Annotated in this window: 422 protein-coding genes, 1 other RNA gene and 9 pseudogenes (2 of these 432 only partly in view); 240 read left to right on the forward strand and 192 right to left on the reverse strand. The window is 33.6% G+C overall.

Annotation, left to right across the window (positions count from 1 at the left end; translation table 11 throughout):
* The 9 genes from recN to ACJJVN_RS05205 form a co-directional block, all read left to right on the forward strand.
* Positions 1 to 514, forward strand: the final stretch of a protein-coding gene (gene recN / locus ACJJVN_RS05165) for a DNA repair protein RecN (protein WP_405377359.1). It extends 1,166 nt beyond the left edge of the window; the window shows 514 of its 1,680 coding nt (coding positions 1,167-1,680); its start codon lies off the left edge, out of view; it ends in the stop codon at positions 512 to 514.
* Positions 515 to 544: 30 nt separating this feature from the next.
* Positions 545 to 1,351, forward strand: coding sequence for an enoyl-ACP reductase (locus ACJJVN_RS05170; RefSeq protein ID WP_104515407.1), 807 nt, complete (start codon positions 545 to 547; stop codon positions 1,349 to 1,351).
* A 183-nt stretch (positions 1,352 to 1,534) separates the two neighbouring features.
* A complete protein-coding gene (locus ACJJVN_RS05175) occupies positions 1,535 to 6,508 on the forward strand; it encodes a choice-of-anchor J domain-containing protein (protein ID WP_405377360.1) in 4,974 nt (1,657 codons plus the stop codon).
* Positions 6,509 to 6,667: 159 nt separating this feature from the next.
* Positions 6,668 to 14,254 (forward strand): fibronectin type III domain-containing protein, encoded by a 7,587-nt coding sequence (locus ACJJVN_RS05180; protein ID WP_405377361.1) that lies wholly within the window; start codon positions 6,668 to 6,670, stop codon positions 14,252 to 14,254.
* A gap of 72 nt (positions 14,255 to 14,326) precedes the next feature.
* Positions 14,327 to 15,328, forward strand: a complete 1,002-nt coding sequence (locus ACJJVN_RS05185; RefSeq protein WP_405377362.1) for a glycosyltransferase — start codon at positions 14,327 to 14,329, stop codon at positions 15,326 to 15,328.
* A gap of 6 nt (positions 15,329 to 15,334) precedes the next feature.
* Positions 15,335 to 16,261 carry a hypothetical protein gene (locus tag ACJJVN_RS05190; RefSeq protein WP_405377363.1) on the forward strand — a complete coding sequence of 309 codons (927 nt, stop codon included), beginning with the start codon at positions 15,335 to 15,337 and terminating at the stop codon, positions 16,259 to 16,261.
* Entirely contained in the window at positions 16,262 to 16,858 is a 597-nt protein-coding gene (coaE, locus tag ACJJVN_RS05195) for a dephospho-CoA kinase (protein WP_405377364.1), read from the forward strand.
* A 113-nt stretch (positions 16,859 to 16,971) separates the two neighbouring features.
* A complete protein-coding gene (locus tag ACJJVN_RS05200) occupies positions 16,972 to 18,495 on the forward strand; it encodes a sensor histidine kinase (protein WP_405369460.1) in 1,524 nt (507 codons plus the stop codon).
* 16 nt (positions 18,496 to 18,511) lie between these two features.
* The gene (locus ACJJVN_RS05205) at positions 18,512 to 19,228 is read left to right on the forward strand and encodes a response regulator transcription factor (RefSeq protein WP_104515401.1); all 717 of its coding nucleotides are present in this window, start codon (positions 18,512 to 18,514) and stop codon (positions 19,226 to 19,228) included.
* On the opposite strand, the gene miaA is transcribed toward ACJJVN_RS05205, so the two are convergent.
* The 5 genes from miaA to ACJJVN_RS05230 all read right to left on the reverse strand — a co-directional run bounded on the left by miaA (position 19,225) and on the right by ACJJVN_RS05230 (position 27,123).
* Entirely contained in the window at positions 19,225 to 20,148 is a 924-nt protein-coding gene (miaA, locus tag ACJJVN_RS05210) for a tRNA (adenosine(37)-N6)-dimethylallyltransferase MiaA (RefSeq protein ID WP_104515400.1), read from the reverse strand. The genes ACJJVN_RS05205 and miaA overlap by 4 nt on opposite strands.
* Positions 20,141 to 21,007, reverse strand: coding sequence for an ion transporter (locus ACJJVN_RS05215; RefSeq protein WP_405369458.1), 867 nt, complete (start codon positions 21,005 to 21,007; stop codon positions 20,141 to 20,143). Before ACJJVN_RS05215 ends, miaA begins: the two co-directional genes overlap by 8 nt.
* A 3-nt stretch (positions 21,008 to 21,010) precedes the next feature.
* A complete protein-coding gene (locus ACJJVN_RS05220; protein WP_405377365.1) occupies positions 21,011 to 23,425 on the reverse strand; it encodes a thiamine pyrophosphate-dependent enzyme in 2,415 nt (804 codons plus the stop codon).
* Positions 23,426 to 23,480: 55 nt separating this feature from the next.
* On the reverse strand, positions 23,481 to 26,306 hold the full coding sequence (locus tag ACJJVN_RS05225; protein WP_405377366.1) for an aminopeptidase: 2,826 nt from the start codon (positions 26,304 to 26,306) through the stop codon (positions 23,481 to 23,483).
* A 127-nt stretch (positions 26,307 to 26,433) separates the two neighbouring features.
* Entirely contained in the window at positions 26,434 to 27,123 is a 690-nt protein-coding gene (locus ACJJVN_RS05230; RefSeq protein ID WP_104515397.1) for a TIGR00730 family Rossman fold protein, read from the reverse strand.
* 188 nt (positions 27,124 to 27,311) lie between these two features.
* Between ACJJVN_RS05230 and ACJJVN_RS05235 the strand changes: the two genes are divergently transcribed.
* Genes ACJJVN_RS05235 through ACJJVN_RS05245 form a run of 3 tightly spaced genes read left to right on the forward strand, consistent with a single transcriptional unit; the run spans position 27,312 to position 30,432 of the window.
* Entirely contained in the window at positions 27,312 to 27,911 is a 600-nt protein-coding gene (locus ACJJVN_RS05235) for a SprT-like domain-containing protein (RefSeq protein ID WP_104515396.1), read from the forward strand.
* Positions 27,908 to 28,987: a mannose-1-phosphate guanylyltransferase gene (locus tag ACJJVN_RS05240; protein WP_405377367.1), complete on the forward strand. Its 1,080-nt coding sequence runs from the start codon at positions 27,908 to 27,910 to the stop codon at positions 28,985 to 28,987. The genes ACJJVN_RS05235 and ACJJVN_RS05240 overlap by 4 nt, the downstream gene beginning before the upstream one ends.
* The gene (locus ACJJVN_RS05245; protein ID WP_405377368.1) at positions 28,987 to 30,432 is read left to right on the forward strand and encodes a DUF389 domain-containing protein; all 1,446 of its coding nucleotides are present in this window, start codon (positions 28,987 to 28,989) and stop codon (positions 30,430 to 30,432) included. The genes ACJJVN_RS05240 and ACJJVN_RS05245 overlap by 1 nt, the downstream gene beginning before the upstream one ends.
* Positions 30,433 to 30,504: 72 nt before the next feature.
* On the opposite strand, the gene ACJJVN_RS05250 is transcribed toward ACJJVN_RS05245, so the two are convergent.
* The 4 genes from ACJJVN_RS05250 to ACJJVN_RS05265 form a co-directional block, all read right to left on the reverse strand.
* Positions 30,505 to 30,699 (reverse strand): hypothetical protein, encoded by a 195-nt coding sequence (locus ACJJVN_RS05250; RefSeq protein ID WP_405377369.1) that lies wholly within the window; start codon positions 30,697 to 30,699, stop codon positions 30,505 to 30,507.
* Positions 30,696 to 31,412 carry an HNH endonuclease gene (locus ACJJVN_RS05255; RefSeq protein WP_405377370.1) on the reverse strand — a complete coding sequence of 239 codons (717 nt, stop codon included), beginning with the start codon at positions 31,410 to 31,412 and terminating at the stop codon, positions 30,696 to 30,698. The genes ACJJVN_RS05250 and ACJJVN_RS05255 overlap by 4 nt, the downstream gene beginning before the upstream one ends.
* 113 nt (positions 31,413 to 31,525) lie before the next feature.
* The gene (locus ACJJVN_RS05260; RefSeq protein ID WP_405369453.1) at positions 31,526 to 32,290 is read right to left on the reverse strand and encodes an ABC transporter ATP-binding protein; all 765 of its coding nucleotides are present in this window, start codon (positions 32,288 to 32,290) and stop codon (positions 31,526 to 31,528) included.
* Positions 32,290 to 33,027 carry an ABC transporter permease gene (locus ACJJVN_RS05265; RefSeq protein WP_104515605.1) on the reverse strand — a complete coding sequence of 246 codons (738 nt, stop codon included), beginning with the start codon at positions 33,025 to 33,027 and terminating at the stop codon, positions 32,290 to 32,292. Before ACJJVN_RS05265 ends, ACJJVN_RS05260 begins: the two co-directional genes overlap by 1 nt.
* A gap of 96 nt (positions 33,028 to 33,123) precedes the next feature.
* Here ACJJVN_RS05265 and pafA point away from each other — a divergent pair, with 96 nt between their 5' ends.
* Positions 33,124 to 34,806, forward strand: a complete 1,683-nt coding sequence (pafA, locus tag ACJJVN_RS05270; RefSeq protein WP_405377371.1) for an alkaline phosphatase PafA — start codon at positions 33,124 to 33,126, stop codon at positions 34,804 to 34,806.
* 56 nt (positions 34,807 to 34,862) lie between these two features.
* Positions 34,863 to 35,354, forward strand: coding sequence for a DUF6646 family protein (locus tag ACJJVN_RS05275; protein WP_104515390.1), 492 nt, complete (start codon positions 34,863 to 34,865; stop codon positions 35,352 to 35,354).
* On the opposite strand, the gene ACJJVN_RS05280 is transcribed toward ACJJVN_RS05275, so the two are convergent.
* The gene (locus ACJJVN_RS05280; RefSeq protein ID WP_405377372.1) at positions 35,351 to 36,199 is read right to left on the reverse strand and encodes a glycosyltransferase; all 849 of its coding nucleotides are present in this window, start codon (positions 36,197 to 36,199) and stop codon (positions 35,351 to 35,353) included. The two genes, ACJJVN_RS05275 and ACJJVN_RS05280, sit on opposite strands and share 4 nt — an antisense overlap.
* A gap of 58 nt (positions 36,200 to 36,257) precedes the next feature.
* Here ACJJVN_RS05280 and ACJJVN_RS05285 point away from each other — a divergent pair, with 58 nt between their 5' ends.
* Positions 36,258 to 38,222, forward strand: a complete 1,965-nt coding sequence (locus ACJJVN_RS05285) for a hypothetical protein (protein ID WP_405377373.1) — start codon at positions 36,258 to 36,260, stop codon at positions 38,220 to 38,222.
* Between the two features lie 106 nt (positions 38,223 to 38,328).
* Entirely contained in the window at positions 38,329 to 38,949 is a 621-nt protein-coding gene (locus ACJJVN_RS05290; protein WP_405377374.1) for a T9SS type B sorting domain-containing protein, read from the forward strand.
* On the opposite strand, the gene ACJJVN_RS05295 is transcribed toward ACJJVN_RS05290, so the two are convergent.
* The gene (locus ACJJVN_RS05295) at positions 38,946 to 39,467 is read right to left on the reverse strand and encodes a methyltransferase (RefSeq protein ID WP_405377375.1); all 522 of its coding nucleotides are present in this window, start codon (positions 39,465 to 39,467) and stop codon (positions 38,946 to 38,948) included. The genes ACJJVN_RS05290 and ACJJVN_RS05295 overlap by 4 nt on opposite strands.
* Positions 39,468 to 39,625: 158 nt before the next feature.
* On the opposite strand from ACJJVN_RS05295, the gene ACJJVN_RS05300 reads away from it, so the two are divergent.
* On the forward strand, positions 39,626 to 41,722 hold the full coding sequence (locus ACJJVN_RS05300) for a M1 family metallopeptidase (RefSeq protein ID WP_405377376.1): 2,097 nt from the start codon (positions 39,626 to 39,628) through the stop codon (positions 41,720 to 41,722).
* 107 nt (positions 41,723 to 41,829) lie between these two features.
* Here ACJJVN_RS05300 and ACJJVN_RS05305 read toward each other — a convergent pair whose 3' ends face one another.
* Together ACJJVN_RS05305 and ACJJVN_RS05310 are read right to left on the reverse strand one after the other, a co-directional pair.
* Positions 41,830 to 42,348 (reverse strand): hypothetical protein, encoded by a 519-nt coding sequence (locus ACJJVN_RS05305; protein WP_104515386.1) that lies wholly within the window; start codon positions 42,346 to 42,348, stop codon positions 41,830 to 41,832.
* 297 nt (positions 42,349 to 42,645) lie between these two features.
* The gene (locus tag ACJJVN_RS05310; RefSeq protein ID WP_405377377.1) at positions 42,646 to 44,196 is read right to left on the reverse strand and encodes an FMN-binding glutamate synthase family protein; all 1,551 of its coding nucleotides are present in this window, start codon (positions 44,194 to 44,196) and stop codon (positions 42,646 to 42,648) included.
* Between the two features lie 174 nt (positions 44,197 to 44,370).
* Here ACJJVN_RS05310 and ACJJVN_RS05315 point away from each other — a divergent pair, with 174 nt between their 5' ends.
* The 4 genes from ACJJVN_RS05315 to recG all read left to right on the forward strand — a co-directional run bounded on the left by ACJJVN_RS05315 (position 44,371) and on the right by recG (position 50,298).
* Positions 44,371 to 46,701 (forward strand): ATP-dependent helicase, encoded by a 2,331-nt coding sequence (locus ACJJVN_RS05315; protein WP_104515384.1) that lies wholly within the window; start codon positions 44,371 to 44,373, stop codon positions 46,699 to 46,701.
* 85 nt (positions 46,702 to 46,786) lie between these two features.
* The gene (locus tag ACJJVN_RS05320; protein ID WP_104515383.1) at positions 46,787 to 47,383 is read left to right on the forward strand and encodes a hypothetical protein; all 597 of its coding nucleotides are present in this window, start codon (positions 46,787 to 46,789) and stop codon (positions 47,381 to 47,383) included.
* 313 nt (positions 47,384 to 47,696) lie between these two features.
* Positions 47,697 to 48,038, forward strand: coding sequence for a GIY-YIG nuclease family protein (locus tag ACJJVN_RS05325; RefSeq protein WP_405377378.1), 342 nt, complete (start codon positions 47,697 to 47,699; stop codon positions 48,036 to 48,038).
* A gap of 154 nt (positions 48,039 to 48,192) precedes the next feature.
* Positions 48,193 to 50,298: an ATP-dependent DNA helicase RecG gene (recG, locus tag ACJJVN_RS05330; protein WP_405377379.1), complete on the forward strand. Its 2,106-nt coding sequence runs from the start codon at positions 48,193 to 48,195 to the stop codon at positions 50,296 to 50,298.
* Between the two features lie 89 nt (positions 50,299 to 50,387).
* Here recG and ACJJVN_RS05335 read toward each other — a convergent pair whose 3' ends face one another.
* From ACJJVN_RS05335 to ACJJVN_RS05355, 5 genes are read right to left on the reverse strand one after another with little or no spacing between them, the layout of a single operon-like run.
* Positions 50,388 to 52,265: a hypothetical protein gene (locus tag ACJJVN_RS05335; protein ID WP_405377380.1), complete on the reverse strand. Its 1,878-nt coding sequence runs from the start codon at positions 52,263 to 52,265 to the stop codon at positions 50,388 to 50,390.
* A 3-nt stretch (positions 52,266 to 52,268) separates the two neighbouring features.
* Positions 52,269 to 54,809, reverse strand: coding sequence for a ribosomal protein L7/L12 (locus ACJJVN_RS05340; RefSeq protein ID WP_405377381.1), 2,541 nt, complete (start codon positions 54,807 to 54,809; stop codon positions 52,269 to 52,271).
* On the reverse strand, positions 54,802 to 55,548 hold the full coding sequence (locus tag ACJJVN_RS05345) for a hypothetical protein (protein ID WP_405377382.1): 747 nt from the start codon (positions 55,546 to 55,548) through the stop codon (positions 54,802 to 54,804). Before ACJJVN_RS05345 ends, ACJJVN_RS05340 begins: the two co-directional genes overlap by 8 nt.
* Positions 55,521 to 56,657 carry an AAA family ATPase gene (locus ACJJVN_RS05350; protein ID WP_405377383.1) on the reverse strand — a complete coding sequence of 379 codons (1,137 nt, stop codon included), beginning with the start codon at positions 56,655 to 56,657 and terminating at the stop codon, positions 55,521 to 55,523. Before ACJJVN_RS05350 ends, ACJJVN_RS05345 begins: the two co-directional genes overlap by 28 nt.
* Positions 56,644 to 57,333, reverse strand: coding sequence for a hypothetical protein (locus ACJJVN_RS05355; RefSeq protein WP_405377994.1), 690 nt, complete (start codon positions 57,331 to 57,333; stop codon positions 56,644 to 56,646). The genes ACJJVN_RS05350 and ACJJVN_RS05355 overlap by 14 nt, the downstream gene beginning before the upstream one ends.
* 215 nt (positions 57,334 to 57,548) lie before the next feature.
* Here ACJJVN_RS05355 and ACJJVN_RS05360 point away from each other — a divergent pair, with 215 nt between their 5' ends.
* Together ACJJVN_RS05360 and ACJJVN_RS05365 are read left to right on the forward strand one after the other, a co-directional pair.
* Positions 57,549 to 59,012 (forward strand): magnesium chelatase, encoded by a 1,464-nt coding sequence (locus tag ACJJVN_RS05360; protein ID WP_405377384.1) that lies wholly within the window; start codon positions 57,549 to 57,551, stop codon positions 59,010 to 59,012.
* Positions 59,013 to 59,123: 111 nt separating this feature from the next.
* On the forward strand, positions 59,124 to 59,930 hold the full coding sequence (locus ACJJVN_RS05365; protein WP_405377385.1) for a hypothetical protein: 807 nt from the start codon (positions 59,124 to 59,126) through the stop codon (positions 59,928 to 59,930).
* Between the two features lie 110 nt (positions 59,931 to 60,040).
* Here ACJJVN_RS05365 and ACJJVN_RS05370 read toward each other — a convergent pair whose 3' ends face one another.
* On the reverse strand, positions 60,041 to 60,379 hold the full coding sequence (locus tag ACJJVN_RS05370; RefSeq protein ID WP_104515378.1) for a single-stranded DNA-binding protein: 339 nt from the start codon (positions 60,377 to 60,379) through the stop codon (positions 60,041 to 60,043).
* Positions 60,380 to 60,644: 265 nt separating this feature from the next.
* Between ACJJVN_RS05370 and ACJJVN_RS05375 the strand changes: the two genes are divergently transcribed.
* The 20 genes from ACJJVN_RS05375 to ACJJVN_RS05470 all read left to right on the forward strand — a co-directional run bounded on the left by ACJJVN_RS05375 (position 60,645) and on the right by ACJJVN_RS05470 (position 74,702).
* Positions 60,645 to 61,307 (forward strand): hypothetical protein, encoded by a 663-nt coding sequence (locus tag ACJJVN_RS05375; RefSeq protein ID WP_146080401.1) that lies wholly within the window; start codon positions 60,645 to 60,647, stop codon positions 61,305 to 61,307.
* Between the two features lie 257 nt (positions 61,308 to 61,564).
* Positions 61,565 to 61,990 carry a hypothetical protein gene (locus ACJJVN_RS05380; protein ID WP_104515376.1) on the forward strand — a complete coding sequence of 142 codons (426 nt, stop codon included), beginning with the start codon at positions 61,565 to 61,567 and terminating at the stop codon, positions 61,988 to 61,990.
* A 275-nt stretch (positions 61,991 to 62,265) separates the two neighbouring features.
* Positions 62,266 to 62,829, forward strand: a complete 564-nt coding sequence (locus ACJJVN_RS05385) for a hypothetical protein (protein WP_405377386.1) — start codon at positions 62,266 to 62,268, stop codon at positions 62,827 to 62,829.
* A gap of 222 nt (positions 62,830 to 63,051) precedes the next feature.
* Positions 63,052 to 63,441 carry a hypothetical protein gene (locus ACJJVN_RS05390; RefSeq protein ID WP_405377387.1) on the forward strand — a complete coding sequence of 130 codons (390 nt, stop codon included), beginning with the start codon at positions 63,052 to 63,054 and terminating at the stop codon, positions 63,439 to 63,441.
* Between the two features lie 11 nt (positions 63,442 to 63,452).
* A complete protein-coding gene (locus tag ACJJVN_RS05395) occupies positions 63,453 to 63,848 on the forward strand; it encodes a hypothetical protein (protein WP_405377388.1) in 396 nt (131 codons plus the stop codon).
* 212 nt (positions 63,849 to 64,060) lie between these two features.
* Positions 64,061 to 64,630 carry a hypothetical protein gene (locus ACJJVN_RS05400; protein ID WP_405377389.1) on the forward strand — a complete coding sequence of 190 codons (570 nt, stop codon included), beginning with the start codon at positions 64,061 to 64,063 and terminating at the stop codon, positions 64,628 to 64,630.
* Positions 64,631 to 64,856: 226 nt separating this feature from the next.
* On the forward strand, positions 64,857 to 65,522 hold the full coding sequence (locus ACJJVN_RS05405) for a hypothetical protein (RefSeq protein ID WP_405377390.1): 666 nt from the start codon (positions 64,857 to 64,859) through the stop codon (positions 65,520 to 65,522).
* A gap of 317 nt (positions 65,523 to 65,839) precedes the next feature.
* The gene (locus ACJJVN_RS05410) at positions 65,840 to 66,082 is read left to right on the forward strand and encodes a type II toxin-antitoxin system ParD family antitoxin (protein WP_405377391.1); all 243 of its coding nucleotides are present in this window, start codon (positions 65,840 to 65,842) and stop codon (positions 66,080 to 66,082) included.
* Positions 66,079 to 66,381 carry a type II toxin-antitoxin system RelE/ParE family toxin gene (locus ACJJVN_RS05415; RefSeq protein ID WP_104515373.1) on the forward strand — a complete coding sequence of 101 codons (303 nt, stop codon included), beginning with the start codon at positions 66,079 to 66,081 and terminating at the stop codon, positions 66,379 to 66,381. Before ACJJVN_RS05410 ends, ACJJVN_RS05415 begins: the two co-directional genes overlap by 4 nt.
* A gap of 196 nt (positions 66,382 to 66,577) precedes the next feature.
* Positions 66,578 to 67,162, forward strand: coding sequence for a hypothetical protein (locus tag ACJJVN_RS05420; RefSeq protein ID WP_405377392.1), 585 nt, complete (start codon positions 66,578 to 66,580; stop codon positions 67,160 to 67,162).
* A 198-nt stretch (positions 67,163 to 67,360) separates the two neighbouring features.
* Entirely contained in the window at positions 67,361 to 67,852 is a 492-nt protein-coding gene (locus ACJJVN_RS05425) for a hypothetical protein (protein ID WP_104515371.1), read from the forward strand.
* A gap of 288 nt (positions 67,853 to 68,140) precedes the next feature.
* The gene (locus ACJJVN_RS05430) at positions 68,141 to 68,554 is read left to right on the forward strand and encodes a DUF4375 domain-containing protein (protein ID WP_104515370.1); all 414 of its coding nucleotides are present in this window, start codon (positions 68,141 to 68,143) and stop codon (positions 68,552 to 68,554) included.
* A 276-nt stretch (positions 68,555 to 68,830) separates the two neighbouring features.
* Positions 68,831 to 69,670 (forward strand): RNA 2'-phosphotransferase, encoded by an 840-nt coding sequence (locus tag ACJJVN_RS05435; protein WP_405377393.1) that lies wholly within the window; start codon positions 68,831 to 68,833, stop codon positions 69,668 to 69,670.
* 301 nt (positions 69,671 to 69,971) lie between these two features.
* The gene (locus ACJJVN_RS05440) at positions 69,972 to 70,670 is read left to right on the forward strand and encodes a hypothetical protein (protein WP_405377394.1); all 699 of its coding nucleotides are present in this window, start codon (positions 69,972 to 69,974) and stop codon (positions 70,668 to 70,670) included.
* 122 nt (positions 70,671 to 70,792) lie between these two features.
* The gene (locus ACJJVN_RS05445) at positions 70,793 to 71,260 is read left to right on the forward strand and encodes a type II secretion system protein GspG (protein WP_405377395.1); all 468 of its coding nucleotides are present in this window, start codon (positions 70,793 to 70,795) and stop codon (positions 71,258 to 71,260) included.
* Between the two features lie 51 nt (positions 71,261 to 71,311).
* Positions 71,312 to 71,806, forward strand: coding sequence for a TlpA family protein disulfide reductase (locus ACJJVN_RS05450; RefSeq protein WP_405377396.1), 495 nt, complete (start codon positions 71,312 to 71,314; stop codon positions 71,804 to 71,806).
* Between the two features lie 57 nt (positions 71,807 to 71,863).
* Positions 71,864 to 72,304, forward strand: coding sequence for a hypothetical protein (locus ACJJVN_RS05455; RefSeq protein WP_405377397.1), 441 nt, complete (start codon positions 71,864 to 71,866; stop codon positions 72,302 to 72,304).
* 11 nt (positions 72,305 to 72,315) lie between these two features.
* On the forward strand, positions 72,316 to 72,663 hold the full coding sequence (locus tag ACJJVN_RS05460) for a hypothetical protein (RefSeq protein ID WP_405377398.1): 348 nt from the start codon (positions 72,316 to 72,318) through the stop codon (positions 72,661 to 72,663).
* Positions 72,664 to 72,808: 145 nt separating this feature from the next.
* Positions 72,809 to 73,804 (forward strand): DUF6588 family protein, encoded by a 996-nt coding sequence (locus tag ACJJVN_RS05465; RefSeq protein WP_405377399.1) that lies wholly within the window; start codon positions 72,809 to 72,811, stop codon positions 73,802 to 73,804.
* A gap of 280 nt (positions 73,805 to 74,084) precedes the next feature.
* Positions 74,085 to 74,702, forward strand: coding sequence for a hypothetical protein (locus ACJJVN_RS05470; protein ID WP_104515362.1), 618 nt, complete (start codon positions 74,085 to 74,087; stop codon positions 74,700 to 74,702).
* A 334-nt stretch (positions 74,703 to 75,036) separates the two neighbouring features.
* On the opposite strand, the gene rplT is transcribed toward ACJJVN_RS05470, so the two are convergent.
* From rplT to thrS, 4 genes are all read right to left on the reverse strand, one after another.
* Positions 75,037 to 75,381, reverse strand: a complete 345-nt coding sequence (gene rplT, locus ACJJVN_RS05475) for a 50S ribosomal protein L20 (protein ID WP_104515361.1) — start codon at positions 75,379 to 75,381, stop codon at positions 75,037 to 75,039.
* A gap of 106 nt (positions 75,382 to 75,487) precedes the next feature.
* A complete protein-coding gene (gene rpmI / locus ACJJVN_RS05480) occupies positions 75,488 to 75,685 on the reverse strand; it encodes a 50S ribosomal protein L35 (RefSeq protein ID WP_104515360.1) in 198 nt (65 codons plus the stop codon).
* A gap of 477 nt (positions 75,686 to 76,162) precedes the next feature.
* Entirely contained in the window at positions 76,163 to 76,675 is a 513-nt protein-coding gene (gene infC / locus ACJJVN_RS05485) for a translation initiation factor IF-3 (protein ID WP_262497515.1), read from the reverse strand.
* Between the two features lie 55 nt (positions 76,676 to 76,730).
* Entirely contained in the window at positions 76,731 to 78,677 is a 1,947-nt protein-coding gene (gene thrS, locus ACJJVN_RS05490) for a threonine--tRNA ligase (RefSeq protein WP_405369434.1), read from the reverse strand.
* Between the two features lie 154 nt (positions 78,678 to 78,831).
* On the opposite strand from thrS, the gene ACJJVN_RS05495 reads away from it, so the two are divergent.
* The 7 genes from ACJJVN_RS05495 to ACJJVN_RS05525 all read left to right on the forward strand — a co-directional run bounded on the left by ACJJVN_RS05495 (position 78,832) and on the right by ACJJVN_RS05525 (position 86,488).
* Positions 78,832 to 80,676: a hypothetical protein gene (locus tag ACJJVN_RS05495; RefSeq protein ID WP_405377400.1), complete on the forward strand. Its 1,845-nt coding sequence runs from the start codon at positions 78,832 to 78,834 to the stop codon at positions 80,674 to 80,676.
* A 47-nt stretch (positions 80,677 to 80,723) separates the two neighbouring features.
* The gene (locus tag ACJJVN_RS05500; protein WP_104515356.1) at positions 80,724 to 81,140 is read left to right on the forward strand and encodes a hypothetical protein; all 417 of its coding nucleotides are present in this window, start codon (positions 80,724 to 80,726) and stop codon (positions 81,138 to 81,140) included.
* A gap of 153 nt (positions 81,141 to 81,293) precedes the next feature.
* The gene (locus ACJJVN_RS05505) at positions 81,294 to 82,577 is read left to right on the forward strand and encodes a DEAD/DEAH box helicase (protein ID WP_405369432.1); all 1,284 of its coding nucleotides are present in this window, start codon (positions 81,294 to 81,296) and stop codon (positions 82,575 to 82,577) included.
* A 281-nt stretch (positions 82,578 to 82,858) separates the two neighbouring features.
* Complete coding sequence (locus ACJJVN_RS05510) at positions 82,859 to 83,008, forward strand: hypothetical protein (protein ID WP_170034572.1); 150 nt, start codon at positions 82,859 to 82,861, stop codon at positions 83,006 to 83,008.
* A gap of 740 nt (positions 83,009 to 83,748) precedes the next feature.
* Positions 83,749 to 84,288 carry a hypothetical protein gene (locus ACJJVN_RS05515; protein WP_104515354.1) on the forward strand — a complete coding sequence of 180 codons (540 nt, stop codon included), beginning with the start codon at positions 83,749 to 83,751 and terminating at the stop codon, positions 84,286 to 84,288.
* Between the two features lie 655 nt (positions 84,289 to 84,943).
* The gene (locus tag ACJJVN_RS05520) at positions 84,944 to 86,044 is read left to right on the forward strand and encodes a slipin family protein (protein ID WP_405377401.1); all 1,101 of its coding nucleotides are present in this window, start codon (positions 84,944 to 84,946) and stop codon (positions 86,042 to 86,044) included.
* A gap of 201 nt (positions 86,045 to 86,245) precedes the next feature.
* Entirely contained in the window at positions 86,246 to 86,488 is a 243-nt protein-coding gene (locus tag ACJJVN_RS05525) for a hypothetical protein (protein ID WP_405377402.1), read from the forward strand.
* A gap of 309 nt (positions 86,489 to 86,797) precedes the next feature.
* Here the strand turns inward: ACJJVN_RS05525 and ACJJVN_RS05530 are convergent, their stop codons facing one another.
* Both ACJJVN_RS05530 and ACJJVN_RS05535 read right to left on the reverse strand, forming a co-directional pair.
* Positions 86,798 to 87,436: a hypothetical protein gene (locus tag ACJJVN_RS05530; protein ID WP_405377403.1), complete on the reverse strand. Its 639-nt coding sequence runs from the start codon at positions 87,434 to 87,436 to the stop codon at positions 86,798 to 86,800.
* A gap of 178 nt (positions 87,437 to 87,614) precedes the next feature.
* A pseudogene (locus ACJJVN_RS05535) lies at positions 87,615 to 87,740 on the reverse strand (hypothetical protein); the annotation flags it as partial.
* Positions 87,741 to 88,446: 706 nt separating this feature from the next.
* Between ACJJVN_RS05535 and ACJJVN_RS05540 the strand changes: the two are divergent.
* Complete coding sequence (locus ACJJVN_RS05540) at positions 88,447 to 89,022, forward strand: slipin family protein (protein WP_405377404.1); 576 nt, start codon at positions 88,447 to 88,449, stop codon at positions 89,020 to 89,022.
* Between the two features lie 102 nt (positions 89,023 to 89,124).
* On the opposite strand, the gene ACJJVN_RS05545 is transcribed toward ACJJVN_RS05540, so the two are convergent.
* Together ACJJVN_RS05545 and ACJJVN_RS05550 are read right to left on the reverse strand one after the other, a co-directional pair.
* Positions 89,125 to 90,099, reverse strand: a complete 975-nt coding sequence (locus tag ACJJVN_RS05545; protein WP_405377405.1) for a YitT family protein — start codon at positions 90,097 to 90,099, stop codon at positions 89,125 to 89,127.
* Positions 90,100 to 90,255: 156 nt separating this feature from the next.
* Entirely contained in the window at positions 90,256 to 91,500 is a 1,245-nt protein-coding gene (locus ACJJVN_RS05550) for a hypothetical protein (RefSeq protein WP_405377406.1), read from the reverse strand.
* A 151-nt stretch (positions 91,501 to 91,651) separates the two neighbouring features.
* On the opposite strand from ACJJVN_RS05550, the gene ACJJVN_RS05555 reads away from it, so the two are divergent.
* Positions 91,652 to 93,295, forward strand: a complete 1,644-nt coding sequence (locus ACJJVN_RS05555; protein WP_405369427.1) for a SulP family inorganic anion transporter — start codon at positions 91,652 to 91,654, stop codon at positions 93,293 to 93,295.
* 87 nt (positions 93,296 to 93,382) lie between these two features.
* Here ACJJVN_RS05555 and ACJJVN_RS05560 read toward each other — a convergent pair whose 3' ends face one another.
* A complete protein-coding gene (locus ACJJVN_RS05560) occupies positions 93,383 to 93,889 on the reverse strand; it encodes a hypothetical protein (RefSeq protein ID WP_405377407.1) in 507 nt (168 codons plus the stop codon).
* A 140-nt stretch (positions 93,890 to 94,029) separates the two neighbouring features.
* On the reverse strand, positions 94,030 to 95,298 hold the full coding sequence (locus ACJJVN_RS05565) for an aspartyl protease family protein (RefSeq protein WP_405377408.1): 1,269 nt from the start codon (positions 95,296 to 95,298) through the stop codon (positions 94,030 to 94,032).
* A 12-nt stretch (positions 95,299 to 95,310) separates the two neighbouring features.
* Between ACJJVN_RS05565 and ACJJVN_RS05570 the strand changes: the two genes are divergently transcribed.
* The 3 genes from ACJJVN_RS05570 (at position 95,311) to ACJJVN_RS05580 (ending at position 98,691) form a co-directional block, all read left to right on the forward strand.
* Positions 95,311 to 96,939 (forward strand): acyl-CoA carboxylase subunit beta, encoded by a 1,629-nt coding sequence (locus ACJJVN_RS05570; protein WP_104515348.1) that lies wholly within the window; start codon positions 95,311 to 95,313, stop codon positions 96,937 to 96,939.
* Between the two features lie 150 nt (positions 96,940 to 97,089).
* Positions 97,090 to 97,881: a hypothetical protein gene (locus ACJJVN_RS05575; RefSeq protein ID WP_104515347.1), complete on the forward strand. Its 792-nt coding sequence runs from the start codon at positions 97,090 to 97,092 to the stop codon at positions 97,879 to 97,881.
* 9 nt (positions 97,882 to 97,890) lie between these two features.
* Entirely contained in the window at positions 97,891 to 98,691 is an 801-nt protein-coding gene (locus tag ACJJVN_RS05580; protein WP_405377409.1) for an alpha/beta hydrolase, read from the forward strand.
* A 106-nt stretch (positions 98,692 to 98,797) separates the two neighbouring features.
* Here the strand turns inward: ACJJVN_RS05580 and ACJJVN_RS05585 are convergent, their stop codons facing one another.
* The 5 genes from ACJJVN_RS05585 to ACJJVN_RS05605 form a co-directional block, all read right to left on the reverse strand.
* Positions 98,798 to 100,171, reverse strand: coding sequence for a hypothetical protein (locus ACJJVN_RS05585; protein ID WP_405377410.1), 1,374 nt, complete (start codon positions 100,169 to 100,171; stop codon positions 98,798 to 98,800).
* Between the two features lie 15 nt (positions 100,172 to 100,186).
* Positions 100,187 to 101,989, reverse strand: a complete 1,803-nt coding sequence (locus ACJJVN_RS05590) for a hypothetical protein (RefSeq protein WP_405377411.1) — start codon at positions 101,987 to 101,989, stop codon at positions 100,187 to 100,189.
* Between the two features lie 169 nt (positions 101,990 to 102,158).
* Positions 102,159 to 103,616: a T9SS type A sorting domain-containing protein gene (locus tag ACJJVN_RS05595; protein ID WP_405377412.1), complete on the reverse strand. Its 1,458-nt coding sequence runs from the start codon at positions 103,614 to 103,616 to the stop codon at positions 102,159 to 102,161.
* 11 nt (positions 103,617 to 103,627) lie between these two features.
* Complete coding sequence (locus ACJJVN_RS05600; RefSeq protein ID WP_405377413.1) at positions 103,628 to 104,728, reverse strand: hypothetical protein; 1,101 nt, start codon at positions 104,726 to 104,728, stop codon at positions 103,628 to 103,630.
* A gap of 80 nt (positions 104,729 to 104,808) precedes the next feature.
* Entirely contained in the window at positions 104,809 to 106,497 is a 1,689-nt protein-coding gene (locus ACJJVN_RS05605) for a hypothetical protein (RefSeq protein WP_405377414.1), read from the reverse strand.
* 196 nt (positions 106,498 to 106,693) lie between these two features.
* Here ACJJVN_RS05605 and ACJJVN_RS05610 point away from each other — a divergent pair, with 196 nt between their 5' ends.
* From ACJJVN_RS05610 to ACJJVN_RS05625, 4 genes are all read left to right on the forward strand, one after another.
* Entirely contained in the window at positions 106,694 to 107,293 is a 600-nt protein-coding gene (locus ACJJVN_RS05610; RefSeq protein ID WP_405377415.1) for a hypothetical protein, read from the forward strand.
* A gap of 1 nt (position 107,294) precedes the next feature.
* The gene (locus tag ACJJVN_RS05615; protein WP_405377416.1) at positions 107,295 to 107,945 is read left to right on the forward strand and encodes a hypothetical protein; all 651 of its coding nucleotides are present in this window, start codon (positions 107,295 to 107,297) and stop codon (positions 107,943 to 107,945) included.
* A 79-nt stretch (positions 107,946 to 108,024) separates the two neighbouring features.
* Positions 108,025 to 108,702, forward strand: a complete 678-nt coding sequence (locus ACJJVN_RS05620) for a sensor histidine kinase (protein ID WP_405377417.1) — start codon at positions 108,025 to 108,027, stop codon at positions 108,700 to 108,702.
* Positions 108,703 to 108,711: 9 nt separating this feature from the next.
* The gene (locus ACJJVN_RS05625) at positions 108,712 to 109,377 is read left to right on the forward strand and encodes a response regulator (RefSeq protein WP_405377418.1); all 666 of its coding nucleotides are present in this window, start codon (positions 108,712 to 108,714) and stop codon (positions 109,375 to 109,377) included.
* A gap of 6 nt (positions 109,378 to 109,383) precedes the next feature.
* Here the strand turns inward: ACJJVN_RS05625 and ACJJVN_RS05630 are convergent, their stop codons facing one another.
* A complete protein-coding gene (locus ACJJVN_RS05630) occupies positions 109,384 to 110,076 on the reverse strand; it encodes a response regulator transcription factor (protein WP_405377419.1) in 693 nt (230 codons plus the stop codon).
* 4 nt (positions 110,077 to 110,080) lie between these two features.
* Positions 110,081 to 110,851: an alpha/beta fold hydrolase gene (locus ACJJVN_RS05635; protein ID WP_405377420.1), complete on the reverse strand. Its 771-nt coding sequence runs from the start codon at positions 110,849 to 110,851 to the stop codon at positions 110,081 to 110,083.
* Positions 110,852 to 110,931: 80 nt separating this feature from the next.
* On the opposite strand from ACJJVN_RS05635, the gene ACJJVN_RS05640 reads away from it, so the two are divergent.
* Positions 110,932 to 112,917 carry a DUF3352 domain-containing protein gene (locus ACJJVN_RS05640; protein ID WP_405377421.1) on the forward strand — a complete coding sequence of 662 codons (1,986 nt, stop codon included), beginning with the start codon at positions 110,932 to 110,934 and terminating at the stop codon, positions 112,915 to 112,917.
* 117 nt (positions 112,918 to 113,034) lie between these two features.
* On the forward strand, positions 113,035 to 113,712 hold the full coding sequence (locus tag ACJJVN_RS05645; protein WP_405377422.1) for a TlpA family protein disulfide reductase: 678 nt from the start codon (positions 113,035 to 113,037) through the stop codon (positions 113,710 to 113,712).
* A gap of 13 nt (positions 113,713 to 113,725) precedes the next feature.
* Here the strand turns inward: ACJJVN_RS05645 and ACJJVN_RS05650 are convergent, their stop codons facing one another.
* The 4 genes from ACJJVN_RS05650 to ACJJVN_RS05665 form a co-directional block, all read right to left on the reverse strand.
* The gene (locus ACJJVN_RS05650) at positions 113,726 to 113,890 is read right to left on the reverse strand and encodes a hypothetical protein (RefSeq protein ID WP_170034568.1); all 165 of its coding nucleotides are present in this window, start codon (positions 113,888 to 113,890) and stop codon (positions 113,726 to 113,728) included.
* On the reverse strand, positions 113,878 to 114,579 hold the full coding sequence (locus tag ACJJVN_RS05655) for an ABC transporter ATP-binding protein (protein ID WP_104515337.1): 702 nt from the start codon (positions 114,577 to 114,579) through the stop codon (positions 113,878 to 113,880). The genes ACJJVN_RS05650 and ACJJVN_RS05655 overlap by 13 nt, the downstream gene beginning before the upstream one ends.
* Positions 114,580 to 114,635: 56 nt before the next feature.
* Positions 114,636 to 115,340 (reverse strand): O-methyltransferase, encoded by a 705-nt coding sequence (locus ACJJVN_RS05660; RefSeq protein WP_405377423.1) that lies wholly within the window; start codon positions 115,338 to 115,340, stop codon positions 114,636 to 114,638.
* A 113-nt stretch (positions 115,341 to 115,453) separates the two neighbouring features.
* Positions 115,454 to 116,206, reverse strand: a complete 753-nt coding sequence (locus tag ACJJVN_RS05665; protein ID WP_405369412.1) for a thioredoxin family protein — start codon at positions 116,204 to 116,206, stop codon at positions 115,454 to 115,456.
* A gap of 139 nt (positions 116,207 to 116,345) precedes the next feature.
* Here ACJJVN_RS05665 and mazG point away from each other — a divergent pair, with 139 nt between their 5' ends.
* From mazG to ACJJVN_RS05685, 4 genes are all read left to right on the forward strand, one after another.
* Positions 116,346 to 117,119 carry a nucleoside triphosphate pyrophosphohydrolase gene (gene mazG, locus ACJJVN_RS05670; protein ID WP_104515334.1) on the forward strand — a complete coding sequence of 258 codons (774 nt, stop codon included), beginning with the start codon at positions 116,346 to 116,348 and terminating at the stop codon, positions 117,117 to 117,119.
* 121 nt (positions 117,120 to 117,240) lie between these two features.
* Positions 117,241 to 117,810 (forward strand): hypothetical protein, encoded by a 570-nt coding sequence (locus ACJJVN_RS05675; RefSeq protein ID WP_405377424.1) that lies wholly within the window; start codon positions 117,241 to 117,243, stop codon positions 117,808 to 117,810.
* Between the two features lie 90 nt (positions 117,811 to 117,900).
* Positions 117,901 to 118,563, forward strand: a complete 663-nt coding sequence (locus tag ACJJVN_RS05680; protein ID WP_405377425.1) for a hypothetical protein — start codon at positions 117,901 to 117,903, stop codon at positions 118,561 to 118,563.
* Positions 118,564 to 118,565: 2 nt separating this feature from the next.
* Entirely contained in the window at positions 118,566 to 119,150 is a 585-nt protein-coding gene (locus ACJJVN_RS05685; RefSeq protein ID WP_405377426.1) for a hypothetical protein, read from the forward strand.
* A gap of 76 nt (positions 119,151 to 119,226) precedes the next feature.
* On the opposite strand, the gene ACJJVN_RS05690 is transcribed toward ACJJVN_RS05685, so the two are convergent.
* The 6 genes from ACJJVN_RS05690 to ACJJVN_RS05715 form a co-directional block, all read right to left on the reverse strand.
* Positions 119,227 to 119,382 (reverse strand): YqaE/Pmp3 family membrane protein, encoded by a 156-nt coding sequence (locus ACJJVN_RS05690; protein ID WP_104515330.1) that lies wholly within the window; start codon positions 119,380 to 119,382, stop codon positions 119,227 to 119,229.
* Between the two features lie 94 nt (positions 119,383 to 119,476).
* Complete coding sequence (locus tag ACJJVN_RS05695; RefSeq protein WP_104515602.1) at positions 119,477 to 119,635, reverse strand: YqaE/Pmp3 family membrane protein; 159 nt, start codon at positions 119,633 to 119,635, stop codon at positions 119,477 to 119,479.
* Positions 119,636 to 119,776: 141 nt separating this feature from the next.
* Complete coding sequence (gene purB, locus ACJJVN_RS05700) at positions 119,777 to 121,117, reverse strand: adenylosuccinate lyase (RefSeq protein ID WP_405369408.1); 1,341 nt, start codon at positions 121,115 to 121,117, stop codon at positions 119,777 to 119,779.
* Between the two features lie 52 nt (positions 121,118 to 121,169).
* Positions 121,170 to 121,733 (reverse strand): adenylosuccinate lyase, encoded by a 564-nt coding sequence (locus ACJJVN_RS05705; protein ID WP_104515328.1) that lies wholly within the window; start codon positions 121,731 to 121,733, stop codon positions 121,170 to 121,172.
* Between the two features lie 15 nt (positions 121,734 to 121,748).
* Entirely contained in the window at positions 121,749 to 122,366 is a 618-nt protein-coding gene (locus ACJJVN_RS05710; RefSeq protein ID WP_405377427.1) for a hypothetical protein, read from the reverse strand.
* The gene (locus ACJJVN_RS05715; protein ID WP_405369405.1) at positions 122,366 to 123,049 is read right to left on the reverse strand and encodes an SIR2 family NAD-dependent protein deacylase; all 684 of its coding nucleotides are present in this window, start codon (positions 123,047 to 123,049) and stop codon (positions 122,366 to 122,368) included. Before ACJJVN_RS05715 ends, ACJJVN_RS05710 begins: the two co-directional genes overlap by 1 nt.
* A gap of 239 nt (positions 123,050 to 123,288) precedes the next feature.
* Here ACJJVN_RS05715 and pheT point away from each other — a divergent pair, with 239 nt between their 5' ends.
* The 6 genes from pheT to ACJJVN_RS05745 all read left to right on the forward strand — a co-directional run bounded on the left by pheT (position 123,289) and on the right by ACJJVN_RS05745 (position 128,017).
* Positions 123,289 to 125,712: a phenylalanine--tRNA ligase subunit beta gene (pheT, locus tag ACJJVN_RS05720; RefSeq protein ID WP_405369404.1), complete on the forward strand. Its 2,424-nt coding sequence runs from the start codon at positions 123,289 to 123,291 to the stop codon at positions 125,710 to 125,712.
* Positions 125,713 to 125,724: 12 nt separating this feature from the next.
* Complete coding sequence (locus ACJJVN_RS05725) at positions 125,725 to 126,195, forward strand: hypothetical protein (RefSeq protein ID WP_405377428.1); 471 nt, start codon at positions 125,725 to 125,727, stop codon at positions 126,193 to 126,195.
* Entirely contained in the window at positions 126,192 to 126,659 is a 468-nt protein-coding gene (locus tag ACJJVN_RS05730; protein WP_405377429.1) for a hypothetical protein, read from the forward strand. Before ACJJVN_RS05725 ends, ACJJVN_RS05730 begins: the two co-directional genes overlap by 4 nt.
* Before the next feature lie 151 nt (positions 126,660 to 126,810).
* Positions 126,811 to 127,530, forward strand: coding sequence for a hypothetical protein (locus tag ACJJVN_RS05735; protein WP_405377430.1), 720 nt, complete (start codon positions 126,811 to 126,813; stop codon positions 127,528 to 127,530).
* Between the two features lie 111 nt (positions 127,531 to 127,641).
* Entirely contained in the window at positions 127,642 to 127,836 is a 195-nt protein-coding gene (locus ACJJVN_RS05740; RefSeq protein WP_405377431.1) for a hypothetical protein, read from the forward strand.
* The gene (locus ACJJVN_RS05745; RefSeq protein ID WP_405377432.1) at positions 127,829 to 128,017 is read left to right on the forward strand and encodes a hypothetical protein; all 189 of its coding nucleotides are present in this window, start codon (positions 127,829 to 127,831) and stop codon (positions 128,015 to 128,017) included. The genes ACJJVN_RS05740 and ACJJVN_RS05745 overlap by 8 nt, the downstream gene beginning before the upstream one ends.
* Before the next feature lie 88 nt (positions 128,018 to 128,105).
* Here the strand turns inward: ACJJVN_RS05745 and ribH are convergent, their stop codons facing one another.
* Together ribH and ACJJVN_RS05755 are read right to left on the reverse strand one after the other, a co-directional pair.
* Positions 128,106 to 128,627: a 6,7-dimethyl-8-ribityllumazine synthase gene (gene ribH / locus ACJJVN_RS05750; protein ID WP_104515319.1), complete on the reverse strand. Its 522-nt coding sequence runs from the start codon at positions 128,625 to 128,627 to the stop codon at positions 128,106 to 128,108.
* Positions 128,628 to 128,633: 6 nt separating this feature from the next.
* Positions 128,634 to 129,449 (reverse strand): tol-pal system YbgF family protein, encoded by an 816-nt coding sequence (locus ACJJVN_RS05755; protein ID WP_245890656.1) that lies wholly within the window; start codon positions 129,447 to 129,449, stop codon positions 128,634 to 128,636.
* Positions 129,450 to 129,611: 162 nt separating this feature from the next.
* On the opposite strand from ACJJVN_RS05755, the gene recF reads away from it, so the two are divergent.
* The 3 genes from recF to ACJJVN_RS05770 are packed head-to-tail and all read left to right on the forward strand — an operon-like array spanning position 129,612 to position 131,384.
* Positions 129,612 to 130,691, forward strand: coding sequence for a DNA replication/repair protein RecF (gene recF, locus ACJJVN_RS05760; RefSeq protein ID WP_405377433.1), 1,080 nt, complete (start codon positions 129,612 to 129,614; stop codon positions 130,689 to 130,691).
* The gene (locus tag ACJJVN_RS05765) at positions 130,688 to 131,098 is read left to right on the forward strand and encodes a lipocalin family protein (RefSeq protein WP_405377434.1); all 411 of its coding nucleotides are present in this window, start codon (positions 130,688 to 130,690) and stop codon (positions 131,096 to 131,098) included. The genes recF and ACJJVN_RS05765 overlap by 4 nt, the downstream gene beginning before the upstream one ends.
* The gene (locus ACJJVN_RS05770) at positions 131,085 to 131,384 is read left to right on the forward strand and encodes a DUF721 domain-containing protein (protein ID WP_104515316.1); all 300 of its coding nucleotides are present in this window, start codon (positions 131,085 to 131,087) and stop codon (positions 131,382 to 131,384) included. Before ACJJVN_RS05765 ends, ACJJVN_RS05770 begins: the two co-directional genes overlap by 14 nt.
* A 7-nt stretch (positions 131,385 to 131,391) precedes the next feature.
* On the opposite strand, the gene ACJJVN_RS05775 is transcribed toward ACJJVN_RS05770, so the two are convergent.
* On the reverse strand, positions 131,392 to 135,750 hold the full coding sequence (locus ACJJVN_RS05775; protein ID WP_405377435.1) for a translocation/assembly module TamB domain-containing protein: 4,359 nt from the start codon (positions 135,748 to 135,750) through the stop codon (positions 131,392 to 131,394).
* 143 nt (positions 135,751 to 135,893) lie between these two features.
* Between ACJJVN_RS05775 and tsaD the strand changes: the two genes are divergently transcribed.
* Complete coding sequence (tsaD, locus tag ACJJVN_RS05780) at positions 135,894 to 136,910, forward strand: tRNA (adenosine(37)-N6)-threonylcarbamoyltransferase complex transferase subunit TsaD (protein ID WP_405377436.1); 1,017 nt, start codon at positions 135,894 to 135,896, stop codon at positions 136,908 to 136,910.
* On the forward strand, positions 136,910 to 137,617 hold the full coding sequence (locus tag ACJJVN_RS05785; RefSeq protein WP_104515313.1) for a 16S rRNA (uracil(1498)-N(3))-methyltransferase: 708 nt from the start codon (positions 136,910 to 136,912) through the stop codon (positions 137,615 to 137,617). Before tsaD ends, ACJJVN_RS05785 begins: the two co-directional genes overlap by 1 nt.
* Here ACJJVN_RS05785 and ACJJVN_RS05790 read toward each other — a convergent pair.
* Positions 137,604 to 138,365, reverse strand: coding sequence for a DUF1223 domain-containing protein (locus tag ACJJVN_RS05790; protein ID WP_405369394.1), 762 nt, complete (start codon positions 138,363 to 138,365; stop codon positions 137,604 to 137,606). The two genes, ACJJVN_RS05785 and ACJJVN_RS05790, sit on opposite strands and share 14 nt — an antisense overlap.
* A gap of 130 nt (positions 138,366 to 138,495) precedes the next feature.
* Between ACJJVN_RS05790 and ACJJVN_RS05795 the strand changes: the two genes are divergently transcribed.
* From ACJJVN_RS05795 to ACJJVN_RS05810, 4 genes and pseudogenes are all read left to right on the forward strand, one after another.
* On the forward strand, positions 138,496 to 139,137 hold the full coding sequence (locus ACJJVN_RS05795) for a DUF4159 domain-containing protein (RefSeq protein ID WP_104515311.1): 642 nt from the start codon (positions 138,496 to 138,498) through the stop codon (positions 139,135 to 139,137).
* Positions 139,138 to 139,140: 3 nt separating this feature from the next.
* A complete protein-coding gene (locus ACJJVN_RS05800) occupies positions 139,141 to 140,241 on the forward strand; it encodes an AI-2E family transporter (RefSeq protein ID WP_104515310.1) in 1,101 nt (366 codons plus the stop codon).
* The gene (locus tag ACJJVN_RS05805) at positions 140,242 to 141,435 is read left to right on the forward strand and encodes a THUMP-like domain-containing protein (protein ID WP_405377437.1); all 1,194 of its coding nucleotides are present in this window, start codon (positions 140,242 to 140,244) and stop codon (positions 141,433 to 141,435) included. It begins immediately after the preceding gene.
* 425 nt (positions 141,436 to 141,860) lie between these two features.
* Positions 141,861 to 143,219: pseudogene (locus ACJJVN_RS05810) on the forward strand (ABC-F family ATP-binding cassette domain-containing protein); the annotation flags it as partial.
* 341 nt (positions 143,220 to 143,560) lie between these two features.
* Here the strand turns inward: ACJJVN_RS05810 and ACJJVN_RS05815 are convergent.
* Both ACJJVN_RS05815 and ACJJVN_RS05820 read right to left on the reverse strand, forming a co-directional pair.
* Positions 143,561 to 144,364: a 1-acyl-sn-glycerol-3-phosphate acyltransferase gene (locus ACJJVN_RS05815; RefSeq protein WP_104515307.1), complete on the reverse strand. Its 804-nt coding sequence runs from the start codon at positions 144,362 to 144,364 to the stop codon at positions 143,561 to 143,563.
* Positions 144,365 to 144,425: 61 nt separating this feature from the next.
* Positions 144,426 to 145,073, reverse strand: a complete 648-nt coding sequence (locus tag ACJJVN_RS05820) for an NUDIX hydrolase (RefSeq protein WP_405377438.1) — start codon at positions 145,071 to 145,073, stop codon at positions 144,426 to 144,428.
* Between ACJJVN_RS05820 and ACJJVN_RS05825 the strand changes: the two genes are divergently transcribed.
* Complete coding sequence (locus ACJJVN_RS05825) at positions 145,064 to 145,789, forward strand: peptidylprolyl isomerase (protein ID WP_104515305.1); 726 nt, start codon at positions 145,064 to 145,066, stop codon at positions 145,787 to 145,789. The two genes, ACJJVN_RS05820 and ACJJVN_RS05825, sit on opposite strands and share 10 nt — an antisense overlap.
* 86 nt (positions 145,790 to 145,875) lie before the next feature.
* On the opposite strand, the gene ACJJVN_RS05830 is transcribed toward ACJJVN_RS05825, so the two are convergent.
* On the reverse strand, positions 145,876 to 146,934 hold the full coding sequence (locus ACJJVN_RS05830; RefSeq protein ID WP_104515304.1) for a 3-oxoacyl-ACP synthase III family protein: 1,059 nt from the start codon (positions 146,932 to 146,934) through the stop codon (positions 145,876 to 145,878).
* A gap of 357 nt (positions 146,935 to 147,291) precedes the next feature.
* Between ACJJVN_RS05830 and ACJJVN_RS05835 the strand changes: the two genes are divergently transcribed.
* The 4 genes from ACJJVN_RS05835 to ACJJVN_RS05850 all read left to right on the forward strand — a co-directional run bounded on the left by ACJJVN_RS05835 (position 147,292) and on the right by ACJJVN_RS05850 (position 150,573).
* A complete protein-coding gene (locus tag ACJJVN_RS05835; RefSeq protein ID WP_146080395.1) occupies positions 147,292 to 147,642 on the forward strand; it encodes a hypothetical protein in 351 nt (116 codons plus the stop codon).
* Between the two features lie 71 nt (positions 147,643 to 147,713).
* Positions 147,714 to 148,508 (forward strand): MbnP family protein, encoded by a 795-nt coding sequence (locus tag ACJJVN_RS05840; RefSeq protein WP_405377439.1) that lies wholly within the window; start codon positions 147,714 to 147,716, stop codon positions 148,506 to 148,508.
* Positions 148,509 to 148,580: 72 nt separating this feature from the next.
* Entirely contained in the window at positions 148,581 to 149,621 is a 1,041-nt protein-coding gene (locus ACJJVN_RS05845) for a cytochrome-c peroxidase (protein ID WP_405377440.1), read from the forward strand.
* Entirely contained in the window at positions 149,596 to 150,573 is a 978-nt protein-coding gene (locus ACJJVN_RS05850; RefSeq protein WP_405377441.1) for a hypothetical protein, read from the forward strand. The genes ACJJVN_RS05845 and ACJJVN_RS05850 overlap by 26 nt, the downstream gene beginning before the upstream one ends.
* Before the next feature lie 159 nt (positions 150,574 to 150,732).
* Here ACJJVN_RS05850 and ACJJVN_RS05855 read toward each other — a convergent pair whose 3' ends face one another.
* The 3 genes from ACJJVN_RS05855 to gcvP all read right to left on the reverse strand — a co-directional run bounded on the left by ACJJVN_RS05855 (position 150,733) and on the right by gcvP (position 155,504).
* A complete protein-coding gene (locus tag ACJJVN_RS05855; RefSeq protein WP_405377442.1) occupies positions 150,733 to 151,596 on the reverse strand; it encodes a YwqG family protein in 864 nt (287 codons plus the stop codon).
* Positions 151,597 to 151,613: 17 nt separating this feature from the next.
* Positions 151,614 to 152,144 carry a hypothetical protein gene (locus ACJJVN_RS05860; protein WP_405377443.1) on the reverse strand — a complete coding sequence of 177 codons (531 nt, stop codon included), beginning with the start codon at positions 152,142 to 152,144 and terminating at the stop codon, positions 151,614 to 151,616.
* A 516-nt stretch (positions 152,145 to 152,660) separates the two neighbouring features.
* The gene (gene gcvP, locus ACJJVN_RS05865; protein WP_405377444.1) at positions 152,661 to 155,504 is read right to left on the reverse strand and encodes an aminomethyl-transferring glycine dehydrogenase; all 2,844 of its coding nucleotides are present in this window, start codon (positions 155,502 to 155,504) and stop codon (positions 152,661 to 152,663) included.
* Between the two features lie 137 nt (positions 155,505 to 155,641).
* On the opposite strand from gcvP, the gene ACJJVN_RS05870 reads away from it, so the two are divergent.
* Positions 155,642 to 156,493 carry a hypothetical protein gene (locus tag ACJJVN_RS05870; RefSeq protein ID WP_405377445.1) on the forward strand — a complete coding sequence of 284 codons (852 nt, stop codon included), beginning with the start codon at positions 155,642 to 155,644 and terminating at the stop codon, positions 156,491 to 156,493.
* A 41-nt stretch (positions 156,494 to 156,534) separates the two neighbouring features.
* Here the strand turns inward: ACJJVN_RS05870 and ACJJVN_RS05875 are convergent, their stop codons facing one another.
* From ACJJVN_RS05875 to purE, 5 genes are all read right to left on the reverse strand, one after another.
* Positions 156,535 to 156,780: a hypothetical protein gene (locus ACJJVN_RS05875; protein ID WP_146080392.1), complete on the reverse strand. Its 246-nt coding sequence runs from the start codon at positions 156,778 to 156,780 to the stop codon at positions 156,535 to 156,537.
* A gap of 4 nt (positions 156,781 to 156,784) precedes the next feature.
* Positions 156,785 to 157,348 carry a sigma-70 family RNA polymerase sigma factor gene (locus ACJJVN_RS05880; protein ID WP_104515294.1) on the reverse strand — a complete coding sequence of 188 codons (564 nt, stop codon included), beginning with the start codon at positions 157,346 to 157,348 and terminating at the stop codon, positions 156,785 to 156,787.
* 15 nt (positions 157,349 to 157,363) lie between these two features.
* Complete coding sequence (locus tag ACJJVN_RS05885) at positions 157,364 to 159,427, reverse strand: M3 family metallopeptidase (protein WP_405369380.1); 2,064 nt, start codon at positions 159,425 to 159,427, stop codon at positions 157,364 to 157,366.
* Positions 159,428 to 159,510: 83 nt separating this feature from the next.
* On the reverse strand, positions 159,511 to 159,750 hold the full coding sequence (locus ACJJVN_RS05890) for a hypothetical protein (RefSeq protein ID WP_146080391.1): 240 nt from the start codon (positions 159,748 to 159,750) through the stop codon (positions 159,511 to 159,513).
* Positions 159,743 to 160,237: a 5-(carboxyamino)imidazole ribonucleotide mutase gene (gene purE / locus ACJJVN_RS05895; RefSeq protein WP_104515292.1), complete on the reverse strand. Its 495-nt coding sequence runs from the start codon at positions 160,235 to 160,237 to the stop codon at positions 159,743 to 159,745. Before purE ends, ACJJVN_RS05890 begins: the two co-directional genes overlap by 8 nt.
* Before the next feature lie 132 nt (positions 160,238 to 160,369).
* Here purE and msrB (ACJJVN_RS05900) point away from each other — a divergent pair, with 132 nt between their 5' ends.
* Positions 160,370 to 160,903 (forward strand): peptide-methionine (R)-S-oxide reductase MsrB, encoded by a 534-nt coding sequence (gene msrB / locus ACJJVN_RS05900; protein ID WP_104515291.1) that lies wholly within the window; start codon positions 160,370 to 160,372, stop codon positions 160,901 to 160,903.
* Positions 160,904 to 161,008: 105 nt separating this feature from the next.
* The gene (gene msrB, locus ACJJVN_RS05905) at positions 161,009 to 161,383 is read left to right on the forward strand and encodes a peptide-methionine (R)-S-oxide reductase MsrB (protein WP_405377446.1); all 375 of its coding nucleotides are present in this window, start codon (positions 161,009 to 161,011) and stop codon (positions 161,381 to 161,383) included.
* Between the two features lie 202 nt (positions 161,384 to 161,585).
* Here the strand turns inward: msrB (ACJJVN_RS05905) and ACJJVN_RS05910 are convergent, their stop codons facing one another.
* Positions 161,586 to 162,269: a hypothetical protein gene (locus ACJJVN_RS05910; protein ID WP_405377447.1), complete on the reverse strand. Its 684-nt coding sequence runs from the start codon at positions 162,267 to 162,269 to the stop codon at positions 161,586 to 161,588.
* A 203-nt stretch (positions 162,270 to 162,472) separates the two neighbouring features.
* On the opposite strand from ACJJVN_RS05910, the gene ACJJVN_RS05915 reads away from it, so the two are divergent.
* The gene (locus tag ACJJVN_RS05915; RefSeq protein WP_405377448.1) at positions 162,473 to 163,183 is read left to right on the forward strand and encodes a DM13 domain-containing protein; all 711 of its coding nucleotides are present in this window, start codon (positions 162,473 to 162,475) and stop codon (positions 163,181 to 163,183) included.
* A gap of 80 nt (positions 163,184 to 163,263) precedes the next feature.
* Here ACJJVN_RS05915 and ACJJVN_RS05920 read toward each other — a convergent pair whose 3' ends face one another.
* Positions 163,264 to 164,403 (reverse strand): DEAD/DEAH box helicase, encoded by a 1,140-nt coding sequence (locus ACJJVN_RS05920; RefSeq protein WP_405377449.1) that lies wholly within the window; start codon positions 164,401 to 164,403, stop codon positions 163,264 to 163,266.
* 47 nt (positions 164,404 to 164,450) lie between these two features.
* Positions 164,451 to 165,365 carry an OmpA family protein gene (locus ACJJVN_RS05925; protein ID WP_405377450.1) on the reverse strand — a complete coding sequence of 305 codons (915 nt, stop codon included), beginning with the start codon at positions 165,363 to 165,365 and terminating at the stop codon, positions 164,451 to 164,453.
* A gap of 32 nt (positions 165,366 to 165,397) precedes the next feature.
* Here ACJJVN_RS05925 and ACJJVN_RS05930 point away from each other — a divergent pair, with 32 nt between their 5' ends.
* Positions 165,398 to 166,015, forward strand: a complete 618-nt coding sequence (locus ACJJVN_RS05930; protein ID WP_405377451.1) for a DNA-3-methyladenine glycosylase — start codon at positions 165,398 to 165,400, stop codon at positions 166,013 to 166,015.
* Positions 166,016 to 166,024: 9 nt separating this feature from the next.
* Entirely contained in the window at positions 166,025 to 167,053 is a 1,029-nt protein-coding gene (locus tag ACJJVN_RS05935; protein ID WP_405377452.1) for a hypothetical protein, read from the forward strand.
* Between the two features lies 1 nt (position 167,054).
* On the opposite strand, the gene ACJJVN_RS05940 is transcribed toward ACJJVN_RS05935, so the two are convergent.
* From ACJJVN_RS05940 to ACJJVN_RS05970, 7 genes are all read right to left on the reverse strand, one after another.
* A complete protein-coding gene (locus ACJJVN_RS05940) occupies positions 167,055 to 167,765 on the reverse strand; it encodes a flavodoxin family protein (protein WP_405377453.1) in 711 nt (236 codons plus the stop codon).
* A gap of 70 nt (positions 167,766 to 167,835) precedes the next feature.
* A complete protein-coding gene (locus ACJJVN_RS05945) occupies positions 167,836 to 168,615 on the reverse strand; it encodes an SDR family NAD(P)-dependent oxidoreductase (protein WP_405377454.1) in 780 nt (259 codons plus the stop codon).
* A gap of 87 nt (positions 168,616 to 168,702) precedes the next feature.
* Positions 168,703 to 169,425, reverse strand: a complete 723-nt coding sequence (locus ACJJVN_RS05950) for a class I SAM-dependent methyltransferase (protein WP_405377455.1) — start codon at positions 169,423 to 169,425, stop codon at positions 168,703 to 168,705.
* Between the two features lie 74 nt (positions 169,426 to 169,499).
* Entirely contained in the window at positions 169,500 to 170,243 is a 744-nt protein-coding gene (locus ACJJVN_RS05955) for a LytR/AlgR family response regulator transcription factor (protein WP_405369369.1), read from the reverse strand.
* On the reverse strand, positions 170,240 to 171,037 hold the full coding sequence (locus ACJJVN_RS05960) for a sensor histidine kinase (protein ID WP_405377456.1): 798 nt from the start codon (positions 171,035 to 171,037) through the stop codon (positions 170,240 to 170,242). Before ACJJVN_RS05960 ends, ACJJVN_RS05955 begins: the two co-directional genes overlap by 4 nt.
* Positions 171,030 to 171,674, reverse strand: a complete 645-nt coding sequence (locus tag ACJJVN_RS05965) for a hypothetical protein (RefSeq protein WP_405377457.1) — start codon at positions 171,672 to 171,674, stop codon at positions 171,030 to 171,032. Before ACJJVN_RS05965 ends, ACJJVN_RS05960 begins: the two co-directional genes overlap by 8 nt.
* Before the next feature lie 4 nt (positions 171,675 to 171,678).
* On the reverse strand, positions 171,679 to 172,224 hold the full coding sequence (locus tag ACJJVN_RS05970; RefSeq protein WP_405377458.1) for a hypothetical protein: 546 nt from the start codon (positions 172,222 to 172,224) through the stop codon (positions 171,679 to 171,681).
* Positions 172,225 to 172,756: 532 nt separating this feature from the next.
* Here ACJJVN_RS05970 and htpG point away from each other — a divergent pair.
* The 8 genes from htpG (at position 172,757) to ACJJVN_RS06010 (ending at position 182,586) form a co-directional block, all read left to right on the forward strand.
* Entirely contained in the window at positions 172,757 to 174,646 is a 1,890-nt protein-coding gene (htpG, locus tag ACJJVN_RS05975) for a molecular chaperone HtpG (protein ID WP_405377459.1), read from the forward strand.
* A gap of 555 nt (positions 174,647 to 175,201) precedes the next feature.
* A complete protein-coding gene (locus tag ACJJVN_RS05980; protein WP_405369364.1) occupies positions 175,202 to 176,485 on the forward strand; it encodes a hypothetical protein in 1,284 nt (427 codons plus the stop codon).
* A gap of 77 nt (positions 176,486 to 176,562) precedes the next feature.
* On the forward strand, positions 176,563 to 177,843 hold the full coding sequence (locus ACJJVN_RS05985; RefSeq protein ID WP_405369363.1) for a hypothetical protein: 1,281 nt from the start codon (positions 176,563 to 176,565) through the stop codon (positions 177,841 to 177,843).
* 68 nt (positions 177,844 to 177,911) lie between these two features.
* Positions 177,912 to 178,406 (forward strand): hypothetical protein, encoded by a 495-nt coding sequence (locus tag ACJJVN_RS05990; protein WP_104515269.1) that lies wholly within the window; start codon positions 177,912 to 177,914, stop codon positions 178,404 to 178,406.
* Between the two features lie 3 nt (positions 178,407 to 178,409).
* Entirely contained in the window at positions 178,410 to 179,123 is a 714-nt protein-coding gene (locus ACJJVN_RS05995; protein ID WP_104515268.1) for a CsgE family curli-type amyloid fiber assembly protein, read from the forward strand.
* Between the two features lie 15 nt (positions 179,124 to 179,138).
* Positions 179,139 to 179,567 (forward strand): curli production assembly/transport component CsgF, encoded by a 429-nt coding sequence (locus ACJJVN_RS06000; RefSeq protein WP_104515267.1) that lies wholly within the window; start codon positions 179,139 to 179,141, stop codon positions 179,565 to 179,567.
* Between the two features lie 22 nt (positions 179,568 to 179,589).
* Positions 179,590 to 181,119 carry a CsgG/HfaB family protein gene (locus ACJJVN_RS06005; RefSeq protein ID WP_405369362.1) on the forward strand — a complete coding sequence of 510 codons (1,530 nt, stop codon included), beginning with the start codon at positions 179,590 to 179,592 and terminating at the stop codon, positions 181,117 to 181,119.
* 3 nt (positions 181,120 to 181,122) lie between these two features.
* A complete protein-coding gene (locus tag ACJJVN_RS06010; RefSeq protein WP_405377460.1) occupies positions 181,123 to 182,586 on the forward strand; it encodes a hypothetical protein in 1,464 nt (487 codons plus the stop codon).
* 490 nt (positions 182,587 to 183,076) lie between these two features.
* On the opposite strand, the gene ACJJVN_RS06015 is transcribed toward ACJJVN_RS06010, so the two are convergent.
* From ACJJVN_RS06015 to ACJJVN_RS06025, 3 genes are read right to left on the reverse strand one after another with little or no spacing between them, the layout of a single operon-like run.
* A complete protein-coding gene (locus ACJJVN_RS06015; RefSeq protein ID WP_405377461.1) occupies positions 183,077 to 184,615 on the reverse strand; it encodes a hypothetical protein in 1,539 nt (512 codons plus the stop codon).
* The gene (locus ACJJVN_RS06020; protein WP_104515263.1) at positions 184,612 to 185,019 is read right to left on the reverse strand and encodes a thioesterase family protein; all 408 of its coding nucleotides are present in this window, start codon (positions 185,017 to 185,019) and stop codon (positions 184,612 to 184,614) included. Before ACJJVN_RS06020 ends, ACJJVN_RS06015 begins: the two co-directional genes overlap by 4 nt.
* Positions 185,019 to 186,068 (reverse strand): glutaminyl-peptide cyclotransferase, encoded by a 1,050-nt coding sequence (locus ACJJVN_RS06025; RefSeq protein ID WP_405369360.1) that lies wholly within the window; start codon positions 186,066 to 186,068, stop codon positions 185,019 to 185,021. Before ACJJVN_RS06025 ends, ACJJVN_RS06020 begins: the two co-directional genes overlap by 1 nt.
* 87 nt (positions 186,069 to 186,155) lie before the next feature.
* Here ACJJVN_RS06025 and ffs point away from each other — a divergent pair.
* From ffs to ACJJVN_RS06050, 5 genes are all read left to right on the forward strand, one after another.
* An RNA gene (gene ffs, locus ACJJVN_RS06030) (signal recognition particle sRNA small type) lies at positions 186,156 to 186,255 on the forward strand.
* A 49-nt stretch (positions 186,256 to 186,304) separates the two neighbouring features.
* Positions 186,305 to 187,108: an SDR family oxidoreductase gene (locus ACJJVN_RS06035; protein WP_405369359.1), complete on the forward strand. Its 804-nt coding sequence runs from the start codon at positions 186,305 to 186,307 to the stop codon at positions 187,106 to 187,108.
* A complete protein-coding gene (locus ACJJVN_RS06040; protein WP_405369358.1) occupies positions 187,098 to 187,574 on the forward strand; it encodes a hypothetical protein in 477 nt (158 codons plus the stop codon). The genes ACJJVN_RS06035 and ACJJVN_RS06040 overlap by 11 nt, the downstream gene beginning before the upstream one ends.
* Before the next feature lie 349 nt (positions 187,575 to 187,923).
* Positions 187,924 to 189,228 carry a hypothetical protein gene (locus ACJJVN_RS06045; protein WP_405377462.1) on the forward strand — a complete coding sequence of 435 codons (1,305 nt, stop codon included), beginning with the start codon at positions 187,924 to 187,926 and terminating at the stop codon, positions 189,226 to 189,228.
* A gap of 4 nt (positions 189,229 to 189,232) precedes the next feature.
* A complete protein-coding gene (locus ACJJVN_RS06050; protein WP_405377463.1) occupies positions 189,233 to 190,516 on the forward strand; it encodes a hypothetical protein in 1,284 nt (427 codons plus the stop codon).
* Between the two features lie 27 nt (positions 190,517 to 190,543).
* On the opposite strand, the gene ACJJVN_RS06055 is transcribed toward ACJJVN_RS06050, so the two are convergent.
* Entirely contained in the window at positions 190,544 to 191,419 is an 876-nt protein-coding gene (locus tag ACJJVN_RS06055; RefSeq protein WP_405377464.1) for a sterol desaturase family protein, read from the reverse strand.
* Positions 191,420 to 191,552: 133 nt separating this feature from the next.
* Here ACJJVN_RS06055 and ACJJVN_RS06060 point away from each other — a divergent pair, with 133 nt between their 5' ends.
* From ACJJVN_RS06060 to ACJJVN_RS06080, 5 genes are all read left to right on the forward strand, one after another.
* Entirely contained in the window at positions 191,553 to 193,217 is a 1,665-nt protein-coding gene (locus ACJJVN_RS06060; protein ID WP_405377465.1) for an alpha-amylase family glycosyl hydrolase, read from the forward strand.
* 188 nt (positions 193,218 to 193,405) lie between these two features.
* Entirely contained in the window at positions 193,406 to 194,536 is a 1,131-nt protein-coding gene (locus tag ACJJVN_RS06065; protein WP_405377466.1) for a DUF2891 domain-containing protein, read from the forward strand.
* A gap of 84 nt (positions 194,537 to 194,620) precedes the next feature.
* The gene (locus ACJJVN_RS06070) at positions 194,621 to 195,619 is read left to right on the forward strand and encodes a YihY/virulence factor BrkB family protein (protein ID WP_405377467.1); all 999 of its coding nucleotides are present in this window, start codon (positions 194,621 to 194,623) and stop codon (positions 195,617 to 195,619) included.
* Positions 195,620 to 195,749: 130 nt separating this feature from the next.
* Positions 195,750 to 196,250, forward strand: coding sequence for a pyridoxamine 5'-phosphate oxidase family protein (locus tag ACJJVN_RS06075; RefSeq protein WP_405377468.1), 501 nt, complete (start codon positions 195,750 to 195,752; stop codon positions 196,248 to 196,250).
* A gap of 3 nt (positions 196,251 to 196,253) precedes the next feature.
* Entirely contained in the window at positions 196,254 to 196,688 is a 435-nt protein-coding gene (locus tag ACJJVN_RS06080) for a hemerythrin domain-containing protein (protein ID WP_405377469.1), read from the forward strand.
* A gap of 310 nt (positions 196,689 to 196,998) precedes the next feature.
* Here the strand turns inward: ACJJVN_RS06080 and ACJJVN_RS06085 are convergent, their stop codons facing one another.
* Positions 196,999 to 198,405 carry an exonuclease domain-containing protein gene (locus tag ACJJVN_RS06085; RefSeq protein WP_405377470.1) on the reverse strand — a complete coding sequence of 469 codons (1,407 nt, stop codon included), beginning with the start codon at positions 198,403 to 198,405 and terminating at the stop codon, positions 196,999 to 197,001.
* Between the two features lie 215 nt (positions 198,406 to 198,620).
* On the opposite strand from ACJJVN_RS06085, the gene ACJJVN_RS06090 reads away from it, so the two are divergent.
* The 5 genes from ACJJVN_RS06090 to ACJJVN_RS06110 all read left to right on the forward strand — a co-directional run bounded on the left by ACJJVN_RS06090 (position 198,621) and on the right by ACJJVN_RS06110 (position 203,629).
* Positions 198,621 to 200,369, forward strand: a complete 1,749-nt coding sequence (locus tag ACJJVN_RS06090) for a histidine kinase (protein ID WP_405377471.1) — start codon at positions 198,621 to 198,623, stop codon at positions 200,367 to 200,369.
* A gap of 1 nt (position 200,370) precedes the next feature.
* Positions 200,371 to 201,129 (forward strand): LytTR family DNA-binding domain-containing protein, encoded by a 759-nt coding sequence (locus ACJJVN_RS06095; RefSeq protein ID WP_104515255.1) that lies wholly within the window; start codon positions 200,371 to 200,373, stop codon positions 201,127 to 201,129.
* Positions 201,130 to 201,218: 89 nt separating this feature from the next.
* Positions 201,219 to 202,046 carry a hypothetical protein gene (locus ACJJVN_RS06100; protein ID WP_405377472.1) on the forward strand — a complete coding sequence of 276 codons (828 nt, stop codon included), beginning with the start codon at positions 201,219 to 201,221 and terminating at the stop codon, positions 202,044 to 202,046.
* 350 nt (positions 202,047 to 202,396) lie between these two features.
* Positions 202,397 to 202,696 (forward strand): hypothetical protein, encoded by a 300-nt coding sequence (locus ACJJVN_RS06105; RefSeq protein ID WP_405377473.1) that lies wholly within the window; start codon positions 202,397 to 202,399, stop codon positions 202,694 to 202,696.
* On the forward strand, positions 202,697 to 203,629 hold the full coding sequence (locus ACJJVN_RS06110) for a hypothetical protein (protein ID WP_405377474.1): 933 nt from the start codon (positions 202,697 to 202,699) through the stop codon (positions 203,627 to 203,629).
* 106 nt (positions 203,630 to 203,735) lie between these two features.
* Here ACJJVN_RS06110 and ACJJVN_RS06115 read toward each other — a convergent pair whose 3' ends face one another.
* The 4 genes from ACJJVN_RS06115 to ACJJVN_RS06130 all read right to left on the reverse strand — a co-directional run bounded on the left by ACJJVN_RS06115 (position 203,736) and on the right by ACJJVN_RS06130 (position 207,457).
* Positions 203,736 to 204,473, reverse strand: coding sequence for a LytR/AlgR family response regulator transcription factor (locus ACJJVN_RS06115; RefSeq protein WP_405377475.1), 738 nt, complete (start codon positions 204,471 to 204,473; stop codon positions 203,736 to 203,738).
* A 263-nt stretch (positions 204,474 to 204,736) separates the two neighbouring features.
* Positions 204,737 to 206,326: a protein adenylyltransferase SelO gene (locus ACJJVN_RS06120; protein WP_405377476.1), complete on the reverse strand. Its 1,590-nt coding sequence runs from the start codon at positions 206,324 to 206,326 to the stop codon at positions 204,737 to 204,739.
* Positions 206,327 to 206,360: 34 nt separating this feature from the next.
* Complete coding sequence (locus ACJJVN_RS06125; RefSeq protein WP_405369337.1) at positions 206,361 to 207,188, reverse strand: alpha/beta hydrolase; 828 nt, start codon at positions 207,186 to 207,188, stop codon at positions 206,361 to 206,363.
* Between the two features lie 107 nt (positions 207,189 to 207,295).
* On the reverse strand, positions 207,296 to 207,457 hold the full coding sequence (locus ACJJVN_RS06130; protein WP_170034564.1) for a hypothetical protein: 162 nt from the start codon (positions 207,455 to 207,457) through the stop codon (positions 207,296 to 207,298).
* Positions 207,458 to 207,538: 81 nt separating this feature from the next.
* Between ACJJVN_RS06130 and ACJJVN_RS06135 the strand changes: the two genes are divergently transcribed.
* From ACJJVN_RS06135 to ACJJVN_RS06185, 11 genes are all read left to right on the forward strand, one after another.
* Entirely contained in the window at positions 207,539 to 207,898 is a 360-nt protein-coding gene (locus tag ACJJVN_RS06135; protein ID WP_405377477.1) for a hypothetical protein, read from the forward strand.
* Positions 207,899 to 207,916: 18 nt separating this feature from the next.
* Positions 207,917 to 208,306: a YchJ family protein gene (locus ACJJVN_RS06140; RefSeq protein WP_405369336.1), complete on the forward strand. Its 390-nt coding sequence runs from the start codon at positions 207,917 to 207,919 to the stop codon at positions 208,304 to 208,306.
* 158 nt (positions 208,307 to 208,464) lie between these two features.
* The gene (locus ACJJVN_RS06145) at positions 208,465 to 211,713 is read left to right on the forward strand and encodes a S41 family peptidase (RefSeq protein WP_405377478.1); all 3,249 of its coding nucleotides are present in this window, start codon (positions 208,465 to 208,467) and stop codon (positions 211,711 to 211,713) included.
* A gap of 653 nt (positions 211,714 to 212,366) precedes the next feature.
* Positions 212,367 to 214,601, forward strand: coding sequence for a response regulator (locus ACJJVN_RS06150; RefSeq protein ID WP_405377479.1), 2,235 nt, complete (start codon positions 212,367 to 212,369; stop codon positions 214,599 to 214,601).
* Positions 214,602 to 214,926: 325 nt separating this feature from the next.
* Positions 214,927 to 215,637 (forward strand): hypothetical protein, encoded by a 711-nt coding sequence (locus ACJJVN_RS06155; protein WP_405377480.1) that lies wholly within the window; start codon positions 214,927 to 214,929, stop codon positions 215,635 to 215,637.
* Between the two features lie 301 nt (positions 215,638 to 215,938).
* Positions 215,939 to 216,556: a Crp/Fnr family transcriptional regulator gene (locus ACJJVN_RS06160; RefSeq protein WP_405377481.1), complete on the forward strand. Its 618-nt coding sequence runs from the start codon at positions 215,939 to 215,941 to the stop codon at positions 216,554 to 216,556.
* Between the two features lie 53 nt (positions 216,557 to 216,609).
* Positions 216,610 to 220,131: a metallophosphatase gene (locus tag ACJJVN_RS06165; RefSeq protein WP_405377482.1), complete on the forward strand. Its 3,522-nt coding sequence runs from the start codon at positions 216,610 to 216,612 to the stop codon at positions 220,129 to 220,131.
* 31 nt (positions 220,132 to 220,162) lie between these two features.
* Positions 220,163 to 221,770, forward strand: a complete 1,608-nt coding sequence (locus tag ACJJVN_RS06170; protein WP_405377483.1) for a glutamate synthase-related protein — start codon at positions 220,163 to 220,165, stop codon at positions 221,768 to 221,770.
* 11 nt (positions 221,771 to 221,781) lie between these two features.
* Positions 221,782 to 222,525, forward strand: coding sequence for a hypothetical protein (locus ACJJVN_RS06175; RefSeq protein WP_405377484.1), 744 nt, complete (start codon positions 221,782 to 221,784; stop codon positions 222,523 to 222,525).
* A gap of 25 nt (positions 222,526 to 222,550) precedes the next feature.
* Complete coding sequence (locus tag ACJJVN_RS06180; protein ID WP_405369328.1) at positions 222,551 to 223,177, forward strand: Pycsar system effector family protein; 627 nt, start codon at positions 222,551 to 222,553, stop codon at positions 223,175 to 223,177.
* Positions 223,178 to 223,622: 445 nt separating this feature from the next.
* Complete coding sequence (locus ACJJVN_RS06185; RefSeq protein WP_405377485.1) at positions 223,623 to 223,793, forward strand: hypothetical protein; 171 nt, start codon at positions 223,623 to 223,625, stop codon at positions 223,791 to 223,793.
* A 99-nt stretch (positions 223,794 to 223,892) separates the two neighbouring features.
* Here ACJJVN_RS06185 and ACJJVN_RS06190 read toward each other — a convergent pair whose 3' ends face one another.
* The 3 genes from ACJJVN_RS06190 to ACJJVN_RS06200 are packed head-to-tail and all read right to left on the reverse strand — an operon-like array spanning position 223,893 to position 226,396.
* Positions 223,893 to 224,558, reverse strand: coding sequence for a response regulator (locus ACJJVN_RS06190; RefSeq protein ID WP_405377486.1), 666 nt, complete (start codon positions 224,556 to 224,558; stop codon positions 223,893 to 223,895).
* 3 nt (positions 224,559 to 224,561) lie between these two features.
* On the reverse strand, positions 224,562 to 226,190 hold the full coding sequence (locus ACJJVN_RS06195; protein ID WP_104515234.1) for a tetratricopeptide repeat-containing sensor histidine kinase: 1,629 nt from the start codon (positions 226,188 to 226,190) through the stop codon (positions 224,562 to 224,564).
* Positions 226,191 to 226,225: 35 nt separating this feature from the next.
* Positions 226,226 to 226,396, reverse strand: a complete 171-nt coding sequence (locus ACJJVN_RS06200) for a hypothetical protein (protein WP_170034558.1) — start codon at positions 226,394 to 226,396, stop codon at positions 226,226 to 226,228.
* A 350-nt stretch (positions 226,397 to 226,746) separates the two neighbouring features.
* On the opposite strand from ACJJVN_RS06200, the gene ACJJVN_RS06205 reads away from it, so the two are divergent.
* Positions 226,747 to 227,490, forward strand: coding sequence for a hypothetical protein (locus tag ACJJVN_RS06205; protein WP_405377487.1), 744 nt, complete (start codon positions 226,747 to 226,749; stop codon positions 227,488 to 227,490).
* Between the two features lie 61 nt (positions 227,491 to 227,551).
* On the opposite strand, the gene ACJJVN_RS06210 is transcribed toward ACJJVN_RS06205, so the two are convergent.
* The 6 genes from ACJJVN_RS06210 to ACJJVN_RS06235 form a co-directional block, all read right to left on the reverse strand.
* Entirely contained in the window at positions 227,552 to 227,635 is an 84-nt protein-coding gene (locus ACJJVN_RS06210) for a hypothetical protein (RefSeq protein WP_317044692.1), read from the reverse strand.
* 32 nt (positions 227,636 to 227,667) lie between these two features.
* A complete protein-coding gene (locus ACJJVN_RS06215) occupies positions 227,668 to 228,915 on the reverse strand; it encodes a cation:proton antiporter (protein ID WP_405377488.1) in 1,248 nt (415 codons plus the stop codon).
* Positions 228,916 to 228,922: 7 nt separating this feature from the next.
* Entirely contained in the window at positions 228,923 to 229,582 is a 660-nt protein-coding gene (locus ACJJVN_RS06220) for an ion channel (RefSeq protein ID WP_405377489.1), read from the reverse strand.
* Between the two features lie 7 nt (positions 229,583 to 229,589).
* Positions 229,590 to 230,606 (reverse strand): S1C family serine protease, encoded by a 1,017-nt coding sequence (locus ACJJVN_RS06225; protein ID WP_405377490.1) that lies wholly within the window; start codon positions 230,604 to 230,606, stop codon positions 229,590 to 229,592.
* A gap of 119 nt (positions 230,607 to 230,725) precedes the next feature.
* On the reverse strand, positions 230,726 to 232,669 hold the full coding sequence (locus tag ACJJVN_RS06230; RefSeq protein ID WP_405369322.1) for a thiamine pyrophosphate-binding protein: 1,944 nt from the start codon (positions 232,667 to 232,669) through the stop codon (positions 230,726 to 230,728).
* A 12-nt stretch (positions 232,670 to 232,681) separates the two neighbouring features.
* The gene (locus ACJJVN_RS06235; protein ID WP_042246560.1) at positions 232,682 to 233,053 is read right to left on the reverse strand and encodes a DUF2721 domain-containing protein; all 372 of its coding nucleotides are present in this window, start codon (positions 233,051 to 233,053) and stop codon (positions 232,682 to 232,684) included.
* A 558-nt stretch (positions 233,054 to 233,611) separates the two neighbouring features.
* Between ACJJVN_RS06235 and ACJJVN_RS06240 the strand changes: the two genes are divergently transcribed.
* On the forward strand, positions 233,612 to 234,199 hold the full coding sequence (locus ACJJVN_RS06240; RefSeq protein WP_405377491.1) for a DUF6642 family protein: 588 nt from the start codon (positions 233,612 to 233,614) through the stop codon (positions 234,197 to 234,199).
* A gap of 129 nt (positions 234,200 to 234,328) precedes the next feature.
* On the opposite strand, the gene ACJJVN_RS06245 is transcribed toward ACJJVN_RS06240, so the two are convergent.
* Positions 234,329 to 235,159, reverse strand: a complete 831-nt coding sequence (locus ACJJVN_RS06245) for an endonuclease/exonuclease/phosphatase family protein (RefSeq protein ID WP_405377492.1) — start codon at positions 235,157 to 235,159, stop codon at positions 234,329 to 234,331.
* A gap of 216 nt (positions 235,160 to 235,375) precedes the next feature.
* On the opposite strand from ACJJVN_RS06245, the gene ACJJVN_RS06250 reads away from it, so the two are divergent.
* From ACJJVN_RS06250 to ACJJVN_RS06305, 12 genes are all read left to right on the forward strand, one after another.
* The gene (locus tag ACJJVN_RS06250) at positions 235,376 to 235,741 is read left to right on the forward strand and encodes a hypothetical protein (protein WP_405377493.1); all 366 of its coding nucleotides are present in this window, start codon (positions 235,376 to 235,378) and stop codon (positions 235,739 to 235,741) included.
* A 157-nt stretch (positions 235,742 to 235,898) separates the two neighbouring features.
* Positions 235,899 to 236,564, forward strand: a complete 666-nt coding sequence (locus ACJJVN_RS06255; protein ID WP_405377494.1) for a hypothetical protein — start codon at positions 235,899 to 235,901, stop codon at positions 236,562 to 236,564.
* Positions 236,564 to 237,571 carry a hypothetical protein gene (locus ACJJVN_RS06260; protein WP_405377495.1) on the forward strand — a complete coding sequence of 336 codons (1,008 nt, stop codon included), beginning with the start codon at positions 236,564 to 236,566 and terminating at the stop codon, positions 237,569 to 237,571. Before ACJJVN_RS06255 ends, ACJJVN_RS06260 begins: the two co-directional genes overlap by 1 nt.
* A gap of 84 nt (positions 237,572 to 237,655) precedes the next feature.
* Positions 237,656 to 240,082 carry a type I restriction-modification system subunit M gene (locus ACJJVN_RS06265; RefSeq protein WP_405377496.1) on the forward strand — a complete coding sequence of 809 codons (2,427 nt, stop codon included), beginning with the start codon at positions 237,656 to 237,658 and terminating at the stop codon, positions 240,080 to 240,082.
* Complete coding sequence (locus ACJJVN_RS06270; protein ID WP_405377497.1) at positions 240,073 to 241,353, forward strand: restriction endonuclease subunit S; 1,281 nt, start codon at positions 240,073 to 240,075, stop codon at positions 241,351 to 241,353. The genes ACJJVN_RS06265 and ACJJVN_RS06270 overlap by 10 nt, the downstream gene beginning before the upstream one ends.
* 2 nt (positions 241,354 to 241,355) lie before the next feature.
* Entirely contained in the window at positions 241,356 to 243,092 is a 1,737-nt protein-coding gene (locus ACJJVN_RS06275) for an ATP-binding protein (protein ID WP_405377498.1), read from the forward strand.
* A 211-nt stretch (positions 243,093 to 243,303) separates the two neighbouring features.
* Positions 243,304 to 243,807, forward strand: coding sequence for a hypothetical protein (locus ACJJVN_RS06280; protein ID WP_405377499.1), 504 nt, complete (start codon positions 243,304 to 243,306; stop codon positions 243,805 to 243,807).
* 46 nt (positions 243,808 to 243,853) lie between these two features.
* On the forward strand, positions 243,854 to 245,635 hold the full coding sequence (locus ACJJVN_RS06285) for an McrB family protein (protein WP_405377500.1): 1,782 nt from the start codon (positions 243,854 to 243,856) through the stop codon (positions 245,633 to 245,635).
* Positions 245,628 to 246,992 (forward strand): 5-methylcytosine restriction system specificity protein McrC, encoded by a 1,365-nt coding sequence (locus ACJJVN_RS06290; RefSeq protein WP_405377501.1) that lies wholly within the window; start codon positions 245,628 to 245,630, stop codon positions 246,990 to 246,992. The genes ACJJVN_RS06285 and ACJJVN_RS06290 overlap by 8 nt, the downstream gene beginning before the upstream one ends.
* On the forward strand, positions 246,992 to 250,024 hold the full coding sequence (locus ACJJVN_RS06295) for a type I restriction endonuclease subunit R (RefSeq protein ID WP_405377502.1): 3,033 nt from the start codon (positions 246,992 to 246,994) through the stop codon (positions 250,022 to 250,024). The genes ACJJVN_RS06290 and ACJJVN_RS06295 overlap by 1 nt, the downstream gene beginning before the upstream one ends.
* On the forward strand, positions 250,014 to 250,742 hold the full coding sequence (locus ACJJVN_RS06300) for a M48 family metallopeptidase (RefSeq protein WP_405377503.1): 729 nt from the start codon (positions 250,014 to 250,016) through the stop codon (positions 250,740 to 250,742). Before ACJJVN_RS06295 ends, ACJJVN_RS06300 begins: the two co-directional genes overlap by 11 nt.
* 14 nt (positions 250,743 to 250,756) lie before the next feature.
* On the forward strand, positions 250,757 to 251,044 hold the full coding sequence (locus ACJJVN_RS06305) for a DUF6804 family protein (RefSeq protein ID WP_405377504.1): 288 nt from the start codon (positions 250,757 to 250,759) through the stop codon (positions 251,042 to 251,044).
* 17 nt (positions 251,045 to 251,061) lie between these two features.
* On the opposite strand, the gene ACJJVN_RS06310 is transcribed toward ACJJVN_RS06305, so the two are convergent.
* Positions 251,062 to 251,763: a hypothetical protein gene (locus ACJJVN_RS06310; RefSeq protein ID WP_405377505.1), complete on the reverse strand. Its 702-nt coding sequence runs from the start codon at positions 251,761 to 251,763 to the stop codon at positions 251,062 to 251,064.
* Between the two features lie 20 nt (positions 251,764 to 251,783).
* On the reverse strand, positions 251,784 to 252,605 hold the full coding sequence (locus tag ACJJVN_RS06315; RefSeq protein WP_405377506.1) for a hypothetical protein: 822 nt from the start codon (positions 252,603 to 252,605) through the stop codon (positions 251,784 to 251,786).
* A gap of 494 nt (positions 252,606 to 253,099) precedes the next feature.
* On the opposite strand from ACJJVN_RS06315, the gene ACJJVN_RS06320 reads away from it, so the two are divergent.
* Genes ACJJVN_RS06320 through ACJJVN_RS06330 form a run of 3 tightly spaced genes read left to right on the forward strand, consistent with a single transcriptional unit; the run spans position 253,100 to position 257,789 of the window.
* Complete coding sequence (locus ACJJVN_RS06320) at positions 253,100 to 254,017, forward strand: helix-turn-helix transcriptional regulator (RefSeq protein ID WP_405377507.1); 918 nt, start codon at positions 253,100 to 253,102, stop codon at positions 254,015 to 254,017.
* 5 nt (positions 254,018 to 254,022) lie between these two features.
* Positions 254,023 to 255,777 (forward strand): DUF262 domain-containing protein, encoded by a 1,755-nt coding sequence (locus ACJJVN_RS06325; RefSeq protein ID WP_405377508.1) that lies wholly within the window; start codon positions 254,023 to 254,025, stop codon positions 255,775 to 255,777.
* On the forward strand, positions 255,777 to 257,789 hold the full coding sequence (locus ACJJVN_RS06330; protein WP_405377509.1) for a DUF2779 domain-containing protein: 2,013 nt from the start codon (positions 255,777 to 255,779) through the stop codon (positions 257,787 to 257,789). Before ACJJVN_RS06325 ends, ACJJVN_RS06330 begins: the two co-directional genes overlap by 1 nt.
* Before the next feature lie 175 nt (positions 257,790 to 257,964).
* On the opposite strand, the gene ACJJVN_RS06335 is transcribed toward ACJJVN_RS06330, so the two are convergent.
* The 12 genes from ACJJVN_RS06335 to mnmE all read right to left on the reverse strand — a co-directional run bounded on the left by ACJJVN_RS06335 (position 257,965) and on the right by mnmE (position 268,113).
* Positions 257,965 to 258,282: a hypothetical protein gene (locus tag ACJJVN_RS06335; RefSeq protein WP_405377510.1), complete on the reverse strand. Its 318-nt coding sequence runs from the start codon at positions 258,280 to 258,282 to the stop codon at positions 257,965 to 257,967.
* A 5-nt stretch (positions 258,283 to 258,287) separates the two neighbouring features.
* Entirely contained in the window at positions 258,288 to 258,860 is a 573-nt protein-coding gene (locus ACJJVN_RS06340; RefSeq protein WP_405377511.1) for a hypothetical protein, read from the reverse strand.
* A gap of 227 nt (positions 258,861 to 259,087) precedes the next feature.
* Complete coding sequence (locus ACJJVN_RS06345; protein ID WP_405377512.1) at positions 259,088 to 259,330, reverse strand: hypothetical protein; 243 nt, start codon at positions 259,328 to 259,330, stop codon at positions 259,088 to 259,090.
* Positions 259,331 to 259,463: 133 nt separating this feature from the next.
* Positions 259,464 to 260,057 (reverse strand): AAA family ATPase, encoded by a 594-nt coding sequence (locus tag ACJJVN_RS06350; protein WP_405377513.1) that lies wholly within the window; start codon positions 260,055 to 260,057, stop codon positions 259,464 to 259,466.
* A 2-nt stretch (positions 260,058 to 260,059) separates the two neighbouring features.
* Positions 260,060 to 260,818, reverse strand: a complete 759-nt coding sequence (locus ACJJVN_RS06355; protein WP_405377514.1) for a relaxase/mobilization nuclease domain-containing protein — start codon at positions 260,816 to 260,818, stop codon at positions 260,060 to 260,062.
* Entirely contained in the window at positions 260,808 to 261,428 is a 621-nt protein-coding gene (locus ACJJVN_RS06360) for a hypothetical protein (RefSeq protein WP_405377515.1), read from the reverse strand. Before ACJJVN_RS06360 ends, ACJJVN_RS06355 begins: the two co-directional genes overlap by 11 nt.
* Positions 261,428 to 261,757: a plasmid mobilization relaxosome protein MobC gene (gene mobC, locus ACJJVN_RS06365; RefSeq protein WP_405377516.1), complete on the reverse strand. Its 330-nt coding sequence runs from the start codon at positions 261,755 to 261,757 to the stop codon at positions 261,428 to 261,430. Before mobC ends, ACJJVN_RS06360 begins: the two co-directional genes overlap by 1 nt.
* Before the next feature lie 285 nt (positions 261,758 to 262,042).
* Positions 262,043 to 263,209, reverse strand: coding sequence for a VapE domain-containing protein (locus tag ACJJVN_RS06370; RefSeq protein WP_405377517.1), 1,167 nt, complete (start codon positions 263,207 to 263,209; stop codon positions 262,043 to 262,045).
* 183 nt (positions 263,210 to 263,392) lie between these two features.
* A complete protein-coding gene (locus ACJJVN_RS06375) occupies positions 263,393 to 263,674 on the reverse strand; it encodes a helix-turn-helix transcriptional regulator (RefSeq protein WP_405377518.1) in 282 nt (93 codons plus the stop codon).
* A gap of 244 nt (positions 263,675 to 263,918) precedes the next feature.
* A complete protein-coding gene (locus ACJJVN_RS06380) occupies positions 263,919 to 265,370 on the reverse strand; it encodes a hypothetical protein (RefSeq protein WP_405377519.1) in 1,452 nt (483 codons plus the stop codon).
* A gap of 2 nt (positions 265,371 to 265,372) precedes the next feature.
* A complete protein-coding gene (locus ACJJVN_RS06385; RefSeq protein WP_405377520.1) occupies positions 265,373 to 266,506 on the reverse strand; it encodes a site-specific integrase in 1,134 nt (377 codons plus the stop codon).
* A gap of 170 nt (positions 266,507 to 266,676) precedes the next feature.
* A complete protein-coding gene (gene mnmE / locus ACJJVN_RS06390; protein ID WP_405377521.1) occupies positions 266,677 to 268,113 on the reverse strand; it encodes a tRNA uridine-5-carboxymethylaminomethyl(34) synthesis GTPase MnmE in 1,437 nt (478 codons plus the stop codon).
* Between the two features lie 118 nt (positions 268,114 to 268,231).
* Between mnmE and ACJJVN_RS06395 the strand changes: the two genes are divergently transcribed.
* Entirely contained in the window at positions 268,232 to 268,660 is a 429-nt protein-coding gene (locus ACJJVN_RS06395) for a DUF4268 domain-containing protein (RefSeq protein ID WP_405377522.1), read from the forward strand.
* Here the strand turns inward: ACJJVN_RS06395 and ACJJVN_RS06400 are convergent.
* Positions 268,657 to 269,010 (reverse strand): Hpt domain-containing protein, encoded by a 354-nt coding sequence (locus ACJJVN_RS06400; RefSeq protein ID WP_104515218.1) that lies wholly within the window; start codon positions 269,008 to 269,010, stop codon positions 268,657 to 268,659. The genes ACJJVN_RS06395 and ACJJVN_RS06400 overlap by 4 nt on opposite strands.
* Before the next feature lie 129 nt (positions 269,011 to 269,139).
* Positions 269,140 to 270,090 (reverse strand): annotated as a pseudogene (locus tag ACJJVN_RS06405) (YifB family Mg chelatase-like AAA ATPase); the annotation flags it as partial.
* A 132-nt stretch (positions 270,091 to 270,222) separates the two neighbouring features.
* Between ACJJVN_RS06405 and ACJJVN_RS06410 the strand changes: the two are divergent.
* Positions 270,223 to 271,746 carry a tyrosine-type recombinase/integrase gene (locus tag ACJJVN_RS06410; RefSeq protein WP_405377523.1) on the forward strand — a complete coding sequence of 508 codons (1,524 nt, stop codon included), beginning with the start codon at positions 270,223 to 270,225 and terminating at the stop codon, positions 271,744 to 271,746.
* 51 nt (positions 271,747 to 271,797) lie between these two features.
* Positions 271,798 to 271,983, forward strand: coding sequence for a hypothetical protein (locus ACJJVN_RS06415; RefSeq protein WP_405377524.1), 186 nt, complete (start codon positions 271,798 to 271,800; stop codon positions 271,981 to 271,983).
* Between the two features lie 873 nt (positions 271,984 to 272,856).
* Here the strand turns inward: ACJJVN_RS06415 and ACJJVN_RS06420 are convergent.
* The gene (locus ACJJVN_RS06420; RefSeq protein ID WP_405377525.1) at positions 272,857 to 273,741 is read right to left on the reverse strand and encodes a hypothetical protein; all 885 of its coding nucleotides are present in this window, start codon (positions 273,739 to 273,741) and stop codon (positions 272,857 to 272,859) included.
* Positions 273,742 to 274,240: 499 nt separating this feature from the next.
* The gene (locus tag ACJJVN_RS06425; protein ID WP_405377526.1) at positions 274,241 to 274,507 is read right to left on the reverse strand and encodes a hypothetical protein; all 267 of its coding nucleotides are present in this window, start codon (positions 274,505 to 274,507) and stop codon (positions 274,241 to 274,243) included.
* A gap of 410 nt (positions 274,508 to 274,917) precedes the next feature.
* On the opposite strand from ACJJVN_RS06425, the gene ACJJVN_RS06430 reads away from it, so the two are divergent.
* The 6 genes from ACJJVN_RS06430 (at position 274,918) to ACJJVN_RS06455 (ending at position 278,708) form a co-directional block, all read left to right on the forward strand.
* Positions 274,918 to 275,073 carry a hypothetical protein gene (locus tag ACJJVN_RS06430; protein WP_405377527.1) on the forward strand — a complete coding sequence of 52 codons (156 nt, stop codon included), beginning with the start codon at positions 274,918 to 274,920 and terminating at the stop codon, positions 275,071 to 275,073.
* A 79-nt stretch (positions 275,074 to 275,152) separates the two neighbouring features.
* The gene (locus ACJJVN_RS06435) at positions 275,153 to 275,584 is read left to right on the forward strand and encodes a hypothetical protein (RefSeq protein ID WP_405377528.1); all 432 of its coding nucleotides are present in this window, start codon (positions 275,153 to 275,155) and stop codon (positions 275,582 to 275,584) included.
* 168 nt (positions 275,585 to 275,752) lie between these two features.
* A complete protein-coding gene (locus ACJJVN_RS06440) occupies positions 275,753 to 276,370 on the forward strand; it encodes a site-specific integrase (protein WP_405377529.1) in 618 nt (205 codons plus the stop codon).
* Between the two features lie 98 nt (positions 276,371 to 276,468).
* Positions 276,469 to 277,908: a hypothetical protein gene (locus ACJJVN_RS06445; protein WP_405377530.1), complete on the forward strand. Its 1,440-nt coding sequence runs from the start codon at positions 276,469 to 276,471 to the stop codon at positions 277,906 to 277,908.
* Positions 277,901 to 278,041 carry a hypothetical protein gene (locus tag ACJJVN_RS06450; RefSeq protein WP_405377531.1) on the forward strand — a complete coding sequence of 47 codons (141 nt, stop codon included), beginning with the start codon at positions 277,901 to 277,903 and terminating at the stop codon, positions 278,039 to 278,041. The genes ACJJVN_RS06445 and ACJJVN_RS06450 overlap by 8 nt, the downstream gene beginning before the upstream one ends.
* A 469-nt stretch (positions 278,042 to 278,510) precedes the next feature.
* Positions 278,511 to 278,708 (forward strand): hypothetical protein, encoded by a 198-nt coding sequence (locus tag ACJJVN_RS06455; RefSeq protein WP_405377532.1) that lies wholly within the window; start codon positions 278,511 to 278,513, stop codon positions 278,706 to 278,708.
* A gap of 436 nt (positions 278,709 to 279,144) precedes the next feature.
* Here ACJJVN_RS06455 and ACJJVN_RS06460 read toward each other — a convergent pair.
* From ACJJVN_RS06460 to ACJJVN_RS06485, 6 genes and pseudogenes are all read right to left on the reverse strand, one after another.
* Positions 279,145 to 279,753, reverse strand: a pseudogene (locus tag ACJJVN_RS06460) (magnesium chelatase domain-containing protein); the annotation flags it as partial.
* A 581-nt stretch (positions 279,754 to 280,334) separates the two neighbouring features.
* Entirely contained in the window at positions 280,335 to 280,988 is a 654-nt protein-coding gene (locus ACJJVN_RS06465; RefSeq protein ID WP_104515216.1) for a response regulator transcription factor, read from the reverse strand.
* Positions 280,989 to 280,994: 6 nt separating this feature from the next.
* Positions 280,995 to 281,786, reverse strand: a complete 792-nt coding sequence (locus ACJJVN_RS06470) for a sensor histidine kinase (RefSeq protein WP_245890653.1) — start codon at positions 281,784 to 281,786, stop codon at positions 280,995 to 280,997.
* Entirely contained in the window at positions 281,741 to 282,406 is a 666-nt protein-coding gene (locus tag ACJJVN_RS06475; RefSeq protein WP_405377533.1) for a hypothetical protein, read from the reverse strand. The genes ACJJVN_RS06470 and ACJJVN_RS06475 overlap by 46 nt, the downstream gene beginning before the upstream one ends.
* Positions 282,407 to 282,535: 129 nt before the next feature.
* Entirely contained in the window at positions 282,536 to 283,210 is a 675-nt protein-coding gene (locus ACJJVN_RS06480; protein WP_405377534.1) for a hypothetical protein, read from the reverse strand.
* A 6-nt stretch (positions 283,211 to 283,216) separates the two neighbouring features.
* The gene (locus ACJJVN_RS06485; protein WP_146080387.1) at positions 283,217 to 283,546 is read right to left on the reverse strand and encodes a hypothetical protein; all 330 of its coding nucleotides are present in this window, start codon (positions 283,544 to 283,546) and stop codon (positions 283,217 to 283,219) included.
* A 276-nt stretch (positions 283,547 to 283,822) separates the two neighbouring features.
* On the opposite strand from ACJJVN_RS06485, the gene ACJJVN_RS06490 reads away from it, so the two are divergent.
* Positions 283,823 to 284,404, forward strand: a complete 582-nt coding sequence (locus ACJJVN_RS06490; RefSeq protein WP_405377535.1) for a nitroreductase — start codon at positions 283,823 to 283,825, stop codon at positions 284,402 to 284,404.
* 155 nt (positions 284,405 to 284,559) lie between these two features.
* Positions 284,560 to 286,521, forward strand: coding sequence for a DEAD/DEAH box helicase (locus ACJJVN_RS06495; RefSeq protein ID WP_405369306.1), 1,962 nt, complete (start codon positions 284,560 to 284,562; stop codon positions 286,519 to 286,521).
* Between the two features lie 1,435 nt (positions 286,522 to 287,956).
* On the opposite strand, the gene ACJJVN_RS06500 is transcribed toward ACJJVN_RS06495, so the two are convergent.
* Positions 287,957 to 289,921, reverse strand: a complete 1,965-nt coding sequence (locus ACJJVN_RS06500; RefSeq protein ID WP_405377536.1) for an endonuclease — start codon at positions 289,919 to 289,921, stop codon at positions 287,957 to 287,959.
* Positions 289,922 to 290,040: 119 nt separating this feature from the next.
* Here ACJJVN_RS06500 and ACJJVN_RS06505 point away from each other — a divergent pair, with 119 nt between their 5' ends.
* Positions 290,041 to 291,195, forward strand: coding sequence for a DUF3095 family protein (locus ACJJVN_RS06505; RefSeq protein WP_405369304.1), 1,155 nt, complete (start codon positions 290,041 to 290,043; stop codon positions 291,193 to 291,195).
* A gap of 13 nt (positions 291,196 to 291,208) precedes the next feature.
* On the opposite strand, the gene ACJJVN_RS06510 is transcribed toward ACJJVN_RS06505, so the two are convergent.
* From ACJJVN_RS06510 to ACJJVN_RS06520, 3 genes are read right to left on the reverse strand one after another with little or no spacing between them, the layout of a single operon-like run.
* Positions 291,209 to 291,823 carry a hypothetical protein gene (locus ACJJVN_RS06510; protein ID WP_405377537.1) on the reverse strand — a complete coding sequence of 205 codons (615 nt, stop codon included), beginning with the start codon at positions 291,821 to 291,823 and terminating at the stop codon, positions 291,209 to 291,211.
* A 41-nt stretch (positions 291,824 to 291,864) separates the two neighbouring features.
* Complete coding sequence (locus tag ACJJVN_RS06515; RefSeq protein ID WP_405369302.1) at positions 291,865 to 292,920, reverse strand: acyltransferase family protein; 1,056 nt, start codon at positions 292,918 to 292,920, stop codon at positions 291,865 to 291,867.
* A gap of 8 nt (positions 292,921 to 292,928) precedes the next feature.
* A complete protein-coding gene (locus tag ACJJVN_RS06520) occupies positions 292,929 to 293,471 on the reverse strand; it encodes a hypothetical protein (RefSeq protein ID WP_405369301.1) in 543 nt (180 codons plus the stop codon).
* A gap of 204 nt (positions 293,472 to 293,675) precedes the next feature.
* On the opposite strand from ACJJVN_RS06520, the gene ACJJVN_RS06525 reads away from it, so the two are divergent.
* The gene (locus tag ACJJVN_RS06525; RefSeq protein WP_104516759.1) at positions 293,676 to 294,317 is read left to right on the forward strand and encodes an SDR family oxidoreductase; all 642 of its coding nucleotides are present in this window, start codon (positions 293,676 to 293,678) and stop codon (positions 294,315 to 294,317) included.
* Positions 294,318 to 294,398: 81 nt separating this feature from the next.
* On the opposite strand, the gene ACJJVN_RS06530 is transcribed toward ACJJVN_RS06525, so the two are convergent.
* Positions 294,399 to 295,211, reverse strand: coding sequence for a hypothetical protein (locus ACJJVN_RS06530; RefSeq protein ID WP_405377538.1), 813 nt, complete (start codon positions 295,209 to 295,211; stop codon positions 294,399 to 294,401).
* 61 nt (positions 295,212 to 295,272) lie between these two features.
* Between ACJJVN_RS06530 and ACJJVN_RS06535 the strand changes: the two genes are divergently transcribed.
* Entirely contained in the window at positions 295,273 to 295,419 is a 147-nt protein-coding gene (locus tag ACJJVN_RS06535) for a hypothetical protein (protein ID WP_405377539.1), read from the forward strand.
* 4 nt (positions 295,420 to 295,423) lie between these two features.
* Here the strand turns inward: ACJJVN_RS06535 and ACJJVN_RS06540 are convergent, their stop codons facing one another.
* Positions 295,424 to 296,875 carry a glyceraldehyde-3-phosphate dehydrogenase gene (locus ACJJVN_RS06540; protein WP_104516757.1) on the reverse strand — a complete coding sequence of 484 codons (1,452 nt, stop codon included), beginning with the start codon at positions 296,873 to 296,875 and terminating at the stop codon, positions 295,424 to 295,426.
* A 288-nt stretch (positions 296,876 to 297,163) separates the two neighbouring features.
* Between ACJJVN_RS06540 and ACJJVN_RS06545 the strand changes: the two genes are divergently transcribed.
* Both ACJJVN_RS06545 and ACJJVN_RS06550 read left to right on the forward strand, forming a co-directional pair.
* Positions 297,164 to 297,499 (forward strand): PadR family transcriptional regulator, encoded by a 336-nt coding sequence (locus tag ACJJVN_RS06545; RefSeq protein WP_104516756.1) that lies wholly within the window; start codon positions 297,164 to 297,166, stop codon positions 297,497 to 297,499.
* Positions 297,499 to 298,212 carry a hypothetical protein gene (locus tag ACJJVN_RS06550; RefSeq protein ID WP_405377540.1) on the forward strand — a complete coding sequence of 238 codons (714 nt, stop codon included), beginning with the start codon at positions 297,499 to 297,501 and terminating at the stop codon, positions 298,210 to 298,212. Before ACJJVN_RS06545 ends, ACJJVN_RS06550 begins: the two co-directional genes overlap by 1 nt.
* 120 nt (positions 298,213 to 298,332) lie before the next feature.
* Here the strand turns inward: ACJJVN_RS06550 and ACJJVN_RS06555 are convergent, their stop codons facing one another.
* Positions 298,333 to 299,745, reverse strand: coding sequence for a trypsin-like peptidase domain-containing protein (locus ACJJVN_RS06555; RefSeq protein ID WP_104516754.1), 1,413 nt, complete (start codon positions 299,743 to 299,745; stop codon positions 298,333 to 298,335).
* A 118-nt stretch (positions 299,746 to 299,863) separates the two neighbouring features.
* Here ACJJVN_RS06555 and dapF point away from each other — a divergent pair, with 118 nt between their 5' ends.
* The 4 genes from dapF to ACJJVN_RS06575 all read left to right on the forward strand — a co-directional run bounded on the left by dapF (position 299,864) and on the right by ACJJVN_RS06575 (position 303,183).
* A complete protein-coding gene (dapF, locus tag ACJJVN_RS06560) occupies positions 299,864 to 300,646 on the forward strand; it encodes a diaminopimelate epimerase (protein ID WP_405377541.1) in 783 nt (260 codons plus the stop codon).
* Positions 300,643 to 301,164 (forward strand): GNAT family N-acetyltransferase, encoded by a 522-nt coding sequence (locus tag ACJJVN_RS06565; RefSeq protein WP_405377542.1) that lies wholly within the window; start codon positions 300,643 to 300,645, stop codon positions 301,162 to 301,164. The genes dapF and ACJJVN_RS06565 overlap by 4 nt, the downstream gene beginning before the upstream one ends.
* Positions 301,157 to 302,200, forward strand: a complete 1,044-nt coding sequence (mltG, locus tag ACJJVN_RS06570) for an endolytic transglycosylase MltG (RefSeq protein ID WP_405377543.1) — start codon at positions 301,157 to 301,159, stop codon at positions 302,198 to 302,200. Before ACJJVN_RS06565 ends, mltG begins: the two co-directional genes overlap by 8 nt.
* Positions 302,201 to 302,526: 326 nt before the next feature.
* Positions 302,527 to 303,183 (forward strand): peptidoglycan-binding protein LysM, encoded by a 657-nt coding sequence (locus tag ACJJVN_RS06575; protein ID WP_405377544.1) that lies wholly within the window; start codon positions 302,527 to 302,529, stop codon positions 303,181 to 303,183.
* 166 nt (positions 303,184 to 303,349) lie between these two features.
* Here ACJJVN_RS06575 and ACJJVN_RS06580 read toward each other — a convergent pair whose 3' ends face one another.
* From ACJJVN_RS06580 to ACJJVN_RS06620, 9 genes are all read right to left on the reverse strand, one after another.
* Positions 303,350 to 304,048, reverse strand: coding sequence for a hypothetical protein (locus ACJJVN_RS06580; RefSeq protein ID WP_405377545.1), 699 nt, complete (start codon positions 304,046 to 304,048; stop codon positions 303,350 to 303,352).
* Between the two features lie 170 nt (positions 304,049 to 304,218).
* Positions 304,219 to 304,392, reverse strand: coding sequence for a hypothetical protein (locus ACJJVN_RS06585; RefSeq protein WP_405377546.1), 174 nt, complete (start codon positions 304,390 to 304,392; stop codon positions 304,219 to 304,221).
* A gap of 21 nt (positions 304,393 to 304,413) precedes the next feature.
* Complete coding sequence (locus tag ACJJVN_RS06590; protein ID WP_405377547.1) at positions 304,414 to 304,602, reverse strand: hypothetical protein; 189 nt, start codon at positions 304,600 to 304,602, stop codon at positions 304,414 to 304,416.
* Between the two features lie 40 nt (positions 304,603 to 304,642).
* Complete coding sequence (locus ACJJVN_RS06595; RefSeq protein ID WP_405377548.1) at positions 304,643 to 305,032, reverse strand: hypothetical protein; 390 nt, start codon at positions 305,030 to 305,032, stop codon at positions 304,643 to 304,645.
* Between the two features lie 182 nt (positions 305,033 to 305,214).
* The gene (locus ACJJVN_RS06600; protein WP_405377549.1) at positions 305,215 to 305,613 is read right to left on the reverse strand and encodes a DUF2721 domain-containing protein; all 399 of its coding nucleotides are present in this window, start codon (positions 305,611 to 305,613) and stop codon (positions 305,215 to 305,217) included.
* Between the two features lie 20 nt (positions 305,614 to 305,633).
* Positions 305,634 to 306,308 (reverse strand): YggS family pyridoxal phosphate-dependent enzyme, encoded by a 675-nt coding sequence (locus ACJJVN_RS06605; protein WP_405377550.1) that lies wholly within the window; start codon positions 306,306 to 306,308, stop codon positions 305,634 to 305,636.
* A gap of 2 nt (positions 306,309 to 306,310) precedes the next feature.
* Positions 306,311 to 307,528 carry a DUF1015 domain-containing protein gene (locus tag ACJJVN_RS06610; protein ID WP_405377551.1) on the reverse strand — a complete coding sequence of 406 codons (1,218 nt, stop codon included), beginning with the start codon at positions 307,526 to 307,528 and terminating at the stop codon, positions 306,311 to 306,313.
* A 9-nt stretch (positions 307,529 to 307,537) separates the two neighbouring features.
* Positions 307,538 to 308,425 carry a 3-hydroxyacyl-CoA dehydrogenase family protein gene (locus tag ACJJVN_RS06615; RefSeq protein ID WP_405377552.1) on the reverse strand — a complete coding sequence of 296 codons (888 nt, stop codon included), beginning with the start codon at positions 308,423 to 308,425 and terminating at the stop codon, positions 307,538 to 307,540.
* 136 nt (positions 308,426 to 308,561) lie between these two features.
* A complete protein-coding gene (locus tag ACJJVN_RS06620) occupies positions 308,562 to 309,530 on the reverse strand; it encodes a Gfo/Idh/MocA family protein (protein ID WP_405369285.1) in 969 nt (322 codons plus the stop codon).
* Between the two features lie 149 nt (positions 309,531 to 309,679).
* Here ACJJVN_RS06620 and ACJJVN_RS06625 point away from each other — a divergent pair, with 149 nt between their 5' ends.
* Positions 309,680 to 310,321 carry a protein-L-isoaspartate(D-aspartate) O-methyltransferase gene (locus ACJJVN_RS06625; RefSeq protein WP_405371227.1) on the forward strand — a complete coding sequence of 214 codons (642 nt, stop codon included), beginning with the start codon at positions 309,680 to 309,682 and terminating at the stop codon, positions 310,319 to 310,321.
* 32 nt (positions 310,322 to 310,353) lie between these two features.
* On the opposite strand, the gene ACJJVN_RS06630 is transcribed toward ACJJVN_RS06625, so the two are convergent.
* A complete protein-coding gene (locus ACJJVN_RS06630; RefSeq protein WP_405377553.1) occupies positions 310,354 to 310,653 on the reverse strand; it encodes a hypothetical protein in 300 nt (99 codons plus the stop codon).
* Between the two features lie 130 nt (positions 310,654 to 310,783).
* On the opposite strand from ACJJVN_RS06630, the gene ACJJVN_RS06635 reads away from it, so the two are divergent.
* Complete coding sequence (locus ACJJVN_RS06635) at positions 310,784 to 311,632, forward strand: alpha/beta fold hydrolase (protein ID WP_405377554.1); 849 nt, start codon at positions 310,784 to 310,786, stop codon at positions 311,630 to 311,632.
* A gap of 38 nt (positions 311,633 to 311,670) precedes the next feature.
* Here ACJJVN_RS06635 and ACJJVN_RS06640 read toward each other — a convergent pair whose 3' ends face one another.
* Both ACJJVN_RS06640 and ACJJVN_RS06645 read right to left on the reverse strand, forming a co-directional pair.
* A complete protein-coding gene (locus ACJJVN_RS06640) occupies positions 311,671 to 312,714 on the reverse strand; it encodes a polysaccharide lyase family 7 protein (protein WP_405377555.1) in 1,044 nt (347 codons plus the stop codon).
* A gap of 260 nt (positions 312,715 to 312,974) precedes the next feature.
* Positions 312,975 to 313,577 (reverse strand): YceI family protein, encoded by a 603-nt coding sequence (locus tag ACJJVN_RS06645; protein ID WP_104516738.1) that lies wholly within the window; start codon positions 313,575 to 313,577, stop codon positions 312,975 to 312,977.
* 396 nt (positions 313,578 to 313,973) lie between these two features.
* On the opposite strand from ACJJVN_RS06645, the gene ACJJVN_RS06650 reads away from it, so the two are divergent.
* From ACJJVN_RS06650 to ACJJVN_RS06670, 5 genes are all read left to right on the forward strand, one after another.
* Positions 313,974 to 316,025 carry a tetratricopeptide repeat protein gene (locus ACJJVN_RS06650; RefSeq protein ID WP_405369279.1) on the forward strand — a complete coding sequence of 684 codons (2,052 nt, stop codon included), beginning with the start codon at positions 313,974 to 313,976 and terminating at the stop codon, positions 316,023 to 316,025.
* The gene (locus ACJJVN_RS06655) at positions 316,015 to 316,656 is read left to right on the forward strand and encodes a response regulator (RefSeq protein ID WP_405369277.1); all 642 of its coding nucleotides are present in this window, start codon (positions 316,015 to 316,017) and stop codon (positions 316,654 to 316,656) included. The genes ACJJVN_RS06650 and ACJJVN_RS06655 overlap by 11 nt, the downstream gene beginning before the upstream one ends.
* A 396-nt stretch (positions 316,657 to 317,052) precedes the next feature.
* Entirely contained in the window at positions 317,053 to 317,472 is a 420-nt protein-coding gene (locus ACJJVN_RS06660) for a hypothetical protein (RefSeq protein ID WP_348115399.1), read from the forward strand.
* A gap of 23 nt (positions 317,473 to 317,495) precedes the next feature.
* On the forward strand, positions 317,496 to 318,113 hold the full coding sequence (locus ACJJVN_RS06665) for an SIMPL domain-containing protein (RefSeq protein WP_405377556.1): 618 nt from the start codon (positions 317,496 to 317,498) through the stop codon (positions 318,111 to 318,113).
* Between the two features lie 42 nt (positions 318,114 to 318,155).
* Entirely contained in the window at positions 318,156 to 318,836 is a 681-nt protein-coding gene (locus ACJJVN_RS06670) for a Lipl32 family lipoprotein (RefSeq protein ID WP_405369273.1), read from the forward strand.
* A gap of 227 nt (positions 318,837 to 319,063) precedes the next feature.
* On the opposite strand, the gene ACJJVN_RS06675 is transcribed toward ACJJVN_RS06670, so the two are convergent.
* From ACJJVN_RS06675 to smpB, 3 genes are all read right to left on the reverse strand, one after another.
* Positions 319,064 to 321,559, reverse strand: coding sequence for a DUF5686 and carboxypeptidase regulatory-like domain-containing protein (locus ACJJVN_RS06675; RefSeq protein WP_405377557.1), 2,496 nt, complete (start codon positions 321,557 to 321,559; stop codon positions 319,064 to 319,066).
* 477 nt (positions 321,560 to 322,036) lie between these two features.
* A complete protein-coding gene (locus ACJJVN_RS06680; protein WP_405369269.1) occupies positions 322,037 to 322,450 on the reverse strand; it encodes a DoxX family protein in 414 nt (137 codons plus the stop codon).
* A 358-nt stretch (positions 322,451 to 322,808) separates the two neighbouring features.
* Complete coding sequence (gene smpB, locus ACJJVN_RS06685; RefSeq protein ID WP_104516734.1) at positions 322,809 to 323,273, reverse strand: SsrA-binding protein SmpB; 465 nt, start codon at positions 323,271 to 323,273, stop codon at positions 322,809 to 322,811.
* 55 nt (positions 323,274 to 323,328) lie between these two features.
* On the opposite strand from smpB, the gene ACJJVN_RS06690 reads away from it, so the two are divergent.
* Complete coding sequence (locus tag ACJJVN_RS06690; protein ID WP_405377558.1) at positions 323,329 to 324,072, forward strand: DUF6503 family protein; 744 nt, start codon at positions 323,329 to 323,331, stop codon at positions 324,070 to 324,072.
* Between the two features lie 116 nt (positions 324,073 to 324,188).
* On the opposite strand, the gene ACJJVN_RS06695 is transcribed toward ACJJVN_RS06690, so the two are convergent.
* The 3 genes from ACJJVN_RS06695 to ACJJVN_RS06705 all read right to left on the reverse strand — a co-directional run bounded on the left by ACJJVN_RS06695 (position 324,189) and on the right by ACJJVN_RS06705 (position 327,666).
* Entirely contained in the window at positions 324,189 to 325,211 is a 1,023-nt protein-coding gene (locus ACJJVN_RS06695) for an adenosine deaminase (RefSeq protein WP_405377559.1), read from the reverse strand.
* A gap of 362 nt (positions 325,212 to 325,573) precedes the next feature.
* Entirely contained in the window at positions 325,574 to 326,053 is a 480-nt protein-coding gene (locus ACJJVN_RS06700) for an ankyrin repeat domain-containing protein (RefSeq protein WP_405377560.1), read from the reverse strand.
* A gap of 89 nt (positions 326,054 to 326,142) precedes the next feature.
* On the reverse strand, positions 326,143 to 327,666 hold the full coding sequence (locus tag ACJJVN_RS06705) for a catalase (RefSeq protein WP_405377561.1): 1,524 nt from the start codon (positions 327,664 to 327,666) through the stop codon (positions 326,143 to 326,145).
* A gap of 99 nt (positions 327,667 to 327,765) precedes the next feature.
* Between ACJJVN_RS06705 and ACJJVN_RS06710 the strand changes: the two genes are divergently transcribed.
* Complete coding sequence (locus ACJJVN_RS06710) at positions 327,766 to 328,689, forward strand: LysR substrate-binding domain-containing protein (RefSeq protein ID WP_405377562.1); 924 nt, start codon at positions 327,766 to 327,768, stop codon at positions 328,687 to 328,689.
* A gap of 50 nt (positions 328,690 to 328,739) precedes the next feature.
* Positions 328,740 to 329,411 (forward strand): methyltransferase domain-containing protein, encoded by a 672-nt coding sequence (locus ACJJVN_RS06715; protein WP_405377563.1) that lies wholly within the window; start codon positions 328,740 to 328,742, stop codon positions 329,409 to 329,411.
* A gap of 21 nt (positions 329,412 to 329,432) precedes the next feature.
* Here the strand turns inward: ACJJVN_RS06715 and ACJJVN_RS06720 are convergent, their stop codons facing one another.
* Together ACJJVN_RS06720 and ACJJVN_RS06725 are read right to left on the reverse strand one after the other, a co-directional pair.
* Positions 329,433 to 329,786, reverse strand: coding sequence for a DUF779 domain-containing protein (locus ACJJVN_RS06720; RefSeq protein ID WP_104516727.1), 354 nt, complete (start codon positions 329,784 to 329,786; stop codon positions 329,433 to 329,435).
* A 69-nt stretch (positions 329,787 to 329,855) separates the two neighbouring features.
* Complete coding sequence (locus ACJJVN_RS06725; RefSeq protein ID WP_405377564.1) at positions 329,856 to 331,355, reverse strand: aldehyde dehydrogenase family protein; 1,500 nt, start codon at positions 331,353 to 331,355, stop codon at positions 329,856 to 329,858.
* A gap of 172 nt (positions 331,356 to 331,527) precedes the next feature.
* On the opposite strand from ACJJVN_RS06725, the gene ACJJVN_RS06730 reads away from it, so the two are divergent.
* Entirely contained in the window at positions 331,528 to 332,445 is a 918-nt protein-coding gene (locus ACJJVN_RS06730; protein WP_104516724.1) for an AraC family transcriptional regulator, read from the forward strand.
* Positions 332,446 to 332,647: 202 nt separating this feature from the next.
* Here the strand turns inward: ACJJVN_RS06730 and ACJJVN_RS06735 are convergent, their stop codons facing one another.
* Positions 332,648 to 332,989, reverse strand: a complete 342-nt coding sequence (locus ACJJVN_RS06735) for a hypothetical protein (protein WP_405377565.1) — start codon at positions 332,987 to 332,989, stop codon at positions 332,648 to 332,650.
* A 348-nt stretch (positions 332,990 to 333,337) separates the two neighbouring features.
* Between ACJJVN_RS06735 and ACJJVN_RS06740 the strand changes: the two genes are divergently transcribed.
* Positions 333,338 to 334,519 carry an esterase-like activity of phytase family protein gene (locus tag ACJJVN_RS06740; protein ID WP_405377566.1) on the forward strand — a complete coding sequence of 394 codons (1,182 nt, stop codon included), beginning with the start codon at positions 333,338 to 333,340 and terminating at the stop codon, positions 334,517 to 334,519.
* 579 nt (positions 334,520 to 335,098) lie between these two features.
* Here ACJJVN_RS06740 and ACJJVN_RS06745 read toward each other — a convergent pair.
* Together ACJJVN_RS06745 and ACJJVN_RS06750 are read right to left on the reverse strand one after the other, a co-directional pair.
* Positions 335,099 to 335,485, reverse strand: a complete 387-nt coding sequence (locus tag ACJJVN_RS06745) for a mannose-1-phosphate guanylyltransferase (RefSeq protein WP_405369248.1) — start codon at positions 335,483 to 335,485, stop codon at positions 335,099 to 335,101.
* Between the two features lie 467 nt (positions 335,486 to 335,952).
* Positions 335,953 to 337,980 carry a YHYH protein gene (locus ACJJVN_RS06750; RefSeq protein WP_405377567.1) on the reverse strand — a complete coding sequence of 676 codons (2,028 nt, stop codon included), beginning with the start codon at positions 337,978 to 337,980 and terminating at the stop codon, positions 335,953 to 335,955.
* A gap of 51 nt (positions 337,981 to 338,031) precedes the next feature.
* Here ACJJVN_RS06750 and ACJJVN_RS06755 point away from each other — a divergent pair.
* Positions 338,032 to 338,238 (forward strand): annotated as a pseudogene (locus ACJJVN_RS06755) (IS110 family transposase); the annotation flags it as partial.
* Between the two features lie 55 nt (positions 338,239 to 338,293).
* Here the strand turns inward: ACJJVN_RS06755 and ACJJVN_RS06760 are convergent.
* Together ACJJVN_RS06760 and ACJJVN_RS06765 are read right to left on the reverse strand one after the other, a co-directional pair.
* Positions 338,294 to 338,677, reverse strand: coding sequence for a hypothetical protein (locus tag ACJJVN_RS06760; protein ID WP_405377568.1), 384 nt, complete (start codon positions 338,675 to 338,677; stop codon positions 338,294 to 338,296).
* A 192-nt stretch (positions 338,678 to 338,869) separates the two neighbouring features.
* Positions 338,870 to 339,187, reverse strand: coding sequence for a hypothetical protein (locus tag ACJJVN_RS06765; RefSeq protein WP_405369242.1), 318 nt, complete (start codon positions 339,185 to 339,187; stop codon positions 338,870 to 338,872).
* A 259-nt stretch (positions 339,188 to 339,446) separates the two neighbouring features.
* On the opposite strand from ACJJVN_RS06765, the pseudogene ACJJVN_RS06770 reads away from it, so the two are divergent.
* Positions 339,447 to 339,752: pseudogene (locus tag ACJJVN_RS06770) on the forward strand (transposase); the annotation flags it as partial.
* A 48-nt stretch (positions 339,753 to 339,800) separates the two neighbouring features.
* On the opposite strand, the gene ACJJVN_RS06775 reads toward ACJJVN_RS06770, so the two are convergent.
* On the reverse strand, positions 339,801 to 340,508 hold the full coding sequence (locus tag ACJJVN_RS06775; protein ID WP_405377569.1) for a hypothetical protein: 708 nt from the start codon (positions 340,506 to 340,508) through the stop codon (positions 339,801 to 339,803).
* Between the two features lie 148 nt (positions 340,509 to 340,656).
* Between ACJJVN_RS06775 and ACJJVN_RS06780 the strand changes: the two are divergent.
* A pseudogene (locus ACJJVN_RS06780) lies at positions 340,657 to 340,956 on the forward strand (transposase); the annotation flags it as partial.
* Positions 340,957 to 341,012: 56 nt separating this feature from the next.
* Here the strand turns inward: ACJJVN_RS06780 and ACJJVN_RS06785 are convergent.
* From ACJJVN_RS06785 to ACJJVN_RS06795, 3 genes are all read right to left on the reverse strand, one after another.
* Complete coding sequence (locus ACJJVN_RS06785) at positions 341,013 to 341,597, reverse strand: hypothetical protein (protein ID WP_405377570.1); 585 nt, start codon at positions 341,595 to 341,597, stop codon at positions 341,013 to 341,015.
* A gap of 229 nt (positions 341,598 to 341,826) precedes the next feature.
* On the reverse strand, positions 341,827 to 342,681 hold the full coding sequence (locus tag ACJJVN_RS06790; protein ID WP_405377571.1) for an alpha/beta hydrolase: 855 nt from the start codon (positions 342,679 to 342,681) through the stop codon (positions 341,827 to 341,829).
* 402 nt (positions 342,682 to 343,083) lie between these two features.
* Entirely contained in the window at positions 343,084 to 344,037 is a 954-nt protein-coding gene (locus tag ACJJVN_RS06795; protein ID WP_405377572.1) for a Fic family protein, read from the reverse strand.
* A gap of 212 nt (positions 344,038 to 344,249) precedes the next feature.
* Between ACJJVN_RS06795 and ACJJVN_RS06800 the strand changes: the two are divergent.
* A pseudogene (locus ACJJVN_RS06800) lies at positions 344,250 to 344,549 on the forward strand (transposase); the annotation flags it as partial.
* Between the two features lie 40 nt (positions 344,550 to 344,589).
* On the opposite strand, the gene ACJJVN_RS06805 reads toward ACJJVN_RS06800, so the two are convergent.
* The 4 genes from ACJJVN_RS06805 to ACJJVN_RS06820 all read right to left on the reverse strand — a co-directional run bounded on the left by ACJJVN_RS06805 (position 344,590) and on the right by ACJJVN_RS06820 (position 347,751).
* On the reverse strand, positions 344,590 to 345,180 hold the full coding sequence (locus ACJJVN_RS06805; protein ID WP_405377573.1) for a hypothetical protein: 591 nt from the start codon (positions 345,178 to 345,180) through the stop codon (positions 344,590 to 344,592).
* 212 nt (positions 345,181 to 345,392) lie between these two features.
* Positions 345,393 to 346,208, reverse strand: a complete 816-nt coding sequence (locus ACJJVN_RS06810) for a hypothetical protein (protein WP_405377574.1) — start codon at positions 346,206 to 346,208, stop codon at positions 345,393 to 345,395.
* 233 nt (positions 346,209 to 346,441) lie between these two features.
* Positions 346,442 to 347,053, reverse strand: a complete 612-nt coding sequence (locus ACJJVN_RS06815; protein WP_405377575.1) for a hypothetical protein — start codon at positions 347,051 to 347,053, stop codon at positions 346,442 to 346,444.
* A 203-nt stretch (positions 347,054 to 347,256) separates the two neighbouring features.
* Positions 347,257 to 347,751, reverse strand: a complete 495-nt coding sequence (locus ACJJVN_RS06820) for a Clp protease N-terminal domain-containing protein (RefSeq protein WP_405377576.1) — start codon at positions 347,749 to 347,751, stop codon at positions 347,257 to 347,259.
* Positions 347,752 to 348,092: 341 nt separating this feature from the next.
* On the opposite strand from ACJJVN_RS06820, the pseudogene ACJJVN_RS06825 reads away from it, so the two are divergent.
* Positions 348,093 to 348,590: pseudogene (locus tag ACJJVN_RS06825) on the forward strand (IS110 family transposase); the annotation flags it as partial.
* Between the two features lie 47 nt (positions 348,591 to 348,637).
* On the opposite strand, the gene ACJJVN_RS06830 reads toward ACJJVN_RS06825, so the two are convergent.
* The 6 genes from ACJJVN_RS06830 to glyA all read right to left on the reverse strand — a co-directional run bounded on the left by ACJJVN_RS06830 (position 348,638) and on the right by glyA (position 354,823).
* Positions 348,638 to 349,030: an Imm7 family immunity protein gene (locus tag ACJJVN_RS06830; RefSeq protein WP_405377577.1), complete on the reverse strand. Its 393-nt coding sequence runs from the start codon at positions 349,028 to 349,030 to the stop codon at positions 348,638 to 348,640.
* 419 nt (positions 349,031 to 349,449) lie between these two features.
* Entirely contained in the window at positions 349,450 to 349,995 is a 546-nt protein-coding gene (locus tag ACJJVN_RS06835; RefSeq protein WP_405377578.1) for a TPM domain-containing protein, read from the reverse strand.
* Positions 349,996 to 350,208: 213 nt separating this feature from the next.
* The gene (locus ACJJVN_RS06840) at positions 350,209 to 350,556 is read right to left on the reverse strand and encodes a VOC family protein (protein ID WP_303558722.1); all 348 of its coding nucleotides are present in this window, start codon (positions 350,554 to 350,556) and stop codon (positions 350,209 to 350,211) included.
* 44 nt (positions 350,557 to 350,600) lie between these two features.
* Positions 350,601 to 351,044, reverse strand: coding sequence for a hypothetical protein (locus ACJJVN_RS06845; RefSeq protein WP_405377579.1), 444 nt, complete (start codon positions 351,042 to 351,044; stop codon positions 350,601 to 350,603).
* Between the two features lie 228 nt (positions 351,045 to 351,272).
* Positions 351,273 to 352,112 (reverse strand): hypothetical protein, encoded by an 840-nt coding sequence (locus tag ACJJVN_RS06850; protein ID WP_405368090.1) that lies wholly within the window; start codon positions 352,110 to 352,112, stop codon positions 351,273 to 351,275.
* A 1,439-nt stretch (positions 352,113 to 353,551) separates the two neighbouring features.
* Positions 353,552 to 354,823: a serine hydroxymethyltransferase gene (gene glyA, locus ACJJVN_RS06855; RefSeq protein ID WP_405377580.1), complete on the reverse strand. Its 1,272-nt coding sequence runs from the start codon at positions 354,821 to 354,823 to the stop codon at positions 353,552 to 353,554.
* Positions 354,824 to 354,921: 98 nt separating this feature from the next.
* Here glyA and fahA point away from each other — a divergent pair, with 98 nt between their 5' ends.
* The 7 genes from fahA (at position 354,922) to ACJJVN_RS06890 (ending at position 363,653) form a co-directional block, all read left to right on the forward strand.
* Positions 354,922 to 356,211, forward strand: coding sequence for a fumarylacetoacetase (gene fahA / locus ACJJVN_RS06860; RefSeq protein WP_104516183.1), 1,290 nt, complete (start codon positions 354,922 to 354,924; stop codon positions 356,209 to 356,211).
* Complete coding sequence (locus tag ACJJVN_RS06865) at positions 356,212 to 357,396, forward strand: hypothetical protein (protein ID WP_405377581.1); 1,185 nt, start codon at positions 356,212 to 356,214, stop codon at positions 357,394 to 357,396.
* A gap of 112 nt (positions 357,397 to 357,508) precedes the next feature.
* Positions 357,509 to 359,107, forward strand: a complete 1,599-nt coding sequence (gene bshC / locus ACJJVN_RS06870; protein ID WP_405377582.1) for a bacillithiol biosynthesis cysteine-adding enzyme BshC — start codon at positions 357,509 to 357,511, stop codon at positions 359,105 to 359,107.
* A gap of 103 nt (positions 359,108 to 359,210) precedes the next feature.
* Complete coding sequence (gene guaA, locus ACJJVN_RS06875; RefSeq protein WP_405377583.1) at positions 359,211 to 360,743, forward strand: glutamine-hydrolyzing GMP synthase; 1,533 nt, start codon at positions 359,211 to 359,213, stop codon at positions 360,741 to 360,743.
* A gap of 7 nt (positions 360,744 to 360,750) precedes the next feature.
* Complete coding sequence (locus ACJJVN_RS06880) at positions 360,751 to 362,709, forward strand: LysM peptidoglycan-binding domain-containing protein (RefSeq protein ID WP_405377584.1); 1,959 nt, start codon at positions 360,751 to 360,753, stop codon at positions 362,707 to 362,709.
* Between the two features lie 2 nt (positions 362,710 to 362,711).
* Complete coding sequence (locus ACJJVN_RS06885; protein ID WP_104516188.1) at positions 362,712 to 363,113, forward strand: OsmC family protein; 402 nt, start codon at positions 362,712 to 362,714, stop codon at positions 363,111 to 363,113.
* A complete protein-coding gene (locus tag ACJJVN_RS06890) occupies positions 363,114 to 363,653 on the forward strand; it encodes a DUF922 domain-containing protein (RefSeq protein WP_405369222.1) in 540 nt (179 codons plus the stop codon).
* A gap of 5 nt (positions 363,654 to 363,658) precedes the next feature.
* Here the strand turns inward: ACJJVN_RS06890 and ACJJVN_RS06895 are convergent, their stop codons facing one another.
* Entirely contained in the window at positions 363,659 to 364,174 is a 516-nt protein-coding gene (locus tag ACJJVN_RS06895; RefSeq protein WP_405377585.1) for a hypothetical protein, read from the reverse strand.
* A gap of 163 nt (positions 364,175 to 364,337) precedes the next feature.
* Between ACJJVN_RS06895 and ACJJVN_RS06900 the strand changes: the two genes are divergently transcribed.
* The 3 genes from ACJJVN_RS06900 to yidC all read left to right on the forward strand — a co-directional run bounded on the left by ACJJVN_RS06900 (position 364,338) and on the right by yidC (position 370,731).
* Positions 364,338 to 367,067: a reprolysin-like metallopeptidase gene (locus ACJJVN_RS06900; protein ID WP_405377586.1), complete on the forward strand. Its 2,730-nt coding sequence runs from the start codon at positions 364,338 to 364,340 to the stop codon at positions 367,065 to 367,067.
* A 148-nt stretch (positions 367,068 to 367,215) separates the two neighbouring features.
* Positions 367,216 to 368,838 carry a CTP synthase gene (locus ACJJVN_RS06905; RefSeq protein ID WP_405377587.1) on the forward strand — a complete coding sequence of 541 codons (1,623 nt, stop codon included), beginning with the start codon at positions 367,216 to 367,218 and terminating at the stop codon, positions 368,836 to 368,838.
* Between the two features lie 75 nt (positions 368,839 to 368,913).
* Positions 368,914 to 370,731: a membrane protein insertase YidC gene (gene yidC, locus ACJJVN_RS06910; RefSeq protein ID WP_405377588.1), complete on the forward strand. Its 1,818-nt coding sequence runs from the start codon at positions 368,914 to 368,916 to the stop codon at positions 370,729 to 370,731.
* Positions 370,732 to 371,114: 383 nt separating this feature from the next.
* On the opposite strand, the gene uvrA is transcribed toward yidC, so the two are convergent.
* Entirely contained in the window at positions 371,115 to 373,946 is a 2,832-nt protein-coding gene (gene uvrA / locus ACJJVN_RS06915; protein ID WP_405377589.1) for an excinuclease ABC subunit UvrA, read from the reverse strand.
* Positions 373,947 to 374,242: 296 nt separating this feature from the next.
* On the opposite strand from uvrA, the gene ACJJVN_RS06920 reads away from it, so the two are divergent.
* The 4 genes from ACJJVN_RS06920 (at position 374,243) to ACJJVN_RS06935 (ending at position 375,962) form a co-directional block, all read left to right on the forward strand.
* Complete coding sequence (locus ACJJVN_RS06920; protein ID WP_405377590.1) at positions 374,243 to 374,689, forward strand: hypothetical protein; 447 nt, start codon at positions 374,243 to 374,245, stop codon at positions 374,687 to 374,689.
* Positions 374,689 to 375,123: a hypothetical protein gene (locus ACJJVN_RS06925; protein ID WP_405377591.1), complete on the forward strand. Its 435-nt coding sequence runs from the start codon at positions 374,689 to 374,691 to the stop codon at positions 375,121 to 375,123. The genes ACJJVN_RS06920 and ACJJVN_RS06925 overlap by 1 nt, the downstream gene beginning before the upstream one ends.
* Complete coding sequence (locus ACJJVN_RS06930; RefSeq protein ID WP_405377592.1) at positions 375,123 to 375,329, forward strand: helix-turn-helix transcriptional regulator; 207 nt, start codon at positions 375,123 to 375,125, stop codon at positions 375,327 to 375,329. Before ACJJVN_RS06925 ends, ACJJVN_RS06930 begins: the two co-directional genes overlap by 1 nt.
* Positions 375,330 to 375,455: 126 nt before the next feature.
* Positions 375,456 to 375,962 carry a DoxX family protein gene (locus tag ACJJVN_RS06935; protein WP_405377593.1) on the forward strand — a complete coding sequence of 169 codons (507 nt, stop codon included), beginning with the start codon at positions 375,456 to 375,458 and terminating at the stop codon, positions 375,960 to 375,962.
* Here ACJJVN_RS06935 and ACJJVN_RS06940 read toward each other — a convergent pair.
* Positions 375,937 to 376,644 carry a hypothetical protein gene (locus tag ACJJVN_RS06940; RefSeq protein ID WP_405377594.1) on the reverse strand — a complete coding sequence of 236 codons (708 nt, stop codon included), beginning with the start codon at positions 376,642 to 376,644 and terminating at the stop codon, positions 375,937 to 375,939. The two genes, ACJJVN_RS06935 and ACJJVN_RS06940, sit on opposite strands and share 26 nt — an antisense overlap.
* 64 nt (positions 376,645 to 376,708) lie before the next feature.
* Between ACJJVN_RS06940 and ACJJVN_RS06945 the strand changes: the two genes are divergently transcribed.
* Positions 376,709 to 377,233 carry a hypothetical protein gene (locus ACJJVN_RS06945; RefSeq protein WP_405377595.1) on the forward strand — a complete coding sequence of 175 codons (525 nt, stop codon included), beginning with the start codon at positions 376,709 to 376,711 and terminating at the stop codon, positions 377,231 to 377,233.
* A 207-nt stretch (positions 377,234 to 377,440) separates the two neighbouring features.
* Here ACJJVN_RS06945 and ACJJVN_RS06950 read toward each other — a convergent pair whose 3' ends face one another.
* Entirely contained in the window at positions 377,441 to 377,980 is a 540-nt protein-coding gene (locus ACJJVN_RS06950; protein ID WP_104516198.1) for an inorganic diphosphatase, read from the reverse strand.
* Positions 377,981 to 378,179: 199 nt separating this feature from the next.
* Here ACJJVN_RS06950 and ACJJVN_RS06955 point away from each other — a divergent pair, with 199 nt between their 5' ends.
* The 3 genes from ACJJVN_RS06955 to ACJJVN_RS06965 all read left to right on the forward strand — a co-directional run bounded on the left by ACJJVN_RS06955 (position 378,180) and on the right by ACJJVN_RS06965 (position 380,603).
* A complete protein-coding gene (locus ACJJVN_RS06955; RefSeq protein WP_405369199.1) occupies positions 378,180 to 379,331 on the forward strand; it encodes a vWA domain-containing protein in 1,152 nt (383 codons plus the stop codon).
* A gap of 179 nt (positions 379,332 to 379,510) precedes the next feature.
* Positions 379,511 to 380,101 (forward strand): porin family protein, encoded by a 591-nt coding sequence (locus ACJJVN_RS06960; RefSeq protein WP_405377596.1) that lies wholly within the window; start codon positions 379,511 to 379,513, stop codon positions 380,099 to 380,101.
* Between the two features lie 94 nt (positions 380,102 to 380,195).
* On the forward strand, positions 380,196 to 380,603 hold the full coding sequence (locus ACJJVN_RS06965; protein ID WP_104516202.1) for a hypothetical protein: 408 nt from the start codon (positions 380,196 to 380,198) through the stop codon (positions 380,601 to 380,603).
* A 98-nt stretch (positions 380,604 to 380,701) separates the two neighbouring features.
* On the opposite strand, the gene ACJJVN_RS06970 is transcribed toward ACJJVN_RS06965, so the two are convergent.
* Together ACJJVN_RS06970 and ACJJVN_RS06975 are read right to left on the reverse strand one after the other, a co-directional pair.
* Entirely contained in the window at positions 380,702 to 381,343 is a 642-nt protein-coding gene (locus tag ACJJVN_RS06970; protein ID WP_405377597.1) for a hypothetical protein, read from the reverse strand.
* A gap of 4 nt (positions 381,344 to 381,347) precedes the next feature.
* Positions 381,348 to 381,842: an RNA polymerase sigma factor gene (locus ACJJVN_RS06975; protein WP_104516204.1), complete on the reverse strand. Its 495-nt coding sequence runs from the start codon at positions 381,840 to 381,842 to the stop codon at positions 381,348 to 381,350.
* A gap of 122 nt (positions 381,843 to 381,964) precedes the next feature.
* On the opposite strand from ACJJVN_RS06975, the gene ACJJVN_RS06980 reads away from it, so the two are divergent.
* From ACJJVN_RS06980 to ACJJVN_RS07010, 7 genes are all read left to right on the forward strand, one after another.
* Entirely contained in the window at positions 381,965 to 383,260 is a 1,296-nt protein-coding gene (locus ACJJVN_RS06980; RefSeq protein ID WP_405377598.1) for an NAD(P)/FAD-dependent oxidoreductase, read from the forward strand.
* Between the two features lie 161 nt (positions 383,261 to 383,421).
* Complete coding sequence (gene lpdA / locus ACJJVN_RS06985) at positions 383,422 to 384,822, forward strand: dihydrolipoyl dehydrogenase (RefSeq protein ID WP_298955899.1); 1,401 nt, start codon at positions 383,422 to 383,424, stop codon at positions 384,820 to 384,822.
* Positions 384,823 to 384,949: 127 nt separating this feature from the next.
* Positions 384,950 to 387,199, forward strand: coding sequence for a TonB-dependent receptor (locus ACJJVN_RS06990; protein WP_405377599.1), 2,250 nt, complete (start codon positions 384,950 to 384,952; stop codon positions 387,197 to 387,199).
* An 89-nt stretch (positions 387,200 to 387,288) separates the two neighbouring features.
* The gene (locus tag ACJJVN_RS06995) at positions 387,289 to 388,605 is read left to right on the forward strand and encodes an anthranilate synthase component I family protein (RefSeq protein ID WP_405377600.1); all 1,317 of its coding nucleotides are present in this window, start codon (positions 387,289 to 387,291) and stop codon (positions 388,603 to 388,605) included.
* Positions 388,606 to 388,614: 9 nt separating this feature from the next.
* The gene (gene tilS, locus ACJJVN_RS07000) at positions 388,615 to 389,943 is read left to right on the forward strand and encodes a tRNA lysidine(34) synthetase TilS (RefSeq protein WP_405377601.1); all 1,329 of its coding nucleotides are present in this window, start codon (positions 388,615 to 388,617) and stop codon (positions 389,941 to 389,943) included.
* A complete protein-coding gene (locus ACJJVN_RS07005; protein WP_405377602.1) occupies positions 389,940 to 392,015 on the forward strand; it encodes a protein-disulfide reductase DsbD family protein in 2,076 nt (691 codons plus the stop codon). The genes tilS and ACJJVN_RS07005 overlap by 4 nt, the downstream gene beginning before the upstream one ends.
* Before the next feature lie 87 nt (positions 392,016 to 392,102).
* A complete protein-coding gene (locus ACJJVN_RS07010) occupies positions 392,103 to 393,920 on the forward strand; it encodes a DUF885 domain-containing protein (RefSeq protein WP_405377603.1) in 1,818 nt (605 codons plus the stop codon).
* 504 nt (positions 393,921 to 394,424) lie between these two features.
* Here ACJJVN_RS07010 and ACJJVN_RS07015 read toward each other — a convergent pair.
* Positions 394,425 to 395,723 (reverse strand): OmpA family protein, encoded by a 1,299-nt coding sequence (locus tag ACJJVN_RS07015; RefSeq protein ID WP_405377604.1) that lies wholly within the window; start codon positions 395,721 to 395,723, stop codon positions 394,425 to 394,427.
* Positions 395,724 to 395,981: 258 nt separating this feature from the next.
* Between ACJJVN_RS07015 and rfbB the strand changes: the two genes are divergently transcribed.
* The 27 genes from rfbB to ACJJVN_RS07150 all read left to right on the forward strand — a co-directional run bounded on the left by rfbB (position 395,982) and on the right by ACJJVN_RS07150 (position 428,639).
* A complete protein-coding gene (rfbB, locus tag ACJJVN_RS07020) occupies positions 395,982 to 397,025 on the forward strand; it encodes a dTDP-glucose 4,6-dehydratase (protein ID WP_405377605.1) in 1,044 nt (347 codons plus the stop codon).
* 2 nt (positions 397,026 to 397,027) lie between these two features.
* On the forward strand, positions 397,028 to 397,906 hold the full coding sequence (gene rfbA, locus ACJJVN_RS07025; protein ID WP_405377606.1) for a glucose-1-phosphate thymidylyltransferase RfbA: 879 nt from the start codon (positions 397,028 to 397,030) through the stop codon (positions 397,904 to 397,906).
* A gap of 112 nt (positions 397,907 to 398,018) precedes the next feature.
* Positions 398,019 to 398,987 (forward strand): SDR family oxidoreductase, encoded by a 969-nt coding sequence (locus tag ACJJVN_RS07030; protein WP_405377607.1) that lies wholly within the window; start codon positions 398,019 to 398,021, stop codon positions 398,985 to 398,987.
* 52 nt (positions 398,988 to 399,039) lie between these two features.
* On the forward strand, positions 399,040 to 400,317 hold the full coding sequence (locus ACJJVN_RS07035) for a nucleotide sugar dehydrogenase (RefSeq protein WP_405377608.1): 1,278 nt from the start codon (positions 399,040 to 399,042) through the stop codon (positions 400,315 to 400,317).
* A gap of 1 nt (position 400,318) precedes the next feature.
* A complete protein-coding gene (locus ACJJVN_RS07040; RefSeq protein WP_405377609.1) occupies positions 400,319 to 401,719 on the forward strand; it encodes a UDP-glucose 6-dehydrogenase in 1,401 nt (466 codons plus the stop codon).
* A 47-nt stretch (positions 401,720 to 401,766) separates the two neighbouring features.
* The gene (gene pseB / locus ACJJVN_RS07045; RefSeq protein WP_405377610.1) at positions 401,767 to 402,780 is read left to right on the forward strand and encodes a UDP-N-acetylglucosamine 4,6-dehydratase (inverting); all 1,014 of its coding nucleotides are present in this window, start codon (positions 401,767 to 401,769) and stop codon (positions 402,778 to 402,780) included.
* An 11-nt stretch (positions 402,781 to 402,791) separates the two neighbouring features.
* Entirely contained in the window at positions 402,792 to 403,985 is a 1,194-nt protein-coding gene (gene pseC, locus ACJJVN_RS07050; protein WP_405377611.1) for a UDP-4-amino-4,6-dideoxy-N-acetyl-beta-L-altrosamine transaminase, read from the forward strand.
* Positions 403,978 to 404,652, forward strand: a complete 675-nt coding sequence (gene pseF, locus ACJJVN_RS07055; RefSeq protein ID WP_405377612.1) for a pseudaminic acid cytidylyltransferase — start codon at positions 403,978 to 403,980, stop codon at positions 404,650 to 404,652. The genes pseC and pseF overlap by 8 nt, the downstream gene beginning before the upstream one ends.
* A gap of 31 nt (positions 404,653 to 404,683) precedes the next feature.
* Positions 404,684 to 405,496, forward strand: coding sequence for an aldolase/citrate lyase family protein (locus ACJJVN_RS07060; protein ID WP_405377613.1), 813 nt, complete (start codon positions 404,684 to 404,686; stop codon positions 405,494 to 405,496).
* 4 nt (positions 405,497 to 405,500) lie between these two features.
* On the forward strand, positions 405,501 to 405,959 hold the full coding sequence (locus tag ACJJVN_RS07065) for a MaoC family dehydratase (protein ID WP_405377614.1): 459 nt from the start codon (positions 405,501 to 405,503) through the stop codon (positions 405,957 to 405,959).
* A 2-nt stretch (positions 405,960 to 405,961) separates the two neighbouring features.
* Positions 405,962 to 406,852: an HpcH/HpaI aldolase/citrate lyase family protein gene (locus ACJJVN_RS07070; protein ID WP_405377615.1), complete on the forward strand. Its 891-nt coding sequence runs from the start codon at positions 405,962 to 405,964 to the stop codon at positions 406,850 to 406,852.
* 43 nt (positions 406,853 to 406,895) lie between these two features.
* Positions 406,896 to 407,552 carry a hypothetical protein gene (locus ACJJVN_RS07075; protein WP_405377616.1) on the forward strand — a complete coding sequence of 219 codons (657 nt, stop codon included), beginning with the start codon at positions 406,896 to 406,898 and terminating at the stop codon, positions 407,550 to 407,552.
* Positions 407,542 to 408,555 (forward strand): hypothetical protein, encoded by a 1,014-nt coding sequence (locus ACJJVN_RS07080; RefSeq protein WP_405377617.1) that lies wholly within the window; start codon positions 407,542 to 407,544, stop codon positions 408,553 to 408,555. The genes ACJJVN_RS07075 and ACJJVN_RS07080 overlap by 11 nt, the downstream gene beginning before the upstream one ends.
* A gap of 4 nt (positions 408,556 to 408,559) precedes the next feature.
* The gene (gene pseI, locus ACJJVN_RS07085; RefSeq protein ID WP_405377618.1) at positions 408,560 to 409,567 is read left to right on the forward strand and encodes a pseudaminic acid synthase; all 1,008 of its coding nucleotides are present in this window, start codon (positions 408,560 to 408,562) and stop codon (positions 409,565 to 409,567) included.
* Positions 409,568 to 409,571: 4 nt separating this feature from the next.
* The gene (locus ACJJVN_RS07090; RefSeq protein ID WP_405377619.1) at positions 409,572 to 411,026 is read left to right on the forward strand and encodes a polysaccharide biosynthesis C-terminal domain-containing protein; all 1,455 of its coding nucleotides are present in this window, start codon (positions 409,572 to 409,574) and stop codon (positions 411,024 to 411,026) included.
* Between the two features lie 10 nt (positions 411,027 to 411,036).
* Complete coding sequence (locus tag ACJJVN_RS07095; RefSeq protein ID WP_405377620.1) at positions 411,037 to 412,155, forward strand: hypothetical protein; 1,119 nt, start codon at positions 411,037 to 411,039, stop codon at positions 412,153 to 412,155.
* On the forward strand, positions 412,152 to 413,552 hold the full coding sequence (locus ACJJVN_RS07100; RefSeq protein ID WP_405377621.1) for a hypothetical protein: 1,401 nt from the start codon (positions 412,152 to 412,154) through the stop codon (positions 413,550 to 413,552). The genes ACJJVN_RS07095 and ACJJVN_RS07100 overlap by 4 nt, the downstream gene beginning before the upstream one ends.
* Before the next feature lie 3 nt (positions 413,553 to 413,555).
* Positions 413,556 to 415,481, forward strand: coding sequence for an NAD-dependent epimerase/dehydratase family protein (locus ACJJVN_RS07105; protein WP_405377622.1), 1,926 nt, complete (start codon positions 413,556 to 413,558; stop codon positions 415,479 to 415,481).
* A 9-nt stretch (positions 415,482 to 415,490) separates the two neighbouring features.
* Positions 415,491 to 415,907: an acyltransferase gene (locus tag ACJJVN_RS07110; protein ID WP_405377623.1), complete on the forward strand. Its 417-nt coding sequence runs from the start codon at positions 415,491 to 415,493 to the stop codon at positions 415,905 to 415,907.
* Between the two features lie 10 nt (positions 415,908 to 415,917).
* Positions 415,918 to 416,535 carry a sugar transferase gene (locus tag ACJJVN_RS07115; protein WP_405377624.1) on the forward strand — a complete coding sequence of 206 codons (618 nt, stop codon included), beginning with the start codon at positions 415,918 to 415,920 and terminating at the stop codon, positions 416,533 to 416,535.
* Positions 416,532 to 417,857 (forward strand): sialidase family protein, encoded by a 1,326-nt coding sequence (locus ACJJVN_RS07120; protein WP_405377625.1) that lies wholly within the window; start codon positions 416,532 to 416,534, stop codon positions 417,855 to 417,857. The genes ACJJVN_RS07115 and ACJJVN_RS07120 overlap by 4 nt, the downstream gene beginning before the upstream one ends.
* Positions 417,858 to 417,879: 22 nt before the next feature.
* Entirely contained in the window at positions 417,880 to 419,019 is a 1,140-nt protein-coding gene (locus ACJJVN_RS07125; RefSeq protein ID WP_405377626.1) for a DegT/DnrJ/EryC1/StrS family aminotransferase, read from the forward strand.
* A 233-nt stretch (positions 419,020 to 419,252) separates the two neighbouring features.
* Positions 419,253 to 423,224 (forward strand): T9SS type A sorting domain-containing protein, encoded by a 3,972-nt coding sequence (locus tag ACJJVN_RS07130; RefSeq protein WP_405377627.1) that lies wholly within the window; start codon positions 419,253 to 419,255, stop codon positions 423,222 to 423,224.
* Between the two features lie 2 nt (positions 423,225 to 423,226).
* Positions 423,227 to 423,400 carry a hypothetical protein gene (locus ACJJVN_RS07135; RefSeq protein ID WP_405377628.1) on the forward strand — a complete coding sequence of 58 codons (174 nt, stop codon included), beginning with the start codon at positions 423,227 to 423,229 and terminating at the stop codon, positions 423,398 to 423,400.
* An 81-nt stretch (positions 423,401 to 423,481) separates the two neighbouring features.
* The gene (locus ACJJVN_RS07140; RefSeq protein ID WP_405377629.1) at positions 423,482 to 425,431 is read left to right on the forward strand and encodes a polysaccharide biosynthesis protein; all 1,950 of its coding nucleotides are present in this window, start codon (positions 423,482 to 423,484) and stop codon (positions 425,429 to 425,431) included.
* 19 nt (positions 425,432 to 425,450) lie between these two features.
* A complete protein-coding gene (locus tag ACJJVN_RS07145) occupies positions 425,451 to 426,230 on the forward strand; it encodes a polysaccharide biosynthesis/export family protein (protein ID WP_405377630.1) in 780 nt (259 codons plus the stop codon).
* Positions 426,231 to 426,233: 3 nt separating this feature from the next.
* Positions 426,234 to 428,639: a GumC family protein gene (locus ACJJVN_RS07150; protein ID WP_405377631.1), complete on the forward strand. Its 2,406-nt coding sequence runs from the start codon at positions 426,234 to 426,236 to the stop codon at positions 428,637 to 428,639.
* A gap of 12 nt (positions 428,640 to 428,651) precedes the next feature.
* Here the strand turns inward: ACJJVN_RS07150 and ACJJVN_RS07155 are convergent, their stop codons facing one another.
* From ACJJVN_RS07155 to ACJJVN_RS07225, 15 genes are all read right to left on the reverse strand, one after another.
* Positions 428,652 to 429,389 carry a tyrosine-protein phosphatase gene (locus ACJJVN_RS07155; protein WP_405377632.1) on the reverse strand — a complete coding sequence of 246 codons (738 nt, stop codon included), beginning with the start codon at positions 429,387 to 429,389 and terminating at the stop codon, positions 428,652 to 428,654.
* 3 nt (positions 429,390 to 429,392) lie between these two features.
* The gene (locus tag ACJJVN_RS07160; RefSeq protein WP_405377633.1) at positions 429,393 to 430,775 is read right to left on the reverse strand and encodes a tetratricopeptide repeat protein; all 1,383 of its coding nucleotides are present in this window, start codon (positions 430,773 to 430,775) and stop codon (positions 429,393 to 429,395) included.
* A gap of 108 nt (positions 430,776 to 430,883) precedes the next feature.
* The gene (locus ACJJVN_RS07165; protein ID WP_405377634.1) at positions 430,884 to 432,068 is read right to left on the reverse strand and encodes an aspartate aminotransferase family protein; all 1,185 of its coding nucleotides are present in this window, start codon (positions 432,066 to 432,068) and stop codon (positions 430,884 to 430,886) included.
* The gene (locus ACJJVN_RS07170) at positions 432,058 to 433,755 is read right to left on the reverse strand and encodes an OstA-like protein (protein ID WP_405377635.1); all 1,698 of its coding nucleotides are present in this window, start codon (positions 433,753 to 433,755) and stop codon (positions 432,058 to 432,060) included. The genes ACJJVN_RS07165 and ACJJVN_RS07170 overlap by 11 nt, the downstream gene beginning before the upstream one ends.
* Before the next feature lie 150 nt (positions 433,756 to 433,905).
* The gene (locus ACJJVN_RS07175) at positions 433,906 to 434,652 is read right to left on the reverse strand and encodes a hypothetical protein (protein ID WP_405377636.1); all 747 of its coding nucleotides are present in this window, start codon (positions 434,650 to 434,652) and stop codon (positions 433,906 to 433,908) included.
* 194 nt (positions 434,653 to 434,846) lie between these two features.
* Positions 434,847 to 435,614 (reverse strand): hypothetical protein, encoded by a 768-nt coding sequence (locus ACJJVN_RS07180; protein WP_405377637.1) that lies wholly within the window; start codon positions 435,612 to 435,614, stop codon positions 434,847 to 434,849.
* Complete coding sequence (locus ACJJVN_RS07185) at positions 435,611 to 435,844, reverse strand: DUF6095 family protein (RefSeq protein WP_104516237.1); 234 nt, start codon at positions 435,842 to 435,844, stop codon at positions 435,611 to 435,613. Before ACJJVN_RS07185 ends, ACJJVN_RS07180 begins: the two co-directional genes overlap by 4 nt.
* Before the next feature lie 4 nt (positions 435,845 to 435,848).
* Entirely contained in the window at positions 435,849 to 436,664 is an 816-nt protein-coding gene (gene murQ, locus ACJJVN_RS07190; RefSeq protein WP_405377638.1) for an N-acetylmuramic acid 6-phosphate etherase, read from the reverse strand.
* Between the two features lie 41 nt (positions 436,665 to 436,705).
* A complete protein-coding gene (gene ribB, locus ACJJVN_RS07195; RefSeq protein WP_104516239.1) occupies positions 436,706 to 437,854 on the reverse strand; it encodes a 3,4-dihydroxy-2-butanone-4-phosphate synthase in 1,149 nt (382 codons plus the stop codon).
* 75 nt (positions 437,855 to 437,929) lie between these two features.
* Complete coding sequence (locus ACJJVN_RS07200; protein WP_405369106.1) at positions 437,930 to 439,372, reverse strand: LptF/LptG family permease; 1,443 nt, start codon at positions 439,370 to 439,372, stop codon at positions 437,930 to 437,932.
* Position 439,373: 1 nt separating this feature from the next.
* On the reverse strand, positions 439,374 to 440,018 hold the full coding sequence (locus tag ACJJVN_RS07205; RefSeq protein WP_405369104.1) for a LolA family protein: 645 nt from the start codon (positions 440,016 to 440,018) through the stop codon (positions 439,374 to 439,376).
* Positions 440,019 to 440,027: 9 nt separating this feature from the next.
* Positions 440,028 to 442,484 carry a DNA translocase FtsK gene (locus tag ACJJVN_RS07210; protein WP_405369102.1) on the reverse strand — a complete coding sequence of 819 codons (2,457 nt, stop codon included), beginning with the start codon at positions 442,482 to 442,484 and terminating at the stop codon, positions 440,028 to 440,030.
* Between the two features lie 100 nt (positions 442,485 to 442,584).
* Complete coding sequence (locus ACJJVN_RS07215) at positions 442,585 to 442,962, reverse strand: diacylglycerol kinase (protein ID WP_245890730.1); 378 nt, start codon at positions 442,960 to 442,962, stop codon at positions 442,585 to 442,587.
* A complete protein-coding gene (gene tpx / locus ACJJVN_RS07220) occupies positions 442,963 to 443,463 on the reverse strand; it encodes a thiol peroxidase (RefSeq protein WP_405377639.1) in 501 nt (166 codons plus the stop codon). It lies immediately after the preceding gene.
* A gap of 66 nt (positions 443,464 to 443,529) precedes the next feature.
* Positions 443,530 to 443,982, reverse strand: a complete 453-nt coding sequence (locus ACJJVN_RS07225) for a c-type cytochrome (protein WP_405377640.1) — start codon at positions 443,980 to 443,982, stop codon at positions 443,530 to 443,532.
* Positions 443,983 to 444,149: 167 nt separating this feature from the next.
* Between ACJJVN_RS07225 and ACJJVN_RS07230 the strand changes: the two genes are divergently transcribed.
* Entirely contained in the window at positions 444,150 to 445,088 is a 939-nt protein-coding gene (locus tag ACJJVN_RS07230) for a hydrogen peroxide-inducible genes activator (RefSeq protein WP_104516245.1), read from the forward strand.
* 85 nt (positions 445,089 to 445,173) lie between these two features.
* On the opposite strand, the gene ACJJVN_RS07235 is transcribed toward ACJJVN_RS07230, so the two are convergent.
* The 3 genes from ACJJVN_RS07235 to holA all read right to left on the reverse strand — a co-directional run bounded on the left by ACJJVN_RS07235 (position 445,174) and on the right by holA (position 447,889).
* Positions 445,174 to 445,371 carry a hypothetical protein gene (locus ACJJVN_RS07235; RefSeq protein ID WP_104516246.1) on the reverse strand — a complete coding sequence of 66 codons (198 nt, stop codon included), beginning with the start codon at positions 445,369 to 445,371 and terminating at the stop codon, positions 445,174 to 445,176.
* Between the two features lie 455 nt (positions 445,372 to 445,826).
* Positions 445,827 to 446,882 carry a 1,4-dihydroxy-2-naphthoate octaprenyltransferase gene (menA, locus tag ACJJVN_RS07240; RefSeq protein ID WP_405377641.1) on the reverse strand — a complete coding sequence of 352 codons (1,056 nt, stop codon included), beginning with the start codon at positions 446,880 to 446,882 and terminating at the stop codon, positions 445,827 to 445,829.
* Complete coding sequence (holA, locus tag ACJJVN_RS07245; RefSeq protein ID WP_405377642.1) at positions 446,882 to 447,889, reverse strand: DNA polymerase III subunit delta; 1,008 nt, start codon at positions 447,887 to 447,889, stop codon at positions 446,882 to 446,884. Before holA ends, menA begins: the two co-directional genes overlap by 1 nt.
* 33 nt (positions 447,890 to 447,922) lie before the next feature.
* On the opposite strand from holA, the gene ACJJVN_RS07250 reads away from it, so the two are divergent.
* From ACJJVN_RS07250 to ACJJVN_RS07260, 3 genes are all read left to right on the forward strand, one after another.
* Complete coding sequence (locus tag ACJJVN_RS07250; RefSeq protein ID WP_104516249.1) at positions 447,923 to 448,369, forward strand: type I restriction enzyme HsdR N-terminal domain-containing protein; 447 nt, start codon at positions 447,923 to 447,925, stop codon at positions 448,367 to 448,369.
* Positions 448,366 to 449,376, forward strand: coding sequence for a glycosyltransferase family 2 protein (locus tag ACJJVN_RS07255; protein ID WP_405377643.1), 1,011 nt, complete (start codon positions 448,366 to 448,368; stop codon positions 449,374 to 449,376). The genes ACJJVN_RS07250 and ACJJVN_RS07255 overlap by 4 nt, the downstream gene beginning before the upstream one ends.
* A 108-nt stretch (positions 449,377 to 449,484) precedes the next feature.
* Positions 449,485 to 450,372 carry a flagellar motor protein MotB gene (locus ACJJVN_RS07260; protein WP_405369090.1) on the forward strand — a complete coding sequence of 296 codons (888 nt, stop codon included), beginning with the start codon at positions 449,485 to 449,487 and terminating at the stop codon, positions 450,370 to 450,372.
* Between the two features lie 467 nt (positions 450,373 to 450,839).
* Here the strand turns inward: ACJJVN_RS07260 and ACJJVN_RS07265 are convergent, their stop codons facing one another.
* Entirely contained in the window at positions 450,840 to 451,463 is a 624-nt protein-coding gene (locus ACJJVN_RS07265; RefSeq protein WP_104516252.1) for a YqaA family protein, read from the reverse strand.
* 145 nt (positions 451,464 to 451,608) lie between these two features.
* Here ACJJVN_RS07265 and ACJJVN_RS07270 point away from each other — a divergent pair, with 145 nt between their 5' ends.
* On the forward strand, positions 451,609 to 453,159 hold the full coding sequence (locus tag ACJJVN_RS07270; RefSeq protein ID WP_245890732.1) for a DEAD/DEAH box helicase: 1,551 nt from the start codon (positions 451,609 to 451,611) through the stop codon (positions 453,157 to 453,159).
* A 484-nt stretch (positions 453,160 to 453,643) separates the two neighbouring features.
* On the opposite strand, the gene ACJJVN_RS07275 is transcribed toward ACJJVN_RS07270, so the two are convergent.
* Genes ACJJVN_RS07275 through ACJJVN_RS07290 form a run of 4 tightly spaced genes read right to left on the reverse strand, consistent with a single transcriptional unit; the run spans position 453,644 to position 456,855 of the window.
* Positions 453,644 to 454,744 carry a M28 family peptidase gene (locus tag ACJJVN_RS07275; protein WP_405377644.1) on the reverse strand — a complete coding sequence of 367 codons (1,101 nt, stop codon included), beginning with the start codon at positions 454,742 to 454,744 and terminating at the stop codon, positions 453,644 to 453,646.
* Positions 454,745 to 454,758: 14 nt separating this feature from the next.
* Entirely contained in the window at positions 454,759 to 455,577 is an 819-nt protein-coding gene (locus tag ACJJVN_RS07280; RefSeq protein ID WP_405377645.1) for a carboxypeptidase-like regulatory domain-containing protein, read from the reverse strand.
* Positions 455,578 to 455,629: 52 nt separating this feature from the next.
* Positions 455,630 to 456,208 carry a non-canonical purine NTP diphosphatase gene (locus ACJJVN_RS07285; RefSeq protein WP_104516257.1) on the reverse strand — a complete coding sequence of 193 codons (579 nt, stop codon included), beginning with the start codon at positions 456,206 to 456,208 and terminating at the stop codon, positions 455,630 to 455,632.
* A 2-nt stretch (positions 456,209 to 456,210) separates the two neighbouring features.
* Positions 456,211 to 456,855, reverse strand: a complete 645-nt coding sequence (locus ACJJVN_RS07290; RefSeq protein WP_405377646.1) for an alpha/beta hydrolase — start codon at positions 456,853 to 456,855, stop codon at positions 456,211 to 456,213.
* Between the two features lie 35 nt (positions 456,856 to 456,890).
* Here ACJJVN_RS07290 and ACJJVN_RS07295 point away from each other — a divergent pair, with 35 nt between their 5' ends.
* A complete protein-coding gene (locus tag ACJJVN_RS07295; protein WP_405377647.1) occupies positions 456,891 to 457,304 on the forward strand; it encodes a hotdog fold thioesterase in 414 nt (137 codons plus the stop codon).
* Positions 457,305 to 457,334: 30 nt separating this feature from the next.
* A complete protein-coding gene (locus ACJJVN_RS07300; protein WP_405377648.1) occupies positions 457,335 to 458,378 on the forward strand; it encodes an isochorismate synthase in 1,044 nt (347 codons plus the stop codon).
* Positions 458,379 to 458,387: 9 nt separating this feature from the next.
* Here ACJJVN_RS07300 and ACJJVN_RS07305 read toward each other — a convergent pair whose 3' ends face one another.
* The gene (locus ACJJVN_RS07305; protein WP_105023025.1) at positions 458,388 to 458,576 is read right to left on the reverse strand and encodes a hypothetical protein; all 189 of its coding nucleotides are present in this window, start codon (positions 458,574 to 458,576) and stop codon (positions 458,388 to 458,390) included.
* A gap of 339 nt (positions 458,577 to 458,915) precedes the next feature.
* Here ACJJVN_RS07305 and menD point away from each other — a divergent pair, with 339 nt between their 5' ends.
* Both menD and ACJJVN_RS07315 read left to right on the forward strand, forming a co-directional pair.
* On the forward strand, positions 458,916 to 460,619 hold the full coding sequence (gene menD, locus ACJJVN_RS07310; protein WP_405377649.1) for a 2-succinyl-5-enolpyruvyl-6-hydroxy-3-cyclohexene-1-carboxylic-acid synthase: 1,704 nt from the start codon (positions 458,916 to 458,918) through the stop codon (positions 460,617 to 460,619).
* 64 nt (positions 460,620 to 460,683) lie between these two features.
* Positions 460,684 to 461,019, forward strand: a complete 336-nt coding sequence (locus ACJJVN_RS07315; RefSeq protein WP_405369078.1) for a DUF2853 family protein — start codon at positions 460,684 to 460,686, stop codon at positions 461,017 to 461,019.
* Positions 461,020 to 461,074: 55 nt separating this feature from the next.
* On the opposite strand, the gene ACJJVN_RS07320 is transcribed toward ACJJVN_RS07315, so the two are convergent.
* Positions 461,075 to 461,373: the end of a hypothetical protein gene (locus ACJJVN_RS07320; protein WP_405377650.1), read on the reverse strand. The gene runs 766 nt beyond the window's last position; only the last 299 of its 1,065 coding nucleotides appear in the window; its start codon lies off the right edge, out of view; its stop codon occupies positions 461,075 to 461,077.

Raw genomic sequence — 461,373 nt, forward strand, 5'->3', positions numbered from 1 at the left:
TGTTGTAAAGGCGTTAGGTATGCCAGATGCTCAATTTAAAGTAGATATAACGCCGTTAGGTACTTTTGGAGAAACAGGGATAGATCAAATACAGTTCCTTTTTACTGCAAATAAAGGTTCTCAGTTATTGTCGCTGGATAAAGCAGCGTCTGGAGGAGAGTTGTCTAGGTTAATGCTAGCTATTAAATCTATACTTGCGAGATGCAAAAAATTACCTACTATAATATTTGATGAGATTGATACCGGTGTCAGTGGCTCTATAGCTACTATGATGGCGGTTATTATGAAATCTATGAGTGAGGGAATGCAAGTGATGGCAATTACACATTTACCACAAATAGCTGCATCAGGAAATGATCATTTAATCGTAAAAAAAATAACAGAAAATAATAAGACCGTGAGTACTATTCAACGACTTAATGAAGAGGCGAGATTAGAAGAGATAGCCCAGATGTTAAGTGGTGGAACAATTTCTGATGCTGCGAGAGAAAATGCTCGTGCGCTACTCAATTAGTTTTATATATTTGCGACCTAATCAAGAATTATGGCTTACAATTTATTAAAAGGAAAAAGAGGAATCATATTCGGTGCCTTAGATGAAAATTCTATAGCATGGAAAACAGCACAATTAGCTCATGACGAAGGAGCTACATTTGTACTTACTAATGCGCCGGTTGCTATGCGTATGGGGCAAATTAAAGAACTTGCTGAAAAAACTGGAAGTGAAATAATTCCTGCAGATGCGACAAGTATTGAAGATCTTGAAAACTTAGTAAATAAGTCTGTAGAGATATTAGGAGGTAAATTAGACTTTGTCCTTCACTCTATAGGTATGAGTGTAAATGTGCGTAAAGGGAATCTTTACACAGATCAAAATTATAAATACACTGAAAAAGGATGGGACGTGAGTGCTGTTTCTTTTCACAAGGTTATGCAAACGTTACATAAGAATGACGCGATGAATGAGTGGGGTAGTATTGTAGCCCTGACTTACATGGCTGCGCAACGTACTTTTCCTGATTATAATGATATGGCAGATAATAAGGCATATCTAGAATCTATTGCACGTAGTTTTGGTTACTTCTTTGGTAAAGATAAAAAGGTAAGAGTGAATACTATCTCTCAATCACCTACACCTACGACAGCCGGTAGTGGTGTAAAAGGATTTGATGGTTTTATAAATTATGCAGAAAAAATGAGTCCGTTAGGTAATGCTACAGCACAGGATTGTGCTGAGTATACGATGACTTTATTTTCTGACTATACTAAAAAAGTTACTATGCAAAATCTTTTCCATGATGGAGGTTTTTCTAATACTGGAGTAAGTCAAGAAGTGATTGAAAAGTTCTAAGTAGAATATTTCATTTTAAATAATTAAAAGCCTTATCATATGATAAGGCTTTTTTTGTTTTTTACGCTTTCGCGAAAGCGTAAATGTTAAAATATTATATAGTCATTAAAATATACTATTAAGTTAATGTTAATTATGCTAAAATCATTACATTAGAAGCTCAATAATTTAACCCAAAACGAAATGACAAAAAAACTACTATTAATATTAGTGTTTTTAATTACAACAGTGTCTACGGCGCAATGTGATTATACACTAGAACTTACCGATAATTTCGGTAGCGAATGGGACTCCGGTGCAAACTTAACTGCAAATACTGGAGTTGATGTAACCATCGCAGGAATTACTACAACTTATTTAGTTATGGATCCAGCAGCAGTTAGTGGTGCGCCAGCTGTAGAGAATTATACCATAACAGTTAATGATGGTGATGCAATCGATATAGATTACAGAGCAACAGCTTTTTCTGGAGATGGTAGTTTTAGATTTATTGATTCAGAAGGAATAGAGGTTTATGCTTCTCCTATAAATCAAGCATCCATGATGGATATCTATGTTGGAACTGCTACATGTCCTACATGTTTTGCTGTAACCATGTTAACTTCTAATAATCTTACTGCTACAGGAGCAGAGATAGGATGGACAGCAACTGGTACAGAAACAGCTTGGGAAGTAGAATATGGACCGGTAGGTTTTACACCAGGTTCAGGTACTATTGATAACGCAACTACAAATCCTTGGACTATCGATGGATTATCTGCGAGCACATCTTATGATGTATATATAAGAGCTGATTGTGGAATGGGCGATATAAGTAGCAATCAGGGCCCTTTAAATTTTACAACTACAGACTCTTGTCCAGTACCTAGTGCTTTCAATCCTATAACTCAGACAGCAGATGCTGTTCAGTTTACTTGGGATACAAATGGTAATGTTTCTGCCAATTATGAAATTGAGTACGCACCTTCACCTTATGTGCAAGGAGCAGGTGGGACAACTGTTCTTGGTTTTTCAGCTCCATTTGCATCAGTAACTGGTTTGACTTCAAATACATCTTACGATTTTTATGTAAGAATAGATTGTGGAATGGGTGACTTTAGCGATTGGGCAGGTCCTTATACTGCTTCTACATTGCAATCATGTCCAGATATTTCTGGAATAGTTTTTAGTAATGTAGATCAAACTAGTGTTGATATTGCATGGTCTAATGGTGGTACAGAAACAGAATGGGAAATAGAATACACTACAGATGCAGGTATTAGTACTTTAGTTACTGCTACTTCTAATCCTTTTACGTTAACAGGTCTTTCCTCTGGGACATCATATGATATTTGTGTAATAGCAGTTTGTGCTCCTACAGATAGGTCTACACCAGTTTGTGATACATTAATTACTCCAGCAAATTGTGGGGATGATATTTTTGATACAGGTGGTATGACTGGAGATTACCAAAATAACGAAAGTTATACGATAACTTATACACCTGATAATGTAGGCGATGTGGTAACTTTAAATTTCACTTCAGTAGATGTTGAGTCTTGTTGTGATATTTTAGAAGTTTTTAATGGACTTGATGTCACTGCAACACCTTTTACTACTGATCTAGAAGGTCCAGCTATGTTTAGAGCAACTAATCCTGATGGTGCTATAACTATAAGATTTAGTTCTGATGGTTCTGTAGTGAGGTCAGGTTGGGTAGCAGAATATATTTGTGCAGCCCCTCCTACATGTTTAGAGCCTACGAGTCTTTCATTTGATGGTTCAACTAATACTACTGTGGATCTTTCTTGGATTGCAGGCGGTTCTGAGACTGAGTGGAATATAGAGTATGGTACTGTTGGTTTTACACCAGGAATGGGAACGGTTGTAAATTCTACTACTAATCCTGCAACGATAACTGGTTTAACTCAAAACTCTATATACGACTTTTATGTTAGAGGTTATTGTGGTGTTGGTGATGAGAGTTTACAGGTAGGTCCTGTTACAGGGAATACGCAATGTGATCCTTTTGTAGCTCCTTATTCTGAAGATTTTGAAACAGGTTTTACAACTACAACAAGTACTTTTCCTGGCGCAGGAGAAGCTTTTGATTCTGAAAATTGTTACTCTGCCATAAATTCCGGATACGCATGGGTTGCGGCACCAGGAACACTTACGGCTTCTGGAAATACAGGTCCTTCCCCATCTATAACAACAGGGAATTATTTTTATGCAGAGGGTTCTAATGGAGTCACTGGCGATATTGCAGAATTGGCTACAGCAACTTTTGATACTAGTGCGTTGACTGTTCCGGCTTTAAGTTTTGATTATCATATGACAGGATCTGATATAGGGTCTTTAGAAATTTTGGTAAAGTCAGGAGCTAGTGAGACTCTAGTTGCTACAATAACTGGTGAGCAACAACTTGCAGATACAGATCCTTATATTAATTTCAATGTTGCGTTAAATGCATTTTCAGGTCAGACTTTTCAAATTGTTTTTAGAGCAACAAGAGGAACTAGTTTTGAATCGGACATAGCAATTGATAACGTTGCAATTGATGAAGCTCCATCTTGTCCTGCAGCTTTAGGACTTGCTGTAGATTCTTCTACTGTTGATAGTGTGAGTTTGTCTTGGACTAATGGTGGTTCTGAAACTGCTTGGGAGATAGAATATGTAGATGCAGGAGCAGCTCAGGGTTCAGGTACTTTAGTTCCTGTAACAACTAACCCAACAACTGTAACTGGCTTAGTCGCAAATACACCTTACGATTTCTATTTGAGAGCAGTTTGTGCAGTCGGTGATGAGAGTATATGGTTAGGTCCGGTTACTGGAAGAACTACTTGTGTTGCATTCACAGTACCTTTTACTGAAGGTTTTAATTCTACTAGCTCAACTCAAGATTGTTGGACGGTATTGGATGAAAATGGTGATGGTGATCAATGGGATCTAAATTATGCATTTAATACTAGTGAAGGAGATCAGGTGGCTGCAATGAATACAGATTTCAATGGAGGTGCAGATGACGATTATTTAATCTCACCTGCTATTACACTAACTGGTGTTGATAGACTTAGATATGATTATAGAGTACAATCAAATGGAGAACCTAACGAAATGGAAGTTTTAATTTCTACTACAGGTAATGCTGCTGCTGATTTTACCACAACGTTAGTGCCACTTACATTGTATTCTAACGAAGCATATGCAGAAGAGGTTATTGATCTTTCGGCTTATACAGGAGATGTTTATGTAGCATGGAGAATTCCTCCTACAACTACAGATGGATGGAGAATGTATATTGATAATGTGCGTTTTGAAATAGCTCCAGATTGTGATGAGCCTGTAATGATAGGGACTTCTGGATTTACAGTTTCATCTGCAGATATAGCTTTCACAGAAAGAGGAACTGCTACTTCATGGGAAATTGAATATGGTGCTCCAGGATTTATACCAGGTTCTGGTACTGTAGTTACAGCAACAACAAATCCTTACACTTTAAGTGGTTTGACTGATAACACTTCATACGATTTCTATATAAGATCAGCATGTGCTTCAGGAGGTTTTAGTCCATGGTCAGCGGTAAGTAATTTCCAGACAGCTTGTAATGCCTTTGCAGTTCCGTTTACAGAAACTTTTGATTCTACAAGTACGACAGAAGGATGTTGGACAGTGCTAGATGAAAATGGAGACGGTGATCAGTGGATTCTTAACAGTGCAACATCTGCAGCTGGTGACGAAGCGGCTTCTATTAATACAGATTTTAATGGTGGAGTGGATGATGATTATTTAATTTCTCCAGCGCTAACCTTAACAGGTGCTCAAAGATTGAAATATATGTATAGAGTTCAATCAGCAAATGAGCCTAATGATATGGAAGTGTTGTTATCTACTACGGGAACCGATGCTGCAGACTTTACATCTACATTATTACCATTAGCATTATATAGTAATACTGTTTATCAAGAAGAAATACTAGATTTGTCAGCTTTTACAGGTGATGTATATATAGCATTTAGAATACCGCCTAACGGTACTGATGGTTGGGTGATGTTTATAGATGAATTTATTGTTGAAGATATACCGAATTGTCCAGAGCCTACTAGTTTAGTCGTTGATATGCTGACTTCTAATACAGCCAATGTTTCATGGAATTCAATCGGTACTACTTCTGTTTGGCAAGTTGAGGTGCAACCTACGACTGTTGCTCAAGGTACTGCAGGCGCAGTATATGAGAACTTAACATCTTCCAATCCTCAAGTTATTTCAGGTTTGTCAGCTCAGACATCTTATGATGTATATGTACGATCGGATTGTGGGATGGGTGACTTTTCTCCATGGACTGGCCCAGTAACTTTTACTACTTTATGTGATGTTGTTACTCAGTATCCATACGTTACTGACTTTACAACTAATGTGCCTAATCAATGTTGGGATGAGGCTATTGACGGTGAGATTGTAGACGGTCCTATCGGATTAGGAAGTTCTGACTGGACTGATGGAAGGTCTTATGAAAATGCGGCTGGTGTAGCTGTACCTTCTAATACTATAAATCTATGGCAAAATGTCGATAGAGAATGGTTGATTTCAGAGCAATATGATATGTCTGGTTCAAGTAATGATGTGTTGACTGTAGAAGTAGCGGTTACTGATTATTCCTTTACAGGTCCTTCTACTGCAAATGATATTGATGCTATGGGGTCTGATGATCAAGTAGATCTATTAATAACTACAGATAATGGGGTTACATGGAGTTCTTTAATGACATGGAATCTAGCTAATCAACCAGCCGTTACTGGAACTAGCTCAACTATTGATCTGTCTTCTTATACAGGTACAGTTCAATTTGCATTCTTAGCTAGTGATGGAGATATAGATGACACTGAAGATTATGATTTCCATGTGGGTGTTTTTGAAATTGATGGTACTGCTAGTAATGACGCTTTCGCGAAAGCGGAATTTGTAATCTATCCTAATCCAGTTTCTACAGTACTATATGTGCAAGCTGATGTTTCTGTTAAAAAACTGACTATTTACAATCTCGTGGGACAATTAGTAAAGTCTAGAGAAATAAATAATAGAGCAGAAATTAATGTTCAGGAACTACCTTCTGGTGTATATCTAATTGAAATTAATGGTGATACAGCCACTGAAACTTTTAGATTTATTAAGGAGTAGTACTAATTAAACTTTATTTTAAAAGGGTCACTTAACGGTGATCCTTTTTTTTTTAACCTAAATTAAAGTCAGGTTAACGATAAATTAACAATTGTAGTGGATTATTGTATTTATTTATTTAGTTTAAGGGCCTTCTTAAAAAAACCTTAAATAATAATTATGAAACAAATTTATGTTACTGTAATTACCTTATTTCTGTTAACCTTTTCATTTAATGCACAAGCACAGTGTAATTATACGTTAGAGGTTACAGATTTTTTTGGTAATGATTGGGTTAGTGGGAATAATGCCACCGCTAACGCAGGAGTTGATGTCACCATTGATGGTGTTTTAACTACCTATCGAGTATTAAATGCCAGTGCTACAGGTAATCCTGTGACCGAAACTTATGTTATTTCGGTTAACAATATGTCTACTATAGATATAGATTACCGTGCTCCAGATCTTTCTGGAGATGGTGAATTTAAATTAATAGATTCTGAGGATTTATTGGTTTATCAAACTCCTATTGCACAAGTATCTATGATGGATATTTTTGTTGGATCTGCTTCTTGTCCTACATGTCCAGTTATCGTTAATCCTGGGTTTTCAGGAGTTACCGCAAATGAGGCAATCATAGATTGGACTAATGGTGGTTCAGAAACTCAATGGGAAATAGAATATGGAATCAGCCCTTATACTCCTGGATCAGGAGGTCAGGTTGTTCCTGCTTCTACAAACCCATTTACTATTACTGGCTTAAGTAGTATAAGCACTTATGATGTTTATATTAGAGCGGTATGTGTACCTGGTTCAGATGTTAGTAATCCAGTAGGTCCTGTGACTTTTACTACTACAGAATCTTGTCCTTCTCCTTCTAATTTTTCACCAATTACTCAAACGGCAAATAATGTTCAGTTTGCTTGGGATTCAAATGGAAATCCTAGTCCTAATTATGAAGTTAATTATGGTCCAACTCCATTTAATCAAGGTGATCCTTCTGGTACAACTGTAGCAGGTAATTTTGGGACTTTCGCTTTTGTAGATAACTTAATGTCTGATACAGAGTATGCGTTTTATGTAAGATATGACTGTGGAATGGGAGATTTTAGTCTTTGGCAAGGTCCTTATACAGCAACAACCTTAATTTCATGTCCAGCTATTTCAGGTATTCAAGCTAATACTATTACTGATTCGTCTTTAGATATCTCTTGGTCAGCAGGTGGTACAGAAACTGAATGGGAAGTAGAATATGCTCTGGCAGGTACAATAACTGCTCCTGGTACAGGTCAAGGAACGACTGTTTCTCCTAATCCTACAAGCCCGTCTCATTTAATTGACGCTTTAGCAGATTCTTCAAATTACGATGTATTTATTCGTGCGGTTTGTGATCCTTTACAACCAGATTACAGTAGTTGGGTTCAAGAATCTTTTTCTACTTTATGTTTACCTTTTACATCGCCATTTAATGAAGATTTTGAAACTGGTTTTACAGTACGCGCTACAGGTACACCAGCTACTACTGATAATTTTGAAGAAGAAAATTGTTGGTCTGCAGATAGTCCTTCTGCGTATAGTTGGGTAGCTGTTGCTACAGCAGTAACAGGTTCTGGTTCTACTGGTCCTGGTGTTTCTAGTGGTAATTATTTCATAACTGAAGCTTCTAGAGGAACGACAGGTGATATTACAGATCTAATTTCACCGGTTATAGATTTAACTTCTCTTACGACTCCTGCAATTAGTTTTGATTACCATATGTATGGTGCAGATATGGGTACGTTGGAAGTTGTTGTAAGATCTGGTGGGGTTGATACTACTGTATTTACTTTATCTGGACAACAGCAAACTGATGAAGACGATGCTTTTACAACTGTAGTTATTCCTATTGCAGCATTTTCATCACAAAATATTCAGGTAATATTTAGAAGTGCACGTGGTACATCATTTACTAGTGATATGGCGATAGATAATTTATTAGTTTTAGAATCTCCACCTTGCGTAGATCCTTATGACTTAAATATTACTGCATTAACTAGTAGTTCTGTAGATTTAGGTTGGACAGAATTAGGGTCAACGACGAACTGGGATTTAGAAATAGGTGCTGCTGGTTTTGTAGTAGATTCTGGAGTTGCAACTATCGCAACTTCTTCAACTACTAATCCTTATAGTGCGTCTGGATTATCACCAGATACTCTCTATGAATTTTATGTAAGATCTAATTGTGGTGTTGATGGTACTAGTAATTGGGTAGGTCCCTTTGAATTTAGAACTCGTTGTGCTGCGTTAACAGCTCCTTATTTTACAGATTATGAATCTGATACTATTGATTCTTTAAATAATTGTGATAGCTCTTTAATAGTGAGTGGTAGTACAAATTTATTAGTTGAAGTTGAAGATTTTGTTGCTTTATCTGGTTCTAACCATATTTACATGTATAGTGGTAGTGATGCTGCTGCAGATATCTTTTATATACTTCCTGAATTTTCTGATCTATCTTCAGATAAGCGTATTAAATTTAACGTATATGATAGAGATACTGGCGGGCTAGAAGTTGGAGTAATGTCTGATCCAGCTGATCTTACAACATTTACGTCCCTTGTTACATACACAGATACTGATCTTGTCGACGATGATTATGAAGAAAAGACTGTTTATTTTAACTCATTGACAACTACCGGCGGTTATATTGCCTTTAAATTTAATCCTGCAGGTATATTTGATGCTTTGTATCTTGATGATATTACTTATGAACTGTCACCTAGCTGTCCAGAACCTACTCAATTGACTACAAGTTCTGTAGGAAGTTCATCTTTTGATTTATCTTGGACTAATAATTCTACTGCGTCTGAATTTTTAGTAGAGTATAGAGAGGTGGGTACAACAGTATTTACAGCAGTTACTCCTAACCCAACAGTTTCAAATGTTGTGGTTTCCGGTCTTGCGAGTGATGCTGATTATGAGGTTTGTGTAACTGCAATATGTGATAGTGCATCTAATGATGTTTCTACTCAATCTTGCGTTAATGTTTCTACTACTCCAGATTATTGTGCAGGTGATTTATTCGTTGATTCAGGAGGTGCCTCTGGACAATATCAAGGTAATGAAAATATAGTGTATAATATTTGTCCTGATAATGCTGGTGATGTAGTCTATATAAACTTCCTTACTAATGAGATGGAAGATAGTGGTACAGGTTGTTTTGATGGGTTAACAATTTATGATGGACCTGATACAACTTTCCCTACCATTAATACTCCAGGTGGAGATACTGAATGGTGTTGGGATGGTACAAGCGGTACAGGTGATTTAACTCAAGAACTTTTAATAGGTACAAGTACTTCTGGTTGTATTACTTTAGTTTGGTCTACTGATGGTTCTGGTCAAAGAGATGGTTGGACAGCGTCAGTAACTTGTGCTCCGGCTCCTACTTGTCCTTCTCCAGATGCATTAGCTGTAGATGCTTTTTCTTCTACAACGGCTGATCTTTCTTGGACTGCAGGTGCTATGGAAACTGAATGGGATATTGAAGTTGGTGTTCCAGGTTTTGTTCCAAATACAGGTGCTCAAACTGGTGCTGTAATCGATGTTGTTACTTCTCCTCTAACTACGGTTACTGGATTAACACCTGATACAGAATATGAATATTGGGTTCGTGCAGTTTGTGCACCAGGAGATGAGAGTATTTATATAGGACCTTTAAGTTTTAGAACTTCATGTGCTCCTTTTACTGCTCCTTACTTTACAGATTATGATTCAGATCCAGTAGATGGTTTAAATAATTGCGATCGTAATATAGTTGTAGGTAGTGGGTCAGGTACAGTTCCTACTGTTGAGGTAGAAGATATTATTGCTAACTCAGGCTCTAATCATATCTATATGTATAGTGGGTCTACTGGAGCTACTGCAGAATTATATTATATACTTCCTGAATTCTCAGATCTTGATTCTAATAAAAGAGTAAGATTCTTTGCTTATGATAGAGATTTAGGAGGATTAGAAGTTGGTACAATGACTGATCCTACTGATGCTACTACGTTTACAGTTCATCAGACTTTCTTAGATGCTGATTTACCAGACGATGTATATGCTGAGCAAACAGTTGACTTCACATCACTGACTACTACAGGAGGTTGGGTTGCATTTAGGTTTATTCCTAATGGGACTTTCGACTCTATGTATTTAGATGATGTTAATTATGAGGTTATTCCTAGTTGTAACCAACCTAGTGCGGTTGTAACTAGTAATCTTACAGCTGACTCTGTTGAATTATCTTGGACAGCTGGTGGTTCAGAAACTGAATGGATCGTAGAATATGGTACTCCTGGATTTACTCCTGGTGGTGCTGGTTCATTAGGCGTTGAAACTGGTGTGATGACGAATGCAAATTATTTGCTTGATATGTTACCTTCAAATACTTCTATTGAATTAAGAGTATTTGCAGTTTGTGCTCCTGGGGATGTTAGTCCTTCAACGAATCCGATTGTAATTAGAACTTTTCCTACTGGACCTGTAGGTGTTTCTTGTCCTAATAATGATAGTGCTTTTGCATGGGAAGATAATTTTGATGCTAATAATGGTTGGACAGGTGATGTGAGTACTTCAAATGGTGATTGGGATTTCTCAGGAACTGCTGGAACTGGTTCTACAGGTACTGGACCTTTAGGGCCTCAAGAAGGTACAGGTTACGTTTTCTTTGAGTCTTCCGGTACTAATGTAGGAGCTAACACTATGGTTTCTCCAGCTATTGACTTAACTGCAGCAACTGATGAAGCTGAATTGAGTTTCTACCTTCATTCTTTTGGTGGTGATCTAACAACACTTGAAGTAGGTGTGTCAACTAGTGCGACTGGTCCTTTTACTAATGTATTTACATATATAGGTCCTTTACAAGCAACGCAAACGGATGCTTTTGCTTTAGTCGGTGGATTCTTACCAGCATCTGTTTTAGGCTCAAGCACAGTTTATATTCAAGTAAGTGCTACAGAAGAGGTAGGTAATGAAGCAGGTTTTGTGGGAGATATTGCTATTGATTTAATGAGAATTGAAACATGTGGTAATTTCTGTTCTAATCCAAATTCAATGAGTGTAACTAACTTGACTACCACAGGTGGTGACTTTAGTTTTGTTGATACGGCAGGAACACCAGCAGGTGCTTATGAATATGCTATACAACTAGATGGTACAGGAGTGCCTACTGCAGCTGGAACGGCTGTAGCGACTACTTCCTTTACTGATAGTTCTTTAATGCCAGGTACAGAGTATGAAATCTATTATAGAACTATTTGTAACGCTACGGCATCAAGTGATTGGATAGGGCCATTACAGTTTTCTACTAATTGTCTACCTTTTACGGCTCCTTACTTTACAGATTATGAGTCAGACCCATTAGATGGTTTATTCGTATGTGATAATGCTGTATTTGATATCACAACTGCGACAACAACACCGCCAGAAGTGGAGGTAGAGGATTTAATTGCTAATAGTGGTAATCAACACATTTATCTATATAATGGTAATGATACTTCTGCAGGTGTTTATTATGTAATGCCAGAGTTCTCTGATCTTGATGCTACTAAACGTGTTAGATTTTTTGCTTATGATAGAGATAATAGTTCTTTAGAAGTAGGTGTTATGTCTGATCCTAATGATTTTACAACTTTTACTGTTGTGCAAACATTCTTAGATGCAGATTTACCAGACGATGTTTATGAAGAGCAAACGGTAAACTTTAGTTCTCTTACAACAACTGGTGGTCATATTGCTTTTAGATCTATACAGACTAGTACATTTGATGCGATTTATTTAGATGATATTAATTATGAATTAATACCGTCATGTCCTAATCCTACAGGAGTTGTAGTGAATACAATCGGTGGTGATAGTCTAGATTTATCATGGTCAGCTGGTTTGTCAGAAACAGAATGGATAGTAGAATATGCGACTCCAGATTTTAGCACTGGTACAGCAACCGCTGTAACAGGTGTTATGACAAATACTAACTATATTTTAAATGGTTTAACTCCGAATACTCCTTATGAAATAAGAGTGTCTGCTGTGTGTAATCCTATGGATATTAGTCCTACAACTAATCCTTTACCAGTTAGAACTTTCCCGGCTTCACCTCAAGGTGTATCTTGTACTACTGGAGCTCCTGGTTATGTTTGGGAAGATAGTTTTGATACAATTGCTACTTCATGGACAGGTGATGTAGGTACAGGTACTACTGGTGGTGATTGGAATTTTGGTAGAACTACCCCTACAGGATCAACAGGTACAGGTCCTAGTGGTCCACACGATGGTGCTGGTTACTTATTCTTTGAAACAACTGGTACTAATGTAGGTCCAGCGTCTATTGTTTCTCCTCCTATTGATTTAACAACAGGTGCAAATGCTGAATTAGAGCTTTCATTCTTCATTCATTCATTCGGTGGAGATCAAACTATTTTTGATGTAGCTTATGGTACTAGTGCTACTGGTCCATTTACAAGTGTATTTTCATATGTTGGTCAGTTACAGTCTGATATCTCAGATAATTATGCTGAGGTAGGAGCAATGTTACCATCCACGTTAATAGGACAAACTATCTATATCCAAATTACTGGTACTGAAGAGCCAGGTGAAGAAGGTGGTTTTGTAGGTGATTTTGCAGTTGATTTAATGAGAATTCAAACTTGTGGTAGTTTCTGTTTAGCTCCTGATGGTGTTTCTGTTTCTGCTATTACTGGTGATTCTGCGATAGTTGATTGGACAGAAAATGGTAATGCGACAACTTGGGAAGTTGCTGTTGTAGCTTCAGGAAGTGGAGTGCCTACAGGTAGTGGTACAAGTGTAACTACTAATCCTTATTCAGTAACCGCGCTATCTCCTAGTACAGTGTATGATGTATATGTTCGTGCAGACTGTGGTGGTGGATTATTTAGTGATTGGTCAGTAGTAGAAAGCTTCTCTACAGATTGTGTTGCTTTTGTAGCACCATATGGAACAACTGCTGGTGCACCAGGTAATGATTTTGCAACTTTCCCTGGAGTATGTTGGGGAGAAGGTGATAATACAGATGTAGCTACCGGTCCTAATGGTTTAGATAGTGATTGGACTAATGTTGATTTTGCAAACGATCCAACTAATGTATTTGGTCAAGCTGCAAGTATCAATATTTGGAACAACGGTGGTGATGGTGACTGGTTAGTATCTCCAGAAATTGATTTAGGAGCTGCTGGTGGTTCATTTACTGCTAGTTTTGATGTTGCGTTAACTGAGTTTGACGATACATTTGCTAGTAACTTCGGTAGTGATGATCAGGTTCAATTCTTGATTACTACAGACGGTGGTGTTACTTGGAGCATTATTGAAACTTTTGAAGCTTCTGATAATGTATCTGCAACTGGTCAATTAGAGACTTTCCCTCTTAACGCTTATTCTGGTGTTGTGAGATTTGGTTTCCGTGCTACTAACGGTACTGTTGCAGATAATGAAGATATTCAGTTCTTTGTAGATAACTTTACTGTAGATGGTACTGCTGGTGTTAATGATGTGGATACTTTTGATTTCACTTATTATCCTAACCCTACAGATAATATAGTTGACTTTAATGGTCAACAAGTTATTGATAGTTTAGTAGTAAGAAACCTGTTAGGACAACAACTATTAGTTGTAAACCCTAATGCGACTTCTACTAGAATAGATTTATCTACTTTCCCTTCTGGAATGTATCTTATAGAGGTAATCTCTGGAGAGCAAAACAAAACGGTGAAAGTGTTGAGAAATTAGATTCTTATACTTAAATAATAAAAAGGCCATTCTTTACAGAATGGCCTTTTTTTATTGACTATTTTTGACATTGTGAATGTGATTAATTACTCTATTATAATTCCTGTTTTTAACAGGCCTGACGAGATTGAAAAACTTCTCGATAGTATTTCTGTTTTAAATTTTGACAATGAATTTGAGGTTGTTATTGTAGAAGATGGCTCTACTTTAAGTAGTGAGTCTGTTTGTTCTCGCTTTCGCGAAAGCGTAAACATTAACTATCTATTTAAACCTAATTCTGGCCCAGGTGATTCTAGAAATTATGGTATGCATCATGCAATAGGCAATTATTTTTTAGTTCTAGATAGTGATTGCATACTTCCAGAAGATTATTTACAAAATGTTGATCGGTATTTAAGGCAAAATTATGTAGACTGTTTTGGCGGTCCTGATGCTGCACATGCTACATTTACTGATTTACAAAAATCTATTAATTATTCAATGACCTCTTTTCTTACTACTGGAGGTATAAGAGGTGGAGGTGAGCAGTTAGGTAAATTTCAGCCTCGCAGCTTTAACATGGGAATAAGTAAAAAGGCATTTATTGCTACTGGAGGTTTTGGTAAAATCCACCCAGGTGAAGACCCAGATTTAAGTATTAGATTATGGAATAAGGGTTTTAAAACTGTATTGATTAAAGATGCTTATGTCTATCATGAAAGACGCATCTCATGGAAATTGTTTTACAAGCAAGTCAATAAATTTGGTAAAGTCAGGGTGGTATTAAATAAATGGCATCCAGAGACTCGAAAAATAACATATTGGTTCCCTACCTTATTTAGCCTGTTTTTTATAGTTTCTTTAATTCTAAGTACATTAGGATATGGGTTCCCTATATTGTTGTACCTCATATATGTACTCGCTATTTTTATACATGCAGGTATCAAAAATGGATTAAAAGTAGGTCTAGGTGCTATTGTAGCAGCTATGATTCAGTTATTGGGTTATGGAACAGGTTTTTTACATTCTTGGTTAAAAATTAAACTTTTAGGTCAAGATGAGAAAAAAGCATTCCCAAAACTTTTTTTTAAATAGATTAGAATGAGGTATAAAAAATATGTCGGTTTTCCATTAGTTGTAATTGTAGTGGCTAGTTTGTGGTTTATCTCAAAGTATAAAGATGTTTATAAGGAAGAAATTGAGTTTAATGTTAACTTTATTAACGTACCAGAAGACGTTGTTGTTAATTCTACCGTAAATCAATTAAAAATTCCTGTTGAGATAAGTGCAAGTGGTTTTACTCTTATATGGGAAAAAACTTTTGGTAATAGGTTAAATCTAGACTTTAAGAAAAATACATATAGTAGAAATGATTCATTGTTTTTTAATCCATCTAAGAGTCTAAAAAACATGAAACGCTCTAAGGAGATTTCTTATGAGATTCTTAATGTAGAAGATCAAGAGGTTTCTATCGATGTTAAACGATTTGACTCTAAAAGGGTACCTCTCGTTAATGAATTTAAAATTGAGTATAGTTCAAATTTTGTTCCTTTGAAAGAACCTGCTTTTACACTGGACAGTGTGACAGTAACAGGAAATGATACTGCCGTAGCTGAACTTAAAGAGATAAGGGTTACTGGTAAACCGATAATTGTAAGTGATTCTATAACTTCTATTAATATAAATCTTAATGAAAAATATCCAGACTTGAGATTTGAGAATCCTAATATTTCTCTTACTATTGCCGCCACTCAAATGACAGAAGGCAGTATAGAATCTTATGTGCAATTAATTAATGCGCCTAGTAATGTAGAGGTGAAGCTTATACCAGAAAAAGTGACTGTCGTTTATTCTACACCAATAGCTCAGTTTGATAAAATAGATAATAGTGATGTTAGGGTTATAGTTGATTATAATAAGGTTAATGATCTCAATACGGCAATAATACCAGAAGTAAGATTAATTAATTCTAATATGGTTTCTTCTCGTATATTGCCTAAACAAATTCAAGTTCTAACTATTAAGTAAATGAAAATAATAGGGTTAACAGGAGGTATAGGTAGTGGTAAGACTACAGTAGCAAAGGAATTTGAAAAACTAAACATTCCTCTTTTTATTGCAGATAATATCTCTAAGAAGCTATTATCTACTGATGAAACTGTAATAGATGCTGTTAAAACTTTATTAGGTGAGCAATCTTATATAGGGGATAATGCGGGCAAATTAGTGCCTAATAAAAAGTTTATAGCCTCAAAGGTATTTAGTGATCAAGAATTATTGAGTTCTTTGAATAAGATTCTTCATCCTGCTGTGAGACAGTATTTTGATAACTGGATAAAAGAACAAAATGCGCCTTATGTAATTTATGAAGCAGCAATTTTATTTGAGACTAAAGGAAATGAAATTTGTGACCAAATTATTTTAGTAACTGCATCTTTAAAAGAAAGATATAGAAGGGTTATGGCCCGCGACAAAGTTACAGAAGAAGAGGTAAGATTGAGAATGAGTAAACAATGGTCTGATTCTCAAAGAATAATGTTGAGTGATTTTGTTATCATAAATGAAGATCTTCAAGAATTAGGCGGTTTTGTGAGAAGTATTCACGATGTTTTGTTAAAAAATTAGAGACTATTATTAATTTCACAAAGTTAATATATGGTTAAAGAGTTTTTAACACTTTAGCTATATGTTAAATTTGCACTGTGCAGAAACGAGTTTTATATTCTTTAATAGCTTTGATGAGCTTATCCCTAGCAGGTATTGTTGTGGTCCAGATATACTGGATCATCAATAGTGTTAATGATAAGGAAGATCAATTTTCATTTGCGGTTAGTCAGACGCTAGTATCTGTATCTTCAGAATTAGATAATCGCGAGGTAGAAAAAGTTTACAATGTTCTAGATCATATTAGAGATAGTCTGGGAGTACAACCAGATTCTAGAACTATAAGTGAGTTAATGCTTATACAACGTAATCAAAATCTTGATGAAACGTCAGCCTATAGTAATAGTTTAATTAATGAAAACTATAAACTGAATCCTCAGTTATTAGATCTAGACTTAGATAGCCTTACATTTAATAAGTTACTTAATAAAAAGAGTTCTTTAGTCAAAGGTTCTGATTCTGTAAAGAAAAGGAAAACCTTCAAAGAGTTATCTCAATTAGATAAATACAAAAAAGAACTAGATGCTGAGATTATAAGTAATTATAACAGTTTACTGCCTATTTCTCAACGTATAGGTAAAGAAGAGTTACAGGCTATAATTAAGGAAGAGTTAGTTAATCGATCTATAGAGACTGAATTTGAGTTTGCTATCTATCAAGATGGATTTGCTACACGTATACAATCAGATGACTTTGATTTTATACCTAGTGGTACATGGGCTTATTCTATTTACAAGAACGGTAATTTAGACACAGAGCCTTATGAGTTGTACATAAGTATGCCTGATAGAAAGATTTACATTCTTTCTTCCATAACAGGAATGGCTTTGTTATCCCTTATATTTACTACTGTAATTGTCGTAGCTTATTCTAATGCTATAAAGCAAATTTTTAAGCAAAGACAAATCTCTCAAATAAAAACAGACTTTATAAATAACATGACGCATGAGTTTAAGACACCTATAGCTACTATAAACTTAGCTTTAGATTCTTTAAAGCATCCTAAAATATCATCAGATCCAGAAAAAGTGGCAAACTACCATAGAATGATACGTGAAGAAAATAAACGTATGCACAGTCAGGTAGAGAATGTATTGCGTATTTCTAAACTTGAGAAAGACGATTTAAATATAGAAAAAGAACGTCATGATATGGATGATATCATGATAGATAGTATCTCTCATATTCAATTGATACTAGAAGAAAGAGGTGGAGTGGTAAAAACTCATTTTGGAGCTTTGAGAACAGAGGTCTTAGTTAATGAGAGTCATATTACTAATGTGATAGTAAACGTTTTAGAGAATGCTATAAAATATACAGAGGGTAGCCCAGTTATAGATGTGTTCACTGAAAATGTAAAAGATAAACTTGTGATCAAAGTTAGAGATCAAGGTATAGGAATGAGTAAGCAAGCACAGCGTAAAGTGTTTCAAAAGTTCTTTAGAGAACATACTGGAGACATTCACAATGTAAAAGGGCATGGTCTAGGTCTAGCTTATTCAAAAAGAATTCTAGACGACTGCAATGGAGAAATCCATGTAGAAAGTACAAAAGGTAAGGGTAGTACATTTAGTATTCACTTGCCGATAATAACATAATTTAAATTAATTACTTATGGAAACTGAGAACAAAAAAATACTTCTTGTAGAAGATGATCCAAATTTTGGAACTGTATTAAAGGATTACCTTTTAATGAATGACTTTGATGTAACACATGCTAAAAACGGTATGGAAGGATTTGAGAAATTCAAAAAAGACAATTATGACCTTTGTATTCTTGATGTAATGATGCCTTATAAAGACGGATTTACACTTGCAAAGGAGATTAGAGAAAAAAATGAAGAAGTGCCTATCATTTTCTTAACTGCAAAAGCGATGAAAGAAGATGTGTTAAGAGGTTATAAAGTAGGTGCAGATGATTACCTAAATAAACCATTTGACAGTGAGGTGCTACTTATGAAAATAAGAGCTATCATGCAACGTAAAGGTCAGGATAGTCTTGCAGATTCAAAAGAATTTGAATTTCAAATAGGTAGTTTTCATTTGAATTCTAAATTGAGATTCTTATCTGTAGGTGAAAAGGAACCAGTAAAATTATCTCCTAAAGAGAATGAATTACTACGTTTACTTGCTCTTCACCTTAATGATTTAATGCCTAGAGAACTAGCATTAACTAAAATATGGAGAGATGATAACTACTTCACATCTAGATCTATGGATGTGTATATCGCAAAATTACGTAAGTATCTTAAAGAAGATGATAATGTAGAGATCGTTAACATTCACGGAGAAGGTTTCCGTTTATTAGTTAAAGATCAAGTAGATTATTAATTAAGATTATCCCCCATAAGTAAATCACTAACTCGCTGTACAATATCTGTATGGCGAGTTTCATAGTGAAACCATTTTACAGAGGTGTCTTTGCGATACCAGGTTAACTGGCGTTTTGCAAACCTACGAGTATTGCGCTTTATTAATCGCACCGCTTCGTCATAACTATACTCGTTATTAAAGAATCCAAAAAATTCTTTATAACCTACAGTTTGTAGAGCATTAAGTTCTTGGTGGGTTAGAAGTTTACGAGCTTCTTCTTCAAGTCCTTTTTCTAACATAATGTCTACTCGACGATTTATGCGATCATAAAGATCTTCACGACTGGCCTCTAAACCTATTTTAACAACCTTAAAATCTCGTTGTTGAGCAGTTCCAGATCTTAAATCACTCATTTTTTCACCACTAGCACGATAAATTCCTACAGCTCTTAACAATCTATGAGCATTGTGAATATCTACCGTGTTGTAATATTCTGGATCAATTTGTTGCAATTTGTTTTGTAACCAAGCTATTCCTTTATTTTCAAATTCTTCTCTCAAGGAATCTTGAATCTCTATGGAAACATCAGGAAATTGATCCAATCCATGAGTAACTGCTTTTTCATAAAGAGCACTTCCACCTACCATAATAACGACATCATTTTTCTCAAAAAGAGTCGGTAAAATATCTACAACATCTCTTTCAAAATCTCCTACAGAGTAATCTACAAGAATGCTTCTGTCTTGTATAAAGTAGTGCGTTGCAGCTGCTAGTTCTTCTGGTTCTGGTACAGCAGTTCCTATAGTCATCTCTTTGTAAAATTGTCTAGAGTCGGACGAGATGATGGATGTGTTGTACGCTTTCGCGAAAGCGATACTTAAAGCAGTCTTACCTATACCAGTAGGGCCTACTATACATAAAAGGGTCTTGTTATTCATCTAAAGAATATCCACATTGATGACAGAAGGCAGCACCGTCTTGATGTTTTTGAGAGTGACAATTCTGACAATTTTGAGTGTTTACATGTCGGTATTCTGGATCATTTTGTGGTGCGGCGTTATTTTCCTTATTACTTTGAGAATATTCGGCACTTACTATTCCTGTAGGGACAGCTATAATTCCATAACCCATAATCATAATTAGAGTAGCAAGAAACTGGCCTAAAGGTGTCACAGGTGCTATATCGCCAAAACCTACCGTCGTTAACGTAACTATGCACCAGTAGATGGATACAGGGATACTCACAAAGCCACTTTCTGGACCTTCTACTAGATACATGAGTGTCCCCATAATGATGGAAACCACAAGCACAGCAAAAAGAAAAACGGCAATTTTAGGACCGCTAGATCGTATGGCTTTACTCAGCTTGTCGGCTTCACCTATATATCTAGTAACTTTTAATATTCTAAATACTCTAAGTAGCCTTAAAGATCTTACGGCTAGTAAAGCGTTAAGTCCACCGAAGAAAAAGGTTAAATATAGCGGTATGGTGGATAGTAAATCTATCATACCATAAAAACTAAAAATATACTTAGTCGGTTTATTTATAGAAATAACCCTTAATATATATTCTATAGTAAAGAATATGGTAATAATCCACTCAGCAATGATAAATTCATCAGCATATTTTGTTCCGTAGGCAGGGACACTTTCCACCATAACCAGTATAAGGCTAATTATAATGACTACGAGTAGTATGATGTCAAAAAACTTACCGGCAGGTGTGTCTGCTTCATAAATGACTTCATGAATCTTACGACGCCATTTACTAGAAATATGTCTATCGTTTATCGCCATAGATTAACTATGCTTAGGGAATTTAGTAGGGTTTACTTCATTCATGATGTCATAAACTTTGTCAAAAACATCGTCTACACTAGGTTTTGAGAAGTAATCTCCATCAGTACCATAAGCTGGTCTGTGTGGTTTTGCAGCAATACATTGTGGCTTGCTATCTAGGTATGGCCATGCATTTTGTACATCTACTATTTGTTGTAATATGTAAGAACTAGCTCCGCCAGGTACATCTTCATCGATAACTAATAATCTATTAGTTTTCTTTACGCTTTCTAGAATTTCATGATTTAAATCAAACGGTAAAAGTGATTGCGCATCGATAATCTCTACATCTATACCAGCTCTTTCTAACTCTGTTGCTGCTTCATCTACTATTCTCAAAGTAGAACCGTAGGATATTAGAGTAATGTCTTTTCCTTCTCTTAGAGTTTCTACTTTACCTATAGGTGTTCTAAACTCTCCAAGATTAACCGGTAATTTTTCTTTTAATCGGTAACCGTTAAGACATTCTACAACTAGTGCAGGCTCATCGCTTGCCATAAGTGTATTATAAAAACCTGCCGCTTGGGTCATGTTTCTAGGTACGAGAACATGTATACCGCGCACTAGATTAATAATACCACCCATTTGAGAACCACTATGCCATATACCTTCTAGTCTATGACCTCTAGTTCTTATAATTACTGGAGATTTTTGCTTACCTGCTGTACGATATTGTACGGTAGCTAGGTCATCACTCATTAATTGTAAACAGTAAAGTAGGTAATCTAGGTACTGAATCTCTGCGATAGGTCTTAGTCCACGCATAGCTAGTCCTATACCTTGACCTAGTATAGTTGCTTCTCTTATTCCGGTATCAGCAACTCTTAACTCGCCATACTTTTCTTGCATTCCTTCTAGACCTTGGTTCACATCACCTATGCGACCTGCATCTTCACCGAAAACCATGATTTCTGGATGCGTTGCAAATAAAGCGTCAAAGTTATCACGCATGATAAGTCGTGCATCTACATCTTCACTAGTCTCATCATAAATGGGGGCGACAGCTTCTACTTGAACAGCGCTTTCTACAGACTCACTATATAAATTGCTGCTGTATTTTTCTTGTACTCTTTCCTTATTTTCTGTAAGCCAGTTGTTCAATGCTGTTATAGCATCATGTTTTTCTTGAAGAGTATACCTTAACGTTTTTCTTACCGCTTCAAATGTATCCTTGCGGTATGGTTCTTTTTCTCCTTTAAGCTTTTCAGCTAGTGGTTTAATAAAAACACCATTTGAAGAAATATCTGCTACAGCATTAATAAGGGTTACAGCCTCATCACGCTCGCTAGTAATAGGGTTTAAGTAAGCATTCCATGCAGCTTTCTTACCTTCTCTTACTTGTTTTTTAATGGATTTTTCTAGTTCAGAAAGTTCTTCTTCTGTCGCAAAATCATTATCGATCAACCATTTTCTAAATTGAACATTACAGTCATACTCACGTTCCCATTTAAGACGGTCTTCATCTTTATAACGTTCATGAGATCCACTGGTACTGTGACCTTGTGGCTGTGTAAGTTCGTCCACGTGTATTAACACAGGTACGTGTTGTTCTCTTGAAATTTTGCTAGCTTTTTCATAAGTCTCTACTAGAGCGACATAATCCCAACCTTTAACCACCATGATTTCAAAACCATCATGTTTTTCATCTCTTTGAAAACCAGCTTGTATTTTACTTATACTCTCTTTAGTTGTTTGGTGTTTTGCATGTACAGAGATTCCGTAATCGTCATCCCATACACTTATTACCATAGGTACTTGAAGAACTCCTGCAGCATTAAAAGTCTCCCAGAAATGGCCTTCACTCGTACTTGCATTTCCTATTGTACCCCAAGCAACCTCGTTTCCTTTATTAGAAAAACCGTTGTCTGCAGCAATAAGGTCATTATTTCTATAAACTTTAGATGCTTGTGCTAGACCTAATAATCTAGGCATTTGTCCAGCTGTAGGAGAGATGTCTGCACTAGAATTTTTCTGGTCTATCAGTCTTTTCCAGCTTCCATCTTCATTTAAACTGTGCGTTGCAAAATGGCCACCCATCTGACGGCCGGCACTCATAGGCTCATCATTAATATCGGTATTTGCATAAAGGCCTGCAAAAAATTGCTCGATAGTAAGTTCTCCTATCGCCATCATAAATGTTTGATCACGATAATAACCACTTCTGAAATCTCCATTTTCAAAAGATCTTGCCCATGCTAGCTGTGGTAATTCCTTACCATCACCAAATATTCCAAACTTAGCCTTACCTGTAAGAACTTCTCGGCGACCTAAGAGACTACATTCTCTACTGGTTACCGCTACTTTATAATCACTAAGTAGTTCTTCTTTAAAGTCTTCTCTAGCTAGTTGTTGTTGTCCGTTAACTGAGTTTTGCATCGTTTTTTCCATTACCGCAAAGGTACAATTTTAACCTGCGAGTTACAATACAAAGCTAATACCACCTTCTGGTAAAAAGTTTTACAAAAGTGTTAATGTCTAGAGTGACTATAAAACGTATTTTTTGGTCGTAATTATCTTGTCCCATTTCCCAGCCATTATTACTGTAAACAGGGAAATACAGCTCAAAATAATCTTGCAATAAATTTAAACGTATTCCAGAATCGTAGACAAATTTTGCATCACGATCTCTATTTTTTACAAAACCTACATCTCCATAAGCATGAATGTAATTCCATAAACTGTACGATCCATTTACGGTGGTAATCCATTGATTTGCAAATGCTGGTTCTAATTGAGATTTAAAACCACCTTCGGCCACGATTAATTGTTGAGAGAATAAACCGCTATCTTCAGATCTACCGTAGTAGTTGTAATCAAATAAATAATCTGTAGGTCTATCTAGTGCAAAGGAGAAAAAATCGCCGTTAGATTGCGAATTATTGGATAGAAAAGCACCAACAAAAACTCTAAAATCTAGCTGTCTGTTATTTTTAAACAACTTGCGCCATCGCATTCTGTAAGTAGCTTTAGTAAATTTACTAGAGACCTCGGTCCCTATGTTATAATTAAAGACACGTTTCAAATTATTATCAGAATGAGAAAAATTCATGCTGAATACATTATAATCTGGTTCGTCTACTGGACTCGATGGGTCACGATCACGATCTACATAAATATTTCTAAAGTTTAAGGATTGTCTTTTATTACTACGTAAATCTTTTGGACGATAACTAAATTGTAAAAAACCGCTCGCACGTCTGTACAATAAATCATCAGCATAAGAAAATGTATTTGCACTCACTCCATACCTCACTTGATACAGTCTTTCTTCTCGATTTTGAACAGGATGTGAATAGCTCAAACTAACAGATCCCACAATCTTATTAGAATTTGTTCCGTACCCTGGTTTTATGCTGTAGCGCAATGGTTTCGGTAATAAGTTTCCATTGTAAAATCGTGTTCCTAGAGTAAGACCGTCATAGATATTAAACTCTATATCTGGCATTAAAAATATTTGAGAACGTTCTGGATCTTCCACATCTTTAAATAAACGGAATTCTAACGGGCGGTTCAATGAAGGGAAGCCCTTTAATGTCTTGTAATTATCTCGTTGATTAAACTCGGTTATGAGCTTTTCATAGTTTATGGCTATTCTGTTGGCACGCTTTCGCGAAAGCGAGATCACACTATCACCTCTCACACCTTCTATCCATCTCTTATCTATAATGCTGTCGTTATCTAGTAAATAGACAGGAACAGGAATGTTAAGTTGCGATTTATTCTTGATTCTGAATGAAACGGAATCTTTTGTTTTATGAACGTTTCTTATGGTCCAGTCCAGTTGTTTATGGGTCGTGATATAGTCGTCAAAAAACCAGTTAACATCTTTAGAAGCGTCTTGTTGCACTATTTTTCTAAGATCAGAAACGTCTGTGTAAGCGTTATGATTTGCGGTGTAATAATCTCTTATAGATTGTTCTAGACTGCTATCTTCTAGGTAATCGTTTAAGAAATTTAGTCCTATGGCAGCTTTAAAAGGTATTCCTAATTGCTGGTTGTACTTTACCAGCTGGTCTGCAGGAGTATTAACAGCCTCATCCATATTACGTCTTGCGCTGTTAAGATAGAGTAGTGGATAACTCTCGCTGAATTTGAGTTGCGTGACATTAAAACCTCTTAAACCCCATACATTACTAAGTTTACCACTTATTTTAAGATCTGGATAATAAAGTTGCTGGTATTGCATCATTAAATACACCATGATAGATTGTTGTATCCAGGCTTCGTCTCTTGGGTTTACGTGTATGCCAGTGTCTACCCATTTGCGAGTTAGTGTTTTGAGCATTTTAATTTCATAAGTAAATCCAGCAGGAAAGGGATTTATAAAACTAGGTAGCGAACTCAATCCATAAACTGGATTCTCTCGATAATAACGGTCGGATACAAAGACATCTTTTTCTGGATAAGCACCTAGTCTAGTCTGAAGAAAGCTAGCGATTCTATCGTTAAAAATCACTTTCATTTCTAGAGGCACATCTCTGTCATCTATGTCTGTGATGATGTTGATGCCTGGTACACTGTAGGTTTTAAAAATATCGATGTCGTTGAGCAAATGAAGAATAACACCACGATTATGGTTTGCCGTAAATAAATAACTATGACGCGTTTCTGGTAACGCCTCTTGTACAGTGGTAATATTACTTATCGCTCGATGTGTTGCAGGTATGTGTAGAGAGATCGAAAAATCCATGGGTGCGCCATAGAAATCATCTAGATCTTTATGAGAGTAATAATCCCAAGCTCCATTTTTAAACGGTGCAGGGTGCAGGTACCAGTGTTTTAGAGAGTATTCTCCTTTAGAGTTTTTTCCATATCCGGTAAAATCGTCTTCAGGGATTTTAACGGTATAATTTAAATCTATGTTACGAGTAGCGCCTGGTAGCAATGGTTCGTTAAAATAAAGTTTTATAATATCTTGTTGACCTTCTAGTCGCTCGATGCGATAGTGTTGATCAAAATTAGAGTCTGTGGTAATAGTTGTTCTACCACGCTCTTCATCATTTGCAAACTGAAATTTGTTTTTAAAATCCTCGGCAAAGCGTGTTGCAAGTGGTGTTTGTGTAGAAGAAAATGCATTTGCCCAGTCTAGAAGTACAATGTAATCCCATGCTACATCGCTATCATTATGAATCTCTAGATCTTGATTTATGGACAGCAAGTCTTTATCGCTATCAAGATGTGCGATAATATTTGTTTTGTGCTGTGCGTGTAGGACACAAGTAAACAAAAGCAAAATAAGAACTAGCTTTTTAGTCATAATCTGTATAAGATTTGCTTTTGGTAGAATAAAAAATAATTTAAAATGAAGTTCAAGTCTAGTTATAAAATATCACAGGAGTTTCCTGTTTATATAACAAAGACTTGAACTTTAAATTGCAATAACCCTAGAAATTAGGACTCAAGCTGTATTTAGAATAGAACTCATTGATAATTTCGATAGCCTCGTCACTAGTATCTACTACATGTAGTAAATCAATATCTTGTGGAGATATGGTAAAGAACTTTTTATCAAGAGTAGATTTGATCCAGTCTAGTAAACCACTCCAGAAATCTGTACCTACCAGTATGATAGGGAATTTACCTATTTTATTAGTTTGAATTAATGTAATTGCTTCAAACAACTCATCTAGGGTACCAAAACCACCTGGCATCACAACAAAACCTTGAGAGTATTTTACAAACATTACTTTACGAGCAAAGAAATAATCAAAATCAAGACTCTTGTCATGATCAATATAAGGGTTATCATGTTGCTCAAATGGCAATGCGATATTAAGACCTACAGATGTACCACCAGCTAGGTGAGCACCTTTATTACCAGCCTCCATAATACCAGGTCCACCACCTGTAATAACTCCATAACCATTATCTACTATTTTACCAGCAATCTCTGTCGCTAGTTGATAGTATTCATTATCCGGTTTTAATCTAGCACTACCGAAAATAGACACACATGGCCCGATACGACTCATGCGTTCAAATCCCATTACAAATTCAGATAATATTTTAAAGGTTGCCCAGCTATCGTTAGTCTTTAAATCATTCCAACCTTTTTCTCTTGTTTCTTTTCTCATTGTTGTACTTTAAATATTTAATGTAATTTTCTAAATCTATAACTTCGTAGACAGACTTACAAACATAACGACTATGCTTTTATAAATAATCAGTTTACTGTAAATTTTAGCAATTATTAATGGTGTAAAATCGATGATTTCCTTCTAATTATTTTTAATATCGCAGTTCAAGAATAGTATCTTTTAAAATGTCAGTTTTAGAAAAGTATCTTCCTAAGCTTGCCGCAGCCCCATTAACTGCATTACTGGAGCAAAATGAGGTGCATCTTAAAATTGTGAATGAGCGCAAGACCAGACATGGAGATTATCGCAAAAACCCTGACGGTTCTCATGCGATAACTATAAATGCAAATCTTAATAAATACCGGTTTTTAATTACTCTCGTACATGAAATAGCACACCTAGTGGCGTTTCAAAAATATGGTAGACAGATAAAACCCCATGGAGTAGAGTGGAAACATACCTTTCAAAAACTCATGTTGCCCTTTTTAAGGCCAGACATTTTTCCCAAAGACTTACTGCCTGTACTAGCGCGACATTTTAAAAATCCTAAAGCGAGTAGCGATACAGATGCAATGATGAGTGTCGCCCTAAAATCATACGACCCACAAAGTGATAAAAGCTATATCTTTGAAATACAAGAAGGGACTATCTTTTTAGGACCTAGCGGTAGAAAATTCCAAAAAGGAAGTAAATTGCGTAAACGCTATCGTTGTGTAGAAATAAGCAGTGGAAAAGTGTATCTTTTCCAACCTAACGCGCAAGTAGAAGTATTAAAGACATTATGAATAACAACAACTACGCAGTAATTATGGCTGGCGGTGTTGGTTCTCGATTCTGGCCAGTAAGTAAGCAATCTTTTCCTAAACAATTTCACGATATGTTAGGAATGGGTAAGTCACTCTTACAGATGACCTTTGATCGATTAAAGCATCAAATCCCAGCACAACACATATTAGTATTAACAAACGAGGCCTATGTAGATCTTGTAAAAGAGCAATTGCCCGACATGAACTTTGACAACATAGTTGCAGAGCCTGCTATGCGCAATACCGCTCCATGTATTTTACTGGCTGCTTTAAAGATTCAGAAAATGAATCCGCAGGCGAGTATGATAGTCGCACCTAGCGATCATTACATTGCCGAAGAAGATATTTTTAACGAAGACCTTAATACGGCATTTGATTTCTGTAAAGAACATCCAGATGCGTTAATGACCTTAGGTATTCAGCCTACATTTCCTAATACTGGTTATGGATATATTGAATTTAATAAGGAGGCAAGTGAGGTGAAAAAGGTGTCTCAATTTAGAGAAAAACCTGATCTTAAAACGGCTCAAGAATTTATCGCTGCAGGTAATTTTTTATGGAATGCAGGGATTTTTATCTGGAATGTAGATAGTGTTGTTTCCGCTTTCGCGAAAGCGCAACCACAATTAACCTCTTTATTTAAAAATGGATTGTCTGTTTTTAATACTAACGAGGAAACAGAATGGCTGGAAGAAAATTATCCAAAAGCCGATAACATTTCTGTTGATTATGCGATCATGGAAAAAAGTGAAGATGTCTATGTATTACCTGCACGATTCTCCTGGAATGATCTAGGGACATGGGGTTCGCTTTATGAAAAGCTAGATAAAAATGAAAAGGACAGCGCTGTAGTAAATGCGTCTGTTACAGAGATAGATTCTAGTAAAAATATGATAAGAACGGCAGCTGGTAAAAAGGTAATCGTTCAAGGACTAGAAAATTATATAGTAGTAGATCAAGACGATGTATTGATGATTATTCCTATGACTGCAGAGCAGGAGATCAAAGAAATACGCAATAAAGCCATGGAAAAATATGGTAAGAATATAGGTTAATGGAAGAACAGAATATTAATAAAGTAGAGGAGAATGTTCTCGAGGATAATCAGCAAAAGATATCTGGTATATGGGAGAATATAATGGAGTTTTTACACAATCTTCTAGATATACGTGAGGACTCTGACCGTCATGAAACCATAGACTCTGTAAGAAAGGATATCTCTTTTCAAGGACACAATGCTTGGATTTTGATATTTTCTATCATGGTGGCATCTATAGGTCTTAATGCAAATTCTACTGCGGTAGTAATAGGTGCCATGCTTATCTCACCACTTATGGGTCCTATAGTGGGTATGGGATTAGGTACGGCTATTAATGACAGTAAAATGTTGCGTCGTTCTCTAACAAACCTAGGTGTAATGGTAGTACTGTCTCTTCTTACAGCGACCTTGTACTTTTTTATCTCTCCTATTAAAGAGGCAGAAAGTGAGATACTGGCGAGAACTGCGCCTAACATTCTAGATGTATTGGTCGCTATATTTGGTGGTCTAGCGCTTATAGTTGCCAAAGCTAAAAAAGGAACTATTTCTAATGCCATTGCAGGTGTAGCTATTGCTACAGCCTTAATGCCGCCGCTGTGTACGGCAGGTTTTGGTATAGCAAATGGAGAATGGGGATTCTTTGGTGGGGCGATGTACTTATTTTGTATCAACGCTGTGTTTATAGCACTTACTACTTATTTAGTCTGTAAATTATTGCAGTTTCCTATGGTGAAATATGCAAATGAGGCAAAAAGAAAACGTACGTCTCGTATAGCTGCATTAGTAGGTTTTATAGTTTTGGCTCCTTCTATTTGGTTTTTTATACAATTGTATGAAAAGCAAAAATTCATCATTGATTCAAAGAAATTTGTTCAAGAAAATATGATCTATGAAGGTACTAGAGCAACACCAGAATGGGATCAAGAAAAGAAACAACTAGATGTGACTCTTTTAGGTAAAGAAGTGCCAGAGTCGTTAATCAATGACTGGAAAGCAAGATTTGCCAAAATAGACGGTTTTGAAGAAAGTAAAATAGAAATTTATCAAGGTACCCGTACGATTTTAAATTCTGGAAATGAGAATTTTGAAAAACTGCAAGAAGAGCGTATCAACGATATAAAGCAATTACAAAATAAAGACCAGCGCATTATCGCTTTACAAAATGAGTTGAATATTTTAAATAGTAAAACTCAAAAAATAGAGATGATAAGTGAAGAGGCAGCATTGATCTATCCGCAGTTATCTAGTATCGCACATGCGCACGAAATAAAGAAAGATCTATTAACGCAAACCTATGACACCACAGACGTGTTTACGGTAAGTTATAAAGACTCTACACTTACTGGAAACGATACGCAGACCATGAGAAAAAACATGGCAAACTGGCTTTCTTACCGCATGAAGCCCAATAAAATTAAAGTCAACGAGTCTTTTCCTGTAATTGAAAAAACAGCGAAGTAGTAGGTAGTTGATAGAAGTAAAAAAAAGCTCCCAAAAATCAATTTTGATTTTTGGGAGCTTTTTTATTTTTAATTAAAGATAATGAATTCCTTCTTCTGCTGTTTTAGCGGTGTAAAGAGATACAAAATCTTTGTCATGTATGGCATCTTTGTAAGATGCTGCTATTAAATATTTTTGAATAGCTTCATCTTTATTTTTAGCCTTCTCATTTCCCAGATGAGTTCTGTTTTTATAAATAGCATATATTATATCATCGCTTTGAATCATGATTGGAACCTATTTTCATTATGATATTTTAAAAACTCAACATCTGGAAGGAATTTTGATGGTAAGAGAATTTCTTTGTTTTGATACTGGAAGAAATGCTCCTCAAGAGGGATTGAGTTTTTTTGAATTAATAGTTTGTTAGATATTTTAATTCTGTAATTAGGTGTTATAGTAATTAACCCTGATTCAAATGCCTTGTCGTGTAATGCATTTATAGCTATTCCGTTTCTTGGGTTTAATCTGTTTTTAGTATCCTCACTCCAGGGCTTTATATGTCCAGCAATTAATAGTTCACTTTGTTTTATTCCAGTTATACAACAGGTGTTGTTATATGAGGCTAAAATAGAACTTCTAAAAAATGTTTGATTGACTCTCGTTTTGACAACTTGTAATTTAGTTTTTCCCTCTGGAAGGTCATTAATATCAATATTATTAAGTAATTCTATTGATTTGTTCTCAAATTTTGAAAGTAACTTTTCACTTTCAAAAGGTAGTTCTTCCCAATTTTCATAAAACTCGTTCCAAATTACCTTATCTAGTTTACTAGCATTTGAAGCTCCTTTTATACCTCGAGCCTTGAGACTAGGATCTAGACTTGCAAAATTAACTAGTTTAAAAGCGATAGAGCTAGGTGTTCTTCCTATTAGATTAGCTAGATGGATGACTCTAGGATTAGAATTATGGATTTTTCCAAAAGGGATTTTACAATACAAATTGATCGCTAAAATCAATTCTTATCGAGTCCAAAGTTTTTGTCCTTTCTTCATGAAAAATAATTATAAGAATGAATAAAAATTTGTGATTGAGTCATTATAGTAAATCCTCCTTACAACCCCTTATTCTGCGCAATACGAACCTTCTTAAACAGGTTAGAACTATATACAAAGTCGGTTACGGTTTCATTATCGGTTTTAAAGATCTCTTGGTTGGTGCCTTTCCAGGCCAGTTTACCATCTTTTAAGAAGACTATGGTTTCACCTATTTCCATTACAGAATTCATATCGTGCGATATGATTACTGTCGTGATATCGCGCTCGTGTGTGATTTCTTGAATTAAGTTATCGATTACCGTTGCCGTTTTAGGGTCGAGTCCAGAATTGGGCTCATCACAAAATAAAAATCTTGGATTGTTTACTACCGCTCTTGCTAATGCCACACGTTTTTGCTGTCCACCAGATATCTCACTAGGCATTTTTTTATTAAGACCTACTAGATTTACACGTTCTAATATCTCGTTTGCGTTTTCTTGTCGTTCTTTTAAACGCATTTTTGTAAACATACGTAAAGGGAACATAACGTTCTCTTCTACAGTTAAGGAGTCGAATAAAGCACTGTGCTGGAAAAGCATTCCCATTTCTTTACGCAAGTTACTCTTGCGATCTATTTCCATTTCATTAAGAGGCTCTCCGTCATAAATAATCTCACCACTATCAGGAACAAAAAGACCCAACATGTTTTTAAGAAAAACAGATTTACCAGATCCACTGGCACCTATAATCATGTTGGTTTTTCCTTTTTCAAATGTTGCAGTAATTCCTTTTAGAATTTCTTCATCGCCAAAACTCTTGCGCAAATCGTTTACCTGTATCATTAGCTTAAAAGTAATTGAGTTAGAATATAATTTGCTATAATGATAGCGACACAAGTCCAGACAAAGCTGGTCGTACTCGCTTTACCTACTTCTAGCGCTCCACCTTCCATATAATAACCATGGTAACTAGGTATAGTCGCAAGCATTAATCCAAAGACCATTGTTTTTATAAAAGCATAAGCAACATGCCAAGGGATAAAACTATCTTGTAATCCTACTATAAAATCTTCAGAACTAGAAAGGCCACCATAAACAGCCGCTAGATAACCACCAGCTATTCCTACGAACATGATAATAGCAATCAAGAATGGGTAGAAAAGTAGGGCGATAATTTTAGGGAAAATCAAATAATTTAAAGGATTGATACCCATTACTTCTAGAGCATCTATTTGCTCAGTAACACGCATAGAACCTATACTAGAGGTAACATAAGAACCTACTTTACCAGCCATAATAACCGATATAAATGTAGGGGCAAATTCTAGAATTATAGACTGCTTGGTAGCAAAACCTATCAATGATTTAGGAATCAATGGATTATCTAGATTAAGCGCCGTCTGTAGCGCTACAACGGCACCCATAAACAAAGATATAAATGCTGTTATACCTAGAGAACCTATAATAAGGTCGTCTATTTCTTTAAGGATCAACTCCTTAAGAACTATTGCTTTAGTCGGTCGTTTAAAAACGCCGTACAACATGATCATATAACGTCCTATGTGTCTTAAAAATCTCATCGTGGTAAAAATAGATAAAAATAATCCTACATAATTTAATGCTTTATTAAACTTGTTCATTTTTTCATAGTTTACTTTTGTGAAAAATATTTTTCCATGAAGAATTTACTTTCTCTGATACTTCTTTTTGTCTTTTTGACTTCTTGTAGCACGCTTTCGCGAAAGCGAGACCAACAACCTTCTACATCTTCTATAACAGAAATGGATGCTTCTCAAAATGCACCTAAACTGGTAGTAGGTATCGTTGTCGATCAAATGAGGTATGATTATTTATCTAGATTTTATAACCGTTATTCTGACGGTGGATTTAAGAGATTGATGAATGATGGTTTTAATCTTACTAACAATCATTACAATTATGTACCTACGTATACAGCGCCTGGACATGCGTCTATTTATACAGGTACTTCACCTATGAATCATGGAATTATAGGAAATAACTGGTACGATAAATTTGAAGGTAAAGTGATTTATAACGCAAGTGACGACCAGGTGAGTGGTGTAGGTTCTTTAAGTGACGACGGTAAAATGTCACCACGCAGAATGTTAACGACTACAGTGACAGATCAACTAGAATTGCACACTCAAGGTAAAGCAAAGGTGATAGGGATTTCTATAAAAGATAGAGGTGCTATTTTACCAGCAGGACACGCGGCAGATGCTGCTTACTGGTTTGAAGGTGGTGATAAAGGAAGTTTTATTTCTAGTACATTTTATCTAGAACAACTGCCTAAATGGGCGGCAGATTTTAATGCCTCTAGAAAAGCAGACGATTATCTTAAAACATGGAACACGCTTTACCCAATAGAAACTTATACGGCTAGCGGTACTGATCTTAACAAATTTGAAAAAGCACCTAGAGGTAAGACTAACGCTGTATTTCCTTATGACTTAAATAGCCTGAGAGAGAAAAATGATAATTACAGCCTTATAAAAGCAACTCCTTATGGTAATAGCATAGTAGCAGATTTTGCCATAGAAGCTATAAAAGCAGAAAATATGGGTAAGGATGAGGTTACTGATTTTCTAGCGGTTAGTTTTTCTAGTACCGATTATATAGGACATCAATATGGAGTTAATTCTGTAGAGGTAGAAGATACTTATTTAAGACTGGATAAAGATTTAAAGCGTCTTTTTATAGCTCTAGATCAAGAAGTAGGTAAAGGTAATTATACCATTTTCCTTACTGCAGATCATGGTGCGATTAACAACCCTGCCTATCTTCAAACTAGAAGAATAAACGCAGGTTACTTTAATAGATCTGACTTTAAAGATAATCTCAATACAGCGATACAATCTAAGTATGGTGTAAACGATTTGATTTCTAACATTTCTAACGACCAGATATTCTTTGATAAAGCAAACCTGATTAAAAATAATATCAATCCTATCGATCTAGAGAACTTTATAGCAATGACTATAGTAGATTATAAACACATTGATAAGGTATTTACTAGAAATGCGTTAGTATCTGGTACTATGCAAGATGGCACAGGAAAGTTGATTCAAAATGGTTTTCATCACAAGCGTAGTGGTGATGTGATTTATGTTCTAGAACCTGCTGTTATTTCTTACTCTAAAACTGGTTCTACACACGGTAGTTCTCAAAGTTATGATACACACGTACCATTATTATTTTATGGTAATGGAATCAATAAGGGTTCTAGTAGTATGCGTACAGAAATTATAGATATCGCACCTACTATATCGAGTCTTTTAAAAATAGGATTTCCTAATGGAGCTACTGGTAACCCTATAAGCGATGTGTTAAAACAATAAGTTTCTTTTAACTTGATAATCTTATATTTGCAACCGCAAAATTAAAACTTAACAACATGAAAAAAATATTACTTATCGCAGCTCTTATAGCTGGTGTAACTGTAAATGCTCAAATATTTGCAGGTAAAGGAGATCAAAAAGTACAAATAGGTGCGGACTTTCAGTCAGGTGCTACTGGTATTCAAGGGACTTATGATTATGGTCTTGCAGAGAATTTTTCTATGGGTCTAGGTGTCAACTATGCACTAGGTCTAGATGATGATATAGATGCAGACTTTGATGAAAGAGCGACTATAAAATTACGTTTTAACGCAAACATAGGTAACGTTATCAACATAGATCCTATGTTTGATTTTTATCCAGGTCTTGCTTTCAGTACAAAAAACTTTGGTGGTCACGTAGGTGCTAGATATTTCTTTACAGACGGTTTTGGTGTTTATACAGAGGCTGCTTTTCCACTAGCACAATATAAATCTGGAGATCTAACAGTACAAGAAGAATTGTATAATCAGTTTAATGTAAGTGTAGGTCTAGCTTTTAATTTCTAGAAACCTAATTTAGATTTTATACCGTTCCAGCGGTAATTTCTTATAAAACGACCTTGCTCTTCTGTTACCAGTGGAGCAAGGTTCTTTTTTTGTGCCAGATGGTAGCCTTTTAAATAATCGGCGATAAGTTGGAATTGCTTTTTATTCCACGCCATTTTTGCAGCGGTAATAAAGGTAAGTATCCTCCCATATCGCATTTTATAAAAAGCCTCTCCTTGTAGGTATTTTGACCTAGAATTATAAGCGGCTCCTGTAGGTTTTAGGTGCTTTACATGCAGTTCTGGAATGGTAACAACTTCCCAACCGTGAAAACGGGCCAGCATCTCATCTATCGTGTCCCATCCTATACTTGCTTTTAATCCACCTATTTGTTTAAAGCATTCTGTTCTGTAAGCTTTTATAGGGCCTCGACTGGACTTTTTATCACTTATATTTTCAAAAATCCAAGTGTCTTTTTTCTTGATGTATAAATGACCAGAAACCATTCCTATTTCTTTTTTGCTTTTAAATTCAGTGACTATGCGTTCTAAATAATTACAGGGAAGGATAAGGTCTGCGTCAAATTTACAGATAATATCAAATTTTTTGTGATACGAAATTAGACCTCTATAAAAAGTTTTAATAACTTTAGCTCCTGGCGTGGAAATAGATGGCTCCTTTTCTAGAATACAATGAATATTTCTTTTTGAGGACCACTCTTTTAGTGCTTTTTGTGAGTTATCAATTGATCCATCATCCACGGCTATTAATTCAAATGACGTATAAGTTTGATGATTAATTGAATTAATAAAATTACTTAAATGCAAGTACTCATTTAACACAGGAACAATTATTAAAATTTTCAAATTGATTAAATTATTTAAAAACAAAAGTAGCATTAACTACATTATAATATTACTTTTTATGTCATTTGAAATGAGCGCACAGCAATTTCAAGTATCTAATGTTAAGAAAATATCTAAAACCACCCCTGTATTACAATCCGCATTACAGTCCTCAGATTATTTTGGATATGCCGTGGAGTCAATAGGAGACCTTAACGGTGATGGAATTGACGATATTGCTGTTGGTGCCATCTTTGATGATGATGGAGGTACGAATAAAGGTGCCGTTTATATTCATTTTTTAGATGCTAACGATGATGTGATATCCATTCAAAAGATAAGTGAGTCCTCAGGTACGTTTAATCAGTCTCTAAGCGCGAGTGATATTTTTGGTTCCTCGCTTTCCTTCTTAGGAGATTTAAATAATGATGGAAAAATAGAATTGGCAGTAGGTTCTGAATATAATAGTGAGACAGGTTTCAGGCATGGAGCGTTTTATATACTTTCATTAAATTCAGATGGGACTGTTTTTTCTAGAAAGAAAATTAGTGAGACAAGCGGTGGGTTTACTGGCAATCTAACAACATGGAATGTTTTTAGTAGCGATATAGAGTTTTTGGGTGATATAAATGGAGATGGTTTGATAGAGCTTGCCGTAGGGGCAAGAAGAGATCAGGTGTCTGGTGTGGAAGTAGGATCTGTATACATATTATCTTTAAATGCTTTATTTGATGTAGTGAGTCATTATAGGATATCAAATGGTCTAGGTGGTTTTCCAAATATTTTATCAGATGGAGATGCTTTTGGTGGGGCTGTGGCAAATATAGGTGACCTTAATGGAGATGGTAATATAGATCTTGCGATAGGTGCTTATAGGGATAATACATCTGGAGCTAATAAAGGTACTGTATATATAGCTTTTTTAAATTCTAATGGTACCGTAGGAAGCTATACTAAAATTGCTCAAAATGTATCAGGATTTAATGAGAATTTGAATACCTCTTCCTTTTTTGGAAGGTCTATTGACTTAATAGGAGATGTTGACGCTAATAACACTGTTGAAGTAATGATAGGTGCAAGTAGCAAAACTGATTTTAATAATATAGCTACTGGTGCTTTCTATATCCTCTCCTTAGATACCGCTGGTTACGTTTCAGATTATAAGAAATATCATAATAATTCCAATTCATTTCCAAACGATCTATCTAATGATGATTCATTTGGCTTTTCTAACTCATTTATAAATTACCAGAATTCTTCTTTGAAATTAATGTCCAGCGCTTTTAAAGACGATACGGGAGGGAATTTGACAGGAGCGGTTTATATCATCAATTTAGGTTGTGATATCGCTTTGAATACGGCTTCTACAGATCCAAGTTCTTGTGGAGTAGCAGATGGAGAGATTCTTATATCTAGTTTAACTGCTAATACCGCTTATGAGGTAAGCTACGATCAAGGAGGAACAATCACTGGTCCGTTAACATTAACAACGTCAACGACAGGTGAGATACTATTGTCAGGTTTGGATGCTGGAAATTACCAGCTTACTGTATCTGAAGGTGGTTGTATAGATACGCCAGCGGTCATCACCTTAACAGCCCCTACTTTTACAGTTGCTTATGCTTTTACAGATCCAAGTTCTTGTGGAGTAGCAGATGGAGAGATTCTTATATCTAGTTTAACTGCTAATACCGCTTATGAGGTAAGCTACGATCAAGGAGGAACAATCACTGGTCCGTTAACATTAACAACGTCAGCAACTGGTGAGATACTATTGTCAGGTTTGGATGCTGGAAATTACCAGCTTACTGTATCTGAAGGTGGTTGTGTAGATACGCCAGCGGTCATTACCTTAACAGACCCTACTTTTACAGTTGCTTATGCTTTTACAGATCCAAGTTCTTGTGGAGTTGCAGACGGAGAGATTCTTATATCTAGTTTAACTGCTAATACCGCTTACGAAAGACCCTACTTTTACAGTTGCTTATGCTTTTACAGATCCAAGTTCTTGTGGAGTTGCAGACGGAGAGATTCTTATATCTAGTTTAACTGCTAATACCGCTTACGAAGTAAGCTATGATCAAGGAGGAGCAGTCACTGGTCCATTGATATTTACAGCGTCAGCAACTGGTGAGATACTATTGTCAGGTTTGGATGTTGGAAATTACCAGCTTACTGTATCTGAAGGTGGTTGTGTAGATATGCCAGCGGTCATTACCTTAACAGACCCTACTTTTACAGTTGCTTATGCTTTTACAGATCCAAGTTCTTGTGGAGTTGCAGACGGAGAGATTCTTATATCTAGTTTAACTGCTAATACCGCTTACGAAGTAAGCTATGATCAAGGAGGAACAGTCACTGGTCCATTGATATTTACAGCGTCAGCGACAGGTGAGATACTATTATCTGGTTTGAGCACTGGTGAATATGAGTTACTAGTTAGTTACCTAAATTGTGTAGAAAGTAGAACAGTAGTATTGAATTGTAATTCTACTCTAGCTTGTTTTGAAATCCCTAGCTACTTTACTCCGAATTCAGATAGTTATCACGATACATGGAAACTAGATTTCGAGAATCAAGGAAGCTGTACTGGAGTAATTTATATTTTTGATAGGTATGGGAAATTGTTGAAGACCATGGATATCAGATCTGGTTGGGATGGAAACTATAACAACAATCCAATGCCTTCATCAGACTACTGGTATTTAATTGAATATATAGAAAGTGATTTATCGATCCGGTTAAATGGACATTTTACTCTCAAACGCTAGATTTTCTCGCAATATACTAGATAATAACGATTCGTAAATTTTCTAAGAATAGGACGTATCCCTAACTTTTTTACTGGATTGGTAAATTTGACACTATCGACAATTTTCCAGCCCGCTTTTTCTAGAACGTAATCTAATTGCCAAGGTTCAAATTCATGGTAATGTTGGTCTCTAATATCATTTTTATTACGGTAAGCTGTAGAAAACCATAACCTTAAGGGAATACTGATTACACATCTGTTACATGGAATAGCCTTGAGCGAGGTATAAGGAGAAACTAGATGTTCAAATATTTCAAACGCAGTAACGACATCTCCATTAAAATTCTCAATTTCACTAACGTCGTCATCTAGGTCTAGTCCAGTAGTGTTTTGTACTTTATAACCAGCATTTTTCATAATCACAGAAAACGGATTTTCAACACCTAAATCTAGAATGGTATCTGTTTTAGGGATGTGTTTTTCTAGAAATTCTAGGGTTAATCCAAATCTTTTATGAGGGAAACTGTTCTCGTACAATGGTGCTTAATTTAAGTTACGAAAATAGAGATTTATACTCGTAGAGTAAGATCAGTTTCTTAAAATTTTATGCGGTAGCGATAGTTTTATCGTTAATAAAAGTTAAGCATGACTCGTTAGGAGTTAATTGCGGTACATCTTTTGTATTTTTCGCCCTTATGAAATGGATCACACTAGTTGCTCTTTTTGGAGCTTATTTTTCTCAATCACAAAACACGCCTAGCCAGTTAACAACGGTAGATTTTAAACAGGCTGATGTTTCTATAAACCTAGATGCAAATTCTAATGAGATAACAGGTACTATAGATTATAATCTTGAAATCTTAAATGATGCGCCATCTATTTTTCTAGATGCAAAAAACCTAGTTTCTTACAGTGCCTTATTAGATAATAAGGAAGTGAAAATGATTTATGATGGGAAGAAACTTGTCGTACAAGCTCCGTTTAAGGCAGGAGAGGAGCACGACCTTAAAATCTCTTTTACCAGTTACCCATCAAAGGCTATGTACCATATAGATATAGACGATGATCGTTTGTGGGATCAAGTATGGACGCAAGGACAAGGTAAATACACCAGCAACTGGTTGCCTAGTATTGATGATATGAATGATAAGATCATCTGGAATACGTCTATTACCGCTCCTTCTTCTAAGCTTGCTGTAGCAAATGGTGTTCTTAAAAACGTGACAAATGGTGCAGATGTGAAAACATGGAAATACACCATGCAAAAACCTATGTCTAGTTATTTGCTGGCCGTGGTTGTAGGAGATTATGAGGTGAAAAAAGAGAATAGTTCTTCTGGGACACCTCTTGAATATTACTATTATAAAAATCAAGGAGATAAAGTAGCGACTACCTATCAACATTCTAAAGAGATTTTTGATTTCTTAGAAGGAGAGATAGGAGTAGCATTTCCATGGCAAGATTATAAGCAAATTCCTGTAAAAGACTTTTTATATTCTGGGATGGAAAATACAGGTTTAACCGTTTTTAGCGATGTGTTTTTTACCGATGCGCTAGGAGCAAATGACCGTAGTTATGTAAACGTAAATGCGCACGAGTTAGCACATCAATGGTTTGGTGATTTAGTTACCGAGACAGATGCAAAGCACCACTGGTTGCATGAAGGGTTTGCTAGTTATTATGCATTGCTAGCCGAAAAGGATTTATACGGTAATTCTTATTTTCAACATCAATTATATGAGTATGCCGAGGCTTTGAACGAGCAGACTGCTAGAGGAAAAAGTACTGCTTTGTTAGATCCCAAAGCAAACTCGCTTACATTCTATCAACATGGGGCATGGGCTTTACATGCGTTAAAGGATAAGGTTGGAGAGTTCAGCTTTCGCGAAAGCGTAACACAATACCTTATAAAGAATAAATACAGTAATGTCACGACAAATGATTTTCTAGATATAGTAGAAGAAGTAAGCAATCAAAATCTAGACGAGTTTAAAGCAACATGGTTAACATCTACTACATTTCCTACTGCCGATGCTTTACAAATCTTGAGAAAAGAACCTATTATGGAGGACTTTTTACAGCTGGCGGCAAGACGTATATCTAGCTTTGACGAGTCTTATTATTCTTATAAAGAAACGCTAGAAAAACCGGTAGAGTTAGAACTGGTTAAAGAAATGGTGGCACAATTAAGTATTCATAATACGAATAAGAAATACGAGTTATTAAGAGCGGCTGCCACACTTGATAATGTAGAGGTGAATCAATTAATAGTTTTAAGTACGCCTAGTATAAATGTAGAGAATAGAGAATTGATAAAAAGCATGCTCAACGATAATTCTTACGTGACTAGAGAGTCGGCATTATTTCTTTTATGGAATGATGTGAGTGATAAAAGAACCTTTTTAGAAGAAACAAAACAGCAATGGAACGACATGAATTCTAGTCTAGACATGGCATGGATAGTTCTTGCGCTCAACTCTAGTGGTTACAGCAATGAAGAGTTATTGCCTTTATTAACTAGATTACAGTCTTATACAGGACCTGTTTATGGTACAGAGACTAGAACGGCAGCATTTGATTATTTAATAAATCTAGATGCGATGAGTCAGCAAAATTACATTGATCTCATGCAAGCTAGTTTACATCATGTATGGCGATTTTATGAAAATGCGCGTGATATCTTAAAAGCGCAATATAAAAGAGAGAATGGTAAATTTCTTATAGACCAGTCTTTTGATCATTTTAATACAGAAAATCAAAAACGTTTAAAGAAGATTATAGATATAAAATAGTCTAATGATTTCATAAGTAGTGATTTATAACTCTTATAAAGTTTAATCATATAAAAAATCCAGATCTATTACAGATCTGGATTTTTTATATAAGCTATGTTTTTTATTTAAAACAAATCATTTACTTCAGTTTTTAAGAAGCTTATCGCAGTGGCGCTAGGTGCACGTTTATCCATAAGGTCATTAAGAATAGCCTGACGTAGTCCGTCTGCAGTGGTGACTTTATCAGTCATAGATACTTGACGTAGTTTTTGTATGGTAGTGTTTTTTGCGGCACGTATGATATTCCAGCATTCTTCACTCACGTAAACTTGTTGCGCTATGTTGTGTTCAAACTCATGTTCTATAGCTGCAATAAGTCCTTGTTCATACTCAGATTTTGATAAGTTACCAGGCTTAGTTCTAACGACTAGACTAGCAGGTTTAATACGTTCAAGAAAAAGAACTAATCTCTCATAGGCAGCCATGCGAGTAGGAAGTGTTTTTGCTTGAGACTCTCTTACTGTGATAAAACGTCTTCTTTTTTCTTCATTCTTCATAAATGACGAAAAGAAATAATAAGAAATTACTGCAATAATAAAAGCAGGTAATAAGGTTTGGAGTAAAGGTAAAATCGCTTCTTGCATATTTGGGTTTTAAAGTTTTGGAACGTTCAAAAATAATAGGATATTTTATTTAACATGTAATTTTATAGGGCTATTTCTATTCATCTAGCGATATAAGTGTTTTATAGTATGAAGCCGTGGTTTTATCTGTTACCTCTTTATCGACATATTTATATACTTTATGTTTATAAAATAATACTTCCTTAAAAAGACATCGAGTAAGCAAATTGCAGTACAGAGTTTTTTTTAAGTGTCGAGATTATAAGGTTATTTGGTTAGTTTTTACAGTAAGCTGCTCTTTTGATTGAGCAGCTTATTTTATTTACCACCTAGGTGAATGCAGTCTTTTAATTCTTGCATACCATTAAATGGGACGACCGTTTTTTGATATTTATAAGTATGTTCTAGAGTTTGTGTCATGTTACTATCTCCTATATTCACATCTACATCTCTCATATCAAACTGACATGGGTGCTCATAACCAGCTGCGTGAGTAATCTCTAGCACTTCTTTATTGAATTTCTTAAAATAGCTAGCCAGTCTACCAGCTTTTTCTGGAACAACGATACCACGTTGCAACCATTTATTTTGAGTAGCAATACCAGTAGGACAGGTGTTGTTGTGGCATGCTTGTGCCTGTATGCAACCTATAGATATCATAGCTTCACGAGCTACATTAATAACATCTGCTCCCATAGAAAATGCCATCGCAGCCTTAGCAGGAAAACCTAGTTTACCAGATGCGATAAAGACTAAATCTTCAGTCATTTGTCTATTCTGGAAAACCTGATAAAGATCTTTAAAACCATATACCCATGGAAGCGATACATGATCTGCAAAACTAGGTGGAGCAGCACCAGTACCACCTTCACCACCATCTACAGTGATAAAGTCTGGACCTTTTCCTGTAGCTTTCATAATATCTGCCAGTTCTTCCCATTGTTCTAGTTTACCTATCGCAGCTTTTATACCAGTAGGTAATCCAGTTTCCTGAGCTATTTTTTCAACAAAATCTACAAGACCTTGTATTCCTTCAAAAGCACTGTGAGTAGGAGGAGAGAGAACGTCTTTCCCCATAGGGACATTACGTATTTCACTTATCTCTTTAGTAATTTTAGAACCTGGTAGTACACCACCTTTTCCAGGTTTTGCACCTTGAGATAGTTTCACCTCTATAGCTCTTACTTGTGGATGATCTTTAACCAGTTGTTTTAATTTTTCCATGGAAAATTTTCCGTCGTCACCACGTACTCCAAAGTATCCAGTACCAAAATGAAAAACAACGTCTGCACCAGTTTTGTGATAAGGAGATAGTCCACCTTCACCAGTATTGTGGTAAGCATGTACTTCCTTACAGCCTGTGTTTAAAGCCTCAATAGCCTTGGCACTTAAACTACCATAACTCATCGCGCTCACATTAATCACACTTCTAGGTCTAAAAGGTCTTTTTCTATTTTTTGCAGCTCCCATAACCTTTGCACAAGGAAGGAATCCTGGGTCTTTAGCAGTAACATGATTTTCATCAAGTTTAAAAGGCATCATCGCATTATTAATAAAAATATACTGGTGCGAGTAGATGTCACGATCGGTACCAAAACCTTCATAGTTATTTTCATTCTTTGCACTGGCATATATCCAGCCACGCTCAATTCTATTGAAAGGAAGTTCTTCACGATTATTTGCCACAATGTATTGACGCAATTCTGGACCTATACTTTCTAGCCAGTATCTAATATGTCCGACTACAGGGAAATTCCTGAGGATGATATGTTTCTTATTGAAAATATCATAAAGTGCAACGATAATTATAAAAGCGATGAGGTACCAGTACCAAGCTATGTTTGCAATAAAATCCCAAATTTGTTCCATGAAAAATAATTAAGAGCTAAAAATACAATAGTTGTTATATAAGATCTGTGATAACTGCAATGAAATTATACTATTCCATCTCTTAATGTTGAAAAAACGCTGGATTTTTATTCCGCTTTCGCAGAAGCGAGAACAGCACAAGCCTTATCTTTATACTCTATAAAATGAAGACCTGTGCAAGATTATATTTCCCAGCTTAACGACGCCCAAAGAGAACCAGTTTTACAAAAAGAAGGTCCTATGATCATCATTGCTGGTGCAGGTTCTGGGAAGACTCGTGTGCTTACCATACGTATTGCTTATTTGATGCAACAAGGTGTAGATCCGTTTAATATTTTATCTCTTACGTTTACTAATAAGGCGGCCAAAGAGATGAAAAAACGTATCGGTGATATCGTGGGTGCCGGACAAGCTAAAAATTTGTGGATGGGAACTTTTCACTCTGTCTTTGCAAAGCTATTGCGTATGGAGGCAGATAAACTAGGCTATCCATCTAACTTTACTATTTACGATTCTCAAGATTCACAACGTCTTACCAGTGCCATTATAAAAGAAATGGGACTGGATAAAGATGTCTATAAATACAAGCAAATACAGTCGCGCATCTCTTCTCTTAAAAACGGTCTGATTACCGTACGCGCCTATTACAATGATGCCGATTTACAAGAGGCAGACGCGATGGCACGACGTCCACGTTTTGGTGAGATTTATAAAGAGTATGTAGAACGCTGTTTCAAGGCTGGAGCGATGGATTTTGATGATTTATTATTAAAGACTAATGAATTAATAAACCGCTTTCCAGAAGTTCTAGCAAAATATCAAAATCGTTTTCAATACATACTGGTAGATGAGTACCAGGATACGAATCACTCACAGTATTTGATAGTAAAAGCACTGTCAGATAAATTCCAAAATATATGCGTGGTAGGTGACGATGCGCAATCCATTTATGCTTTCCGTGGTGCAAATATTAATAACATCTTGAACTTTCAGAAGGATTATGATAATGTAAAAGCATACCGTCTAGAACAAAATTACCGTTCTACAAAAAATATTGTAGAAGCGGCAAACTCAATCATCGAGCACAATAAGACTAAACTTGATAAAGTAGTATGGACAGCAAATAATGATGGGCCTAAAATTATAGTCCACCGACTCATGAGTGATGCCGAAGAAGGTCGTTATGTAGCCGGTTCTATTTTTGAAAACAAAATGCAACACCAGTTAGATAATGGAAAATTTGCCATTCTCTATAGAACAAACGCACAGTCTCGTGCGATGGAAGACGCGTTGCGTAAACGTGATATTCCATATCGTATTTATGGAGGTCTTAGCTTTTACCAGCGCAAAGAGGTGAAAGATGTACTTGCATATCTACGTCTGGTGGTAAACCCAAAAGACGAAGAGGCTATAAAACGAGTTATCAATTACCCTGCTCGAGGTATAGGTGCTACGACCATGGACCGTTTAATAGCTGCTACAAAACATTATGACCGTACCATTTTTGAGGTCATGGAAAATATAGATCGAGTAGATGCTGGAATAAACAGTTCTACAAAAACAAAGTTGAAGAATTTTGTTACCATGATTAAGAGTTTTCAAGCGCTAGATCTAACTCAAAACGTTTTTGAACTGACAGAATATGTCTTAAAGAAAACCGCTTTGTTAACTGAGCTCAAGAAAGACGGTACACAAGAAGGAATCTCCCGTATAGAAAATATGGAAGAGCTTCTTAACGGTATGCGAGACTTTGTAGAAGGACAAAAAGAAGTAGCAGACGCGAGAGGTGCCCTGTCAGAATTTCTAGAAGATGTTGCACTAGCAACAGATCTCGATAAAGATACAGGAGACGATGACCGCGTTTCTTTAATGACCATTCACCTGTCTAAAGGGCTGGAGTTTCCTTACTTATATATAGTAGGTATGGAAGAAGATCTTTTCCCTAGTGGTATGAGTATGAATACTCGCGAGGACCTAGAAGAAGAGAGAAGATTATTTTACGTGGCATTAACCAGAGCAGAGCATCAAGCTTATTTAACCTACACTTTGAGCCGCTATCGCTGGGGTAAACTAGTAGATGCAGAGCCTAGTCGTTTTATTACAGAAATTAATCAAGATTATATAGAATACACGACTCCTATAGATAATTATCGATATAAACCACTGATGAATAATGACCTGTGGGATGAGCCAGATAAGTCAAAACTGCGACAGTCTAAACCTAAGAATGGAACACCACCCAGTGTAAACCAGCCTAATGAAGAGCAAATTAGAAAACTAAGAAAAATGCGACCGGTAAGTCGTACAACTAGTAATTCTAGTGCTCCTTCTGGTTTTGAAGGCGATTTACAACCAGGTATGATAGTAGAACATGCGCGCTTTGGTCGTGGTACAGTAGTTAATCTAGAAGGCGCTGGTGGTGAGAAAAAAGCCGAAATCAACTTTAATGTCGGTGGTCTTAAGAAATTACTTCTGAGATTTGCTAAATTAGATGTAGTAGGATAGAAATAAATATATAGATGTTAATCTTTGGTTCCGCTTTCGCGAAAGCGGAATTATAACATTACATTTAACCACTAATTAAACCAGAATGAACAACTTACAATACCCTATTAAATTCTCATTTAAGATCACTACGCTAAGTAATGATTTTACAGCAAAAAATGCGTCAGGACAAACTATTGCTTACGTAAAGCAAAAAATGTTTAAGCTCAAAGAAGCCATTTCAGTTTACAGTGACGAGAGTAAATCGCAAGTTTTATTTACCATCGCGGCAAATAAATGGCTAGACTTTAGTGCAGCATATTCTATGACAGACGCTAGCGGTAATGAAATAGGTAAAATTGCTCGTAAAGGATGGCGCTCTATGTGGAAGGCAGAGTATGATATTGTAGATCAAAATAACCAGCCGCAGTATAAAGTGCAAGAAGCAAACGCATGGGTACGTGTTGCAGACTCCATGATAGGAGAGATACCTGTACTAGGTGCTTTTACAGGTTATTTATTTAACCCTACTTATAATGTGACTAACAAAGCAGGTCAGATAGTAGTTAAATTAAAGAAAATGCCTTCTTTCTTCGGTAAAGAATTTGAACTTGAAAAAGTGGCAGATATAGACGAAGATGATAAAGAAAGAGTAATGTTAGGTCTTATGATGATGATTCTGCTAGAAAGACGTCGTGGATAATACAGACTATTAAATAAATACTTGAAAACCGAAACTTAACAATGTTGAGTTTCGGTTTTTTTTGATTCGAAAACTAAAATGAATTAACTTCATTTAAGGTTTTTTTAATGTGTCTTCAAAAAATAGAATATCAGATTACTGAAATCTTGTTAAATGTCTATGATGCAGCTTTAAGATATAAAATACAAGCAACATTAAACCTTCAAGAATGCAGTCTGAATGTGTCAGAAAATAATAACTTCATTTTAAATGCTTGGTTGAGCGATAGTCGAAACCTTTTTCTCTCGCACGATCTTTATTAATATTATTTGGTATGAATTATCAGTTTTACGTATACCTATTAGAATGTAATGACAGATTGCTCTACTCAGGCATGACGAACAATATCCAAAGAAGATTTAACGAACATCAAAAAGGATTGAATCCACGATTATTTACTTTCAAAAGACGACCAGTAGAGTTGTTATTTCATGAACAATTTAACGATGTATTTCTAGCTTGTCATTTTGAAGCAAGAATTAAGAAATGGTCAGCTAAAAAGAAACGAGCATTAGCATCTGGTGATTTTGATAGATTGAAAATATTATCTAATTGTCAGAATGATTCATCAAGCGCATTTGCATCTTCAGATGATGTACCTAAAAGAGAAAGATAAAACTCTTTCCATAAGTAACCGTCTTCGACTATCGCTCAGACTAGCATTATTTTAAAAGTTTAAATTTTGGTATATCATATATTCACATGATTATTAATTTGACAATTTCATCAAGTCCATTTATCTTTGAATACACACTAGAAACAACTTTCCATTGCCACTTAACTTTCTTTCTACACCTATAGATTACCTTACTGGCATAGGCCCAGAAAGAGCAAAACTGTTGCGTAGTGAATTGCATATCCATACTTATGGAGATCTGGCAAACCTTTTTCCTAATCGATATATAGATAAAACTAAATATTATAAGATCAATCAGCTTGTTCCAGACAGTGCGCAAGTGCAGATTCTAGGGAAAATTATCAATATAAAAACCGCAGGGTCCGGTAAGTCAGAGCGGCTAGTTGCCACGTTTGCAGACGAGACGGGACGCATGGAGTTGGTATGGTTCCGCAGTCAGAAACATTTTAGAGATAGTTTAAAGATAAATGAGCCCTATGTAGCCTTCGGTAAAGTGGCTCGTTATGGATCTCAATATAATATTGCACATCCAGATCTAGAATTATTAGTAGATCACAAGTCACGCAAACAAAGTGCGATGACACCAGTCTATCCCAGTACAGAAATGCTGGCCAAACGTAAGATAACCAACACCTACATTGTTAAATGTATGCGCAAGTTATTTAGCGAGATCAATGGTGCCTTTGTAGAAACATTGCCAGACGATATGCGTGAGCATTATAAGTTGATAGGTAAAAATGAAGCCATGCTTAATGTTCATTTTCCTACCACACCAGAGATGTTAAAGCATTCTATTTATAGATTAAAGTTTGAAGAGCTTTTCTTTATTCAAATGGAATTATTGCTGCAAAATAGAATTAGAAAAACGAAGATAAGAGGTTATGTTTTTGATAATGTAGGAGATAAGTTTACCGACTTTTATAAAAATCATTTACCCTTTGAACTTACTGGTGCGCAAAAACGTGTGGTAAAAGAAATACGTGCCGACATGGGTACTGGCGCGCATATGAATCGTTTGCTTCAAGGTGATGTAGGTTCTGGAAAAACGATAGTTGCCGTTCTCACAGCCTTACTTGCATTAGATAACGGTTTCCAGGCTTGTATTATGGCACCTACAGAGATTCTTGCACAACAGCATTACAGTGGCGTTTCAGAATTGCTAGAAGGTACAGGAATTACGGTTTCCTTACTTACAGGATCTGTAAAGACTAAAGCACGTCGTACTATTCATGAAGAGTTAGAAGGTGGAACTTTAGATATTTTAATAGGTACACATGCACTTATTGAGGATAAAGTAAAGTTTAAAAACTTGGGCGTTGCTATAGTAGATGAGCAGCACCGTTTTGGCGTTGCACAAAGAGCAAAACTCTGGAAGAAAAATGAATTGCCACCGCACGTGCTCGTGATGACCGCAACACCTATACCTAGAACACTTGCCATGAGTCTATATGGAGATCTAGACATCTCTGTAATAGATGAGTTGCCGCCAGGTCGTAAAGAGATTAAAACCGTACATCGCTATGATAAAAATAGATTGGCCGTTTTTGGATTTATACGTGACGAGATAGCGCTAGGACGACAAATTTATATGGTATATCCATTAATAGAAGAGTCAGAAAAGCTAGATTATAAAGACCTGCAAGATGGATATGAAAGTATCGTTAGAGAATTCCCTTTACCTAAATACAATGTAAGTATAGTCCATGGCCGTATGAAGCCAGAGGACAAAGATTATGAAATGAATCGCTTTGTAAATGGCGAGACTCAGATCATGGTCGCAACCACAGTGATAGAAGTAGGTGTAAATGTGCCTAATGCCAGCGTCATGATTATAGAAAGTGCCGAGCGTTTTGGACTATCTCAATTGCACCAATTGCGCGGTAGAGTAGGTCGTGGTGGAGACCAGAGCTACTGTATTTTAATGACAGGTCATAAATTAAGTGCCAATTCAAAAACAAGATTAGACACCATGGTTGCTACTACCGATGGTTTTAAGATTGCTGAGGTAGATCTTAAATTACGCGGCCCAGGAGATCTTATGGGAACACAGCAAAGTGGTGTCATGGATTTAAGACTTGCAGATATTGTAAAGGACAATCATATACTCGCCATAGCAAGAGAAGCAGCGCAAAAATTACTCGCCAAAGATGTGAAAATAGAAAAACCTGAACATGCTGGTGTAAAACGCGTCATGTCTTTTTTACAAAACAAAAAAGGACTTTGGAAGTATATAAGTTGATAAATTCTAACTCAAAATTCAAAATATTCTTTTTTCTATCTGTATAATTATATCAGTTTCGCTTTCGCGAAAGCGAGATTTATTTATAATTACTTTCTTTTCTTCTTTTTCTCTTCTCTTACAAATATACTGGAGTCGCGATGTATTTTTTTATTAGCATCATCAAAGCTGCTTAGTTCAAAAGCTATTCCGGGATCAGATTTGTGATACTTACTAATGATTTCATAAATCAATTTTTTTGATAAATTGGCTAACTCTGGAGATTTATGTTTTTGCTTTTTTAATGACTTTATGAATATTCTAATATTAGAAATATTAGTTTCATACTTGTTGAAATACAAAATCTCCTGCTCAAGCTTTTTATGGTCTTTTATGTTTTCAAAGTATTGATCTATACATTTAGTTGATTCTTTGCGATTTCTCCATCCTTCTAAAAGTGTTTTTTGAGTATTTGAAATGTCCTCAATTTTTTCTTTATAAACTTGAGAGGCATCCAAGTATTTATGGGATTGTACATATTTATCAATGACAATTTTAAAATAAAGATTAGCTTCATTTAAACTTCCAGATTCTTTATAGAGATCGCCTACTTTTTCATCTTCTTTAAGTTCTTTATAGAGAGCAATCGCTTTGTCATAGAAACGTCCGTCTGCGTAACACTGTGCTGCACTTTGCTTATTTTTATTGTATTTGAGATGCAGGTATGCGGCTTCTTCATAATACTCTCCTTCATTTAAAGTTTCTGCGGCAAGCCAGTGGCTTCCTAGAAGTTTGATTTGCATGGCAGCTGCTTTGCGATAATCACCTTTTTTCTTTTCTTCTTCAATAAGCTTTTCATATTGCTTTCTCAAAGCTTCCATACGATCATCGTGAATGGTCGCCGTGCCACCAGAACCATCTCCAGATTTGAATAAGTTAGAAACAACTAAATAAAGAATAATATCTATTAATAAAATCCCTAAAATATAACCTAGCGCCTGACCAGAAGAGGTACTTGTTGTACTCGCTTTTACAGCAAGTCTAATAATCATAAAAATAAAAACCCCTCTTGTTATGATAGAAAAAATGGACATGCCATTAGAATTACCAGAGTCAGATCTGGAGTCGAAACCTTTAAAAAGAGAAAACAATCCTTTGCCAGAATCTCTAGAACTACCTATTAAATCAAGAGGTATAGCAAATCGCATGGCCATTTGCGGATTTTTTGCAAACATGGCAAGCAACCTGTCTGCTTCTCTGGAGTTGCGAGTCATTAAGGCGTCCATACTTTTACTCCATTTAGAATTCCCTTTTTTGTTGCCCGATAAACGATTGAAAAGTTTAAGGAAACCTCGTTCTTCTACATCAAACTGTCCAGGACCTTTACCTTTACTTTTAAAAAGTGTTTTGAAAAGACCTAGACGTAATTTATCAATAGTATTGAGACTAGAATCTGACATTTTTTCTAGAGGTAGATCCAGTTTCTTTTCTATTTCCTTTTCGTCTTTTGCAAGCGCAGCTATTTTGTATATATGTTTAGGAATTACTGTTCCCAACATAGGTGTAATAGTTTTTACCGTTATAGGTTTTTTGATATCTAAACAGTCTAGCCAATTCAGAGGTTCTTTCAAAGTTACCCATCCAAAATCAGGATGGAATATATGAGGCACTTCAAATATACGATCTGTTTCATTTTTTGAAATTTGCGGATGTATGGTCGTGTATTCTGGTATGAAAATCTGATTTTGAACGTACTGAAAAAATATTACGTTAGATAAATGTGAATCAAATTTTAAAGAATTGCCATAAATAAAACAACCGTACAACTCATTTGCTTTTGAGCTAGGGATAGGAAAGGCATTCACATTATCTAGATTTAGATTGCATTTTTGAATCACTTCTAACCAGCGTCGTGGCGAGTTTCCTTTTATGAGTAGCCCACGTTTAGGGTAGGTATTATTTCTGGTAGGTAAGATTTTTAAATGCATGGCTTAGGAATTAAAAAATGGGATAAGGTATAATTCTCTAAACTTGCTGTATTCTATTGTTATCAACTCATGTTTTACAGGTAAGAAATACTCATTTCCTGTAAAATGCATATCACTAGCAAATGCTATAGGTTGTTTGATAATACAGGTCATTGAAAAGTTTAATCCAGAGCTTACTGATGACTGAAAATAGAGTTTTCCATTTTTCAAGGTGATTAAAGAGCCGTTTTCGGTTTGGAATTTTTTGGTTTTTATATAGCAGGTGAGTCCTTTTGATTCTAATTCTTTTTTTAATTTATCGGCAACTTGTTGATCTATATCATCTTTAATTACCACAGGTGCATTTCGTAAAAAAGTTTTTGCTTCACTCAGGCTTATTTTTAAAATCTCTCTTAGATTTTTTATATTTTCTAGATTTCCTCTTTTAAGATAAAGATCTATTATAGGACTGAGTTTTTTCTTTTCTTTATGATCTAAATAACTATAATCATTTTGATTGAACAGTAATTTATTAGAGTATGTATCTAGATGGTATTTATCAATTACAAGTGTTAATCCATCATAAAAATCAATCGTTTTTATTTCTTCTATATTCTTAAGGACAGAATAATTGGTGAGTTTTGTGTTTAAACTTTTTCTACAGGAAGCAATAAGTTGTTGTTTTGCTGTTCTTTGTTTTAACAAATTAGAACTCATCGTTACGTGAATTTTTTTGATCTCGTTTTCTGATATTTGGTAATAATTGCGATCACAGTAAACAATTATTTTGTTTTCTATTGAGAGTAATCCACATTTTCCTTCTAGGTTTTTAGAATATTTGCGATTAGAAGTACTTTTTCCCGTTTCTAAGTTGGTTATGTAGTACGCTTTCGCGAAAGCGTTATACTCATGAAAAATAAGATCATTATTTGCATTAAAATTTATGCAATAAGCACTGTTTTTATAGGCTACCACATTATTGTATATAAGCTGCAAGCCTTTGCTAGCTCCAGAAGAAGTAAATGAGTATAAATGACCGCTTTGAAGTACGAATACTTGATCTTGATAAAGAATGTATTTGGCTTCTGATTTGAGTAGTGGTGTTAATAGATTATCTTCTACGATTTCATCAATGGTATTTTTAAAGTTAACAGCAAGCTCTTTCTTTTTAGGCTTTTGTTGTTTCCAAAGCTCTTCATAAGGTAAATGAATTTGTTTTAAATGCTTGCGACTACGGTTAAGGTAGCGATAGAAATCTATGTGACCGCTGGAGCTTGTTGTAATTAAATAATGTAATTGCTCTACATTATCAGTAATAACGTATTGTAAGTCGTTACTTTCTAGGGTTTCTTCTGTTGTGAGTAAGAAAACCTCGTCAGTAGGAGTGATGTAATCTTGATAAAATTCATGTAATCCTATTGCTGGATCTAATTGTGCGCTCAATACTTGCTGTCCAGAAATAATTTCTAAGATATCATCAAAGTTAATAGAATGAACACTATCGCCTACTAAATAGGCATCATATTCAAAAGTAGACTTAGGGTGTGTTGCAATAGCAAGAGCTGTTGCAAAAGATAATATTTTAGGAATTCCCCAATTCTTGAGAGAGGCATCGATTAAGAAAACACGCCTATTATCATTTTCTTCATTGGCGGTTTCTCTTTCTATATATAAAGCTTCTTTATTTGCTACACGAGATAGAAAAGTGTCTTGATCATAAGCAAATTCTGAGATGAGTAATCTACTCATATCGCCTTTGTTAGTAATATCAGAAACACCACCCAAAGGTTGCTCGCTCGCTGCGTTTTGATGCATGGGAATATGCAATCCAGACCAGATTCTTTTGATCAATGAACCTATCTCTACTGTTTCTTTATGTTCTATTAATTGATCAACAATAGATGTTTCTGTATTATAGACTGGATCGAGTTGAGATAAGAGTTCTTCTTCTGGATCTTCTTTTATGATAGGAACGTTAGTCAGTGCGTTGATTAAGTCCTGCATGGATTTGAACCTGCGTACCATCAATGCAATAGGTCTGGTGTCTTTCTCGTAAGTAGATCTAGTAGTTAACTCTAAATAATAATTGTGTCTCGCCGCGTTTTTTATAGCATTTTCTCCTCTAAGAATTTGTTTAGACTTTTGAATCCCTTTTCTATTGTGGGATTCTTCAAATAATACCTCAAGTAGGTATATGAGATTATTCCCAATTCTCAATTCTGTTGGTAAATTATGAACATAATCCATAATCTGATGAACATTTTTGATATATTGATTCCCAAATTTATGTTGATCTAAATGACCCCAGAGAGATTGTTTTATTCTAGCAAAAGCCTCTTCATCAAAGCCTACAGTAGCCGATAGTAATATGAGAATAATAGAGCCTAATTGTGGTAAACCTTTTTCGGCTAGTGCGTTTAAAATCTCTCTAAGTCTTCCTTCATATACTAAAGTTCCTTCTTGAGGAATTTCGATCACCGCATTTTCTATAGCTTCTGATGATTCACTATCATCAATATCCCAATTCCAAAAATAATGCTTGTATTGTGTAAAATAACTACTCATTATCAATCAATTTTAAGCTTTTGCGATAAGAGCTTATAGTTAGTGGTACAAATTGATCTTTTTCAATTAAGGTATAACAATTATTTTTTTGCCAAATAATAAAATGTATTTGATCTTGATCTATCGCATTTTGTACGATAGTTTCTAATGCAGGATATTTTAAATAATAGCCAGTAGGATAGAAACTGGACTTATTTTTCCAAAAACTATATCCTTTTAATGGTAATAGAGGTGTTCCAATAATCAACAATTGATCTGGAGCGACGATGGTGTATGTTAATTTTTCTAATCGATAACTGGCAGCGGTTTCAATAATTTGTGAATTAAAATCAGTGATTTGAATGAGTTGCGCACAGGTATCTTTTTCTGCCTCAAATTTCACGATTTCAAAAGATGCTTTTTCTGGAATACCAAAATAGTTATGATTAAGATCAGGTGTTTTTAATTGTAGCACAGTTTGAATAGGTTTCCAAGAGGGCATCATTTTCATTCTTGCCACTGGTAGTAATTTACCTTTAGGGAATAGGCGCGCTTCTTTTAAATAATAAATTCGTGCAGGAGATAAGGATTTTACTTCTTTACTATTAATTTGGTCAAGTGTAAAATCCTTAATCCACACTTCGTTATCATCTATTGCTATTTTGAGATTTTCAAAATGCCAGATATTCAATAACAGCTTTGTATGAACTTTGTCTATATGTAAAACGTAATCTAGACGCTCTGTAATATTTGTTGCCATAAGGCGTCTATTTCTTTTTTAATGTACGTTTTTTGTTCTTCGTTTTGGATCCAGTCGGCGCGGCTTTGAATGTATCGCAGTTTATCTTTTATAACATTTTGTTCGTCGTAACTCAAAACTGTAGCATCCCACTTTTCTTTGAGAATTTGAACTTCCTTCATCACCTCTTCTGGATTAGGCGCTTTATTAAACAGTGCTTGTGGATGTGATTTTTCGGTAATTTCTTGCTCGATAGCACTGTTTACAATTCCTTCTAGAATTTCAATTTGTTCCTCAGTATCCCATATGTATTTAAGCACCCAAAGATCTGAAATAATCGCTTCATCTCTATCGCAAATTACGGCACTTGCAGCGATGAGGTTTTGAATTTTTACCGCGCGACGATCAGAAATGGTAATTCCTGTATTTCTCAAATTACGAATCAGATCGATGTAAGTTTCTAACACAGCGCTCAGACTTATTTTTTTTGCCTTTTGTTGTAATTCTATGATTTGTTCTGGAGTTATCGTAGGTGTTTTTACAGTTTTATTACGCTCAAGATTCCAGCCAGCAAGTAAGACTTGGTTAAGTAAGTCTGGATGTACATAATCACACTTGATACGGATTAAGAAACGGTCAAAAAGTGCGTCTAGAGCATCATCTTCTGGTAACACATTACTTGCTCCTACAAACATTAAAGCTGGTAACTCTAGTACTTGTTTACCACGTCTCAACATCTTTTCATTAAGTGCCATTAATAAACTATTAAGAATAGCAGAGTTGGCATTAAAGATTTCGTCTAGAAAAACTAATGAAGCCTCAGGCATCATTCCTTCAATATTAGTCACCAGTTCTCCCTCACGTAATTTTTTGATGTCAAATGGGCCAAAAAGCTCATTGGGTTCTGTAAATCGAGTAAGTAAATATTCAAAATTTTTACCATTCTCAATTCCTTTAGAAAGTGATTTTACGATCGCACTTTTTGCGGTTCCTGGTGGACCAAAAAGAAAGGTGTTCTCTTTTGCAATAAGACTTATACCTAATAGGTCGATAACATCATCTTTTCCTATAAAAGTTGATTTTACATGATCTAGTAATGCCTTAAGTGGTAGTATGTTATTCTGACTCATCATTTGGTATGGTGATGGCACTTAAAGAATTCCAAAGCTGGTCTTTGTAAAATCCTAAATGCTGGATTAATTTTTTATTGATTGCTGGGTGCGAGCCCCAAGCTTGATTTTTTTGGACGACTATTCTATTAAAAAATAATTGTTGTAAACATGAGTTGCTATAATAGAGCTCTATATTCAATTGACCTGGTGAGAAATGTAAATCTATTGCACTATAATGCCAGTTGTTAAGAATGGATTTTAAACGTTCTAGTAAAATATCTTTAGGATCTATATTCTCTAATGTATGATATAGAAAAGGTAGATAACGCAGTAATAAGTCAGCACTTAGAATTTGAGAAGGCTGTATTTGCTTATCAAAGTATGGGAATAATTTTTCAATAGAATTATCAGAGTCCTTTCTGAAAATAATGAATAATGCGGTATGATAAATTATTTTTGCAGCCCAAAGAGCTGCATCGTTATCATATACCGGTGCTTTAAATGGATATTCTTGTGCTTCTCTATAGTATTCATTTTCAAGATACAACTTAACTTCTTCTTTTTGAGAAGTAGATATTTTGGCTGGCTTCTCGTGCAAAAAAAGATGACCCACTTCACGCAATTGTGTGATGGTTTTTAAGAAATCATGAGTTTTTAAAGCGTTGATAACTGCGTTTTGTTTTGAATGCTCAATTTAATAAATAGCTGTATTTACTCCTCATATTTCTCTTTATTTATTTTATTTAATAATAATTCCGCTTTCGCGAAAGCGAGATCTACAACCATTTTATGTGGAATTTAAACGACTATAATCTTATTTGTTTTTAAACAGGAACGTTAAATATCTCTTTAATGATTGCTAGAGTAGGGCTTGGGTTGTAATTTGTACACGATTACGAAGGAAAAATTATGGATTACAATAAAATAAGTACGTTAGGACAGCTGAAGGAAGCCGGCTGGAAATCAAAGTCAATTAAGGAAGAATTAAGGGATAACCTTATTGAAAACATTAAAAATGATGTGAATTCTTTTACAGGAATACATGGTTATGAAAACACTGTAATTCCAGAACTAGAACGTGCTATTTTATCACGTCACAATATCAATTTATTAGGTTTAAGAGGTCAGGCAAAAACCAGACTTGCGAGACTTATGACTGGCTTGCTAGATGAATATATTCCTTATGTGACCGATAGTGAGATTCATGACGATCCATTACAGCCGCTCTCTAGAACGGCCAAAGAATTGATTGAAAAGCATGGTGATAAAACACCTATATCCTGGTTGCATAGAGACGATCGTTTTTATGAAAAACTAGCCACTCCAGATGTTACTGTTGCCGATTTAATAGGTGATATAGACCCTATTAAGGCAGCCAATTTAAAACTAAGCTATGCAGATGATCGCGTGATACATTATGGTATGATACCGCGTGCAAACCGATGCATTTTTGTAATAAATGAACTTCCAGATTTACAGGCGCGTATACAGGTAGCTCTTTTTAATATTTTGCAAGAAGGTGATATACAAATACGTGGTTTTAAATTGCGACTAGCACTAGACATGCAGTTTGTCTTTACGGCAAACCCTGAAGATTATACCAACCGTGGTAGTATTGTAACACCGCTTAAGGATAGAATAGGATCTCAAATTCTGACTCATTATCCTGAGAATATCGCTATTGCGAAAACAATTACTCAACAAGAAGCGAAGAACGATTCAAGAACTACGGAGACTGTTTATGTGCCTGAATTGGCTAAGGATTTACTAGAGCAAATAAGCTTCAGCGCTAGAGATAGTGAGTATGTAGATGAAAAAAGTGGAGTAAGTGCTCGTATGAGTATTACTGCTTTTGAAAATCTACTGAGTACTGCTGAGCGTCGTTCTTTAATGAATGGTGACGATAAGACTACTATTCGTTTTTCTGACTTTACCGGTATTATACCTGCAATCACAGGTAAGGTAGAACTGGTTTATGAAGGAGAGCAAGAAGGTGCAGCATTTGTTGCAAATGAATTGATAGGTGCGGCGACTAAAACGTTGTTCCCTCAATATTTTCCAGAAATTAAGAAACTAGTTAAAAGTGATGAGGTAACGCCTTATGATAAATTAGTGGAGTGGTTCTTTAATAATGAAGGACTAGAATTACTAGACGAATTAAATGATAGTGATTATCAAGTATTGATCGATCAGGTGACACCGCTAGAAGATCTTGTGCAAAAATACCAACCACAGACAACTAAGGAAGACCGTAATTTCATGAAGGAGTTTATTCTTTGGTCACTAGTGGAATTTGATAAATTGAGTAAAAAGAGATTTACAGAAGGATATCAATTTAATGATTTATATAGTGACTTTGTAAGAGGAATCTAGATAATAAAAGATATTAGAATTTATAAATAGTAGGTTGTTTTCTTAAACGACCTACTATTTGTATTTTAAAAAGATGAAAAGAATTACATAATAATAAACCCCTATAAAAACATGCAAAAGAGCTTTAAATTCCTGCCATTATTATTTTTAATACTACTCATTAGTAGTTGTAATGATCATACTTCTACCGACCGTAAAGAGACGATAGAAAAGCCTAAAAATGAAGTTCTAGTTTTGGGAACTATTCATGGTGGCCACTTAACAGATAGTGTTTATAATACAGACTATCTGGAGAGGTTAATTAAAGAGATTCAACCTGATTTTATCTTAACTGAAATACCACCTAGTAGTTTTAAAGAAGCGATGGATGGATTTAAGAAAAACGATTCCATATCTGAATCTAGGGTCTCGCGTTTTCCAGAATATACAGACGTTGTTTTTCCTTTGTCTAAAGAAATGGACTTTGAAATTATACCAACAGCAGGATGGTCTTTATCCATGGCGAGAGAACGTAGTAAAAAGCTAAGAGCTATAAGTCAGGATACTTCTAGAACAGAAGACTGGGCTGCCTATCGCAATGCAAATAGATTATCAGATTCTATTTATAAAGCTACAGGAAAGGTAAATGATCCCTATTTTATTCATACTAATGCATATGATAGTATACAAGATATAGGATTACAGACGTATAACAAACTATTTAATGAAGAGCTAGGCCTAGGTGGTTGGGAAAATATAAATATTGCCCATTATTGGAATATTGAAAAGGCTCTAGAAAAACACCGTTATGAAGGTAAGCGAATTTTAATTACTTATGGAGCTGGTCATAAAGGATGGTTCTTAAGAGAATTACGTAAAAGAGATGACATTCATTTATTAGAACTAGAGCCATTTCTTAATGCCATAGAAGAGAAGTAAAAAAGCTTTTAACGAGTTTTATTTTAAAATAAAAAAGAGTCCATTATCGCGAGATAATGGACTCTTTGCTTAAGAATTAATTTGTTCTTTTTTAAAAGGAATAAGTAAGATTATGCTTTACCACCTAGCATTAATACCTGGTCGCAAACTACCTCTGTAGTATAGCGTTTTTCTCCAGATTTATCTTCCCACTGTCTAGTGACTAGTTTTCCTTCTACACCTATTTTATTTCCTTTTTTCACGTATTGAGATATAATGTTTGCCGTACCATTAAAGGCTACAATACGGTGCCATTGTGTGTCAGTTACCTGCTCACCTAATTTGTTAGTATAACGGTCTGTAGTAGCAAGAGAAAACTTAACTAGCGTTTTACCGTCATTAAGATTTACTGTTTCTGGGTCTTGTCCTAGGTTACCGATTAATTGTACTTTGTTGCTTAGATTACTCATAATAAATTTGTTTGTATGGATTATAAATTAGTTAACGCCATCGTTTGTAATTGATGACGGTGCAAAGATGTGACGGTATCAAAGTTCCAATTGTATTTTAAACGTTTGTTTACGTTTATTTACGTTTGTAAATGGTTATATCTTATTAACCGACCGTTATTCTTAAAAAGAATAAGTTTTAAAAATTATGTTAGAAATGGGGTTGATTTATGTTTAAATTTATGGGTTGAGAGATAGTTCTCATATACTTTTCGTTCTACACCATTTGAAAAAAACACTTTACATAATAACAATCATAAGTATTTTTATTGCATGCTCTACTGAACCCAAAAGAGAAGTTCAGGAAAAGTTAGAACCATTTGAAATAACAAATAGAATATCGAGCAAAACATACGGCGATACTTTAAGAGTTGAATATGAATATCGAGGTGATACTGTCATTCAAAAAAGAATTGATTCTAAAGGCACCACAGACGATAATTTTGATAGTTCTTTTACTGTAACATCTATATGGTCAACTAAAAACACTTCGAAATTATTGTGTGATGAAAAATTAAAATTGACTCTTGACGATATTGATTATGAATTTTGTTATCAAGATGTTCTAAAACAATTTGATAAAGAAATAGCCCTATCAAAAGCAAAAAATAATATTTGGGATGCGGATGGTCTTTTAGAGATGAAAATGGATGTTATGAAATATCATAACGGAAAAAATATAGATTTAGACTTCTTCGGCAATTCATATCTAATGGATTTAGTAAAAGAGATAAATGTCAATATCTATGATAATAAAACCAAATCACTAATCGAACAAATAAGTTTAGAAAAATATGAGACAAATTTCTCTGAAGGGAAAAAATACTATTTCCTAAACAAGAAAAAGGATACTATTGCGGTTTATCGTCGATTAGAATGGATGAGCTAGTCTGCGAAAAAACGGTGTAGAACAATGTATATAAAAAATAGCGCGAGCAGTTGCAAATACAAAGGTTCGACACTTTTTCGAGGTCGCCAAATTTTTAAATTTGGCTATTTGAGAAAAGAAAAATAAATAGATAAATTTAAAAATTCGGCTTGAGTCTAACCGAATAGTTTGTGCACTTTTTCAGCGCTATTATTCTTATATCCAACCGTTGTTTGTGATTTGAGAAAATCGTGATAAATTGAAAATGATTGATTTTAATGAAAAAATGGATTTTAATAATTGTCGGAATCATTCTGGTAGGAATAGTTGGAATTGGAATAAAAATAAATTCTGATTTTAATGATCTAGCAGAGACCTTTAATTCTGAACACATTCTAGATGAACCGAGTTTAAATATTCTGTTTGAATCTATTTCGCCAAATGAAAAATACAAATATTACCAATATCAATTTGATAATGGCGGATTTGGATATTCAAGAGTCTTTTGGTCTGTAATTGAAAATAACAAAAATATAAATGACCTTGAAAAAGGTATTATTCCGAATGGTTATAAAATAGTACAATGGAATAATGAAAGTGAACTAATCCTCGAGAAGTGGAAACCATATTACGAAACTAATACAAATTATGAATTGAAAAACAACTCAGAATTCAATGGAATTATAATCAATATAGCGGAATAAAAACATGTTTTAACAAAGAACCGCACTAAAACACAAGTGATTTTCACTTCATTTCTTACAAGAACACTTCTATATCCGTCATCATATATTAATCCTGATTTTGTTTTTTTAATGAAGTATTCACCTATTATAACTTGCTCTTTTTGAACACCTATAAGGCTCATGAGTTCTAAATTTGTTTTGTACTTTCACATCAATCATAATTAAAACAATAACATACCAATGTAATACCTCAGTCGCATTATACTTTTGGCCGTTACGCACAATTTGAGAGAATGACTTACAGAATAACAAAGTTTGACCCAAAAAAGAGAAATGAAGAAGGGCATTTTCTGGATATTTCCGAATGGACAGCGATTAGCGACATAGGAAAATCTGAATATAGAAACGTGGATTATGAAGAATATGAACAAATAGAAACAGCATATGCGGAATCTATTAAACTTATTCTTGACGAAAAAAACATATCGAGTCTAAAAATTGATTCATTAGAATTACAAGATTCATTCGATGATTTTGAAAATTATAAAAAAGATGGTCGACTAAAGAATATTGACGTTGATTTTAATAATGAAATTGACATTTTGGAAAACGGAACTATTTTGAATTTAACGCAGATTCAAAAAATGATACGTTTGATTTTAAGAGAGACTATTTGGATGAATTTACTCGAATCTGAATTTAAAATAACTTTCGGATATGAATATTATATGTATGTTGAGTGTTCGGAATTAAAAAAATCAACCATAAATCGGATTGAAAAAAAGGGACTTTTTGTCGAACCAAATATGGGACAAAGAACAATTATAGTAACTGACGAAAAAGGAAACGAAATATAAAAACTGTGGGTAACAAAGACGTATATAAAAAATAGCGCAAGTCATTGCTAATACAAAGGTTTGGGCATTTTTAAGAAGTCGCCAAATTTTTAAATTTGACAAATTCCTAAAAATAGAATAATTAGTAAAATTTAAAAATTCGGCTTGTGTTTCATCCGAAAAGATATCGCCTTTTTTCAGCGCTACTTTTCATATACTGAGACGTTAGCCACAAGTAAAAAAATGAACCTAGAATTAGTAAGTATTGAAAAAATAAAAAATTATTTAGTAATTAAATATTCTGGAATAACTGGAATTGGTTCATTAGGTAATAATGATATTGATTTCATACTTAAAAGCTCTAGAGAAAATTTAATAGAACAAAAAAATATACAAGGAATAATATTCGATTTTTCAAAAATGAGATATGAGTTTTGTAATCGTTTTTCAAAAATTTTCAACTCGAATGAATATAAGCCTAATAAAAAAATCTATATCCGAATAATTCCAAATGAAAATGATTATGAAAATTGGAATTCATTAATTGAAAAATGCACATCTTACCAAAACCATATATTTATCCAAGTTGACAAGTTACAAGCAATTAAGTCTATTAATAAAGAAATGAACTAATAATAACGTTTATGAATAAATCAAAATTTATTCAAAATATTATGAACCTTTTATTGGACGGAGATAAAGATGGAATGAAAGCAAAATTACAGTTGGAATATCTATCAGAATCTGATTATGAATATACAGGTTCTGGAGTTTTTGTAGGATTTAAGCATAAAATCGGAATTGAAAAACATAAAACAAATAACGGTGACTTAATTTTGAATGGTGTTGGAATAAAATCAACTGAATTAGAAATTGGAGCTGATTGTACTTTGTTTTTTACAAATGGACTAATTGACAATCTTGAAATATGGTCGTTTAGTGGAAAATATCCTAATAAAGAATTAAGTAATTATGAGTTGACTCAAGAATGGGGAAATTCACCTGAAAAGAAAATCATTGTAAATAAAACCAGTGGCTAACAATGTATAAAAAACATAGGGCTTTTGTGTTAACTCCAAAGTTCTGTGAATATTAACAAAGTCCGCTAAATATAAAATTTGGCGTTTTATAATAGAAAAGATAAAAGCAAAATATTTATATTTAGCTAAGTTATAAACTGAAACGATAGTGCTTATTAACTGCCCTACGATTTCTTATACTTAACGTTAGCAGCAAGTTGAAAAACACATCAATGAATAAAATCAATACCTTAAGAACAATTAATTCTGAACTAAAGTACAATCCAATAAAAGATTTTATCGGAATTGAAATGCCTATTGATATATCAAAAAAAGGTGACGTTATTGCAAAAGAAATAAAGTCAATAATCGAAGAAAACCTTAAAGTAAAAATAAAATCAATATCAGGAAATAATATAGAAGGAACAATTGCGAAATATGGATTGATTGATATCAACTTTGAAATAGAAGAAAAATCTAAATCAAATGAAAATAACGGAATTCAAATCTTACGCGAGAATGGTTGGGTTGACAAAGAGAATTCAGATGAATATAATGATGAAGGATTTCTTGAAGATATTGTAGTCGAATTAAAAGAAAACAAAAACTACCTGAAAATTTACGCAAACACTATTGACCAAAAACAAAGTTGGTTTAAAGAAAAATCCTATCTTCTTCAACAAATGATAAAAGGAGAAAAAATCAAACCACTACCTAAAGACAGAATACAAGTATTTAAGATTAATGATATGTGTTTTACTAATTACTCTGGAATTTGGTTATGGAAATATTTTTATATGTAAACTGAATAAAAAACCTGCTGCTAACAGTGTATAAAAAACATGGGGCATTTGTGGCTTAACCGAAAGTTTGTGCATATTTACAAAGTCACCAAATATAAAATTTGACGTTTATAGTAAAAAAAGATAAAAGCAAAATTCTATATTTAGCTAAGTCATAAATCGAAACGATAGTGCTTATTAACTGCCCTACGATTTATTATACTGAACGTTGTAAGTAATTTGAGAAATGAACATACTATCGAACATATTTAAAAAGAAATCTGATAAAGTAACTTTGATTCTTAATCCTAAAGGGAAAAATTGTATTGGAGGAAAAGCAAATTCTGAATTTGAGATACCTAAATTAGAAACGAGTGCGATTGTTTATTTTGGATGTATTTCTAAAAAAGAACAACATTTAGAACAAATCGATTTCGATTTGCATTTGATTTGCCCATTTTTTATTGACCTTCGAGAACCTGTGTTTTTTGATTATTCTAATTCAAAAAAGCCTGAATTAATAAGAGAAAATGTACCTACTGACTTTCAGCCATTATATGATGAAATACCTAATACGGCTTATGTAGAATACAAGAAATTGAATTTTATTTTTGACAATCCATTACCAACTAAAGTCAAAATTGGAGTTCATAATATTGATATGATACCTGGCGAAATTGGTCATTGTGGAAAACCTAATTGGATTCGTGACGAAAACTGGCCTATTTGTCCAATTACAGGAAACAAAATGAAATTTTTATTTCAATTAGCAGAAATTGATGATTGTGAAACATTAGTTGGACAGGAAATTATTGATGAAGATTTTGACCCATATCTGAACTTTTGCCACGGCTATCTTTATATATTTTATGAGCCTGAATCTAAAGTTATTGCCTATTTGAACCAGTATTAAAAACTGCTTACGACAAACAACTGTGGTAAAAAAAACAAGTGATTTTCACTTAATTTCTAACAAGTACACTTCTATATCCATAATCATATATTAATCCTGATTTTGCTTTTTTAATGAAGTATTCTCCTATTATACCTTTCTTTTTTGAACACCTGTAAGGCGTATGAATTCTTAATTTGTTTTGTACTTTCACATCAATCATAATTAAAACAATAACATACCAATGAAATGCCTCACTCGCATTATACCTTTGGCTGTTATGTGCATTTTGGTTGCGTTACCAATATTTGGTATATTTGAGTAAAATTATATTCGAAATGGGAAAAAACACATCAATATCACTCGGAAATCATTTTGAGGAGTTTATTAGAGAAGAAGTGAATTCTGGAAGATATGGTTCGGTTAGCGAAGTAATTCGTTCTGCTTTACGTTTGTTAGAACGTGATGAAAAAAAAGAAAGGGAATTGATTAAAGCTCTAGAAGTTGGAGAAAATAGTGGATTTATTGAAGAATTTGACCCAAAACAACACCTGAAAGAATTACATCGTAAACACTTATGAGTAATAACAAATATCGTATAAGTCAACAAGCGATTGAGGATTTAAATAAAATTTGGATTTATACTCTTAACAAATGGTCTAAAGAACAAGCAGACAGATATTACGATTTAATAATTGCAGAAATTGAATTTATTGCGGAAAATTATCTTGCAGGAAAATCTGCAGAACAAACTCGAAAAAATTATAGAGTTTCGAAAGTTAAATCTCATCTATTGTTTTACAGAAAAGTAGATAATGAGATGGTAGAAATCGTTAGAATTTTACATCAGAGAATGGATATTAAAAAACATCTGAAATAAAAAAAACGGTGTACAACAAACAACTGTACTAAAAAAAACAAGCGGATTTCACTTAATTTCTGACAAGTACACTTCTATATCCATTATCATATATTAATCCTGATTTTGCTTTTTTTGAACACCTTTGAGGCAAATGAATTTTAAATTTGTTTTGTACTTTCACATCTACAACTATAGCCATAACAACAGCATACCAATGGAATGCCTCACTCGCATTATACTTTTGGCTATTGACCACAATATGACAAAAACACCGAAACATAATATTTCTCAAGAAAAAGCTACCGCTTTATTAAATAACGGAATAACACTAAAAGATTATTATGTGGAAGGCGAACTGAAAATTGAAACGGTTGACGGTTGGAATAAAGAAATTGTTATTGAAAATTGTATAATCGAATATTTTTCTGGTAGCGTAACCCAATTTGAGAAAGCTGTTAGTATAACTAATAGTCGATTTAAAAAATGTCAATTCGTGTTCACATATTTTTTGGGTGGTTTAGAAATTGACAATTGCATTTTTGATAGCTATTTAGATTTTCAAGCTGGCGGACATAATAAATTTGGAAACTCTGTTTTAATATCAAATAATGAATTTTATGGCTTTGTAAATTTCTTTGATTGTTGGTATGAGAATGAATTCACAGCTAAAAAAAAAAATTTTTTAAACGGAACTAATTTATTGGGAAAGCCACATAACATTCCAGTAACTTTTGACATTGAACCCAATATTATAGACAATATTGGACAACTAAATTTTGACCACGAAGGAATTGAATAATATAAATTTGAATATATTTTAGAACGCAATCACAGCTTTGCGAAGTCGCCAAATTTTTAAATTTGGCTTATTGAGAAAAAATAATAAGTAAATTTTAAAAATTCGGTTTGTGTTCTACTGAATAGTGACTGTTTATTTTCAGCCCTACTATTCTTATACAAATCCTTTGGCAGTCATTTAAGAAACCGAGAAAACACATTGAAAATTAAAAAATTTATTTCCAGCTTTTTTAAAAGTAACTCAAAGGAGAAACTTGAAACTGATGAAAATCAATGGAGACCTGTTCTTCATCCTTTGTTTATTCAAATGAAAGAAAAAGCGAACATCTATTTGTCCGAAGATGGATATTCGATTTCTAATCAAAAACGTGGAATTGAAACCTTTAAAAATGATTTTGGGATTTATATTTCAATCGTAAATCAAGGTTATGATTTTCCTGAAGTTTATATCGGAAAAAATACCATTATTGAGGAAATGATTCGTTTTGACTTTATGCTTGAATTATACTTGACTGACAAAACTGAATTAATAAAAAAACATAAATCGCTGAACAATTTCTATGACTTTGAATATGAAAAAGACTTTATAGAAACGCATTATCAATCCATTCTGAAAATCAATCCATTTCCTGAACAATATAATAAATGGATAAAATCAAACGACAAACTAATAAGAAGTTATACGAACTAAAAAAAACGAACTGCCAACAAAGAACCGTACTAAAAAAACAAGTAAATTTCACTTCATTTCTAACAAGTACACTTCTATTACCGTCATCAAATATTAATCCTGATTTTGTTTTTTTAATGAAGTATTCACCTATTATAACTTGCTCTTTTTGAACACCTGTAAGGCGTATGAATTCTTAATTTGTTTTGTACTTTCACATCAATCATAATTAAAACAATAACATACCAAAGGAATGCCTCAGTCGCATTATACTTCTAGTAGTTATGTGCATTTGAGAAAAGCGAAAATATGACAAGAGACGAAGCCCAAGACGCGTGGGAAGAAATAGTTGATAAAGGATTTTCAGATTATCAGAAATTGACTCGTGAACAACGAGTATGGTTTAATGTTGAACCTTTAACAACTGACGGATTATGGGATCATTATGTGAATCACGGAGCGGACAAAAATGCGGATACTATTCTGGACTTGGAATATCTGAATTTTAATTCGATTGCTGATCAATTACGTGAATTTAATAAAACTTATTTTCCAAATGGAGTTCCGGAAGGACCAGATGCTCGACAAGATGAATTTGACAAGTTTGATGAAGATGAACTCGAGGACTATATTGAGGAAATGGACGACAAATTTTGGGAACTATCAGATGATTTAGAAAATGCTCTAATGAAACACATAAATAATACTGGAATTGGAAAATAAAAGCCCACTACGACAAAGAACCGCACTAAAAAACAAATGAACCCTACTTAATTTCTAACAAGTACACTTCTATAACCGTCGTCATATATAAATCCTGATTTTGTTTTTTAATGAAGTATTCACCTATTATAACTTGCTCTTTTTGAACACCTGTAAGGCTCATGAGTTCTAAATTTGTTTTGTACTTTCACATCTACAACCATAATCAAAATAACAGCATACCAATGGAATGCCTCACACGCATTATATCTTTGGCTGTTGTGCATAATAATTATAGTGAGCGAAAACCAAGAAAAAATAAGCAAATTAATAAGCTACTGGTTAAGACATAAACCTGAGGATGGCAATATTCAAGTTGATCGATTTGGTTGGGCTGAAATCCAAAGCGTTATAAAAGCACTAAATTCAAATAATATTGACTTTAACGAAAATCAACTCATAGAACTCAATAATAGTTTTGATAAAATTCGTTGGAAAATTGATTTAGAAAAACTAAGAATAAAAGCAACTCACGGACATTCAATATCAATAGAACAAGAAGTAAGCTCTGAAATACCTAATAAAATATTATTTCACGGAACTGCATCAAAGAATCTAAGAGGAATCATTAAAAATGGATTGATTTCTGGGCAACGTCAATATGTTCATTTATCAGAAGATATTGAAATGGCAAATGAAGTGGGGAAAAGACACGGAAAGCCATTTTTAATTGAGATAAATACAACAAAACTAATCGAAAACGGATGGGAGTTTTTTAAAACACAACAAAACGTATGGTTAACTAAAGATATACCTTCAAAATATTTGGAATTTAATCCTTGGTATTTCAATTTTCAAGAGGAAAGAGACCAAATTATAAAAGAGGAACTAAAAAAAGAAGTACATAATAAACATTCTCTTTATGGGAAAATCGATAGACTTAAATTAATTGGATTACATAAACCGAATGACGACTGTCTTTTTGAGGATTCGGAAAGCGAAAAAGTATACGTAATTCATCCAACTTGGAGTGGAAAAAAGGACAGAGGAATTTGGCCTACAACAAAAAATTATAGAAGTTTAGATGAATGGATAGAAAAAAGATTATTGCCCGACCAAAATGATTGGTACTTGTAACCCATTACTATACACCACAAAGAACCGTACTAAAAAAACAAGCGAATTTCACCTAATTTCTAACAAGTACACTTCTATATCCGTCATCATATATAATACTGATTTACTTTTCAATGAAGTGTATACCTAATTTACCTTGCTCTTTTTGAACACCTGTAAGGCTCATGAGTTCTAAATTTGTTTTGTACTTTCACATCTACAACCATAATCAAAATAACAGCATACCAATGTAATGCCTCACTCGCATGATACCTTTGACTATTGTATGCAAGCTAAAAAATTAATCTGAATTTAAAACTTAATGGAAAAAATTAAGACTGAAATTAATGTAGGACAACAAATATTTGACAATGTTCCGAATATTGTTCAACCTGATTGGGCTCGTCTAATTTTATCAAGATTTGACCAGTTTTTGGAAAAAATTCCAACCGAAATAATTGAACTTTATGAAATCATTGATAATTCGGAGAATTGGAAAGACGCTCACAAGCAGTTTAGTAAAATCCGAAATCTGACTTTAAAAAACAACAACTCTGATTTTGAACTATATTTATTATTAGCAGAAAACGTTGCTAAAATCACTTATAATTCAACTGGACTTCCTGCACCATTTGACTCTGACAGCGGATTTTATATACCAAGTCTTGCATTAAAATTTTCAGACACGTTTTCGAATGAATATTTAAATGAAGAAGTAAAAGGTACAATTTTGATATTCAATAGAAACAAAAGAGTTAATAATAAGAACGCTACAGACTTAATTATTAGTAAAAAACTTGATGATATTCTATGGAATGATTGGGACCCAATTGGAATAAATGATTCAGCACCAAGAGATGAATATTCTGGTTATGTTGCTGGAATTTTTAAATTAAAAAAAGAAAATGCAGACCGGATAAAAATTGGAAAGAGACTTTTGGAATTGGAAACAAATTCAATGGGAATGACAGGAAGTTTGGAAAATTGTTTGATCGTAGCCGATAAAATATTGAACGTGTGAAAAGCCTGCGTATAACAAACAACCGCACTAAAAGACAAGTGAATTTCACTTAATTTCTTACAGGTACACTTCTATATTTATAATCATACACAATACCTTTATTGGCTCTTAAAATCTATACAATGATGTATTTTTTAGCTTCTGAAATAATAAATTTTGCTTTATTACGCAAAGATTATAAGCATAGAAAAAATATAGAAAAGTTAGAAAAAGAAGATGGAGTTAATAGACCATTTCAAAAATATATGATGCAGCCCAGTGTTGTTATATACTCGATCGTTCTATTTCTTGCTCTAGTATTAATGATACTTTTTATAACTTATAAAAGAACAATCACCTATCCTAAAAATACCCAACAAGAAATAACGATCATTGCAGGTAGGGTAGAGAATTGGTACGAGATAAATGGTAGTTATCCTAACAGTCTAGAAGAGTTGATAGGTAGTAATCCGGTGCGTAAAGAATGGAAAACAGACGCTTGGAAAAGAGAGTATCAATTTACTTTGTCTGATGATGGGAAAAGTTTCTTTATTTCATCTGCTGGACCAGATGGTAAACATGGCACTAGTGACGATATAATTCCTGATTAAATGGAAGTTGTATTTTTATAGTAAATTGAACCAATCAAAACCAACCGCCACATGAAAAACTTCATTTTTTTAATCATTGCCTTATTCACCATTTCGACCTATGCACAAGAAAAAGAGTTGTGGGCAAAATCTATTCTTAATGAAAAAGCGCCTGAACTAGTAGTAGAAAAATGGCTGTCAGATATTCCAGATACCGAAGGGAAATTTGTTTTAATAGACTTTTGGGCTACCTGGTGTGGACCTTGTATTAAAGCAATACCTGAATTGAATTCTTACCAAAAAGAGTTTAAAGATAAACTTGTTGTAATAGGGTTAAGTGATGAGCCAGAAGCAAAGGTTAAAAAGCTTAAAAGACCTAAAATAGAATATTACAGCGCCATAGATACTCAAAGTAGATTAAACAATACGCTAGAAGTAAGAGGTATACCTCACTGCATTTTAATAGATCCTGATGGTATCGTTAGGTGGGAAGGCTATCCATTATTAACCGGTTATGAACTCACATCAGATGTGATTGCAAAGGTTATTGAGAACTATGAAAAGTAGTGACTCGTTTCTATTTTTAAAGTATACTTTAATCATTATTACCGATACAAGTTCCTTATGAAAAAAACGTTTTTAGTAATAATTTGCTCATTTGGTTTTCTAGCTTGCTCAAATAAGGATAGAAAAGAGGACTTACTTCTTGAAATAGATAGATTAAAAATAGAAAATGATTCTTTGATGAAGCTTTCTAGAATTGAAAAAACTCCAACTAATTATTGGTTTGATTCTGACTTTGATGGAGAGGCATTTCTAGATCAAGGTATAATAGATCCGGTTTTTCTTATTGAAAGTAGTCTTCGTGAACAACCAGAATTGATTCCGTTAAAAGCTGTCTTAGGTGGTACTATGCATTTTGGTAATATTCAGTTGTTGAGTAGTGAGTGGTTAATAGCCGACTTTGACGACGGACATATTATGGGAAGAGCTATTTATGAATATGATTTAAACAAGGATAAAGAAGTAGATTTTAAGTTATTACACGTATTAGGTCCTGAGTAAATTTACATTTAATGAAACACGAAGTATACGAGTTGAGAAAAACTCCTCAGTTAAAAATTACGCTTAATAAGGTTGACCTTCATGTAATCGATGTTTTTGATCCCATAAACTCTGGAACTTATTTTTGGAACGACATAAAATCAATAGAACTTAATAAAGAAAAAATCAAATGGATTTTTTCAATATTCAATGGATTAATAGATCTATTTGCAGGGACAGCAGCATCAAAAGTTTATAAGTTCAAGTCTAACCTAAAAATTGTATTAGATGGCAGTAGTATTATAATTAAACTTCATAAGGTAGATCTAGAACGTATGGAAGATATGCTTACCTCTATGGAAGCAAAACTAACAATATGACTGTAGCAAAAATAAAAGGTAAGTGGAAAATAATTTCCTGGTATCAGCCTCTAGGTTGTTAATCGTTAGTGCTTGAAAATCAATTGCAAATCTCTCTTGTAATAATCTCAATTAACATTTGTACATTTGACTCATAAGCCCATCCATGAAAAATTATTATTTCCTTACCGTTTTTTTAATTTCATTAATTAGTTTCAAGAATAGTACAGCTCAGACAGACGTAGAAAACGTCTTGACAGATATACTCTTTATTCTCGACGGTTATAATGATCCTGCTGCAGAGGCTAGCGTTATGCAAACAGGTGCAGGATGGTTCCATACTGCAAAATCTCTGGATAAATTTAAAATTAACGTCTCTGTTGGTATAAGTGGTCTACCTTTTCCTTCTAATAAAAAGAGTTTTACAGTACAACAATCTGATTTTATTAATCTAGATATAAGAGAAGCAGAACAGGCATCTATACCTACATCATTAGGTGGACAGAAACGCGTGTTTTTTGATTTTATGATAGAAGGTGAGAGCTATGAATTTCAGGCCTTTTCTGGTTTAAATACCGATTTCTTTGCCTTTCCTTATATACAAGGACAGGTAGGGTTATGGAAAGAGACAGAGGTTACTTTAAGATATGCGCCTCAAATCACTATCGAGCGTTCTAGTTATGCCGTTTATGGAGTAGGCTTTAAACACAATCTATCTCAATACTTTTATAAAGAAAATCGCAGTTGTGATTTGGCTTTTTATACTAACTACAGTCTTACCGATCTTAACCTAGGTTATGATGAGCCACTGGATTTAGAGCCACAAGATGGTGGTGCGCCGTTAGCAATTATAGATGGATCGCTTATCGATTTTCATTCAATAAACGCAGGTCTTGTAGCTAGTAAAGATGTCAATAAATGGACATTTTCTACAGCAGTTAATTATAATACCAGTTGGGTGGATTACAGTTTAACAGGAGAAGACGGTATATTTTTCAACCTTTTTAATAACGTGCTTACCACTCTTAGCGAGACCAAGCATTCATTTAAGGTAGATGCTGGCGTTGCTTATCAAATCGCCCCTAAATGGAATTTAAATACTCAATTAAGCGTCGGTCAGTTTGCTAACCTTAATATAAGTGGTGTTTATAATATCAATTAATTTATTTTTATAAAGGCTATTTATAATTCCGCTTTCGCGAAAGCGAAACAACCATCTATCTACCCAAATAATTTAAAGATTTATGCTAGTTCATAATTTGAGAAACGCGTCTAATTTGGCATTTTTATAAGTAATTAGATCGTTTTAACTACTATTTTCTTTAATTCTGTTAAAAAACGATGCTTTTTTAGAGAACCATTGTGAATTTCTATGTGGGCCTGACTTCTTATAGCCTGTAACTTTGTACTGTAATAAATAACTAATTTAAAAATACAGACAAATGAAAAAGACAATCATAACAACACTAGCAATCGCAGGATTATTTACTATCTCAAATGTAAATGCACAAGAAACATATCAACCTGCCGAAGGTGTAAACACCGGAGTGACCAAAGATATTAATGGTACCGCAGACGATTTAAAAGACGAAGGAATAGTAGGAGTGAGTGGATGGAGTAGTTTCAATACTTTATCAAATCACGTATATATGCTAGAAGGTAAAGATTTTACCACGACACGAGAGATCATACCATTAATGAGTTCTAATATCATGATGCTAGATGATACCATGCCAGAATGGTTAATGACCGAAGAGATCATGGAAGATGTAATGGATGTGCAAAAAGATTATGTAGAGTTAATGAATGGTACAAAAATGACCAGTCATGAATTTGAAGAAAATCTAGAAGAAGTCATTGAGCAATATGAGGATTTAAGAGAAGAAGTAGGAGAGACTGTACAAGAATATAATAATGTACAAGCAGATGCTATGGAAGAATACATGGAAGAAATCGAGAACGATAGATCGTATCGTAAAAACATGCAAGACGCCTCAGAAGAATATGAAGAAGAGATTAAAGGCTTAAATAAAATTACTGATTTAGAAATGAAGAAGTAGTAATCACCCCATAAGTGATAATTGAAAAGACCGATGTTAAAGCATCGGTTTTTTTATGTCAGAGTTTTTCTGCTTTCATTGAACTAGGTTCTATAAGAGGAATAATTCTTATGGAAGAAGCTCGTTCTTTAGGGTGTACAAATAAAGTGTAGAATGAGAATTCTTAACCGGTGGCTGGATCGCGTCAGTAAGCAAGTCTCTACAAATATAGAAACTGATAAGAACAGATGTGATGGAGTGCATCTAGGTAACAAAAACAATAAATTAGGGCATAAAAAAATCCCCATCATTGCTGATGAGGATTTTTATTACGAGAGATGGTTGTTAAACCTAATTATTTTACTTTGTTTACTACTGCTTCAAAAGCTTCTGGGTGATTCATAGCAAGGTCTGCAAGAACTTTACGATTTAACTCGATGTTGTTCTTTTTTACAGCTCCCATGAATGCTGAGTAGCTCATTCCGTGCATACGAGCACCAGCGTTGATACGCGTGATCCATAGTCTACGGAAAGTTCTTTTCTTGTTTCTTCTATCGCGGTAAGAATAAGCCATAGCTTTATCTACTGCATTCTTTGCTACTGTCCATACGTTTTTACGACGTCCGAAGTAACCTTTTGCCTGTTTAAGGACTTTTTTTCTACGTGCTCTACGAGCTACTGCATTTACTGATCTTGGCATAATTTAATTTTTTAACAGCAGGCGATCCATTTCTAGATTCTTTTATTGTGCGCTACTATTGGGTTATTGTGTGAATTAATAAACCATCAAGGTTTACAAAAATGTCTTACTTAAGACGTAACTGTAACTTGATATTTGGTTCGTCTGCTTTGTGCACAAGTGTAGAGTGCGTTAAAGCTAACTTACGTTTCTTACTTTTTTTAGTCAGGATGTGACTTTTAAAAGCGTGTTTTCTTTTAATTTTTCCAGAACCAGTAAGCTTAAAACGCTTCTTAGTACTAGATTTTGTTTTCATCTTAGGCATAATTTCCTTTTTTAAATTCTCGTATTCCTTTCTCTTAAACTGTTTTTTGTTTCTTAAAACCTATTAAATCAATGAGTTATTAGGGATAATTAAGACACAAATACACGGTCCTCAATTAAGGATTGCAAAAATAGGTTTTTATTTAGAAATGGCATTATAAAACATCAATTTATTCCTACTCATTCATTGAAATTTATCTTCTATTTTTCTTGTGCGGTACCTAGTCGTTAACTGTTTAAATAAGATAGCAGGCTTTGATGGAGCACTAGTGGTTTAACCAGTTCTAGATGTTGCTGTTTATTTAAGTAGCTGTTGTACCGTATTTGAATGTATTGTTATTCTACGAAGTATGATAAAAACTAACTCTTAAAATCTAAATTATTGAAACAAGAAAAGACTGTCTCGTTTTCAGAGACAGTCTTTTAAATATATACTTTCTACGTTGCTACTACCTTTTAATAACAGTAACGAGTAAGATTATTTTTTCTTAGGTGCGATAAACATATTCATACGTTTACCTTCCATTTTAGGCATTTGTTCTACTTTACCTAGTTCTTCAAGATCTTGAGCAAGTCTTAAAAGTAAGATTTCTCCTTGATCTTTATAGATAATAGAACGACCTTTAAAGAATACATAAGCTTTTAATTTAGCACCTTCTTTAAGGAACTTCTCACCATGTTTTCTTTTAAACTCGTAATCATGATCATCAGTGTTAGGTCCAAAACGGATCTCTTTAATAACCACTTTACTAGCGTTTTGCTTTATTACTTTCTCACGCTTTTTTTGTTCATAGACAAATTTCTTGTAGTCCATGATCTTTGCAACTGGTGGGTCAGCATTAGGAGAGATCTCAACTAGGTCAAGTTCTTTTTCCTGTGCTTCCTTAAGTGCGTCACGTGTGTCCATAACACGAGGTTCTCCATCGCCTACTAGGCGTACTTTTCTCGCACGTATCTTTTCATTGATTGCGTGCTTGTCTTCTTTGATAATTCGAGCCGGACCACGGCTTCTGCGTCTACGTATTGCTATGACTATATAATTTTAATTAAACTTCAAATGTTTTTATCGTTTCAGAGATTTCCTTTTGAACTAGTGTTGTAAAATCTGCAACACTCATCGTTCCTAAGTCGTCTCCACCATGTTTTCTTACAGAAACTGTACCATCTTTTTCTTCCTGCTCACCTACGATAAGCATATATGGTAATTTATTCATTTCTGCCTCACGGATTTTTTTACCCATGGTTTCTGCACGGTTATCAACTGCTGTGCGAATTTCGTTAATTTCTAGGGAATTTGCCACTTGTTTAGCATAATTTTCATATTTCTCACTGAGTGACAGAATAGTACACTGCTCTGGCATCAGCCATAGTGGGAAATTACCGCCAGTATGCTCTAATAAAATAGCTATAAAGCGCTCCATACTACCAAAAGGTGCTCTGTGTATCATAACTGGTCTATGTGACTCGTTATCAGCGCCTTTGTATGATAGATCAAAGCGTTCTGGTAAATTGTAATCTACTTGTATAGTACCTAATTGCCAGCTTCTACCTAGGGCATCCTTCACCATAAAGTCTAATTTAGGACCGTAAAAGGCAGCTTCACCTTCTTCTATCACATAATCAAGACCTTTATCTTTTGCAGCACTGATAATTGCATTTTCTGCAATTTCCCAGTTTTTAGTGTCACCTATATATTTTTCTGGCTTCTTAGGATCGCGTATACTTACCTGTGCCGTAAAGTTTTCAAATCCTAAAGAACCGAATACATAAAGAACTAAGTCTATTACCGCTTTAAATTCTTTGTCTAATTGCTCTGGCATACAGAATATGTGTGCATCATCTTGAGTAAAACCACGTACACGAGTTAAACCATGTAATTCACCACTTTGCTCATATCTATATACCGTACCGAATTCTGCAAAACGTTTAGGTAAATCTCTATAAGACCATTGTGCACTTTTATAAATCTCACAGTGGTGAGGGCAGTTCATAGGTTTTAATAAAAACTCTTCACCTTCATTAGGTGTTGTAATAGGTTGGAAAGAATCTGCTCCATATTTTTCATAGTGACCAGATGTTTCATAAAGCTCTTTGGCACCTATGTGAGGTGTTACCACCATCTCATAACCTGCTTTTTTCTGAGCTTTTTTCAAGAAATCTTCCAGTCTCTCACGTAGTGCAGCACCTTTAGGTAACCATAATGGTAACCCTTGACCTACACGCTGGGAAAAAGTAAATAATTGTAATTCTTTACCTAGTTTTCTATGGTCGCGTTTTTTAGCTTCTTCTAGAAGTGCTAGATATTCTTTTAAGTCTTTTTGTTTAGGAAAAGAAGTTCCGTATAAACGTGTCAGTTGCTGGTTGTTCTCATCACCACGCCAGTATGCACCAGCTATACTCATTATTTTTACCGCTTTGATTATTCCTGTGTTAGGAACGTGTCCACCGCGACATAAATCTGTAAAAGTATCGTGATCACAAAAAGTAATATCTCCATCAGTAAGGTTTTCAATTAACTCTACCTTAAAAGCATTGTCTTGATCCTTATAGAATTGAATAGCATCTGCTTTAGAAACACTACGCATAGTAAACTCATGTTTACCGCGAGCTATTTCTAGCATGCGAGCTTCTATTTTAGGTATGTCAGATTCTGAGATCGAGTGCTCTTTAAAATCGATATCATAATAAAAACCGTTATCTATCGCAGGTCCTATTGTTAAACTTACTCCAGGGAATAATTCTTCAACAGCTTGTGCCATAATGTGAGAAGTAGAGTGCCAGAAAGCCTCTTTTCCTTCAGGATTACTAAAGGTAAATAAAACCAGGCTACCATCTTCTGTAAGAGGTGTTTTAGTCTCTACCTTAGTACCATTAAAGCTTGCGCTTATTACGTTACGAGCAAGTCCTTGTGATATGCTCATTGCGACGTCCATAGGAGTGGAGCCGCTTTCCATTTCTTTAATACTGCCGTCTGGCAATGTAATGTTAATCATAACTACAAAATATGTGCTGTAAAGGTAAACTCTTTGGAGAAATTTGCAATTATTTAATTCAACAGTTTTTTAAGTTCTTTAATCGTTTTTAGTGCCTATGGAATAGGCTGTTATAAAGATATTTATGTATTTTTAATCTTCAATTCTATATTACATGACTTCATTATTAGGGAAATGGAAGTTGTGCTTATTGCTATTTGTATTGGGTAGTTCCGCTTTCGCGAAAGCGGAAACGTATCCAGCAACCATGCTATGCAACAACTTTTCTATCACAAATACACAAACGTATACGCTAGATCTAACGGTAGATCGCGACCAAATATTCTCATTATTTAAAGATCTAAAAGCGCACTATGGAATTTCTTGTTCTATAAACGCTTATAGACGTAAATCTGGAGTTACCAGTAAACTAGGGATAGAATTAGTGAGCAGTACTGGCGTGGTTTATCACGTCTTTGAAGAGGATCATAAAGGTATAAAAGACATTTGCCTAGAAATAGATAAGGTAACTAAAGAAGTTATCTATTTTGACCACTGTGATGTAAAAAAGGATTCTAGCATAGCCACACATACTACCGTTATCAACCGACAGCAAATAGGTGATGAAAAATTTAAAAATACCAGTGCAAATTTAAAGTCAGCACAAGAAAATCCAACAGAAATAAATGGGCGAGAATCAGTGCTTTTAAAGGATCAAATAAATAAAGCAAAAAAAGAAAAACAAGCCTTAAAATCTCAAATAGCCCAAGCTAGATCAGAAAAATTAAAAGAAGAAAAACGACTGGCACTTTTACAACAAAAAGAGCGCCTCGCCGCTACAGTGATTAAAGTAAGGGAACGCAAGGCCCAGGCTGCCGCAGCAGCACTAGAATTACGTAAAAGAAAACAAGAAGAGTTGCAAGCGCAACAAATGCAACAAAAACGCGAGAAAGAGGCTGCTAGAATAGTTAAATTAGAAGAAGAACGCTTGCGTATAATTAAGGAAACAGAAGAATTAAGACGTACAAACTTAATAGAGCAAGAACGACTTTTAAAAATAAAAGAAGATAGAGAGGCGGCACAACGACTGTCAGATCTTAAGAATGAAAATTTAAAAGAATCTAAAGAGAGTCTTGCTCAAATGAAACAAGCTAGAAAATTAGATTATCGAGAAGAACGAGCGACATCTAAGGCTCTTGAAAAACAACGCCTCACTGCCGAAGAGCTCAAAAAGCAAGAGATAAAGCTAGCAAATGAAGAGCTAGACGCAGTAAGAAGAAACCAGGAAGAAGAGTTAGAGAAGTTAGAATATGAAAAAACTAAGGCTTTAGAAATCTCTAAAAAACTCAAAGAACAAGAAATGGTAAAAGAATTAGATCGCATACAGAGAGAACGAGATCTAGCAGAAAAGACGCTTAATGTGATCAACGAGAATTATAAAGATCGTCTTGCAGGTCTCCAGAATTTAGAGACTCTCATGAAAGAGAATACAGAACTTATCATAGAAGAAGATAGCACAGAAAAACCGATAGCCGAAGGAACTCTTATTTTTAAAGCAGAGCAATGTTTCTATACCGTATACAGCGATAGAACCGTAATTTATAACACCATGGGTAGAGAGCTCTTAACACTAGACTTACCTTATGAAGAAGAATTGATAATGGGTAAGGTTTTTTATAAAAAGAAAAGTCGCAATTATAAATTTAATGGTAACGTGTTAATTATAGAAAATATAGAAGGTGCTGCAAAGCAACTATCTTTTAGAACTAATAAAACTTATATTATTACATCTCAATATACGGCACAACAATTTGAGAATTTAGTGAAAAACCTTGTAGAATCTGGACATGATTTTTCTAATTTAGAATACAAAACTCTAGTAGGTAATAACAGTATTTACAAACTGTCTTTTAAGATTAATAATGAGAATTATTCCTTTGAAGACTCTCAAGGTATAACAGATATTGAGCTTATTGATAATGTGAAAGAAGGAAAGGTTTTTATAAGAAAAGCCTCTTAAATAATAAAATGGCCTGAGGTTTGATGAGCTTTTATCAAACCCAACCTATGAAAAAGCTGTTAATTCTCATCGGCGTTAGTTTATTAATAACTAGTTGTGATCCATTCTTAGACTGTATTATCGATAATCGACCACAACTTAATGATAAGGTGTTGTCTAATGGTTTTAGAGATTTTTATTATGAAGACAGTCTCAATGCAGAGATAAATAACGACCCTGCAGATAATGCTTATTATTACTATTTTTCAGTAGATGGATTGCCTGCCGGTATGGATTATGAATCTTATGGTCGTGAGTTAGTTATCTATGGTACACCTAGGGTTTCAGGACGTTTTACTCTAGATGTTTATTTAAACGTAGAGGCTCCAGATAGTTATTATGATGAGGATGATGGCCTCTTTGAAGACGGAGATGATTTGTGTAAAGATAGTACCAGTAGGCAGTATAATTTAAGAATTCAATAAGCCGATTTTATAGAGATAATTAGATGAGATTCCGCTTTCGCGAAAGCGGAATAGCTACTAATATCATCTCTTATAAATAAAGTATCGTTAAGAAAACAACTCTTTGATACGGTAATAGTTGCAATAGCTTACCTTTGCAGTTCAATATTATACATGACATTTAAAGAATTAGGGTTAGTAGAACCCATCTTGCGAGCTTTGCAAGACCAAGGATATGAACGTCCTACACCTATACAAGCACAAGCCATTCCAGTTTTATTAGAAGGAAAAGATTTATTAGGCTGTGCGCAGACTGGAACCGGTAAAACTGCCGCGTTTTCCATTCCCATCGTTCAAGATTTATATAACCGTGCGCCACCTAAAGGTAAAAGGCGTATTAAAACACTAGTAGTAACACCTACAAGAGAGCTAGCTATACAGATAGGTGAGAACTTTACAGCTTACACAAAGTATACTGATATTAAAAATACAGTCATCTTTGGTGGTGTAAAACAAACCTCTCAAGTATACAAATTACATCAAGGAGTAGACGTGCTAGTTGCTACTCCAGGTAGATTACTGGATTTAATAAACCAGCGTTATATCTCGTTAGATCACATAGAGCATTTTGTGCTGGATGAGGCAGACCAGATGCTGGATATGGGTTTTATTCACGACATTAAAAAGTTGTTGAAAATTCTACCTACAAAAAGACAGTCTCTATTTTTTAGTGCGACTATGCCTAGCAGCATAGTAAAATTATCTAATGAAATATTAGGTAACCCTGCTAGAGTAACTATCGCACCAGAAAAGACTACTGCAGAGAAAGTAGAGCAAAGAATCTATCACGTTAATAAAAAGAACAAGACAAAACTCTTAGTTGATTTATTAGGTGGTGAATTAAATGGCCCAACGTTAGTTTTTTCTAGAACAAAACATGGAGCAAATAAGATAGTAAAAGATCTGGATAAAGCTGGTATTAAAAGTGCCGCTATACATGGTAATAAATCTCAGGCAGCTAGACAAAGAGCTTTAAAGCAATTTAAAGATGGAGAGCTTACAGCACTTATAGCAACTGATATAGCCGCTCGTGGTATAGATATCGATGAGTTGAGTTATGTAGTGAATTATGATTTACCTAACGTACCAGAATCTTATGTGCATAGAATAGGTAGAACTGGTAGAGCAGGAGCAAGCGGTCTAGCCGTTTCTTTCTGTATGCTTGAAGAACGTCCTTTCTTAAAGGATATCGAGAAATTGATTAAAACGAGTATTCCTGTTGTGGAGGATCACGATTTTGAATTTAAAATGGAAGATGCTGCAGAGCCTAGCCTTAAAAAACAAGGTGGTGGACGTGGTCGCTCTCAAGGAAGAAATAATAATAGATCTAAGAGTGGTGGTAAAGGTTCTTCTAAAAGTGGTGGCTCTGGTCGCAATAGCAGTCGCAATCGCAGATAACAGTTGTCTTAGTTCTTAAATAGAATAAGGAAAAATTAATATTTTATAAAGGCCTTTTGTCATTTGATGAAAGGCTTTTTTTTGTGCGAATAACTTAGGTTTTTGTGATAAAGAGTTTATAAAAACGTGTTTTAGTATGGAAATATGATTCTTTATTCAAAATACATAAATGTTAATTGTTTTTGTAATCGAGGAATAATAGAACATAAATGAGGAATCTTGTGCGATCAAGAAAGCTTTAAAATGTCGCAACTTTGTACCATCACTTAAAAACAATTATTATGAAAACTCAAATAAAATCTATATTCAACCTTATTGAAATATTTAGAACAGGAAAAAGAAAAGTAAAACAGGCCATACAACCAGAATTATACTGTAAAACTAATAGCGTGCAAGATTACTACTGTGATCAAGAACACATAGGAATTTGATGAGGTAAATACACATCTCAATATTTTCTATATATTTGCAGCATTATGAAAAACAATACAATACATAACAACTTACGTCAGGAAGTACCTTCTTGGACAGATCTAGGAGGAGATTTTCCTTTGAGATCGAGTGGTTATCTATTTGTTTTTGACCCTATGTAAGATATAATTACACAGGTAAAACATAAAGAAAAACGCTTGATCGATAGATCAAGCGTTTTTTTTTGTGGGTCTTTCAAAATTTTTTCAAAGAAAATGAATGCGAAAAGATAAATGAGTCCATATCCTAAAACCATAACTATCAACGCGATAGTAAAATGGCAATTATCTGCAACTTGCGGACAGGTCTTCTAGTGTCTATTTTTAAATATAAAAGTTTGATTATCAGTTAATTAAATTCGTTTTAATTTGGTTATTAGAAAATAACAACTTTATATTTGCACCGCATTTAAGAACAATGCAAAACAATTAATTTAAACAAGAAGTTGATGTTATACACACAAACACATATGGGTTTCTCGTCTTTAGAAGACCAGCTGCCTAGAGCCATAGGGCTTACACGACTTCGGTATTCTTTTTATTGACTAACTAGATATCAATAATGGAAAAATCCGAAGACAATGAAAAATTTAAAAAATCATGTTTCGGATTTTTTTATGCGATAAACTCAAATAAAAATACCACATAAAGAAATCCGTAACGCACACTAGAGGTCATTTAAACCTCTTAATAAAACAGTTATGGACACTATTACACATAATACTTACTTAATAAAAGCCTTAAATAATTTTGAGTGGGATCTAGAAGAAACCGTCGAGTCATTAAACTATGCACTCTCTTATGATCCAGAAAACGCTTACACTTTATTTACCATGGCGCGATTACAGGCAGAGCGTTTTTCTAACTATCCTGCTGCAAAGGATTACTATGCACAGGCATTGTCTAAAAACCTAGATCTAGTAACCGCCTATCCTAAATACGTAAGTGTATTGATCTTAAATGAAGAGTATCATGAAGCGATGCGATTAATAGATTTTGCTTTAAAAATTAAAGGAACTAATAAAGCCTATTTATACATGCAGTTAGGTCTTGTTCTAGAACGTTTAGGAAAATATAGACTTGCAGTTAAGATAATGAAACAGGCTTATTTAATAGCAAATGATGAACTTAATGAACATATAGATCATCAATTAAAACGTATTAAAGAAAAGATTAAAAGAACTAGAGAAACTTCTAAGAAAACTAAAGGCAAGAAAAAAGCCAAAAAGAAAAAGAAGTAGCACTAGGTAAAAGAATCTTTTCTTTTAAAGCATCATTCAAATTTAGAACCTGTGTTTCTGTATAGCACGGTAGTATCATGTCCTGCGCAGTTGCGTATAGGAATTTTGATATCCTATTTGAATCGATAGGTTGATAGTAACCTTAATACTATCTCACACTGAAGATCGCTGGTTCAAATCCAGCACCTGCGAGAGCAGGTTAGCTAAGTCCGGTTATAGCAGCAGTACAATTGTGGGTTCGAGTCCTACCAAATCCTCATCGATTTGTGGCCAAACTGGTAAAGGCACTACAATAGGGTTGTAGCTTGTATGAAGTTAAGTCACTTCTCAAAATGACTTGTATCAATCTTTAAAATTGATGTAGCCATGACCACGGCTTTAAAAGGTCCCCAAAACAGTAGGACATCTGTTTTTGTGTTTAGTATATACCACCATATTAAGTTAAGTAGGTACAGAAAAGCACCTTTATTTATAAGTGAGATGCCATCTCGTTATGATAAAATGATATAGTAGTTAGCTCTTTGTTGATCAAAGAATAAAACGTTATAGACTTAAATCATTATGCGGTCACAACTTCCTTAAAGATCTAGAAACCATGTTTTACTGTTTTATTTAATAGTAAATAACCAGCTTTTAAAAGCACAAATAGAGTAAAATGAAAAGAGTAAGAATAAGAGAAGGTACTAGAGGTATCGTCTTAAAAAACGGCAATTTTAATAGAGTATTGATAGCAGGTACCTACTGGTTAGGTTTTAATGAAAGACTCGTAGTATGCGATATGTCTGTAAAGCAAGTGGGACCAGTTTCCATGGATTTAATGTTGGCTAACAAAGAGTTTGCAAATATGGTAAACGTTATTAATGTAGGTAGTACAGAGATAGTCATGGTAACTATAAACGGTGTCCTGTCAGAAGTACTTACCACTGGTAGATATGTGTTCTGGAAAGGGTTGATAGACTTCGCTTTCGCGAAAGCGGATACCGCATCCATCTATATAGATAACAATGTGCCAGTTGCCTTTTATGAGCAATTGAGAAATTTATACCTATTGCGTAATGTAGAAATAGCCAGTGGTAGTAAAGGTCTTTTAATGGTAGAAGGTAAGTGCGTAGAATTGCTAGAAGCAGGAAGTTATTATTTCTGGAAAAATGCTACAAAAATAGAAACCATCGCTACCGACATGAGATGGAAACAAATGGAATTGAGCGGTCAGGAATTGTTATCTAAAGATAAGGCAACCATAAGAATGACTTTAAACACCAGCTTTAAAGTAATCGATGTACGCAAGGCATTGATAGAAAATAAAGACTTTGAGAAGCAGTTATACGCTGCCTTACAAATGGCATTGCGTTCTTATGTGGGTAATTACACTCTAGACGAATTGTTAGAAAATAAACAAGAAATCGCAACAGCTGTTGAGACAGAGGTCGCAGTAATAGCTGGTAGATTAGGAGTAGAGGTAAGCAATTGCGGTATAAAGGATATTATTCTAACTGGAGAAATGAGGGCGATTATGAACAAAGTTATTGTAGCAGAAAAAGAAGCGCAAGCAAATATCATTCTAAGGCGTGAGCAAACTGCCGAAACAAGAACTATGTTAAACGCTGCAAAATTGATGGAAGAAAATGAAACTTTGTTTAAGCTTAAAGAAATGGAATATGTAGAGAGAATAGCTGACAAAGTAGGTGAAATAAGTATTACTGGTAACGGTGGTATGGTAAAGCAATTAAAGGAGATTTTTGCTTTGGGTAAATAAAAAGATTCTTTCCTGTAAAAGGGAAAGAATCTTTTTTGTTTGCATGATGTTTATGTGAACAGAATCAGAACCTTTTCTGTAGTAAGAATAATAAATAATAAAATACAGATAATTATTAAACTCTTTGACGGTTTGTTATACTGTCAGAATCTTTTATTTAGCAGTGAAATACTAACGCCAATACTAAAAAGGGCAAATAAAATGTTTACAATCAGTAATGATATAAATTTACCGCTATCCATGTCTAATGTAAAAATTCTAATAATAGAAAAGACTACTAATAACAACCAAACTGTAGAGCTTAATATCCACCCTGCAGGTTTATTTTTATACCATAAGATACTCGCGATATTGACTAAAAAGCTCATGAGAATAATGGATTTACTACTTATGACCATTACTAGAATTAAATTAAAACTCCATGGAATGGATCCGTTAGGGTAACGGCTTGTTATTAATTGGTTTACTAGATATAAGAATGTAACAATAATTAGAAAGCCAAATAGAATTTGTAAGCCTATGATTAGTTTTTCAAAAAACTTCCAATTTTTAGTCAAAATTAAGTATGTTTAATGTTTTTCTAATACATAATTAGTGTCTAATGTATTTTAATGTAGCTTTGGTAATATCGCTTTAACTAAAGCTTGTATAGTTGTAAAACTTTGAAATATAAAAAAAGGAAAGCCTTGTAATGGCTTTCCTTTAAGGTGATCATTCGTACAATCAACTAATTACTATATCTGATGTAATAATTTATAGAGCACCACATGCAACGTCTGTATAAGTTCTACATGATGTAACATACTCACAAGTATCAATACCTGCTGCACCTTCCCAATTACCATTAGGATCATAACCGCGACAAGGTCTACCACTTCCGTCAGCTCTAACCCAATTGGACTCACAAACGGTAACAGTATAAAAATGTGGAACACATGGCTTTGTAGGTCCGCCTTTTAATTGCGGCAATGAAATAAATTTAGTTTCACTTAATTCGTTGTTATTATTAGTTGTGTAAACGATACTACTTTCATTATCAATTTTAAAATTTAGAATAAACTCTGATACTGTATTATCTTTTTTTAATAAAGGTATTTGAATTAATCTTAATCCAGATGTAGTTTCTAAATAAGTCATTTCAAATTGTAGATTAATTGTTAATCCTTTTAAATATTGTTCTGGATTTTCATTAATTACATCAAATTTGTTCTTAATATCAGTAAAGTTCTCCAATTCTCTATAGTTTATGAGTTTAGATTCTAAAGCTTCAGTTTCTAAAGAAACTCCTTCTTCTTTAATCAAAATTTCATCATCTGAATTATCACATGAGATAATACTTGCAAATAAAAAGCAGCAAATAAATAATTTGGAAAGGTTTTTTAATTTTTTCATTTTGTAAATTATTCAAAGTTATGGTACAAACATACTGGCATTCTAGACTTAAAAATTGCTGTTTACACGAGTGACTACCTTACTTTCATATTTGAGCAATTCTCTTTCATATTTGCGAAATTCAATTGGTTGAATTGCTAGAATTACTTTCATATGTTTTTATCAATTCTAACCAATCTTATATTTTTCTATTAATATCATCTTCTCTGGAATTCCATAATAGAAGGTATAACCACCTTTCGGTAATAAAAAAATGATGTATAGCTCTCATTATCTCTTGATCTCCGAAATCCCAAATATTAAATTGATAATCTTTATTGGGCTATTTAGTAATATTAATACCACGAGTTATAGGTGTTGCTTCTAAATAAATATCTTTTGTTAGTTTTTTTTGACTACTGCTGTTTTGGCAATGTTAGCTTCTTATAATAAAATTACTTTGGCTTCATTTAAGCTAATATTCTCACCTTTTTTTAATTTTAGAAGAAAACTCATTACCTCGGAAGGGGATTGATCAAAGATCTTCCTTGGCATTTGAAACAAATTTCTACTAAATCTAATTCTTTTAGATGGACCAAATTATTTAATCGATAATCAACTTCAGATAATCTATTATTAATTAAGTCTACATGCTTTAGCCAATCCATTTTAAATAATACGTCAGGTGTGTTCTCAAAATCATTTTGATCTAAACGAATGGATTTGATTTTTTTTTAAGGTTTAGTAATTGCTTAGGAAGATCAATTAGAGAGAGTTTGAATGAATATATAGAGTTTTTAAATTAATCAGATTACCCATCTCAGAAGGTAGCTCTAATAAGTGATCTAAATGAATATGGATAGTATCTGAATCTAATGGATGATCATTAATTATTCTCTGAACCACCTTAAGGGAATCCATATTGAATTAAAAATAAAGCCATATTTTTTAAATAATTCAAGTAAGTCTATCATTTACTTTTATAACATCAACCTTCATTGTGCAGTCTGTTTTATTTTGACGCTACCGACATGAGATGGAAACAAATGGAATTGAGCGGTCAGGAATTGTTATCTAAAGATAAGGCAACCATAAGAATGACTTTAAACACCAGCTTTAAAGTAATCGATGTACGCAAGGCATTGATAGAAAATAAAGACTTTGAGAAGCAGTTATACGCTGCCTTACAAATGGCATTGCGTTCTTATGTGGGTAATTACACTCTAGACGAATTGTTAGAAAATAAACAAGAAATCGCAACAGCTGTTGAGACAGAGGTCGCAGTAATAGCTGGTAGATTAGGAGTAGAGGTAAGCAATTGCGGTATAAAGGATATTATTCTAACTGGAGAAATGAGGGCGATTATGAACAAAGTTATTGTAGCAGAAAAAGAAGCGCAAGCAAATATCATTCTAAGGCGTGAGCAAACTGCCGAAACAAGAACTATGTTAAACGCTGCAAAATTGATGGAAGAAAATGAAACTTTGTTTAAGCTTAAAGAAATGGAATATGTAGAGAGAATAGCTGACAAAGTAGGTGAAATAAGTATTACTGGTAACGGTGGTATGGTAAAGCAATTAAAGGAGATTTTTGCTTTGGGTAAATAAAAAGATTCTTTCCTGTAAAAGGGAAAGAATCTTTTTTGTTTGCATGATGTTTATGTGAACAGAATCAGAACCTTTAATTTCAATTTAGTTAATTACTTAACTCTAATGCAAAGGTCTCTTCTTAATCATACCACCTTTTATGTCCTTAATGCTATTCATTATTACAAAGGCATTGGGTTCTATTTTTTCGATCTCAGTATTTAATTTATTTAATTCTAGTCTCGTTATTACGGTATAAATGATATCCATATCTTTTGAAATACCATCTTTTGCATAACCGCCTTCACCTTTATAAATAGTCACACCACGACCTAATTTATTGATAAGCATCTCTCTTATACGATTGCTTTGAGAAGAAATGATGGTAACACCTATATATTCTTCTATACCTTCTATAATAAAATCCAGAGTTTTAGAGGCCGCGATATAAGTAATCATGGAGTATAGCGCTATTTCTATAGATAGTAAATAAGCTGCAAATGAAAATATAATCACGTTTATTAAAATAATCACATCACCTATGGTGGTAGAAAATTTGCGACTTAAGAAAATGGCAAGTATTTCTGTACCATCTATAACCGCGCCACCTCTTATAGCAAGACCTATTCCTGCACCTAGAAAGAAACCTCCAAAAATCGCAACTAGTAAATCGTCATCAGTGACATTAGGAAAAGGAACTACTGCAACACATAATGCGAGTCCGATAATGGCAAGTGTTGTTTTTAAGGCAAAATGCTTTCCCATGATTTTATAACCCATAATAACAAAGGGTAGATTTACTCCTATAATTAAAGCATAAAGAGGTATATCTGTAATAGCGGCAAGGAGTAGAGAAATACCAGTGGCACCACCATCTATAAAATCATTAGTCAGTAAGAAACCTTTAAAACCAAATGAAGCAGAGAATATACCAATAACTATAAGAATAAAGTTTTTGATATTACGCTTTATAGAAACTACCAGTTCCTTGTATTTTTTGGCAAGCCTATATTCAGAAGGTTTTCCTTTAGGGTATTTCTTCTTATCCTTAAACTTAAGAGTAGTTTGAATAATAATATTAGTTAAAAGTTGATTCATTTATGAGGTTTGATTTTATAATTGTTTCCGCTGAATTATTCGGGCATTTATTTGTGAAATAAGTTTCAAATCACAATCTTGAAAATACGTTTTTTTACTACTTTTAACTAGTTAATAGTTACTTAATTTCTTTATAAGTAGATAGCAGAAATAAATTTAATGAAAAGGTATTTGTAATGATATTCCTGTTTCTAGATCTGGTGCATTATTAACGGTAAGATCTTCTTTTAAATAAATGGTGTAAGAAATCTTAGGTCTAGCATGTGTATATAAAAACGACCAGCTGCTCAGGTTTTTTATTAGCGTGGTGTAACCATAATGCCAACCTTGATTTATAGCAGCATAATCACCTTTGAGATGAAAATAATCGGCTTCTTCTTTTTTAAAATACGAGGTCTGATTTTGATAATTAAGGCCCAAAATATTTTGATTACCGTGTACTGTTTTATGAGACCATTGTGCCATAACCTCTCCTGAACCTAAAAAACGATTGTTTCCTAAGTCCAGATTATCTGTGCCGTCTATTGCATTTTTATATAACACACTGTAACCTATACCTAGCCATAAATTGCTTTTAGGATTAAGAACGTACTTTTTAATGGCATTTAATCCTATTCCTAGATCTAGAGAATTATTATAAGCACTCATATTCCATCCTATTTGTGACTGTATGTTAAAGAATAAATTGCGATCATTCCACCTTTGTAATTTGGGATAATAGCTGTGTGATAATTCTAGACCGCCTAAGATAATATCACCAGCCTCCATGGTGAGTGTTTTTCCATTGCGGTCGGTATAGTTTACAGCCACTTGATTAACGCCATAAAATTTCCTGCCAAAAGGATCTTCTCCACCAGCAATATTACTATGAAACCACTCTATAGAATCGTCATTTGTAAAAGGCGAATTAAAGAAATTACCCTTAACCGTTTGAAAAGCCCGCAAGCCTATCTTTATCTCATTACTTTTACTTATAGGTATGGTTAACGCAGGTCTATAGACTTTATACACCGCATCGATTTCCATACTTAATATTTGCGCTGGTGTTGTTTCTTGATCTACATAATTAAAAGGCCTGTAAAACCATGTTATATTTCTAAACTGGTTTCTTATTTCACGATCCTCTGGTAAAAAGGCCTGGACAGGTGCGTGAAAATTATTTCCAGATTGTATTTCTAGATGCAGTTCATAGCTCTTACTTACACTGGTCTTAAAATTTTGCGTCATGCGAGAAGAGAACAACCCTAAATGATGTGTAGACGCCAGATGCGGTTTTACCAGACCATTAATCTCTACAGTTATACTATCCTTTTGTCCTACCGCTATGGTGCTGGCAATGAAAATAAAGAGCACGATACAAAACCTAGATAAATAACTGTTATTAGGGTTTTGATATAGCATCGTTTAGTGAATGGATTCTTTTTGCAAGATAGAATAAGTAAATAATAATTTTAGGTTCTATGAGATGGATTTCTATTCCGCTTTCGCGAAAGCGGAACACTTATCATTCTCCTAAAAAGATGTACTTTTGCACGCTTAAAAATCAAGCATTATGCGCAAGATATTCAATAATTTTACCAGTAATCCTAAGGATGATATTCTCTCTGGAATAACCGTTTCTCTAGCGATGATACCAGAAGTGGTAGCATTTGCTTTTGTTATAGGTATTGATCCTTTAGTGGCTCTTTCAGGTGCTTTTATGATAGGACTAATTACGGCATTATTTGGTGGTCGTCCTGGTTTAATATCTGGAGCAGCTGGTGCAGTAGCCGTGATTTTTGCAGATTTGATTATAGAAGGACATGATAAAGGTCTTGCTATGGATGTGCCAGTAGATAACATGCAATACATTTATCTATTTGCAGCGGTAATTTTAATGGGAATTATTCAGGTGCTAGCTGGTGTATTTAAGGTAGGTAAATTTGTTAGATTAATACCACATCCAGTAATGATGGGGTTTGTAAACGGTCTTGCTATTGTAATTTTCTGGGCACAAGTAAAAATGTTTAGAAATAGAAACGCAGTTGTAGATGAAAATGGTGTTACAGAATATATAGCTACTTATATGCAAGGATCTCAATTATACATTATGATCGCACTGGTAGCACTTACTATGGCTATCGTATTCTTTTTACCTAAGTTAACTAAGAAAATACCAGCAGCGCTTACGGCTATTATCGTAGTAACCGCTATTGTTATATTAGGTGATATGGAAGGTGTGAGTACGGTAGGTTCTTATATAAGAGATGGTGGTGGTACTGGTCTTAAAGGAGAGTTACCTACTTTTAATACAGAGTTATGGGATAAATTACCTATAAATTTAGAGACTTTTAAATTTATACTTCCTTATGCTTTTCTAGCTGCTGCGGTAGGATTAATAGAGTCTTTAATGACTATGAATCTTGTGGATGAACTTACAGAGACTCGTGGTAGTGGTAATAGAGAGTCTGTAGCACAAGGAGCTGGTAATATAATCAGCGGTTTATTCGGTGGTACCGGTGGTTGTGGTATGATAGGACAGACGGTTATTAATATCAATGCAGGTGGACGTGGCCGTCTATCTGGTGTCATGATGTCTTTAACCTTATTAGTCTTCTTACTTTTTACAGATGAATATATTGAGCAAGTACCTATTGCAGCGTTAGTAGGTGTTATGTTTATGATGGTTATCGAGACATTTGCATGGTCTAGTTTTAGAATATTACGTAAAATCCCTAAGTCAGACGCATTAGTTTTGATTACCGTATCTGTGGTAACGGTTGTGTTTGACCTGGCAATCGCGGTATTTGTAGGTGTAATTATCTCTGCATTAGTATTTGCATGGGAAAGTGCAAAGCGTATTAGAGCTCGTAAAAGCCTTAAAGCAGATGGTACTAAAGTATATGAGATCTGGGGTCCATTATTCTTTGGTTCTGTAACAGATTTTAATATGAAATTTGATCCTAAAAACGACCCTGATAAAGTAGAAATAGACTTTATAGAAGCTCGTGTGCAAGATCATTCTGGTATAGAGGCATTAAGAGGTATTGCAAATAAATATCTAGATCTAGGTAAAGAAATAAAGTTAACGCATCTTAGCCCTGAGTGTAAGGAGTTATTAATGCGCAACAATCCAGAATTTGATACGATTATAGAAAGTAGTATTGAAGACCCACGTTACCATATAGCAACAGACTTAATGGATGCTGAGGTATAGTAAATAACTTCTTAAAAAAACAAAACCTCTATAAAGTGATGTATTACTTTATAGAGGTTTTATTTTTATAAATAAGATGATGTAATACTACGCTTTATGCGTTTTAAAAGTCGTTTTTTTAGGCTCATCTTTTTCTTCTATATTCTTATTGCTTCCAGGAAAAACTAACGGAGTGCTGCTGTAAGTAGTACCAAAATTCACATGAGCCAGATAGACTTGTTTCACAGCATCTGCCACTTGCTTTTCAGTAAGTTCTTTTAATGGATGTATAAAAACAGACCATAAGAGATCTTCTGAAATGGCATACTTAACGTCCAGTGCGGTATGAAAATTTGCTACTAGAGCATTGGTTTTCATCTCTTCATCTAGTTTAGAATATTCTATTATAGGAGAAATAATGCGCATTCTATTATGGTTGACATCAGTTACACAAATAATAGGTATGTCATTGATTACAAATTGCCACCTACCATTCTCACCTTGAATGGTATCACTGACAGTTTTAAAAATAGTATCCAGTTTATCATTACTCATGTTCTGTGAGAAAGATAAATTTGTAATAAATAGCGCTGCTAATAAGAAGGTGTATTTCATAATAAAGAATTTAGATGTATGAGCCTTACTCCATAACCCATGCAGCAAGTATATATAAATGGTCTCACAAAAACATTTCAAAACCTTAATTCTGGTTTTATAAATAATCCATTCTTTAAAACAACTGTTTAATATTCCTTCTATTTAAACAATTCTTTACGTAGTAACGTAATTTTATATTCTACAGAATCACGCTGGTATGTTATGTTTACCGTATCTAATTCAGTGATATTATAGTTGTTCCATTTCTCACAGGCATTATCTTTATTAATATCTCTAAAGTCAAAATCGTTAATAGATAACAGTTGATCTCCTAGCTCTAATTCATTAGGAAATTCTTTGATAAGCCCTGTTACTATAGCTTTATTGTCCTTTATTCTAAAATTAAAACCAAATGAAGTTTCTTGAGTATCTTGATATTCCTTTACTTTCTTTAAGTAGATTTTTTGAGATGACCAGTCCATAATGACATCATGTTTATTCATGAATTTATTCCCTATTAAACTACCATGATCTAGATCAACAATTTGAGTTTTCATATCTATAGCACCTATTTTTACACTGTCCATTTTTACCGTTCTCGTACTAACAGAGTCTATTGCATCATAAAGTCCCACGCTAGAATTTCCCAATCTTGTAATTCCTACAGCATCTGGAAAATCGGCTAGTTTTTTACTTACATCTATATGACCAGTAAAACCTGTGTCATAAGTAAAAGAGGTGGTTAAACCATTGATAGTTCCTTTTACATAAGGCGTTTTTTGCATAGAAGTTGTAAAAGAAAGCGTGTCCTTATAAGAAGATAAATCGTAATTAGATAACTGTTCTGTAATAGTGATCTCGTGATTTTGATAGTCAAATTTCCAGAATGATTTTGCCATTTGGTTAGCCCCTATAATACCATCTATTTTCATACATTTAAACTCAAAAACATCATCTAGACTAGCTACCACAGCACCTATATTATTGTATGTTAGATTACCTAATTTGATCTCTGGCACAATAACGACCTCCTTTTTATCCTTCTGTCCTTGAGAATCTGAAACAGATATTTGATGAGCAGGTTTTACATTTATATCTTTATAAATACTGCTAGAAATAACAGTAGGTGCTCCTGTATCTACTAAAAAATTGTACCTTTTTGAATTGATAACAACCTCAATTATTGCCAGATTATTATCGTAATTAAAAGGCAATACTTCTTTATAATACTCAGTAAGTAGGCTTCCAGAATTGTATGTTTTTGATAAACTGCCACAGCTTATTATTAAGAAAACAAAGGCTAGGTAGAGGTATTTTTTCATTCTATATGGTTGTAGGTTATAAATATAGAAATTATATGGGTCTCGCTTTCGCGAAAGCGGAACATTTACCATCGTTATAGTAACAAAATCCTTATTTTTGAGCAAAGACTTATTTACATGGATTTAGACTTCAATAAAAACGAAGATCATAATAAAATGCTGCTTTCTGACTTGAGAAGAAAGTTTGCTCAAGTAGCCCTAGGTGGTGGTAAAAAGCGTATTGAAAAACTTCATGCCAAAGGTAAGATGACTGCTCGTGAGCGTATCGATTACTTACTTGATAATGCAGAAGATGCTATAGAGATAGGCGCATTTGCTGGTGATGGTATGTATGAGGAACATGGCGGTTGCCCTAGTGGTGGTGTGGTGGTGAAAATAGGTTATGTGCAAGGTAGACAGGTTATAGTTGTGGCAAATGACGCAACGGTAAAAGCTGGAGCGTGGTTCCCTATTACAGGAAAGAAAAACTTACGTGCTCAAGAAATCTCTATTGAGAATAGATTACCTATAATTTATCTAGTAGATAGTGCAGGTGTTTATCTACCTATGCAAGATGAGATTTTTCCTGATAAGGAACACTTCGGTCGCATATTTAGAAACAATGCGGTCATGAGTAGTATGGGAATCACTCAGATAGCTGCCGTAATGGGTAGTTGTGTTGCAGGTGGTGCTTATCTACCTATTATGAGTGACGAGGCGTTGATAGTAGATAAAACAGGAAGTATATTTCTTGCTGGTTCTTATCTAGTAAAAGCTGCTATAGGAGAATCTATAGATAATGAAACACTAGGTGGAGCAACGACGCATTGCGAGATTAGTGGTGTGACAGATTATAAGGCAAAAGACGATAAGGATGCTCTAGATAAAATCAAGAAAATATTTGATAAAATAGGCGATAGCGATAAAGCCGGTTTCAATAGAGTAGAAGCAAAGAAACCAGAATTAGATCCAGAAGGTCTATTCGGCGCGTTACCCAGAGAACGTAATGCTCAATATGATATGATGGAGCTTATTAATCGTATGGTAGATGCAGGTTCTTTTGAAGCGTATAAAGACGGTTATGGACAGACATTAATTACAGGTTATGCACGCATGGATGGTTGGGCTGTAGGTATAGTTGCAAACCAGCGCAAGATTGTAAAAACTAAGAAAGGCGAGATGCAATTCGGTGGTGTGATTTACAGCGATAGTGCTGACAAGGCGACTCGTTTTATTGCAAACTGTAATCAAAAGAAAATACCTCTAGTATTCCTTCAAGATGTTACTGGTTTTATGGTAGGATCAAAATCTGAGCATGGTGGTATTATAAAAGATGGAGCAAAAATGGTAAACGCTGTTTCTAATTCTGTCGTTCCTAAATTTACGGTGGTTATAGGAAATAGTTATGGTGCAGGAAATTATGCGATGTGTGGTAAAGCCTATGATCCTAGATTAATTTTTGCATGGCCTACTGCTGAGCTTGCAGTAATGTCAGGTAATAGTGCCGCAAAAGTATTGATGCAAATTGAAAAAGCATCTCTAGAAAAATCAGGTAAAAAACTATCTGAAGAAGAAGAGAAAGCACTGTTTGCAAAAACGAAAGACCGTTATGATAAACAAGTGTCTCCATACTACGCAGCGTCTAGAATATGGACAGATGCGATTATAGATCCGCGTGATACTAGAAAATGGATTTCTATGGGAATAGAGGCAGCAAATCATGCACCTATTACAAAGGATTTTAACCTAGGAGTGATACAGACATAGCGTACAGTAATTTTTATACAACAGAGTTTTAGATGTCAGTCTGAACTTGTCGAAGATGATCTGCGAATAGATATTCAGGTCCATTTCTATAAGTTCAGTATGACATTTTTTTATTGACTTTTCTCAAGAAGTTTTTTTTAATAGTATTTCATGAAACAATTTTTCAACAGGTTCTTACTCATAGTAAATTTACAAACGGTAATAATCTCTTTACTGGCCGTTATCTCTACAGCGATATGTATCCATTATAAGTACGAGGCCGAGTTTCCATTAACTCTAGTAGCGACATCAATTATTTTTCCGATAGTGTTTTCTATAGGTGGAGCTTATAAACGTAGAGAAGCTGCTTTAAAAGAATATGCTGCGATAAAAGGATATTTAAGAGCTATATTCTTTGTTTCTAGAGATTGGTTGGACCATCCAAAGCCTGAAAATGTGACTAAGATGAACACGATCATATTTGATTTTTTCAATAATCTAAGGACCATGTTTACCAGTCCTAAAGAGCAACTTATTGAAAACGAGAAACTAGTTTATGATAGTTTTTCTGATTTTTCATTATACATAAAACATGAGTTGAGAGGTGAAGGGCTGTCTGCAGGTGAGTGCTCACGTACCAATCAATATTTACAAAAGATGATGGTATCTTTTGAATCTATTAAACACATTTACCAGTACCGCACACCTAGAACTCTTAGAGCTTTTAGTTCTTTATTTATTAAGGTGTTGCCCATACTTTATGGACCTTACTTTGCGTTTAAAGCAGAAGAGATGTCTTGGGGACTGGAATTTGTGATTCCTATCTTACTAACGATGATTCTTGTAAGTTTAGAAAATATTCAAGAGCACCTAGAAAATCCTTTTGATCAAATAGGAGAAGACGACATAAAGTTCAATGTAGAAAAATTTGTGGAGCGATTGAATCATAAATCAGATGATTAATAACTAAATATGTTTTTAAAGAAATTATTTAAGGGTCTTGTTATCGTTGCTATTGCAGGCTATGTGTTAGTTTGTAGTTTGCTTTATTTCTATCAAGAAAGTATACTCTTTTTTCCAGAGCAATTAACGCAAGAGCATGAATTTCAATTTAAGAATGATTTTATAGAAAGAGATATTGTCGCCAGATCTGGACACCGTATCAACACCTTATTATTTAAAAATGAAAACTCAAAAGGTGTCATTCTTTATTTACATGGTAACGCTGGTAGTTTAAAATCTGTAGGTAATGAGTCAGAGAATTTTTTACCATTAGGCTATGATGTTTTAATGATGGATTATTCTGGGTACGGGAAAAGCTCTGACCAGATCACAAATCAAGAAGAACTTTTTGAAGATGCACAAGATGTTTATGATGACCTTAAAAAGACCTATACAGAAGATAAGATTCATGTTTTAGGATATTCTATAGGTACAGGTATTGCAGCACATCTTGCATCTAAAAATAAACCAGCAAAACTAATATTACAATCACCATACTACAGCATGACCGATATGATGAAACGTAAGTATTCCTTAATACCGACGTTTATTTTAAGATATGATCTTGCTACAAATGAGTATTTAAAAGAATGTGATATGCCAATATATTTATTTCACGGTGTAGAGGATAAAGTAATACCCATAGAATCTTCTGTAATGCTGAGCAAAGAATTTGATATTCCATTATATAAATTAGAAAATCAAGGCCATAACGGTATGGGAGGTAATATAGAAGCATTACAAAAGCTCAATGAAATTTTAAATAATTAAAAAATAGTTAGTTGAATAGGAGAAACAGATGTTTCTTAATACAAAAAGTAAAAACCTCCATTAATTATAAATGGAGGTTTTAGGTTTAACGACTATTAAAATTATATTAACCTCTTTTACCCATACTAAAACCAATCCCGAATTGAAAGATAAAATCTTTGTTGAGATATTTTGAACCTGCTGTTAAGTAACCGAAGTTTCCTAATTTAAGATTAAACCCAGCTTCTGGGAAAAATAAAATACTTTTAGGATCTTCGGTAGTTACTACAGGACTATCTTCTACATCTTCAGAAGAATATTCTGTATATCTTGCTCCGGCTCCCACATACATCCATATAGGATACGCTACTTTAAAATGTACACCAAAACTGGACTGAATAATCGCTACTTCTAAATCGTCAATTACACTTTCTGGTATACTTTCCACTGTTTCGTCAGGGCTAAAAGTCAAGTTAAAAAGATTTTCATTACCTCCCAAATTCCAATAAGTACTTACTCTATCGTTTCTTAATGCACCAAACTGTATTCCATAAACTTGATCTGTATCTGAAGATAGACCGATGTAGGCGATTCCATGGCGATTTGACTTTCTTTCTGCACTAGCTTCACTCTTTTTAATCTTTGATTCTATTTTTTTAATTTGATCAATATTTTCACCATTAGGATATCTTGTTTTATAAGTTTGTATTTCCTTCTTTGCATTATAAAACTTGTCTTGTTCAAAATAAAGTTGTGAGTTATTCAGTAATGCTTTTTCCAATAACATTTCAATTTCTTCTTTATGATCTGATTGAGGGTAATCATTTAAAAAATCTAAAAGATCATCGCTCCTTTCATTTAAGTTGTTAGACCCTAATAGGTCTTTATATTCCTGATCTTCGTCATATTTTTCAAATAAAATTGCTAACTCTTTAGTAAATTTTCCTTCTGGAAAGAATTTTTCATAATCATCAAACATTTTTTCACTTGGAGATTTTTTTATTTTCTCAACTAAATTTATTTCTATTGAGTTTAACTTATTTTTTAAGCCAATAGTTTTATCATCATTGGGGTACTTTTCGATAAATTTTCTAATGTCATGAGGCTCATTTTTATTTGCCTTCACCAGCAATTTTTCTCTTAAATTATCTTCAGCGGTTATTGCATCTCTGTGCTCTATAATCATTAAACTAACCTTAGTTCTTCTATCATCATCTCTAGTTGCCTCTTGCATGAAAGTATTTCCTAGCGCCTCAATTTTTTTATCTATAGGATTTAATTTCAACCTAGCGCTTAGTTCCATAAAATCTAAATCTGGATTACTAGCTCCTAGTTCTGATCTTGATTTAACAATATAATTTATAGCTTCTTGATATTTATCTTGTGACATGCTTTCTCTTGCTTTAACGTAATAGCCTCTGGCTAACTCAGAATTTTGAGCAAAACTTATGCAACTTATAAATAGAATAAGAAAAGTGAGTTGGATGGTATTAATTTTCATGTTGATTTATTTAGTTTAATTGTTATTTTTCCAATAATTAGGTTTGTTATTTTTTATCTCTATTGAAGGATTAAGAGTATCTTTTTTAGTAGGAACTTGAGTATTCCAATAATTTGATTTTAATACGCTTTCCGTATTTTTTTCTTCATAGTCTACTAGCCCTAGTTCATCATAGTTAATCTGAAAACCTGCATTAATTGCTTTATCACTCAAAGTTTTGATGTTTTGGTTTATTTCTTCTTGATTAAATGACCAACCACGTAATTGAAAAATTTTGGTAGGATCTTTTGAGAATGATTCTTCTAGTTCTTTTTTTATATCCTTAATGTATTTGAATTCACCTCTGACATTGGGATGGATAGCAATAACAGGTGAAACATATATTTTTGGTTCGGTATTAATTTTTATATCAATAGTGCGTGGGTAAACTAATCGTTCGCTGATATCGTCGTAATTTTTATCAATAAGTACATAATGAAAATAAATCGGATCATTTGTTTGTAGACTATAAGTAGGTTCCATATTTTTTTCATTTTTAATAGCATTCACACGTTTGCGAATTATGCCTTCTTTATCATTTCTAATTCGATTTGCTAGCATATTGAACGTTCTTCTTAGCAATTTTTCCTCAGCTATTTTCTTACGTTCAATCTCCTCTAATTTTCTTTTTTCTTCAAGACGTTTTCTTTCTAACTCTCTTTGTCTTTGTTCTTCAGCTTCTCTTCTTCGTTTATTTTCTGCATTAACTTTAATTAGCTCTCCTATTGTACCTGCCGCGAGGCTTACATATGCACCAGTCTTATTTCCTTGTTTCGCATATTCTGTTGCCATTGTAACACCAGCTTTCATATAGTTTCCCTGACTTAATTCATTACTTGCTTGATTACTTGCTACAGTTAACCTTTCGTAATTTTTCTGGTTTTCTTTTATTTTCTTGTTTAATTCAGCAATTTGCCTTTCTTGCTCGCGCTTTTGCTTTTCTGCATAAGCTTCTTGTTTACGTTTATAGGCTAGTTGTTGCTCTTGAACAGCTGTACGGTAAGAAGATTGAGCATTACTGTTAGAACTTTGAGAGTTATAACTGTTGCTTGAATTATTTGAAGGTTTTGTATTAGAATAAGCGATAGAAGTATTATCAGAAGCTTTTGTTTGATTTTGAGAAGCTGTAGCTTTTTCTTGTTTTACTTTTTCAGCTTCCTGCTCTTTCTTGCGTTTTTCTTCTAATTCTTTTCTCTCCTTTGCTTGTTGTTGCTTTACCTTCTCTTGTTCTATATTTTTTAAATAACTTTCAATCCCATAAAACCCATTAAATTTAACATTGTAAAGTCGTGCATTTCGGATAGTATAACCTTCTTTCCATATTTGTTTTGCTCGCTCTTCGCTCACCCCAGGCCACAGTTCATCCCAATCTGGGCTTCCAGCAATAAATGAAACTGATAATTCATTATCTAATTGGACAGTAGTTACCTTAATACTTCCTTGATAAATATCAAATGCAACATTTACCAATCCTATTTCAACATTATCAAACGCTTTATCTCCTATTTGTTCTCTAGTATATTTTTTACCATTATATATTATAAAATTTCCTTCATTGGTAATCTTAGTTCTTGATTTGATTAATGGTTCACCAAAAAAGGCGTCATATTGAACGGCAAAGTTTAAAGTAAGATTCTTACCATTTTGATTCCTTACATTATGGTTTATGTTTTGATTGTAAGTCTTTTTATAGGATTGTGCATGGACTGTAGAGATCAACACGACTACTAGGTTAATGAAAATGAATATAAATCGATTGCAATGATTAAAGTGCTTCATAAAAAGAATTATTTATCAATATAGAATAGAAAAACAGTGTGAAAAATATCCTGAATAGGGCCATTTTGATTTTTAGTAAAAACCTCCACTAATTATAAATGGAGGTTTTAGAATTAATAACGTTCCCTAATTGTTATTAATCGTAGATTCATTAGAATACGGTGTATTTCTAATTTTTGATGATTCTCTTTATCGTAAATTCTCCTGTAGAAGTTGTGACTTTCATTAAGTAAACACCATCACTTAAACTCTCAACAGAAAGTGAACCAAGAGAACTTCTTTTTTCTAGTAATAGTTTTCCATGAAGATCATATACATCTAATTGAACAACATCTACCGTAGTTTTAATGTAAATCATAGAACTAGTAGGATTTGGATAAATGGATATTTGCTTGCTAAGAGTAAAATCTTCATTGCTCAAAGTGTTGTCTACAGTTACTTGTGTTGTAGTAGAGCCAGTATTACCGGTAGCATCAGTCGCGGTAAGTGTTACCGTATAAATACCTGCAGCGGTAAAAGTATCAGGTGATACGGCAAGATTTACAGCGCTACAGTTATCGTTAGAACCATTATCTACATCACTCGGAATTATGGAAATGGAACTATTTCCAGCAAGATCTATAATGATATCTTGACCTATCACGACAGGATCTGTAGTGTCTGCTATGATAATATTTTGAGTTTGAGTGGTAGTATTTCCTCTAGCATCATCATAAGACCAGGTCACCACTGTATTAGATGTAATAGGGAATACAGCATCGTTGCTTACAGTAACAGTACTAGCGCAATTGTCTGTTGCGGTAGGAGCAGTAAGCATAGTAAGTTCACATTCTCCCGTAACATTTGCAAGAGTATTGCTATCTGGAACAGGTGCGGTATTATCTACAATTACCACATTTTGAGTTTGTGTAACCGTATTTCCGTTACCATCATCATAGGTCCATGTTATTGCAGTGTTTGAGTTGATAGGTAAAGTAGCATTTGTTGTTCCGGTAACTTGTATTCCTGTACAAGCGTCAGTAGCAGTAGGAGCAGTAAGACTTGTAACCTCACAAGTTCCCTGCACATCGGCTAGCGTTGCAACGTCTGCAACAGGAGCGTCAAAATCTATCAAAAGAGCTGGGTCAAAATCATACAGACTCCACACACCATTTGCATCTTGTACTCTTAAATGAAAAGGAGTTGTAGTACAACTGGTAAAACTAGAAAAGTCGATGTCAAACATAAACTGATCTTGATTCCCTGTAGCCGCAAGCGTTACTGCCGTAGCGTTACCAAAACCAGGATCTGTTCCTCCAAGAAAGTATTCTGCTGCTACTATGGCTGGCAACGTAGGATTAGTAATAGGTGTGGCATCATCTACATAAAATAAAAAGTTATGGTACAAACTCCATACATTGTTAGTATCCTGTACTCTTACATACATTCTATGAAATCCTACCGATAGCGTACCCACATTTACCGTAAAACTGTCGGTAATATCGTTACCAATATTGTTCACAGTTAAAGCAGTTCCTTGACCTACACCAGGATCTGTATCTATAAAATATTCTGCGTTGGTGATGTTTTGCGCTTTCGCGAAAGCGAGACCTATAACCAACAATAAGAAAAGTATATAATTTTTCATGTTAGTTAATTTTAGTGAGAACGAGCTTCGATGTCAAAAGTTACCGTACCGTTAGAAGAAGTAGCACCAGTATAATTAGTCACTTTTACTTCTGGATAGCCTTTTGGATTACCTAGATATTTAAAAATAAACCCAGTTTCAAAACCTATATCGCCGCCGTTTACTCCTGCGCCTATGAGTGGAGAACCAGCCCCCACGGTAAAGTCTGGAAGATTATTTAACGGTACTGCAGGAGAAAAGTAAGTCGCTGGATTTGCAAATAAAGGATCTTGATTGAAAATACAGTTTAGAATATTTTGAGTTGCAGCATTATTACTGGAGGTTACATTCATTGCAGTAGTAGATCCCTGTGAGTAAAGAAGACAATTATTTAATTGATAATTTCCAGAAATAGCAAAGTTATTGACATTAGGTGAAGAACTATAAAAAACGTTATCAAATACAACGAGAGTATTAATTGAGTCAGAATTGGTTATAATTTGACCAACAGAACTTAAATAGATTATGTTATTAGATAAAACTATTTCATCAGCTTTTGAAACTGAAATTCCGTTTATTAGATTATTTTTTATTGTGATATTTTGAGCAAAGCTTGCAATTGTTAATCCACCAGTATCGCATCCAGATATATTGATACCAGATACTGTATAGGGTATTTGCGAGTTATTAGCTCCAAATCGGGATCCATTTAAACGACAATCTTGAATTGTGATATTTGAGATGACGGCGTTAGAAATCATTGGGTCCACTTGCGTATCAACGCCACCACCAGCGATGTACAAACCTTTAAGTAATGTACCGCTAGATCCGTTGGTAAGAACAATTTGACTAGTTGTTGTTACAAAATTATTGTCAAAATGAGATCGCCCAACAATTGTCAACTGTTTGTCAACCATAATAGGAGCTCCATTAGTACCTGAATATGGAGTTATAGAATGTTGGACATAAATTGTATCACCATCACTAGCTGCATTAATAGCACTTTGAACATCAGTAAACTGAGCCCCAGCACCTGTCGTATTATCTACCGTCCATGTAGTTTGAGCTTGTAAGGTAATCACGTTAAATAGGAGCATAGCTGCACTAGCCCATGAGAGTATATGAGTTTTCATAAATATTGGTTTTTTAATTTTCGGTAAGATTAATTAATTAAGAGTCGTGAAGAAATACCCTGTTTAGGGTATATTTTTAGTTAATTGCTCCCTTTGATTTTTCCAGCTCCCAAAGAAAATCGATAGCCTAGCTCTGCTTGAAAGAAGTGTCCATCAGAATTTATACTTAGATCATCATTTGTCCTAAAACGTGCAAAAAGAGAGTTTTTCTTGCTCTTTACAGGATACCACTCTAATTCAAATTGATTACCAAGAACTAAAAAATTTTTTGGATCACTAATGTTTTCAAGATCATTCTGACTATCTATATGGTAATCCATGAGATCCAATGTATAGGTAAGTGACAGATTTTCAAATCGCTTTAATTCTATTCTTAAGCCGCCACCCAATCCTAATGAAGAATATCGTTCTGAATTTTCTTCATCTGTTTGTAAAAGAGCAGATTGATACCTAGAGCTAAAGAATAAGGAAATATCGGATAATGCTTCCTTTTTAACTTTGTAAGTAACAAGATCAATGTCTATACCAGTTCTAAATGTTGATTTTTGTAATAGATCGATATCTTGAATTAAAGATCTATTCAAACCTATTCCTTCGCTTTCAGTTTTTACAAGTTTGTCTTCCCCTTCAAATCTTGATATGATAGCAAAAGGTCTTACTTTCTTTAATATGAATAAATTTGTGTTCCTAACGTTTGCGGTCTGAAGAAAAAATATAGCTTGTGCTTCAAAAGATGCTAAACCATTTTCTTGAGAATCTGCTAATGCTAGTGCGTCTGTATATGCTCTAAATTCTATCACGTTATTAAGAGCTGTAGATTGCTTCACTCTATAAGCCGCTGGGGCATTAGAATTAGTTGATTTATCATTTACATCATTTAATGGAAAACTAAACGTCATATCATCTGGCACGTAATTACCACCTATGTCGTATTGATAAGTAATAACATCAGATACTCTTAATACATGATCTTCAAATTTTTCAGAATAGTTTGTTTGTTCATTTGCATAAGATAAATAGTTAAGACTAGCGGTTTTGTCAAAATGAAGAAAGGATATAGGTGTTCTATTTGTGAATAGGTGACTATTCCCTTTTTTATCAATTAAAATTACACGTATGTCAACAATACTACCTTCTTTTAATTCTAAGTCTACTTTTTTAAAGTTAAGTGGTATAGTGTCTTCCTTTTTTTTACCAGGGAAAAGAAGAATGTTAACTTCTTTATTTTTTTTCGGTATAATAAAGGTACCGAAATGAGTTTCAGAATCCTTCGATATGCCATCAGTAATTGCTTTTATATAGGCGTTACTTTCATTAGAATTATTTATTTCAATCGCCTGATCTGGAGTTAATAATAAGTATTCATTTGGCTTAATTTCTGGAGATTCAACATCTTTAAATAAATCATCAATGTCAACTTTATTTTTATCTGAAAGCAATTGATCAAGGCTAAAGTAACTGTCTAGAGCATTATATGATATACCAGCTGTATGATACATTTCCATTTGAAGACTCACTTTATTAGTAAGATACTGTAGGTCTAATTCTGCTTTTAGAATCTTTTTAAGTTCAGAAACAAATGCATCTGGATTTTTTTTTGATGCTTTTATGATTTGGTTCTTATTTTCTTCTAATATTTTAATCTGAGAGTCATATTTTTCTTGATAGTCTGCAAATTCTTTTTTAGCCTTTTCTTTTAAGTCTTTAATAGTTTGCGCGGTTGTACTGATACTCACTAATAAGAATAATGTGAATAGAATTGATCTCATAATTAGGATGTTTAAATTTTCAACACCACAAACCTAATTACTCCATACGCCTCTTATTCAAGGACTTTTCCTAATTGATTTAGGACTATTCTTTTAAGAAATAGGGTTTTACCTATTTATGTTAAAATGTTAATGTGTAGATTTATGGTCTAACTATTAAACCAATTTAAATATGTCATTGATTAACCATTCTAATATGATAGACGTAAAAGATGTTCTGGAACCAACTAAATTATCTCCTGCAGAATTAAAGAAATTTAACGTTAAAATAGATAATTCATACCAGTCAAATTATAGTGGTCTTGTAGTAAAGGATCAAATCAAATTTTTAATTGCGACAAGTCTACATGAGACCTCATTTAAGTTATTAAGAGAGAGACATAGACTTAATGTTAATTTAATATCGAATTTTGAAGATTCTGATTATCCAATTAGTCATTTTCCTATCTCTGATCTGATCAAAGGAGAACCCTTTCAATATGACAAATGGGTAGAATTCAAAGTAGATGAAAATTATAATATAAATCAAAATATTAGCCATTTGCATTTAGCCAATCATGATTTAAATGATTTAAAGGGGAATAACAGTTTTTATTTTTCTATTCCATTTTTACATGCAATTAAAGATCTATATAATGAATGTACTTTAAATATCAGAGTAGTAAATCTTAATCCAAGTGTTCAAGACTCTGGATTAACTATAGCATTCAGGATAGAAGATAATAGTGAAGAAACAAATATTTATGATTTTTCATATGAGCCACCAAATGGTGGTCGAGTAGCTTTTGGTGAATAATATGGAATTTTTAGAAAAAATAACGCTAACAACAATTTTAGTAGTAGCAACTTTTTTAGTTGCTACTATTTTTTATCGTAGAGGTAAGTTATATAATCTGCTCTATGGAATTATATGTCTAAACCTCTTCTCTGAGGTTATGGCATTGATAGCAATTACTACAAAAAGATTTGGATTTATTCATTTTTATAACCTCAATTTTTTTATTCAACCGATTTTATGGTTTTTATTGATCAAATTGATTTTGAAAAACCAATCATCTAGTTTTCTGATGATTACGTTATTTGTTTTCTTTGCCATATTTAACTTGTTATTTTTTGAGAAATTTGATTTGAATGAATACACATTTATTTGTGCTTCATTTATGTATATAGGATATTATATCTGGGCTCATATTATATTACTAAGAAAAGAGAAATTAGAACATTTTTCATCAAAAGAGTTTCTATTACTTTCATCTCCATTAGTTTTATTTTTTGGAATAAGTATCCTGCTTTGTTTTGGAGATAGCGGTTTGAAATCAACTCCATTATTAGGTAGATCCCTTTATAATATTATCCAAAACTTTACTAATTTAATATATTACTCACTCCTAATAACCTACATCATTAAATCAAGAAACGATGGTAAAACTCAAATAGCAAATGACTGACATCGCCATAGGAATTATCATCACTTTTCTCTTCGTCTGTATGGCGCTACTTTTCTGTGCTATATTGATAAAAGTCTATGTGGCTAAAGTCAAAAAATACAACCAAATCCTTTTTGACAAACAACTGGAACATCAAAAAGCAGTTAGTAAAGCTGTGCTAGAAACTCAAGAAGAAACGCTTAATAACATCGCTCTAGACTTGCATGATGATACTGGACAACGACTAACGTATTTGAACTTGCAACTGGAGCAAATCAAATTACAGCAACCAGAATTAACAGCAATCATACAACCTGTTAGTACAACGGTTAATGATCTTGCTATTAATTTACGTGACTTAAGTCATTCCATGACTTCAAATTCTTTAATAAAAACGCCATTATTCAAGGTTATAGAAAAAGAAATAGCACGAGTGAATAGGCTAGGAGTAGTGGTTTGCAGTATAGACATTTCTAACAGAGAAGATTTCTATTTTTCTCTAGATGAGAAGATCATCTTGTACCGTATTTTTCAAGAGGTGCTCAATAATATGCTTAAACATTCTAGAGCTGGTCAGTTTACTATAAATGTATCAAATCCTGAGCAACCTTCTTTTTCTTTCATAGATAATGGGAAAGGATTTGAAATAAATAATGAATCGCTTACTAATGGTTTTACGAATATGAAATTGCGTAGCGAATTGATAGGTTATGAACTTCAAGTAAAGTCTCAAGAGCAAAAAGGGACACACATCCAGCTAGTTAAAGAAATAGCTTAATTTTAAAGCATGGCAAAGAAAATTAACATAGGGATTATTGATGACCATGACATCGTACGTAAAGGATTGAGTCAGTTGCTCCAAAACATGGGAGATTATGTAGTTACAGAAGAACATTCTAGTGGTGTTTCATTTATCAATAATTTACCTGATAATAAAGAATTGCCCGATGTCTATCTTCTAGATTATTCTATGCCTATGATGAATGGTCTTGAAGTCCTACAAGAAGCTAAAGAAATTAATCCCAACCTAAAATTTCTCATGCTTACTCAAAATATTGAAGATAAAATCAAAGTAGAGGCCTATGACAAAGGTGCAAGAGGTTTTCTTTCTAAAACTTGCCAGGCTCCAGAATTAGGTCAATCGATCACTAACGTAGTCACTACTGGCTACGATAATTTTGAAGAGATTCTACGGTTATTACGTAACAAAAACACCATAGAACAACTTACCAAAGAAGAAAAAGCTAATTTAACTGCTCGTGAATTACAACTATTAGAACTCGTTTGTGATGAGAAAGAATACACCTATCAAGAAATAGCAGACCAGATGAATCTCTCGATAAAATCAGTAGATGCTTGTAGGTCACAGCTTTTTCAGAAACTAGATGTGAAATCCAAAGTCGGTTTAGTACTGTATTCTTTTGCTCATAAGCTTACTAAACCTTTTGTTTAATTAGAATTATATCAATTCAAGAGCTAGGGAAATCTTTACTAATTCTGAAACTTTAGTTACATCTAATTTTTTGAATATATTTTTTTTATGGGTGTGTACAGAGTGAACTGATAAAATTAGTATTTCACTAACCTCTTTATTTGATCTTCCTTCGGCAAAAAGTTTGAGGATTTCTTTTTCGCGTTTGGTCAGCGTTTGAAATTTATTCCATCGATTAAAACTTTCCTTGCCCCAAGGAATTATTTCTTTAAAAATTTTTTCCACAGCCTCGTATTCATTGGGGAATAAAGACGTATTTAACGTAAGTTTTTCATCGATTAATATCTTATTTGTAAAATAGGGAGTCATGTTATGATTCATAGATATGATTTGCATGTAACTACAAACAGACTCATAATCGTTATCTTTATGAAGAGCATCGGCCTTATAAATAGCCTTTTTCATTAGGCTAATGTTGGAAATTTCTGGTAAATACGATTTTCCTAATTCGTATAATTTTTCTATTTCTCTCCCATAGCTGAAAAAAGATTTACTGAAAAACTCATACTCATGGCTATCTCTGCAATTGATATAGGTAGGGCTAGGTAAAAAATCCTGAAGTTGATAAAAAGCTTTTTTATCATTTAAGTATAGCTTTCTAAGCCTAAATACAAAATGCTGGCTCTGTTGATGGTATTCTTTATCAGTAAATAGATTCATTTCTCTATTTTAATGGCTTAAAAATATCTGCCGCTATTTGATTTATAATTTCAGACATTTCTTCTGGTTTTTCTAGGGTAGGGTAGTGGCCGCAATTTTCAATACAAATAAGCTGTGCATCTCCTTTACTTTGTTCTACCACTTCTTTTAAATAGCTAGGGTTTACCGATGGGTCTTGCACACCACTCACTATAAATTTAGGACATTTTAATTCTGTAAAAATCTTATGTTGATCTAACCAGTTACCACTAGAAATATCTTCTGCAGTGGTGGCTCTTACCTTAGGGTTAGAATTATTAAAATCTGCTACAACCATGGTGCTGTATTTATCATCATAAACGGTAATTGCTGCAGCTTCTTCAATTTCCTTTTGAGTAGGGTGTTCGGTTAAAAAAGTTTGTAATGCAGCAACAGGTAAAAACGCCTCTTCAAAGTTGACAGGTTTTTTAACCGGTGGCGTCCCAAAAATCATTAAACCTTTTAAGTTTTTGATATCGTTTGCAATCTCAATAGCAAGGTGCCCGCCTATACTATTACCTATTAAAAAGACAGGTCTTGAATAGCTATTAATTAATTGGATCAGTTCTCTTTTATAAAATTTAAAACTAAAATCATCATTCTCATCTGTATTCTCGTTAATTTCGTGTCCAGATAAGGTAGGAGCTAGTACTGAATTTGTTAGCTGTAATTTTTTAAAAACTTTACTAGAAGAAGAGCTTCCATGAAGTAAAACTATTAAACCTTCTTTATTTGAGCTTATAAATGTACTTTTCATAAATTATAATGTTTAACCAAAGTAAATAAAACACTAGTTTTTAACAAGTGATTTATTGTAAAATAATAAAAATCAATATTTTGAGTCGTAAAAAAATCATTTGGTTATTGGTTATAGGTATTCTAGGTTATCTAGGATATCAGGCGCTTTCCATTTTTGCTCTAGAAGAAGATAAAATTAATGCGGTATACCTAGTACCTAGAGATGCGGTGTTTTTTATGGAGATGGACGAGCCGTTGCGCAACATGAATACACTTGCTGAGAGTGAGATCTGGGATCATTTACAAACTAATGATGACATTCATAAAATGAGTGCCAAATTGAATGCCGTGGACTCTCTTTTTCAATCAGAGAGTGATCTTTTTGAAATGATAGGAGATCGTGATATTATTTTGAGCGCTCACATGATTAAGCGTGACGATTATGCTTTTCTATACATCGTAGATATGCAAAAATTATCGCAACTTAATTTACTTAAAAACAACATTAACCAGTTGCTTACCGGTGATTTTACGGTTACAAAACGTCTCTATAAAGAAATAGAAATTACTGAGGTAACTGATAAAACTACCTATGAGATTCTGTCTATTGCCTTTGTGAAAAACCAGATGATAGCCAGCTATACGCACTCACTGGTAGAAAAAAGTATAGACGAATTTGCCTCTCCAGAAATAGGTCGCGACCTTCAGTTTCTAGAAATTCAAAGAGAAGTAAGACAGAACGATTTATTCCGTTTTTACTTAAATCATAAATTCTTAACCGATTATTACAAAGCATTTTCTAACGAAGAGAGCCCATTTGTAAAATTACTAGAAGATCATTTTAGTTTTTCTGGTTTTCAAATAGATGTCGATAACGATCGATTATTAGTAGCAAAAGGATATACTAACGGAGACCAGACAGCACAGAGTTTTATAAACGCACTGCATGAGTCTGGAACTGGTTCTATAGACGCCACTACGATTTTACCTCAAGAAACGGCATTGTATTTAAGTTTTGGTTTTGACGATTTTTCTACTCTACACCATAATTTTTACAACTTATTAGGTGAGCAGCAGCCAGAAATGGTGGCAGAATATGAAACGGGCAGGAAAAAAATAGAAGAATTGCTAGATATAGACTTACAGCGTGATTTTTACGATTGGATGGATGATGAGCTCGCTTTCGCGAAAGCGGATGCCCCAAATTTATCTGAAAAAGAAGGTCTAGCACTTGCCATAAAAGCAAAAGATACCGATGATGCTCTGGAAAGATTAAAATTTATTGAAGAACAAATAAGAAAGAAAACACCTGTAAAATTTAAAGAAGTAGATTACAGAGGTTATAAAATCAACTACTTAGAGATTAAAGGCTTTTTTAAATTGATCATAGGCTCACTGTTTGAGAATATTGAAAAACCATATTATACCATCATAGATGAATATGTGATTTTTAGTAACTCGCCCAAGACTTTAAAATTATTCATAGACAGTTTTGAAGAAGAAACTACCTTAATGTCTGACGAGTATTATCGTGATTTTATTGATGAATTCAACTCTGAGAGTAATGTGTTTTTATATGTAGATACTAATAAGTTAAGTAATGCGTCTGGAAAATATCTCAATAAAAACTCTCGTAAAGAACTGAAACAAAATGAGGCTTTTTTCTCTCAGTTTACACAAATAGGACTGGAGTTAGAGGCACAAGAAAACTTCTTTGAGTCAAAGGCGGTTATACATTATGACCGTGATTATGACTATGAGGCTATACAACTAGAAGAACGCAATAAAGACGTACCACTTGATCTAGTGACTATTAAAAAAGAAGAAATAAATAAGGAAACCATCTTTAATATTGCTCCTATTTTCCCTGATGATTTCACGGCAAATTTTTACGAGCAAAAATTTAATAACGGTCAACTTAAAATGAAGGTTTATCTCAAGGATGGAATGCCAGACGGTCGTTATAAAGAATATTATTTTGATGGACAGTTAAAGATTTCTGGACGTTATGACGACGGTAAACAGGACGGTACCTGGAGAGCTTATTTAAGAGATGGAAAGTTATTCCATAAAAAGCGATTCTAATTTTATGAGGTTTGGCTCGAAATATGATAACATAAGAACAAGGCCAGTTTCTTATTTATAGGAGACCTGCTGGTTGTGTCTCGATACTTATTACATTCATTTTATTACATTTATTCTATGAAAAAACTTCTTATTCTTTTCACGATATTTTTAAGTTTGACAGCTGTTGCTCAAGAAGAAATCTTTTATCTCTTACCTAACGGTGAGATTATGAACGAGGCTAGTTTTGATAAACTCAAAGCAAGTTTAAAGGATATGGGAGATGTGAAAGCAGATTTTATCTCTACCATACGTCGCAATGACTCGGTTATAAAACGTACTAAGTTAGTTATTACTGAGAAATCGGATAGAAAACCCTTTGATCCGTTTGCTATTCATAGGGAGAAAATAGGAGAAAAGTTTGTTCTAGAAGACTTTAAAAAGGCAGATGGCTCTGTGCTTACTCTTAAAGATCTAGGTGGTAAATCTACAGTACTTAATTTTTGGTTTACGAGTTGTGCGCCTTGTATAAGTGAGATGCCCAAATTAAATAGCCTTAAAAAACAAATGAGAGGCGATGTTAATTTTATCGCGATTACCTTTAATGAGAAGTCTAAAGTAGATGTGTTTTTAAAAACGACTAAATTCGACTTTGATCATATTACAGATGCTCGCAAACAAATAGATTCTTTAAGAATACAAGCATTTCCTATGACCATTTTATTAGATAAGAATGGCTTTATAAAAAATGTTTACGGAGATCTAACTTATCAAATGAATGATTTAAAATCTGATTTAAGAAAAGTAATGCAATAGAGTAGATTGAATCTTACTCTCGATCTTTTCTTTTTTCATTTAAACGTTGCTTAAAATTGCGACGTTTGCGGTCTTTTATACTGCCTTGTTTACTTTTATTCCAAAACATAAATATGACAAATGCCAGTAAAACGGCACCTATATAAATCCAGTCTTTATTCTCGCTTAAGATTTCCATGGTCTATTTCTTGTATCACTTTCTATAACGCCATCACGCAGTCTTATAACGCGATGTGCATGCTCTGCAATGTCTTCTTCGTGAGTTACTAATATTACCGTATTCCCGTCTGCATGGATTTTATCAAAAAGTGCCATGATTTCTACTCCAGTTTTAGAATCTAGGTTTCCAGTAGGTTCATCTGCTAGAATGATAGAAGGATTATTAACCAGCGCTCTTCCTACAGCTACACGCTGTCGCTGTCCACCAGATAATTGATTAGGCTGGTGATCCATACGGTCTTCTAGGCCTACACTAGTAAGTACTTCTGTAGCTCTTGCAACACGGTCTTTCTTTGATTTACCTGCATATATCATAGGTAAAGCCACGTTATCTAGTGCAGTCGTTCTAGGTAATAAGTTAAATGTTTGGAATACAAAACCTATCTCGGTGTTTCTTATGTCTGCCAGCTGGTCGTCTGTGAGCATAGACACATCTGTACCATTAAGCTTATAACTACCAGCAGTAGGAGTGTCCAGACAGCCTAATAAATTCATTAAAGTAGATTTACCAGATCCAGATGGTCCCATAAAAGCGATGTAATCTCCTTTTTTGATTTCTAGATCGATTCCTTTAAGTACATGAACCACTTCCTGACCTAATTTAAAATCACGTATAATATTCTTTATTTCGATTACATTTTCACTCATGGAACTAAGTTATGAATTATAGTTTGTACGAGTATGACGCAGCAATTGTTTTTTAGTTACAATTTTATATAAAAACGTTCGGGCAATTGTTCTTTTCTAAAAAACACCATACCTATATCAAAGCAATCTACACTAGCGGTTACTTTAGAATGTGCGCATATTTTATTCCATGCAGCGGTCATATCTGTAGACCAGTAGATATCATCAAAAATCACTACACTGTCATTGTGCACTTTATCCAGTATAGCTTCAAAATAATTTAATGTCGCTGTACCATCATGATGCCCATCTATATAAATAAGATCATAAGTAACTTCATTAAAATCATATTCATCAAAGAATTCTTTAAAAGTAGAACCGATGCAGTTTACATTTTCAATACCGTTATGAACTAATGCAGTTGCGGCATATTCATAAACCTCTGGACTACCTTCTACGGTGGTAATTATAGCATCTGGTCTCGCTGTAGCCATAGCATGAGTCGCTATACCTAGTGATGTGCCTAATTCAAGTACGGTATTTACTTTAAGATAATTGCAAATGCGATAAAGCATTTGCGCATCTTTTTGAGTACTGCAATTGTGTCTTAAAATGTCTTTTACCTTGCGGTCGTTAGTTTTAAAAACCCTGCTGCCCGCACCGTGATCTTCTATATGAAGAGTCTTGTCAGACGCGTTAACACTATTGCGATATTGAGACAGTTTTAAGTAATCTGTATAGGTAGTAGAATCTTTAAGGCATTTTTTCTCTAGTAGAAACACAAATGGTGAGTGTATACCATGTAAATGAAACGACTTAAGAAGATGTGCGAAGTATGAAAATATGAAATGAAACAATGCTTAGTTTTTAAAGGAACAAAGATGCTTTAAAAATACTATTCGGCTTCTATTTTTTCAATTAACTGCTCAACAATAGCAGCAGACTCGTTATTGCGATTGGCTAGTTTTTTTGCTCTTTTTGCTGTTTTTAAAGCCTTTTTATTTTCTCCTGTTTTATGCAGTAAATGCGCTTTAGTCTCTAGATTAGAAACATTTTCTTCTAGTTCTATAGATCGGTTTATTAAAACTATAGCACAGTTTAAATCTTGTTTGTCATTAAGGTTTTGATATATTTTCCAGCTCAGTTCATTTAATTGGTGAGTACTGTACCAGAGTTGTTCTAAGTTTTTTTTAGTCAGCTTTTCATGAGCACCTTCTACTATTTCATATTTAGACGGTTTCCCTTTATAAGGTAATAGATCACCTTTTACAGTCAGACGGTCGTGTCTTTCTATCATCTTTACCATTTCGTCGCGACGCATGACACTACCGCTTTGTCCTATTTTGCGACCATTTTTAATAAAGAAATAAGTAGGTATGCTGTGAACTCCTAGAATATCATCGGCTATGTTATCATCGGTATTCATTTTATAAATAGTCACGTTAACAGACTCATCATCTGCTATGGATTTAATAACCGGTTTCATATACTGACACGGTCCACACCAGGGCGCAGTAAAATAGAGTACTTTGATCTGGTCGTCGTTTGCCATCACCGTTTCTTCCATATCTTCATCGGTCACATATTGTTGTGCTACGGATAGGTTAGAAAGTAAAAGTGAAAAAGTAATTATAAATAGAATTCTCATCGTGTCGATTTTATAGTTTAAGTAACTAATTTTATGCCAGTATTATTGTTGGATAAAAGTTCCGCTTTCGCGAAAGCGAGATAAAAATAATCTAACAAACTCACAAAAAGCTCTCAATCGCTCAAAATAATAGACTAAAATGAACAACAGAAAGGATCAACTCAAAGCCATAGATAGATTATTAACCATTATGGATGAGTTGCGAGAGCAGTGTCCATGGGATAAAAAGCAAACGCTAGAGTCGTTGAGACACCTGACTATAGAGGAAACGTATGAGCTGGGCGATGCAATTCTAGATAAGGATATGGAAGAGATTCCTAAGGAATTGGGCGATTTATTACTGCATATTGTGTTCTATGCAAAAATAGGGTCTGAGACTAACGACTTTGATATCGCTAGTGTGGCAAACGGTATTTGTGATAAATTGATTTCTAGACATCCACATATTTATGGAGATGTAAAAGTAAAGGATGAAGAAGAGGTAAAAGCAAACTGGGAAGCGCTGAAATTAAAAGAAGGGAAATCTAGCGTGCTAGAAGGTGTGCCCAAATCACTGCCAGCACTGGTAAAAAGCCAGCGCATACAAGATAAAGTAGCTGGAGTAGGTTTTGATTGGGAAAAGCCAGAACAAGTAAAAGAAAAGCTAGAAGAAGAACTGGCAGAGCTGCAGGTAGAAATAGATGCAGGAGATAAGGATAAGATCGAGGCCGAATTTGGTGATGTGCTATTCTCACTAGTTAATTATGGTAAGCACTTAGGAGTAAATCCAGAAGATGCTCTAGAGCGCACCAACAAGAAGTTTATAAAACGTTTTCAATACCTAGAATCCAAAGCTAAAGAACTAGGCAAGGAACTGAGAGATATGACTCTGGCAGAAATGGATGTTTTCTGGGAAGAGGCTAAGAGGTTGTAGGGTTATGATTGAGAGTAACAACAAATCAATACGACAAAAAATTCTTTCTTTTTTTGAAGTAAAAAAAACTTTGATTAATCGAATAAGTCCAATCAGAAAACCTGTTTATATTCAATATTTAATGAATATAAGTGCCTTTTTAGTGCCTATTGTGATAATAGGTTGGGATGCGATGGGGAAAATTTATCAAATAGGTGCCTCTATTTTTATTGGTGTTAATTTTTTGATTCTTTTAATAAATATAATTTATTCATTAAAGAAAATGGAAAAACCTGGTTTGATTAAAACGGGAACCTATTTAGATCTCTCTATTTATAAAGAGCGTTCTATATTGGTGAGAGTTTTATCTGGGTTTGCACTTATGACTATAATCTATTTTATTTGGTCTTTTTTATCAGAGGTAAAATATGTATTTGAATGGGAACATATATTTGTTTATCTATCTGTAGCTTCTGTTATTTATATTTTAGTTAGCCTAATGTTATCTAGTAAGAATAACATTATCATGATCTTAAAGGTAGAATTAAATCGATTAAGAATAGGTTCTAATCAAGGTGAGAGCTATGTTTTTCTTTCTGAATTAAAGGAAGTTAGAATAGGAGATGAACATATTTCATTTGTTCCTATAGCTGGACAGATAGAGCGTTTGAATAAATTAAAATTATCCCAAATACAAAAAAAAACAAGTTAAAGATTTTCTCGAAAAGTATTTAATAGATATACCTGTTACTATTTATAAATCAAAAATTTAGATTGTTAATGATGTAGATCAAAAGTAACTATGTGGAACAAAGATCAATTTTTAAAGAGAAAGCGACCGTCCTGGAAAAGCGTATTGTTTCATATTGTTATATGGGGCACATATGCTCTTGTTATTTTCAAAGATCTAACGGAGTATTTTACAGAATGGACTTTTTATTATGGTATACTATTGTTTTGGAGTCTTGTTTTATTATCTAATTATATAAATATAGGTAAACCAATAGGTAAGGTGATAAAAATTAATGCACATGATAAGTGGTATGATATGAGTAATGTGTTTAGTGATATTTTTCCATTTATTGGTATTTATTATTTTGGTACTCATGCCACAGAAGACTCCTGGATCATTTTACAGCACTGGCCTTATTTAATGTTAGGATTTATTTTATTGCTAGTATATAAATTCTATACCAATAAAGAAGTAGTAGAGAGAAGTATTAAAGTAGAAGAAGGTAATTTGTATTTTGAGGAAGCAAAATCAACCTACTACGCACCGATAGTTGAATTTGATAAAATAAGAATCAGTTATAATAAAATAAGCGCAATAGCAAAAGACGGTAGAAAAGATAGACTAGGTGGATATATCATGACAGATGGTGCTATTCTAAATCTAGTGGCGTTCCTGAAAGAAAACGCGCCTAATGTTGAACTAGATGTCTTATTTGAAGATACTAAAGATTGATGATGGAAATAAATTCACAGAATAACAGATTTATAGTTTTGGATAGTTTGCCAGCTTATGATGTGATGTATGTCCCTATCACTCCTTATAAAGTTAATACCTATTCAGAAGGTCTTGTAATACGATTTTTTAAAAATGATGGAACTAATTGGATAGCAAATGTTCATTTAGGAGGTAAATCCTTTAATCATGTTAGAGCTTTTAAGAAATGCAATTTATTATTAATTATTGCTGGTGGTAGATGTTATTTGATAAATCCTGATGATGAATATGTTTATGATAGTTTAGATTATGTAGGTTTTAATAGTTTGATTGAAAACCCATTAGGAGGATTTATTCTCGAAGATTCTTTAGGTATAATGATATTTGATGAAATGGGTAATCACAGCTATGAATATAGTATATCATATGGAGGATTTAAAAATCTAACTATTCAAAATAATGTTTTATGTGGTTATGCTCTTGATTTAAACTCTAGTTATAATCAAGATTATTATTTTTCTTTAAATTTAAAAAGTAGGAAATTAAAAGGTGGTGTTCCAAAATCAAGCGGAAATAGTGTTACTTCTTGGTGGAGATTTTGGTAAATAAATTAAACACAAAAAAACCGATGCCTTACAGCATCGGTTTTCATCTTTTTCAAAGCAATTTTAATTCTAAAATTTATTTTGATGTCACGTAAAATGCGTGAATCATTCCTGGTATTCCACCTAATAAGGTTAGAATAACATTAATTATAAAGTCTTTACCTAATCCTTTGTTCATCGCTACACTTAAAGGCGGTAAGAAAATGTTTAATATGATAGTAAGAATGCTCATAGTTAGTTTTTTTTTGATATATCCAAATTTACTGATTGATATTCGGTTACTTTCTTAAAATATTACGAATTGTTATTCTATTAACTTAAAACGGCTACTTTTTAGATGTTGTGTAAAATGCGTGAACTATACCTGGTAAATAACCTAAGAAGGTGAGGATTATATTTATAGTAAGATCTTTACCAGCACCTTTTTTAAGCGCAACGCTTATAGGTGGTAAGAAAATGTTTAATAGAATGGTAAGAATGCTCATAGTTGATAAGTTTGATTTAATAATAAGTTTCAATAAAAGTGAATGTCCAGATTTATACTAGGGCAAAAGATACTTATAACTAGTCATAAAAAAGCCCTGACTTTAAGTCAAGGCTTTGGTATAAAAGGTAAAGGATAAGTATTAAATACCTGTAAAAGTACTAGGTGTAATCACTCTCATTTCAGCTTTAATATCTTCACTTACGTCTAAGGTTTCAATGAAGTTTGCAATACTCTTACCAGTGATTTTTTCATTAGTACGAGTTAATTCTTTTAAAGCTTCATAAGGATTTGGATATGCCTCACGACGTAAAATAGTCTGAATAGCCTCTGCTACAACAGCCCAATTGTTTTCTAGATCTTGTGCAATCTTTGCCTCGTTTAATAAGAGCTTATTAAGTCCTTTTAAAGTAGCTTTAAATGCAATGATCGTGTGTGCAAGTGGTACACCTACATTTCTTAATACGGTAGAATCTGTAAGGTCACGTTGCAATCTAGATATAGGTAATTTTGCTGCTAGGTGTTCAAAAAGAGCATTGGCAATTCCTAAGTTACCTTCAGAATTTTCAAAGTCGATAGGGTTCACTTTGTGTGGCATGGCACTAGAACCTATCTCACCAGCTTTAATTTTTTGCTTAAAGTAATCCATAGATATGTACGTCCAGATATCACGATCTAGATCTATAAATATGGTGTTGATTCTTTTTAAGTTGTCAAAAAGAGCAGCCATGTGGTCATAATGCTCAATTTGTGTTGTTGGGAAACTATGTTTTAAACCTAAACGACTCTCAACGAAATCTTCTCCAAAACGCTGCCAGTTCACTTCTGGAAACGCCACGTGATGTGCGTTATAATTACCTGTCGCACCACCGAATTTTGCTGCGTGCTGTACTTGCTCCAGCATATTCATTTGCTCTTCTATACGTACTACAAATACATAGAATTCCTTACCTAAACGAGTAGGAGATGCTGGCTGTCCGTGAGTACGAGCTAGTAATGGGATGTCTTTCCACTCATTTGCTAGTCTGTGAATATCGTCACGTACAGCTTCTAATTCTGGTAAATACACATTTTCTATAGCATCTTTAATAGATAGAGGTATAGCTGTGTTATTTATATCTTGAGAGGTAAGTCCAAAGTGTATGAACTCTTTATGGTCAGATAACCCTAACGTATCAAATTGTTCTTTTAAGAAATATTCTACAGCTTTGACATCGTGGTTAGTAACCTTTTCTATGTCTTTAATAGCTTGTGCATGCTCATCATTAAACTTGCGGTACAAGTCTCTTAATTGTTCTTGAGTTTGCTCAGGTAGTGGTTGTAGTTGTTTGATTCCGCTTTCGCTTAAAGCGATAAAATACTCTACTTCTACAAGAACGCGGTAACGTATCAGTGCAGACTCAGAAAAGTAATTTGCAAGTGGCTCGACTTTAGAACGGTAACGTCCATCGATAGGAGAAATAGCTTGTAAAGCAGTAGGCATAATTGTGTCTTTAAAGCGTGCTAAATTACGGTTTTAATAATTGATTATAGATCTATTGAGAGTCTATTTTGGCTAAGATTATTCTGGCACTAGACTTAAAGCCGTTACCATAATCTTCTTGTAATTTTTGTTGTAAAACTGGCGCTAGTTCTGGATATATCCACTCAAATTCTTTGCCTAATTCAAAGAGACTGTAAACAGAATAAGCCATGTTTGCTGTCTTATCGGTAGTTATTAATTCTTGAAAACAACCTTCTACCATGCTTTCTCTTATGGGTTTAAGAAGTAGTTTTTTTACTTTGTTATCTTTTTTGCTATAGAATTGTTTGGTTAAAATTCCAGATATTTTACACAAAGCACGCATGCCAGAAGAGTTGATTTCTAACTCGTATAATTCACCTATTTCCTTTAAAAATGGATAGCAAGCATATTCATGAATTAAGAAAGATTGCTCCAGACTCCAGCAGGCCTGGTGAGAAACGCCACTTTCTGGACGACACAATTCTATAAGTTCTGGTAACAGATTAAATTCTACAGCAGCGGTTCCTAGCCGCACACGTTCTGCCTTATAGGCTTTTAGTTTTTTTAAATTCTGTTTTAAATCTGCAGCGGTCATTGTGGGTATTTTTACTTAAAATATGATATCTGCAATCTCATTTTCTGTTCCTGCCATGTGATCACCACCAGTAATAATGTGGTAAATACGATTTTCTTTACGTACCATAAGTGCTGGTGAATTCCAGTCTATACCGTCTTTCCATACAGCTTCACTACCAGATTTTAACTCCATGAGTCTGGTATAACTAGCTGTAGCTATGGAATCATTTTTAAAGATATATTCGATCATAGTTCCTTGAGGAAAAACGTCACCATTTCTCTTTACCTGGGCTTTGTATTGAAAACTGTTCTTTTTAACGACCGTTTTTCCTACGTCTTTTAAAGCACGTTCTATGTTCTCAATTCCTTTAGAATACGTCTCATCTACATCATAAAAACCAGGAGGTGAAAGTAATCCGTTGTGGTTGCTTATGACATATTTATATTTAGATGCTTCTAATTTTGATTTGTATGCTGATAGGTAAGAGGTAACATTTGAACTTGTGCTGTCAGTAACAGACTCTTTTATTGGCCTAGATTCTGTGGTAGGAACGATCACATCTTCTACCATTTCACGTTCTACGTCTTTTTTATTGTCGTGATTACAACTAACTAGAAACAAGATCGATAAAAAGCTTAAAAGTGTTTTCATTATTTTTCTATATTTAATAAATCGGCTACCATTTGTACGCCTTTGCTTGCTTTTTCTTTGATTACAGTAAGTTTTCCATGAGACTCTATAGAAGGTGCAGGGTCTACAAAATAAATAGGTGTAGTGCTAGGTGCAAAATCTTTTAGTCCAGCAGCAGGGTAGACTTGTAGCGATGTTCCTATTATAAGGAGTACATCTGCTTTTGAGACCAGTTCTATAGCTTGTTCCATTGCAGGCACTTCTTCACCGAACCATACTATGTGTGGTCGCAATTGAGAACCATCGGCACTTAAATCACCCATTAAGATATCTCCATCGCAATCTTGAATTTCATGTCTATTCTTAGAACTGCGTGCTTTTTTTAACTCGCCGTGAAGGTGAATTACAGTAGAAGAACCGGCACGCTCGTGCAGATCGTCCACATTTTGTGTAATTACCTGCACATTATAATTACGTTCTAATCCAGCGATACAAAAATGAGCATCATTAGGTACAACTTCTTTTAATTGTGCACGACGCTTGTTGTAAAAATCTAAAACTAATGCAGGGTTTGCAGCATAACCGTCTGGCGAGGCGACTTCCATAATGTCGTGACCTTCCCATAAACCACCGGCATCTCTAAAGGTTGCGATACCACTTTCTGCACTAACACCTGCGCCAGAGAGTACGACTAGATTTTTCATAGAATTTTATTTTCGGTTTAAAAGTAGACATTATTTAAAAGATTTCTAACATTTTAACCGTGGTGTGAGCTATTAAATATAATTTAGAACAATGGTGTTTACAACCTTTAGAATTTAAGAATTTAAGCCGTTTTATCGTTATAAAGAACTGTGAATTTATGTATAATGTTTATGTAGGTTCCGCTTTCGCGAAAGCGGACATATAACTATCTTTACCGACCTTAAAAAGCAATGGATTTATGAGAGTTTCCTATAACTGGATCAAGCAATTTATCAACGTGCCAGAAGCGCTGGAAGAACATACTGCCTTATTAACCTCTCTAGGGTTAGAAGTAGAAGGTTTAGAAAAATTTGAAAGCGTTAAAGGTGGGCTGGAAGGCATAGTCGTAGGTTATGTAGAGTCTTGCGAGCAGCATTCTAATGCAGATAAACTTAAGGTAACAAAGGTAAACCTAGGTACAGAAACGGTTCAAATAGTTTGTGGCGCGCCTAATGTTGCCGCAGGTCAGAAAGTGCCTGTTGCTACCATAGGTACTACTTTATATGATGATAAAGGTGAAGCCTGGAAAATCAAAAAAGGCAAAATAAGAGGTGAAGAAAGTCATGGAATGATATGTGCCGAAGATGAGTTAGGTCTAGGTAAGTCACATGACGGTATCATGGTTCTAGATGAGAATCTAGAGGTAGGTACACCGCTTAAAGATGTAGTAGATATAGAACTGGATCATGTTATAGAAATAGGTTTAACGCCTAACAGGTCTGACGCGATGTCGCACATGGGTGTGGCACGTGATTTAAGAGCTGGACTAGCCGTTAATGCAGACGCGGTAGAGTTTATTACACCATCTGTGAGTGGTTTTCATGTAGATAGTCGCTCTTCTAGAGTAGATATAGAAGTAGAAAATACAGATCTAGCACCGCGTTATTGCGGTGTGACCCTTACAGGAATTAAGGTTAAGGAATCTCCAGAATGGATTAAAAATAGATTAAGCGCCATAGGTATTGCACCTAAGAATAATGTGGTAGACGTTACTAATTATGTAATGCACGAGTTAGGACAGCCGCTTCATGCCTTTGATTTATCAAAAATTGCTGGTAATAAAATTATAGTAAAAACTCTTGAGAAAGACACGCCGTTCACAACCTTAGATGGTGTAGAGCACAAGCTTCATGAAGATGATTTAATGATATGTGATACAGAAAAGCCTTTGTGTATCGCAGGTGTTTATGGTGGTGAGAATAGTGGTGTTACAGAAGGGACGACTTCTATTTTCTTAGAAAGTGCGTACTTTAATCCAGTAAGCGTGCGTAAAACTGCAAAAAGACACAACTTTAATACCGATGCCTCTTTTAGATTTGAGCGTGGTATAGATCCTAATATTACAGAATATGCTCTTAAAAGAGCCGCATTGTTAATTCAGGAAACTGGTGGTGGTGAGATATCTAGTGATATTACAGACTTGTATTCTCAGAAAATAGAAGATCAACAAGTGTTTTTAACTTATCAAAAAGTAAACTCTTTGATAGGGCAAGAAATACCTAAAGAAGAGATTAAAAGTATTTTAAGAACTCTAGATATAAATGTAAATAATGTAACAGAAACTGGTATAGGACTTACTATTCCTGCTTATAGGAATGATGTAACTCGCCCGGCAGATGTTATTGAGGAGATATTAAGGGTTTATGGTTATGACCGTATAGAAAGCTCTTCAAAGATTAATGCAACTATTGCAAAGTCTTCAAAACTAGAAAACAATAGAGTACAAAATATAGTAGCACAGCAACTGGTAGGGCAGGGCTTTATTGAGATGATGGCAAACAGCTTAACATCTGAAAAGAACCACACACTTACTGAACAAATTTCACCTAAAAACCAGGTGAGTATGTTAAATCCTCTAAGTAGTGATCTTGCTGTAATGAGACAGAGTTTAATTTATGGAGGTCTAGAAGCGATCGCTTATAACTTAAATAGAAAACAAGAAAACCTGAGGTTATTTGAATTCGGTAGTAGTTACCACCAGTATCAAGAACGTCAGTTTACAGAAAATAAGCATTTGAGTATTTTAACAGCTGGTAATACTTCTAGTCCTACATGGAATGGTCCATCACAACCAGCAGATTTCTTTTATCTTAAAGGTGCTGTGATTGCTGTTTTAAAGCGTTTAGGAATTAATACTATAAATGAAAAACCTACTAAATTAGATTTCTTAAGTGAAGGTATTGCATTAAGTAGTGGTGCAAAAATTGCCGATCTAGGTGTGGTAAAAAAGAAGGTTGCAAAGAACTTCGGTATAGAGGTAACCGTACATTTTGCAAATATTTATTGGGATGAGGTGTTAAAAATAGTTTCTAAGGAATATACTCCTGTTACTGATATACCTAAATTCCCTGAAGTGAGTAGAGATTTTGCATTGTTAGTAGATGATGCTGTGAATTTCAAACAACTTAGAGAAATTGCTTTAAATTCTGAAAAGAAGATTTTAAAGTCGGTGCAGCTTTTTGATGTTTATGAGGGTAGTAAGTTACCTAAAGGTAAAAAATCTTATGCCTTAAACTTTACACTACAAGATGCTAATAAAACACTTACAGATAAGCAAATAGATAAAGCTATGAATAAGATACAGCAGCAACTAGAGAATCAGGCTGGTGCAGTATTGAGGTAGATAGTTCTTTCTATGTTTAAAAAGATCATTAAAACGGTAATAAGTTTGTTCAGTGCTGCGTGTACTGAACAAACTGTTATCAAGATCAACGATGACTCTTTTCATACATTGAAATCTTTGATCAATAAGGATCAATATGCAGGTGGTGTTAAGTCTAACGGCTTTGAGTTTAGAGCTAGAAGATTTCCTAACAATATAGAAATATCTGTAAATGAATCTGATGATGGTACTTATACCATTGTTGCAGATTTTTTATTTCCTTTTGCCTATTACGCATTTCTTCTTATTACAGCAGGAATTTTTAGCTATGTATTCTCGTACTACTTTTGGACATTTATAGGTATATCCACGTTTGTAATTCTTATCGTAAATAATTTAATAAGTTGGTCTCGACAAAAGTACGTGGACTATTTTCTGATGAATTATTTTAAAAATAAACGTGGGTATTCTAAAAGCCCTAGAAACCCTAATAGATATCAATGATTTCTATATTTCTAGATTTTTTTGACGGTGCTTATAAAGAGAAAACTTCTATTAAAAGAGATGCCACTTCTAGAAAAATTATGGAAGCGCTTGCTAAAAGTGATTATTATGATGGTGAAGTAAGTTTGTATGAGGGGTATTTTGTTCCTAAAAAGAAGTTTCCTAACAATTTGAAAATTTGCTTGTCAACTTCTAAGGATGATTTTTATATCGTTTCCAATGATCATATTCATGTTCCTATGCGATACGGTTTTGGTTTAGCGTTTTTAATTTGTTTATTATTCAGCTTAATCCCAATTTTGAATGGTATTTTTTACTTAGCACCTTTTTTGTTTTTAATATTTTGGATTATATCTAGGGTGTCTAGAATTTTATTAAAGGATGATGTTCATCTTTTTTTAGAACGTTATTATAAGAAGGAGCACGAGCATTCTAAAAGCCCTAGAAACCCTAATAGATATTAATAGATTGTATTTTCCGCTTTCGCGAAAGCGGAAAAATTAACATTCTCATTTTGAAATTATAGAGGCTCCTTTACGACCTATACGGTGAATGAGTTTGTTGTTTTTGCAACAAGACTTGTTTAATACTCACTCGTTTAATCAGGAAGTTGTTATGTGGAATCGCACTAATATTGAAGAAAAGCTCAAGAAATCTAAAGCAAAAAACTTTAAAGGAACTGAAATCATGGATCAGGTGGCAGCTATTCTTAAAGAAGATGATAAGAGAGAAGATGCGATTATGGCGCGTATGAAAAGCCCGCAAAAACCCACGCCTCGTAATCATTTTAATATCGATTTATTAAATAAAGATCGCATTTATCACATAGATCAAATACAAGATATTTGTATCACCTATAGATTACGATTTCTAGACACCAAGTATTTTAAGAACGAGATACCTTATGAGGCTTTGATGAAGATTAAAGAAATGGAAAAGGATCACGATATAGAAATGCGTGGTTTTAAAATAGTGGCTCCTTCTAAAATGTTCAAATTAGAAGATGCAGATGATCCGTTACTATTTGCACCTATAGGAAATGGCTATTTCTATCTCATACATAAATGGGGAAATGATTTAAACCCTTTTAGAAAAATTTGGGCATGGAATTTTAAGAGTTTTGAGAATTTAATTTTCTCTACGGTAATCGTTAGTCTTTTATTGGCTTATTTAATTCCTAATGGAGTCTTCTCAAAGGATACTACAAATGTTCAATTTTTATTAATTTTCTTTTTTACTTTTAAATCTATTGCAGCTATAGTTTTATACTACTCATTTGCAGCTGGTAAGAATTTTAATACGGTCATATGGAATTCAAAGTATTTCAATGCTTAATTTTTGACATACTATATAACTAGTTTTTCAAAGCAATTACATTATATCAAGCATTCATATTTGCCTCTTAAGGAGTACTTTTTATTTATCTTTGCCGGATAAAATATTATTATGGCAGTTAGAAAAAGAAATCCGATTTTAGGAGGTTTAATGGCAGCGGCCTTTATAGGTTTTGGTAGTTATCTTTTGTATACTCATTTTGTATTAGAAGAGACTGTAGGAACTGCACAACTAATTTTACGCTTTGGTGTCGTAGCTTATGGATTATATATAGCCTATACATTATTACCTAAGAAAGATGTCTAATCAAGATTCTAACAAACGTAAATACACCTTATTATTATCTATAGCTTTTATAGGTATAGGCGCATGGAAACTGTACGATAAGTTTGTACAAAATTCTGAAGTAGAGAGTTATCAATGGATTCTAGCTGCAGGACTTATAATTTTAGGAATCTATCAATTGATAGGGTTAAGAAAAAAGTAGTTCTACAAAAAGTTTACTTTTATAAAATAGAAAAACGGCTATCAAATTTAATTTGATAGCCGTTTTTTATTTTAGTAAGGAACTATATTTAAAGACCTTGTTTTATTGCAGCCATTTTAATTGCTGCTACAGCTGCTTCACTACCTTTATTTCCATGAATACCACCGCTGCGTGCAACAGACTGTTCATGAGTATTATCTGTTAAAACACAAAAGATAACTGGCACTCTAGATTTATTTAAATTTAAATCTTTAATACCGCTAGTAACGCCGTTGCATACAAAGTCAAAATGTGCCGTTTCTCCTCTTATAACACTACCTATGGCAATGACAGCATCTAGAGGTTTACGTAGTTTGCTATCTTTTATAGGATAAGTAGCATATTGCATGTTTTTACATCCGTAAATAAGCTCAAAAGAACCAGGTACATCCATACGGAATATACGCTCTGGATCAATACCACAATCTAGTAACGTTTCTTGAGCACCTTTAAAAAGGTTTTCAGTAATATCGTCATTCCACTCAGATACAACTATACCTATACGCATGTCAGTAGCGTCTGGCATACTTTCTTTATCGTAATGTGATAGATCTTTTCCTACGGTTGCCATAGTGTCTTAATTAGAAGCTGCTTGAGCCTGTCCTAGAAGTACCTGTGCAGTCTTAAATTCTTCTGCATTAGGATAGTTCTCTTCAATTCTTTCTAGAGCTTTTACAGCAGTGCTGTTATCTCCAGTTGTTAAAGCTACTTGAGCAGCTTTAAGTAAATACTTAGGAGTTGTAAATTCATTTTCATTAGTCTCTGCAGCGTTCATGTAATAAGAAACAGCATCACCAGCCTGACCAGCTTGTACAAGTGCATCACCTATTCCAGCTTGTGCGATAGACTGTAATACAGAATCACCACCATCATATGCCTTAAGGTAATCGATAGCTTTTTGTAGCTTATCACCACCTATGTTTAAGTATGCCATACCAGCCTGGTAAGTAGCAATGTTACCTACATCAGTACCACTGTACTCTTCAGATATTTTTATTAAACCGAATTTTCCATTAACACCTTCTAGTGCTAGTGTATAAAGTGAGTCTTTTTCTTTACCAGTAGAGTTAAGAGCAAGATCGTAATATTTGTTTGCTTCAGTAGTTTCTGAAACAGCCTCTTCTTGTTTAGGTTCTAGAACAAACTGACTATAAGCCCAAGCGCATAATGCACCTATAGCTATAACAGCAACTACTATTATAAGAGTTTTTTGGTTTTTTTCTAACCATTCTTCTGTTTTGTTAGCACCTTCATCTAGGGTACTAAATACTTCAGCTGTAGTAGATTCAGAGTCATCAAAGATTTCTTCTTTCTCTATTTTTTCTGGTTTTGTTTTCGGTTTGTATCCTCTTTTGTTATAAGTAGCCATAGTAGTCATTAATTGAACGCGCAAAAATATAATTTTTATCCATATATAAAAATGTGTGAAAGCTTTATTCTCTACCTTTTCTTAGGTTAAATTTGCAAATGTCTTATATAGATGGTTATTATTCCGCTTTCGCGAAAGCGGAATACTTTTAAATCATTAATCCACAATTAGTTACCGTATTCTTCTATGCATCTTAATTCTATTAGTCTTATTAACTATAAAAGCTTTTCTTCGGCAGAATTTGACTTCGATAAGAAGATAAATTGCTTTGTAGGGAACAATGGTGTAGGAAAAACCAACGTTTTAGACGCGATTTATCACCTTGCTTTTGCCAAAAGTTACTTTAATCCCATTACTATTCAGAATATTAAGCATAATGAAGAGTTTTTTGTGGTTAATGGTAATTTTTCTAAAAAAGATCAAGATGAAAAAATAGTAGTCAGCGCAAAAAAAGGAGTGAAGCGTGTCGTAAAACGCAATGGTAAAATATATGACAAGATTAGTGATCACATAGGGTTAATACCTCTGGTTATAATTTCTCCAGCAGATAGAGATTTAATAATAGAAGGTAGTGATACCAGACGCAAGTTTTTAGATGGTGTGATATCACTAAGCAACTCGTTGTATTTAACTAAGTTAATTAATTACAATAAACTGGTACAGCAGCGTAACGCATTGCTTAAGTACTTCTTTATCAATCGTACTTTTGATAGTGATGCTCTTGCTGTTTATGATGAACAACTAGTTGTTATAGGTGGTTTTATTCATAAAACTAGAACCGAGTTTTTAGAATCTTTTACTCCTATTTTTAAGAAATATTATCATCAAATTTCTCGATCAGAAGAGGTAGTGGATATATATTACAAAGCCGATTTCAATAACGCAGATGCTGCACAAGTTTTAAAAAGTGCTCAACAAAAAGATATGCAATTGCAGTACACTAGTGTGGGAACGCATAAGGACGATTTGTTATTCTTGCTGGATAATCATGCCGTTAAAAAATTTGGTAGTCAGGGGCAACAAAAAAGCTTTCTAACGGCATTAAAACTGGCGCAGTTTGAGTTCATAAAACAAGAAAGTGGTACCGTACCTATCTTACTATTAGATGATATTTTTGATAAATTAGATGAATCTAGGGTAGCACAAATTATAGACATGGTTAACGACGATCAATTTGGACAGCTATTTATAAGCGACACACACCCAGAACGAACAGAGGCTGTGATTAAACAAACAGAACAATCTTATAAGATATTTAAATTATGAAAAATCTAATTTACATAGTACTAGCTGTTTTATTCATTTCATGCAGTAGTAATGAGGACAAAATACAAGCCATAGAAGGTTACTGGAATATAGATCAAGTGGTTTTACCTAATGGAAGTGAACGTGAGTTCCCTTTTTCAAATCATATGGACCATTTTGAAATAGATGGATTTAAAGGTGTAAAAAATCGTGTAAGTCCAACTTATGATGGTAGCTTTGTATCCTATGGTGATCCTGTGAGTTTTGTTTGGGAAGAAAAAGAAGGCGATTTATGGCTTTCTTTTAAACAAGGAGAACAAGCCTATACTCAGAAAGTTGAAAAAGCAACTGAAGAGACTTTGGTTTTAATTCACGAGAACGGTACGAGATACACCTACAAAGCATATACGCCAGATGAGAAACAATAAGAAGAACGATTTTGTAAGCATGAGTGATTTATTAAGTGATTTTAAATCACAAAGTAAGTTGCAAAAAGGTTTTGAAAAAGTAGATGTAGAAGGAGCATGGAATACCATCATGGGACCAGGTGTTACTAATTACACCACGCAATTAAAGTTTACAGCAGGAACTTTATTTGTTAATTTATCATCTTCTGTATTAAGACAAGAACTTATGTATGGTCGTACCATGATCATTAAAAACCTTAATGAGCATTTAGGTAAAGATATGATAGAAAAAATAGTGTTGAGGTAATAAACTATTATTTAAACTGTACTGGTGTGCTGTCTACTTCTTCACTTGCTTTTACCTCTCTAGCTTTAACCATTTTCTTTTTAAAGATGCGTTCATACAGCTCTTTAAGACTGTCAAAGTTTATACGGTATTGTAGTCCTAAACCTTGAGTATAGTCTTCTTGTTGTCCTAGTTGTTGTAAGGTGTTTTCTCTATTAAATAGTTTTAAACGTAGAGTTCCATCTTCATTTATTAAGAATTCAATTTCTACATTACCTATTACAGCTCTTTCACTAGAACTGGTAGAGCCCACAGGAACACCTAGTTTACCATTAATTAAAACACGGTCTGTTATTTGTGTACTTAGTGTTATACCAAAACGGTCTGCACGTTCCAGGTCAGAATTAGGGTTACGTTCTGACGCTTCATAGCTTACTCCAAAGTTAAATTTACTATCCTCACGACTCACTAGGTCATTTACAATTCCTGTAACACTTTCTACCACGTTACCAGTAACAGCATTTTGGCCTATGCTATTTGGGTTGTAGAATGAGCCTGTAGCTACTAGTGATAGTGCTTGCAACTGTCTTTGAGATTTGTCATCTAGTCTGTACTGTAATTCTGAGCTTACAACAGAATTGGTATTAGGAAATCTAATAACAAACTCAGGATCAAAGAAACTTAAGTCACCTTGTAATTTAGTAAGAACCTCTACAGGAACTTGTGCGTTAAGGTTAGGGTTATCTAGTAATATAGAAGGGTTTGCTCTAGTATTGTATACGGCTTCTACATCTATATTTGCATTAGTAGGATCTCCATTCCAGTCCATGGTACCACCTGGTTCTATAGTAAAGTTTTTATTTACGATACCAGCATATTTAAAATTGTATATACCCTCGGTAACAATAAAATCACCGTTCATTATAAATTTACCGTTGGTATTAATCTCTAATAGTAAATTACCGACACCTCTACCGCGTATATAACTTCCGTTAGTTGGGTCTACTGTTATTTCGACTTCGGCATCAGGTGTGACTTGCAGTTCAAACCTTAGTTCTAGACCACTTATTTTATCTGTAATAACTTGCTCGCCAGAAATACGTGCTTTCTTTTCTTCAGGACTTAAAAAGTAAATGGCAGATGTGTCACCTAGAGACTCACCGTCATCTATAGGGACTTTAAAAACGGTTCCCTCACCAGTAGTAGCGATTACGTTAATGAAAAGCTCATTAGTAGGGCCTGTAATAGTGGCCTGTCCATCGATAAATGCAGTTCCATAATAAAGAGCATCTGGTGTCAATTGCGTGTCTAGAGCAAGCAATTTTTCTGATTCTATTTTAAGATCTAAATCCCAGAAACCAAAGTTTTTATGATTTATAGTACCAGATAGAACACCTCTGGTATTGTATTTTGTATCCTTGAGTTGTAAACTATTGAAATCAAAAGAGGTTGATGTAATTGAAATCTGTGAATTATTCTCAATATCAAAATCGGTGTTTAAGTAAGGAACTCTTAGACCTGCATCTCTCGTTTTGAGAGAGCCCACTATATCTGGTGCTTGTAGGTCTCCTGTTAATCTTGCTTGTCCAGATGTAAAACCTCTTATATTATCGAGAACTTCACCACCTAAGGGACTTAAGGCGACGAGATTAAAATCTTTAAAAACTGCGTTAACATCTATCTTACTGGTGGCTCCACTCGCATCAATATTACCAGATGCTGTAAATGTTTTTTGAACATCATCTTTAAGCTGCGCGTTGACATTGTATCTACTTAGGTCATCATTTCCAGTAACAGATAGCTCAAAATCACCTAATGGTGTTTCATTTACCTCAAATCCTTTTACCGTAAAATCACTAGTAGGCGCATACTTACCGTTAATTTGTTTTAACGATAGATCTCCATCTATGTGTCCTTTTAGTTTTAAGCTGTCTATAGGAGATGTAAGACTAGAGAGGCGTACATCTTTAAAGTCTAAGTGAAGATCTTTGGTGTCTTTTCCAGCAACATCACCTACTATAGTAATTAATTCTTCTTGGTGTTTTGCAACTAGGCTGTCTAATTTAAAAGTTTTAAAATCATGGTCAAATTTTAATTTCACTTCTTGATCTTGTTTATTTAAAAACCATTTTTGACCTTGAAAAACGACATCACTTTTTCTTATCCCTACAACAGACTCATTATTATCATTAATAGTGTGATAGAAACTCAAATTGAATTTATCAGTCTCACGTGCTGTACTATTAAACTTAGTACGGAAAAGTAAAGTGTCCTTATTAGTAACGTTTATCAACTGAAAGTCTTCAATATCATAAACACCATTTTTTACTTGGTCTACTTTAATGAATGTATTAAATAATGGGTTTTGATTGTTTATTTGAACATTAACCTGATCCAGTTCAATATCATAAACCTTAATATCTGGAGATCTAAATGTCATTCTAAACTGAGCCTCGTTACTAGCTACTTGACCTTTTAAAATAGTATTTTCACCTAAGTCAATTTCAGGGAATACAAGATCTACTATTTTATCATAAATTTTAAACTCATAATCAAGATATTGATCTTTAGTAATATTTTCTGACCTATAGTTGGTGTAAACGTTACCTATACTATTTTTAAATAGTTCAGGGATTTCAGCAAGTTTAAATACTCCAGATAGTTCACCTTCTATAATGTCGGGACTATTAATAGTGATGAGTCTCTCGTCGTTTATAAAAGATGATTCTATTGCAAAATCTTCAAAGACATAATCGTCATTATGGTTTTTGTAACTAGCATTATTAATTTTTATAGAACCTACAGCATCGTCCAGTGTGGTCCCTTTCATGTTCATGACTATATTTCCTTTTAGAATAGCTAGAGAGTCACGAGTAAACACATTGATAGCTTTTAAATTTGCATGTTCTATTCTAGCCTTAAAGTCATAGGTGTTAACAGCAGCGGTAAGGTCGGCTAGTCCATTAAAGTTCATTCTAAGATTAGGATCATTGATAGAAACTTTCCCTCTAAAAATAGGTTTCTTGAACTTCCCATTAACGACTATGTTCTTATAAGAATAGCCATTAAAATCTAGTTGAGCTACTTCACCTCTTAGCGTAGTGTTTACTTTTTCAGGATCAAAACCACGTCCATCAACATCTAGATCTAAGGTCACTACACCAAATTCTTCTAGACCTAGTATAGAGCCTAATTGAACTTGATTTAATTTAATGTTTCCATTATAAGCGATATTGCCACTTTGAATATCGTTTAAAACTAAATCAGAATTAAAATTACCCTTACGTGTAGATCCGGATAATTTAGTTACCACTCTGTTGGCATTGACACTTGCATAACCAGCAGCTTTAATGGTTCCTAATTGGTTCAATTCGGTAGGCATTGTATTACCTAGAATATTGGGTAAAAATCGTTTTAAGTCTGTGTTACTTATTTGTAGATTATCAAAATCACCTTCTATAAAAAAGTCATCTTCATTTTCTATAAGATTCTTAAATCGCATATTACCATCTATAGTGATATCGCTCAATGTTGTAGCGAGCATGTTATTTACAGTAAAGTCATTTAATGGACCTGTGAGTACACCGGTTAATTGTACTGTTTCATTCTCGATTATTTCATCATAGAATTTTCTCAACTCGTTAGTAGATAAATCAGCTTTTTTAATATGAAAATCCCAATCGACTTTATTTACAAAATCGATAAAATCTTCTCTATTATAAGACATTTTTAAGTCACCTTCAAGAATAGACCCAGCGGTATTAATAACTAAGTCGGTTGCAAGTATTTGTGATGGGGTATAAGAAAAATCAGTTTTGAGATTTTTAACCTTTAAAATTTTATTACCATTTACATCTGGTTTCATTACACCAGTGTACATGTCAAAATTAGCATCTTCTATCACGGCCGAAATGTTAGACCCCTCAATCTTTAACCCATCAGATTGTAGATTGAAATTTGTTGCCATAAAAGTTTCAGGATACTTTAAATTTTCATCGACTATACTTATTCTAGAATTAGTAATGTTTAAATCGTCAGTGGTAAGTATAAATGGTGTTGTAGATGTCCCTTCACTTTCTCCAAATTTATTGATGAATTCTGTTAAATTATCGTCACTATCACCTTTATACCTTTTCATGTGAAAATAAAGCCCATCTATAGAAGTGTCACCTAAATCAGGCTGTCCACCCAACAAATCTCCAAAACCTAATATAGAAGATTTAAGTTCTTTAAAATAAAAGATCGTATCCTTTCTAGAATCTAGAGCTCTTGATTCTCTGAGTATTACGTCTCCTGAAAATGAGATGTCTATAGATTCTATTTTGAGATCTGTATCATATTCTTCGTTAAGATAGGTCGTCGCACGATCTGCAGCTGCGGTTTGCACAGCTGGAAAAGAAAAAATTACTACTAATAAAATAAATAGTATTAGAAGTACAAGAGCGGCTTTCGCTAGTATTTTAAGAAGCTTCTTAATGATATATCATTTACTTTTGCAAAGATTACCAATTTTTATGCCTTTCTGCCTTAATGGATACACAAATTTCATACATTCTTGCAATTGAATCATCATGTGATGATACCTCTTGTGCCGTTCTTAAAAATGATCGCGTATTATCTAATGTAGTCGCTGGTCAGGAGATACATACAAAATATGGTGGTGTCGTTCCAGAACTAGCTTCTAGAGCACATCAGTCTAATATTGTTCCTGTAGTAGATCAGGCATTAAAACAGGCTGGTATATCAAAAGAAAACTTAACTGCTATTGCTTTTACTAGAGGTCCAGGACTTATGGGAAGTCTTTTAGTAGGTTCTAGTTTTGCAAAATCATTATCTCTAGCATTAAATATACCACTTATAGATGTTCATCATATGCATGGTCATATACTGGCACATTTTATTAATGAAGATCAAAAAACTCCAGATTTTCCATTTTTAGGGGTTACCATAAGCGGTGGGCATACCCAAATCGTAAAAGTTACAGATTATCATGAAATGGAAGTCATAGGTACCACTCAAGATGATGCGATAGGAGAGGCTTTTGATAAAAGTGGTAAGATGTTAGGGTTAGGTTATCCAGCAGGTCCTCAAATAGATAAATTAGCTCAAGAAGGAGATCTTAAGAAATTCCCATTTCCTGTACCTAAAGCGCCAGACCTTAATTATAGTTTTAGTGGTTTTAAAACTGCCGTATTGTATTTTATACAGAGAGAGGTAAAAAAAGATCCTGATTTTGTTGAGAAAAATCTAAAAGATATATGCGCTAGTATACAGTACACGCTTATTAAAATTCTTTTTCAAAAAGTAGAAAAAGCAGTAAAACAAACCGGAATTAAATCTGTTGCGATAGGTGGTGGTGTTAGTGCAAATTCAGGTATTAGAGCCCAGCTTTTATCATATAAAAATAAAGGATGGAATGTGTTTATACCTCCATTTCAATATACTACAGATAATGCTGCGATGATAGGTATATCAGGATATTTTAAATATTTAGAAGGAAACTTTGCAGGCATGGAAGTAACTGCTTCACCTAGAATAGAAATGTAATGCAATTATTTTATTTTGAAAATATTACCCTTGATACTACTGTTCTTCACTTAGATAAAGAACAAGCGCGTCACATGACTAAGGCTTTACGTAAAAAAGTAGGAGATACTGTCCATATAACAGATGGGGCAGGAAACCTCTTTAATGGAACCATAAGTCTGGTTACTAGTAGTAAATGCAATATAGATCTCGCTTTCGCGAAAGCGTACCCTCAACAATCTCCGAGACTACATGTAGCAATAGCCCCTACTAAGATGAATGACCGTATGGAGTGGTTTCTAGAAAAAGCTACAGAAATGGGAATAGCTTCCATTACACCATTATTGTGTGACCACAGCGAGAGAAAGAAAATAAATCTAGAAAGGTTTAAAAAGATAATTGTGAGTGCAATGCAGCAAAGCAATCAGTTTTACTTGCCTCAAATAAAAGAATTAACAGTCTTTAATCAGTTTTTAGAAAATCCAGTAATGGGTGTAAAATGCATCGCACACTGTGAAGAAACGGATAAAAAATTATTGACTCACATAATCAATCGTGAGCAAGACCTAACGATTATTATAGGTCCAGAAGGTGATTTATCAAGTAGAGAAATAGAGGCAGCAATCAACACAGGCTTTTCACCTGTGTCGTTAGGAACTAAAAGATTGCGTACAGAAACTGCAGGAGTTTATGCCGCTGCAGTTTTTAATAGTTTTATAGAACAGTAGCCATAGACGCAGCTACTACAGTCATATTTTCATCTTGTAATAAAAGAGCAACCTTAAATTTATTGTTCTCATTAATCATACTCGGTAATTCAAAAGTTTGGATACCTTTTTCTACGCTGGTCTTTAAAGGTACTTTCTTTAAAACTACATTAGGATTTACTAATGTCATATTAGTATTAGGACTTTTATTTATGTCTATTTCAAAAGAGTCCATTAATAGCAGTGCATAAGCATCAGTAAAATCTTGATTACTTTCTAGGTTATAAGACACATCAATAGTTCTACCATTTCTAGAAGCGGTAGGACTCATTAATTTTTCTGTTGTACTTGTCTTTTTTAAGGAATTGTTGAGCATCCTTATGTTAGTACCATCAAATTCTGTAGTACCGTTTACTATCATTTGTGGAGTAAAAGAAGGTTGGTGCAACTTGTTCTCGTAGCTACGTTGATAGTCTGTATGTCTAGCGTCAGAAAAGGTGTCTTTCCACCCTAAACTGTTCCAGTAGTCTACATGATAGGAGAGAACTATGACATTTTCATAATCCTTTATTGCATTAGCTACCGCATCTGCATTGTTACAAGTATAGCAACTTTGAGACGTGAATAGTTCAATAACTACAGGGTTTTTTTGAGGTGAAAATTGAATGGGTTGCGAGCTGTTTTCAATATGTTGAAATGCGAGCATACAGAATGCTACCGATAAACTGAGTATAGGTAACAGTATTTTTTGAGAGGTTGTTATGTTCATAACGGGGGGATTATGATGTCTTCAAATATAAAAAATTAACGTTATCGTAACGATTTTATTTTATTTTTTTTACACAAAAATTAATAACATTTAATAACTATTGTCATATAAGTTTGTAATTTGCTTTCTTATGAAAATATTTACTGTATTCTTAATTCTATTAAGCTCCATTTTTGTTAACGCTCAACAAGTTGCTGTTTTAAAATATAATGGTGGTGGTGACTGGTATTCTAATCCCACTGCTATGCCTAATCTTGTTCAATACTGTAATGAGAATTTAAAAACACAACTAGATAAAGAGGTTGCCACGGTAGAAGTAAGCAGTATTGATATTTTTCAATACCCATTTATTCACATGACAGGACATGGAAATGTTGTCTTTAATGAAGCCGATATTCAAAACCTTAGAAACTATTTATTAAGTGGTGGTTTTTTACATATAGATGATAATTATGGTATGGAGCCTTATCTTAATAAAGAACTCGTTAAACTTTTTCCACAACAGGAATTGATAGAATTACCATCTACACATCCTATTTTTCATAGTTATGTAGATTTTCCAAAAGGTCTCCCTAAAATTCATGAACATGAAGGTCAGCGACCACAGGCCAAAGGTCTTTTTCATGAAGGTAGGTTAGTCCTTCTTTTTACCTTTGAGAGTGATCTAGGGGATGGATGGGAAAGTCCAGAGGTACACAACGATCCACCGGCGGTGCGTAAAAAAGCACTAGACATGGGCGCAAATATTATTAAATACGTTTTTACCAACTAGAATATGAGCAAAGCAGTACATTCTAAATCCATTGCTTTTGGTATACTAAGAGCGCTAGGTATCATCTTTGGTATCCTTGTTTTACTTTGGTTCTTGTGGGAAATCCAGTCGGTACTTGCTTATATAGGTATAGCAGCAGTTTTTTCTCTTATAGGTCGACCTATCGTACTTTTATTGAGAGATAAATTAAAGTTTAATAACACCATTGCTGTGATTATAACATTACTCATATTATTTATGATCATCATAGGTGTTGTCATGATGGTTATACCTGTTATTACGGAGCAAAGTGAAAATTTAAGCCAGATAGACTTAGAAGAGTTACAGGTTAATATAGAGGTGCTTAATGAGCAAATAAGTAATTATTTTGGAATTAAAAGAGTAAATTTATTAGAGAGATTACAAAAAACCGATTATTACCAAGACTTTAATATGGACCTTATTCCTCAGTTCGTTAATGGTTTTTTTGGTACGCTAGGTAGCTTTGCAATAGGCCTATTTTCCATTCTTTTTATATCGTTTTTCTTACTTAAAGACAGTCGTTTACTATTAGAAGGTGTTTTAGTTTTTTCTAAAAAAGGTAATGAAGGTCAGTTTTTAAGAGCTTTTACAAAGATTAAACAACTCCTGTCACGTTACTTTATAGGCTTGGTGTTTCAGGTTCTAATTCTGTTTGTTCTTTATAGTGTTATTCTATTTATAGTAGGAGTAGAAAACGCTATTATCATCGCTTTTTTCTGTGCATTATTGAACCTAGTTCCTTATTTAGGGCCTGCCATAGGTTATGTACTTATGTCTGCATTTGTAATAAGTGATAATTTAGGATCTAACTTTTCTGACGTTATTTTACCGCAATTAATCATCGTATTCGTAGGTTATGGTTTAGTCCAGACCATTGATAACTTTTTAAATCAACCTTTAATTTTTGGAAAAAGTGTAAAATCACATCCTTTAGAAATATTCATTGTTATTTTAATAGCAGGTATTGTATTCGGTATATTAGGTCTAGTACTTGCTGTGCCTACTTACACAGCGATAAAGGTGATCTCAAAAGAATTCTTGAGTGAATATAAAATCGTTAAGAAACTGACTCAAAATTTATAAATGAATCTTAAGGTAATTCTGCCAGAAGTAATGGCATATTTAAGATCGTGTTTGCATGAAAACGCTGCTGCTTTTATGCTCAAGAAACATCCTTTTAATGAGGTGACTAATCTTGAGTTGACCCAACAATTGATAGGTTTACAGAAAGCACGCAGTAAATTCCCATCATTTTTTGAGAACGACCAGATTATTTATCCTCCTAAGGTAAATCTTGAGCAAACCAGTTCACAAGCTACCGCGGTTTATAAATCTCAAATATTTAAGATCGATAGTATAATAGATCTTACTGGTGGTTTTGGTGTTGATGTTTCCGCTTTCGCGAAAGCGTGCCCAACAACAACAACAACAACAACAACAACAACAACACACATAGAATTATCTAGCCAGTTGCAAGAGTATGCACAGCACTCTTTTAAAGTACAAGGTCTTCAAACGGAATCATATTGTGCAGACGGAATGCAATTTTTAAAAGAAAATAATTCCCTGTATGATTTAATATACATAGACCCTAGTCGCAAAACAGCGAGCCATTCAAAGGCAGTACTTTTAAAAGATTATGAGCCTAATGTGATAGAAAACCTTGAGCTTTTATTAGAAAAAGGTAAGCAAATCATGATTAAAACCTCACCCATGCTGGACATAACAGCTGGATTGCAGCAGTTAAAATATGTAAGTAGCCTACATATAGTTGCGGTTAAGAATGAGGTAAAAGAATTGTTATGGATTCTCAACAAAGATCAGGTAGATACACCGGTAGTTAAATGTGTAAATCTTTTAACAGTCCAGCCTGTATTTGAATCTGTAATAAAGTATAAATCGATAGGGCGTTATTCTAGCCCTTTGAAATATTTATATGAACCTAATGCTGCGGTAATGAAATCGCAAGAATTTGACGCGATTTTAGAACAATATCCGTTAGCCAAATTAGACCAAGATGCTCATCTATTTACTTCAGAGCATTTAATAGATTTCCCAGGTCGTGTATTTGAAATCAAAAACGTAATTGATAACAAGCCTAAAAAAATTAAAAGGCTTTACGGTAAAAGTGCTAGAGGAGTTGTAACACGCAATCACAAAGAGTCTGTTGCACAATTGCGTAAGAAATATCAGTTTTCAGAGCATGAAACCGATTACTTGTTTTTTACTAGTTCTGAAGAGTTGGGTAGTATTGTGATCGAAGCGATTAAATTATAGTTCTTTTTTGTGGTTAAATGTCAGCCTATATGAACATTCTTTAGATTATGTATTTTTGTTTTAAAAACTTGATAATCATTATGTTATATATAATTCATCAAATATCTTCCTTACGTTTAATTGTATAGGTAACTATAATAATGGTAAGAGCAATGACATTAATGGGAAAGCTTATAAACATAAAAACCATTGTGTCCCAAGTTCCTATTCCTCTCAATAACCAAATAGAAGGAATTAAAGTAATTACGAAAAATGTGGACCAAAATGGAGTCTTTTTCAAAATATCAATGATTAGCTTCATAAATTTTTAATTCTTTAAATATAGATAATTAGATTTTTAGTTAATAAATACTCGACTACTCAAAGACTCAAAAGCTCAACACTCACATACTTTTCAATTACTTTTGCATTCTTAAAATATAATCATGATCACAGTCGATAATCTTGCCGTAGAATTTAGTGGTACCACCTTATTTAGCGATGTCTCATTTGTAATAAACCCTACAGATAAAATAGCTTTAATGGGTAAAAATGGTGCAGGAAAATCTACGATGATGAAGATAGTTGCAGGTGCTCAAAGTGCAACACGTGGTCATGTAAGAGCACCTAAGGATGTTGTAATTGCATACTTGCCACAACATTTACTTACTGAAGATGATTGTACTGTTTTTGAAGAAACGGCTAAAGCTTTTAAGCACGTTTTTGAGATGAAAGCCGAAATGGATCATCTTAATAACGAGCTTACTGTTAGAACTGACTATGAGAGTGATGAGTACATGAAAATCATAGAAAAGGTAACAGAGTTAGGAGAGAAGTTTTATGCTCTAGAAGACGTTAACTATGATGCCGAAGTAGAAAAAGCTCTCAAAGGTTTAGGTTTTAAACAAGAAGATTTTACCAGACAGACTACAGAGTTTAGTGGTGGATGGCGCATGCGTATTGAGCTAGCTAAGATTTTACTGCAAAAACCAGATTTAATACTTCTAGATGAGCCTACTAACCACATCGATATAGAATCGGTGATATGGTTAGAAGACTTTTTAGTGAATAAAGCAGACGCTGTTATGGTGATTTCTCACGATAGAGCATTTATTGATAACATAACAAACCGTACTATAGAAGTAACTATGGGACGCATTTTTGATTATAAAGCTACCTACTCTCATTACTTAGTACTACGTGAAGAACGTAGAGCGCACCAAGTAAAAGCGTACCAAGAGCAGCAAAAATTTATAGCCGATAACATGGCTTTTATAGAACGTTTTAAAGGAACATATTCTAAGACTAATCAAGTTACCTCTAGAGAGCGCATGCTAGAAAAACTTCAAATAATCGAGATAGACGAAGTGGATAATAGCGCTTTGAAACTTAGTTTTCCACCATCGCCTCGTTCTGGTGATTATCCGGTTACAGTAAACGATGTATCAAAATCCTATGGTGATCACGTAGTCTTTAAAGATGCAAATATGTCTATCGCTAGAGGTGAGAAGGTATCCTTCGTAGGTCGTAATGGAGAAGGTAAGTCTACTATGATTAAGGCTATTCTTAAAGAAATAGAAGTAGAAGGGACTTGCGAATTAGGTCATAATGTAAAAGTGGGATACTTTGCACAAAATCAGGCAGCGTTATTAGATCCAGATTTGACTATTTTTCAAACGGTAGACGACGTTGCACATGGCGATGTAAGAACACAAATTAAAAATATATTAGGTCGTTTCATGTTTAGTGGTGACGATTTAGAGAAAAAAGTAAGTGTACTTTCTGGTGGAGAAAAAACCAGACTTGCTATGGTAAAATTACTCCTAGAACCAGTTAATCTATTAATTCTTGATGAGCCTACAAATCACCTAGATCTTAAGTCTAAGGATGTTTTAAAAGAGGCACTTTCTACTTATGACGGTACGCTTATTCTCGTTTCTCACGATCGTGATTTCCTTCAAGGACTGTCTGAGAAAGTATTTGAGTTTAAAGAACAACGCGTTATCGAGCACTTTGAAACCATAGATGCATTCTTAGAACGCAATAGAATTAAAAGTATAGCAGATATTAATTTGTAGAGATTTAAAATCAACCTATAAAAAAATGTCCTGAGATTTAATTTAAATCTCAGGACATTTTTATTTTTCTAATATTCCCACTGACGTAGTTTATTCAGCTCTTCTTGAGCTTCTATTTCTTCTACAGGAATTACTTTTAAGAAAGATTGATGTTGCTCAATAGCAAACTCTAACTGCTCCACGATCTTTTCTACAGAGTCATTTTCATAATCTATTTCTAGCGGTTCTTTAATAACCATAGATTGTAAAATATTACGCTTTTTAATGCGCAATCCTTTTTTATCAAAACTCCTACGGAAACCGTCGATAACAACAGGTACGACTATAGGCTTGTATTGCTTTATAATATGAGCAGTTCCTTTTCTAATAGGCTTAAAAGGCTTTGTAGTTCCTTGTGGGAAGGTGATTACCCATCCATCATCTAGAGCAACACCTATATTTTTTGTGTCGTTAGGGTTTACGGCTCTATTAATTTCTTCTCCTTTTGCTCTCCAGGTTCTTTCTACCGTAATGGCACCAGCATAAGAAAGTATTTTAGGCAGTAAGCCACTTTGCATAGTTTCCTTGGCAGCTACATAATATACATTTAGCTTAGGATTCCATAAGTAACCTATGTTTTTAATGCTGTCATCACGACCTTTTAATGCGGCATTAAATACGTGAAACATGCTTACCACATCAGCAAAGTAGGTTTGATGATTAGAAACAAATAGCACACCTGTTTCAGGTAGATTTCTTAAAATATCACTTCCCTCTATATCCATCTCATTAAAGCCACGATAGCGTCTGTGCGATAATGCACCAGCAATACGTATGAGCCATTTTTTGAGAAATAATATATGACCGAAAGGATTTTTTTTAAATAATCCCATGTAGTTTTTTTAATTTTAGGCGAATTACAAAGATAGTAATAGCTTTTTAAACTATCGCATTCTATTTAAAACCTGCAGTAATAAAAAGATCTTTGATTTCTTGTAGCATCATAGCCGTTGCTCCCCATACCATAACTTCGTTAAAATAAAAACAAGGTACCGTTGCGTTTTCCATATAACTGGTAGACAGTGTGGTAGTAGAGTTGTTTTTAGTATCCATTAAACTCTCTAGAGGGATTTCTATCACAGATTTTACTTCACTTAATTGAGGTGTGAATGATAGTTCCGCTTTCGCGAAAGCGAGATAAGGAAAAACCATGTAGTTACTAGGTGGAATATAGATAGATGTTAAGGGTCTTATTAAATGTTGCTGCGTTGTTAATATACCTATTTCCTCTTCTGTTTCTCGCAATGCCGTGACGCTATTATCTGCATCTGTAGGTTCTTTTCTACCGCCAGGAAAAGCGATCTGACCACTGTGTTTACCTGTAGATTGGGTGCGTTCTATCAGTACAAAATAAGGGATGTCTTTTTTAGGGTAAATCAACATCATGACAGAGGCTTCTTTATGTTCTTTTTTTTCTAACGCAATTTGCTGCATTTCTTCTAGACGTTCCACAGCAGCCATTTTAAGCTGAGATTGTGGCCCTGGAAGTGGTAATTTCTTTAGTTTTGAAATCTGATTTAAAAAATCCTCAAATGAAGTCACTAGTATTGATTTTAGCAGTTATACTATTAAGTATCTCTTGTAAAGATAGTCCACATGTGGTAGATATCAAAAATGAAAAAAAACAAGATACGGTTAAGAGATTAACTAGAGCAGAGCGTATTTTAGAAAAGACGTATAAGAAACAAATATCGGCAAATGGTGATACCTTACTTTCTTATATACCTCAAGATAGTGTTCAAGTATTCTTTACACGTTACGGAAAAGAAAATCCAGAAACTAAGGTGCGATTATTGACTACCTATGGAAATATAGAAATGGAGCTGTTTACAGAAACACCTATTTATAGAGCCAGTTTTATCTACCTAGTAAAGAATAAATATTTTAATGGCACTTTTGTGCATAGAGTGGTAGAAGGTTTTGTCATACAGGCTGGTAATAGTGATGAAACGCTGCCTTCTTTAAAAAGAGCTAGTGCAGGGAATTATAAACTAGAACCACACTTTTTACCTAACGTGCGTCATGAAAGAGGTTCTTTAAGTAGTGCAAAACAATGGGTTAATAATCCAGAAAACTGGCATGATCCATTTGATTTTTTTATCACTTTGAGTAAATCCCCACATTTAGATAATGAGCATACTATATTCGGTAGGGTAGTAAAAGGTATGGAGGTTGCAGACGCTATTTCTAAAGTTGAAAAAGATGACAGTGACTGGCCTAAAAATGATATTTTTATAGATATGGAAATTATAGATTAGGTTATTGTAATGTCTAGGTTTAGAAAAAAAAACACCCCTTGAAATCTTTGATTTCAAGGGGTGTTTTTTTTAATCTTAGATAAATACTAGTATCTGTAAACTATGGCATTTATATTCATTCCTGCACCTACACTAGCAAACATAACTACATCGCCTTTTTCTACTTTGTGTTGTGGCATTTTATCATGAATAACTAGATCCATAACAGTAGGAACGGTTGCTACAGAGCTGTTTCCATATTTATGGATAATCATAGGCATGATATCCTTAGGAACCTCCATGTCATACAGCTTATAGAACCTATCAACAATAGCTTCGTCCATTTTTTCATTGGCCTGATGGATGAAAATCTTTTTAAGATCTTTGATATCTACACCTGCTTGTTCCATAGCACTCTTCATGCCTTCTGGTACTTTGGATAAAGCAAAATTATATATGCGACGACCATACATCTTTATGTACTTGGTCTTATCTTGCAATTCTTTATTATAAGAAGTTTCATTGAATATGAAAAACGCCTCTTCTTCTGTATAAGTTGCCGTAGCCTGTCCTATAATACCATGCTCATCATTACTAGCTTCTAAAACTGCTGCACCAGCACCGTCAGAATATATCATAGAATCTCTATCATGTGGATCTACAACTCTAGACAAAGCTTCTGCACCTATAACAAGTACTTTCTTAGCAAGTCCTGATTTTATAAAAGAATCTGCTTGAGTAACACCTAGAATCCATCCCGGACAACCGAATAATACATCGTATGCTATACAAGTAGGGTTTTTAATACCTAGTTTATTTTTTACTCGACTCGCAAGACTAGGTACCATATCACTAGAACCACCATCAGACTGTATGTCACCATAGTTGTGCGCTACAATTATAAAGTCTAACGTCTCTGGATCACAATTTGCATCTTCTATTGCTTTTATAGCAGCAAGTGTTGCTATATCGCTGGTAACAAGTTCATCACTCATGTACCTGCGCTCTTCAATTCCAGTTATCGCAACAAATTTTTTAATAATAGTAGAGTTATCGCTACCGAAAGAACTACCATCATTATTTAAGAATTCATGATTCATGAACTCTTCATTTTTTCTAACTACATCGGGAATATGACTTCCTACACCAGTGATTTTTGCTCTCATTAACCTGCTTTTCAAACTTAGGGACAACAAAAAAAGTGATTTATGATGTTCATTCCTAATTATTAACAACGGAATATGTGGTATTTTTTACTTTGTTGAGAATCAATCAAAGAATAGGTGTTTTTCTTGCATTATATATAATGCAACGAATAGTAAACTAGCTGATTTTGCTGATTTTTCTTTTATTCTATAGATCAATTAGAGTGTATTGAATGATGAATTATTAGAGTTAAGAATGGTTTATATATCAAGAAAAGTAATAGTTTTTTAATCTAAAAAATATGAGTCTTTTTTTAGATGCTAACATTATATTTGCAAAATAATTCAAGAAACCTGAAAAATTTTATAATCATATTGGTGCTAATTTCATTTGCATTGCGACCTATGTACTACGTGGGTCAGTTCGTGTATTATGGAACTAACATGGATTATATTATAGAGAATTACTGTGTCAACAAAGAACGACCACAATTAAAATGTGATGGTAAATGTTTTCTTGCTAAAAAACTTATCGCAGCTAACGACTCTGAAACAGATGATTCAAAAAGTGTAGAAGCACATGCTTTTTTTCCTGTATTTTTAGAAACTCCACAAACGTTACAAATAGATAGTGATGTCATTTATAAAGATCACTCTATTAATTTCTCTTATCAATTATTATACAGTTATAACTGGTACGAGGCTCCTCTAAAGCCACCCATTTCATAAGTTTATTTTCCGTTTTTATTACAAAGACTTTTGACGTGAGTCTTCGATCGCGTCTACAATAAACTTAAAAAATGAATTTTTCAAAAACTATAGGAGCACTAGCTCTAAGTATCGCTATTATATCATGTTCATCTGACGATGACGCAATGGAAAACCTATCTAACCAGACAGGAGAACTTACTGTTAAGTTTGATAATGCTGTTGGTAATCAAGATTTTATATTTGATTCTTCTTTTTCTAAATCTAATGGAGAATCTTTTAAATTAGAAACACTTAAATACATCGTTAGTAACATCAAGTTAACAGACGAGAATGGAGTGGAATTTGAATACCCAACTAGTGATAATATTTTTATTATTGATGAGGCAAATGCAAATAATGCAGGTGAAATATATGTAGAATTAGATAATGTACCTGCTGCTAACTATACAAAGATCTCCTTTGGAATCGGTGTAGATCAGACTAGATTTGCTCAAGGTGCAGCAGGTCAGGGAGATTTCTTGACTACCGCACAAGATGCAGGTATGTTCTGGTCATGGGCTTCTGGTTATAAATTTATGCGTTTAGATGGAACTTATTCTGACGCTACCGTAACAGATCAACCGGTAAATATACACATGGGTAGTGTGGGAACGTCTCTAGATAACTATAGAGAAATCACTTTAGACTTACCTAATACTTCAAGAGTAAGAGAGGATTCTCATGCAGAGATTCACCTAGTAACAGATATCCTTCAAATTCTAGATGGCGCATCTTCATTGAATTTTTCAGATGGGTATGACCAGGTACATACTAATGAAATAGAAACTCCTATCATAGCAAATAACTTTATGGGTAGTTTCAGTGTAGATCACGTACATAACTAATAATCTATATAGTAATACCGCTAGAAGGGTTTAAACAAAACCCTTCTAGTTATTACTATGATTTTATCTGATATGAAAAAGTATATATTATTTGCATTAGGAATCCTCATGATTTCTTGCACAAAAAATGATATAGAAAACGGATACGAACCTATTCCTGTATCTTTTGAAAAACCAAGTAATTTTCCTGATCTTGTTTATAATCTAGATGCAAATCCTTTAACTGAAGACGGTATAGCCTTAGGTAAAGCTCTTTTTTACGAAGGAGATTTATCTTCTAATGGAGCAATAGCTTGTGCTTTTTGTCACGAGCAGGCATCAGCTTTTACGCATCATGGACATACTTTAAGTCATGGAGTAAATGGAAACATAGGATTTAGAAACGCACAACCTATTCAGAATTTAGGTTTTCAAGAAGCATTTACATGGGATGGAGCTGCATCGCACCTCGATTTACAGCCTATTATTCCTATTACTAGTGAGCTAGAAATGAACGAGACTTTATCTAACGTTATAGGTAAATTACAGGCAGACGAAGGTTATAGAAACATGTTTAGTAAGGCATTTGAAGATGGAGAGATTACCTCTAGCCATCTATTACAAGCCTTGTCTCAATTTATGGTGACTATGGTTTCTTCAAATTCAAAGTATGATAAAGTAGAACGTAATGAAGGAACGGTCTACACTACTATAGAAGCTGATGGTCTTGCATCTTTTAACCAAAAATGTACAAGCTGCCATGCTGGCTCTTTACAAACGGACCAGAGCTACCGCAATAACGGTCTAGCAGTAAACCCTAGGTTAAATGATTTAGGAAGGTATAATTTATTAGAAATACCAGAAGACCTATATAAATTTAAAGTGCCTAGTTTAAGAAATGTAGCTGTTACTTTTCCTTATATGCATGATGGACGTCTGTCAGACTTAGAATCTGTTCTGGATCATTATGACTCAGGTATGGTGGATACTGGTACCATAGATCCATCACTAGTAAAAGCAGACGGTAGTCTAGGTATCGATTTAACAGCTTATGAAAAAGAGAGCATCATTGCTTTTTTAGAAACATTAACTGATCAAGAATTTTTAAATGACGAGCGCTTTGCAGAATTTTAATAAAACTTTTATCACCCTATCCATAGGACTATTATTCAGTATCTCTAGTTATGCAGCTTGCCCACCGCATCTTGAAAAAATATTTTGTGACCTTTGTGGCTGTACTACCTCTAGTGGTAGTTCTGGTTTTGGGACACTCAATGATGTAAGTTTTATAGGACTGCGCTATATCCACCAGTCCTATGAATCACGAGATGGTATATTTGTAAATTCACCTACTAGTAAGGAGAATTTTAATACCTATCAAATATGGAGTAAAGTGCCGCTATCTAAAAAGTTCTCCATAAATGCGATGGTACCTTTTCAAGATTTATCAAGAAAACGTAATACCGGTTCAGAGCATATAAGTGGACTAGGAGATGTAACTGTGATAGGCTGGTACCAACATGTTTTTTATGAAAAGCCAGAAGGTTATAAAGTGATTTTTGAAAACAAAGTTCCTACCGGACACCAACTTAACTTTGGTTTAGGTGTAAAATTACCAACAGGAGAATTTGAAGAAGAACTCACAGATCGTATCAATCCTGGTTTTCAAGTAGGTACTGGTAGTGTAGATGTTCTAGCATCAGTTTCTCACACCTATTCTAAAAATAAGTTAGGTATCAATACACTAGCTACCTATTATTTTAAAACAGAGAATAAAAACGAATACCGATTTGGTAACCAATTCAGTGTTTCTTCAAATGCGTATTATAACATACCGTTTACTAAATCTGCTTTGAGTCCATTTCTAGGCCTATCAGCAGATGTTTATGACTCTATAGAGCAATTTAATGAGCAACTCGTGGATACAGATGGTTATATTTTTAACGGCAGTATCGGTACCGAATATAAATTTGATCAATTTGTTTTAGGAGCTAGTTACACATTGCCTATAGTTCAAGACCTTTTTGGTGGTGATGTAGAATCCCAAAATAAATTTTTACTGTACGCTAATTTTGTGTTGAACTAATTATAGAACACATAAAAACTTAATCATAGATCTAATGATCAGTTCTATGATTAAGTTTTTATTTTTAATCTCGCTTTCGCGAAAGTGGAATAGACATAAGGTATCTAGAACAATTATAGATTGTTATAAATTTAAATTAAGCTTTTAAAATATATAATATTAACAACAATCCCAATAAAACCAAGCCTTCTCTAAATCGCCATTTTTAAGATGTTCTTTATCTATAAATAAATGTGCCACTCCTACATCACCAAACATCATGTGTTTTGTATTGCTATCTAGCTGTAGTAACTGGATATGGTTTGTTTTGTCTGTTTGATAATCTCTAGGATCTCCTTGAGTAAAATTACCATAACCGCTTATTTTACTTCCGCCACCGCCATGCATGTCCCACATATATTCTTCAAATTGGTCTTCTTGCTGTTCTGGTATATTAAAATGCGATTCTATTTTTTTAAAATTAACATCTTCCCAAGAACCTTTATCAGTGGCTTTTTCAAAATCTATTTTTAGTAAATATTGAGAAGGACTCTCATCATAGATTTCAGGTGTTAAAAATGGGAAGTTAATTTCTGATGGCATGGATAGAGTTGCACCTTTATGAAAAATTACTTTTACATCTTCAGAATACCAATTGTCTTTGGAGAAGAATAGTTGTAAAATACCTTTTTTAGGAAAAGGTTCTAGATGAGGTACTTCTTCAAAGTTAATTTGACACATTAAGAACATTTCATTACTAGATTCATCTTTTGGATATTCTTTTCCCTGCGGCCAGAATGGGATTCCCATTATTTTTGAATCTTTTAACCCTAAAGGGTCTATAGATAAATCTTTACTAGAAACACTTGTTTTAATTTCAACACATTTTATTTCATATTCTTTAAAATGATGCTTGTGATGCTCTTCAAACTCTTCAAAATCAAAATCTTCTTCACCTATAGAAAGAGTATGAGCTTTCTCAAGTTGGTTTTGAATAGATAATTGATTCTTTTTTTTCTTTTTGAATAAGTCAAATATTCCCATTTCATTTGTTTTTTATTTCACCAAAATTTCCACCATAGCTTTTTATCAGCCTTATCTTTTGGAGCAGGATAAATATCGGTAATGTGGTGGTAATCTTCTTGAGAAATACTAACCAATTTATAGGGCAACACACTTTTATCAATCTCTGTTAAATTTCCTCCAAAATCGTATATAAATGTTTTATTACTTTCATTTACGATATAAACGTTATCTCCATATTCATCTTTCGGATTTGTATATATCATTAACCATCCACTGTTTTTTAATTTAGAGAATTCATAAAGTTGTGAACTATTGTAGAAGCCGTAAACTTTAAAAGAAAATTCATCCAGACCAATAGGGTAATCTAGATAGTTCACGAAGTAATTGAACCGCTCAAAATCAGGTTCATTTGTGAATCTCAAAACAAATTTATCATATTCACCTTTCTTTCTATACAGCTGCAAACCATGAGCAAAACTCGTGTCTTTATATAGATCAACTAAATCATAAATAGCTTTTTCAAGTTTATTTTGATGGTCTGTCTTGATTAGAATGTAACTGGACATGCTATTAACTTTAAGTTCATAAAAATAATAAAACCGAATCAACAAAATGCTGATTCGGTTTTATATAATTATTGGGTAAGGGTATATGTGATTTGATATATTTAAAGCTGTCCAGAGAAAACTAAATACTATTCCTGACACAAAAAATAACCACCTGTATCTATAAAATTTAATTTTATTATTAAAATAATACCAATCTATTAATTCTGTTAAAATACCTAACGAATAAAAAATATTAGCACCTATTAACCAAACAACGACAATTAATAAGTCTGATATTTTAATAGAGTAATGATAGTATGTGATTATTTCATAAATACTTATGAAGCTAGCGATTAAAATAATAAGGTTATAAATCCATCGTTTAGATTCCCACCATTTAATTCTAGACTTAAAACTATTTTCTACTTCAGATTTTTCCAAGTTTAAATATAATAATATTTTCAATGATCTATAAAGTAAAATGCCTAATCAAAATAATTTGATTAGGCATTTTATTTTATAATAACTAGGTATCTAATCCTCTAAATACTCCTCCATAGGAGCACAAGTACACATTAAATTACGGTCTCCATAAGCATCGTCTGCACGACGTACGGTAGGCCAGAATTTATTGTCAGCAATGTAATCTAGTGGATATGCAGCTTGCTTTCTAGTATATGGTAAATCCCACTCATCACTAGTTATCATTTGCAAGGTATGTGGACTGTTCTTAAGAACATTATTAGGCTGGTCTTTAGAAGACTCTGCAATTTCTGCTCTTATAGAAATCATCGCGTCACAAAAACGATCCATTTCTTCTTTGGATTCAGACTCTGTAGGCTCTATCATCATAGTACCTGCCACTGGGAAAGAAACAGTAGGAGCGTGGAAACCATAATCCATCAATCGTTTTGCGATATCTGTTACTTCTATACCGTTTTCTTTAAATGGACGACAGTCTATAATCATTTCATGAGCAGCACGACCTTTCTCTCCTGTAAAAAGACATTCATAACTACCTTTAAGACGTTCTTTAATATAGTTTGCGTTAATAATAGCATACTCTGTAGAGCGTTTTAAACCTTCGGCACCTAACATACATATGTAACCATAAGATATTAAACAAACCGATGCACTACCATATGGCGCTGCACTAATAGGTGAAATAGCCTGATCACCACCTGTAGGTACGATAGGGTTAGTAGGTAAGAAAGGAACGAGTTGTGGTGCCACACATATAGGTCCTACACCTGGTCCACCACCACCATGTGGTATAGCAAACGTTTTGTGTAGGTTAAGGTGACATACATCTGCACCGATGTTACCAGGATTAGTAAGACCAACTTGTGCATTCATGTTTGCACCATCCATATAAACCTGACCACCATTTTCATGGATAAGTCCTGTAATTTCTTTAATCGCACTTTCATAAACTCCATGAGTAGATGGATAAGTAACCATTAAGGCACTTAAATTATCTTTATGCTTTTCTGCTTTTTCACGTAAATCATCTACATCGATATTTCCGTTTTCTAGCGCTTTAGTTACGACTACCTTCATACCAGCCATTACTGCACTAGCAGGGTTAGTACCGTGTGCACTAGATGGAATAAGGCATATATTTCTATGTTGATCTCCACGACTGTGGTGATAAGCACGTATAGCCATTAAACCTGCAAATTCTCCTTGAGCACCAGAGTTAGGCTGTAAAGAAGTACCTGCAAAACCAGTTGCTTCATTTAATTGAAGCTCTAATTTCTTCAACATTTCTTGATAACCAGCTGCCTGATCTACTGGTACAAATGGGTGAATATTTCCCCATTGCGGATTTGAAAGTGGCAACATCTCTGCCGCAGCGTTCAATTTCATTGTACAAGATCCTAATGCAATCATCGAGTGATTTAAAGCCAAATCTTTACGCTCTAATTTCTTGATATAACGCATCAACTCTGTCTCAGAATGGTAAGAGTTAAATACATCATAGGTTAAGAAGTCTGTCTGACGTCCTGCACCTAAGTGAGTTTTTTCTAATAATTCTTTGATAGGAGTGAAGTCTTTAGAAACCGCTTTCGCGAAAGCGGAAACAACATCATTCAAGTCTGCAAGAGAAGTAGTTTCATTTAAAGAAACCTGTACCGTGTCTGCATCTGGATAATAGAAGTTAATCTCTAAATCAAGAGCTTGTTTTTTTACAGCTTCGGCATTTACTTTAAAACTTAAAGTGTCAAAGAAGTTTGCGTTAGTCTGGTAAATACCTAGTTTCTCTACAGCGTCTGCAAGAGTTGCTGTTTGTGCGTGTAATTTATTTGCAATAAACTTTAAACCACGTGGTCCGTGATAAACACCGTACATACCAGCCATAACAGCTAGTAAAACCTGTGCAGTACAAATATTTGAAGTCGCTTTATCTCTTTTAATGTGTTGTTCACGCGTTTGTAACGCCATGCGCAGCGCACGTTTTCCATCTGTATCTTTAGTAACACCTATAATACGACCAGGAATTTGTCTTTTAAATTCTTCACGAGTTGCAAAGTATGCTGCGTGTGGTCCACCGTATCCTAGTGGTATTCCAAAACGTTGTGTAGTTCCCACAACAACGTCTGCACCCCAATGTCCTGGAGCTTCTAGTAATACTAGCGACATAATGTCTGCGGCAACAGCTATACGTATATTGTTTTCTTGGCATTTTTTTGCAAAAGCAGTATAGTCTACCACATTACCACTAGCACCAGGATATTGTAAAAGAATACCGTAATACCCTGCATTTACATCCATCTCTTGTGGATTACCTTCTACTAATTCTATACCTAGAGGAATAGCACGAGTTTTTAATAGCTCTTTAGTTTGTGGTAAAGCATCTTGATCTACAAAGAATTTTATAACATTTTCTTTTTTCTGAGCTCTCTCACGAACTGAGTAAAGTAAAGTCATAGCCTCTGCAGCTGCAGTAGACTCATCTAATAAAGAAGCATTTGCCAGTTCCATACCAGTTAAATCGGTAATCATGGTCTGGAAATTTAATAACGCTTCTAGACGTCCTTGAGCAATTTCTGCCTGGTAAGGAGTGTAAGCGGTATACCAACCTGGATTTTCAAGAATGTTACGTTGGATAACTGCCGGCGTTATAGGTGCATTGTAACCTAGACCTATGTAAGATCTAAATTGCTTATTCTTATCACCTAGTTTTTTAATATGAGATAAAAACTCATATTCACTCATCGCAGGATCTAACTGTAAATCTTGTTGAAGGCGTATGTTATCTGGGACAGTTTCATAAACTAGTTGGTCTATAGAATCAACTCCTATTGTTTCTAGCATGGGTGCAAGGTCTGCCTTGCGTGGTCCGATATGTCTTAGGGCAAAACGATCTGTATTCATAGTACTTGTATGGTCTATTTAAGATAGTGCAAAAGTAGTCGTTTAAGATATCTAAACTAACAAGGGTTAGTCTAGATTTATAGGTATTTTTCAACCTTTTTAACCTAGTTATTAACTATGCGCTGTAAATTTGAACCATGAGGTTATTAAAAACCGTTTTAGATTTCTATATAAAGAGTAGTTTGCACGTTGCAATTTGCTTTGTAGCCTTACTGTACGTGTTTCATTGCTATAGTTTTGTGAAACTGAGTGAAGACTTTGCATTGTTAGGTTTTTGCTTTGTGGTTATAGGATATAACTTTATAAAGTATGCGACACTCGTATATGAAAATAGAGATTTTAAATATAAAATAGAGATTTTTATAATCACTGTCATTAGCGCACTAGTAGGTGCTTATTTATTACTGTTTGAAAGTCTTCAAGCCTATATAGTATTGCTTATATCAGGTCTGTTATCTTTATTTTATGTGATACCATTTTATCATAAAAAAAGTTTAAGGTTAATGTCCATTATTAAGGTTATTACTGTGGTGGTGGTATGGTGGCTAGTAATAATGGTGTTACCAGTTTATTCAGTGTACTCAGAGGTTGTAAATTTGAATGTAGATGGTTTGAACTCCATCGAGCAAATAAACTGGACGCCCTATATTATAAAATCTGTAGAATTGTTTCTCTTTGTATTTAGTTTATTGATTCCTTTTGAGATACGAGATTTAAAATATGATGACCCTAGTTTAAAAACAATACCACAACTAGTAGGAACTAGAAAAACTAAATACCTCGGTATAGTATTATTGCTGTGTGCTTTCTTATTACATCACTTTTATTTCATGCAGTATGAATTCCCGTATTACTTTATTCCCTTATTAATTTATGTGATAACAGCCATTGCAATATGGTTTTCAGATAAATTTAAAGCAGATTATTATGTCAGTTTCTTTGTAGAAGCCATACCAGTTTTTTGGTTAGCTTTATACTGGATGACATAAAAAAAGAGCCGTATGGCTCTTTTAATGTGTTTTAATATGTTTTACTTTTTCATAGACGCTGCAATCCTTTTTTTAATAGAATCTTTTTGTGAGTCAGACAGTGTAACCCATTTGAGTCCTCTAAGTTTGCGCTGGAAACGTTCGTTATTTTTATGAAAAGACCTGCATCGTATGCAGTGACCTTGGTGCAATTTATGACGGAAAGCCTCCTTAGGATTAAGATCTCCATATTGTTCTCTTGTACTTAAAATACTTGCCTCGTCGCAGTTTATAAAAAATCTACCCATCAGATTAGTTGTCTTTGTGCCATTTCTTGTTCATACATTCCATAAGCTGTACTCGAGCTCTATGAATAATTACCCATAAATTAGACGCTGTGATATCGTGTTCCTTACATATCGTTTCAGTTTCTAAATTATCGATGGTCTTTTGAACAAATATAGTGGCATATCTCTCTGGTAGACAGGCAATACATTCTTCAAGTGCTTTTCCTAATTCTTCTTGTTCTATAGTATCTTCTACATTAGGATTGCGCAGGTCTTGAGCCTTTTCTTCCATCCAGTCGCCTTCTTGGTCACTATTAGAAAGATAGCTCATACGTACTTCCGCCTTTCCTTTATTAGAGTTTATCTTGCGATAATAGTCTATAATCTTACGTTTAAGAATAGAAATCAACCAGGTTCTCTCTGTAGAGTTTCCTTTAAATCTATGCGCGCTTTTTAAACCTGCCAGAAAAGTTTCAGATACCAGATCTTGCGCCATAATAGGATCGTTAACCCTACTTATGGTAAAATTAAAGAGGTAGTCACCATAACGGTCCACCCATTTTTCTGGTATTAATTTAACTTCTGGCATATTTAATAAACTGTTTTAACTTATTAGACCAGCTCTTTTTAGAAGAGCATCGATTTTAGGCTCGCTTCCGCGGAAACGAGTATATAATAACATAGGATCTTCTGTACCACCTCTAGAAAGAACATGATCTCTAAATTTCTTAGCGGTCGTGCGATCAAAGATTCCGTTTTCTTTAAACATTTCAAAAGCATCTGCATCTAGAACTTCGGCCCATTTATAACTGTAGTATCCTGCGCTGTAACCACCCTGGAAAATGTGTCCAAAAGAAGTACTCATACAACTACTTGCTACATCTGGATAAAGATCTGTCTGGTCAAATGTTTTTCTCTCATGAGCTTTCACATCTGTAATACCAGTTGGGTCTATACCATGCCAGTTCATATCTAACATTCCAAAAGAAAGCTGTCTTAAAGTTTGCAATCCTTCTTGAAAATTAGCCGCTGCTTTTATTTTTTCTATATACTCAAGAGGTATTACCTCGTCAGTTTCATAATGTCTCGCAAATATCTCTAATGCTTCTTTTTCATAACACCAGTTTTCTAATACCTGACTAGGTAACTCCACAAAATCCCAAAATACAGAAGTACCTGATAGGCTTTGATACTTGGTATCTGCTAGCATGCCGTGTAGTGCGTGACCAAATTCATGAAACAAAGTCGTTACTTCATTAAAAGTAAGTAAAGAAGGTTTTGTAGCAGTAGGTTTTGTAAAGTTGCACACGTTAGAAACATGTGGTCTCACGTTGTTTCCATTTGCATCATGCCACTGTCCTTTAAAGGAAGTCATCCAGGCACCATTACGTTTTCCTTTACGTGGAAAAAAATCTGCATAGAAAATAGAGTTTAAACTATCATCCTCATTTTTTACTACATAAGTAAGTACATCGGGATGGTACTTTTCTATTTCTTGAGTTTCTTCAAAGCTTAAACCGTATAGACGGCTAGCGATTTCAAAAACTCCATTAATTACATTTTCTAATTTAAAGTATGGTTTTAACAACTCGTCATCTAGACTAAATAGACGTTGTTTTAATTTTTCTGAATAATAAGCCGCATCCCATTTTTCTAATTTTGTTATTGATTCAGAAATCTCTGACTGATTAGAAATAGAGATTGCAAAATTAGTCAACTCATCAAAATCGTGTTGAGCAGCAGGTTTTGCTTTTTCAAGAATCTCTTGCGAGAACTGGATAACGGTTTCAGGAGTTTTTGCCATGCGCTCTTCTAGTACAAAGTGTGCATGCGTTTCATAACCTAATAACTGCGCACGCTCATATCTTAAACGTACTATGTTCAGTACATTTTCTTGATTATCATGGTCATCTTTATATGCTTTTTTACCAAAAGCCTTTGACATCTCCTCACGCAATTTTCTATCATCTACATAAGTCATGAATGGAATGTAGCTAGGGTAATCCAGCGTGAAAACATATCCAGTTTTATCTTTAGCTTTTGCAGTTTCTGCAGCTGCTTCTTTTGCACTTTCTGGTAAACCTGCAAGCCTAGAATCGTCTTCTAGGTGCATTTCAAAATCGTTAGTTGCTGCTAGTACGTTCTCTCCAAAAGCAAGGGTCAACTTTGAAAGCTCACTATCTATTTCTCTTAAACGTACTTTCTTATCGTCGGTTAGGTTTGCACCATTACGAGAAAAACGCTTGTATTGTTTATCTAAAAGTGTTTTTTGTTCTTCAGTTAAATCTAGATCATTTTTTTGATCATAAACTGCTTTTACACGCTTAAAGAGTTCTAAGTTTAAAGTTACATCATTCCCGAATTCAGATAACTGCGGACTCACCTCACGAGCGATACGCTGGATTTCGTCATTAGTTTCTGCACTGTTTAGGTTAAAAAAGATGCTGGATATACGTCCTAGTGTCTCTCCAGAAGAATCTAGCGCTTCTATTGTGTTCTCAAAAGAAGGTGCTTCTGTATTCTCTGTGATAGAATTTATTTCCTTTTTTGCTATTTGTATCGCTTTCGCGAAAGCGGACTCATAATCAGACTCCTTGATCAATGAAAAAGGCGCTGTGTTATGAAAAGTATGAAACTCTTGTAATAAAGGATTGTTATCTGTGCTCATATTAAGTGTAAAAGTAATGGTCAGAAAGAAGAAAGTCATTACTATTTTGTTAAACTTTATCTTCTGAAGGTTAAACAAAGTAGTTAAACGAAAAAATAGCCATAGCCAAAAAGACTCACCATAAGAACACCGTGAATGATGCCCAGGTAGTTGTGATCTTTTTGTGTGTACTGCCTGTTAATGATGACTGCCATCAAGAAATTAATACCACCTGCGGTTAAGAAATGCCACTGGACAGAGTGTCTCAACATCATTTCATAACCGAACCATAATGCGGTTAAAGCAATAATAAAAATAGAGGCTATTTGAAAAGCTCTAGACATTTTCACGCATTTGTGCAGCCGCCTTAGTCACTTTTTCTTTAAGTCCTTGTTTATAATTTATAATGCGCTCACGTACATCTTCTTGCGTGGCACCTAGTATTTGTGCAGCAAGAATACCAGCGTTTTTTGCACCATTAAGAGCAACAGTTGCTACTGGTACACCGCCTGGCATTTGTAAAATAGAAAGAACACTATCCCAGCCATCTATAGAATTACTAGATTTAACCGGCACTCCTATTATAGGTAATGGAGATAAACTGGCTACCATGCCTGGTAAGTGTGCAGCACCACCAGCACCTGCGATAATTACAGCGATACCGTTTTCGTGCGCTGTTTTACCGAATTCAAACATTTTCTCTGGTGTGCGATGGGCGCTTACCACATCTACCTGAATTTCTATTTCTAGTTCTTTAAGAACATCTATTGCGTCTTGCATCACTGGAAGGTCGCTCGTAGACCCCATGATAATAGCTACTTTTTTATTCATGAGGTAAATTTACAAATATGAGGTCAGTTTTTTAAAACGAAATTGTGATATTATTGACACAATACTTAACAGTATTGCAACAACTGTATGCGCTTTTAGTACGTAATTTTACCATATCTAAAAATAAGACAGATGATTAAAAATATTTTAATAGCCATTATGGCAATAGGTTTTGTCTCTTGTGGTAATAATACCTCAAAAGAGATCGCAATGAATTCTTCTCATGATCACATGCAACAAGAAAAAGTGTATGAGGTAAAGAAGTCTAATGCAGAGTGGAAAGAAGTTCTAACAGCATCTCAATACAATGTGTTGAGAGAAGCTGGAACAGAACGTCCACACACGAGTCCTTTAAATAAACAATATGCTCCAGGTACACTAGTATGTGGTGCATGTCATGCACCAGTTTATGATAACGCACATAAATTTGATTCTGGTACAGGATGGCCTAGTTACGATAGAGCGATAGAAGGACAGGTAGAGCGCGATACCGATTATAAAATAGGATATGCACGTACAGAATTGAAATGTAACACTTGCGGTTCTCACCTAGGTCATGAATTTAGCGATGGTCCTAGAAAAACTACTGGTAAACGCCACTGTATAAATGGTGTAGCTTTAGATTTTATACCACAAGGTCAGGAATTGCCTCCTTTAAGAAAATAAACATACAAGTTGCGTAAGATTTGAAGAGAGCTCTGGACTAACTAGTCGAGAGCTTTTTTTTGTATCGCTATTGCGAAAACGAGATTAATTCAAGAACTTTAGATCATGACAGAACAAGAATATAAAGACAAACTGACTCCAGAGCAATATCACGTGTTAAGAGAGAAAGGAACAGAAAGACCATTTACAGGAGAGTATAATACAAACTATGACAGCGGTGTTTACAGTTGTGCGGCTTGTGGTAATGAATTATATAAATCAGATCAAAAATTTGATTCAGGCTGTGGATGGCCTTCCTTTGATGATGAGGTAGAAGGAGCAATTGAGCGTAAACGTGATACCACTCATGGTATGATACGTACAGAGATTATGTGTTCTAATTGTGGCAGCCACTTAGGTCATGTTTTTAACGACGGCCCTACAGCAACAGGAATAAGACATTGTGTGAATAGTTTAAGTCTAGATTTTAAAGCAGAGTAGGTTTTAATCTTGTCATTCCGTACTTGATACGGAATTTTACATTTCTCGATTTATAATGTGACTCTTTTCCGTATGTGTAAATGCTATGAACTTTATTACTTATTAATCTTCTCAATATAACGACAAAAGAAAATGCGAGGCTCTCGCTAGAGCGCGCATTTTCTTTTTTTTATTCAAAACTAATATTGATTTCATTTTCCTTTCATTCATTTATAATTTCTGCCGCTGTCGGCGGTGGTGGTAAAGGAGGTAGAATTTCCTCAACAAAATGTAAATTAAATGTAGATATTTCTTTTATGGAGTTTAATTGTTTAATGTTAAGTGCTTTAAGAGGTTGGTGGAATTTGTTCTCACTTAGTAATTCTGCATATCTAATATATGCAGAAATCATAAAATGTAGAAATTCATCTATAACTTCTTGATTTACATTATTATCTTTAATGATGGAGAGGTAGCAGTCTTTTCTACCAAAAGCATTTAAATAATTAGTAATATCCAATTTTTTTAAATCTTCTTTAGATAATAATTGTCCATCTAATAGTATCTGATTTTGATTAGTAAATATGGCTGTAACTCCAAATCCTCTATTGCAAGTAGGCCTGTTGTTACAATACCCCATTGCTAATGAACTAATCATACCATTTTTAGTGATTGAATTAAATTTTAAATAATCAATACAATCTGTATTTAACGATTTCTTTAATGCAGTTTTAATTTCTTTGTTATCATATTCTTTTATCTTTAAAGTGGGAACTTCATCGTTATTCCTCAACAAGTAAGCTCGGTAATCAAATTTTTCAGACTCCTCAATAGAAGTTTTTGTATCTGTTTTACAGGATGTTAAAATCAGTACACATAAGAGTAATAAGGTTGGTAGGTTTTTCATGAATTATAGGTTATCAATCTTTGTGCCTTTTATTAAATTCTTTTTTGAAATAACTATACAATTGTGTGTCAAGTAAATAAATTCAATTTTCAATGCTATCTATTACTAGATATGTGCCAGTAATTAGATACTTAAAGAATCTTTCTGTGATATTATTGTTATATCATTTTATGAGATTTGGTCAAACTTAAAAGTGGACTCTCATGAAAAAAATTACTTTACTAATTACTTATTTATTCACCATAGGACTTGCACAAGCGCAATGTTCACAACCTGCGAGCAATTTTGGTAACAATACCGTCCCTAATTATGATGTGTCTGGAGATATAGATGTTGTTCTTAATGCAAACAATACGGTATCAGTAAATCTAGGAAATAATTTCTCTACAGCGGCTGGACCAGATGTTAGAATATTCTTAGTAGATCGTGGTACATTAACAGATAGCCAGTTAACGGTACCTAATAACTTCTTAAACAGCCCTCGAATAGAAATAGGTCTTGTTTCTAGTTTTTCTGGTGCTTCTAGCTATACAGCAGCTTTACCTAATAATGTCAGTATAGCAGATTATCAAACGGTGTTTTTCTATTGTTTACAATTCAATCAATTTTGGGATTTTGGATCATTTACAACCATAGATAGCTCTAACTGTACTTTATCTAATGAATTAATTGAAAAAACAGAATTTTCTATCGCGCCTAACCCTGCGGTAAATGATCTTACTATACAAAGCAATTCTACAACAGCTATTCATTCGGTTTCTATTTATAATATACTTGGTAAAGAAGTGTATTCTAGAAAAGGAAATGTGGAAGAAAGAATCTCCATTCAGGATTTACAGGACGGTGCTTACTTTGTCAGAATAACAGACGAAGAGAATTCTGTCTCAACTATTAAATTGCTCAAAAAGAGTTAATAAATAGTGTAGGTTATACTAAAACGAAAAAAGCGATACTTGTATAAGTATCGCTTTTTGTATTTAATTAGTTGAAGCTGTTAAGAATTCCACTCTGGTAAATCTTCCATCCAGACTTTTAATTTTGTTTTCTTTTGAATAGTTCTCATGTGATTTGACTCTTCTTTAGAAACTAAAGAGATCGCTGTACCAGCGTTTTCTGCACGACCAGTTCTACCTATACGATGTATGTAATCTTTAGGAGAGCGAGGCAATTCATAATTAATTACATAAGGTAAGAACTCAATATCTATACCTCGAGAAAGCAAATCTGTAGTAACAAGACATCGCACGCCAGTTTCTGCATGATTTTTAAAAGCTTCTAGATTTTCATTACGCACGCCTTGAGTTTTTTTACCGTGTATCGCTTTGGATTTTATTCCATTAACGTTAAGCTTATCATTTACATGATCTACTTGATAGGTGGAAGAACAAAAGATCAACACTTGTTGCATGTCATGCTCTTCAATAAGATGTCTTAAAAGAACGCCTCTTTTTTCTTGAGTAACACGGTAACCTAATTGTTTGATAAGAGAATAATCTTGCTCTTCTTCTTCAATTTCTATGACTACTGGATCAGTTAATAATCCTTCTTGTATATCTTTAACTTCACGACTTAAAGTAGCCGAAAATAATAAGTTTTGTTTCTTTTTAGGTAAATGATAAAGAACAGCATCCATCTCTTCTTTAAAGCCTAGAGAGAGCATTTTATCTGCCTCATCCAGCACAAGAACCTTACATTCTTTAAGAACCACAGCGTTAGCCTCTACCAGCTCAATAAGTCGTCCTGGTGTAGCCACCAACACGTCTACTGTATTCATCTTCATCATTTGAGGATTAATACTCACACCACCATAAACAGGCATTGTAATAAGAGGTTGGTCCAGTGCCTTAGAAAAAGTTTTAATCACCTCACTCACTTGTACGGCAAGTTCTCGAGTAGGTACCATTACAAGACCACTTATGAATCTGTTTTTAGATTTAATACCTTTTAAATTTTGAAGAAGTGGCAACGCATAACTAGCTGTTTTACCAGAACCAGTTTTTGCAATACCCAGCACATCTTTTCCTTCTAGAATTACAGGAATAGCCTGTTCTTGTATAGGAGTAGGCTGTGTTAAATTCTGATCGTTAAGGGATTTTATAAGTGCAGGATCGAGTCCTAATTTTTCAAATGACATATAGGTTTTTTACAAGCTACAAAGGTAAACGATTTTCAATGCTTTTGTTATTCCTTTTCTGTCTCGTTTTCCCTTATCGCCGTGATGTGCAATTCTACGCGACGGTCATAAAAATCACTCTTGCCAGTTTTAAAATTGGCCATTTTTCCTATAGTAGTAAATCGAGTAGGGTCTAAGCCATATTTTACAAAGAACCTCTTAATTTGCTCTGCTCTGGCAGTAGAGAGATTCCACTGTCCTGTGTCTTTATCGAGTCCAGGTTCATTTAAACCGTTGCAACATATATGACCTTGTATTTCTATTTCATACTTTTTATGAATCATTAAAGAGTTAATAATCGAGTCCATTACAGGATAAGAAATTTCTCTTAATCGGTGTGTGCCAGGGTAGAAGATGACATTGTTAAAAACCAATTTGTCATTTAATTTAAGACTGTCTGTAATTTTGGATGAGATCTTTTGTAAACTTTTTTCTTGTGATTCAACAGCTATGACTTCGCTGTCTCTATTTCTATTTAGTAAAGTTGAATCTGGATATTCATAGCTAACATTTATTTGTACACGTCTATTTAATTGATAATCCCCTTCAAAATATTCCAAGTCGCCTGGATTTAACTCTCCTCGAACATGAATTTCAAATATCGATGGATCAAAATTGCCTTTAGAATTGAAAAAATCTTGAACATTTTTTACTCTTCTTAAAGCTAAATCTTTATTATATGAATTCGATCCACGTTCATCACAAAAACCAGTTAGTATTATTTGTTTTACAACGGATCCATTTTTAAAAAGAAACAAATCCTCAATTGTCTGACGAGAATCATGATAAAATTGATCGCTATCAGTTTCAAAATAAACGGTAGACATTACAGAAATAATTTTTTCATTTTTTCCAGTGTCTTGGGACAGACAAAAATTAGTCGTTAAAAGCAACCCTACTATTAAAAAATTCTTAAGCATCATAATGAATGGCGTGAACTGAATTATATTTAGGTATGAACAAAAACCTTTCCAAAAAAATACCTGCATCTTATTATCAACAAGAAGATGTAGTAGCTATCGCAAAGGATTTAATAGGTAAGAAAATAGTATCTAATATAAACGATCAATTGACATCTGGTATTATAACAGAGACCGAAGCTTATCGTGGTTATGACGATAAAGCCTGTCATGCCCATCTAGGTAAGTTTACAGACCGTACTAAGGTGATGTATGAGGACGGTGGCGTTGCTTATGTTTATTTATGCTATGGTATTCATAACCTTTTTAATATCATAACTAATTCTAAAGACCAAGCAGACGCGATTCTTATACGCGCTGTAGAGCCTGTAGATGGAGTAGAAGTGATGTTAGAACGTCGCAATAAATTAAAACTAGATAAAACACTCACTTCTGGACCAGGTAATTTCAGTAAAGCTTTTGCCTTAGATAAATCACATTACGGTGCTTTTCTTACGGGAGATCTAGTGTGGGTAGAAGAGAATGATCAGTTCCGCTTTCGCGAAAGCGAGATCACAACCACCACCAGAATAGGTATAGATTATGCACAAGAAGATAAAGATTTGCCCTGGCGTTTTTATTTAAACACGTCTAAGTTTATTAGTAAACGTTAAGTTTGTAAAATGAAAAACTTAATCAAAATTATAATCATTTCCTTAGTTATAGTACAACTTACTAGTTGTGGCTACACCAGGACAGAAGATGATAAGTTTCCTGAAATGGCAGCTTTTCCAGACCATTCTAATGATATGATCTCGATTAAATCTGCTGGTATGAGAATAGATACCATTTATACCACCAGTAAGAATGAGTTGATGGGATATGTTGAAATACTAGATGCTGATGGTGATAGTTATAGTAAAAAAGTTATAGCAAAATTTGACAAGAATTTAAATATAATGGATTCTGTTTCTGTCTCAAGAAATACTTTCATAAATAAAAACGGGCAGTTTTATCGGTACAATAGAGAAGGTGAGTTAGAACGATTTGATAACATAAGTGCGACACCTGTTTTAATACCAGAACACCCTTTTAATGGAGTGAAATTTAAAGAAGATCTAGAGAAAGAGTTGGCAAAAAATGGACCGTTTGCTACACATAAATTCCCAGATAGTCTAAGTTATGAAATTGCAATGAAGAATGACTCAATAAGCTATCATCGCGCTGTAGATGCGTTTGAAAAACAAGTATTACCGGGCTTGCTATGCTTTAAATACACCCTAGGAATCACCATTCTAACTTATGCAAATCAAGAATATCGAATAAATAACCTGCCACGAGCTCTATGGGACAGTGCTTATGGGGATAGAAAAACATGTAATACCATGTTATCAGAATACTTAGAATGTGATCGGGCAAAAAAGTACATAACTCACTATAAAGATCATATAAAAATAACCGACCAGGCAGTTACAGGTAACGGCAGTTCTGGTGGTAATCATTTTGTTTTTGGATCCTTTTACACAAAGGGTTTTGAATATTATGAACTAGAAATAGAAGGTGAGGTAACCACATTTAAAAATTATGGTAATGTAGTAGGTTCTCATAGAGTTACCTCTAGAAATCTACCAGGCACAAACGTGTACCTGATAGATGTAAAAGGTGATATGTATGACCATCCAGTAACTTACATAGCTACTTTAAAAGAATAGTCTATCTATATTCTGGGTTATTAAAAGCCCATTTATTACCATTATTCCATTCTTCTTTTGAATTACCATAGGTAGAATAGCCGCCATTTTCTTTAAGCATTTTTGCAAGGTGCATTAAATTATAGGTCATAAATGTGGTATTACGTTTAGTAAAATCATTATCCAGACCTACTTGACCATCATCTCCATAACTAGGTCCAGGACCAGCTTCTCCTATCCATCCAGCATCTGCTTGTGGTGGTATGGAATAACCTACATGTTGCATGGAATATAAAATTCCCATAGCGCAGTGTTTAATACCATCTTCATTACCTGTGATAATAGTACCACCTACTTTTCCATAGAATTTATACTGTCCTTTATCGTTAGTAAGCCCACTCATGGAATATAAACGTTCAATTAATAATTGTGCTTGTGACGATTTTTCACCTAACCATATAGGAGTACCTATGATTAAAATATCTGCAGCATCCACTTTTTTATAAATATCATTCCACGCGTCAGTATCCCAGCCATGTTCTGTCATGTCAGGTTGTACACCAGTTGCAACATCATGATCTATAAAACGTATGTGCTCAACGTCTACACCTTCATTTTTCATGATGTCTGCACTTACATCCATTAGGACTTTAGTATGACTTTTTTCTGGTGATCTTTTAAGAGTACAGTTTATATAAAGTGCTTTTAATTTTGAGAAATCTGGTTTATTCATCTTGTATTGTTTTTGAGGATTATTTTGATCTCGCTTTCGCGAAAGCGGAACTATTATTTTAATTTTTTAGTTAATTTTTAGGCTGTTGCATTTTTTCTACCATTTTTAGAATCACTTTTTTAGGCGTGATGGGTAGAGTATGGAGCATGGCTTTTTGCGTAAATGTCAGACCGGCTTTGATATCCATTTTACCTTCAATCATTGCGTTATATGCCGTAGTGGCAACATCTAGTGGTGTAGCGGTGTTGTCAAACAGAGATGTTTTATCCATTCCCGATGTTTTACCAAAACCAGTATCTGTAGCGCCAGGCATTAAATTAGTCACCGTAATATTAGTATGTGATAATTCTTGAGAAAGTGCGTTGCTCAGTGAGGTTACAAAGGCCTTAGTCGCAAAGTAAACGGCCTGCATAGGTCCTGGCATAAGACTCGCGGTAGAAGAAACGTTGAGTATTTTCCCTTCATTGCGCTCTACGAAGTCTGGTATAAATAAACGACATAGATGTGTTAATGCAGTAATGTTGAGCAGAATCATATTTTGATCTTGTGCCCAGTCTCTTTCATGAAACTTACCTATACCGCCAAAACCTGCATTGTTAATCAAATAATCTACTTGAATACCAGCCGATTTTACTTCGTCGTAGATCTCTTGTGTAGCGTTATAATTGGTAAGATCTTTTTCAATAACATGAACAGAAACGTTATACTGGTTTTCTAATTCTTCTTTAAGTAATCGCAATTGATCAGCACTCCTGGCTATGATAACCAGATGACCACCTTGTGAAGCATGTATTTTTGCGAGTTCTTTACCTATACCGCTGCTAGCACCGGTTATTAATGCAGTTTTCATTTTATTTATGTTAAAACATAAAGATAATGAACTAATAGAGGTGGGTAACTGCGTTTATTTCAAGTTTAACAGCGTGTGAGAAGTATGTTAAATTTTAGTAAGACGTGCGAGATAGTCATAATGTTCTCCTTTTTGAACGAGATCTGCTTTTAAACCAGCTTTTTGAGCATGTGTTTTAAGAAGTTCAAAATCCATGTATAACCAATCAAATGATGCAGACTCTATTCCTTTATATTCTAAAGAGAAGGTGACTTCTCCATAATATTCTTTGCTAGGGTCTACCCACAGGCCACCATCTTCTTCGTCTTCATAAAGAAATCTCAGGTCAGAACTGTCTATTAGAATCTGTCCGTTTTCATTCAGTAGGTTTTTTAAATTCTCTAGACAGGAAGTAGCACGAGATAGTTTTTCAAAAATGCCAGTACCATTCATAAGTAGAAGAATAGTGTCGTACTTTTCTTTATGTTCCCATATGCTTTCTAGAACTATTTTAGAATCAGGCGATTTTAATCGTTCTTTTAAAACAGTTATAGCTCCAGGACTTTGATCTAATGCGGTAACGGTAAGCCCATTACTCTCTAGGTATAAGGAGTGAGAACCTGCGCCAGCACCTACATCTAGAACAGTACCTGTGGAAAGTAGCAATGCTTTCTTTTCTAGAGCCGGCATTTGATCATAAGATCTAAAAAGATAGGGAAGTGGCATAACGTCATCTTCCATAGTGGTACTTAAAACTGTAATATCTTCACTGTAGTTTCCTTGATGAAAATCTACTAATGCATTACCGTAAAGGTCTGAATCTATATCCACTTTAATATCTTTAAAACAAAATTAAGCTTTAAGAAATGAATAGCCTTTCTTAGTATACTTGAAGTATGAATTAATTAACCTTTGAGCTGGTTTAAAAAGTCGGTACGTTTTGCTCTAGATACTGGTATGCTGGTGTTACCTTCTAAAACTACGTAGCCATCGTTTAAATAACGCTCTACAAAAATCATATTAATGATGTAAGATTTATGCACATGATAGAAATCTTTATGATCTAACAGTTTTTTAAAATGTCCTATACTGTGAGAGCTGAGAATAGGTTTACTATCTATAAAATGAATTTTAGTATAACCGTCTACACCTTCACAATGGGTAATGGTTTTAACTTTTACAAATTCTAGACCTTCAGTAGATGGAATAACAATTTTCTTTTTTTGGAATTTTTGAATACCTAGATTTTCGATTAGAATTTTATTCTTTTCTAGTGCATTCTTATCGGTAATATTACGTGTTGCATTATCGACTGCTTCTACTAGATCTTCATTATCGATAGGTTTCACTAGATAACCTATCGCGCAATGTTTAATCGCATCGAGAGCATATTGATCAAAGGCCGTAGCAAAAATAATTTCAAAATTAGGATTTGAAAATTGCTTTAATACTTCAAAGCCACTCATACCAGGCATAGCTATATCTATAAAAACAAGATCTGGTTTCAACTCGTTTATCGTGTCAAAAGCATCTTGAGGTTTTTCTATAGTAGCCACTATGTCTAATTCTGGACAAAAACGAGCGATTTTATTTTTGAGAATAGCAATGGCCTTAGGCTCGTCATCTATAATTATAGTCTTGATATTCATTCTTCCTCGATGTGTTTAAAAGTGATGTAAACCGCTGTGCCTGATTCTCCTTTATGTATGGAGCGGTCTATGATTTCATAATCTATGGACCATTCTTGACTGTCGTTTAAAATGTCTAGTCGTTCTTTTATGACTTCACTACTGTGTGCTTTGGTATTAGCTTTTTGGTTTTTTTGAATTTCTCTAGATTTTTCACAACCTATACCATCGTCTATGATACTTACTTTGTAACCGTTTTTTTCTGGTAATAGATCAAAGCTCATAATAATATGTCCAGCACCTAGTTTATGAAAAATACCATGATTAACAGCATTCTCTAACATGGGTTGTAAAATCATGGTTGGGATAAAGGTGTTTTCTTTATCTAATTGACTGTCTACCTCTATGCTATAACTTATTTTCTCTTCAAACCTCAATTTCTCGATTTGTAAATACTTAGTTAGAAACGATATCTCTTCTTCAAGAGTGATTAATTTCTTTCTTGAATAATCAAAGAAAAGACGCATGAGTTTAGAGAACTTAGTAAGATAATCTTCAGAGATTTCTACTTCATTGCGTTGTATATAGTATTGAATTGCGTTTAAACTATTATGTACAAAATGTGGATTGAGTTGACTACGCAGCGCATTTAATTCGCTATTATGTTGTCTTTTTTGAGCGGCTAGTTGTTCTTCTAGTTTTTCATTAAGTAATTGATTCTTTCTATTATTAAAGGTGATAAATAAAGAGATAATACCGATGGTAATGACCAGTACAAATATAAAAGCGCCTATAAAGTAGTCATAATTATTCATCTCGAGCAGATTTCAAACTTAAAGCGTATATAAAACAGCCATACATAATCAGGTTAATAAATACTAGTACACCGCTAACTTGCCAGGTTAATCTTTTAAGGTTAGGTAAAAATAGCACTAGTGGCATCGCGTTAATATGAAAGACAAATAAGCCTATGGTAATCCAGAATGGTCTGTGATTTGTGTATTTTTTCACCTTATTGTTAAGCAGCATTTTATTAAAAAAGATAAAAACATTAAGCGTTATGATTAATGCGGCAGCTATAACAATAGCAGGCAACTCGTCAACATAAGATTCTACATAATAAACGCTTATTAAGTAACTAGCTATCATTAAAATAGAGCTTATAATTGCTAGCCATTTTATTCTCAAATAAGAGTAAAACCAGTAAATAGTAAATAGCATCGCAATCAACGTATAAAAATCTAGAACTATAGATGCATTCCTAACAAGAATCCATACATAATAATTACTTATAAGTTCTATAACAATGGTAAAACAAAGAAAAGGGAGAAAAATCGATTCCTTTATTTTACTCAAATAACTCCAGTTTTTAACAGTGACCCATGTAGTAATAAGGATCAACGCATAAATTATGGCTGTAGAAATATAATAATATGTATAGTCATGCTGCATAAAACTATGGGTATATTAAATCCTTAGGAGGCATTCCAGACGTTCCTTTATTAAGACCATCTATTCCCGGGATATTAGTATCTAGAGCTGACTGAGTCGTACTTCTTTGTGAAGTAGGGCCATTAGCATGTCCAGTTCCATAAAAGAATAGCGTAGTAACGGCCTTACCATCTTTAATCGGTTCTTTAGTACCTAAATAGACTCTTATACCTAATTGATCATAATTGTTATCCTTACCATGTTGCTCGATATAAGCAATGTAGTTTTTCAACTCTTCTATGTCAAACCAGACTTCTCTAGTATCTTTATATACCTCACCATTTGCATCGATTAGAGAATCTCTGGATCCATTATAAAGCAATTTCTTGTAATTCTCTTCTAATCGGTTAGCCTCTTTATTAGAGATTTTCCCCTTTGTATTGTTCCATTTCTTAGCTATTTCTTCTGGTGATGGATCGTTATGTTTAGGAGTATCTTTATTCCACTCGCAAGAAGTTAAACTTATAGCGATGGTTAATAAAAGAAAAGATTTAAGGATGTTATTTTTCATGGTAGAGATAGGTTGGTTAGTGGTTAAAATTAACGTTTTAAAACTCTTTAAGTTAATTTTCTTATTTTTTCATTATTTGTTATGAGTTAAAACTTCTCATTTTTACATTAGGTACATGCGTGAACTGACATATATTCCTGTAATTTCTATAAGAGCTTAAATGGATGTTAGCTTTATTTCTCTTCATTATTAATAAAGTATAGTCTTTAAAAAGCCATATGTATTTGTGCATTAAAAACTCGATTAAAAAAGAGAAAAGCCGCAGGATTGCTCGCCACGACTCTTCCCCTAAAATCTATACACTTCCTTACAATGGGCGATACAAATATGTGCTTACATTAAAGTTTATGAAATGGTCAGTACAGCAACGGTGGCTTTGGGTCGATAATCAGTAGTTTTAAAACTATAATTAAACTGTCAGGTTGTCGTATTCTTTTAAATGGTACAAGGCTTGAAATAGGCAAGAGGTAATTAATAATTCCGCTTTCGCGAAAGCGGAACAGATATAAACTTAATAGAACAATAAAATAATATGTCACAAAAAGGAACCATTAACGTAGCGGTGGAAAATATTTTCCCGCTTATTAAAAAGTTTTTATACAGCGATCACGAGATATTCTTAAGAGAATTAGTCTCTAACGCAACTGATGCTACATTAAAATTACAACACCTTGCTAGAATAGGTGAGGCGAGTGTAGAATTAGGTGATCAAAAAATTGAGATTAAGATCGATAAAGAAGCAAAAACGCTTCATATTATAGATCAAGGTCTAGGTATGTCTGAAGATGAGGTACAGAAATATATTAATGAAGTAGCGTTTTCTGGAGCTGAAGAGTTTCTAGAGAAATATAAAGACACTGCAAAGGATAGCGGTATCATAGGTCATTTCGGTCTAGGATTCTATTCTGCCTTTATGGTAGCAGACCAGGTAGAAATTATTACAAAGTCATTTAGAGGTGATGCAGCTGTGCACTGGACTTGTGATGGATCTCCTAATTATACGCTAGAGCCTGCGACTAAAGAAGATTTTGGTACCGAGATTATTCTTCATATATCTGACGACGAGACGGAATTCTTAGAAGAAAGCCGTATTACAGAGCTTCTTAATAAGTACAACAAGTTCATGCCAGTGCCTATCAAATTTGGTATGAGAACAGAAACTCTAGAAAAACCAGAAGGAGCTGCTGAAGATGATGCTGCACCTACTGAAGAAGTAGATAATATCATCAACAACCCTTCTCCAGCATGGACTAAACAGCCTAGCGAGTTAGAAGAAGCAGATTATAAAGGTTTCTATCGTGAGTTGTACCCTACGCAATTTGAAGAGCCTCTTTTTAACATTCACCTTAATGTAGATTATCCTTTTAATCTTACAGGAATTTTATATTTCCCTAAGATGACTCAGGATCTTAATGTACAGAAGGACCGTATACAATTGTATCAAAACCAAGTGTATGTTACAGATAACGTAGAAGGAATTGTACCAGAATTTTTAACCATGTTACGTGGTGTTATAGATTCTCCAGATATTCCATTAAATGTATCTCGTTCTTACTTACAGGCAGATGGTGCTGTGAAGAAAATTTCTAGCTACATTACTCGTAAGGTAGCCGATAAATTAAAGAGTCTTTTCAACGATGACCGTAAAGGTTTTGAAGAAAAGTGGAACGATATCAAAATCGTTATCGAATACGGTATGTTAAGCGAGGAGAAATTCTTTGATAAAGCAGATAAGTTTGCTTTATACCCTACTGTAGATGGTTCTTATTACTTATGGGATGAACTGGTAGAAAAAATTAAAGATGCACAGACCGATAAAGATGGTAAGACAGTAATTCTTTATACTTCAAATAAAGAGACTCAACATTCTTATGTAGCAGCAGCGACAGAAAGAGGTTATGAAGTACTGTTATTAGACTCTCCTATTATCTCGCACCTTATGCAGAAATTAGAAGGATCTAAAGAGAATGTTTCTTTTGTAAGAGTTGATGCTGATCATGTTGATAACCTTATCAAGAAAGATGAAGAACAAATTTCTAAATTATCTGATGAGGAGAAGGAATCTCTTCAAAAAGTAATTACTGATACCATAAAGGATGCAGAATATACGGTACAAGTAGAAGCTATGAGTAGTGATGCAGCACCGTTTATTATCACACAGCCAGAATTTATGAGACGTATGAAAGAAATGCAAGCGTCTGGTGGTGGAGGTATGATGGGCTTTGGTAACATGCCTGACATGCACAACCTAGTGGTTAACGGTAATCACGATTTAGTACAAACTATCTTTAATGAGAAAGATGAAGCTAAAAAAACTGGACTTATTCAACAAGCAGTTGATCTTGCAAAATTATCTCAAGGATTACTTAAAGGTGAGAAATTGACTGAGTTTGTGAATCGCAGCTATGGTCTAATTAAATAAGACTGTAGAACTAATAATTTATTTTATGAAAGAGCATGCTGTAAGGCATGCTCTTTTTTTTTAATTATACATCGTAACTAAGGATAATTTGATGAGGAATTGATAAAAATCGGTTTTAATAATCATAAATCGGCATTACGTTGTAGTCTAATACTTACAATTTGTTAAATTTAAACTAAAATAATCGAGTTTTTCACATTCTGTTTTACGTATTACAAAGAGTATTTGTGTAGTATGTCTAAAACATTGTTTTTTAACATATTAAGCTTAAGTATTGTCATTGCTCGATTTTCAAGCCTCAGATAACAGAAAATACCCATCATAAGTCAAAAAAGGTGTTTGCATAGCATTAAAATCATCGCCTATATTTACCATGTCAGAAGTAAACAGCATCCCTGCAAATGTTTATGACAGTTACAAGGTTATCCCTACGACCGTGTAATAATAAAGTCCCTATAGATTAAAAGAACGTATGTTCAATGAACGATTAAACGCGTAAGGTTTTCTTGTTTCATGCTCAATGAATGTGTATTTATTAATTCTAAATATTTTATTATGAAACGATTAATCTTAAGTGTTGCGGCACTTCTTGCAGGAACTGTAGCGATAGCACAGACGCCGCAAACAATTACTAATCCAGGACAGCAAGCAGTACCAACATCTGCAGCGACTGTAGGAGGTAACTATTCTAATGTAGACCAGAAAGGAACTGGTAGTGATGCTTTAGTATCTCAACAAGGTACAGCAAATGGTTCTTACATCTCACAGACAGGTACAAATGCAATTAACCGTAACACGGCTACCGTATTACAATGGGGTAATGTACAACCTAGTATAAGTGGTCACCTTAACTATTCTGATATTGCACAGTCTGGTGAAGGAAACGCTTATACAGTAACTCAACAAGGAGATTTGAATGAAAACTATGGTGTCCAAGTAGGGTTGGATAACACAGCGTTAGTTCAACAAGGTGCAGATACACCACAACAGGCAGAAAGTAACCTAGCACTTGTAGATCAAGACGGTAAGGATAACTATGCTGAGGTACAACAACGTTGGGATAATAATGAAGCTTCTATACTTCAAAGAAATGACCAAGTGGCTGGCGTAGGTAACAGATCTTACCAGTCTCAAGGGGCAAATCCTAACCAAAGTGCAGGACATGTTGCTATAGGTGAGCAATATGGTGATGACAATGAGTTGGTACAAATTCAAGATGGTGCTTCTAGTGGTCCTACTGGATTAGGTAACTATGCACAGTCTAACCAAGGAGATGCTGTTACAGGAGCAACAGGTGCTTTTGCTCAACAAATTCAAGAAGGTGAATTAAACGAAGCTTATTCTTCTCAAAAACTAGTAGGTGATACTGCTTTTCAAGAGCAACTAGGAAATGGAAACATGGCTGTTAATGAGCAAAACTTAGGTGGTTCTCTAAACGGTGGTGATAACTATGTAGATCAATACCAAGCTGGTAATGGGAATGAGGCTAGATCATTACAAAACGGTAATGATAACCAAGCATTTCAAGAGCAGTATCAAGATGATAACTACTCTAAAATAACTCAAGGAAATGGACAGGTTGTAGGTAACATAGCTACATCTATTCAAAACGGTTTTGACAACTCTTCTTTAATCAACCAAAGAGCAAATGGAAACATGTCTATGGTAGATCAAACTGGTAATGGTCAAGTAAGTGTTGTGAATCAAAATACTCCATTAAGTGGTTCTCCAGCAGCAACTTCTGGAAGTAACACAGCTACTATTATTCAAAGAAATGCAAATGTTTCTTTAAATGCTCAGCTTCAAAAAGCAGCAGCAACTAAAGTTCATAACTTCTAAACAGAAGCAACCTTATCCAACATCTAATTATTTAGATGTTGGATTTTTTACATATCAACTCAATCTAAATATTTATTATGAAACGAATTATCTTAAGTGTAGCAGCACTTCTTGCTGGTACTGTAGCAATAGCACAGACTCCACAAACAATAGCGAGTCCTGCACAACAAACAGTTCCTACTGCAGCAGCGACTGTAGGTGGTAACTATTCTAATGTAGATCAAAAAGGAACTGGTAGTGATGCTCTTGTATCTCAACAAGGTACTGCAAACGGTTCTTTTATCTCACAAACCGGTACAAACGCAACTAACCGTAACACGGCTACCGTATTACAATGGGGTAATGTACAGCCTAGTATAAGTGGGCACCTTAATTATTCTGAGATTGCTCAGTCAGGTGAAGGAAATGCTTACACAGTAACTCAACAGGGTGATTTGAACGAAAACTTTGGTATCCAAGTAGGGTTGGATAACACAGCGTTAGTTCAACAAGGTGCAGATACACCACAACAAGCAGAAAGTAACCTTGCTCTTGTAGATCAAGATGGTAAGGAAAACTATGCTGAGGTACAACAACGTTGGGATAATAATGAAGCTTCTATACTTCAAAGAAATGACCAAGCAGCTGGTGTAGGTAACAGATCTTACCAGTCTCAAGGAGCAAATCCTAATCAAAGTGCAGGACATGTTGCTATAGGTGAGCAATATGGTGATAACAATGAATTGATACAGATTCAAGATGGTGGTTCAGGTAGTCTAGGTTTAGGAAACTATGCAGAATCTGATCAAGGTGATGCATCTGTTCAAGCTACTGACGCATTTACACAACAAGTTCAAGAAGGTGACTTAAACGAAGCGTACTCTTCTCAAAGATTAGTAGGTGATTCTGCTTTTCAAGAGCAAGTAGGAACTGGAAACATTGCTGTAAATGAGCAAAACCTTATAGGTCTTACAACTGGAGGAAATAACTCTCTAGAGCAGTATCAAGCTGGTAATAATAACGAAGCTAGATCTACACAAGCTGGAAATGACAACCAAGCTTTTCAAGAGCAGTATCAAGATGATAACTACTCTAGTATTTTTCAAGCAAATGGACAGGTTGCAGGTAACATAGCAACTTCTATCCAGAATGGTTTTGATAACTCTTCTGTAATCAATCAAAGAGCTAATGGAAACATGGCTGTTGTAGACCAGACTGGAAATGGACAAGTAAGTGTTGTGAATCAAAACAACCCTTTAAGTGGATCACCAGCAGCAACTTCAGGTAGCAATAGCGCTGTAGTAATTCAAAGAAATGCAAACGTAGCATTAACTGCTCAAATGAAAAGAGCGGCTGCTACTGCAGCACACAGTTTCTAAAATAATTTTTAACAAGATAATCGCGAGTTACTTACTCGCGGTTATTCTTGTTTTTTAAATCTGATAATATGAAAAATGTAGTTTTATTATTTGTATTGGTTTCTTTTTGTGGCTTTGCTCAAAATTATGTAGACGATAAAGAGGTAATATCTGACGTTTCATTTAAGACTAATAACTCACAATTAAATTATGCTGCAAACCAGCAAATACAACAAACTCCCGTTTTAAAAAACTCCGTTTTTATTGCGCAAGTGGGACTTAATAATACTGCAATTTCTCAAATAGCCTCTGATAATGCAGAGGTTACAATAGTACAAGATGGAAACTTTAATATTTCTAATCTTAAAATAAATGCTTTAAGGGTTAGAGAGCAGGTGCAACAAATAGGAAATAGCAATTTGTTTTTAGACTATAGTTTACACGGTGCTCAAAACCATGAAGTACAATTAAATCAAAATGGAAACTATAATACAGCTATAAGTGTAGGTACCAACGGTATATCTGAGAGATTAAAGATTAATCAAACCGGTACAGGAGCTGCTGTTTATGTACTTCATTACTAAAACATGAAAGGGTTTTTCACAATAGTCATATTACTAGTTGCAAGCACTTGCTATGCGCAGCAATCCTTATACAATCGTGAAGTAAAGGCAGATATTCAAATGGAAGAAAAATCAGAGTTTTTAACCATTAAAGGAGTTGCTGAAAATTTAACAGGACTCGACACAGGGTTGAGGTATGAGTTATCAGTTATTAAAAAAGATTCTTTAAATAATATATCAAAAAATAAACAAGAAGGAAGTGGTGTCCTAAATGCAAAAAACAAAGTAGTTCTAGCAACTACCAGTGTTAATTTAAACATACCAGAAACCTTAACCATAATGCTACTTATTTATAATTATGATAATAAGTTGATAGGGAAATCTATAGAGAGAATAGCGCCTTACACACGTCAGTTAAATAAACCAGTAGTAGATACCTATGACGGTATAGTTTTTTTGGGAATAGTTGAAAATAAAACACGTACCAGTCCGGGACGTAAATTTTATGACTATTTCTATGGTAGGTATAATTATTACCAGTTAAAAGGTAATCAAACAGTGAAAATAAAAGAAGTCTTTGGACAGGGCAGAAGCTCTAGAATAGAGATTTACTTAGGATATAAATTGGTTTTTCAATTCTTTTTAAACCCTAAAAAAGAATATATAAAAGCAATGGGAGATCAAGCGATCAGTATTGTGTATCAAGAATTACAGAAATTAAAAAGTGCTCAACAATAAACTAAAACTTAAATCATGCTCAAAAAATTAACAACATCGCTCGTTTTGTTATTTTCAATTTGTTTTATGGCAAATGATCTTAATGCTCAACAATTTGTCTATAAACCTATTAATCCAGCTTTTGGTGGAGATACATTCAATTATCAGTGGCTTGTACAAAGTGCTGAATTACAAAATAAATTTACGGATCCAGCAGAAGCTCAATCTGCAAACGATACATCTACATTAGATAGTTTTGCCGCAGGTATAAATAGTCAGATACTTAGTCAGCTTTCTAGATCGCTGTTAGATTTACAATTTGATACATCGACAGGATTATCACCAGGAGTATTTTCTTTTGGTAGTCTAGAGGTAGAAATTCTTGAATCCTTAGAAGGACTGGTAGTAAATATACTCGATACTACGACAGGAGATCAAACCCAGGTAATAGTACCTAACCAGTAGGGTTTACTCAAATATTTTATTTATGAAAATCCGATTAAAACAAATCGGGCTGTTGTTGTGTGTCGCATTATTTACTAGTTGCGGTGCTTATTTCAACCAGCCATTTGATACTCAAGAAGCTCGTATAGGTGAGATAACTGAAGCTACTACTAGATTAAAAGAATTGCCAGAACCTGCTGCTAAGGCTGTGGTAGGTGTGTATAAATTTGAAGATCAAACAGGACAGTATAAACTCAGTGAAGTAGGAAGTAGTTTTAGCAATGCAGTTACACAAGGAGGAACTACTATTTTAATAAAAGCGCTCGAAGATTCTAAATGGTTTAGAACCATAGAGAGAGAAAATATAGGTAATTTAATAAATGAACGTGGTATAATTTTAAACACACGCAAAGATTATGCTGCAAAAACTAAAACCCCTATAGAAGATTTGCCTCCATTGCTTTATGCAGGTATATTGATAGAAGGTGGAATTGTTTCTTATGACACAAATGTATTAACCGGTGGTGTAGGTGCTAGATATTTTGGTGCAGGAGGTTCTACAGAGTACCGTCAGGATAGAGTAACTATTTATTTACGTGCTGTCTCTACACAGTCTGGCGAGATTATGAAAACTGTTTATGTGTCAAAATCTATATACTCGCAAGCAGTAGATGCTAACCTTTTTAGATATGTAAGTTTTCAAAGATTACTAGAGGCAGAAACCGGTTTTACTAGAAATGAACCAGGACAACTAGCGATTAAAGAAGCTATAGAAAAAGCGGTAGAATCTCTTATAATAGAGGGTATTACGGTACAATTGTGGTTTCCTAAAGGCGGTATGCCTGTCGCTCAAAAAATGGTGTCGGATTATTATAAAGAAAAAGAAATAGCCGAAAGAACTGATGTCTACCAACGTGAATTTTTAGAAAGAAGAAGTAAATGGCGCGCAGACCTAAGCGCAGGAAGTACTTACATAAAAGGAGACTTGCCAGACGCTAGTTATGAATACTCCATTTCTGGAGGTCTTAAATATAACCTCACACCTAATATAGGTGTACGTGGTGTATTGAGTAAATACAGATTAAAAAATACCGACTTATTAAATAGAGAGTTTGCATCTTCAGATTTAAATCTCGAGTTAACCGTTTTACCTTATCAAGAGTTCTCTCCATATGCCTATATAGGTAGCGGTCTCAATTTTGCTAACAATTTTGATAAGACAGATCTTAAGGTACAGGCAGGTATAGGTTTTGAATATGCGTTCTCGCCCAGCTTTGGATTGACAGTTTTTGGTGAATACAATAACGTTTTTGCTGACGATCTTGATAACCTAGTCTCCGGTAAATTAGATGATCAATACTATCGCTTTGGATTGGGTTTAAACGTGTACTTAGGTAATAACAAAGCCAAAGAAAGCAACATAGAACGTCAAAAACGTAAAGCAAGAAGAGTACAAAAACGCAAGGAAAAAAAGGCTCTCAAAGAAAGTTTAAAACAAGATGTTGAGGGAGATTCGCTTTCGCGAAAGCGAAACACACAACAAACTCCTTTAATTAATCAAGAAAATAATTAGATGATGAAAGGATTTTTAATATTGCTAGTGTCTCTACTACTTATAACTGGTTGTAGTGAAGATTTAATAGACATAAACGGTACCGGTGTGATACGTGGAAAAGTGGTAGAAGAAACTACTTTTTTACCTCTTGAAAATGTAAAAATATCTACAAATCCTAACACCAGCTCAGTCTTCACTGATGTTAATGGAGATTTTGAGATAGAAGTAGAGGCAGGTCAATATGCGGTCCAAGCAGAAAAAGATGAATATATCACAGCATTTGAGTCGGCAACAGTTGAGGTAGATGGAGAGGTAGAACTGGTTTATGAATTGAGAACACAGACTGCAAATAATCGCGCACCTAACGCGCCGGTATTAGAAGTTCCTGTAGATAATGCGGTGGATCTATCGTTCAATTTAACTCTAGAATGGACAGGTACAGATGTTGATGATGATGAGCTTACTTATAAGGTAACTCTTAGAAATACAGGCGATAATACGGTTGAGGTTTTTGAAGATATTACGGACGCCAGTCTTGATGTTACTGTAGATTATGGTACAACTTATTTCTGGCAGGTAACAGCAAATGATGGTATCAACGAAGATGTAAACAGCGAATTGTTCACGTTTTCTACAGCAAATTTTCCTGTAAATAGATTTCTATTTGTAAAGAAAATAAACGGTAATAATGTGATTTATAGTGGTGACGAAGATAGTGTTGAGGTCGCAATTACATCGGTTAATTCTAATAGTTGGAGACCTAGAGTTAGTCGTGTAGCTAATAAAATAGCATTCTTACGTAGTGTAGGAGCGTTAGCTCAAGTTTTTGTCATGGACCCAGATGGTAATAATGTAAGACAGGTATCTACTCAAGTACCTGTGGCAGGATTTAATCTAGAAGAAATAGATATTTCATGGTCGTCTGACGGTGCAAAAATTTATTACCCTTCACAAGACAAATTATATAGTGTGAATCTAGACGGTACAGGTACTACTATGGTATATCAAAGTACTGGTAATCTAGTAACAGAGGTAGACGTAAACGGATCTTTAATAGCTGTAAAAACTAATGATTTGGGTGGTTATAATTGCGAGATATTATTGATAGACACCGCAGGAGCATTAGTAAGTACAGTACTTACTGGTGTGAATGGAGCTGTAGGTGGGCTAGATTTAAGTGCAGATAATTCTAAGTTACTTTATACTAGAGATATTACTGGTTTTGAGAATATCGGTTATAGACAGCTGAATACACAGGCATTTATATATAACCTAAATTCCATGTTAGAGTTGAGCGTTAGTTTTAATAAAGATCCTGGAACTAATGATTTGGACGCTAGATTCTCACCTACCGAGTCTAAAATAATAGTTTATAATCAAGATAATGATGGTATTACACAAGGGACGTTGCAAGTCTTAGAGATAGATACTATAGATACTAGAGAAGATATTTTTACTAATGGATTAATGCCAGATTGGGAATAGTCGACATCTATTTATCATCATGTTTGCGTAAATGTGATTTATGAAAGGAATATCTGAGCAATATTCCATTTCATGGATAGATGAGATTGATACTTACGCAGCTTCAATGTACTGCGGCTATTCCTTTATGGTATTCAATTGAAAGAATGTTATAAAAACAATGCCTGGAAAAAGTATAGGGACTTCGTTCCAGGCATCTTTCAATTCTAAATATCTATTAAAAACGTATGTTTTTTTTAGACAGGACAAATGTAATATATGTATGTGGTATGAGCATAAATATGTTAAAAAGAAGTGTTTTTTCTTTGAATAACAGTATTTCATCGATAAAGAACCTAAAATTAAAGATCCTTATTTTGTTAAAATTACCCATTAGTAATTATTAATAGAAATTAGTATGGGGTAATTTCTATAAATAATGTGTTTGCTTATAAAAAACAGGGCTTTATTTTCTTAATGCATTATCTGTCTATTTATTATTTAGATAAGATCAATTAGTAGATAAATCCACACTCTCAAAAGCACCAGCATCTGGAGACGCGGCCCTTGTGTTACCTTCTATATCTAGAGTAGTGGTAGTGGTAGGATTTGCAATACCATTTGCGCCACTAGTATTATCGATGCGTAGTTTAAACGCATCTTCATCCTCAAACAAAGGGTCTTCATTGAATACACAGTTCTCGTATAGACTAGAATTAGTGATGTCATAAGAAGGAAAACCATCAAAACTGTTTGAGAAATCATTAAACCGTATTAAAGAATTTTCAAATTTAAAGTTGAATGACGAGAGTTGATCATCTAGTAATGCATACTCAATATTGCGATCTCCATAAATAATACAGTTGGTAAAATTAGCTTCTAGCAAGTCTGCTGATAGATCTGAGTTTGGGAAAATGTTAGTTAGGAATAGAGTAGGGTCTTGTCTAAAACTGTTATTCCAGTAATTAGAAATCGTACAATTATTAAAGTTATACGCTCCACCTAGTCTAGCAATTACAGTAGACTGTCCCGAATTATGAAATATAGAATTACTAGCCTCTATCGATGCTGTGGTAGCTAACAATGCTGTATTAGAACTATTTAATATTTTAGAATTATTTATTTTTAAAGTAGCGCCGTTAGAAGTAGTGTTAGAGCTATCCATAATAATACCGACGCTGGCATTTTTAATGGTAGCATAATTAATTTCATGATCTTTACTACCAGCAGTAAGCCAGATAGCAAACCACTGTCCAGCTACATCTTCATAAAGAGGTTCTAATCTATCTCCTTCAAAAATCACTTCGTTTTCGAGATCTTCTGTCGTGGATAAAGCTCCATTTACTTTTAAAGTTCCCTCGTTTGCCACGATAATACCACTGCCAGCATGAAAGTGTATTCTCGCTCCAGCATCTATGGTGAGTGTCTTGTTAGATGGCACGGCTGCAAAACCATATATAACATAAGGCTTTTCATTGGTAAAATTAAGTTGATCATCGTCTAACGAAAAACCAGAAATGCGTATTTCATTACCATCGGTGTCTGTATCTAACAATAAAGTCTCTTCTACACCTTGAGCATCGCGCTCTGGAAAAAGAAAAACAGCATCTTTTATTAAAGTCACTAATTCTACTTTTTGAAGATTACCACCAGCATCAAATTCTATAGTATCTTCATAAAGAAATTCAGTGTCAGATGTAAAGTCCATGATGTCTACTGTGGTTTCTACAAAAACAAACATAGAATCTTTTGCAAGTAATTCTACATTTTCAAATACCTGTCCAGGTACTCCATCTACAGACAGTCTGTAATTAGAGTTAGTACCTTGGTTAAGAGCAACTCTAGGGATGACAATGTCATCACTACTGCGATTGTATACTTTAAAAGTTCTCGTGCTAGAACCTATATTAGAAAAAACAGTATCTAAATATATGGTGTCTTGAGAGAATTCTAAATTTCCTGTACTGGCAGTAAATTCAAAATCATTTCTACAAGAAGAAATGCTAACTAGAGTTATGATACTAATAAGGACAGTAATTATATATTTCATGTTGTTTCAAATAGGTCTCTCATTTCCTGAGAGATTTTAATAGGTCTACCGTTTTTATCAATCGCGCACCAGTCAGATGTTGTTTTAACTAGCAAGTCCATTGTGGTCTCGTTATATATTTCAATGTAACGCTCATAACGTACGTTTGTTGCTCTACCGACTTGGGTTTTAATTAAGATTTTATCACCTAAAACAGCCGCTTTTTTATACTCTATACAGTGTTTTAACATTACCCAGCCAAAAGTGTCTAACATCTCTGGTGTAGCAACCGTAGTCCAGTGCTCCGTAGCGATGTCATTTGCCCATTGTACATAAACCACATTATTCACATGGTCTAGGTCATCTATTTCTTCTTCAGTAGCAATACGTCTTTTCTCAAAAACAGGTAGATCAGCTTGAATCATTACTTTACTATTTCGATTTCAAACATTTTAGGCCATCTTTTACCGGTAATGAAAAGCTTGTCATTAACTTTATCATATGCGATACCGTTAAGCACATTATCAGATTCAGAGTAGTTAGGGATTTCTTTAGTAATACTATTTAGGTTAATCGCACTTTCTACCACACCGTTTTTAGGATTGATAATCATGATTAAATTAGTAGTATAAACGTTTGCATAGATTTTACCATCTATCCATTCTAATTCATTGATTTTAGAAACTACACCATCGGCACTTACTACTTCTATGTAACCTAATTCTTCATAAGTATTAGGGTCTATCTTCCATATTTTTGAAGTACCATCACTTTTATATAAATAAGTACCGTCATTAGTAAGTCCCCAACCTTCCATACTGCGGTTGTATTTAAACTCATCGACTTTATTTAAGTCCATATCATAAACATAACCTATTTTACTTTGCCATGTTAGTTGATACACCTTATTATTAAGTATAGTCATTCCTTCAGCAAACTGACTAGCAGGCAAATCTACTTTTTTTGTAACCTCACCAGTTTCTACATTTGTGATTCTTATATCACTTTCTTTAAATTGACCTGTACTTTCATAAAGGGCGTTTCCATAAAACTCTAGTCCTTGAGTATAGGCATCGGTTTGATGCACATAAGTATTAAGAATATTGTACTTGTAGATTTTTGCTTTTGTTGCAGGTATTCTTTTTATTTTGGTAGCTACAGTAGTATTCATACCGTCCTTATATATGGTAGCTTTAAAAGTAAGATTACCATAAGGTTGATTTTTTAGCTTTCGCGAAAGCGAGTTTCCACCAGCACCATCGATAATGGCATCATTTTGACTCCATATAATACTATCTGCACCGACAGATGCGTCATCAATCAGCGATAATTGGACCGTATCGTCCTCATTCCACTTTAATTTTGAATTAGAAACCTCTAATTTATAATTTTCTTTAAAAGTTTCTATGTCTGTTTTACAGCTTGATAATGAGATCACTGCTACGATTAGTAAAACCGAATTTTTCAATTTCATAATATTTTTTTATCAAGTCGAAAGATAGTTATAAAAAAGCATGAGAAAAACCTTTGTGTAAGTAAAACTAGACTGTATATTTGCAGCGGGCAAGTCCTACACAACCAGCTCCTGCTGAACTCCTCCAGGGCGGGAACGCAGCAAAGGTAAGTGGTCGTAGCGGTGTGATGTAGGTAGCTTGCCTTTTTTTCTTTCTCCTTTTAGTGATTCCTTCACATTAGTTTTTAAAATATTTTATGAAAAGAGTAGTATTGGTTACCGGCGGTTCTTCTGGTATAGGCAAAGCCATTGCATTATTTCTTCAAGATAAAAATTATACCGTTTACGGTACGAGTAGAAACCCAGATCGTTATCCAGACAGTCCTATAGAGTTACTAGCTCTAGACGTGCAAGACCAAAACTCTATTAATAAAGCAGTTGATATTCTTATAGAAAAAGAAGGGCAGCTAGATGTACTTATTAATAATGCAGGTGTAGGTATTACAGGTCCTATGGAAGAAACTCCTATAGACGAAGTTAAAAATGCTATGGATACTAATTTTTATGGTCCATTAAGAGTTTTACAAGCTGTATTACCGGTAATGAGAAAACAAAAATCTGGACGCGTCATTAATATAACCAGCATCGCAGGTTACATGGGTTTACCTTATCGAGGTATTTATAGCGCTAGTAAAGGAGCGCTAGAAATAGCGACCGAAGCATATCGTATGGAATGCGCACACCTTAATATTCATTTTAGTAATGTAGCGCCTGGTGATTTTGCAACTAATATTGCAGCTGGTAGATTTCATGCTCCAGTTATAGCAGGAAGCGATTATGAATCTGGCTACGCACATACCTTAAAGTTAATCGATGAGCACGTAGATGATGGTCAGGACCCTAAAGAAGTGGCCTCAAAAATCTATGAGATTCTACAAAACCCTAATCCAGGTATTCATTATAAAGTAGGTAGTTTTTTACAGAAATTTTCTATTGTTCTAAAAAAGATTCTTCCTGAAAAGACCTACGAAAACATGCTTAAAAAACATTATGGACTTTAAAGTAAGTAATTTTTTTCCGCCAGTAACAAGGCTTTTAGGTGTTCTTATTTTTGTTATTGGAATAATAGGTATTGTAACTAACGGTATTCAAGTATTTTTTATACCATTAATAGGATTTGCAATTGTGTTTTCTACAAAAGGAGTTTCTATAGACGTGGCTCATAAAAAATTAAAAGAATACAATAGTTTCTTTTTTATAAAATTTGGAAAATGGCAATCTTTAGACCAGTTTCCTCATATTACTGTTCTTGAAATTACCGAAAAAACCAGTTTAGGAAGTCATACTACGTTAGTAAACTCATCTTCTCGAGAAATGGTTTATCGCATCACGCTATTAAGTAAAGATCATTATCAAAAATTGTTGATCAAACAATTAAAAGATAAGGATATAGCTCACAAAGAAACAGAGAAACTTGCCGATTTAATAGGCTTTGAAAAGGTGATTTACAGCCCTGGAGCTTATTAGAAAATTATATTAAATTGTAAATTCGCTTTCGCGAAAGCGGAACTTGCATCATTGATCTTTCTTTATAGGTTCTATTAATTGCTGACGAATAGCACTTTAGAATCTTTTATCTATAACAGTACTTAGTTTTTATTTCTTATCAGGAGAAGGTAAGTATGGTGAAGCAAAAATATCATCTATAACTATGAATGAAGACTACTGTTTAAAGAATAATAGTAATTTTTCATGCCGTTAATCGATTTTTTTAATTCGTTTAACAAATGTGTCTTTTTTTGTTTTCTATAAAGCTACTCTGCGTTAAAGAGCTGTTAATTTTGTCGCACTCAAAATTTCAACTTAAACCACAGTAATGATTAGATTAGGTATTTCTATTGTCTTATTCTTCACTTGTTTTTATTCCTATTCTCAAGTAGGTATCAATATACAAGTGCCAGCTGCAGATGCTGCGCTGGATGTTTCTGGTACAGACAAGGGTGTTCTCGTACCACGTGTGGATATAGATAATCTATCCACTATTGCACCAGTAACAGGTGGCGCTACAGAGAGTCTTCTAGTTTATAATACTAATATAACTACAGGCAAAGGTTTTTATTTTTGGTCTGGTGTAGAATGGGTTCCAGTGGGTACAGGTTCTTTTTGGGGTAAGAAAGGAAATGCAGGTACTAATCCAGGAACAGCAGTAGGTGAGAATTATCTAGGTACTAAAGATGCTCAAGATTTAATTATAGCTACTAACAGCGTCGAGAAAATGAGAGTGACTGATTCTGGTCAGATACTGGCTTCTAGTAATGGAACTGCGTCACAGCCTACTTATTCCTTTCATTCAGATAACGACACAGGTATTTATTCTAGTGCAGTAAATAAATTGAATATATCTGCTGCAGGAAATGACATGATAGAGTTAGATGGAACAGTAAATCAAGAAATTGTTCTTAACAAAAATCAAGCAAATATCGATACGCGTGTGGCATCACAAGGACAGACTCACATGCTTTATGTAGATGCCGTAACCGATAGAATAGGAATAGCCCAAGATAATCCACAAGCAACCTTACATATAGGCGGTAGCAGTAGTACAGTAAGAATAGATGCTTTTAACGCTGTTAATAATGTAAATAATAAAGGAACAGTATCAAAACCTGTATTTGTAGATTCTAACGGTGAGTTGAGTATAGAAGGGTCTAATGTTATAACGCAAATGGTAGAAGATAATACCACTTTCTTATCAACACCAGTAGTAATTGACAATAATTCTACAGGTAGAACTCAGGTAGAACTTTACAGTACATCTGTCACTTTAACGCGCGATGCACTTGTAGAAGTGGTTTACCAGGCTGGTGTAACTATAACAGATATGTCTGACGACCTTATATATGATGGTAGACCGAGATTATACCGTATTTATGTTTTAATAGATGGTGTTAAAGTCGCATATAAAGGTGATGCTTATACTAGTAGGAGTAACATGGGCACGGCTATAGTTAATGGTCCGTTTTTTCTTAATGGTAATGGATATGTAAAATTACCAGGTTCCATTACTGGTACCACTCACGATATAAAAGTATATGGAGAGGTTTATGGTAACACCGCTTCCACCAGATGTACTTATGGTGGTAACGGAGATGATTTATTTCAAGTTCTAGTTAGATATTAAGAATATGAGCTTTAAAAATATAATCGTTACAGCGTTATTATTCAGTAATATCATAACGGTAACAGCACAAGTAGGAATAGGTACTATCGATCCACAACCAGAAACTCTTCTTGATATATCTTCAGGAAACAAAGGTTTTTTAATACCTCGTATTTCAGTTGATGATTTTGAAACGTATAACTTACCAGTAGGATCGCAAACAGAATCAGTATTGCTCTATAATACTAACGAGACTTCTGGAAAAGGTTTTACTTCATGGACAGGTTCTAGATGGAATCATATAAATAACGATTTCTTCTGGTCTACTTATGGAGATAAAGATGTGCCAGTTTCAAATTTCTTAGGAACTACAGATTCTAGATCATTTATTCTTGCAACAGCAGGTATGCCAAGACTTGAATTTACCACAGATAGTAGATTTTTATCTTATGATTTAGGTATTGTAAACAGGCCTAGTTGGGCATTAAGAAATACACTAATAGGAGCGTACACTACTGGTGATAATCTAGTACTTAGTGCAAACAACATAGATTTTTTATCCAGTTCAAATGCTACAGGGATTACTTTTAATCCTAATCAAAGTGATGTTAATTTAAAAATCAATAGTACATCAAATAATATCTTAGAAATAGATAGTTCTATAGATAGAATAGGAATTGCGAGTACCGCTCCACTAGAGGCATCGTTACATATTCAGGGAACAACTAGTAATGTAAGAATAGAAAGTCTGGACAGCTCTCATCCTTATAATAATGGTTTAGATAAATCAGTTCTTTATGTAGATAGTAATGGAGAGTTTAAATTAGAACCTACTCCTAATATTACTCAATTGCCACAATTTGAATTTGAGTCTACTTATTTATCAACTGCTATAAGATTTAGTAATGTCACCTTAGGAGAAGAATCCAGAGTGATTTATACCACAACCCAACAATTATTTGAGGACGGTTTACTAGAGGTCGTGTATCAAAATTCCATCTCTGTAAATAGAAGTAATGGTGCTGGTATTACAGATGGTTTACCTAGAAAGTATGGTGTAAGAATAAAAGTAAATGGTCGTGTAGTAGGACAGACCGCAAAGATGTATACCAGCGATGCTATTTTGGGTAATATAGCATCTGGGTTTATGTATCTTAATGGTAAAGGCTACGTTCCATTAACAGGTAACGCATCTGGCACAATGTATACGATAGAGGTAGAAGCCTTTGTAGACGGCGGTGGTAATGATACTCAAATTAACTATGGCTCTTCTTCAAATGACTTTTTTGAGGTTATAGTTCATTATTAGTCCGCTTTCGCGAAAGCGGAACCTACATCAATGGTCCTTCTTAAAAGGCTCTATTAATTGCTCATGAAAAGCATCGGGAAAATCCTCATCTCCAGGAAAACCTAATTCTAATTCTCCATCGTGATAAGGAATGTGTGCCGTCCCAAAAATATAATCCCATACACTCAAGGATAGCCCATAATTAACTCCATAAGTGACACCTTCAGGAAGTTCTTTAGCATGATGCCATAGGTGCATTTTTGGATTATTCAATACATATTTTAAAGGTCCGTAATCCCAATTCAGATTAGCATGATTCAAGTGACCTATAAAAACTGCAATCATGTGGATAATAATAAATTGATCAATACCAAATCCTATCATCGCTAGCGGCAAGTACTGTAAGGATTTATATAAAATAGTTTCCATAAAATGAAACCTAAATTGAGCAGCAAATCCCATTTCTTTTATACTGTGATGTACTTTGTGAAATTCCCACAAAAAAGGAACGCGATGTAATAGTCGGTGAATATTCCACTGGGCGAAATCGGCGATAATAAACATGATTAAAAGCTGCGCCCATATAGGTAGAGTATTTACCTCTATCGCAACTAGGTTAGTAATACCTATTTGTGCCAGGCCATCTTTAAAAAGCTCTACAAAAACATCTGATACAGCGTTGTAACCTATTAAAGAGAATAAAAAGAAATTAAAGAATAGGTAAAATAAATCCAGCCAAAAATCTCTACGCAATATCTTTTGATTTTTGCGCCATGGCAACCATATTTCTAATGCAAAAACAAGTAATGAAATAACGAGTAACCAGTAAAAATAATTGGTCCAAGAAGGGTTCATAATTTCACCCCATAGGTAAGATGCATATCCTTTAAAGGAGTCTGTAAAGATGTCTATATATTTATTCATGATATTCTAGGCTGTTTTATCAAGTGTAAAATTAGTATATAAAAAGGATTACGATAACGTTGTATTATATTAGAAATCTATAATGGTATAATATCACCATCTTCTTTTATTTTTACGATATAAATATGGATCCATGAAAAAGCTTTTATACCTATTCACTTTAAGTCTCTTAGTTATCTCCTGTAAAGAGATTGCAGACAAAGAAATAGCCTTGGTAAAAGAACCAGCATACTTTGACTGGAGCGCTGCAAATGTTTATTTCCTATTAACTGATAGATTCAATAACGGCGATACATCTAACGATAGTATTGTAGAGAGAAATGAAAAAACAGCAAAGTTGAGAGGTTTTAATGGAGGTGATTTTGCAGGTATTATTGAAAAAATAGACGATGGATATTTTACAGATTTGGGAATTAATGCCATCTGGTTAACACCTATATGGGAGCAAATTCATGGCGGTGTAGATGAAGGTACGGGGTATTCTTATGCTTTTCATGGCTATTGGGCAAAGGACTGGACTGCCGTAGAACCTTCTTACGGTACACTAGAAGAGTTTAAAACACTAGTTAAAAAAGCACATGATAACGACATAAGAATTTTACTAGACGTAGTAATTAATCACACAGGGCCGGTAACAAAAAAAGACCCATTATGGCCAGAAGAATGGGTGCGCACAGGACCTAGCTGCACCTATAAAGATCAAGAAACAGCAGTTACCTGCACACTCACTAATAATCTCCCGGATATAAGAACAGATAGTAAAGAAGAGGTAGAATTACCGGCTATTCTTAAAGAAAAATGGAAAAAAGAAGGTAGGTATGATCAAGAAATAAAAGAACTAGATCAATTTTTTACCACAACAGGTCTTAAGAAAACACCAGCTAATTATTTGATTAAATGGGTGACAGACTATGCCAGAGAAACTGGTGTAGATGGTTTTAGAATAGATACCGTAAAGCATGTAGAAGAGTCCGTTTGGGCTACTTTTAATGAACAGGCGAGACTTGCTTATAACGACTGGAAGAAAAATCATCCTGAAGAAATTATTCATAACGACGATTTTTTTATACTAGGCGAGCTCTATGGTTATGAGACTAGTGGTGGTAGAATTTATCCATTTTCTGATGTAGAGGTAGATTATTTTGATGCTGGTTATGATGCACTTATCAATTTTGGATTTAAAAACCATGCCATCGCAAATTATAAAGAACTCTTCAAAAGGTATGATGGTTTTAGAAGAAAACTTTTAAAAGAAAACCCAGATAGTGAGGCTTATTTTATGAATTACATAAGTTCTCATGATGACGGGCAGCCCTTTGATGTGTCGCGCGTAAAAGCAATAGAGGCTGCAACAAAATTGTTGCTTACACCAGGAATGACCCAAATATATTATGGAGACGAGATCGCTAGACCTTTAATTATAGAAGGCACACAAGGAGACGCTACCCTAAGATCTCAAATGGAATGGAAACACAATAATCCAGAAGTTCTCAAACACTGGCAGCTATTAGGAAAGTACCGCAAGAATCATGTGGCAGTAGGTGCTGGAGAACATTTCTCTCTAGAACACGATGGAAATGGCACACTTGCAGCTAGATTCTATGATAAAAATAACCATCAAGATATCGTGTTGATAGGCGCTGGATTAGATAACGGTAAATTAGAAATAGATGTAAAAAAAGTATTTCCTAAAGCAACTAGATTGCGCAACGCCTACACCACAAAAAAACTGCCTGTAGTTAATGGAAAAGTAACCGTAATGGTAGAAAATGGAGTGGTTCTTCTAGAGCAATGGTAAAATATGATACTGTAAGCGCTACTATGTCTTATGATATGTTCCTATAATTTCACATCTGTAAGAAAATAGGAATTTGTTAAGTGATAAGTGATTCAAAAAAGTTGGTTTAAGTTCCGCTTTCGCGAAAGCGATATAGAACAACATACATAAAGAATGTTTTATCTTTAAAAACTGAATAGAAAATAAAGATGAAATATTTAATATATGCTCTAGTAGCAATTACGGTGATAAGTTGTAAAAATTCTGAAACGTCTACAACTCCTGAAAAAACTGCTAAAACAGAGAACGTAGTAATAGTAGATAAGATTCCTACACCACAATTAACCTTAGAACAGGCTAATAATCTGGCGCAATTACCACTGCACTGTATAGAAACCGAGTACCCTAATAAAATGGGACATGTAACTGCTGGTCCAGAAGATCAAAAAAGGCCGGCTGTACAACATCCTGTTTTTTACGGTTGTTTTGACTGGCATAGTGCGGTACATGGGTACTGGAGTGCTGTGACTTTATTAAAAAACTTTCCAGAATTAGAAGCTAAAGAAGAATTACTGCAAAAAATAAATCATAATCTTACTGCCCAAAATATTGAGGTAGAGATTGCTTATTTTAATACCGCAAACAATACTAGTTTTGAGCGTACTTATGGATGGGCATGGCTGCTCAAATTACAACAAGAACTCGATACATGGGATAGTGTAGAAGGCAAAAAGTTATCGGCGATTTTAAAACCATTAACAGATGTGATAGTGAGCAGGTACATGGAATACTTGCCTAAATTGAATTATGCCATACGTGTAGGTGAGCATTCTAATACCGCTTTTGGGATGGCATTTGCCCATGACTATGCCGTACATTCTCAAAACGATGCCTTTAAAAAAAGTATAGAAACTAGGGCAAGAGATTTTTATTTAAATGATAGTGACTGTCCTATCTCTTGGGAGCCTAGTGGTTATGATTTTTTATCTCCGTGTCTAGAAGAGGTGGATATTATGAGAAGAATATTACCAGAAACGGCTTTTCATAATTGGATAAAAGAATTCTTACCTGGAATAGAAAGTGGAGTTTTAGACATAGAAATAGGTCAAGTATCTGACCGTACAGACGGGAAATTAGTACACATTGATGGATTAAACCTGAGCCGTGCTTGGGTACTTTATGGACTAGCAGCTCAATACCCACAATACGATAATCTCATAGAAACGGCAGATGCTCACATAACTAACACGCTACCTAATCTAGTAGCTGATGATTATGCTGGTGGACACTGGTTAGGTAGTTTTGCTATTTATGCATTACAGAATGCAAAAAAGAAATAGAGATACTACATGATCTTTGATAAGATCGTTAAACTATAATTAATCCTTGTGGTAAATTAAGAAATAGTTGGTTAATTCGTTATTATGAACACACAACCAGCTACCGAAACTTTTAAATGGAAACATTTACCATCTTTATTGTGGAGTAGTGCAAAGAAATGGAATGACGAAGACGTGTGGCAATTAAGCGCCAGCGTTGCCTATTATACCATTCTTGCACTGCCTGGTCTTATAGTCATACTCATTAATCTAGTAGGCTCAGTATGGGATACAGAGATAGCAACAGGTAGATTAACATCTGGTCTTACCTCACTGATAGGTTATGACGCTGCAGAGGATATTAACGGTATGTTGAAAGCAGCTAGTGCCGATCAAGACAGCTGGATTGCCAAAATTATAGGTATAGCCACTTTAATATTTGCTGCAACTGGAGTCTTTTATCAATTACAACTGGCTCTTAATAAAATATGGAAACTCAAGATCAATCCTAAAACGCCCTGGTGGAAGCTAATAACCGATCGTGTAAAGAGTTTTGGATTCATTTTAGTTCTAGGTTTTTTGATCCTAATCAGTTTTATTCTATCTGCCGTTATAGGAATTTTACAAGACTGGATACAAGATCACATTGCGTCGTACTTAGGTAAGCTGGCCTTAATAGTTAATTATCTGGTCTCTCTAGGAATCATTTCAGTACTTTTTGGTCTTATGTTTAGATATTTACCAGACGCTAGATTAAAATGGAAAATGGTATGGCCAGGTGCTTTATTAACCGGCATTTTGTTTGAAACAGGTAAATTTTTATTAGAAATTTATTTTACACAATCCTCGCCAGCTAGTGCTTATGGTGCTGCAGGTCTTATAGTATTGTTACTGCTATGGGTTTCTTACTCTTGTCTAATTCTGTTTTATGGAGCAGAGTTTATTCTAGTCTATGTAAACCGTTATGGCGATGGGATTCTCCCTAATTCTAAAGCATTGAAGTATAAAGAAGAATTAGTTATTACCGATAAAGGTGAAGAGGTGAGCGATGACGATATTATAGAAATTCTAGAAGCAGATGATAATAATATAGTAGGTGGTTAGACCGCTTTCGCGAAAGCGGAATACTCATAAATACTTCATGTTTATGAGCCAGTTAGAATCTAAAAGTATCGTTAATTCAGCTTTTATTAGGAAAAGGATTACAAAAGTAGTTCTATATTTAAAATAAAAAATGAGCACAGAAAACCTTACCCAAAGACAAGCGAGAGAGAAATATTTAGAATTAGCTAGAGATATAAAAACAGCTATGATGCTTACTGATTTAGGATCAAAGCCAGTGCCAGCGATTCCTATGGGAACTAAAGATATACTTGATAGTGGTGATATTATCTTTTTCAGTAAAGCAAGCAGTGAACACAATGCTAATATTATTGCATCTGATAAGACTCAATTAATCTTTGGCGATCCTAATACAAAAGAATTTTTAAGTGTTTATGGATCAACGATGATTTCTAAGAATAGAGAGCTGATTGATAAATACTACGATAACCTAGATAATAACTGGTTTGAAAGTAAAAACGATCCAGAATTAACGGTTCTTATTTTCACACCAGAAAAAGGTCATTACTGGGACAGTAAGACTAATGCACTAGTAACACTTGCAAAACTAGCTTATACTAAGATAACAGGTGATGAAACAGAAATAGGAGAATCTGGAAATTTAAAACTGTAGGGTATGAATATTTTTGAAGCATTAAGAAAAGACCACGAGATACAACGCGACCTTATTGATCAACTAGTAAAAACTAGTGGAGATAGCGATAAGAGAAAAGAACTTTTTGATCAACTAAAAAAAGAACTAGCCCTGCATGAAGATGCTGAAGAAAGACACTTCTACGTACCATTATTAGAAGTAGATATGACTCAAGAAAAAGCGAGACATAGCATCGCAGAGCATCATGAAATGGATGAGCTAGTAAAAAAAATAGAAGAAACAGATAGAAGTAGTAGCGCATGGCTGGTCTACATGAAAGAACTAGCGCACCAAGTAGAGCATCACCTAGATGAAGAGGAACAAGAAGTCTTTCAACTAGCTGGTAAAGCTCTAAATGAGACTGAAAAAAAGAGTCTTGCTACAGACTATCAAGAATATATGAAAGAGAACAGATAGATATGTTCTAGAAAGTAAAAAATCCGATCGTTAGATCGGATTTTTTACTTATAAATAACTTTGAAAACGTGCGTTAGAACTTTGCTTAGGAGACTCTTCATGAGCATCATCCTGTTCTTCGATTGTCTTTCGTTTATAGTCGCTGTATCCGTTTTTTGATGTAATTAAATCCATTCCCTTTTTTTTTGCTAAATATAATACGATGCGCGCATAGTATTTTTTAAATAATTCTTAAAATTTAACTAGATTTATGTTTATTCTATAGTTTAACGGTGTATTAACCATGACATAACGCAATGGAAATAGAAAATTACAGACTGCCCATTTCTGCCGTTTCATAAACGACATTTTGCTCGCCATATTTTTTGAGATAGGAACGTATAATCTGGTTGGTATGATAGTTTGCTGCTTTGCGATCTATAAAATCTTCACAGTCTTCTATAGAAGAAATAGAGGTATATTGATCTACAAAACCATACCCTTGATACTCTCCATCTTTAACCATTACAAAGCAAGATTCTTCAGTAGTTCTTCCTTTTTGCTTAATGATATAATTAGGATTCTGGTTGTGTAGGGCAGTAATAGCTTGGTTTGCTCTTATGTTATACAGAGATACTAATTCTTCTTTTTTACAAACTCCTTTACATTTTTGTAATTTATAGTGTTGAGTACAATCTTCAGGTGTTTTAAAACTACAATATCTAGGGCATAAGTTAAAATCGGCACACAGTTGTTCTAATTGTTCTACGGCATGAGCACGATCATAATGTGTAACGACAGAGTAGTCATAAGATTTAACCAGTCCTACAGCAAATTGTACAACACCTAGCTGATTTTTATAATGTAAAATTTGATAAGCCTTGCGTGGTTTCTTTTGTGCACTATTAAATTTAGGATAGTATTCTTTGATTAAATCTGCTTCTTGTAATAAAGCAACCAGCTCATTACCAGTGGGTATGTGTTCTATATAATGAATCTCCTGACACATTAAATAAGACTTACTCGTTTTAGAATAAAAATGAGAAAGTACACGCTTGCGCAAGTTGATGGCTTTACCCACATAAATTACCTTGCGCGCTTGATTTTTAAAAAGATACACACCAGGCACTTCTGGTAAATCATGAAATTGAGCACGATCTAGGTGCGGTGGGAATGTACCTTCTTTATTACTGCCTTTTAAAAAATTAGTAAAAGCAGTACCATCTAGATCTATCTCTAGTAGTTTTTTAAATAGAATTACCGTTGCGTCAGTATCACCTTCTGCACGGTGTCTGTTATTTAAGGAAATGCCCAAAGAGTTGCACAATTTACCTAGACTATAAGAATTCATTCCAGGAATTAACTCTCTCGATAGACGTACGGTACAAAGTTTTTTACGTTTAAAATCATGCCCCAGCCTCTTAAACTCGTTGCGTATAATATTGTAATCAAAGTTAACATTATGTGCTACAAAAATACTGTCGCGTGTCATGCGTTCTATCTCTTCGGCAACCTCAGTAAATAGAGGCGCAGCTGCAACCATCTCGTTATCAATGCCAGTAAGGCCAGTTATAAAATCTGGAATTAACGTTTCTGGATCTACCAGAGTCGTGTATTTCTCGAGTACTTGATCACCTAGCAGTCGTACAATACAGATTTCTGTAATGCGATTACCACTCATTTTGTTACCAGTAGTTTCAATATCTACTATACTATAAACTTGTTCTTTAAAATTCACTCGGGCTTATAAATTGGAAATGTTCCAAATTTATGGAATAATTCCATATAAATAGATCTATAAAATGGTTTTAACATAGATTGTTTTTATCTCGCTTTCGCGAAAGCGAGGTGAAAACAAATACTCTTTAGACTTTGTTATCAAAAACTATAATTAAACTATGGGCATCAATTTTGTTGTTCTTAAATTTACTACAACAAATCAACCATTGTCATTTGAGATTTTTTTCTATATTTTTTTTAATTATTTGTTTATCTAGTTGTGATAAAAAAAAATCAACCTCTTCAAATCAAAATCTTGATGCTTTGGATAATGATAGTATTTCTATTTCTGAGAAGTATTATAAGGAAGGACTTGAATATTATGATAATGGAGATTTGGAGAAGGCTAAGGAGTCTTATAAACTTGCTATTGATAGTTGTGTTTCAAAGAACTTTAATGTTCATTATAAATACTTTAGTGATCTATTTGGTATCTATTTATCTAAAAATGAATATGGTGATGCGATTGCATCGATCAAGGATTTTGAACAACTAGATGTTCAACCTAAAATTGATAAAATGAAGTTAGCTTATGCTGCATATATAGCTGCGTACTCTGGATCTTCAAGTTTTACTGAGGCTTTAGATTATACCGCAAAACTTTATCAAATAAGTGAAGAAACAAATGATTCTTCTTATAAAATACACGCAATTTTTAATGAAAGTTCTATTTATCATAAACTGGGTGATAATAAGAAAGCTTTTAATGTTTTAAATGATTTAAGGAATTCAAATAGTAACTTTAGCTCAAGTGAATTATCATTTATTACAGGAGATTTAGGAATGTATAAATTTTACGAAGGCGATTTTAAAGGTGCTATTGATAACTATAGCACGAGCTTGTTTTTTTATAAAAAGAGTAAAATACAATCAAGAACAGATAATATAGCAGTCCAGTATGCAAATATTGCTGAGGCCTATATTGAACTTAATAATTTAGAAAAGGCTGCAGTTTATTTAGATTCTTTTAGACAGTTAGATCAGGGAAAAGTAGATAATAAAAGAAGGCGCAATGTATTTAAATATGAATTAAGACTTTTAAAAGCTTCAAAATCAGATAATAAAAGAATAGAAAGCTTGGTTGATAAGATTACATTAGATCAAGAGAAATTTTATTCAGAACGATATAATAAGGACTTAGAATATCTTTCTGAAGAAAAAGAAAAGTCGGAAACGCTTTTGATTGAAAATCAACAAGCAGAATTAGATCGTCTAGCACTAAGGAATAATTTTATTTTGATAATCTCGATTTTGATTATAGGACTACTTGTAGCGCTTTTCTTTGTTTTTAAGCAGCGTCGAGATAATGAAATCAAAGCTTTACGTGATCAACAGCGTTTATTACGTGCGCAAATGAATCCGCATTTTATATTTAATGTATTGAGTAATATTCAAAACTTATTGCGCAATGACTCTAAAGCAGCATCTAGATTTATTACTAAATTTTCTAGGTTATTGAGGAAGGTTTTAGAAAACTCCATGCAAAACTATGTAGCTGTTGTAGAAGAGGTAGAGGTGCTTACCAATTATTTAGAATTACAAAAATTACGTTTTCCAAAATTGTTTATTTATGATTTTAAGTTAGATGAAAGATTAAATGATGAGATGATTAGTATACCACCTATGCTGATACAACCTTTTGTCGAAAATGCTATTGAACATGGTTTTAAAGGCATTAATTACACAGGAGAAATAAAAATAGAACTTATTTTCACAACGGAAAACAAGAGATTTTTATCTTGCTTTATATCTGACAATGGTAAAGGACATACTCACGTAAATAATGAAGATAAAAAGTCGGCATCGGTTCAATTGATTTCCGATTTCATTAAAAAGTCGACTGGTTCATCTATCGAAACGAATTACTTAGATTTGGATCAAAAAACTGGAACATTGATCACTTTTCAAATACCAATACAGTAAAATGACATTACAATTAGTTACTATAGACGACGAGCAGTACATTAAAGATTTTCTGATTGAAGAAATAGAATCTAATTTTAGTGATCGTATTAAAATTGCTGGTCAAGCAAGTTCTATAAAAGAAGGTTTAAAATTAATAAGTGAAGTGCAGCCGGATATCGTTCTGTTAGATATAGAATTAGAAGATGGCTCTAGTTTTGAGATTTTGGAACAACTAGAAATAGTTGATTTTCAATTGATTTTCATTACTGGTTTTGATGATAAAGCGATAAAAGCGATTAAATTAGGCGCTTTAGATTATTTATTAAAACCCATTGACGAAGAAGAACTGGAACAAGCTATTGAAAAAGCAATTGCTAACATAGAAGAAAAGAAAAGCAATACCAATCAAATAGGTACAGAAGTAGCTGCGCAGTTTTATACTTCTGAAAAGAAAGAACATATTGTATTAAAAACTTCAGATACAGTTCACTTAGTCAAATTAGATAGATTAATGTATTGCAAGTCAGAGGGTAATTACACCACCTTTTATCTAGATGGTCAGTCATCTATTCTTATTTCTAGGCCTTTAAAATATGCAGTAGAATTATTACCAGAACTAAATTTTGTTCGTTGCCAACAATCTTATATTATCAATACAAAATACGTTACTAAATTTTTAAAATCAGGAACTATCATACTACAGGACAAAATTGAAATCCCTGTATCGGGAAGAAATAAAGAAAGTATTTTGAAATTAGTTATGTCAAAAATGAAATGATGTGTTACAAATTAGAATAGAATACAGTAAAATATGAAATAGAATAAACTAACTGTAGGAAGAACTATATTTTTGTAAAAAGTAATACTATGAAAAAAGAATTTTATCCATTCATTTTAATATTATTTATGATCTCTTGTGAAACTGAAGAGTTAAATAATGATAATCAAGTAGTTGGTAAGGAAGTATTAATACTTAAAAGAGGAGGTAATAATACAGCGGTTTTAAGTTTATCAGATCATAAAGATTTGTTGGCTCGTAATTCTTTTATTGTCGGAGAGATGATGCGCTTGGATGCAAATCATAGGCAACATGTTATCAACTCACTAGACCCAGTTACTCAGGTCGTTTCTATGCAAACTTTACTTAATACTAGCAGTGGCTCTTCATTTTATGATCATTATCTTTTTATTGCTAGATATGCCAGCATGAATTTTGATGGGTGTACTTCATTAAATAGAGACATTAATCCAGAAGGAGGTAATCCATGGCCACCACTGAACCCAAGAACTCCTTTTGACCCAAGACCTTCGAGCACAAACCCAACTTTTACCGTTCTTGAAACTTTAGCTTTTATAAATGAAATTTTAAATAATAATATAGAGATTGTTGTTTATAACCCCCTTTCGACAGGAAATATATATACAGTCGGGCACCCTTTAAATGTGCAAAATACAAATTTAGGATGTATGATTATAGATTCACCTTCTTTAAAATATGTCGGTAACGGTATAGATCTTAATGTATGTGGAAAATATTCTGAACCTGCTAGTGTTAATGCATCTAATAGAGCAGCAAATCAAGTAGTGGTGTTATCGAGACCTAATTTATCTAAAGGTAATCGATATCCTTACATAAATTTTAATATAACAAGTTACTTAGATAATTCTCCACCAGATGAGATTCCTGGTTTTTAATAATTTCTTATTGATAATTAATCTTTGATTAGAATACACTTTAATCAATTTCTAGAAAAAACTCAAGTGTTTTAAATACTTGAGTTTTTTTAGGGTTACGTCGACTTACAAGTGGTAAATAGCCTAAAATCATTAGCAATGTTTTCTCTGAACCCATTAAAAAGATTAACCTCTTTCATATTTATAAAACAAATATGAAAGAGATCAATTTAAATATGAACAGGACTGGTGCGTACCTATATTTTGTCCTTTTTTAGTAAATATACTTATTATTCTTGCATTGCAATTATGAATTTAATTGTCGTGATGGCTGAAAAACGGAAGAGTAGGTTTCAATAAAACTAATTATTATGAAAAGAATGAATTTTTTAAGCATCATTTTAATAGCACAGATTTTTTTTGTGGCCTGTTCAAGTGATGATAATTTACTAGAAGTGAAGGAGACTGTTGTTTTAAATGAGATTACTACAAAACAACGCCACAGAGAAATCAGATTAACACACCAATCCGTACGTGATTTAAAGATTTTTAGTAAAATTACAGAAGTTGATCCGATAGATGAAATTGGTACTAATCAAAATAATTGGAGAACGGCAATAAATTCAGCTCTTGAAATGTGGAGTAGTGCAACACCGGTAAGTTGCGTATAAATGAGTTTAACTACCAATGAAAAAGATGCAGATATTTTTTTATTACCATTTAATGAAGCCGATGCAATGCAAAGAGATCTTTGTGGATGGACTGAAGTACCTCCTAACGAAATTACTCCTCAAAGGAATGTTTTCATAAATTTAAGTGTAAATCCCACTTATAATAATAAAGTAAATGTATTGGTACACGAGTTAGGACATGCAATTGGTCTTGGACATAGTGATGGATCACCAAGAGTTACAGACATACAAATACAAGACACTCCTCTTTTAGATAGAAGTTCTGTAATGGTTAACGATGTTTGTAATCGTAGTCAGGTAGGTTTCAGTTATTATGACAAAATAGCAATAAATAAATTATGGGGTTTTTGCGGTCAAATTAGAATAACTGGTAGTGATGAAGTTTGTGCTTTTGGAGAATTATTCACATATTCAATTAACAGAGATGTAGCGAACTGGAGTGTTTCTAATAACTTTATCATTGTAAGAGAGTCTAATAATACCTTAACTGTACGCACAGCTTACAACGCTGCTGGTAATCCTCCAACAGCTACACTTACAGCTACTTTGCTTGATGGAACGTTGTTCTCAAGAACTGTTAATCTAAGCGTAGGTCCAGTAGCAGACCCAAATACCTTTTTTATGGCAGGAAGAGATCAATTATCATGGTATCAAACAGGTAATTATTCTTTTAGTCCAACTAGAATAACATCTTATTCAAACGTATCTTGGGATGTTTATAGTGATGTAAATGTAAGTGCTAATGTTCATTTTAATATTCAAGAGCAAGGAAATCTTTCTGCCATTGAAGTACTACCTACAGCTCCTCCAGGAAGATATACGATAAAAGTAGATATATCTGATGATTGTGGCACTTATCTTCTTGAAAAGGAAATTAATGTAAAAAAAGCAAGACCACAATTTTTTAATTAAGCATTATTATCATAAATAATTTATCAATTCTTAAACGGCTTTTCATAAGAGATAAGCCGTTTTTTTATTTCAATTTCTCATTTCTACCTTTCGCGAAAGCGGAATTTTAATTAAACAATTCTAAAAACGCCTGCTTATACGTCTTAGTAATAGGCACGCGGTAGTCATCTCCTAGGACAACATAACCTTCATTTTCAAAGGCACGCACGGCTTTTATGTTCACAATATGGGATTTATGACATTTAAAAAAGTAGTCGTCTAAATAACTGCTGAATTTTCCTAAGCTGTAGGAGCTGGTCAGTACCTTGCCGTCTACGAGGTGTATTTTTGTATAACCCTCATAACCTTCTAGGTGCATGACTTCTTCTTGTGGTATGAAAGAAATACCTTTTTGTGTAGGTACTTTAAGTTTGTGATCGCGATCTATAATTTTGTTGAGTAATTGTACCAGGTTTGCATTTTGGTCTGCATTTAGTTTTTCTATATTAAAAATAGCTTTGTTAATTGCTTCTTTGAGCTCCTGATTATCTACAGGTTTGAGAACATAATCTACAGCATTTTGTTTCAATGCCTCTAGTGCATATTCATTATAAGCGGTAGAGAATATAACTTGAGATGTAAGGGTAGGGAGCTGTTGTAGTAGTTCAAAGCCAGTCATTCCAGGCATTTGAATATCCAGAAATAAAAGATCTGGAGTGTTTTTTATGATAGATTTTACGGTAAGTTTAGGGTCTTGAAAGGTATCTATAACAGTTACCTGACTACTCATTTTTAGTATCTTATTATGTAAATTTTGCAATGCTGAGAACTCATCATCAACGATAATAGCGCTATATGTTATCATTGTTTAATTTTTTAAGATGAAATAGAACCTGGTGACCTTTATCTTCTTTGTGTGGAAATGAATCTTCACGTTTTACGGTTATTTCCCAGTCTCCTGTCTCGCGTAAATATTTTAATCGATCATCTAATACAGATGTAGATTTATACCTGCCATCTTCTTGAGTAGCTTTGTATCCTTTACCATTATCTACTATGCATATTTCTATCTCGTTAGATGAAAGAATATGAGAAAATGTCTATAACCATAATCTAAGTCTAATTCTTTTAACTACTACAGCTCAGTTTACTGCAACCTACCTTAGAACGTGCCCATTCTGGACGCAAGGCATACCATTTATTGTATTCTGGCTGTTCTTCATATGGATTTTGCAACATGGCATACACCTCGTTAAGCAGTTGGTAATCTCCTTTTTCAGCATCTTCTATAACTAATTGAGAGATGTAGTTTCTTAATACGTACTTGGGATTGATAGCATTCATTTTTTCTGTTCTCGCTATTGCGAAAGCTGATTTATCACCATCACTTTGCTCCATATCAAACTGCAGTCTAGCCACATAGTCTGTTAACCATGCCAGCCAAGTGTCTTTATGTAAGTCAGATAGATCTTCTCGATTATAAAAAGCAGCAGAAATTATTGCAAAGGCATTTTCGATAGTAGTTTCTGTGTTAATTTTACTTAGCTCTCTATAAAAAATAGTCATGTCAGTTTCATGTAAATGAAGGTTTTCTTCTAGAGACTGTATCAAATCGCGATCTTGATTATTTGCATGATAAACACCTATTTTATCCATCATTAATTCCAGATATTGCACTTGATAATTAGTTTTATAACTGTCTAGAATATCTTGTAAAGGTGCAGCGTCTTCAATTAATGGAAACAGAGAATTTGCTAGTTGTAAAAGATTCCACAACCCCATTTCTGGTTGTGCGCCATACCTGTATCTTTTAAACTGATTATCTGTAGTATTAGGTGTCCAGCCATGATCATAAGGTTCTAACCATCCATAAGGTCCATAATCTATAGTAAGTCCTAGAATGGACATGTTATCGGTATTCATAACACCATGTACAAAGCCCACACGTTGCCAGTGCATGATCATTTCTAGAGTACGGTCTGTAACTTCTTTAAAGAATTGTAAGTAAGCATCTCTACCAGTAGAGGTAATATCAGTAAAAAATGTAGCGATGGTATAATCGGTTAGTTTTTTAAGTAAATCGTTATCGCTTTGAGCTGCGGCTAGCTCAAAATTACCGAACCGTATGAAACTGGGTGCCACACGACATACTATAGCGCCTTTTTCATAAGCAGCATTACCATCGTAAAGCATATCGCGCAATACTTCTTCTCCACTTAAAGAAAGTGATAATGATCGAGTAGTAGGTATGCCTAAATGATACATAGCCTCACTACAAAGGTGTTCTCTTATGCTAGATCTAAGAACAGCAAGTCCATCACCACGACGAGAATAAGGTGTAGGTCCAGCACCTTTTAATTGAAAAGCCCATCGATTATTATTGTGCACTATTTCAAAGAGATTAATAGCACGACCATCACCTAACTGTCCGGCCCAGTTGCCAAATTGATGCCCAGCATATGCCATTGCATATGGCCTTGTATTAGGATATGTATATTGTCCAGTAAATAGTTTAAGAAATTCTGGCGACTGTATTTGTTCTTCTGTAAAGCCTAATTCTGTTGCTAGTTTTGATACATGAATAAAACTACTTTCAGAGAATTTTAAAGGAGTCGCTAGTGAATAAGCTGCATTGTTTACCTGACGAGTATAGTTGTCTTCTATAGGATCTTTAGGCAGTGAGTTGTAAAAACTATTTGAAATCTCTAGATTAATCATATGTAATAGTACCACCTACTGGATGGATTTAGTTTTATTGCTTCATGAAATCTACTATCTCGTCTATCATGTCATTCCATGGGAAAAACATTTGTATCACCATAGCAGAGTGTTTTTTATCCAGATAATTAATATGTGCTTTGGGCTGGTAATCTTGTAGTTTCTCAAGAAACAACTCGTTACCTTCTAATATAGATGGATAAGTTTTTGTACCGTTATATATTTTAATTTCTGGTGTAGTCTCATCTATATAATAATATGGAGAGGCTTCTTTCCATGTTTCAGGATTGAGAGTCCATGTACTTATGTAATCGTCTTTTTCTGTAGGTTTATTTTCTAAAAAATAAGTATACATATCTAGACCAGCAGCATCATTAAATATAATACCTTTTATATCGCTAGAGTCTGTCTGGTATTTTTTATTCATAACAGCTAGTGCCGCAAGATGAGCACCAGCACTGTGACCAGTTATGTAAATCTGGTTAGGATCTCCAGAATAGTTTTTAATGTTTTCTAGAGTCCATTTAATAGCCTGCGCTATTTGAAGAGTCATGTCGTCATAACTAGCGACAGGACTTTTAGTATAATCAGGTATTACTACCGTAACATCGTTGTTAGCAAAGTTGCGACCTATACGATTATAAATTTCCTTTTTACCACTGTTCCAGTTACCACCGTAAACAAAAATTAATACAGGTTGTAAAGAGTCTGTAGGTTTTCTCTTAGAAAAAACATTTAAAGTAGGTGCAGGCGTTTCTTTTATTTGCGGCGCTTTATAATCTAAGTTCTTAAACTTTTTTACAGAGCAACTGCTTAGCAATAGGCTGGTAGATAAAAACAAAAAGAAATTTTTTAATGACATTTAAATAGAGGATTAAAACTACTCAAAATTAGAACAGTTTTAGCTCACAAATTGATAAAATGAAGTTATTAAAAGACATGAAACAGTTCATTTATCTTAAATAAATACTATTTTTCTTCTTGACTGGCTTTTTGAGCGGCTTTTGTAATAGCCTTAAGTCTAGCCTTACGGTCTTCTTTTTCTTTGCGTTTTTTGTTCTTTACACGTTCTACTAGAACACTATGCTTTCCTTTATTCTTTGTGTTTTTTTCTCTTCCTTTCTTAGCCATGGTCATTTAATATAGTTGCAAAGGTAGTTGTTATAGATGTCAAAGCGATAGAACTTACATTTGCATTAAAAACGGAATAGCATGACTGTAGGAGATCTAGCAGGAAATTATATCATAAAAGGTCATAATCAAGACGCTTTTAAAAGCAGTTATGAAGGAGAACTTACCTTGTCTATCGATTCTAATAACAGAATCATCGCGCAATGGCGCATAAGCGGTGACCAATTTCAAGAAGGAACCGGTTTTTTTAAAGATCAAATACTCGTGATTAATTTTAATTATAAAGGAGAAGACGCTATTGTTTTTAAAGGTGTAGTGGTTTACAAATGTCTGTCTACAGATTTGTTAGACGGTTTCTGGTCAGAGAAGCATGGAGATCCTGAGTTTCTAGGAATGGAACAGGCCTATAGAATAAGTGAGAATAAAGAGTTACTTAATTAAAAGTAAAAAGCGAATAATATGAAGTGTCCTTGTAACCCAGAAAAACTTTATAAAGACTGTTGTAAAAAAGTACATCAGGATATTTTTAACGCAACAACAGCTCGAGAGTTGATGAGGTCTAGGTATAGCGCCTTTGTTCTAGGAGATATAGATTATTTAAGCAAGAGCCATCACAGTAGCACCAGACCATCAAAGAGAGAGGATAAAGAAACAGCTCGATGGACCAAAACCGTAGAATGGGTGAAACTAGACGTCATTAATCATACTGCGGGAACGGTGAGTGATTCTACGGGAACTGTTTATTTTAAAGCCTTTTTCATAGAAAATGGAAGCGTGCAGATTATAGAAGAAAATTCTCGTTTTTGTAAAGAAAAAGATCACTGGGTTTATCTAGATGCACAAGGCTAGAATAGTAGAATTATCATTGATTTTAATTCCGCTTTCGCGAAAGCGGAACACGTATCCCACTTTTAAAAGTTTATTCAATTGTAAAGTGTAACTTTTTAATCTAGATAGAGTCTATTAGAGTAACTAATGACATCATTCCAAACCAATAATTTAAATTTATGAAATCCATTTTTTCATGGGTATTGCTACTTACCATGGCAGCAGTACACGCACAACAAGATGCAGGATGGCTGCGACACAACACCATATCACCAGATGGTTCTCAAATCGTTTTTACTTATAAAGGAGATTTATACAAGGTGGCCTCTCAAGGTGGAGATGCGCAGCAGTTAACCTTTCATGAAGCGCATGACTACCAGGCGGTGTGGAGTAAAGACGGTTCTCAATTAGCATTTGCTTCTAACCGTTATGGTAATTTTGATGTGTATGTAATGAGTTCAAATGGAGGTGCAGCGACCAGACTTACTTATCATTCTACAGACGAGCAGCCGTTTACTTTTTCTCATGATGATAAAGAGGTTTTATTCGGTGCCGTGCGCATGGATGCCGTAAATCACAGACAGTATCCTACAGGATCTCAACCAGAAGTTTATAAAGTGCCGGTGACTGGTGGTAGAGTAGATCAAGTATTTACTATTCCGGCAGAATTTTTAAATATGAGTAAAGACGGTAAAACGATTTTATATCATGATAAAAAAGGTGGTGAGAATATATGGAGAAAACACCAAGAGTCTAGTATTGCTAGAGATATATGGAGTTATGATGTTGTGACCAACACGCATAAAATGCTGACTGGCTATAAAGGAGAAGATAGAATGCCGGTTTTTAATGATAAAGAAGATGCTTTTTATTATTTGAGTGAGAGCAGCGGTAATTTTAACATCTTTAAAGTATATCTGGCAGATAATTCTAAAAGGGAACAGCTGACATCATTTGATCTACATCCTGTGCGTTTTCTCTCTTATGGTAATGGAATATTAAGTTTTAGTCAAGATGGTAAACTTTATACCATGAAAGAAGGAGAAGCACCTAAAAAACTTCAAGTAAATATTACTACACAAGCCATAAGTAATAGCGATAAGTTTATTTCTATTAATGGTGGAGTGAGTGAAATGGAAGTGTCTCCAGATGGTAAAGAAATTGCTTTTATAGCTCGAGGAGAGGTTTTTGTAACCTCAGTAGACGAGTCTTTTACTAAGAGAATTACCAACACGCCCGAGGCAGAAAGTTTTGTAACCTGGGGACCAGAAGGGAAGTCAATAGTTTACAGTAGTGAGCGCAATGGTAAATGGAGTATCTATAAAACAGAAAAAACGCGTAAAGAAGAACCATTTTTCTTTGCGTCTACTTTAATAAAGGAAACCGCTGTACTAGAAAACGGTAAAGATAATTATCTAGCAAAATACTCGCCAGATGGTAAGAAACTTGCTTTTATAGAAGACCGACGTACTCTTAAAATAAAAGATGTAAAAAGTGGTGATGAGGTTACTTTAATGACGCCTAAAGATTTGTTTCACATGAGAGATGGAGATAAAAACTTTACATGGAGTCCAGATAGTAAATGGTTGCTTATGGACTGGGGACTATCACTCAATAATAGTGAGATTCTTTTACTCGCAGCAGATGGATCTAAAAGAGTCAATCTTAATGAGAGTGGTTATTATGACTCGAGCCCGCAGTGGGTAAATGGTGGTAAGCAAATGATATGGTTTTCTAATCGTGATGGTTTAAAGTCTTATGCTACTAGCGGTTCTTCTCAAAGTGATGTGTACAGTATGTTCTTTACACAAGATGCGTGGGACGAGTTTAACCTAAGTAAAGAGGAATATGCACTTCATAAAGAAATCAAGAAACTATCTGACGACTCAAAGAAAGAAGATGACGATAAGAAAAAAGATAAGAAGAAGAAAAAAGGAGATAAAGGAAAGAAAAAGGATACAATAAAAAATCTAGAATTTGATTGGGAAGAGATGAAGGATAGAACAAAACGTTTTACCATTCACTCCTCTAGTCTTAGAGATGCCATACTATCTAAAGATGGTAGCAAGTTGTATTACCTCACTAGATTTGAAGGTAAATTAAATCTATGGATGACAGACCTGAGAACTAAGGAAACTAAGATGGCGATAAAACTTAACGCTTCTTCTGGTAGTTTACAATGGGATAAAGAACAGAAAAACCTATTTCTTTTAAGTAGTGGTAGTATTTCTAAAATAGATTTAGGAAAGAGTAAAAAAACAGGAGTGAAAATATCTGGAGAGATGGAGTATGATACCGTTGCAGAGCGTCAGGCCATGTTTGATCATGTATGGATACGTACTAATGCTATTTTTTACCATCCAGATTTTCACGGTATCGACTGGAATTTAATGAAAAAAGAATATGGTAAACATTTACCATATGTAGGGAATAGTCATGAGTTTACAGAGTTACTGTCAGAAATGTTAGGAGAGCTTAATGTATCTCATGCCGGTGCTGGTGGTGCGAGTATTACCATGAAGAATAAAGACGCTACCGCATCCTTAGGAATATTTATGGATTATAATCATAAATCTGATGGAATAAAGATAACAGAGGTGATTAAAGGTGGTCCACTAGATAAATCTGGCTTTGATATAAAAGCAGGGATGATCATTGAAAAGATAGATGGCGAGACCGTAAGTGCTACTAAGGATGTCGCACAATACTTAAATCGTAAATCAGGAAAATTTACTTTATTAGAAATTAATGATCCTGAGAGTAAAAAGAATAAGACTATTACCGTAAAACCTATAAGTCTAGGTGCTCAAAATAGACTTCTTTATAAAAGATGGGTAAAGCAAAATGAAGAAGAAGTTACTGAAAAAAGTAATGGGCAACTGGGCTATGTACATATACCAGGTATGGGAGATGGGCCTTATCGTGATATTTATGAAAAAATGATGGGTAAATACTTTGACCGTAAAGCGATGATTATTGATACTCGTTTTAATGGTGGTGGAGACCTCGTTGCAGACCTCGCTATGTTCTTTACCGGCACGCCATTTATTACCTATGAGACTGAGGATAAGATTGTAGGAGGAGAACCTACCTCAAGATGGGTGAAGCCTACACTAGCTATGATTAATGAGGCCCAATATAGTGACGGTCATTGTTTTGCTTGCGGTTATACAGATCTTAAAATAGGTAAAACAGTAGGTATGCCTACACCTGGGACTTGTAGTTTTGCAGGTTGGGAAGGTCTACCAGACGGTTCTTACTGGGGTGTAGTCCCTATAAGTGCCAAAGATAGGAATGGAAACTGGATGGAAAACAATCAGACAGAGCCTTTAATCACGGTTAAAAATATGCCTGGTAAGATCGATAACGGTATCGATCAACAATTAGATCGAGCCATTATAGAACTACTTAAAGATGTAAAAGAATAAAATAGATTCACATATTCTTAAACGGCTGTAAAATATTTTTACAGCCGTTTTTTTATCACTTATTTAATATGAGAAACTAACCATATCATGTAACTAATTTTTTAATAATACTTTGTTACATTAAGGTGTATGCATTGATACAGTCGCTTTTTTACAAGGAAAATAAATGTCTCAAAAACTTAAAAAAAAGTCCTTTCTGGATAATATAGATTATGACAATTCTTTTAAATATTCTTATCTTAGCAGTCCCCTAAATGATGATCTTATTTCTAGTAATATAGAAGTAAGATAGTTGTTTAGGGATTTTTGTTTTTACGCTTTCGCGAAAGCGTAATTATTATAAAACACACTCTTTAAATTGGACAAATGTGGTACGTATCAATTTAAGGCTGTTATATTTTACATGCGAACTTTATGTTTGAAAAACGCTTGTTTTCTTTAGACAAAAACTGTTTAACTCTGAAAAAAAGAAGTGATATAGTTAAAGTGTCATTTTAAGTAAAACTAATATGAAATATAAGTATTTGATAAACAGAAGATTGTGTTTTTTGTATGTAGTTTTTTTATTTTTATTTTACCTAATTATTAATTAATAATTTTATTAATAGTAGCTTAGGTGGGTAGGTGTTAATATTTAATTTATAAATCAAAAAATGACGAAAGTCCTTTATTTTGTAATATTTTTCTTAGTTCTATTTAAAGTAAGCAATTCTACTGCTCAATACTCTGATGACTTGGATGCATACGCTCAAGTACATGAACAAACCTCCAACTTTAATCAGAAAGAATTAGATTCTATTACTAAAATAATGTTGACTTATTTTAATGATGGGGTTTATGAAAAAATACTTCAAGAGACACCAGAATTAATAAGAAATGCAAAAGAAATAGATTCTTATGAAACAGAATTAAAACTACGTAATTTATTAGGTAATTCTTTTGTAAGATTAGACGATCTAGAAAGAGCAGATGTATTTTTTTCTCAAGCACTTGAACTGGCAAAAAAGAAAAACGATACACTAGGTATAGTAACTATGTATGTGAATTTGGGTAATACTTATTTTACAGAAGATAGAGTAAAAGCTGCCGCTTACTTTAGAAAAGGACTTGATTATAATTATAAAGGTAATAAATCTGTTGAGCTCAACTTTATTATAAATCATAATCTAGCAGAGTTATATGTAGGTCTAGAGAACGTAGAACTTACTAAACATTTTCTAAGTAAGATAGAAGATCAAATCTATTTAAAAGAAATGGATGGTCGTCGTAAAACATTCATAGCTACGACCACGTATATTAAAGCTGGTCTAGCTTTATTAGAAAATAAACCACAAGAGTCCATTGATCTTACACTAGAATCTCTTAAGTATCAAAAATATATTGATGAGAATTATAAATTCGGAAACTACAAACACTTAATGGCAGGTTATGAGGCTATTAAAGATTACAAGAAGTTGAACGAAGTGCATAAGGTTTATGATTCTTTAAAAGATTTGAGAAATGAAAAAGAAACAGTTAAACAACAACAAATAGCACGTGTAGAACTACATCTAGATAATGTGGTACAAGATTTAAGAGAGTCTCAATTAGAAAATCAGTTAGTGATTCAAAAAGCATCTGTAGGTAAAATGTTATTATTATTTTTCATAGTAGTTGCAGCATTATTATTATTAGTTGCGATTTTACTTTTAAAAGCAAAAAATAAAAGAGATAGATTAGTAAAGGGTTTAATTCTCAAAAACAAACAGTATTTAGAAGCTAAGGAAAAGTCAGAAGAGCTAGCTAACAGTAATACAAGATTTTTATCTACTATTAGTCATGAATTACGTACCCCACTTTATGGTATTGTAGGTCTGTCTGCCACTTTTTTAAATGATCCTAGGCTAGCAGATTTTAAAAGTGAATTTAAATCTTTAAAATTTTCAGCAGACTATTTACTTGCTTTGGTTAATGATGTGCTTCATATCAATAAGTTTTCTTCTAAAGAAGGACATAGATTAACAGAGGTTCATTTTAATCTATCTATTTTATTAAAGAATATTATACAAACGTTTACTTTCTTAAATGAAAAACATAATAATATAGTTACTAAGTCATTAGATCCAGGAGTACCAGTAGCTTTATACGGAGATAAGACTAAAATTTCTCAAGTACTTATGAACTTGATGAGTAATGCTAGTAAATTTACTGAAGATGGTTTTATATCCTTAACGGTGATTAAAAAAGAGCACAAAGGAAATAATTTAAAACTGTACTTTGAAGTTAAAGATTCTGGTAAAGGGATACACCCAGATCATCAAAAAGGGATTTTTGAAGAGTTTACACAAGTAAAAGACTCTTATGATGAAGATGTGGCAGGTACTGGTTTAGGACTGCCTATAGTAAATAAAATATTGAGCATATTAGGGAGTTCTTTAAAAATGAATAGCATTTATAATAAAGGTACTACGTTCTCTTTTACGTTAGACATTAAAGAGGGATGCCTAGAGGCTATTAATAAAGAAGCTCCATCTATAGATGTTAAATCGTTAGAAGGTAAAAAGGTGTTAATAGTAGATGATAATAAGATCAATCAGCTAGTTACTCAAAAGGTCTTAGAGCAACATGACATGATGCATCGTACTGCTAGTAATGGTAAGGAGGCAGTGGATATTGTAGAGAAGGAATCATTTGATTTTATCCTAATGGATATAAATATGCCTGTTATGAATGGTATAGAGGCTACTCGTAGAATAAGAGAATTTGACGTAGAGACGCCTATAATAGCTCTTACAGCAACTAATTTTGTTGACCCAGAAAAAGAAGTATACCGACATGGTGTTAATTCTATTATTGTAAAGCCGTATGATACAGAGCATTTATTACAAGCCTTATTACGAGAGATGTAATTAGTTCTTGACTTCTCTTGTTCTAAAATTATAGTAAATTTTTCATATTTAATTTATTCTTCAATTCCTCTTGCAAACGATTTGAACTTCGGTTTGTAATACATGGAATATGTATCCATTTATCGAACGATTACTTCTCGTCGGATTTTTATTTTAACACTAGTTAATTATAATTGGTATTTAGTGTTTATTCTTGTTCAGTAAAACTTGTTTATTTAAAATTGTACCGATATTGTGTATTTAGACGTATTAATAAGTGTTTTATCTAATTAATGTAAATACCTGCCATAAATATCTTTTTTGTCATAAAACCAATTCAACTATTATGAAAACTATAACGCTATTCTCAATTTTATTCATTGTAACTTTATTTTGTAATGCACAAGTAGGAATCAATACAGAAATTCCTAAAGCAACTCTAGATATAGGAGTAGCAAATCCTGCAGCACCAGAAAATACAGATGGTATACTTGTGCCTCGTATCGATGCTTTTCCACTGGTGAACCCCACAAGTGATCAAGACGGTATGCTAGTTTATTTAACGACTACAGAAGATAGTAACTCTCCTGGGTTTTACTTTTGGAACAGTTCTTTATCCAGTTGGTCTAAAGTTATGGTAGAGAACAATACTATGCTTTGTGGTAAATCTGGAGGGTCTATCGGATTAACCGGTACGGTTTTTAATTTTCCAGATTTAAAATTTAATAATATTTTAGGAGCTTATTTTGTAGGTGATAAATTGCATTTACCGCCAGGAAATTATGAGATAGAATCAAAGCTAAGTACAAGTCCTAATTTACTATTAGGCTGGGATGTACGTGTTGATGGTATAGTATGCCCTACTTCTATAGCTGGATCGGCAAATACCATATCATTAGGACTAGGTTTAGGTGTAATAGTTACTGGAGTGAACACACAGTCTGCGATAGTTACAATTACTGATGCCTCTGAAGAAATAGACTTTGTTATAACAAGCGGAGTTGCTGTAGGAGGATTACTCTCTGATAGTAGTTACCTTAAGGTGACTAAGCTTTAATTTAAAATACATACATTATTTAAACAGTCTCTTTTGAAATTATTTTTTATTTTTTAAAAGAGACTGTTATATTTTACAAATCTTTCTATTTTTATTAAATTAATTGCGTTTTTCATAAATATTACTACTATAAATCAATCAACATGTCGTGTGAAGTAAGAATGTGCTATATACTCCATCTTATTCATTAAAAAATAGTTTATTTTTATTTTTTAACATAAAATATCCAAATTTGAATAGGTTTACAAAGTATTGGTTTTTAGAAGGTTTTAATTTATTTAGTAAATTAAGTAAGGCTTCGATGATGCAATTGAGTGAGATTCCTGAAATGGAAAACATAGAGAAAGGAGCTCGTATAGAATTTGACAAGTTAAATAAGAACTGTGTTTTTTTTCTCAAAAAAGGCACTGTTAAAATAGTAGATGGTTCTTCTGGTAATGTAAAGTGTATAGTAAAACGTGGTAATATCTTTGGTGAGTTATCATTGTTTGAAGAAGGTAAGACTATTAAAGAAGTTGCTTATGCTTTAGAAGAATCTATTATATGTTTTATTGATTCTGATAAAATGGAAGAATTAATAGAAAAACATTCATCTCTCAAGAATGGATTAATAAAGATTCAAGGTCTACGTATTAAAAAATTAGAAACGCGTTTAAGCGATCTTTTATATAAAGACAGTTCTACTAGAATTAAGGAGTTTATTTTTTACTATGTAAGAGAATTTGGAGAAGAGAACAGTGACGGTACGTTCACGGCAAAAAATCTATTATCGCATAAGGATATATCAAACCTTACTAATACGTCTAGGCAAACTGTTAGTAATGTTATGAGTAATATGAGAAAAGATGAATTGATAGATTATAATTCAAAACAAATATCAACGATCAACAATTTAAAAAAAGCTTCTGGAGGCTTTTAATTATATAATAAATTTAATAACTGTTCACTTGACATGTGAAAATCTCAAAAAGTATGAAACCCCTTAAATTACTTAAAAGCATAGTATGCGGTCTAGCTTTATTAGCAGGATATGCGGCGTTGGGACAAAAAGTAGAGACATCTGTTTTTGTTACCGCAAATACAAGCTCAGCAAACGATCTTAGCATTATTAAACAAATAAATAAAGAAGCTAGCACACTAAAGAAATCAAAAATGTTACTGCTGGGTAATGCAGTGCATGAAAAAGGTTATTCAAAGAATCAAAATCCTTTTATAGACGCTCAATTAAAAGAAGTATCAGAGTTTAATGGAGATGTTTACTTTGCTCCGGGAAATAATGAATGGGCAACTTATGGACATAGAGGTGTTAGAGACTTAGAAAAATATATTCAAAAAAATAGTGAAGCAAAGTTTTATCCTAATGATGGTTGTCCTATCAAAGATAAAGACCTTACTGAAGATGTTGTTTTAATAACGATCGATTCTCAATGGTTTTTAGAAGATTGGAATGATCATATTTATTTGAATGAAGATTGTGATATTAAAAACAAGACTCAGTTTTTCTTAGAATTTGAAAGCATTATTAAAAAAGCTCAGGGAAAAACGATAATGGTGGCATCACATCATCCTATATTTTCTAATACTAATGACGGTTTTTTAGCTAGAGTAGGAGGTACTTCATTAAATGATTTTCAAAACAAACAAAATAGAAAATTCAGAAACCGTATTATAACTCTAGCTAGACAGACAGATAATATCTTTTTTGTGTCTGGTCACGATGCAAATTTACAGTACATAAATAAATTCGGTGTACCACAAATAATTAGTGGAGCAGCTGGCAAAACGACAAAAGCATCTCCTGTAACTGAAGATGATTATGCATCTAGAGAGAATGGATATGTGCGTATAGACTTATTGAAAGGTGGAGCTGTTAATGTCTCTTTTCAAGGTGTAGAATCACCTCGTAGTATAGAGGTTATACGACCAGTTGAAGATGAATTGTTTACAGACTTTAAAGAAGAAAGCAGCTTTGGTAAAACATATACATCTACCGTATACTCTGAAGAAGAAACAGAAAAAAGTAAGTTTTATAAAGCCGTTTGGGGAGAACACTATAGAGAGTTTTACAGTAAGCCAGTAGATGCTAAAGTAGCATTTATAGATACTTTATATGGAGGCTTGACACCAGTAAGACGTGGTGGTGGACATCAATCAAAATCATTAAGATTAGAAACTAAAGATGGCAAGCAATATGTAATGCGTGCTCTACGTAAAAGTGCTATAAAATTCTTGCAGTCTACTGCTTTTAAAGATAAATATGTAGAAGAAGATCTAGAGGGCAGTTATGCAGACGGTTTCTTACATGATTTCTATACAACGGCACATCCTTATACACCTACGACTATTGGTACTCTGGCAGATGCGGTTGATGTTTTTCATACAAATCCAGAATTATTTTACATTCCTAAACAAGAAAAATTAGGCGTTTATAACGACGAGTATGGAGATGAATTATACCTAATTGAAGAGCGAGTAGAATCTGGTCATGTAGATCTAGCTAGTTTTGGTAAGCCAGATAAAATATTAAGTACTTCAGACGTATTACAAGAAATTCACAAGACAGGAAAAGAAGTAGTAGATGAGCCTTCTTACATCAGAGCACGTTTATTTGATATGCTTATAGGTGATTGGGATAGACATGAAGATCAATGGCGTTGGGCTTTATACAAAAATGAAGATGGTACAGAATTGTGTAAACCTATACCTAGAGATAGAGATCAAGCTTTTTCTGTCTTTGATGGTAGTATGTTAAGCTTTTTACGTTTTGCGATTCCTAGTATACGTATGATGCAATCATTTGATGAAGAGTTGCCTAGTCCTAAATGGTTTAGTTTTGAACCTTACCCATTAGATATGACATTTATTAATCAGTCGAACTGGCAAGATTGGGAAAGAGAAGCAAAATCTTTACAAAATGGGATGACAGACGAGATTATAGAAGAGGCTTTTAAAAACTTACCAGAAGAAATAAAAGGGCAAACTATAGAAGATATTAAAAGAAAATTAAAAGGTAGACGTGGTAATATAGTTAAGATAGCACAAGAGTATTACAGTTATGTGAATAGACATCAGGTAGTTACTGGAACTAATAAAGCTGATGTTTTTGAGATTGTACGACTGCCTAATGGAGAGACGACCTTAAGTGTTCATAGAAAAGACATAGGTGTTTTTAATAGAACCTTTAATAAAGAAGAGACTAAGGAAATCTGGTTATACGGTTTAGACGGTAAAGACACTTTTAATGTTACTGGTGAAGGAAAAGATTTGATCAAAATTAAAATCATGGGAGGTAAGAAAAATGACACCTATAACTTTGACAATACTAAGAAGGTTAAAATTTATGACTACGCAGGTAAAAACAATACAATTGTAAACAAGAAATCAAAAAAATGGTTAGTTGATGATTATGAAATCAATAACTACGATTACAAAAAAAGAAAGTATAGTATCAATCAAATAATACCAGTGATAGGAGTAAATGCAGATGATGGACTTCAAATAGGTTTTGTAGATAACTTTACTACCTATGGTTTACAACGCAATCCATTTACTACTAAGCATAGTTTAAGTGCCTCTTACTATACAGGTAATTCTGGATATGATATCGGTTATAAAGGAGAGTTCTCTAATATCTTTCATAATTGGAACTTTGGAGTAGAAGGAAAATATACCAGCCCTAATTTTGCACAGAACTTCTTTGGTTTTGGAAACGAGTCTACATATGATAAAGATGCTGTGGAGATAGATTTTAACCGTGTGAGTATAAGAGAGTGGAGTGCTGCTATTTCTTTAATTTGGAAAGGTAGAGACGGTGGTTCCTTCTACTTTAAACCATTAATAGAAACTTTTGAAGTAGAAAATGTAGCAGATAGATTTATCAATATCTTGCCAGCAAATTCTACACTTTTTGACGAGCAAACATATGTAGGTGCTGAGGTTAATTATTCTTATAAAAATAAGGATGACGCAGCTTATCCTACTATGGGACTAGATGTAGGTCTTACAGCAGGATATAAAGCAAATGTAGATAGTGGTGCAGGTTCTGATAATAAATTCGGTTATTTAAAACCACACCTTGCAATAGACCATAGACTTAATAGAAGTGCAACGTTAGTATTAGCTTCAAAAATAGGAGGTGATGCTATTTTAGGAGATAACTTTGAATTGTATCATGCTGCACAAATAGGTGGAGGAGCTAGTCTAAGAGGATTTAGAAAAGAAAGATTTATCGGTAAATATGCCGCTTACCATAATACAGATGTAAGATTAGAACTTGGTAAATTTAAAACAAGTGTATTACCATTCAAATATGGTGTTACCGGTGGGTTTGATTATGGACGTGTTTGGGAAGAAAACGATACTTCAGATAAATGGCACAACAGTGTAGGAGGATCTTTTTGGATAAGTGGACTGGACACATTTACAGCAAACTTAGGATATTACGGTAGTTCAGACGGTGGGCAAATTTCCTTTGTATTAGGGTTTGCATTTTAAAATTAATCTTTAATCGATACAATAGATACTTATGAAAAAAGCAAAAGTTATAGCGCAAATAAGTCAATTAATAAATAAACAACCTGTTCATGCATTAGTTAATGGATTGGATCTAGTAATAGTCATGTTTGATGATGATATCTCTGTTTTATACGGTAGATGTTTACATAGAGGTGCATTAATGTCAGACGGTCATGTAGACGGTCATAATCTTATTTGTGGTGTACACGGTTGGGATTATAGAGTGGATTCTGGTGTGTCAGAGTATAATAACAAAGAAGTTTTACATAAATTTTCTACTAAGATAGAAGGTGATGATTTAATGGTAGATGAGTTTGAAATAGACGCTTATCTAGTTAATAATCCACAACCTTTTAATAGAGATAGTTATCTAGGTGCTTATGCAGACACGCACCCAGAAGAAACAGAACCTTATACAGGTTATATAAAAGAATTGGCTCAAAATGGATTAAAGAATATAGGGCATCATGGTTTTTCTGCCTCCATGGGTGTGGATAGAAACACACTGCCTAAATGGAATGATATCCAATTTTTACCGGCACAACTAGCTACCAGACCTTTATTAGATGAAGATGCTGTAGCAACTGAAGTAGTAATAGGCCCTAATGCAAAAAAGCCTCTAGTTCTTGACATTCCTCTATTTGTAAGTGATATGAGTTTTGGAGCCTTATCTCGTGAGGCAAAAATTGCTTTGTCTAAGGGAGCCCAACTCGCTGGTACAGGAATATGCTCTGGAGAAGGAGGTATGTTACCAGAAGAACAAGCTAGCAATTCAAAATACTTTTATGAACTAGCTTCAGCTCAATTTGGATTCTCTTGGGATAAATTAGATAATGTACAGGCGTTCCATTTTAAAGGAGGTCAAGGTGCAAAAACAGGAACAGGTGGACATTTACCTGGTAGTAAAGTAAGTAAAGAAATAGCTGAAGTAAGAGGACTTAAAGAAGGAGAGACGGCTATATCTCCTGCTACTTTTCCTACTTTCCATGGGGTAGATGATTTTAAAGCTTTCGCGAAAGCGGTAAGAGAACGCACAGGTGGAATCCCAATAGGATTTAAGATCGCAGCCAGCCATATTGAGAAGGACATTCAGTTTGCTCTAGATGTAGGTGTAGATTACATTATACTAGATGGTCGTGGAGGTGGAACAGGATCTGCTCCTACTATTTTAAGAGATCATATCAATGTACCTACTATTCCAGCACTTGCTAGAGCGCGTAAATATTTAGATAAAGTAGGTGCTACAGATGTAACCTTAGTTATTACTGGTGGATTAAGGGTTGCCGAAGACTTTTCTAAAGCATTAATGTTAGGAGCAGATGCTATTGCGGTATCTAACTCGGCATTACAAGCTATAGGTTGTTTAGGAATGCGTGCTTGTGGTAGTAATAACTGTCCAGTAGGTATTGCAACTCAAAAAGAATCTTTGCGTAGTCGTTTAATTATTGACAGCTCTGCAAAGCAATTGCAAAACTACTTTGACGCAACAAATAACCTTATTAAAGTTGTAGCGAGAGCGTGTGGATATGATGATATAACAAAGTTTAATCAAGAAGACCTATCTACATTTGATAGAGATATGCACTTATTAACAGGTATTAATTACGCTGGAATTTAAAAAATAAAATAATGAAAAAGCAAATGCATCTAGCTGCTCAATATCTAGCAGCTGCAGGAATAAGTTTCTTAGAAAAAAAAGCAGATGATAGTCATACTAATCTAGGTTTTGATATAGAAAGAGGTAGTTTAGAAACACATCTTTTATCAGACCATGGAGACCAATTGTTTTTAAATTACGTAGATTTCTCACTAGAATGGAAATCAAAATCGAGCTCTATCGTTTATAATCTCGATGGGTCTACACATGAAGATGTTTTAAAATGGATTACAGAGACGGCTCAAAAGGCATTAAATAAAACGTATTCTTATAACCTACATTATGATTTACCTTATAAAATAGATAGCTCATTCACGTTTAAGTTAGAAGATCCTAAAGAATTAGTAGATTTAAAAAACTTAAGAACACAAATTCAATTAAGCCTAGAGCAAATAAACGCAGACTTTAATCTGAATACGAGTATAAGAGTGTGGCCACATCATTTTGATTCTGGTATTTATACTAAGTTTCCAGATAGTGATATATCCATAGGTTTTGGTCTAGCTATACCTGATACGGTAAGCCCAGTTCATTATTTCTATATTAGTGGTTATAATAACAACGGACAAATGGAAACAGCAAGTTATACTGATTTATCTAGAGGAAAATGGAGTAAAGAAGGATTTAAAGGTGCTATTTTACCTGCTGCAGGTGAGACTGCTAGTCAGGCGACTACATTTTTCAAAGAAGCTATTCAGGTATTTTTAGGATCTTAATACATAAGATAGATAACAACATCTCATGAGTGATAAACAGATAAGAAAAGAAGAAGAGAAATATTTAATGACCGAATTAAATGTGGATAAAGAGAAGTTAAAAGCGCTCAAGAAAAAACTAGCTAAATTAGAGCCTAGATCTGAACGTGGTGTAGAGACTTTATTTAGACTACTTTCTAAAAATCAATACACGTTAAACTCGATGATAGATAAAAAATCTAACATCTTGATTTCTATTAATGCTTTGATTTTATCATTAATTCTAGGTACGGTAATGGGACAGCTTAAAAATGATCCTCACCTTATTTATCCTGTGATTATGATGTTACTTACTAATCTAGCTTCTATAACCTTTGCAATTTTTGCAACGCGTCCAGAATTAGTTCATGGAAATGAAAAATCTAGAAATTTGATGTTCTATGGTAATTTTCAGAATATGGAAGAAGATGATTATGTAAATGAAATCACTTCTTTAATGAATGAAGGTGATGAGTTATATAAAACCATTGCAAAAGATACTTTTCATTTAGGTAAAACCATGAATCATAAATTCAAATTATTAAGACATTCTTTTCATGTGTTTTTAATAGGTATTATCCTATCTGTTATTGCTTTTGTAGCATGTCACGTTTTATTTGGTGGTTTATTATAAGAAACAATCTTTCTCAAAATAAAAAAGCACATACTTTAAAAGTATGTGCTTTAACTTCCCCTTAATATAAATTAATCTTCTGATTAATCTAACGGTACAAACATAAAGGTACGATTTGATATATTTTTACGGTATCCCTCATTTAGTCATTTAAATTCTTATTTTTCTTTAAACTACATTAAGAGGCCTTATTAAATAAGAGCTAAATAATAACGTCCAAACAGTATTTTAGATTATATAGGGTTTTGATATCTGTGCAGGCTTGAAGAGAATCTTTTCAAAAAAAATCTCGTTCTTCTGTTTATAATCCTATATTCCTGGCGACTTAACGAATAACGGTAAACTTATACCTACAGGATTAATGTTTTAAAGACTAGGGTTTTAATTTGCAAACTATAAAGATCTACAACTTTAGAGTTTTTTAGATCTGCCAGTTTACTTTTATATGGATGCGTATTTAATTTTAATTATTGCTATACTATTTGCTATTGCCATAGCAACTTACATAGGTGTAGAAAAAATTAAGAAAAAACGATCTTCTGGTAGTAAGTCCTATCAGAAAAAACTCTACTATCAAGTTTATTTTAAACACTTTGTAAGTAATATTCCTGATTAAAAATAAATTATCTTTAATTTAAATACTTAGTACGACTTCATTGAATTGATTTCGTTTCAATCATTTCTAATTTATTTAAGAAAGACACTAGGTGTGATATTATATCAAACCTAGATCTTTAACAATACTTATCAAGTGTATAGCATTGCTAGCTCTAAATTGAATAAGTAATTTACCTTGTCTTTTTTCTATTGAGCTAAGACTATTAGGAGCTATTCCATTCTCCTTAAAATAATTACTTATAGCGTCTTTAGAATGTCCTAGAGATAGTTGTGTAAGCAGGTGAATATCATAGTCCACTATTTCTAGTTCGTTTCTAGAATGTAATGCTTGCTTAACCTGATCAGATAAGAAAAGCTCGTTTTTATAAACACTATCGATAGCTTTTGATAAATCTAGCAATCCATTTCTACCCTTACATACAAATGCATTAACTTCTATATTATTGATAAGGTGACGTACCTTTTGTAATCGGTCTTCAACAGAGTAAGTAATCATCTTCAGAGTAGGGTATTCTTTTCTTAATTGCTCTGTAATAGCCTCTCCAGAGCCGTATTTTTGAGCACGATGGTCTGTTTTAAAATTAAGATCTGTTATAAATAAATCATAAGGAACATTATTCTTGATAGCACTTTTTATTTCTAGATAAGCATCGTCACAGTATTGCACTTGTTTTACATTTTTAATACCTGCCTGATTTAAAACTGTCAGGACACCTTTATTGATACTACCAAAGTCATCTGAAATTAATACTTTCTTAAACATATTCTAAATAGTTATTATTGCTTTGAACCCTTTTTCTGTTTCAGATTCAAAAGTAATAGATCCATTTATGGAATGAATACGGTTTTCCGTATTCTGCAATCCATTTCCTTTAATTAATTCTGTTCCTATACCATTATCCTTATAATTAATAACAATAGATTTACCAGTATAGCTGAAGTTTATCACAATAATAGAGGCCTGACTATGTTTATTTGTATTGGTCAGTAATTCTTGTAATACCCTATAAATAGTAGACTTTTGTAAATTATTTAAGTGTTGCCAGTTAATTTGTTGTATTCCCATGGATAGGACATTAATCCTCTCAGTTTTATAACTTAATAAAAGATCGCTTATTAAATCTTTAAAGTTAATATTAAGATCTATAGAGCTATTCTCTCTAGAAATATCTCTAGTACGCTTATAAATATCTTCTAAATGGTCTAGTAAAGTTTTGTTAGTTTCTGGAGAATCTTGTAATTGGGTCATTACATGGTAAACATCATTTGCAACTTCATCATGGATTTTTCTCGAGATGCGTGTTTCTGTATTATATATTTCTTGGAATTTTTCCTTCCTGTGTTTATACTTTAAGATAAAATAGATAGAAACAGCTCCTAATGCTATAAATAATAAGAGATAGATCAATCTCTCATTTTTTAATTTACTGTCTTGTAGATCTTTCTCTTTCTTATTGTATTGATAAACGTAGTGATTAAAATTGTTGAGTTTTGTCTTGTTTATGGTAATTAGGCTATCGCTTAAACGCAAATATTCTTTTGCATTATTAGAGTCTCCTATTTGTATTTTTAAACGTAAAGCACTTTCTAACTGTCGTATAGCTCCATTTTTATAAGCCATGTTTAAAAAAAGATCTGAATATTTGGACATATTCAAGGTATCTTTTTTACTCAAATAATATTTAGTTAAATGCGTATAACTAGAACCTAATGCGTTACTGTTTTTCCCTTTACGCCTTATATTAAGTGCCTCTAGTAATCCCTCTTCGGCACCAGGAATATTTAATTTTGATTTTACATAACTTAGATTACTTAGTGATCTTGCTATTTTGCTAGAATCATTAACCTCTATGGCTATATCATAAGCCTTTTCATAAAAACCTTTTGCCTTTTCCAGTTGTTCTAGAGATTCATAAGTGCGTCCTTTATTATTTAAGAGAGTAGAAATATTTTTAGGTAGTTTAACCTTATTTAATGCCTCGTCATAAAAAGATAAAGCCTCTGTATAATCCTTCTTTTCTCTATAGAGTATTCCTAACTCATTAATAGTTTTTAAATAACAATGGTCCGTCCAGGGCGTCTTTTTTTCTAATCGATCTATCAATCTTAAGGTTTCTACATTTAACCGTTCACTCTCATAGATTAAACCTAGTTCTTTTTGAATTTCAGCAAGATTTTGATTGTCGTATATTTCTTTTAGAAATAATCCAGCCTTATAATGTTTAATTTTTTGTTTAGAAAAATATTTATAAGCCCTAGCAAGATCGTTACTCTGTTTAGGATTCTTAATTAGTCTCACATAGTATTGTGTAGAATCTGTACTCTGTGCATGTAACGAGTTTGTTATGAGATAGGTGAAAAATAAAAAGAGGAATGAAGTAAAGGTTAGTTTCATTCCTCTAATGTAATAACAAATTTTACAACTAGCGATTAATCTTCAGACTCATCTGCTGGTGGTGGTGGCGGTGGTAACTCTATAGTTCCTTCGTCATCACAACAGGCTTGTACCTCTGTAGTTTCTTCTATAATTTTATCTGGAGTACAAGAAAATAATGCCAGATTGAGGGATACCGTAAGGACTATTAATAATAATTTTTTCATATTTGGAGTGTTTAAAATTGGGCATAGGTGTGGCTGTCCGAGATTTTCTCAGAATATTTTTTATAGCAACACTTGCTTTATTTAGAAGAGTTTGTTCTTCTTAGGGAAGTAGGAACTGGCACGAGTAAAAGAGATAATTACTTCCCAAATGGTCATCTCAATTACCTGGCAACTCCATGTTAGAATTGATTATCGCAAGCCCTATTGCGAGTAAGGCGGTCATTAATTCTGGGACAAATAAAAGTCTATTGTTTCTGTCCCATAGGAAGAGCGTGGGAAGCTGTTTGGAAATATTCAGGAAATCTTTTTCCAATAACTTTCCTTGATTTAATAATCTGTTAATCAGTAGTATGAATAAAATTTTAATAATGCACGCTTTCGCGAAAGCGGAACAAGAAATCAAAAATAAAGGTATAATTAAGCCTTCTCTTACTGAAAAAGCGACAGAAATATCTAGCTATTTAGACGAAAAGATGGACTTTAATTTAGGTGAACGTAGCCTGAGAGATTATAGAAGTGCAGCACAAAAACTAGAGCACGACGCAGGAGATATAAGAATCAAACAAGTGGATGTTATTACAGGTTTATGTCATTATTTAGGATATGAAAATTATCAGGATTTTGTAAATAGAAATGATACACTAGAAGTGGATGGACCTATTATAATAGAATCTACTGTAGTAAAATCGGCTGTAGAGAAATTGCCTAAAAAGTCTATTTTAAGAAACTATAGATTTTACGTTTTGATAGGTGTAATGTGTATTCTTTTATTCTGGCTATATAATTATACGACCAGACAGCGATGGATGGTCTGGAAAGAAGACCGCTATACTGAAGTGGATTTTGACGCCAAGAAATATGACATAAAACAATTAAAATTATATAAAGAAGATCGCATTTTATCATTCAGGAAAATAAAAGTAACCTGCCTCACCGATTTCTTTCATCCAGATGGTAGCGTTCTAGTCTGGTATGGAAAGAATGGTGATAAACAGTTAGAGTACTTTACAGATTTAGGGCTGCATCCAGAGACAGGTAAAACCCTTAAACCTATTTCAGGCTACATGATTGATACACATATTTGTGTAGAATAAAAAGGAAATAAAAAAGCACCCATTGATTGGGTGCTTTTATAAATGAATTGGGTGGTCTGTATTATTCGGTAAATTCAATTACTTGACCAGAAACTATAACCTTGTATTTAGTAAATAGGAAAATTCCAGATGTTTTTACCTCCACAACCTCGTTAATTATAGTACGTGAATTTCCTTCTATCCCTTCTTATATAATTTTTGAGCAACGGTACCTATACTTAATCCTTGTATTATAATTGAAAAAATGACGATAATATAGGTAATATGCAAAATAAGGTTCCCAGAATACTCATCACTTAAACTTAATGCTAGTGCTATAGAAATACCACCACGTAAACCACCCCAGGTCAATATAGCAATGGTTTTAATAGGTTTATCTTCTTCATGTTTAAGTAAAGAATAAGGTAAGAATACAGAAATAAATCTTGCTAACAACACAATGATAATTGTTATTACACCTAGGTAGACATAACTGCTAGTAAAATCTAATAAGTGAATGGCAAGACCTATTAGTACAAATAGAATACCGTTAAAAACGTCGTCTAGGATGGCCCAAAATGAATTGATAGCTATTTGTACTTCACTTTTATTTTCACTAACATGGATTTTGTTACCGATTAATAATCCTGCGACTACCATAGCTAGTGGAGCAGAGGTATGCATTAAGAAGGCTCCTGCTGTTCCACCCATTACTACAGCAAGACTCATCATTACGGCAAGTTGTGGGTTATCATTTAAGGACTGCATACATTTTAAGCCTATAAAACCTATCAATAATCCATAAAGTATGCCGCCTACAGCTTCTTCTAAAAATAGAATGCCTATTTCAGTTCCTATTTCGGTACTATTAAATTCTCCAGTAACAGATGCTATTATGAGTATTCCTGAGAAAACAACCACGCCTATACCATCATTAAAAAGCGACTCTCCTTCTATTTTAATTCCTAGACTTTCGGCAATATTAGCTTTCTTTAAAATAGCCATAACAGCGATAGGATCAGTAGGTGATATTAAAGCTCCAAAAAGAAGTGCATGTATAAAAGGTAAATCTAAATCAAATAGTTGTGCTGCAAAATAAGTTAAAGTACCTACTATAACGGTAGATATAAGAACTCCTAGAGTTGCAAATAAGATGATTGATTTCTTTTCTTTGGCTAGTGCGGCAAGGTTAACATGCAGCGCTCCTGCAAATAATAAGAAACTCAATATACCATCTAATAAAAGTGTTTTAAAATCTGCATTAACAATGATGTCACAAAAGAATTTATAAAACTCAGGAAAGATAGACTTACTTAAAGTGATAGGTATAATGAGTAGCAAGCTTAAAATCATTAAACCTATGGTAGTAGGTAATTTTAACCACTTATAATTAATGTAGCTAAAAAATGCTGCAATAGTAAATACGATACTGAATGACTCGAACATTTTATTTTTATTTAGTATTAATATATTTCCCTACAAATACGGCTATCACTATAGCGAGATAAAACTGACCTATAATATTCATCACTAAGGTAAGCGATTGTGCAGGTGCACTAATTGGAGTAATATCACCATAACCTACTGTTGTTATACTGATGAAACTAAAATAGTAAAAACTAAAACCAGAGTACCCCTTTATTAATTCAAATGAATTAGGATCTATTAAATGTATGGATTCAAAAAAAATACCTCCTATTATTCCCAGATAAAGAAACCCCAATAATGGCCCTAAGATAAACTGTAGGTTTACCTTCTTTATTTTTAATAGCTGTCTGATTAATATAACACCAAAACAAGAAAAAAGTAGGAGTGAAGTCGTTAATCTATATATTAATATAGGATCAGAATTCTGGTTAGATAGTTCTAACCATATAGCTAGTAAAGTTAATATACCTATCACATAGGTAACTAATTTAGCACTTTTTTTAGAGGCCAGTAATGAACTGCTCAATATGACTAATGTATAATTAATTACTATAACATAACCAGGTGTAAGGCTACTTATTGCTACATGAATAGGAGTCAATAAAAAGTTGAATGCAGCAACTAGAGCAATCAAATACTTGTTGCTCGTTATCGTGTTCCAGTTAATTATAGATAGTAATTTCATAAGACTACTAAAAGTTAGCTTCTAGAGTCAGTACTTTTCCTTTTCTCAAAACTTTAATAAGTACTTTATCACCTTCATTGAGACTTTCTATTTGTTTTTTAATAGAACCTAGATCATGAGGACTGTTGCAACTTAAACCTTGAATACTCAAAATAATATCACCACCTAACCATAGTTTTTGACCTAAAATTTCAGCTTGTATAACACCTGGTTTCAATCCTATTTTGTCAGCAAATGAATTAGGAAGAACACGTTGTATCAATACACCAGATTTCTGTGGAGTATTAAATATGCCTGCTAGTCCTTCGTTTAAAAATAATCCATCAAAACCAGTCCAAAAACTATTTACATCAAACAGTACTTTTTTGATCGTATTTGTATCTACGGCAAACCCTAGACCTTCAAAGCCACCACTATTAGTAAGAATAAAGCTTACCACACCTATAACTTCACCTTTTACATTAAACATAGGCCCGCCAGAGTTACCTTGATTTATAGAAGCATCTGTCTGTATAAATCCAGCCATTTCTCCATTTGCTATCATGTTTTTATCGACTTTTCTACTTATGTGACCTACAGATAAAGAATGCTCAAGTCCACGAGGTGCACCTATAACAAGTATTTGTTCTCCTACCTTTGATTTATTAGAATCTCCTATTACAGCAGGTTGTAAACCAGTAGGAATCGTTCTTAGTTTAAGTAAAGCTACATCTGCGGCTTTAGAGCTGGATATCACATCTGCCGAGAAGGCTATTCCATTTTGAAGTTTAACAGAGATCTCGTTTGCAGACTCCACCACGTGTGCAGCCGTAAGAATTAAACCTTCCTTACTTATAATAACACCAGATCCTAAACCACCTGAACTAGTTACTTGCTGATTTTGTACCTTATATTCAACAACCTCTATTGTTACTACAGATTCATCTAGTTGCCCAAAAAGGCTTGATAAATCTTGTGCATTTAGAGCGGTACTAAAACATAGTAATAATATAAAGCCGAAACTCAATTTCATCTTCTTAATCATAATTATTTTATTCTTTCTTTAATTAACGTAGCAACTTTTAAAACTTTAGATGCTGTCGTAATTTTTAAAATTTATTTAAAAATGGCAACAACTCTCGTAGTTGCCATTTTATCAAAGATTTAAATCAAATTTACATCTGTAATAATTTCTAGTAGTGCAGGACCATCATGATCACGTAGTTTTTCCATTGCTGGAACTAGATCTTCTAACTTTTCTACACGTATTCCTAGAGCGCCGCAATTCTCTGCATACTTTGCAAAGCTTGGGTTAGAGAGCGATGTTTGCCATACATCTACCTCGGCAGCACGTTGTTCTTTAGATATTTTTCCTAGTTCAGAATTATTAAGCACGACGTGTTTAATATTCATATTGTACTTGACTAGTGTATTTATTTCGGCTAGGTACTGTCCTAGACCAGCATCACCGGACACAGACCATATAGGTCTTTTATCACCTTGGGCAGCCCATGCTCCCATAGCTGCTGGTAAAGCAAAACCTATAGAGCCTAAATATCCAGACATTAATACGGCTTGATTTGTCGGTTCAAAATACCTTCCAAAAGAGTAGGTGTTGTTCCCTACATCTACCGCTATAACAGCGTTATCTGGAGTAACTTTATTCATTGCGTTAAATACAGAAATAGAGCTCAACCCATTACCACAGTCCTTTAAGCGACTTTCTTTTTCTTCTCTCCACAGTTTCCATCGTTCTTTAATTTCTTCGGTCTGATCTATGGCAGCGGTTTTATCTTTAGTTTGAGTAGTAATAATATGAAGCGTTTCAGAAATCTCTCCCCATAATGCCACATCTACCTTATGGTGTTTACTCAATGCCATAGGATCGTAATCTACCTGGATAATAGGTTTCTTAGGTGTTATTCCAGTATGGTTAGAGAACGATGCGCCTAACACGAGCATTAGATCACATTCATTCATAAACCAAGATGCGATAGGAGTACCGCTTCTTCCTAGCACACCACAACCTAATGGATGACTGTCTGCTATTAATCCTTTTGCTTTAAACGTGGTTATGACTGGACAGTTTAACGCTTTCGCGAAAGCGGTAATAGCATCCATCTCAAAACGTGCTCCATGGCCTACTATAATTACAGGTCTTTTTGCTTTCTTAAGTAAGTTAACCGCCTTTTCTACCATTTCCTTGGGAGGCGATATATTAAAAGGGGTAATTCTATTTTCTGGTGTTTGCGCTACGGCATGTTCTGGCTTTTCAGTAAAGGCTACTTCATCAGGAAAGGTTAAGTGCACCACATCTCTTTTGATCAACGCAGTTTTTACAGCTTGAGACATTAACTCACTATGATTAGAGTTTAAATGAACCGCATGATTAAATTGTGTAACGCTGTCAAAAGCCTTAACGAGATCCACTTCTTGAAAAGCTCCTGTTCCTACTACTTGTGTATTTACTTGTCCAGAAAGGGCTAGCATAGGTGCTCGATCTACTTTGGCATCCCACATTCCTGTAAACATATTGGTTGCACCAGGACCAGCTATCCCAAAACATGCAGCAGGTTTTCCAGTTAATTTTGCATAACCAGATGCTGCAAACGCTGCGGCGCCTTCATGTCTTATCCCAAAAAACTGTAGTTTTCCTTTCTCTTCTTGTCGGCGCATAGCATCTGCCACAGCAAGATTACTATGTCCTACCATTCCAAAAACGGTGTCTATGCCCCAGTTTACCATGGTTTCTATCATCACGTCAGATATCGTGTCTTTGTGAGACTCTTCTTCTGGTATGGCAACATAAATGGCGTCGCCTTCTTCTTTTACTTCAAAGGTGATAATACTATCATCATGACCACCTGGCGACTGACCATTGCAAGGGTCAAAATCCCAACCGTGCCACGGACATCGCAGCATACCGTTTTCTATAGAACCTTCTCCTAGAGGACCGCCTTGATGTGGACAGGCGTTATCTAGCGCTGAAAATTTACCATCATAATGTGTTAAACAAATACCTTGATGACCAGCAGTTACGGTTTGTACACGTCCTTCCGGCAAGGTATTTCTATTATCTAAAACTTTATACCACTTTTTATTATCCATAATTAAGTTGATTTAATTAGATCTATTTTTAAATTGATTTTGATGAATATTCACAGATCTAGTTGAATATATAATCAATGATACAAGCCCAAACGTTGCTACAGCAATCGCACAAACTCCTAAATAGGTTGCTATTTTATAGCTTTGATTTATACCAGCAATCACTCCTGAAATGAGTAATAAGAAGACCGCTATATAAAAGTAAATCATAGCTCTATTCAATAATTTTAACTGTCTCAGTTTGCGACTTATTAAATTATCGTCCTTACAATTAGTTATTAATTTGTCCAACTCATCACTAAGCGCGACCATTAAATTAGATGTCGATAGAATCAAAAGACCTATTCCTGGTATGATAGTTATGGGTAGATACCAATGCTCCATTATATAAAGTTTTTCAAATTATATTTTAAACTAAGCATATAGGAGCCTGATCTTGAATAAAAATTCAAATGTCTTATCATAACCATAAATACGGAATATAGGTATGTTCGGTATAAACTTATAGTAATCATAACGAGGTTGGTTGCTTTTTAAGAAAGGTAAAATTTACTCAAAATTTATCACATTAAGATCACCCTTAGACGCAATACTTCTTTGTATATCAATTCAATATTAGATAAAACCTTTTAAATCTGTCTAGCTTTATTTGAGACTACTTACTTCATGCGACACATTAATACTATTGTTCTTTAGTTTTAAAACAAATGATAACTAAATCGGTTTTGAAACGATTGATTTAAAAAAGTGAGGTAAAAACCGATGTTTCTACTTTGATAAATTTTCATACATATTTATGAATTAGTAAAAGATAAATGGAAACAGTGATTAGAAGAACATGCACATCATTTTGTATTCTAAAAATAAAAAGCAATAATTTGCAAGGCTATGAAGGCATAGTCGACTTAAAGAAGCTGTATAGTAAAAAAAGAATCCCAGACCATGAATGAATTAGAAGTACCCATAACCGATATAGAAAATTTCATTTATTGTCTAGAGGTCGTTCCAGACGCTACTTTGACTGAGACGACAGAGGTGCTTACCATTCTAGAAGATATGACGTTAAATCAAAATATCAATAGTATTTATAAGGCCTGCGATACCATAGAAGATCTAGAAGAAAGTATCAATCACTTGCTTCATGAAGATCATAATTTTAAAGATTACGAGATCATTTATCTGGTCCTACCAGGAGAAGCTAACAATATATTAATAAACGGTTATTACTACAGCATAGAAGAAATAGCAGAGCTTTTTGAAGGTAAAATGGAAGGAAAGCTGATTCATATAGCAAATAAAAAAGTACTCGATCTCACTGCAGATGAATCTCAGTATTTTCTAGACGTTACAGGTGCTCGCGCCATTTCTGGTTATGGAGTTCCTTCACCTCACATGACTAGCGCCTTTACCATCGACCGTGTATTCTTCAGTCTATTCTATGAAAACGACGATTTAAAACAAGTCGTAGAACGTCTGTTCTATAAACATCATCAGCTTAGTAAATTGCTCGATTTTAGATTGTATTATTAATACATCATGTAATCAATTGTGTTCTTGTAGAGATTCTTACGATATAGAGTGACCATTAGTTATTTAAATAATCATGTTTCTATTTACCGATAAGAAATGAGTTTTTTATAGGTATACGATTTGGATAATTCAATTGCTTTTAAACCTCATATAAACCGGTAAATGATCAGACAGCATTCTCATGGATTCTAGTTGACCACACTCTTTGACAAAGTCTATCGTACCGCAATCCATCAACTCATTTTTTGCAGCGTTGTAGATAATATTATCTATAGCATGATTCAAATAATTACCGTCTTTACACAATCGTTTTAAGGTCGTTCTATTTCCATTTAAACATGCTTTATAAGAATCGTTCTTTATTTTATCAAATACATTGTGATCTATCGTTAAATTAAAATCACCAGCAAGGATTATATTCTCGTCCTTATGATTTATCATATAATCGTTTATACAACTCACCTCTATTTCAGGTTGCTCACTATGTTTTCTAGAGTGATAATTAAGCAAAGTAAAAGAACCCTTCGAGCCCTTCTTAGACTCCAATTTTACTTGATACGGTTCTCTATAAACACATTCATCTAGGTCAGTAATTAGTTTTGCCTTTTCTATAACTTTCACCTTACTCGTTTTCCATAAAAAGGCATACTTCTCCGTTTTGTACTTAGGACTTTTAGTAGGATTACTTATAGAATAATCCCACTTGCTTCCCGTCCTATTTAGGTAATCTGCCAGTCTAGCCACCGCTTGCGAGCCGCCATAACCAGACACCACTTCTTGCAGCGCAATCACATCATATTCCTTTAAAATATCACCTATCTGTTCTATTTCTTCAGCCGACTTTGTTTTACCAAAATCTCTGATATTCCATGAAACTAGAGTGATCTCTTCCTGTGCACTCACTAAGTTAGGCATGCTTAATAAGAAAAACAGTAATAGGAACAGATGCTTTAAACTCATTATAAAATAGGTGTTAAGTGGGTTGTTGATCTCGCTTTTGCGAAAGCGGAATTAAAAAAAATATATCGATCTCAAATAGTAAAACCACTAAAATAAGAACCGCACAAAGATATTTATAACAAATCAACTCTACGTTACGGGATACCGTAAAGGAATGATAAGAGATAGATTTAGGTTTGTTTTTTATAGAACTTAAGACTGTTTTAAATAAACCACATGAAAACCCTATTCACCATCATTACATTATTGTTTTTAACAAGCATGGTTTTTTCTCAAACCTGTCAGGAACAAATAGATTATCTAGATGAGAATTATTATGGTTCTACCTATACCAGTTCTTTGAGCACTGCCGTGTCTAAGGTTACTTTTTATGAAGCCACTATAGATTACAGCACGGTATATTATGCCGTAGTTTGTTTTAAGAGTAAATATTCCTATGGCTGTAGTGAGTATTTGTATCGAGTAGGGTCTAATACAAAGTATAACTACTCCATGAATTATTTAAACAGCGCAGGAAAAGCGTTCTGGAAATATATAGAACCCTATGGTGATAACTCGCCTTGCGCGCCAGATTTAGATTAATACACTGTAGGATTTTATTTTTATGAAAATGAATTTGTACTATAAATTCTTATCTTCACAATCCCCTAAAACATGCTTTTTCCTATATCATTGGATAAGTGTGTTTTAGGGTTTTATTTTATTTGATCTTGTATAATATAACAAAAATAACTATCACATGAGGTTACCAATCATTCTAATTCTATTAATAATTTGCAGTTCCTGTAATGAAACAAAAAATGCCTATAACAAATCTAAAGACGCTATAAGTTCTAGTGCTGACTATCTAGATAGTACGTTGATTAAACAGCCGATTAAATATTTTGAAGATAGAAGTGCTAAATCTGACTCTGTTGAACGAAAAAAACTTGCTGATTATTACTCGTTTTATGGGAATAAATATCCAGAGTATAACGCAGTTCGCAAGTGGTTTGAATCTAATCCACCACAAACACAAAACTTAGATGGCAATTTTTATAAAATTATAAATAGTATAGTTACAGATTCTAAAGACGTGGAAAGAAAGAACCACGAAATGGTTGATGATTTTGGGACTTATAAATACTTCTACGAAACTGAAGATTTTCATTTTATTTATGACCTTCAATATTTAAATAGCGAAATAAAATGCAAAGGAGTAAGACGAATAAGCTCAGGTATTGGTGAGGAATCTATGTATGATTTAATTTTTGATGATTTTGGAATATTGAAAAAAGAAATATTTCAGTCAGAAGTGAATCCAGAGTTTTATGAAGAAGACGAAATGGTGTTTTTTGAGTTTAGTAAAGAGGTAGGTGATAGAGAGGTAGTAAACCTAATCAATCTAGGAAAAACGATAGAATAATGAATAAAATAATTTATATCTTAATAGCATGTTCAACTTTTATAGGTTGTAAAAATGACGACGCTAATTTAAATTCTTTAAAAACTGTTGGTGCCTCTACCAAAGAAACTAATAAAGAATATATTATGTCTGCCAATTCTTATCAAAATGAAGCTTTGGCGATAATTGAAAAAGGTAAAAAGGAGTTGCAAGATTTATTACCTAATGTAATAGAAGGTCAACTTGTAAGATACGAGCAAACTTTAGTGAATATTGAATTACAACCAGTAAGTACATTATCTTTAGATGAATCAAAATTTGAGATTGATATTTTTAAACAAAGAGCATTAGACTCATTATTAATTGACGAGTTGAGAGTTAATCAAGTTTTTTATGAAACTATTGGTGAACTGAGTGTTTTAAATGAAAAATATATTAGTAAAAATCCAACACTTGTTTTAGCAGACTATTACGAAACAAAACCGTTCATTCTAGCTGAAGAAGTGGTCATAAAAATGGAAGAACTTATTTTTGATGAGAAAGATAGGGTTAAACGACAGGCCCAAAAAGATAACCTTTCTCTCGCCTTAGCTGTAGCATCAATAATTCCTGTTGGGGCAATAGCGGCTAAAGTAGGGACTGTTGTTAATAAATTACGAACACTCAAAAAGGGAATTGAAGCGACTGAAAATACAACAAATTTTTTATCTAAAGTAACAGAAGGCTTTAAAGCGCAAATTGATAAACATAGTGACTTGATTGAAAAATCAAAAACAGTAGTTGATAAATCTAAGTACCTAGCTAGTTATATTGGTAAAAAAACTTACCGCGATCAAATAGAAAATATTGATCAAAAAGTAATCCATAAAACAGCCATAGACTTCAAATCACCGGATAATAAATTACCAGGTCGTATACTCGATTTTTCTGACGGAGTTATATCGCAACCTATAGCAAACTTAAGGTTGATGATGAAGCAAAACGTAAGTATACTCCAACAAAGTAATTTTAATAAAGAATTACAGTAAAGAAAATAAAACTCTTTTAAGGAATTCATTGCACTTTACAGCACACACTGTGACCATTATTAATTAATTAGTACAAACCCACAAATGGCAATAAAAAAATCAGAACTCTACTCATCCCTTTGGGAAAGCTGTGATAAACTTAGAGGCGCAGGCGGTATGGACGCCTCACAATATAAAGACTACGTACTTACTATGCTTTTTGTAAAGTATGTGAGTGATAAATATACGGGCGATGCAATGAGTTTGATAGAAGTACCACAAGGTGCTTCTTTTGACGATATGGTAGCGCTTAAAGGGCAACCAGACATAGGTGACCGTATCAATAAAGAAATATTACGACCGCTATTTGCCTCAAACGGACTAGAAGGTTCGCTAGAGATAGTAGATTTTAATGATGATGAAAAACTAGGTAGTGGTAAAGAGAAAGTAGAATTACTTTCTAAGCTTATTGCCATTTTTGAAAACCCAGCACTTAACTTTAAGAACAACCGTGCCGAAGATGATGATGTTCTAGGTGATGCCTACGAGTTTTTAATGCGTCATTTTGCAACCGAATCCGGTAAAAGTAAAGGGCAATTTTATACACCTGCCGAGGTATCTCGTATTCTTTCTAAAGTGATAGACGTACATAAAGCAGACAAGCCATCGTATAGTGCGTATGACCCAACTTGTGGTTCTGGTTCGCTATTATTAAAAGTAGCTGGCGAAGCGCCTAATGGCTTAACACTTTATGGTCAAGAAAAAGACGTAGCGACCAAAGGTCTTGCCATTATGAATATGTGGCTGCACGGTTATCCAGAAGCGTCTATCGCTGGTAAAAACACCATTGCATCACCACAGTTTAAAGATGAAAACGGAAAATTAAAACGTTTTGACTTTGTGGTGGCAAATCCACCATTTTCTATTAAAAACTGGGATAGTGGCATAGTACCGTTAGATGATGAGTACAACCGTTTTAGAGGTTATGGCGTGCCACCAGATAAAAATGGGGATTATGCCTTTTTATTGCACATTATCGCATCGCTTAAAAGCACTGGTAAAGGCGCTATTATTTTGCCGCACGGTGTCCTCTTTAGAGGGAATGCAGAGGCTGCCATTAGACAAAACATTATAGAACGCAAGCTGATTAAAGGTGTGATAGGTTTGCCTGCCAACTTATTTTACGGTACCGGTATCCCTGCCTGTATCATCGTGATTGATAAGGAAGATACAGACAGCCGCGAGGGCATCTTTATGATGGATGCCAGCAAGGGCTTTATAAAAGATGGAAACAAAAACCGACTACGCGAGCAAGACATTCACCAGATCGTAGATGTGTTTAACACACAGACCCAGGTAGAAAAGTATGCGCGCTTTGTCCCTTTTAATGAGATTGAAAAAAACGAGTACAACCTCAATATACCACGCTATATAGATACCCAAGAGGCAGAAGATATTCAAGACCTTAATGCGCATCTTAACGGTGGTATTCCAGATTGTGATATAGACGGCTTGCAACGCTTTTGGGAAGTATATCCTACGCTCAAATCTCATTTGTTTTCTCGCTTTCGCGAAAGCTACTCACAATTAAACGTAGCTGCCAGTGATATAAAAAGTGCTATTTACGAGCATCCAGAATTTACGGCATATAGTGATGAACTGGCATTTGTTTTTGATAGTTGGAAGACCAAGATCTATGACGACCTACAAGGTATCAATGAACATACCGCACCCAAAAAACTAGAAAAACACATCTCTGAAGCGCTCCTACACGAGTACAACGGTAAACCACTGGTAAATCCCTATGCGATGTACCAGCATTTTATGGATTACTGGAACGATATGATGAAGGATGATGTGTACCTACTTGCCGAAGATGGCTGGGTTGCCACCACCAAACGTGTGCTAGAAAAAAACAGCAAAGGCAAAGAGGTAGATAAAGGCTGGACCTGTGACTTGATCCCTAAGCAACTGGTAATAGACAACTATCTGGCGGACGAGCAACAAGCCTTAAATGATCTCATAAGTACGCTAGAAACCAAGCAAGCCGAAATCACGAGTTACAACGAAGAGCACGCTGCCGAAGAAGGATTACTAGCCGATGCCACTAATGATAAAGGCACGATTACCAAAACCACACTCACCAAGTACCTAAAAAGCATAAAAGGCGATAAAAGCGAAAAAGAAGCCTACGATTTGGGTACTAAGTTATCAACAGCTTTCGCGAAAGAAGCCACACTCAAAAAACAGATTAAGGCAGCCGAAAATGACCTGGACGAACTTACCCTAAAACAATACGGACTCCTTACCGAAGCCGAAGTACGCACCCTAGTAGTAGATAAAAAATGGCTCGCATCTATAAGTGCCGTTTTACAAAGCGAGATAGACAGCATCTCACAACGCCTTACTGGGCGCATAAAAGAACTGGCAGAGCGATATGAAAACGCCTTACCACAACTTAGCGAGCAAGCCACAACTGCCGAAGAAAAAGTAGCCAGCCACCTAGCAAAAATGGGATTGGTATGGAGTTAGAAATGAAAAAAGGGTTACAGGGCACTTTTTATGGAGAAATACCTGCAGAGTGGATTGCTTGTAAATTTGAAGATGTTTTAACAGGATTTAGTAGTGGAATGACTCCTTACCGAGGTATTTCCGAATATTACAAAGGTGATATTCCTTGGATAACTAGTGGTGAATTGAACTATAACATCATAACTGATACTATTGAAAAAATCACAAAAGAAGCTGTTGTAAAAACTAATTTAAAGATTCTGCCAACAGGTACATTTCTAATGGCTATTACTGGCTTAGAAGCGAAAGGAACTAGAGGTAGCTGTGCAATAACTGGAGTTGAAGCTACCACAAACCAGTCTTGTATGGCATTATTTCCATTGGAAGGTAAAGCAGACACAGGATATTTATATCATTTCTATAGAATGTATGGTGATGTCTTGGCTTTTCATTTTTGCCAAGGTTCTAAACAACAGAGTTATACTGGGAAAATTGCTAAAATCCTTCCGATAAACCTGCCGCCAACCCTAGCAGAACAAAAAGCCATTGCCACGGCATTAAGTGATGTAGATGATTTAATAAGCAGTCTAGACGCACTCATCGCCAAAAAGAAAGCCATCAAACAAGGAGCAATGCAACAGTTGTTAACTGGTAGGATAAGACTTAATACCTTTGAAAAAGGTAAAGGATATAAAGAAACAGAGATTGGTTTAATTCCTAGGGATTGGGAAGTAGTAAAAATTGAAGATGTATTTGATTTTTCTGGAGGCTCGCAACCTCCAAAGAGCACTTTTGTTTTTAGAGAAAAAAAAGGATATATAAGATTACTACAAATACGTGATTATAAAAAAGATAATTATAAAACATTTATTCCTCTAAACCTTGCCCAGAAACAATGCTCTGCAAATGACATTATGATTGGTAGATATGGGCCTCCAATCTTTCAAATATTGCGAGGGATTGAAGGTGCATATAATGTTGCTTTACTTAAGGCTATTCCAAAGGGAATTGATAAAGAATATGGTTATCATTTTTTGAAACAAGATACTTTATTTGATTTTGTAGAAAAACTCTCTCAACGTTCCTCTGGTCAAACAGGAGTAGACTTGGACCAATTAAAATTATATATACTACCACTTCCATCAACGATAAAAGAACAAAAAGCCATCGCTCAAATTCTTTCAGATATGGATAAAGAATTGGAGGAGCTTGCCACCAAAAAAGAGAAATACGAGCATATCAAACAAGGGATGATGCAGGAGTTGCTTACTGGTAAAACGAGACTTATATAATTATGACTATTCAAGAACTTTTACACCTTAAGGAATCAGAAGATAAAGTAGAGTTTAAACAGGCTAAAGGTGGTAGCGTGTCGTATAATGGTGGGACTAAATTAGTGCCTAAAGATAGAAGACGTTGCATTTTAGGTTATGTAACTGCCTTTGCAAATGAGTGTGGTGGTTATTTAGTTTTTGGCATTAAGGAAAGTCTACCTCACGAGGTTGTAGGTTCTAATCAAAGCAAGGGCTCATTGGGTGAGTTGGAAAGTAAAATTTATACCGATACAGGAATTAGAGTTGTAACTGAAGAACTTTTTGATAAAGACGGTAAGCGAGTATTGGTACTTCAAATTCCGTCGCGTCCAGTAGGTAAAGTATATAAATTTGAAGATGTTGCTTTAATGCGAGTAGGTGAAGAACTCAAACCTATGTCTGATGCGCAGTATTTAAAAATAGTTCAAGAACAAGAACCAGATTTTTCTCAAAAGATTTGTAATGGAGTCACAATTGCCGATTTAGATGAAGATGCAATCCTTCGTATGAAAGAAGCGTATTCAAAAAAGCAGCAAAATCCACAGTTCTTGACATTAGATAAGCATCAGATATTATCAGATTTAGAGCTTGTAGATGGGAAGAAAGTGACTAATGCAGCTATCATACTTTTAGGCAAAGAAAAAATTATTCGTAAACATATACCACAAGCGCTTATTCAATTAGAGTATAGAAATCAAGAAGGCAAGATTGTTTTTGATAAGAGAACTTCATTTACAGGACCTTTTTATTTGGAAGCAGATCGATTGTGGAATACCATAGACCTCAGAAACGGAACATTTCCAGTTCAAGATGGGCCATATATTTTTGACATACCCTATTTTAATGACGAGGTTATTAGGGAAGCCGTTAATAACGCTGTTGCTCATAGAGATTACAGGTTAACTAGCGAGACCGTGATTAAACAGTATCCGTCTAGATTAGACATCACAAATCCTGGAAGATTGCCATTAGGTGTTACTGTGGAGAATCTTTTAACAACGCCTAGTACTCCTAGAAATAGATTACTAACTGATGTGCTACAAAAAACAGGAGTTGTAGAGCGTTCTGGACAAGGTGTTGACAAGATATTTTATCAGACCTTAAAGGAAGGTAAAAGTGCACCTGATTACTCAAACTCAGATGATTTTGCGGTGGTTTTAAAATTATCAGCTGTAATAGAAGATAAAGCGTTTGCTCTCTTCATTGAATCTGTACAATCAGAACTAAGTGATTCTGAAAAATTGTCGGTGCAAGAAGTTATGCATCTTAATCAAGTTAGAAAAAATAGCAAAACATTTCCATTTGAAAAAAGTGTTATTCACAAGCTTTTAAAAAGAAATCTAATCGAGAAGAAAGGCAAAACTCGTGGCACCTATTATGTTCTTTCTAAGTCCTATTACGAGTTTTCAGATGAAAAAGGAAAATATAGTAAAACAGATTGGGATCAAAATCAAGCATTTATGTTGATTTTGCAGCATTTACAAAAGTTTGAAACGGCCAAAATGAAAGATTTTGTCGATTTGTTTGATGGGCGACTTACAAGAATGCAAGTACGTACGATAGTACAAAAACTAACTGACAGTAAGGAGTTACAACAAGAAGGAGTTGGAAAGGCTACGTATTATACTATTGGGGAGAACTTCATTAAAGGAATGGAACTGATGAATAAAGCTATTGAAATAGGAATGAAAAAACTTAAAGAAGATGGAGAAGTTTAAAATAACCACAAATAACCACAAATAACCACAAATAACAATCCATAAACATTGATAAACATTGATAAACATCGATAAACACTGATGAACATTTATAACCATAAACAACCAATAAAAACCAAAAGTAACTAATGAGCATTAAAAAAGAGAAATACGAGCATATCAAACAAGGGATGATGCAGGAGTTGCTTACTGGTAAAACGCGGTTGGTGTAATGGAGATATTTTTAAAAATAGTTGAGATATTAAAAGATTTAGGACCAGTCATAATTGCTGTAGTTGCTATCTGTCTTACGTATCGTCATCATAAGCATTCAAGAAAAATAACAAACGACAAAATGCAAATGGAGCTGCATACGAAGTTTAGTGATGAGTTTGAAGAATTGCTTCCAAATCTATTAGTGCTAATTGACTCAGAATTACCTGAAAACAATCCCATTTATGGTGAAGACCAAGAAGCTATAAACACGCTTACCATAAGAAAGTATTTTAATCTCTGTGCAGAGGAATTTTATTGGTATAAGAGAGGTCGCATAGATCAAGAAGTTTGGAATAGTTGGCGTAATGGGATGAATGATTTCTATAGTATGAGTCCGCTTATGCAAGAGCTTTGGGAGGATAACAGTAAAAATGGCGGTTACAAAGCTTATTATTTAAAGAGTCCAACAGATTTGTTTGACCCTGTAAATGTTAGTGATGAGGAAATTATAAGTAAATGAAACAAGGGATGATGTTGGAGTTGGTAATTTGTGAAATTAGGTTGATATGAGAAGAGAACAAGCAGAGAAACTGTACGAATATTTTAATTTATTCATACAAGAGTTTTTAATAAACGGAAACAGCATTTTAACGGAACATAAAAATATACTTTCTAACAACACCTTAGAAGCATGTAACACTAGATATAATGAAAACTATGATGATAGTAAAAAGAACTTTGACGAAAAAGTAATCCAGCAATTTGAAGGAGCTTCTATTGAAGAAAGACTAGTATTTGCTCATATAGAATGGTTATGGGCGTATTCAGTTTACGATATTAGCAACGCTAAGAAATTAGAATATACAAAAAGAACAACAAGGCTTAATAATGATGAAATCAACAAAGAGCTTTATCGTGAAGGTTTTGGCAGTGCTGGTCAATGGCATACAAACAACAAATATTTCGAAATACTATTTAACCTTAGGTTAATTCAGTACTTATTTTCTAAAATTAAATCTGGAGAAATCAGTAGATCTGTTCCTGAAATTAAGAAGCACATTGAAGCTATTTGTTTGTTTAACAAGTACCAAAAAGAATCAATTGATTACCCTATTTCAGATGAAGATTATAAGAGTTTAGTGGAGACCGGAAGCTTTGCTCAAACAAATATTTTGTTATACTTAGGCTTTCCTGAAAAATATGAACGTATCCCTTCAAATAATCATAAGAGTAGAATTTATGCCTCTTTTTATAGCCTTTTAACTCCTGAACAGAAAGACTCTGAAGAGCTAAATTTGGATGAAAAAATTCTTATTATTCGTGAACAACTTGAGGGAATTATTCAAGAAAAATTTGATTTTTATGAACACTTTGAAATAAGAAAAATCTGGAATAACATCTCTGATTTAGATGATTTTACAGAATTACAAGGTTTACACTATAAAAAGGCAATTGTATTATATGGACCACCTGGTACAAGTAAAACCCATAGTGCATTTACATTATCTAAGGCATTAGTTAGAGATGCCTATCTTAAAAATAGAGCTAATGTAGAGTCTTATCTTCAACATGGTGTGCCCAACGCTAGTGATTACATCCATCACCTACAGCTCCATCCTAACTACACTTATGAGGATTTTGTAGTTGGTTACCAGTTAAAAGATGGCAACACAATAAAAACTCCTGGATCTCTTTTTGAAATTTGCGAAAAGGCATCAAAAGACAAAGGGAACATGCCTCATGTACTCATTTTAGATGAAATTAATAGAATAGATTTATCTAAGCTTTTTGGTGAAGTTTTTTCTGCTTTAGAAAACCGTGATAAAGGTGTGCAAGTAAGTATTGGAGGGATAGAATTAACAATACCAAGTAATTTATATGTTATAGGCACGATGAATGAAATTGATTTTTCTTTAGAACAAATTGATTTTGCTCTAAGACGAAGGTTTCTTTGGTACTTCTATGGTTTTAATAGACATACTTTAAAATCAATTATAGCTTCAAAAAATACTAGCTTAAAGACTAAATTAAATTTTGATACTGAAGTAGAACGTTTCCTAAATAACGCAAAAGCATTGAATGATAAAATATCAGCTATTCAAGAATTAGGCAAGGAATATCAATTAGGGCACACTTTCTTTGGCGAAATTGTGGATATATACAAAAGTTATAAAGACAACACAGGTTTACAACAACCTAAAAACAAGATTTATAGGAAAGATGGACCTATTGAAATTTTATGGAATATTTCTTTAGAACCTATGATTGTATCATTTTTAGGAAATATAGAACCAGAAGAAGCAATAACCATATTGAAAGACCTGAAGAAGATTTATTTAAATGCATAATTCCTTGGTCACCTTAAGAGCAAATGATTGTTCGCCTTTCCAAAATCAAGAAGGGCATGCAGACGCAATTCAATACTTTTTGTCTAAACCTGAGTTAAAGAATGTTTTTCATTTTAAAACTAAAAAAAACCGATTTGAAGATGACTCTCCAATAGCTGAGTTCAATTATAAAACATCTTCTTGGTATGCAGGAAGGTATATTGGAGAAGCAACATTTGAATATAACAATCAGCATTATAAGATAATCATTCTACCACGTTTTGGTAACTTACAGTTATATAACATGCTAGAAGAAGTCTATAATATAAGATTATCCAAGTCAAGTTCTATACAGAAAAACGATAATCAATTCCAATTATTAATCAGAAAAGTGATTGCGTTTTTGTGGCTTAATTTATTAGGTAAAGCTAACAAGCATGGCGTACCTAAAAAAACAGTTTCTAAAACATACAAAGGCACTAAGGTAATGGGTAGGCTTAATGTTAGGGAATCAATCATACCACTTAAAACAGAAGAAAAAATTGTAAGTAGATTTACAGAGAAAGCTCCAGAAGATGTAGTGGTAAGAATTCTAAAAGAAGCACATCGTATCCTTTCTTCAAATTATGGTATTGGATCTATAAAGACCTCTGCCGGAGCAAGAAATTCATTACAACAAATATTTTCATTCTCTTCTAACCAAAAGAAAGTATCTGAAATAGAATATAAAAATATACGTTACAAAAATATTTTTACCAACTACAAACCGCTGGTCGATTTATCTTGGGATATTATAAAAAACAAACAATTCGGAAGACAAGATTTTCATCAAAATTCCGCTTATAGTTTTTTTCTGGATATGGCTGAAATTTGGGAACTATATCTAAAATCAATTTTAAAAAAGAAGCTTATGCCCAATGGATGGGCATTAGTAAATGAGAAATTGACGGCTTACAGATACAAAGATTTTCAACGATTGCTAATTCCAGATATAGTCTTTGAAAAGGAAGGTCAATATTTGGTATGGGACGCTAAATACAAAAGAATGAAGTTTGATTATTTTGATTATGATCGTGCTGATTTTTTTCAAATACACACGTATATCAATTATCATCAACAAAAAGGCAAGGTACTAACTGCTGGGTTATTGTATCCTCTTTCCAAACAATTCAAAGAAGAACGAATAAAAAAAAACAAGTCATCGACTTTATATGGAATTGGAAATCAAGAAACAACCTTCATTGTTGATGGTATAGATTATTCAACAATTTCTCCTGAAGTAACAGATTATGATAATCAGGTAAATAAATTAAAAGAAGAAGAGTTTAACTTCTTAAATAGAATTGAAAAAGTCATTTTCGAAAAACAGTTTTTATAATGAACCATATAGGCAAATCAGAACGCGAGTCTCAAAATAGAATCATACAGCTGTTTCAAAACGAGCTACAGTATACGTATTTGGGTAATTGGGAAGAGCAAGAGCGTACACAACCCATAGAAGAACAGTTGCTTTTTGATTACTTAATAAAAGATGGCAAGTATTCTAGAAACCTAGCTCAAAAAGCAGTTGATAAGTTGGTCAAAGCCGCCACCAGTTTATCTGGTGACTTGTATGAAACCAATAAAGAAGTTTATAAACTCTTGCGTTATGGTATTACCGTCCGTGAGGAGTTAGGGCAGCCCAAAGAAACCGTGTGGCTCATAGATTGGAAAAATCCAAATAACAATGATTTTGCCGTTGCAGAAGAAGTCACGGTTAAGGGGAAACATACCAAACGACCAGATGTTGTGTTATTTGTAAACGGTATTGCTGTAGGTGTTATAGAATTAAAAAACAGTAGGCGTGGCTTATCTGAAGGAATCCGTCAAAACCTAGATAATCAGAAACCAGAATTTATAGAAAAGTACTTTACTACAATGCAGCTTGTAATGGCCGGTAATGATACGCAAGGTTTACGCTACGGTACTATTGAAACCTCCGAGAAATATTACTTAAAATGGAAAGAAGAAAGTACAAAGGAGTTTGATTATTTAATAGATAAACAAATCAGTCAGCTTTGTGAGAAATCAAGATTGCTAGAACTCATACACGATTTTATCGTGTTTGATAAAGGCACAAAGAAGCTATGTCGTCCCAACCAATACTTTGGAATCACTGCCGCACAAACTCACGTAAAGACAAAAACTGGTGGGATCTTATGGCATACTCAAGGTTCCGGAAAGAGCCTTACCATGGTGTGGCTTACTAAATGGATACGTGAGAATGTAAAAGACAGTCGTGTATTAATCATAACAGATAGGCAAGAACTAGATGACCAGATAGAAAAGTTATTTACAGGTGTAAATGAGACTATTTATAGAACAAAAAGTGGTAGAGACCTGCTAGCTACGCTCAATGAAAAAAATGAATCATTGGTGTGTAGCCTTGTGCATAAATTTGGCAGAAAGTCAGATGAAGGTGATTATGATTCGTATATAGAAGAATTAAAAAACAGTTTACCTACAGATTTTAAAGCCAAAGGAGATATCTATGTCTTTGTAGATGAGTGTCACCGTACGCAATCTGGAAAGTTACACGATGCGATGAAGATGATTTTACCAGACTCGCTCTTTATTGGTTTTACAGGAACACCGCTACTCAAAAAAGACAAACAAAAAAGTATTGAAGTCTTTGGTCCATATATTGGAGACCCCTATAAATTTGACGAAGCTGTAGAAGATGGCGTGGTACTCGATTTATTATATGAAGCGCGTGATGTAGAACAGTTCATCACAGATCAGCAAAGTATAGATGAATGGTTTGAAGCAGAAACACGAGGACTAACCGATGTCGCCAAAATCCAGCTTAAACAAAAGTGGGGCACAATGCAAAAGGTATTGGGTTCTAAATCTAGACTAGAGAAAATTGTTTTTGATATTGTAAAAGACTTCAAGGTAAAACCAAGACTTTCTACAGGAGAAGGAAATGCGATGCTTGTTTCTGGTTCTGTATACCAAGCTTGTAAATATTATGAGTTATTTCAAAATGCAGGTTTTAAAGATTGCGCAATTATTACATCCTATCAACCACATCACGGTGATATAAAAGGAGAAGAAACAGGAGAAGATAGCCCTACAGACAAGCTTTTAAAGTATGAAGTGTATACTAAAATGCTTAAAGGGCAATCTACAGAAGATTTTGAAGCTTTCGCGAAAGCGCAATTCATAAAAGAGCCTAATAAAATGAAGTTGCTTATTGTAGTAGATAAGCTCCTTACAGGTTTTGATGCGCCATCTGCTACTTATCTATACATTGATAAGAATATGCAAGATCACGGCTTATTCCAAGCCATTTGCCGTGTAAATAGAGTAGATACAGATGATAAGGATTATGGCTATATCGTAGATTATAAAGACTTGTTCAAAAGCCTTCAAAAATCAATAGGCGATTATACCTCAGAAGTGTTTGATGATTATGATGAAGACGACGTAAAGGGATTATTGAAAGATCGTTTTACAGAAAGTAAAGAACGACTTGAAACAGCGCTAGAAGTTTTACGAGCAATGTGCGAACCAGTGCATCCTAAAGATGAGCCTACATTCATAAAATTTTTCTGTGGAAACACAGAGAATCCACAAGACATAAAATCTACCGAAGAAAAACGTGTAGGTCTTTACAAAGCAACAGTAAGTCTCATTAGAGCCTATGCAAACGTTGCCAATGAAATCCACAAACTAGGATATAGTAGTAAACAAGCACAAGACATTAAGGAAGAAGTAAAATACTATTCTGATTTGCGCGAAACCATAAAGCAAGCTAGTGGAGATTACATAGACCTAAAGCGTTTTGAGCCAGGTATGAGACAGCTAATGGATATGTACCTAGATGCAAAGTCAAGCAAGAAAATCTCTGATTTTGAAAACAAATCATTAGTAGATCTCATTGTTCACGTTTCCGAACCAAGTGCAGAATATCAATCAAAAAATAGAAGAGAAGCTGTTGCAGAAACTATTGAGAATAATGTTCGAAAAGCTATAGTTGAAGAAGCTAAAGCAAATCCCAAGTATTACGAGAAAATGTCTGCCTTACTAGATGAACTTATTTTACTAAGAAAGGAAGAAACCATTTCTTATGCAGAGTATCTTGAAAAAATTAAGGAACTAGCTGGTAGGGTGGCAACACCGTCTAGTAGTACTAACTATCCAGATACGCTCAACACGAGGGCAAAGCAGGCGCTCTATGACAATCTAGAGAATAATGAGCACCTTGCTCTTGTAGTCCATTCAACTATAGTTGAGAATAAATTGGACGGCTGGCGAGATGGTGGCATTAAGGAAAAAAAGCTTACAATCGCAGTAGGTAAAGTAATCAATGACATCGCAAAGACATTTGAAATAATGGATGTTGTAAAAGCTCAAAATGAATACTAAAACAGAAACTATTGCATTTGCAAATGTCGAAGTAGAGGTGGTACGTAAGGATATAAAAAATATGCACCTTGCCGTTTATCCACCAAATGGGGCTATAAAGTTATCTGTACCTACTAAAACAGATGATGAAGTTTTACGTCTTTTTGCTATATCAAAATTAGGTTGGATTAAGAAGAATGTAAAAAACTTTAAAGAGCAGGCAAGAGAAACAAAGCGCGATTATGTCTCTGGAGAGAGTCACTATTTTAAAGGAAAGCGGTACTTATTAAATGTGAACCATCATAATGGTTACAATAAAGTAGAAATTACAGGGACTAATAAAATCCAACTTTGGGTGAAACCCACAGCTACTGTAGAAGAAAAAGCAAATATCATAAAAGAGTGGTATCGCAAAGAGTTGAAGTCTCAAATACCTGAGCTACTTTTAAAATGGGAGAAAATCATCGGTGTTCAATCTAATGATTGGGGCGTAAAACAAATGAAAACAAAGTGGGGCGCTTGCAATGTAGACGCTAAACGTATTTGGTTAAATCTTGAATTAGCCAAAAAGCCAACTATCTGTTTAGAGTATATTTTAGTACACGAGCTGGTTCACTTACACGAGCGTAATCATAATGCACGTTTCATCTCATTAATGAATCAATTTATGCCAAAATGGAGAATACATAGAGATGAATTGAACAGTTTGCCTATAGTTCATAACGATTGGGGTTACTAAAAATAAAAATAACATTGCAAACTATCATCAAAATAATCCTAGCGGTATTGCTGCTCATTTGCTTACTAGACATGCCATATAGCTACTATGAAGCAGTACGTTTCATTGCTTTAGTAGCTTTCGGTTTTCTAGCTTATTTAGAAAATAAAAAAGAAAATAATGGGCTAGCAGTAGCATTTGTAATTTTGGCGTTATTATTCCAACCGTTTTTTAAAGTTGCTTTAGGTAGGTCATTGTGGAATATTGTGGATGTTATCGTTGCTGTTGGTTTAATTGTAAGTATATATAATCGTAAAATGTAAAATGATAATAGGATCATTTAATCCATTCTTGATTTCCATTCCAAAACAGCATTGATTATTCCGTCACAATATTCTTGGTGAGAAATGCTTGTATTTTGTGGATGATATGCATTTACAATGATTTGATCTTTAGTACTGTACCATGAAAGATTTTTGTCTCCATGATCTGAATAATGCATGATATCCAAATCTGGTTCAACAATATCATATGTACCACCGAATATGATTACCTGAGGTATTAACTCATTTATTTGTTTTAAAATGTGTTTATCACTTTGCTTATAATATTTTTTTAGATTACTCATATTTGTTGAAGAGTTACCAGGAATCTTTTTAACATTGCAATATGCTATTTCCTGCAATTGACTAGTCATATTCAAATCATTATAATGATTATTTTGATCTTCCCATGCAGTTGAAGTTAGTATACCGTTGGTTACATATAATATATTATCAAAAGTTTTTCTCCATTCAGTTGGGATCGGTTTTCCTGTCCAATCCTTTATAGTATCTATCATATTCCACTCCTCACCATCTTCACTCGCATTAACTTCTTTTAATACCCACATAATTCGTATGTTAGATTGTAAATATTTCTCAACATTTACAATTCCATCAACTTTTGCTGTTGCATGGGTAATTGGATCCTTAAGTATTTCAACTTCCTGATTAATCTTATTTTGAATGTTATTTATTTTCTCTAAGATTTTCATATTCATTTTTAGTCTAATTTAGTTATTTATTTAAAAACTCCCAAAACTCCCTTTCTATAATCCATTCTCATTTCTAGAGATGGTAACATGCCATTTTTATTACGTACCACATTAATTTGTGCATAGTTTTCACCCTTTTTATCTACTTCAGTTTCCCATTTATGTTCAGGTTTCATTTCAGGTTTGTGGAGTGATGTAATGCTTTGTAAAATCATAGCCTCGTTAATGGGTATGTGGACATCAGTCTCGTTAGGGAAATGAAAGTAAGGAACACGAGTTATTGCTTTATGAATAAATACAGTTATTTGAAATTGCTCTGCGATTTTTTGCAACATGGAGATCAAGTGGTTTTCAAATAACGCACTGCGCTCAGGTAGGTTGATGATTATGATATCGGTATTCATGCGTTGTAGTTCTGTGCACAATTGGAAGTAATACACCAGTTCTGTTTGTATCATTTGTTGATCTTCTACTATTAAAAAAGGCCGAATCACCTCATAACATTTATCTAATTTTAAAAGCATCGCTTTGGAGGGTCTTCTATCCCACATAGAGGTGTTGCACAATGCCATAGTTGCGCTGCGCTTAGTATAGTTAGCATCTCGGTTTCCATCGATAATAAAAATATTGGACTCTTCGCTTAGAAAATCTAATAATATTGTGTTTAAGAAAAACTCCCAGAGTGGATCATGCGCACTTAATAGTAGATGCACCTTATATTTTTGGTAATCTAATTTTTGATCAGCTTGTTTCCATTTTACACTTAGATTATAGTGTTGCAATCTGACTTTATCTTCGTTTAAATAATTTTGAAATCTTTGCGTCCACGCTTCATTTGACTCTTTCATTTTTTCAATTTTAAAACCAGATTACGGCAGTTTTTTGAGTTCCCTAAACCACAAATAGAACTGCCGCACTGGAGTATTGTATTGTTTAATTAGTACAAGAATATAGGTCAAGAACGACAGATAAAGTCGGTGTGAAATAAAATATGTTGATAATTCCGCTTTCGCGAAAGCGAGAACCCAACACAACTCTTTCTTATTATTTGAAATATTGTGTCCTGTAATGATTGTATAACAAGTTGAAATTGTCATAATAACTAGGAGGAAAAAACAAAAGCTTGCTAACCATTTTTGAAAACACGGAATATAAGTGACTAGAATAATAGGATTGCAACTATTAGTCCTTTCACATATAAACAGCTGTTGTGCAAATCGAGAGAATTTAATTAATGCGAATTGCGGGAAACCGTAATATTTAAATTGATTTAATCATTAATTTTAGGTCCGACACCTTTTGGCGGACTATCGATTTACATTTGTACCAAATCAAAACAACTATGGCAAATTATAAACAATTAGAGCGACTAGAACGTATAGTCCATTTATTATCATGGAAGAGTATTATATCTAAGAAAGAACTGATAGAAGAACTGTTAGGGCGTTTTGAAATTCAAATATCTGAGCGTTCTCTAGAGCGAGATTTTAAAATATTAAAAGAAAGTTTTAGTCTAGATATAAATTATAATCATCAAAAAAATGGTTATGAATTAGAAAAAGACGAACGATTATTATCACGCTTCTTCAAATTTGCAGAGCTTAATTCTCTTGCCAAGGTTTATGAAGATGGATTAAAGAACTACTCTGAATTTGAAAAATGGATTATTCCAGACGACAGTTCTAAATTGAATGGAATAGAAAATATAAATACAATTGTAAAAGCTCTCAACTTAAGACTGAAGCTCAAGTTTAATAAGGTAGATTTCTTTTCAGACGAAATATTAGTCCGTACCGTAACTCCATTGAGACTTAAAGAGTATTTAAATCGCTGGTATCTGATAGCTATTAAAGATGGTACTAATGAGATAAGGAACTATGGAATAGAGCGCATGTCAAATCTAGAAATGCTCAAAGAACCTGGCATAGAAATTAAATCGTTTACAAATCAATTAATACGTTACAATGATATTGTAGGGATTAATTATAGTGACGATTATTTTTCTAAACCGGTAAAAATAGTCTGTAAAACATTTGATAACCAGCATAAATATCTCGCCACGTTACCATTACATCATAGTCAAGAGATCTCTTATTTAGAAAATAAAACGGAAGCAATAGTTAGCTTTTTCTTGCAGCCTAATCATGAGTTCTTGATGCAGTTGTTGGGCATAAATGAAAATATTGTGGTTATGGAACCTGTGGAGTTGAGAGAGGTCATGAAAACAAAATTAAATAAAACATTAAATCATTACAAATAAGAGTTATGGATACGTTTGAAATTAATGCTTTTACAGCAACATTAGGAAAAACAGTTAGAAAGAATAGTTTACATATAGTTGGTAATGGTGACTGGATCATTCCTATTTATCAACGACCGTACTCTTGGGGCGAAAATGAAGTTAATAAGTTTTTGAGGGATTTACGAGATAATTTCTATTCTGAAGATAGCGTTCCAAGCCCAATGTTTATTGGAACGATGCAAGTAAGTGCCAAAGAAAACAATGCACGTGAAGTGATCGATGGTCAACAAAGGCTAACCACTTTTTTACTATTATTTCATGTTTTAAATCAGTTTAATCCAGATGTTAAAACTCATCAATTAACAAACTGGATAAAAACAAGAGTGAATAGAGGAGAAGCTCAAAATTCATTAAATAATGCTATTAATAACACCCTTGATAAAGAAGTAAAAGACCTAGAAGTAAATAGGTATTCTCAAAATCTTGCCCTTATACACAATTATATAAAAGATAATATTGATTTAGATGATGTTAAAGGATTTCAAAATTTCATTTTGAATCAAGTTTATTTTGTGTGTATAGAAACAAAAGCAAATTTATCAAAGACGTTACAAATATTTGAGTCTATCAATGCTACCGGAATGGATTTAAATACTGCAGATTTATTTAAGGTACGTTTTTATGAATACCTGAGGATTAAAGAGAATGCTAGTGAGTCTGTTTTTGAATCAATTTCTGATTTGTATGCTACTATAGATAAGGCAAATAAATCACAAAATGATGTGGTTACTAGTATAGCTGATATTCTTGCGCAATATCAAGTGATTTTGATTTCTAAATATGACCTATCTAATGCTTTATATTTCATGAATACGGAGACTTTTTACGATAAACTATTTGACAGACTATTGAATAACGTAACAAACGAAGGGTTTGGAGAAAAAATAAATAAAGTAAAACTATCTATATCAGATTTAGAATCTTTAATTAATTCAAGAATCGAATGGCATTCTACAACTGGTAAAACGCTAGAGGAAGACATGGCTTATTACTTCATAGTTTGGTCAAGATATAATCGTTATTGGAGAGCTATTCTTGCTTTTGAGTTTGCCTATAAAGAAAATATAACACCACAATTGATGTCTGATTTTAAGATCAAGCTGTCAAAACTTTTGATTATTTATAGTGTCAAATTTGGTAAAGCCGTAAATGAATGCCACAACTTTATTAGAACAATTTTGAAATCAATGTTTTCGGAGACTAATCCGCAAAGAATAATAGACTTGATCGATGCAGAAATTCGACGTCATAGTTCAACTGATCTTGATAAAGGCCATTTTGAAATAAAAATGAATGAATCTATTGCTAGTATTCCTAAATCTAAATATCTATTATGTAGATTAGGTGCTATGTTAAGTGAAGATTATTTAACATCAAATGAAAGATCTATAAAGGATCTAAGAGAGATATTATGTTTTAATGATATAGACATTGAACACATACAGTCTTATAATCATGAAGACCTTTCTTTGAGAGAATCTATTTGGGAAGAATGGAAAGATGAAATTAATTCACTAGGAAATCTTGTAGTACTAGAAAGATCAATTAATCGAAATATTAAAAATTCTTTGTACAACATTAAAAAGGATAGTTATGTAAAAAGTCAATTTTCTATCATCAAAGAACTTAATCCAACGTCAGGAGATTGGATTTTGGAAGATGCTCAGAGAAGGAGGGAAACTGAATCAAAAAGAATTATGAAATATATTTTTGAATAATGACGAAACCACGACACCTCACAAAATCTCGATTCAAGTTAGCACTCAACTGCCCGACAAAACTCTTTTACACTCGTAAAGACGAATACGAAGGCACCAGCGAGACCGATAGCTTTCTAGAAGGATTGGCGCAAGGTGGTTTTCAAGTAGAGGAATTGGCACGTATGTATTTTCCAGATGGTATTGCTATTTTAGAAAAGGATTGGGATTATGATGGCTTGGTTCAACGTACTCAAGAAGCACTGAAAGAAGAAAACGTCACCCTATTTGAAGCTGCGTTTTTATACAATGGACTTTTTATCCGTGTGGATATATTAGAGAAAAAAGGAAATCAAATCAACCTGATAGAGGTGAAGGCATCCTCAATACGCAGTGACGAGCATACTGGGTTTATCAATAAAAAAGGTAGATTGGACGAGTCTGAAAAGCTATATGACATCGCTTTTCAACATTATGTAATTCAAAAATGTCATCCAGAATGGGATATTACGTCCTATTTAAATCTGGTTGATAAATCAAAGCGCACTACTGTAAGCGGTTTGAACAGTCATTTTAATATTGTGCCTAATTCTAAATTGCGAACTAAAGTAGAAGTGACAAACGGTTTACAGAGAGAGGATTTAGGAGAGTGCATTCTCGCCTATACTAACGTAAGTGAAGAAATCGATTTCATTTTCAGAGAAAATCCGCTACAACCAGAAATCGGTTTTGAAACAATGTTGCTTGGCTATCGAGATCATTATGCTGCCGATAAGAAAATGATAACATCCATTAATTCTGGTTGTTACGGCTGTGAGTTTCATTTACGAGATCCGGAAAAAGGCAAGAAAAGTGGTTTTCATGAATGCTGGATGGAGCAATTACCTAGTATAAATGTTAGTTTTAGTACGCTTTCGCGAAAGCGTCAAGAAGAACGGCTCAATGATCCCAAAACAACTAATGTCTGGTTCAATCCTGCTCGTAATGCTTTTGAGAATGGTAAAGTGTTCATGGACGAACTGGATGAAAACGATTTGAATATCAGACCAGATGCTTATGGGTTAAGTAGAAGTGAACGTCAATGGTTACAAATTGAGAAGCACAAAAACGGTGAAAACACTAGCTATGCAGATGTCGATAATTTAAGGTTAGAAATGTCACAATGGAAGTATCCTTTAAATTTTATTGATTTTGAAACTAGTGGTGTCGCTATTCCATTCACATCAGGAATGCGCCCTTATGAGCAACTCGCTTTTCAGTACAGCCATCATGTTGTTTATGAAGACGGCAGGGTAGAGCATGCAAGTGAGTACATTAATCTTGAAATAGGAGCGTTTCCAAATTTTGACTTTATACGAGCTTTGAAAAAATCATTAGAACAAAACGATGGTTCTATTTTTAGATACCATAATCATGAGAATACGATTGTAAATGTAATTCATAACCAACTTTATAATTCTGAAGAACAGGACAGAAAAGAGTTGTGTGACTTTATAGAATCTATCAGTAAATCTACTGGTAGTAATCCTAACACTTATGAAGCGGGAGCTAGAAATATGATTGATTTACAACAAACTGTAGTACGCAATTATTACCATCCGCAGACTGGAGGATCTAATTCTATTAAAGCGATTTTGCCAGCAGTTCTAGAGTCTAGTAAGTTCTTAAAAGGTAAATATGTACAACCTCTCGACTCGATTAACTTGACTAGTTTAAATTTTTCGTCAGATTATCAATTTCTGAAAATTGAAAATGATCTACCTATCAATCCTTACAAGTCATTACCGCCTTTATTTGATGGAATATCAAATGATCAAATTGAAAACGCTCTAGAAAAATCAAAAGATCAAAGCGTTAAGAAAATAGCCGATGGTGGTGCAGCACTTTTTGCTTATGCAAAAATGCAGGATAAAAGCATTTCTGCTGAGGAAAGAATAGAAACTGAAAAAGCACTATTGCGATACTGTGAGCTAGATACACTTGCTATGGTGATGATTTATGAGTGTTTTAAGGAATTTGTGGATGGCGATTAGAAATTGCTAAAATCAAAAAGCGCATACCTAATAGATATACGCTAGTTTTCCCCTGAAGACGAGTGAAAATCAATCATTTCATGTCAATTAATTTTTCTATTTGACTTACTCGATTTTAACGAAAATAAAAGAGCTTGATTTAATTGTCAAGCTGTTTTCGAGATAAATTGATCTTTTAAAATTGATTTTCAACTTTTATTTTATTTGATGCTAGTATATTTTTTAAGGAATTTAAAAAATCTATGTGTAATTCATAAATTGTATATTTCATGATAAGATCAATGTCTTCATTTTCCATGCAGAACTGTTTGTAGACCTCTAAGCATTCTTCATCAAGTTCAGCTATAGTTGAATAATCATTACTATGACTATAAATCTCTTGAAAAATTTCATTTTCAAATTCTTTGATATTTTCATATCCGTATATGGTTATATCGATGTAACAGCCAGCGCCGTATTCTAATTCTTTAATAATTGAAATTGTAGTTTTCATAATTTTTAAGCTTTGAAGTAGTTTTTATATTTTTCACTTACGTCATCTGATCGATCCAAATCTTGACACTTTAAAAACTTATAGATTCCCAAATTAATTAAGTCATTTAGTTTAATGTTTTGTATTTCACAAAATTTCAAAGCATCTTCTTTTAAGAGTTTAGGCATTCCTTTGACAGGGTAATAAACTGGATAGTATGCTTTTGGAATTAAATGACTATAGTTACCACATATATCAATGCCTTTATAAATTTTATATTTTATACCATAACCTTTTTGATCTTCAATAAATTGGTTTAGTAAATTGCAACAATTATTAGTTCTAAATTCATTAATACCTGCGAAGCTATTCCAAACTTTCATTTTTCTACCAAAGTCTGAAGTTATGTGGAGAAGATTTCTTTCTAATAACACAATTTTATCTTTTTCACGATAAGTTATAACTAATGACTTATGATGATCAACGATCAGTTGGCTGCCTTTTTCTATAGCGGTTATTCTATTAGATATGTTTTTTGTATATCCAATCTTAATAAGGTTTGACTCTTGAAAATGTAAAATGTAAAGTACTGTTTTCATATCTGGCGAATTTTAAAAAGTACCGAAAGCATAAAGCGAGGAACTGTAACTATTTAGTTCTTGGGTCTCGCCAGAAACCTTTCCACCACATAGAACAGCCCTCGCAGTTGCAAGGGCGTTAGAACTATGATGTGGTGGAATTATAAACTGGCGAGTTTAAGAACCAAATCTGAAGCTAACGCTTGTAATATTTTATATAATCTATACTAATAAATTACATCGTAAAATTAATCATTGTCATTTACATAAGACCTAATGCTTTCAGTAATTATTGTTTTTATAGTTAATTTATTTTTTAATGCTTTTGTTTTAAATCTTATCATCAACTCTTCATCAATAAAAAAGGAGCATTGAACCTTACCTTGATTGATAGACTTTTTTAAAGGAATGACTTTTTGTTTTACGGGATCTTTATTGTTCTTTTGAACATCGGCGATTAATTTTGATAAATCTTTTTGTTTTGAATTCATATTTTTTATTTTAACTACACAACTACACAACTACACAACTACACAACTACACAACTACACAACTACACAACTACACAACTACACAACTACACAACTACACAACTACACAACTACACAACTACACTATTAAATATTAACTAATTAGCATTAGTAGGAGCTCTTCGGTTAAATTTGTAATTTGAGTTTCTGCTTTTACGTCCTTACCTGGACCATTATAAATGACCGATCTAGTAAAGGAAACAAGATCACTAATATGTGTCTTAGCTAAAGTTATATCAGTTTTGGCTAACTCTATCATGACTTCCAGAGTCAGAGTTGTATTAGGTTTAATCATATTCATAACTATTAAAGATTTGTTTAGTTTACCAGCAGTTTTTATTAGATCAACGGTACTTCTTATTGCTAATAAATCAAATATTCCCGCTTTGGTAGGAACTATAATAAGGTCAGAAATGCGCATCAATTCTTCAATTTTATTTGAAAGGTATGGTGGAGTGTCAATTATGATAAAATCATACGGTAAGCTTTTTATTTTAGTAGGCTCATTAGGAGACTGTATGATATCTACACCAGAAATACTACTCCTTAAAGAGGCAAGACTTCCCTGTAGATCTATATCAATTATTCCAACTTTTGTAGATTTTGCAAGACAAATTGCAAGATTTAGGCATAATGTGCTCTTTCCTACACCACCTTTTTGATGTGTTAGTAGTATTATTTTTGACATGTTTAAAATTTGATTTTATATCCTATTTTGTTTTGTGGTTGTTTACTTAGTAGCGCTTGTCCCTTATACGAAAGCTGCTTCTTTATACCGCTCAGAGAGAACTCTCTTCCTAGTTTAGATCCTTTGGTTACAACGCCATCATATTTGAAAGATATTCCTCTACCTATTTTCACTTTCACTTTTAAATTCTTTAAATGAAATTCTAAATCTTGTAAATTATCTGACTGCCCGATTGCACTCTTGACCTTCTCTAAAAGAACCTGATTTCTAGAATCATTACTTTTAAATAATTCATTTGCTTTATATGCTTCTAATACACGAGCAACTTGTCTGAGCTTGTACTTTCTTTCAATTTCTCTGCACCAATCCATATTCTTATAATGAGTAAAACTGTCGCTTACACTGGTGTTATTTGATTTGATACGTGAACTTACAATATGAATATGCTCGTCCTCGGTAGCTTCTTTGTGAATGTAAACTGCGAAAGGATTATTGTTAAAGCCGATTTTCTTAGCGTAGCTTGAAGAAATATCAATCCAGTCCTGTGAATTTAACTTACCCTTGTCCTCTGGAGCAATTCTAATTTTTACATGAAATGTATGATTTATACATTTATCATTAGATGAATTGTTTAGTTGCATCTGATCATAAATTTGTTTGGCATTCCCAAGAGATTTATTGGTTGTCAAAAGTTCTCCGCCTTTTTCACAATAGACTAAGGCATTTTTGCAATATGAAATACTTGCTAGCTTAGCGATCATCTTTTTCTAAGTTTTTTAATTCTTGTTCTAACTCACTTCTTTTGATCTCAATTTCATATTCAGTTCTCCATTGATTGATTTTATCTAAAATCCAAGGTTCTTCATTTTTAATATCGCTAAGCCTCTCTGAAACAGTTGATACTGTTTTAGAATCATAATTATTAAAAAACACATAATCATAAAATAATTTATATTCTATCAGTTCTTTAGATTGCTCACTGGATTTAAAATATAAATCTGGACCATAAATTGCAGAGAATGTTATAATTAATGCTCCTAAGATGAGTGTGATTAGATGCCATGGTTTGAAAATTGAATCCTTACCTATTAAATGATAGTGTGTGTGTGCAACTTTGGAAGGTATTGAGGGTTGTTTATTAATGTTCAATACTTCCCTTATTGTTTTATTTAACTTATTTGATAAACTATTAATAGCATTGGCTAAAGTTGAATTGAATTCGTTTTGGTTTTTAGCAAACCTATTAACTACATCTTCCGATTGATCATTTTTTTTAATGCTTATATTATCAATTTTCTTTGAATGCTTTTGTATTTCGTCAAGTATACTTTGCATCAATATTAATATTGATTTGTATTTATTTTCTTCCATTATAAATTGTTATAGATTGAGTCAATTTGTTCTTTTAATATTGCAATTTCATCGATTAAATTTTGCTGATCGATCAATGGGAATTTTTCATTTTTGTTCAGTTTTCGTGCAATTTGATTTAAGTTATTTCCTATTCTCAATAGAGAAGTTTGATATTTTTTGAGATCAATATCAAGCACTTTTTTCGGAATAACTGGAAATCCTAACTTCTCACGAATTAGATTTCTAATCCAAAATGACGGTTTTATTTGTAGAGAATTACAATATTCAATCATTAGATTTTTATCTTCCTTACTTAGGTAATAAACTACTTTTAATTTCTTTTCCATTTTTTTTTATTTATGAGCTGTAGGGCGAATAAACCAGGCGTCATTAGTGAAGTTTCGTACCCTGAAAGGGTACTGAAAGTACACTGATGACACGACTGGCTAACTCATCCATCAATTTATCTTTTAAGTTTGCACTTGTTTCTAATTTTTGTCACACGTTCTTTTCTTTTTCGTTATACCCTAATTATTATTTCATTTTTCAACCAAATCATTTAATTCAATTTTACTCAACTTATTTTTTGCTCATCAACATTTTTTTTAACCTTGAATTTTTACCGTTGATTTTTAATTGTTTCGCTCTTCACTTGATTTTCTTTTAATACAATAACCATAAACACCGTTTTGTTTTATTTTTTCAAAACCTAAGCTGTTTAGAGCTTTACCCATTGAAACATTATTAGCTTTTGCGTTGTCTTTACGGTGCGATTCAACAATATTTCCAGCTGTAGAAAAATCATTCTTATCGCTAGATTTTTCATAATGTTGATTGATAATATCCTCGTACCAACTATTGAGTTTATACTTTTCATTTCGCAATTTATTTTTCTTTATTTCTGAGCTTGTTAATTCACAATCAAAACCTTTCTGTTTGCTAAGATGTAAAGCTTGAGACCATACCTTTTCGATGTCAATATCATTTGAATATGAAAAGTCAATAATTCCCATAATCTCAAAACATATCCATCTGATATTCCCTATGTCAGTATTTAGAAAGCTGTAAGAATTTGTAGTTGCTAGATAGGATGAAATACGAGGAACTGATATTACACGGTGACCGTATGGAGGTCTAATAGTTACTGTCGTTCTAGAAATTGCAGATTTCATGAATTTTAAATCTTTTAATGGCATTAAATCAATTTCATCAAGCAATGTCATCCAGTTTGAACTTTGAGTTATTATACCATCCTTACTGCTATCTATGGTATCTGTCGAGTAATCTTTCATAGCTGGTGGAATTAGAAATTTACAAAAGCTGGTTTTACCTGTACTTTCTTCACCAGAAACGAGAACAAAGCAATTTTTATTAAAATATCCATTCTCTAAGACACATCTGATGGCTCTGACCAACCATTTTCTAAATTGTATAAGAAATTCATTATTATCTTCAGTTTCAAGATAACTACAAAGTTTAGCTATATGATCCTGCTTGTCCCATGGCGGCAAGTTTTCTATATAGGATTTTATAGGATCATATCTAGAAACAAAATAACTACTCAAGAAAATGTCTAAATCTGTCTTCTTTAATTGTATATTGTTTTGTTTCAAAAAGATATAAAGTGATGAAGAATTAATTATTTCCCAATGATTATTATTATGTTTTTTAGATATTTCAATACAATTTTTTATTGTGTTATAACGAATTGAGAATGTTTTAGTAATTATTAAATGTATTCGATCATATATTGTTTTAAGGCTTCCCTTTCCAGCAATATAAATGTTGTTTTCTTCCATATTTATAGGTTGAAAACTGTATATTTGTATACAGTTTATTGATTGAACTGAAAATTATAAGAGCACAACTTCGCACAGTTGTGCTTTTCTATTTTAGAGACTTTTCATCTCTTGATAGATAATTTAAACTTTAAATTTGGGTAGGTAGGTAACTTAAAAACTTAAGTTACGATTAATGAATTTTTACTTTTTTTGAAGAACATAGCTAATTGCTTCTGCTTTCAATTCCTGTTTAGACTTTCTAGAATTGGAAAGTAAAAATTCATCAATCTTTTCTCTATCGAAAAACAAAACTTTTCCAAGGGGTTTTGAATGAGGTATCAAATCTCTAGAAGTTAACGAATAAATGTATTTTTTCTTAAAACCTGTGTACTTAACTAGTTCATCGAGATTCAAGATGCTCTTTTGTGAAAGACTGTTGTTTTCAATTCTGTCTAATTGTTCCTTAATTAAATTTGTGTCCATTTTTCTTATTTTAAGATTATGAACAAGGCCTTGTTGCTATTTATTGATATCGGCAACAAAACTATATCAAAAGGAAGCATAATTAAGCAGACTTTTTTTTAAGTCGGGATCTTTACTGATATACTTAGAGTAGTCAATGCCGATTAAATGAAGGAAAGTCGGCTCAATGTCTGAGAGCTTCGTTATAAAAACTCGAAAACAAAATTATTTTACTAGTGGTTTATGCGTATTAAAGATTTCTTATCTAAGAATAATAATTCTTTAATACTGTATTTGAAAATCCTTCAGTAAAATACTTACCAAACATTCCTCGAATATTAGTAATAACAAGGTTTTGTGGATTGCTGTTATTGCCCAGAGCTATTTTATCTGTTTTCAAAAAGTCTCCGAGTTGAGTTAGGAAAATAATTCGATTAGCCTGGTCAAATTTTGATAAAATACCAGGTAGTTCTTTAAAATTTGAAGCAATATCATTTTTGTTCTTTCTTTGGATTTGGAAGAATGGTTCCATATTTAGGTAAAGATCATTTTTCAAATGATCAATATTAAAAGATACTGGAGATAAAGTTTTTATACATTTTGTTAGATCTATTACTAATTCCTCAAATTTTTTATCATCTGACAAATTCAATTTTTTGTAGTGAGTTTTTATGAAAGGATTATTTCCTTTTTCCTTAAAATTATCGATCCATTCTAGCATATCTGTATTCCAATGATCGTAATGGTTAGAATTTAATTCTTCCCATTTTTTAACAGCAAGAGTTTCTTGACTAATTACTTCTTCATTTAAAACAAGAAATTCTGTTAATGCCTTTTCTTTTTCATTGTCATTCAAAAACAAAATATCTTCGGATTGTAAAAAATCATTAGCCATAACATCTCTTGGCGTCATTTTAAAACCATCATCACGAAAAGCATAGTCATGGTCAGAATATTCACTTTGAAAACGAAAAAACAAGGATTGCTCAAAACTATTTTCTCTGTTAAGGAAAGCTTTAATTTTATTCTTTTCTTCAATCGTATTGTTGTTTCTCAAATGTTTTGCTAACCTCTCGCAATATTCATCGATTGTTAAAAAGTATAAAGCTGCTCTCTCTAAGTTTAAACTAGATAAATTAAAAGCAATGCCAGATTTAAACATCCTAAGTTCTTGAATAAGTTTATTTAATTCATTGCTGAAAGGATAAAAATATAAAATTCCCCAGTTAACTAGATGAATCTCTAATGCGATGTAATGATTCAATAAGTCATTTCTTTTAGATAGTGTTACATCTAAATTTTGAGTAATTCTATAATTTAAATTAGATTCTTTTTCAATCCTTTCCCTAATAATATTTGATATCTCAGTTCTAATCTTTATAAATTCACTCTCTTTAGATGTGAAGTTCATCATATTTATAAATTTATCTAAGGGGTCAAAAGTTTCATAATCGAATATTTTACATTTAGGCTTAAAGCTATGAATTACGAGTGCCGTATCATCATTTTGAAAAGGCATAAAATTAAAGAAGTATTGTAGGTTTTGAATTGGGTTTATCTCTAATCTAATTATTTCTTTGATAATATATAGAATTTGATATTCACTCTGATTATTTAAAGTGCCAAGATTCTCCTGAAGGTTATCACTAAAGCACTTTTGAATGAATAATTCAATTATGTCTAGTGTATCTTGTTTAATTGTGAAGTGATTATCCATCATTATAAGTTTATTTCAAGTTCAGGAATTAGTTCTGCAGCCTCTTGCATTTTGGTATCGATGATTTTGGCATAAATCTCAGTTGTGCGAAGTTCGCGATGACCAAGTCTTTTAGATACGGTGTATATATCTGCACCTTTGGAAAGTAAGATCAATGCATTCGTGTGCCTGGCACTGTGAAAAGTTATGTGTTTAGTTATACCACCTCGCATACACCATTTCAATAATTCTGCATTTAATGTAGCGCCGTATTTGAGACCTTTGAAAACTCTGTCGGCGTTTCCTCGACGTTGTCCCATTAGTTCTCTTGTTTGTTTACTAATAGGCAGGTACTCCATACCTCCAGTTTTCTTTTGTCTAAAATTAATACGGTATCTTTCTCCTTCTTCTCTCACTTCTGCCCACCGCATCTTATCAATATCACTCCACCTTAAACCACTAAGGCATGAGGCTAGAAAGGCACATTTTAAGCGCTCATATTTACAAGGTGTTTGTGCAAGTGTCTGAACTTCTTCAAGTGTAAGGTATTCTCTATTAGACTCAGCCATTTCAAATGACTTAGCAGCTTTTCTAATATCAGTCTCTAAATAATTATCTTCAAATGCTCTTCTCAAGCAAGCTTTAAATTTATTAAAATAAGTATGTTTTGTATTTTGAGATAGAAGGGTTTTGGATTTGGTTAATGCGGTTTTATCTAAATACCTTCTAAATCCTCTAACAAATTCAGCATCGATTTGATCAAATGTATAGTGAACTGGACAAAACCTAGCTAGATGTAATCCTGCTGCATCCCAATTATCATAATTTCCTTTACTCTCGTAACGATCCTCTTTTAATTTATTATAGTAATCAAGAAAGTTCGTATTTTTCTTTCTAGTATTTGCAATATTGTATTTGCCTTGTACATGTTCAGATCTACGAATGGAAAGAATATTTTCGGCTAATTCTAGATTTTCTTTATTGGTAATTTTAGTTTTACGATCTGATTTACCATTGTCAATATATAAATCTAAATATTCAAAAGTTCTATTATGTTTACGTTTGCCATTTTCATTTACGGTAGATCCATTATAGAATTCGATGAATAGACTTTCTCTATCATTTTTAAGTTTCTTTCTTTTTAAGCTTATTTTCATATGAGATGTACTTTTTACACCTCTGGAATTATTAATCGTTATGAGATGTACTAGGATGTACCAAAGATAGAAACATAACAAACTATTATACAAATAAAAAACATATAAATCGTTGAAATACAGTCTGTTATTTGCTTTAATTATGTTTTACTTCTTTTTGTTTCCTATTCTTACTTCCCAATACAAAACTGACTGAATATATTCCCAAGCAGCTCATCGTTTGTTATTTCTCCGGTGATAATGCCTAGAGACTCTGCTGTGGCGCGTATGTCTATGGCTAGAAACTCGCTAGAAATATCGTTTTCTATTCCTTCTTGTACTTCTATTAATGAACTGTATGCTTGTTGTAAAGCATCATAATGTCTTGCGTTACTTACTATAGATTCATCTTGAGATAGTGCACCGCTATTAAAACTTTGTACTAACGCGGTTTTTAATTCTTCTACGCCTGTACGTGATTTGGCACTTAGTGATATAAGAATGGTATCTGGTGATTTGGTACTTATTTGTTTAGTGATTTCGGCATGTTCTAGACCGGTAATTTGATCTAATTTGTTCAGGATAACTACTAGAGGTTTATCAGGAAATTTTTCTCTCATCAGTTGTATGCGCAATAAACAGTGCATAATTCTAGGTGAGGTGTTTAATTGTGTCGCATCTAGTAGATAGAGTACCAGTTTAGACTGCTCAGCTTTGGCATAAGAACGCTCTATTCCCATACCTTCTATAGCGTCTGTGGTCTCTCGTATTCCTGCGGTATCTATAAGTCTAAAACGTACTCCTTCTATATTGATCTCGTCTTCTATAGCATCTCGTGTGGTACCTGCTATATCACTAACTATGGCTTTATCTTCATTAAGTAAAGCGTTTAAAAGGGTAGATTTTCCTACGTTAGGTTCTCCTACTATGGCCACAGGAATTCCTGTTTTTAAGACATTTCCTAATGCAAATGAGTCGATTAATTTGCGCAACGTTTGCTGACTTTTACTCAATAAGGTACGCAGGTCGTCACGGTTTGCAAAGGCGACATCTTCTTCACTAAAATCTAGCTCTAATTCTATTAAACTAGCAAAGTTGAGTAATTGAGATCTTAAATCTTTAAGCTCTCCAGAAAAACCACCACGCATTTGTTGTATCGCAATCTGGTGTGCGGTTTCACTTTCACTCGCAATTAAATCTGCCACAGCTTCTGCTTGTGATAGATCCATTTTTGCATTTAAAAAAGCCTGTAAAGTAAACTCACCTGCTTGTGCCATGCGAGCACCTTTTTTAAGGCATACGGCTATGACTTCTTGTTGTATATAAATAGATCCATGGCAGGATATTTCTACTACATGCTCACCAGTGTATGATCTAGGAGCAACAAATTTGGTTAATAAAACCTCGTCTATTACTCGATTTTCATCATATATGTGACCTAGGGTGACGGTATTTGCACCTAGATGGTTATAGGTTTCCTGAGATGGTGTAGGTTCCGCTTTCGCGAAAGCGGGAACAAAAATAGCACCTGCAATAACATGTGCATCTGGTCCTGATAGTCTTATAACAGCAATAGCGCCTGTTCCTGCAGGAGTGGCAAGCGCAACAATGGTATCATTTTTATACATATGGTAAAGGTAAAAATAAGCGAGGAGTTACCTGCTTAAAATTTGCACAGATTCATTTATTCTCTAAAAGTTGAGTAATTCAAAAATTCTAAGATGTAAAATCCCGTATTATTGCAAAATGTACTCAAAAGAAGAAGCAAGAAACGTAAGGCAACAATTCTGGACCATGTTCGGTAAACGATATGATCGCAAGTGGATGTTGTACGACACTAAATTAAAGGATGTGGTGCTCAAATTTTCATTTGAAGACCGTAGAGTTTTGGTTTCTATAGATATTACCCATGATGACGATCTTATTAGATCGTATTACTATGATAAATTTATAAGTTTAAAGGCTGTCATGTTAGAAGAGGTAAGTAATGACCTTATCTATGACGATGCTTATATGCTAGAATCTGGCAAGATTATATCTCGTATTTTTGTCATGCACGAGGGCGTAAAAATTCAGAAAAAAACGGACTGGCCAGAAGTCTATGAGTTCTTTTTTAAATATATGGATAGAATGGAGGCCTTTTTTATAGAATACAAAGACTTTATCGAGGCCTAAAGGTTTTCTTTAGTATAAAGTATTTGTTCATTTACCTGATCATAGTTTTGACTAAATTGTTCTAGTAAACTATTTATCAATGGGATATCTTCATTTTTTTTTGCGCGAGTTTCTATCTCTTGTAATATGCTAGCCATATCATTAATACCTAGTGTCCTATAACTAGATTTTATTTTGTGTGCCTGCATACCTGCAGCTGTATAGTTACCAGATTTAACTTGTTGCTTGAGGAGTTCATAATCTTCGGGCACTTCTTCCATAAACATATCTAGTACGGATACTAGAATATCCTTATCGTCATCAAAAGATTCTCTCAGATCTGTTAAAGGTAGTAAAGTAATTGTAGACATATGGAGTTGATTTAAGATTGAAGATAAAAAAAATAATTAACTAAAGTTGTTAAATGGCTTGAAAAAATAGTCAATTACTTATGTTAAAAGTGATTAAAGCCACCGTTTATCGATGTTTAATATAAAAGGTTAACCTAGCCATCCGTCTCGATCGAGACTGCGGTACTGGATAGCCTCTGCTATATGTGTGCCGTTTATGGTTTCCACCGCATCTAGGTCTGCAATGGTGCGAGCTACTTTAAGAATACGGTCATATGCTCTGGCGCTTAGATTTAAACGTTCCATAGCATTTTTGAGCATTTCTTTGCTTGCTGCATCGAGTACACAGTGTTTTCTTATATCCTTAACCGTCATTTGTGCATTATAATGTGTTTTTTCACTTTCTTTAAATCGTGCAGTTTGTAAATCTCTCGCTGCAGTAACTCGTTTTCTAATTACGGTAGATCTTTCGGCCAGTCGTTCTTCTGTTAATTTTTCAAAAGGTACTGGTGTCACTTCTATGTGTATGTCTATACGGTCGAGTAGTGGGCCAGATATTTTACTGAGATATCGTTGCATCTCTGCAGGACTGCTTTGTACTGGTGCATTAGGGTCGTTAAAGTAACCGCCAGGACTAGGATTCATACTAGCCACTAACATAAAGCTAGAAGGATAAGTCACTGTAAATTTTGCTCTAGAAATAGTTACTTCTCTATCTTCTAGTGGTTGCCTCATTACTTCAAGTACGGTGCGTTTAAATTCTGGCAACTCGTCTAGAAATAGAACACCGTTATGACTTAACGATATTTCTCCAGGTTGTGGATAAGCACCACCACCTACTAGAGCAACATCTGATATCGTATGATGCGGACTCCTAAACGGGCGCTGGGCAATTAACCCTGCTTTTTCTTGTGTACGACCGGCGACACTATGAATTTTTGTAGTCTCCAATGCTTCATGTAGTGTCATAGGTGGTAGGATGGATGGTAGCCTTTTGGCCAACATCGTTTTACCAGCACCTGGTGGTCCTATTAATATAATGTTATGTCCACCAGCTGCTGCTATTTCCATACATCTTTTAATAGATTCTTGTCCTTTTACAACTGTAATTGATGAAAATAAAAACACTAATAACCAGTATATCAATATGTTATTTAATAGTTTCATTACTCGATAATAGTTAATTCATCAATTTGTTGTACAATTGTTGTACAATTTAAGTGCTACTAAACTATGAGTGTAAAAATAATTTACAGACCAGTAAGTAAAAATGATAAGGTGGGTTATCTGAAAGTAAGGGTAATCGAAAACAGAAAACCAACGGTTAAAAGTCTAAAGATAAAAATAAAAGGTAAGAACTGGTTAGATGATAAACAACGAGTAAGTAAGAACGAACCCAATGCGGATGCTATTAATGATAAACTCGATGAGGTTCTTAGAGATTTAAGTAAACACGATGCACCATCACAGGCGTTAAAAACCACAAATAAAACAATGCTAACGTTTTACGATGAGGTAATAAGTACTATTCTCAATAATGGTACTAAATTAAAATATATAGGAATCCGTAATAGGTTTGAAAGTTATCTAAATTCCATAGGTTATAAAGACCTTAAATTCATACAATTAACACCTCAACACGTTAACGCATTTCATACCTATATTAGAAACGATGGAGCATCAACCAATACAGCAAACTACAATCTAAAAAGTTTTAAAGCATTGGTTAACAAGGCAATAAATAGCGGAATAGTTAACTACACAAATAATCCGTTTGCACTACTAAAGTTAAAGTTTACGCCCACCACCAATAAAACACTAACAGCCGATGAGGTAACTAGGTTACTAGATAAAAAGAAATTTATTGACCATCGCAAGGAACGTTATAATAACCTCAACGTAAGTATAGGAGAATTTCGAGATATATTTCTGTTTCAGTTATTCTCACAAGGTCTAAGATGTTCAGATGTACAGTTATTAAGGTGGAGCGATTTAAAGAGCCTTAACGGTGCTATAATAATGGAGTACACACAATATAAGACTAAGAAGAAAATGCGCCTTAGACTAACTTTAATAGCATTAAAACAACTTAATAGTAGGTTGGTTAAACTAGATAAAGAATTTAATAGTAAATTGTTTAAACTTGAAGCTCTAAGAGATAGTTACAAGTCAGTACTGGCAACCACTAAACAGATGGTTAAAGAACGAAAGACAGAACAAACCAAACAAGCAATAGATGAAGCGTGGAAAAAGGCAAACAAACAAGAAAACGATGCAGATATAAGAGCCTACGGTAATTTAGTAGCAGATACAGCTCAAGATTTAGCTATTAACCACGCACTAGACCAAATTAAAAGTATTGAGAATGATATTTATAGTCTATATCTCAACACCATAGACCAAATAGAAGACCGTAAAACGTTTATATTTCATTTCCTAAAGAATGAAAACTATAAGAATTACAAGGATGGTGCAAACCTCACACCGTTACAGTATAAGAGGTTAACAGGAACTAGACATTACTATAACAGAATACTAAAGCAAATAGCAACCCAATGTGATATAAATATTAACCTAACCTCACACGTTGCACGGCACACTTACACCCAATTACTACTAGATAATAGAGCGGATGTAATTGCAGTTAGTCAGAGTTTAGGACATTCACACATAGCAACAACACAAGCCTATATAAAGCAATTACCAAATAGCAGTCTATTGGAGATAAACGATGTGTTAAGTGATAAGTTTAATTAAGTAAAGTTCACATGATCCGCAAAGCGGATGATGTGAACCTATATTTGTATTATGAGCAAATCGAACGATAAGAAAATTTATTATAAACATATTCCAAGTGGTCAAGTTGGTAGGTTTAAAAGAATCAGTTATGACTATTATAACGATGGTAAGAAGCAAACCGAGATAATTTTAGATAATGGTAAAGTGCTTATAGGAGCTATGAATGAATTTGAAAGAACTTATTTGAAAATATAAAATCTTACCTTATGTGTTATGCTTTTGCGAAAGTGTTAATAACTTCAAGAATTCACTAGAATTAAGGATTAAAGCTTAAATTTTTAATCGGTGATATTCTCCTTTAAACGGATTTAAAAGTCTTAAATTACAAATGGAACTAGGTTAATTTGTAAAAACACTAATTATATCTAGGTAAAAAATAATTCACAGCAAGCCTAACACTAGCGTTGAAAACTTGTTTAAAAGCTAAGTCCTATAAACAGACTTGCATCTACTTATAGGACTATCTTTACCATAATGATAATTATAATCATAAGGTTACCTAAAGCAAGGGATTTGCTAAGGTTAGTAGCTAGATTATATCCTCTACTTTACATTGCGATGGATATAGTCGACAGTCATTTCTAAAGGAACGACTGATAATCAAAGGGATAGCTCGATACTATCCCTTTTTTTATTGGTACAAATTTAAACTAAATGTCTTGTCATTGTCGTGATGATGTCGACAAATATACACCAGTTATGAACATAAATACCATCATATAGTGGTAAACTGGAGCATATAAAGATACATATAGGGGTAAACTCGAGCATATAAAACTACAATAAGTATTTAGTTTAAAAGTAATAATAGCATCTCATATTGATATAATCATAAGTAAATCACCATATCAAACTGTAGACTTTTTTCCTGGAACTGGTGGATTATCTAAGGAACACACTAACTTTTATTTAATAACTCTATTCACTTGAATAGCTAAAGACTTACCACGTAGAACTAAAGGAATATTAAATCCTAATTTGTGGTGCAATCTCTTATATTGGCTTATAGTTATCTTAATAGTCATACTATAAATACGAAACAAATTATTAAAATCCAATAAATTATTACTATTTAGGTTTGTACTTGAAAGTTAAGTTTTTAACATCCTTTAAAGGGTAAATTCTATTTAGACTTTCCTTGTGATTTCGCAGAAAAATATAATTACTAGTTTTACCTATATATCTCAAATTTGAATCACTGATAACCTTTTTATTATCGTAATCAAATTCAACAGTTGTAAAGTCTTCACCGTAAATAGTTAAATATGCTTCGGTATTCTGTAAAATTATTAGATTGCCTACAAATAGGATAAATATTGTAAACAAGATAATGTTCTTTTTAATTTTAGTTGCAAACAAATCATTAGTCATAATCAGTATCGCAATATGAAAAATTATTGTTAAACCTATAAGAGAAATCTCATTGTAGTACTTGTTAATGAATAAGCTTTCTAAGTCTGTTTTTATGTCTATAATACCTGATACATAAATGAAAAGATATAAACCTATGAAAGCGAACAGTATTAGGCGAAACACACAAGAAATAAGCGTCGTGAAAATTTGAAAAATACGCTTTCCTTTACTTATTTCGACTGGATTTTTAAAATACCTAACCAGTGCATAAAGTTTAATAAATGGAAATAAATAGAAGTAAAAAAAACTCTTTTTTAACTTTTTAAAAAACTTTTTCTCAAATCTCTCATTCTCTAAATAATCCTTATTTTTTTCTTTAACACCACTAACTAGTATAAGTACAATTAACAGTATCGCTCCTTGAGTTATTATAAGTGGATATGATAAAAAAACAAATGAAAGAAGTATTTCACTAATATCCATATAGTGAAAAATGACTATATCAAACTTACGATAGTAAATATCATAACTAATGAATCCTAAAAATACAAGTATAGGATAAGCAATTGGTAAATACTTTAAGTAAGATGATTTTTCCATTTATAAACTAATGATTAAAAAAGAGTTAGTTATTGTTAATTTGCTTATTTCAAAACAAGCAAATATAATAGATATGGTGGTAAGCTTTTCTAACTAGATACTATTGAAGTAGTCGAATCATCTAACAAAATTTAGAAAAAATTTAAAAAAAAATTTGAACGGCAATCTATATGAAATATGTTGAATATAAAACACTTACAACAATAAGAGCGGTTACGCCTATTAAATTTGTAGCATTGTCGGGCGTTACAGGCAGGTAGGTAGGGGCTAACGCATACTTAATCAATTATTTACAACAATAACACCTATACTTTTACCCATACGCAACACGTTGATAAACAGTTGTTTAATCACTTATAAGTACCATTAAGCACCTATTAAACACTTAAACAACTTAATATCAATATATTATGTAGGGCATTATATAAGGGAATGTTAACACCAGTAAAACCGTTATTAGTATATCCAATGCGTGCAAGTTAGACCACCTACACCCCTATTAACTAGTCAATCTCTTAACCTCGATAATTGCAGTATCAACCAAGTAGAAAACATACATCACATCTTCATAGGTATGATACATATCACCATAGCAACCACTTAGAACTTCACCGACTGTAACAAATCCATTTAGTTGTTCTAACCAGTTAACTATTACTGTTTCAGTTACCTCATCATTATTAAAGTAGAATGCAATGTTAACGTCTTCAAATTCCATTACTACGTTTGCATTTATAGTTTGCTTAACTTCATTTCTTGTACTCATAATTTTATATTTTTTTTTATTAATTATGATGCAATTACGAGGTTATTACGCTGTAAAACAAGGTTTTAATTTATCTAAAATAAGATTGTGCTAAAATTATACAACTAGATTTAATCAATTTTAAATATGCTTGAATGTCAATGAAAACGGGCATTTATATATGAGCGACATCTAAGCAAGCGAATGTTAAATATTTATTAAAATTATTATTACTATGTTTTTCATCGAATTGGTGATATAGTTACGCCCCTAATTTTACCCATACGCAAATAATTAATTTAAATTGTAACTATTATAAAATAAAATGGTTACAAATTGTTCTAAAAAATAAGTAATACAAACAGTTGAATAAATGTAATACGTGTACTATATATTATATGTGGTTTATCTAATTAACCACACAATAAAATATGAAAAACACAATGTTAACCGTAAGAATCTCAAATGAACTTAAACAGAATCTTACTAATGCAGCGAAAGCAAACAATACGACAGTAGGAGCATACGTCCGTAAACTAATAACTAAAAGTAACGACGGTATGAATGGAAAAGAATCACAATTATAATAGAGGTGGGTTTAACCTTAACTATTCAAACGGTTTCAATTTAGAAACTAAAACATTTAAAAAATATAAAAAATTCTTTATGCATATACTATCTGCTGACCAGTTAGAACTAACTACAAGGGGTCTAATCGATAAGGCAACTGGAACAGATGCAATTGCTATGATACAAGGTAATGTGTATGGTATAAGTTTACGAGTACGTTCTAGCGATTATAACAGCTTCACCCTAAGTCGAAATATAAACGATATAGCTAGTGAGGTAAAGAAATGGTGTAAGAATCGTTCTAACAAGATTAAACCAGCCTATCACGTTCAAATAAGTGAACGAGCAGATAACACTATAAAGGTTACACGCATTAACATAGATGCATTTAGTATATGGTTGCGTTATGCAAATAAAAATAATAAACTAGAACAGTATTATAATAAAAAATTGTTAGCCTATGAGTTTGCCCTAGATAATATCCCTAATGCAGATGGCATTTTTACAGACATTTACCCAATAGATTAAAACCGTTTACTTAATGTATATTGTGTAAACGAAATTAAAATACTAAAACGCTAAATATCAATTAGTTAATAAATGTATGATGAAAAGCTTTTACATAATGTATATATTTACTATCATTGTGTAAATGAAATAAGAATAGCATACTATTTATATTAAAACGATAGCACGATGAAAAAGACAGAAAAACTAAACTATAACAGCACTATGAAATTTGCTAACACCAAATTAACTAATAACCAAACGAACCAAACTAAAAGAATGACCGACAAGGCATTTGGTCTATTGGTAAAAGTCTGTTTAAAAACTGGAATCCGTGCAAGTGATTTACTAAACCTCAACTATGACCAGTTTACAGAAAACCGTACAGCACCTAATACTTTTACATTAGAATATTTCATAACTAAAACAAATAGCAAGAACGTTGTACCAGTTGGAGCGGATTTAATGCGCTCTATTCAAGTTTATAAAATGGAATGCCTTGAAGCATACGGAACGGTTAACGGTAAGATATTCTATAATTATAACACCAATAAACTATATACTAGAGTTTGGGCAAGCCAACGCATAGCGAAAGCAAACAAGAATGGAATGTTAGGACAAGTTGTGAACGTTGCAGGAATGCACAGCGTTAGACGCACCGCAGTTGTTGAGGTATTTGAACAGAATCAAGATTTAAGAGTAGCACAGGCATTTTTAGGTCATAAAAACATATTAACCACCAGTAACTATCTACAAGATAATAAGACCACGATGCAAGATAAATTAAGACTAGCATTATGCGAGTAAATAATAAATAATAATCTAACGGTACATGGATCACGCAGTGATCCATATTCCGTTAGAATAGTAAACCATCTTGAGAACGTGGTAAGTAAACTAAACCAATGCAACACAACCAAACATTAAAAACACTAGACGGAATAGCACCGTTGGTAATGGCAACAAACTATTACAAGAGTAAATTAAAAAAAACAGATAAAGAAATATTACTGGATAAGGTAAATATAGTAACCAACAGTATCATAAAGGGTAACCGTAAAAATTGGTTACTTCCATATTTCGAACCAGTACCATTAAGTACCGATATTTTACAAGAACAACTAGGACGTAACTACAAGCAAATACTATCGTTGCTGATTGACTTAAAACTGGTTGAAACTGATAACAGATATTTAACCACCTCAACGGCAAACAAATTAAGTAAAACACACGGTAAGGATATAGCACCCAAATCTAAATCTTACGGTTTCACGTCTAAGGCTAAAGCGATGCAAATCGTTAAAACTGGAATCATTACCAATAGAGTAATTAAGAAAATACTAGTAGCTAAAAGCAACGACCTAAACAAATATCTCAAGGATAAGGACGTACACAATAAAATCATTAATAACCTCACGCAGCTAACCTTTACAATTGATAGCCTAAAGGATGCGTTAAGAATTGCCAACGTACACGAACCACAGGAACTAAAACACCGTGAAGACTGTTTTAACGGTTTGCAGGAACTAAACACCATTACAACGGTAAAAGGTCTAAAATCTTCAAACAGTTTCTTTTACAATGCAGAAAATAAAACTGGTAGAGTTTACAACTACTATAACAACATACCTAAAGAATATCGTAAGCACCTACGACATCAAGACGGTACGCAATTAGTAGAAATAGACCTCAAGAACAGCCAACCACTACTGTTAACACTTTTACTATTTGAAGCGGTTACTGGTCAAGCTAATGATACCATAAACACCAACACCAATACAAGTAAAAATGTTAGTATAATACGTTGGTTTGAAGCTAATAAGAAAGCAATCATTAAAGAGATAGCACCAACTAAAACGGATTATAACGACTTACTAAAGGAACTAGACGGTCTTATAGAGAACGTTAGTACTGGTAAATTCTATGAGCAACTTAGATACGCTGCTATACTTCAAGATTTACCGGCAGAAATGGACTATAAAGTATTGAAAATGAGTGTTTTAAAGTGTATATTCAGTTATGCGAATACGGAACTATCTGAAATGGAGCGAGTTATAAACTATCGCTACCCATATTTATTAAAATTTATGCGTTATATCAAATTGAACCGTAACCATAAGGAAGTTAGTCACTTAGCTCAAATATATGAAAGTAGTATCTTCATTGATAAAACCTTTAATAATCTGGATAACAATACATTTGCAATTCCTTTACACGACAGCATTATCTGTAAAGTTCAAGATTTAGATAAAATAAAAACGCTCGTAAATAATGCGATTACAGAGACTTTTAGACTCAACGCAACAACTACTAGCAAACTACTAACAACAACTTATTATGCGTAACTTAAACAGCATCACAGACCACTACGGCAACACCTACCTATATGATAATAATGGTAACATAGATAGTTACAGGGATAAACACGGAATAATCTATGATAAAGTTGGTAAAGAAATTGCTATGATGGAGCTATAAAACCATTACCAAATACAGATACCTAGATGCATTTCTAGTTTACAAATCCTAACGGCAATTTCTCAAGCTATTAGGGTTTATTTGTATCTATTAACTATATGCCTCAACCACTATTTAAGACCTAAATAACGCTATTTTAGAGCAGTTAGTAATAATATGATACTAGTTATTCTACTAGTTCAACTATCGTTAGAACGTTTTAAAATGAGTATTTAATATGATTAATATAAAATTATTTTAGTTGTTTAATTATCAATTAGTTAAGTTGTAATCTATTATATGAATACTCTTGAACTATTAGTGTTTATAGTGCATACCGAGCAAGTGCATAACACTTATAAGAATATATAATATATTTAATTATTATAAAACTCATTATACCAAATACCAGTATAACTAAAATAGATTAAAACTAAAATACTATAATATCATAAACTAAATTTAATTAGATTTAAACTAAATATCTATTATGCTTAACTGGTTCAAGAATGATAATGAAGAAAATGATTATAGATATAACAAGTTACCCTATGAAAATGATAGTCGGTTATGGTTCTTTAGAACTAGACTAGGTAAATTAATTATGTGGTTACTAGTAGTTTTTATAGTTGGTGGTTTAATCTATACCCACTTTATAGAAAGATTCTTATTACCAAATTTTTACTAAATAATGTTTAAAGGTCAGCGTTAAAAAAAAACAGGGATTAATATCCCAAACTAAAGCTTAAAATAGTTAACGCTAATGCTAATGCTATTGTACCTGATTACATTGTCCTAATTTTAGAGATTATAACTTTAGCAACTATAGTAATTCCCAAAACCATTAAATCTTTTATTAAAGGGTCAATCTCATTCATTTCTGAAGAGTTATTTATCGTGGATAAATTTAAATCAAGTAGCGGTATTTCATTATTAAGGTTATTCATATTTATGTTTTTAAAATTATAAAATATGCTGACCTTAAACATCGAGACAAATATAGTAATAACAATTAACTCATATAAATTTAAAGTTGGTATAGTAAAATACCTTGATTTGTTTATCAATTGTTGTACAATAAATAAATAAAAATTATAAACAGCTATAATTCAATAAGTATACTATATCAATTCTAGACCTTTTACATCTGCAAAGTCAAATTCTGGATGTTCTAGTGCTTGGAAAAATTCATCTCTAGTATCTACCACGGTAGGTTCAAGTTCTTTTTCACCATTAAAAAATTCTATGACTTCTAGAATATTATCTACTCCATAGACATTTAGATTATCTACTATAGCAGCTTCTCTAGCGTTTTGCTTGGGTAGTATAAAACCCTTATATCCTTCTTCTCTGGCTTTAATAGCAATGGGTAATGCGCCTCTTATAGGCTGTAGTTGTCCATCTAGGGATAATTCTCCCATGATAATGTAGTCTTTGAAAAGGTCGGTAGTGATCTGTCCAGATGCATTAAGTATTCCTAATGCTAGCGGTAGATCATATGCGCTACCTTCTTTTCTAAGATCGGCAGGAGAGAGATTTAAAATTAGTTTCTTACCAGGCATTTTATAACCTACATTTTTAAGAGCAGCAGTGATGCGATAAGAGCTCTCACTTATTGCTTTATCTGGTAATCCTACTAGGTGGTATCCTATTCCTTTATCGGCATTTACCTCTACGGTAATAGTAGTAGCCTCAACGCCAAAAACGGCACTACCATAAACTTTTGTAAGCATGAAGTTGGTTTATTTCCTAAATGTAAGAAAGTTGTGCTTAATTTTAAAGTTTGTGAACTGTCTGATAACGTTTTAATGAATAATCAGTTAAAAAGTTGTAAAAAGCAGTTTAAAGAAAAAAAAATGGAGCCTTGGCTCCATTTTTCAACTTTTTTTAGAAGTTGGTAATTTTGATTTATAACATGTAAATCCCTAATTCTACTCGTTATACATTCAATATTAGGACGAATATAAGATTAAAAAAAGGCATATTACCATCTTATACATAACATAACTCTAGTAACTAGCTATGTTTTAGATGAATGGTTAAATTAATCTGTAACAGTCACTTAGCAGGAGTAGATCTACGGATGTAGATATAGAATGAGGCAATAGAATCAATAAATAACTAATGGTATTAGTAAATGAAAAATGGGACCGAAGTCCCATTTAAATCTCATTCCCTACAATGAAACTTTTTTCTTGATGTATAAGTGGTCCCCTGAACTACCACTTAAAATCATTTTTATTTACATTGTAAATGTATACCGATTTGTAATTCTACACATGAGTATAAATACCCATTTTAAGAACGACATGTTTTATTTAAGGTTGATAAGACTGTTTTGAATAGCAAATGCTACCAGACCGGCAACGTTGCGACTATCTGTTTTATCTAATAAACTATCTCTATGTCTGTCCACGGTACGAGTAGATATAAATAATAAATCTGCTATTTCTTTAGTAGTGTGTTGCTTGCAAATTAATTCTAATACTTCTTTTTCCCTGTCGCTGATTAATTTTTTATCTAGAGCACTTTTCTTAAAGTTTTGGTTTTGTGAATTCTCATGTAATATAGCCAGTAGCTTTTCATTATAATAAAATCCTTTTTCATGTACTTCTTTAATAGTTTTGTACACCTCTTCTGGTTTAGAGTTTTTTACTAGGTAAGAAACCGCTCCTACACCTAACATGTTAGAAATAAAAACATCAGTATCATAACTAGATAGAGCAATCACTTTAAGACCAGGGAAGTCTTTGTGTATTTTTTTAGTAGCCTCTATACCATTAAGAACAGGCATTTTTAAATCGGTAATAATAACATCAGGCATCACAACACAGTCATTAAGCTGGTCTATCATTTCCTGACCGTTAGTTGCGGTAAAGAGGACATTGAAATGAGCGTTTCTATTCAGCATAAAACTCAATGTTTCTAGAAATAGGGTCTCATCGTCTGCTAGAGCAAGGTTAATCATAAGTATCTAGGGGTTAGTTGGGAATTCAAAGGTATATAAAACCCCTTGATTAATAGAGGTTTCTAATGTCATACTTCCTCTTAAAATAGAAACACGACTGTTGATGTTACTAGTCCCTAATCCTTTCCCTGTATTCTCCTGAAAACCTATACCGTTATCACGGTAAACCATGCTTTTTACGTTACTTGTAGTTAGCGATAGATGGATATGGTTTGCCTGACTATATTTGAGTGAGTTATTGAATAATTCCTGTACTATCCTATAAGTATGTAACTGCTGGTCAGAGGTTAATACAGACTCATCCCAATCGCAATCAAAGTTTATTTTTAATTGATCGTTATGTATGGAATCCACGAGTTCTGTAAGCGCCTGGCACAAACCAAATCTTTCCAAAACTGGTGGTAATAGATCATGTGCTAGCCTACGAGCATTTTCTAGTGTTTTTGCAGTAGCATTTTGAATACGATCTAGCAGTAAATCACGGTCATCTTTACTTAAGGTAGTATCAGTAAGTAAATTTGTGTTTAAAGAAATAACATTAAGTTTTGCACTTATCTCATCATGTAATTCTCTTGCAATACGATGTCGTTCTTTCTCTTGAGTTAATAAAGTTGCCTCTATGACATCTTCCTGAGCTTTAATTTTAGTATCTCTTACCTCTAGATCTGCTTTGGTTATCCGCTTTCGCGAAAGCAAGAAAAAAATAACCATCCCGACAGAGAATAAAATGATAAAAACCATCAACCCTATCGCTACATAGTTGATGGTTGTATTTGAGATTTGAAGTAGAGTAAACATTGGTATAAAAATAAAAGATGTAAACTTAGTAATGGCAGTATATGTAGTAAAAGTTTTAATTTGTTAATGTGATCTTCTATTCCTGCTTGAAATGGAAATGTCACAAAATTGATTAATGAACAACCTATCATTAAAAATATCCCTATGTTAATGAATGGATAACCATACCTATTCTTTAATAAATCTGTGAAATAGACAGTACTCATTAATAATAGTATGGGTAAGGTGATAAAGGCCGCCCATGGAGTAAATGTCATAATGAGTTTATAATCTATGAGATATGGAAGGGCTGTAATGAATAGAATGACTGTAATAAAAGCATTTAACAAATAAGAGAACCTTCTTTTATGCAAGACATTTTTATAAAATAATGAAAAGGCTATAAATTGTAAAACAATAAAGAAGAAGTAAAATGGAGCATTGGTTTTTTCTCCTAAAAAAAGAATAACGTCGTTCCTTATTAAGTTAGAAAGTACTTCTGTACTAGCTGCAGTTATTAAGTAAATTAATAAATATTTAAAAATACGATAGCCAGTAGCTACGGCAACTGCGTAGAATATTAAGTTTATGCCTATTAGAATGTAATAGCATACTATTAGAATATCATAAATTTCATTCAATGGCGCTGGACTTAGATAGCCTCATCAAAATACATTTTAAGTATTGTATTTTTAGGACTGTTAAGTTAAACTAATCTGTTTTAAAGTGAAGCTACTTAGGCAATATAGAAAACATAGCAAATTATTCATTTATTTTACCACTATGACTGTTTCTTTTCTTTTCTTAAAAGAGAGATAGATTTGATAAAAAAGTAGGGTATGAAGTAAAAGAATAGGGGTAATGTGTAAACTCTTCTTAATAAGTAACAAGTCATAATTTATATTTTCATAAAATGTTGCAGAACTTAGAAAAATAAGAGTGCAACTTGTGACCATATAAATACCTATATTGATAAATATGTAACCTTTTTCACCTTTTAATAAGTCATAAAAATATACGGTACTTAATAATAAAAGAAAGGGTAGAGTAATAAAACTTAACCATGGATTGTGAGTCATAAAAGTATTTAAATCAATGATATAAATAGAATAGGCGATTACACTTATCATGCAAAAAATTATGTAAAAGTACTTTTGAAACCAGATGTTTTTAATATTTGTTTTATAAAAATACGAGAAACTTAGAAACTGTATCGTTAAGAATAAGGTGTTGAAAGGAGCATTGGTAACCTCACCGAATATTGTAATAATATCTTCTCGAATTAAATAAGTGCCTGTTTCAGCCATCAACGCACCCATTAAATACAATAAAATAGGAATAAATTTTTTCCCACCTAAAAATATTGCTGCTGAATATCCGCAGATATTCAACAGCAAAAAAAATAAATAGAAATTAAATAAATATTTATAGATTTCAATCCACATATTGAGCTATTCCAAAGTCATTAAAGGACTGTTAACATCTCCTTCTTTAGGAGGAATAGTAGAGGTAGCATCATAGATAAACCATTCCTTAGTAGCATCTATCATATCCTTACCATTTTTATCAACGCCTACTATTAGCGTTTTTAATGTTCCTTTGCCGTCTATTGCTAGGTATAGTCTTGTGTTTACCGCACCAGACTCTGCTAGAGTTTCTGCAAAATCTACTCCAGGAGCTTCATATGCCTTTATGGTGTTTCCAAGAATTTTATTTTCACTACTTCTCCAATTTGCTACCCATTTTTGGGCGTCTGATAATGGTACTACGTTTTCTGCCATTGTTACTCTTTTAGTTGGTTTATAATTCAGGTCTAAAATAATAATAAAAACACAATTCCATAAGTTATTCTTATGTTCTAATTCGGCAAGCTCTTTCAATTATTCCGAGAAAACGGTAATTTATGTTAACTAAGCCATTTTAATGTAGTTCTATAATGATGGATAATTTATTTTACTCTTTAATAACGCCTTTGCTTTGATTCAACTTAAGTATTAGGAAAAGGTGTTTTTAAATTTTTGCTTTCGCGAAAGCGTAACAACCATTATCTTTAATTCATGAAAAAGACATTAAAACAATTAATCCAGACACGTCGCAGTATTTTTCCTGCACAATATACAAATGGAGTTATACCGCAATCTGATTTATTGAAAATTTTAGAGAGTGCAAGATGGGCACCTAATCATAGAAAAACAGAACCATGGCGTTATAAAGTATTACAAGGAAATGCCTTGATAGATTTAGGGAACTTTATGGTTGAGCAGTTTAGTCTATCTACAGATAAAGCAGTACCACTTAAACTTAAAAAACTTCAAGAAAAACTAGAAGTAACCTCTGCGATGATTTTGATTTTTAAATCTAGAGATGTAAAAGAGTCGATTCCAGAATGGGAGGAAATAGCCGCTGTAAGTATGAGTGTGCAAAATATGTGGCTTACTACACACGATCTTGGGTATGGATGTTATTGGAGTTCTCCTAAACCATTTGCAGACATGTCAAAATTTTCAAAAATCACGGTAGATGATAGAGAGGAGTTTTTAGGTTTCTTTTATATAGGTACTTATGATAATGATGCGGTAGGTTCTTTAAGTATACCAGAGAGAAAAAGTATAGAAGAATTTACACAATTTGTACAGTAAAAAGAGAGAGAGCTTATGGTTTTACGTTTAAATTTAATAGCTTGTGTTGTTAAGAGTTTTTATACTAAAACTGCGATATTATATCTATAAAATTTCTATATAATAAAAAATTCATTTATTAGTCGTACTTTTGCAAAATAATTAAACACAGTTATTTGAAAAATTTTGAAGACTTAGGTCTATCACAACCGTTATTAGACGGTCTTGCTGAAATGGGTTTTGAAACTCCTACGGAGATTCAGCAGCAAGCTATTCCATTATTGCTTAAGCATGATGGTGATTTTATAGGTCTGGCGCAGACTGGTACAGGGAAAACCGCAGCATTCGGTATACCATTATTAGAGTTAATGGATACCAGCTCAAGAGACACGCAGGCACTTATACTAGCCCCAACGCGTGAATTAGCACAACAAATTTGTCGTCAGATAGAAGCGATGTCTCAAAAAATGGGAAGACTTAATGTCGTACCTGTTTTTGGAGGAGCAAATATCATGGGTCAGATCAAAGACATTAGACGTGGAGCGCAAGTGATTGTGGCAACTCCAGGGCGTCTTATGGATCTTATGAAACGTCGTGAGGTAAAACTCGATGCGTTGAGATTCTTGATTCTTGATGAAGCAGATGAGATGTTGAACATGGGTTTCCGTGAAGACATTGATTTTATTCTTTCTAAGACAGATGTAGGTCGTAATATCTGGTTGTTCTCTGCTACAATGGCAAGAGAGATCAAGAAGATAGTAGATACGTACATGGTAAATCCAGAAGAGGTACGTATCAACCGCGAGAACATAGTAAACACAAATATATCTCACCAATTTGTTCAACTTAAAGCTCGAGATAAAACAGAAGCTCTAAGAAGAATGCTTGATTTTAATCAAGATATGTTTGGTGTAGTATTTTGTCGTACAAAAAGAGATACACAACAAGTAGCAGACGAGTTGAATAACAACGGTTATGCAACAGAAGCACTTCATGGAGATATGTCACAAGCACAGCGTGACGCGGCTATGAAACGTTTTAGAAATAAAAATCTAAAATTGTTGATAGCTACAGATGTTGCTGCTCGTGGTATTGATGTAGAAGACATTACACATGTAATTCATTTTGCGTTACCAGAAGATCCAGAATTTTATACACACCGTTCTGGTCGTACCGCTCGTGCAGGTAAAAAAGGAGAATCTATTGCGTTTATTACTAAAGGTGATATTCGTAAGATGAGATATATGGAAAGTAAGCTTTCTATTAAATTTGAAAGATCTGAGATTCCAGCGTTAGAAGCGATAACTGCTAGACGTATTACTAAATGGACAGAAGGTATAAAAGATCTAGAAGTTAATGATAAAATTAGCGATGAGCTTCTTGATGAAGTGAAAACTAGTCTTGAAGATATTACTAAAGAAGAGTTGATAGGTAAGTTTTTAAGCCAAGAGTTTAATAAGATTTATAAGCGTAATTCTATTACAGATCTTAATGATAATTCAAAGCCGCGCGAGGATAGAGGTGAGTACCGTGAAAGAAAGCCGAGATCCAGAGGTAAGGAAGATGGGATGAAGACCTATTTTATTAACTTAGGTCGCAAAGATGATGTGAATAAAGGAGCGTTATTAGGTTTTGTATGTGATGTAACTGGTATTTCTGGAAATGACATAGGTCGTATTGTTTTAGATGGTGCCCATTCTTTTATGGATGTAAAGGAAGAAGTAGCTTCTCAAATGGAGAAGTTGAATGGACAAGAGCGTAATAAACGTGAGATCAGAGCAAACGTACACGAAGGTGAAGTGAGAGAATCGAGAGATCGTGGAGGACGTGATGGTGGCCGCGGTAGAGGTGGTTACAAAGGTCGTAGAGATGGAGATTCTAGATCTGGCGGTGGTTTCAAAGGCCGTCGTAGAGATGGAGATTCTGGAGGCGGTAGCAGTCATAGAGGTCGTCGTGATGATAGTTCTAGCTCTGGCGGAGGGTTCAAAGGTCGTAGTTCTAGATCTAATGATGATTCTCGTTCCGGTAGTAGTTTTAGAGATCGTGATTCTAAGCCTAGAAGAGATAATTCTGGTTCTAATGATTCTGGTGGTAATAAAGGAAAGCGATCTAAGTTTTTTGGTTCTAAATGGGACTAATTAATTTAATAGTTTTAAATATAGAAAAAATCCTATCTCTTTTGAGATGGGATTTTTTTTATTATATAAAATTTGTCAATTTCATTTCGACACACAAGGACTTGGATTTTTAACTGGTTTGACTTCTTTATTCGGATTAATGTGTTATCGATATAGCTGTTTGTTGGTTAATGTTATGTGCGGATAAGATGATTTTGAATAGGTTTTCTTGATTAAAAGGGTGTCTTCTTGATTTGATTTTACTGTAAGCTATTGTTAGTTAAGTAGTTGATTAATTGCTTTGTTTTTATTTCGATTTTATTAATAAAAAGTTAGGAATTTAAATAAAAGGGGTTGTATATTTGCAGCCGCTTAGGAAAACAGCTAAATGTTTAACGAGGCAAATGTTCTTCAGATAGGTTAAAAGATCAGTTAGTGAGTCGTGAAGATTTGCAGTAAGATTTTAACTAAGGTATTTGAAGTTACCTTTCCGAACAGAGAAGTTAAGCCCATTTGCGCAGATGGTACTGCTATTTGTGGGAGAGTATGTCGCCGCCTTCTTTTAAACCCTTGTCAATTAGACAAGGGTTTTTTTTGTTTATACATGTCCGTTCTAGAATGAATAATGTTATGAGTTTGTTCATCTAGAATAATTATAAGTTCGTATCGAGAGTTGTTGAGTAAGTTTTATTGTTTGTTTTATGCTGGGTTCATATATGAAAGTTTAGGTTTGATTTTTGGTGTATACATATTTATTAAAAATCAGTAGTCATAGAGATTAGTTCAGGCCAATTATATGTTGTCAAATTATTACACTATAGTATGTTAATTTAATCCTTTAGCTAATTAAAATTATTCTACACGATATTCATGAAAAACACAAAGCTATCATTAAGCTAAACAAATTAACAATTTTAAGACTCTGAAACTACTAATTGGCGTGAACAGACAAAGGTGGATAATATTTAGAGTCAAATAATCTGATGTATAACACGCTATACTGCCACAAATAATGTCTCGAACAAAAGTTTAAATTGAATGACGCATTCCAAATGGTTCTTGTGAGATTTATGAATTATAATAAGCTTTATGTTTTCACACCTACAACCATTACCAAAACAACGGTATACTAATGGAATCCCTCACTCGCACTATACTTTTATTGTTGTTATTTATTATTCAGAGACAGAAAACTACAGTTTAAATGGTGTTAAGTTATACTAGATAAAAATGTTTTCATTAATAGAAAAATACAAAGTGTTAAGTCAAAGATTATACTTGTTGAATAATATATTCTATTTAAATAACATCTTTCCCCCTTTATCTCTAACCCTCAATAATAGGATTATTTAAAATTTAACTAGAAATAGTAATGGATAAAAAAATCTCAATGAATCTAAATTCATTGAGATTTTAATAAACTATATAGGACCAAATTAATTTTTTGAAAATGACCTTATCTTACTAATAATTTTACGACTTTAGAATTATCACCTTCACTTAGTTTTGCTAGGTACATACCAGTTGTTAAGTTATGGTTTATTCTAATTGTATTTGTTATGTTTTCAGTTCTTACAATTCTACCAAACGAGTCGTAAATAGTAATATTAATTGGCTCATTAACATTTGATATTGTAAAATGGTTGTTTGATGGATTAGGTGTTATAACTATTTTCGATAGTACTTCAGACTGTTCTGAGAGTGTGAAGGTTTGACCTATATTATTACCATAAATTAATTCTACTAAATTTGGATTATCAATGAATGGGTTTCTATTATTTTGCCAGGTGTAAATGACATTATTACGATTCATTTCAAAATCATCTGGTGGATCATTTCTGTGCCATTGTATTAATGTCGCTAGGTCACCTATTTGTCCAGTAGTTGTATTTGCAGGGTTACCATTTACCATAGCAAGATTGTTGTATCTTAAATCCATATAGAATAATGCACGAGCAACGTCACCATGCCAACTACCTTGAGAACCTACAGGACCATTATATTCTGGGAAATCATTATTACCTCTAGAACTGTTTTCTGGACCGTCTGCAGCTCTTAAATGGTGTGCATCACTATTTCCATGTCTTAAACTATCTGCGTTAGTTTCTGTCCATACAGACATGCCGTCTGTAATCTCGTCGTATTCAATTGATGAAAACGGACCTCTTGATCTAGACCAAATGTGTTCTCTATTCCATTTACCTGTATTTGTACTACCTGTTTGGAAGTCTATCACTCTACGTTCTTGTTCCGTATACATTAACCATACGTTGTTAGAGTTTAAAGGAGATACATCTGATTTTTTTAATATTTCTGTTACATCATTGTACGTATGAATACGAACTACGTTTTCTTCAGAAATGAGTGCTGTAATTGCTGTTTCTAGTTGTGGCGATGCTAGATTGTTTAAACTGTTATAATAATCACTCGGTGCAGTGCTAGCTACAATACCATATGTAGGTGCTAGTGGAGTACCGTATGTTGCTACTTGAAAATCATTATCAATCACTACTAGTTCTTCAAGATCTTTTAATCTCTTAAAACCTGTTGGTAAATTATCATCTAAGTTGATACGTAAAGACTCATCACCCTCATCTATTGCATCGTCGGTAATGGTAAAACTTAGTGTTGTACTGGTCTGACCAGCTAGAATAGTAAATGAAGAACCTCCTGTAAAGTCATTTGCATCAAAGCCTTGGTTATCAAAATTAAAACCTAGGGTAAAATCCGTGGTAGGTGCCTCGGTTAGTGTGAAGGTAATGTCAAATGTATCAGGTTCGGTAAGCTCTGTTTTACTAGTTGTGAAACTAACACCATTATAGGTAGGTATTGTAGAATTGTTTAATGAGTGCGGTGTAGGGCTTTTAGTTTCATATGTCCCATCTGTTTTACGTTGTACCGATTCTGTTGTTTTATTACCGTTTTCATTTTCATTGTATTGAACTGTAATACCTAAAAATGTCATCAATGCTACGTTATCAGCATCATCAGTGTCATAAATTAATGCATCAACTAGATTTACTTGAGATGGGAATGTTCTATCTGGCCAGTCTGTATCGTCACCTCTGTAAATTGCTACAGCATCTGCACCTAGTTGTATGTTACTTTCTGCTATATAACGATCTGGAACTGGTGAAACTAGAGAGCTACCTAAGACAACTAAACCATTGTCATCTGTCACAAGACCATCGAGATCTACTGTGTAATAACTACGCCCCATTCCTGTGCTAGAGCTTGTAGAACCATTAAAAAACACCAATACGAAACCATCTAACTGATAAAATGGTACATCAGATTTTAATTCAACAAATTGCCTATCGTTTGTGCTAGGGGTATCTGCATCTAATTCGTTTATGACTACTTGTGATTCCGCTTTCGCGAAAGCGAGAACAACAATTAGTAAAAAGTATAATTTTTTCATTTTAATAGGGGTTTCTGCAAAAGTACTATTAATGCTCTAGATTCAATGATATTAAATGGTTAAGAGATTTTAATACTACCTTGTGATATAAGAATACATAAATTCATGTAATTTTGAGTATGGCCGCTACAGATACATTATTTTATTCTAACTTACATTTACATTATGGTTCTATTCATGAACTGATAAATGATGAAGAAGCTTTTACTGATGTTCCAAACTCGTGGAATATAATTGTAACCGATGTAGAAAAATCTACACAAGCTGTACAAGCTGGAAAGCAACAGCTTGTTAATCTAGCAGCTACTGGTAGTATAGTTGCCTGTCTTAATATTTCTCGAGCAAAGGGTGTTGAGATTCCTTTTTTCTTTGGAGGTGATGGAGCAACACTTATAGTCCCTAATGAGATCTTAAATGAATGTTTGTTTGCTTTAAATCTACACCAAGAGAGGTGTTCTATTTCTTTTGATTTCTTTTTAAGAGTAGGGTACCGTAAAGTTGGAGAAATGGTTGATAAAGGAGCGTCTCTTAAAATATTAAAGTACAAGCGAAACGATCTCCATTTAATGCCTGTTATATTAGGTAATGCATTACAAATGGCAGAAAATGAAATCAAAGCCTCACCTCCAGTAACAGCTATAGAGCAATTTAATTTTAATCTCGACCTTAACGGAATGGAGTGCAAGTGGGATAAAATAAGCCCGCCGGATAATAAAAATGAGATTATTTCCTTAATAATTAAGGCCAGAAAAGTAGAGGATCAATCTAGTTTATATAGTCAGATTTTAGAGAAAATCGAATTAATATATGGAGATGATACCATACGCCATCCTATTGTCGCAAAACGATTAAAGATGGTCAATAGTCTAAGTAGGATTAAGGCTGAAGTAAAAATGAAATTTAAAAATGTTACACCTAGCAAGTTGGTTTCTAGCTGGTGGCGTGGTGTAATGGGTGGCTGGTTTACTAAAAACACCAAAAAAGGTAAAAACTATATCAATGACTTGATTCAACTTACAGAGACGTTATTATTAGATGGTTCTATTAATACTGTGATTACTGGAAATGTGGAGCAAAGAGAGCAACTACTAGAATATCTAGATGGGTTAGAAAATGATCATTTAATAAATTATGGATATTACAGTAGTAGCAGTAGTGTTTTATCTTGTTTTGTAACAGCCATTGATGACTATCATATTCATTTTCTAGATGGAGAAAATGGCGGTTATACACAAGCTTCTAAGGTTTTAAAAGCAAAGATGAAACTGGTTTAATAATGTGGTATTATTAATCTTCTGCTCTTATTATATCTATTAGGGTATTTGCGTTTTGCATGCTATCTAATTCACTATTTAGAATATAATAAATATCATCACCATAATTTTCTTCTACATTAAGTTCTGATAACATGTTATACCTATCTGCCTCCATATCATTATGGATGTAAAAGATAGAATCATAATTAATTGATACAACTTTCATTGTAGAATACTGGCTGTAACCTGTTTTATAATGATATACATCACCTATAGCTGGTGTTGCGATATATGCTGCATCTCTATTTTCAACATATCGTGACCTTCCTATGCCTAGGATTATAGCAATAATTATAATAGCAATGCCCGTAAATTGCCAAAATGGTGTTTTGCTATCATTTTTTAATAGGTCTATATGGCTGTAATAATTTTGAGGGAATTCATTTTGATTAGCCTCATAAGTGCAGTCGTGACAATAAGCAGAAATTTTTATACCTAAGGGAAACATAGGTATATAATATAGATGAGTGTGAGAACTGCGAGATATTAAAGTTACAGTTCCTTGAGATTCACAGAAATTGCATTTAATGGATTTAGGCGTGATCTCGTTAAGTAATACTGTTTTGGTGCCAAAAATAAATATCATTTGTTATATGGTTGATCTGTAATTATAACAGAAGATTAAAATTAGTTTTTATTTCTAATCCAACGGTTTAAAGGGGTTTCAAAATAACGATGGCTTGCAGCAGCAGCTATAACGGTTATTGTAAACAATAATATTATGATTAGATAGTGATTAGTGATTAATTCAAATTTACCATTACCTAGTATAAAGTATCTCATTACTAGATGGTGTATCATGTAGAAGCCAAAACTTATCTCTCCTAACCATATGGCATATTTATGACTTAGAATTTTAGAAATTGCTCCTTGTTGAAAAGCAAATATTAGAATGATGGTCATTATAGGGATCCAATAAAAAATACTGTATAAAGATGTATCTGTAACACTATCTCGTAAACTGAAAAACAATACAAAAATCGCAATAGAAAGAAACTCTAGTATAGTAAAATCTACTAACGTTTTTTGATTTTTTAGATTTATATACAAATCATATATTACAATGCCTAAGATGAAATCAACTATTCTAAATAGTGGATTGATGTAAAATAAACCATGCTGCAAGTTCGGACTTATATAGTTAGTTAGAATGATGATAATAGATGCTAAAATTGCGGTTAGGTAGTATTTAAATTTACCTAGTTTATTGAAAAGAATTAGTAAATAAGGGAAACATAAATAAAAGAAAGCCTCGCAAGAAATACTCCATGATGGTCCGTTAAAAGAAAAGTAAAGTTCTTTTATAGGTATGAAACTTTGGGTTAAAGTAACGTTAGACAACCCCAATAATAAACCTCTTATAGTAATTTCTTGACCCCAGAACATTAAAGGTATTGCGATTAAAAAAGTAGCAAGATGTAAAGGATAAACTCGTGCTAGTCTTGCTATAAAAAAGCTCCTTCTTGCTGTCGCATTGCTATCTAGTTTAAAACGATAAACATGGGTAAGTATAAAACCGCTTAAGATAAAAAAGAAACTGACACCTATATAACCTTGTGATAGAATGGTGTTATAAGTATCGCGCAACCATATATGATTAGAATTTTTTAAAAAATTTAAATGTGATACAAATACCATTAATGCAAATAAAAACCTAAGTGAGGTAAGTGGTTTAAGATGCATATTGATATTTATTGAGCAAAGTAATAAAACTGTCCTTGATAAAAATCATGCATTCTACGTGTGCTATTGCGCAATAAAATAAAAGGTAATACAATGGCTATACTGGCAAACAAGATTATAAAAGGCAGTATTATTAGAGCAATGGCACTATCTGTTATTACACTAAATATCATACTTAACAACACGATAATACAGTACAAACTTGCCATAATCATGTAAATAAAAATTGCGATTTTAAAAGAGTTTACCTTAACGGTTATTTTAATGCCTTCTTCCGTTTCTATAACATAACCAGTACCTATGGCAGTATGTTTTCCAAAATCTAAGAAAGCCGCTTTATGTTTAATTCTAAAATGACTATTAACTACTAGACCTTTATATCTTCTATAGTCAGACGAGAAGAGATCTTCTAGATCTGTAAACCAGCCTATCTCACTATATAAAGTCATTTCACCTAATTTGCGCGCAAAATCATATGCGCTTATAGGTAATTCTATAGTAAAGAACGATATGATACCTATTCTATGGAGAAATTTGTCAAAGCTATTCAAGCGCTGCAGGGTTTATTAGTTTAATATATGGCTATTGTAAAAATACAAGTTTTAATAGCTGCGTAAGTTACAAAAATTGAACGCATGGTGAATACGTTAAATGCAGCTTAATAAAAGAATAAGGCATAGTTAATAAGTGCCTAAAATGAGGTTAAAAACTATTAGACAAGCTGTTAGAGCAGCTGTATTTAGTATCTTGAAAACATGGAAAAAGTATTAGTAGCAGGTGCAACAGGTACCACAGGAAAACAAATAGTAAATCTTTTAAATGAGTCTCAATATTTTGAGCCGGTAGCCATGATACGTAAAGAAGAGCAAAAGGCACAATTTGAAGCTCAAAATGTTAAATGGGTAATGGGCGACCTTTCTCAAGATATTTCTCATACGTTTAAAAATATTGATAAAGTAATTTTTGCTGCAGGTTCTGGTGGTAAAAAAGTAGTCGAGATAGATCAAGAAGGAGCAAAGAAGGTAGTCGATGGAGCTATAACAAATGACATTAAAAAATTTGTGATGCTTAGTTCTATGGGAGCAGATAATCCAGAAGAGGCAGACCAATTAGTAGAGTATTTAAAAGCAAAACATAATGCTGATGTTTATTTGAAAAACAGCGGTCTCAACTATACGATAGTTAGACCAGGTTCTTTGATTAATGATAATGCCTCTAACCATATTGAACTCTCACATAAATTAAATAAACATGGTGAAATCTCAAGAGCAGATGTGGCACAAACATTAACTCGAGCATTACACGATGATACGGCAAATAAAGAAACCTTTGAAATTATAAAAGGAGATACTTTAATAAGTAAAGCCCTAGATACCATGAGTACAGCAACGGTATAAAATTTTAGTGATATAAAATCTAGCATTTAATAAAAATCCATCTCAATTTGAGATGGATTTTTTTATGCTATTTTTACTCTTTTAAGCTAGTGGATAGTTACTGTTTACTTTACTTATTCTATCATGATATTCTATAACTCGCGTAGAAGAAATAAAGCCTATTTCTTTAACAAGGTTACATGTAGAATATCGCTGACTTTTATATCTATATTCATCCAGCCATTTATCGAGAACATTTTGCTGTTCATATGTACGATCAGGAAAAATAATTCTAGGTAATTTTTGTTCGACACGATTAGGTTTTGGGGTTAATCTTGCCCGATAGCAATTTTGTTTTTCACACATGTAATTGTAGAGTCGGTCACCGTTAAAATCTTTTAAAATGGATTTAGTCTCTATGCTTCTCACTGGATAATGAAATCCACTTACTAAAATGCGATAACCTTTATAAGTTTCATAAATTCTAAAACCCAACTGGCTATAAACACTCTTTGCAGCAGCTTTTTCTATTCCTGCTAGCATAAAATCTTTATTCGTTTTACCACGTCTGAAAAAGATTTTCATGAAGCTTAACTTGTAACTATCTACATCTATAAACATGGTATCTGTAGAATTGAGAACCTGTGCACCATACCTATTACGTGTTATAATATTATTACTGTCTATTTTTTCTATGATTTCCTCCCTAATATCGACCTCATAACTAGGGTCGTTATTAAATACTCTATTTATTTTCTCCTGAATCTTAGCAGCTGCTTTATCGAGTCTTTGTTCTGCATCTTTTCTAGCATGCTCTATAGAAATATCTGACCCACCATAAACAGTTGATTCCTGTGTAAAATCATCTATTTGTAAAACTCTAGAGGCAGTTGCCCAATATTTGAATATTCTCATGAAGTAACCATTAACTTTAAATACGGTGACTATAAAATTGTATCGACCATAATCAAATTTAATGAAAATGAGACTTGGTTGGAGAGATTTTGAAATGTATTCGCTTTCGCGAAAGCGGAACACTTATCAAAAAAGTAATTTAACTAAAAAGCCATCTCTTATTGAGATGGCTTTTTCACGCTTTAGCAAATTTGAAAGCAATTTATAAAAAATTAGTAATAAGTAAAACGTCTTACTTTTGCGATATATTTAGCCAGTCTAATCACCTGGTGGCTATATCCATATTCATTATCATACCATACATAAACTATTGCATTTTTTCCATCTGGACCTACTATAGTTGCGTTGGAGTCATAAATAGACGGTGCGTTAGAACCTATAATGTCACTAGAAACTAGCTCGTTATCAATAGAATACTTGATTTGTTCCACTAGATCACCTTCTAGAGCATATTTCTTAATGGTAGCATTAAGAGCGTCCTTAGAGGTGGCAGTTTCTAGTTCTAGATTAAGAATGGCAAGAGAACCATTAGGTACAGGAACACGTATAGCGTTAGAGGTAAGTTTACCTTCAAAAGAAGGTAATGCCTTGCTTACCGCTTTTCCAGCACCAGTTTCTGTAATAACCATATTAAGTGCCGCAGCGCGTCCACGACGGTACTTACTATGCATGTTATCTACTAGATTTTGATCATTAGTATATGCATGTATCGTTTCTAAATGTCCTTTTACAACACCAAAACTGTCTTCTATCGCCTTTAAAACAGGCGTTATAGCATTAGTCGTACAACTTGCTGCAGAAAATATATCTACTTGATCAGGGTTGTTCTCTAACTGGTTAACACCGTGTACTATATTAGGAATACCTTTTCCTGGTGCAGTAAGTAGTACTTTATGTGCACCTTTTGCCTCTAGGTGGCGGGCTAGTGCCACGTCATCTCTAAAAGCACCAGTATTATCTATAATAAGAGCATCGTTAATACCGTATGCTGTATAATCTATGTCTTCTGGCGCGTTTGCGCTTATTACTTTTACAGTCGTCCCGTTAACAATAAGAGACTCTTGTTCTAGGTCATAGCTTACCGTACCAGAAAAATCTCCATGTACACTATCTTGTGCAAGAAGAGAAGCACGTTTTTCAAGAACAGATTCTGTAATAGCGCCACGAGTTACTATGGCACGTAGTCTTAACTGGCTGCCTTTTCCAGCCTTGCTCATTAACTCTCTAGCAAGTAAACGTCCTATTCTACCAAAACCATAAAGCACCACGTCCTTAGGAGTGATTTCTTCAGTTTTTTGTGCGTCACCCAGTTTACTCATGACAAAAGCCATGGCATCCTGCATCTCGTTTTCTTCTAGATGGTATTCATAAGTAAGTTTACCTATGTCTAGTTTAGAAGGTGGTAAGTCTAGAGATAGAATAGCTTGTGCGATCTCCACACTATCAAAAACCGAAATAGGTTTTTGTACAAATTCACCAGCATACTCATGTAGGTTGATGATCTCGCTTACGTTTCTATCAATAAGCTGATTTCTAAATAGTACCAGTTCTATAGAACGGTCATACCATAGGTCGCTTACGACTTTAATAAATGCAACAGCTGCACGTCGCCTGTCAGTTTGAAAAGCGAGCTCTTTTTCATAAGTATCTACTTGGTTACTCATAAATGTGGGTTTAGTGTGTTTAATTTTTTGCAAAAGTAATAATACTATAACGTTATAGTAGAATTTATTTCGACTTATTTATGTGTATTGTTTAATTTATTTATTGATTTGTGATGGTTATAGATTCGCTTTCGCGAAAGCGGAACTCATAAAACTGCTCTTAACTACCATAAAAGTTGATTATTTATAATTTTATTACTCTCGCTATTTCTTAAAAATACAATTTTTTCAATAAAAATTATTGTTACCTAAGATTCTTATGTATGTTTGTACCTAAGAAACTTAGGTATGTCAAATAACAAATTATACAGAGGTAGTTTAACCACTATAATCATGCGCCTGCTAGAGCAAGAAGGGAAGATGTATGGTTATGAAATTACTCAAAGAGTAAAAGAATTAACTAACGGTACAATGGATGTTAAAGAAGGAGCTCTTTATCCTTCTTTACATAAATTACAGTCTGAAGGTCATTTAAAAGTAGAAGCAGAGAAAGTTGAGAATCGTGTTAGAAAATATTATTCCCTCACCCCACAAGGTGAAAAAGAGGCTGTGAATATGATGCAAGAATTAAAGGAATATATGGAGAACATGCAGGCTATTATTAACCCTAAACTATCATTTTAATGAATAAATTAACTCAAGAACATATAGAAGAGTTATTTGCATTTACTCAAAAACATTATGTAGAATGGTATGATCTTCAATCCGAGCTGGTTGATCATCTAGCAAATGGAATAGAATCTCAATGGGAAGAAAACCCAGATCTAAGTTTTGAAAAAGCGCTACAGATAGAGTTTAAAAAATTTGGCGTGTTCGGATTTATGGATGTGGTAGAAGAACGCCAGAAATCATTAGGTAAGAAGTACTCTAAACTAATATGGAAACATACCTTAGAGTTTTTTAAGTTACCTAAAATCTTATTGCTTATTTTATTTAGCGTAGCCACTTTCTATCTATTGAGATTAATAAGTGTCTCTGCAGATTATTTGAGTGCGGTAATAGTAATTCTATTTATAGGTTATTTTGTTAAACTATCTGTTTCTTATTTTAGAGAGAGAAAAAGAAGTCAAGAAAGTGATGAGAAGAAATGGCTGTTTAAAGATATCATTATGCAGCATGGAGCAGGTTTTGGTTTAGGGTTAATACCTATTCATTTTTTTAATATGCTTATTCCCAATACAAATTCATTTGCAAGCATGAATCTTTGGGTTGTAGGAATCATTAGTTTTCTATTTGTGTTGATGTGTGTCATGTTATACGTTATGCAAGTGGTTATACCTAAAAAGATGGAAGAATACCTAGAAGAAACCTATCCAGAATATAAACTAGTAGGATAGTAGCATAAAAAAAATCTCCAAATAACTAAGTAGCTATCTGGAGATTTTGCATTTTTAAACTTAAACTTAAACTTAAACTTAAACTTAAACTTAAACTTAAACTTAAACTTAAACTTAAACTTAATCCAGCGTATATCTAAAACGTTCTATTTCACCAGCGCTGTTTTTCATTTGAATCAATAGCGTCGCATTAGGATTAACACTTCTCAATACATTTTGTACGTCATCTATATTTGTAACTTCTGTATCATTGATTTTGGTGATAACATAATCTCTCATATCATACCTTGCGAGACCTCCAGTAGTGCGTTCTATTTTTACACCTTCTTTAATTTTATACTTGCTGCGATCTGATTTAGTTAAGTTACGTAAATCCATTTCTATAGATGGAATACTAACCGTATTGTTTTTAGTCAGCTCTATATTTATTTGACTTATTTTTCCATCTCTAATAATATTTGCCACTACCACATCGCCAGGATTTTTACTAGTTACATAACCAGTAAGCTCAGAGAATTTTGTGATCTTAATATTATCTATCATAGTAATGACATCACCTTTGCGCAGTCCTGCATTAAACGCGCCACTATCTTCTACTACGTCAGATACTATAATTCCTTCACTTTCATCTATACCTAATTCGTCTGCAATGTTGCCATTAAGGTCACCACCACGTATACCTAGCATTCCTTTTTGTACAAAACCGAATTCTATAATGTCATTAATGATTTTACGAGCATTATTAGATGGCACCGCAAATGAGTATCCTACATAAGAACCAGTTTTAGACGCGATAGCTGTATTAATTCCTATCAACTCTCCATTAGTATTAACCAGCGCACCACCAGAATTACCTGGATTTACAGCAGCATCAGTTTGTATAAAACTTTGCTGGTTAGCATCAGTCGCATCGAGATCACGACCTTTGGCACTTACTATTCCTGCGGTTACTGTACTAGTAAGGTTAAAAGGATTACCTACTGCAAGAACCCATTCTCCTATTTTAGTCTGATCAGAATCGCCAAAAACAATATATGGCAAGGCCTCATCTGTCTCTATTTTTAATAAAGCGATATCACTATTAGGTTCTGTACCTATCAGTTTTGCTTTATAGGTTTTGTTATTATTTAAAGTCACTTCAAGTTCGCGAGCGTTATCAATAACATGATTATTAGTCACTATATAACCATCTTCAGTAATAATGACACCACTACCAGTTCCTATCGCTTCTCTATAAGGTACACGTCCATTTCTTAAATCAGACCAGGACTGTCTTACTCTAGCAACCGTTTTGTTTTTTACGTGTACCACGGCATGTACAGTTTTTTCAGCAGCTTCTGTAAAATCTACACCTGCTATAGATGTTGCGTTTACATAATTTACTGGGCTTATGGGTACAGGGTTTTCTCCTGTAGTTGCTTGTTCTGTATATATAGATTTTTGAGAGTTTTCTTCAAAAAAGAATTTATAAGATCCTAAAACAACCGCTCCACCTAGGACGGCTATCCCTAATGTTTTGATAAATGATTTCATGTGCAATTTGTTTATTTATATCTATAACCTAAAATTACACATAGAATTGTGTTTAAAAAATAGGTTTAACGCTGTTTAACATTAAGAGAATTGAATCACTTGCTGTATTTTTGCAAGAATGAAAACGATCACATTCTACAAGTATCAAGGAACAGGTAACGACTTTGTTATCCTAGATAATCGCGACTTACATTTTGATAAAACAGACACTAAACTTATTGAGAAGCTTTGCGATCGTAAATTTGGTATAGGAGCAGACGGTTTAATGCTGTTAGAAAACCACGATACGTTAGACTTTACCATGGTATATTATAATGCAGACGGTAACGAGAGCTCTATGTGTGGTAATGGTGGTCGCTGTCTAGTTAGTTTTGCACAACACTTAGGCATCGTAAAAGATACCGCAAGTTTTGAGGCTATAGACGGTTTACATCATGCTCATTTATTTGATAATGGAGAGGTAAGTTTACAAATGACAGATGTGCCTGTGGTACAAGTCTTTGATGGACATATTTTCACTAATACTGGTTCACCGCACCATGTCCAATTAACTGATAACATAGATCATACAGATGTTTTTACACAAGGTAGGCACCTGCGTAATGATCTTTATGGAAAAGAAGGTGCAAACATAAATTTTGTAGAACCACAAGGTGGTAACGTATTTAAAGTACGTACCTATGAGCGTGGAGTAGAAGATGAAACCCTAAGTTGTGGTACAGGTGTTACAGCAGTAGCTCTTGCCATGCATAGCACAGAACAAACACAAAATAACGAGGTGTCACTTCTTACACCTGGCGGTACTTTAAAAGTGAAATACCAGCCATCTCCTCAAGGATATACTGATATATGGTTAACTGGTCCTGCAACGCAAGTTTTTAAAGGAGCGATAGCCGTATGATGTTAAAAAACGATTTATGTGAGTTAAGGGCAGTAGATCCAGAAGATCTAGATTTTATCTATGCATTAGAGAACAATCCAGAGCTATGGGAATTCGGTCATACCATAACTCCTTATTCTAAATTTACAATAAGAGAATATCTAGAAAATGCACACCGCGATATTTATGAGGTAAAACAATTACGTCTCGCCATTTGCAATTTAAATAATGAAATTAAAGGAGTTGTAGATCTTTATGATTTTGACCCTTATCATAAACGTGCAGGAGTAGGTATAATTATCTCTCAAGAGTCAGACCGTGCACGTGGTCTAGCTACTTCTGGACTAGAACTCATGATAGATTATGCTTTTAAACACCTTAGATTACATCAATTATATGCGAGTATAAGTGAAGATAATCTAGCCAGTCGCAAATTGTTTGAAAAGTTACGCTTTCGCGAAAGCGGAATAAAAAAAGACTGGATTGCCACAGAAAAATCATATAAAAACGAACACCTTTACCAACTGATCAATGAATAAGAATTATAAAAAAATCATCCTAGGTATTGTACTCGTGGGACTGGTAATTATGGGCATTTTTGCTTATAATATTTACTCGATATTATTCGGTTCTAACACTAATTTCGAAACGGAAACCTATGAGGTTTTTATACCTAGTGATGCAGATTATAATACCGCATTTCTTATTATAGCAGATGCTGTAAAGGATCGTGACAACTTACACACCACAGCAGTTAAAAAGAAATATAACGAGAATATAAAATCTGGTAGATTTTTGATTAAAAAAGGTTCAAGCAATAACGATATTATAAATACCGTGCGCAGTCAGAACATGCCTGTTAAGGTCACTTTTAATAATCAAGAACGTGTAGAAAACCTTGCAGGACGTCTATCACAACAAATAGAACCGGATAGCCTGACTTTACTTAAGGCTATGAAAGATCCAGAATTTTTAAAAGAAAATGGACTGGATGAAAATACAGCTTTGAGCATCTATTTACCTAATTCTTATGAGACCTACTGGAATACGAGTGCAGAGCGTTTTAGAGATAAAATGCTGTCTTACCACAAACAATTCTGGACGGCAGAAAAACTTGCAAAAGCAAAAAAGCTAGATCTATCAGCTAGTGAAGTGTACACGCTCGCCTCTATAGTACAAAAGGAAACTGCCAAAGTAGACGAAATGCCTAGAGTAGCAGGTGTTTACCTTAACCGCCTTGAGAGAGGTATAAAACTCGATGCAGATCCTACGGTTATATATGCAAAGAAAAAATCTGAAAATGATTTTGAACAACAAATTAAGCAAGTGCTTTATGTACATCTAGAAATAGATAATCCATACAATACGTATAGATATTCTAGCCTGCCTCCAGGTCCTATAGTTACTCCAGATTTAACTGCGATCAATGCGGTACTCAATCCAGAAAAGCACGACTACTTATATTTTGTAGCAAATGTTGAGAATTTTGGATATCATAAATTTGCCAAAACTCTTGCGCAACACAATCGTAATGCTGCGGCTTATAGAAGGTGGATAGCAAAGAATAATAGATAGAGTTAATACCATGCAATCGATTGATTAATAGCGCTTCATATTCCATTAAGTAGTGCTAGATGTTATTATTTGTTAATTTTAAATGCATTTCTACTAGATCTGTAAAGATTTCGTTTATCCTTTGTTACTTAAATCTCGTGTTATATAGATGACTGACCTCATTTCTATCGTTTAAAAGACTAACGACCGCTTAAAATGTCTTTTTTTAAGGATATAGTGCCTTAAATCAGTTCTTTAACATCGATCTAACAAATAAGCGAGATAGTGTCGTAAATTTGCGCCGCGTTATAGAAAGGTGTGACAGTAACCTTTCGGAAACAAAATTTATGAGATCACAATATGTGAATTTTATTGCTTATCCAGCAGTGTTGTTGATGAGCTTTTCGGCTTTTAAATATATAAAGTCCGATTCTTCAAATAGCAACTCTGAAAAAGCTGCTGTAAAAGAGGTTTTAGAAATGGGACCTTTTGAAGAAACAGAATACGAAGAAGAGAGTGGTGACTTGAATCTACGAGACTACTCGCTGGCTACGTCCAGTGCAGATAGTTTTATTTCATTCAAGGAAGCACTAGCTTTTAAAGAATCTAGAGGTCAACACTGGCGTGTAAATACTTTAGGTTACATGGGTAAGTACCAGTTCGGTGCTGTCACGCTTAGACATTTTGGTATAACAGATACTACTGCTTTTTTAAAGTCAGTAAGGTTACAAGAAAGAGTCTTTATTCAAAATTTACGATACAACCATAAGATTTTGAAACCTTATATAGAGAAATATGAGGGAAAAACTATTGCTGGTGTAGAAGTAACAGAGAGCGGTATTCTTGCTGCTGCACATTTATCTGGACCAGGTGGTGTAAAGAAATTCCTTAAATCAAATGGACGCAAGAGTAATAGAGACGCTTATGGTAGCTCTACTAGATCTTATATGAAAAAATTTGGTGGTTATGATTTAAGTAAAGTGCTTAAAGTAACGAGAGCCTAATATTTTTAAATTTATAGAATCCCTTAATATAATAAGCCTTGTGAAGTTCATTTCACAAGGCTTTATTTTTGATATTATTAGATTGCGTTATCGCAAGAACTATCGGTGTTTCTTTTTAATAACAGCTGTTATATAGATTGAATGTTATAAATGGCAATAAATGTCATTAACAAATAAGCAATAACCTTTTCTCTCCGTTTTTTTCTTTTGGAGCACGATGTACGCAAGGTAGGACTTTGCTCTCAGGATGATCGATAGCTAATCTGTATAGGTTACCTAATTCTAATTTTATAGGTTGTGATTCAGGTGTTTCTTGATAATGTAGGTCAAAGAAATTGTCACTTAAAAAGGTTTCAAAATCTTCTTCTGATTCGTCGTGTAATTTTTTAAGTTCCTCGCGTATTTCTGGAATCTGGATTTTTTGTACGGCTTGTGAATTGGGTACTATTTCACTTGATGCGCCATAATAGGTGCACAAAATAGTGTCTACAGGTACAGGAGATCGATCTACATGAAAAGAATATACATCGGTTGGGAAGGGTGGATAACTATCGTCTCTATCATAGAACTCAATTAGGTTGAGAGTAGGAGATGTGCCCAGATCTTTTAAGGTCTTTAAATCTTCTAAAAGTATGTTACGAGCCAGTTGCCCTTGCTCACTTAGTTGAAGTGCTAATAGATCATTTGGTAGAATCTCGACTATGTTCTCATTTGATTCTAACTGACTAACGATCTCAGAAAAATCACCTACTAATTCACGACTCCAGCAAATCGCATTCATTTTTTTATGAAAGGAAGCACTTATAAAGTCTTCAAAATTACTAACGCAATGAATTTGATTCTCTTTATGAGGTATGTTTTTCATAATTTATTAATAGAAACTAGTTTTAGATAGATGTAAACATAAACATTAGAAGGATGGTTTATATCTAATAAATACATATTAGATTAAAAAATCAGAGTTACCGTACTATGATAAGCAGGATAAGTGCTTTTAAGAAATGTAGTTTTACCTGTTGTTTGATTGCTTAGGCATTATAGCGTATAGTTAATTTTCACAGGATATTTTTCACCATATACTTCTCCAAATCCAATAATGCTAACACAATTGTTTTTCACATAAACCTCGCCAACAAACATTCCATGTTCTCCAAAGTAAAGTCCGATTTCAGAATCTAAATGATTGTTTTCTGTGATTAAACTTTGCATATTTTTTGATAAAGTAAAGTTTCAGATATATAATTCTGGAGGATATATGAAGTCTTTGAATTCAAAATCATCAGTTTGTTCTAGAGTTTCAAAACGTTCATTGTTTCCAACAAAAGTAAAGTCAATTACTTTATTTTTATCATATTCAATTACACATTTAGATTTTTCTAAATAGAAATTATTCTGTCCGATAAGAAATTCTTGTTTCAATTCCATTTTTTTATAGTCTTAAGCTTACAATAGTAACTTCTTACACAACTACTTTATTTTTTAACGTGAGGAGTTGATACACTGAAAATATAACTAGTACAATTGCGATAATTACTAATACCATTTTAGGTTCTGGTCTAGCAATAAATTCCAAGCCTAATGCTGTTATCATGGTGATCAATAAAAATGCATAGGCAAACATTCCTACTTTTATTTTTTGAGTAATCGCAAAATATAGAATAAGTATCGCCATACTTAATTCTGATATTCCAGTAAAGATCATGAAGAATTCTGCATCTAAAGGAATGACTTTTTCAAATTGTTTAAATCCTGCCACGCTTGTAGGCTGACCTAATAACTTAGGAATCGCAAAAAATGTCATAGCTAGAATAGATAATATATTAATGGATTTTGAGGTTATATTTTTCATTATTATTTGTTTTTATATTAATTGTTTGTGTAATATGATGCTAAGCTAAATAATCGTTTAGTTATAAAAGATGTTTTATCTTAATTTTAGCACTATTAAACATTGTGGTGACAACATATAAAAGCCTTGTGAAAACAAATTCACAAGGCTTTTAAAACTATTCTAGAACGTGCGCTATCTGTTTATTTCTCTTTCTTTTCTATATTTTGTAATTGTATACTTAATGCTTTGGTAGATAGTTGTACCTCTATTAATGAAAGTATGAGAGACACCATTAAAGCAACTAGACTAGTACCGAAAACTATATTTGCCCAAAAACTGAGTTCTAGATATATCAGCAGCATGGTAGTCACGGCTAGTAAGAAACTAAGTATAGCAACAGCCTGCATATTCTTAATGATTGTAAGTCGTTTTCTTAACTTCTCTACTTGCAGTCTTATAGTTTCTGATGCGTTTTCTTCATACTGACGGTGCAAACTTCGTATCAAGGCAGCGATAGCAAGATATCTAGCGTTATATGCTAGCATGGTTAGTGAAATCGCTGGAAATAATAGTGCTGGTATACTAAGGGATAGCTCCATGACTTTTAAGCTTATTAATATTAATAATTCCTATTGCCGAATATGGCACTACCTATGCGTACCATAGTAGAGCCCTCTTCTAGAGCTATTTTATAATCACCAGTCATACCCATAGATAATTCTGTAAATTCATGTCTAGAATCTAACAAGTTTTCTGTTTTAATTTTATTAAAAGTAGCAGCTAGACTTTTAAATTCTGCACGCACCTGGTCTTCATTATCGGTAAAAGTAGCCATTCCCATGAGGCCTTTAATTTGAATATTTTCGTATTCTTTAAAAGCCGCATCGTTTAAAAGAGTAATCAACTCTTGCTCGTCATAACCAAATTTTGATTCTTCTTGAGCAATATGCACTTGTAATAAACAATTAATGATACGATCGTTATTTTTTGCCTGTTTATTAATTTCTTTAAGCAATCTAGGTGAGTCTACACTGTGAATTAAATCAACATAAGGCGCCATGTATTTCACCTTGTTACGTTGCGTGTGGCCTATCATGTGCCACTCGATATCTTTGGGTAGCGTTTCCCATTTTTCGGTCATTTCTTGAATCTTATTCTCACCAAAAATGCGTTGACCAACTTCATAAGCCTCTTCTAGATCGCTTGTAGGTTTGGTTTTACTTACTGCTACTAGAGTAACTTTTGGTTGCACGCTTTCGCGAAAGCGTAACAGAGATTCTTTAATTGTGCTCATGTTTAAAATTCATAAATTATCAAACCACTAGGTAGTTTGGGGCGTATATACGTACTCTTGGGCGGCATTCTCAAATCAGCATCGGCTATGGATTTCATTTGCTCTACCGTAGTAGGAAATAAGCCGAAACCAACTTTGAATTCTCTTTTATCCACACGTTCTTTCATATGCATTAAGTCATGTTTTCCATAACTGTACTGTATGCGACTGTCTGTGCGTAAATCTTTAATACCCAAAATAGGATCTAAAATAAGATCATACAATAACTGCGGATCCAGATCCTGCAAAGGAGTCAACTCTTTTAAAAGTCCTTTACGCAAATAAAGACTGTAAAACTCTCCATCTAGATACATGCTAAAATGGTGTTTCTTAGAAGGTCTATAGAGTTCTAAACCGCGATTTTGTATTCTAAAATGTTGATCGAGTTTCATGAGAAACTGTTGTTTATTAAGACCATTAAGATCTTTTATCTGTCTGTTAAATTCGTAAATGTTAAGCTGACTTTCTGCTATGAGAAGACTCATGAAAAATTTATAACTCTCTTTTTTATCACCCATTTCTTGTGCCAGTAGGCTAGAACTGGCGCTGCGGTGGTGACCGTCTGCAATGTAAAGTTGTGAGAGTTCTTTAAATTCTTTTTCTATTTTTTCTATTAATTGAGGATTTGTAACTGGCCATATTTTATGAGAGTTAAAATCTGTGGTAGAAAAATGTTGATCTGGAGGAGTGGTTTTAACTTCGGCTATTAGTTGATTGATCTCAGATCTATCTTCATAGGTAAGTAAAACAGGCTCTGCATTAAAACCAGCGGCCTTTAAATAATTTTTAAAGAGATTTTCTTTTAAACTTAAAGTATCCTCGTGCTTTTTAATTTTATTATTAAGATAATCATCTGTGCTCGTACCAGCTATGATACCAGTATAACTGTGATGCGGATCTATATTTTCATAAATGTAAAAAGCAGCCTTTTCATCTTCTACTAGATATCCTTCTTCTTTGAATTCTAAATATCTATTTCTAACGAGACTGTACCGGTCCAGTCCAGTTATCTCTTGATTAAATTTATAACCAGGATTTAAAATTTGTAAAAAGCTATAAGGATTGTACTTGAGCTGCGCCTTAAGTTCTTTCTTACCATAATCTTGATAAGTGCGCGATATTACATGCGCAACCTTATCTGCGGTGGCTCGTACTCCTTTAAATGGTTTTATTGTAGGCATTTATGGTGTTTATTTAAAACTAGCACTTACAACTTCTGCTTTTCTAGAAGTAGAGTAGTCGTAGAAACCTTCTCCAGATTTCACACCTTTTTTACCAGCCATAACCATATTAACTAACAGTGGACATGGTGCATATTTAGGGTTTTTAAAACCGTCGTGCATCACGTTGAGAATACTTAAACAAACATCTAGACCTATGAAGTCAGCTAGTTGAAGCGGTCCCATAGGGTGCGCCATACCTAATTTCATTACCGTGTCGATTTCTTCTACACCAGCAACGCCATTATAAAGTGTCTCAATAGCCTCGTTAATCATAGGCATTAATATACGGTTTGCTACAAAGCCTGGATAATCATTAACCTCTGTAGGTGTTTTACCTAACTGCTTAGAAAGTTCCATGATGGTCTTAGTAACCTTGTCACTAGTAGAATAACCTCTTATGATTTCTACCAGTTTCATAATAGGCACTGGATTCATAAAGTGCATTCCTATTACTTTTTCTGGACGTTTTGTTACCGCTGCGATTTGAGTAATAGATATAGAAGACGTGTTAGTAGATAGAATACAATTTGCTGGTGCAAATTCATCCATATCACCAAATATTTTTAGTTTCAGGTTTACATTTTCAGTTGCTGCTTCTACCACTAGATCTGCTTGTGCAACACCAGCTTTTAAATCTAGGTAAGAAGTAATGTTGCCTAGAGTAGTTGCTTTGTCAGCCTCTGTGATACGCTCTTTGGCAATCATGCGATCTAGGTTTTTTGCGATGGTGTTTAAACCTCTATCGATATTTTCTTGAGAAATATCTACTAGAGCAACCTTAAATCCTGATTGTGCAAATGTGTGTGCGATTCCATTTCCCATGGTTCCTGCACCTATAACTGTAATGTTTTTCATTTTTCTAATTAGTAATAATTACTCCTGTGAAAACATTTAAACCATCACAATATGAAGTAATTAGTTTTTAATTTATGATTATCATCCTGCCTACAATGCAGAATATTTAATTCTATTTATAATATCGAGTTACTATCTATAAAGACTTAAACTCTTTAATTATTTTTAAAGCTACATCTAGTGCTGCAGTACCATCTTCTAGGTTAACGATAGGTCTGGTATCATTTTCTATAGCGTCTGCAAAGGTTTCTAATTCATCTAGAATGGCGTTATTATCTGCTACATCTGGATTATCAAAATAGATTTGTTTTTTGATTCCTTCGGCATTTTGTAAAATCATATCAAAATCTCCTGGAACCTCTGGTGCATTTTTCATGCGTACCACCTCTACCTTTTTAGTTAAAAAATCTACCGATATATAAGCGTCTTTTTGAAAAAAGCGCGCTTTACGCATTTGTTTTAAACTGATGCGACTGGCAGTAAGATTTGCCACACATCCATTTTCAAACTCTATACGCGCGTTTGCGATATCTGGAGTTTCAGAGATTACAGAAACTCCACTAGCGCTCACATTCTTAACTGGGCTGTTTACCACACTAAGAATAGCATCTATATCATGTATCATTAAATCTAGCACCACACTTACATCTGTACCGCGAGGATTAAACTCTGCTAGGCGATGTGTTTCAATAAACATAGGACTTTCTATGCGATCACTTACCGATCTAAATGCTGGGTTAAAACGTTCTACTTGTCCAACTTGACCTTTTAGGTTCCGCTTTCGCGAAAGCGAGATCAATTCATTTGCTTCTTCTACGGTTACAGTAATCGGTTTTTCTATGAATAAATGTTTTCCTGCCTCTAGAACTTTTACACCACTTTGATGATGGTAAGAAGTAGGAGTGACTACGTCTATCATATCGCAAGCAGCGATTAACTCATCAATGTCAGAAAAATATTTGTAACCTAAATCTGCCTCTATTTGTGCAGCGTGCTCAGGATTTGCATCATAAAAACCTACCAAATCATAGCGCTCGCTTTGTTGTAATAATTTAAGGTGAATTTTACCTAGGTGACCAGCACCGAGAACTCCTGCTTTAAGCATAGTAATTGCGTTTTTGTAAAAATAGGGAAATGATTGTTAAATAAAAATGAGTAAACAGAATCTTATCCCATTTAATTGACAATCTTTTGTTGAAAAATAGTTGGACTTTTTCAATTGAAAATAGAATGTAGGAAACTATTTTTGACCCTATCAAAGATAATTACATACATAAAGGAAAACGACGCCAGCTGGTAGAGTTGATGCGTTCAAAGGGAATAACTGATGAGTCTGTACTAGATGCGATGAATAAAGTACCTAGACACTTATTTCTAGACAGTTCATTCTTAGAGCATGCGTACCAGAATAAGGCTTTTCCTATAGGAGCAGACCAGACGATATCGCACCCATATACGGTTGCTTTTCAAAGTCAGTTACTGCAATTAAAACCAGGAGATAAGGTCTTAGAAATAGGTACAGGTAGTGGTTATCAATGTGCTGTACTGTTAGAAATGAAAGCTCAAATTTATACGATAGAGCGACAGAATGAATTGTATAAGAAGACCAATTTACTTTTCAGAAAACTGAATTATCGCCCTAGAAAATATGTTTTTGGCGATGGTTATAAAGGGCTGCCAGAAGAAGCTCCATTTGATTCTATTATCGTTACTTGTGGAGCACCAGAAATACCTCAAACATTATTGAGCCAACTAAAAATAGGAGGTAGGCTAGTGATTCCAGTAGGTAGTGACCCACAAATTATGACTTTAATTATTAGAGAAAGCGCAACAGACTTTTCAAAGGAAACCTTTGGCGAGTTTAGATTTGTACCATTTTTAGGTGGTAAGAATTAAAACGGTTCAGGTTTAAAAATACTAAGAATGTATTACCACTCCTCTGTAGAGGTGCTCAAGTTTTGTTGACCACCTTGTAAGGTTATGTCTGGTAACGATTTTGCAAAGTAATAGTTTGCAAAATATGCTGCACCAGCACCTAATAAAGCTATAACGTACATTAAGACAGGAGCATCTTCAAAAAGTACTGCACCTATTAACATACCAGCAATCTCTGACGCAAACCATGTAATAACAAAGATGGCGATATACCATCCTTTTTTGTGTCCCTTTTCTTCTAGAATCTTTCCTATTTTTTTTGATAAGTAAACAACTAAGAATATTTCTAACATGTTAAATCTGGTTTGGTTAATAATTGGTTAGTCAAATGTAAACTTTCTTAAGTAAAATTTATGAAAAGGAACCTGTCGTTTGTGATATCTGTTTGATACATTACCGCTGGGCTTAGTGATACACCTTTTTATGAAAAACATATTTTTAATAGTAATAGGTGGTTTGTTTTTAACCTCTTGTAGCAGTTTACAATACCGTTTAAATGATGAAGAAATAACAACCTCCTTTTCTAAGATAGACGCTCTATCTCATATCTCTTATGTAGCTATAGATAGTCTAGACCTTAATGTGCGTATTCAAAGTGTTACAAAAGAAGATAACGATATCAATCTTGTTTTTTTACACGGTTCTCCTAGTTCGCTAAGTGCCTGGAGACGTTATCTTAAAGATAGTTTATTGTACAACAAGGCAAACCTACATGCTATAGACAGACCAGGTTATGGGTATTCTAACTTTGGTGAGTCATTAACTTCTATAGATACGCAAGCCAAGGTGATGAATGAAGTAGTAAGTTCTCTTAATTTAAAAAATATGATTGTAATAGGCGCTTCTTATGGAGGACCACTAGCTGCAAGATTATCTTTAGAAAATGAAAACGTAAAAGGTGTGATGATGGTATCGCCGGCCATTGATCCAGATAATGAACAAAGAGTATGGCAGTCTGACCTTACACAATACTGGTTAACGCGCTGGTTAGTGCCTACGGGCTATCGTGTTGCTGGAGATGAGAAAACCACGCATGCACAAGAACTTGCTTTAATAGAAAAAGATTGGGAAAAAGTGACTGTTCCTATCATGCACATACATGGAGATAAAGATGATCTTGTCCCTTATATAAACGTGTCATATACAGAGCGTGTTTTTCCTAATATAGAGATTATCACCATACCTAATACAGGTCATGAAATCTCATGGGGACGACCTGAATTAGTTAAGCCTTATATTATAGAATTCATGAAACGTATAAAGAGAGATTAAGATATCGATTACCTCTCTTTAACAGCTTTTTCTTCTTGTTATTTACTAGCCTTATTTACTTTATGGCTAGCTTTTTTAAACCATACTTCGGCATAACTACCGTTTTCATACTGTTTTTTTAAATCGCCATTATAAATGTCAGACCCTGTATTCCATACGATGTTTTTTTCAGGGTCCTTTCCATTTGCTTGATTGTAAGCACCTTGTTTAAAATACTGAATTTCTCCTGCATAAGAATGTGCCATCTCTGTGCCGTCTCTACCTATAGAGGCATACAGTGTTGTTATTTGTTTAGGGAGATCTTCTTTGGCAGCAAATTCTGTATGTAGTAAATCCTTAGAAAAATTAACGGTTTCGTGTCCTGGACTGGTAAAAGTAAGTTCCATAATACCGTCTGAGACATTTATTACATAGCTGAATTCTTCTCCTAATTCTATCCCATCTGCAGGTTCTTCTGGTGCTGTATTTGATTCTGGACCTACTACAGACATGTCATAACCCCATACCGCAGTAGAATAATCCCATCTTTTTGAATTATCATCTTTGGTATTGATTTCATAATTCCAAAAAACAGAACCCTTAGTATGGCCAGGGAATTTTTTATAAAATATTTTAATAGGTTCATTCTCGTTTCCTTCTTTACTGTGTATTTGACCTACCACGACAGAATAGGCTGCTGCAACTCTAGCATCTCCGTTAGTAGATACGTGTGTTACTTTTAAGGTGCCAGATAATTGACCTCCATTTTCTGGAATCCACTCATCCTTAAGGCGCAATTCAGACCTGGTATTGCTAGAGTTTTTTGTCGTGCCGCCCGAGTTAGGTGTTTTATAAATTACCCAATCTTCACCATCATTTACCGTATAAAAATAATCTTCATGAGTAAAATCTTTGATATCCTTAATATAATCTCCGTTACCTAGAGTGATGGTACTTTCTTCTATGATAGATAACACCTCGCTAGGTGATTTAGATGTAGAGTATTCAGAATTATTTAGGTCTTTCTCTTCAGATTTACAGTTTATTAAGATCAAGCTATTGAGAAGTAGCACTGTATAGATTAGATTTCTTTTTAATTTCATTTGTTGTGGTGTTTAAGCTCTAGTAATAATGAGTAAAGGTGTTTTTTAAGCTAAGAATGTATAAAGCAAGGAGGCTTTTTTTTGTTCCGCTTTCGCGAAAGCGAGATCAATATCAAACTATTACTTTAATTTTCTTCTTCTTTTTCAGGAAAAAAACATTTAATAATCTTCTATTCAAAGCTACAAATAGAATTAATAAAAAAGCTCATAAATTCATGTTAGTGAATCTATGAGCTTTAAATCTATAAAAGATGTTGTTTTTATAATTGTGCTACAACTTCTATAGCTACATCTGGCCATGTTTTACCATTGTGCAATTCTTTACATGCTTCATGAATAGCGTCAAATGATTTTGTAGCATTAAAGTCTTCTATCATGTCGATAGTACCATTAATAGTTAACTTATTTTCTACTAGTGTATACGTAAATGGAATTACTTTTTCTACTTCATTGAAGTTCAATGTAACATCTACCGTACCGTTATTAAATGTACCGAATTCACCATTAAACGTAGGGTTTACTAGGTTTTTAAAGAAAAACTCTACTAGTTTAGGATCACGTATTTCATTTTTTGAATTAACAGAAAGTCCGTCTATTTTAAATGCAGCACCGGCTAGTACTTCTTCAGCATTATTAGATGCTTTATTACCAGTAACTTTAATTGTGTCAAAGGTACCTGAAACTCCTACTTTTTGGGGTGTTTTATAAGCTGTCCATGTTAAAGTAGTCTGGTCAGATTTATAGTTATAGGTAGTCTCTGTTGTTTTTTCTGTAGCGACTTCTTCAGTTGCTTTTTCTTCTTTTTTTTCTGTACAAGAGAATGTTAAACCTGCAACGAATAGTAATAGGGCAATTTTTTTCATTTTATCTTACTTTATTTTAATTCTGTTTATTAATCTTTAATCACTTATTAAGAAATGTATTAAAGTCGTAATAAGTGCTGGTTCAGTAAATTAATAGATCTAAAGACCTGTTTTATTATAAGAGCTGTACTTTCTTTAATTATAGACTGTGAAGTTAGTGATTTTAGAGATAATCATTACTTTGTTTTTAGTTTTAGTGATGTGTACTTAGAAAAAAATGAGAATGTGTATCTCTTATTTAAGACGTGTGAAAAAGTTGTTTTTTGATTTGATAAAAAATCAATAAACCCCTGTATTTTGGGATGTTTTTGAGTAATGCAATACCTACATTTGTGCATGCTTTTTAGGCCCAAATACATACTAGCTTTATTCTTTTTATGCTATGCATCACTATGTATGGGGCAACTAACTGATTATAGTGTTGAAACAGAGGATGAAATAGTAGATAAGTTGTTTTATTACTATAATAATGGCGAGGATAATAAGGCATATAAAGAAGCACATCGTGCTCTTAAAAACTTTAAGTTTAAAAAGTCGATTACTAATACTCATTTGCTGCTGGCTTATTACCATAACAAATATGTAAGTACAGATTCTTCTATCTATTATACGTATGAAGCGCTTAAGGGCAAGAATACAGTTAGCGATTCTTTAGGTATACGGCTCACTATATTATCTTATCAATTACTGGCTTTAAATAATAAAAATAAAGGTTTATATCAGGAAAGTAAAAACTGGCATATTAAAGGTGCTCAATTAAGTGAAAAGTATAAAGAAACTAATCTTTACTATTCTCATTTACATGGACTAGCTAGTACTTATGTTACATTAGGAAAAAATGAAGAGGCACTAGACCTATTAAAAAAATGTATAAAATTTTCTAATGATGAAGAGATTATTTTAGGCAGCTACATCAATTTAGGTTCGATTTATTCTTCTCTGTCCCAATATGAAATCTCTAATACCTATTTACAGAAAGCAAAAGCCATTTGTGAGAAAGAGGATTTTAGAAAACAGGCACTAGTTAATGTGATCATTAACATAGGTGATAACCATATCAATAGAGGAGAAATAGATAAGGCACTTACAGCTTATTATGACGCAAAGGATATTAGTTTTAAAAATAGATTTTCTGATATCGAACTTATTGCTCTTGGTAAAATAGGAACCATTTTATACGATCAAAAAAATGATAGTCAGGCATCTTTAATTTTTTCTAGCGCACTAGTTAAGTCTATGAATTTAGGTAATCTAGATATAGAAATGAATAGCTATTTGATGTTAGAGAAATTAATGGCTAGAAAAGGTGATTATAGAAATGCCTATAATTATGGTAAAATGTATCAGAAAATCAAAGACTCTATAGATAATTCCATAACCGAAAAACAACTGAATAGACTAGAGGTGAGGTTTAAAACTCTAGAAAAAGAAAAAACGATCAAGTTATTAAAAATTGAAAACCTAAATAAGAGTTTAAATTTAAAGAACAAAGATGCAGATTTAGAAAAGATTAAACTGCAACAATCCATAATAGCAAAACAAAATGAGAATCAAGTTTTACAGCTACAAAATGGTGTAGAGCGCCGTAAAAATGAAATTATTTTACTTAAGGAAAAGGAGGCCTTAAAGGCAGTAGAATTAGATAGAGAGAAGACTATCAAATATGTAGTGCTTGCTGCATTTTTTATTTTACTGGTTCCTATTTTTGGATTGTTAATTAACTATTATCAAAAACTACAAGCTCAAAGTTTATTAAACTTAAAAGAGAAAGAAATAAATGAGCAACAGGTACTTTCATTAAAAAAAGACCAAGAAATTAAATTGATTAAAGCAGCGGTAAGAGGGCAAGATCAAGAACGTAAGAAGATAGCACAAGAGATGCATGATAGTGTAGGTGGTAATCTAGCGGCTATTAAATTACAGTTTAGCCAGCTATCTAATCACCCAGATAAATTAAAGTTAATTTACAGCCAGCTAGATGATACTTATGAGCAGGTAAGAAATTTATCTCATAATTTATTACCTAAAAAAATAAGAGAAAACGACTTTGTATTTTTAGTTAAAGAATACATCAACAAGGTAGAAGAAGCCAGTGAAATAACTTTTAATATATCTTTTTTTGACGAAGAAAAGATTAATAAGTTGAATAAGGTTTTACAAAATGAAATGTTCTCTATTTTTCAAGAATTAACTACCAACACGCTTAAATATGCTCAGGCAAAGACAATAGATATACAACTAGACCTTTTAAATGAGTCCTTATTCTTTGTTTATGAAGATGACGGTGTTGGTTTTGATATCGCTATGACCACATTAGGTATAGGATTAACAAATATTAAGAATAGAGTAGAAAACTATAACGGAATTTTACATATAGATTCTCAACCTAATAGAGGTGTGAATATCAATATAGAGATTCCTTTTAAAGAAGAAAGAAATGAAGCATAATCTTATTATAGCTGACGATCATAAAATGTTTTTAGATGGTTTATTAAGCATTCTTAAAACAGAGAGTAATTATAACATCTTATATACAGGAAAACACGGTGGTCATGTTCAAAAGTATATGACTATTAATAAAGACGAAAAGATAGATCTGGTTATTACAGATGTTACCATGCCAGAAGTAGATGGTATAGCATTAAATAAGTGGATTAAAAAAACATCGAGTACGGTAAAAACTCTAGTCGTGAGTATGCATAACACTCCAGATATTATCGACGAGCTTATTGAGAGTAATGTAGATGGTTATTTACAGAAAAATGCACAAAAAGAAGAATTCTTAAAAGCTATAGAAACTATTCTAAGTGGCGAAAAGTACTTCTCAAAAGAGATTAAAGATATCTATCTTAAAAATAAATTTGAAAAAAATAAAGATCAAGAAATAAAACTGACTAAAAGAGAGGTAGAGGTCATTTCCTTGATTGCTGAAGAATATACAACCCAAGAGATAGCAGATAAGCTCTTTTTAAGTAAACACACCATAGAAAGTTATCGCAAGAATCTAATTACTAAACTGAATGTAAGAAACCTAGCAGGATTGACTAAATATGCTATTAAAAAAGGTTACGTTTCTTAAAAAAGACATTCATACTATATCCTATTATAAAAAGAGTTCTATATCATTTGTAGAGCTCTTTTCTATTTCTATATGGTTTTAAATACTGGTATTTAGAGTGATAGATTAATGCGATCAATTCATCAAAATATAAAAAATTATGTTTTTCCATTTAATCCAAATTTAAAATGGATTTTATAATCGGTAATCGTAAATAAATATAAGTTTAAACTATTGTTTTACAAGTTGTTATGTTAAAACACCCTGTTTTCAGGGTATACGTTTTCACTTAATAAGGGGTTATTTAAACTGTAGTAGCAACATAAATTTGCAGAAGAAATATGAGAGACATCAACTTAAAATAAACCAGATGTTTCAATTATAAAACAAACAAATTTAACCTTAAAAACAAACATTATGATTTTCGGAATTACACTAATCTTATTAAGCATCATCGCAGTACCATCTTTGTTATTATCAAAAAAACCTAATGCCAAAGAACTTTTAGAAAAAATAGAGCCTTACCAAGGATGGATCGGTATGATCTTTTGCTTTTATGGTATATGGGGAATTATATTTTCTATTTTAAACCTAGGTTGGATTTCTACATTCCCTATCTGGTGGGTAACATTACTAGCAGGTAGTATAGTAGAAGCTGTTTTAGGATTCATGTTAGGATTTAGCCTAATCAACAAATACGTATTATCTAAAAACGAAGCTGCTAAGGAAAAAGCAAATGCTTTAAGAGCAAAACTAGCACCTAAACAAGGTAAGTTAGGTATAGTAGGAATATTTGTAGGTGCATGGATGATAGTTGCTTCTATCTTATTCTTTTAAGAACAAAATAAACAATTTTTCTTATGAAAAAGCTCCTATACATAATAGCCTTATTGCTTGCCATTATAGCAAACTCTCAAGAAAAAGAAAACACCATTACAGTAATAGGTGAAACTGATAAAAATTTAGTCGATGAGAACTATGTAGTTCTCATCGCACTACAACAAGTATTAGTTTATGAAGGCTCTGCAGAGGTAGAAGCTACTTCATTAAAAGAGGTGAAACAAAACGTAATTAAAAAACTTAAAGACCTAGACATTGATTTTAATAGGTTTAAAAGAAATACCTATTACGAGTTTTCTATGGCTTATAGTCAGAACAGGGAATCAGCATATTATTTTTTAAAAACCTCTAATAAAGAAGAGGTACGAAAGATATTAAATCTGAAGTCTGCCGGAATGTCTATTGCAAATATCGAGGTAGAAACAACAGCGTTAACAGATCAAGACCTAGTAGATTTTTCTGTAAAAGCTATTGCAAACGCAAGAGAAAGAGCAACAGCCATCGCTGGAAAAATGAATAAGTCGATAGGTGAAATTGTGAGTATAACAGATCAAAATACAAACTCACAATATTTACAAAGCTATGGTACAACGACCTTACAGCCACATAGCGTTACTGTAACCTTTGAATTAAATTAAAATAACGAGTGTCCTAATAATTAACAAATTAACTAAAAGATTATGAAAATTAAATTAGTAGTATTATCAGTATTTGCTTTCTGCGCAATGTTCAATGCAGAAGCTCAAAAAATGAAAAAATTCGGAAGTTCTATCGAAAAAAAGATCGGACCTAAAACTATCAAAGTACCTTATACAGATGTAATCTCTTATGTAGGGTATGCAGCTCCAGGTAATGAAGACGCGGTAGAAGATGGCAAGAAATTCTATTACATTTATGTATGGGTACCAGCTGTAGCGCCAGAATTAGGTGTAAGAATGGTATCTCCAGTAGGAAAAAACAAAATTAAGAAAGCAATACAGTCTGCTGCTTATAAAGAAAATGCATCTTCTGAAGATTTCTTTGATACGTACATCACTCTAGAGCGTTCTACTATTTTTCAAAAAGAAAATGTTACAGAAGAAGGTGTAAAAAGCGCAACGTGGACTACGCTAGCTAGTAATGATGACAGTAGTGAAATGCCTAAGCAACCTAGTGGTAGCAGTTACAACTCTTTATTAAGATATAAGAGTGAAGTAGGTAGCCCGACTAAAGCTCTTACTGCAGGTTTATACCGTATCGGTTTTACAACTTACAAAAGAGGAGAAGTAAAAGGAACTTTTATAGCTGAGGTTGCAGCACCGGTAAAATTACCTGGTGTAGTAATGGCAAAAACTATTGCAGAGCTTAAAGAAGGACTTTAATAGTAAATTGACATTCGTATTTTAATAAAACACCTCTTTATGCAAATAAAGAGGTGTTTTTTATTTCATCAATATTCACTTTAAGATTTGGTTTTAATTCTATTACTTATTTGAATTCACAACAACAAAAAAAGACCAACTTATTAAGTTGGTCTTTTCTATTATCTGTACTGTTTTAAAAGCGCTTGTTAGGTATCCGCTTTCGCGAAAGCGGAATTAATATCCATCTATAACCCAAAGTTAATACCTACCACAAAAGCACCATAATTGCGACCACTAGTCATGCTGTAAACATAATCCACACGGAAAGGACGGAATTTACCAAAACCGATATTATCTATTCCTGCACTAGCCTCAAAATACGGTTTGCGGTCTGTAAATAGAGCTTTACCACTTAAAATGAGGTCGTAGTTTAAACGATTTAATCCTGGTACTTTACCTAGTACAAAACCTTTAAAATCGTGCTGTAAGTGTACTTGTGCATAGTCTCCATTTGTACTGTAGTCATAGTAGTTAAGCAAGCCAAAACCATAAGGATTAAGGGCTTGTAACTTATATCTTAATCTATTACCATTAAAGTGCTGGTAGTCTACAAAGGAAATGTCATCACCATCTAAGAAGGTACCACCATTAACCCAATAACTACTGCGACCTAAGTTACCCATATCAAAACTTTGATAAATGCTCGCTCTTAACTGGTGAAAGTTATAATCGCTATTACTAGCAGCTACAGCACCTTCATAATTTAGAGATATAGTAGGGTATTTTTCATTACGTATATTATACTTTTGATCAGGATAACTTTGGAATTTCTGACCAGGACGTATAGTAAGACCTAGACCTATTTTAACTAGTTCATGGTCATCTATAGTAGCCACTCGGTTATTATCTAACCCCAGCGGATTGTTACTCGTATAGTCTACATCACTTTGAGTAAACCATACCTGGTCTGTGGTATTATTAAGCCCTTGACGTTTTTCATAATCCAGTCTACCACTTAAGTAAAAGCCATTTGCAATTTCTTCAGAATAACTAGCACCGGCATAGTCTACTTCATAAAACTTAGCATAATTACGTTCAAATGCGAGACTAGAAATAGTGTTTTCTAGACCACTTATAGGATTAGAGTTGTTGATTTGGCGAGCTTCTGTACCACCATAAACAGATAAGTTTCTTCTATTAGTTCTATTAAATCTGTAATTAGCACGCGCTGTGTATCGCAGTCTGTCATCAGATATTCCATAGTTGATATTACTAGTTACATAAAGACTGCGGTTATAGTCGTCATCATAACCTTTTGAGTAACTAAAACCGGTACCTACTACATATCCTTGGACTGTATTAAAACCTTTAAAACTACCTGGATTTAATAACCCATTATAGCTGAAACTCTCATTTTTCTTACTGTTTCTATAAGTGTAACCAGTTAATGGGTCAAGAATATGAAATTTATTATTCACTCTGTCCACGCTGTCTTTATACTTAGGGTCGTTGCGCACAGCAGCGATACTGTCTTTACGTACATAATTATTAGATTCTTCAACAGTAAGTGGTACAGGGCGTTTTTTACTCCAGTAAGTGCTATCTTTCTTATTTGCATCTAGTTCAAAGCTTAATACTTCTGGACCGAATGAATCTTTGTTAAAGTCAGGTTTAAAATTATAATTGGTATAATTTGCTATAAACCTACCATTACCTTTAAAACCCAAAAAGGCGAAAATAAAGTCAATACTTTGTGACCTTTTTACCCAGTCACCACTGCTAGGCTCATATGTAAAGTCTTGATTAAAAGTAAGATTCTCAATGACAGGTACGTTTATGTTCTCACCTAAAGTGGTCATTTCTAGACCATAAATAGTCCATTGATCTTCTACTATATAAATAATACCGTTAAAAGTGTTATCCTTAGGACGTTTAGAGATCACTTCTATTTTATTAATTAAGAATTTATTCTCGTCATAAAAAGTACCTAATAATTTATACTTGTAATACCCAAAAGCATAGTCCGCAATAGGGGATACGATACGGTTGTTAAGATTTATATTGTTGTTATAGAAATCAAAATTAGCTTCTTCGGCACTATTAGCACTGAAACCGTTATCATCTCCAGATATTTTACTAGCGATAATATGTTCCTTAAAATTATCTGGTGCTTCATAAGCTATTTCAGATACCGTTTCTGATAAGTAAACGACACCGCTGCGTGATAAAGAATCTAGCGATCCTTCTAGATCACCTACTTCTTGTCCCATAAATTTTTCTGGAACATCTTTCATACGCCATATTCCACGTGAGTAAAAATCTGCTTTATAACTTGAGAACTTTTTACGATTCATCTCTCTGTTCTTGATCGCTTCTCGTATCACACGGTCGGCAGGATTTTCATCTGAATTTACAATAACCGCATCAAGAGATGCCACCTCTTCTTCTAGAGATACATTTTGCACCTGGCCATTTTGAGTAAAAGAAATTTGAATAGTTTTAGGTCGATAACCCAGAGACTGATAGACGATCTCGTAGTCTTTAAAACCATCTAGTTTAAGTGTGTAATTACCATTCTGGTTAGTGGTAGTCCCTTTGTACGTTCCTTTTATATATATAGAAGCAAAGGCAATGGGATCTTCATTTGAGTCGGTTAATGTTCCTGTTAATTGTGCATGTGCATAAACAGAAAACAACATGCCGATAATAAAAGTAATCGTAGTTTTAATAATGTAATTCATCTTGGTGGTTTGTTAGTTGATTGCAAATAAACAACGGACTATAAAGTTATTGTGTTAATGACAATTATCTAATGTTAAGACGAAGAATTTTTAAAATAGTTGCCTGGGATTTGAAAAAGTATACAAATAGGTTGAAAAAAAAGTCAATTACATCACTGCAAACCCCTTGTTAAATTTGATAATTTTCCGTTCCCCAACCCTAAAGGGTGCGGAAAATAAAGTTGTATTTTTTTTAGAATAAAGAAATAGAAACCTACCCTTTAGGGCTAGGGAAAGGTTTCGGTAAAAATTACTTTTAGAAAAAGGGAAAGCTTTATACCACAGCAAGTTCTTTATAATTGCTAGTAATCAAACCATAAGATTGTAATCTAATCTTAGTCCAACCTTTCCCTTTAGCCGAAGGGAAAACAAGTTATGCAACGCAGTTGCAAACCAAAAGGGTTTGACGCGGTGTTTTTTTAATTAAGAAATTTTGATTTAAACGACCTCTTTATTTTTGAATAGAAACCTATCTATGTTTAAAGAGTCGTCTTTATAAAACCATGCTATAAAAACTAGTAATACCGCTCGTATAAAAACATTTTGTAAATCCCATATAGGAGATTGCATACCATGACCGAAAGAAACAATTAAAAGAATAAGAGCGATTACACCATAAGATAGCTTTCTGAAAAAGCCTAATACGAGTAGAATTCCTGTGAGAAACTCTCCATAAGAAGTAAAGTAAACTGTAAATTTCAACACAAAGTTGGGTAAGAAACTATCTTCAAAACTAGCAAAACCATTTTTATACACATTATCAATTCCCCAAGTAGCTATTTTACCTAATCCTTGCCAGAATAAAATAATACCTAATAACAAACGAGTAAAGAGTAGAATATAGGATTTCATAAAAGTAGTTTTATTAAAAACAAAAATAACTTTTAGTTATCATGAAATGTTCACGGTTTCTATTTTACCATACCTGCAGACTTCTTATTTAATTCATGAATTTTACGCTCCTCAATCCTAAAGGATGCGGAAAATAAAGTTGTATTTTTTAGAATAAAGAAATAGAAACCTACCATTTAGGGCTAGGGAAAGCTTTTATCGCAACAAATTTTAAATAATCAGAATGTAGCAATCCAATCTCAGTCCGGTCTTTCCCTTCAGCCGAAGAGAAAACAGATTATGCAACGCAGTTGGAAGTTAAAAGGGTTTGATACAGAGATAGTTGCTTAAAAAAAATATTAAATAATAAATAGAACCATTATGTTCTAAATTCTTTTTTAATCTGATCCAGGCGTTTTTTATTATCACGATCCTTAAGAGTTTCTCTTTTGTCGTGTAATTTTTTACCTTTAGCTAGGGCGATATCTATTTTGGCTAGACCTTTTTGATTAACAAATAAGCGCAGCGGTACAATAGTGTTACCAGAGTTAGCAACGCCTTTTTCTAGTTTTTTTAATTCTTTACGGTTAAGAAGTAATTTACGTTCTTGTTTAGGCGCATGATTAAAATAAGTAGCATGAGAGTATTCTTGAACTGTCATATTAATAATAAACAATTCATTATTCTTGAACTCGCAAAAACCCTCGGCGATACTTGCTTTACCTAATCGTATAGCTTTTATCTCAGTTCCTGCTAGTACAATACCAGCGGTGTATTTATCAAGAATCTCGTATTCAAATCGCGCTTTACGATTCTTGATTTCTATTTTGTTCTTAAAATCCATAATTAAAGGACAAATATACCTTAATCCTTTAGGGATTCTCTTATATCTTTGTGAAATGAGAAAGATTTTTTTACTATTTATTTGCAGCGCAGCGATTCTTATTTCTTGCGATTCTAATACACCAGACCCTCGATCGATAATGATGGAAACCATGAAAGCTCATGGGACGGACCTTGCATCACAAGGGAAGCTAGACTTTACATTTAGAGGTATAGATTATTCTGTAAAAAGAGAAGGCGGTAATTATAATTATGAACGTCATCTAACGATAGGTGAGGACGCTATTCTAGATAGACTTAACAACAGTGGTTTTTACCGTTATAGCAATGATGCAAAGATTAATTTACCAGACTCTTTATCCCAGCGATACAGTGCGAGTCTTAACTCTGTTATATATTTTGCCCAGCTTCCTTATAGTCTAGATGGCGATGCTATTAACCTAAAATATATAGGACAAGACAGCATTAAAGGAAAGGCATATCATGAAATAGAAGTAACTTTTAATGAAGAAGGTGGCGGAGAAGATCATGAAGACGTTTTTGTTTACTGGATCAACCAGCAAGACCACCTTATCGATTATCTAGCATATTCTTATTGTGAAGAAGAATGTGGTTATCGCTTTCGCGAAAGCGTAAACCGTAGAAACAAAAACGGTGTAATTATACAGGATTACAATAATTATAAATCGACAAAAATAGATCCTGAACTATTTAATATGGACGATCTTTTTGAGAAAGATCAATTGGAGTTGTTGAGTAAAATAGAACTAGAAAGAGCTAGTTTCAAAGCCAGTAAATAACATTTCACTACTTATAATAAATAAAAAAAGGCTCACATTCATGTGAGCCTTTTTTATGATATCCACCTTCTAAAGATAGAGTAGAGCACCGGTAAGAGTAGGGCAATCGATCTATATTAATTTAATGAAAGAAAGTAATTTTTCACATCAGTAATGTGCTTTTTCTTATCGTTATCACTTAACCAGCTTGCCTCAAAGGCATTGATAGCCAGTTGTTGTAATTGATCCTTAGTTAAGTTTAAAGCCTTTGCTGTTTCATAATAATTCTCATTCATATAACCACCAAAGTAAGCAGGGTCGTCAGAATGTATGGTGGCTAGAATACCTTTATCCAGCATTTTTGCAACCGGATGATCCTCTAGTTTATCTATCACTTTAAGCTCTAGATTACTTAAAGGACACAAGGTAAGAGCCATGTTCTCTTTTAATAATCTTTCTACCAGTGCGTCATCACTTAAACATCTATTACCGTGGTCTATTCTTACTACATTAAGAATGTCTAGAGCTTCCCAGATATAGTCTGCTGGGCCTTCTTCTCCTGCATGAGCAACAAGTTTATAGCCTTGTGCTGCAGACGCCTTAAAGACCTCTTTAAATTTACTAGGAGGATTTCCTAACTCAGAAGAGTCCAGGCCTACACCATGAATCCAGTCTTTAAATGGTAAAGATTCTTCAAGAGTTTTAAATGCTTCTTCTTCTGTCATGTGCCTTAAATAGGACATGATTAATCGATAGGATATGTGTAATTCTTCCTTAGCTTTTTCTAGAGCTTTATAAATACCAGTAATAGCTACTTTAAAATCAACACCTCTTTCTGTATGCGTTTGTGGATCAAAAAATACCTCTACATGCACCACATTCTGACTGTGTACTTTAGTTAAATAAGCCCAAGTAAGGTCATAAAAATCTTCTTCCTTTAAAAGTACTTGAGCACCTGTGTAGTAGATGTCTAGAAATTCCTGCAGGTTATTAAATTTATAGGCTTTTTTTAAAGCGTCTATAGATTCATAATCTAGAGTGATATTATTTCTTTCGGCTATTTGAAACATCAATTCAGGTTCAAAACTACCTTCTATATGTAAATGAAGTTCTGCCTTGGGAATTCCTTGAATGATGTTCATTAAGTCAGTTGATTCCATGTGGGTGTTTATTTATTAAGCGACATCGTCTTATATTTTTAGAAACTTAAAGCTTCATTTTAAAATATAAGGATGTGATTATTATTAGAAACAGCAAAGTTAACGCATTAAAAAAGACCTATAGATTACCGTAATTCTAATAAGTGATAGAGTTATTATGAATTCATATGGTGGTGGTTTTACAAATTTGATAAGGAGTTAATATCGTAATTAGAAATGCCTAATATTAAACGCCCCATGGCGTATGAAAAGGCGTAAAAGACAAAGACGTAGTTCATAGCTATAAATGCAAAAAGCTCTAGATATCTAGAGCTTTTCTTTACTTAATTGTGAAAAAACATAACTAACTTAACTAAGTAATTTTATTTTAATAGTTCTACTATATCAGTGTTGCCTTGCATTTGAGCATGTTTAAGAGCCGTGTTCCCTCTATTATCTAGAATGGTCTTATCTGCATTATGAGCTAGTAAATATTTTACGATCTCTGTATGTCCAAAGGTGCTGGCATATATCAATGCTGTTGCATCGTTAAAATTTTGCTGATTAACATCCGCACCATTGTCGATAAGTAGTTTTGCGATTTCAAAACTTCCTTTAAAACAAACTCCCATTAATGCTGTATTACCAGATAGGTCTTTTGCATTAAGATTTGCCTTTTTGTTTACAAGAAAAGAAACAGTTTCTGTTTGATTATTATATGCAGAAAGTATTAAAGGTGTAAAACCTTTACTGTCCACACTATTAATGGTATCGTTACTTACCTGATAAAGTGCTTCTAGATTTTTTATATCTCCATTTCTTGAGTACTCAAAAATGGACTGTGCGTTTAGGGTTGCAGTCATAATTAATAAAATTAATGTAATGATATGTTTCATAATAATTGAGATAAAAAAGAGGACGTTTTAATGCATCCTCTTTTTAAAATTTATTTTTAATTTCTAAAATCTTTTGCTGAGAAACCTAGAGCCTCAGCGACTCTCATACCATAATTCCTGTCTGCTTTATAGAAAAAGGTAATCATCTTCATTTTAATAGCTCTATCAGTTACCTGACCTAAATCACCAGCTAAGTTTTTGATTAAATTATCTTGTTCTCCTTTTGATAGAGATCTATAAAAATCACCAGCTTGTGCAAAATCATTGGTCTTTGTAATTTTCTTTTGTGTAATAGTCACATCAGACAGTGTTGTTTCAGATTGCTTGTATTGAGTATCTTCTTTTAAATCTACCCTTGTACTAGGCTGGTAGTTTACATCAGGATTTTTAAACCTTTTATTACCATAACTACCCCAACTGTCAGAGTTGTAGTTGTTAGGTTCTTCTAGAGGTTTGTTAATCGTTAATTGTTGGAAATTAGGACCTAATCTATGTCTTTGTGTATCAAAGTAAGAGAATAATCTACCTTGTAATAACTTATCTTCAGATGGTTCTACTCCAGGTATTAACGCTCCAGGCGAAAATGCAATACTCTCCACTTGCTCAAAATAGTTAATCGGATTCTGGTTTAATGTCATTGTCCCAATTTTGATTTTTTCAATTTTATCTGCAGGCCAGTCTTTTGTTGCATCTAATGGCCAGAAATCAAAGGAATGAAGATCTTTAGGCTCTATCATTTGAACATATAAATCCCATTGAGGGAAATTACCTTCTGCTATATCTTTACGTAAACTTACTGTGGCATGTTGCCAGTCTTTACCTTGTTGTGCAGCAGCTTCTTCAACGGTTAGATTTTTTTCTCCTTGTTTAGAAACCCATGAATATTTTACATAAGTTACTTTTCCAGCTTTATTAATCCACTTATAACCGTGTACACTACTACCATTCATAAACTGGTAACCTTTAGGAATCCCTAAATCGGTATAAAGTCTTGTAAACATGTGTGTCGCTTCTGGAACATTTGAAAAGAAGTCAAAGATTCTATTAGGATCTTGCTTATTTGTAACTGGAGATGGTTTTAAAGAATGCACCATGTCTGGGAATTTAATGGCATCTCTGATAAAGAATATAGGTAGATTATTCCCTACGATATCATAATTACCTTGTTCTGTATAAAATTTTACAGCAAATCCACGTGGGTCTCTAGCCGTTTCTGGAGATCCTTTACCATGTATTACCGTAGAGAAACGTACGGCTAGATCTGTCTTTTTACCAGCATTAGAAAATAATACTGCTTTTGTATAATCAGACATATCTTTGGTTGCTTCAAAGTATCCTGACGCACCAGCACCTCTAGGGTGTACTACTCTTTCTGGTATGCGCTCTCTATCAAAGGCAGCTAGTTTTTCTACTAGATGTATATCTTCTAATAAAACAGGACCGTATTCTCCTACAGTTTTTGAGTTTTGATTATCTCCTACAGGGGCACCATTATTAGTAGTCATAGTGCTCTCGTTGCTGTTTTGTGCAGTAGCAAGCAAGCCTATGGAAATTGCGATTAAAGTAACTAGTTTTTTCATCTTTATTATTACGTTGTTAATTGAGGTGGCAAATATCTGAGCGTTTAACTTATTAATCAAATTAATAGTTTTTATATTTGTATTGATTAAATTAATAAAATGACTTTACAACAATTAGAATATGTAGTGGCTTTGGATACCTACAGGCATTTTGTAACAGCTGCAGATAAATGTTTTGTTACACAACCTACTATTACTATACAGGTTAAAAAATTAGAGGACGAGATAGGCTTTTCTATTTTTGATAAAAGAATATCACCATTTCAACCTACAGAATTAGGTGTCATGTTTATTCAAAAATCCAAAGTTATACTGAGAGAAGTAAGTGACCTCAAAAGCATGGTGACGACAGAGCTTAATAATATAGATGGTGTATATAGAATGGGAATTATACCTACCATATCTCCATACCTTATACCACTCATTTCAGGTTCTTTTTCAGATAAATATCCTAATGCTGTACTTAAAATTAAAGAAATGCAATCAGATGATATTATCGCTGCATTGCAAAAGAAAGAAATAGATTTAGGGATTTTAGTGACTCCATTAAACGAGCCGTCTATTAGGGAAATTAAAATGTATAATGAACCTTTTGTATTCTATGGACAGAATAGTGATAAACTCAAAAATAAATCAAGCATCACTGCAGGAGAAATTGAAAGTATAAAAAACGTCTGGTTATTAGAAAATGGGCATTGTTTTAGAAATCAGGTTTTAAACATATGTAATAACACAGATAATAATAAGAGCATAAAATTTCAGAGTGGTTCTATAGAGGCTTTAAAAAAAATGGTTGATAATTATGGCGGTTATACCTTAGTACCAGAAATGGCCATAAGTCCTAAAGATGCTGGTTGTAGCATTCCATTTGTAGAGCCTAAACCTATTAGAGAAGTAAGTATGGTGACACATCATTCTTTTTCTAAAGACATTTTAATTGAAGCACTAAGAGATGAAATACTAGAAAAAATACCTGCTGATTTCATCAAAAATAAAAACTTCATGAAGATCAATTGGAGATAAATATTTAATTTAAAAATATGTCGATAGAGTAGTGCTAGTAGATTTAAATTATGAAAGAAGAAAAGACCAAAAGAATTAAAACACCATGGCCTACTAGAATGGCTATGAATCAGGTGTATGAAAAGAGTTTGTGGGGCGCTAATAGTTCTCCATTTTATTCTGGAGATGGTTCTCATGATTTACAGATTGTGACACCATACATTAATGCGGTAAGTTCTTTTTTAAAATCATTTGAAGAACCGATTACGGTATGCGATTTAGGTTGTGGCGATTTTAATATAGGAAAACAACTTCTTCCTTATGTAAAAAGATATGAAGCGGTAGATATAGTAGCAGATCTTATTGAATATAACAAAACCAATTTTAAACAGGATAATCTAGATTTTTACTGTCTAGACATTGCGGTAGATCCATTACCAGTAGCAAATTGCGTTATTATCAGGCAGGTTTTACAACACCTGTCTAATGACGAAGTATCTTCCATCGTTAGTAAATTACAAGATTATAAATATGTTATCCTAACAGAACACTTACCGGAACAGGATTTTATAGCCAATAAAGACATCATTTCAGGACAAGGCATACGTCTTAAACAGCAAAGCGGTATTCAATTAACCGCTGCGCCGTTTCTTTTTAAGGTAAAGAAAGAAACTCTATTAATACGCACCACATTAGAACCAGGTAAAGGTGTAATAGTAACCTGGTTATATGAGGTGTTTTAGCAGTTTGTTTTTCTATGTTATTTATTGATTTAAAGCAACTCTTTCTTCTTCAGTAAAAAGTCTTGAGTGAATAAAAAATCTTAATCCTAGCGGTATTTCTAGTGAAAAGCTAGCACCACGACCTTCTGTAATGTCTACCGTTAAATGCGTGTGTTTCCAGTATTCAAATTGATCTTGATTCATATAAAAATTTACATCATTTAAAGTACCTAAGAGTACATCGCTATCATCCAGATACATATCTCCTTTTTCAAAAACCATAGGAGCAGACCCATCACAACAGCCACCACTTTGATGAAATATCAACTCGCCGTGTTTTTCCTTTAACTGTTCTAGAATCTTTGTAGCCTCTGGTGTTATTGCTATTCTTTCCATAATTGAAATGATTAAAAAAAAGGCTGGACTTTTCTTTATCCAGCCTTTTAAATTATTTAATGTTTGTTTCTAAAAGAAGCCTAATTTATTCTTATCATAAGAGATAAGCATGTTTTTAGTCTGTCTGTAGTAATTCAACATCATCACATGATTTTCTCTACCGAAACCTGATTTCTTATAACCACCGAATGGTGCATGTGCAGGATAAGCATGATAACAGTTTACCCATACACGACCAGCTTTTATAGCTCTAGGTATTTGATACAGTTGGTGTGCATCACGAGTCCATACTCCAGCACCTAGACCATAAAGTGTATCGTTTGCTATTTCTATAGCCTCGGCTTCATCTTTAAATTTAGTCACACATAGTACAGGACCAAAGATCTCTTCTTGAAAAACACGCATCTTGTTATGTCCTTCTAGTATCGTAGGCTGTATGTAAAAACCGTCTGCTAGATTATCTTCTAGATGGTTAGCATCTCCACCGGTTAATACTTTGGCACCTTCTTCTTTACCTATTTTAAAGTAAGACTGTATTTTCTCATATTGATCTTTGGACGCCTGCGCACCTACTTGAGTAGAAAGTTCATATGGATTACCTTGTATAATAGCATTAGTTCTAGCTACCACACGTTCCATAAAAGCGTCATATATATCTTCTTGTACGAGTAATCTAGATGGGCAGGTACATACTTCACCTTTATTAAAAGCAAACAGTACAGCACCTTCTACAGCTTTATCTAGATAAGCATCGTCATGGTCCATAACAGAGTTAAAGAACACATTAGGAGACTTACCACCTAATTCCATAGTAACAGGATTTAAGTTCTTAGAAGCATACTGCATGATTAACTGTCCTGTTGTGGTTTCTCCTGTAAAAGCCACCTTATCTACCTTTGCACTAGAGGCTAGAGGTTTACCTGCTTCAGGACCAAAACCATGTACGATATTGATCACTCCTGGAGGGAAGACATCGGCTATTTTTTCCATCAATAAAGTCGCACTAGATGGTGTTTGCTCTGCAGGTTTTAAGACCACGCAATTACCAGTTACTAGTGCTGGTGGTAATTTCCATGATAACATGAGTAAAGGGAAATTCCAGGGTATAATTTGTCCTATAACACCTAGAGGTTCTTTGATATTCATGGATAAGGTGTGCTGGTCCAGTTCTGACGCGCTTCCTTCTTCAGATCGTATACAGGCAGCAAAATAACGCCAGTGATCTACGGCAAGCGGTATATCTGCATTTAAGGTCTCACGTATAGGTTTACCATTATCGCAAGTTTCTACTATCGCAAATTCTTCAAGATTTGCTTCTATGATATCGGCTACTTTATTTAATAAATTAGAACGCTCTGTGGCAGACGTGTTTCCCCAGGCTTCCTTTGCTGCATTTGCTGCATCTAGTGCTAGTTCTACATCTTCTTTTTGTGATCTAGGATATTGGGCTATAAGACTATTATCAATAGGAGAGGTGTTATCAAAATATTGTCCACCCAGCGGTGCGACAAATTTTCCATTGATAAAATTAGAATACTTTTCTTTAAACTTAGGTTTTGAATAACTCATTTGAATAGGTATTTAATTAGTAATAAGGTAATTTTTATACTTAAAGATTATGGTATCTTTAGTTTTGTTAAAGTTATTTTATCATATCCTAATTTTCTTGAACATATAGATCAAAATTTTGAACATATCTATTATTTAGCAATTCTTGTTCTAAAATTTTGTAATATTGAGTATGAAGCCCATTTTAAATCAACATAATAACGTTAGAAAAATCACTACTCTCGTAGAGAATAGAACGACGTATAATGCTGACTATGCAGAGCTTAATATATATGAAACCCATGCCTTTGCAGAGAAAGTATCGCTCACCTTTGATTTTCCTATAATAGCCAGCATGCTCACCGGTAAGAAAGTGATGCATCTTGAGGGTTTTGAATCCTTTGATTTTTTTCCAGGAGAGTCTGTAGTAATGCCTACACATAAAGAGATGGTCATAGATTTCCCTATAGCTACTAGCGATAACCCTACACAGTGCCTCGCACTAGGTATAGATGCTTTTAAGATCAATGAAGTAGTAGAAAAGTTCAATCAGCATGTGGCTATAGAAAATGAGAATAACAATTGGGACCTGGACCAGACTGCCTCTCATTTAATTAATAATACAGATGTAAATCACCTTATAGAACGCCTTACCTACACGTTTACTAATAACAATAAGTCTAAGGATGTGTTGCTAGATTTAATGATTCAAGAGTTGATAGTAAGACTGTTACAGACTAAGGCAAAGTCACTGATCATAAACGATCCACATCAAATTTTTAATGATACCAGAATAGGTACGGTTATTAAATTTATTAAAGATAACCTGACTAATAAGGACATAAACGTAGATCTACTTGCCAAAAAGGCCTACATGAGCACCTCTAATTTCCATAAACAGTTTAAGAATACACTGGGCATATCTCCCATAGATTACATCAATTCTGAGAAGATTAAATTCTCTAAGAAGCTCATTAAGAGTTCTGAAGATTTTAGAATGTCAGAAATTGCCTTTAAATCTGGATTTAATAACACGAGTTATTTTAATAGACAGTTTAAGAAAATGGAATTAATGACACCACAACAATTCAAGAAGTCTATAATTTCTTAATAGATAAAATTTACTTTTTCTACACGCTGTTGTCTCTAACATAGTCTTTGCGTAGAGCGTTTTGAGAGAATGGTCTAGGTGCAAAGAGTAGCACGTGATTTTGTACTAGGTATGGAGTGTTTAAATGGTTAATGAGTTGGTTTTAATTCCGCTTTCGCGAAAGCGAGATAAACATCCATCTATTAATACTCTCAAAAAGTAACTAGACGACATTAAATATAAAATCGTGTAAATAATGAAATCCTATCACAATTAAAGCTATGACTACCATAACTGCAAGGCGTGTGATGAGGTGATGTGATTTTCCTGATAATTTTTTACGTAAATAAAAGAGGTCCAAAAGAATAAATAGAACTGCGATAATGCTGCCCATTATACTCGTGCTGACTATTAAAGCTGCCTCATATACCCAATTAAATATAGACAGAATTCCATCGTTATATTCAGGTTGTGGTCCTAGCATAATGCGCATGTGCAAAAAGCCTAGAAATAGTGCCACTAGATACCATAATAGGTAAATAAGAATTTGCTTAATAACGCGCATAGAGATAATAACTTACTGACTTAGGTGGATAACGGCATGGTTCTATATAATCGCCTGCACGATTGTTCTAGGTGCCATGAGTAGCAGTGTATAAAAGTAAGATATTTTGGTTTTAAAGTAGTTGTTATGAAGTGAGTCGTTTTAATGTGTATCTATTTTAAAGAACTTGTAACTAACTGGTGTGTTGTAGCAATGGGATATTCCTATAGGTGGTGATGAGGTAAAAGTAGCTTCATAACTTAAAATCATGGCAGTATGGTAGTACCTTTGACATTTATATCTATTCTATAATTACATGTGGTTGGGTATAAAAATGATGTCTATAGATTTTCATATATAGATGTTGATATGAAGATTAAATTTGCGCTAAGAGACTCTAGTTTCTTTAAAGATATAAGGATGATTCAACTAGTAAAAACTTTTTTTGTATTTCTTATTTTAATGATGGTGGTTTCTTGTGGAAATACCACAAAATTAAAACCTGCCGACACACCGATTAGCTTGAGATTTATTGACGAATATGTATTGCCAGATACTACCATTTTTGAGAACACTAGAGTAGGAGGCTTATCAGGTATAGATTATGGAAATGGTGCCTGGTATGCTATAAGTGATGATACAGACCTGCCTAGATTTTATAAAATGGATATTTCTTATAATCACAAGGGTTTTAATTCTATAGCTCTCAATGAGCTTATAAAATTTAAGGATAGTCATGGAATAGTTATACCTAACGGGACAGTAGACCCAGAATCGATAAGGTATGATAACGGTAACTTTGTCTGGACCAGTGAGGGAAATATAAAGAAAAGTGTAAAACCCTTTGTACATATAGTAAATTCTAACGGTAAGTTAGTAAAAGAGATACCACTAGCCAGTCGTTTTTTACCTAGCAACCAGGCAGGTTATGGACCGCACCACAATGGGGTTTTTGAAGGTGTGTCGTTGAGCCTGGATAAAAAAGGTTATTGGGTCGCTATGGAATTGCCTTTAAAAGAAGATGGAACAGAACCTACTGTAGAAGAAAATAATTCTCCTGTGAGAATAGCTTATATCAATAAGGAGACTGGACGCTTTGAGAAAGAAATAGTTTATGCTCTGGATAAAGTGGAGCGTCCTGCTATAAACGGTACTACATTTGAGATTAACGGTCTTGTAGAGCTTGTAGAATATGAGCAAAACAAATTCTTAGTTTTAGAACGATCTTATTCTATGGGATATAAAGATGGTGGTAATACGGTAAAAATATACCTGGTAGATGCGACTAATGCTACTGATGTAAGAGATATAAAAAGTTTAAAAGGCAGTAACTATACTGGTGTAACTAAGAAGTTGCTCTTTAATTTTGAAACCATAAGAGCTCAATTAACTAACGCTGTGGTCGATAATATAGAAGGAATTACCCTCGGGCCAGATTTTAACAATGGCAACCGCTCTCTAGTCGTGGTAGCCGATAATAACTTCAGTCTTTATGGACCACAATTGAACCAATTCATTTTATTTGAAATAGAACAAAGTATCGCAAATTAATCTAGGCTTTCCTACAAAAAGGAGAAACTTATAGTAAACCAGAAATATGTTGATTATGCTTTTACAATAGCAAAATCAGGAATCATATATGATGATGGATATAGAAGTATTCTTGTTAGAAATGAAATTCACTTGTTTTTTAGAGCGGTTCTTTGTTTTAGTGCGTTTTTTCTCCAACTCTTTAATTTCAAATTCAATTTTAGAGCTCCAAGTATTACTCCCGAAAAAACTAATAGTACAGTCAGTTTGTAATATTCTTGATTTGAAAATGATTCCGTAATAATAATAACTGAAGCCAAAATACAAGCAATAGGAATAAAATAGGACATTAACATAATACCCTTGAAAGCAATATTTTGTACTGTTGAATTGACTTTAATCCAATTCAATTGTTTTAATGGTAAAATACTAATTAGGTGATAAAACATATGAAAACCAATATTCATAACTAAAACAATTCCGAATTTGTCTTGAATTAATAAGTTGTCAATCGGTGTTAAAACCAAAATGATACTTAATGCAATTAAAAAATATGCAATCAGTTTATAAAATTTATGTAATTTATTTATTGTCAAGGTTTTAATTAAGTTTCTTATTTTCTATTTCTGCAAATTTTTGTTTGTCAGTTGCGATAATATCTGTCAATTCGAATCGATTTTTATCTAAAACATTGAAGTCAACCAGGCTTAAATATAAGTCTACAACTTTTCGGTCAATCATTATCTTTCCGCCTCCAGCCCAATGTCGGTCCGTTCCGTTTTTCTTTATTCCTGAAATCCAATATTCATCTCCGTTTTCTATGTCATAGTAGTTTCCAGCGATTCCTTGTGCATTTGAGCTTTTAAGAGCTTTTCCATTAAAATACACAGTTCGACCAGATTTTGAGAATTCCGCTATTCCAATCCAAGCAGGTCCAGTATCTCCAAATCCACTTTTCAATTCGATATATTTTAATTCAGGTTTCATTAAGTTAAATATTTTGATGTCTTACCATTCCAACCACATTTTGAACAATTTTCGTTTTCAAATTCATGCTCACAATTTGGATAATCATATAGATGATGAGTGCAATCTGGGCATAAATCTGTCATTTTCGAACTATCTTTAAAGTATTCAGATTCACATTCTATACAAATATTTTTCTCTCTGTTCATTGGTTTCTCAAATGCACTAAAACAGCCAAAGGTATAATGCGAATGAGGCATTCCATTGGTATGCTGTTGCTTTGGTTAAGGTTGTAGATGTGAAAGTACAAAACTATTTTAGAATTCATGTGCCTCACAGGTCTTATAAACGATAGAGCAGGAGTAAGTTAATATTCCTGTATAATAGCAAAATCAGGTTTCATATATGATGATGAATATAGAAGGGTTCTTGTTAGAAATGAAATTCACTTGTTTTTTAGAGCGGTTCTTCATGGTAACCAGTTTTTGTCAGTTTCTTCTTGTCATTTCATCTTGTGTGATATAACCATCTTTGTTTTTGTCTCTATTCTGAAAATTTTGTTTTAGATTTCCTTTAGCTTCAGATATGGATATTTTCCCATCATTATTGGAGTCCATTTTTTTGAGCATATCACTAAAATTTGGAGATTTTTTACCTCCTTGATTTTGTGATGATTGTTGTCTTTGCTGTGGCTTATTTTGCCCTTGGACTGTTTGTTGTTTTCTTCCTCCACCAATTTTAAAATCATTACTTGGTGTTCCCATAAAACACCTGCTAGCGGAAGGAAATTCGTCAGAAACTACATAATAATATGTGCCATTTGGAAATTCTGGAGTTACTCCAGTTCTTCCGTTGCATTCATCTAAATCGCCATAGTCATTCTGGTATTCGTAATCACGCACATATTTTCCAGAGTACGTTCCATTTGGTGCAGAAATACCATCACCTGGTCTTTCACCTCGTTTTAAAATATAACTAGATTTTAATTGAATAACACCGCTATTTGCATCCATTGGGTCTGCATAACCCATTTTATAATACATCGGATATCCATCAGCAGCCCAACCCACTAAAGACATTTTGTTGTTATCAAAATTGGCAACCAAACCAGTAGGTGTTCCATGGTAATGGTATTCTCCATTGGGTTGAACATGGGCATTGTTATAATCTTCACCTAAGTTAACTTCGTCACTCAAAGGTTCTAGCGTCCATTCGTAATTAGGTTCATTTGATTCTACGTTTCTAAAATATTCGTTGGCAGAAGGCTCAAATTTTACGCCGTTAATAGCAACACCAAATACATAACTTGGTCTTCCCTTATCAATTCCTAAATCATAAACATAGGTGATTTTGTTTGCTAATGTTGGTGTCAAATCAATAGAATATTCCTTGTTTTGTTCTGTAATTGTGTTTGGATTTCCTTTAGTAGGAAATTGACCAACAGTATGATTTGGAATGGCATTGGATTTTATAATTCTAACATCGTTTTTTTTATCTTCTGTTATAGAAACTTCGCTTTGAAGTGGTAATTTTTCCTTGGTAGAGTTCTTTATTTCTGGCAAGTGTTCATTATTGTGCGAGTGTGATATGCCATTATGATTATGAATATCCTTTACTAAGGGTAATACCATCAGGTCTTTAGCATATAGAACTGTGCCCACATAGTTTTTGCGAATTTCTGCAGTTGTGTTTTCTTCATCAACATTTGTAAAGTTGAAATGCGTTAATACTAAATTTTTAACATTGGCTTCTTTTGCCATTAGTGAACTTTCCTTCAAATTGACGTGTGCTTTTTCTTTAGTCTTAGTATTGCTTCTATTTTTATTATTTCTTGTAGTATTTCTATTTTTTCCTAATTCAATAGCTCCACCAGAATCCATTATTAAATAATCGGCATTGTTAGCCAAAATAGGTAAGGATTGCGAGTATGTTAAATCTCCAGAAATTACAATAGATTCACCACCTGCATCAAAACGATAGGCTAAGGTTTCTATCGTATGATTTACAGCGGTATATGTGATTTTTATATCTCCTATGTTTAATGGGGTGTTTCCTGTCAAGTTTTTAGCGATGAAGCTGGCTTTAACATTACTTAATCTTCGTCCTGACTTTGAGAGTCTATATTCAATATCTTCCTCATAACTTTCAAGAATATTATCAATTATTGAGGTTGTTTGTTTTGGACCAGCAATAATTATTTTATTTCTGCCTAGCAGCGATTGAATAAAAATAGGGGCAAACTCCTCGTTGTGATCTAAATGATGATGAGTAAAAAGCAAACCATCAAGGTCTTTAACTTTTAGGTTCAATTTGTTGAGATTGGCTTGAGTACCATTCCCCATATCAATCAAAATATTCGTGTCTTTATAGGATATTAATACCGCAGGTCCAGAACGTTCTGTATTAAATTTAGGAGAACCAGATCCAATTATAGTAGCGGTTAATTGGTTGTTGGTATCTTGAGCAAAGAGCTGTTGACATAAACAAATGAGTATTAAAACTAAGTAATTTTTCATTATAAACATTTTGTTTATTCGACATTTTTTTTTCTAAATAGTTTAATTTAAAAAAGAGATAAATTACTGTTTATGTGCAGTTTTAATGCTTGTAAATACAACAAAACATGCAAGGCAATTTACGATCGAATAGTAGCCAAAGGAAAGAGTAAAAAACTAGCTTTAATAGCTGTCTGTAATAAGCTCTTAAAACAGGCTTTTGCTATAGCAAAATCAGGATTAATATATGATGACGGATATAGAAGTGTACTGGTTAGAAATGAAGTGAAATTCGCTTGTTTTTTAGTGCAGTTCTTTGTTAGCAAACGGTTTTTTATTTTAGTTCTAGTTTCTCTAATTCATTATTTAATTCCACTAGTGATTTTTCGTCAATTATTTGTGTGTTGATTTTCAATTCTGTTTTATCCGTTTTTAGTATATAATCTCCAGCAAAATTTTTAATCTGTTTTATATCATTCAGATTTATTTTTTTTCCAAAAGGTTTATTAACAAAAATTTGACCATTTTCAAGAGTCAAATATTTATTTCTTTTCCCATAAAAATAAGTTCCTAAATATAAAAATGAAATTATTAAAAACGCGTAATCTGTCCAATAAGGGTTTTCTTTGGTAAATATTCCTAGTAAACTTATGATTAGCCATAATATTCCAAAAATGAGGCTGAAACTCAAATATTTTTTTTTGTATCGTATTTTCATTTTTAACTGTTTGCTAACATTCAGTATAAGAAATCGTAGGGCAGGTGATAAGCACTTTCGTTTCGGTTTATTACTTAGCTAAATATAAATATTTTGCTTTTATCTTTTCTACTATAAACGCCAAATTTTATATTTAGCGGACTCTATAAATAAGCATAGACCTTTCGGATTAACACAAACGGCCTATGTTTTTTATACCGTGTTAGCAATAATTTTTTTATTTCTTTTGTGTTGCTCAATCTTATATATTATTGCTGTCAAAGGAAATAAAGTCAGTAATAATAAACTCCCAAGTCCTAGTGAATAGTCTTGAATCGGAAATGATAATGAAGCTATAGCTCCGAAAAAATACAAGAGAAAAATAATTAACATCAAAATCAGAAGAGTTTTTTTCCAGATAATTTTTTTATTAATTTGATATCCGATTATTAAAATCAGAATAGGTATATAAAATAAAAACAAATCAACTTCTTGAAATATGTAATTCGGAATCCAATGCAACTGTTCCATTTCGTGGGTATGACTGTATGAATACGAGTAAGGAACAATCAAAATCAGTAAAACTATTAGATTCAGCAAGCTAATCGTTTTGTTATTCGTTATATAATTCCAGATTTTTTTTGTCATTCCAAATTATTGCTAACGTGTTTGTGTATGATTTCGTTGCGTGTTTAAGCACTAAAGTTAGCAAATAAATCACAGATAGAAAGTCCGCGAGGACTTTCGTAATAAGGCTAGAAGCCAGCAATTAATTATGCATGATTTACTTGAACTATGCAGTTATGCTGGATTAATACCTATAATAAGGCAAAGCGGAACGAGTATAAATGGAAGAGCACGAATAAGTAAAATAGGTAACCAGAAGTTAAGAAACCTACTGTTTATGTGCAGTTTTAATGCTTGTAAATACAACAAAGTATGCAAGGCAATTTACGATCAAATAGTAGCGAAAGGAAAGAGTAAAAAACTAGCCTGAATAGCTGTCTGTAATAAGCTCTTAAAACAGGCTTTTGCCATAGCAAAATCAGAATTAATATACGATGACGGATATAGAAGTGTACTGGTTAGAAATTAAGTGAAATTCGCTTGTTTTTTACCACAGTTCTTTGTTAGGCACAGTATTTTAATATTTTTTCTTTTCCGACATTTTAAAATTCGTTAAAGAAATTAGATAATCGCAAGCGTTATAAAAATTCCCTTTACTTGGTGACCAAACACTAACTACTCTATAATCGTTTTTATTAACTCCTTCCATTATCCATTCAGAACCATCAGTTCCGATTGAGCTACGACCTAAATCCATATTCCAAAAATCCGCTTTTCCGATAAGTTGGATAAATTCAGTCCATTCTTTTTCGGTTAGTATTTTCAGTCGCTCAATTTCTATTTCTCCTGGTTCGTATCCACCAGTACCATTTAGCACTTTCCAATAAAGAATATATCTGTCATTTCTTTTTTCAAATCTAAAGGTCATTGGTTTGTCAAATGTCCTTAACCAAGTAAAACGATAAATTTCTTTGTCAATTTTTCTATTAAACAACAAAGGTTCTTTCATTGCGTGAAGATGTTTTGAATACCAATCCACAACAAATTCGTCATAAGTCCCCTTTATTGTTTTTGTTTTAATCGTATAACTTGAGTCATTTTTCTTAATCCAATCAGTACTAACTTCAGGAAACATTTCTTTCGGAAAATAAGGTTGATTTAAATCAGTCGGAACATTTAAACTATCAACTTTGATTGTCGAGTCGACAAATTTTTCAATCGATTGGCTAAATCCGGTTTGGGCCAGAAATAATGTCAAAATTCCAATTGATAAAATTAGTCTCAAAGTTTTGTTCATATTTTCCCTAACGTGTTTGTGTATGGTTAGTTGCGTGGTTAAGCGACTAATTTAATAAATAATTTCGGACAAAGAAATTCCGTGAGGATTTTCGTTAGTAGGCGAGAACAAGCCATTAATTATACATGATTTATGTGAGCTGTGCAGTTATGCTGGATTAACACCTATAATAAGGCAAAGCGGAACGAGTATAAATGGAAGAGCACGAATAAGTAAAATAGGTAACCAGAAGTTAAGAAACCTACTGTTTATGTGCAGTTTTAATGCTTGTAAATACAACAAAGTATGCAAGGCAATTTACGATCGAATAGTAGCGAAAGGAAAGAGTAAAAAACTAGCCTTAATAGCTGTCTGTAATAAGCTCTTAAAACAGGCTTTTGCCATAGCAAAATCAGGATTAATATATGATGACGGATATAGAAGTGTTCTTGTTAGAAATGAAGTGAAATTCGCTTGTTTTTTTACCACAGTTCTTTGTTGTAACACGTTTTTTTATTTTCTTTTATTTCTAAATTCTTTTTGCACTTCTTCTTTTCTTAATATTTTTAGAAGCTCATTCGTTATAATTTCATTTGCAGAAATTCCAAAATCCCTTTGGTAATCGTGATGAGTGATTAAAAAGTAATCGTCTTTATTTAAAAACTCGAAATTCTCATTAGTTCCCATAAATAATGTGTCATCAAAATCAGCAAACTTACATGGAAACATAATATTAATCCACTCTTGAAATTCGGTAGGATTTACTTTATGTTTAGTAAACAAGTAAAAATAATGCCCATATTGGTATGGATAATAAAATTTGTTTTTTGGTTGAATTAGTAAATCCGTTATTGTTTTTTTTGAAAGTCCGAACCAAGTTTTTTTTTCACGTTTTAATTCATAATATTTTATTTGTTCAGCGTCCAATTCCGATTGTTCCATATTATACAGAAAATCGTTTTCAATAAATTGGTAAATTCTGTATTCAGGAAGTTTTAATTTTTCGTAAATATCAGTTTCCAATAATTCTGTTTGAAAATCTATTCTTATAGTTTCTTTTTTTTCAATTGGATGTAATAACGCTATGATATTTCTCAATTTTTCTGGGTTTGGTCAAATGTGTTACAACGTCTACGTATAAGAAACGTAGGGCAGGTGATAAGCACTTTTGTTTCGGTTTATTACTTAGCTAAATATAAATATTTTGCTTTTATCTTTTGTTCTGTACACGCTAAATTTTATATTTAGCGGACTTTGTTAATATGCCCAAACTTTCGGTTAAGCCACAAATGCCCTATGTTTTTTATACACTGTTGTGAGCAGTGCTTTACTCGACTGCTAATTCCATACTTACAATTTCAATAAATTTATCATTCCAAATTTTATAATCGTGTCCTCCATCAAATTCGTTAATTTCCGCTATTAAATTTAGCTCATTATATTTTGATTTTAAAAACTCTGCATCTTCTTTTAGAAAGAACGGTTCTTCACTTCCGTATTGTAAGTGAAGTTTTGGGTAATCAGTTCCATCTTTCCAAGCACTTTCTTGAACATCTCCACCGAAAGTAGAAAAACACAAATAAGTTCCAATTTTGCTCGGATAAGTATTTAGTAAACTCAATCCAAAACCAGCTCCATTAGAAACACCATAAAAATATCGGTCATTTTTATTTAGTTTTTGATTGTATTTATTCTCAACATAACTTATCAATTCGTTACTAAAATATTGCATATGATTTTTAAATCGGTTTGCTAATAAAGTATCCTTACTTGTCTTAGCGTAGTCATTTATATATTCAAAGTTTCTAAATCCTAATTTTACTTTGTTTCCATTCCCTAATGTTATGCTTGTGCTATCGGCTATTTTATTATTAGAATGACTTACAATTAGTATTACAGGCTTAATAATTTGGTTTTTGATTAAGGAATCTAAAGTTGTTTTATAAAAATTTCCTGACTTAATCTCATGTCCATCAGTTGCATAAATAATTGAATATTTATTTTTACTATCAAAACCCTTTGGTAAATAAACATTGTGTTTTCGGTATTCGTTTAAATGTTTACTGTAAATTGAATCGGTAAAAAATTCAGATTTTGAAAGATTAGCTGTTTTCTTTGAATTGCAAGAAGTTATTAAAACTCCTAAAATCCCAATCAATATTATTCCGATTTTTATTCTCATTCGATGTTTTTTTTGCATTGCTCACAACAGGCAAAGGTATAAGGCGTGTGAGGCGTTTTGCTTTGTATCCCAATGTTTGAGATGTTGATTTAGGATTTTAAAGATAGACTAATTTTGAATTATACAGCCTCACAGGTAGCCTTTAAAACGCCTGATACGCTTTATGCTTTGTTCACCGCCAGTTATTTGTGGCAGCATGACAAAAGCAAGTATGCACCGGATTTAAGACAAGGCGTTTTACACCTTTGCCCGTTCAGGCCAATTAGTAGTTTGGGAGTCTTAAAACAGGCTTTTGCTATAGCAAAATCAGGATTAATATACGATGACGGATATAGAAGTGTACTGGTTAGATATGACGTGAAATTTGCTTGTTTTTTTACCACAGTTCTTTGTTGGGACCAGTTATTTTGAACGATAGATTGTTTTATTTTTTTCTCCTATTTTTTCGAATAAATCCAATTCAACTCCTTTCTTTAAATCTCTACTTGCAGTTGCTGAAGAAATATCTTTAAAAATATTCATATAATCTTTTCTTGTGAATTCAGTTTCATTTAAAGAAACATAATATTCTAATCTATCTTTTTCAGTAAACGTTCGATTATTGAAATCTAATAGTTCACTTATTGATATATCAATAACGTTTAGCATATATTCAATAAACTTAGTTGACTTTCCAGATTTATCACTTTCTGCTAAAGACTTGTAATATTTTTTCTGGTCTTTACTAATTAGAGTTTCAAAAGGCAAAAACTCAAAGATTGGATATTTTTCCATTAAAATTAATGTTTGCCATAATCTTCCCATTCTACCATTTCCATCCAAAAATGGATGTATAAATTCTATTTCATAATGAAAAACACAACTTTTAATTAATTCAATTTCATCAGACTTTTTCAAATATTCAAAAAGGTCTTTCATTAAGTATGGCACATTTCCAAAAGGTGGTGCTAAATGCTCAACTTTTGAGCCTTTTACAATTCCAACACTTTGATTTCTATATTTTCCAGAATTTTCAATTAAACCTTCCATTAAGTTTTGATGTGCTTTTAAAAAGGATTTTTCATTTGAAGGATTATAATCTTCTAAGTTTTCATAGATTTTAATTGCATTTAAAACTTCAAGAACATCTTTTTTAGGACCAATAACTCTTTTGTTTTCAAGAAGTGCTGTTATTTGTTCTTCAGTAAGTGTGTTTCCTTCTATTTTTAAAGAAGAATGAATAGTTTTGATTCTATTCTGTTTTCTCAATTTAGGTGAAGGTCTGTTTAATAAATTAGCATTTACTTCTCCTATTTTTTCTGAAATAGAAGTTATTAATTTTAAAATAGAAGATGTTATTTCGTAAGGTGGTTTCATTTATGATACTATCATTTGATACTATCAAAGATACGATCATTTAACCTGAATTATCTTATGCAAGGTGATTTCTCAAATGTTGCACAACAGTTTTGTATATGGTTTGTTGCAAGGTTAAGCAACTAATTTAGTAAATAATTACGGACAAAGAAAGTCCGCGAGGATTTTCGTAAGTAGGCGAGAACAAGCCATTAATTATACATGATTTATGTGAGCTGTGCAGTTATGCTGGATTAACACCTAAAATAAGGCAAAGCGGAACGAGCATAAATGGAAGAGCACGTATAAGTAAAATAGGTAACCAGAAGCTAAGAAACCTACTGTTTATGTGCAGTTTTAATGCTTGTAAATACAACAAAGCATGCAAGGCAATTTACGATCGAATAGTAGCTAAAGGAAAGAGTAAAAAACTAGCTTTAATAGCTGTCTGTAATAAGCTCTTAAAACAGGCTTTTGCCATAGCAAAATCAGGATTAATATACGATGACGGATATAGAAGTGTACTTGTTAGAAATGAAGTGAAATCCGCTTGTTTTTTACCACAGTTCTTTGTTAGCTGTAGTTTTTTAATTTTCCGCTTATGTATTTATTCAATAATTCAATTTGTTCCGAATTCAAGTCATTTAATGGAATAACTAATTCAGGAAAAGCAGAATTATAACTATTAGAATATAAATTCAGATTTTCTTTAGTCATTTTGTAATAATCGTAAAATTCCCATTTTTTACTCCAACTATGCAAATTAGACGCATAATTAATTTCATTTTCTGAAATCGTAAATTCAACTTTGTTATTAGCTTTTTTTTCTCTGTTCCGTTTTATGCTAAATAGAAGTTCAGACGCCTTTTTAGATTTTCTATAGTCAACAAATTTAAGAATTGAGTAAAGTATTAGGCCACATCCAATTCCAATAAATATTCCATAATTCTTGAGAGTAGTTTCTTCTTCGCCGTTTTTAAAGGTTGTAACCTCTAAATCAAAACCATTGGAAATTCCACTTATCAAAAGTGATATTCCGATTCCGAAATAAATCAATAACGGAATTAGTGTTTTATTACTATAGAAATGTTGAAGAAAGTATTTCTCCATTTTTCTGTAATAACTATCAATATCTAAAATCTCTATTTTTATTGGTTGGTTCATTTCTCAAATTACAGCTAACGTTCAGTATAAGAAATCGTAGGGCAGGTGATAAGCACTTACGTTTCGGTTTATAACTTAGCTAAATATAATATTTTGCTTTTATCTTTTCTTCTAAAAACGCCAAATATTATATTTAGCGGACTTTGTTAATAATCACAGACCTTTCGATTTAGCATAATTGCCCTATGTTTTTTATACACTGTTGTGAGTAGTTATTTTTTTAACTCGCTAATGGTTCCTTCTAAAGCCAAAACCCAACCATTGGCAATATCATTTTTGTCTTTTTTTACTATTTCCAAATTCTCAATTAATAATGGTAAAAAGTCTTTATCATCAAGCGTTAGGATTGCTTCAAATAAAAGAGTACCATAATCTCCATTTTTCAATTCTGACTTAATAACACCTTTTATTTTCTCGTCTTTTCTGTTTGCTAAACCGACAATTGCTTCTGATTTCGTCTCAAAGTCAGTATCGTCAATTCTTTTCCATAAAGCATTTCTTATTTCTCTATTGTCAGACTCTATTAGAGTTCCAATCCCAAAAGTTGCCCAATTCCTTATTGTTGATGTTTTATGTTCAGTAAACTCGATTAAAGTGTTGATGGCGTTTGAATTTTCTAATCCTGAAAGAGCAGAAATTAATGCGTGTTTGATATCAGTATTTTTTATAGTTTTAAATTCAACTAATTTAGAAATCTGTTTTTCATTTAATTCATCATTATTATGTCCAATTCCGTGAAATATTGATTTAAGCACTTTATCAGACTGAATTTCTTTAAGAAGTTCAAAATGTAATTCAACAGTTTGTTTTTTGTTAAACCTTGGGTGAAATCCTAATTGCTGAAGTATATCAAGTCCAATGATTTTTTGATTATCAATATCTGACTTAGCTAATTCATAAGCTTTTTTATAAACATCTTGATTTGGTCTTTTTCTCAATTCAGAAACATTTTCCCAATATGTCTTTTGAGTTTTATTATTCAGCAGGCGAGTGAATATTTTTTCAGATGTCCATTTTTCTCTACTCATTATTTTTCTCGACTTTGCTCTAATGACGCACAAAGTTCAGTATAAGAAACGTAGGGCAGGTGATAAGCACTTTCGTTTCGGTTTATTACTTAGCTAAATATAAATATTTTGCTTTTATCTTTTCTACTATAAACGCCAAATTTTATATTTAGCGTACTTTGTTAATATGCCCAAACTTTCGGTTAAGCCACAAATGCCCTATGTTTTTTATACACTGTTAGGCAACGTATTTTTTAATCATAAACTGGGCAAGTTGTCCAAGGATAAGCACATTGGTATTTCCTTTCCAGCCATCCAATATATTCTTTTCCGTTATTTTCTATTTTTAGTTTAGCCCAAGTCCCATTTATCTCAATTAATTCAGATTTCACATATCCTTCTACACAAAATTCTATTTCAGAGTTTGTGGCTGGTTTGGAATAAAATCGATATCCACTTTCGGCGAATCCTTTGTCAGTTTTGTCTTTTAAACAACCTACTTTTGTTTCTCCAGAATGACCAATATTGATTTTCAGATTTTTTGCTTTAATCCACTTACCTTTATATTTTCCAATGTCACTATTTAACTCATTGTCTTCACAAGCTGGCAATACAATTATATTTTCTATTTTCAGCCAATTGTCTTTTGATTCAGATATTGCAAATTTATACCAGCAATGAGGTTTGGTTAAAGCACTTAATTCCGCAATTTTATTTTCATTCGGATTATTGTAAATAGAAATAGATTCAGTTGCTTTATTTGAATAAAAACATTCAACAATATCTTCATAAAATATTTTTGTCCTTTTTTGGGCAGAAACACTTAAAGAAGTTAAAATTATTAATGTTAGAATGAGTTTTTTCATATGTTGCCTAACGTTAAATATATGGCATGTTGGGCAATAAATAAACGATTATTATCGGTTTAGCCCCAAGCCAAATCTTTTGTATTTTGTTTTAATTTTTTTCTTTAATACCAAATCAAAAGATTTGGCGACTTTGCAAATAGACAACTGCCTTTTGATTAAGCACTAATCGCCCAATTTGCTATATATAGTGTTAGGTAACGTTATATTCCGTTTATAATTTTCGGTATTCCTATAGAAACCAAAAGCCGATTACTGCCAAAAAACTCAAGAATACTTTTAGATGTCATTTCCCTAGTTGTTTCACACTCTACTTTGAATTTTGAGTAGTCCATTCCTATTTCAGTCAAATATTTACCGGCATAACTTTTTTTATCAGCCAACATAGATAAAATAATATGTTCAGGACTTACTTCTTTGTCTAAGTATGTTCGAGCATAATATTTTGAGTTTTTTAAAGTATATTCAAACTCTTTAGTCAGATAATACTTTTCTACATTTTCCTTTTCTTTTGACTTTAGAGATTCTGTTAGTTTTTCAAATTTCCAGTTTTTAGATTCAAATATCTTTTTGGGTAAATTATCAGACCTTAAAATAGCTAAAAGAAAATGATAAGAAGAGATATATCCAGAGTTTAAATCTATAGCTGTTAATCTACTATTGGAAATTATTTCTTCTAATTCAGGACTAAATTTCATTGGTCTTTTCTAATGTTACCTAACGGCTAGTATAAGAAACGTAGGGCAGGTGATAGTCACTTTCGTTTCGGTTTATAACTTAGCTAAATATAAATATTTTGCTTTTATCTTTTCTACTATAAACGCCAAATTTTATATTTAGCGGACTTTGTAAATATTCACAGAACTTTCGGTTTAGCTCAAATGCCCTATGTTTTTTATACGTCTTAAGTTTGAAATCATTAATTTAAAGGTTTATAAGTAGAAAGAACAAAAGAGAGGAATAAGGTTATTATATAGGTAGAGACTACAGATCTCGTCAACATTGAAAATCTCCTCTCTTTTTTACACAGATTTCGTTTAGTTCTATAAAACGCAGTTTAAAACAAGTACAGAAAGAAATAAAATTAATAGAGGATAAGTTACTAGCCTTAGTAAAACAGGTACATCATGATGTCTTAACTCGTTTAAAAAGCATTCCAGGGATAGGAGACAAGACTGCTTTAATGTTAGTTGTTCTAACCGATGGATTTGAACGTTTTAAAAGTGGAAGTGAGCTATGCAGTTATGCTGGATTAACGCCTATAATAAGGCAAAGCGGAACGAGCATAGATGGAAGAGCACGAATAAGTAAAATAGGTAACCAGAAGTTAAGAAATCTACTGTTTATGTGCAGTTTTAATGCTTGTAAATACAACAAAGCATGCAAGGCAATTTACGATCGAATAGTAGCCAAAGGAAAGAGTAAAAAACTAGCCTTAATAGCTGTCTGTAATAAGCTCTTAAAACAGGCTTTTGCCATAGCAAAATCAGGGTTAATATATGATGACGGATATAGAAGTGTACTAGTTAGAAATTAAGTGAAATTCGCTTGTTTTTTACCACAGTTCTTTGTTGTAAGCAGTTTTTATTCTTCTACTTCTGGATTCATTGGTGAAATATAAGTGTCATCTTGTTCAGACACTTTTCCTTTTTTCATAATCCATACTTTAAATTTATTTTCATTTCCCCTTTCAATATCTTCATCATCTTGAACATATAAAATTCCGTACGAACCTTTCGAGATATCTGAAATCCATTTAAAAAAATCAATTACGTGTTCAGTTCGATGATTATGATTTACCATTATTGATAAATGATAAGTTCCGTTCAGACATTTTAATGAGTAAATTTCATTTCCGTAATCTAATTCAGATAGTTTCAGTTCGATTTTATTTATAATGGAATTCAGAAGTTTTTCGTCATCATCATCTTCCTTAAAAGACTCTCTAATTATTGCCCATCCATTAAATTCTATCATTTTTCGTTTTGTTTCTTGAGTGTTGCGTTAAATTGCTTACAACGGGCAAAGGTATAAGGCGTGTGAGGCGTTTTGCTTTGTATCCCAATGTTAGAGATGTTAATTTAGGATTTTAAAGATAGACTAAATTTGAATTATACAGCCTCACAGGTAGCCTTTAAAACGCCTGATACGCTTTATGCTTTGTTCACGCCAGTTATTTGTGGCAGCATAACAAAAGCAAGTATGCACCGGATTTAAGACAAGTCGTTTTACACCTTTGCCCGTTCAGGCCAATTAGTAGTTTGGGAGTCTTAAAACAGGCTTTTGCCATAGCAAAATCAGGATTAATATACGATGATGGATATAGAAGTGTATTGGTTAGAAATTAAGTGAAATTCGCTTGTTTTTTACCACAGTTCTTTGTTGTAAACAGTACTTTATTTCCATTTTGCTATTAATTCCGTCAAACCTTTTTCAATTCCGTTGTAATAATTTCCGTCTTTAAATTCAGGGATAATAGTTTGGTCAATTATATTTTTACAAATTTCGTCAGTCAGAATTTTTTCAGTTCCAATTCCTGTCGAAATTCTTATTTTTCTCAAGTTTTTACTGAACACAATAGAAAGTCCGTTATCTTTTTCTTTTAATCCAATTCCGTTATAATTTGATAAATCAATAGCAAACTTGTCAAAGTCTGTGTATTTTCCAATAGATTTTATGGAAACAATTGCTATTTGATTTGTTGTGTTTTGTTCAAATTCACGAATTTTCAGAGTCAAATTTTCCAATTGCTCCATAGTAAAGACAAATTCATAATCATTTACTTGTCTTTTCAATTTAGGTAAATCACTTTCGCCTAAATCATATTCCGAAAACTCAACTTTTGGTGCATTTGTATTCGGTTCTATTTTTTCAATTTGCTTGGTTTTGCAACTGCAAATAGTCAAAAAAGCAATAAGTATTATTTTGAAAATCGGTTTCATTCGTATTGTTTACAACGTTACCGTATAAGAAACGTAGGGCAGTTAATAAGCACTTTTGTTTCGGTTTATAACTTAGCTAAATATAAATATTTTGCTTTTATCTTTTCTTTTATAAACGCCAAATTTTATATTTAGCGGACTTTGTTAATATGCACAGACCTTTCGGTTAAGCCACAAACGCCCTATGTTTTTTATACCTTGTTGTATGGCGTTTTACTTATTCTTCAATTCTATTTTTCGTCCATCTAAATCTTGAATAACTGCTATTATTCCCCATTCAGTTTCTTTAATATCAGATTTTATTATCCAGTCAGTTCCTCTTAGTTTATCAATAACAGAACTTAAATTAGATATGTCAAACCCTAGCCTAAGATTTCCATCCGCTTTTGTCATTGATTTAGTCAAAGGATAAATTTCAAAAACAAAACCATTTTGTTCAGAGGCATAATGAAAAGGACCTTTTCCGTGTTGATGATAGTCAAATTCAAAACCAATTTTTTCATATTGATTTTTCAATATTTCAGGTTTTTCAGTTCTAATTACAAGAAGGTTAATATTCATTTTATTGTTTAATGTTTTGTTTTTTAGAATTGATAAACAGTTTTTTAATCATATCCATTAAAGATTACTTCTCCTTTTGTTTCAGACTTCCAATATTCTACCTGTTTTCTTTCTACTTTAGATAAATTTCTAATATCCATATCGTTCAATTTTGAATTTAAATATTCAGGTTTCAAACAAGGGAATATATCTTTTACTTTATTTTCTAAAATAGTCGGGATGTCGATAAATTTAAGATTCATCCAAGAGCTCTCATTTGTTACAGCACAGGAGTATCCATATTGAACATTTATAAGTAAATCTATTTCTGTGTTTTCAATATAATCACGAAGCTTTATTCGAACATAATTACTGGATTCATTTTGGTCGTATACTGTCTTTATTTTAAATTTTTTCAAACTCAAAATGCTTACTTTTAAAGACTCAAGCTTATGGTCTAAGTCGTGCAAATCGGAACAGTTAAAACCAGTTATGCCTTCTTTTATCATATTTTAGTTCGCATTTTTTTTAATGACATACAACGTCTCCGTATATGAAACGTAGGGCAGTTAATAAGCACTTTCGTTTCGGTTTATTACTTAGCTAAATATAAATATTTTGCTTTTATCTTTTCTACTATAAACGCCAAATTTTATATTTAGCGGTCTTTGTAAATATTCCCAAACTTTCGGTTAAGCCACAAATGCCCTATGTTTTTTATACACTGTTGCCCACAGTTATTTTTTCGCAATACTGTCAATAACAACAAATTTATGTTCAAAATAAGTTTTTGGTCCAATGATACTATCGATTTTCATTCCGTCCTCATCTAATTCAGTTGGACCCATAAAATATTGCTGATAAAATCCTCGTAATGTTTTCTCTCCAACAGTTTCGTACCATTGTCCAAATGTCGCTAAATCTCTAAATTCAGCGCCTTTAAACCATTTTTGATTTATTGTGTCTTTCGTTAGGTCGTAAAAAGTGTCTAATTTAACTTCTTTTTCGTTTGAGAAATCGTAGTTATAATTGTTTTCCTCTCTTGCTAATAAAACTCTTGTATTAGCTGGATGGTCTCTTATTAAGTGAGAAAATATTTCGACAGTTCCGATTAGAGGTTCGTCCATTTTTAGAGTATCTCGATTGAAAAATATAATATCATAAACTGTAGCTCTGCGACTTACAGTATCATTTATGAATTCTTTCTGTTGATATATTCCGTCTTCACTTCGCCAAGCAAGCGTATCTCCGCTTTTGTTTAAATGCCAAATTCTGTTCAGTCTTGAATTACCTTTGAAAGGAAACCATTCCCTAATTTCCCTTAAATTTCCATCTTTATCGGATAAAACCCAATTTCCAAATTTTTGTTTTTCATTGAGCTGTTTTCCTCTTTTGAAAACATTACCATTTCGATAAAAGTAATGAACACTATCAAAGTCTTTGTAATGTGTTACCCTTTTAAATTCAGTCTGATTTTTATAATATTCAATCGTTGTCTTTTCGGAATTCCGCTTTGAAACATCATTACATCCTTTTAAAAGAATTGTGATTATAAATGTCAGCAGGATGTTTTTCATAATTGTGGGTAACGGGCAAAGGTATAAGGCGTGTGAGGCGTTTTGCTTTGGGGCCCAATGTTAGAGATATTGATTTAGGATTTTAAAGATAGACTAATTTTGAATTATACAGCCTCACAGGTAGCCTTTAAAACGCCTGATAAGCTTTATGCTTTGTTCACGCCAGTTATTTGTGGCAGCATGACAAAAGCAAGTATGCACCGGATTTAAGACGAGGCGTTTTACACCTTTGCCCGTTCAGGCCAATTAGTAGTTTGGGAGTCTTAAAATTGTTAATTTGTTTATCCTAGAGATTGCTTTATATTTTTCATGGCTATGGAGTAGAGTAATTTTAGTTCGCAATAGGAACAAATTAAAATTTTATAGCGTANTTACCTTTCCGAACAGAGAAGTTAAGCCCATTTGCGCAGATGGTACTGCTATTTGTGGGAGAGTATGTCGCCGCCTTCTTTTAAACCCTTGTCAATTAGACAAGGGTTTTTTTTGTTTATACATGTCTTATCCTTACATTGATACACAATAAAACTACAGTGTAATGGAAACACTTGTAATTATTAGTTATGTGTATGGTACCTCTAAGTTCCTTTCGCTTTTTTTTGAGTATCAGGTTGTGGAATAAAATGAAACAGGACAACTTATTAGATTGTATTCCTATATTAAAATGTTATAATCTAGTTTGATTAAGAATTACCTTATGCTTGGATAAATATGAAACTTTTGATTTAGGAAACGTATATGTGTGTAATTTATTTAGAGAACACCTAAATACTAAATTATCGCTTTTGAATCAAAAACTAGAGTTGAACATCTAGTAGAATGATCAATTAAGAAAGTAATAGTTTTTGATATGCTAGTTGACAAAGTAGAATAAGCATATGATATCAAGATCAGAAAAATTTATAAGCTTAAATTTTCGAAGATTTCTAAGAAAAACATATGTTGATAATAGTTTCTGTCTTAAATTTTTTATTCAATCTAGATAAAAGATTTTGTAATTAAATCTTGAATTGTATTATAATGAAAAAAAAATAGTTGTTTCTAGTAGAGAAAACAGTTGTAGTATAGGAATTGTTAAATTATAATTTTTTTTGGTTTCATTACTCATTACTCATTACTCAATTTGATAATAGAAATATTTTGTTTTTTTTGATTTCGTTATTTTGAGTAGATTACTAAACTATTCAAGAAGCTAGGATATTTTATTTCTTATTTAATGGGTTGGCTTTTGCCACTTAAGTTGTTCGGTATTTCACTTTCGCGACAGCGATATTAAAAATTTAAACTGTCAAATATTAATTTTGGGTTGCCGTTATAGTTTGAGTATATATGAGCACAAAAAAAAAGCTCAAGTACGCCAGTGACGTTATTGAGCTTTGATTTACTACGATCATAATGCAAGCATTGCTTTAAATAATCGAGTGAAGAATATGTTTTTAACTTTAAGATTTGAATAATGGCAAGCCTTCAGTTAGGGTGTATACTTCGTCTTCTAGTTTAGATAAATTATCTGGATTACCTGTTAAACAACGATCTATTAGATCAACGATAGTTTTCATACTATCTTCTTTTAGACCTCTAGTCGTTATTGCTGCTGTACCAATACGAATTCCACTGGTTACAAATGGAGACTCTGTATCAAAAGGAACCATGTTTTTGTTTACAGTGATGTGTATTTGTCCTAGTAATGCCTCTGCTTCTTTACCGTTAATGTTTTTATTTCCTAGGTCTATAAGCATCATGTGATTATCTGTACCACCTGAAATAATATCATAACCTCTAGCAACAAATTCTGCTGCCATAACTTCTGCATTTTTCTTTACTTGAACCATGTAGTGTAAGAAATCTTCTGAAAGTGCCTCTTTAAACGCTACTGCTTTCGCTGCTATAATGTGTTCTAAAGGTCCACCTTGATTACCTGGAAATACCCCACTGTTTAGTAAGCTAGACATTTTCTTTAAGTTTCCATTTTTTAATTTCTGACCGAATGGATTTTCAAAATCTTTACCCATTATAATCATTCCTCCTCTAGGACCTCTCAAAGTTTTATGTGTAGTAGTTGTGCAAATGTGTGCATGAACTACTGCGTCCATCATGATTCCTTTGGCGATAAGACCTGCAGGATGTGCAATGTCTGCCATAAGAATTGCACCTACTTTGTCTGCGATATCTCTAAACCTTTTATAATCTATTTCTCTACTATAAGCTGAAGCACCAGCGATAATTAGTTTAGGCTGTTCTTTTACAGCTATTTCTTCTATTTTATCGTAGTCTAATCTACCAGTTTCTTTTTCAACACCGTAAAAGGCGTTTTTGTAGAGTTTACCTGAAAAGTTAACTGGTGAACCATGTGTTAGGTGACCTCCATGAGATAGATCAAAACCTAGAATTTTATCTCCAGGATTCAAACAGGCATGATATACAGCTGTGTTAGCCTGGCTACCAGAGTGTGGTTGCACATTTATATATTCTGCATTAAATAATTCTTTAGCTCTGTCGATAGCGATATTCTCTATTTCATCGACTACCTCGCATCCTCCATAATATCTTTTTCCAGGATATCCTTCGGCATATTTGTTAGTTAAAATAGAACCTGCAGCAGCAAGTACATCATCACTTACATAGTTTTCACTAGCAATTAATTCGATACCTTTTGTTTGACGGATTCTCTCATCTTCAATCAAGTTAAAGATTTCATTATCGTTGTAAGCCATTTTAAATATTTTGTTACAAAAATAAGCTACATATGCTATCAACCAATTCTTATATAATATATTTGAATACTACTTTTTAACAAGAAATCAAGATACAGATGCCTAATAAAACAAATGACCCAAAGAGAAGTTCATGGATAGGATATAATAGAGATACTCATTTCCCTATTCAAAATATACCATTCGGCGTTTTCCTTACTAGGGATAACGTTATTACTATAGGTACTAGAATAGGCGATTATGCCATAGATCTAGGTGCATTGCAGGAGATGGGTTACTTTGAGAGTGTGCCATTAACTGACGATATGTTTATGCAGGACACACTTAATGATTTTATTTCTGACGGGAAGAAAACGTGGCGTCTTGTGCGCAATAGAATAGGTGATATCTTTGATAAAGAAAATTCTGAATTACGTGATAATAAATCTGATAGAGACCGTATAATCTTTCCTATCGACGAAGTGGAGATGCAGTTACCTGTTTTAATAGGTGATTATACTGATTTCTATAGTAGTAAAGAGCATGCTACAAATGTAGGTACAATGTTTAGAGATCCTGATAATGCTCTTTTACCAAATTGGTTACACATGCCAGTAGCTTATCATGGTAGATCTAGTTCTGTTATACCTTCTAATATTTCTATACACCGACCACAAGGTCAGACTATGCCAGCAGGGTCAGAGCAACCAGTATTTGGTCCATCTAAATTAGTAGACTTTGAATTAGAAATGGCATTCATTACAACAGATGCTAATAATTTAGGACATCCAGTGCCTGTTAATGAGGCAGAGGATTATATTTTTGGTATGGTTATTCTTAACGACTGGAGCGCAAGAGATATTCAAAAGTGGGAATATGTGCCACTAGGACCATTTTTAGCAAAAAACTTTGCGAGTTCTATCTCTCCATGGATTGTAACGTTAGATGCATTAGAGCCTTTTAGAACTAATAGTCCTAAACGCGAGAAACCAGTTTTAGATTATCTAGATTCAAAAGAAGATAGCAGTTTTGATATCAATCTAGAGGTAGATATTACACCACAACAAGGAACACCTACCACAGTCTGTAAATCAAACTTTAAACATCTTTATTGGAATATTTCACAACAACTAGCGCATCATACGGTAAACGGTTGTTCTGTTAATAGTGGTGATTTAATGGGAAGCGGTACTATTTCAGGACCTACTAAGGATTCTTATGGTTCGATGTTAGAATTAAGCTGGAGAGGTGAAAAGCCTATCCAACTTAATGATGGTACAGAGCGTAAATTCATTCAAGATTATGATACCGTTACTATGAGAGGTTACTGTCATAAAGGAGAACTACGTATAGGGTTTGGAGAAGTATCTAATACTCTTCTACCTATTTATGAGCCTAAGAAAAAGTAAATGAAAAAAACTATAATTTACCTTCTGTTTACTGTCTTAATTATCTCGTGTAGTAGTTTAAAAGAAACAGAAACTGCTTTAAACCAAGGTAACTATGACCAAGCGATAGATATCGCTGTTAATAAATTAATAGAAGGTAAAACAGCCAAAAGAAATCAAGAATACATACCTCTTTTAAAGCAAGCCTATATGAAGGCAGTTGCTCAGGATCAGGTTTTATTACAAAGGTGGCAGTTAGATAATAATCCTGCTGTACTAGAATCTATATATGAAACTTATGTAGGTATGGATCAACGACAGGATAAGATAAAACCTTTGTTGCCTTTAACCTTGATAAAAGAGAATGAAACAGTTGATTTTGACTTTGAAAATTACAATGCTAATATAATTGCATCTAAAAATGACCTTTCTGATTATTTACTTAATAATTCAAAAATGGCTCTGAGAACTGCAAATACTATAGAAGCAAGAAATGTCTATAATGATTTGATTTATTTAGAGAAAATAAATCCTAATTTTAAAGATACTCGTGATTTAATGAAAAAAGCCCTAGAGAAAGGAACTCATTACATTATGGTAAATCTTAAAAATCAGTCACAAACAGTATTGCCACAATTGCTAGAAGAAGAATTACTTAATTTTTCTACTTATGGTATTAACGATCAGTGGACTCAATATCATAACAACGAGATAGTAGAGTTGGATTATGATTATAACATAGATATAATTATAGACCGCATTGTGATGTCTCCAGAACAAGTTTCTAAAAAAGAGTTGCATAAAGAAAGACTCGTACAAGATGGCTATATCTATGAATATGATGCAAATGGCAACGTAAAAAAGGACAGTTTAGGTAACGATATAAAAAGAGATAAATTTGTCACCATTAAGGCTAGCGTCGTTCAAAATACGCAATTTAAAGAATCAAACGTTAATGCAGTTGTTCAGTTAATTGATAATAGAACATCGCAAACAGTAGATCGTTTTCCTGTAGCTAGTAACTTTATTTTCACCTATATCTATGGTTCTGTTTATGGGGATAGAAGAGCTCTTGATGCAAATTATCTAGAAACTTTGAATCCTAGATCTGTGAACTTTCCGACAGATGAGCAAATGATTTACGACACCGGTGAAGACCTAAAGTATAAAATAAAACAGATTTTAAATAATCTTAATTATAATTAGATGGTGTGTTTCGCTTTCGCGAAAGCGAAACATGCATTAAGATCCTACTTACTTTAAAATCTTAGGATTTATTTCACAGTTCAACTCCTATATTTGAGGAGACTATAAATCTATGAGTTCAAAACACCAATCTTACACGTCTATTAGATATTTTTCAGATTTAATGTCTGATTATCTCGATCAAAAAGAACATGTAAAACCTTTATATCATCGATTTCCAAAATTAGACAATTTTAGAGATCAGATAGTTGATAAAAAAAAGGAATGGGATCCACTACAGAATAGAAGAGAAGTCTTGCAAGACGTACTTGTGTCGCAGTACGAGAGTATAGAAGATAAAGATAAAACGCAATTAAACATTGATTTGCTGGGTAAACAACATACGTTTACCGTAACTACTGGGCACCAGCTTAATTTATTTACAGGACCATTATATTTTTTATATAAAATAATATCTACCATTAATTTATGTAAAACACTATCACATAAATATCCAGAGTATAATTTTGTTCCGGTATACTGGATGGCAACTGAAGATCATGATTTTGAAGAGATTCAATATTTTAATTATGGTGATAAAAAGGTAGTTTATAACCGTGATTCTTATGGTGGTGTAGGAAGGCTTTCTACAGATGGTCTAGAAGATGTTCTAGAAGTTTTTAAAAAACTGTTAGGTAAACATGACAATGCTCAAAAAGTAATAAGTCTTTTTGAAAAAGGGTATTTAAATAATTCTAACCTTGCAAATGCGACTAGAGTAATAGCGCATGAATTATTTAAAGAAGATGGCCTCGTAATTCTAGATGCAGATGATAGTATATTAAAAGCACTTGCAATTCCTTATTTTAAAGAAGAATTAATCTCCCAGACTAGTTTTAAGGAGGTGAGTCATACTTTAGATAGCTGGCCACATGAATATAAAGTACAAGTTAATCCTCGAGAGATTAATTTATTCTACTTAACTGATTCTTATCGCAAACGTATAATAGAAAAAGATGGTTCTTATTCTATAGACGATACAGATATTAGATTTACAAAAGAAGAGATTCTTAAAGAATTACAAGATCATCCAGAAAGATTTTCACCTAATGTTATTATGAGGCCACTTTATCAAGAAGTGGTGCTTCCTAATTTGTGTTATATAGGTGGTGGTGGTGAGATGGCATACTGGTTAGAATTGAAGCAGTATTTTAATTCGCAACAAGTAACATTTCCTATACTACTCATGCGCAACTCTGCTTTATTAGTTACCTCAAAGCAATTAGATAAAGTAAACAGGTTAAAATTAGAGATCTGGGATTTATTTAAAGAAGATCATGAGTTAACGACGCTCTTAACTAATAAAATAAGCGACATAGAGATAGATTTTACTACTCAAAAAGAACATCTTAAAAAGCAGTTTGAAGAACTTTTTAAAATTGCAAGTTTAACAGAGCAGTCTTTTGAAAATGCGGTAAAGGCTCAAGAGCATAAGCAAATTAAAGGTCTAGAACATCTAGAGTCTAGACTGCTAAAAGCACAAAAGAGAAAACTTAAAGATCATTTAGATAGAGCACTGGAGCTTAAAAAAGAGTTGTTTCCTAATGATAGTTTACAAGAAAGACAAACTAACTTTTCATTATTTTATCAAGAATACGGGCCTTCTTTTATTTCTAAAATTAAAGAAAGTCTAGATCCTCTAGATCAGAGATTTAGTGTCATAGAATTGTGACAGTCTAGAAAGCTAATAAGAGACCTGATTTTTCTTTTGAAAACACGTTAACAAAAGTGTGTCATATCCTTAAACTTTAGATATTAAAAAAGTAAATTTGCTCATGCAACACGACAAGATATTAATATTAGATTTTGGATCGCAATACACACAATTAATTGCGCGCAGAGTAAGAGAATTAAACATCTATTCTGAAATCCACCCTTTCAACAAAGTTCCTACAGATTTAGATCAGTATAAAGCTATCATTCTTTCCGGCAGTCCTATGTCTGTAAGATCTGAAGACGCTTTTCATGTAGATCTTAATGAAATAAGAGGTAAGAAGCCTCTTCTGGGAGTTTGTTATGGCGCGCAGTATTTAGCACATTTTCATGGAGGTGAAGTAGGTGCGTCTAGCACTAGAGAATATGGTCGTGCAAATTTATCTTTTGTAGAAAATGATTTGTTCTTAGAAGGTATAGAAGCTGGTAGTCAAGTATGGATGAGTCATAGTGATACGATTAAGCAATTGCCAGAAAACGGTATGTTACTCGCTAGTACTCATGACGTAAAAAATGCAGCCTACAAAATACAAGGTGAATCTACCTATGCGATACAGTTTCATCCAGAGGTATATCATTCTACAGATGGTAAGCAGCTGTTAGAGAATTTCTTAATAAAGATTGCAAACGTTACACCAGACTGGACTCCAGATAGTTTTGTTGAAGAAACTGTAGATCAATTACAAAAACAAATCGGAGAAGATCGTGTGGTTTTAGGTCTTTCTGGAGGAGTAGATTCTTCGGTTGCAGCGATGTTATTGCACAAAGCGATAGGTAAAAATCTCTACTGTATTTTTGTAAATAATGGATTATTGCGTAAAGATGAGTACACTCAAGTCTTAAAGCAATATGAAGGTATGGGACTTAACGTAAAAGGAGTAGACGCTTCGGCACGATTTATGGTTGCCCTTAAAGGATTAAGTGATCCAGAATTAAAACGTAAAGCAATAGGACGTGTATTTATAGAAGTTTTTGATGATGAGGCACACGAGGTTAAAAATGTAACCTGGCTCGCACAAGGTACTATCTATCCAGATGTGATAGAAAGTGTAAGTGCAACCGGTGGGCCTAGTGCGACTATAAAATCACATCACAATGTTGGTGGATTACCAGACTTCATGAAGCTTAAAATTGTAGAGCCTTTAAAAGCACTATTTAAAGATGAAGTACGTAGAGTAGGTAAATCTATGGGTATGGCTGCAGAGCTTTTAGGTAGACATCCATTTCCTGGACCAGGGCTAGCTATTAGAATTCTAGGAGATATCACACCAGAAAAAGTAAGTATACTTCAAGAAGTTGATGCTGTTTTTATAAATAATTTAAAAAAATGGGATTTATACGATAAGGTATGGCAAGCCGGCGCTATTTTATTGCCAGTAAATAGCGTAGGAGTAATGGGAGATGAGCGTACTTATGAAAAGTGTGTCGCTTTAAGAGCGGTAGAAAGTACAGACGGTATGACTGCAGACTGGGTAAACTTACCTTATGAGTTTTTGCAGGCAACTAGTAATGAAATAATAAATAAAGTTAAAGGCGTTAATAGAGTGGTGTATGATATCAGTTCAAAGCCGCCAGCAACTATAGAATGGGAATAAAAACAAGATGAAAAATATATTTATAATAATTTGTTTGTGTTTCGCTTTCGCGAAAGCGGATGCCGCATTCATGCAAAATTACAAACAACATACGGTAGAGCAAGGAGAGACTATCTATACTCTTACTCAAAAATATAAAGTAACTTCTGAGCAATTATTAGAGCTTAATCCTGATTTAAAGTCGGGATTAAAGTATGGTCAGGTACTTTTAATACCAGCTCAAAATACCGTACTTACTCAAAGAAGAGTAGAAAAGTATAAAAAGCACAGAGTAAGACGCAAAGAGACACTTTATAGCCTTTCAAAAAAATATAATATCACAGAGTTAGATATTAAGGAGGCAAATAAAGAGCTGTATTCAAATCCTTTAAGAAAAGGAGATAAGATACAAATACCAATTTTTGAAGAGGTAGAGCTTTCTGTTCAAGATTCAGAACCTAAGGAACCTGTTTTAGACCCTACAAACTTACCAGATGGTAAATATTTAGTAAAGCCTAGTGAAGGAATGTATGGTATTGCCACAAAACATGGTATCAAGGCTAAGGAGCTTTTAGAGCTTAATCCTGATGTTAAAGATTTGCGTCCTGGAATGATTTTAAATGTGCCTAAAGGAATTACTGTTGATGCAGATTCAATGCCGGAACAAGTAATTTCTGATTCTAAAAATGAGCAACCGTTAATGGTAGAGTATACTATACCTAAAAAGATGGGTATGTATTCATTAAAGAAGCTGTCTGGTATAAGTGAGGATTCTTTACTAGTTCTTAATCCACAATTAAAAGATGGACTTAAAGAAGGTATGAAAGTGACTATTCCTAATCCGGATTATGGAAAAGAAGTAGTCGTGAAATCAAGTGTAAATACCACAGCTAGATTGATAGATAGTTTGAGGAATTTTAAAAGACAGCGCATTGCTGTTATGCTACCATTTTCAATTCACAAGACAGATGGAAACGCAAATCGAGATCTTTTAAAAGCAGATAGAACTATGCGTATTGCTTTGGATTTTTACAGTGGTGTAAAAATAGCTGTGGACAGTGCAAATGCGTTAGGTATCCCTGTAGATTATGATGTCTATGATACTCAAAAGAGCCTACAGACTACTAAGAACATTCTTAATGCGACGGATTTTTCTGATTATAATGCAGTTTTAGGACCGCTTATGTCTGATAACGTTGTGGAAACGGCAAAGGAAATAAAGCGTATTGATGTTCCTGTTATATCACCTCTAACTAATACTAATGTAAAACTGTATCGCAATTTATTTCAGGCTAGACCTAGTAATGATATGCTAAAACAACAGTTTAAGGATTATATAGTAGCATACTCCAAAGGAAAACATGTAATTATCGTTACAGATAATAATAATCCTAAATTGAGAAATGAATTCACTTCTATATTACCATCAGCAAATGTGTTAGTGCCTAATTCAAAAAAGAATTACATTTTCAGCATTAACTATATTAAAGAACTTCAAGCAGATGTTGAGAATGTAGTTATACTGGCAGTAGATAATGTTGGTTTTATTACTGATGCCATCACAAATTATTCGGCAAAAGCAGACTCTCATAAGATAACGATGTTCGGTTTAGATAACTTTGAAGAAATGGATTTGCCTAATGCAAAGTTGGCACAATTAAACTTTGTGTATCCTAGTATGTATAAAGAAAGTGAAGAGGATAATTCTTTTATAAAAAAGTATTATTCTACACATAGTATCACGCCTAATTCTTATGCGGTAAGAGGTTTTGATGTTACTCTGGATCTTATTTTAAGACAGGCTAGCTCTTCAGACCTTTATGAAAGCGCAATGAGAAATGGAAGAACTGTTATGACAGAGAATAAGTTTGATTATTCTAAAAAGTCATCTTCTGGTTTTTATAATGAGGCGATGTATATCTTGCAGTATCAAGAAGATCTAAGCATCAAAGAATTAGATATTAATACTATTACTAATAAAGAGTAACTATGACTTCTACTGTAGAGTATAAAGGTAATTTAAGATGTGAATCTACACATCTTAAAAGTGGTAATTCATTCTTAACAGATGCGCCTGTAGATAATCAAGGTAAAGGAGAGGCTTTCTCTCCTACAGATACAGTTGCTACTGGTCTAGCCAGTTGTATGCTTACTGTAATGGGCATTAAAGCTGCCGATATGGGGATAGAGCTTTCTGGTAGTAAAGCACAGGTTACTAAGATCATGGATGCTAATCCACGACGTATTTCTCAAATAGATGTAGTGCTAGATATGAAGGGTGGTTGTGATAAAAGAGCACAATTAATTCTTGAACGCGTCGGGAATACTTGCCCAGTGCACAATAGTCTACATCCAGATATTGTTAAGAATATTACTTTTAACTGGAGCTAAATGAAGATTTTGTTCTCTTGTATCCTCCTTATATTATCATTTAATTTTAATGATGATCCAAGAGAACGATTTTCTTATCAAGAACACTCTCAATTAACTTGGCAAGATTTTAAAGGAGTACCGCCTCAGGGAGCTCATCATTTTGCGAGTGTTAATTGTGGTATGGGATATAGTTTTTCTTCTAAAAGTATAGATGGTGATTTAAAGGTAGATGTACAGGTTACTAGTTATTTTTATCCTCAATTAAGTTGGAAAAAAAATATCAATGAAAGTAACGCTGCATTACTTGCCCATGAGCAATTGCATTGGGATATATCAGAGTTATATGCGCGTAAATTAAGAGCGGCTTTTACAAAATACGTTCCTCAAAAAAATCCTAAAAAGGAAATTGATTTCATTTTTAGGAAGTTTGAAAAAGATCGTCAGCAACTACAGTCTACTTATGATCGAGAAACTAACCATGGATTAATAAAAGATGCTCAAGAAATCTGGTCCATAAAAATTAAGGAAGAACTCTTTAAAACTAGTGCAGAGTCTTAGGTTTCTTATAGTTCAAAAGATTCCTTAATAGAAGTGACTACTTGCGGCACTTCTTCTACCATAAAGTCTAAAGCCAATTCATATTTTTTATCGTCTTTAGAAATTTTAAGATGACCCTTTTTTACTTTATAAATTCCTGTTGCTCCTCTACAAAAGCATAGTCTGTTATAACTGACTTTGGCGTTACTTAAGAACTGATCTGTTAGATCTAAATCTGTAATGTTCTCGTCTATTTCTATAAAAATTATTTCAGAATAATTATCATCACTAATTTCAGGATTGGTATTTCTCTTGTATTCATATTTTAGAACCACTTTACCATCTGCAGGTTTTAATTCGTGGTAAGTGTTTTTAAACTCATCTTCTAGAATTAAAAGTTCTTTATTTTTAAGTACTTCAAAAGAACAGGTTCCGTCTATAGGGCATGATATTTCTTGATCAGATTTTGTGGTGATTTGCTGATTAGATTTACAGGATGAAATCAATAATATCATTGCAATTAGAAGCGTGTATTTATACATGTAAGATGTTTTTAATAAAGTTTAAAAATAGATAATTATTTTTTGTTTAGTTACGCTTTCGCGAAAGCATAATTATAAATATCATTATAAATTAATAGTTAGACTGTTGATAACACAAAATTGTGATCATTTTCCCTTATTATTGTTTTCTAAAATTCAAAGCATGTTTAAAAATTACAAGTTATGGATGACAGCACTTCTATTTATAATTGGTGCAATGTTACCATCAACAGCTCAAAAAAGCAAAAGTACTTGGTCACAAGTAACTGAATCTGATCTCGCATCAGAGGTACAGTGGACTAGAAAAACAGATCCAACAGTAGCTTCTTATTATAGAATTGATCTTTCAGCCCTTAAAGCTCAATTACAAAACGCACCACAAAGAGGTGTAGATTCAAACCTGTCTACGGTAATTATAGAATACCCTACCACTAATGGAATAGAGTTTTTTAGAGTAAAAGAAGCAAGTGTAATGTCTCCTGAGTTACAGGCTGAGTATGCAGATTTTAGATCTTATGTAGGTCAAAGTGTAAAAGATGCAGATAGTCAAGTTAGATTTTCTATTACCTCTCAGGGTTTTCATGGAATGATGTTTTCTCCTAGATTAGGTACTCAATTTGTAGATTCCTATTCTTTTGATAATTCATCTGTTGTAGTTTATAAGAAAAGTGATTTAATTAATCATGGTGATCACTGGGAATGTCATGTTGAGGACACATATGACCTGAATCAAAGATTTATTGGTCCAGAGCATACTTTTGATGTTAAAAATGCAAACGATGGTTTGTTAAGAGATTTTAGATTAGCTATCTCTACCACTGTAGAGTATTCTCAATTTCATTGGCTTAGAGCTGGTGTGGTATCAACCGACCCTATTCTAGCTAAAAGAAATGCTGTTGTAGCGGCTATTATAGTTACTATGACTCGTAATAACTTTATTTATGAGAGAGATTTAAGTGTAACGATGACTCTTGTAGCTAATAATACGGCGTTAATTTCTATAGATTCAGATAATTTCTCAAATAGTTCCCCAGGTGCCATTTTAGGAGAAAATCAAGCTGCTATAGATGCTATTATAGGTTTTGGTAACTATGATATAGGTCATATTTTCTCTACAGGTGGTGGTGGGCTAGCTTCACTAGCGTCTCCATGTACGAATAGAAAAGCGCAAGGTGTAACAGGTAGTGCTGCACCAGTGGGTGATCCTTTTGATATTGATTTTGTAGCTCATGAATTAGGTCATCAAATGGGTGCTCCACATTCATTTAACGGTGATGCAGCAAATTGTGCTGGAGGAAATAGATCTGCAAATAATGCTTTTGAACCAGGTAGTGGATCAACAATAATGGCATATGCTGGTATTTGTACACCACAAAATGTTCAAAATAATAGTGACGCATATTTTCATCAAGGTAGTTTGAATAGTATTTTTAATAATATATCGTCTGGTTTAGGTACTTGTGCTCAGACAACTTTAACAGGTAATTCAGCTCCTGTTGCTATAGCAGACAGTGATTATGTGATTCCTAGAAGTACTCCATATAAATTAGTTGGTAATTCTACTGATGCAGACGGTACTTCTACACATACTTATACATGGGAACAAAATGATTTAAGTACTATTACTGGTTTACCTCAAGAAACAAATGCAACAGGCCCTATGGTGAGATCATTTGAAGGTACTTCTGATAAAGTAAGATATATCCCTAGATTAGAAGAGTTGCTAGTTAATGGAGGAGGTTCTACAGTATGGGAGAAACTATCCTCTGTTAGTCGCGTGCAAACATTTGATTTAACGGTTAGAGATAATGATACTCGAGGTGGTCAGACAAATAGTGATGAAATGATAGTGCAAGTAGATGCAAATGCAGGACCTTTCCGTGTTACATCTCAAAATTTAGGAGGCATTGTTTGGTTACCTAATACAGTTGAAAATATTACATGGGATGTAGCTGGTACAGATGCAAATACTATCAATACTGCAAATGTTAACATACTTCTTTCTACTGATGGAGGTTTAAATTTTGATACCGTACTAGCAGCAAATGTGCCTAATACAGGTTCTTATGCGTTAACTGTTCCTTCAGGAATTGTGTCTCCAAGTTGTAGAATAATGATAGAGGGCGCTGGTAATATTTTCTTTGCTTTAAATACTAGAGAGTTTAATATAAATGCAGATGTTCAAATTACTTGTACAACTTACCAATCAGGAAGTTTGAATTCTGCAATTCCAGATAATAATAGAGTAGGTGTATTGTCTACTTTAAATGTTCCTCTTACAGATAATATAGAAAGTATAAAGTTAGGTGTTGATATTTCACATACTTACATACAAGATTTGATTTTTTCAATTACAGACCCTTCAGGTCGTAATCAAGCTGTTGCATGGAATAGAGAGTGTGCAAATCAAAATGATGTAGCTGCTACATTTGAAGATGGTGGAGCGACTATACTTTGTAGACAGCCTACTGTAGGTAATTTTGCTCCTTCTGAATCTTTTTCAGTGTTTAATGGAGTTGCAGCAAATGGAGATTGGACATTGCGTGTATCTGATAACGGAGATGCAGATTTAGGTACATTGAACAGTTGGTCACTAGAAGTATGTGTGCAAAACATTACTCCATTGAGTAATGAGTCATTTGAATTAGATAATTTGTCTATATACCCTAACCCTAATAATGGTAACTTTAATGTATTGTTTGATAACGCATCAAGTAATAATGTAGGTATTACCGTATTTGATTTAAGTGGTAGATCTGTATTTAAAAGATCTTATGAGACTTCAAATAGTTTCAATCAAAATATTAATTTAGGTGCTGTATCTGCTGGTATGTATTTAGTAAACATAGTAGACGGAAATCGTACAGTTACTCAAAAGATAGTAGTAGATTAATCTCTATTAATTTTATATAATAAAAAGCCAGCAAGTAATTGCTGGCTTTTGTTGTTTTAAGCTTTTCTATTTAAGATTAAAAGTTCTCGTTTCTCTTCTTCAAAATACCTACTTTTGCAGCTGTTTTTAAAACTCTTAAAACATAACTATGGCACACGCAAAGTATATATTTGTAACAGGTGGAGTAACCTCTTCTTTAGGAAAGGGAATAATCGCAGCTTCATTAGCAAAATTACTGCAAGCTAGAGGTTTAAGGGTTACTATACAGAAGTTAGATCCGTATATAAATGTGGATCCAGGGACACTTAATCCCTACGAGCATGGAGAATGCTACGTAACAGAAGATGGTGCAGAAACAGATTTAGACCTAGGTCACTACGAGCGTTTTCTTAACGTTAATACTTCTCAGGCTAATAATGTTACCACGGGAAGAATTTATCAAAGTGTTATTCAGAAAGAAAGACGAGGTGAGTTTTTAGGTAAAACGGTGCAAGTTATACCTCATATTACAGACGAGATTAAACAACGTATACAGATTCTTGGTAAATCTGGTGATTATGATGTTGTTATCACAGAGATAGGTGGTACCGTAGGAGATATAGAATCATTACCTTATATAGAAAGTGTAAGACAGTTACAGTGGGAGCTAGGAGAACGCAATTCTCTAGTGATACACTTAACTTTAATACCATATTTAAGTGCTGCAGGTGAGTTAAAAACTAAACCTACTCAACATAGTGTTAAGACTCTTATGGAGAGTGGTGTACAAGCAGATATTCTTGTATGTCGTACAGAGCATGAATTATCTGACGAGATACGTACCAAGCTTGCACGTTTCTGTAATGTAAAGCAAGAAGCAGTAATCCAGTCTATCGATGTAGAAACCATTTATGACGTTCCTAATAAAATGTTATTAGAAGGACTAGATCGTGTTGTAATTAAAAATCTAGATATAGATACAAAAGATCAGCCAGATTTAAGAAGCTGGAATGAATTTGTACAAAGACATAAAAATCCTAAAAGTACCGTTACCATAGGACTGATAGGTAAATATGTAGAGTTACAAGATTCTTATAAATCTATTTTAGAAGCATTTATACACGCCGGTGCTGCAAACGAGATTAAAGTAAAAATAGAATCTATACATAGTGAATATCTAGAAGTAGATAACGTAGAGAAAAAACTATCTCATCTAGACGCCGTACTAGTTGCTCCTGGTTTTGGAGAGCGCGGTATAGAAGGTAAGATAGAGGCAGTACGCTATGCAAGAGAGAATAAATTACCATTTTTTGGAATTTGTTTAGGAATGCAAATGGCAGTTATTGAATATTCTCGTAACGTTTTAGGAATTAAAGACTCTAACTCTATAGAGATGGATGAGAAAACTGCAAATCCAGTTATTTCACTCATGGAAGATCAAAAGAATATTATGAACATGGGTGGTACCATGCGTCTAGGAGCTTGGGATTGTGAGCTAATAGGTGGTGAAATAAAAAATATTTACGGTTCTAAAATGATAAGCGAGCGTCATAGACACCGTTATGAATATAATAATGATTATAGAGAGCAATTAGAAAACGCTGGACTTAAGACCACAGGAGTAAATCCTAAATCTAACCTGGTAGAAACGGTAGAGGTAGAAGATCATCCTTGGTTTATAGGGGTTCAATACCATCCAGAATATAAAAGTACCGTTGCTGCACCACACCCATTATTTACATCTTTTGTAAAGGCAGCAGGAGATTTTAAATTAAAGAAAAATAAGATATAAGTTTCGCTTTCGCGAAAGCGAGAACAATATCCATTTTAAATACCAAGTAAATTAATCGCCCCAACGGGCAAAAGTATGGAAGAGAAAAAGACGGACTGGAAAAGTATGCTAGGATTAGCCCTAATTTTTGGGATAGTTGTATTTATGCTTTTCAGAAACCAAGAAGACCAGCAAGAAACAGAAGATAGATCACAAACGAGTGAAGTTGTTTCAAATTCAAACCAGCCAGTTACATTAAATGATACAGCGCTAACACCAGGAGGTTCTAAAGGTGAAGTGCTAGAGTTTAATAACAATTTAGTTGATTTTAAAATCAATACTAAAGGAGCTTTAATTGATGAAGCATTATTAAAAAGTTTCAAAACTTATGACTCTTTACCGGTATACCTGGTTAAAGGTGGTGATCATAATTTTGATTTAGAATTCATGACTAAAGATGGACGTAAAGTGCATACTAAGGACATGGTTTTTACACCTAAAACTTCACAAAATGGAGCAAATAAGGTTTTAAGTCTTACAGCTAGTCCAGCAAGTGGTGCATCTATAGAATTTAGATATGAGTTACAGCCAGACGATTATATGATGGATTTCAACATCCGTTCTCAAGGTCTAGCGCAAGTAGCAAATACATCTGAAGAAGTTGCCCTTAATTGGGAATTACAAGCATATCGTCGTTCAAAAAGTATATCTACAGAGAGTCGTTATACAGAGATTAAGTTTGAATACGATGGAGGTAGTGATGACTACACAGGTCAAGGCGAAAACGCTGAGGAAGATGCTGAAGATATTACTTATATCGCTTACAAAGAGCATTTCTTCTCTTCTATACTTTTAACAGACACACCTTTCAAAAGTGGTTTATTAAAGTCTTATAACAATACAAGTGAAGATGACGAGCAAAATGTGCTAACTAAGAAATTTACTTCTAAAGTACAGTTAGATTATGCCGGTGGTGAACTAGCTTATAATATGGACTGGTATTTTGGCCCTACAGATTTTGAAATCTTAGATGGATATGATCGCAATCTTGACGAAGTAGTAGATCTAGGATGGGGAATTTTTGGTTTTATTAATGAATGGGCGATAAGACCGTTATTTACATTCTTAAGTAGTTCTGATGGATTAGGTATTCCTTATGGACTTGCTATTATACTACTTACTATTTGTGTAAGACTGGTATTATCTCCAGTATTATATAAGAGTTATTTAACTCAGGCAAAGATGAAAATTCTACGTCCAGAATTAAATAGAATTGCAGAAAAGTACAAGGATAATGCAATGAAAAAGCAGCAGGAAACCATGAAGGTTCAAAGTGAGGCAGGTGCCAGCCCATTGAGTGGTTGTTTACCAGCATTGTTACAAATGCCTGTGTTCTTTGCACTCTTTAAGTTTTTCCCTACAGCATTTGAATTAAGACAGAAAAGTTTCCTTTGGGCAGATGATTTATCTAGTTATGATGTTATCTATCAATTCCCAGAAGGTTTTAAAATTCCATTCTACGGTGATCACGTGAGTCTATTTCCTATTCTAGCTTCTATATCCATCTTTTTCTATATGAAGATGACTACTGGGCAAAATATGCAAGCGGCACAACAGCCTGGTATGCCTAACATGAAGTTTATCATGTATCTATCTCCATTGTTCATGCTGGTATTCTTTAATAAATATGCAAGTGGACTTTCATTGTACTACTTTATCTCTAACTTAATTACCATCGGTATTATGTTAGTGATTAAGCATGTAATTATTGATAAGGATAAGGTTCTTGCTAAAATTGAAAAAGCAAAAGCTAAGCCTAAGAAAAAGAAAGGTCGTTTTGCAAGTAAGATGTCAGAGATTATGGAGCAAGCACAAGCACAACAAGAAGAACAACAAAAGAATAAGAAGAAGTAAGCTTCTTTAAATAGTTTTTAAAATCCTCAATCTTTTGATTGGGGATTTTTTGATTTAATATATTTTGAAAAAAGAAGTAACTCTTGGTTTGTAATCTAGCAATGTATCAACCACTCCTGATTGCATCGCCGCTAAAGTTTAGAAACTAATCTGTCCTCGCTTTTCTAAGGCGAGGAGTTTGAAATAAAACAAAACTCCTTTCCTCAGACGAGGAAAAGTGAGCAGTTGCGAGCTTTGGTCGGAAAGGTTAAAAGATGCTTGGTTCTATCTCTACATCTACAACCTAACAAAAACTTCCCGATCAAATTTAGACGATGCCAATTCAAATACTTGGTATGTCCATTATGAATAGTATTGTAAAATATGAAGATTAAACTGCTTGCTTAATTCAGCTCCTTCTTCAAAAACCTAGCGGTATGACTCGTCTTATGTTTGGCAACTTGTTCAGGTGTTCCTTTTGTGACTATATTACCACCACCACGGCCTCCTTCTGGACCTACATCTATAAGATAGTCACATATTTTGATAACGTCCATGTTGTGTTCTATAACTAGAACGGTATTACCTTTATCAACCAGTTTATTAAGAACATCCATAAGAACAGCAACATCTTCAAAATGAAGCCCTGTAGTAGGTTCATCTAGTATGTAAAACGTGTTACCAGTATCTCTTTTAGAGAGTTCGCTAGCTAGTTTAATACGTTGCGCTTCACCACCGGATAGAGTAGTAGACTGTTGTCCTAAAGTAATGTAACCTAGTCCTACATCTTTTATAGTTTTTAATTTGCGGTATATTTTAGGGATAGGCTCAAAGAAGTCTGTCGCTTCTGTAATGGTCATATTAAGAACATCACTTATAGATTTCCCTTTATACCGTATTTCTAGAGTTTCTCTATTAAAACGTTTTCCTTGACAGGTTTCACAGGTCACATATACATCTGGAAGAAAGTTCATTTCTATAACTCTTAAGCCACCACCTTTACAAGTTTCACAACGTCCACCAGTTACATTAAAACTAAAACGACCGGGCTTATAACCACGTATTAATGCCTCAGGTGTTTTGGCAAATAAAGATCTTATTTCGTCAAATGTTTTAGTGTAAGTAGCAGGATTAGATCGTGGTGTTCTACCTATAGGGCTTTGATTAATATCAATCACTTTATCACAATTATCTAGTCCCTTGATGCTTTTATAAGGCATCGGTACTTTAACTCCATTAAAGAAATGCGCATTCATAATAGGATAAAGCGTCTCATTTATAAGAGTAGATTTACCACTTCCTGAAACACCAGTTACACCTATCATCTGGCCTAGAGGTAGGTCTATAGAAACATCTTTTAGGTTATTTCCAGTACAACCTTTAAGCGATATTTTTTTACCATTTCCTTTACGACGTTTTTTAGGTACGGCTATTTCTCTTTTACGGTTGAGATATTGAGCTGTTAACGTGTCGTGTTTTAAAATCTCCTGCGGTGAGCCTTCACTAATGATTTCACCACCATATTTTCCTGCTCGAGGACCTATATCTATGACATGATCTGCTCGCTCGATCATATCCTTATCATGTTCTACCACGATTACAGAATTTCCGGTATCTCGCAGGGCAACTAGAGAATTAATAAGTTTTTCATTATCGCGCTGGTGCAATCCTATACTCGGCTCATCTAGAATGTATAAAACTCCTACTAACTGAGAACCTATTTGAGTGGCCAGGCGTATACGTTGTGCTTCACCACCAGAAAGTGTTTTGGCACTTCTGTTTAGTGATAAATAATCGAGACCTACATCTAGTAAAAACTGTAATCGTTCTCTTATTTCTTTAAGTAGTTCAGTAGCTATTTGTTGTTGCTTTCGCGAAAGCGTGCCATTTAAAGATTCAAACCATTCTACCAGCTGGACGATATCCATTTGAGCCAGTTGAGCAATATTCTTCTCGTTAACACGGAAATAAAGACTTTCTTTACGCAATCTCGATCCTTCACAATTAGGGCAGGTCACGTTATCCATGAATTCTTTTGCCCAACGTTGTAAACTAGTACTGTCGTTATTGTTATAGGTTTGCTCTATGAAGTTTGCAAGCCCTTCAAAATCTATTTTATAACTGCGTTTAACACCTAAGTTCTTGCTATCTACCTCTAGACTTTCTTTGCCACCGTAAAGAATCATTTCTATGGCTGCTGCAGGTATTTTATCTAGCGGATCTGTTAGTTTAAAATCAAACTTTTGGGCAATTAATTCTAGCTGTTTATAAATCCAGTTCTTTTTATTGTCAGGATATGGGGCAAGACCACCTTTAGTAATAGAAAGACTGCGGTCTGGTATGATTTTGTTTTCATTTACCTGATAGAGTGTACCTATACCATTACATTTAGGACAGGCACCTTTAGGACTGTTAAAAGAAAAGTTATTAGGTTCTGGCTCAGGATATGAGATTCCAGTCTCTGGGCACATTAATGTACGAGAGAAAAAACGACCTTCTTTTTCACCATGTGGTACAATCATCGTGATATCGTTACCATGGTACATCGCAGTTTTAATAGACTCGTCTAGCCTTTTAATATCTTCTTCAGTGTCGCCTACTTGTAATCTATCGATTACTATTTCAATGTCGTGGACCTTATAACGGTCCAGTTTCATACCTTTAGTAATATCTACTATGACATTATCACATCGTACTTTTACAAACCCTTGTTTTGCTATTTGTTCAAAGAGTTCTCTATAGTGACCTTTTCTACCTCTTATGGCAGGTGCAAGTATGTTAATGCGCTGGCCTTTATATTCTTCTATAATAAGATCGCGTATTTGCTCATCGCTATAACTTACCATTTTCTTACCTGTGTTGTAAGAATAGGCGTCGCTAGCACGAGCATATAGTAATCTTAAAAAATCATAGATCTCTGTAATAGTACCGACTGTACTTCGTGGACTTTTACTCGTTGTCTTTTGTTCTATGGCTATAACAGGAGAGAGTCCATCTATTTTATCTACATCGGGACGTTCTAGACCGCCTAGAAACTGTCTCGCATATGCGCTGAAGGTTTCTATGTAACGTCGTTGACCTTCGGCATAGATAGTGTCAAAAGCTAGCGATGATTTACCAGAACCAGAGAGACCAGTTATAACCACAAGTTTCTCTCTAGGAATATTTACATCGATGTCCTTTAAATTATGAACACGAGCTCCTTTTACTTCAATAATTTCGTCAGTGTACGCCATAGTATATTGCAATCTTGCGAAGTTAATTCTAATGAACTAGAAATAGAATTAAAGCTTACTTAAAATGCTGTGGAGAGTTGGGTTTTTATACTTCTCTAATTTAAGACTATTTATTTATTCATATCCATTTGAATAGAGACACTTGACCTTTATTCAATTCCGATAAGTTTAGTTTTAGAGTAGGTTGCGTGTTTTTTATGTTATGAAATCATTCTTATAAAAATAATGTAGATAAAATAAGTGTATTTTACTAAATGTAAAGTATATTTGTCATTATAATAAAAATACTTTACGTTATGAAGAATTCTGTTTTGAATAAATTTTGTGAATTTGAAAAGAAAGGCGGCGTATTTCCTTTGCTGCCTACTTCTTTTAAATGGATAGGAGTAGGTATTTCAATTAGCGCGATCATTGGTATGTTGATAGTCTATTATCAAGGCGATGAGTTGAGGTTATTTTATAAAGACCTGTGTATGCATCTTGTTCTAATTGGCTTGTTCATTTTAGCACTGTCTCGAGATAAACATGAAGATGAGCGTACAAATCAGTTACGTTATAGAGCATTTGCATTTGCCTTTGTGTTGGGTACGGGAATGTTATTGATACTGCCTTTTATTAATATTATACTAAACAGTTTTTATAAGGATATTCTAGAATGGGAATATCAAAGTTTCTTTTTTATCATGTCGTCCTATTTATTTTATTATTTGATGTATTTCAACATTTTTAAAAAGCAATTGTAATGAACGATAAACAGTTAGATAAAGTAAGAAAAGGAGATTTTTTATTATTACCGCATTACATGAAATGGGTAGCAGTATTTCCTGTTTTATGTGGAATAGTATTACTCTTTTTCAAAGAATACCAACACTTTCTAAATGAAGAAGTTGCAACCGGAATGGCTGGCCATTTAATTCTTTTAGGTTTTCTATTCATTATAATTAGTAGAGATAAATTTCCAGATGAGCGATTGCTTAATTTACGTCACAAAGCAATGGCTTATGCTTTTATGTATGGTATGATTCTAGTTATTGTCACACCATTTTTAAACTTTTTGTTAAGTAGTTTATTTCGTTCTGGATCTCAGCTAGATTTTATGGATTATGGTATGCTTTCTATTTTTCTTTTCCAGATCATGTATTTGATAAATTATTGGCGTTTTAAACAAGAATTATAATGAAAAACACCATCCATGTGCAGCGCGCCATCCATAAAATGACCCAAGCAGATCTTTCTGAAGCAATAGGAGTTTCTAGACAGACTATAAATTCTATAGAAAAAAATCGATACGTGCCATCTACTGTATTAGCATTAAAAATTGCGAGAACGTTTAAGGTTTCTGTAGAAGAGTTATTTGAGCTAGAAGATATTGATGATCGATGAGAGGTAGTAGTGTTGTAGTTTTGATCAGCTATTTAGGAAATTGGTCGAAATAGACATTTTCTTAACTATAAATTAACTCTAGATTTTTATTTTCGCTTGTAATTCTTTGTTTAATAAGGGTTTATCATGACGCAATTTTATTCTTCTCAAAATAATTGGAAAACAATTACTTACTTAATTGTAAGGGTTGGTTTAGGCTTTTATTTACTCATTCATGCTTTAGTTAACTTGGTTAATTATGATGAATTTATACAGCTAGCAGTTCAATATGTGCCACAAGGAAGTGAGTTAGGTTTCTTAGCAAATTTTACACCTATAGTACCTCTCTTAGAGTTCTTTATAGCCTTAATGATTCTTACAGGCTTGTACGCTAGAAAGAGTTTAATAGGGGCTATTGTTCTAGGAGTTTTTTTTACAGCTCTTTTTCATTATACCGGTGATATACAGACAGCATTAACCCATAGTTATACTCTTATTCTTAAAGTAGGTTTGTTTTATTCTTTATACTACAATAAATTCTCTGCAGATTATTATAACCTATGGACCACCCACCAGGCTATAGAGCTAGAGATGAAAGAAAAAGAAGAACAAGATCATAAAAAGAAGGTTATGGATTCACTTTTAGGTCTGTAACAGGTATTGTAATTCCTAAAATACTACGTTTTTGTGCTAGAGGAAAATCACCAGCTGTCATTTCCCAATCACTCCATTTTGCTTCTAGACCATCTAGAGGCAGGATGCTTACCCACATTTTAAACGATGTAGGGCGATAGTTTTCATCTACTTCCCATAAATAAGCATCTCCAGGAGTAGTACCTCCCGAATTGTATGTTACTAATAGTTTTTCCTTACCATCTTCAGTTATAAGCTGTCTGGTTGTACCTATATCTAAAATTTTATGTGGTGCCACTACCCAAAAACTATCATTATTAAAGTTTTTTGCTGCATATGCTATAGCATTATCTTTTTCTTGTCCTTCAATACGTTTACCGTCTTTAAATGCAAAACTAATTTTAGGATATTGCGTTTGATATGAAACTCTATAATCATCCCAGTAAACATCTACTAGATTTTGCTGTACTTTCCATTCATATCTATTCACACCTCTAAAAGTCCAGTGAATTTCACGAGCTTCTGTAAACTGTTTATGGTCTATGGCATCAAGAATTTTAAAAGCTAGATCATCAGCCGGTTTGCCTGATGTTCCTTGAGGTACATCTTCATTATAAATAAGTTTGAGTGTTATAACGGCAATAAGTACGATTGCTAGAATAGCTAAAATACTTTTTAATAAAAAACGAAATATCTTTTTCAAATCGGGATTAATTTATCAATTTAGGGCAAAGATAAACTTAGAAAAACTTAGATAAATATATTATATGAAATTATTAGGAATAGGATCAAGAATCAATCATGCCGAGTATGGCTTTGGAGTAGTGACTAACGTTACTGCGACTATGTATTGGGTAACCTTTCAGAAAGATGGATTAGAAACCATACCTCTAGATACAGATTTTGAGGTGATAGAAGCTTGTGAGGACGACGTTGATACCGTAAGTTTCTATGATGTTGAGAAGTCACTACGTGAAATCCTAGAAAGATTCAGCGATGTGAGTCAGGTAGTAGCACTAGCTGATAAATATAAAAATGGTACTATGATTCTAAGACCTGCAGATTCTAATCTCGCAGACAAAGAAATACCTATCAATACCTTTTGGCACAAGATAGTTATGTTGCGCGACCGTTTAAGAGTTATGGAGCAAAAGATAAATAGTTCTAAAGACCTGGACGACCAGCTTAAGATAGATTTACAGCAATACATTACTCGTATTTATGGTAGTCTTACTACTTTTAACGTGCTATTTGCTAACAAAGACCAGCAGTTTAAAGGTAGCGGTAAGTAATATCCCAGAAATTTGCGTTAGCAAATTATCAGATATTTGCCAGTAGTTTTACTAAAATTATTTAAATAGTCTCTGTCTCTAATAATAGTTAGGAATTTCAGTTCTACACTGCGATTAGAGATGTTAATTCAAAATTCTCTAAACTAAAAATCCTCAATGAAAACAAAGTTTTCATTGAGGATTTTTTTAAATTCAATTAGTTACTAATTACTTAGTACCGAATTTTTTCTTGTAATCTTCAATAGACTGGTTTACTATTTCTAGTGCCTTTTCACGGCCTTGAAATTCGTCTACGCTTACTTCTTTATTTTCTAATTTCTTATAGTCTTGGAAGAAATTGCGCATTTCTTTTTTCCAAAATTCAGGAAGTTCCTCGATGTCATTAAAGTGAGCAACAGACATATCGTTTGCAGCAACAGCGATAATTTTATCATCCATTTCACCACCGTCTAGCATTTGCATAACACCTATAACTTTACATTCTACAAGACACATAGGTACAATCTCGATTTGAGAAAGAACTAAAATATCTAGTGGGTCGTTATCATCACAATAAGTTTGTGGAATAAAACCGTAGTTAGTAGGATAATACATAGAAGAGTAGATCACACGGTCTAGAATTAACATTCCAGATTCCTTATCTAACTCATATTTTGCTCTTGTATTCTTAGGGATTTCTATAATTCCAGTTACATTTCCTGGTGCATCTGCTCCGTAACTTACGTCGTGCCAAGCGTGTTTAGTCATTTTCTTGTTTTTTGAACGGCTGCAAAAATAGTGTTCGTTACGCTTTCGCGAAAGCGAAAACACATTAACTTATCGTAAAATACGTACTTTTAAGTAAGTAAAGTCTAAAATTGTTCCTCAAATCGTGTATTTAACACAAACCAATGTTAAATACAGATAGATTATTCGGTTTTATCTGTTTGTACTTTACTTTTAAAAAATGGCACAAGAAAGACTAGGTTTTAAATTTGAATTCTATAATGAAAAGGAAAAAGATCCTTTTGATAAGTTATTCGGTATCTTTAAAGAGTTAATAACTCATACATCTGGAGATTTTGATGAGGCGATAGAATGGTTAAGAGAGCTGGATAAAGAATACAAGCTTACCACACCAGAATATACGATTGAAGATTTTATAGAAGATCTTAAAGCACGCGGTTACATCAAAGAAGAATTTGATCCTAACGATGAGAATAGAGAAGGAGAAGAAGGTGATGGTGATAGACCAGGACGTTTTTCTATTACTGCAAAGACAGAACAGTTATTGCGTAAACATGCGCTAGACCAGATCTTTGGTAATATGCGTAAAGGTGCTAGCGGTAACCATAAATCTGGTAAGCTAGGACAAGGCGATGAGCACAGTGGTGATTACCGTCCTTATAGATTTGGTGATGGTCTGGATAGTATATCTATGACAGAGAGTTTGCGCAACGCACAGATCAACCATGGGATGGGTAATTTTAATCTGACAGAAGATGATCTAGTTGTAGAAGACTCGCAGTTTAAAGCACAAATGAGTACGGTGCTTATGATTGATATCTCGCATTCTATGATTCTTTATGGAGAAGATAGAATCACACCTGCAAAAAAGGTAGCCATGGCACTGGCAGAGTTAATAACGACTCGATACCCTAAGGACACGCTCGATATTATTGTTTTTGGTAACGATTCATGGCCTATTAAAATAGCAGATCTTCCTTATCTTAAAGTAGGACCTTATCATACTAATACGGTGGCAGGTTTACAACTAGCCATGGATATTTTAAGAAGAAAACGTAATACGAATAAACAGATCTTTATGATTACAGATGGTAAGCCTAGTTGCTTGCGATTAAAAGATGGTACGTATTATAAAAACTCAAATGGACTAGATGAATACATTGTAGAGAAATGTTATACCATGGCGGCGCAAGCAAGAAGGTTACACATTCCTATTACTACTTTCATGATTGCAAATGATCCTTACTTACAGAGATTTGTAGATCAATTTACAGAGGCTAATCAAGGAAAAGCATTCTTCACAGGATTACAAGGCTTAGGAGAAATGATTTTTACCGATTATGAGGCTAATAGAAAAAAGAGGTTGAAATAATTGTAAGAATTGGCTAGATTTAATTCTTACCGATAGAGTATAGAAAGAAATCTAATTATTATCTCTTTTAAATGTAATTGTTTGCCGATTATGTGATTGAGAATACATCTCTTTTAAGATTGAGCAGATATAAAGAAGCATTTTTATATATTTGAACTAATCATTCCAAAAACTAACAAATGAAATCTATTTATTTTTCTTTAATTGCTTTGTTTCTAGCAACTTTTACAGCAACAGCCCAAGATGTAACCTATGGTGTTATAGGTGGTGTTAACTTTTCAAAAATAGACAACCTAGGCGGTAGTGGTTTTGAAGATAGTAGAACCGGTTTTCATGTAGGTGGAGTAGTAGAGCTACCATTTGCAGATAAATGGTCTTATGAAGGTAGTTTACTTTATTCTGTAGAAGGTGAAGAATTTCCAAACAGCTTAGGTACGGATACAGATGTAAAATTACAATACATCAATGTGCCATTACAGTTCAAATATTATGCATTTAATAACTTTAGTGTTCACTTTGGTCCACAGATAGGTTTCCTTCTTAAAGGAGAGGCTACTTTAGATGACGGTGATGCAGTAGAATTAGAAGATACAGTTAATACTAACTTTGCTGGTACAGCAGGTTTCGGTTATGACTTAAAAGAATACAACCTTTACTTTAAAGGTACTTTTACTTACGGATTTTCTGATATATTTGATAATGAGTCAGACGGTAGTGATAGAAGTCAGTTACCAGGAACTGTTCATTTATCTGTAGGATATAAATTCTAGAATATTTGATTAACATATTAGAGTAAAAAAAATGCGGCCATAGGCCGCATTTTTTTGCTTTATCGTAAATTGTAGCAATTAATTAAACCACATCATGAAGAAATTTTTATTACTATTAATAGCCATTCCATTTTTATCCCTAACCACTATCAATGATAGAGATCAGTTTATAGGTAAGTGGATAGATGAAAAAGAAAAGGGTTTTATAGAATTTGATAAAGAGGGTTATGTGATGCTAGGTAGTCTCGATGATCCTTATGGAGGTAAAGATTTTGTAATAAATGGAAAAAGAGTAAGCATGACTTACCAGATTTTTGAAGAGACCACTCCTATACAATTAGACATTATATTAACTGAATTTGAATCAGGAAAACAAAAAAAGATGCTCTGTATTGCTCAATTTATTAGTGATGATAAGATGAGACTACAAATGGATGTGACTGGTAATAGACCAACAGAGTTCAATGAAGAAAAACAAGTTTACTTTAATAGAGAATTGTAAATAGTGTAGGTAGCTAGAAAGGTTATTAAAACAATAAAGCTCGTTTATCTAAGTAATAGATAAACGAGCTTTATTGTTTTTCAGAACTTAATGATGGGTTATACCTCCATACGTTTCAACTCATTATAATTGCGTTTTAACTTACGTAATAATATTCCATAAATTAATTGATAAATAAGATACATAATGACACACATTACTAAAAACATAACAAATGTTAGACCTAAGAAAGTGGCATAAAAGGCAGTTTCATGACCTATGAAATTAGGCGAATTTAATACTTCAGACATCCTAGGGTCGTTAGGTATAATAAGCACCGCGCCTATCATTCCTACTACCATCATATAAACCAGGTTGTACCATATGTACCACTTCATAGTGCGCCTGGTCTTGAGTATTCTATTCATTAAACTTCTAGTAGGCTGCGATGTAGAGATGTTTTTATAATTTTTATAAAATAGAAATATAAAAAATACAATCACTACATAGTGGACTATCATAGAACCATAGTAAAACGGTTTTCCTATTAATTCTACAGTATTGTTCTCTTCATTTCCAAAATGGGAGAATAGGCCTAAGACTATAAATAGCGCAAACTCAATTATAGCGATAATAAACAACCATTTTACAATACTGCTTGATTTTCTAGCTAATAAACCACCTAATTGTTCTTTAGAAAATTGAGGGGCATTACCGGTTTGCGACTGCCAGTTTTGTTTAAGTATATCTAGTTGATCCATGATTTTATGGATTTATAATGTTAGTTAATTTCGTTTTAATCCTGTTCATCTTCACCCTTGCATTTACTTCAGAGATTCCCATTGTTTCGGCTATTTCTCTGTAATTTTTATCTTCTAGATATAGAAAAACCAGTGCTTTTTCTATATCATTTAATTGTTTTACCGCGCCGTACAGTAAAGTAAGTTGCTCCATTTGCTCATCATCTTCTGGTCTGTCAGCGATTTTAAATTGGACAGAATCATAATCCTGTGTCTTCACCCTACGTGTAGACTTGCGATATAATGTAATTGCCGTGTTCAACGCAACTCTATACATCCAGGTGCTGAATTTAGCATCACCTCTAAATTTAGGATAAGCACGCCACAGTTGTATGGTCACTTCCTGAAACAGGTCATTGTGAGCATCTTGATCATTAGTATACAGCCTACATATTTTGTGGACTATATTCTGATTCTCTTCTAGCTGTTTAACAAATTCTTCTTCGAGTTTTTTACTCACTTTTAATTGGCTTGGTTACTTAGTAAGTCCTTTCTTTTTTCAAAACGTTACAATTATAGAAAAGAATGTTAATCAAAGGATAAATAACTCTTTCTAAATTATCTTTGTTAAAACTTCATAAGATGAATATTCCACAGTCAGATTTACCACGAGTAATTGTTGTGGGCGGTGGTTTTGGTGGTGTTACGCTTTCGCGAAAGCTAACCAAACAAAATTTTCAAGTCGTACTTATAGACCGTCATAATTATCACAATTTTCAACCATTAATGTATCAGGTGGCCACTAGTGGTTTAGAACCTGATTCTATAGCATTCCCATTGCGAGGGCTGGTGGAGGATAGGAAGAATTTCTTATTTAGATTAGGTGAAGTAAATTCCATAGATCCTGATAAGAAAATAGTATGCAGTTCTATAGGTGATGTAAGTTATGATTACCTGGTAATTGCAACTGGAACAAAAACAAATTTCTTTGGTAATAAAGATCTAGAAGAAGCTTCTTTACAAATGAAGAGTGTGCCACAAGCGCTCAACATAAGAAGTTATATGCTGCAAAATCTAGAAAAAGCAACATTAACTAATGATGTAGAAGAGCAAAAGAAATTAATGCGCATCGTGCTTTCTGGTGCAGGACCTACTGGTGTAGAACTAGCTGGTGCTTTTGCAGAATTTAAGAAAGGAGTACTCAAGAATGATTATCCAGACCTCAATCCAGAGTTAATGGAAATTCATTTGTTAGATGGCTCAGATCGTGTACTCGCTAGTATGAGTGAAAAAGCCTCACAAAAAGCAGAGAAATACTTAAGGAAATTAGGAGTGCAAATTCATCTTAATGTATTGGTTAAGAATTATGAAGAAGAAACCGTTCTTACTAATACAGATCTTCAAATAGTTGCATATACTTTTATATGGAGCGCTGGAGTAATAGGTAATCCTATTAAAGGACTGCGAGAAGAAAGCGTGGATGAGCGTTCACAACGTTTTCTAGTAGATAAAATGAATCGAGTAGAAGGTTATGAAGGTATTTTTGCAATAGGAGATATTGCATTAATGAAAACCGAAGAATTCCCTAAAGGACATCCACAAGTTGCGCAACCAGCAATACAACAAGGTAAATTGCTAGTAAAAAACTTTAAACGCTTAGTAAATAACCAGCCATTAAAGGAGTTTTCTTACCTCGATAAAGGTAGCATGGCAACCATAGGTAGAAATAAAGCCGTGGCAGACGTGAAAAACTTTACCCTAGGCGGTTTTCTTGCATGGATTACTTGGTTAGGAGTTCACTTATACTTCTTAGTAGGTGTAAGAAATAGGTTAGTAGTGTTTCTCAATTGGATTTATAACTATTTCAATTTTGATAGAGCTGCAAGAGTAATAATAAGACCTTACCAAAAGAAAAAAATAAATAGTAAACTGAAGTAATAGTCACTGATAGATGTACATTATCTTTTCATAGTCACTTTGTTGTATTTATATCAACTTTTGAATGATAAAGGTGGTACATTAATACAAAAACACACCTTGTTTAAGCCTTGTTTTTGGTATCTTTGATATACTTTAATGTATAATAAAACCCAACTCTTATGAGTACGTACGATGTAGCAATAATAGGTTCTGGACCTGGTGGCTATGTAGCCGCAATACGCTGTGCACAACTAGGCATGAAAACTGCCATTATAGAAAAGTATAATACCTTAGGTGGTACATGTCTTAATGTAGGTTGTATCCCTTCAAAGGCACTTCTAGATTCTTCTCACCATTATGACGATGCTATGAAGCATTTTTCTGACCATGGTATCGAGATTCCTGGAGATATAAAGATCAACTTTGAGAAGATGATCGCTCGTAAAAAGAAAGTTGTAGACCAGACATGTGATGGTGTACAATTCTTGATGAAGAAAAACGAGATCGATGTGTTTACAGGTATGGGATCTTTTGTAGATGCTACACACATAAAAATAGATGGTGAGACGTCACAGACGATAGAAGCAAAACATACTATTATCGCTACAGGTTCAAAACCTGCGACCTTACCTTTTATCACACTAGATAAAGAAAGAGTAATCACTTCTACAGAAGCGCTAGTTCTTAAAGAAATTCCTAAACACATGATCGTAATAGGTGGTGGTGTTATAGGTCTAGAATTAGGACAAGTTTATAAAAGACTAGGTGCTGAGGTTACTGTTATTGAATATGCAGACCGTATCACACCAGCGATGGATAAGGTGCTTTCTAAAGAATTAATGAAGGTTCTTAAAAAGCAAAAAATTAAATTCAATTTATCTCATGCGGTTAATAAAGTAGAGCGCAATGGCGATACAGTTACTGTAACTGCAAAAAACAAAAAAGGAGAAGAAGTTACCTTTGAAGGTGATTACTGTCTAGTTTCTGTAGGTAGACGTCCTTATACTGATAAATTAAACGCTACTGCTGCAGGAGTTAAAATTAACGAGCGTGGACAGGTAGAAGTAAATGAGCATTTACAGACTAACGTTTCTAACATCTATGCTATAGGTGACGTAGTGCGTGGTACCATGTTAGCTCATAAAGCTGAAGAAGAAGGAACTTTTGTAGCAGAAACTATTGCAGGTCAAAAACCACACATTAACTATAACTTAATTCCTAATGTAGTTTATACATGGCCAGAAGTAGCTAGTGTAGGTAAAACAGAAGAAGAATTAAAAGAAGCTGGTGTAGAATATAAAGCAGGATCATTCCCTATGCGTGCATTAGGTAGATCTCGTGCCTCTGGAGATATCGACGGATTAGTAAAAATTCTTGCAGATAAAACTACAGACGAAGTTCTAGGAGTACACATGATAGGTGCAAGAGCGGCAGATTTAATTGCCGAAGGAGTTACTGCAATGGAATTTAGAGCCAGTGCCGAAGATATAGCTAGAATGTCACATGCACATCCTACTTATTCTGAAGCTGTTAAGGAAGCAGCGCTTGCTGCAACTGACGATAGAGCTCTACACATGTAGATTTAAAAACATTATTTTTATTTAAGCCGGTTCTTTATGAATCGGCTTTTTTCTGATCTATTAACATTTTATTAGCAAACTCTTCAAGATCTAGTTACGTATTTAGTACAACTAACTTAACAGATTTATGAAAATTATTTTTTCTTATTCCGCTTTCACGAAAGCGGTATTATTTATTGCCTTTTTCTTTTCTACACAGTTTATTGCTGCCCATACAATTACTGGTTTTATTAAAGATATTAATGGACAACCATTAAAAGATGTTTATGTTTTAAATGTAAAATCTGGTACACACACACATTCAAATGCCAAAGGCTTTTTTACCATAGACAATGTGGAGCAAGAAGAAGAGCTGAGATTTTCTCATATAGGTTATGAGGCGAGTTCTATCGTGGTAACTAACCATAAAGATATTTTACAAATTACATTGAGTCCATCTTCTTTAAATCTAGATGCGATTACTATAAGTAACGATGTAGAGACACTTAATGTACTAGCAAATGTAGATTTACAAATCAATCCTGTAACGTCTTCTCAAGAAATCCTGAGAACAGTTCCTGGACTATTTATAGGACAACATGCTGGTGGTGGTAAAGCAGAGCAAATTTTTCTAAGAGGTTTTGATATAGATCACGGTACAGATATCGCTATTAATGTAGATGGTATGCCGGTAAATATGGTGTCTCATGCACATGGACAAGGGTATGCAGATCTTCATTTTCTTATACCAGAAACTATCAATAACATTTCTTATGGAGTAGGTAGTTATGATGAGAGTGTAGGTAACTTTGCTACCGCAGGACACGTAGATTTTAAAACTAAAAGTTATCTAGACGAGAGCAAAATAAGTGTAGAGATAGGTGATTTTAACCACCAGCGTTATTTAGGTCTGGTACAATTGGTTGATAATGCTCATACGACAGCTTATGTTGCTACCGAGTATTTAACCTTTGATGGACCGTATGATAGCCCACAAAATTTTGATAGAATTAATCTGTTTGGAAAGTTACACCATACTACAGATTCAGGAAATAGACTAAGTTTAAGTTTATCTCATTTTGATAGTGAGTGGGACGCGAGTGGACAGATACCACAACGTGCTGTAGATAGTGGTTTAATAGACCGTTTTGGTTCTATAGACGACACAGAAGGTGGTTCTACATCTAGAACTAACGTGGTACTTAATTATGACATGGACATAAGTGATAAAGAACAGTTAGAAACTACCATGTTTTATTCTCATTATGATTTTCTATTGTATTCAAATTTTACATTCTTTTTAGAAGACCCTATAAATGGAGATCAGATACAGCAGCAAGAATCTCGTGACTTAGCTGGTTTTAATACTAAATATTCTTATGAAACTCAACTAGGTGCAAATGACCTAAGTCTTATAGCAGGTTTTGGTTTAAGAAATGATAGAACTGATGCATCAGGATTATCAAGAACTTTAAATAGAAGAACAACGCTTGAAAATATACAATTAGGTGATATCAATGAAACCAATTCTTCACTCTTTGTGGGTGCAGAATTATCGGTAAATAAATTGTTAATAGATGCAGGATTAAGATTAGAGCGATTCAAATTTGTTTATAAAGATGCATTAACTGAAACTTTTGATACACAGTCACAAACTGCTACAGCATTATTGCCTAAATTGAATTTTAATTATGAGGTAAGTGATAATGTAAAAGTTTACTTGCACAATGGGGTAGGAATGCACAGTAATGATACTAGAGTAGTATTAGAAAATGGAGCAGATGATATTCTACCTAAATCATATGGATCTGATCTAGGTACTGTATGGAAAGCTAGTGATAACCTAGTTGTTAATGGAGCGTTATGGTACTTGTTTTTAGAACAAGAATTTGTCTATGTAGGTGATGCAGGTATCGTGGAGCCTAGTGGTGAGACAGAGCGTTATGGTTTTGACCTAGGTGTAAAATACCAGCTTACAGACTTCTTGTTTTTAGATACTAATCTTAATTATGCACACGCTAGGGCGATTAATGAGCCAGACGGCGCAGATTATATACCGCTAGCACCAGAGTTTACATCTACAGGTGGTATCAGTCTTAAAGATTATAAAAGATTTAATGCTGGATTGCGTTATCGTTATATAGGTGATAGAGCAGCAAATGAAGATAACAGCATCGTTGCAGAGGGCTATTTTGTAGCAGACTTTAATGTCAACTATGATCTTACTGATAACCTAAGACTAGGTATGGCTGTACAGAATCTATTTGATGTAGAGTGGAATGAAACACAGTTTGCAACAGAATCTAGACTTGCTAGCGAGGCACAATCTGTAGAAGAGATTCATTTCACACCAGGAACACCTTTCTTTTTAAGGGGTAGTATACAATATCGTTTCTAAGAATATCTAAAATATTTCAAATTAAGTAAAAGCTATTTCTGTAAGAAATAGCTTTTTGCTTTCTCTACAACTCTTACCTTTGTTAGATCATGAAACAAAGAGAACTCCATCGTTTTGCCTTAGAAGATGCTGCTATTTTTAAAAAGAAATTGCTGTCGTTTTTTAAATCAGAAAAACACCTCGTTTATCTAGAAAGCAATCAGGGTAATCTTAAACATGATACTTATGCAACGCTTATAGGTGTAGGTGCTATAGATAGTATAACTTGTAAAACAGGAAAGGCATTTGAACAGTTAGCTGCTTTTAAGAGAGAATATAAAGACTGGATGTTCGGTTTTCTAGGTTATGACCTTAAAAATGAATTAGAAGATCTGAAAACAGAAAAACAAGACCTTCTAGAGTTTCCAGATTTAAGCTTTTTTGTACCAGAATTAGTATTTGAGATTTCTCCAAATGAGCTAAAATTACATTCTTTTATTACCTCACAACCTGCGGCGCAAAAACTAATCTCAAAGATAGAAACTCATTTACTTACATCGTTTAAAAAAGTAATAAGACCAGTGCCTTTAAAAGCTAGAGATACTAAAGAAGATTATTTAAATAAAGCGCATACTTTTTTAGATCACATACGTAGAGGTGATATTTATGAAGCAAATTTTTGCACTCAGTTTTATGCACAAGAGGTAGAGCTAGATACTCAAAAAGCATTTCATGAATTAAATCAAATAAGCGAGCCACCATTTGCTGTTTATGCTAGATTTAATGAGCACTATGCGATATGTGCCAGCCCAGAACGTTATTTAAAGAAAACAGATAGGCAGTTGGTTTCTCAACCCATTAAAGGGACCGCAAGAAGGTCTGCTCATCTTGTTGAAGATGAAAAGCTAAAGGAATTGCTTTTTCACGATCCTAAAGAACGATCAGAAAATGTAATGATCGTAGATCTAGTACGTAATGATCTTTCTAAAACTGCTGTAAAAGGCAGTGTTCAAGTAGAAGAGCTTTTTGGAATGTACGCCTTTAAGCAAGTACATCAAATGATAAGTACAGTAGTGTCGCAACTAGATAGTAAATATGATTCTATAGACGCTATAACCAGCACATTTCCCATGGGTAGTATGACCGGAGCGCCTAAAATAAGTGCCATGGAAATCATTGAACAAAATGAATCTTTTAAACGAGGACTGTACAGTGGCGCAATAGGCTACTTTACACCTCAAGACGATTTTGATTTTAACGTGGTTATACGTACTATTTTATATAATGAAAAATCCAAATCATTATCCTTTTCTGTAGGCAGCGCCATAACAGCAGCTGCAGTACCAGAAAAAGAATATGAAGAATGTTTTTTAAAAGCCAAAGCATTAATAGAAGTACTAGCGCTACAAGGCGTGTACTTTGATTAAATTTGTACCATGCTAGCAGCGTTTAAAAATCATATACAAATCCATTTTCCAGAATTTTTTACAACATCTATTGCCGTTGCAATAAGTGGTGGAAAAGACAGTACGGTTTTAGCTCATTTGCTACATCAATTGGACTTAAATTTTGAACTCATTCACTGTAATTTCCATTTAAGAGATTCAGAAAGTGATGGAGATCAGGTTTTTGTAGAAGAAATGGCTGCAAATTTGGAGCGTAAACTACATGTGTTACATTTTAATACATCGCAAGTAGCTCAAGATAGAAATATATCTATTCAAATGGCTGCTAGAGACTTAAGGTACGATGCTTTTGATAAAATCGCTGTAGATAAGAAGTTCCAACATATTCTCGTGGCACACCATCTAGATGATCAATTAGAGACATTTTTAATTAATCTAGGACGCGGCGCGGGACTGCATGGACTTACAGGGATAAGAGAGCGCAATGGTTTTATTTCTAGACCTTTATTGCCTTTTTCTAGAGAGCAGATAAGTGATTGTGCTACACATAACCGTATAGCGTGGCGTGAGGACAGTAGTAATAGCTCTACTAAATATTTACGCAATAAATTAAGACACGATGTAATTCCTTTACTTCATGATGCGTTACCACATCTCGAGGGTAATTTTTCTAGTACTTTGAGCTATCTAAAAAACTCAGAAATGTTGCAAGATGTTGAGGTGGCACGCTTTCGCGAAAGCGGAACAAAAACAATCTCAGGTAACCTAGAAATTAGTATTGAGTTATTAAAAGAGTCTTTAAAACCAGATGCTTATCTTTTTGAACTTCTAAAAGACTATCGTTTTAATATACAGGACGCGGTAAAACTCTTAGATTCTGAGAATGGGAAAACTATTAAATCTGGTGAGATGAGGTTGGTAAAAGATCGTGATGTTTTAATTCTTTCTGAGGCAAATCATATCAATGAAGTGTACATAGAAATTGATGAAACAACTACAGCTGTTACGATCACGGAGGTCTGTTTAGAAATAAAACATATAGAGAATGACGATTTACTTACTTATGTGAAGAATAATAGTAGTAAGAATAAATTATTTATAGACACTAGTAAGTTAATAATGCCGTTAATATTAAGAACATGGCAGCACGGAGACCGCATGCAGCCTTATGGAATGAAAGGAAGTAAGTTAATAAGTGATTTATTAACGGATAGTAAAATCTCTTCTTTAAAACGAGAAAAAGCCTTAGTATTGACAAGTGGTAACGACCTTATATGGCTGGTAGGAAAAAGAGCCAGTCAACACCATACGATAACGAGTAGAACACAATCCATTATAGAAATAACAATAAAACTATGAGAAAACTTCTCTTTGCTTTAATAGCTTTAGTTTCTTTACAATTAACGGCCCAAGAAGATCCTGTTTCATGGTCTGGTGAGGTAATAAAGTTGACAGATAATGAATATGAATTAATTACAACTGCCACCATGGAACCTGGCTGGCACATTAATTCTCAAGTTATATTGCCAGAAGAGAATTCTGGTCCTATACCTACCAGCATTAATTTCTATGATGTAGAAGGTAAAATAGAATTGATAGGAGAGAATAAAGAAACAGGATCTTACACTGCTTATTCTGATATATGGGAATTTAATGTATATGAATTTACTGATATAGCTGTTTTTAAACAGAAGATAAAGGTTTTAGATTCAGATCTAGAATATATAATTGCAAGTGCTTTTTATCAAACTTGTGATGATGAGATGTGTTTGCGTCCTACAGATAAAGGCGTGAGTTTTAAAATAAAACCTGATGCAGTAATACCTGCAGGAGCATTTGATATTATAGAAAAATATCTTGATGATGATAAAGAACCTATAGTTGCTGGTGCGCCAGACGCATCTTCTATTAAGGAGAAAAAAAATCATGAAAATCTTGCGACAGATACTGAAAAGGTAAAAGAAGAAGAAACTAAAAAAAAAAATAACGAAGAATTAAAAGATGATACTCAGGGAGAAGATGAAGACCGTAGTCTTTGGGGTATTTTTATAGTTGCATTTCTCTCTGGCTTTGCAGCGCTTCTTACACCGTGCGTGTTTCCTATGATACCGCTTACGGTTAGTTTCTTTACTAAACAAAGTGCTAATAGAGCAAAAGGGATTTCAAATGCTATTTTATACGGCATTTTTATAATCGTTATTTACGTTTTGTTGGGTACCGTGGTGACAGCTATTTTTGGTTCAGAGTCCCTGAATCAATTAAGTACTAATGTGTATTTTAATATCGCATTCTTTTTGATTTTAGTGGTGTTTGCAGCTTCTTTCCTAGGAGCTTTTGAAATTACATTACCACAGTCTTGGGCTAATAAGGCAGATGAGAAAGCTAGCAAGGGTGGGATAGCTGGTATCTTTTTTATGGCTCTAGCTTTAGCAATCGTATCTTTTTCTTGTACAGGACCTATTGTAGGTTCTCTAATTGTTGAAGCAGCTTCTAAAGGTGGATTAGCTCCTGTAATAGGAATGTTCGGTTTTTCACTTGCGATAGCCTTACCGTTTGCATTATTCGCTATTTTTCCAGGATGGATGAATTCCTTGCCTAAATCAGGCGGCTGGTTAAATACGGTAAAAGTTGTTTTAGGATTTTTAGAATTAGCATTAGCATTTAAATTTTTATCTGCTGCTGATTTAGTTTTTCAAACTCACATTATTGAGCGTGAAGTCTTCTTAGCGGTATGGATAGCGATTTTTGGAGGTCTTTCTTTATATCTTTTAGGTAAAATAAGAATGCCGCATGATGGTCCAGATAGTAGTATATCTGTAGGTAGATTGTTTTTAGGACTGGTTGTTATGACTTTTACAATTTATTTAATTCCTGGTTTATGGGGAGCACCATTAAAATTAATTTCAGGATTCCCGCCACCACTAAATTATGCTGAATCTCCATATGGAGTAGGCTATACAAAGCTAGAGACAAATGAAGAAGTGCCTGAAGGTGCGCATCTAGCTGTTCATGATATTATTGCATTCCATGATTATAACGAAGGTCTAGCTTATTCAAAAAAGGTAAATAAACCTATTTTGGTTGATTTTACAGGTTGGGCTTGTGTGAACTGTCGTAAGATGGAGGAGCGAGTGTGGAGTGATCCATTAATACTTAATATGCTCAAAAATGATTTTATTTTGATTTCCTTATATGTAGATGATAAAAATAAATTACCGGAGGAGGAGCAATACATTTCTGAAACTACTGGTAAGAAAGTTAGAACGATAGGCGACAAATGGATGGAATTTCAAAAGAATAACTATGAAACTGCTGCACAACCGTTATATGTTTTAAAAGATAAAGATGGTAATGATATAGATAAGCCCATCGCATACACCCCAGATGTTGAAGAATATGCAGCGTGGTTAAAGAAAGGCTTAAAAAAATAATTTAATAACCTTAAAAAAATCTTAAAAACCGATTCAATTTTGAATCGGTTTTTTTGTTAGAGTATCTTTAGGGTTCAATATATATTTATGAAACAAATAATAGTTATAGTGGCGCTGGTGCTGCTTATTTCTTGTAAAGAAGAAGGAAAAGATACCGCTTTTGTAAAAGCAAATAGTACAGAAAAAGCTGCCCAATTTAATGACTGGCTAGCGGTTCAATTTCAGGAAGATTTATCTCGTGATCCACAGATGCAAACTTCTATGGGAAGCAAAGAGAATTATGGAAAGTGGACAGATATATCATCAGACCACGAGCTAGAATCTAAGAAGATAGCAGAAAGAAGGTTAGCTTATTTAAGAGATTCTATTCATAAAGAAGGACTTACCGGCCAGGATCGATTGAGTTATGACTTGTATTATCAAAAGCAGAAACAAGGAATCGCAAACTTTGATTACAGATTATATACTTATCCAGTAAATCAAATGCACGGAATGCAGTCTGAAATCCCTGCGTTTTTAATAAATCAACACAGGATAGATAACGTTTCGGATGCTAAGGCGTATATATCTAGATTAAAAGGAATCCAGCCACTTTTTGAGCAACTATCTGAGAACTTAAAGTTAAGAGAGTATAATGGTATTATGATGCCACGCTTTGTGTTTCATCATGTACTAAAGGACAGTAGAAATGTTATAGATGGCTATCCGTTTAACGATAGTAAAAATAACAGCACGTTAATGGAAGATTTTTTAAATAAGATTTCTAAATTAAAGCTGTCTTCAGAAGAGAGAAAACAACTAGAAGAAGAAGCTGTACTGGCACTTCAAAACGAAGTAGAATCAGGTTATAAAACATTAATAGCGACTTTAGAAAATCAGCAACAAAGAGCAACTTTGGAAGATGGTGTATGGAAATTTCCTAAAGGTGATGAGTTTTATGAATATGCTTTACAACAAACTACGACCACTGATATGACAGCAGATGAAATTCATAAATTAGGTCTTTCTGAAGTGGCGCGTATACATGGAGAAATGGAAGAAATTATGAAGAAAGTGAATTTTGATGGTTCCCTTCATGATTTTTTCAAGTTTATGAGAGAAGATGAGCAGTTTTATTATAGTGATGATGCTTCTGGAAAAGCAGAGTATCTTAAAGAAGCTACTGCTATCATAGAAGATATGAAAGGAGATCTGGACCAGTTGTTTATTACGAAGCCCAAAGCAGATATTAAGGTAAAAGCTGTAGAGGCTTTCCGCGAGGCAAGTGCAGGAAAAGCATTCTATCAACAGCCAGCTATCGATGGAAGTAGGCCAGGAACTTATTATGCTAATTTATATAAAATGAAAGCAATGCCTAGTTATCAGATGGAAGCTTTAGCTTATCATGAGGGTATACCAGGGCATCACATGCAAATTGCTATTGCGCAAGAATTAGAAGGAATACCAGATTTTAGAAAACATAGTTTCTATACAGCTTATGTAGAAGGTTGGGGACTTTATTCTGAATTGATACCTAAGGAAATAGGAAAGTATGAAGATCCTTATAGTGATTTTGGTAGATTAGCTATGGAGTTGTGGAGGGCTTGTAGACTTGTTGTCGACACAGGAATCCATACCAAAAAATGGAGTAGGGATGATGGGATTAAATATTATGTAATTAATACTCCTAATGCAGAGATAGATGCTGTGAAGATGGTGGAACGCCATATAGTTATGCCGTCTCAGGCGACTGCTTATAAAGTTGGTATGAATAAGATTTTAGACTTAAGAAAAATGGCGAAGGCTGAGCTGGGTGATGATTTTGACATCAAGGAGTTTCATGATGTAATTCTTACTAGTGGAGCATTACCATTAACTGTATTAGAAAAACAAGTAAAAGCATACATACAGAGTAAAAAGCAGTAATGGCTTTTCTATAGATTACATGGTTAAAAGGTTATCGTTTACTCGGTAACCTTTTTTTATATGTTAAATGTCGGTTGTGAAATTCTTATTTAATACAATAAAATTTGAGAAGTTGATAATCTGCCTGGTACCGAGTTAACTGGTTCAATGAGAAGAGTAGCTTGATAGCCTTATAATTTATCCTTATGAAGTGATGACAAGATGCCTTGATAAGATGATTTGTGTAGCTATTTGAATTCGATAGATAGATAGATGATATATCTTATTCTAGTTTAAGAATTGGTATTGGCTATGTTGATGTTATGGGGTGTCTGCTATAGCGATGTTTAACATGTTAATCAGTAAGTAATAAGTAAGTAAGTAAGTAAGTAAGTAAGTAAGTAAGTAAGTAAGTAGATATTTAGCTATATAAAACCTTGATAATTCAATGGCTATTTTAAAATTAGACATAAAAAAAGAGCCGCAATTTGCGGCTCTTTTAAATTTAATATGACTTGAGTAATATTAGTTAACTCTAAAAGTAACTCTTCTTACTAATTGTCTAGCTTCAGCACTGTTCTTATCAACAGATGCATCTTCACCGTCACCATTATGGCTTAAACGACTTGCGTCGATACCAGCAGCAGTTAATACATCGTTAACCATCTTAGCACGACGCTCAGATAGGTTTTTGTTATAAGCAGGACTTCCTATCTCATCAGCAAAACCTGTAAGAGTAGCAGTTGCACTTGGGTTATCTTTCATGTATTGAACGATAGTATTAATAGCTCCTAAAGAGAAAGTAGCTGGCTTAGTACTATTAAACTTGAAATATACATTTACATAACCTTCGTTGATTAATTGCTTCACAAGGTTCTTGTTGTTACCATTAGCACCGTTGTTACCAGCGATAGCAGTTTGTAAGTCAGAAGGTGTAGCAAAACGAGAATCTAAAGCGCTTTCCATATCATCTGGAATACCGTTTTTGTTCAAGTCAATTGCACGACCCTTACTGTCTACACGTACACCACTTTCAGTATTGTTGTCTCTATCTAAATAGTTTGGTACACCATCTTGGTCATCATCACCATTTTCTTGAGCCATTTTCTCCATTTTAGCAGCGATGTCTTCAACTTTAGCGTTGATTGGGCTTTCCGCAAAATCAGCTGGAGTATCTCCAGATCCTAAGTATAAAGTAATACCAACAGATGCGTTAACAAGAAAACCGTCAAAACCTCTTAACGTACCTCTATCAAGACCATCATAAGTAAGGTCTTGTCTTACATGACCTAAGATTGATAAATCTCCGAATAATGCTAAACTATTAGTTAACTTAATTTGTGGAGTAACACCTGCTTGAAAATTAAGCATGTGATCTGTACTAGTTTCTACAGGCTCTGAACCTTTAAGGAAAGAAACTCCCATACCACCATGCAGTAATAAACCAAAACGTTGTGTCCATTCTCTTGCTCCTAATACCTCTGCAGCATTAACAACACCTTCTAATGTAAATCTATAATAATCTGATTGGAAATCAATACTGTTTTTATCTCCTTCGATATTGTCGTAACCAAAATCAGCATTTACACCAAATTTGTTATTGAACATATATCTAACACCTAAGTCTACTTGATAAAGAGACGGTGTATTGGTAAATGCACCACTAGATAATGGTCTAACTGGCTTGTTAACACCGGCTCCGAAGTCTATCGCCCAATGTTTAAGGTCTGGTCCGTTTGATACAGATTCTACTTCTTCTGTAGTCTGAGCAGTAGAGGTTAAAAACCCTAATGCTATAAATGATAATGTAACTAATTTTTTCATAAGTATTTTAACTTGCTTTCAAATGCAAATATATAAATATATTGAAAACACCATTGGTTTAAAGTTTTAAATTTTTGTAAAATTAAAGTATTTTTTAAACGAGGTTGATTGTGTTGCCTCCACTATCGAGTAATTGTGATGTGTTTTAATTGTGTATGGATATATTACTATTCGTTAAAAGATGTTTGTAGATTTGTTGTTTATGTTGATTTTGCTTTCGCGAAAACGAAACTGTTATAAGATTATACTTTAAATTATATGGGCAAAAAAATATTGATTACTGGTGGTGCTGGGTTTATAGGGTCGCATGTGGCACGTTTATTTGTAAATAAATATCCTCATTATGAGGTTTATAATCTTGATGCGCTTACCTATGCTGGGAATCTGGAAAGTCTTACAGATTTAGAAGAAGCTGCTAATTATCATTTTCTTAAACTTGATATTACGAACGAGGTGGAGTTGGATAAAGTTTTTGAAGAATTAAGATTTGATAGTGTTATTCATCTAGCTGCAGAGTCTCATGTAGATCGATCTATTAAAGATCCTTTATCCTTTGCAAAAACTAATATAATAGGAACTCTTAATTTACTAGAGTCGTACAAAAAGCACAAAACAGATTCTGATGGTGTTTTCTATCACATAAGCACCGATGAAGTATATGGTTCTCTCGGTGCAACTGGTTTGTTTACTGAAGAAACTTCTTACGATCCTAATTCTCCATATTCTGCCTCAAAGGCTAGTTCAGATCATTTTGTTCGAGCTTATGGAGAGACCTATAAATTACCTATTGTCATCTCTAATTGTTCTAATAATTACGGTTCTTTTCAGTTTCCTGAAAAATTAATTCCTTTATTCATAAACAATATCATAGAAGAAAAGCCTTTACCTGTTTATGGAGATGGTAATTACACTAGGGATTGGCTGTTTGTAGAAGATCATGCCAGAGCTATTGATGTTATTTTTCATAATGGTAAAAAAGGCGAGACCTATAATATAGGAGGTCATAACGAATGGAAAAATATTGATTTAGTAAAGTTGCTTTGTAAGAAGATGGACGAGGCTTTGAGCAACGAGGTGGGTGAAAGTGAAAAGCTTATTACTTTTGTAAAGGATAGGCCGGGACATGATTTGCGCTATGCTATCGATGCGACTAAAATAAGTAAAGAACTCAATTGGGTGCCATCACTTGATTTTGAAGAAGGATTAGAACGCACCATTAACTGGTATCTAAATAACGATAAGTGGTTAAAGAACATCACGACTGGAGCATATCAAGATTATTATAAAAACCAATACCAATAATTATGAAAGGAATTATTCTAGCAGGTGGATCTGGTACACGATTGCATCCATTAACCCTAGTGGTCAGTAAACAATTGTTACCTATTTATGATAAGCCTATGGTGTACTATCCACTGTCTGTTCTTATGCAGGCAGGGATTAAGGAAGTTCTATTAATTTCTACCCCTAGTGATATTCATAATTTTGAACGCTTATTAGGTGATGGTAGTAAGTTTGGTATACAAATAGAATATATGGTGCAGCCTAGTCCTGATGGACTTGCACAAGCTTTTATATTAGGAGAAGATTTTATAGGTGATGATTCTGTAGCACTGGTGCTAGGAGATAATATTTTTCATGGTGCCGGTTTTTCTGATTTATTAGAACGCGCAGTTCAAAAAGTAGAGAAGGATCATGTGGCAGTTGTTTTTGGTAACTATGTAAAAGATCCTGAGCGTTATGGTGTTGCGACTTTTAATAAGCAAGGAAATGTAACGAGTATCGAGGAGAAACCAGAGAACCCCAACTCTAACTATGCAGTTGTCGGACTTTATTTTTATCCTAATTCAGTTATAAAAATAGCCAAAGGACTTCGGCCATCTAAAAGAGGAGAGCTAGAGATCACTGCCGTAAATCAGTATTACTTAAAAGAAGAATGTCTTGATATGCAAATTTTAAGTCGTGGTTTTGCTTGGTTAGACACTGGTACGCACGAGGCTTTGACAGAAGCTACAGAATTTGTGAAAGCTGTAGAAAAAAGAACAGGGCTCAAAATTTCTTGCTTAGAAGAAATAGCGTTAATGCAGAAATGGATATCTCCAGAAGAATTGCAATTGCAGGTTAAAGACTTAAAAGGGGATTACTATGATTATATAAAAGAAGTGGTGTTGCGTAATAAATAATGTAATGAACATATTGATATTGTGAAAAGTTAATAAATTTAACCGTTATAGATAGACGTTTATAAATATTTATACCATTGAGTAATAATGCAAAATTATTCTATTAAATCTTATGAAATTTAAAATACTAATTACTGGTGCTGCCGGATTTATAGGTAGCAACCTTTGTGAATATTTTGTTGAGAAAGGACACGATGTGTTAGGTATTGATAATCTTGCCACAGGTCATATGAGTAATATAGAACCTCTTCAAGAAAAAGGTAATTTTACTTTTATAAAAGGAGATATACGTGATATTGACACTTGTCATAAGGCAGTTTTAGGAAGAGATTATGTATTGCACCAGGCAGCTTTAGGTAGCGTCCCTAGATCGATAAAAGACCCTATAACCACTAACGATGTAAATGTAGGCGGCTTTTTAAATATGCTGGTAGCTTGTAAAGATGCAGGTGTCAAAAAAATGGTTTATGCTGCGAGTTCTTCTACTTATGGAGATTCTAAAAGTATGCCTAAGGTAGAAGAAGTAATTGGTAAGCCATTATCACCTTATGCAATTACAAAATATGTGAATGAGCTTTATGCAGACGTGTTTTATAAAACCTATGGTTTAAACACGATTGGGTTAAGATATTTTAATGTCTTTGGTCGCAAACAAGATCCTAATGGTGCTTATGCTGCTGTGATTCCACTTTTTACTAAGCAATTAATGAGTAAACAATCTCCTACTATTAATGGAGATGGTACCTATTCTAGAGACTTCACTTATATTGATAATGTAATTCAGGCAAATGAAAAAGCAATTCTTGCAGATCATCCTGAAGCTGTAAATACCGTTTTTAACGTTGCTTATGGCGACCGTACTGATCTTAATATGTTGATCGATTTATTAAAACAGTCGTTATCTAAGCATGACAAAACTATTTTAAACGTAGAAACTATTTATGGTCCTTTAAGAGTGGGAGATGTTCCTCATTCTTTGGCATCCATTGATAAAGCAAAGAGGCTACTGGACTATCAACCTCAATTTAATTTAAAATCAGGTTTAGATGAGGCAGTGGACTGGTATTGGTCTAACTTATAATCCTTAATTTCGCTTTCGCGAAAGCGAGATAATTATTTTTCAATAAGATAAAATGAATAAAAAAATAACTGTAATAGGTCTAGGTTATGTTGGGTTACCGCTAGCTAGGTTGTTTGCTACTAAATTTAGTGTGGTAGGTTTTGATATTAAGGCATCACGTGTTGCAGAGGTAAATAATGGCGTAGATAATACATTAGAGTTAGATTCTAGTGTTTTGTTGGATGTTTTGAAAAGTTCGAACGATGATCAAAAAGGGCTCTACTGCTCATCTCTAGAAGCTGAGATATCTGATTCCAATGTGTACATAGTTACAGTGCCTACACCTATAGATAAAAATAATAAACCTATTCTTAATCCATTGTTTGAAGCTAGTAAAACAATTGGGAAAGTACTTAAGAGTGGTGATGTCGTTATTTATGAATCTACAGTGTATCCTGGCGTAACTGAAGAGGAATGTGCGCCTATTTTAGAAGAAGTTAGTGGCCTTGTTTTAAACAAAGATTTTTTTGTTGGTTACTCGCCAGAACGAATTAATCCTGGTGATAAAGAACATACCATTGAGAAAATTCTTAAAGTTACCTCTGGAAGTACTCCTGAGTCAGCAAAGGATGTAGATGAGTTGTATAAAAGCGTCATTACTGCCGGTACTCATCTAGCGCCTAGTATCAAGATAGCTGAGGCAGCTAAGGTTATTGAGAACTCTCAGAGAGATATTAATATAGCTTTTGTAAATGAACTAGCTAAAATATTTAATAAACTAAATATCAATACTCATGATGTGCTAGCTGCTGCGAGAACAAAATGGAACTTTCTTCCTTTTACTCCAGGACTAGTCGGTGGTCATTGTATAGGTGTTGATCCATACTACTTAGCTCAAAAGGCACAAGAAGTAGGGTATCATCCAGAGATTATTCTAGCAGGTAGAAGAGTAAATGATAGTATGGCTTCTTATGTTTCTAGTCAAGTAATAAAGTTAATGCTTAAAAATAATATTGATATATTAAATAGTAAGGTGTTAGTGTTAGGAATCACATTTAAGGAAAATTGCCCTGATGTTCGTAATACAAAATCTGCTGATATTGTAAAAGACTTATTAGAGTATGGTGTAGATGTAAGACTCCATGACCCTCTAGCGAATACCAAAGAGGTGTTTGAACAGTATGATTTAGTCTGTGATAATCAATTAAGAGAAGATAAATATGATGCTATCGTTTTAACGGTAGGTCATAGTGTGTACAAGAGGATAGATTTTAAAGAATATTTGAATGAATCTTCTGTGGTGTATGATGTTAAAAGTATTTTAGGTAATTTTGCCAATCAAAATTTATGATATGAGTATTAAGAATATTTGCTGTATTGGAGCAGGTTATGTAGGTGGTCCCACGATGACGATGATTGCTGCTCAATGTGCTGATATCATAGTTAATGTTGTTGATATTAATGAGAAACGTATCGCAGCATGGAATGATTCTAATACAGATAATATTCCTATATATGAGCCAGGGTTATCAGAACTAGTGAAAAAAACTAGAGGTAAAAATTTATTTTTCTCAACTGAAGTTGATCAGGCTATTCAAGATGCTGACATGATCTTTATTTCAGTTAATACACCTACAAAGACATATGGTGTAGGAAAGGGGATGGCTGCAGATTTAAAATATATAGAGCTATGCGCTAGACAAATAGCAGCAGTGGCCACTACTGATAAGATTATTGTTGAAAAATCAACGTTGCCTGTTCGTACTGCGGAGGCTCTAAAACGTATTCTCGATAATACTGGTAATGGAGTAAACTTTGATATTCTTTCAAATCCAGAATTTCTTGCAGAAGGTACTGCGGTAAGTGATTTGTTGAATCCAGATCGAGTTCTAATAGGTGGTGAAGAGACCGATAGAGGAAGATTAGCACAACAAGCATTAGTTGATGTGTATTCTAATTGGGTGCCCAAAGAACAAATTTTAACGACTAATGTTTGGTCATCGGAGCTTTCAAAGTTAACGGCCAACGCCTTTTTAGCTCAACGAGTAAGTAGTATTAATGCTTTGTCAGAATTATGTGAAGTGACTGAGGCTGATGTGAATGAAGTTGCGAGAGCTATAGGTGCTGACAGTAGAATAGGTTCTAAATTTTTAAAAGCCTCTGTAGGGTTTGGAGGGTCTTGTTTTCAAAAGGATATTTTAAACCTAGTGTATATTTCTAAATCTTATGGATTACATGAAGTTGCAGATTACTGGGAGCAAGTGATTATTATGAATGATCATCAGAAAAGAAGGTTTGCAAGAAAAATAGTACAAACCTTATTCAATACAGTATCAGGTAAGAAAATAACTTTATTAGGTTGGGCGTTTAAAAAAGACACCAATGACACTCGAGAGTCTGCCGCTATTTATGTAGCTGATTATTTATTGAGTGAACAAGCTGAGTTGGTTATTTATGATCCTAAAGTTACTGAGGAGCAGGTTTATAGTGACTTAGATTACCTAGGAACTAGATCTGAGGGAGAGAATAGAAGGTTAGTAAAGGTATTAAATTCACCTTATGAAGCAATGGATAAGGCTCATGCTATTGCTGTTTTGACAGAGTGGGATGAGTTTAAAACACTTAATTGGAATGATATATTTGACTCAATGTTAAAGCCAGCTTTTCTTTTTGATGGAAGAAGTGTTTTAGATCATAAGAAGTTAAATGCAATAGGTTTTGATAATTATGTAATTGGAAAAGGTCCATGCTAATTATTTTTATAAACATAAATAATTTACCAAAATATTAAATAAAGAACATGAATTTAAAAGATAAATCAATACTCATCACAGGAGGAACAGGATCATTAGGAAAGGCGTTGACTTCTCATATTCTTGAAAACCATGTAGATGTCAAGAAGATAATCATATTCTCAAGAGATGAGCAAAAGCAATTTGTAATGGCGCAAGAGTACCCAGCGTCCAAATATCCACAGATTAGATTTTTCATTGGTGATATTAGAGATTTTGACCGTTTAAAAAGAGCTTTTAAAGGAGTAGATTACATAATACATGCTGCAGCAATGAAACATGTACCCATAGCAGAATACAATCCTATGGAATGTGTTAAGACGAATATCATGGGAGCTGAAAATGTTATAAATGCAGCTTTAGAAACAGAGGTGACTCGTGTTGTAGCTCTTTCTACAGATAAAGCTGCTGCGCCTGTTAATCTATATGGTGCGACTAAATTGGCTTCAGATAAACTTTTTGTTGCCGCAAATAATATTGTAGGTTGGAATCCTATTAAATTTAGTGTGGTTAGATATGGAAATGTAATGGGGAGTAACGGTTCTGTTATTCCTTTCTTTTTAAATAAGAAAAAAGAAGGAGTGTTACCTATAACTTCAGAAGATATGACTCGTTTTAATATCTCTTTACAAGGAGGTGTAGATATGGTTATGCATGCATTAGAACACGCATGGGGTGGAGAAATATTTGTTCCTAAAATACCATCTTACCGTATAACAGATGTTGCAGTAGCTATAGGTCCAGATTGCGAGCATCCTATCGTTGGTATACGCCCAGGAGAAAAAATACATGAAGAAATGATAACTTCTTCTGATAGTTATTATACTTATGATTTAGGTAGATATTATACTATTTTACCAGCAACGCATAAATGGAGTTTAGAAGAATTTATAACAAAAAACTCTGCTAAAAAAGTAAAGCCTGAATTTAGGTATAATAGTGGAGAAAATGATGTATGGGATACGGTAGAAACTCTAAGGAAATTGATAGTAGAACATGTAGATTCAGACTTTAAAGTTTAAATAATAGAATTATGTCAAAAGCAATTCCATACGGTCGTCAAAATATTACCCAAGAAGATGTTAGTGCAGTAACTGAAGCGTTACAAGCTGATTATCTTACTCAAGGGCCTAGAATCAAGAAGTTTGAAGAAGAATTTGCTTCCTATGTAGGTTCTAAATATGCAGTTGCTGTTTCTAATGGAACTGCTGCTTTGCACTTAAATGCTTTGGCCCTAGGTGTTAAGCCAGGACATAAAGTAATCACTACACCTATTACCTTTGCAGCTTCGGCTAATTGTGTCAGATATTGTGGGGGTGATGTAGTATTTGCAGATATTGATCCAGAAACTTATTTGTTGGATATCCAGTCTGTAAGATCTTTATTAGAAAAGTCTCCATCTGGAACTTATAAAGGGATTATTCCTGTTGATTTTGCTGGCAGGGCCGTCGATTTAGAAGCTTTTAGAGAATTAGCAGATGAATTTAACCTTTGGATAATACAAGATAGTTGTCATTCTCCTGGAGGTTATTTTGTTGATTCTAAAGGAGTAGAGCAAAATTGCGGAAATGGAAATTTTGCTGATTTAGCTATCTTTTCATTTCACCCTGTAAAACATATTGCATGTGGTGAAGGTGGAATGATAACTACTAATGATAAATCACTCTTTCAAAAATTACTATCTCTTAGGACTCATGGAATCGTGAAAAATGATGATCTGTATACCAATAGTTTAGAATTTGCTTCCGCGAAAGCGAGTTCAGAACATTACCCTTTGTGGTATATGGAAATGCAAATGTTAGGTTATAACTATAGAATTACCGATTTTCAAGCCGCACTAGGTTCTAGCCAACTATTGAGAGCAAACATAGGTGTAGCCAAAAGGCGTGAGATAGCAGAGAGGTATTTCAATTATTTTGAAGGAAAAGACTATATAAAAAGTCAAAGTGGTGTTATAGAGGGGCATGCTTATCATTTGTATGTTATCGAAGTTGAAGATCGATTAGGTTTATATAATTATTTAAGGGAGAATAATATTTATGCTCAAATCCATTACATACCTTGTCATTTAATGCCTTATTATAGAGATTTAGGTTGGAAAGAGGGAGATATGCCTAATGCTGAAGCATATTATAGAAGATGTATTAGTTTACCCATGTTTCCTACTTTAACTTTAAAAGAGCAGAAGGATGTAATAGATTGTATAGAAGGGTTTTATAATGCGTAATTTATGTATAATCCCAGCAAGGGGAGGTAGTAAAAGAATTCCTAGAAAAAATATTAAGCCTTTTTTGGGAAAACCTATCATTGCTTATTCAATAGAGGTAGCTTTAAAGAGCAATCTATTTGATGTAGTTATGGTTTCCACGGATGATGAAGAAATCAAAAATATATCTCTGGAATATGGTGCCCAAGTCCCATTTTTAAGAGAAGAGACTAATTCAAATGATTTTGCAACCTTATCTGATGTTGTAGAGGAGGTTAAAAGCTCTTATCTTTTAAAAGAACAATGTTTTGATAATATTTGTTGTTTGCTACCTACAGCTCCTTTGGTTAATACAAAAATTATTAAAGATGGATTAAACCTTTTAATTGAAGAGGATGTGGACTCAACTAGACCAGTTGTAAGATATTCTTACCCTATTCAAAGAGCATTGATTTTAGATGAAAAGAATAAGATGAGTTTTTTAAATAATGAAAATGCAAAAATAAGGTCTCAGGACTTAAGTCCAACTTTTCATGATGCAGGTATGTTTTATTGGATGAATTTTGATAAAGGTTTAAAAGGAACTAATAAATACGCTTTTGAAATACCAGAGATATTAGCTCAAGATATTGATACTTTTGAAGATTGGCAGTATGCTGAGTTAAAGTTCAAATTTTTAAATAAATAATTTAGTTTAATTCTGATGCTTAATTTAACCAATGAATTCCTACTTTTTTATACCGGTAACTAAGTTACATAAAATTGATTCTTTAAATACCAAATCCATTGATCATATAATCATTGATTTAGAAGACTCTGTTAAGGCATCCGAAAGAGATGAATTAGTTCAAAATCTTTATTTTCATAGAAGCGCAAAGAACCATTACCTAAGAGTGCCTATTGTTTCAAGTAAAAACAAACTTGATCTTTCATTAATAGAAAGTTTTGTAGTCAAGGGTTTTACTAAATTTGTTCTACCTAAACTTAATTCAAAGAAACAACTTGATGATTTTTTGAGTCATTTAAATTTTAATACATTAGATTTAATTCTTTTGATTGAGTCTCCTAGGCTGTATTTAGAATTACAAGCTAGTATAATGTCTTATGTAAACTGTTTTAAGGCATTGTCTTTAGGGAGTCATGATTTTATTTCAATTTTAGGTAGCACTTATAATGAGTCCAACATCTTCTATTTAAGACAGATGGTCTTAATTATGGCTAGAAGTTTACAGATTGAAGCTATCGATGTAGCGTCAATGGACTTAAGATCAAACGATGAATTTAAAAATGAATTGAAGGTAGGGTTTGAGATGGGGTTTGACGGAAAGTACATAATACATCCTAATCAATTAGAAACATTGTTGGATTATAAGTTTTACACTAAGGAGGACTATGATAAAGCGCTTGCGATAATTAATGAAGTTGAGTTAAAAGGCGGGAAGGAAGAATTTGATCCTTTTGTTTTTAAAGGTCAGGTAGTTGAGCAACCGCATATAAATGCGGCTCTAAAAGTATTGAAATTTTATAAATAAATATATGAAAGCATTTGAAATTGGTAATTATTATGAAGACTTTATAGTCGGTGAAGTTGTAGAACATTCTACTTCAAAAACTATTTTTGAAAGTGATAATAACTTATTTAGTCTATTGTCAATGAACCATCATCCGGTACATACTAATATTGATTATGCAAAAGAACACCAACATGGGCAAGTATTAGTAGTAGGTACGTTAGTCTTCAGTATAGCAGTGGGTATGACTGTGCCTGATATAAGTGGTAAAGCTGTAGCTAATTTAGAATATGAGTCTGTTATACATCTTTATCCTGTATTTGTTAATGACACTATATATACACGAACTGAAATTCTTGATAAATGGATTACTAAATCAAACAATAAACGAGGTGTTGTTTATGTTGAAACAGTAGTTTATAATCAAGATAAGATTGACGTTTTAAAATTTAGAAGAAAAGTTTTAATCCCTTTAAAAAATTAAAGATGACTGAGTTTTTAATGCGTAGTTTGCTTTTTGTTCCTGCTCATAGCGAGAGGCTTATGGAAAGTGCGTCTAATACAACTACTGATGTTTTATTGTTAGACATTGAGGATAGTGTTCAACCTGTAGAGAATAAAGAAAAAGCAAGGTTAAAAGTTGTTGAGTTTATTAATAACGGAAAGTTTAAAAATAGAACAGTTTTCCCTCGTATTAATGATAGAGAAAGTGGACAGCTATTAAAAGATGTAATGTCTTTATCTATTGAAGGAGTTACTGGTTTTATGTATCCTAAAGCTAAGACAGGTGAAGATATATATTTTTTTGATAAACTTTTGGAAACTATCGAATTTGAAAAAGGATTTCCGATTGGAACTTTTAAAATTATACCATTAATAGAAACAGCTTCGGCAGTTTTACACGCTGAAGAAATTTGCAAAGCATCACCAAGAGTTGTTGCTATTGCTTATGGGTCCGAAGATTTTATTACAGATCTTCAAGGTATACATGACGAGGAGCATGTTTCTTTATTTACCCCACGTGCTTTAATAGCTATGAGTGCAAGAGCATCAGGTGTAATTCCCATTGACACAGTTCATGTTAGAGTTAAGGATTTGGTAGATTTAGAAGTTAATTTGAAATTGTCTGTAAAATTAGGTTTTGAAGGAATGCTGGTTTTAAATCCTAAAGAATTACCACTAGTTCATCAATATTATAGTCCTACCGATGAGGAGATAGTGCATGCCAAAGAAATTTTGAGGCTAGATGGAGAAGCTAGAGATAACGGTATGGGAGTAGCGATCATTAATAATAAATTCATAGGGCCTCCTTTTGTAGCAAAAGCAAAAAAGATTTTAGCTAAGGTGGATCATATCACTAAGCAACTTTCTAATTAGAAAAATAGCTCAATAATTTTTATTTTAATAATATTATAGTTCAATGAAAAAATTAATAATAATTGGTGGATTTGGGAATGGTACAGTTGCTCAATCTACAGTTAATGATATAAATGAAAGATCAAAAGAATGGGAACTATTAGGTTTTTTAAACGATAGAGAGGATGGGCCTATTAATGGCTCACCTGTTTTGGGGAAAATAGATAAAGAAACCGCTGCTAAATACTTAGAAGATGAAAATGTTTATTTTTTATACACTTTGATTTCGGTAAAATTAAACTTTAACTTTATTCATAAGCTTACAGATTTAGAAATACCTAATGAGCGTTTTGCAACTCTTATACACCCAACAGCTGTTGTTTCTAAAAATGCGAAGATAGGTTTTGGTGTTAGTATACAACCATTTGTATCTGTAGGTCCTAACGTAAGTATAGGTAATCATGTACAAATATACGCACAGTCTTTAATCGGACATGGATCAACCCTAGAAGACTATAGTTATGTGGCAAACAACGCTTGTATAGGTGCTGATGTTGTTCTGAAAGAAGGAGCTTATCTAGGTACAAATGCAACCACGCTAGAATTTGTTTCATTAGGTAAGTGGTCAGTATCAGGAATTGGTTCGGTTATAATTAGAGATGTTGATGATTATGGAAAAGTTGTCGGTAATCCAGCAAAGTCCATAGGTAGTGTCCGATAGTCAATTAGTTTTTAGAGTAGATGCTGGTGGTGAAATAGGTTTAGGACATTTCTATAGAAGTTGGAGTCTTGCAAAAAAAATGAAGTTATTAGGATATAATATCGTTTTTGTGCACTTGAAATCCTTTTTTTGGAATGAAATTTCAGATTTTGAATTTGATCACTTTGGATTTGATAAGGATGTAATACATAAAAAAACTGTTGAATTTTGTAATGAAAATCAAGTAAAAGTTCTATATGTAGACGGTATTATTGATTATTCAAGCCAAGATTTATCAGGTTTATTGGATAAGACTAAAATTGTTTTTTATCAAAATTATGGTATAGGAAAGGAGTTTAGTGATGTTTTTATTTTACCAGTAATATCAAAAGAAAAGGAGTTTTACGAGCCGTTTGAAGACAAAGAAACAATTATTTTTTCAGGATTAAATTATTTCTTATATAACGAAATTATACAGGATATTCCAGTAAAAGTAATTGAACCAACAAAAGATAATTTCAAAGTAGGAATTATAGCAGGGGGTAGTGATCCTAATAATGTATTATTAAAATTATTTTCTTTACTTAATCAAAGTGTAGATTCATTAATAGACTATACCTTCTACTATGGATCTAATTATGTGTTTAAAGAAAATATTCCAAAAACTTTACCTCATAACATAGCCTTTGAAAGTTTTGATCATCATGAAATTTTAAAGAATGATGCTTTAGTCTCTTCTTTTGGGGTTAGCACCTATGAATTTATGGTTTTAGGAATGCCTATTATAAGTTTTGGACATCAGCAAAGTAATGCAAATGCTTCTAAATTGTTGTGTGAGAAGACGAATGCAATAGTTGATTTGGGAAATATTGAACTATTAAGTATGGAAGTGCTTTTGGAAAACATTAATATATTAAAAGATAATATAGAATATCGAAAGGTATTAAGCGAAAGGTCTCAAAATACTTTGGATCGAAATGGTTTTGAGCGTGTGATTGAAATCATTACAAACTACACAAAATAAAATTATGAATAATAAAGTTTTTATAATAGCAGAGTTATCAGCAAATCATAATAACAATTTAGATTTAGCTTTGAAAACAATCGATGCAATTGCAGATACAGGAGCAGATGCTGTCAAAGTTCAAACGTATACTGCAGATTCTCTAACATTGAATGTTGATAATGAGTATTTTGGACCTCGTAAAGATGGTCTTTGGAAAGGTAAAACACTCTATGAACTTTATGAAAAAGGTAGTTTGCCATATGAATGGCATATCACCCTTAAGGAATATACAGAGAAATTAGGTATGGTATTCTTTTCTTCTCCTTTTGATTTTAATGCTGTAGATTTTTTAGAAACTCTAGACGTCCCTTTGTATAAAATAGCTTCTCCTGAAATCACAGACATTCCATTAATAAAATATGTAGCCGAAAAAGGTAAGCCTATGATAATTTCAACTGGTATGGCGGCCTTAGAGGATATTGATTTGGCTGTTAATACATGTAGAAATGCTGGTAATAATGATATAACCTTACTCAAATGCACATCGGAGTATCCAGCTCCAATTTCTATGGCAAACCTTAAAACAATGAATAATTTGGCAGAAACTTTTGGTGTCAAGGTAGGTTTGTCTGATCATACTTTTGGTTCCACGCTTCCTATAGCTGCTACCGTATTAGGAGCTCAAGTGATAGAAAAACATATTGTTTTAGATAGAGAAAGCGGAGGTATAGACGCTGCATTTTCTTTGGAGCCAGAGGAATTCAAAAATATGGTAAAAGGTGTTAGAGAAGCGTCAGAAGTATTAGGTGATATAACATATAATTTAACAGATAGAAATAAACTTAGAAGAAGATCTCTTTTTGTTTCTAGTAATGTTAATTCAGGTGATGTTATTTCTACAGAGAATATTAAATCTGTAAGACCTGGAAATGGGTTACATCCTCAGTACTATAGTGAAGTAATTGGTAAAACATTTACTAAAAATGTTAGTGCAGGAACTCCTTTATCTTTTGATCTAATACAAGACTAAATTGATGCTTGATTTTGTTTCAAAAGCATTGAAAAATAGATTTGTAGGTTATTTATTTTCTCGGTATTTTACTTATTTTATTCAATTTGCTAGCTCTATATTTATTGCAACTAAGCTAGGACCTTATTATTTTGGAATTTGGGGATTCATATTGTTATTACTTAATTATTTTAGAGTGATCAATTTGGGCATATCTAATGCTGTTAATATTCTAATTGTACAAAATAGAAATGATAAAGAAAGGTCGGTAAATTATGCCTATAATGCGTTTATTTGCCTATCATTCCTGTTTCTTGCCATTATTTTGATGGGTGTTTATTATTATTATTATGGTATCTCCCTATTTGATAAATACGAGATAGGAAGTATGTTTTATTGGGTGTGCTTAATAGCTATACTTACTCATATCAATACTTTATTGATGACTTTGTATAGAATCAAAAACCGTTTGTCGGAGATAGCTATTTATCAAACTATAATTCCTTTGCTGGTTGCTTTTTTTATTTTTTTCGAATCTGAAAGGTATTTGTTAAACTATTTATTAGGTGCTTACGTTGGAGGAAATGTTATAGCTCTCTTGGTTTTTATTTTGCAAAATAAAGTTTCTGTAATCGGAAAATATGATAAACTAATTATTTTAGAGATTCTTAAAAAAGGAATGTATTTATTCATATACAATATATGTTTCTATCTAATCATTATTTCTATTCGAACAGTAATTAGTGTTTTTTATAATGTTGACGAGTTTGGCTTGTTTTCATTCTCGTTTTCTTTAGCAAATGCTATCCTACTATTTTTACAAGCGATCTCATTTGTCATTTTTCCTAAGGTAATAGATAAACTAAAAGGAACTGATAATGTTAAAATACATAAGATAATTAGTAGCTTGAGAAACAGTTATGTTACTTTGGCATTTCTTTTAGTATTTATTGCGTTACCTATATTTCCATTTTTCACTATGTTTTTAGAAGATTATAAAGATGCTACTGGAGCGTTACAATTAACTTCTTTAGCTGTTATACTTTACACGATATCTTTTGGGTATGGGTCATATCTTTTAGCTCAAAATAAGGATAAGTTAATAGCTGCATTAACCTTCAGTTGCTTAATCGTTAATGTTATTATATCGCTTATTTTAGTTCTAATTTTTAAAGTGAATTACGAGTATGTAATAATTGCCACTATGCTGTCTTATACTTTATATGGTTATTTAACGGCTAAATTTGCTTTGAAATATCTTGGGATTAAAAGGTCCAATTCTAATTACATTTTAGAATTTTTTCCGATAAAACTTCTTATTCCATATATTCTTGCAGTGGTAGTTGTTGTTTATGGAAATTGGGCTATTACTACTATACCTTTAATTATATTTGCAGTCCTAAATAAAAAGGAGCTTTTGAAGTTAATTACAACTTTAAAAACTATGTTGTCTAAACCAGACATTATTAACCTTGATTAATACACCTTCATTGAATACTGTAAAAAAAAATACAACATTATTAATAGCCTATATGGTTATTTCCTTCTTATATTATGTCGTTGGCGATAGTTTAAGGTTGGTCTTGTTTCCGTTAGTGATGTTGATTTGCTTTCTAAGTTTAGGTAACATTAATGCTGTAGATTCTTTTTTAAGATCAAAGTGGATTATATATTTTATTGTTATGTTTTTTGGTGTTGTGTTAATCCAAGTAACCTCAGGTAACTTCACTCCATTTGTGCTTTATATTTTGGCAGCGCCTGTCATGGCTCATTTTTTTATAAATAAGGTCTTTGATACAAAAAAAATAAAAATTCCTTTTTATTTAGCAATTGCTTTTATGGCTGTCCATTTTGCTCGTTTTAGAACAATGGAAGGTATTTTTAGTGAAATGAGTCCCAACTATGTATCCGTAGTTTTGATTATGAATGCGTCCGTTTTAGCTATTGTCCAGTATAGACAAAGAGAAAAGGTTAGAATAGTGCCTGCCATATTAACTGTTTTATTTTCTATTTTAGCATTTGGTCGTTCTGGTATAGGCTGCTCTTTAGTTCTTTTAGCTGCTGTTTTTTTAATTAATTGGAGTGCTATGACTAAAGTTAAAAAATACTTAGTTTTAGCTAGCTTTATAATACCATTTATTGTTGTTGTAATTGCTCAAGGACAATATTTGCTTAATATGATTTATGGTATTTCATTTTTTAAGAAATTTAGTGATAATGGGTTAGATTCTCCTGCTAGAGATATTTTAATGAGAGAGTATTTTGTTCATTTAAACAAAAACGATTTATTTTATTATATCGGTTATAATTATGGCAAAAATCCATGGTTTTTGCATTATGGATTAAATCCTCATAATAGTTATATTAGATTACACCATTATTTTGGTGTTTTCTTTTTCTTGATTGTACCCACTCTCATAATTTCTTTTTTAAAGCTTCTTTATTCAAATAGATTTTATGCATTAATCTTGTTGGCTATTTTATTAAGAGCTTACACGGACACTGTATTATTTCTTTCACTCTATGATTTTTTAGTGATTTCATTAATTTTCATGACTTTTAAAAAGAAAAAAATGATGCATCCAGCAATAGAGATTAATGATATATGATTAAGGATAAACCATTAGTAGAACAAATAGAGTTCTTACTTCAAGAGGAGAGTAAGAATAGCTTAAATGATATAACAATAGGAACAGATCTACCTATTTGGAGATTAATACGTTTTAATTATCGTGTTGCATTTTTATCTAAAAAAGTTGGTTTCAAAAATGATACTAAAACTAAAAAGATAACAATACTCGAGGTTTTAAAATATTTTTTGCTCTCATTTAGTCATTTTCTGAAACTTATATTTAAATCCAGTAGAAAAGATACTCTATTCTTCGCTTTTCCTAGATTAACAAATTTTAATGGTATTTATCTAGATAAATTTTCAGATCCAATAATTGACATAGCTTTAGAAGAGAATGAATATTTAGTTATACAAAATAATAATTCAGGTAAACATTTCACACCAAGAATTCATGAGAAAAATGTGTGTTATTCAGATTTTGAGTTTTACACATCCATATTGTTAAGTGTTTTTATATTACCTTTTATAGCCTTACTTTATTTAAATAAGGTAAGAGTTCTTAAGCACAAGGTTGAATTAATTTATACTATTTCTTTTTCATTTTATCTTAAAACATTTTTAACTATTGGAACTTTTTGGATAAAAAACTGTTTTGCAAAACTGTACCTATACTTAATAGTCCCTAAAAGAATAGTTGTGGTTAGTAGATATGTTTTTAATCCAATTATTTATGCAGCAAAGAAAAAAGGAGTTAAAGTTTTTGAACTTCAACATGGCGCCACAGATGGTGCCACTGCTTTGTATAGTGGTCCTTATCATAAAATGATAGATCCCGATATGTTTTTAAGCTTTGGTACGTTATGGAATGCCAGTAGTTTTGGTATGCCAAAAGAGAAAATTATTAATATAGGTTGGGCTTATTCAGTATGGTTGTCTAATAAACAATTAGATAAAATTGTACCTTTGAATAACAGCGTTCTAGTTGTTTCTAGCCCTTCTCATACTGAGTTTGTTTTACAGTCTATTATTATTTATGCAGATAAATACAGAAGTTTTAATTTTTATATACGACTACATCCACAAGAACGTTTAAATAGTGAACAGTTAGAATGCATTAAATCTATTGAAAATATATTTCTAGATGAGACATCAATAGATTCAATAGTAGCAATACAAAAATATCAGTACGTTTTGGGAGTTAAGTCGACTGTATTGCATGAAGCTTTAAATCAAAATAAACCTGTAGGTATACTTCAAACTGGTTTTCAAATGAAAAAAGACAGTGAAAATTACAATGGTTTTTTTCATATTATCACTCAAGATGGTGATCTCAACTCATTACTAAATGAACAAAGTTTAGTAAATGACACTTTGAAAGCTTTTTCTTTTTTTAATAACGAACTCTTTAAAAGAGAAGTTCTAAATAAATACTAAATAATGGCAAAGATATTAATCACATGCGCTGGATCTGGAGTTGGTCAATCTGTTTTAGATGCGCTTAACTTAAGAAGAGAACATTATCTCATAGGTTGCGATGGTAATTTAAATGTCATGGCAAGAACCTTTTGTGATGAATTCTTTGAAGTTCCTGGCATATATGATGATAATTATATAGATGTTTTAATTTCAAAAAGTATTGAATTAGAAATAGATCTAATCATACCTGGGCATGATCATGAGCTAGCCTTGTTTTCTAATTTAATAGATCGCTTTAATGCAGCTGGACTTAAAGTGCTAGTTTCATTATCAGATCTTATAGAGGTTAGTAGAGATAAACAAGAATGGTATAACTTCTTCGCCCCGAAGGGATGTAATATAGTACCGACATTAAGAGTTGATGAATTCTTAGAAAATCCAAATGAAGCTATTATTCCTGCAATAGTTAAACCTTCTGGAGGGTCTGCATCACAAGGTATTTCCATTATTAATAAATTAGAGGATCTAGTAGGGTTAAATGGAGAAGATATCATACAGCCTTATCTTTTTCCTGAGAAACTAGACTCTAATTATTTAAAAATAAAAAAGGCAGTAGAAAAAGGTGTTTTAACGCAATTGTCTGAAATATCTATTCAGTTTGTTTTTGATAAGGAGTCAGAATTGCGTGGGTTATTCATATCTAGAAATACCCTTAAAAGCGGTGTACCCATTTATATAGAGCCTATTGATCCTGATAGTTTTGACTACATGGATCAAGTAATGAAATTTGTACCTATATTTAAAAAATATGCGGTTGTAGGACCTGTTAACATTCAAGGTAGAATTACAGAAAATGATATTTTCTTTTTTGAAATGAACATGCGTTTTACTGGTATAACAGGTAATCGTTCACAATTAGGATTTAATGAAGTTGAATTTCTTGTAAATAACTTTCTTGAATTGCCTACTGTTGAATTAAAAAAATATGCCTATAATAAAGTAGGGGCGAGGCAGGTAGGTTGTACTACGTTGCCTAAAATAGATAAAAAGAGAGATGTTTTATTTATTCTAGGAGCTGGTAGTAATTTAGGATTACGTTTTGTTTTAAATAATCAAAAAAAATATAAGTTTATTTATATCGCTTACCGCGATGAGTCAAAGGCTAAATATCAAAAATTATTTAGTGACGTTAAAAACGTTCAATTAGTAGAAAGTAATAGTCCGTCTACTCAATCCTTTTTAGCTCAGTCAGACGTTTTGGTTAACTTTGTAAGTGCACTAGCATTTCATAAGGATCCTTTAAAATTTGATGCTATTAGTTATATCTATAACCTCATACCTAAGATTGTAAAAGCAAATATAAGTACAGTAATTAATATTTCTTCTCAATCCGTTTATGACCAGACTTTAGTCAAAGAAAAGGTAGAAGAAGATGAAGTCAGTATGTTAACCACTTATGGTTTCCAAAAGAAAATCATAGAAGATTTTTTTAATAGTTTAAAAACATATTTACCTCGTGTTCAAGTATCATCGATAAGAGCAGCTAGAATAATAGACCCTAAGATTCCGGGAACAGCTGGTTTTTTCGGAAAATTAGTTCAGTCGTCTATAAATAATGATCCTATGGAAGTAATAGGCGGTAGTAATACTACAAATTTAGTTCATGTAAATGATGTAGTGAATGGCATAAACTTTTTGGTAGAAAAGTCAGAATTTTCACCTCTTTCTGCTGTGTATAATTTAGGAGGAGAAAATATATCAATAAAAGAATTTTGTATAGCTATAGGGAATACTTTAAAGCAACCTAGTGTATTTTCTTTCCCTCCAGTAAGTGTAGAAAATGAGGTTTTATCTTCTATGATCGATTCTTCCAAAATTAAAAATTTGGGATTTAATGAAACCACTTCTTTAAAAGATATTATCGTAGAACTATCCAGTAATCTTTAGAAAATATTTATGAGAAAATTCGTTTGGAATATAGTATCCTCAATCTATCCAAGGTTTTTGAGAACAGTATACGGTATGAATATAGATCTTAAGTCTGTTATTTCTTATAAGGCTCAGTTAGATAAAAGTATAAATCCCAAAGGTATTAACATAGGAGCTCATACTTGGGTTCTGGCTGGTGCTTTAGTTTTAAGTCATGATCATAGTAGATCTTTAAAAGTAGATACAGTGATAGGTGACAATTGTATTATTGGGGTTAAGGCAATTATTTTACCAGGTGTTATTCTAGGTGATCATGTGGTTGTTGGTGCGGGATCTGTAGTAACCAAAAGCTTTCCTAGTCATACTGTTGTTGTAGGTAATCCTGCAAAAATAATTAAGGAAGGTGTAGTGGTGAATAATAAAGGACAAATAGTTCTAAATTAAGAATAATTATATGTACAAGAACATTATTAAGCCTGCCGGAGATTTCATAATCGCATTTATCAGTTTATTGATTCTCTCTCCTATATTTGTTTTAGTCGCTTTACTTATTAAAATTAAAACCGACGGTAGTATATTTTTTAAACAGAAACGACCAGGAAAGAATAACAAGGTGTTTCAAATTTTAAAATTTAAAACTATGACAAATGATCGTGACGAAAAAGGAGAATTATTACCTGACGCCGATCGTCTAACAACTATAGGGAAATTAATTAGGTCTACATCATTAGACGAGTTACCACAGTTATTAAATGTTTTAAAAGGTGATATGTCTATAATAGGACCTAGGCCATTGTTAGTAAAGTATATACCTCTTTATACTGATTTTCAATCTAGGAGACATGACGTTAAGCCGGGTATAACAGGTTGGGCTCAGGTTAATGGTCGTAATATGATAACTTGGGAAAAGAAATTTGAACTAGATGTGTGGTATGTGGATCATATTTCCTTCTTATTAGATGTGAAAATTGTGTTTAAAACTATCAAAAAAGTAATAAATAGAAAGGATATAAATTCTGCAACTAGTGCAACGGTAGAAACTTTTGAAGGTACTAAAAGAGATTCTTTATGAGAGGCATATTAATTTTTGTTCTACTTTTTGTAGTTGTTAGTTCGTCTGCACAAGAAGAAGTGTTTTCATATGTATGGAAGGAACGTGTTCATGACATAGGAGATGATAATGTAATTATGGGGCCTTTGGCTAATTTAGCGACTTCGGTAGTCTACCAGAGGGATGAAGAAGATATTCTTCAAATTGAATTTGGTAAAAAGGTAAAAGTCTATGAAGCAAAAAAAACACAGTCTTGGGGATTTGTTCAATTTCCTAAGTTGTTTAAAACTGTAGATGATGAGCTAGCTATAACCTGGAGAATGAACCCTGATAAATCAGGTGTTCAATTTAAAAGTGGTTGGAAATACTCCAGTGACCTTGGTAAAAAGTGGACTTTTAGATGGGCTGAAAGGCCAGTAATTCCTGGAGTAAAATTAAATAATGGTAATTATATTAAATTTCTCTCTAATTATAAGAATGACTCCCTTTTACCTATTAACGCGTTGCCATTTGAAACGCGAACTAATTATAGTAAGACCAATTATCAATTTTATGATTTAGATACTATTCCTAAGAGTCTATTAGAAAAAGACGTTATTAAATATAATAAAGATTCTGGTAAGTTTGAGAAGGAAAAAATTGTATTAGAAAATGATAAACGTCTTATCTATAACATAGGAGGTAAAATACCTAATATAATGTGGGGACCCTTATTGAAATTAGAAAACGGAATTTTAATCAAAGCAATGTATCCAGGTTATCTTAAAACTGAAAATAATTGTGTTACTAATAGTTCTATAGTATTTTACAAGTCAGATGACAATGGAGAATCATGGAGTTATCAAGGCAGTATAAGTCCTCTAAAAAAGGAGTTAGATAACAAAGATGTGCCACAGGAATTTACAGAGCCTAGCTTAGAAGTTTTAGAAGACGGTAGTCTCATAACCATATTTAGATCTTCCTTAGGTATTAAAACTGCCCCTATGTATGCGGCAAAGTCTAAAGATTTAGGTAAGACATGGTCTTCGCCACGTAAAATCACCCCTAATGGTGTTTTACCTCAATTGTTAAAACTAGAGAATGGTGTCTTAGTCTTAACATCAGGAAGACCAGGTGTTCAAATTCGTTTTAATGCAGAGGGTGATGGAATCAAATGGACAGAACCTTTTGAAATGTTAAAATATAAAGGGTTGAGAGGTCAGGTTTCTTGTGGCTATACAGGAATTATACCGACTTCGGAAAATTCATTTTTACTCGTTTATAGCGATTTTAGAAATAGAGATGAACAAAACAGATTGAGAAAAGCTATTTTAGTAAGAGAGATAGTAGTAAAGAAACTTTAATCACCTTTTAATTAAGTAAAGAATGAATGATAAAATATGGCTTTCTTCACCACACATGGGTGGTGCAGAACGCGGATTTGTAAAAGAAGCTTTTGATACCAATTGGGTCGCTCCATTAGGACCTAACGTTACTGGTTTTGAAAAGGATTTAGAATCTTATCAAGGTCAGGATTCTCATGTGGCTGCCCTAAGTAGTGGTACTGCTGCTATACACCTAGCGCTTGTTCAGGCTGGTGTAGGTCCAGGTGACGAGGTGATTTGTCAAAGCTTTACTTTTTGTGGTACTACAAATCCAGTACTGTATTTAGGTGCTATTCCTATTATGGTAGATAGTGAAGAGCAAACTTGGAATATGTGTCCACAAGCATTGATGCAGGCTGTAGAAGATCGCATTGCAAACGGTAAAAAGCCCAAAGCCATTCTAGCGGTACATTTATATGGTATGCCGTATATGGTTGATGAGATTCACGCTTTCGCGAAAGCGAAACAAATACCAATTATAGAAGACAGTGCAGAGGCTTTAGGAAGTACTTACAAAGGTCAGAAATGTGGAACTTTTGGTGACTATGGAATATTGAGTTTCAATGGCAATAAAATTATAACCACTAGTGGTGGTGGTGCCATGGTATGTAAGACCAAAGAAGTAAAAGATAAGGCCATTTTTCTAGCAACACAAGCTCGTGATGCGGCGCCACATTATCAACATAGTGAGGTAGGTTATAACTATCGCATGAGTAACATAAGCGCTGGTATAGGTAGAGGACAAATGGAAGTTCTTGATAAACATATCGACTTAAGAAGAGCTATGAACGCCTTTTATCAAGATATTTTTAAAAACATTGAAGGTATTGAGGTGCTTAAAGAGCAAGATAATACGGTACGCTCTAACCACTGGTTGAGTGCTATTCTAGTAGACGCATCAAAAACAGGTGGTATCACTAGAGAAGATATAAGACTCGCTCTAGAAAAGGATAACATAGAATCTAGACCCTTATGGAAGCCTATGCACATGCAACCACTTTATAAGGATTATCCTTATTATGGTAATAAAGTTTGTGAAACTTTATTTGAAAATGGATTGTGCTTGCCGTCTGGTTCTAATTTAACTGATGTAGATAGAGATAGAATCTCTGTTTCCATAAAGACTTTATTCAGCAAATAAAACGCTTATATTTTTTACATATGAATACAGCTGGTGTTTCAAAACGCCGGCTGTATTACTGTTATATCGGATCAATAGTTGAAAGCATCTTTTTGTGCGACAAAGAGGTGTTTCTATGTGGATTCTTGATCCATTTTTTTTGCAGGCATATTTCATATCTTAACGAAGAGTTAATCTAAGTAAATTCCTATGAAAAGATAATGGAATTACTTTTACGACCTTAAATAAATATTATGAAAAAAATATTACTATTAGTGGCGTTTTGTGCCGCAATCATTTCAAATGGTCAGACCACCGTTTCTTATGATTTTTCAAGTTCAGGAGCTTCTGCCGGCTTGAATTCTGCTGCACCAGGAGTTGCTCTCGACGCAAATATTGGTTTTGGGAGTTTTAAAAATTCAGGATCTTCAAATCCAGGAATCTTTAGTAGTCAATTGAGACTTTACCAAAGTGATACTAAAGGAGGTTCTATTGTGATTTATGCTAATAATGGAGTAGTTATCACTGATGTTACCGTAAATGCTTCATCTAGAATAGGAGATGCTGGATTTATTGTGGACAGTGGTACAACTATAAATGTTGCAGGTGGTAGTACTTATAGTATAAATGGAATCAATGGACTTTCTCAAGTAGAATTTTTTCAACGAGAGAGTGGTAGTGGAAACAGAATCTATATAGATACTTTTGATGTTACTTACATGACTGCTGGCCCAGCAACGACATCACTACAGTTTGATCCTAACTCTTTAACGGTAAATGAAGATGCTGGTACTGTAGATCTTACGGTTTCTATTTCTAATGAGTCTACAAGTAATGCTACCACGGCAGATGTTGTTCTTACATCTGGTACGGCTAGTAGTATTAATAATTATACTACTCAATCGGTTACATTTCCTGCAGGTAGTTCAATGAATCAAATCGTGACGGTAACGGTTACTGATGATATGATTGAAGAACTAGATAAAGATTTTACTTTTGAGATTCAAAATATAGTGGGTGGCGATATGGCTGCTGCTGGTACAAATAATACATTTACACTAACGGTTTTAGAAGATGATATTGCACCTATTTCTTTACCTTATACAGAGAGTTTTGATGATTGTGTTGATAATAAATGGGTCGCTTTTGATCAAGCTGGTGATGATGTATGGGTTTGTAGTTCTGGAGCTTATACTATGAATGGTTTTGGTGGTACGGAAGATATAGATTGGTTAATTACAGAAGTTCCTGTCGATTTCCCTACAGTAGCAAGTCTTAATCAAATAGAAGTAACCACTTCAGAACGTTTTGGTAATAGTATAAATGAAGCAGGAGAATTCTTATTGAGATATTCTACAGATTATGATGGATCGGGAGATCCAACTATGGCTACTTGGACAGAACTAGTTTTTGATCCTAATAATACTTCTTCAAGTAATTCAGCTTCTGCATCTTCTACAACAATGGTTGATGCTTCTGCTATTCAAGGTCAGGCTTATATAGCATTTTTATATGATAACACAGGATTAGGTGCTGAAGAATGGGTAGTGGAAGAAATAGAGATTACTACCTTACCAGCCAGTGCAAATCTTGCACCTTCAATAGCAAATATCTCAAATAGTCCAGTTGCTCCAACTTCTACCGATGTGGTGACGGTAAATGTAGATGTTACTGATGCAGATGGTTTGAATAGTGTAGAACTGCAATATGGTTTTGCTTCTGGTATTTATGATCAGACTCCTGTAGCTATGGTATTATCTAGTGGTGATACCTATCAGGCAACTATCCCAGCACAAGTAGATGGTACAACGGTATTTTATCAAATAGTTGCTATAGATGCTAATTCTACACCTGCAGCTACTACTAGTGCAGAAAGTAGTTATGCTGTTGTAGATCCACAACCACAAGGTCTTCAAATAGGCGCTGTGGATACGGCTTATGTTATTGATTTTGATAATACAGTACTTCATGTTAATAATGGAGTATTTGATGGTTCAGGATTTGCTTTAAACCCTGCTGCAGGTCAGTTAGATGCAGACGCTTTTGCAATTACAGGTTTACAAGATGGGGCAACTAACTTTGGAGATGAGCAGTCAGGTAATGATTTTGGAAAAGGAGTTTCTGACGGTGGCGTTTCAAGTGGTGGTATATATGCATTTGAAGTAGCTGCAGGAGATTATGCTTTAGGAGTACAACCTACAGGTAGTGACTTTACACCTGGTACTATCTTCTTTCAGTTTACTAACAACACAGGAGCTGTAGTTACAGATTTATCTGTAGCTTATGATTTTTATGTTTTTGATAATGAGAATAGAGCAAATGATTTTAGATTTTCTCACGGTGCAGATACATCTTCTCTTATTGAGGTGACTGATGCGGCACTTTCTTCTATGCTAGGACAAGATGTTATTGAAGAATGGAAACGCAATGCAATAGCAATGGATCTAACAGGTTTAAATATAGCTGCAGGCGATACTTATGTATTAGCATGGTCTTCTGTAGATAGTGGTGGTGGTTCTTCTGATGAGATAGCGTTAGATAATATCCAGTTAATTGCAAATCCTTCTAGTCAAAAAATCGCTCTAAGTGGAGTTTTAGAATCATTAACTTTATTAGGTGATGTGAATTTGAACAATACGACTGAATTGAATGGTTTCTTAAAATTAGTTTCAGGAGATTTAGCAACAAATGATAATTTGACTTTGAAATCTATGGATAGTAAAAGCGCTGTAGTAAGAGAGGTGATCGCTGGTACAGTAACTGGAGACGTAAAAGTAGAGCAGTTTTATCCAGCTCAAAGAGCGTTTAGATTTATAGGGTCTTCTGTGAATATGACAGGAAGTGTTTATGATAACTGGCAACAAGGTGGTTTAAATGTAGGTGATGCAGGTTATATAGCAGGAAATGGTACACATATTACAGGTGGATCAATGGCTGACGGTTTTGATGTGTCTGGTTCTAATAATCCATCTGCATTTAGTTTTAATGAAGATACACAGATTTGGGAAAGTACTTCTGCTACAAATTCTACTAGTTTAACAGCAGGTGATGCTATACGTGTTTTGATAAGAGGAGATCGAAGTGTTTCTTTAACAACAGCTAGTGCTGCACCGTCAAGTACTACTTTGATTTCCACAGGATCGTTGTACTTAGGAGATTTCACAACGTCTGGCTTGTCGACTACAGAAGGTGGTTTTAACTTTGTAGGTAATCCATACCAAGCACAAGTGAATTTAAATAGCGTTTTAAATGATGCTGATACAGAGGATATCGATGTAAGTGAATATTATGCTTGGGACCCAACTATAGGTACAAGAGGTGCTTATGTGACTCATAATTTTGTATTAGGAAATAGTAATGCAACATCTGAAGTTAGTGAGTTCGTACAACCAGGTCAGGCATTTTTTGTTACTACTGCCGAAGATGGGAGTAATGCTGCTGCACTTGCACCAAGTATTTCTTTTAAAGAATCTTATAAGTCAACAAGCTTTGAAACGACTAATACCTATCGTAATTCTAATGTAAATGAGCAGATTTCTGTTTCTCTATATACAGATCAAGAATTGGCATCAGGTAAAGCTAGAGATGGTGTTTTAATATCATTTAATTTGAATGCATCAAGTGCAGTTAGTGCAAACGGTGCTGTAAAACTTCAGAATCCTGATGAGAACTTGTCTATTGAGGCTTTGAATTCTTCATTAAGTATTGTGGAGCGTTCTGAGCCAGTAGATAATGAGTTAATACCGTTGAAATTAAATGGTTTAACTTCTACTGATTACACATTTGATATCAATATTACATTAACTAATCTACAGACTTTATTTGTAGATCATTTCTTAGGTACGGAGACTTTAATGGCAATTGGTAGTAATCTTGTCTCTGTTAGTTTTGATACTACAAACGCGGCAAGTGTGGATGAGAATAGATTTGAATTAAAGTTTTTAAACAGCACATTGTCTGTTGGTGATATCGCTTTCGCGGAAGCGGTACAAGTATATCCTAATCCAGTAAACGGAGATAGTGTTACTATCGGAAACCTAATCGCAGGTGAGTCTGTGAAAATTTCTATTTATAATACATTAGGTCAACTTATTGTTTCTTATCAAAAAGAATCGACTAACGGTAATGAAACAGTTGCAAATATGAATAGTCTAAAAAATGGAATTTACTTGTTAAAAGTAGAACAAGATAAAGTAGCGACAACTAAGAGAATTATAAAAAACTAAAGATGAAAACAAATAAAATTTTACTTACAATTTTTGTAATCGTCACATTTTCAGTTGTAACAAATGCTCAAGCAGCGTTTGATCCTGAAGTAGAGGATGTTGCAGCATTACCAGGGCTAGTAGTTGCTGCAATTGCAGGTTTATGGATAGGCGGTAAAAAATTGTTACGCAAATAACAAGCTGCGAAACTTATATAAATTATGGGCAATGTTTAACGCATTGCCCTTTTTTTTGTGTTATTTTTGCAACAAGGGAAAATGAAAATAGAATATTTTAAAAATAGATTGGCTCATATCTTTTGGAATGGAGATAATTCTCTACAGTTCAAAAATTTGAGGTATTTGCCACGATGGATGGTAATCGCAATAGATGTTTTTCTAGTTGTGGCATCTTTTTATATTTCATTTTTAGTAGTAGAAAATATAGCTACCAGCTTTTATCAAGTACTTTCTATCTATCAACAAGCAGTATTCTTCACGCTTGTTTATTTAGCTTCTTTTTTTGTTTTTAGTACATATTCTGGGCTTATTAGGCACAGTACTTTTGTAGATATTTTTAAAATAGCATTTGCTTGTATAGCCAGTACTGCGGTAATAGTAGTTGTGAATTATGGCTATTATCTTATATATGATCAGAAAATATTTTTAATGCCATTTTTGATTATCAACATGACAACTACCTTTGTTGCTTTGTTGTTATTTAGGGTAATGGTTAAGAGATTGTATTCTTTTGTGTCTCATGGGAAACAGAAAATTTATGATGTTTTAATAGTTGGGGTAAATGATGATAGCATTGCTCTAGCTGAAGCATTAACGACTTCTAAGACACAAAGTTTTAATCTAGCTGGTTTTATCTCTTTTAAAAACGATCATCAACGTATTAAGATTTTGGGAAAACCTATTGTTAAATATGGTAGTAAGTTTTATGATAAAATCGCACCTATGAAGGTGAATGGTCTTATTATCGCTGGCTCTCAATTATCCATGGCTCAAAAAAATGAGTTGGTGGATAAGGCGCTGGCAAATGATTTGAAAATATTTAATGTTCCTGATATTACACAGTGGACAGATAAGGAAGATGTTAGTACAAAGATTAAAGAAATTCAAATAGAAGACCTTTTAGAGAGAGAGGCTATTCACCTCGATGATAGTCAGATTTCTAATTATTTAGAAGATAGAGTTGTCTTGATAACTGGTGGAGCAGGTTCTATAGGAAGTGAGATCGTAAGACAAGTTTCTGATTATAATCCGAAGTGTGTACTTATATTAGATCAAGCCGAGTCTCCTTTATATGATCTAGAGTTAGAGTTAAAAGAAAAGTTTCCAAACGTAGTTTATAAGTTTATCCTTGCAGATGTAAGGCGTAGGGAGAGGTTAGAAAGTATATTTGAAGCTAATGATATTTCGGTTGTTTTTCATGCTGCAGCATATAAACATGTCCCAATGATTGAATCCAATCCTAGGGAAGCTGTATTTGTTAATATATTAGGTACTGTTAATTTAGCAAACCTTGCAGTAAGTAAAGGAATAGATCGATTTGTAATGGTTAGTACAGATAAGGCTGTGAATCCAACTAATGTGATGGGTGCTAGTAAAAGAGCAGCAGAGATTTATGTACAATCCTTACAGCAACATTCTACTGGTACTACTAAGTTTATTACTACAAGATTCGGTAATGTGTTAGGATCCAATGGATCTGTAATTCCTTATTTTAAAAAGCAGATAGAAAGTGGCGGTCCTGTCACAGTGACACATCAAGATATTATAAGATACTTCATGACTATACCAGAGGCTTGTCAACTCGTGTTGCAAGCTGGTACCATGGGTAATGGAGGTGAGATCTTTGTTTTTGATATGGGGAAACCGGTACGTATTATGGACCTTGCAGAACGTATGATCAAGTTATCGGGCTTTAAACCATATGATGAGATTGATATAAAAATTATAGGCTTGAGGCCTGGTGAGAAATTATATGAAGAGTTGTTAAGTGATGATTCTAAGACCTTACCGACACATCATCAAAAGATTATGATTGCTAAGGATGAACCTTACAGTTATGAAAATGTGACACATTATCTAAAAGAAATTGAAGCAGCAACTCATAATTTTAATGATGATTTAGTTGTTATGAAAATAAAGCAAATGGTGCCTGAATTTATTAGTAAAAACAGTGTATTTGAATTGCTAGACAAGAAAGTAAAATTATAGAAATAAGTATCTTTGCAAAATGAAAAATATCTTAATTAAATCATCTTTAATATTAATCTTTGTAGCTTTGGTCACCTCTTGTGTATCTAAAGATAAGATTCTTTATGTTCAAGATATTGACTCTGCGTTAACGGAAAGAGAATTGAATTACGAGTCCATTATAAAAAAGGATGATATTCTTAGAATTATTGTAACTAGCGAGAACATGAAACTAGTACAGCCTTTTAATCAAGTAGTTAACCCAACGGCTAATAACGAGTTGACGATCACTTCTCAAAATAAACTACTTGGTTACCTTGTTAATAATGGAGGTAATATTTCATTCCCTTTATTAGGTGATATAAAGGCTGCAGGAATAAGCCGAAAAGACTTAACTGATACTATTCAAAATAGATTGAGAGCAGAATATGTTAAGGATGCAACGGTAGACTTGAGAGTTGTTAATTTTAAGATCACCGTATTAGGTGAGGTGACTCGACCAGGAAATTATAATTTTGATTACAACCGTATTACTTTACTTCAGGCTATAGGTATGGCTGGGGATTTAACTATTTATGGGAATAGAAAAAATATTACCGTTTTAAGAGATGTGGATGGTGTTCAAAAGGTCCATAAATTAGATCTTACTAAATCTGATTTTATAGACTCAGAATATTACTACCTTCAACAAAATGATGTGATCATAGTGGAACCTAATAATGCACAAGTACAAGCAGCAGGTTTTAATAGAAACGCCTCTTTATACGTTTCGGTAGCTTCTGTTCTACTATCACTAATAGTGATTCTTTCAAGAAATTAATTTATGAATACTACAAACATAGAGACTAATCAGGCTCCTTCACTTAAAGATCAGATTAATCAATATTTAAGATATTGGCCGTGGTTTATAATTAGTGTTTTTATTTTTTCATTATTAGGTTTTGTTTATTTGAGATATGCTAGCAAAGAGTATCTTGCAACGACTAAAATATTAATAAAGGACACGCAGAGTGGTGGAGGATTATCTGAATTGTCTGCTTTAGGTGATATTGATGTATTAGGTGGCTCCTTTAATACGGTTGAAAATGAGATAGAAATCTTAAATTCTAATCGTTTAATCAATGCTGTTGTGGCAAACTTAGACTTAGATGTAGTTTATACTCGCACAGGAAATATTAAATCTACTAATATTTATAAAAATAGTCCAATCAAATTATCAATTTTAAATGATTCAACACCTTTTACTATTGATAAATCTGTCAACTTAGTTATTAGATATATAGATGAAAATAGTTTTGACATTAAGTTTGCAGATGATTTTAATTATGTAACTCAAAATTATGGATCTTCTTTTGAAATGGAAGATTTAAATCTTCTTGTTGTGCCTGACTTTAACCACTCTAGAAAATCTACAAAGCCTGTGGATTTTAATGAAAGTTGGAAAGATATATTTGTTACTATAAAATCGGTTGAGCAGGTTACTAAATCTTTAAGGTCTAAATTAGATATTGTAAAGTCAGATAAAAGAGGAAGCGTGCTAGAAATTACGTTAGTCGACCCTGTAAGGGAGCGAGCGGAAGATGTTCTAAATAACCTTGTTGATGTTTTTAATGAAGATGCTATAAAAGACAAAAATCAAGTTGCTCAAAACACCGCAAAGTTTATAGATGAACGTTTAGCTGATATTCTTAAAGATTTAGACAGTTTAGAAAGAGGTATTGAAAGTTTTAAAACAAATGAGAAATTAACTAATCTTGTTACAGAGTCTGCTCTTAATTTACAATCTTCAGCAGGTATTGGACGTGAATTAGTTGAAATTAAAACGGAGTTAGAAATAGCTGAGGCGATTGAACGAAAGCTTCAAAATAGTAACTATGACTTTTTACCTATTACAAATGGAGTAAAAAACTTAAGCATTTCACAAGCTACTGCTAATTATAATTCTCTTATTCAAGAATATTCTAGATATAAAGAGAATGCAGGGAAGGAGAATCCTGTTTTGATTAGATTAAAATCAGAAATAGATGACTTAAAACAAAGCATTCTTTTATCTCTTAATAATTCTATTAACTCTATCAACCTACAAAAAAATAGTTTGATGAGGGAGCTAAACTCTGTGACAGGTAAAATCTCTACGGTACCAGAAAATGAAAGGATAAATAGATATATTCAAAGAGACAGGGAGGTTGTTGAAGCTATTTACTTGTTGTTAAATGAGAAAAAAGAAACAACAGCAATATCTTTGGCAGTTACAGCACCCAAAGCCAAGATTGTTGATTTTGCGTTAGCACCGATAGAGCCTATTTCACCAAAGCCTAAAGTAGTGTATTTAGCTATGTTTATGTTGGGACTATTACTTCCTGGAGCAGTTGTCTATGCTAGATCCATTTTCTATAATAAAATAGAATCTAGAAATGATGTAGAGAGAGGATTACCTAATGCTAATATATTAGGTGAAATACCTAAGCTAGATAAAGACAGCATAGATTATATTGTTCCTAATGATAGATCTATACTTGCAGAATCGTTTAGAATCATTAGAACTAACCTTCAATATAAGTTGAATGCTTTAAATCATGATGGTACTAAAATCATTTTGGTAACTTCTACCATAAAGGGTGAAGGGAAGACACTTGTTTCTTACAACATTTCAAATACATTTGCATACTCTGGGAAGAAAGTATTGCTTATAGGTGGTGATATTAGAAACCCTCAATTACATAGATATTTACCTAACGTATCAAAGAGAACAAAAGGGGTTACAGAATACCTTACAAATGATCAACTGACTGTAGAAGAGTTAGCAATGACCTCTAAGGTTAATCCTAACCTCGATATCATTCTTTCTGGTGCTATACCACCTAATCCTGCAGAATTGTGGATGCAAGATAGAACTAAGGACTTATTTGAAGAAGCTAAGTCTTTATATGATCTGGTAATTATTGATAGTGCACCTACTATATTGGTAACCGATACATTATTGATTAATAAGTATGCTGATGTTACAACTTATGTTACAAGAGCAAATTATACAGACACTTCTTTATTAGAATTTGTTGAAGATACTATTGAAGATGGGAAATTGAGTAATGTAGCGGTAGTTGTAAACAACGTTAAGTTAGCTAACTTTGGTTATGGTAATAAGTATGGATATGCTTATGGAGAAGAAAAGAGAACGTGGTTAGATCTCTTGAAAAAGAAATTTTCAAAAGGAAAATCTTTCGAATAAGATTTTCCTATATTAAATATTAAATATAAGCTTGTGGTTTTCCACAAGCTTTTTTATTGAATCAATTTGATTCTTTTTAATTTTTATAGTTTTTATTTTTTCTAAATGTGAAGGCTTGTGAGCATCTGTTCCTATGAACTCATACATCCCTTTATCTAGAAGTGATTTTGCTTTTTGAAAAGAATCTTCTCCATAATGTTCTGTTAAGGAAAGTAAATTGAGTTGTAATTCAAATCCTCTATCTTTTAAGTCTTGATAGGCGTCTATTGATTTAATATATCGGTATCTTTCTGGGTGGGCTAGTATAGGTTTTAAATCTTTTTGACACATTTTAAAAACTAACTCCTCAAGGTTGTTAGGTTTTTGAAAATAAGATAACTCCGTCAGGATGTAGTTCTTATGAAGACATAAATAATTATTAGTATCAATTAGGTTTTCAAATTCACCATCCATCATGTATTCGGAAGCAGTAGAAATAATAAAACCTCTATGATTGCTTGTGTCTAAGGCTAATTTTGTTTGATTAAATTTCTCAGTTATCCCATTTGCATCATTCCCATAATAATCTTCCATGGTATGAGGTGTTGCAATACAACTTCTAAAACCTAATTCTTTAAAAGCTCCTATCATTTCTAAGGTGGTTTCTAGGTCTTTTGATCCATCATCTATACCTGGTAGTATGTGATTGTGAATATCAACGACGTCTTCTAAGAAATCGACTAAAAAAACAGATTTGTTAAAGAAAAACATAATTTAATTATTTAATAATTTTTGAACATCAAGAAGTAGGTATTCATTTGGGAATAGTTCCTCTAGAATAGTTTTGTATCCCGCATTATTTTTTAAAGCATTTTGTAAATGAAACTTTCCTTTTATTAAATCACCACTTTTTAAATAAAGTCCGGCAATTCTGTAAAGAAGTCCTGCTTCTTGTGGGTAAAATTCTAATCCATTTTCGACATTTACTATTGCGGTATCTAACTCGCCTAAAAATAATAGAAGGTCACATCTATCAATCCATGTAGAGAGTTCATAATTACCTAATTCAATAGCTTTCCTGAAGCCGTATTCTGCCTCTTCAATAAAATTGAGCCTTCTGTTTATTGATGCATACTTCGTCCAATACAAAGCATTGTCGCTGTCTACTTCTGTTGCTTTTTCAATATAAGTTAATGCTTTTTGAAAATCGAGACGTTGGGTGTAAAAATTTACTATGGCTAACCATCCCTTATCTAGCAAAGGATCTTCTTTAACGGTTTCTTTAAAATAATGTATGGCTTTTTCATCTACGCCTAGTTTTTCAAAGCATTTACCTAATCGCAAGTAAGCAAATGATGTTGGGTCATCGAGTTTTAAAGTAATTTGATAATTTTCTATTGCTTCATTATACCTGCCTAGTTTTTCAAGAACCTTTCCTTTTTCTAAATAAGCACCCACAAAATGATCGTCTGATATGATCGCAAATTCAAAAGCAGCTAGCGATTTTTCATACATTTTTATGTCAAAATACTGCTTACCTACTTGGTGCCAGGCTACCTCGCTATAAGGGTTTTTATTTAAGAATAAGTTTAAAAAATCTATAGCCTGTTGATGTTCTTGTAAAAAATCAAAACAATAAATGATGTTGTAAAGAGCAGAGTAATCTGTGTCATCTAGCTCGAGACATTTCATAAAATTAACCTTAGCATTTGAATAATCTTCTATAAAAAGAAATTCCATTCCTATAAGATTATAGACATCTGCTTGATCTAGTGTTAAATCTAGAGCTATCTTGAGTAGATGTATCGCTTTATCATGTCTTTCTGTTTTAGAAAAAATATTAGCTTTTTGTATGTAAACTTCGGCATTTTGAGGTTCTAGTTCAAATAACTCATTAAGAACCTCTTCGGCTTGAGAGAATTGATCGTCAAAAATATACATCTCTGCTTTGAATAGCTTCAAATTTGCAGAAGATGGATGCTGTGATATACCTAAACTAATAGCTTTTCGGGCTAGAACCATTTTTCCTTCATCGAGATAATGTTCTATTATCTCTTCAAATTCTCCACTGTCAAAGAATCCAACTTCATTGGACTTTAACATGAGTTCAAACTTTTTTATGCTCAAACCTTCATCACCATTTAAATCAAAATGCATACATAGAATATTAAAAATTCTTGTTTTACTAAGTTCAATTTTTTTGCCAAATTATAGGCAAAAACAAGATTTCTCTTGTCAACAACTTATAAACAGAGTCTTTTAGGGTTAATTGTAATAGAAGTTTTCAGTAACTTCTATAAGTGTTTTACATGCAAATTCTATTTCTGAATTTGTTATAGTATACGGTGGAGTGATCCTGATAGCTCGTTTTTCAAATAATAATAAGAAAAAAATCACACCGCGATTTCTACATTCCTCTACTATTTGAGTTGTAAACTTATCATCGGGCAATAAAGCTATAAGCATAAGGCCTTTACCTCTTACTTCCTTAATGTTTTTGTGTGTTAAGCTTTCGCGAAAGCGTAACTCTTTATCTAACATTTCTGACAGGTATCCACCATTTTCAACTTCTTGTAAAGTAGCTAGTGCAGCCGCTGCGATTACAGGATGTCCTCCGAATGTGGTAATGTGTCCTAAAATGGGTGAGTTAGATAATTGTGACATATGTTCTCTACTCGCAGTTAATGCGCCAATGGGAAGGCCTCCTGCGAGTCCTTTGCCGGTCACGACAATATCTGGTACAATGTCTAACTGAGTGAAGTAAAACATGCTGCCTGTGCGACCTATACCAGGTTGTATCTCGTCTATAATGAGCAAGGTATTTGTTGCTTTACAGCGTTTACTTAGTTCTTGTGCCCATATTTTATGAGGTATTTTAAAGCCAGCACCGCCTTGAATACTTTCTATAATAACAGCTGCGGTATTTTTATTAATCTTCTTTAAATCTTGAAGGCAATTAAAATTGATATGTGATATACCTGGAAGTAAAGGTCTGAAAGGTGCTTTGCGCTCTTCAAAATCCATTAGGCTCAGTGACCCTAACGTATTACCGTGATAGGCGTTTCTCATAGCGATGATTTGAGATTTTCCAGTTACTTTTCGGGCTAGTTTTATAGCGGCCTCTATCGCCTCGGTACCGCTATTTACTAGATAAGTGGTTTCTAATGGAGCCGGTAGGAGAGAGGCTAGTTTTTTACATAATAATACAGCTGGTTCTTGAGCATACTCTCCATAAACCATGACATGCATATATTGATCTACTTGTTGTTTTATCGCTTTTACGACGGCAGGGTGACAATGTCCTAATGGTAGTGCACTTACACCTGCAACCATATCTAAATATTTCTTGCCAGATTTATCATAGATATAATTTCCCTTTGCACTGGATATCTCTATTCCTGGTGCATAGGGTGTGGTTTGTGCTTGGTATTTATAAAAATCATCCTTCATTTTCTTTCTCTTCCTTTATAGCATCAGGAGTATCTGTAGATCTGGTTTTAAGATCTTCTTCTTTTAATCTTGAGTTCTTATTGATGTTAAATGGTGTTTCTTTTTTGAAGAAATCCTCTTCGATATCAGGTAATGGTATCCCTTGAATTGGGGTTAAAACAGGTTTTGGTTTGCCTCTGAAAAGATCTTCTTTTGATATTATTCTTTCATCGCCTCGCCATTTAAAGCCTCTTAAAGTTCGAGCATTTTCAGGTAATTCTTCTGGAGGGTATGTCTTATCGTCTGGATCATCATAATTTGTGATAACGGTCATTTCTTTATTTTCAAAAAGAATCTCCATCCTACCGCTAGTACCTTTGTTTATACCTATTAATTCTTGTTTGTCATTGCGTGAATAGATTAAATTTTCAACATTCTTATTAATATTGACGACTTCTAATTGACTAGAATCATTGAATTTACCAATAAGTTCTTTTCCTTTTATTTGATTAAAACCACCGCTACTATCTTGGTCTACTATAAAAGCATTATAGAAGACGTGCAAACTGTCCAGGCGTTCTGTTAAGGTGTTGCTTTGAATGTGTATGCTATCTCCTGTCATCTGGCTGTTACCACTCCACAACACTGGTTTAGTAATCATTTTAGTAAGTCCAGTACTTTGCCTAGTGACTATCGAGTCACATCTACCACTAAGGTTGCTTTTAAATAAACGTACATCATAAAAACCCCTTACTATTCTATCATTTTCGGGACCTGTGACCATGAGTCTATCTGCATGTATGTATACACTATCTTGATCTTGAATAGAAATTGCAACGGCTCTTTTAGTTATAAAGACAGAATCTTTTGCTCGATACACTTCTGCATAATGCCCTTTAATAATAGATTTATTTATTGTGTCGGTTACCACTATATTGTTAGTTGCACTTGCAAATGACCTGCCTCTATTAAAGTAAAGGCTATCTCCAATTACTGTTCTATTGTTATAGTCTATCCTGGAGTTCTTTATAAAGTAACCTTCGTCATTTCTAGTGTCATAAAAACCTCTTTCACAATATACGGTACTAGTTTTTCCTTTTATAGTAGATGGTCCATACATTCTAGTATGTCCTGTGTCGGTATAGAAGTTAAGGTGATTACTATTTATGGTATATTCTGGATTTCTCACTTTTACGTCATCAAGAAACTGATAACGTTTTTCTTTAATAAAATAACGTCCGATCCTGCTTTCTAAAGTACTAGCAGTGTCTTTTACAGTACCGCCGCTTCTATAATAAGCTTCTTGCTTTGCACGATCAAAGAATAAGGTGTCTGTTTTGAGTGTCGTCTCTGGGTTTCTCATAAAAACATCACCACTGGCAAATGCTAGTTGAGAAGTACCATTATATTCTGCATATTCAGAGCTCATTTTTATAGAATCACCTTGATGTATACGTACGTTTCTAAATATTCTTATAAAGTTATCTTTCTGATATAAAACAGCTCGGTCACACCACATTTCTATGCCTTTGTGTTGTACAAATACTTGTTTTCTATCATTACCAGAATAAATTACCGCGCCAGGAAAAAGGTCTTCATTAATTTCTCTTAGACCACCAGTTACATTAATTAAAGAATCATTTACTGTTTCCTGTGCAATGGTAGTATATGAAAGTGATATGAATATAAAGAAAAGAAGTTTTTTCAAGATGGTGTTTTTAGAGAGTTCAAAATTACGAAAATGCATCATGCTTTAACTAAACGTTTCTTTTTAGATTAATTATATTATAAACAAAAAAAAGCGTCCCCAAGGACGCTTTTTAAATTTATGTAAGAGTTGAATCTTTATAATTCAATACTAGTTATCGTTAGAGATTCCTCCTGTCCCGCAATCATCTTTACAGAAAGAGTTAGTAGTACCTACTGAGTCACCAACTTGATCACCATCTAGCCAGATACCTTTTCTTTCACTGATACAACCATGACTGTTAAGTCTGTATAGTACAGCGTAAACAGAGTTACAAGTACATTCATCTATACAGCTGTCAGAAAAAGTATAAGTAACTTTAGTCTTTCTACTACCGAAACAGTTTCTAATGTTGAAACGACATACGTTAGGAGTACCGTCTGCACTTAACGGAAGATCATCACAATCTTCATCGATATTCATAAATACAGAGTAAATAAACCATCCATCTGTTGATTCTAATGTATATGTAAATCTTGTGTTATTGCTTATAAGACCTCCTAAAATACCATCTTGTACTTTAGCTATTTTTAGGTTAAGAGCGCTTTCTCCAGTTGCAGGGTCAATACCATCTTGATCTACACAGTTACCAAATTCTGGGTTAGTAATAGGTAATAATTTATTTAAATCACTTACAGCAACAATAGACTCGATATCATAAGGGTAAACAGATGCGTCTGGATTAATTGCTTCAGGAACTAAACCGTTAGATAACGCGTCTTCTTCCATAAAGTTGATAAATCTTTCTTCGCTTAATGCTGTTACATCTACAAGATCTGCTCTATCTTCATTAGTCTCTTCTACAGAACAAGAAACGATTGTAAATGCGGCTATAAATAAAAGTAATAGTTTTTTCATCATGTTTATTTTACATGGCAAAACTACAATAAAAGTAAAGTTAGAGTTTAAAATAGTCGTTTTTTTCGCTCTAAGGTGTTATTTAATCGATTTTCAACACTTAAAAACATAATTAATTGAAAAACAGTAATTTAGCAATTACATTTCGTCGACATTAACATGCGTTTAACGTTTTTTTAGGTGCTTTTTTTGATCTATTCAACCAGCCAGGTCATTTTAGTACTTGTTAAATCTTCTGTAGATACTTCAGTTTCTGTAATAGCAGCTTTTCCAGTTGAGCTATTCTTTAAAGAAAGTACCTCGTATTTAATTAAATTCCATCCTTCCTGAATGTCTAATTGATAAGAATCTATTCTAGAATAAATTTCGTTAGAGTCATCTTCAAAAAGATTTTCTGAAACTTGTTCACCTATGATAGAGATAGGACCTTTGGCATAAATGTAATAATAGTGATATCCTTTTTCTGGAGTAGCATCACTTTTTCCAACTGCGTAGTCCACAAAGTTTTTGCTCGAACTAGAAAATATATAATGAGTTTTTTCTGGTGATATTATTTCAAATCTAAAGAACTTACCAGCATAGGCTATTAATTCTTTTTTACCAGTAAAATCTAGCTCGCTAGCATTTGGAAAACTATCTAATGCGCTAGTGAATTCTAGGTTGTATTCTGCATCAGGAGAAGAGTTATAGGTGTTAAAAGAATTACGTGTGATGGCATCAAAATCCTGAGGTAATTCAATTTTAAAAGTACCATTATTAGCTATTTCTCCACCTATTATAGGTTCAACAAAATAACCCATAATATTGATTTCACCATTTATTCCTTCTGGATTAGAGGCTTTGCCCTCAATAGATAATATGTTTTCTGTGTTGTCTTCAATGCTATCTTCTTTTTCCTTTTCGATTGTTTTACAGCTGGTTAAAATTATGAGAAATGCTAGCAATAGGTGTCTTTTAATCATCTGGTTTTATTTGATTTAAACATAGAATCTAATATAAGATTGATTCCTTGAAATATAAATACTATGGCCAGTAATGCAAATGCTATTCCTGGCATTAAAAAAATAATAGGATGTTCAGACCCTGCTCCTATATATATAAGGATAGGGCCAGCAAATAGAAAAAGTACGCTTATAGCAAGCTTTTTAATTCCTTTACCTAAGACCTCTCTATCTGTAGATGTTTGCGACATAATGTTAACAAATTCCTTGATGTTCAATAGCGTTTCTTACACTACCATGATCGATTAATAACTTTCTAGCAATTTCATAATTTACACCTGTCGCTTCCATAATCATACGTGTACCTCGATCTACTAGCTTATCATTACTTAACTGCATATCGACCATTTTATTACCTTTTATATGGCCTAATTGAATCATAACACTGGTACTGATCATGTTAAGAATCATTTTTTGCGCTGTACCAGCTTTCATCCTGCTGCTGCCGGTAATGAATTCAGGGCCTACAATTACTGCTATAGGATGTGTGGCAACTTGATCTAATGGACTGCCTGGATTACAAGTAATGCATCCAGTGGTAATTCCCATTTTATTGCAACTTTCTAGACCGCCTATGACATATGGTGTAGTGCCGCTAGCGGCTATTCCTATAACTACATCTTTATTAGTTATTTGGTAGTTTTCTAGATCTTTAAATGCTTGTTTTTCATCATCTTCAGCATTTTCTACAGCTTTTCTAATTGCTGTATCACCACCGGCAATAATACCTATGATTTTATCATAAGAAACACCGAATGTCGGTGGACATTCACTAGCGTCTAGTACACCTAATCGACCACTAGTTCCGGCGCCTATATAAAATAGACGGCCACCAGTTTTCATTTTAGAAACAATTTCTATTACGAGTGACTCAATAAGTGGTATTACCTTTTCTACAGCAATTGCTACTGTTTGATCTTGTTCATTAATACTACTTAATAACTCTCCAGGACTCATCTTTTCTAGATGATTGTAATGAGAATCTTGCTCTGTTATTTTATTAAATGCCATGATGTTGGTATCGCTTTCGCGAAAGCGGTATTTTAATTAAACTAATAAGATATGGTATCCATGATTTCTAATCCATAACCTATAATTCCTATGCGTTTACTTTGCTCAGAGTTAGTCATCAACTTAATTTTAGTAATGTCTAAATCATGAAGTATTTGCGCGCCTATTCCATAATCTTTATTATCAAGATTGCGTCTAGGAGCTTTAATACCACCGTTTTCTTGTAGATCTTTAAGCTCTTCTAATCTACCTAACATGTTTTCTGGCTCAAACTGCTGGTTAATGAATACTATCGCGCCTTTCCCTTCTTTGTTTAATTGATTAAACATTGCGTCTATCTTTCTGTCGGCATCGCTAGTAAGGGTAGAGAATAGGTCATTATTTACCTGTGTAGAATTCATACGTGTAAGAACGGTTTCTTCTTTTTCCCAATCACCTAGAGTAAGTGCTATGTGAATTTGATCGTTAGTTGTTTGTTGATATGCACGTAAACGGTACTCACCAAAACGTGTTTTTAACATAAAGTCTTCTTTCTTAACGATAAGGCTATCATGTTTCATCCTGTAAGCAACAAGATCTTCTATAGATACTAATTTAAGGTTGTGTTTTTTTGCTACTTCTATTAATTGTGGTAGACGTGCCATGCTACCATCTTCATTCATGATTTCTACTATAAACCCTGCAGGTTCATGACCAGCAAGTCTTGCAAAATCAATGGCTGCCTCTGTATGTCCTGTTCTTCTTAGAACACCGCCATCTTTTGCCTTAAGAGGAAAAATATGTCCAGGTTTACTTAAATCGTGTGGTTGTGTGTCTTTATCAATGATCGCTTGTAGAGTTAAAGCTCTATCTCCCGCACTTATTCCAGTGGTCACACCGTGACCTCTTAAATCTACTGAAACAGTAAAAGCCGTTTCCATAGGATCAGAATTATTTACTACCATCATGGCTAGATCTAGTTCTTTACATCTAGATGCGGTAATAGGTGCGCAAATTAATCCACGCCCATGTGTGGCCATAAAATTCACTAATTCTGGTGTTGCAGATCTAGCGCTGGCAACAAAGTCACCCTCGTTCTCACGATTTTCATCATCTACAACTATAATGGCTTTACCATTTTTTATATCTTCTATAGCATCTTCTATGCGGTCTAATTGAAAGGTAGGAGCGGCTTTTTCTTGAGTAATCATAAGGAGTTATTGATTTAAAAAAACATCTTAAATATGATTATTTAAGTATTTAAGACTTCCTTACAAAGATAATGATTAAGCTGCAGCGTGAGGCGATTTTGGGCGTTTTTTAAACTTTGAGAACAGCTTCTTAAAGCTGAATTCATTACTAAAGATACCCTGGTCTGTCGTTGCTCTGTAGGTAAGGTAGATACCTATAGGGAATAGAATAAATGTACTCAACCATGCACCTAACCATGCAGGAAATGCGCCCTCAGTAGCTGCTTTTTCTGCAAAAATACCAATGAAATGATAGGTTAAAAAGAATAAGGTAGCGACTACTAGTGGCAGTCCCATACCACCTTTTCTTATAATTGCACCTAGTGGGGCACCTATAAAAAACAGTATAATACAGGCTACACCTAACACGTATTTCTTGTGAATTTCTATTTCATGTTTTGCAAGTCTAGATTTCTCACCTTTAATTTGATCTTCTCTATTTTGAACTGCTGCTTTCTGGCTGCGCACTTTACTCATCGCCACATCTAGTGCTCTACGCTGGTCAAATATTTTAAGGCTGGCAAGCAAATCTTTAGGATTTTCTCTAATGGTATCTAACGCAGCAGTACGATCCATAGTACTGGGTGCCCACGTTCTATGCTGGTTACTTCTATATATTTTATAGTTATTAGTAAGTGCAAGAGAGAAAGTGTCGATACGATTATACAGCTCATTAATTTTAAGCATTCTATGATTATCAGTCACCGACTCATCATCTATATCGACTTGATTTAATTTAGATACATCTATGTTTAGAGCATATTCTTTAAACTCTGTTTTTACAAATGGAGACGTTTTCGCTTTTTTAGGCTCTGTTATAAAAAGGTCTTCATAATAATTTCCATCTTCTAGAACTAATTGAATGATATTAGATTTTAAAGAACTTTTTAACTCACCGCTTTTACTTTTGATAACGGTATAATTACCGTTTTTCCTTGGATTTTTTTTGTGGATAATCACGTCGGTTAAAAACTCACCGTTTTCTCCGGACTTTTCTCCCACTTTAATATTTATATCACCTAATTGATTAAATGTTCCCTGACCTATAGCCATGGCAGGTTTCATTTTTGCAATATTACCTCGCAGATTTCTCTGTTTAAAATATCCCCATGGAATGACAGAATTAGCAAATAAGAAAGAAGTAATTCCTATACCTAGAATAACAAAGGTTAGGGAGCGCATAGCTCGTTGCAGTGAAATCCCGTTAGATTTCATAGCGGCAAATTCATAATTCTCTGCCATTTTACCAAAAACCAATATGGCTGCCAATAGCACACTTAAAGGTAGAGCGATAGGCACCGCAACAGGAGTAGAGTAGTATAAGAATTTTGCAATAGTTAATACATCGAGATCTTTACCAGCCAGCTCTTTGATATATAACCATATAGCTTGCAGGATAAGAATAAACATTAACACAATAAAGACGCTTAAAAACGTCTTTATGTATTGGCTTAATATGTATCGATCTAATATCTTCAATTTAGTTCATCTCTTGAATCAACCAGTTTTTGTACTGATTTTTATCAAAGGTAAAAGAATTCTTAGGTAAAGGTTCATTAGTCTTTAAAGACTTTAATGTAAATGTAGCTACTGTTCCAGAGTTTTCTGTAATAATGGCTTTGTAAATGTGCTTTGTGTTTGCATCTATACCTAGTAAAACATTTTTATATTCAGAGTTAGATTTTATAGGAGTAAGTCTTATGAATTGAATTTTTCTACCACCTTCATTTTGTACGATATCCCATTTTTTAGAATAACCTTTTTCATAAAAAGTTAAGATATTAGATGGTGTGATCATTTGGTCACCGTCATTACTTACTTTAGAAATAGTCACTTCTTCATCTTCAGAGTTTACCGCATATTGTTTTGCACCGTCAAATATGTAAGTAGTACCTAGAAAATTCACATTGTACTTTTCTCCTTCTAGCTTTGCATCACCTTGCACATCCATGTCTGTGCTCGTTTTAGGGTTTTTAAAATTGCCTTTATAGGTAAATGCTACATTTTTGTAAGACTTGAATTTTTGGGCTACTTCACTTAATAATTTATCTGCCTTAGCATCTTGTGCTGTAACCGCTTGCGCGAAAGCAAAAATCATAAAAACAGAAAGGAAATAATTTTTCATTGTACTTATTTATTTATTTTGTTCTTCATTTAAAAATACTTCTAGAGACGTGAGATCTGGGATTAAAACCTGTCTAGCTTTACTACCTTCAAATCCACCGACTATACCAGCAGCTTCTAATTGGTCTATAATTCTACCAGCACGATTGTAACCTAGTTTCAATTTACGTTGTAATAAAGAGGCACTACCTTGTTGGGCAATAACTATTATTTCTGCTGCGTCTCTAAACTTAGCATCTCTCTCATCAATATTATTATCAATACTCGTGCCACCATCTTCACCTACATATTCAGGTAAAATATGCGCATCAGGATATGCTTTTTGATTACCTATAAAATCGGTAATTTTTTCTACTTCTGGTGTGTCAACAAATGCACATTGTATACGTATCAATTCGTTTCCAGCGGTGTAAAGCATGTCTCCACGACCTATCAACTGGTCTGCACCACCGCTATCTAGAATAGTACGAGAATCGACTTTTTGCATCACTCTAAAAGAGATACGTGCTGGGAAGTTAGCCTTAATCATACCTGTAATCACGTTTACAGATGGACGTTGCGTTGCGATAATTAAGTGAATACCTATCGCACGAGCTAGTTGTGCAAGTCTCGCAATAGGGGTTTCTACCTCTTTACCAGCCGTCATGATTAAATCGGCAAATTCATCTACTACCAGAACTATATAAGGTAGAAATTTATGACCATTTGCAGGATTTAACTTTCTAGCTTTAAACTTTGCATTATACTCCTTTAAGTTACGGCACATGGCATCCTTAAGAATGTCATAACGTTGATCCATCTCTATACAAAGGCTATTCAGGGTATTGATTACCTTAGAGTTGTCTGTGATAATAGCCTCTTCACTATCAGGTAACTTAGCTAGATAATGACGTTCTATTTTGTTAAATAAAGTAAGCTCTACCTTTTTAGGATCTACGAGTACAAATTTAACCTCGGCAGGGTGTTTTGAATAGAGTAGTGAAGTAAGAATAGCATTTAGTCCTACTGACTTACCTTGTCCTGTTGCACCGGCCATAAGTAGGTGAGGCATTTTTGCAAGATCTACTACAAAGGTCTCGTTAGAAATGGTTTTACCAAATGCGATAGGTAACTCCATCTCGGCATTTTGAAATTTAGGAGACGCAACCACAGATCTCATCGATACTATAGATGGATTCTGGTTAGGGACTTCAATACCTATAGTTCCTTTTCCTGGAATAGGAGCTATAATACGTATACCTAATGCGGCAAGAGATAGCGCAATATCATCTTCTAGATTCTTAATTTTTGAAATACGTATTCCTGCCTCAGGTACTATTTCATATAGAGTAACCGTAGGACCTACCGTGGCACTTATTTTTGCAATACCTATTTTATAATTCTTAAGAGTTTCTACAATACGGTCTTTGTTGGCTTGTAACTCTTCTTCATTAATAGTTATCGTTTTACCTTTAGTATAATCTTTTAAAAGATCTAGTGGTGGAAACTGGAAGTTGCTTAACTCTAGAGTAGGATCAAACTCTCCAAAATCTTCTACTAATTTATTAGCTTTATTGTCGATTACCTCTTCCTCATCTAGCGTTTGCTCGATTTCCATTCCTATGTCATTCTCATCTTTAGGAGCAACAACTTTTTTAAGAACAGGTTCTGGAACAGTTTCTTCTTCTGGTACCGTAACTTGCATACCATCGTCCGACAGCTCTACAGTATTTTTAGGCTCTTCTGTCGCTGTTGCTGGGGTAGTGGTTTGATCTATGTCCGGAGCAGGATTACCTTCTACAGTAGCTTTTTCCCAATCGCTTTCTTCGTCTGTAGTCTCTATATTTTCAAAACCTTCCTTAACCTCTGTAGCTTTTTTAGAGAAATAAGCAGTTATCAACTCTGGTGTCAGTTTAAGTCTCAATACTACATAGACTATCGCTATAAAGAACATAACAAGTATAGCGCCTAATAAGCCTAAATAGTCTTGTAAGAAATCATTTAATTCATAACCTACCTTACCACCTAATAATGCATTTGTATTGTGAAAAAATCCTAAAAAGATAGATAGCCAGAGCATTAATAATAATCCCCAGAACCATAGATTTGAGATTCGCTTTCGCGAAAGCGAGAACACATTATCACCAGTTGCAAATAAAAATATTCCAGAGATTATGGTTAGAACCGAAATGGAAAAAGCAGGGATACCAAATCCTTTATAAACAAAGGTGTGTCCTAGCCATGCACCTAGCTGGCTTATCCAGTTCTTAGTTTCTGTAGTACGGCTGCCTAATTCTACCAGTACACTTTGATCTTGTGCGCCAGTGAATAGATAAGATATAAAAGAAAAAAGCAGTAATAAACCGACTACTATTAGTGCGCTCCCTACGATTACCTCTTGTAATCTATTGAGCTTTAAATTAGGTAGCTGGAATGGTTTACTGGCCTTTGCAGTAGTTTTCTTAGATGTTGTTTTTTTACGCGCCATGTATGATAGTGAACGAGCAAAAATAAGAATATTGCACGGTAATAGTAGAACACATTTAACTTGATTGTTAACAGTTGTGTTTTATGCCGTAAAACAGCTATTAATTAAACAGCGCAAGGATATAAGGAATATAAATAATACCGCCCACAATACTAGATGCGATGGCAGTAATTACTACGGCACCAGCGGCTATATCTTTAATGTGACCTATTTTCTCATGAAAATCTGGATGAATAAAGTCGGCAATAGCCTCTGCAGTAGTGTTCATACCTTCTAGTCCCATAATAAGTCCTATGCACAAAGTTTGAGCAATCCACTCGGTTGCAGTAATGTTAAAATAAAAGCCGGCAATAGTCATGATAATGGCTATTGCGGCTTGTACTTGTATGCTGGCTTCTGTTTTGATAAGGATGATGGCGCCTTTAAGGGCATATCCCATCGCTTTACATCTACCAATAATAAATTTTGATGCACTCAATTATAATAACGTTTTAAGTGCAGCAAGATAGTTAGGTTCGTCTGCAATTTCAGGAACTTGTTCATTATAAATAACATTTCCTTCTTCATTAAGAACAACTACTGCTCTAGAATGAAAGCCAGCAAGTGGTCCAGAAGTCATAGTAAGTCCATAGTCATTACCAAATGTACCGTCTAGCACATCGCTTAAATTCTCTACATTCTCTAATCCTTCATCACTTGCAAAACGCTTTTGTGCAAAAGGAGTATCTCTAGAAATACATAAAACCGCAGTATTATCTAGCTCTGTAGCTCTTTTATTGAAATTTTTTACAGATGTTGCACAAACGTCTGTATCGATACTAGGGAAAATGTTAAGTACAACTCGTTTTCCTTTATAATCATTTAAAGAAGCCTCAGATAGGTCTGCTTTTTTAAGTTTAAAATCTGGTGCTTGTGATCCTACTGCTGGTAGTGAACCGCTTGTAGATATCTCGTTACCTCCTATATTAATAGTTGCCATGTGTTTTATTTAGTTATTAAGACGATAAAGTTACAATTTACCTATCGATGCTGTATGAATGTCTTGTTAATTCTTAGAGGATTCTATATAATCTAGAATAGCGTCTATATCTTCTTTAGTTAGATTAGGAAAAGAATTCATATTAGCCTGATTGTATTCATTATATAAAGCAACCGCTTGTACATCGCCAGATTTTATGAGTGCAGCGCTATTATTGATCCATTTATAAAGCCATTCTTTTTCATAACGATCTGTCACACCATATAATCCTGGTCCTACGGCTTTTTTAAAAAGTTTATGACATGCTGCACAATTGGTTTTAAAAAGCGATTTTCCTTTTTTTTGTTGTTCAGTTAAAGCTATTTTAGGTACTGTATCTATGATCTGTTCTGGTGATTCTTGCTTGTAATATGTAGATTCTTCTCCAGAGATAATAAATGCTGTGCTAAAAATCACAACGATCATGGCGAGTACGAGTGCACAAATGGTACCTAGGGTTCTTGATAATTCTTTAAACATAGTTGTTTGAATTTAAGAAGGTTATTGTTGTTGGTCTCGCTTTCGCGAAAGCGGAATACTATCCATCATAAAGATAATCCCCAAAGCTCATTTAACTAAATAAAATAGATTGATATCGTAATAGATTTATCAAATGACATTACTTATTTTTGTTTAAAATATCTATCATGACGATTACCCAGTTAAAATATGTTCTTGCTGTTGCTCAATATCAAAATTTCACCAAAGCGGCAGATAAGGTTTTTGTAACACAGCCTACATTAAGTATGCAAATACAGAAGCTAGAAGATGAGCTAGATGTTCAAATATTTGATAGAAGTAAAAAACCTATCGAGCTTACAGAAACTGGTAAGAAGATCGTTAACCAGGCGCGTAATATAGTTAATGAAAGTGATCGTATTCAAGACATAGTAGATCAAGAAAAAGGTTTTATAGGTGGCGAGTTTAAAATAGGAGTGATACCTACGGTAATGCCTACGTTATTACCTATGTTTCTAGCTAATTTTGTAAATAAATATCCTAAGGTAAAACTGCGCATAGAAGAACTTACTACAGAGAGTATTATAGATAGCCTACTTGATGGAAGTATCGATGCTGCAATAGCTGCGACTCCTTTAAAAAATGACTTTATTAAAGAAAGAGTTCTATATTATGAGCCTTTTGTAGCTTATGATCCTAGATTATCTGGTAAGCCTAAAACAAAAATTAAGGTAGATGAGATTAATGTAGATGACTTGCTTCTATTAGAAGACGGGCACTGTTTTAAGGATAGTATTCTTAATTTATGTCGTAATTCTAGAGATACAGATGGAGAGCGTTTTATGTTAGAGAGTGGTAGTTTTGAAACCTTAATAAAACTAGCTGACGAAGGTCTAGGAATGACTTTATTACCTTATTTAAACACGATGGATTTACCAGAGCATAAAAAGGAGAATCTTAGATTTTTTGAAGATCCTTCTCCTGCTCGTGAGGTGAGTCTTATTTTTCATAAAAGCGAGTTGAAAATGCAAATTATAGAAGCGTTACAAAATGTAATAACCGGAGTTATTAAAGGTGCTATTGCTTTTCAAAACGTGCAAATAGTAAGTCCTATATCAGGTAAATAAATCTTATTATTGAATAAAAAAAAAGGCTAGTTACTTCATGTTTAAATGAAGTAACTAGCCTTTTTAAGTTTTAATAAATAGGTGTTTATTCCTTTGATATCAATACACAAGTTTGCAAGTCTGGATTTTGTAATACAAGCTGTTTAATCCAGATTTCAAGTTCTACTATTTCAAAAGGTAATAGACGATCAACTGCTTTTTGTAATTCCTTGCAAAATAGGGTTGGGTTAAAACTTACTTTCTCGAGTATTGTTTTGGTATACTCAAACATAGCTCTAGCCATAATTTTCAAGATTTTTAGTTAAAGTAGTTTTGTTGAATAGGGGTGTTTTTTATTGTAGTTAAAGATACGTTCTAATACTATTATGCTGTGAATAGTAAATGTTAAATTTGTTTAAAATTTTAAACTAAAGGTTAACATAAGTATCAACGATTTAACTGCTGTAGTTGGAATAAATAGACTATAAATGTTAAAAAAGTAGTGTTAATTCACTCTTAATGACTTGTAATTATGGCAACACTTATAATACATAAAACCGCAAAAAAGAAAGTAGAAAGGGCTACCTTTTTTTAATTCAGGATCGAAGCCTTTCCTAAATCCTTTCCAAAGGAAAGGACCACAATGTGCTTTAAAATAGTTTTTGGTTTAAGAGAATTACTTATTGATAAGACTTTTTCCCCTTGGGGAAATGTCCGCAGGACAATGGGGCTTGCGCATGAGTAAAAACATTAATCATTTCAAGAAACCACCCAAACACTCATCACATAAAGCAAAGCAAAAAAGAAAGTAGAAAGCGCTACTTTCTTTAACTCAGGATCGAGTAGTGCTGGAGACTCTGTTCTTTTTACTTTAAATAAATGTATGAATAATGGAATGAAAGCTAGAAGTGGCAGCAGGGCTATATAGCTCGCGTTAATGTATGAATCGTGGTTGTTGTAATAATTAGTAATTACAATATGACCATAAATATTAAATACAGATAAAACCGCACATAAAAAAGCAATAATTAGAAATCCATAATGAACCAACTTAGCCTTAGCAAGTCCCATCTTCACCACAATTGTATTTTTTCCAGCTTTCTTATCGCTCTCGATATCTCTCATGTTATTGAGATTAAGAACAGCAACACTTAGCAGCCCCACTGTGATAGAAGGGAAAATCATGATCCATTCTAGTCCTTTAGTAATTAGAAAATAAATACCCATAACACTAACAGGGCCGAAAAATATAAAAACAAACACATCGCCCAGACCTCGATAACCATAAGCGTTATCGCCTACGGTATATTTAATCGCTGCCCAAATAGCTGCAATACCTAAAACTAAAAAGAATAGAGAGATTAATAATTTTTCAACCCCTAAACTTACATATATAAGGAGTATGGCACTTATTAAAGTAAGAACAGCTGTTATTATCATAGCGTTTTTCATCTCTTTAGGAGAAATGATACCGCTTTGCAAAGCGCGCATAGGTCCTATACGGTCTTCGTTATCTGTTCCTTTTACACCATCGCCATAGTCGTTTGCAAAATTAGAAAGTACTTGAAATCCTAAAGTAGTTATTAAAGCTAGAATAGGAATGATATAATTAAACTCAAAATTAAAAGCATCTATCAGTTTTGTTAAACCGGTTTTTTCAATACTCGAATTCTGGTAGCTCGTTGCTAAAGCATTCCAATAATCTATCCTTTGATAAGCAAACGCACTACCTACAAGAATCCCACTTATGCTCAAAGGCAAAGTTCTCAATCTCGCAGCACTTATCCAGGCTTTTAATTTACTTGTTTCAGCCATTATTTAGACATAATATTTACCATTACTTCTTTCAATAAATCGTGGTGATTTGCTTGATGTGTTCCTACACCTTTTGACTTTACGTCCATATCTCTGATGAGTTTTATGGCGCGACTGCAGTATTTCATAGGGTAATTCTTTGCAGCAGTGATAATTTCTTGAACAAAAAATGGATTCACACCAGCAGCCTTTGCCACCGCTTGCGGATTCTTATCCTTAATAGTGTGCACTTTCAACAGCTGAGTAAAAAAACTATACAACTGTGCGGTAGTCAACACCAGCGGATTATCCTTAGGGTTATCTGCAAAATAGTTGATGATTTTATGAACCTTAACCACATCACGCATTCCCATGGCTTTGCGCAATTCAAAATTGTTATAATCCTTAGAAATACCTATGTTGTCCTCAATAACTTGTGGCGTGATAGGTCGGTCTTTAGAGTGTACTATCGCGAGCTTAGAAAGTTCGTTATTTATTTTTCCTAGATCAGTTCCTAGAAATTCAACTAACATTCTAGTCGCATTAGGATCGATTTGATATCCCATTTCTTTTAAACGACCAGTTACAAAAGCAGGTACTTTATTTTCATAAAGAGGTTTGCTTTCCATGTAAACCGCGTGTTTTTTAAGCAATTTAGTTATTTTACTACGTCCGTCTGGTGTCTTGTATTTATAAGCAAAAACGAGAATAGTAGTCGTTTGCGGTTGCTCAATGTAACTTTCTAGTTGTGCTAGTTGTTTAGTTAAATGTTGTGCTTCTTTAACTATTATAACTTGATGCTCTGCCATCATCGGGAAACGCTTTGCGTTTTCTAAAACCTCGGACATGGTAGTATCTTTACCATAAATAACCGTCTGATTAAAGCCTTTTTCACCTTCGTCTAAGACGTTGTCCTCTATATAATCACTAACTTGATCTATAAAATAGGGTTCGCTACCGCATAAAAAGTATACAGGAGCATATCGCTTTTGTTTTAAATCGGCAAGAATGTTTGTAGCGTCACTCATCGAGAGCTGTTGTGGTTTTTGTAATATTGCGCTATGAAGCCATTGCGACTACCAGCTGGAAATTTCAGAGTCAAAAGTACTGAAAAAGGACGTGCTATCTTTGACCAGATCAGGAAAAAATTTATCATTCTAACACCAGAAGAATGGGTGAGACAACATGTTGTTTTGTTTCTGCTTACGCAAAAACGAATACCGCATAATCTCATTAACGTAGAAAAACAGTTGATAATCGCAGGAACTACAAAGAGATATGACATTATCAGTTATAACACAGATGGTTCTATACATTTAATAGTAGAGTGTAAAGCCCCAGAAATTAAGATAGATCAATCTGTGTTTGATCAAATTGCGCGATATAACCTGGCGTTAAATGCTAAATACTTAATGGTGACTAACGGTCTGGAACATTATTTTTGTACTATGGATTACGAGAATCAAACCTATAATTTTATAGCAGACTTACCAGAATACGTTTTATGAAAATAGCAATAGTCATATTAAATTGGAATGGGGTAGACCTGCTCAAGACCTATTTACCTAGCGTTGTAGAGCACAGTAAAGATCACGTTATCTACCTAGCAGATAATGCCTCTGCAGATAACTCTATTCCATGGACTACAGCCACCTATCCAGAAGTTAAAATAATTGCGATGGATAAAAATCGCGGTTATGCAGGTGGATATAACGTCGCCTTGAAAAGTGTTCAAGAAGAGGTAGTCTGTTTATTAAACAGTGATGTCGCTGTAACTGCAGGCTGGTGTGACGTGATTGCAAATAGGTTTCAAACAGACAGCAGTCTAGCTGCGTGTCAGCCAAAAATTTTAGATGATAAGCGCAAAGATTACTTTGAATACGCTGGCGCAGCAGGTGGATTCCTAGATCGCTATGCTTACCCATACTGTAGAGGCCGCATTTTTGATACCATAGAAAAAGATCTAGGACAGTATAATGATGCTATAAACCTGCATTGGGCGAGTGGAGCATGTTTGTTTTTAAGAGTAAGTTCTTATAATGAAGTACATGGGCTGGACGAAGATTATTTTGCACATCAAGAAGAGATAGATTTATGCTGGCGATTGCGTCACGCAGGTTATACAATTAATTATCAGCCAGACTCCGTAGTTTATCACTTAGGTGGTGGCACGCTGGCAACAATTAATCCACGCAAGACCTTTTATAATTTTAGAAACAGTTTATATAATATAATAAAAAATGACCGTTCTAGTTTCTGGATTGGTACCTTGTTTATTAGAATGGTGCTCGATGGGATAGCTGCTTTTAAATTTCTAATAGAATTTAAATTGGCTCATTTTATGGCTGTTCTCAAAGCTCATTTTTACTTCTACTTAAAGTTAATATCACTGTTTAAAAAGAGAAAATCAGTAAAACGATTAATAAAAAATAATAGTGCTCAAAACGCACAATTAAGTATTGTTTATCAGTATTTTATAAAAGGTAATAAGCAGTATAGTAATAACCTTAAATAACTTAAATCCTTGTTAATGATCATGTACAACAGTTGAATATCATTAATTTTGATCTGTTATTTAACATTAATAACATTAATAAAACAACACATAAAATCTCATATTAAAATGAAAAAAATATTTTTAATGTTGCTTGCAGGTGGACTTTTAGTGTCATGTGCATCTAAAAAAGATCTTGAGGCAGCACTCGCAAAACAGCAAGAAACTAAAGAGCTATTAGATACCGCTACAGTAAAATTAAATGCATGTCTATCTGATGAAAAAGCATCACAAGCTAGACTAGAAGCACTTAAAGACCAGATAGCTACTTTAAAGAATTCTAATAGCGCACTTTTAAATAACCAAGGTGAGTTAGTAACGTTATCAACACAAGGTAGTCGTAATTTAGAACGTTCTTTAGAGAGTATCAGAGAAAAAGATCTACAAATCAAATCTTTAAACGATGCCATTACAAAGAAAGATAGTGTAACACTTGCGCTAGTTACTAGTTTAAAGAGCTCTCTAGGTAATCTACAAGATGAGGATATTAATGTTAATGTAGAAAAAGGTGTGGTTTACATCTCTATTTCTGATAAATTATTGTTCTCTAGTGGTAGCGATAGAATTAATAATAATGCAAAAGTGGTTTTAGGTAAGGTTGCAAAAGTAGTTAACGATAAGCCAGAAATAGACATCATGGTAGAAGGTCATACAGATAACCAGCCTATATCGTCTGCAAAATTTTCTGATAACTGGGCGTTAAGTACAGCTAGAGCAACTGCCGTAACTAGAGTATTGCAAGAGGAGTTTAGTGTAGCGCCAGAGCGCATGACTGCAGCAGGTAGATCTTACTACATTCCAGTTGCCAGTAACGACACTGCAGAGGGACGTTCTAAGAATAGACGTACTAGAATCGTTGTTCTTCCTAAGTTAGACCAATTCTTTGATATGGTAGAAAAAGGAATGGAAGAAGCAAAAGAAAATGCAAAGAAAGAAACTGAAATGAACAAGAACTAATTAGTTCTTATTCTTCTAGATGAATAGAAAGCACCTACGCAAGTAGGTGCTTTTTTTGTTTAAGAATTTTCTAACCTATAACACATAGAGCAAATTTCCAAAATAATTCTCAATGGCAGTTTATAACTAACTACTATAGGAAATACTGTTAAAACCTTAATGAGGTTGAAATGTATGCGAGAATAAAGAGTTTAATGGTATTGTTTAAAGTCACTAAATTTCTCAAAAGTCAAATACATAAATTTACACGCAGTCTATAATGCTTAATTTTACCAAACTTGTAAAAAGCTTATTACGTTCTTTTAACTAAGGATTTATGACATCTAGAAGCTATTCGTGAGGTTTTCATTGAGATTAACGCACGTGAGTACAAAACCTGTAGAGGCGATTTACGCTTCTTAAATATTAGTTTTAAAGAAAAGTCAGAATAATTTTCTCGCTTTCGCGAAAGCGGAACCGCATTAAATCTATACTAAAGAAAATATAGCTGCACCATAAAGAGCAAAACGTATAAAACGCAACAAACCTACAAGTGCCCAATTTTTAACTGGATAACGTAACATACCAGCGACTAGACTAGCCATAGAAAAAGGAAGTGGTAATAAAGCACCTACGGCTATAAGAACGCCACCCCATTTTCTAGCCATAACAAGTTGTTTGGCCATTTTTACTTCTAGGTAATTATGTAAACTAGGTATTTTTAAAGCTCTTCTTCCGATCCAGTACGATGTAAAACCACCTAGATATGAAAACAATGCGATAAGAAATAGATTAAGTACAGGAGTAGCCGTCTCTCCAGCCCATGCTATAAATAATTCTGGTGGGATTAATCCTAAAACGGTTTCTGATACATAGAAAAAACCTAAAACACCATAGTCAGGTAGCTTTTCTACAGCAAGTTCTAGTAAGCCCATTAAACCACCATCTACGGTAAAATGAACAACGGCTAGAATAGCAACCACGACTAAAACAGGTGGCATGGATTTCTTGATACTATCGACCACAAATTTATAGAAGCCGGTAAGCTTATAGTATTTATGAGCGCGATCTGGTTGAAACCATGGTTTTTTCTTAGTCGTTGAATGTTCCACTTATCTGTTTGTTTTGGTAAGACAAAATTACTACTAAAACCTATTTTATCACGTTAAAATCTTATCAATTAAAATTATCTAAGATTCTTAACAGTAAACAAAGGATAATAACCTTAAAAAAGCAGTATTTTTGCAAATCTCAAAAATGAAATCCAGAGTAATGACGATGAAAAAAGAAAGTAAGATTAAATCTTTATACGATTATCAAGAACGCGATCTGGAAGCGATTTTTGATCGTATAAACAATCAAAAAGACGATTATAACCTTCTATATCAGTTGCCTACAGGTGGAGGGAAAACAGTGGTCTTTTCTGAAATTGTACGCAGGTACATCAGAGAAAAAGGTAAGAAAGTGGTTATCCTTACACACCGTATTGAGCTGTGTAAGCAAACGTCAAAAATGCTTAATGGTTTTGATGTAAAGAACAAAGTGATTAATTCTAAGGTTAAAGAATTAGATGACCAGAAGGATTATGAGTGTTTTGTAGCCATGGTAGAGACCTTGAATAACCGTATTCAAGATGATAAACTAGAACTAGATGACATAGGTCTAGTTATTATTGATGAGGCGCATTACAATAGTTTTAGAAAATTATTTAAGTACTTTGATCACTGTTTCATGCTAGGTGTTACAGCGACACCTTTAAGTTCTAACTTTAAGTTGCCTATGAAGGATAACTATAGAGAGCTTATAGTAGGTAATAGCATTACATCTCTAGTAGAAAAAGGGTTTCTAGCACAAGCAGTAACGCATACTTATGATGTAGGTTTAAGTGGCCTTACAATAGGTATGAATGGAGATTATACGGTAAAATCAAGTGAAAAACTTTATACTGCGACAACCATGCAGGATAAATTGATCCAGTCGTATAATGAAGTAGCAAAAGGTAAAAAGACTCTTATTTTTAATAACGGTATTAGAACCAGTATTGAGGTAGAGGACACCTTCAGACGTGCGGGAATAGAGATAAGACACTTAGATAATACTAATACTAAGGAAGAGCGTAAAGAGATTCTAAGATGGTTTAAAGAAAAGCCAGACGCGGTTTTAACCTCAGTAAGTATATTAACTACTGGATTTGATGAGCCTAGTGTAGAGTGTATCGTTTTAAATAGAGCGACAAAGTCACTGACTCTTTATTATCAAATGATAGGTCGTGGTTCTCGTGTTCTTAAGGATAAAAAAGAATTCCAAATCATTGATTTAGGTAACAATGTTGCTCGTTTTGGTTTATGGAATGAACCTGTAGACTGGCAGCAAGTGTTTAGATCTCCAGATTTCTATGTGGAAAACATTGTGTCTGACGAAGAGATAGAACGCAACTTTGTTTATACTCTACCAGATTCTACAAAAGCAGAATTTCCTAATACTACAGAGTTTACCTTTGATATCAAAGGAGCCTATAAACGTATTACCAAGGAAAACCGTAAGTCTAAAGACGTACTGGATGAGTCTATCGCACAACACGTGCAGTGGTGTGTAGAGAATAGTGAGGACGTTTTTGACGCTCGTATTTTAGCAAAATTACTGAAAGAAGATATTAAAGATCGTATTAGACGTTATGCTTACTGTATTATCAATAATACTAACAACTATAAGGATTGGTTAGAAGAAGACTATTACCGTCGTCTTAGGATGTCTATACAGCAAGAATTTGCAGGTATAGAGGCCGCAGCAGAATCTGATTCAGAATAATTGTATTTATACCGCTTTCGCGAAAGCGGAACACATATCAAAAAAGGTGCGATGTAAATCGTGCCTTTTTTTATGCCACATATATAAGCCAGAAAAATAAATTTAAAATTAATAGAAGTGTCATAAGACGTTTAAGAAAAGGGCTTTTATTTCTTTTAGAGATCATTTCTTTTTGAAGTCGAAAAGTGCGTAGTCGGAGTAAATCAACTTCAGGGTGTTCTCTGATTGATTTAGGGTCCCAAAGCAGGAGTAGTGCAAAAAGGTAACTTATAGAGCTTCTATGTAGAAAATCAATGGTTACTTCTGTTTTAGGGACTCCTTTTAATAAGCCGATAAATAAAATTGCCGTGTATAGCATGCAAATCATTAAGAATAGGCTCGCTATAAAATTTACTGCCTTATGAAACCAGTATAACATAATGTAAAATAAAAAAAGCGCTAACTTAAAAGTTAACGCTTTGTGTTGTATCAAATATAATACTTCTTATTTATCTGTAAGTGCAGGTCTTTTATCTGCATTTGCCACATCCCATGCGGTTACAAAAATTAACTTAGCTCTTCTTTGATATAATTTGTATTCAATTTTATCAGGAGTATCAGTTGCTTTGTGATAATCTTCATGAGTACCGTTAAAATAGAAAATTACAGGCACGTCGTTCTTTGCAAAATTGTAATGATCACTACGGTAGTAAAAACGATTAGGGTCGTCCTTACCGTTGTAAGAGTAATCAAGTCTCATATTAACAGATTTCTTGTTTGCTGCCTCAGAGATATCGTGTAAGTCTTGAGAGAGCATGTCACTACCTATTAGGTAAACGTAATCAGGACTGTCCTTTTGTGCAGGGTCTATTCTACCTATCATATCTATATTAAGATCTGCAATGGTGTTAGCCATAGGGTAAATAGGGTTGTTTGCATAATACTTACTTCCTTTAAGACCTATTTCTTCTCCAGTTACATGAAGAAAAAGAATGGATCTTTTAGGACCATAACCGTCATTTGCCGCTTGTTTAAAGGCTTCAGCAATTTCTAGTAGAGCTATGGTACCACTACCATCATCATCAGCGCCATTAAAAACTTTTCCATCGTGCATACCTACGTGATCAAGGTGAGCAGAGATGACAAGGATTTCATCAGGAAATTCAGTTCCTTCTATAAAAGCAAGTACATTTTCTGAAGAAAGTTCTGGTTTTCCAAATGCTTTTCCAGGTACGATTTGAAAATAATCTCCATTTTCTCCACCGCCTGCAACGCCCATTTTTTTGTATTGCTCTCTTAAGTAGTTTACAGCTCTTTTTTGACCTGGACTACCAGTAGCGCGCCCTTCCATTTCATCACTTGCATAAAAATAGAGTTGTTCTTTTAATTCCTTTTCAGTAATCGTGTTTGCATAAGACATGATGTCTACCTGCGAGTAATCTCTAACGGTATTTCCAGACACGCCATCGGCACCATCTTTTCCAGTTTGTCCATTAATTCCAGGCTCTCCACTTTTTCCAGGTTCGCCGTCTTTTCCTTTCATGTTAATGCAGCTGGTTAAAAGGGTAGCTGCAAGAGCATAAGATAATAGGTGTTTGTAATTCACAAGTTTGATTTTGGTTATTTTTTATTTTTGTCTTTAGAAGTCTTCAATATCTTGTATTCTTCATAACACTCGCTGATAGCATCTAGTATTTGAAGATCGTTTGCAGTTTCAATAAACTGCTTAGAATATTGGCAATTTCTAAGGATTCCATCTATATCAACTTTGTCTAGTTGAAGTAAGTTCATCAGAGTCTCTCTGTCGTATTTACTTTGTAGTAAGTTTCTAATCTCGTCTTGTTGTTTTACCTGTCTTAGCTTGCGCATAGATTTTCCTTTTTTACCAAAGGTGTTGTAAAGGAAATCTGCAGGATTAAATACACTTTCTAGAACATTTGTAATAGCACCAGGTTCACTGTCACCAGCTTCATAACCTTTAGGTAGACCACTTATCTTATATCTTCTAGTAGCATAAATAGGAGCACGCTTTGCATCTATTTCTAAGAAACCGGTAAGAGAAGTCTCTGTAACCGTTACTTCGTCTAGTGCGATACCTTTTTCTGTCATAGAAATAGTAACATCACCAAATTTTAACCAATCCTCAGTAACTCTTACATTAATAGTTTCAAAACCTAAGTAAGAGAAGTATAAAGTATCATTCACTTTGGCAGCGACTTTAAACAGTCCTTCCTTAGTAGTAATGGTACCTTTGATCTGATTTAAGTTAACGATGTTAACGTTCTCAAGAATGGTATTATCTTTTGCGTTAAGAACTTTTCCCTTTACCATGCCAGATATGGGAGAAGTAGTTTTGCTTTCTGATTTCTCTTCTTGAGCATTACTAATTGAAATACTTAAGGTAAAGCAGAAGAGTAGGATGTAGTGTTGTAATTTCATAATTATCTGAGCTAAATTAAGCTAATGTGCTTATTTAAAGTGAATTTATAATTTAATTAACTTCTTTCAGGTAGTCTATGAGCTTTCTCAGAGCCTTTGCTCTATGACTTATAGCACCTTTTTCTGTAAGAGTCATTTCTGCAAAGGATTTTTCATAGCCGTCTGGCTGGAAAATAGGGTCGTAGCCAAAACCTTTTGAACCACTTCTTTCTAACAAAATAGAACCTTCACAAACTCCTTCAAAGAGAGTTTGATTATTATTCAAATCTAAGGCAATAGCAGTGACAAAGCGCGCAGACCTATTGTTATTGTTTGTTAACTTTTTAAGCAATAAATCCATGTTGTCTTCGCTGCTTTTTTGTTCACCTGCATATCTAGCACTGTACACACCAGGTTCTCCATCTAGTGCTTCAACCAGCAGTCCAGTATCGTCTGCAAAAATGGGTTGTTGAAATCTGTTTTTTAAATACTCCACCTTTTGAATGGCGTTACCAGCAATTGTACCTGATGTTTCTGGTATGTCCTCATCAAAACCTAGATCTTCTAAGCTTATAAGTTTGATGTAAGAAGGCATTAACGCTTGTACTTCTTTTAATTTATTCTGATTATGTGTAGCAAAGATAATTTCCATGTTTATAGACTTTTAGCAATTTCTAAAATAAGTGGTACGTGTACCACATGTTTAATTTCTGGTTGGTATAACTCACATTTTGTACCAAAGAGAAGTTCTATCTTTTTACTTTCCCTTTTTATTACTTCTTCATTAGAATATTCGTCTAGCGTGCCTGCTATGTGAATGAATCTAGAACAGGTGTCTCTAAAATGCTTGCCATCACTAGCGTCTAGTTCTGCCGGTATGCTGCCGCTATGCATGATAAGCGTTTTTATTTTATGATGGTAAGATTTTAAAAATCGAGTAGCGATAGAAACTCCTTGAGAGTATCCCATTAATAAAACACGTGGATCACCTATGAGATTTTCGGTTTTAAGTAATTCATGAATATAGTTGAGGTTGTTACCCATTTCTTGAGTCGTGTCCACCTTTGTTAACCAGCATGCACCTACGTGTTTAAAGCCTTTACCTATATAAGATTTAGACGGAGCCTGTAAAACGATTACATAGTTCTCTTGAGGATCAAGGCCTTCAAAATAACGTTTAAAATAGGTAGCTAGATAACCTAAACCATGAAAGCATATCCAGATATTTTTAGTTTTATCTGTTAATTCAAAAAGTGTCTCGTAAGAATTAGTATGTGTATAGGAAACTGTTTTTACCATTTTTTCTATCGGTATGACTTATTTTTGGTAAAGATATGGACAAAGAAGATATACTACAGCGTTGTAATGCTATTTGCCGCAATACACTCATGGAGACGTTAGACATCGATTTTATTGATGTAGGAGAAGATTTTTTAACGGCTAGAATGCCAGTAACTCCCAAAGTGCATCAGCCAGATGGAGTGTTGCATGGAGGTGCAAGTGTTGCTCTTGCCGAGAGTGTAGGTAGTGCTGCTAGTTATATGTTTTTAGATACAGATAACTTTGCGATTAGAGGTCTAGAAATAAGTGCAAACCACACGCGATCTAAGAAAGATGGACACGTGTTTGCAACGGCCCGTTTTTTACATAAAGGAAGAACAACACAGCTCTGGGAAATCAAAATTACAGATGAAGAAGAGAGGCTTATTTCTATATGTAAATTAACCACCATAGCTCTCAAAAAATAACACTTTTACTCACTATTATTCCTATACCGCTTGCGCGAAAATTTACTCTCATACACGGCATTACTAATTAAAAAAGAACTACCTTTCTTGTTAATTAGACAGGTGAATAGCGATACTGTGCGCATACTCTCACAACGAGATCAAAAATGGCATAAAAGCGCACCTGACAACATGACTTATGGTGTTTTTTCAAAATTTCAAAAATCAGAAGACCAGGTTTTTATAATAGCTCAAGAAGATTATAACTTTACTTATAAAAATACGAACTCAACGCCCAAAGAACTTTTAAATGCAGTACGTTTAGTAGATGGCGAGGAGCAAAAAAGGTACACAAATCTAGTGGCAAAGGCGGTTCTTAGATTAAAAGAATCTAGTTTGAAAAAGGTTGTTCTTTCGCGCAAGCAATCTTTTCAAAATTCAAAATCAGACACAGAGATTTTAACTGATTTACTAGATGCATATCCAGCAGCAAATTGTTACTTTTTTTATCATCCTAAAGTAGGGAAATGGGTAGGTGCAACTCCAGAGGTTTTGGTCCAAATAGATGGTGTAAAACTTAAAACAATGTCCCTAGCTGGTACGGCTCTTTATCAAGAAAATGAAGAACATATTTGGGGTAAAAAAGAGCTAGAAGAACAACGATTAGTTACCGATTTTATAATTCATAATTTACAAGAATGTGGTGCTGATAACATTCAAGAATCAGACGTTAAAACGGTGCGTGCTGGTAAACTTATTCATTTAAGAACAGATATCACTGCCACGGTAAATTCTAAGGATAAGAATATATTTATCGATGCATTGCATCCTACACCTGCGGTATGTGGTATGCCTAGAAATGAGTCTCTGGACTTTATCAATAAGAACGAAAATTATGATCGTTCTTTCTACACTGGTTATTTAGGTATGGTGGACAAGGGCAGCGCGAGTTATTTTGTGAACTTAAGATGTATGGAGCTGCATGATGATCAAGTAGATATCTATGTAGGTGGTGGGGTTACTGCGTTAAGTGATCCAAATGCAGAATTTGAGGAAACGCTCAACAAGCTATCCACTATGAAAAAGTTAGTATAAACAGTGCTGTTAAAGAATACTTCTAAATGCTGTTCGTAACAGTGTCGTTTTAAAACCTACAACCTGTCCTTGCTCATTACGACTTTCATTTAATGATCTAATGTAGTTTATAGCTGCTCTTATAGAAGACTTTATAAAAACTGTAGACTGGTAGAATCCTACAAACGTATAAAAAACAAGATATTTAATTATAATCATAGTTAGGGCTGGTTTAATAGAACTTAAACTTAGTTATTTTTAATGAAATAAACTAGGGCAAATTTCTAAATCTTGTATTTGAACTTTTAATACTCAGTATAATATAGATAAAAAGACAATTGTATAGCTGAGTAGTAACGGACTAAGTGATTGATCGATGGTAGAGACTATGTTCAATGTTATTATCTCTGCACATCACTTGTTTAAAAGTATCTTTTGAGGTGATTTCTTACACAATAAGGGCATATGTAGATGTAGAAACGCAGGATACTGGTGAATTTGTTAACGTTTAAAAAATAGGAATCTAATTTTATGAGAAGAAGCTGTTAAGTATGTTGTATGCGGCGACTAGCATCTTTACCTTTGTTATATATGTATCCAGAAATTCTACATGCCCAGCAGGTTGTACTTCTTTTTAAAGAAAGAGGTATTAAAAACATAGTCATTTCTCCAGGTTCTAGAAATGCGCCTTTAACAATAGGTTTTTCAGAAAACGATTATTTTAATTGTTACAGTATTGTAGATGAGCGTTGTGCAGCTCATGTGGCATTAGGTATGGCGCAACAGTTACAAGAACCTGTTGCTGTATTATGTACTAGTGGTAGTGCACTTTTAAATTACTACCCTGCGGTTACAGAAGCTTATTATTCTGAAATCCCCTTAATAGTTCTCAGTGCAGACCGCCCGCCTCATAAAATCGATATAGGTGACGGCCAGACTATAAGACAACAAGGTGTGTATGCAAATCATATTTTATATGATACGCAGTTAGAGATGTTATTATCTATTGATAACCAAGAAAGTATTGCGACTAACGAGCGATTAATCAACAAAGCTGTCAACACCGCTATTTCTCAGCATGGACCGGTACATATTAATATACCATTTGAAGAACCGTTATATAATAAAGTAGAAAAGCCATCTTTAGAGGTTAAGGTTATTGATTTATTGAAGAATGAATCTAGCGAGATACCAGATAGCTTTATAGAACAATGGAAGAGCGCTCAAAGGAAACTAGTCATTCTCGCGACGTTGAATCCGCCGGTGTTTGATAATGCAGACCTAGATATACTTACTAGTGACCCTAGTGTTCTGGTAATGAGTGAGGTGAGTAGTAATGTAGTTCATGATAAGGTAATATGGGGAATAGATACCTTAATTGCTCCCATAGAAAAGGAAGATGACCAGATAAAAGACCTGCAGCCAGACCTAGTTATCACTATAGGCGGTATGATTGTCTCTAAAAAGATAAAACAATACCTAAGACGCTTTGAGACTAAAGTACATTATCACGTTGGTAAAAGACGTGCCTATGACACGTTCTTTAAACTTGCAGGACATATTAAAGTAAAACCACAAAAATGGGTACAACAGCTACCTAAAGACTATATAGATAGTAACTATCAAGATAGATGGCTGTCACATTTCAAAAATTACCTAGTTAAAAGGCAGGATTACTTTGCGCAAATGCCGTGGTCAGATTTTAAAGCTTTTGAACATATTTTCCCTAGTTTACCAGATAATATAGTACTACAGTTAGGTAACAGCAGCACGATAAGGTATGCGCAGTTATTCCAGATGAATGAGTCACACACTGTTTTTTCTAATCGAGGTACTAGTGGTATAGACGGTAGTACGAGTACAGCGATAGGAGCGGCAATGGCTAGCGATAGGCAAGTAGTTTTTATAACAGGAGATTTAAGCTTTTTCTATGATTCTAATGCGTTATGGAATAATTATATACCTGATAACTTTAAGATTATAGTCATAAATAACTCTGGTGGTGGGATATTCAGGATTTTACCAGGTCATAAAGAGACTGATGAGTTCCAAACTTATTTTGAAACTCAACATGATTTAACGGCAGTACACCTTTGTAAAATGCATGGCGTGAATTATCAAAGTGTTAGTGAAGAGTCCGCTTTCGCGAAAGCGTGCAACCTATTGTTTACTAGTAATAAAGGACCGCAGTTGTTAGAAGTATTTACACCTAGACAGATAAATGATACCGTTCTTCTAGATTACTTTAAATTTTTAAAATAGAACTTAACTTGTTATCTTTAAGGCATACTTTTAACTTAATAACTAATACTTCAAGATAAACATTATGAGTAAATTTGATGAAAGAGTAGAGAAATATATAGCAGCATACAAAGAAAAAGTAGGCGGTAAGCTAGATGAAGAACTTCTTAGAAAAGTAACTAAAGGATTAGGTCCATCTATTTATAATAGAGATGCTGAAACTGTAAGTGCAGAGAAAACAGAAATGGAACGTGTAGTAAAAAATTATTTACAGAAAAAATTAGGACTTACTGGAGATGACCTTATGGCATCTGTAGAAGCTGTAATTGAGAAGTATGGTAAAAGTGAGCGTGCTAAGTATCGCGCTATTATTTATTACATGCTTTGTGTACACCACGGTAAAGAATCTATCTATAACTAGAACTAGATATAATTATATAGTAAAAATCCCATCTCTTGAAAAGAGATGGGATTTTTTAGTTTTTGAAGTACTGTAACTTGTGCTCGATTCTACTAAATAATTGATTATTTAAATAATGGAGCTCTTCAATACAATTATTTTGATTGTCATATTTGAATAAAGTTTTAGTTATTACCGTATCTCTAGCTGGTTCCCATCTAGTATATTTTTCAGATCTTAATAAATCATTTTCATAGTTATACTCATTAATTTCATACCTCTTACTCTCGTTATCACGATATTCTTTGAATATTAATCGATCATACTCATTATACTTGAAAACAAACTTCTTCAATATAGCGGTGCTATCTTTAT

Origin of the sequence: Nonlabens sp. Asnod3-A02, from assembly GCF_045063755.1 — a bacterium.
GTDB lineage: Bacteria > Bacteroidota > Bacteroidia > Flavobacteriales > Flavobacteriaceae > Nonlabens > Nonlabens xylanidelens.

Coding starts and splice junctions, on each gene's coding strand:
- ACJJVN_RS05170 (WP_104515407.1), top strand. CDS start 545: ATGGCTTACAATTTATTAAAAGGAAAAAGAGGAATCATATTCGGTGCC.
- ACJJVN_RS05175 (WP_405377360.1), top strand. CDS start 1,535: ATGACAAAAAAACTACTATTAATATTAGTGTTTTTAATTACAACAGTG.
- ACJJVN_RS05180 (WP_405377361.1), top strand. CDS start 6,668: ATGAAACAAATTTATGTTACTGTAATTACCTTATTTCTGTTAACCTTT.
- ACJJVN_RS05190 (WP_405377363.1), top strand. CDS start 15,335: ATGAGGTATAAAAAATATGTCGGTTTTCCATTAGTTGTAATTGTAGTG.
- coaE (WP_405377364.1), top strand. CDS start 16,262: ATGAAAATAATAGGGTTAACAGGAGGTATAGGTAGTGGTAAGACTACA.
- ACJJVN_RS05200 (WP_405369460.1), top strand. CDS start 16,972: ATGAGCTTATCCCTAGCAGGTATTGTTGTGGTCCAGATATACTGGATC.
- ACJJVN_RS05205 (WP_104515401.1), top strand. CDS start 18,512: ATGGAAACTGAGAACAAAAAAATACTTCTTGTAGAAGATGATCCAAAT.
- miaA (WP_104515400.1), bottom strand. CDS start 20,148: ATGAATAACAAGACCCTTTTATGTATAGTAGGCCCTACTGGTATAGGT.
- ACJJVN_RS05215 (WP_405369458.1), bottom strand. CDS start 21,007: ATGGCGATAAACGATAGACATATTTCTAGTAAATGGCGTCGTAAGATT.
- ACJJVN_RS05220 (WP_405377365.1), bottom strand. CDS start 23,425: ATGCAAAACTCAGTTAACGGACAACAACAACTAGCTAGAGAAGACTTT.
- ACJJVN_RS05225 (WP_405377366.1), bottom strand. CDS start 26,306: ATGACTAAAAAGCTAGTTCTTATTTTGCTTTTGTTTACTTGTGTCCTA.
- ACJJVN_RS05230 (WP_104515397.1), bottom strand. CDS start 27,123: ATGAGAAAAGAAACAAGAGAAAAAGGTTGGAATGATTTAAAGACTAAC.
- ACJJVN_RS05235 (WP_104515396.1), top strand. CDS start 27,312: ATGTCAGTTTTAGAAAAGTATCTTCCTAAGCTTGCCGCAGCCCCATTA.
- ACJJVN_RS05240 (WP_405377367.1), top strand. CDS start 27,908: ATGAATAACAACAACTACGCAGTAATTATGGCTGGCGGTGTTGGTTCT.
- ACJJVN_RS05245 (WP_405377368.1), top strand. CDS start 28,987: ATGGAAGAACAGAATATTAATAAAGTAGAGGAGAATGTTCTCGAGGAT.
- ACJJVN_RS05250 (WP_405377369.1), bottom strand. CDS start 30,699: ATGATTCAAAGCGATGATATAATATATGCTATTTATAAAAACAGAACT.
- ACJJVN_RS05260 (WP_405369453.1), bottom strand. CDS start 32,290: ATGATACAGGTAAACGATTTGCGCAAGAGTTTTGGCGATGAAGAAATT.
- ACJJVN_RS05265 (WP_104515605.1), bottom strand. CDS start 33,027: ATGAGATTTTTAAGACACATAGGACGTTATATGATCATGTTGTACGGC.
- pafA (WP_405377371.1), top strand. CDS start 33,124: ATGAAGAATTTACTTTCTCTGATACTTCTTTTTGTCTTTTTGACTTCT.
- ACJJVN_RS05275 (WP_104515390.1), top strand. CDS start 34,863: ATGAAAAAAATATTACTTATCGCAGCTCTTATAGCTGGTGTAACTGTA.
- ACJJVN_RS05285 (WP_405377373.1), top strand. CDS start 36,258: ATGTCATTTGAAATGAGCGCACAGCAATTTCAAGTATCTAATGTTAAG.
- ACJJVN_RS05300 (WP_405377376.1), top strand. CDS start 39,626: ATGAAATGGATCACACTAGTTGCTCTTTTTGGAGCTTATTTTTCTCAA.
- ACJJVN_RS05305 (WP_104515386.1), bottom strand. CDS start 42,348: ATGCAAGAAGCGATTTTACCTTTACTCCAAACCTTATTACCTGCTTTT.
- ACJJVN_RS05310 (WP_405377377.1), bottom strand. CDS start 44,196: ATGGAACAAATTTGGGATTTTATTGCAAACATAGCTTGGTACTGGTAC.
- ACJJVN_RS05320 (WP_104515383.1), top strand. CDS start 46,787: ATGAACAACTTACAATACCCTATTAAATTCTCATTTAAGATCACTACG.
- ACJJVN_RS05325 (WP_405377378.1), top strand. CDS start 47,697: ATGAATTATCAGTTTTACGTATACCTATTAGAATGTAATGACAGATTG.
- ACJJVN_RS05335 (WP_405377380.1), bottom strand. CDS start 52,265: ATGCATTTAAAAATCTTACCTACCAGAAATAATACCTACCCTAAACGT.
- ACJJVN_RS05340 (WP_405377381.1), bottom strand. CDS start 54,809: ATGAGTAGTTATTTTACACAATACAAGCATTATTTTTGGAATTGGGAT.
- ACJJVN_RS05345 (WP_405377382.1), bottom strand. CDS start 55,548: ATGGCAACAAATATTACAGAGCGTCTAGATTACGTTTTACATATAGAC.
- ACJJVN_RS05350 (WP_405377383.1), bottom strand. CDS start 56,657: ATGAGTCAGAATAACATACTACCACTTAAGGCATTACTAGATCATGTA.
- ACJJVN_RS05360 (WP_405377384.1), top strand. CDS start 57,549: ATGGATTACAATAAAATAAGTACGTTAGGACAGCTGAAGGAAGCCGGC.
- ACJJVN_RS05365 (WP_405377385.1), top strand. CDS start 59,124: ATGCAAAAGAGCTTTAAATTCCTGCCATTATTATTTTTAATACTACTC.
- ACJJVN_RS05370 (WP_104515378.1), bottom strand. CDS start 60,379: ATGAGTAATCTAAGCAACAAAGTACAATTAATCGGTAACCTAGGACAA.
- ACJJVN_RS05380 (WP_104515376.1), top strand. CDS start 61,565: ATGAAAAAATGGATTTTAATAATTGTCGGAATCATTCTGGTAGGAATA.
- ACJJVN_RS05385 (WP_405377386.1), top strand. CDS start 62,266: ATGACTTACAGAATAACAAAGTTTGACCCAAAAAAGAGAAATGAAGAA.
- ACJJVN_RS05390 (WP_405377387.1), top strand. CDS start 63,052: ATGAACCTAGAATTAGTAAGTATTGAAAAAATAAAAAATTATTTAGTA.
- ACJJVN_RS05395 (WP_405377388.1), top strand. CDS start 63,453: ATGAATAAATCAAAATTTATTCAAAATATTATGAACCTTTTATTGGAC.
- ACJJVN_RS05400 (WP_405377389.1), top strand. CDS start 64,061: ATGAATAAAATCAATACCTTAAGAACAATTAATTCTGAACTAAAGTAC.
- ACJJVN_RS05405 (WP_405377390.1), top strand. CDS start 64,857: ATGAACATACTATCGAACATATTTAAAAAGAAATCTGATAAAGTAACT.
- ACJJVN_RS05410 (WP_405377391.1), top strand. CDS start 65,840: ATGGGAAAAAACACATCAATATCACTCGGAAATCATTTTGAGGAGTTT.
- ACJJVN_RS05415 (WP_104515373.1), top strand. CDS start 66,079: ATGAGTAATAACAAATATCGTATAAGTCAACAAGCGATTGAGGATTTA.
- ACJJVN_RS05420 (WP_405377392.1), top strand. CDS start 66,578: ATGGAATGCCTCACTCGCATTATACTTTTGGCTATTGACCACAATATG.
- ACJJVN_RS05430 (WP_104515370.1), top strand. CDS start 68,141: ATGACAAGAGACGAAGCCCAAGACGCGTGGGAAGAAATAGTTGATAAA.
- ACJJVN_RS05440 (WP_405377394.1), top strand. CDS start 69,972: ATGGAAAAAATTAAGACTGAAATTAATGTAGGACAACAAATATTTGAC.
- ACJJVN_RS05445 (WP_405377395.1), top strand. CDS start 70,793: ATGATGTATTTTTTAGCTTCTGAAATAATAAATTTTGCTTTATTACGC.
- ACJJVN_RS05450 (WP_405377396.1), top strand. CDS start 71,312: ATGAAAAACTTCATTTTTTTAATCATTGCCTTATTCACCATTTCGACC.
- ACJJVN_RS05455 (WP_405377397.1), top strand. CDS start 71,864: ATGAAAAAAACGTTTTTAGTAATAATTTGCTCATTTGGTTTTCTAGCT.
- ACJJVN_RS05460 (WP_405377398.1), top strand. CDS start 72,316: ATGAAACACGAAGTATACGAGTTGAGAAAAACTCCTCAGTTAAAAATT.
- ACJJVN_RS05465 (WP_405377399.1), top strand. CDS start 72,809: ATGAAAAATTATTATTTCCTTACCGTTTTTTTAATTTCATTAATTAGT.
- ACJJVN_RS05470 (WP_104515362.1), top strand. CDS start 74,085: ATGAAAAAGACAATCATAACAACACTAGCAATCGCAGGATTATTTACT.
- rplT (WP_104515361.1), bottom strand. CDS start 75,381: ATGCCAAGATCAGTAAATGCAGTAGCTCGTAGAGCACGTAGAAAAAAA.
- rpmI (WP_104515360.1), bottom strand. CDS start 75,685: ATGCCTAAGATGAAAACAAAATCTAGTACTAAGAAGCGTTTTAAGCTT.
- thrS (WP_405369434.1), bottom strand. CDS start 78,677: ATGATTAACATTACATTGCCAGACGGCAGTATTAAAGAAATGGAAAGC.
- ACJJVN_RS05495 (WP_405377400.1), top strand. CDS start 78,832: ATGACTTCATTATTAGGGAAATGGAAGTTGTGCTTATTGCTATTTGTA.
- ACJJVN_RS05500 (WP_104515356.1), top strand. CDS start 80,724: ATGAAAAAGCTGTTAATTCTCATCGGCGTTAGTTTATTAATAACTAGT.
- ACJJVN_RS05505 (WP_405369432.1), top strand. CDS start 81,294: ATGACATTTAAAGAATTAGGGTTAGTAGAACCCATCTTGCGAGCTTTG.
- ACJJVN_RS05510 (WP_170034572.1), top strand. CDS start 82,859: ATGAAAACTCAAATAAAATCTATATTCAACCTTATTGAAATATTTAGA.
- ACJJVN_RS05515 (WP_104515354.1), top strand. CDS start 83,749: ATGGACACTATTACACATAATACTTACTTAATAAAAGCCTTAAATAAT.
- ACJJVN_RS05520 (WP_405377401.1), top strand. CDS start 84,944: ATGAAAAGAGTAAGAATAAGAGAAGGTACTAGAGGTATCGTCTTAAAA.
- ACJJVN_RS05525 (WP_405377402.1), top strand. CDS start 86,246: ATGTTTACAATCAGTAATGATATAAATTTACCGCTATCCATGTCTAAT.
- ACJJVN_RS05530 (WP_405377403.1), bottom strand. CDS start 87,436: ATGAAAAAATTAAAAAACCTTTCCAAATTATTTATTTGCTGCTTTTTA.
- ACJJVN_RS05540 (WP_405377404.1), top strand. CDS start 88,447: ATGAGATGGAAACAAATGGAATTGAGCGGTCAGGAATTGTTATCTAAA.
- ACJJVN_RS05545 (WP_405377405.1), bottom strand. CDS start 90,099: ATGAATCAACTTTTAACTAATATTATTATTCAAACTACTCTTAAGTTT.
- ACJJVN_RS05550 (WP_405377406.1), bottom strand. CDS start 91,500: ATGCTATATCAAAACCCTAATAACAGTTATTTATCTAGGTTTTGTATC.
- ACJJVN_RS05555 (WP_405369427.1), top strand. CDS start 91,652: ATGCGCAAGATATTCAATAATTTTACCAGTAATCCTAAGGATGATATT.
- ACJJVN_RS05560 (WP_405377407.1), bottom strand. CDS start 93,889: ATGAAATACACCTTCTTATTAGCAGCGCTATTTATTACAAATTTATCT.
- ACJJVN_RS05570 (WP_104515348.1), top strand. CDS start 95,311: ATGGATTTAGACTTCAATAAAAACGAAGATCATAATAAAATGCTGCTT.
- ACJJVN_RS05575 (WP_104515347.1), top strand. CDS start 97,090: ATGAAACAATTTTTCAACAGGTTCTTACTCATAGTAAATTTACAAACG.
- ACJJVN_RS05580 (WP_405377409.1), top strand. CDS start 97,891: ATGTTTTTAAAGAAATTATTTAAGGGTCTTGTTATCGTTGCTATTGCA.
- ACJJVN_RS05585 (WP_405377410.1), bottom strand. CDS start 100,171: ATGAAAATTAATACCATCCAACTCACTTTTCTTATTCTATTTATAAGT.
- ACJJVN_RS05590 (WP_405377411.1), bottom strand. CDS start 101,989: ATGAAGCACTTTAATCATTGCAATCGATTTATATTCATTTTCATTAAC.
- ACJJVN_RS05595 (WP_405377412.1), bottom strand. CDS start 103,616: ATGAAAAATTATATACTTTTCTTATTGTTGGTTATAGGTCTCGCTTTC.
- ACJJVN_RS05600 (WP_405377413.1), bottom strand. CDS start 104,728: ATGAAAACTCATATACTCTCATGGGCTAGTGCAGCTATGCTCCTATTT.
- ACJJVN_RS05605 (WP_405377414.1), bottom strand. CDS start 106,497: ATGAGATCAATTCTATTCACATTATTCTTATTAGTGAGTATCAGTACA.
- ACJJVN_RS05610 (WP_405377415.1), top strand. CDS start 106,694: ATGATAGACGTAAAAGATGTTCTGGAACCAACTAAATTATCTCCTGCA.
- ACJJVN_RS05615 (WP_405377416.1), top strand. CDS start 107,295: ATGGAATTTTTAGAAAAAATAACGCTAACAACAATTTTAGTAGTAGCA.
- ACJJVN_RS05625 (WP_405377418.1), top strand. CDS start 108,712: ATGGCAAAGAAAATTAACATAGGGATTATTGATGACCATGACATCGTA.
- ACJJVN_RS05630 (WP_405377419.1), bottom strand. CDS start 110,076: ATGAATCTATTTACTGATAAAGAATACCATCAACAGAGCCAGCATTTT.
- ACJJVN_RS05635 (WP_405377420.1), bottom strand. CDS start 110,851: ATGAAAAGTACATTTATAAGCTCAAATAAAGAAGGTTTAATAGTTTTA.
- ACJJVN_RS05645 (WP_405377422.1), top strand. CDS start 113,035: ATGAAAAAACTTCTTATTCTTTTCACGATATTTTTAAGTTTGACAGCT.
- ACJJVN_RS05650 (WP_170034568.1), bottom strand. CDS start 113,890: ATGGAAATCTTAAGCGAGAATAAAGACTGGATTTATATAGGTGCCGTT.
- ACJJVN_RS05655 (WP_104515337.1), bottom strand. CDS start 114,579: ATGAGTGAAAATGTAATCGAAATAAAGAATATTATACGTGATTTTAAA.
- ACJJVN_RS05665 (WP_405369412.1), bottom strand. CDS start 116,206: ATGAGAATTCTATTTATAATTACTTTTTCACTTTTACTTTCTAACCTA.
- mazG (WP_104515334.1), top strand. CDS start 116,346: ATGAACAACAGAAAGGATCAACTCAAAGCCATAGATAGATTATTAACC.
- ACJJVN_RS05675 (WP_405377424.1), top strand. CDS start 117,241: ATGAATATAAGTGCCTTTTTAGTGCCTATTGTGATAATAGGTTGGGAT.
- ACJJVN_RS05680 (WP_405377425.1), top strand. CDS start 117,901: ATGTGGAACAAAGATCAATTTTTAAAGAGAAAGCGACCGTCCTGGAAA.
- ACJJVN_RS05685 (WP_405377426.1), top strand. CDS start 118,566: ATGGAAATAAATTCACAGAATAACAGATTTATAGTTTTGGATAGTTTG.
- ACJJVN_RS05690 (WP_104515330.1), bottom strand. CDS start 119,382: ATGAGCATTCTTACTATCATATTAAACATTTTCTTACCGCCTTTAAGT.
- ACJJVN_RS05695 (WP_104515602.1), bottom strand. CDS start 119,635: ATGAGCATTCTTACCATTCTATTAAACATTTTCTTACCACCTATAAGC.
- purB (WP_405369408.1), bottom strand. CDS start 121,117: ATGCCTACTGCTTTACAAGCTATTTCTCCTATCGATGGACGTTACCGT.
- ACJJVN_RS05705 (WP_104515328.1), bottom strand. CDS start 121,733: ATGACCGCTGCAGATTTAAAACAGAATTTAAAAAAACTAAAAGCCTAT.
- ACJJVN_RS05710 (WP_405377427.1), bottom strand. CDS start 122,366: ATGAAAACACTTTTAAGCTTTTTATCGATCTTGTTTCTAGTTAGTTGT.
- ACJJVN_RS05715 (WP_405369405.1), bottom strand. CDS start 123,049: ATGAAAAATCTAGTCGTACTCTCTGGCGCAGGTGTTAGTGCAGAAAGT.
- pheT (WP_405369404.1), top strand. CDS start 123,289: ATGAGAGTTTCCTATAACTGGATCAAGCAATTTATCAACGTGCCAGAA.
- ACJJVN_RS05725 (WP_405377428.1), top strand. CDS start 125,725: ATGTTTAAAAAGATCATTAAAACGGTAATAAGTTTGTTCAGTGCTGCG.
- ACJJVN_RS05730 (WP_405377429.1), top strand. CDS start 126,192: ATGATTTCTATATTTCTAGATTTTTTTGACGGTGCTTATAAAGAGAAA.
- ACJJVN_RS05735 (WP_405377430.1), top strand. CDS start 126,811: ATGTGGAATCGCACTAATATTGAAGAAAAGCTCAAGAAATCTAAAGCA.
- ACJJVN_RS05740 (WP_405377431.1), top strand. CDS start 127,642: ATGGCAGTTAGAAAAAGAAATCCGATTTTAGGAGGTTTAATGGCAGCG.
- ACJJVN_RS05745 (WP_405377432.1), top strand. CDS start 127,829: ATGTCTAATCAAGATTCTAACAAACGTAAATACACCTTATTATTATCT.
- ribH (WP_104515319.1), bottom strand. CDS start 128,627: ATGGCAACCGTAGGAAAAGATCTATCACATTACGATAAAGAAAGTATG.
- recF (WP_405377433.1), top strand. CDS start 129,612: ATGCATCTTAATTCTATTAGTCTTATTAACTATAAAAGCTTTTCTTCG.
- ACJJVN_RS05765 (WP_405377434.1), top strand. CDS start 130,688: ATGAAAAATCTAATTTACATAGTACTAGCTGTTTTATTCATTTCATGC.
- ACJJVN_RS05770 (WP_104515316.1), top strand. CDS start 131,085: ATGAGAAACAATAAGAAGAACGATTTTGTAAGCATGAGTGATTTATTA.
- tsaD (WP_405377436.1), top strand. CDS start 135,894: ATGGATACACAAATTTCATACATTCTTGCAATTGAATCATCATGTGAT.
- ACJJVN_RS05785 (WP_104515313.1), top strand. CDS start 136,910: ATGCAATTATTTTATTTTGAAAATATTACCCTTGATACTACTGTTCTT.
- ACJJVN_RS05790 (WP_405369394.1), bottom strand. CDS start 138,365: ATGAACATAACAACCTCTCAAAAAATACTGTTACCTATACTCAGTTTA.
- ACJJVN_RS05795 (WP_104515311.1), top strand. CDS start 138,496: ATGAAAATATTTACTGTATTCTTAATTCTATTAAGCTCCATTTTTGTT.
- ACJJVN_RS05800 (WP_104515310.1), top strand. CDS start 139,141: ATGAGCAAAGCAGTACATTCTAAATCCATTGCTTTTGGTATACTAAGA.
- ACJJVN_RS05805 (WP_405377437.1), top strand. CDS start 140,242: ATGAATCTTAAGGTAATTCTGCCAGAAGTAATGGCATATTTAAGATCG.
- ACJJVN_RS05815 (WP_104515307.1), bottom strand. CDS start 144,364: ATGGGATTATTTAAAAAAAATCCTTTCGGTCATATATTATTTCTCAAA.
- ACJJVN_RS05825 (WP_104515305.1), top strand. CDS start 145,064: ATGAAGTCACTAGTATTGATTTTAGCAGTTATACTATTAAGTATCTCT.
- ACJJVN_RS05830 (WP_104515304.1), bottom strand. CDS start 146,934: ATGAGAGCAAAAATCACTGGTGTAGGAAGTCATATTCCCGATGTAGTT.
- ACJJVN_RS05840 (WP_405377439.1), top strand. CDS start 147,714: ATGAATTTTTCAAAAACTATAGGAGCACTAGCTCTAAGTATCGCTATT.
- ACJJVN_RS05845 (WP_405377440.1), top strand. CDS start 148,581: ATGAAAAAGTATATATTATTTGCATTAGGAATCCTCATGATTTCTTGC.
- ACJJVN_RS05850 (WP_405377441.1), top strand. CDS start 149,596: ATGACGAGCGCTTTGCAGAATTTTAATAAAACTTTTATCACCCTATCC.
- ACJJVN_RS05855 (WP_405377442.1), bottom strand. CDS start 151,596: ATGGGAATATTTGACTTATTCAAAAAGAAAAAAAAGAATCAATTATCT.
- ACJJVN_RS05860 (WP_405377443.1), bottom strand. CDS start 152,144: ATGTCCAGTTACATTCTAATCAAGACAGACCATCAAAATAAACTTGAA.
- gcvP (WP_405377444.1), bottom strand. CDS start 155,504: ATGAATACAGATCGTTTTGCCCTAAGACATATCGGACCACGCAAGGCA.
- ACJJVN_RS05870 (WP_405377445.1), top strand. CDS start 155,642: ATGAGGTTATTAAAAACCGTTTTAGATTTCTATATAAAGAGTAGTTTG.
- ACJJVN_RS05875 (WP_146080392.1), bottom strand. CDS start 156,780: ATGGGTAGATTTTTTATAAACTGCGACGAGGCAAGTATTTTAAGTACA.
- ACJJVN_RS05880 (WP_104515294.1), bottom strand. CDS start 157,348: ATGCCAGAAGTTAAATTAATACCAGAAAAATGGGTGGACCGTTATGGT.
- ACJJVN_RS05885 (WP_405369380.1), bottom strand. CDS start 159,427: ATGAGCACAGATAACAATCCTTTATTACAAGAGTTTCATACTTTTCAT.
- ACJJVN_RS05890 (WP_146080391.1), bottom strand. CDS start 159,750: ATGTCTAGAGCTTTTCAAATAGCCTCTATTTTTATTATTGCTTTAACC.
- purE (WP_104515292.1), bottom strand. CDS start 160,237: ATGAATAAAAAAGTAGCTATTATCATGGGGTCTACGAGCGACCTTCCA.
- msrB (WP_104515291.1), top strand. CDS start 160,370: ATGATTAAAAATATTTTAATAGCCATTATGGCAATAGGTTTTGTCTCT.
- msrB (WP_405377446.1), top strand. CDS start 161,009: ATGACAGAACAAGAATATAAAGACAAACTGACTCCAGAGCAATATCAC.
- ACJJVN_RS05910 (WP_405377447.1), bottom strand. CDS start 162,269: ATGAAAAACCTACCAACCTTATTACTCTTATGTGTACTGATTTTAACA.
- ACJJVN_RS05915 (WP_405377448.1), top strand. CDS start 162,473: ATGAAAAAAATTACTTTACTAATTACTTATTTATTCACCATAGGACTT.
- ACJJVN_RS05920 (WP_405377449.1), bottom strand. CDS start 164,403: ATGTCATTTGAAAAATTAGGACTCGATCCTGCACTTATAAAATCCCTT.
- ACJJVN_RS05925 (WP_405377450.1), bottom strand. CDS start 165,365: ATGATGCTTAAGAATTTTTTAATAGTAGGGTTGCTTTTAACGACTAAT.
- ACJJVN_RS05930 (WP_405377451.1), top strand. CDS start 165,398: ATGAACAAAAACCTTTCCAAAAAAATACCTGCATCTTATTATCAACAA.
- ACJJVN_RS05935 (WP_405377452.1), top strand. CDS start 166,025: ATGAAAAACTTAATCAAAATTATAATCATTTCCTTAGTTATAGTACAA.
- ACJJVN_RS05940 (WP_405377453.1), bottom strand. CDS start 167,765: ATGAATAAACCAGATTTCTCAAAATTAAAAGCACTTTATATAAACTGT.
- ACJJVN_RS05945 (WP_405377454.1), bottom strand. CDS start 168,615: ATGAAAACTGCATTAATAACCGGTGCTAGCAGCGGTATAGGTAAAGAA.
- ACJJVN_RS05955 (WP_405369369.1), bottom strand. CDS start 170,243: ATGAATATCAAGACTATAATTATAGATGACGAGCCTAAGGCCATTGCT.
- ACJJVN_RS05960 (WP_405377456.1), bottom strand. CDS start 171,037: ATGAATAATTATGACTACTTTATAGGCGCTTTTATATTTGTACTGGTC.
- ACJJVN_RS05965 (WP_405377457.1), bottom strand. CDS start 171,674: ATGCAGCATGACTATACATATTATTATATTTCTACAGCCATAATTTAT.
- ACJJVN_RS05970 (WP_405377458.1), bottom strand. CDS start 172,224: ATGAAAAATAACATCCTTAAATCTTTTCTTTTATTAACCATCGCTATA.
- htpG (WP_405377459.1), top strand. CDS start 172,757: ATGTCACAAAAAGGAACCATTAACGTAGCGGTGGAAAATATTTTCCCG.
- ACJJVN_RS05980 (WP_405369364.1), top strand. CDS start 175,202: ATGAAACGATTAATCTTAAGTGTTGCGGCACTTCTTGCAGGAACTGTA.
- ACJJVN_RS05985 (WP_405369363.1), top strand. CDS start 176,563: ATGAAACGAATTATCTTAAGTGTAGCAGCACTTCTTGCTGGTACTGTA.
- ACJJVN_RS05990 (WP_104515269.1), top strand. CDS start 177,912: ATGAAAAATGTAGTTTTATTATTTGTATTGGTTTCTTTTTGTGGCTTT.
- ACJJVN_RS05995 (WP_104515268.1), top strand. CDS start 178,410: ATGAAAGGGTTTTTCACAATAGTCATATTACTAGTTGCAAGCACTTGC.
- ACJJVN_RS06000 (WP_104515267.1), top strand. CDS start 179,139: ATGCTCAAAAAATTAACAACATCGCTCGTTTTGTTATTTTCAATTTGT.
- ACJJVN_RS06005 (WP_405369362.1), top strand. CDS start 179,590: ATGAAAATCCGATTAAAACAAATCGGGCTGTTGTTGTGTGTCGCATTA.
- ACJJVN_RS06010 (WP_405377460.1), top strand. CDS start 181,123: ATGAAAGGATTTTTAATATTGCTAGTGTCTCTACTACTTATAACTGGT.
- ACJJVN_RS06015 (WP_405377461.1), bottom strand. CDS start 184,615: ATGAAATATATAATTACTGTCCTTATTAGTATCATAACTCTAGTTAGC.
- ACJJVN_RS06020 (WP_104515263.1), bottom strand. CDS start 185,019: ATGATTCAAGCTGATCTACCTGTTTTTGAGAAAAGACGTATTGCTACT.
- ACJJVN_RS06025 (WP_405369360.1), bottom strand. CDS start 186,068: ATGAAATTGAAAAATTCGGTTTTACTAATCGTAGCAGTGATCTCATTA.
- ACJJVN_RS06035 (WP_405369359.1), top strand. CDS start 186,305: ATGAAAAGAGTAGTATTGGTTACCGGCGGTTCTTCTGGTATAGGCAAA.
- ACJJVN_RS06040 (WP_405369358.1), top strand. CDS start 187,098: ATGGACTTTAAAGTAAGTAATTTTTTTCCGCCAGTAACAAGGCTTTTA.
- ACJJVN_RS06045 (WP_405377462.1), top strand. CDS start 187,924: ATGATTAGATTAGGTATTTCTATTGTCTTATTCTTCACTTGTTTTTAT.
- ACJJVN_RS06050 (WP_405377463.1), top strand. CDS start 189,233: ATGAGCTTTAAAAATATAATCGTTACAGCGTTATTATTCAGTAATATC.
- ACJJVN_RS06055 (WP_405377464.1), bottom strand. CDS start 191,419: ATGAATAAATATATAGACATCTTTACAGACTCCTTTAAAGGATATGCA.
- ACJJVN_RS06060 (WP_405377465.1), top strand. CDS start 191,553: ATGAAAAAGCTTTTATACCTATTCACTTTAAGTCTCTTAGTTATCTCC.
- ACJJVN_RS06065 (WP_405377466.1), top strand. CDS start 193,406: ATGAAATATTTAATATATGCTCTAGTAGCAATTACGGTGATAAGTTGT.
- ACJJVN_RS06070 (WP_405377467.1), top strand. CDS start 194,621: ATGAACACACAACCAGCTACCGAAACTTTTAAATGGAAACATTTACCA.
- ACJJVN_RS06075 (WP_405377468.1), top strand. CDS start 195,750: ATGAGCACAGAAAACCTTACCCAAAGACAAGCGAGAGAGAAATATTTA.
- ACJJVN_RS06080 (WP_405377469.1), top strand. CDS start 196,254: ATGAATATTTTTGAAGCATTAAGAAAAGACCACGAGATACAACGCGAC.
- ACJJVN_RS06095 (WP_104515255.1), top strand. CDS start 200,371: ATGACATTACAATTAGTTACTATAGACGACGAGCAGTACATTAAAGAT.
- ACJJVN_RS06100 (WP_405377472.1), top strand. CDS start 201,219: ATGAAAAAAGAATTTTATCCATTCATTTTAATATTATTTATGATCTCT.
- ACJJVN_RS06105 (WP_405377473.1), top strand. CDS start 202,397: ATGAAAAGAATGAATTTTTTAAGCATCATTTTAATAGCACAGATTTTT.
- ACJJVN_RS06110 (WP_405377474.1), top strand. CDS start 202,697: ATGAGTTTAACTACCAATGAAAAAGATGCAGATATTTTTTTATTACCA.
- ACJJVN_RS06115 (WP_405377475.1), bottom strand. CDS start 204,473: ATGATAACATATAGCGCTATTATCGTTGATGATGAGTTCTCAGCATTG.
- ACJJVN_RS06120 (WP_405377476.1), bottom strand. CDS start 206,326: ATGATTAATCTAGAGATTTCAAATAGTTTTTACAACTCACTGCCTAAA.
- ACJJVN_RS06125 (WP_405369337.1), bottom strand. CDS start 207,188: ATGTCATTAAAAAATTTCTTTTTGTTTTTATCTACCAGCCTATTGCTA.
- ACJJVN_RS06130 (WP_170034564.1), bottom strand. CDS start 207,457: ATGGCTAAGAAAGGAAGAGAAAAAAACACAAAGAATAAAGGAAAGCAT.
- ACJJVN_RS06135 (WP_405377477.1), top strand. CDS start 207,539: ATGACTGTAGGAGATCTAGCAGGAAATTATATCATAAAAGGTCATAAT.
- ACJJVN_RS06140 (WP_405369336.1), top strand. CDS start 207,917: ATGAAGTGTCCTTGTAACCCAGAAAAACTTTATAAAGACTGTTGTAAA.
- ACJJVN_RS06145 (WP_405377478.1), top strand. CDS start 208,465: ATGAAATCCATTTTTTCATGGGTATTGCTACTTACCATGGCAGCAGTA.
- ACJJVN_RS06150 (WP_405377479.1), top strand. CDS start 212,367: ATGACGAAAGTCCTTTATTTTGTAATATTTTTCTTAGTTCTATTTAAA.
- ACJJVN_RS06155 (WP_405377480.1), top strand. CDS start 214,927: ATGAAAACTATAACGCTATTCTCAATTTTATTCATTGTAACTTTATTT.
- ACJJVN_RS06160 (WP_405377481.1), top strand. CDS start 215,939: ATGATGCAATTGAGTGAGATTCCTGAAATGGAAAACATAGAGAAAGGA.
- ACJJVN_RS06165 (WP_405377482.1), top strand. CDS start 216,610: ATGAAACCCCTTAAATTACTTAAAAGCATAGTATGCGGTCTAGCTTTA.
- ACJJVN_RS06170 (WP_405377483.1), top strand. CDS start 220,163: ATGAAAAAAGCAAAAGTTATAGCGCAAATAAGTCAATTAATAAATAAA.
- ACJJVN_RS06175 (WP_405377484.1), top strand. CDS start 221,782: ATGAAAAAGCAAATGCATCTAGCTGCTCAATATCTAGCAGCTGCAGGA.
- ACJJVN_RS06180 (WP_405369328.1), top strand. CDS start 222,551: ATGAGTGATAAACAGATAAGAAAAGAAGAAGAGAAATATTTAATGACC.
- ACJJVN_RS06185 (WP_405377485.1), top strand. CDS start 223,623: ATGGATGCGTATTTAATTTTAATTATTGCTATACTATTTGCTATTGCC.
- ACJJVN_RS06190 (WP_405377486.1), bottom strand. CDS start 224,558: ATGTTTAAGAAAGTATTAATTTCAGATGACTTTGGTAGTATCAATAAA.
- ACJJVN_RS06195 (WP_104515234.1), bottom strand. CDS start 226,190: ATGAAACTAACCTTTACTTCATTCCTCTTTTTATTTTTCACCTATCTC.
- ACJJVN_RS06200 (WP_170034558.1), bottom strand. CDS start 226,396: ATGAAAAAATTATTATTAATAGTCCTTACGGTATCCCTCAATCTGGCA.
- ACJJVN_RS06205 (WP_405377487.1), top strand. CDS start 226,747: ATGAATAAAATTTTAATAATGCACGCTTTCGCGAAAGCGGAACAAGAA.
- ACJJVN_RS06215 (WP_405377488.1), bottom strand. CDS start 228,915: ATGTTCGAGTCATTCAGTATCGTATTTACTATTGCAGCATTTTTTAGC.
- ACJJVN_RS06220 (WP_405377489.1), bottom strand. CDS start 229,582: ATGAAATTACTATCTATAATTAACTGGAACACGATAACGAGCAACAAG.
- ACJJVN_RS06225 (WP_405377490.1), bottom strand. CDS start 230,606: ATGATTAAGAAGATGAAATTGAGTTTCGGCTTTATATTATTACTATGT.
- ACJJVN_RS06230 (WP_405369322.1), bottom strand. CDS start 232,669: ATGGATAATAAAAAGTGGTATAAAGTTTTAGATAATAGAAATACCTTG.
- ACJJVN_RS06235 (WP_042246560.1), bottom strand. CDS start 233,053: ATGGAGCATTGGTATCTACCCATAACTATCATACCAGGAATAGGTCTT.
- ACJJVN_RS06240 (WP_405377491.1), top strand. CDS start 233,612: ATGAATGAATTAGAAGTACCCATAACCGATATAGAAAATTTCATTTAT.
- ACJJVN_RS06245 (WP_405377492.1), bottom strand. CDS start 235,159: ATGAGTTTAAAGCATCTGTTCCTATTACTGTTTTTCTTATTAAGCATG.
- ACJJVN_RS06250 (WP_405377493.1), top strand. CDS start 235,376: ATGAAAACCCTATTCACCATCATTACATTATTGTTTTTAACAAGCATG.
- ACJJVN_RS06255 (WP_405377494.1), top strand. CDS start 235,899: ATGAGGTTACCAATCATTCTAATTCTATTAATAATTTGCAGTTCCTGT.
- ACJJVN_RS06260 (WP_405377495.1), top strand. CDS start 236,564: ATGAATAAAATAATTTATATCTTAATAGCATGTTCAACTTTTATAGGT.
- ACJJVN_RS06265 (WP_405377496.1), top strand. CDS start 237,656: ATGGCAATAAAAAAATCAGAACTCTACTCATCCCTTTGGGAAAGCTGT.
- ACJJVN_RS06270 (WP_405377497.1), top strand. CDS start 240,073: ATGGAGTTAGAAATGAAAAAAGGGTTACAGGGCACTTTTTATGGAGAA.
- ACJJVN_RS06275 (WP_405377498.1), top strand. CDS start 241,356: ATGACTATTCAAGAACTTTTACACCTTAAGGAATCAGAAGATAAAGTA.
- ACJJVN_RS06280 (WP_405377499.1), top strand. CDS start 243,304: ATGGAGATATTTTTAAAAATAGTTGAGATATTAAAAGATTTAGGACCA.
- ACJJVN_RS06285 (WP_405377500.1), top strand. CDS start 243,854: ATGAGAAGAGAACAAGCAGAGAAACTGTACGAATATTTTAATTTATTC.
- ACJJVN_RS06290 (WP_405377501.1), top strand. CDS start 245,628: ATGCATAATTCCTTGGTCACCTTAAGAGCAAATGATTGTTCGCCTTTC.
- ACJJVN_RS06295 (WP_405377502.1), top strand. CDS start 246,992: ATGAACCATATAGGCAAATCAGAACGCGAGTCTCAAAATAGAATCATA.
- ACJJVN_RS06300 (WP_405377503.1), top strand. CDS start 250,014: ATGAATACTAAAACAGAAACTATTGCATTTGCAAATGTCGAAGTAGAG.
- ACJJVN_RS06310 (WP_405377505.1), bottom strand. CDS start 251,763: ATGAATATGAAAATCTTAGAGAAAATAAATAACATTCAAAATAAGATT.
- ACJJVN_RS06315 (WP_405377506.1), bottom strand. CDS start 252,605: ATGAAAGAGTCAAATGAAGCGTGGACGCAAAGATTTCAAAATTATTTA.
- ACJJVN_RS06320 (WP_405377507.1), top strand. CDS start 253,100: ATGGCAAATTATAAACAATTAGAGCGACTAGAACGTATAGTCCATTTA.
- ACJJVN_RS06325 (WP_405377508.1), top strand. CDS start 254,023: ATGGATACGTTTGAAATTAATGCTTTTACAGCAACATTAGGAAAAACA.
- ACJJVN_RS06330 (WP_405377509.1), top strand. CDS start 255,777: ATGACGAAACCACGACACCTCACAAAATCTCGATTCAAGTTAGCACTC.
- ACJJVN_RS06335 (WP_405377510.1), bottom strand. CDS start 258,282: ATGAAAACTACAATTTCAATTATTAAAGAATTAGAATACGGCGCTGGC.
- ACJJVN_RS06340 (WP_405377511.1), bottom strand. CDS start 258,860: ATGAAAACAGTACTTTACATTTTACATTTTCAAGAGTCAAACCTTATT.
- ACJJVN_RS06345 (WP_405377512.1), bottom strand. CDS start 259,330: ATGAATTCAAAACAAAAAGATTTATCAAAATTAATCGCCGATGTTCAA.
- ACJJVN_RS06350 (WP_405377513.1), bottom strand. CDS start 260,057: ATGTCAAAAATAATACTACTAACACATCAAAAAGGTGGTGTAGGAAAG.
- ACJJVN_RS06355 (WP_405377514.1), bottom strand. CDS start 260,818: ATGATCGCTAAGCTAGCAAGTATTTCATATTGCAAAAATGCCTTAGTC.
- ACJJVN_RS06360 (WP_405377515.1), bottom strand. CDS start 261,428: ATGGAAGAAAATAAATACAAATCAATATTAATATTGATGCAAAGTATA.
- mobC (WP_405377516.1), bottom strand. CDS start 261,757: ATGGAAAAGAAATTAAAAGTAGTTTATTACCTAAGTAAGGAAGATAAA.
- ACJJVN_RS06370 (WP_405377517.1), bottom strand. CDS start 263,209: ATGGAAGAAAACAACATTTATATTGCTGGAAAGGGAAGCCTTAAAACA.
- ACJJVN_RS06375 (WP_405377518.1), bottom strand. CDS start 263,674: ATGGACACAAATTTAATTAAGGAACAATTAGACAGAATTGAAAACAAC.
- ACJJVN_RS06380 (WP_405377519.1), bottom strand. CDS start 265,370: ATGGATAATCACTTCACAATTAAACAAGATACACTAGACATAATTGAA.
- ACJJVN_RS06385 (WP_405377520.1), bottom strand. CDS start 266,506: ATGAAAATAAGCTTAAAAAGAAAGAAACTTAAAAATGATAGAGAAAGT.
- mnmE (WP_405377521.1), bottom strand. CDS start 268,113: ATGTATAAAAATGATACCATTGTTGCGCTTGCCACTCCTGCAGGAACA.
- ACJJVN_RS06395 (WP_405377522.1), top strand. CDS start 268,232: ATGTACTCAAAAGAAGAAGCAAGAAACGTAAGGCAACAATTCTGGACC.
- ACJJVN_RS06400 (WP_104515218.1), bottom strand. CDS start 269,010: ATGTCTACAATTACTTTACTACCTTTAACAGATCTGAGAGAATCTTTT.
- ACJJVN_RS06410 (WP_405377523.1), top strand. CDS start 270,223: ATGAGTGTAAAAATAATTTACAGACCAGTAAGTAAAAATGATAAGGTG.
- ACJJVN_RS06415 (WP_405377524.1), top strand. CDS start 271,798: ATGAGCAAATCGAACGATAAGAAAATTTATTATAAACATATTCCAAGT.
- ACJJVN_RS06420 (WP_405377525.1), bottom strand. CDS start 273,741: ATGGAAAAATCATCTTACTTAAAGTATTTACCAATTGCTTATCCTATA.
- ACJJVN_RS06425 (WP_405377526.1), bottom strand. CDS start 274,507: ATGAGTACAAGAAATGAAGTTAAGCAAACTATAAATGCAAACGTAGTA.
- ACJJVN_RS06430 (WP_405377527.1), top strand. CDS start 274,918: ATGAAAAACACAATGTTAACCGTAAGAATCTCAAATGAACTTAAACAG.
- ACJJVN_RS06435 (WP_405377528.1), top strand. CDS start 275,153: ATGCATATACTATCTGCTGACCAGTTAGAACTAACTACAAGGGGTCTA.
- ACJJVN_RS06440 (WP_405377529.1), top strand. CDS start 275,753: ATGAAAAAGACAGAAAAACTAAACTATAACAGCACTATGAAATTTGCT.
- ACJJVN_RS06445 (WP_405377530.1), top strand. CDS start 276,469: ATGCAACACAACCAAACATTAAAAACACTAGACGGAATAGCACCGTTG.
- ACJJVN_RS06450 (WP_405377531.1), top strand. CDS start 277,901: ATGCGTAACTTAAACAGCATCACAGACCACTACGGCAACACCTACCTA.
- ACJJVN_RS06455 (WP_405377532.1), top strand. CDS start 278,511: ATGCTTAACTGGTTCAAGAATGATAATGAAGAAAATGATTATAGATAT.
- ACJJVN_RS06465 (WP_104515216.1), bottom strand. CDS start 280,988: ATGATTAACCTTGCTCTAGCAGACGATGAGACCCTATTTCTAGAAACA.
- ACJJVN_RS06470 (WP_245890653.1), bottom strand. CDS start 281,786: ATGTTTACTCTACTTCAAATCTCAAATACAACCATCAACTATGTAGCG.
- ACJJVN_RS06480 (WP_405377534.1), bottom strand. CDS start 283,210: ATGTGGATTGAAATCTATAAATATTTATTTAATTTCTATTTATTTTTT.
- ACJJVN_RS06485 (WP_146080387.1), bottom strand. CDS start 283,546: ATGGCAGAAAACGTAGTACCATTATCAGACGCCCAAAAATGGGTAGCA.
- ACJJVN_RS06490 (WP_405377535.1), top strand. CDS start 283,823: ATGAAAAAGACATTAAAACAATTAATCCAGACACGTCGCAGTATTTTT.
- ACJJVN_RS06500 (WP_405377536.1), bottom strand. CDS start 289,921: ATGAAAAAATTATACTTTTTACTAATTGTTGTTCTCGCTTTCGCGAAA.
- ACJJVN_RS06505 (WP_405369304.1), top strand. CDS start 290,041: ATGGCCGCTACAGATACATTATTTTATTCTAACTTACATTTACATTAT.
- ACJJVN_RS06510 (WP_405377537.1), bottom strand. CDS start 291,823: ATGATATTTATTTTTGGCACCAAAACAGTATTACTTAACGAGATCACG.
- ACJJVN_RS06515 (WP_405369302.1), bottom strand. CDS start 292,920: ATGCATCTTAAACCACTTACCTCACTTAGGTTTTTATTTGCATTAATG.
- ACJJVN_RS06525 (WP_104516759.1), top strand. CDS start 293,676: ATGGAAAAAGTATTAGTAGCAGGTGCAACAGGTACCACAGGAAAACAA.
- ACJJVN_RS06530 (WP_405377538.1), bottom strand. CDS start 295,211: ATGAGAATATTCAAATATTGGGCAACTGCCTCTAGAGTTTTACAAATA.
- ACJJVN_RS06535 (WP_405377539.1), top strand. CDS start 295,273: ATGAAAATGAGACTTGGTTGGAGAGATTTTGAAATGTATTCGCTTTCG.
- ACJJVN_RS06540 (WP_104516757.1), bottom strand. CDS start 296,875: ATGAGTAACCAAGTAGATACTTATGAAAAAGAGCTCGCTTTTCAAACT.
- ACJJVN_RS06545 (WP_104516756.1), top strand. CDS start 297,164: ATGTCAAATAACAAATTATACAGAGGTAGTTTAACCACTATAATCATG.
- ACJJVN_RS06550 (WP_405377540.1), top strand. CDS start 297,499: ATGAATAAATTAACTCAAGAACATATAGAAGAGTTATTTGCATTTACT.
- ACJJVN_RS06555 (WP_104516754.1), bottom strand. CDS start 299,745: ATGAAATCATTTATCAAAACATTAGGGATAGCCGTCCTAGGTGGAGCG.
- dapF (WP_405377541.1), top strand. CDS start 299,864: ATGAAAACGATCACATTCTACAAGTATCAAGGAACAGGTAACGACTTT.
- ACJJVN_RS06565 (WP_405377542.1), top strand. CDS start 300,643: ATGATGTTAAAAAACGATTTATGTGAGTTAAGGGCAGTAGATCCAGAA.
- mltG (WP_405377543.1), top strand. CDS start 301,157: ATGAATAAGAATTATAAAAAAATCATCCTAGGTATTGTACTCGTGGGA.
- ACJJVN_RS06575 (WP_405377544.1), top strand. CDS start 302,527: ATGAGATCACAATATGTGAATTTTATTGCTTATCCAGCAGTGTTGTTG.
- ACJJVN_RS06580 (WP_405377545.1), bottom strand. CDS start 304,048: ATGAAAAACATACCTCATAAAGAGAATCAAATTCATTGCGTTAGTAAT.
- ACJJVN_RS06585 (WP_405377546.1), bottom strand. CDS start 304,392: ATGCAAAGTTTAATCACAGAAAACAATCATTTAGATTCTGAAATCGGA.
- ACJJVN_RS06595 (WP_405377548.1), bottom strand. CDS start 305,032: ATGAAAAATATAACCTCAAAATCCATTAATATATTATCTATTCTAGCT.
- ACJJVN_RS06600 (WP_405377549.1), bottom strand. CDS start 305,613: ATGGAGCTATCCCTTAGTATACCAGCACTATTATTTCCAGCGATTTCA.
- ACJJVN_RS06605 (WP_405377550.1), bottom strand. CDS start 306,308: ATGAGCACAATTAAAGAATCTCTGTTACGCTTTCGCGAAAGCGTGCAA.
- ACJJVN_RS06610 (WP_405377551.1), bottom strand. CDS start 307,528: ATGCCTACAATAAAACCATTTAAAGGAGTACGAGCCACCGCAGATAAG.
- ACJJVN_RS06615 (WP_405377552.1), bottom strand. CDS start 308,425: ATGAAAAACATTACAGTTATAGGTGCAGGAACCATGGGAAATGGAATC.
- ACJJVN_RS06620 (WP_405369285.1), bottom strand. CDS start 309,530: ATGCTTAAAGCAGGAGTTCTCGGTGCTGGTCACCTAGGTAAAATTCAC.
- ACJJVN_RS06630 (WP_405377553.1), bottom strand. CDS start 310,653: ATGTTAGAAATATTCTTAGTTGTTTACTTATCAAAAAAAATAGGAAAG.
- ACJJVN_RS06635 (WP_405377554.1), top strand. CDS start 310,784: ATGAAAAACATATTTTTAATAGTAATAGGTGGTTTGTTTTTAACCTCT.
- ACJJVN_RS06640 (WP_405377555.1), bottom strand. CDS start 312,714: ATGAAATTAAAAAGAAATCTAATCTATACAGTGCTACTTCTCAATAGC.
- ACJJVN_RS06645 (WP_104516738.1), bottom strand. CDS start 313,577: ATGAAAAAAATTGCCCTATTACTATTCGTTGCAGGTTTAACATTCTCT.
- ACJJVN_RS06650 (WP_405369279.1), top strand. CDS start 313,974: ATGGGGCAACTAACTGATTATAGTGTTGAAACAGAGGATGAAATAGTA.
- ACJJVN_RS06655 (WP_405369277.1), top strand. CDS start 316,015: ATGAAGCATAATCTTATTATAGCTGACGATCATAAAATGTTTTTAGAT.
- ACJJVN_RS06660 (WP_348115399.1), top strand. CDS start 317,053: ATGATTTTCGGAATTACACTAATCTTATTAAGCATCATCGCAGTACCA.
- ACJJVN_RS06665 (WP_405377556.1), top strand. CDS start 317,496: ATGAAAAAGCTCCTATACATAATAGCCTTATTGCTTGCCATTATAGCA.
- ACJJVN_RS06670 (WP_405369273.1), top strand. CDS start 318,156: ATGAAAATTAAATTAGTAGTATTATCAGTATTTGCTTTCTGCGCAATG.
- ACJJVN_RS06675 (WP_405377557.1), bottom strand. CDS start 321,559: ATGAATTACATTATTAAAACTACGATTACTTTTATTATCGGCATGTTG.
- ACJJVN_RS06680 (WP_405369269.1), bottom strand. CDS start 322,450: ATGAAATCCTATATTCTACTCTTTACTCGTTTGTTATTAGGTATTATT.
- smpB (WP_104516734.1), bottom strand. CDS start 323,273: ATGGATTTTAAGAACAAAATAGAAATCAAGAATCGTAAAGCGCGATTT.
- ACJJVN_RS06690 (WP_405377558.1), top strand. CDS start 323,329: ATGAGAAAGATTTTTTTACTATTTATTTGCAGCGCAGCGATTCTTATT.
- ACJJVN_RS06695 (WP_405377559.1), bottom strand. CDS start 325,211: ATGGAATCAACTGACTTAATGAACATCATTCAAGGAATTCCCAAGGCA.
- ACJJVN_RS06700 (WP_405377560.1), bottom strand. CDS start 326,053: ATGACTGCAACCCTAAACGCACAGTCCATTTTTGAGTACTCAAGAAAT.
- ACJJVN_RS06705 (WP_405377561.1), bottom strand. CDS start 327,666: ATGAAAAAACTAGTTACTTTAATCGCAATTTCCATAGGCTTGCTTGCT.
- ACJJVN_RS06710 (WP_405377562.1), top strand. CDS start 327,766: ATGACTTTACAACAATTAGAATATGTAGTGGCTTTGGATACCTACAGG.
- ACJJVN_RS06715 (WP_405377563.1), top strand. CDS start 328,740: ATGAAAGAAGAAAAGACCAAAAGAATTAAAACACCATGGCCTACTAGA.
- ACJJVN_RS06720 (WP_104516727.1), bottom strand. CDS start 329,786: ATGGAAAGAATAGCAATAACACCAGAGGCTACAAAGATTCTAGAACAG.
- ACJJVN_RS06725 (WP_405377564.1), bottom strand. CDS start 331,355: ATGAGTTATTCAAAACCTAAGTTTAAAGAAAAGTATTCTAATTTTATC.
- ACJJVN_RS06730 (WP_104516724.1), top strand. CDS start 331,528: ATGAAGCCCATTTTAAATCAACATAATAACGTTAGAAAAATCACTACT.
- ACJJVN_RS06735 (WP_405377565.1), bottom strand. CDS start 332,989: ATGCGCGTTATTAAGCAAATTCTTATTTACCTATTATGGTATCTAGTG.
- ACJJVN_RS06740 (WP_405377566.1), top strand. CDS start 333,338: ATGAAGATTAAATTTGCGCTAAGAGACTCTAGTTTCTTTAAAGATATA.
- ACJJVN_RS06745 (WP_405369248.1), bottom strand. CDS start 335,485: ATGAAACCTGAATTAAAATATATCGAATTGAAAAGTGGATTTGGAGAT.
- ACJJVN_RS06750 (WP_405377567.1), bottom strand. CDS start 337,980: ATGAAAAATTACTTAGTTTTAATACTCATTTGTTTATGTCAACAGCTC.
- ACJJVN_RS06760 (WP_405377568.1), bottom strand. CDS start 338,677: ATGAAAATACGATACAAAAAAAAATATTTGAGTTTCAGCCTCATTTTT.
- ACJJVN_RS06765 (WP_405369242.1), bottom strand. CDS start 339,187: ATGGAACAGTTGCATTGGATTCCGAATTACATATTTCAAGAAGTTGAT.
- ACJJVN_RS06790 (WP_405377571.1), bottom strand. CDS start 342,681: ATGAGAATAAAAATCGGAATAATATTGATTGGGATTTTAGGAGTTTTA.
- ACJJVN_RS06795 (WP_405377572.1), bottom strand. CDS start 344,037: ATGAAACCACCTTACGAAATAACATCTTCTATTTTAAAATTAATAACT.
- ACJJVN_RS06805 (WP_405377573.1), bottom strand. CDS start 345,180: ATGAACCAACCAATAAAAATAGAGATTTTAGATATTGATAGTTATTAC.
- ACJJVN_RS06810 (WP_405377574.1), bottom strand. CDS start 346,208: ATGAGTAGAGAAAAATGGACATCTGAAAAAATATTCACTCGCCTGCTG.
- ACJJVN_RS06815 (WP_405377575.1), bottom strand. CDS start 347,053: ATGAAAAAACTCATTCTAACATTAATAATTTTAACTTCTTTAAGTGTT.
- ACJJVN_RS06820 (WP_405377576.1), bottom strand. CDS start 347,751: ATGAAATTTAGTCCTGAATTAGAAGAAATAATTTCCAATAGTAGATTA.
- ACJJVN_RS06830 (WP_405377577.1), bottom strand. CDS start 349,030: ATGATAGAATTTAATGGATGGGCAATAATTAGAGAGTCTTTTAAGGAA.
- ACJJVN_RS06835 (WP_405377578.1), bottom strand. CDS start 349,995: ATGAAACCGATTTTCAAAATAATACTTATTGCTTTTTTGACTATTTGC.
- ACJJVN_RS06840 (WP_303558722.1), bottom strand. CDS start 350,556: ATGAATATTAACCTTCTTGTAATTAGAACTGAAAAACCTGAAATATTG.
- ACJJVN_RS06845 (WP_405377579.1), bottom strand. CDS start 351,044: ATGATAAAAGAAGGCATAACTGGTTTTAACTGTTCCGATTTGCACGAC.
- ACJJVN_RS06850 (WP_405368090.1), bottom strand. CDS start 352,112: ATGAAAAACATCCTGCTGACATTTATAATCACAATTCTTTTAAAAGGA.
- glyA (WP_405377580.1), bottom strand. CDS start 354,823: ATGGCTTACAACGATAATGAAATCTTTAACTTGATTGAAGATGAGAGA.
- fahA (WP_104516183.1), top strand. CDS start 354,922: ATGCCTAATAAAACAAATGACCCAAAGAGAAGTTCATGGATAGGATAT.
- ACJJVN_RS06865 (WP_405377581.1), top strand. CDS start 356,212: ATGAAAAAAACTATAATTTACCTTCTGTTTACTGTCTTAATTATCTCG.
- bshC (WP_405377582.1), top strand. CDS start 357,509: ATGAGTTCAAAACACCAATCTTACACGTCTATTAGATATTTTTCAGAT.
- guaA (WP_405377583.1), top strand. CDS start 359,211: ATGCAACACGACAAGATATTAATATTAGATTTTGGATCGCAATACACA.
- ACJJVN_RS06880 (WP_405377584.1), top strand. CDS start 360,751: ATGAAAAATATATTTATAATAATTTGTTTGTGTTTCGCTTTCGCGAAA.
- ACJJVN_RS06885 (WP_104516188.1), top strand. CDS start 362,712: ATGACTTCTACTGTAGAGTATAAAGGTAATTTAAGATGTGAATCTACA.
- ACJJVN_RS06890 (WP_405369222.1), top strand. CDS start 363,114: ATGAAGATTTTGTTCTCTTGTATCCTCCTTATATTATCATTTAATTTT.
- ACJJVN_RS06895 (WP_405377585.1), bottom strand. CDS start 364,174: ATGTATAAATACACGCTTCTAATTGCAATGATATTATTGATTTCATCC.
- ACJJVN_RS06900 (WP_405377586.1), top strand. CDS start 364,338: ATGTTTAAAAATTACAAGTTATGGATGACAGCACTTCTATTTATAATT.
- ACJJVN_RS06905 (WP_405377587.1), top strand. CDS start 367,216: ATGGCACACGCAAAGTATATATTTGTAACAGGTGGAGTAACCTCTTCT.
- yidC (WP_405377588.1), top strand. CDS start 368,914: ATGGAAGAGAAAAAGACGGACTGGAAAAGTATGCTAGGATTAGCCCTA.
- uvrA (WP_405377589.1), bottom strand. CDS start 373,946: ATGGCGTACACTGACGAAATTATTGAAGTAAAAGGAGCTCGTGTTCAT.
- ACJJVN_RS06920 (WP_405377590.1), top strand. CDS start 374,243: ATGAAGAATTCTGTTTTGAATAAATTTTGTGAATTTGAAAAGAAAGGC.
- ACJJVN_RS06925 (WP_405377591.1), top strand. CDS start 374,689: ATGAACGATAAACAGTTAGATAAAGTAAGAAAAGGAGATTTTTTATTA.
- ACJJVN_RS06930 (WP_405377592.1), top strand. CDS start 375,123: ATGAAAAACACCATCCATGTGCAGCGCGCCATCCATAAAATGACCCAA.
- ACJJVN_RS06935 (WP_405377593.1), top strand. CDS start 375,456: ATGACGCAATTTTATTCTTCTCAAAATAATTGGAAAACAATTACTTAC.
- ACJJVN_RS06945 (WP_405377595.1), top strand. CDS start 376,709: ATGAAATTATTAGGAATAGGATCAAGAATCAATCATGCCGAGTATGGC.
- ACJJVN_RS06950 (WP_104516198.1), bottom strand. CDS start 377,980: ATGACTAAACACGCTTGGCACGACGTAAGTTACGGAGCAGATGCACCA.
- ACJJVN_RS06955 (WP_405369199.1), top strand. CDS start 378,180: ATGGCACAAGAAAGACTAGGTTTTAAATTTGAATTCTATAATGAAAAG.
- ACJJVN_RS06960 (WP_405377596.1), top strand. CDS start 379,511: ATGAAATCTATTTATTTTTCTTTAATTGCTTTGTTTCTAGCAACTTTT.
- ACJJVN_RS06965 (WP_104516202.1), top strand. CDS start 380,196: ATGAAGAAATTTTTATTACTATTAATAGCCATTCCATTTTTATCCCTA.
- ACJJVN_RS06970 (WP_405377597.1), bottom strand. CDS start 381,343: ATGGATCAACTAGATATACTTAAACAAAACTGGCAGTCGCAAACCGGT.
- ACJJVN_RS06980 (WP_405377598.1), top strand. CDS start 381,965: ATGAATATTCCACAGTCAGATTTACCACGAGTAATTGTTGTGGGCGGT.
- lpdA (WP_298955899.1), top strand. CDS start 383,422: ATGAGTACGTACGATGTAGCAATAATAGGTTCTGGACCTGGTGGCTAT.
- ACJJVN_RS06990 (WP_405377599.1), top strand. CDS start 384,950: ATGAAAATTATTTTTTCTTATTCCGCTTTCACGAAAGCGGTATTATTT.
- ACJJVN_RS06995 (WP_405377600.1), top strand. CDS start 387,289: ATGAAACAAAGAGAACTCCATCGTTTTGCCTTAGAAGATGCTGCTATT.
- tilS (WP_405377601.1), top strand. CDS start 388,615: ATGCTAGCAGCGTTTAAAAATCATATACAAATCCATTTTCCAGAATTT.
- ACJJVN_RS07005 (WP_405377602.1), top strand. CDS start 389,940: ATGAGAAAACTTCTCTTTGCTTTAATAGCTTTAGTTTCTTTACAATTA.
- ACJJVN_RS07010 (WP_405377603.1), top strand. CDS start 392,103: ATGAAACAAATAATAGTTATAGTGGCGCTGGTGCTGCTTATTTCTTGT.
- ACJJVN_RS07015 (WP_405377604.1), bottom strand. CDS start 395,723: ATGAAAAAATTAGTTACATTATCATTTATAGCATTAGGGTTTTTAACC.
- rfbB (WP_405377605.1), top strand. CDS start 395,982: ATGGGCAAAAAAATATTGATTACTGGTGGTGCTGGGTTTATAGGGTCG.
- rfbA (WP_405377606.1), top strand. CDS start 397,028: ATGAAAGGAATTATTCTAGCAGGTGGATCTGGTACACGATTGCATCCA.
- ACJJVN_RS07030 (WP_405377607.1), top strand. CDS start 398,019: ATGAAATTTAAAATACTAATTACTGGTGCTGCCGGATTTATAGGTAGC.
- ACJJVN_RS07035 (WP_405377608.1), top strand. CDS start 399,040: ATGAATAAAAAAATAACTGTAATAGGTCTAGGTTATGTTGGGTTACCG.
- ACJJVN_RS07040 (WP_405377609.1), top strand. CDS start 400,319: ATGAGTATTAAGAATATTTGCTGTATTGGAGCAGGTTATGTAGGTGGT.
- pseB (WP_405377610.1), top strand. CDS start 401,767: ATGAATTTAAAAGATAAATCAATACTCATCACAGGAGGAACAGGATCA.
- pseC (WP_405377611.1), top strand. CDS start 402,792: ATGTCAAAAGCAATTCCATACGGTCGTCAAAATATTACCCAAGAAGAT.
- pseF (WP_405377612.1), top strand. CDS start 403,978: ATGCGTAATTTATGTATAATCCCAGCAAGGGGAGGTAGTAAAAGAATT.
- ACJJVN_RS07060 (WP_405377613.1), top strand. CDS start 404,684: ATGAATTCCTACTTTTTTATACCGGTAACTAAGTTACATAAAATTGAT.
- ACJJVN_RS07065 (WP_405377614.1), top strand. CDS start 405,501: ATGAAAGCATTTGAAATTGGTAATTATTATGAAGACTTTATAGTCGGT.
- ACJJVN_RS07070 (WP_405377615.1), top strand. CDS start 405,962: ATGACTGAGTTTTTAATGCGTAGTTTGCTTTTTGTTCCTGCTCATAGC.
- ACJJVN_RS07075 (WP_405377616.1), top strand. CDS start 406,896: ATGAAAAAATTAATAATAATTGGTGGATTTGGGAATGGTACAGTTGCT.
- pseI (WP_405377618.1), top strand. CDS start 408,560: ATGAATAATAAAGTTTTTATAATAGCAGAGTTATCAGCAAATCATAAT.
- ACJJVN_RS07090 (WP_405377619.1), top strand. CDS start 409,572: ATGCTTGATTTTGTTTCAAAAGCATTGAAAAATAGATTTGTAGGTTAT.
- ACJJVN_RS07100 (WP_405377621.1), top strand. CDS start 412,152: ATGATTAAGGATAAACCATTAGTAGAACAAATAGAGTTCTTACTTCAA.
- ACJJVN_RS07105 (WP_405377622.1), top strand. CDS start 413,556: ATGGCAAAGATATTAATCACATGCGCTGGATCTGGAGTTGGTCAATCT.
- ACJJVN_RS07110 (WP_405377623.1), top strand. CDS start 415,491: ATGAGAAAATTCGTTTGGAATATAGTATCCTCAATCTATCCAAGGTTT.
- ACJJVN_RS07115 (WP_405377624.1), top strand. CDS start 415,918: ATGTACAAGAACATTATTAAGCCTGCCGGAGATTTCATAATCGCATTT.
- ACJJVN_RS07120 (WP_405377625.1), top strand. CDS start 416,532: ATGAGAGGCATATTAATTTTTGTTCTACTTTTTGTAGTTGTTAGTTCG.
- ACJJVN_RS07125 (WP_405377626.1), top strand. CDS start 417,880: ATGAATGATAAAATATGGCTTTCTTCACCACACATGGGTGGTGCAGAA.
- ACJJVN_RS07130 (WP_405377627.1), top strand. CDS start 419,253: ATGAAAAAAATATTACTATTAGTGGCGTTTTGTGCCGCAATCATTTCA.
- ACJJVN_RS07135 (WP_405377628.1), top strand. CDS start 423,227: ATGAAAACAAATAAAATTTTACTTACAATTTTTGTAATCGTCACATTT.
- ACJJVN_RS07140 (WP_405377629.1), top strand. CDS start 423,482: ATGAAAATAGAATATTTTAAAAATAGATTGGCTCATATCTTTTGGAAT.
- ACJJVN_RS07145 (WP_405377630.1), top strand. CDS start 425,451: ATGAAAAATATCTTAATTAAATCATCTTTAATATTAATCTTTGTAGCT.
- ACJJVN_RS07150 (WP_405377631.1), top strand. CDS start 426,234: ATGAATACTACAAACATAGAGACTAATCAGGCTCCTTCACTTAAAGAT.
- ACJJVN_RS07155 (WP_405377632.1), bottom strand. CDS start 429,389: ATGTTTTTCTTTAACAAATCTGTTTTTTTAGTCGATTTCTTAGAAGAC.
- ACJJVN_RS07160 (WP_405377633.1), bottom strand. CDS start 430,775: ATGCATTTTGATTTAAATGGTGATGAAGGTTTGAGCATAAAAAAGTTT.
- ACJJVN_RS07165 (WP_405377634.1), bottom strand. CDS start 432,068: ATGAAGGATGATTTTTATAAATACCAAGCACAAACCACACCCTATGCA.
- ACJJVN_RS07175 (WP_405377636.1), bottom strand. CDS start 434,652: ATGAAAAAACTATTACTTTTATTTATAGCCGCATTTACAATCGTTTCT.
- ACJJVN_RS07180 (WP_405377637.1), bottom strand. CDS start 435,614: ATGATTAAAAGACACCTATTGCTAGCATTTCTCATAATTTTAACCAGC.
- ACJJVN_RS07185 (WP_104516237.1), bottom strand. CDS start 435,844: ATGTCGCAAACATCTACAGATAGAGAGGTCTTAGGTAAAGGAATTAAA.
- murQ (WP_405377638.1), bottom strand. CDS start 436,664: ATGGCATTTAATAAAATAACAGAGCAAGATTCTCATTACAATCATCTA.
- ribB (WP_104516239.1), bottom strand. CDS start 437,854: ATGATTACTCAAGAAAAAGCCGCTCCTACCTTTCAATTAGACCGCATA.
- ACJJVN_RS07205 (WP_405369104.1), bottom strand. CDS start 440,018: ATGAAAAATTATTTCCTTTCTGTTTTTATGATTTTTGCTTTCGCGCAA.
- ACJJVN_RS07210 (WP_405369102.1), bottom strand. CDS start 442,484: ATGGCGCGTAAAAAAACAACATCTAAGAAAACTACTGCAAAGGCCAGT.
- tpx (WP_405377639.1), bottom strand. CDS start 443,463: ATGGCAACTATTAATATAGGAGGTAACGAGATATCTACAAGCGGTTCA.
- ACJJVN_RS07225 (WP_405377640.1), bottom strand. CDS start 443,982: ATGTTTAAAGAATTATCAAGAACCCTAGGTACCATTTGTGCACTCGTA.
- ACJJVN_RS07230 (WP_104516245.1), top strand. CDS start 444,150: ATGACGATTACCCAGTTAAAATATGTTCTTGCTGTTGCTCAATATCAA.
- ACJJVN_RS07235 (WP_104516246.1), bottom strand. CDS start 445,371: ATGGCTAGAGCTATGTTTGAGTATACCAAAACAATACTCGAGAAAGTA.
- menA (WP_405377641.1), bottom strand. CDS start 446,882: ATGGCTGAAACAAGTAAATTAAAAGCCTGGATAAGTGCTGCGAGATTG.
- holA (WP_405377642.1), bottom strand. CDS start 447,889: ATGAGTGACGCTACAAACATTCTTGCCGATTTAAAACAAAAGCGATAT.
- ACJJVN_RS07250 (WP_104516249.1), top strand. CDS start 447,923: ATGAAGCCATTGCGACTACCAGCTGGAAATTTCAGAGTCAAAAGTACT.
- ACJJVN_RS07255 (WP_405377643.1), top strand. CDS start 448,366: ATGAAAATAGCAATAGTCATATTAAATTGGAATGGGGTAGACCTGCTC.
- ACJJVN_RS07260 (WP_405369090.1), top strand. CDS start 449,485: ATGAAAAAAATATTTTTAATGTTGCTTGCAGGTGGACTTTTAGTGTCA.
- ACJJVN_RS07270 (WP_245890732.1), top strand. CDS start 451,609: ATGAAATCCAGAGTAATGACGATGAAAAAAGAAAGTAAGATTAAATCT.
- ACJJVN_RS07280 (WP_405377645.1), bottom strand. CDS start 455,577: ATGAAATTACAACACTACATCCTACTCTTCTGCTTTACCTTAAGTATT.
- ACJJVN_RS07285 (WP_104516257.1), bottom strand. CDS start 456,208: ATGGAAATTATCTTTGCTACACATAATCAGAATAAATTAAAAGAAGTA.
- ACJJVN_RS07290 (WP_405377646.1), bottom strand. CDS start 456,855: ATGGTAAAAACAGTTTCCTATACACATACTAATTCTTACGAGACACTT.
- ACJJVN_RS07295 (WP_405377647.1), top strand. CDS start 456,891: ATGGACAAAGAAGATATACTACAGCGTTGTAATGCTATTTGCCGCAAT.
- ACJJVN_RS07305 (WP_105023025.1), bottom strand. CDS start 458,576: ATGATTATAATTAAATATCTTGTTTTTTATACGTTTGTAGGATTCTAC.
- menD (WP_405377649.1), top strand. CDS start 458,916: ATGCGGCGACTAGCATCTTTACCTTTGTTATATATGTATCCAGAAATT.
- ACJJVN_RS07315 (WP_405369078.1), top strand. CDS start 460,684: ATGAGTAAATTTGATGAAAGAGTAGAGAAATATATAGCAGCATACAAA.